At 54.5% G+C, this 461,373-nt stretch carries 433 protein-coding genes, 5 tRNA genes, 4 rRNA genes, 2 other RNA genes, 1 pseudogene, 1 riboswitch and 1 other annotated feature; of the genes and pseudogenes, 191 read left to right on the top strand and 254 right to left on the bottom strand.

The features are described from left to right. Window positions 1-17 precede the first annotated feature (17 nt). The 7 genes from FD428_RS02235 (at window position 18) to FD428_RS02205 (ending at window position 9,380) form a co-directional block, all read left to right on the top strand. Window positions 18-1,175, top strand: coding sequence for an efflux RND transporter periplasmic adaptor subunit (locus FD428_RS02235; RefSeq protein WP_012135401.1), 1,158 nt, complete (start codon window positions 18-20; stop codon window positions 1,173-1,175). 11 nt (window positions 1,176-1,186) lie between these two features. Beyond that, a complete protein-coding gene (locus FD428_RS02230; RefSeq protein WP_110493742.1) occupies window positions 1,187-4,300 on the top strand; it encodes an efflux RND transporter permease subunit in 3,114 nt (1,037 codons plus the stop codon). 269 nt (window positions 4,301-4,569) lie between these two features. Then, complete coding sequence (locus FD428_RS02225) at window positions 4,570-4,791, top strand: membrane protein (protein ID WP_012135403.1); 222 nt, start codon at window positions 4,570-4,572, stop codon at window positions 4,789-4,791. Between the two features lie 433 nt (window positions 4,792-5,224). After that, window positions 5,225-6,250, top strand: a complete 1,026-nt coding sequence (locus tag FD428_RS02220; RefSeq protein WP_012135405.1) for an amino acid ABC transporter substrate-binding protein — start codon at window positions 5,225-5,227, stop codon at window positions 6,248-6,250. A gap of 69 nt (window positions 6,251-6,319) precedes the next feature. After that, window positions 6,320-7,501 carry an amino acid ABC transporter permease gene (locus FD428_RS02215; protein WP_012135406.1) on the top strand — a complete coding sequence of 394 codons (1,182 nt, stop codon included), beginning with the start codon at window positions 6,320-6,322 and terminating at the stop codon, window positions 7,499-7,501. A gap of 9 nt (window positions 7,502-7,510) precedes the next feature. After that, a complete protein-coding gene (locus tag FD428_RS02210; protein WP_114848382.1) occupies window positions 7,511-8,614 on the top strand; it encodes an amino acid ABC transporter permease in 1,104 nt (367 codons plus the stop codon). A gap of 7 nt (window positions 8,615-8,621) precedes the next feature. Next, a complete protein-coding gene (locus FD428_RS02205) occupies window positions 8,622-9,380 on the top strand; it encodes an amino acid ABC transporter ATP-binding protein (protein WP_012135408.1) in 759 nt (252 codons plus the stop codon). Window positions 9,381-9,510: 130 nt separating this feature from the next. On the opposite strand, the gene rrf (FD428_RS02200) is transcribed toward FD428_RS02205, so the two are convergent. The 8 genes from rrf (FD428_RS02200) to FD428_RS02165 all read right to left on the bottom strand — a co-directional run bounded on the left by rrf (FD428_RS02200) (window position 9,511) and on the right by FD428_RS02165 (window position 15,394). Continuing rightward, window positions 9,511-9,626, bottom strand: a 5S ribosomal RNA gene (gene rrf / locus FD428_RS02200). 40 nt (window positions 9,627-9,666) lie between these two features. Beyond that, window positions 9,667-9,742, bottom strand: a tRNA-Thr gene (locus FD428_RS02195). A gap of 14 nt (window positions 9,743-9,756) precedes the next feature. After that, window positions 9,757-9,872: ribosomal RNA gene (gene rrf / locus FD428_RS02190) — 5S ribosomal RNA — on the bottom strand. Window positions 9,873-9,967: 95 nt separating this feature from the next. Then, window positions 9,968-12,872, bottom strand: a 23S ribosomal RNA gene (locus FD428_RS02185). 174 nt (window positions 12,873-13,046) lie between these two features. Continuing rightward, window positions 13,047-13,122 (bottom strand) — tRNA-Ala (locus FD428_RS02180). A gap of 113 nt (window positions 13,123-13,235) precedes the next feature. Then, window positions 13,236-13,312, bottom strand: a tRNA-Ile gene (locus FD428_RS02175). Window positions 13,313-13,382: 70 nt separating this feature from the next. Beyond that, window positions 13,383-14,924, bottom strand: a 16S ribosomal RNA gene (locus FD428_RS02170). The 16S, 23S and 5S rRNA genes sit together here with 3 tRNA genes alongside, the layout of an rRNA operon. 155 nt (window positions 14,925-15,079) lie before the next feature. Next, a complete protein-coding gene (locus FD428_RS02165) occupies window positions 15,080-15,394 on the bottom strand; it encodes a hypothetical protein (protein ID WP_012135409.1) in 315 nt (104 codons plus the stop codon). Here FD428_RS02165 and FD428_RS02160 point away from each other — a divergent pair. Next, window positions 15,393-15,947 carry a gamma carbonic anhydrase family protein gene (locus FD428_RS02160; RefSeq protein ID WP_012135410.1) on the top strand — a complete coding sequence of 185 codons (555 nt, stop codon included), beginning with the start codon at window positions 15,393-15,395 and terminating at the stop codon, window positions 15,945-15,947. The genes FD428_RS02165 and FD428_RS02160 overlap by 2 nt on opposite strands. On the opposite strand, the gene FD428_RS02155 is transcribed toward FD428_RS02160, so the two are convergent. Genes FD428_RS02155 through dprA form a run of 6 tightly spaced genes read right to left on the bottom strand, consistent with a single transcriptional unit; the run spans window position 15,923 to window position 19,715 of the window. Next, the gene (locus tag FD428_RS02155) at window positions 15,923-16,180 is read right to left on the bottom strand and encodes a DUF1488 domain-containing protein (RefSeq protein ID WP_012135411.1); all 258 of its coding nucleotides are present in this window, start codon (window positions 16,178-16,180) and stop codon (window positions 15,923-15,925) included. The two genes, FD428_RS02160 and FD428_RS02155, sit on opposite strands and share 25 nt — an antisense overlap. After that, window positions 16,177-16,995, bottom strand: a complete 819-nt coding sequence (gene aroE / locus FD428_RS02150; RefSeq protein ID WP_058668174.1) for a shikimate dehydrogenase — start codon at window positions 16,993-16,995, stop codon at window positions 16,177-16,179. Before aroE ends, FD428_RS02155 begins: the two co-directional genes overlap by 4 nt. A 4-nt stretch (window positions 16,996-16,999) precedes the next feature. Further along, a complete protein-coding gene (tsaC, locus tag FD428_RS02145) occupies window positions 17,000-17,572 on the bottom strand; it encodes an L-threonylcarbamoyladenylate synthase type 1 TsaC (RefSeq protein WP_024130998.1) in 573 nt (190 codons plus the stop codon). After that, the gene (locus tag FD428_RS02140; protein ID WP_012135414.1) at window positions 17,565-18,119 is read right to left on the bottom strand and encodes a type I DNA topoisomerase; all 555 of its coding nucleotides are present in this window, start codon (window positions 18,117-18,119) and stop codon (window positions 17,565-17,567) included. The genes tsaC and FD428_RS02140 overlap by 8 nt, the downstream gene beginning before the upstream one ends. 26 nt (window positions 18,120-18,145) lie before the next feature. Then, complete coding sequence (gene smg, locus FD428_RS02135) at window positions 18,146-18,619, bottom strand: DUF494 family protein Smg (protein WP_024130999.1); 474 nt, start codon at window positions 18,617-18,619, stop codon at window positions 18,146-18,148. Then, window positions 18,591-19,715, bottom strand: a complete 1,125-nt coding sequence (gene dprA / locus FD428_RS02130; RefSeq protein WP_047460860.1) for a DNA-protecting protein DprA — start codon at window positions 19,713-19,715, stop codon at window positions 18,591-18,593. The genes smg and dprA overlap by 29 nt, the downstream gene beginning before the upstream one ends. A 130-nt stretch (window positions 19,716-19,845) precedes the next feature. On the opposite strand from dprA, the gene def reads away from it, so the two are divergent. The 5 genes from def to mscL all read left to right on the top strand — a co-directional run bounded on the left by def (window position 19,846) and on the right by mscL (window position 24,606). Further along, window positions 19,846-20,355, top strand: a complete 510-nt coding sequence (def, locus tag FD428_RS02125) for a peptide deformylase (RefSeq protein ID WP_047460857.1) — start codon at window positions 19,846-19,848, stop codon at window positions 20,353-20,355. 14 nt (window positions 20,356-20,369) lie between these two features. Further along, a complete protein-coding gene (fmt, locus tag FD428_RS02120; RefSeq protein ID WP_114848820.1) occupies window positions 20,370-21,317 on the top strand; it encodes a methionyl-tRNA formyltransferase in 948 nt (315 codons plus the stop codon). A 52-nt stretch (window positions 21,318-21,369) separates the two neighbouring features. Further along, the gene (rsmB, locus tag FD428_RS02115) at window positions 21,370-22,656 is read left to right on the top strand and encodes a 16S rRNA (cytosine(967)-C(5))-methyltransferase RsmB (protein ID WP_114848821.1); all 1,287 of its coding nucleotides are present in this window, start codon (window positions 21,370-21,372) and stop codon (window positions 22,654-22,656) included. Window positions 22,657-22,677: 21 nt separating this feature from the next. Continuing rightward, entirely contained in the window at window positions 22,678-24,054 is a 1,377-nt protein-coding gene (gene trkA / locus FD428_RS02110; RefSeq protein ID WP_012135420.1) for a Trk system potassium transporter TrkA, read from the top strand. A 141-nt stretch (window positions 24,055-24,195) separates the two neighbouring features. Further along, complete coding sequence (gene mscL / locus FD428_RS02105; RefSeq protein ID WP_012135421.1) at window positions 24,196-24,606, top strand: large-conductance mechanosensitive channel protein MscL; 411 nt, start codon at window positions 24,196-24,198, stop codon at window positions 24,604-24,606. On the opposite strand, the gene arfA is transcribed toward mscL, so the two are convergent. The 31 genes from arfA to rpsJ all read right to left on the bottom strand — a co-directional run bounded on the left by arfA (window position 24,603) and on the right by rpsJ (window position 39,448). Beyond that, entirely contained in the window at window positions 24,603-24,821 is a 219-nt protein-coding gene (arfA, locus tag FD428_RS02100) for an alternative ribosome-rescue factor ArfA (protein WP_012135422.1), read from the bottom strand. The two genes, mscL and arfA, sit on opposite strands and share 4 nt — an antisense overlap. Before the next feature lie 57 nt (window positions 24,822-24,878). Further along, window positions 24,879-25,304: a Zn(2+)-responsive transcriptional regulator gene (gene zntR, locus FD428_RS02095; RefSeq protein ID WP_024131002.1), complete on the bottom strand. Its 426-nt coding sequence runs from the start codon at window positions 25,302-25,304 to the stop codon at window positions 24,879-24,881. Window positions 25,305-25,314: 10 nt separating this feature from the next. Further along, a complete protein-coding gene (locus tag FD428_RS02090) occupies window positions 25,315-25,683 on the bottom strand; it encodes a DUF1992 domain-containing protein (protein WP_112001465.1) in 369 nt (122 codons plus the stop codon). A 108-nt stretch (window positions 25,684-25,791) separates the two neighbouring features. Beyond that, entirely contained in the window at window positions 25,792-26,178 is a 387-nt protein-coding gene (rplQ, locus tag FD428_RS02085) for a 50S ribosomal protein L17 (protein WP_001216372.1), read from the bottom strand. 40 nt (window positions 26,179-26,218) lie between these two features. Then, window positions 26,219-27,208, bottom strand: a complete 990-nt coding sequence (gene rpoA / locus FD428_RS02080; RefSeq protein WP_038392967.1) for a DNA-directed RNA polymerase subunit alpha — start codon at window positions 27,206-27,208, stop codon at window positions 26,219-26,221. Window positions 27,209-27,233: 25 nt separating this feature from the next. Continuing rightward, complete coding sequence (rpsD, locus tag FD428_RS02075; protein ID WP_000135224.1) at window positions 27,234-27,854, bottom strand: 30S ribosomal protein S4; 621 nt, start codon at window positions 27,852-27,854, stop codon at window positions 27,234-27,236. A 33-nt stretch (window positions 27,855-27,887) separates the two neighbouring features. Then, window positions 27,888-28,277, bottom strand: a complete 390-nt coding sequence (gene rpsK / locus FD428_RS02070; protein ID WP_001029684.1) for a 30S ribosomal protein S11 — start codon at window positions 28,275-28,277, stop codon at window positions 27,888-27,890. A 16-nt stretch (window positions 28,278-28,293) separates the two neighbouring features. Beyond that, on the bottom strand, window positions 28,294-28,650 hold the full coding sequence (rpsM, locus tag FD428_RS02065) for a 30S ribosomal protein S13 (RefSeq protein ID WP_000090780.1): 357 nt from the start codon (window positions 28,648-28,650) through the stop codon (window positions 28,294-28,296). Window positions 28,651-28,796: 146 nt separating this feature from the next. Next, window positions 28,797-28,913 (bottom strand): 50S ribosomal protein L36, encoded by a 117-nt coding sequence (gene rpmJ, locus FD428_RS02060; RefSeq protein ID WP_000868187.1) that lies wholly within the window; start codon window positions 28,911-28,913, stop codon window positions 28,797-28,799. A 31-nt stretch (window positions 28,914-28,944) separates the two neighbouring features. Next, window positions 28,945-30,276, bottom strand: coding sequence for a preprotein translocase subunit SecY (secY, locus tag FD428_RS02055; RefSeq protein ID WP_001118864.1), 1,332 nt, complete (start codon window positions 30,274-30,276; stop codon window positions 28,945-28,947). A 7-nt stretch (window positions 30,277-30,283) separates the two neighbouring features. Next, window positions 30,284-30,718: a 50S ribosomal protein L15 gene (rplO, locus tag FD428_RS02050; protein WP_001238917.1), complete on the bottom strand. Its 435-nt coding sequence runs from the start codon at window positions 30,716-30,718 to the stop codon at window positions 30,284-30,286. 3 nt (window positions 30,719-30,721) lie between these two features. Then, window positions 30,722-30,901, bottom strand: coding sequence for a 50S ribosomal protein L30 (gene rpmD, locus FD428_RS02045; RefSeq protein WP_001140434.1), 180 nt, complete (start codon window positions 30,899-30,901; stop codon window positions 30,722-30,724). A gap of 3 nt (window positions 30,902-30,904) precedes the next feature. Continuing rightward, window positions 30,905-31,408, bottom strand: coding sequence for a 30S ribosomal protein S5 (gene rpsE / locus FD428_RS02040; protein WP_000940121.1), 504 nt, complete (start codon window positions 31,406-31,408; stop codon window positions 30,905-30,907). 14 nt (window positions 31,409-31,422) lie between these two features. Next, a complete protein-coding gene (rplR, locus tag FD428_RS02035; RefSeq protein ID WP_000358960.1) occupies window positions 31,423-31,776 on the bottom strand; it encodes a 50S ribosomal protein L18 in 354 nt (117 codons plus the stop codon). Between the two features lie 9 nt (window positions 31,777-31,785). Next, entirely contained in the window at window positions 31,786-32,319 is a 534-nt protein-coding gene (gene rplF / locus FD428_RS02030) for a 50S ribosomal protein L6 (RefSeq protein WP_012135817.1), read from the bottom strand. 12 nt (window positions 32,320-32,331) lie between these two features. Further along, a complete protein-coding gene (gene rpsH / locus FD428_RS02025) occupies window positions 32,332-32,724 on the bottom strand; it encodes a 30S ribosomal protein S8 (RefSeq protein WP_000062611.1) in 393 nt (130 codons plus the stop codon). Between the two features lie 33 nt (window positions 32,725-32,757). Then, on the bottom strand, window positions 32,758-33,063 hold the full coding sequence (gene rpsN / locus FD428_RS02020) for a 30S ribosomal protein S14 (protein ID WP_012135425.1): 306 nt from the start codon (window positions 33,061-33,063) through the stop codon (window positions 32,758-32,760). A gap of 14 nt (window positions 33,064-33,077) precedes the next feature. Then, window positions 33,078-33,617 carry a 50S ribosomal protein L5 gene (gene rplE / locus FD428_RS02015; protein WP_007702494.1) on the bottom strand — a complete coding sequence of 180 codons (540 nt, stop codon included), beginning with the start codon at window positions 33,615-33,617 and terminating at the stop codon, window positions 33,078-33,080. 14 nt (window positions 33,618-33,631) lie between these two features. Then, a complete protein-coding gene (rplX, locus tag FD428_RS02010) occupies window positions 33,632-33,946 on the bottom strand; it encodes a 50S ribosomal protein L24 (RefSeq protein WP_012135426.1) in 315 nt (104 codons plus the stop codon). Window positions 33,947-33,956: 10 nt separating this feature from the next. After that, complete coding sequence (gene rplN, locus FD428_RS02005; RefSeq protein ID WP_002919748.1) at window positions 33,957-34,328, bottom strand: 50S ribosomal protein L14; 372 nt, start codon at window positions 34,326-34,328, stop codon at window positions 33,957-33,959. A gap of 163 nt (window positions 34,329-34,491) precedes the next feature. After that, window positions 34,492-34,746 (bottom strand): 30S ribosomal protein S17, encoded by a 255-nt coding sequence (gene rpsQ / locus FD428_RS02000; RefSeq protein WP_003031120.1) that lies wholly within the window; start codon window positions 34,744-34,746, stop codon window positions 34,492-34,494. Next, window positions 34,746-34,937, bottom strand: a complete 192-nt coding sequence (gene rpmC, locus FD428_RS01995; RefSeq protein WP_000644742.1) for a 50S ribosomal protein L29 — start codon at window positions 34,935-34,937, stop codon at window positions 34,746-34,748. Before rpmC ends, rpsQ begins: the two co-directional genes overlap by 1 nt. Further along, window positions 34,937-35,347: a 50S ribosomal protein L16 gene (rplP, locus tag FD428_RS01990; protein WP_000941212.1), complete on the bottom strand. Its 411-nt coding sequence runs from the start codon at window positions 35,345-35,347 to the stop codon at window positions 34,937-34,939. The genes rpmC and rplP overlap by 1 nt, the downstream gene beginning before the upstream one ends. 12 nt (window positions 35,348-35,359) lie before the next feature. After that, window positions 35,360-36,061: a 30S ribosomal protein S3 gene (gene rpsC, locus FD428_RS01985; RefSeq protein ID WP_000529945.1), complete on the bottom strand. Its 702-nt coding sequence runs from the start codon at window positions 36,059-36,061 to the stop codon at window positions 35,360-35,362. A gap of 17 nt (window positions 36,062-36,078) precedes the next feature. Then, window positions 36,079-36,411: a 50S ribosomal protein L22 gene (gene rplV, locus FD428_RS01980; RefSeq protein ID WP_000447529.1), complete on the bottom strand. Its 333-nt coding sequence runs from the start codon at window positions 36,409-36,411 to the stop codon at window positions 36,079-36,081. 14 nt (window positions 36,412-36,425) lie between these two features. Continuing rightward, window positions 36,426-36,704, bottom strand: coding sequence for a 30S ribosomal protein S19 (gene rpsS, locus FD428_RS01975; protein WP_001138117.1), 279 nt, complete (start codon window positions 36,702-36,704; stop codon window positions 36,426-36,428). Window positions 36,705-36,720: 16 nt separating this feature from the next. Further along, a complete protein-coding gene (rplB, locus tag FD428_RS01970; RefSeq protein ID WP_000301864.1) occupies window positions 36,721-37,542 on the bottom strand; it encodes a 50S ribosomal protein L2 in 822 nt (273 codons plus the stop codon). Between the two features lie 17 nt (window positions 37,543-37,559). After that, complete coding sequence (gene rplW / locus FD428_RS01965) at window positions 37,560-37,862, bottom strand: 50S ribosomal protein L23 (protein ID WP_000617546.1); 303 nt, start codon at window positions 37,860-37,862, stop codon at window positions 37,560-37,562. Then, complete coding sequence (gene rplD / locus FD428_RS01960; protein WP_000424395.1) at window positions 37,859-38,464, bottom strand: 50S ribosomal protein L4; 606 nt, start codon at window positions 38,462-38,464, stop codon at window positions 37,859-37,861. Before rplD ends, rplW begins: the two co-directional genes overlap by 4 nt. A gap of 10 nt (window positions 38,465-38,474) precedes the next feature. Beyond that, window positions 38,475-39,104, bottom strand: coding sequence for a 50S ribosomal protein L3 (rplC, locus tag FD428_RS01955; protein ID WP_000579837.1), 630 nt, complete (start codon window positions 39,102-39,104; stop codon window positions 38,475-38,477). A 32-nt stretch (window positions 39,105-39,136) separates the two neighbouring features. Continuing rightward, complete coding sequence (rpsJ, locus tag FD428_RS01950) at window positions 39,137-39,448, bottom strand: 30S ribosomal protein S10 (protein ID WP_001181005.1); 312 nt, start codon at window positions 39,446-39,448, stop codon at window positions 39,137-39,139. A gap of 379 nt (window positions 39,449-39,827) precedes the next feature. On the opposite strand from rpsJ, the gene FD428_RS01945 reads away from it, so the two are divergent. Then, the gene (locus FD428_RS01945) at window positions 39,828-40,295 is read left to right on the top strand and encodes an A24 family peptidase (RefSeq protein ID WP_114848822.1); all 468 of its coding nucleotides are present in this window, start codon (window positions 39,828-39,830) and stop codon (window positions 40,293-40,295) included. On the opposite strand, the gene bfr is transcribed toward FD428_RS01945, so the two are convergent. From bfr to fkpA, 11 genes are all read right to left on the bottom strand, one after another. Next, entirely contained in the window at window positions 40,292-40,768 is a 477-nt protein-coding gene (bfr, locus tag FD428_RS01940; RefSeq protein WP_012135432.1) for a bacterioferritin, read from the bottom strand. The genes FD428_RS01945 and bfr overlap by 4 nt on opposite strands. A gap of 71 nt (window positions 40,769-40,839) precedes the next feature. Then, window positions 40,840-41,034 carry a bacterioferritin-associated ferredoxin gene (gene bfd, locus FD428_RS01935; RefSeq protein ID WP_012135433.1) on the bottom strand — a complete coding sequence of 65 codons (195 nt, stop codon included), beginning with the start codon at window positions 41,032-41,034 and terminating at the stop codon, window positions 40,840-40,842. Window positions 41,035-41,231: 197 nt separating this feature from the next. Continuing rightward, window positions 41,232-42,416, bottom strand: coding sequence for an elongation factor Tu (gene tuf, locus FD428_RS01930; protein ID WP_024131004.1), 1,185 nt, complete (start codon window positions 42,414-42,416; stop codon window positions 41,232-41,234). Between the two features lie 70 nt (window positions 42,417-42,486). Then, window positions 42,487-44,601: an elongation factor G gene (fusA, locus tag FD428_RS01925; RefSeq protein WP_012135435.1), complete on the bottom strand. Its 2,115-nt coding sequence runs from the start codon at window positions 44,599-44,601 to the stop codon at window positions 42,487-42,489. A gap of 97 nt (window positions 44,602-44,698) precedes the next feature. Further along, complete coding sequence (rpsG, locus tag FD428_RS01920; protein ID WP_002920113.1) at window positions 44,699-45,169, bottom strand: 30S ribosomal protein S7; 471 nt, start codon at window positions 45,167-45,169, stop codon at window positions 44,699-44,701. A 96-nt stretch (window positions 45,170-45,265) separates the two neighbouring features. Further along, window positions 45,266-45,640 (bottom strand): 30S ribosomal protein S12, encoded by a 375-nt coding sequence (rpsL, locus tag FD428_RS01915; RefSeq protein WP_000246815.1) that lies wholly within the window; start codon window positions 45,638-45,640, stop codon window positions 45,266-45,268. Between the two features lie 125 nt (window positions 45,641-45,765). Continuing rightward, on the bottom strand, window positions 45,766-46,053 hold the full coding sequence (gene tusB, locus FD428_RS01910; RefSeq protein WP_024131005.1) for a sulfurtransferase complex subunit TusB: 288 nt from the start codon (window positions 46,051-46,053) through the stop codon (window positions 45,766-45,768). A 7-nt stretch (window positions 46,054-46,060) separates the two neighbouring features. Continuing rightward, on the bottom strand, window positions 46,061-46,420 hold the full coding sequence (gene tusC, locus FD428_RS01905) for a sulfurtransferase complex subunit TusC (RefSeq protein WP_012135437.1): 360 nt from the start codon (window positions 46,418-46,420) through the stop codon (window positions 46,061-46,063). Beyond that, window positions 46,420-46,806 carry a sulfurtransferase complex subunit TusD gene (gene tusD, locus FD428_RS01900; RefSeq protein ID WP_012135438.1) on the bottom strand — a complete coding sequence of 129 codons (387 nt, stop codon included), beginning with the start codon at window positions 46,804-46,806 and terminating at the stop codon, window positions 46,420-46,422. Before tusD ends, tusC begins: the two co-directional genes overlap by 1 nt. Further along, window positions 46,806-47,528, bottom strand: coding sequence for a transcriptional regulator (locus FD428_RS01895; protein WP_012135439.1), 723 nt, complete (start codon window positions 47,526-47,528; stop codon window positions 46,806-46,808). Before FD428_RS01895 ends, tusD begins: the two co-directional genes overlap by 1 nt. A 166-nt stretch (window positions 47,529-47,694) precedes the next feature. Continuing rightward, the gene (gene fkpA, locus FD428_RS01890) at window positions 47,695-48,513 is read right to left on the bottom strand and encodes an FKBP-type peptidyl-prolyl cis-trans isomerase (RefSeq protein ID WP_012135440.1); all 819 of its coding nucleotides are present in this window, start codon (window positions 48,511-48,513) and stop codon (window positions 47,695-47,697) included. 232 nt (window positions 48,514-48,745) lie between these two features. Between fkpA and FD428_RS01885 the strand changes: the two genes are divergently transcribed. Beyond that, on the top strand, window positions 48,746-48,964 hold the full coding sequence (locus tag FD428_RS01885) for a protein SlyX (RefSeq protein WP_012135441.1): 219 nt from the start codon (window positions 48,746-48,748) through the stop codon (window positions 48,962-48,964). 112 nt (window positions 48,965-49,076) lie between these two features. Here the strand turns inward: FD428_RS01885 and slyD are convergent, their stop codons facing one another. The 4 genes from slyD to kefG form a co-directional block, all read right to left on the bottom strand. Then, on the bottom strand, window positions 49,077-49,664 hold the full coding sequence (slyD, locus tag FD428_RS01880) for a peptidylprolyl isomerase (RefSeq protein ID WP_012135442.1): 588 nt from the start codon (window positions 49,662-49,664) through the stop codon (window positions 49,077-49,079). A gap of 94 nt (window positions 49,665-49,758) precedes the next feature. Further along, the gene (locus tag FD428_RS01875) at window positions 49,759-49,959 is read right to left on the bottom strand and encodes a YheV family putative zinc ribbon protein (protein ID WP_047460809.1); all 201 of its coding nucleotides are present in this window, start codon (window positions 49,957-49,959) and stop codon (window positions 49,759-49,761) included. 9 nt (window positions 49,960-49,968) lie between these two features. Then, a complete protein-coding gene (kefB, locus tag FD428_RS01870) occupies window positions 49,969-51,774 on the bottom strand; it encodes a glutathione-regulated potassium-efflux system protein KefB (protein ID WP_012135445.1) in 1,806 nt (601 codons plus the stop codon). Next, a complete protein-coding gene (gene kefG, locus FD428_RS01865; RefSeq protein WP_024131006.1) occupies window positions 51,774-52,325 on the bottom strand; it encodes a glutathione-regulated potassium-efflux system ancillary protein KefG in 552 nt (183 codons plus the stop codon). Before kefG ends, kefB begins: the two co-directional genes overlap by 1 nt. Before the next feature lie 129 nt (window positions 52,326-52,454). Here kefG and FD428_RS01860 point away from each other — a divergent pair. Both FD428_RS01860 and FD428_RS01855 read left to right on the top strand, forming a co-directional pair. Next, window positions 52,455-54,358, top strand: a pseudogene (locus FD428_RS01860) (ABC transporter ATP-binding protein). A gap of 16 nt (window positions 54,359-54,374) precedes the next feature. Further along, window positions 54,375-55,307: a LysR family transcriptional regulator gene (locus tag FD428_RS01855; RefSeq protein WP_024131007.1), complete on the top strand. Its 933-nt coding sequence runs from the start codon at window positions 54,375-54,377 to the stop codon at window positions 55,305-55,307. Between the two features lie 149 nt (window positions 55,308-55,456). Here FD428_RS01855 and mdcH read toward each other — a convergent pair whose 3' ends face one another. The 8 genes from mdcH to mdcA form a co-directional block, all read right to left on the bottom strand. Further along, window positions 55,457-56,353, bottom strand: a complete 897-nt coding sequence (gene mdcH / locus FD428_RS01850) for a malonate decarboxylase subunit epsilon (protein ID WP_047460795.1) — start codon at window positions 56,351-56,353, stop codon at window positions 55,457-55,459. Beyond that, window positions 56,354-56,971 carry a malonate decarboxylase holo-ACP synthase gene (locus FD428_RS01845; protein ID WP_114848047.1) on the bottom strand — a complete coding sequence of 206 codons (618 nt, stop codon included), beginning with the start codon at window positions 56,969-56,971 and terminating at the stop codon, window positions 56,354-56,356. 3 nt (window positions 56,972-56,974) lie between these two features. Next, window positions 56,975-57,934 (bottom strand): AEC family transporter, encoded by a 960-nt coding sequence (locus FD428_RS01840; RefSeq protein ID WP_047460789.1) that lies wholly within the window; start codon window positions 57,932-57,934, stop codon window positions 56,975-56,977. 124 nt (window positions 57,935-58,058) lie between these two features. Beyond that, a complete protein-coding gene (mdcE, locus tag FD428_RS01835) occupies window positions 58,059-58,859 on the bottom strand; it encodes a biotin-independent malonate decarboxylase subunit gamma (RefSeq protein WP_101744221.1) in 801 nt (266 codons plus the stop codon). Next, a complete protein-coding gene (locus FD428_RS01830) occupies window positions 58,859-59,692 on the bottom strand; it encodes a biotin-independent malonate decarboxylase subunit beta (RefSeq protein ID WP_012135453.1) in 834 nt (277 codons plus the stop codon). Before FD428_RS01830 ends, mdcE begins: the two co-directional genes overlap by 1 nt. Next, a complete protein-coding gene (gene mdcC, locus FD428_RS01825; protein WP_047460783.1) occupies window positions 59,685-59,984 on the bottom strand; it encodes a malonate decarboxylase acyl carrier protein in 300 nt (99 codons plus the stop codon). The genes FD428_RS01830 and mdcC overlap by 8 nt, the downstream gene beginning before the upstream one ends. A 9-nt stretch (window positions 59,985-59,993) precedes the next feature. Further along, window positions 59,994-60,851 carry a triphosphoribosyl-dephospho-CoA synthase gene (locus tag FD428_RS01820; RefSeq protein WP_114848048.1) on the bottom strand — a complete coding sequence of 286 codons (858 nt, stop codon included), beginning with the start codon at window positions 60,849-60,851 and terminating at the stop codon, window positions 59,994-59,996. Continuing rightward, entirely contained in the window at window positions 60,851-62,506 is a 1,656-nt protein-coding gene (gene mdcA, locus FD428_RS01815) for a malonate decarboxylase subunit alpha (RefSeq protein WP_114848049.1), read from the bottom strand. Before mdcA ends, FD428_RS01820 begins: the two co-directional genes overlap by 1 nt. Before the next feature lie 249 nt (window positions 62,507-62,755). On the opposite strand from mdcA, the gene FD428_RS01810 reads away from it, so the two are divergent. Genes FD428_RS01810 through FD428_RS01800 form a run of 3 tightly spaced genes read left to right on the top strand, consistent with a single transcriptional unit; the run spans window position 62,756 to window position 64,916 of the window. After that, window positions 62,756-63,778, top strand: a complete 1,023-nt coding sequence (locus tag FD428_RS01810) for a hydrolase (protein ID WP_012135458.1) — start codon at window positions 62,756-62,758, stop codon at window positions 63,776-63,778. Next, the gene (locus tag FD428_RS01805; RefSeq protein ID WP_047460774.1) at window positions 63,775-63,993 is read left to right on the top strand and encodes a YheU family protein; all 219 of its coding nucleotides are present in this window, start codon (window positions 63,775-63,777) and stop codon (window positions 63,991-63,993) included. The genes FD428_RS01810 and FD428_RS01805 overlap by 4 nt, the downstream gene beginning before the upstream one ends. Before the next feature lie 53 nt (window positions 63,994-64,046). Next, window positions 64,047-64,916, top strand: coding sequence for a phosphoribulokinase (locus FD428_RS01800; RefSeq protein WP_012135460.1), 870 nt, complete (start codon window positions 64,047-64,049; stop codon window positions 64,914-64,916). Window positions 64,917-65,014: 98 nt separating this feature from the next. On the opposite strand, the gene FD428_RS01795 is transcribed toward FD428_RS01800, so the two are convergent. Beyond that, window positions 65,015-65,419, bottom strand: coding sequence for an OsmC family protein (locus FD428_RS01795; protein ID WP_012135462.1), 405 nt, complete (start codon window positions 65,417-65,419; stop codon window positions 65,015-65,017). A 307-nt stretch (window positions 65,420-65,726) separates the two neighbouring features. Here FD428_RS01795 and crp point away from each other — a divergent pair, with 307 nt between their 5' ends. Then, a complete protein-coding gene (crp, locus tag FD428_RS01790; RefSeq protein WP_000242758.1) occupies window positions 65,727-66,359 on the top strand; it encodes a cAMP-activated global transcriptional regulator CRP in 633 nt (210 codons plus the stop codon). Between the two features lie 51 nt (window positions 66,360-66,410). Beyond that, a complete protein-coding gene (locus FD428_RS01785; RefSeq protein ID WP_114848050.1) occupies window positions 66,411-68,498 on the top strand; it encodes a YccS/YhfK family putative transporter in 2,088 nt (695 codons plus the stop codon). 105 nt (window positions 68,499-68,603) lie between these two features. Here FD428_RS01785 and FD428_RS01780 read toward each other — a convergent pair whose 3' ends face one another. From FD428_RS01780 to ppiA, 5 genes are all read right to left on the bottom strand, one after another. After that, a complete protein-coding gene (locus tag FD428_RS01780) occupies window positions 68,604-69,821 on the bottom strand; it encodes an aspartate aminotransferase family protein (RefSeq protein WP_012135466.1) in 1,218 nt (405 codons plus the stop codon). Window positions 69,822-69,894: 73 nt separating this feature from the next. Continuing rightward, a complete protein-coding gene (gene pabA, locus FD428_RS01775) occupies window positions 69,895-70,458 on the bottom strand; it encodes an aminodeoxychorismate synthase component 2 (RefSeq protein WP_012135468.1) in 564 nt (187 codons plus the stop codon). A gap of 31 nt (window positions 70,459-70,489) precedes the next feature. After that, on the bottom strand, window positions 70,490-71,092 hold the full coding sequence (locus tag FD428_RS01770; RefSeq protein ID WP_047460753.1) for a putative adenosine monophosphate-protein transferase Fic: 603 nt from the start codon (window positions 71,090-71,092) through the stop codon (window positions 70,490-70,492). Then, complete coding sequence (locus tag FD428_RS01765) at window positions 71,082-71,249, bottom strand: YhfG family protein (RefSeq protein WP_012135470.1); 168 nt, start codon at window positions 71,247-71,249, stop codon at window positions 71,082-71,084. Before FD428_RS01765 ends, FD428_RS01770 begins: the two co-directional genes overlap by 11 nt. Before the next feature lie 106 nt (window positions 71,250-71,355). After that, the gene (gene ppiA / locus FD428_RS01760; protein ID WP_012135471.1) at window positions 71,356-71,928 is read right to left on the bottom strand and encodes a peptidylprolyl isomerase A; all 573 of its coding nucleotides are present in this window, start codon (window positions 71,926-71,928) and stop codon (window positions 71,356-71,358) included. Window positions 71,929-72,208: 280 nt separating this feature from the next. Between ppiA and tsgA the strand changes: the two genes are divergently transcribed. From tsgA to FD428_RS01725, 7 genes are all read left to right on the top strand, one after another. After that, entirely contained in the window at window positions 72,209-73,390 is a 1,182-nt protein-coding gene (tsgA, locus tag FD428_RS01755; protein WP_114848052.1) for an MFS transporter TsgA, read from the top strand. A gap of 354 nt (window positions 73,391-73,744) precedes the next feature. After that, window positions 73,745-76,288, top strand: coding sequence for an NADPH-nitrite reductase large subunit (nirB, locus tag FD428_RS01750; protein WP_112001459.1), 2,544 nt, complete (start codon window positions 73,745-73,747; stop codon window positions 76,286-76,288). Continuing rightward, the gene (gene nirD / locus FD428_RS01745; RefSeq protein WP_012135476.1) at window positions 76,285-76,611 is read left to right on the top strand and encodes a nitrite reductase small subunit NirD; all 327 of its coding nucleotides are present in this window, start codon (window positions 76,285-76,287) and stop codon (window positions 76,609-76,611) included. The genes nirB and nirD overlap by 4 nt, the downstream gene beginning before the upstream one ends. 168 nt (window positions 76,612-76,779) lie before the next feature. Then, entirely contained in the window at window positions 76,780-77,589 is an 810-nt protein-coding gene (gene nirC, locus FD428_RS01740) for a nitrite transporter NirC (protein WP_012135477.1), read from the top strand. An 11-nt stretch (window positions 77,590-77,600) separates the two neighbouring features. Continuing rightward, the gene (cysG, locus tag FD428_RS01735) at window positions 77,601-78,974 is read left to right on the top strand and encodes a siroheme synthase CysG (protein ID WP_101744207.1); all 1,374 of its coding nucleotides are present in this window, start codon (window positions 77,601-77,603) and stop codon (window positions 78,972-78,974) included. Between the two features lie 327 nt (window positions 78,975-79,301). Further along, complete coding sequence (locus tag FD428_RS01730; protein WP_114848151.1) at window positions 79,302-84,830, top strand: autotransporter outer membrane beta-barrel domain-containing protein; 5,529 nt, start codon at window positions 79,302-79,304, stop codon at window positions 84,828-84,830. 209 nt (window positions 84,831-85,039) lie between these two features. Further along, entirely contained in the window at window positions 85,040-85,210 is a 171-nt protein-coding gene (locus tag FD428_RS01725; RefSeq protein WP_112001458.1) for a YhfL family protein, read from the top strand. 159 nt (window positions 85,211-85,369) lie between these two features. Here the strand turns inward: FD428_RS01725 and FD428_RS01720 are convergent, their stop codons facing one another. From FD428_RS01720 to FD428_RS01625, 20 genes are all read right to left on the bottom strand, one after another. Beyond that, window positions 85,370-86,452, bottom strand: a complete 1,083-nt coding sequence (locus FD428_RS01720; RefSeq protein WP_114848053.1) for a PLP-dependent transferase — start codon at window positions 86,450-86,452, stop codon at window positions 85,370-85,372. Between the two features lie 12 nt (window positions 86,453-86,464). Continuing rightward, window positions 86,465-87,769: a YhfT family protein gene (locus tag FD428_RS01715; RefSeq protein WP_024131010.1), complete on the bottom strand. Its 1,305-nt coding sequence runs from the start codon at window positions 87,767-87,769 to the stop codon at window positions 86,465-86,467. Between the two features lie 11 nt (window positions 87,770-87,780). Next, the gene (locus FD428_RS01710) at window positions 87,781-88,134 is read right to left on the bottom strand and encodes a DUF2620 domain-containing protein (RefSeq protein WP_047460736.1); all 354 of its coding nucleotides are present in this window, start codon (window positions 88,132-88,134) and stop codon (window positions 87,781-87,783) included. A 10-nt stretch (window positions 88,135-88,144) separates the two neighbouring features. Beyond that, window positions 88,145-89,023 (bottom strand): phosphotriesterase-related protein, encoded by an 879-nt coding sequence (locus tag FD428_RS01705; protein WP_012135485.1) that lies wholly within the window; start codon window positions 89,021-89,023, stop codon window positions 88,145-88,147. Beyond that, a complete protein-coding gene (locus FD428_RS01700; protein ID WP_114848054.1) occupies window positions 89,020-90,246 on the bottom strand; it encodes a phosphopentomutase in 1,227 nt (408 codons plus the stop codon). The genes FD428_RS01705 and FD428_RS01700 overlap by 4 nt, the downstream gene beginning before the upstream one ends. After that, window positions 90,246-91,409: a YhfX family PLP-dependent enzyme gene (locus FD428_RS01695; RefSeq protein ID WP_114848055.1), complete on the bottom strand. Its 1,164-nt coding sequence runs from the start codon at window positions 91,407-91,409 to the stop codon at window positions 90,246-90,248. Before FD428_RS01695 ends, FD428_RS01700 begins: the two co-directional genes overlap by 1 nt. Before the next feature lie 84 nt (window positions 91,410-91,493). Next, window positions 91,494-91,856 carry a hypothetical protein gene (locus FD428_RS01690; protein ID WP_049011738.1) on the bottom strand — a complete coding sequence of 121 codons (363 nt, stop codon included), beginning with the start codon at window positions 91,854-91,856 and terminating at the stop codon, window positions 91,494-91,496. 20 nt (window positions 91,857-91,876) lie between these two features. Continuing rightward, complete coding sequence (gene yhfZ, locus FD428_RS01685) at window positions 91,877-92,782, bottom strand: GntR family transcriptional regulator YhfZ (RefSeq protein ID WP_024131011.1); 906 nt, start codon at window positions 92,780-92,782, stop codon at window positions 91,877-91,879. A 236-nt stretch (window positions 92,783-93,018) separates the two neighbouring features. After that, window positions 93,019-94,023, bottom strand: a complete 1,005-nt coding sequence (gene trpS, locus FD428_RS01680; protein WP_012135491.1) for a tryptophan--tRNA ligase — start codon at window positions 94,021-94,023, stop codon at window positions 93,019-93,021. Continuing rightward, window positions 94,016-94,774: a phosphoglycolate phosphatase gene (gene gph / locus FD428_RS01675; protein WP_012135492.1), complete on the bottom strand. Its 759-nt coding sequence runs from the start codon at window positions 94,772-94,774 to the stop codon at window positions 94,016-94,018. The genes trpS and gph overlap by 8 nt, the downstream gene beginning before the upstream one ends. Then, a complete protein-coding gene (rpe, locus tag FD428_RS01670) occupies window positions 94,767-95,444 on the bottom strand; it encodes a ribulose-phosphate 3-epimerase (RefSeq protein ID WP_012135493.1) in 678 nt (225 codons plus the stop codon). The genes gph and rpe overlap by 8 nt, the downstream gene beginning before the upstream one ends. A 17-nt stretch (window positions 95,445-95,461) precedes the next feature. Further along, entirely contained in the window at window positions 95,462-96,298 is an 837-nt protein-coding gene (dam, locus tag FD428_RS01665) for an adenine-specific DNA-methyltransferase (RefSeq protein ID WP_012135494.1), read from the bottom strand. Window positions 96,299-96,370: 72 nt separating this feature from the next. Further along, window positions 96,371-97,663 carry a cell division protein DamX gene (damX, locus tag FD428_RS01660; RefSeq protein WP_047460719.1) on the bottom strand — a complete coding sequence of 431 codons (1,293 nt, stop codon included), beginning with the start codon at window positions 97,661-97,663 and terminating at the stop codon, window positions 96,371-96,373. 96 nt (window positions 97,664-97,759) lie between these two features. Then, window positions 97,760-98,848 (bottom strand): 3-dehydroquinate synthase, encoded by a 1,089-nt coding sequence (gene aroB, locus FD428_RS01655; RefSeq protein ID WP_047460717.1) that lies wholly within the window; start codon window positions 98,846-98,848, stop codon window positions 97,760-97,762. A gap of 58 nt (window positions 98,849-98,906) precedes the next feature. Continuing rightward, entirely contained in the window at window positions 98,907-99,428 is a 522-nt protein-coding gene (gene aroK, locus FD428_RS01650; protein ID WP_012135498.1) for a shikimate kinase AroK, read from the bottom strand. Between the two features lie 308 nt (window positions 99,429-99,736). Continuing rightward, complete coding sequence (gene hofQ / locus FD428_RS01645) at window positions 99,737-100,975, bottom strand: DNA uptake porin HofQ (RefSeq protein ID WP_114848056.1); 1,239 nt, start codon at window positions 100,973-100,975, stop codon at window positions 99,737-99,739. Continuing rightward, window positions 100,887-101,288, bottom strand: coding sequence for a DUF2531 family protein (locus FD428_RS01640; protein WP_012135501.1), 402 nt, complete (start codon window positions 101,286-101,288; stop codon window positions 100,887-100,889). The genes hofQ and FD428_RS01640 overlap by 89 nt, the downstream gene beginning before the upstream one ends. After that, window positions 101,281-101,751 (bottom strand): hypothetical protein, encoded by a 471-nt coding sequence (locus tag FD428_RS01635; protein WP_114848057.1) that lies wholly within the window; start codon window positions 101,749-101,751, stop codon window positions 101,281-101,283. Before FD428_RS01635 ends, FD428_RS01640 begins: the two co-directional genes overlap by 8 nt. Beyond that, entirely contained in the window at window positions 101,735-102,274 is a 540-nt protein-coding gene (locus FD428_RS01630; protein WP_150333871.1) for a PilN domain-containing protein, read from the bottom strand. The genes FD428_RS01635 and FD428_RS01630 overlap by 17 nt, the downstream gene beginning before the upstream one ends. Beyond that, window positions 102,274-103,053 (bottom strand): DNA utilization protein HofM, encoded by a 780-nt coding sequence (locus FD428_RS01625; RefSeq protein WP_114848059.1) that lies wholly within the window; start codon window positions 103,051-103,053, stop codon window positions 102,274-102,276. The genes FD428_RS01630 and FD428_RS01625 overlap by 1 nt, the downstream gene beginning before the upstream one ends. A gap of 120 nt (window positions 103,054-103,173) precedes the next feature. Between FD428_RS01625 and mrcA the strand changes: the two genes are divergently transcribed. Further along, window positions 103,174-105,726: a peptidoglycan glycosyltransferase/peptidoglycan DD-transpeptidase MrcA gene (gene mrcA / locus FD428_RS01620; protein WP_047460696.1), complete on the top strand. Its 2,553-nt coding sequence runs from the start codon at window positions 103,174-103,176 to the stop codon at window positions 105,724-105,726. Window positions 105,727-105,818: 92 nt separating this feature from the next. Here the strand turns inward: mrcA and nudE are convergent, their stop codons facing one another. Next, window positions 105,819-106,379: an ADP compounds hydrolase NudE gene (gene nudE, locus FD428_RS01615; RefSeq protein WP_012135506.1), complete on the bottom strand. Its 561-nt coding sequence runs from the start codon at window positions 106,377-106,379 to the stop codon at window positions 105,819-105,821. Window positions 106,380-106,701: 322 nt separating this feature from the next. Between nudE and igaA the strand changes: the two genes are divergently transcribed. The 5 genes from igaA to pckA all read left to right on the top strand — a co-directional run bounded on the left by igaA (window position 106,702) and on the right by pckA (window position 112,936). Continuing rightward, on the top strand, window positions 106,702-108,834 hold the full coding sequence (gene igaA / locus FD428_RS01610; protein WP_114848060.1) for an intracellular growth attenuator protein IgaA: 2,133 nt from the start codon (window positions 106,702-106,704) through the stop codon (window positions 108,832-108,834). An 81-nt stretch (window positions 108,835-108,915) separates the two neighbouring features. Then, window positions 108,916-109,584: a GMP/IMP nucleotidase gene (yrfG, locus tag FD428_RS01605; protein WP_012135508.1), complete on the top strand. Its 669-nt coding sequence runs from the start codon at window positions 108,916-108,918 to the stop codon at window positions 109,582-109,584. A gap of 10 nt (window positions 109,585-109,594) precedes the next feature. Next, the gene (hslR, locus tag FD428_RS01600; protein WP_047460684.1) at window positions 109,595-109,996 is read left to right on the top strand and encodes a ribosome-associated heat shock protein Hsp15; all 402 of its coding nucleotides are present in this window, start codon (window positions 109,595-109,597) and stop codon (window positions 109,994-109,996) included. Window positions 109,997-110,020: 24 nt separating this feature from the next. Further along, window positions 110,021-110,899: an Hsp33 family molecular chaperone HslO gene (hslO, locus tag FD428_RS01595; RefSeq protein ID WP_024131015.1), complete on the top strand. Its 879-nt coding sequence runs from the start codon at window positions 110,021-110,023 to the stop codon at window positions 110,897-110,899. 417 nt (window positions 110,900-111,316) lie between these two features. Further along, window positions 111,317-112,936, top strand: a complete 1,620-nt coding sequence (gene pckA, locus FD428_RS01590; protein WP_012135511.1) for a phosphoenolpyruvate carboxykinase (ATP) — start codon at window positions 111,317-111,319, stop codon at window positions 112,934-112,936. Between the two features lie 124 nt (window positions 112,937-113,060). Here the strand turns inward: pckA and envZ are convergent, their stop codons facing one another. After that, window positions 113,061-114,413 carry a two-component system sensor histidine kinase EnvZ gene (gene envZ, locus FD428_RS01580; protein ID WP_101744197.1) on the bottom strand — a complete coding sequence of 451 codons (1,353 nt, stop codon included), beginning with the start codon at window positions 114,411-114,413 and terminating at the stop codon, window positions 113,061-113,063. Continuing rightward, window positions 114,410-115,129, bottom strand: a complete 720-nt coding sequence (ompR, locus tag FD428_RS01575) for a two-component system response regulator OmpR (protein ID WP_001157751.1) — start codon at window positions 115,127-115,129, stop codon at window positions 114,410-114,412. The genes envZ and ompR overlap by 4 nt, the downstream gene beginning before the upstream one ends. A 226-nt stretch (window positions 115,130-115,355) precedes the next feature. On the opposite strand from ompR, the gene greB reads away from it, so the two are divergent. The 5 genes from greB to feoC all read left to right on the top strand — a co-directional run bounded on the left by greB (window position 115,356) and on the right by feoC (window position 121,498). Continuing rightward, window positions 115,356-115,829: a transcription elongation factor GreB gene (gene greB / locus FD428_RS01570; protein WP_012135514.1), complete on the top strand. Its 474-nt coding sequence runs from the start codon at window positions 115,356-115,358 to the stop codon at window positions 115,827-115,829. Between the two features lie 97 nt (window positions 115,830-115,926). Further along, a complete protein-coding gene (locus FD428_RS01565) occupies window positions 115,927-118,260 on the top strand; it encodes a Tex family protein (protein ID WP_110493717.1) in 2,334 nt (777 codons plus the stop codon). A gap of 425 nt (window positions 118,261-118,685) precedes the next feature. Beyond that, window positions 118,686-118,913 carry a ferrous iron transporter A gene (feoA, locus tag FD428_RS01560; protein WP_012135516.1) on the top strand — a complete coding sequence of 76 codons (228 nt, stop codon included), beginning with the start codon at window positions 118,686-118,688 and terminating at the stop codon, window positions 118,911-118,913. A gap of 18 nt (window positions 118,914-118,931) precedes the next feature. Then, on the top strand, window positions 118,932-121,250 hold the full coding sequence (gene feoB / locus FD428_RS01555; protein ID WP_012135517.1) for a Fe(2+) transporter permease subunit FeoB: 2,319 nt from the start codon (window positions 118,932-118,934) through the stop codon (window positions 121,248-121,250). 11 nt (window positions 121,251-121,261) lie between these two features. Then, window positions 121,262-121,498, top strand: a complete 237-nt coding sequence (gene feoC / locus FD428_RS01550; RefSeq protein ID WP_012135518.1) for a [Fe-S]-dependent transcriptional repressor FeoC — start codon at window positions 121,262-121,264, stop codon at window positions 121,496-121,498. An 83-nt stretch (window positions 121,499-121,581) separates the two neighbouring features. Here the strand turns inward: feoC and bioH are convergent, their stop codons facing one another. Beyond that, window positions 121,582-122,352: a pimeloyl-ACP methyl ester esterase BioH gene (gene bioH, locus FD428_RS01545; RefSeq protein ID WP_114848061.1), complete on the bottom strand. Its 771-nt coding sequence runs from the start codon at window positions 122,350-122,352 to the stop codon at window positions 121,582-121,584. Between the two features lie 37 nt (window positions 122,353-122,389). On the opposite strand from bioH, the gene gntX reads away from it, so the two are divergent. The 3 genes from gntX to gntT all read left to right on the top strand — a co-directional run bounded on the left by gntX (window position 122,390) and on the right by gntT (window position 125,455). Next, window positions 122,390-123,073: a DNA utilization protein GntX gene (gene gntX, locus FD428_RS01540; RefSeq protein ID WP_114848062.1), complete on the top strand. Its 684-nt coding sequence runs from the start codon at window positions 122,390-122,392 to the stop codon at window positions 123,071-123,073. A gap of 58 nt (window positions 123,074-123,131) precedes the next feature. Then, window positions 123,132-123,707, top strand: coding sequence for a Fe-S biogenesis protein NfuA (gene nfuA / locus FD428_RS01535; protein ID WP_012135521.1), 576 nt, complete (start codon window positions 123,132-123,134; stop codon window positions 123,705-123,707). A gap of 431 nt (window positions 123,708-124,138) precedes the next feature. Next, window positions 124,139-125,455: a gluconate transporter gene (gntT, locus tag FD428_RS01530; RefSeq protein WP_012135522.1), complete on the top strand. Its 1,317-nt coding sequence runs from the start codon at window positions 124,139-124,141 to the stop codon at window positions 125,453-125,455. A 132-nt stretch (window positions 125,456-125,587) separates the two neighbouring features. Here gntT and malQ read toward each other — a convergent pair whose 3' ends face one another. Beyond that, on the bottom strand, window positions 125,588-127,675 hold the full coding sequence (gene malQ, locus FD428_RS01525; protein WP_110493715.1) for a 4-alpha-glucanotransferase: 2,088 nt from the start codon (window positions 127,673-127,675) through the stop codon (window positions 125,588-125,590). A gap of 9 nt (window positions 127,676-127,684) precedes the next feature. Further along, a complete protein-coding gene (malP, locus tag FD428_RS01520; RefSeq protein ID WP_114848063.1) occupies window positions 127,685-130,078 on the bottom strand; it encodes a maltodextrin phosphorylase in 2,394 nt (797 codons plus the stop codon). 617 nt (window positions 130,079-130,695) lie between these two features. On the opposite strand from malP, the gene malT reads away from it, so the two are divergent. Then, the gene (gene malT / locus FD428_RS01515; protein WP_012135526.1) at window positions 130,696-133,401 is read left to right on the top strand and encodes an HTH-type transcriptional regulator MalT; all 2,706 of its coding nucleotides are present in this window, start codon (window positions 130,696-130,698) and stop codon (window positions 133,399-133,401) included. Window positions 133,402-133,448: 47 nt separating this feature from the next. Here malT and FD428_RS01510 read toward each other — a convergent pair whose 3' ends face one another. The 3 genes from FD428_RS01510 to glpE form a co-directional block, all read right to left on the bottom strand. Further along, window positions 133,449-134,207, bottom strand: coding sequence for a DeoR/GlpR family transcriptional regulator (locus tag FD428_RS01510; RefSeq protein ID WP_012135527.1), 759 nt, complete (start codon window positions 134,205-134,207; stop codon window positions 133,449-133,451). Window positions 134,208-134,322: 115 nt separating this feature from the next. Beyond that, window positions 134,323-135,153, bottom strand: a complete 831-nt coding sequence (glpG, locus tag FD428_RS01505) for a rhomboid family intramembrane serine protease GlpG (protein ID WP_012135528.1) — start codon at window positions 135,151-135,153, stop codon at window positions 134,323-134,325. A gap of 75 nt (window positions 135,154-135,228) precedes the next feature. Continuing rightward, window positions 135,229-135,555 (bottom strand): thiosulfate sulfurtransferase GlpE, encoded by a 327-nt coding sequence (gene glpE, locus FD428_RS01500; RefSeq protein WP_012135529.1) that lies wholly within the window; start codon window positions 135,553-135,555, stop codon window positions 135,229-135,231. Between the two features lie 202 nt (window positions 135,556-135,757). On the opposite strand from glpE, the gene glpD reads away from it, so the two are divergent. Then, on the top strand, window positions 135,758-137,266 hold the full coding sequence (gene glpD, locus FD428_RS01495) for a glycerol-3-phosphate dehydrogenase (RefSeq protein ID WP_012135531.1): 1,509 nt from the start codon (window positions 135,758-135,760) through the stop codon (window positions 137,264-137,266). Between the two features lie 136 nt (window positions 137,267-137,402). Here glpD and glgP read toward each other — a convergent pair whose 3' ends face one another. From glgP to asd, 6 genes are all read right to left on the bottom strand, one after another. Then, window positions 137,403-139,850 carry a glycogen phosphorylase gene (glgP, locus tag FD428_RS01490; RefSeq protein ID WP_049012094.1) on the bottom strand — a complete coding sequence of 816 codons (2,448 nt, stop codon included), beginning with the start codon at window positions 139,848-139,850 and terminating at the stop codon, window positions 137,403-137,405. A gap of 19 nt (window positions 139,851-139,869) precedes the next feature. Next, window positions 139,870-141,303 carry a glycogen synthase GlgA gene (gene glgA, locus FD428_RS01485; RefSeq protein ID WP_114848064.1) on the bottom strand — a complete coding sequence of 478 codons (1,434 nt, stop codon included), beginning with the start codon at window positions 141,301-141,303 and terminating at the stop codon, window positions 139,870-139,872. Further along, window positions 141,303-142,598: a glucose-1-phosphate adenylyltransferase gene (glgC, locus tag FD428_RS01480; RefSeq protein WP_024131017.1), complete on the bottom strand. Its 1,296-nt coding sequence runs from the start codon at window positions 142,596-142,598 to the stop codon at window positions 141,303-141,305. Before glgC ends, glgA begins: the two co-directional genes overlap by 1 nt. A 17-nt stretch (window positions 142,599-142,615) precedes the next feature. Then, on the bottom strand, window positions 142,616-144,589 hold the full coding sequence (gene glgX, locus FD428_RS01475) for a glycogen debranching protein GlgX (protein ID WP_114848065.1): 1,974 nt from the start codon (window positions 144,587-144,589) through the stop codon (window positions 142,616-142,618). After that, the gene (gene glgB, locus FD428_RS01470; protein ID WP_058668214.1) at window positions 144,586-146,772 is read right to left on the bottom strand and encodes a 1,4-alpha-glucan branching enzyme; all 2,187 of its coding nucleotides are present in this window, start codon (window positions 146,770-146,772) and stop codon (window positions 144,586-144,588) included. Before glgB ends, glgX begins: the two co-directional genes overlap by 4 nt. Window positions 146,773-147,134: 362 nt before the next feature. Further along, window positions 147,135-148,241, bottom strand: coding sequence for an aspartate-semialdehyde dehydrogenase (gene asd, locus FD428_RS01465; RefSeq protein ID WP_012135538.1), 1,107 nt, complete (start codon window positions 148,239-148,241; stop codon window positions 147,135-147,137). Between the two features lie 191 nt (window positions 148,242-148,432). Between asd and yhgN the strand changes: the two genes are divergently transcribed. Further along, entirely contained in the window at window positions 148,433-149,026 is a 594-nt protein-coding gene (gene yhgN / locus FD428_RS01460; RefSeq protein WP_012135540.1) for an NAAT family transporter YhgN, read from the top strand. A 96-nt stretch (window positions 149,027-149,122) separates the two neighbouring features. Here the strand turns inward: yhgN and gntU are convergent, their stop codons facing one another. From gntU to FD428_RS01435, 5 genes are all read right to left on the bottom strand, one after another. Continuing rightward, on the bottom strand, window positions 149,123-150,463 hold the full coding sequence (gene gntU / locus FD428_RS01455) for a gluconate transporter (protein WP_047460635.1): 1,341 nt from the start codon (window positions 150,461-150,463) through the stop codon (window positions 149,123-149,125). Next, window positions 150,463-150,993: a gluconokinase gene (gene gntK / locus FD428_RS01450; protein ID WP_024131019.1), complete on the bottom strand. Its 531-nt coding sequence runs from the start codon at window positions 150,991-150,993 to the stop codon at window positions 150,463-150,465. Before gntK ends, gntU begins: the two co-directional genes overlap by 1 nt. A 139-nt stretch (window positions 150,994-151,132) precedes the next feature. Beyond that, window positions 151,133-152,128, bottom strand: coding sequence for a gluconate operon transcriptional repressor GntR (gene gntR / locus FD428_RS01445; RefSeq protein ID WP_024131020.1), 996 nt, complete (start codon window positions 152,126-152,128; stop codon window positions 151,133-151,135). Between the two features lie 296 nt (window positions 152,129-152,424). Continuing rightward, window positions 152,425-153,120: a quercetin 2,3-dioxygenase gene (yhhW, locus tag FD428_RS01440; protein WP_012135544.1), complete on the bottom strand. Its 696-nt coding sequence runs from the start codon at window positions 153,118-153,120 to the stop codon at window positions 152,425-152,427. Window positions 153,121-153,244: 124 nt separating this feature from the next. Further along, window positions 153,245-154,282, bottom strand: a complete 1,038-nt coding sequence (locus tag FD428_RS01435) for an oxidoreductase (RefSeq protein WP_114848152.1) — start codon at window positions 154,280-154,282, stop codon at window positions 153,245-153,247. A 520-nt stretch (window positions 154,283-154,802) separates the two neighbouring features. On the opposite strand from FD428_RS01435, the gene yhhY reads away from it, so the two are divergent. From yhhY to FD428_RS21775, 8 genes are all read left to right on the top strand, one after another. After that, the gene (yhhY, locus tag FD428_RS01430) at window positions 154,803-155,291 is read left to right on the top strand and encodes an N-acetyltransferase (RefSeq protein ID WP_114848066.1); all 489 of its coding nucleotides are present in this window, start codon (window positions 154,803-154,805) and stop codon (window positions 155,289-155,291) included. 256 nt (window positions 155,292-155,547) lie between these two features. Continuing rightward, entirely contained in the window at window positions 155,548-156,753 is a 1,206-nt protein-coding gene (gene tssD / locus FD428_RS01425) for a type VI secretion system tube protein TssD (protein WP_223849127.1), read from the top strand. A gap of 1 nt (window position 156,754) precedes the next feature. Then, a complete protein-coding gene (locus FD428_RS01420; protein WP_114848067.1) occupies window positions 156,755-157,012 on the top strand; it encodes a hypothetical protein in 258 nt (85 codons plus the stop codon). A gap of 41 nt (window positions 157,013-157,053) precedes the next feature. Beyond that, entirely contained in the window at window positions 157,054-157,332 is a 279-nt protein-coding gene (locus FD428_RS01415) for a YrhB domain-containing protein (protein WP_114848068.1), read from the top strand. A 22-nt stretch (window positions 157,333-157,354) separates the two neighbouring features. Next, the gene (locus FD428_RS01410; RefSeq protein WP_114848069.1) at window positions 157,355-157,600 is read left to right on the top strand and encodes a MarR family transcriptional regulator; all 246 of its coding nucleotides are present in this window, start codon (window positions 157,355-157,357) and stop codon (window positions 157,598-157,600) included. 344 nt (window positions 157,601-157,944) lie between these two features. Continuing rightward, window positions 157,945-159,045, top strand: a complete 1,101-nt coding sequence (gene tssD, locus FD428_RS21780; RefSeq protein WP_223849109.1) for a type VI secretion system tube protein TssD — start codon at window positions 157,945-157,947, stop codon at window positions 159,043-159,045. 1 nt (window position 159,046) lies between these two features. Continuing rightward, window positions 159,047-159,283, top strand: a complete 237-nt coding sequence (locus FD428_RS01400) for a hypothetical protein (protein WP_223849110.1) — start codon at window positions 159,047-159,049, stop codon at window positions 159,281-159,283. Between the two features lie 63 nt (window positions 159,284-159,346). Beyond that, window positions 159,347-159,601 carry a hypothetical protein gene (locus FD428_RS21775; RefSeq protein WP_058668217.1) on the top strand — a complete coding sequence of 85 codons (255 nt, stop codon included), beginning with the start codon at window positions 159,347-159,349 and terminating at the stop codon, window positions 159,599-159,601. 75 nt (window positions 159,602-159,676) lie between these two features. On the opposite strand, the gene ggt is transcribed toward FD428_RS21775, so the two are convergent. Further along, window positions 159,677-161,422, bottom strand: coding sequence for a gamma-glutamyltransferase (ggt, locus tag FD428_RS01390; RefSeq protein ID WP_114848070.1), 1,746 nt, complete (start codon window positions 161,420-161,422; stop codon window positions 159,677-159,679). A 120-nt stretch (window positions 161,423-161,542) separates the two neighbouring features. On the opposite strand from ggt, the gene FD428_RS01385 reads away from it, so the two are divergent. Beyond that, complete coding sequence (locus FD428_RS01385; RefSeq protein WP_012135554.1) at window positions 161,543-161,923, top strand: DUF2756 family protein; 381 nt, start codon at window positions 161,543-161,545, stop codon at window positions 161,921-161,923. Here the strand turns inward: FD428_RS01385 and ugpQ are convergent. The 10 genes from ugpQ to livK form a co-directional block, all read right to left on the bottom strand. After that, window positions 161,904-162,653, bottom strand: coding sequence for a glycerophosphodiester phosphodiesterase (ugpQ, locus tag FD428_RS01380; protein ID WP_114848071.1), 750 nt, complete (start codon window positions 162,651-162,653; stop codon window positions 161,904-161,906). The genes FD428_RS01385 and ugpQ overlap by 20 nt on opposite strands. Beyond that, the gene (locus FD428_RS01375) at window positions 162,650-163,720 is read right to left on the bottom strand and encodes a sn-glycerol-3-phosphate import ATP-binding protein UgpC (protein ID WP_012135556.1); all 1,071 of its coding nucleotides are present in this window, start codon (window positions 163,718-163,720) and stop codon (window positions 162,650-162,652) included. The genes ugpQ and FD428_RS01375 overlap by 4 nt, the downstream gene beginning before the upstream one ends. An 8-nt stretch (window positions 163,721-163,728) precedes the next feature. Then, window positions 163,729-164,574, bottom strand: coding sequence for a sn-glycerol-3-phosphate ABC transporter permease UgpE (gene ugpE, locus FD428_RS01370; protein WP_047460601.1), 846 nt, complete (start codon window positions 164,572-164,574; stop codon window positions 163,729-163,731). Next, complete coding sequence (gene ugpA, locus FD428_RS01365; RefSeq protein ID WP_024131024.1) at window positions 164,571-165,458, bottom strand: sn-glycerol-3-phosphate ABC transporter permease UgpA; 888 nt, start codon at window positions 165,456-165,458, stop codon at window positions 164,571-164,573. Before ugpA ends, ugpE begins: the two co-directional genes overlap by 4 nt. Window positions 165,459-165,558: 100 nt before the next feature. Beyond that, window positions 165,559-166,875 (bottom strand): sn-glycerol-3-phosphate ABC transporter substrate-binding protein UgpB, encoded by a 1,317-nt coding sequence (gene ugpB, locus FD428_RS01360; RefSeq protein ID WP_024131025.1) that lies wholly within the window; start codon window positions 166,873-166,875, stop codon window positions 165,559-165,561. Window positions 166,876-167,081: 206 nt separating this feature from the next. Next, a complete protein-coding gene (gene livF, locus FD428_RS01355; RefSeq protein ID WP_047463875.1) occupies window positions 167,082-167,795 on the bottom strand; it encodes a high-affinity branched-chain amino acid ABC transporter ATP-binding protein LivF in 714 nt (237 codons plus the stop codon). Window positions 167,796-167,812: 17 nt separating this feature from the next. Then, window positions 167,813-168,580 (bottom strand): high-affinity branched-chain amino acid ABC transporter ATP-binding protein LivG, encoded by a 768-nt coding sequence (gene livG, locus FD428_RS01350; RefSeq protein ID WP_110493706.1) that lies wholly within the window; start codon window positions 168,578-168,580, stop codon window positions 167,813-167,815. Then, window positions 168,577-169,854: a branched chain amino acid ABC transporter permease LivM gene (gene livM, locus FD428_RS01345; RefSeq protein WP_114848072.1), complete on the bottom strand. Its 1,278-nt coding sequence runs from the start codon at window positions 169,852-169,854 to the stop codon at window positions 168,577-168,579. The genes livG and livM overlap by 4 nt, the downstream gene beginning before the upstream one ends. Continuing rightward, window positions 169,851-170,777, bottom strand: a complete 927-nt coding sequence (livH, locus tag FD428_RS01340) for a high-affinity branched-chain amino acid ABC transporter permease LivH (protein ID WP_012135564.1) — start codon at window positions 170,775-170,777, stop codon at window positions 169,851-169,853. Before livH ends, livM begins: the two co-directional genes overlap by 4 nt. A gap of 61 nt (window positions 170,778-170,838) precedes the next feature. Further along, window positions 170,839-171,948: a high-affinity branched-chain amino acid ABC transporter substrate-binding protein LivK gene (gene livK, locus FD428_RS01335; RefSeq protein WP_012135565.1), complete on the bottom strand. Its 1,110-nt coding sequence runs from the start codon at window positions 171,946-171,948 to the stop codon at window positions 170,839-170,841. A 545-nt stretch (window positions 171,949-172,493) separates the two neighbouring features. Here livK and panM point away from each other — a divergent pair. After that, window positions 172,494-172,877 carry an aspartate 1-decarboxylase autocleavage activator PanM gene (gene panM / locus FD428_RS01330; protein WP_024131029.1) on the top strand — a complete coding sequence of 128 codons (384 nt, stop codon included), beginning with the start codon at window positions 172,494-172,496 and terminating at the stop codon, window positions 172,875-172,877. 100 nt (window positions 172,878-172,977) lie between these two features. On the opposite strand, the gene livJ is transcribed toward panM, so the two are convergent. The 6 genes from livJ to ftsY form a co-directional block, all read right to left on the bottom strand. Then, entirely contained in the window at window positions 172,978-174,081 is a 1,104-nt protein-coding gene (livJ, locus tag FD428_RS01325; protein WP_024131030.1) for a branched chain amino acid ABC transporter substrate-binding protein LivJ, read from the bottom strand. A gap of 206 nt (window positions 174,082-174,287) precedes the next feature. Then, window positions 174,288-175,553 carry a 4-aminobutyrate--2-oxoglutarate transaminase gene (locus tag FD428_RS01320; protein ID WP_114848073.1) on the bottom strand — a complete coding sequence of 422 codons (1,266 nt, stop codon included), beginning with the start codon at window positions 175,551-175,553 and terminating at the stop codon, window positions 174,288-174,290. Window positions 175,554-175,777: 224 nt separating this feature from the next. Beyond that, window positions 175,778-176,632: an RNA polymerase sigma factor RpoH gene (gene rpoH, locus FD428_RS01315; RefSeq protein WP_012135571.1), complete on the bottom strand. Its 855-nt coding sequence runs from the start codon at window positions 176,630-176,632 to the stop codon at window positions 175,778-175,780. 258 nt (window positions 176,633-176,890) lie between these two features. After that, window positions 176,891-177,949: a permease-like cell division protein FtsX gene (gene ftsX, locus FD428_RS01310; RefSeq protein WP_024131031.1), complete on the bottom strand. Its 1,059-nt coding sequence runs from the start codon at window positions 177,947-177,949 to the stop codon at window positions 176,891-176,893. Further along, window positions 177,942-178,610, bottom strand: a complete 669-nt coding sequence (ftsE, locus tag FD428_RS01305; protein ID WP_012135575.1) for a cell division ATP-binding protein FtsE — start codon at window positions 178,608-178,610, stop codon at window positions 177,942-177,944. The genes ftsX and ftsE overlap by 8 nt, the downstream gene beginning before the upstream one ends. A gap of 2 nt (window positions 178,611-178,612) precedes the next feature. Further along, window positions 178,613-180,115 carry a signal recognition particle-docking protein FtsY gene (ftsY, locus tag FD428_RS01300; protein ID WP_114848074.1) on the bottom strand — a complete coding sequence of 501 codons (1,503 nt, stop codon included), beginning with the start codon at window positions 180,113-180,115 and terminating at the stop codon, window positions 178,613-178,615. 136 nt (window positions 180,116-180,251) lie between these two features. On the opposite strand from ftsY, the gene rsmD reads away from it, so the two are divergent. Both rsmD and FD428_RS01290 read left to right on the top strand, forming a co-directional pair. Continuing rightward, window positions 180,252-180,848: a 16S rRNA (guanine(966)-N(2))-methyltransferase gene (rsmD, locus tag FD428_RS01295; RefSeq protein WP_112001438.1), complete on the top strand. Its 597-nt coding sequence runs from the start codon at window positions 180,252-180,254 to the stop codon at window positions 180,846-180,848. Beyond that, on the top strand, window positions 180,838-181,107 hold the full coding sequence (locus FD428_RS01290) for a DUF1145 family protein (RefSeq protein WP_012135579.1): 270 nt from the start codon (window positions 180,838-180,840) through the stop codon (window positions 181,105-181,107). Before rsmD ends, FD428_RS01290 begins: the two co-directional genes overlap by 11 nt. Before the next feature lie 88 nt (window positions 181,108-181,195). On the opposite strand, the gene FD428_RS01285 is transcribed toward FD428_RS01290, so the two are convergent. Continuing rightward, window positions 181,196-181,555, bottom strand: coding sequence for a DUF2500 domain-containing protein (locus FD428_RS01285; protein WP_112001437.1), 360 nt, complete (start codon window positions 181,553-181,555; stop codon window positions 181,196-181,198). 141 nt (window positions 181,556-181,696) lie between these two features. Here FD428_RS01285 and FD428_RS01280 point away from each other — a divergent pair, with 141 nt between their 5' ends. Together FD428_RS01280 and zntA are read left to right on the top strand one after the other, a co-directional pair. Beyond that, the gene (locus tag FD428_RS01280; RefSeq protein WP_012135582.1) at window positions 181,697-182,323 is read left to right on the top strand and encodes a lysoplasmalogenase; all 627 of its coding nucleotides are present in this window, start codon (window positions 181,697-181,699) and stop codon (window positions 182,321-182,323) included. A 76-nt stretch (window positions 182,324-182,399) separates the two neighbouring features. Next, entirely contained in the window at window positions 182,400-184,598 is a 2,199-nt protein-coding gene (zntA, locus tag FD428_RS01275; protein ID WP_114848075.1) for a Zn(II)/Cd(II)/Pb(II) translocating P-type ATPase ZntA, read from the top strand. Window positions 184,599-184,688: 90 nt separating this feature from the next. On the opposite strand, the gene FD428_RS01270 is transcribed toward zntA, so the two are convergent. After that, window positions 184,689-185,672: a TRAP transporter substrate-binding protein gene (locus tag FD428_RS01270; RefSeq protein WP_012135584.1), complete on the bottom strand. Its 984-nt coding sequence runs from the start codon at window positions 185,670-185,672 to the stop codon at window positions 184,689-184,691. A 176-nt stretch (window positions 185,673-185,848) separates the two neighbouring features. After that, a complete protein-coding gene (gene tusA, locus FD428_RS01265) occupies window positions 185,849-186,094 on the bottom strand; it encodes a sulfurtransferase TusA (protein ID WP_012135585.1) in 246 nt (81 codons plus the stop codon). A gap of 170 nt (window positions 186,095-186,264) precedes the next feature. Here tusA and FD428_RS01260 point away from each other — a divergent pair, with 170 nt between their 5' ends. Beyond that, window positions 186,265-186,930 (top strand): 7-cyano-7-deazaguanine/7-aminomethyl-7-deazaguanine transporter, encoded by a 666-nt coding sequence (locus FD428_RS01260; RefSeq protein WP_012135586.1) that lies wholly within the window; start codon window positions 186,265-186,267, stop codon window positions 186,928-186,930. Between the two features lie 72 nt (window positions 186,931-187,002). Next, entirely contained in the window at window positions 187,003-187,560 is a 558-nt protein-coding gene (locus FD428_RS01255) for a DcrB family lipoprotein (RefSeq protein ID WP_024131033.1), read from the top strand. A gap of 3 nt (window positions 187,561-187,563) precedes the next feature. On the opposite strand, the gene FD428_RS01250 is transcribed toward FD428_RS01255, so the two are convergent. Then, a complete protein-coding gene (locus FD428_RS01250; RefSeq protein WP_012135588.1) occupies window positions 187,564-188,781 on the bottom strand; it encodes an MFS transporter in 1,218 nt (405 codons plus the stop codon). 131 nt (window positions 188,782-188,912) lie between these two features. On the opposite strand from FD428_RS01250, the gene FD428_RS01245 reads away from it, so the two are divergent. The 20 genes from FD428_RS01245 to acpT all read left to right on the top strand — a co-directional run bounded on the left by FD428_RS01245 (window position 188,913) and on the right by acpT (window position 206,121). After that, complete coding sequence (locus FD428_RS01245) at window positions 188,913-189,962, top strand: AI-2E family transporter (RefSeq protein WP_012135589.1); 1,050 nt, start codon at window positions 188,913-188,915, stop codon at window positions 189,960-189,962. A 324-nt stretch (window positions 189,963-190,286) separates the two neighbouring features. Then, complete coding sequence (locus tag FD428_RS01240; protein ID WP_123907531.1) at window positions 190,287-190,664, top strand: hypothetical protein; 378 nt, start codon at window positions 190,287-190,289, stop codon at window positions 190,662-190,664. A 151-nt stretch (window positions 190,665-190,815) separates the two neighbouring features. Next, on the top strand, window positions 190,816-191,877 hold the full coding sequence (locus tag FD428_RS01235) for a class I SAM-dependent methyltransferase (RefSeq protein ID WP_114848076.1): 1,062 nt from the start codon (window positions 190,816-190,818) through the stop codon (window positions 191,875-191,877). Between the two features lie 57 nt (window positions 191,878-191,934). Then, window positions 191,935-192,657: a beta-ketoacyl synthase chain length factor gene (locus tag FD428_RS01230; RefSeq protein ID WP_114848077.1), complete on the top strand. Its 723-nt coding sequence runs from the start codon at window positions 191,935-191,937 to the stop codon at window positions 192,655-192,657. A 41-nt stretch (window positions 192,658-192,698) separates the two neighbouring features. Then, the gene (locus FD428_RS01225) at window positions 192,699-193,469 is read left to right on the top strand and encodes a 1-acyl-sn-glycerol-3-phosphate acyltransferase (RefSeq protein ID WP_233603696.1); all 771 of its coding nucleotides are present in this window, start codon (window positions 192,699-192,701) and stop codon (window positions 193,467-193,469) included. Next, window positions 193,450-193,707 carry a phosphopantetheine-binding protein gene (locus tag FD428_RS01220; RefSeq protein WP_024131035.1) on the top strand — a complete coding sequence of 86 codons (258 nt, stop codon included), beginning with the start codon at window positions 193,450-193,452 and terminating at the stop codon, window positions 193,705-193,707. The genes FD428_RS01225 and FD428_RS01220 overlap by 20 nt, the downstream gene beginning before the upstream one ends. Window positions 193,708-193,719: 12 nt before the next feature. Continuing rightward, window positions 193,720-193,971 (top strand): acyl carrier protein, encoded by a 252-nt coding sequence (locus FD428_RS01215; protein ID WP_012135597.1) that lies wholly within the window; start codon window positions 193,720-193,722, stop codon window positions 193,969-193,971. A gap of 6 nt (window positions 193,972-193,977) precedes the next feature. Further along, a complete protein-coding gene (locus FD428_RS01210) occupies window positions 193,978-194,559 on the top strand; it encodes a hypothetical protein (RefSeq protein ID WP_114848078.1) in 582 nt (193 codons plus the stop codon). Beyond that, window positions 194,556-195,917: an acyl-CoA synthetase gene (locus FD428_RS01205; RefSeq protein ID WP_114848079.1), complete on the top strand. Its 1,362-nt coding sequence runs from the start codon at window positions 194,556-194,558 to the stop codon at window positions 195,915-195,917. Before FD428_RS01210 ends, FD428_RS01205 begins: the two co-directional genes overlap by 4 nt. Next, on the top strand, window positions 195,904-196,257 hold the full coding sequence (locus FD428_RS01200) for a beta-hydroxyacyl-ACP dehydratase (protein ID WP_114848080.1): 354 nt from the start codon (window positions 195,904-195,906) through the stop codon (window positions 196,255-196,257). The genes FD428_RS01205 and FD428_RS01200 overlap by 14 nt, the downstream gene beginning before the upstream one ends. Further along, entirely contained in the window at window positions 196,248-197,939 is a 1,692-nt protein-coding gene (locus FD428_RS01195) for a glycosyltransferase (protein WP_114848081.1), read from the top strand. The genes FD428_RS01200 and FD428_RS01195 overlap by 10 nt, the downstream gene beginning before the upstream one ends. Before the next feature lie 3 nt (window positions 197,940-197,942). Then, window positions 197,943-198,365: a thioesterase family protein gene (locus FD428_RS01190; protein WP_012135602.1), complete on the top strand. Its 423-nt coding sequence runs from the start codon at window positions 197,943-197,945 to the stop codon at window positions 198,363-198,365. Beyond that, on the top strand, window positions 198,362-198,967 hold the full coding sequence (locus FD428_RS01185) for an outer membrane lipoprotein carrier protein LolA (protein ID WP_047460500.1): 606 nt from the start codon (window positions 198,362-198,364) through the stop codon (window positions 198,965-198,967). Before FD428_RS01190 ends, FD428_RS01185 begins: the two co-directional genes overlap by 4 nt. Continuing rightward, on the top strand, window positions 198,936-201,260 hold the full coding sequence (locus tag FD428_RS01180; protein WP_114848082.1) for an MMPL family transporter: 2,325 nt from the start codon (window positions 198,936-198,938) through the stop codon (window positions 201,258-201,260). The genes FD428_RS01185 and FD428_RS01180 overlap by 32 nt, the downstream gene beginning before the upstream one ends. A 122-nt stretch (window positions 201,261-201,382) precedes the next feature. Beyond that, the gene (locus FD428_RS01175) at window positions 201,383-201,934 is read left to right on the top strand and encodes a DUF3261 domain-containing protein (protein ID WP_096753934.1); all 552 of its coding nucleotides are present in this window, start codon (window positions 201,383-201,385) and stop codon (window positions 201,932-201,934) included. Window position 201,935: 1 nt separating this feature from the next. Further along, window positions 201,936-203,105: a beta-ketoacyl-[acyl-carrier-protein] synthase family protein gene (locus FD428_RS01170; protein WP_114848083.1), complete on the top strand. Its 1,170-nt coding sequence runs from the start codon at window positions 201,936-201,938 to the stop codon at window positions 203,103-203,105. Beyond that, window positions 203,102-203,578 (top strand): hypothetical protein, encoded by a 477-nt coding sequence (locus tag FD428_RS01165; protein WP_023285755.1) that lies wholly within the window; start codon window positions 203,102-203,104, stop codon window positions 203,576-203,578. The genes FD428_RS01170 and FD428_RS01165 overlap by 4 nt, the downstream gene beginning before the upstream one ends. Continuing rightward, complete coding sequence (locus FD428_RS01160; protein ID WP_012135608.1) at window positions 203,575-204,306, top strand: 3-ketoacyl-ACP reductase FabG2; 732 nt, start codon at window positions 203,575-203,577, stop codon at window positions 204,304-204,306. The genes FD428_RS01165 and FD428_RS01160 overlap by 4 nt, the downstream gene beginning before the upstream one ends. Further along, complete coding sequence (locus FD428_RS01155; protein ID WP_058668238.1) at window positions 204,303-205,532, top strand: beta-ketoacyl-ACP synthase; 1,230 nt, start codon at window positions 204,303-204,305, stop codon at window positions 205,530-205,532. Before FD428_RS01160 ends, FD428_RS01155 begins: the two co-directional genes overlap by 4 nt. Window position 205,533: 1 nt before the next feature. Beyond that, window positions 205,534-206,121: a 4'-phosphopantetheinyl transferase AcpT gene (gene acpT / locus FD428_RS01150; RefSeq protein ID WP_012135610.1), complete on the top strand. Its 588-nt coding sequence runs from the start codon at window positions 205,534-205,536 to the stop codon at window positions 206,119-206,121. Window positions 206,122-206,396: 275 nt separating this feature from the next. On the opposite strand, the gene FD428_RS21695 is transcribed toward acpT, so the two are convergent. Next, window positions 206,397-206,723: a hypothetical protein gene (locus tag FD428_RS21695; RefSeq protein ID WP_160117712.1), complete on the bottom strand. Its 327-nt coding sequence runs from the start codon at window positions 206,721-206,723 to the stop codon at window positions 206,397-206,399. Between the two features lie 217 nt (window positions 206,724-206,940). Between FD428_RS21695 and nikA the strand changes: the two genes are divergently transcribed. Genes nikA through nikR form a run of 6 tightly spaced genes read left to right on the top strand, consistent with a single transcriptional unit; the run spans window position 206,941 to window position 212,263 of the window. Further along, a complete protein-coding gene (gene nikA, locus FD428_RS01140) occupies window positions 206,941-208,515 on the top strand; it encodes a nickel ABC transporter substrate-binding protein (RefSeq protein WP_114848084.1) in 1,575 nt (524 codons plus the stop codon). Next, window positions 208,515-209,459 carry a nickel ABC transporter permease subunit NikB gene (gene nikB / locus FD428_RS01135; protein WP_012135612.1) on the top strand — a complete coding sequence of 315 codons (945 nt, stop codon included), beginning with the start codon at window positions 208,515-208,517 and terminating at the stop codon, window positions 209,457-209,459. The genes nikA and nikB overlap by 1 nt, the downstream gene beginning before the upstream one ends. Further along, window positions 209,456-210,289: a nickel ABC transporter permease subunit NikC gene (nikC, locus tag FD428_RS01130; RefSeq protein ID WP_012135613.1), complete on the top strand. Its 834-nt coding sequence runs from the start codon at window positions 209,456-209,458 to the stop codon at window positions 210,287-210,289. Before nikB ends, nikC begins: the two co-directional genes overlap by 4 nt. After that, window positions 210,289-211,053: a nickel import ATP-binding protein NikD gene (nikD, locus tag FD428_RS01125; protein ID WP_012135614.1), complete on the top strand. Its 765-nt coding sequence runs from the start codon at window positions 210,289-210,291 to the stop codon at window positions 211,051-211,053. The genes nikC and nikD overlap by 1 nt, the downstream gene beginning before the upstream one ends. Further along, a complete protein-coding gene (nikE, locus tag FD428_RS01120) occupies window positions 211,050-211,856 on the top strand; it encodes a nickel import ATP-binding protein NikE (protein WP_012135615.1) in 807 nt (268 codons plus the stop codon). Before nikD ends, nikE begins: the two co-directional genes overlap by 4 nt. A 5-nt stretch (window positions 211,857-211,861) precedes the next feature. Then, window positions 211,862-212,263 carry a nickel-responsive transcriptional regulator NikR gene (nikR, locus tag FD428_RS01115; protein ID WP_012135616.1) on the top strand — a complete coding sequence of 134 codons (402 nt, stop codon included), beginning with the start codon at window positions 211,862-211,864 and terminating at the stop codon, window positions 212,261-212,263. Window positions 212,264-212,424: 161 nt separating this feature from the next. Here the strand turns inward: nikR and FD428_RS01110 are convergent, their stop codons facing one another. From FD428_RS01110 to FD428_RS01100, 3 genes are read right to left on the bottom strand one after another with little or no spacing between them, the layout of a single operon-like run. Next, window positions 212,425-213,549, bottom strand: coding sequence for an ABC transporter permease (locus tag FD428_RS01110; RefSeq protein ID WP_114848085.1), 1,125 nt, complete (start codon window positions 213,547-213,549; stop codon window positions 212,425-212,427). Further along, window positions 213,549-216,296, bottom strand: coding sequence for a ribosome-associated ATPase/putative transporter RbbA (gene rbbA, locus FD428_RS01105; protein ID WP_114848086.1), 2,748 nt, complete (start codon window positions 216,294-216,296; stop codon window positions 213,549-213,551). Before rbbA ends, FD428_RS01110 begins: the two co-directional genes overlap by 1 nt. Continuing rightward, complete coding sequence (locus tag FD428_RS01100) at window positions 216,293-217,360, bottom strand: HlyD family secretion protein (protein WP_012135621.1); 1,068 nt, start codon at window positions 217,358-217,360, stop codon at window positions 216,293-216,295. Before FD428_RS01100 ends, rbbA begins: the two co-directional genes overlap by 4 nt. A gap of 413 nt (window positions 217,361-217,773) precedes the next feature. Then, window positions 217,774-217,957, top strand: a riboswitch (M-box (ykoK) riboswitch). Window positions 217,958-218,013: 56 nt separating this feature from the next. Here FD428_RS01100 and FD428_RS01095 point away from each other — a divergent pair. Next, window positions 218,014-219,027: a magnesium transporter gene (locus FD428_RS01095; protein WP_114848087.1), complete on the top strand. Its 1,014-nt coding sequence runs from the start codon at window positions 218,014-218,016 to the stop codon at window positions 219,025-219,027. Between the two features lie 37 nt (window positions 219,028-219,064). On the opposite strand, the gene FD428_RS01090 is transcribed toward FD428_RS01095, so the two are convergent. Beyond that, window positions 219,065-220,258, bottom strand: a complete 1,194-nt coding sequence (locus FD428_RS01090) for an NAD(P)/FAD-dependent oxidoreductase (protein WP_047460455.1) — start codon at window positions 220,256-220,258, stop codon at window positions 219,065-219,067. Window positions 220,259-220,488: 230 nt separating this feature from the next. Here FD428_RS01090 and pitA point away from each other — a divergent pair, with 230 nt between their 5' ends. The 3 genes from pitA to FD428_RS01075 all read left to right on the top strand — a co-directional run bounded on the left by pitA (window position 220,489) and on the right by FD428_RS01075 (window position 223,025). Further along, window positions 220,489-221,985, top strand: coding sequence for an inorganic phosphate transporter PitA (pitA, locus tag FD428_RS01085; protein ID WP_012135626.1), 1,497 nt, complete (start codon window positions 220,489-220,491; stop codon window positions 221,983-221,985). A 265-nt stretch (window positions 221,986-222,250) separates the two neighbouring features. Continuing rightward, window positions 222,251-222,640, top strand: a complete 390-nt coding sequence (locus FD428_RS01080; protein ID WP_071259290.1) for a polymorphic toxin type 44 domain-containing protein — start codon at window positions 222,251-222,253, stop codon at window positions 222,638-222,640. Further along, a complete protein-coding gene (locus FD428_RS01075; RefSeq protein WP_110493687.1) occupies window positions 222,618-223,025 on the top strand; it encodes a hypothetical protein in 408 nt (135 codons plus the stop codon). The genes FD428_RS01080 and FD428_RS01075 overlap by 23 nt, the downstream gene beginning before the upstream one ends. 47 nt (window positions 223,026-223,072) lie before the next feature. Here FD428_RS01075 and uspB read toward each other — a convergent pair whose 3' ends face one another. Further along, on the bottom strand, window positions 223,073-223,408 hold the full coding sequence (gene uspB / locus FD428_RS01070; protein WP_012135627.1) for a universal stress protein UspB: 336 nt from the start codon (window positions 223,406-223,408) through the stop codon (window positions 223,073-223,075). Window positions 223,409-223,799: 391 nt separating this feature from the next. On the opposite strand from uspB, the gene uspA reads away from it, so the two are divergent. The 4 genes from uspA to nadS all read left to right on the top strand — a co-directional run bounded on the left by uspA (window position 223,800) and on the right by nadS (window position 226,742). Beyond that, a complete protein-coding gene (uspA, locus tag FD428_RS01065) occupies window positions 223,800-224,234 on the top strand; it encodes a universal stress protein UspA (RefSeq protein ID WP_000323571.1) in 435 nt (144 codons plus the stop codon). 298 nt (window positions 224,235-224,532) lie between these two features. Continuing rightward, a complete protein-coding gene (dtpB, locus tag FD428_RS01060) occupies window positions 224,533-226,005 on the top strand; it encodes a dipeptide/tripeptide permease DtpB (RefSeq protein WP_047460450.1) in 1,473 nt (490 codons plus the stop codon). A 111-nt stretch (window positions 226,006-226,116) separates the two neighbouring features. Beyond that, the gene (locus FD428_RS01055; protein WP_048902455.1) at window positions 226,117-226,458 is read left to right on the top strand and encodes a type II toxin-antitoxin system RelE/ParE family toxin; all 342 of its coding nucleotides are present in this window, start codon (window positions 226,117-226,119) and stop codon (window positions 226,456-226,458) included. Beyond that, complete coding sequence (nadS, locus tag FD428_RS01050; protein ID WP_058668245.1) at window positions 226,455-226,742, top strand: NadS family protein; 288 nt, start codon at window positions 226,455-226,457, stop codon at window positions 226,740-226,742. Before FD428_RS01055 ends, nadS begins: the two co-directional genes overlap by 4 nt. 65 nt (window positions 226,743-226,807) lie before the next feature. On the opposite strand, the gene FD428_RS01045 is transcribed toward nadS, so the two are convergent. Next, a complete protein-coding gene (locus FD428_RS01045; RefSeq protein ID WP_012135633.1) occupies window positions 226,808-227,311 on the bottom strand; it encodes an Rrf2 family transcriptional regulator in 504 nt (167 codons plus the stop codon). 233 nt (window positions 227,312-227,544) lie between these two features. Between FD428_RS01045 and FD428_RS01040 the strand changes: the two genes are divergently transcribed. After that, complete coding sequence (locus FD428_RS01040) at window positions 227,545-228,747, top strand: NAD(P)/FAD-dependent oxidoreductase (RefSeq protein WP_012135635.1); 1,203 nt, start codon at window positions 227,545-227,547, stop codon at window positions 228,745-228,747. A 73-nt stretch (window positions 228,748-228,820) separates the two neighbouring features. Here the strand turns inward: FD428_RS01040 and rsmJ are convergent, their stop codons facing one another. Both rsmJ and prlC read right to left on the bottom strand, forming a co-directional pair. After that, window positions 228,821-229,579, bottom strand: coding sequence for a 16S rRNA (guanine(1516)-N(2))-methyltransferase RsmJ (gene rsmJ, locus FD428_RS01035; RefSeq protein WP_114848088.1), 759 nt, complete (start codon window positions 229,577-229,579; stop codon window positions 228,821-228,823). Between the two features lie 8 nt (window positions 229,580-229,587). Further along, window positions 229,588-231,630: an oligopeptidase A gene (prlC, locus tag FD428_RS01030; protein ID WP_081353211.1), complete on the bottom strand. Its 2,043-nt coding sequence runs from the start codon at window positions 231,628-231,630 to the stop codon at window positions 229,588-229,590. Window positions 231,631-231,836: 206 nt separating this feature from the next. Here prlC and FD428_RS01025 point away from each other — a divergent pair, with 206 nt between their 5' ends. Both FD428_RS01025 and gorA read left to right on the top strand, forming a co-directional pair. Beyond that, entirely contained in the window at window positions 231,837-232,679 is an 843-nt protein-coding gene (locus FD428_RS01025) for a 23S rRNA (adenine(2030)-N(6))-methyltransferase RlmJ (RefSeq protein ID WP_114848089.1), read from the top strand. Between the two features lie 104 nt (window positions 232,680-232,783). Further along, window positions 232,784-234,136 carry a glutathione-disulfide reductase gene (gene gorA, locus FD428_RS01020; RefSeq protein ID WP_114848090.1) on the top strand — a complete coding sequence of 451 codons (1,353 nt, stop codon included), beginning with the start codon at window positions 232,784-232,786 and terminating at the stop codon, window positions 234,134-234,136. 145 nt (window positions 234,137-234,281) lie between these two features. Here gorA and FD428_RS01015 read toward each other — a convergent pair whose 3' ends face one another. Next, window positions 234,282-235,676, bottom strand: a complete 1,395-nt coding sequence (locus FD428_RS01015; RefSeq protein ID WP_071259278.1) for a cytochrome-c peroxidase — start codon at window positions 235,674-235,676, stop codon at window positions 234,282-234,284. Between the two features lie 427 nt (window positions 235,677-236,103). Here FD428_RS01015 and FD428_RS01010 point away from each other — a divergent pair, with 427 nt between their 5' ends. Continuing rightward, window positions 236,104-237,753 carry an alpha,alpha-trehalase gene (locus FD428_RS01010; protein ID WP_012135642.1) on the top strand — a complete coding sequence of 550 codons (1,650 nt, stop codon included), beginning with the start codon at window positions 236,104-236,106 and terminating at the stop codon, window positions 237,751-237,753. Between the two features lie 5 nt (window positions 237,754-237,758). On the opposite strand, the gene FD428_RS01005 is transcribed toward FD428_RS01010, so the two are convergent. Beyond that, entirely contained in the window at window positions 237,759-239,348 is a 1,590-nt protein-coding gene (locus tag FD428_RS01005) for an STY4199 family HEPN domain-containing protein (RefSeq protein WP_114848091.1), read from the bottom strand. A gap of 281 nt (window positions 239,349-239,629) precedes the next feature. Beyond that, window positions 239,630-240,388 carry an SDR family NAD(P)-dependent oxidoreductase gene (locus FD428_RS01000; RefSeq protein ID WP_047460429.1) on the bottom strand — a complete coding sequence of 253 codons (759 nt, stop codon included), beginning with the start codon at window positions 240,386-240,388 and terminating at the stop codon, window positions 239,630-239,632. Window positions 240,389-240,507: 119 nt separating this feature from the next. On the opposite strand from FD428_RS01000, the gene FD428_RS00995 reads away from it, so the two are divergent. From FD428_RS00995 to FD428_RS00985, 3 genes are all read left to right on the top strand, one after another. Then, window positions 240,508-241,407 carry a LysR family transcriptional regulator gene (locus FD428_RS00995; RefSeq protein WP_047460427.1) on the top strand — a complete coding sequence of 300 codons (900 nt, stop codon included), beginning with the start codon at window positions 240,508-240,510 and terminating at the stop codon, window positions 241,405-241,407. A 47-nt stretch (window positions 241,408-241,454) separates the two neighbouring features. Continuing rightward, window positions 241,455-242,483: an inner membrane protein YhjD gene (gene yhjD / locus FD428_RS00990; RefSeq protein ID WP_012135646.1), complete on the top strand. Its 1,029-nt coding sequence runs from the start codon at window positions 241,455-241,457 to the stop codon at window positions 242,481-242,483. A gap of 302 nt (window positions 242,484-242,785) precedes the next feature. Beyond that, window positions 242,786-244,108 (top strand): MFS transporter, encoded by a 1,323-nt coding sequence (locus FD428_RS00985; protein WP_114848092.1) that lies wholly within the window; start codon window positions 242,786-242,788, stop codon window positions 244,106-244,108. 59 nt (window positions 244,109-244,167) lie between these two features. Here the strand turns inward: FD428_RS00985 and FD428_RS00980 are convergent, their stop codons facing one another. Together FD428_RS00980 and pdeH are read right to left on the bottom strand one after the other, a co-directional pair. Beyond that, on the bottom strand, window positions 244,168-246,225 hold the full coding sequence (locus FD428_RS00980; RefSeq protein WP_114848093.1) for an AsmA family protein: 2,058 nt from the start codon (window positions 246,223-246,225) through the stop codon (window positions 244,168-244,170). Between the two features lie 121 nt (window positions 246,226-246,346). After that, window positions 246,347-247,114, bottom strand: coding sequence for a cyclic-guanylate-specific phosphodiesterase (pdeH, locus tag FD428_RS00975; RefSeq protein ID WP_012135651.1), 768 nt, complete (start codon window positions 247,112-247,114; stop codon window positions 246,347-246,349). A gap of 232 nt (window positions 247,115-247,346) precedes the next feature. Here pdeH and FD428_RS00970 point away from each other — a divergent pair, with 232 nt between their 5' ends. After that, window positions 247,347-248,276 (top strand): sugar kinase, encoded by a 930-nt coding sequence (locus FD428_RS00970; protein ID WP_047460420.1) that lies wholly within the window; start codon window positions 247,347-247,349, stop codon window positions 248,274-248,276. An 85-nt stretch (window positions 248,277-248,361) separates the two neighbouring features. Here FD428_RS00970 and FD428_RS00965 read toward each other — a convergent pair whose 3' ends face one another. The 9 genes from FD428_RS00965 to bcsR form a co-directional block, all read right to left on the bottom strand. Next, window positions 248,362-249,855, bottom strand: coding sequence for a pitrilysin family protein (locus tag FD428_RS00965; protein WP_047460417.1), 1,494 nt, complete (start codon window positions 249,853-249,855; stop codon window positions 248,362-248,364). A 219-nt stretch (window positions 249,856-250,074) separates the two neighbouring features. Continuing rightward, window positions 250,075-251,361, bottom strand: coding sequence for a C4-dicarboxylate transporter DctC (gene dctA, locus FD428_RS00960; RefSeq protein WP_012135654.1), 1,287 nt, complete (start codon window positions 251,359-251,361; stop codon window positions 250,075-250,077). 157 nt (window positions 251,362-251,518) lie between these two features. Beyond that, window positions 251,519-253,525 carry a biofilm formation regulator HmsP gene (gene hmsP / locus FD428_RS00955; protein WP_024131042.1) on the bottom strand — a complete coding sequence of 669 codons (2,007 nt, stop codon included), beginning with the start codon at window positions 253,523-253,525 and terminating at the stop codon, window positions 251,519-251,521. A 180-nt stretch (window positions 253,526-253,705) separates the two neighbouring features. Further along, window positions 253,706-257,290, bottom strand: coding sequence for a cellulose synthase complex outer membrane protein BcsC (gene bcsC, locus FD428_RS00950; protein ID WP_114848094.1), 3,585 nt, complete (start codon window positions 257,288-257,290; stop codon window positions 253,706-253,708). Further along, window positions 257,272-258,381 carry a cellulose synthase complex periplasmic endoglucanase BcsZ gene (gene bcsZ / locus FD428_RS00945; RefSeq protein WP_080750344.1) on the bottom strand — a complete coding sequence of 370 codons (1,110 nt, stop codon included), beginning with the start codon at window positions 258,379-258,381 and terminating at the stop codon, window positions 257,272-257,274. Before bcsZ ends, bcsC begins: the two co-directional genes overlap by 19 nt. Window positions 258,382-258,384: 3 nt before the next feature. After that, complete coding sequence (gene bcsB, locus FD428_RS00940; RefSeq protein ID WP_114848095.1) at window positions 258,385-260,727, bottom strand: cellulose biosynthesis cyclic di-GMP-binding regulatory protein BcsB; 2,343 nt, start codon at window positions 260,725-260,727, stop codon at window positions 258,385-258,387. A gap of 10 nt (window positions 260,728-260,737) precedes the next feature. Beyond that, window positions 260,738-263,344: a UDP-forming cellulose synthase catalytic subunit gene (bcsA, locus tag FD428_RS00935; protein ID WP_012135661.1), complete on the bottom strand. Its 2,607-nt coding sequence runs from the start codon at window positions 263,342-263,344 to the stop codon at window positions 260,738-260,740. Then, on the bottom strand, window positions 263,341-264,093 hold the full coding sequence (gene bcsQ / locus FD428_RS00930) for a cellulose biosynthesis protein BcsQ (protein WP_012135662.1): 753 nt from the start codon (window positions 264,091-264,093) through the stop codon (window positions 263,341-263,343). The genes bcsA and bcsQ overlap by 4 nt, the downstream gene beginning before the upstream one ends. A gap of 11 nt (window positions 264,094-264,104) precedes the next feature. Further along, window positions 264,105-264,299, bottom strand: coding sequence for a cellulose biosynthesis protein BcsR (gene bcsR / locus FD428_RS00925; RefSeq protein WP_012135663.1), 195 nt, complete (start codon window positions 264,297-264,299; stop codon window positions 264,105-264,107). A gap of 290 nt (window positions 264,300-264,589) precedes the next feature. Between bcsR and bcsE the strand changes: the two genes are divergently transcribed. The 5 genes from bcsE to FD428_RS00900 all read left to right on the top strand — a co-directional run bounded on the left by bcsE (window position 264,590) and on the right by FD428_RS00900 (window position 270,906). Then, window positions 264,590-266,149: a cellulose biosynthesis c-di-GMP-binding protein BcsE gene (bcsE, locus tag FD428_RS00920; RefSeq protein WP_024131044.1), complete on the top strand. Its 1,560-nt coding sequence runs from the start codon at window positions 264,590-264,592 to the stop codon at window positions 266,147-266,149. Continuing rightward, window positions 266,146-266,337 carry a cellulose biosynthesis protein BcsF gene (bcsF, locus tag FD428_RS00915; RefSeq protein WP_012135666.1) on the top strand — a complete coding sequence of 64 codons (192 nt, stop codon included), beginning with the start codon at window positions 266,146-266,148 and terminating at the stop codon, window positions 266,335-266,337. Before bcsE ends, bcsF begins: the two co-directional genes overlap by 4 nt. After that, a complete protein-coding gene (gene bcsG, locus FD428_RS00910) occupies window positions 266,334-268,013 on the top strand; it encodes a cellulose biosynthesis protein BcsG (protein WP_114848096.1) in 1,680 nt (559 codons plus the stop codon). The genes bcsF and bcsG overlap by 4 nt, the downstream gene beginning before the upstream one ends. A gap of 282 nt (window positions 268,014-268,295) precedes the next feature. Then, window positions 268,296-269,492, top strand: coding sequence for a methionine gamma-lyase (megL, locus tag FD428_RS00905; protein WP_114848097.1), 1,197 nt, complete (start codon window positions 268,296-268,298; stop codon window positions 269,490-269,492). Between the two features lie 115 nt (window positions 269,493-269,607). Then, window positions 269,608-270,906 (top strand): aromatic amino acid transport family protein, encoded by a 1,299-nt coding sequence (locus FD428_RS00900; protein WP_104868054.1) that lies wholly within the window; start codon window positions 269,608-269,610, stop codon window positions 270,904-270,906. 33 nt (window positions 270,907-270,939) lie between these two features. Here the strand turns inward: FD428_RS00900 and FD428_RS00895 are convergent, their stop codons facing one another. The 12 genes from FD428_RS00895 to FD428_RS00840 form a co-directional block, all read right to left on the bottom strand. Beyond that, entirely contained in the window at window positions 270,940-272,142 is a 1,203-nt protein-coding gene (locus FD428_RS00895; RefSeq protein WP_123907410.1) for a sigma-54-dependent Fis family transcriptional regulator, read from the bottom strand. Window positions 272,143-272,296: 154 nt separating this feature from the next. Next, the gene (gene dppF, locus FD428_RS00890; RefSeq protein ID WP_012135673.1) at window positions 272,297-273,301 is read right to left on the bottom strand and encodes a dipeptide ABC transporter ATP-binding subunit DppF; all 1,005 of its coding nucleotides are present in this window, start codon (window positions 273,299-273,301) and stop codon (window positions 272,297-272,299) included. After that, window positions 273,298-274,281, bottom strand: a complete 984-nt coding sequence (gene dppD, locus FD428_RS00885; RefSeq protein ID WP_012135675.1) for a dipeptide ABC transporter ATP-binding protein — start codon at window positions 274,279-274,281, stop codon at window positions 273,298-273,300. The genes dppF and dppD overlap by 4 nt, the downstream gene beginning before the upstream one ends. A 10-nt stretch (window positions 274,282-274,291) precedes the next feature. Further along, window positions 274,292-275,194 carry a dipeptide ABC transporter permease DppC gene (gene dppC, locus FD428_RS00880; protein WP_012135676.1) on the bottom strand — a complete coding sequence of 301 codons (903 nt, stop codon included), beginning with the start codon at window positions 275,192-275,194 and terminating at the stop codon, window positions 274,292-274,294. A gap of 9 nt (window positions 275,195-275,203) precedes the next feature. Beyond that, complete coding sequence (gene dppB / locus FD428_RS00875; protein WP_012135677.1) at window positions 275,204-276,223, bottom strand: dipeptide ABC transporter permease DppB; 1,020 nt, start codon at window positions 276,221-276,223, stop codon at window positions 275,204-275,206. 196 nt (window positions 276,224-276,419) lie between these two features. Beyond that, entirely contained in the window at window positions 276,420-278,027 is a 1,608-nt protein-coding gene (gene dppA, locus FD428_RS00870; RefSeq protein ID WP_012135678.1) for a dipeptide ABC transporter periplasmic-binding protein DppA, read from the bottom strand. 718 nt (window positions 278,028-278,745) lie between these two features. Further along, window positions 278,746-278,879, bottom strand: a non-coding RNA gene (locus FD428_RS00865) — RtT sRNA. A 33-nt stretch (window positions 278,880-278,912) separates the two neighbouring features. Further along, a non-coding RNA gene (locus FD428_RS00860) (RtT sRNA) lies at window positions 278,913-279,046 on the bottom strand. Between the two features lie 33 nt (window positions 279,047-279,079). Then, a tRNA-Pro gene (locus tag FD428_RS00855) sits at window positions 279,080-279,156 on the bottom strand. 91 nt (window positions 279,157-279,247) lie between these two features. Then, window positions 279,248-280,939 carry a kdo(2)-lipid A phosphoethanolamine 7''-transferase gene (eptB, locus tag FD428_RS00850; RefSeq protein WP_114848099.1) on the bottom strand — a complete coding sequence of 564 codons (1,692 nt, stop codon included), beginning with the start codon at window positions 280,937-280,939 and terminating at the stop codon, window positions 279,248-279,250. A gap of 213 nt (window positions 280,940-281,152) precedes the next feature. After that, window positions 281,153-282,355: an MFS transporter gene (locus tag FD428_RS00845; RefSeq protein WP_058668257.1), complete on the bottom strand. Its 1,203-nt coding sequence runs from the start codon at window positions 282,353-282,355 to the stop codon at window positions 281,153-281,155. 253 nt (window positions 282,356-282,608) lie between these two features. Beyond that, a complete protein-coding gene (locus tag FD428_RS00840; RefSeq protein WP_047460372.1) occupies window positions 282,609-283,313 on the bottom strand; it encodes an autotransporter outer membrane beta-barrel domain-containing protein in 705 nt (234 codons plus the stop codon). A 158-nt stretch (window positions 283,314-283,471) separates the two neighbouring features. On the opposite strand from FD428_RS00840, the gene tag reads away from it, so the two are divergent. Continuing rightward, the gene (gene tag / locus FD428_RS00835) at window positions 283,472-284,053 is read left to right on the top strand and encodes a DNA-3-methyladenine glycosylase I (RefSeq protein ID WP_058668258.1); all 582 of its coding nucleotides are present in this window, start codon (window positions 283,472-283,474) and stop codon (window positions 284,051-284,053) included. Continuing rightward, complete coding sequence (locus tag FD428_RS00830) at window positions 284,031-284,462, top strand: N-acetyltransferase (protein ID WP_114848100.1); 432 nt, start codon at window positions 284,031-284,033, stop codon at window positions 284,460-284,462. The genes tag and FD428_RS00830 overlap by 23 nt, the downstream gene beginning before the upstream one ends. Here FD428_RS00830 and FD428_RS00825 read toward each other — a convergent pair. Next, window positions 284,440-286,773, bottom strand: a complete 2,334-nt coding sequence (locus FD428_RS00825) for a molybdopterin guanine dinucleotide-containing S/N-oxide reductase (RefSeq protein ID WP_110493669.1) — start codon at window positions 286,771-286,773, stop codon at window positions 284,440-284,442. The genes FD428_RS00830 and FD428_RS00825 overlap by 23 nt on opposite strands. 166 nt (window positions 286,774-286,939) lie before the next feature. On the opposite strand from FD428_RS00825, the gene FD428_RS00820 reads away from it, so the two are divergent. From FD428_RS00820 to ghrB, 6 genes are all read left to right on the top strand, one after another. Further along, on the top strand, window positions 286,940-287,602 hold the full coding sequence (locus FD428_RS00820; RefSeq protein WP_114848101.1) for an OmpA family lipoprotein: 663 nt from the start codon (window positions 286,940-286,942) through the stop codon (window positions 287,600-287,602). A gap of 148 nt (window positions 287,603-287,750) precedes the next feature. Continuing rightward, window positions 287,751-288,767, top strand: coding sequence for a LacI family DNA-binding transcriptional regulator (locus FD428_RS00815; RefSeq protein ID WP_047463855.1), 1,017 nt, complete (start codon window positions 287,751-287,753; stop codon window positions 288,765-288,767). A gap of 100 nt (window positions 288,768-288,867) precedes the next feature. Continuing rightward, the gene (locus FD428_RS00810; RefSeq protein ID WP_047460363.1) at window positions 288,868-289,617 is read left to right on the top strand and encodes a sugar phosphate isomerase/epimerase; all 750 of its coding nucleotides are present in this window, start codon (window positions 288,868-288,870) and stop codon (window positions 289,615-289,617) included. Window positions 289,618-289,620: 3 nt separating this feature from the next. Beyond that, window positions 289,621-290,559 (top strand): sugar kinase, encoded by a 939-nt coding sequence (locus FD428_RS00805; RefSeq protein WP_012135690.1) that lies wholly within the window; start codon window positions 289,621-289,623, stop codon window positions 290,557-290,559. Between the two features lie 68 nt (window positions 290,560-290,627). Further along, complete coding sequence (locus FD428_RS00800) at window positions 290,628-291,908, top strand: MFS transporter (RefSeq protein ID WP_049008241.1); 1,281 nt, start codon at window positions 290,628-290,630, stop codon at window positions 291,906-291,908. A gap of 22 nt (window positions 291,909-291,930) precedes the next feature. Beyond that, window positions 291,931-292,905 carry a glyoxylate/hydroxypyruvate reductase GhrB gene (gene ghrB / locus FD428_RS00795; protein WP_047460360.1) on the top strand — a complete coding sequence of 325 codons (975 nt, stop codon included), beginning with the start codon at window positions 291,931-291,933 and terminating at the stop codon, window positions 292,903-292,905. Between the two features lie 93 nt (window positions 292,906-292,998). On the opposite strand, the gene FD428_RS00790 is transcribed toward ghrB, so the two are convergent. Next, window positions 292,999-293,709 carry a DUF3053 domain-containing protein gene (locus FD428_RS00790; protein ID WP_024131051.1) on the bottom strand — a complete coding sequence of 237 codons (711 nt, stop codon included), beginning with the start codon at window positions 293,707-293,709 and terminating at the stop codon, window positions 292,999-293,001. Between the two features lie 356 nt (window positions 293,710-294,065). On the opposite strand from FD428_RS00790, the gene FD428_RS00785 reads away from it, so the two are divergent. Both FD428_RS00785 and cspA read left to right on the top strand, forming a co-directional pair. Beyond that, window positions 294,066-294,356: an HTH-type transcriptional regulator gene (locus tag FD428_RS00785; RefSeq protein ID WP_058668263.1), complete on the top strand. Its 291-nt coding sequence runs from the start codon at window positions 294,066-294,068 to the stop codon at window positions 294,354-294,356. A 280-nt stretch (window positions 294,357-294,636) separates the two neighbouring features. Continuing rightward, the gene (gene cspA, locus FD428_RS00780; protein ID WP_000014594.1) at window positions 294,637-294,849 is read left to right on the top strand and encodes an RNA chaperone/antiterminator CspA; all 213 of its coding nucleotides are present in this window, start codon (window positions 294,637-294,639) and stop codon (window positions 294,847-294,849) included. Between the two features lie 113 nt (window positions 294,850-294,962). Here cspA and glyS read toward each other — a convergent pair whose 3' ends face one another. The 3 genes from glyS to FD428_RS00765 all read right to left on the bottom strand — a co-directional run bounded on the left by glyS (window position 294,963) and on the right by FD428_RS00765 (window position 298,351). Next, the gene (glyS, locus tag FD428_RS00775) at window positions 294,963-297,032 is read right to left on the bottom strand and encodes a glycine--tRNA ligase subunit beta (protein ID WP_114848102.1); all 2,070 of its coding nucleotides are present in this window, start codon (window positions 297,030-297,032) and stop codon (window positions 294,963-294,965) included. Window positions 297,033-297,041: 9 nt separating this feature from the next. Further along, on the bottom strand, window positions 297,042-297,953 hold the full coding sequence (gene glyQ / locus FD428_RS00770; protein WP_001168544.1) for a glycine--tRNA ligase subunit alpha: 912 nt from the start codon (window positions 297,951-297,953) through the stop codon (window positions 297,042-297,044). Between the two features lie 95 nt (window positions 297,954-298,048). Continuing rightward, window positions 298,049-298,351, bottom strand: a complete 303-nt coding sequence (locus FD428_RS00765; RefSeq protein WP_104868043.1) for a YsaB family lipoprotein — start codon at window positions 298,349-298,351, stop codon at window positions 298,049-298,051. Between the two features lie 189 nt (window positions 298,352-298,540). Here FD428_RS00765 and FD428_RS00760 point away from each other — a divergent pair, with 189 nt between their 5' ends. Beyond that, the gene (locus FD428_RS00760) at window positions 298,541-299,536 is read left to right on the top strand and encodes an acyltransferase (RefSeq protein ID WP_047460352.1); all 996 of its coding nucleotides are present in this window, start codon (window positions 298,541-298,543) and stop codon (window positions 299,534-299,536) included. 7 nt (window positions 299,537-299,543) lie between these two features. On the opposite strand, the gene FD428_RS00755 is transcribed toward FD428_RS00760, so the two are convergent. The 3 genes from FD428_RS00755 to xylA all read right to left on the bottom strand — a co-directional run bounded on the left by FD428_RS00755 (window position 299,544) and on the right by xylA (window position 302,903). After that, window positions 299,544-299,897, bottom strand: a complete 354-nt coding sequence (locus FD428_RS00755) for a YiaA/YiaB family inner membrane protein (RefSeq protein WP_114848103.1) — start codon at window positions 299,895-299,897, stop codon at window positions 299,544-299,546. 174 nt (window positions 299,898-300,071) lie between these two features. Continuing rightward, complete coding sequence (gene xylB, locus FD428_RS00750) at window positions 300,072-301,526, bottom strand: xylulokinase (protein WP_114848104.1); 1,455 nt, start codon at window positions 301,524-301,526, stop codon at window positions 300,072-300,074. A 54-nt stretch (window positions 301,527-301,580) separates the two neighbouring features. After that, the gene (xylA, locus tag FD428_RS00745) at window positions 301,581-302,903 is read right to left on the bottom strand and encodes a xylose isomerase (protein WP_024131052.1); all 1,323 of its coding nucleotides are present in this window, start codon (window positions 302,901-302,903) and stop codon (window positions 301,581-301,583) included. A gap of 366 nt (window positions 302,904-303,269) precedes the next feature. On the opposite strand from xylA, the gene xylF reads away from it, so the two are divergent. The 4 genes from xylF to xylR all read left to right on the top strand — a co-directional run bounded on the left by xylF (window position 303,270) and on the right by xylR (window position 308,301). After that, window positions 303,270-304,262, top strand: a complete 993-nt coding sequence (gene xylF / locus FD428_RS00740) for a D-xylose ABC transporter substrate-binding protein (protein ID WP_047460342.1) — start codon at window positions 303,270-303,272, stop codon at window positions 304,260-304,262. 77 nt (window positions 304,263-304,339) lie between these two features. After that, complete coding sequence (locus FD428_RS00735) at window positions 304,340-305,881, top strand: xylose ABC transporter ATP-binding protein (RefSeq protein WP_012135704.1); 1,542 nt, start codon at window positions 304,340-304,342, stop codon at window positions 305,879-305,881. Further along, the gene (gene xylH / locus FD428_RS00730) at window positions 305,859-307,040 is read left to right on the top strand and encodes a xylose ABC transporter permease XylH (protein WP_012135705.1); all 1,182 of its coding nucleotides are present in this window, start codon (window positions 305,859-305,861) and stop codon (window positions 307,038-307,040) included. Before FD428_RS00735 ends, xylH begins: the two co-directional genes overlap by 23 nt. Window positions 307,041-307,122: 82 nt before the next feature. After that, window positions 307,123-308,301: a D-xylose utilization transcriptional activator XylR gene (gene xylR, locus FD428_RS00725; protein ID WP_012135707.1), complete on the top strand. Its 1,179-nt coding sequence runs from the start codon at window positions 307,123-307,125 to the stop codon at window positions 308,299-308,301. 94 nt (window positions 308,302-308,395) lie between these two features. Here the strand turns inward: xylR and FD428_RS00720 are convergent, their stop codons facing one another. Then, window positions 308,396-309,220, bottom strand: coding sequence for a protein bax (locus FD428_RS00720; protein WP_024131053.1), 825 nt, complete (start codon window positions 309,218-309,220; stop codon window positions 308,396-308,398). 316 nt (window positions 309,221-309,536) lie between these two features. On the opposite strand from FD428_RS00720, the gene malS reads away from it, so the two are divergent. Beyond that, on the top strand, window positions 309,537-311,567 hold the full coding sequence (malS, locus tag FD428_RS00715) for an alpha-amylase (protein ID WP_114848105.1): 2,031 nt from the start codon (window positions 309,537-309,539) through the stop codon (window positions 311,565-311,567). Between the two features lie 175 nt (window positions 311,568-311,742). Continuing rightward, window positions 311,743-312,993 carry a valine--pyruvate transaminase gene (gene avtA, locus FD428_RS00710; RefSeq protein ID WP_024131054.1) on the top strand — a complete coding sequence of 417 codons (1,251 nt, stop codon included), beginning with the start codon at window positions 311,743-311,745 and terminating at the stop codon, window positions 312,991-312,993. Window positions 312,994-313,028: 35 nt separating this feature from the next. On the opposite strand, the gene FD428_RS00705 is transcribed toward avtA, so the two are convergent. Both FD428_RS00705 and yiaJ read right to left on the bottom strand, forming a co-directional pair. After that, on the bottom strand, window positions 313,029-313,502 hold the full coding sequence (locus FD428_RS00705; protein WP_114848106.1) for a 4Fe-4S dicluster domain-containing protein: 474 nt from the start codon (window positions 313,500-313,502) through the stop codon (window positions 313,029-313,031). Between the two features lie 117 nt (window positions 313,503-313,619). Beyond that, complete coding sequence (gene yiaJ, locus FD428_RS00700) at window positions 313,620-314,435, bottom strand: IclR family transcriptional regulator YiaJ (protein WP_058668270.1); 816 nt, start codon at window positions 314,433-314,435, stop codon at window positions 313,620-313,622. 218 nt (window positions 314,436-314,653) lie between these two features. Here yiaJ and yiaK point away from each other — a divergent pair, with 218 nt between their 5' ends. The 8 genes from yiaK (at window position 314,654) to araD (ending at window position 322,302) form a co-directional block, all read left to right on the top strand. Then, complete coding sequence (gene yiaK / locus FD428_RS00695) at window positions 314,654-315,652, top strand: 3-dehydro-L-gulonate 2-dehydrogenase (protein WP_071259234.1); 999 nt, start codon at window positions 314,654-314,656, stop codon at window positions 315,650-315,652. Between the two features lie 11 nt (window positions 315,653-315,663). Continuing rightward, window positions 315,664-316,128: a YhcH/YjgK/YiaL family protein gene (locus FD428_RS00690; protein ID WP_012135715.1), complete on the top strand. Its 465-nt coding sequence runs from the start codon at window positions 315,664-315,666 to the stop codon at window positions 316,126-316,128. 22 nt (window positions 316,129-316,150) lie between these two features. Further along, window positions 316,151-317,080 (top strand): DUF4862 family protein, encoded by a 930-nt coding sequence (locus FD428_RS00685; protein ID WP_104868035.1) that lies wholly within the window; start codon window positions 316,151-316,153, stop codon window positions 317,078-317,080. A 105-nt stretch (window positions 317,081-317,185) separates the two neighbouring features. Beyond that, complete coding sequence (locus FD428_RS00680) at window positions 317,186-318,505, top strand: MFS transporter (protein ID WP_047460323.1); 1,320 nt, start codon at window positions 317,186-317,188, stop codon at window positions 318,503-318,505. Window positions 318,506-318,595: 90 nt separating this feature from the next. After that, window positions 318,596-320,101, top strand: a complete 1,506-nt coding sequence (locus tag FD428_RS00675; RefSeq protein WP_110493659.1) for an FGGY-family carbohydrate kinase — start codon at window positions 318,596-318,598, stop codon at window positions 320,099-320,101. Next, window positions 320,098-320,760: a 3-keto-L-gulonate-6-phosphate decarboxylase UlaD gene (gene ulaD, locus FD428_RS00670; protein ID WP_047460316.1), complete on the top strand. Its 663-nt coding sequence runs from the start codon at window positions 320,098-320,100 to the stop codon at window positions 320,758-320,760. Before FD428_RS00675 ends, ulaD begins: the two co-directional genes overlap by 4 nt. Beyond that, complete coding sequence (locus FD428_RS00665) at window positions 320,753-321,613, top strand: L-ribulose-5-phosphate 3-epimerase (protein ID WP_114848107.1); 861 nt, start codon at window positions 320,753-320,755, stop codon at window positions 321,611-321,613. The genes ulaD and FD428_RS00665 overlap by 8 nt, the downstream gene beginning before the upstream one ends. After that, window positions 321,607-322,302, top strand: a complete 696-nt coding sequence (araD, locus tag FD428_RS00660; RefSeq protein WP_012135722.1) for an L-ribulose-5-phosphate 4-epimerase — start codon at window positions 321,607-321,609, stop codon at window positions 322,300-322,302. The genes FD428_RS00665 and araD overlap by 7 nt, the downstream gene beginning before the upstream one ends. 85 nt (window positions 322,303-322,387) lie before the next feature. On the opposite strand, the gene FD428_RS00655 is transcribed toward araD, so the two are convergent. The 8 genes from FD428_RS00655 to FD428_RS00620 all read right to left on the bottom strand — a co-directional run bounded on the left by FD428_RS00655 (window position 322,388) and on the right by FD428_RS00620 (window position 331,964). Then, window positions 322,388-322,801, bottom strand: a complete 414-nt coding sequence (locus FD428_RS00655) for a helix-turn-helix domain-containing protein (protein ID WP_012135723.1) — start codon at window positions 322,799-322,801, stop codon at window positions 322,388-322,390. Window positions 322,802-323,242: 441 nt separating this feature from the next. Then, complete coding sequence (gene aldB / locus FD428_RS00650; protein WP_012135724.1) at window positions 323,243-324,781, bottom strand: aldehyde dehydrogenase AldB; 1,539 nt, start codon at window positions 324,779-324,781, stop codon at window positions 323,243-323,245. Window positions 324,782-324,991: 210 nt separating this feature from the next. Then, window positions 324,992-326,143 carry an L-threonine dehydrogenase gene (yiaY, locus tag FD428_RS00645; RefSeq protein ID WP_114848108.1) on the bottom strand — a complete coding sequence of 384 codons (1,152 nt, stop codon included), beginning with the start codon at window positions 326,141-326,143 and terminating at the stop codon, window positions 324,992-324,994. A gap of 186 nt (window positions 326,144-326,329) precedes the next feature. Continuing rightward, on the bottom strand, window positions 326,330-328,177 hold the full coding sequence (gene selB / locus FD428_RS00640) for a selenocysteine-specific translation elongation factor (RefSeq protein ID WP_114848109.1): 1,848 nt from the start codon (window positions 328,175-328,177) through the stop codon (window positions 326,330-326,332). After that, window positions 328,174-329,565 carry an L-seryl-tRNA(Sec) selenium transferase gene (gene selA / locus FD428_RS00635; protein WP_114848110.1) on the bottom strand — a complete coding sequence of 464 codons (1,392 nt, stop codon included), beginning with the start codon at window positions 329,563-329,565 and terminating at the stop codon, window positions 328,174-328,176. The genes selB and selA overlap by 4 nt, the downstream gene beginning before the upstream one ends. 99 nt (window positions 329,566-329,664) lie before the next feature. Further along, complete coding sequence (locus FD428_RS00630) at window positions 329,665-330,273, bottom strand: glutathione S-transferase (protein WP_047460300.1); 609 nt, start codon at window positions 330,271-330,273, stop codon at window positions 329,665-329,667. A 174-nt stretch (window positions 330,274-330,447) separates the two neighbouring features. Beyond that, a complete protein-coding gene (locus FD428_RS00625; protein WP_012135732.1) occupies window positions 330,448-331,584 on the bottom strand; it encodes an HlyD family secretion protein in 1,137 nt (378 codons plus the stop codon). A 2-nt stretch (window positions 331,585-331,586) separates the two neighbouring features. After that, a complete protein-coding gene (locus FD428_RS00620; RefSeq protein ID WP_012135733.1) occupies window positions 331,587-331,964 on the bottom strand; it encodes a DUF3302 domain-containing protein in 378 nt (125 codons plus the stop codon). A gap of 531 nt (window positions 331,965-332,495) precedes the next feature. Between FD428_RS00620 and mtlA the strand changes: the two genes are divergently transcribed. The 3 genes from mtlA to mtlR all read left to right on the top strand — a co-directional run bounded on the left by mtlA (window position 332,496) and on the right by mtlR (window position 336,287). Then, window positions 332,496-334,409 carry a PTS mannitol transporter subunit IICBA gene (gene mtlA / locus FD428_RS00615; RefSeq protein ID WP_114848111.1) on the top strand — a complete coding sequence of 638 codons (1,914 nt, stop codon included), beginning with the start codon at window positions 332,496-332,498 and terminating at the stop codon, window positions 334,407-334,409. Between the two features lie 142 nt (window positions 334,410-334,551). Further along, window positions 334,552-335,700 (top strand): mannitol-1-phosphate 5-dehydrogenase, encoded by a 1,149-nt coding sequence (mtlD, locus tag FD428_RS00610; RefSeq protein ID WP_104868029.1) that lies wholly within the window; start codon window positions 334,552-334,554, stop codon window positions 335,698-335,700. Then, complete coding sequence (gene mtlR, locus FD428_RS00605; protein WP_012135737.1) at window positions 335,697-336,287, top strand: mannitol operon repressor MtlR; 591 nt, start codon at window positions 335,697-335,699, stop codon at window positions 336,285-336,287. The genes mtlD and mtlR overlap by 4 nt, the downstream gene beginning before the upstream one ends. Window positions 336,288-336,299: 12 nt before the next feature. On the opposite strand, the gene FD428_RS00600 is transcribed toward mtlR, so the two are convergent. Continuing rightward, window positions 336,300-336,509 (bottom strand): hypothetical protein, encoded by a 210-nt coding sequence (locus FD428_RS00600; RefSeq protein ID WP_012135738.1) that lies wholly within the window; start codon window positions 336,507-336,509, stop codon window positions 336,300-336,302. A 290-nt stretch (window positions 336,510-336,799) separates the two neighbouring features. Here FD428_RS00600 and FD428_RS00595 point away from each other — a divergent pair, with 290 nt between their 5' ends. The 5 genes from FD428_RS00595 (at window position 336,800) to trmL (ending at window position 341,666) form a co-directional block, all read left to right on the top strand. Beyond that, window positions 336,800-337,162: a YibL family ribosome-associated protein gene (locus tag FD428_RS00595; protein WP_012135739.1), complete on the top strand. Its 363-nt coding sequence runs from the start codon at window positions 336,800-336,802 to the stop codon at window positions 337,160-337,162. A gap of 270 nt (window positions 337,163-337,432) precedes the next feature. Next, window positions 337,433-339,088, top strand: a complete 1,656-nt coding sequence (lldP, locus tag FD428_RS00590; RefSeq protein ID WP_012135740.1) for an L-lactate permease — start codon at window positions 337,433-337,435, stop codon at window positions 339,086-339,088. Further along, window positions 339,085-339,861, top strand: a complete 777-nt coding sequence (lldR, locus tag FD428_RS00585) for a transcriptional regulator LldR (RefSeq protein WP_012135741.1) — start codon at window positions 339,085-339,087, stop codon at window positions 339,859-339,861. The genes lldP and lldR overlap by 4 nt, the downstream gene beginning before the upstream one ends. Next, the gene (gene lldD, locus FD428_RS00580) at window positions 339,858-341,048 is read left to right on the top strand and encodes an FMN-dependent L-lactate dehydrogenase LldD (RefSeq protein WP_114848112.1); all 1,191 of its coding nucleotides are present in this window, start codon (window positions 339,858-339,860) and stop codon (window positions 341,046-341,048) included. Before lldR ends, lldD begins: the two co-directional genes overlap by 4 nt. 144 nt (window positions 341,049-341,192) lie before the next feature. Next, window positions 341,193-341,666 (top strand): tRNA (uridine(34)/cytosine(34)/5-carboxymethylaminomethyluridine(34)-2'-O)-methyltransferase TrmL, encoded by a 474-nt coding sequence (gene trmL, locus FD428_RS00575; RefSeq protein WP_047460282.1) that lies wholly within the window; start codon window positions 341,193-341,195, stop codon window positions 341,664-341,666. Between the two features lie 81 nt (window positions 341,667-341,747). Here trmL and cysE read toward each other — a convergent pair whose 3' ends face one another. From cysE to FD428_RS00550, 5 genes are all read right to left on the bottom strand, one after another. Next, on the bottom strand, window positions 341,748-342,569 hold the full coding sequence (cysE, locus tag FD428_RS00570; protein WP_012135745.1) for a serine O-acetyltransferase: 822 nt from the start codon (window positions 342,567-342,569) through the stop codon (window positions 341,748-341,750). 77 nt (window positions 342,570-342,646) lie between these two features. Further along, window positions 342,647-343,666 carry an NAD(P)H-dependent glycerol-3-phosphate dehydrogenase gene (gpsA, locus tag FD428_RS00565; RefSeq protein WP_114848113.1) on the bottom strand — a complete coding sequence of 340 codons (1,020 nt, stop codon included), beginning with the start codon at window positions 343,664-343,666 and terminating at the stop codon, window positions 342,647-342,649. Continuing rightward, window positions 343,666-344,133 (bottom strand): protein-export chaperone SecB, encoded by a 468-nt coding sequence (gene secB, locus FD428_RS00560; protein WP_003024155.1) that lies wholly within the window; start codon window positions 344,131-344,133, stop codon window positions 343,666-343,668. The genes gpsA and secB overlap by 1 nt, the downstream gene beginning before the upstream one ends. A gap of 47 nt (window positions 344,134-344,180) precedes the next feature. Then, window positions 344,181-344,432 carry a glutaredoxin 3 gene (grxC, locus tag FD428_RS00555; RefSeq protein WP_047358806.1) on the bottom strand — a complete coding sequence of 84 codons (252 nt, stop codon included), beginning with the start codon at window positions 344,430-344,432 and terminating at the stop codon, window positions 344,181-344,183. 27 nt (window positions 344,433-344,459) lie between these two features. Beyond that, window positions 344,460-344,891 (bottom strand): rhodanese-like domain-containing protein, encoded by a 432-nt coding sequence (locus tag FD428_RS00550; protein WP_012135748.1) that lies wholly within the window; start codon window positions 344,889-344,891, stop codon window positions 344,460-344,462. Between the two features lie 247 nt (window positions 344,892-345,138). On the opposite strand from FD428_RS00550, the gene gpmM reads away from it, so the two are divergent. From gpmM to FD428_RS00535, 3 genes are read left to right on the top strand one after another with little or no spacing between them, the layout of a single operon-like run. Beyond that, window positions 345,139-346,683, top strand: coding sequence for a 2,3-bisphosphoglycerate-independent phosphoglycerate mutase (gene gpmM, locus FD428_RS00545; RefSeq protein WP_024131059.1), 1,545 nt, complete (start codon window positions 345,139-345,141; stop codon window positions 346,681-346,683). Between the two features lie 33 nt (window positions 346,684-346,716). Then, a complete protein-coding gene (gene envC, locus FD428_RS00540) occupies window positions 346,717-347,976 on the top strand; it encodes a murein hydrolase activator EnvC (protein WP_230012564.1) in 1,260 nt (419 codons plus the stop codon). A gap of 3 nt (window positions 347,977-347,979) precedes the next feature. Next, complete coding sequence (locus FD428_RS00535) at window positions 347,980-348,945, top strand: divergent polysaccharide deacetylase family protein (protein WP_114848114.1); 966 nt, start codon at window positions 347,980-347,982, stop codon at window positions 348,943-348,945. On the opposite strand, the gene FD428_RS00530 is transcribed toward FD428_RS00535, so the two are convergent. After that, window positions 348,932-349,966, bottom strand: coding sequence for a glycosyltransferase (locus FD428_RS00530; RefSeq protein ID WP_114848115.1), 1,035 nt, complete (start codon window positions 349,964-349,966; stop codon window positions 348,932-348,934). The two genes, FD428_RS00535 and FD428_RS00530, sit on opposite strands and share 14 nt — an antisense overlap. A gap of 179 nt (window positions 349,967-350,145) precedes the next feature. Here FD428_RS00530 and rfaY point away from each other — a divergent pair, with 179 nt between their 5' ends. Next, complete coding sequence (rfaY, locus tag FD428_RS00525) at window positions 350,146-350,832, top strand: lipopolysaccharide core heptose(II) kinase RfaY (protein ID WP_114848116.1); 687 nt, start codon at window positions 350,146-350,148, stop codon at window positions 350,830-350,832. A 53-nt stretch (window positions 350,833-350,885) separates the two neighbouring features. On the opposite strand, the gene tdh is transcribed toward rfaY, so the two are convergent. Beyond that, window positions 350,886-351,911: an L-threonine 3-dehydrogenase gene (gene tdh / locus FD428_RS00520; RefSeq protein WP_012135756.1), complete on the bottom strand. Its 1,026-nt coding sequence runs from the start codon at window positions 351,909-351,911 to the stop codon at window positions 350,886-350,888. A 9-nt stretch (window positions 351,912-351,920) separates the two neighbouring features. Beyond that, entirely contained in the window at window positions 351,921-353,117 is a 1,197-nt protein-coding gene (gene kbl, locus FD428_RS00515; protein WP_071259194.1) for a glycine C-acetyltransferase, read from the bottom strand. Between the two features lie 215 nt (window positions 353,118-353,332). Here kbl and rfaD point away from each other — a divergent pair, with 215 nt between their 5' ends. The 7 genes from rfaD to FD428_RS00480 are packed head-to-tail and all read left to right on the top strand — an operon-like array spanning window position 353,333 to window position 360,602. Then, complete coding sequence (gene rfaD, locus FD428_RS00510) at window positions 353,333-354,265, top strand: ADP-glyceromanno-heptose 6-epimerase (RefSeq protein ID WP_012135758.1); 933 nt, start codon at window positions 353,333-353,335, stop codon at window positions 354,263-354,265. A gap of 8 nt (window positions 354,266-354,273) precedes the next feature. After that, the gene (gene rfaF, locus FD428_RS00505) at window positions 354,274-355,320 is read left to right on the top strand and encodes an ADP-heptose--LPS heptosyltransferase RfaF (RefSeq protein WP_114848117.1); all 1,047 of its coding nucleotides are present in this window, start codon (window positions 354,274-354,276) and stop codon (window positions 355,318-355,320) included. Window positions 355,321-355,323: 3 nt separating this feature from the next. Then, window positions 355,324-356,292, top strand: a complete 969-nt coding sequence (gene rfaC / locus FD428_RS00500) for a lipopolysaccharide heptosyltransferase RfaC (RefSeq protein WP_049011059.1) — start codon at window positions 355,324-355,326, stop codon at window positions 356,290-356,292. Between the two features lie 18 nt (window positions 356,293-356,310). Next, window positions 356,311-357,594, top strand: coding sequence for an O-antigen ligase (locus tag FD428_RS00495; protein ID WP_172958464.1), 1,284 nt, complete (start codon window positions 356,311-356,313; stop codon window positions 357,592-357,594). Further along, the gene (locus FD428_RS00490) at window positions 357,587-358,600 is read left to right on the top strand and encodes a glycosyltransferase (RefSeq protein WP_101744167.1); all 1,014 of its coding nucleotides are present in this window, start codon (window positions 357,587-357,589) and stop codon (window positions 358,598-358,600) included. The genes FD428_RS00495 and FD428_RS00490 overlap by 8 nt, the downstream gene beginning before the upstream one ends. 1 nt (window position 358,601) lies before the next feature. Further along, complete coding sequence (gene rfaQ / locus FD428_RS00485; RefSeq protein WP_104868024.1) at window positions 358,602-359,657, top strand: lipopolysaccharide core heptosyltransferase RfaQ; 1,056 nt, start codon at window positions 358,602-358,604, stop codon at window positions 359,655-359,657. After that, a complete protein-coding gene (locus FD428_RS00480) occupies window positions 359,658-360,602 on the top strand; it encodes a glycosyltransferase family 8 protein (RefSeq protein WP_114848118.1) in 945 nt (314 codons plus the stop codon). It abuts the gene before it with no gap. Window positions 360,603-360,627: 25 nt separating this feature from the next. Here the strand turns inward: FD428_RS00480 and FD428_RS00475 are convergent, their stop codons facing one another. From FD428_RS00475 to FD428_RS00460, 4 genes are read right to left on the bottom strand one after another with little or no spacing between them, the layout of a single operon-like run. After that, complete coding sequence (locus FD428_RS00475) at window positions 360,628-361,620, bottom strand: glycosyltransferase (protein WP_047460263.1); 993 nt, start codon at window positions 361,618-361,620, stop codon at window positions 360,628-360,630. 37 nt (window positions 361,621-361,657) lie between these two features. Continuing rightward, entirely contained in the window at window positions 361,658-362,677 is a 1,020-nt protein-coding gene (locus FD428_RS00470; protein ID WP_012135766.1) for a glycosyltransferase, read from the bottom strand. Window positions 362,678-362,708: 31 nt separating this feature from the next. Then, window positions 362,709-363,506, bottom strand: coding sequence for a lipopolysaccharide core heptose(I) kinase RfaP (gene rfaP / locus FD428_RS00465; protein WP_047460260.1), 798 nt, complete (start codon window positions 363,504-363,506; stop codon window positions 362,709-362,711). Then, the gene (locus tag FD428_RS00460) at window positions 363,499-364,623 is read right to left on the bottom strand and encodes a glycosyltransferase family 4 protein (RefSeq protein ID WP_047460257.1); all 1,125 of its coding nucleotides are present in this window, start codon (window positions 364,621-364,623) and stop codon (window positions 363,499-363,501) included. The genes rfaP and FD428_RS00460 overlap by 8 nt, the downstream gene beginning before the upstream one ends. Window positions 364,624-365,045: 422 nt before the next feature. On the opposite strand from FD428_RS00460, the gene waaA reads away from it, so the two are divergent. Both waaA and coaD read left to right on the top strand, forming a co-directional pair. After that, window positions 365,046-366,323, top strand: a complete 1,278-nt coding sequence (waaA, locus tag FD428_RS00455; protein ID WP_012135770.1) for a lipid IV(A) 3-deoxy-D-manno-octulosonic acid transferase — start codon at window positions 365,046-365,048, stop codon at window positions 366,321-366,323. An 8-nt stretch (window positions 366,324-366,331) separates the two neighbouring features. After that, window positions 366,332-366,811, top strand: a complete 480-nt coding sequence (gene coaD / locus FD428_RS00450) for a pantetheine-phosphate adenylyltransferase (protein WP_114848119.1) — start codon at window positions 366,332-366,334, stop codon at window positions 366,809-366,811. Window positions 366,812-366,862: 51 nt separating this feature from the next. On the opposite strand, the gene mutM is transcribed toward coaD, so the two are convergent. The 4 genes from mutM to radC all read right to left on the bottom strand — a co-directional run bounded on the left by mutM (window position 366,863) and on the right by radC (window position 369,074). Continuing rightward, a complete protein-coding gene (gene mutM / locus FD428_RS00445; protein ID WP_047460253.1) occupies window positions 366,863-367,672 on the bottom strand; it encodes a bifunctional DNA-formamidopyrimidine glycosylase/DNA-(apurinic or apyrimidinic site) lyase in 810 nt (269 codons plus the stop codon). Between the two features lie 98 nt (window positions 367,673-367,770). Further along, a complete protein-coding gene (gene rpmG / locus FD428_RS00440; RefSeq protein ID WP_001051798.1) occupies window positions 367,771-367,938 on the bottom strand; it encodes a 50S ribosomal protein L33 in 168 nt (55 codons plus the stop codon). A gap of 20 nt (window positions 367,939-367,958) precedes the next feature. Then, complete coding sequence (rpmB, locus tag FD428_RS00435; protein ID WP_003024071.1) at window positions 367,959-368,195, bottom strand: 50S ribosomal protein L28; 237 nt, start codon at window positions 368,193-368,195, stop codon at window positions 367,959-367,961. 216 nt (window positions 368,196-368,411) lie between these two features. Continuing rightward, complete coding sequence (radC, locus tag FD428_RS00430) at window positions 368,412-369,074, bottom strand: DNA repair protein RadC (RefSeq protein WP_114848120.1); 663 nt, start codon at window positions 369,072-369,074, stop codon at window positions 368,412-368,414. A gap of 173 nt (window positions 369,075-369,247) precedes the next feature. Here radC and coaBC point away from each other — a divergent pair, with 173 nt between their 5' ends. From coaBC to slmA, 3 genes are all read left to right on the top strand, one after another. Next, the gene (coaBC, locus tag FD428_RS00425) at window positions 369,248-370,468 is read left to right on the top strand and encodes a bifunctional phosphopantothenoylcysteine decarboxylase/phosphopantothenate--cysteine ligase CoaBC (RefSeq protein WP_114647614.1); all 1,221 of its coding nucleotides are present in this window, start codon (window positions 369,248-369,250) and stop codon (window positions 370,466-370,468) included. Continuing rightward, window positions 370,446-370,904, top strand: coding sequence for a dUTP diphosphatase (dut, locus tag FD428_RS00420; RefSeq protein ID WP_006687626.1), 459 nt, complete (start codon window positions 370,446-370,448; stop codon window positions 370,902-370,904). The genes coaBC and dut overlap by 23 nt, the downstream gene beginning before the upstream one ends. 109 nt (window positions 370,905-371,013) lie before the next feature. Further along, a complete protein-coding gene (gene slmA, locus FD428_RS00415; RefSeq protein WP_012135776.1) occupies window positions 371,014-371,610 on the top strand; it encodes a nucleoid occlusion factor SlmA in 597 nt (198 codons plus the stop codon). A 75-nt stretch (window positions 371,611-371,685) separates the two neighbouring features. Here slmA and pyrE read toward each other — a convergent pair whose 3' ends face one another. Further along, entirely contained in the window at window positions 371,686-372,327 is a 642-nt protein-coding gene (gene pyrE / locus FD428_RS00410) for an orotate phosphoribosyltransferase (RefSeq protein WP_024131063.1), read from the bottom strand. Window positions 372,328-372,391: 64 nt separating this feature from the next. Beyond that, window positions 372,392-373,108 (bottom strand): ribonuclease PH, encoded by a 717-nt coding sequence (gene rph, locus FD428_RS00405; protein WP_012135779.1) that lies wholly within the window; start codon window positions 373,106-373,108, stop codon window positions 372,392-372,394. 125 nt (window positions 373,109-373,233) lie between these two features. On the opposite strand from rph, the gene FD428_RS00400 reads away from it, so the two are divergent. Both FD428_RS00400 and FD428_RS00395 read left to right on the top strand, forming a co-directional pair. Continuing rightward, window positions 373,234-374,097 (top strand): YicC/YloC family endoribonuclease, encoded by an 864-nt coding sequence (locus FD428_RS00400; RefSeq protein ID WP_012135780.1) that lies wholly within the window; start codon window positions 373,234-373,236, stop codon window positions 374,095-374,097. 257 nt (window positions 374,098-374,354) lie between these two features. Further along, window positions 374,355-374,972 (top strand): trimeric intracellular cation channel family protein, encoded by a 618-nt coding sequence (locus FD428_RS00395; protein ID WP_047460236.1) that lies wholly within the window; start codon window positions 374,355-374,357, stop codon window positions 374,970-374,972. Here FD428_RS00395 and ligB read toward each other — a convergent pair. Next, a complete protein-coding gene (gene ligB, locus FD428_RS00390; RefSeq protein ID WP_101744163.1) occupies window positions 374,969-376,651 on the bottom strand; it encodes an NAD-dependent DNA ligase LigB in 1,683 nt (560 codons plus the stop codon). The two genes, FD428_RS00395 and ligB, sit on opposite strands and share 4 nt — an antisense overlap. 256 nt (window positions 376,652-376,907) lie before the next feature. Between ligB and gmk the strand changes: the two genes are divergently transcribed. From gmk to FD428_RS00350, 8 genes are all read left to right on the top strand, one after another. Further along, entirely contained in the window at window positions 376,908-377,531 is a 624-nt protein-coding gene (gene gmk, locus FD428_RS00385; RefSeq protein WP_012135783.1) for a guanylate kinase, read from the top strand. Window positions 377,532-377,585: 54 nt separating this feature from the next. Beyond that, window positions 377,586-377,861, top strand: coding sequence for a DNA-directed RNA polymerase subunit omega (rpoZ, locus tag FD428_RS00380; RefSeq protein WP_000135058.1), 276 nt, complete (start codon window positions 377,586-377,588; stop codon window positions 377,859-377,861). A gap of 18 nt (window positions 377,862-377,879) precedes the next feature. After that, entirely contained in the window at window positions 377,880-379,991 is a 2,112-nt protein-coding gene (gene spoT / locus FD428_RS00375) for a bifunctional GTP diphosphokinase/guanosine-3',5'-bis pyrophosphate 3'-pyrophosphohydrolase (protein ID WP_012135784.1), read from the top strand. A 4-nt stretch (window positions 379,992-379,995) separates the two neighbouring features. Then, window positions 379,996-380,685, top strand: coding sequence for a tRNA (guanosine(18)-2'-O)-methyltransferase TrmH (trmH, locus tag FD428_RS00370; protein WP_049011031.1), 690 nt, complete (start codon window positions 379,996-379,998; stop codon window positions 380,683-380,685). 4 nt (window positions 380,686-380,689) lie between these two features. Then, window positions 380,690-382,771, top strand: coding sequence for an ATP-dependent DNA helicase RecG (recG, locus tag FD428_RS00365; RefSeq protein ID WP_114848121.1), 2,082 nt, complete (start codon window positions 380,690-380,692; stop codon window positions 382,769-382,771). Window positions 382,772-382,874: 103 nt separating this feature from the next. Beyond that, window positions 382,875-384,266: a xanthine/proton symporter XanP gene (xanP, locus tag FD428_RS00360; protein ID WP_024131065.1), complete on the top strand. Its 1,392-nt coding sequence runs from the start codon at window positions 382,875-382,877 to the stop codon at window positions 384,264-384,266. A gap of 121 nt (window positions 384,267-384,387) precedes the next feature. Continuing rightward, window positions 384,388-386,097 carry an AsmA family protein gene (locus tag FD428_RS00355; protein WP_114848122.1) on the top strand — a complete coding sequence of 570 codons (1,710 nt, stop codon included), beginning with the start codon at window positions 384,388-384,390 and terminating at the stop codon, window positions 386,095-386,097. 249 nt (window positions 386,098-386,346) lie between these two features. Then, window positions 386,347-386,441, top strand: a tRNA-Sec gene (locus tag FD428_RS00350). A gap of 284 nt (window positions 386,442-386,725) precedes the next feature. On the opposite strand, the gene FD428_RS00345 is transcribed toward FD428_RS00350, so the two are convergent. After that, a complete protein-coding gene (locus tag FD428_RS00345) occupies window positions 386,726-387,634 on the bottom strand; it encodes a LysR family transcriptional regulator (RefSeq protein WP_114848123.1) in 909 nt (302 codons plus the stop codon). A gap of 111 nt (window positions 387,635-387,745) precedes the next feature. Between FD428_RS00345 and FD428_RS00340 the strand changes: the two genes are divergently transcribed. The 3 genes from FD428_RS00340 to FD428_RS00330 all read left to right on the top strand — a co-directional run bounded on the left by FD428_RS00340 (window position 387,746) and on the right by FD428_RS00330 (window position 390,965). Further along, window positions 387,746-388,753 (top strand): zinc-binding alcohol dehydrogenase family protein, encoded by a 1,008-nt coding sequence (locus FD428_RS00340; RefSeq protein ID WP_071259159.1) that lies wholly within the window; start codon window positions 387,746-387,748, stop codon window positions 388,751-388,753. A gap of 127 nt (window positions 388,754-388,880) precedes the next feature. Further along, on the top strand, window positions 388,881-389,969 hold the full coding sequence (locus FD428_RS00335; protein WP_012135794.1) for an AAA family ATPase: 1,089 nt from the start codon (window positions 388,881-388,883) through the stop codon (window positions 389,967-389,969). Window positions 389,970-390,062: 93 nt separating this feature from the next. After that, the gene (locus tag FD428_RS00330; RefSeq protein WP_024131066.1) at window positions 390,063-390,965 is read left to right on the top strand and encodes a carboxylate/amino acid/amine transporter; all 903 of its coding nucleotides are present in this window, start codon (window positions 390,063-390,065) and stop codon (window positions 390,963-390,965) included. Window positions 390,966-391,009: 44 nt separating this feature from the next. Here the strand turns inward: FD428_RS00330 and FD428_RS00325 are convergent, their stop codons facing one another. The 14 genes from FD428_RS00325 to dagR form a co-directional block, all read right to left on the bottom strand. After that, complete coding sequence (locus FD428_RS00325; RefSeq protein WP_114848124.1) at window positions 391,010-391,648, bottom strand: hypothetical protein; 639 nt, start codon at window positions 391,646-391,648, stop codon at window positions 391,010-391,012. Window positions 391,649-391,664: 16 nt separating this feature from the next. Beyond that, window positions 391,665-392,396: a molecular chaperone gene (locus tag FD428_RS00320; protein WP_114848125.1), complete on the bottom strand. Its 732-nt coding sequence runs from the start codon at window positions 392,394-392,396 to the stop codon at window positions 391,665-391,667. 10 nt (window positions 392,397-392,406) lie between these two features. Then, a complete protein-coding gene (locus FD428_RS00315) occupies window positions 392,407-393,492 on the bottom strand; it encodes a fimbrial protein (protein ID WP_114848126.1) in 1,086 nt (361 codons plus the stop codon). 14 nt (window positions 393,493-393,506) lie between these two features. Further along, the gene (locus tag FD428_RS00310; protein WP_223849112.1) at window positions 393,507-395,927 is read right to left on the bottom strand and encodes a fimbria/pilus outer membrane usher protein; all 2,421 of its coding nucleotides are present in this window, start codon (window positions 395,925-395,927) and stop codon (window positions 393,507-393,509) included. 94 nt (window positions 395,928-396,021) lie between these two features. Then, complete coding sequence (locus FD428_RS00305) at window positions 396,022-396,768, bottom strand: fimbria/pilus periplasmic chaperone (protein ID WP_049008079.1); 747 nt, start codon at window positions 396,766-396,768, stop codon at window positions 396,022-396,024. Between the two features lie 52 nt (window positions 396,769-396,820). Next, on the bottom strand, window positions 396,821-397,342 hold the full coding sequence (locus FD428_RS00300) for a fimbrial protein (protein ID WP_168190571.1): 522 nt from the start codon (window positions 397,340-397,342) through the stop codon (window positions 396,821-396,823). A gap of 937 nt (window positions 397,343-398,279) precedes the next feature. After that, the gene (gene nlpA, locus FD428_RS00295; protein WP_024131067.1) at window positions 398,280-399,098 is read right to left on the bottom strand and encodes a lipoprotein NlpA; all 819 of its coding nucleotides are present in this window, start codon (window positions 399,096-399,098) and stop codon (window positions 398,280-398,282) included. Between the two features lie 160 nt (window positions 399,099-399,258). Further along, window positions 399,259-400,002 carry a 2-dehydro-3-deoxy-phosphogluconate aldolase gene (locus FD428_RS00290; RefSeq protein WP_047460201.1) on the bottom strand — a complete coding sequence of 248 codons (744 nt, stop codon included), beginning with the start codon at window positions 400,000-400,002 and terminating at the stop codon, window positions 399,259-399,261. Next, window positions 399,989-401,098 (bottom strand): D-glucosaminate-6-phosphate ammonia lyase, encoded by a 1,110-nt coding sequence (gene dgaE / locus FD428_RS00285; protein WP_114848128.1) that lies wholly within the window; start codon window positions 401,096-401,098, stop codon window positions 399,989-399,991. Before dgaE ends, FD428_RS00290 begins: the two co-directional genes overlap by 14 nt. 3 nt (window positions 401,099-401,101) lie before the next feature. Then, the gene (locus FD428_RS00280) at window positions 401,102-401,962 is read right to left on the bottom strand and encodes a PTS system mannose/fructose/sorbose family transporter subunit IID (RefSeq protein WP_012135806.1); all 861 of its coding nucleotides are present in this window, start codon (window positions 401,960-401,962) and stop codon (window positions 401,102-401,104) included. Then, entirely contained in the window at window positions 401,959-402,708 is a 750-nt protein-coding gene (locus FD428_RS00275) for a PTS sugar transporter subunit IIC (protein ID WP_012135807.1), read from the bottom strand. The genes FD428_RS00280 and FD428_RS00275 overlap by 4 nt, the downstream gene beginning before the upstream one ends. Before the next feature lie 23 nt (window positions 402,709-402,731). After that, window positions 402,732-403,217 carry a PTS system mannose/fructose/N-acetylgalactosamine-transporter subunit IIB gene (locus tag FD428_RS00270; protein WP_042323421.1) on the bottom strand — a complete coding sequence of 162 codons (486 nt, stop codon included), beginning with the start codon at window positions 403,215-403,217 and terminating at the stop codon, window positions 402,732-402,734. Between the two features lie 11 nt (window positions 403,218-403,228). Next, entirely contained in the window at window positions 403,229-403,654 is a 426-nt protein-coding gene (locus FD428_RS00265; protein WP_024131069.1) for a PTS sugar transporter subunit IIA, read from the bottom strand. Between the two features lie 225 nt (window positions 403,655-403,879). After that, window positions 403,880-406,678, bottom strand: a complete 2,799-nt coding sequence (gene dagR / locus FD428_RS00260) for a transcriptional regulator DagR (protein ID WP_114848129.1) — start codon at window positions 406,676-406,678, stop codon at window positions 403,880-403,882. A gap of 188 nt (window positions 406,679-406,866) precedes the next feature. On the opposite strand from dagR, the gene FD428_RS00255 reads away from it, so the two are divergent. Then, complete coding sequence (locus FD428_RS00255; protein WP_024131070.1) at window positions 406,867-407,160, top strand: YicS family protein; 294 nt, start codon at window positions 406,867-406,869, stop codon at window positions 407,158-407,160. Between the two features lie 39 nt (window positions 407,161-407,199). Here the strand turns inward: FD428_RS00255 and nepI are convergent, their stop codons facing one another. Further along, window positions 407,200-408,393 (bottom strand): purine ribonucleoside efflux pump NepI, encoded by a 1,194-nt coding sequence (nepI, locus tag FD428_RS00250; protein ID WP_024131071.1) that lies wholly within the window; start codon window positions 408,391-408,393, stop codon window positions 407,200-407,202. Window positions 408,394-408,619: 226 nt separating this feature from the next. On the opposite strand from nepI, the gene FD428_RS00245 reads away from it, so the two are divergent. Together FD428_RS00245 and FD428_RS00240 are read left to right on the top strand one after the other, a co-directional pair. Next, complete coding sequence (locus tag FD428_RS00245; RefSeq protein WP_104867989.1) at window positions 408,620-408,979, top strand: type II toxin-antitoxin system RelE/ParE family toxin; 360 nt, start codon at window positions 408,620-408,622, stop codon at window positions 408,977-408,979. Next, the gene (locus tag FD428_RS00240; protein WP_047460187.1) at window positions 408,963-409,286 is read left to right on the top strand and encodes a DNA-binding transcriptional regulator; all 324 of its coding nucleotides are present in this window, start codon (window positions 408,963-408,965) and stop codon (window positions 409,284-409,286) included. Before FD428_RS00245 ends, FD428_RS00240 begins: the two co-directional genes overlap by 17 nt. Before the next feature lie 60 nt (window positions 409,287-409,346). On the opposite strand, the gene FD428_RS00235 is transcribed toward FD428_RS00240, so the two are convergent. Beyond that, window positions 409,347-409,799 (bottom strand): DUF1198 domain-containing protein, encoded by a 453-nt coding sequence (locus tag FD428_RS00235; RefSeq protein ID WP_012135814.1) that lies wholly within the window; start codon window positions 409,797-409,799, stop codon window positions 409,347-409,349. Between the two features lie 11 nt (window positions 409,800-409,810). Further along, window positions 409,811-410,566 carry an IclR family transcriptional regulator gene (locus FD428_RS00230; RefSeq protein WP_012135815.1) on the bottom strand — a complete coding sequence of 252 codons (756 nt, stop codon included), beginning with the start codon at window positions 410,564-410,566 and terminating at the stop codon, window positions 409,811-409,813. 243 nt (window positions 410,567-410,809) lie between these two features. On the opposite strand from FD428_RS00230, the gene FD428_RS00225 reads away from it, so the two are divergent. The 5 genes from FD428_RS00225 to FD428_RS00205 all read left to right on the top strand — a co-directional run bounded on the left by FD428_RS00225 (window position 410,810) and on the right by FD428_RS00205 (window position 416,180). After that, window positions 410,810-411,709, top strand: a complete 900-nt coding sequence (locus FD428_RS00225; RefSeq protein WP_024131072.1) for a dihydrodipicolinate synthase family protein — start codon at window positions 410,810-410,812, stop codon at window positions 411,707-411,709. Window positions 411,710-411,730: 21 nt separating this feature from the next. After that, complete coding sequence (locus FD428_RS00220; RefSeq protein ID WP_172958463.1) at window positions 411,731-413,248, top strand: UxaA family hydrolase; 1,518 nt, start codon at window positions 411,731-411,733, stop codon at window positions 413,246-413,248. A 138-nt stretch (window positions 413,249-413,386) separates the two neighbouring features. Continuing rightward, window positions 413,387-414,622, top strand: a complete 1,236-nt coding sequence (locus tag FD428_RS00215; RefSeq protein WP_230031916.1) for an MFS transporter — start codon at window positions 413,387-413,389, stop codon at window positions 414,620-414,622. A 54-nt stretch (window positions 414,623-414,676) separates the two neighbouring features. Continuing rightward, a complete protein-coding gene (locus FD428_RS00210) occupies window positions 414,677-415,579 on the top strand; it encodes a 2-dehydro-3-deoxygalactonokinase (RefSeq protein WP_012000763.1) in 903 nt (300 codons plus the stop codon). Further along, window positions 415,566-416,180, top strand: coding sequence for a 2-dehydro-3-deoxy-6-phosphogalactonate aldolase (locus FD428_RS00205; RefSeq protein WP_071259142.1), 615 nt, complete (start codon window positions 415,566-415,568; stop codon window positions 416,178-416,180). Before FD428_RS00210 ends, FD428_RS00205 begins: the two co-directional genes overlap by 14 nt. Before the next feature lie 43 nt (window positions 416,181-416,223). Here FD428_RS00205 and uhpT read toward each other — a convergent pair whose 3' ends face one another. The 8 genes from uhpT to ivbL form a co-directional block, all read right to left on the bottom strand. Next, on the bottom strand, window positions 416,224-417,615 hold the full coding sequence (gene uhpT, locus FD428_RS00200) for a hexose-6-phosphate:phosphate antiporter (protein ID WP_012000765.1): 1,392 nt from the start codon (window positions 417,613-417,615) through the stop codon (window positions 416,224-416,226). A 144-nt stretch (window positions 417,616-417,759) separates the two neighbouring features. Next, on the bottom strand, window positions 417,760-419,088 hold the full coding sequence (locus FD428_RS00195) for an MFS transporter (protein ID WP_012000766.1): 1,329 nt from the start codon (window positions 419,086-419,088) through the stop codon (window positions 417,760-417,762). Window positions 419,089-419,097: 9 nt separating this feature from the next. Further along, entirely contained in the window at window positions 419,098-420,600 is a 1,503-nt protein-coding gene (gene uhpB / locus FD428_RS00190) for a signal transduction histidine-protein kinase/phosphatase UhpB (RefSeq protein WP_071259134.1), read from the bottom strand. Beyond that, complete coding sequence (gene uhpA / locus FD428_RS00185) at window positions 420,600-421,190, bottom strand: transcriptional regulator UhpA (protein ID WP_112001389.1); 591 nt, start codon at window positions 421,188-421,190, stop codon at window positions 420,600-420,602. The genes uhpB and uhpA overlap by 1 nt, the downstream gene beginning before the upstream one ends. A gap of 167 nt (window positions 421,191-421,357) precedes the next feature. Continuing rightward, window positions 421,358-422,359: a glycosyltransferase family 52 protein gene (locus tag FD428_RS00180; RefSeq protein WP_114848130.1), complete on the bottom strand. Its 1,002-nt coding sequence runs from the start codon at window positions 422,357-422,359 to the stop codon at window positions 421,358-421,360. A gap of 251 nt (window positions 422,360-422,610) precedes the next feature. After that, window positions 422,611-422,901, bottom strand: coding sequence for an acetolactate synthase small subunit (gene ilvN / locus FD428_RS00175; protein ID WP_012000771.1), 291 nt, complete (start codon window positions 422,899-422,901; stop codon window positions 422,611-422,613). A 3-nt stretch (window positions 422,902-422,904) separates the two neighbouring features. Beyond that, the gene (gene ilvB, locus FD428_RS00170) at window positions 422,905-424,599 is read right to left on the bottom strand and encodes an acetolactate synthase large subunit (protein WP_114848131.1); all 1,695 of its coding nucleotides are present in this window, start codon (window positions 424,597-424,599) and stop codon (window positions 422,905-422,907) included. Window positions 424,600-424,706: 107 nt separating this feature from the next. Continuing rightward, complete coding sequence (gene ivbL / locus FD428_RS00165) at window positions 424,707-424,805, bottom strand: ilvB operon leader peptide IvbL (protein ID WP_047460165.1); 99 nt, start codon at window positions 424,803-424,805, stop codon at window positions 424,707-424,709. A gap of 530 nt (window positions 424,806-425,335) precedes the next feature. Between ivbL and tisB the strand changes: the two genes are divergently transcribed. From tisB to emrD, 3 genes are all read left to right on the top strand, one after another. After that, window positions 425,336-425,425 (top strand): type I toxin-antitoxin system toxin TisB, encoded by a 90-nt coding sequence (tisB, locus tag FD428_RS00160; protein ID WP_047460159.1) that lies wholly within the window; start codon window positions 425,336-425,338, stop codon window positions 425,423-425,425. A gap of 119 nt (window positions 425,426-425,544) precedes the next feature. Continuing rightward, a complete protein-coding gene (locus FD428_RS00155) occupies window positions 425,545-426,378 on the top strand; it encodes a DMT family transporter (RefSeq protein WP_114848154.1) in 834 nt (277 codons plus the stop codon). A 246-nt stretch (window positions 426,379-426,624) separates the two neighbouring features. After that, window positions 426,625-427,809, top strand: a complete 1,185-nt coding sequence (emrD, locus tag FD428_RS00150) for a multidrug efflux MFS transporter EmrD (protein WP_114848132.1) — start codon at window positions 426,625-426,627, stop codon at window positions 427,807-427,809. Here the strand turns inward: emrD and FD428_RS00145 are convergent. Together FD428_RS00145 and dsdC are read right to left on the bottom strand one after the other, a co-directional pair. Next, window positions 427,736-428,797: a cellulase family glycosylhydrolase gene (locus FD428_RS00145; protein WP_223849113.1), complete on the bottom strand. Its 1,062-nt coding sequence runs from the start codon at window positions 428,795-428,797 to the stop codon at window positions 427,736-427,738. The two genes, emrD and FD428_RS00145, sit on opposite strands and share 74 nt — an antisense overlap. 89 nt (window positions 428,798-428,886) lie before the next feature. Next, window positions 428,887-429,813 (bottom strand): DNA-binding transcriptional regulator DsdC, encoded by a 927-nt coding sequence (gene dsdC, locus FD428_RS00140; RefSeq protein ID WP_024130072.1) that lies wholly within the window; start codon window positions 429,811-429,813, stop codon window positions 428,887-428,889. A 227-nt stretch (window positions 429,814-430,040) separates the two neighbouring features. On the opposite strand from dsdC, the gene dsdX reads away from it, so the two are divergent. Together dsdX and dsdA are read left to right on the top strand one after the other, a co-directional pair. Continuing rightward, window positions 430,041-431,378 (top strand): D-serine transporter DsdX, encoded by a 1,338-nt coding sequence (gene dsdX, locus FD428_RS00135; protein ID WP_047460149.1) that lies wholly within the window; start codon window positions 430,041-430,043, stop codon window positions 431,376-431,378. A 17-nt stretch (window positions 431,379-431,395) separates the two neighbouring features. Continuing rightward, on the top strand, window positions 431,396-432,724 hold the full coding sequence (dsdA, locus tag FD428_RS00130) for a D-serine ammonia-lyase (protein WP_114848134.1): 1,329 nt from the start codon (window positions 431,396-431,398) through the stop codon (window positions 432,722-432,724). Window positions 432,725-432,736: 12 nt separating this feature from the next. Here the strand turns inward: dsdA and FD428_RS00125 are convergent, their stop codons facing one another. The 5 genes from FD428_RS00125 to FD428_RS00105 all read right to left on the bottom strand — a co-directional run bounded on the left by FD428_RS00125 (window position 432,737) and on the right by FD428_RS00105 (window position 437,843). After that, window positions 432,737-433,849, bottom strand: coding sequence for an anaerobic sulfatase maturase (locus tag FD428_RS00125; RefSeq protein WP_160117710.1), 1,113 nt, complete (start codon window positions 433,847-433,849; stop codon window positions 432,737-432,739). Further along, the gene (locus tag FD428_RS00120; protein WP_012000783.1) at window positions 433,846-434,208 is read right to left on the bottom strand and encodes a DUF202 domain-containing protein; all 363 of its coding nucleotides are present in this window, start codon (window positions 434,206-434,208) and stop codon (window positions 433,846-433,848) included. Before FD428_RS00120 ends, FD428_RS00125 begins: the two co-directional genes overlap by 4 nt. After that, the gene (locus tag FD428_RS00115) at window positions 434,198-434,545 is read right to left on the bottom strand and encodes a YidH family protein (RefSeq protein ID WP_012000784.1); all 348 of its coding nucleotides are present in this window, start codon (window positions 434,543-434,545) and stop codon (window positions 434,198-434,200) included. Before FD428_RS00115 ends, FD428_RS00120 begins: the two co-directional genes overlap by 11 nt. Window positions 434,546-434,637: 92 nt before the next feature. Beyond that, the gene (locus tag FD428_RS00110) at window positions 434,638-436,131 is read right to left on the bottom strand and encodes a sulfatase-like hydrolase/transferase (protein ID WP_058668309.1); all 1,494 of its coding nucleotides are present in this window, start codon (window positions 436,129-436,131) and stop codon (window positions 434,638-434,640) included. Then, window positions 436,128-437,843 (bottom strand): solute:sodium symporter family transporter, encoded by a 1,716-nt coding sequence (locus FD428_RS00105; protein WP_024130074.1) that lies wholly within the window; start codon window positions 437,841-437,843, stop codon window positions 436,128-436,130. Before FD428_RS00105 ends, FD428_RS00110 begins: the two co-directional genes overlap by 4 nt. A gap of 167 nt (window positions 437,844-438,010) precedes the next feature. Between FD428_RS00105 and FD428_RS00100 the strand changes: the two genes are divergently transcribed. Continuing rightward, window positions 438,011-438,904, top strand: coding sequence for a response regulator transcription factor (locus FD428_RS00100; protein ID WP_114848155.1), 894 nt, complete (start codon window positions 438,011-438,013; stop codon window positions 438,902-438,904). Here the strand turns inward: FD428_RS00100 and FD428_RS00095 are convergent. After that, entirely contained in the window at window positions 438,901-440,223 is a 1,323-nt protein-coding gene (locus FD428_RS00095; RefSeq protein WP_047460135.1) for a 6-phospho-alpha-glucosidase, read from the bottom strand. The genes FD428_RS00100 and FD428_RS00095 overlap by 4 nt on opposite strands. Continuing rightward, complete coding sequence (locus FD428_RS00090) at window positions 440,220-441,839, bottom strand: alpha-glucoside-specific PTS transporter subunit IIBC (protein ID WP_071259109.1); 1,620 nt, start codon at window positions 441,837-441,839, stop codon at window positions 440,220-440,222. The genes FD428_RS00095 and FD428_RS00090 overlap by 4 nt, the downstream gene beginning before the upstream one ends. Before the next feature lie 222 nt (window positions 441,840-442,061). Here FD428_RS00090 and FD428_RS00085 point away from each other — a divergent pair, with 222 nt between their 5' ends. Further along, window positions 442,062-442,784: a GntR family transcriptional regulator gene (locus tag FD428_RS00085; RefSeq protein ID WP_012000790.1), complete on the top strand. Its 723-nt coding sequence runs from the start codon at window positions 442,062-442,064 to the stop codon at window positions 442,782-442,784. Here the strand turns inward: FD428_RS00085 and FD428_RS00080 are convergent. The 4 genes from FD428_RS00080 to ibpA form a co-directional block, all read right to left on the bottom strand. Then, a complete protein-coding gene (locus tag FD428_RS00080; RefSeq protein WP_101744157.1) occupies window positions 442,781-444,442 on the bottom strand; it encodes a putative transporter in 1,662 nt (553 codons plus the stop codon). The genes FD428_RS00085 and FD428_RS00080 overlap by 4 nt on opposite strands. 124 nt (window positions 444,443-444,566) lie before the next feature. Beyond that, on the bottom strand, window positions 444,567-445,382 hold the full coding sequence (gene dinD / locus FD428_RS00075) for a DNA damage-inducible protein D (RefSeq protein WP_114848136.1): 816 nt from the start codon (window positions 445,380-445,382) through the stop codon (window positions 444,567-444,569). Window positions 445,383-445,552: 170 nt separating this feature from the next. After that, a complete protein-coding gene (gene ibpB, locus FD428_RS00070) occupies window positions 445,553-445,981 on the bottom strand; it encodes a small heat shock chaperone IbpB (protein WP_047460126.1) in 429 nt (142 codons plus the stop codon). 112 nt (window positions 445,982-446,093) lie between these two features. Beyond that, the gene (gene ibpA / locus FD428_RS00065; RefSeq protein WP_006687722.1) at window positions 446,094-446,507 is read right to left on the bottom strand and encodes a small heat shock chaperone IbpA; all 414 of its coding nucleotides are present in this window, start codon (window positions 446,505-446,507) and stop codon (window positions 446,094-446,096) included. Continuing rightward, window positions 446,501-446,573 (bottom strand) — a sequence feature (ROSE (Repression Of Heat Shock gene Expression) occurs in the 5'-region of heat shock genes and acts as an RNA thermometer to modulate expression.). It overlaps the preceding gene by 7 nt. Window positions 446,574-446,813: 240 nt before the next feature. Between ibpA and FD428_RS00060 the strand changes: the two genes are divergently transcribed. Continuing rightward, window positions 446,814-447,146: a YceK/YidQ family lipoprotein gene (locus tag FD428_RS00060; protein WP_012000796.1), complete on the top strand. Its 333-nt coding sequence runs from the start codon at window positions 446,814-446,816 to the stop codon at window positions 447,144-447,146. Window position 447,147: 1 nt separating this feature from the next. On the opposite strand, the gene FD428_RS00055 is transcribed toward FD428_RS00060, so the two are convergent. After that, a complete protein-coding gene (locus tag FD428_RS00055) occupies window positions 447,148-448,374 on the bottom strand; it encodes a DUF3748 domain-containing protein (RefSeq protein ID WP_114848137.1) in 1,227 nt (408 codons plus the stop codon). A gap of 335 nt (window positions 448,375-448,709) precedes the next feature. On the opposite strand from FD428_RS00055, the gene FD428_RS00050 reads away from it, so the two are divergent. The 4 genes from FD428_RS00050 (at window position 448,710) to senB (ending at window position 454,054) form a co-directional block, all read left to right on the top strand. After that, window positions 448,710-449,588 (top strand): ChaN family lipoprotein, encoded by an 879-nt coding sequence (locus tag FD428_RS00050; protein ID WP_114848138.1) that lies wholly within the window; start codon window positions 448,710-448,712, stop codon window positions 449,586-449,588. A gap of 7 nt (window positions 449,589-449,595) precedes the next feature. After that, complete coding sequence (locus FD428_RS00045) at window positions 449,596-450,384, top strand: energy transducer TonB (protein ID WP_114848139.1); 789 nt, start codon at window positions 449,596-449,598, stop codon at window positions 450,382-450,384. A 164-nt stretch (window positions 450,385-450,548) separates the two neighbouring features. Then, window positions 450,549-452,810 (top strand): TonB-dependent receptor domain-containing protein, encoded by a 2,262-nt coding sequence (locus tag FD428_RS00040; RefSeq protein WP_058668315.1) that lies wholly within the window; start codon window positions 450,549-450,551, stop codon window positions 452,808-452,810. Window positions 452,811-452,878: 68 nt separating this feature from the next. Next, on the top strand, window positions 452,879-454,054 hold the full coding sequence (gene senB / locus FD428_RS00030) for an enterotoxin production-related protein TieB (protein WP_123907406.1): 1,176 nt from the start codon (window positions 452,879-452,881) through the stop codon (window positions 454,052-454,054). A gap of 123 nt (window positions 454,055-454,177) precedes the next feature. On the opposite strand, the gene yidA is transcribed toward senB, so the two are convergent. The 5 genes from yidA to dnaA form a co-directional block, all read right to left on the bottom strand. Continuing rightward, window positions 454,178-454,990 carry a sugar-phosphatase gene (gene yidA / locus FD428_RS00025; RefSeq protein ID WP_012000803.1) on the bottom strand — a complete coding sequence of 271 codons (813 nt, stop codon included), beginning with the start codon at window positions 454,988-454,990 and terminating at the stop codon, window positions 454,178-454,180. A 201-nt stretch (window positions 454,991-455,191) separates the two neighbouring features. Next, a complete protein-coding gene (gene gyrB / locus FD428_RS00020) occupies window positions 455,192-457,606 on the bottom strand; it encodes a DNA topoisomerase (ATP-hydrolyzing) subunit B (RefSeq protein ID WP_012000804.1) in 2,415 nt (804 codons plus the stop codon). 28 nt (window positions 457,607-457,634) lie between these two features. Beyond that, window positions 457,635-458,708 carry a DNA replication/repair protein RecF gene (gene recF, locus FD428_RS00015; protein WP_012000805.1) on the bottom strand — a complete coding sequence of 358 codons (1,074 nt, stop codon included), beginning with the start codon at window positions 458,706-458,708 and terminating at the stop codon, window positions 457,635-457,637. Further along, entirely contained in the window at window positions 458,708-459,808 is a 1,101-nt protein-coding gene (dnaN, locus tag FD428_RS00010; RefSeq protein ID WP_012000806.1) for a DNA polymerase III subunit beta, read from the bottom strand. The genes recF and dnaN overlap by 1 nt, the downstream gene beginning before the upstream one ends. A 4-nt stretch (window positions 459,809-459,812) precedes the next feature. Then, window positions 459,813-461,216 (bottom strand): chromosomal replication initiator protein DnaA, encoded by a 1,404-nt coding sequence (dnaA, locus tag FD428_RS00005; protein ID WP_114848141.1) that lies wholly within the window; start codon window positions 461,214-461,216, stop codon window positions 459,813-459,815. Window positions 461,217-461,373: the final 157 nt, after the last annotated feature.

The following is a 461,373-nucleotide window of genomic DNA, read 5'->3' as shown; positions in this document are numbered from 1 at the left end:
TTTTCTAAGGAACAGTAATGACGAAACATGCCAGGTTTGCACTCCTGCCCTCATTCATCATAATCTCCGCTGCGTTACTCGCCGGTTGTAACGATCAGGGAGATACGCAAGCTCACCCTGCTGAGCCGCAAGTCACCGTCCACGTAGTCGAATCTGCCCCCTTAGCGGTGACGACCGAACTACCGGGGCGCACGACGCCATTTCGTATTGCGGAAGTCCGGCCTCAGGTCAGCGGCATTGTACTGAAAAGGAATTTCACCGAAGGTAGCGATATCGAAGCAGGCCAGTCGCTTTATCAGATTGACCCGGCGACTTATCAGGCTGATTACGACAGCGCCAAAGGCGAGCTGGCAAAAAGCGAAGCTGCCGCCGCCATTGCACACTTAACGGTTAAACGCTACGTTCCGCTGGTTGGCACAAAATACATTAGCCAACAAGAGTACGACCAGGCCATCGCCGATGCTCGTCAGGCTGATGCCGCCGTTATCGCCGCAAAAGCCGCAGTAGAAAGCGCGCGCATCAACCTCGCCTACACCAAAGTGACTTCGCCGATCAGCGGCCGCATTGGTAAATCCAGTGTCACCGAAGGCGCGCTGGTGACCAATGGTCAGGCAACCGAACTGGCGACCGTGCAACAGCTTGACCCTATTTACGTTGATGTGACGCAGTCCAGCAGCGATTTTATGCGTCTCAGGCAGTCCGTCGAGCAGGGTAGCCTGCACAAAGACAACACCCGCAGCAACGTCGAGTTGGTAATGGAAAATGGTCAGGCGTACCCGCTGAAAGGCACGCTGCAATTTTCCGACGTTACGGTAGATGAAAGTACCGGTTCTATCACCCTTCGGGCTGTTTTCCCCAATCCTCAGCACACCCTGCTTCCCGGTATGTTTGTCCGCGCGCGAATCGATGAAGGCATTCAGCCCAATGCCATTCTCGTTCCACAGCAGGGCGTAACGCGTACGCCGCGTGGCGATGCGATAGTGATGCTCGTCAATGATAAAGATCAGGTTGAAGCGCGCGACGTTATCGCTACTCAGGCGATCGGCGATAAATGGTTAATCAGCAAAGGGTTGCAACCGGGCGACAAAGTTATCGTCAGCGGCTTGCAGAAAGCCCGCCCGGGCGAACAGGTTAAAGCCACCACCGATGCCCCTGCGGCGAATGCAGCGCAATAAGGTAACCGGACATGGCAAACTTTTTTATTAATCGCCCGATTTTTGCCTGGGTTCTGGCCATCATTCTCATGATGGCTGGCGCCCTGGCGATCATGCAGCTGCCCGTTGCGCAGTACCCGACCATCGCGCCGCCCGCCGTTGCGATTTCCGCAACCTATCCGGGAGCGGACGCGCAAACGGTGCAGGATACCGTAACGCAGGTTATCGAACAGAATATGAACGGTATCGATAACCTGATGTATATGTCGTCCACCAGCGACTCGTCCGGTAGCGTAACTATTACGTTGACGTTCCAGTCCGGCACCGACCCGGATATCGCACAGGTTCAGGTACAAAATAAACTGCAACTGGCCATGCCCTTGTTGCCGCAGGAAGTACAGCAGCAAGGTATCAGCGTCGAGAAATCAAGCAGTAGCTTCCTTCTGGTGGCCGGTTTTGTTTCCGACAATAAGAACCTGACGCAGGATGACATTTCCGATTATGTGGCGTCTAACGTTAAAGATACCATCAGCCGGACATCCGGCGTCGGCGACGTCCAACTGTTTGGCGCGCAGTACGCGATGCGTATCTGGCTCGACAGCAATGCGTTAAACAAATACCAACTGACGCCGTTAGATGTTATTAACCAGCTGAAAACGCAGAACAACCAGATTGCCGCAGGTCAACTGGGCGGGACGCCTTCCATCCCGGGACAGCAGCTTAACGCCTCTATCATCGCGCAAACACGACTGAAAACGCCTGAAGAGTTTGGCCGCATCACGCTGAAAGTGAATCAGGATGGTTCGATGGTCCATCTTAAAGATGTGGCCCGCATCGAACTTGGCGGCGAAAACTACAACATGGTGACGAAGATTAATGGCCAGGCGGCGACAGGCCTGGGTATTAAGCTGGCAACCGGCGCGAACGCGCTGGATACTGCAGCGGCCATTAAAGCGAAGCTTGCGGAACTACAGCCGTTCTTCCCGCAAGGGTTGAAGGTGGTCTACCCGTATGACACCACGCCGTTTGTGAAAATATCGATTCATGAAGTGGTGAAAACGCTGTTTGAAGCGATCATCCTCGTTTTCCTGGTCATGTATCTTTTCCTGCAAAACATACGCGCGACGTTGATACCGACCATTGCTGTGCCGGTTGTACTGCTGGGTACATTCGCCATCCTGGCGGCGTTCGGTTTCTCTATTAATACGTTAACAATGTTCGGGATGGTGCTCGCCATCGGCTTGCTGGTCGATGACGCTATCGTCGTCGTGGAAAATGTCGAACGCGTGATGGTGGAAGAAAAGCTACCGCCCAAAGAAGCGACCCAGAAATCAATGTCGCAGATTCAGGGCGCGCTGGTGGGGATCGCGATGGTGCTTTCCGCCGTATTTGTGCCGATGGCCTTCTTTGGCGGCTCAACCGGCGCAATTTACCGCCAGTTCTCGCTGACTATCGTTTCTGCAATGGCGCTTTCTGTACTGGTTGCGCTCATCCTGACGCCTGCGCTTTGCGCCACGCTGCTTAAGCCTGCGTCTGCCGATCACCATGAAAAGAAAGGTGGCTTCTTCGGGTGGTTTAACACGCTGTTTGAGAAAAGCGTCGGGCATTACAGTAACAGCGTCAGCGGTATTTTGCGCAAGACCGGGCGTTATTTGCTGCTGTATGTCCTTATCGTCGGCGGCATGGCCATTTTGTTCCTGCGCTTACCCACCTCCTTCCTGCCGGAAGAAGATCAGGGCGTATTCATGACGATGGTGCAGTTACCGGCTGGCGCGACGCAGACGCGTACGCAGCAGGTGCTGGATCAGATTCAGAACTACTATCTGAACCAGGAAAAAGCCAACGTTGAATCCGTCTTTACCGTGAATGGTTTTAGCTTTAGCGGACAGGGGCAGAACTCCGGTATCGTCTTTATTAGCCTGAAGCCCTGGGAAGAACGCCCCGGCGAAGAAAATGGCGTAGAAGCGATCGTTGCCCGCGCAACCAGGGCATTCAGCCAGATAAAGGATGGTCTTGTCTTCCCGTTCAACCTGCCCGCGATTATTGAGCTGGGTACGGCAACGGGGTTTGACTTTGAACTGATCGATCAGGCGAACCTGGGCCACACGGAGCTCACCAAAGCCCGGAACCAGTTGCTGGGTATGATAAAAGAGCATCCCGACCTGCTGGTTCGCGTACGCCCTAACGGACTGGAAGATACGCCACAGTTCAAGCTGGATGTCGATCAGGAAAAAGCACAGGCTCTGGGAGTCAGCCTGTCAGACATCAACCAGACGATTTCCACCGCGCTTGGCGGCACGTACGTGAATGATTTCATCGATCATGGACGAGTGAAGAAAGTCTATGTCCAGGCGGATGCGCCGTTCCGCATGTTGCCCGGTGACATCAACAATCTGTATGTCCGTAGTGCAAACGGTGAAATGGTTCCGTTCTCCACCTTCAGTTCGGCACGGTGGATTTACGGCTCACCACGTCTGGAACGCTACAACGGTATGCCTTCAATGGAGCTGTTGGGTGAAGCGGCACCCGGCAGAAGTACCGGGGAAGCGATGGCATTAATGGAAAGCCTGGCAGAAAAATTACCGAACGGTATTGGTCATGACTGGACAGGCATGTCGTATCAGGAGCGCCTCTCCGGCAACCAGGCTCCGGCGTTGTATGCAATCTCACTGATTGTGGTCTTCCTTTGCCTGGCTGCATTGTATGAAAGCTGGTCCATTCCGTTCTCCGTTATGCTCGTCGTACCGCTCGGCGTGGTCGGCGCATTGCTGGCCGCCTCGCTTCGCGGACTGAATAACGACGTTTACTTCCAGGTTGGCCTGCTCACAACCATTGGTCTTTCTGCTAAAAACGCCATCCTGATTGTGGAGTTTGCCAAGGATCTGATGGAGAAAGAGGGACGAGGGTTGATTGAGGCAACGCTTGAAGCGTCGCGTATGCGTTTACGCCCAATCCTGATGACATCTCTGGCGTTCATCCTCGGCGTTATGCCGCTGGTTATCAGTCATGGCGCAGGCAGTGGCGCGCAAAATGCGGTGGGAACGGGGGTTATGGGAGGAATGCTGACGGCGACATTGCTGGCAATCTTCTTCGTTCCGGTCTTCTTTGTGGTCGTGAGACGTCGTTTTAACCGGCATCATGATTAACCACTAAAATTACGGCGCCCTCGGGCGCCTTTTTCCAAAATAATTATCCATTTATGTATTAAAAAGATAGTCATTTATTTTCCCTGCTATTTACCAGACATGCACCGCTTAGCCATCCTTTTCTCCATTATTTTTACAATCCACATGAATTGAAATTATTCCATATGCGGGTGCCTTTTTAAGGCGTGATAAAATAGCGCCGGGTTCGCAGCTAGCGGAGCATTCGACTTTGCCGGATGTAGCGAAACGTTTATTTTTGAGGTAACACCATGAAAAGATTAATTCCTGTTGCATTGCTCACAACCTTGCTGGCGGGGTGTGCGCATGACTCTCCTTGCGTTCCGGTTTATGACGACCAGGGTCGTCTGGTTCATACCAATACCTGTATGAAGGGCACCACGCAGGATAACTGGGAAACAGCGGGGGCGATTGCCGGTGGCGCAGCCGCTGTCGCAGGCCTGACGCTGGGGATTGTTGCCCTGACGAAATAGGTTTTATTAAAAGCGCGGCAACCCGCGCTTTTAATATAAGACAAAGCTCTGGACAATCGATTTATTATTAATCATCAATTATAGATTTCTCTCACATATCTACTCTATAAGATTGGCGCTTTTCATTATTCTGTCTTAGTGAAACTGCATTTATCATACTTATCCTGCCGATATTAACGGGCGAAATCGTTATTCCGCACAGCGCCCGTAAATTTAAATATTTTGCTCCAAAATGTGGCTTACGTTTCATTTTCGCACCATTTCAGGGCGCTGCATTTATTTTTTCCTGTCTACACTCTGCATATTGCGTCGAGCATTCGTTCGCAAAACCTGGCACTACCTTTGCTTAAAAGAGTATGGCCAAAGCCACAGACAGGTAAAGACGTTCCAGAACGTCTCTCTATAACGATAATTTCTCCACACAGGATGCATTATGAAAAAGATGATGATAGCCAGCCTGGCTGCGGTCGGCGTGCTGCTTGCTGTTGCAAATCAGGCGCATGCTGGCGCAACACTGGATGCCGTAAAGAAAAAAGGATTCGTACAATGTGGGATCAGTGACGGCCTGCCTGGTTTTTCTTATGCAGATGCAAGCGGTAAATTCACGGGTATTGACGTCGATGTTTGTCGTGGCGTTGCCGCAGCCGTCTTTGGCGATGATACAAAAGTAAAATATACCCCACTCACTGCAAAGGAACGCTTCACCGCCTTGCAATCCGGCGAAGTCGATCTGTTATCCCGTAATACAACCTGGACCTCTTCACGCGACGCAGGTATGGGCATGTCATTCACTGGCGTGACGTATTACGACGGGATTGGTTTCCTGACGCATAACAAAGCGGGGTTAAAAAGCGCTAAAGAGCTGGACGGCGCCACCGTCTGTATACAGGCAGGCACGGATACCGAACTGAACGTGGCCGATTACTTTAAAGCCAACAAAATGAAATACACCCCGGTCACTTTTGATCGCTCTGATGAGTCAGCCAAAGCGCTGGAATCGGGCCGCTGTGACACGCTGGCTTCTGACCAGTCTCAGTTATATGCCCTGCGAATCAAGCTGAGCGACCCTGCCGAATGGATCGTCTTGCCTGAAGTCATCTCAAAAGAGCCTCTGGGCCCCGTTGTGCGCCGTGGTGATGATGAGTGGTTCTCTGTCGTCCGCTGGACGCTGTTCGCTATGCTGAATGCTGAAGAAATGGGGATTAACTCGCAGAACGTAGATGAGAAAGCGGCGAATCCGGCAACACCGGACATGGCGCATTTGTTGGGCAAAGAAGGAGATTACGGTAAGGATCTGAAACTGGATAACAAATGGGCCTACAACATCATTAAACAGGTTGGTAACTACGCGGAGATCTTTGAACGTAACGTGGGATCGGAAAGCCCGCTGAAGATCAAACGAGGCCAGAACAATCTCTGGAATAACGGCGGCATTCAGTACGCACCACCCGTACGCTAAGCCGTTGTGATGTAACGGGCGCCGCACCTGTGGCGCTCAGCCCAGAGTTATGGTTACCGAGGTTTTCTTATGTCCCATCGCCGCTCAACCGTAAAAGGAATACTCTCCTTTTCTAACCCTGCGGTCCGCGCCTGGTTATTTCAAATACTCGCCGTTATTGCGGTTGTCAGTGTTGCGGTCTATTTAATTCATAATACGATTAACAATCTGAGCAGCCGGGGGATTACCTCAGGATTCGCGTTTCTCGATCGCAGCGCCGGGTTTGGTATTGTTCAGCACCTGATCGACTACGAGCAAGGGGATACATACGGCCGCGTCTTTCTGGTCGGCTTGCTCAATACCCTGTTGGTCTCCGCACTGTGTATTGTTTTTGCGTCATTTTTAGGTTTTTTCCTCGGCCTTGCACGCCTGTCGGATAACTGGTTATTGCGTAAGTTATCGACCATTTACATCGAAACCTTTCGCAATATTCCGCCATTGCTGCAAATCTTCTTCTGGTACTTTGCCGTCCTGCGTAATTTACCCGGGCCACGGCAGGCGGTCAGCGCGCTGGATTTGGTTTTTCTGAGTAATCGGGGACTCTATATTCCGGCACCACAGCTGGGTGAAGGCGTTATCGCTTTTTGTGTGGCAATCCTTCTGGCGATCGTCATCTCCACCGGGCTCTTTCGCTTCAATAAAACGCACCAGATTAAGACGGGGCAATTGCGCCGAACATGGCCTACAGCGTTGGCGCTCATCGTGCTATTGCCGGCTGTCGCTCAGTGGCTATTTGGCGCGGCGCTACACTGGGATGTGCCTGAGTTACGCGGGTTTAACTTCCGGGGAGGAATGGCATTAATTCCAGAACTGGCTGCGTTGACGCTGGCGCTTTCGGTATACACCTCGGCATTTATTGCTGAGATCATCCGTTCCGGTATCCAGGCGGTTCCCCACGGCCAGCATGAAGCCGCGCGTTCACTGGGCCTCCCTAATCCGGTAACGCTGCGTCAGGTCATCATTCCCCAGGCACTGCGCGTGATCATTCCTCCATTGACCAGCCAGTATCTGAATATCGTGAAGAACTCATCGCTTGCCGCCGCTATCGGCTACCCGGATATGGTTTCCCTGTTTGCCGGAACGGTACTGAACCAGACGGGTCAGGCCATTGAAACCATCGCCATCACCATGTCGGTATATCTGATCATCAGCCTCAGTATTTCCCTGCTGATGAATATTTATAACCGCCGTATCGCCCTGATTGAGCGCTAAGGAACCATGATGACAAAAGTTCTTCTGTCTCATCCCATGCGCCCGGCCAATAACGGCGCAGGTCGCATAATTTTGTGGGTACGTAAAAATCTCTTTTCCAGTTGGTCCAATAGCCTGCTAACCCTTTTTTGTCTGTGGCTCATGTGGATACTCATTCCCCCCTTGCTGAACTGGGCGTTTCTACAGGCTAACTGGGTGGGTTCAACGCGTGCTGATTGCACGAAGGCGGGTGCCTGCTGGGTATTTATCCACGAACGTTTTGGTCAGTTTATGTATGGGCTTTATCCACATGACCAACGCTGGCGCATCAACCTGGCATTACTCGTTGGTCTGGCCTCCATTGTGCCGATGTTCTGGAAAGCAATGCCCCGTCGCGGGCGCTACATCGCCGTATGGGCGGTTATCTATCCCATTGTTGTCTGGTGGCTGATGTATGGCGGTTTCTTCGGGCTGGAGCGGGTAGAAACGCGGCAATGGGGAGGATTAACACTCACGTTGATCATCGCTTCCGTCGGTATTGCGGGTGCCCTTCCTCTGGGAATTTTGCTGGCGCTGGGCCGTCGCTCTCATATGCCGATCGTTCGGATGCTCTCCGTTATCTTTATCGAGTTCTGGCGAGGCGTACCGTTAATCACCGTGCTGTTTATGTCTTCGGTCATGTTGCCGCTGTTTATGTCGGAAGGAACCAGTATCGACAAACTTATCCGGGCGCTGGTCGGGGTGATCCTTTTTCAGTCTGCCTACGTCGCAGAGGTCGTACGCGGAGGGTTACAGGCATTACCGAAAGGGCAGTATGAGGCCGCGGAATCTCTGGCGCTCGGGTACTGGAAAACCCAGGGACTGGTCATTCTCCCCCAGGCGTTGAAGCTGGTAATCCCGGGTCTGGTGAACACCATTATCGCCCTGTTTAAAGATACCAGCCTGGTGATCATTATCGGTTTATTTGACCTTTTCAGTAGCGTTCAGCAAGCAACTGTTGACCCTACATGGCTGGGGATGTCGACCGAAGGGTATGTTTTTGCCGCACTGATTTACTGGATTTTCTGCTTCAGCATGTCGCGTTACAGCCAGCATCTGGAGAAACGTTTTAACACCGGGCGTACGCCGCACTGAGGATTTTATGAGCCAATTATTAATTCAACCTGCCGACGCGATGATCACGCTGGAAAACGTCAATAAATGGTACGGTCAGTTTCATGTTCTGAAAGACATTAATCTGAACGTGAAACAGGGGGAGCGTATCGTGCTGTGTGGCCCTTCCGGCTCGGGTAAATCCACGACCATTCGCTGTATTAATCATCTGGAGGAACATCAACAAGGACGGATTGTGGTAGACGGTATTGAACTCAATGAAGACATTCGCAATATCGAGCGGGTAAGACAGGAAGTCGGTATGGTGTTCCAGCACTTCAACCTCTTCCCACATCTGACGGTATTGCAAAACTGTACTCTGGCGCCGATTTGGGTACGGAAGATGCCAAAGAAAGAAGCTGAAGCACTGGCGATGCATTACCTGGAACGTGTGCGCATCGCTGAGCACGCCCATAAGTTTCCAGGGCAGATTTCCGGCGGGCAACAGCAGCGCGTGGCTATTGCACGTTCGCTATGCATGAAGCCCAAAATTATGCTGTTTGATGAGCCGACTTCCGCGCTGGATCCTGAGATGGTGAAAGAGGTGCTGGATACCATGATTGGTCTGGCACAGTCCGGGATGACAATGCTTTGCGTCACCCACGAAATGGGCTTTGCCCGAACGGTAGCAGACAGGGTGATCTTTATGGATCGTGGTGAAATTGTTGAGCAGGCGCCACCGGAAGAGTTCTTTGCCCATCCTAAATCAGAGCGCACCCGGGCGTTTTTATCGCAAGTCATTCACTAACTGCCTGGTGGCGCTGCGCTTATCAGGTGGAACGCGAGCCGGATAAGGCACCGCCGCCATCCGGCAGTTCTCAGGGCGCGTAAACGCAAAAAGGCCCGATCTTTCGACCGGGCCCTTCGCTTGATTTGATGTCTGGCAGTTCCCTACTCTCGCATGGGGAGACCCCACACTACCATCGGCGCTACGGCGTTTCACTTCTGAGTTCGGCATGGGGTCAGGTGGGACCACCGCGCTACGGCCGCCAGACAAATTCTTTTCTAAAGTGCCGAACTTTAACCATATTAAGTGGTGCTGATACCCAGAGTCGAACTGGGGACCTCACCCTTACCAAGGGTGCGCTCTACCAACTGAGCCATATCAGCACGCTAAATTTGATGCCTGGCAGTTCCCTACTCTCGCATGGGGAGACCCCACACTACCATCGGCGCTACGGCGTTTCACTTCTGAGTTCGGCATGGGGTCAGGTGGGACCACCGCGCTACGGCCGCCAGGCAAATTCTGTTCGTCTAATGCCTCCGGCATTAAACACTAATCTGTAATCAGGCTGAAAATCGTCTCTCAAATCGCCAAAACATCTTCGGCGTTGTAAGGTTAAGCCTCACGGTTCATTAGTACCGGTTAGCTCAACGCATCGCTGCGCTTACACACCCGGCCTATCAACGTCGTCGTCTTCAACGTTCCTTCAGGACTCTCAAGGAGTCAGGGAGAACTCATCTCGGGGCAAGTTTCGTGCTTAGATGCTTTCAGCACTTATCTCTTCCGCATTTAGCTACCGGGCAGTGCCATTGGCATGACAACCCGAACACCAGTGATGCGTCCACTCCGGTCCTCTCGTACTAGGAGCAGCCCCCCTCAGTTCTCCAGCGCCCACGGCAGATAGGGACCGAACTGTCTCACGACGTTCTAAACCCAGCTCGCGTACCACTTTAAATGGCGAACAGCCATACCCTTGGGACCTACTTCAGCCCCAGGATGTGATGAGCCGACATCGAGGTGCCAAACACCGCCGTCGATATGAACTCTTGGGCGGTATCAGCCTGTTATCCCCGGAGTACCTTTTATCCGTTGAGCGATGGCCCTTCCATTCAGAACCACCGGATCACTATGACCTGCTTTCGCACCTGCTCGCGCCGTCACGCTCGCAGTCAAGCCAGCTTATGCCATTGCACTAACCTCCTGATGTCCGACCAGGATTAGCTGACCTTCGTGCTCCTCCGTTACTCTTTAGGAGGAGACCGCCCCAGTCAAACTACCCACCAGACACTGTCCGCAACCCGGATTACGGGCCCACGTTAGAACACCAGCCATTAAAGGGTGGTATTTCAAGGGCGGCTCCATGCAGACTGGCGTCCGCACTTCAAAGCCTCCCACCTATCCTACACATCAAGGACCAGTGTTCAGTGTCAAGCTATAGTAAAGGTTCACGGGGTCTTTCCGTCTTGCCGCGGGTACACTGCATCTTCACAGCGAGTTCAATTTCACTGAGTCTCGGGTGGAGACAGCCTGGCCATCATTACGCCATTCGTGCAGGTCGGAACTTACCCGACAAGGAATTTCGCTACCTTAGGACCGTTATAGTTACGGCCGCCGTTTACCGGGGCTTCGATCAAGAGCTTCTCCCGAGGGATAACCCCATCAATTAACCTTCCGGCACCGGGCAGGCGTCACACCGTATACGTCCACTTTCGTGTTTGCACAGTGCTGTGTTTTTAATAAACAGTTGCAGCCAGCTGGTATCTTCGACTGATTTCAGCTCCATGGGTAAACCACTTCACCTACATATCAGCGTGCCTTCTCCCGAAGTTACGGCACCATTTTGCCTAGTTCCTTCACCCGAGTTCTCTCAAGCGCCTTGGTATTCTCTACCTGACCACCTGTGTCGGTTTGGGGTACGATTTCGTGTTACCTGATGCTTAGAGGCTTTTCCTGGAAGCAGGGCATTTGTCACTTCAGCACCGTAGTGCCTCGTCATCACGCCTCAGTGTTAAAGTGCACCGGATTTGCCTGGAGCACACACCTACACGCTTAAACCGGGACAACCGTCGCCCGGCCGACATAGCCTTCTCCGTCCCCCCTTCGCAGTAACACCAAGTACAGGAATATTAACCTGTTTCCCATCGACTACGCCTTTCGGCCTCGCCTTAGGGGTCGACTCACCCTGCCCCGATTAACGTTGGACAGGAACCCTTGGTCTTCCGGCGAGCGGGCTTTTCACCCGCTTTATCGTTACTTATGTCAGCATTCGCACTTCTGATACCTCCAGCAACCCTCACAGGCCACCTTCAACGGCTTACAGAACGCTCCCCTACCCAACAACACATAGTGTCGCTGCCGCAGCTTCGGTGCATGGTTTAGCCCCGTTACATCTTCCGCGCAGGCCGACTCGACCAGTGAGCTATTACGCTTTCTTTAAATGATGGCTGCTTCTAAGCCAACATCCTGGCTGTCTGGGCCTTCCCACATCGTTTCCCACTTAACCATGACTTTGGGACCTTAGCTGGCGGTCTGGGTTGTTTCCCTCTTCACGACGGACGTTAGCACCCGCCGTGTGTCTCCCGTGATAACATTCTCCGGTATTCGCAGTTTGCATCGGGTTGGTAAGCCGGGATGGCCCCCTAGCCGAAACAGTGCTCTACCCCCGGAGATGAATTCACGAGGCGCTACCTAAATAGCTTTCGGGGAGAACCAGCTATCTCCCGGTTTGATTGGCCTTTCACCCCCAGCCACAGGTCATCCGCTAATTTTTCAACATTAGTCGGTTCGGTCCTCCAGTTAGTGTTACCCAACCTTCAACCTGCCCATGGCTAGATCACCGGGTTTCGGGTCTATACCCTGCAACTTAACGCCCAGTTAAGACTCGGTTTCCCTTCGGCTCCCCTATGCGGTTAACCTTGCTACAGAATATAAGTCGCTGACCCATTATACAAAAGGTACGCAGTCACCCCATAAAGAGGCTCCCACTGCTTGTACGTACACGGTTTCAGGTTCTTTTTCACTCCCCTCGCCGGGGTTCTTTTCGCCTTTCCCTCACGGTACTGGTTCACTATCGGTCAGTCAGGAGTATTTAGCCTTGGAGGATGGTCCCCCCATATTCAGACAGGATACCACGTGTCCCGCCCTACTCATCGAGCTCACAGCCTGTGCGTTTTCGTGTACGGGACTATCACCCTGTACCGTGCGACTTTCCAGACGCTTCCACTAACACACAAGCTGATTCAGGCTCTGGGCTCCTCCCCGTTCGCTCGCCGCTACTGGGGGAATCTCGGTTGATTTCTTTTCCTCGGGGTACTTAGATGTTTCAGTTCCCCCGGTTCGCCTCGTTAGCCTATGTATTCAGCTAACGATAGTGTGACAGGTCACACTGGGTTTCCCCATTCGGACATCGCCGGGTCAAGGGTTCATATCACCTCGCCGGCGCTTTTCGCAGATTAGCACGTCCTTCATCGCCTCTGACTGCCAGGGCATCCACCGTGTACGCTTGGTCGCTTAACCTCACAACCCGAAGATGTTTCGTGAAACATTTCGTGTTGCGAAAATTTGAGAGACTCATACACACTTTACGTGTGTCGTTTCAATTTTCAGCTTGATCCAGATTTTTAAAGAGCAAAACTTCGCAGTGAACCTTTTCAGGTACACTCTGAAGTTTTCTTATATGAGCAGTAAATATGGTGGAGCTATGCGGGATCGAACCGCAGACCTCCTGCGTGCAAAGCAGGCGCTCTCCCAGCTGAGCTATAGCCCCATACAGTACAGTCAGAACCTCTTACCAATGATTTTTCCTGAGACAAGGCGGGGAATGACGAAGCATACTTAAAGTATGTGAGTCATTTCACAACGCAGTATTCAGGGAAAATCTGGTAGGCCTGAGTGGACTTGAACCACCGACCTCACCCTTATCAGGGGTGCGCTCTAACCACCTGAGCTACAAGCCTGTAGAGGTTTTTACTGCTCGTTTTTCATCAGACAATCTGTGTGAGCACTGCAAAGGCAGGTTCTTTAAGGTAAGGAGGTGATCCAACCGCAGGTTCCCCTACGGTTACCTTGTTACGACTTCACCCCAGTCATGAATCACAAAGTGGTAAGCGCCCTCCCGAAGGTTAAGCTACCTACTTCTTTTGCAACCCACTCCCATGGTGTGACGGGCGGTGTGTACAAGGCCCGGGAACGTATTCACCGTGGCATTCTGATCCACGATTACTAGCGATTCCGACTTCATGGAGTCGAGTTGCAGACTCCAATCCGGACTACGACATACTTTATGAGGTCCGCTTGCTCTCGCGAGGTCGCTTCTCTTTGTATATGCCATTGTAGCACGTGTGTAGCCCTGGTCGTAAGGGCCATGATGACTTGACGTCATCCCCACCTTCCTCCAGTTTATCACTGGCAGTCTCCTTTGAGTTCCCGGCCGGACCGCTGGCAACAAAGGATAAGGGTTGCGCTCGTTGCGGGACTTAACCCAACATTTCACAACACGAGCTGACGACAGCCATGCAGCACCTGTCTCACGGCTCCCGAAGGCACAGTCTCATCTCTGAGACCTTCCGTGGATGTCAAGACCAGGTAAGGTTCTTCGCGTTGCATCGAATTAAACCACATGCTCCACCGCTTGTGCGGGCCCCCGTCAATTCATTTGAGTTTTAACCTTGCGGCCGTACTCCCCAGGCGGTCGACTTAACGCGTTAGCTCCGGAAGCCACGCCTCAAGGGCACAACCTCCAAGTCGACATCGTTTACGGCGTGGACTACCAGGGTATCTAATCCTGTTTGCTCCCCACGCTTTCGCACCTGAGCGTCAGTCTTCGTCCAGGGGGCCGCCTTCGCCACCGGTATTCCTCCAGATCTCTACGCATTTCACCGCTACACCTGGAATTCTACCCCCCTCTACGAGACTCAAGCCTGCCAGTATCAGATGCAGTTCCCAGGTTGAGCCCGGGGATTTCACATCTGACTTAACAGACCGCCTGCGTGCGCTTTACGCCCAGTAATTCCGATTAACGCTTGCACCCTCCGTATTACCGCGGCTGCTGGCACGGAGTTAGCCGGTGCTTCTTCTGCGGGTAACGTCAATTGCTGCGGTTATTAACCACAACACCTTCCTCCCCGCTGAAAGTACTTTACAACCCGAAGGCCTTCTTCATACACGCGGCATGGCTGCATCAGGCTTGCGCCCATTGTGCAATATTCCCCACTGCTGCCTCCCGTAGGAGTCTGGACCGTGTCTCAGTTCCAGTGTGGCTGGTCATCCTCTCAGACCAGCTAGGGATCGTCGCCTTGGTGAGCCGTTACCCCACCAACTAGCTAATCCCATCTGGGCACATCTGATGGCAAGAGGCCCGAAGGTCCCCCTCTTTGGTCTTGCGACGTTATGCGGTATTAGCTACCGTTTCCAGTAGTTATCCCCCTCCATCAGGCAGTTTCCCAGACATTACTCACCCGTCCGCCACTCGTCAGCGAAGCAGCAAGCTGCTTCCTGTTACCGTTCGACTTGCATGTGTTAGGCCTGCCGCCAGCGTTCAATCTGAGCCATGATCAAACTCTTCAATTTAAGTTTGATGCTCGTGAATTAAACTTCGTAATGAATTACGTGTTCACTCAGAGACTTGGTATTCATTTTTCGTCTTGCGACGTCAAGAATCCATGTTACTTTGAGTGCCCACACAGATTGTCTGATAAATTGTTAAAGAGCAGTTGCGACGCGCTTTAGCGCTCTGTCGCGAGGTGGCGTATATTACGCTTTCCTCTTTCAGAGTCAACCCCATTTTTCAGGATTTTTCTCTTCGTTGTTCCGACCATCTTGTGAAGCGTTTCACTTTGTCGTCTCAACGGAGGCGCATTATAGGGATCCCATTTTTTTGCACAAGCGTTTTTTGGATCTTTTTTGCTGAATGCCTGTTTTTTACCCCTTTCGCTACATTCCTGCGCAATTTGGCTGATTTTTGATACCTGAAACACTTGCGTAGCGCCAATAATCCAACCAAAGTCTTCATTACTGTTCTCTTTCGTTGAGGTAAACATGTCTGACGTATTACGTCCTTATAAGGATCTTTTCCCACAGATCGGGCAACGCGTGATGATCGATTCCAGTAGCGTCGTCATTGGCGATGTTCGTCTGGCTGATGACGTCGGGATCTGGCCGCTGGTCGTCATTCGTGGCGATGTGAACTATGTAGAGATTGGCGCCCGCTCAAATATCCAGGACGGCAGCGTGCTGCATGTGACGCACAAATCCACCACTAACCCGCAAGGTAATCCGCTTATTGTGGGTGAAGATGTCACTGTCGGGCATAAAGTCATGCTCCACGGCTGCACTATCGGCAACCGGGTTCTGGTTGGCATGGGGTCCATTCTGCTGGATGGCGCGGTAATAGAAGATGACGTCATGATCGGCGCTGGCAGCCTGGTGCCGCAAAACAAGCGCCTGGAAAGCGGCTATCTGTATCTGGGGAGTCCGGTGAAGCAGATCCGTCCGCTAAGTGACGAAGAGAAAGCCGGGCTACAGTACTCCGCAAATAACTATGTGAAATGGAAAGATGAATACCTGAGTCAGGACAGCCAGACCCAACCCTGATCGTCTTCTTGCTGGGACTGGATCAACGCTTCCGCTTCTTCTTCCAGATCCCAGCGATGTTCACAAAAGTCTGCCAGCCACCGTTCTGGCGTATCGCCACCAAAGCGATGCGCCAGCGTGGTTCCCTTGATAGCACACATTAACTGCATCCCATTCACCAGTGCGGGAAAGCTAACGGCCTCAAGGTCCGCGTCCCACTCTTCTCTGTCAGGAAACTGAATAGCCTGGTTCATGCCGACAGTTCCTGCTTCAGCGTTGCAATAACAGGTTCCACGTCAGGCAACACGCCATGCCAGAGAAAAACAGCATGCGCGGCTTGCCCCACCAGCATCCCCAAACCATCGGCATACCGTTTTGCCCCTTGCTCCGCACACCAGGCAAGGAACGGCGTATTCCCCTTTTGATAAAACATATCGTAGCAACAGACAGCAGGATGAATGAGCGATGACGGGATCGCGGGAATATCACCGCTAATTCCACTGGATGTCGCATTGATGATCAGATCGAATTCATGGCCTTCCAGCGCATCAAGACGAAGGGCCTGAACACTGCCGGTATGAGCGAAGATTTGCGCCAGTTCTTCAGCACGGGAAGCGGTTCGGTTCGCAATAGTAACCGCACAATCCATTGATAGCAGCGGTAACAGTACGCCCCTGGAAGCCCCCCCTGCCCCAATCAGCAGGATGCGTAGCCCCGGACGAATGAAAGATAAACGTTCAAGATCGCTCAACAGACCGATGCCGTCGGTGTTATCCCCCAGCAAGCGACCATCATCAAGGCGTTTCAGGGTATTCACCGCCCCGGCAAGCGCCGCACGCTCCGTCAGTGCATCTGCGCGTGCAAACGCTTCCTCTTTAAAAGGAACGGTAACGTTCGCCCCTTTCCCTCCTTGCGCAAAGAAGGCGTTAAGGGTATTCACGAAATCATCAACCGGCGCCAGAACACGCCCATAGGGATGATCTATCTTCAGTTGCTGCGCAAACTGCTGATGAATAAATGGCGACTTGCTGTGCGCAATCGGGTTACCAAAAACGGCATAGGTTTCCATCGTATTACCCCTGTCGAAACAGCTCGCCCGTCAGGGCATCACGAATTTCAGAAGGATTCAGACGTCCTCCCGTTTCCCCCTCAACAACGGGGAAATCCGCGCCAAACTGCGCCCGTACTTCTTCGACCGTGCGGCAGGGAGGCAACCCTGTCAAATTCGCACTGGTGGAAACTAACGGTTTGCCGTAAGCCTGGCACAATGAGACCACCAGCGGGTGATCCGTAACGCGAACCGCCAGCGAATCAAAACGTCCCGTCAACCAGCGCGGCGTTGTCGCCGGTGCAGGAAAAACAAACGTCACCGGGCCAGGCCAGCACGCAAAGATCGCTTCTCGTTGCGTATCTGTCAGCATGCTGTCATCAATATATGGCTTAAGCTGCTCAAAATTTGCCGCAATTAAAATGAGGCCTTTTTCAACCGGACGCTGTTTCAATTCAAGTAAGCGGTTGACCGCCGTTTCACTATCAGGATCGCACCCGACACCGAAAACAGCTTCTGTGGGATACGCGATGACACATTCTTTATGCAGTACCGCTACCGCTGCCGCGATAGCGTCTGTAGGCAGGTTATTATTCACTTTGTTGTTCCGCCGGAACCGGCTTTCCACATTGTTTACTGGCGCAAAAGTGCTTCACACCCTGCGCGGTTTTCTTTTCGATGAGTAGCGGATAGTGACATTCAGGACACTCTCCGGCTATCGGTTTGAAGTTAATGACAAACTGACATTCAGGATAACGATCGCAGGAATGAAAGGTTTTACCATAACGGGAACGCCGTTGAACCAGATGACCTTTTTGGCACTGAGGGCAGGTAATGGCAGTTTCGTCTGGTTTGTCGATCAGTTCGGTATGGCCACACGCGGGGTAGTCACTGCAACCGATAAACATGCCGAACCGCCCCTGCCGCAATACCAGCTCCGCGCCACATGCCGGGCAAAACTTCCCCTCCAGAACTTTGACGATATGTCCGTCTGCTGACGATTTCAGCGGACGGACATAATCACATTCTGGATAGTGTGAGCAGCCGAGAAAAGGACCGTGTTTCCCGGAGCGAATAACAAGTTCAGCCCCGCACTGTGGGCAGGGCTCATTTTTATGCACCGTAAACAGTGCTGATTTAGCCATAACAACTCATGCTGAATGAAGGTCGATTAATGCAGCATACCTTCATTCACTTCAAAGAGTAATTCTTCCATTTGCTGATACGCATTTTCACAACCCGGAATGTTAAATAAAACCATCAGGATCACCCACTTCAGGTCTTCCAGATCGAATTCTGCGGTATCCAGCGCGAGCACGCGTTCAATCACCATTTCTCGCGTTTCGAGGTTTAGCACCTGAATCTGCTCGAGGAATAACAGAAACCCCCGACAGCTGGCATCCAGTCGATTGCACTCCTCTGCCGTGTAAATACGTACGGAGAGTGGATCGGAAGCCAGTTGCATAGGTTCGGCGAGGCCTTCCTGATAATCAGCAAGCTTTTCCAGCCACAGTAGCGCGTTGTAGATGTCTTCACGGTCAAAGCCAGCGTCGGTAAGATCCCGTTCCAGTTTGTCCTGATCCACACGCAATTCAGCTTCGTTATGGATGTAAGTCTCAAACAAATACATTAGTACGTCGAACATGGCTTGCCCTCCTTAATCGGACATAGCCGCCGGGTACAGCTGCGATCCATCCTGCTAACTCCAGTTCGAGTAGCTGAGCCACTACCTCTGGCACAGGTTGGCCGGCACGTTCAGCGACGACGTCAACAGGTGTTACCTCATCTCCTACGTTAGCCAGGAGCATAGGAAATGGCAATGCTGCGACTTCCTGATCTGGTGAATAAAGTGAATTTTCGGCCTCATCTGGCAGCCAATGTAAGCCGTATTGCAAATTTTCCAGAATATCCTCTGGCGCCGTCACAAGAGTGGCGCCCTGTTTGATCAACCAATGCGGCCCTTCACTGCCAGGGCTGCCTATCGGCCCTGGCAAGGCAAAGACATCCCTCCCTTGCTCCAGCGCACAGCGCGCGGTAACCAAAGAACCGCTTCGTAGTGCCGCTTCAACCACCAGCACGCCTTTGCTCAGGCCGCTAATGATGCGGTTTCGTCGGGGAAAATGGTGCGGTAAAGGGAGCGTCGCTAATGGAAACTCCGACACCAGCGCGCCACCGGCGTCTATCAGCCCCTCAGCCAGCCGGGTATGCCGTCGGGGATGGATACTTCCCAGACCGTTGCCCAGCACAGCCACGCTTTTCCCGTTCGCGTTTAAGGCGGCTTTATGCGCAACGCCATCAACTCCTCTCGCCAGCCCGCTGGTAATCGTCACCCCTTTTACGGCAAGACTTTCACAGAACAAACGCCCCCATCGCTCGCCATACCAGGAAGGTGTCCGGCTTCCGACGACGCCAAGCTGGAAGTTCTGGAGACATTCTGGATCACCCGCAACAAAAAAAGCACCGGGATAATCTGCAATCGCATTCAACTGTGCCGGATAACGCGCGCTGCCGGCCAGAATCAAATGGTGATGAGGTTGCTCAAGCCAGTGCTGCGCGTCATCCAGCGCTTTTTGCGGGACGGTTAAAAAGCGCTCCGCTTGTCGGGACGTTAACCCTGCGTTCTGAAGTAAAGTCTTATCAATCTGACGCTGTTGTATGAGCAAATTCGCAATGCTCAACATTGCATCGCCATACAATTCACTCACATGCATCAAACGTAACCAAATTTCGGTACGGGTCATCCTTTATCCCCCTGCCACAAGCTGTCCTGGCAATCTTTGCGATTGGTCACTGATGCTGTCAATCGGAGGGGGTTTTGTCTAGAATAGAGGTAATAATCTTTCCAACTCCTGAACACAACTCTGGATAATTATGGCAGTTTTGCAAGTGTTACATATTCCGGACGAGCGTCTTCGCAAAGTCGCAAAACCGGTAGAAGAAGTGAATGCAGAAATTCAGCGTATCGTCGATGATATGTTCGAAACGATGTATGCAGAAGAAGGTATTGGCCTGGCGGCAACGCAGGTCGATATTCATCAACGTATCATCGTGATTGATGTTTCGGAAAACCGCGACGAGCGTCTGGTGTTAATCAACCCGGAACTGCTGGAAAAAAGCGGTGAGACGGGGATTGAAGAAGGCTGTCTGTCTATTCCAGAACAGCGTGCTTTAGTGCCGCGTGCGGAGAAAGTGAAAATTCGCGCACTCGACCGCGACGGTCAATCTTTTGAGCTGGAAGCAGACGGCCTGTTGGCTATCTGTATTCAGCACGAGATGGATCACCTGGTCGGTAAACTGTTTATCGATTATCTGTCGCCGCTGAAGCAACAACGTATTCGTCAGAAAGTTGAGAAACTCGACCGCCTGAACGCCCGAGCTTAAGGACAAGAATCAACGTGTCAGACTCACTACGTATTATTTTTGCGGGTACACCTGACTTTGCAGCGCGTCATCTTGACGCGCTGTTGTCTTCTGGACACAACATCGTTGGCGTGTTTACCCAACCCGACCGCCCGGCTGGACGCGGTAAAAAGCTGATGCCCAGCCCGGTGAAAGTGCTGGCGGAAGAGAAAGGAATAGCGGTTTTTCAGCCCGCCTCCTTGCGCCCACAAGAAAACCAGCATTTAGTCGCAGACTTACACGCTGACGTAATGGTCGTGGTGGCGTATGGCCTGATTCTGCCAAAAGCGGTGCTTGATATGCCGCGACTCGGCTGCATCAACGTTCACGGTTCCCTGCTCCCGCGCTGGCGTGGCGCTGCGCCGATCCAACGTTCACTTTGGGCTGGTGATGCCGAAACGGGCGTCACCATCATGCAAATGGATGTGGGTCTGGATACTGGCGATATGCTCTATAAACTTGCCTGTCCAATCACCGAGAAAGACACCAGCGGCACGCTGTATGACAAGCTGGCGGATCTTGGCCCACAGGGGCTGATTGAAACGCTGAAACAGTTAGAAAACGGTACCGCGAAGCCAGAAGTACAGGACAACGCCCTGGCCACTCACGCTGAGAAACTTAGCAAAGAAGAGGCGCGTATGGACTGGTCTCTCTCTGCTGCACAGCTTGAACGCTGCATCCGCGCCTTTAATCCCTGGCCAATGAGCTGGATGGAAATTGACGGTCAGCCGGTAAAAGTGTGGCAGGCGTCAGTGATAGAGCGCGTAACGCAAGCGGAACCGGGTACCATTCTTGACGCGACTAAACAAGGTATTCAGGTTGCAACCGGCAACGGCATCCTGAACCTGCTCTCCCTTCAACCCGCAGGTAAGAAGGCAATGAGCACGCAGGATCTTTTAAATTCACGTCGGGAATGGTTTATTCCTGGCAACCGTCTGGCCTGACGGTCACGTCTTACTACGCCCGGTGTTACCGGGCATTTTTATTTTTGCGGTTATGAAAAAACAAAATTTACGCAGTCTGGCGGCACAGGCCGTTGAGCAGGTCGTTGAGCAAGGGCAATCCTTAAGTAATGTCCTGCCACCACTACAGCAAAAAGTCTCCGATAAAGACAAAGCGCTGCTTCAGGAGCTGTGCTTTGGCGTGTTGCGCACCCTTTCGCAGCTGGAGTGGCTGATTAATAAATTAATGTCTCGCCCTATGACCGGTAAGCAACGCACCGTGCATTACCTGATCATGGTAGGGTTTTACCAGCTATTGCACACACGAATTCCACCACATGCGGCCCTCGCAGAAACGGTTGAAGGTGCTGTTGCTATTAAGCGCCCACAGCTTAAAGGGCTGATCAATGGCGTTTTGCGTCAGTTTCAGCGTCAGCAGGAGGCGTTGCTGGCTGAGTTTGCGACCAGCGAGGCGCGTTTTCTGCATCCGTCCTGGCTGCTAAAGCGCCTGCAAAAATCCTATCCCACCCAATGGGAAGCGATTGTCGAAGCCAACAACCAACGTCCTCCAATGTGGCTACGCGTGAACCGTACACATCATTCACGCGACAGCTGGCTCGCGTTATTGCAGGACGCAGGAATGAACGGTTTTCCCCACTCGGCCTATCCTGACGCCCTACGTCTTGAGTCTCCGGCGCCGGTTCATGCCTTACCCGGCTTTGAAGAGGGTTGGGTAACGGTTCAGGATGCTTCCGCGCAAGGCTGTGTTAGCTTCCTCGCCCCACAAAACGGCGAGCAAATCCTGGATTTGTGCGCCGCACCGGGGGGTAAAACAACGCATATACTCGAAGCCGCGCCTGAAGCGCAGGTGTTGGCTGTCGATGTCGACGAACAGCGTCTTTCACGCGTTTACGATAACCTTAAACGTCTGGGGATGAAGGCAACTGTCAAACAGGGTGATGGTCGATATCCCGCGCAATGGTGTGGCGAGCAGAAATTTGACCGTATTCTGCTGGATGCGCCTTGTTCAGCCACCGGCGTCATTCGTCGTCACCCGGATATCAAATGGCTACGCCGCGATCGTGATATTGCTGAACTGGCAAAATTACAGTCGGAAATTCTGGATGCCATATGGCCACATTTAAAGTCAGGCGGAACACTGGTCTACGCGACCTGTTCTGTCCTGCCGGAAGAGAATAGCCAACAGATTCAGGCTTTTTTACAGCGCACCCCGGACGCCACCCTGACCGGCACCGGAACCCCCGCTCAACCGGGCGAGCAAAATCTGCCAGGTGCGGAAGAAGGTGACGGCTTCTTTTACGCTAAGCTAATCAAAAAGTGATGAGATAACGGGTCGCGACTGATGAAAATTATCATTCTGGGCGCAGGGCAGGTCGGCGGCACGCTGGCTGAAAACCTGGTCGGAGAGAACAACGACATCACGGTGGTCGATATCAATGGCGAACGCCTGCGTAGTTTACAGGACAAGTTCGATCTCCGCGTCGTGCAAGGGCATGGCTCTCACCCCCGCGTGCTGCGTGAAGCGGGTGCAGACGATGCGGATATGCTGGTCGCCGTGACCAGTTCCGATGAAACGAATATGGTCGCCTGCCAGGTGGCCTATTCACTCTTCAATACGCCAAATCGTATCGCCCGTATCCGCTCGCCAGATTATGTCCGCGATGCGGATAAACTCTTCCACTCTGAAGCCGTCCCCATCGACCATCTTATTGCGCCAGAGCAACTGGTCATCGATAACATTTATCGCCTGATCGAATATCCTGGCGCATTGCAGGTCGTTAATTTCGCCGAAGGTAAAGTCAGTCTTGCGGTAGTGAAAGCCTATTATGGCGGGCCGCTGATCGGGAACGCGTTATCCACGATGCGTGAGCATATGCCGCATATTGATACCCGCGTCGCCGCGATATTCCGTCATGACCGCCCCATTCGCCCCCAGGGTTCGACTATTGTAGAAGCAGGCGATGAAGTCTTTTTCATTGCCGCATCGCAGCATATCCGTGCGGTAATGAGCGAACTGCAACGTCTGGAGAAACCCTATAAGCGTATTATGTTAGTCGGCGGGGGAAATATCGGTGCCGGTCTCGCGCGTCGTCTGGAAAAAGATTACAGCGTCAAACTGATCGAGCGCGATCAACAGCGGGCCTCCGAACTTGCCGAAAAACTGCAAAATACGATCGTCTTTTTTGGCGATGCGTCGGATCAGGAACTGCTGGCTGAAGAGCATATTGATCAGGTTGATCTGTTTATTGCAGTCACCAACGATGATGAAGCCAACATTATGTCGGCAATGCTGGCCAAACGGATGGGTGCGAAGAAAGTAATGGTGCTCATTCAACGTCGCGCCTATGTGGATCTCGTCCAGGGGAGCGTCATTGATATTGCCATTTCACCACAGCAGGCCACGATTTCCGCGTTACTCAGCCATGTGCGTAAAGCCGATATTGTGGGAGTGTCATCGCTACGTCGTGGTGTAGCAGAAGCAATTGAAGCCGTTGCCCACGGTGATGAAAGTACATCTCGCGTCGTAGGCCGTGCCATTGATGAAATTAAACTTCCACCGGGAACAATAATTGGCGCAGTGGTTCGCGGTAACGATGTAATGATTGCCAATGACAATTTGCGCATTGAACAAGGCGATCATGTGATTATGTTCCTGACGGATAAAAAGTTTATTACCGACGTCGAACGCTTATTCCAGCCAAGTCCTTTCTTCCTGTAATTATTTGGGCGCTAATGCAGCGCCCTCTTTAATTCCCCTGTTTTATCAGGGCCTAATAAATGCTCCTTTAAACAATCCATAAATGGAAAATGCCTTAACATTTGTTAAACTTATAAACGTCTGTTGCATAGGGAGAATAAAATGAGCTTTATTAAAGAGTTTCGCGAATTCGCGATGCGCGGGAATGTTGTTGATTTGGCAGTGGGTGTGATTATTGGTGCGGCATTCGGGAAGATCGTTTCTTCTCTGGTTGCTGATATCATTATGCCGCCACTGGGATTGTTAATTGGCGGGATCGATTTTAAACAGTTTGCCTTTACGCTACGCGAAGCGCAGGGAGATATCCCGGCAGTCGTGATGCATTACGGTGTGTTTATTCAGAACGTCTTTGATTTTGTTATTGTGGCGTTTGCTATCTTCATGGCTATCAAACTGATCAACAAACTGAATCGTAAGAAAGAAGAACCGACGGAAGCGCCAGCGCCGACAACGGAAGAAGTATTGCTTTCTGAGATCCGCGATCTTCTGAAAGAACAAAACAACCGTTCTTAACAAGCCTTAATAAGCAGAAAGCCAGTGGTAAAAAAGTGATTCACTTTCTTGCCACTGGCCTCCCAGTTACCCCGATTGCCATGTTTGCCTTTACGCAGATAACTTCCTTTCCCTTTCTTATTTTTTTCAACACGTTGTCTGAAAAGCGGATCGTGCAGTAATGCCTCAATGGCGTTGTCTTTTATCTGCCCTTTCGTATGCTGATAACGACTCATAATAACTCCAGTTTGTATGGTTTAACGGCGCGAGTGTAGGCTCATCAGGTCAATAAATCAACACTCCTGTTTTACTCCGCTGGCGCCTTGTTCCAGTGCTTCCAGAATTGAACAATAGACGCTACTGTGTGCCGTTCCACAGCAGGCATCGTTCAGCCTCTGCAATGAACGCTGCATACTCTGTAATTCCGCAATTCGTGATTCGACCTCTTTCAGCCTTTCCTGCACGATTCCTTTCGACTCCTGGCAGGTATGGTGTTCAGGATCGACACGGATCGACAACAGTTCCCGGATCGACTCAAGCGTAAAGCCCAACTGCCGGGCATAGCGGATAAACTTAAGGCGCTGAAGATCGTTTTCCGTGTAGAGTCGGAAACCACCTTCCGTACGCACTTCATGCTCCATCATCTGCTGCTTTTCATAGTAGCGGATGGTATCGGGCGTCACTTCTGCCAGCTTTGCCAGTTCACCAATACGATACATATAAGCTCCGTTAGTCATCATTAATCTTATGCAGCAATTTATCTGCATATTCACCGCGTAAAAACCCGGTACTCAGCCCCGCCTGTCGTAGTTTTAGTTCAAGGAGCGATAAACGGCGGCTCACTTCCTGATACCGTGGATCGTCCTGACGAATACCTTTAAGTAGATCCAGTAGCTGAACGGCTTCTTTACGCTGTTCAAGCTCCGGGGGAAGGCAACCGGCATTTTTGAGTAAACGGTAGCCAGTCCGTAATTCAGGCGGCACATGTGAGTCATCATCCAGGGTCAGCGGCTCACCGCTGCCGGGCAGATTATCAAACTCACCTTTAGTCTGTGCATCGGTAATATGGCGCTCTGCCCACTGGTCCAGTAACCACATACAACAACTCCAGGGGATGAACAAAAAGAGTACAGATATTGTAGATAAGTGGGGATACGGCGGATATAAAAAAACCCGCCGGAGCGGGTTTTTTTACGTTACTACAGATTACTCTGCAGCAGCTTCTGCTTTCGACTCAGAACGATCAACCAGCTCGATGTATGCCATCGGCGCGTTGTCGCCTGCACGGAAACCACACTTCAGAATGCGAGTGTAACCACCGGCGCGGCTCGCGAAACGCGGGCCCAGTTCGTTAAACAGTTTTGCCACGATCTCGTTATCACGAGTACGGGCGAATGCCAGACGACGATTAGCTACGCTATCAGTCTTGGCAAGAGTAATCAGCGGCTCAACTACGCGACGCAGCTCTTTCGCTTTAGGCAGGGTCGTCTTGATGATCTCATGACGAACCAGTGAACCTGCCATGTTGCGGAACATAGCCTGGCGATGGCTGCTGTTGCGGTTCAGTTGACGACCACTCTTACGATGGCGCATGACCTTATCCTTCTCAGTAAAACCTTAACCTGTGATCCGGTTACTCGTCAGCGATGCTTGCCGGTGGCCAGTTTTCCAGGCGCATGCCCAGAGACAGTCCACGGGAAGCCAACACGTCTTTAATCTCAGTAAGAGATTTTTTACCCAGGTTAGGCGTCTTAAGGAGCTCAACCTCGGTACGCTGTACCAGATCACCGATATAGTGGATAGCTTCTGCTTTAAGGCAGTTAGCAGAGCGGACAGTCAATTCCAGATCGTCAACAGGGCGCAGCAGGATCGGAGCGAATTCTGGTTTCTCTTCTTTCACTTCCGGCTGACGTACATCACGTAAGTCAACGAAAGCTTCCAGTTGTTCAGCCAGAATGGTTGCCGCACGACGAATCGCCTCTTCAGGATCGATTGTGCCGTTGGTTTCCATTTCGATGACCAGCTTGTCCAGGTCGGTACGCTGTTCTACACGCGCTGCTTCAACATTGTAGGCAATACGCTCTACAGGGCTGTAGCATGCGTCGACCAGCAGACGGCCGATTGGGCGCTCATCTTCTTCCGAATGAATTCGGGTAGAAGCCGGCACATAACCACGACCGCGCTGAACTTTGATACGCATGCTAATAGACGCGTTCTCATCGGTCAGGTGGCAGATCACGTGCTGCGGCTTGACGATTTCGACATCCCCGTCATGGGTAATGTCGGCTGCAGTCACAGGGCCAATGCCAGATTTATTCAAGGTAAGAATAACTTCATCTTTACCCTGAACTCTCACCGCCAGCCCTTTCAGGTTGAGCAGGATTTCCAGGATGTCTTCCTGAACGCCTTCTTTGGTGCTGTACTCATGTAGTACACCATCAATCTCAACCTCGGTCACCGCGCAACCCGGCATCGATGAGAGCAGAATACGGCGCAGTGCGTTACCCAGAGTATGGCCAAAGCCACGCTCTAAAGGCTCAAGGGTCACCTTGGCGTGCGTCGAACTCACTTGCTCGATATCTACCAGGCGCGGTTTTAGAAACTCTGTCACAGAACCCTGCATTGTGTCCTCTCTTTGGTACTAAGCTTTACTTGGAGTAAAGCTCGACGATCAGGTGTTCGTTAATGTCCGCAGACAGATCAGAACGCTCAGGCTTACGCTTAAACGTACCTTCCATCTTGCCAGCATCAACTTCCAGCCAGGTTGGCTTTTCACGCTGCTCAGCCAGCTCCAGAGCGGCTTTCACGCGAGACTGCTTCTTCGCTTTCTCACGAATGCTAACAACGTCATTCGGACTAACCTGATAAGAAGCGATGTTAACAACACGACCGTTTACCATAATTGCTTTATGGCTAACCAGCTGGCGTGCTTCTGCACGAGTGGCGCCGAAGCCCATACGGTATACAACGTTGTCCAGACGACCTTCCAGCAGAGCCAACAGGTTTTCACCGGTGTTGCCTTTCAGACGCGCTGCTTCTTTGTAGTAGTTACGGAACTGACGCTCCAGCACACCATAGATACGGCGAACTTTTTGCTTTTCACGCAACTGCACACCATAGTCAGACAGACGCGGTTTACGCGCACCGTGCTGGCCAGGAGCTTGTTCAATTTTACACTTGGTATCGATCGCGCGAACGCCAGACTTAAGGAATAAGTCGGTGCCCTCACGACGGCTCAGCTTGAGCTTAGGACCCAAATATCTTGCCATTTTCTTTCTCCAACAAACCTGGAAAACGAAGCGTTATACGCGACGTTTTTTCGGCGGACGACAACCGTTATGAGGGATCGGAGTCACATCAGTAATATTAGTGATGCGGAAACCAGCGGCGTTCAGTGCACGAATGGTAGATTCGCGACCTGGACCCGGACCTTTAACCATAACTTCCAGATTCTTGATACCGTATTCTTTTACGGCGTCAGCGCAACGCTCTGCTGCAACCTGAGCTGCAAACGGAGTGGATTTGCGAGAACCACGGAAACCGGAACCACCGGCTGTTGCCCAACCCAGCGCGTTACCCTGACGATCAGTGATAGTCACGATGGTGTTGTTGAAAGAAGCATGGATATGAGCCACGCCGTCAGAGACTTGTTTTCTTACACGTTTACGTGCACGAATTGGTGCCTTTGCCATTATTCAATCACCCCGATTATTTCTTGATCGGTTTACGCGGACCCTTACGGGTACGTGCGTTGGTCTTGGTACGCTGACCGCGAACCGGGAGACCACGACGATGACGCAAACCGCGATAGCAACCAAGATCCATCAGGCGCTTGATGCTCATGCTGATTTCACGGCGCAGATCACCTTCAACGACAAATTTGGCAACTTCGTCACGCAGCGTGTCGATTTGTTCTTCAGACAGCTCACTGATCTTAACATTTTCAGCGATACCCGCTGCAGCCAGAATGGCTTTAGAACGGGTCTTACCGACGCCGTAGATCGAAGTTAACGCGATCACAGCATGTTTCTGATCAGGAATGTTAATGCCTGCTATACGGGCCACTATGCACTCCTACTATTTAATATGTACGCACCATGCTGAAAAGCCCGTTTTCAGGATACTCAAATGGAAACGTACAGACATACAAAAGATTGGCTGGCTAATCTAGCCAGCTCAACCCAACTTTGCAAGAAAAATATGCGAATAAATCAGCCTTGGCGCTGTTTATGCTTCGGCTCGGCACTGCAAATCACGCGGATGACGCCATCACGCTTAACGATTTTGCAGTTACGGCATAATTTCTTGACGGAAGCACGAACTTTCATTTTTACTCTCCGTAACTTCTCGGGCGACCAATTAACGGCCGTAGCCTTTCAGGTTCGCCTTCTTCAATGCAGACTCATACTGACTGGACATCATCAGAGTTTGCACTTGAGCCATAAAGTCCATAATCACGACGACAACGATAAGCAGTGAGGTCCCACCAAAGTAGAACGGTACTTTCATTGCATCACGCATGAACTCCGGGATCAGGCAGATAAAGGTAATGTAAAGCGCACCAACCAAAGTCAGGCGGGTCATTACTTTATCGATATACTTCGCCGTTTGCTCTCCCGGACGAATTCCTGGTACAAATGCACCGGACTTCTTCAGGTTATCTGCTGTTTCACGCGGGTTGAAAACCAACGCCGTGTAGAAGAAACAGAAGAAGATGATTGCAGACGCATAGAGTAACACATAAAGCGGTTGCCCAGGCTGCAAATACAGCGAAATTGTTGTCAGCCAGTTCCAACCAGTACCGCCCCCGAACCATGACGCGATGGTTGCCGGGAACAGAATAATACTGGAAGCGAAAATTGCCGGGATTACCCCCGCCATATTCACTTTCAGCGGTAAATGTGTGCTCTGTGCAGCATAGACACGACGACCCTGCTGACGTTTTGCGTAGTTTACCACAATGCGGCGTTGACCACGCTCAACAAATACAACAAAGAACGTCACTGCAAATACTAATACTGCAACCAACAGCAACACGAGGAAGTGCAGGTCGCCTTGACGCGCTTGCTCGATAGTATGGGCAATGGCTGGCGGGAGTCCCGCGACAATACCGGCGAAGATAATGATTGAGATACCGTTGCCGATACCACGTTCAGTAATCTGTTCGCCCAACCACATCAGGAACATGGTTCCTGTAACCAGACTTACAACAGCGGTGAAATAGAATGCAAAGCCCGGATTCATTACCAGGCCTTGCATACCAGGCATATTCGGCAGACCGGTAGCAATACCGATCGACTGGAATATCGCCAGCACCAGAGTACCGTAGCGGGTGTACTGGCTGATCTTACGACGACCAGACTCCCCTTCTTTCTTAATTTCTGCCAGCGTTGGGTGAACCACCGTCAACAGCTGGATAATAATCGACGCCGAAATATACGGCATGATACCCAGAGCAAAGATAGAAGCACGGCTGAGTGCACCACCAGAGAACATGTTAAACATTTCAATGATGGTGCCTCGCTGTTGCTCAAGCAGTTTGGCAAGTACAGCGGCATCAATACCAGGGATCGGAATAAAAGAGCCAATACGGAACACAATCAGCGCGCCGATAACAAACAGCAGTCTGCGTTTCAGCTCGCCTAAGCCACCTTTGGCGCTTTGAAAATCTAATCCCGGTTGTTTAGCCATCTGCTACTTATTCCTCGATTTTACCGCCAGCAGCTTCGATAGCAGCACGAGCGCCTTTAGTAACACGCAGGCCACGAACAGTTACCGGAGTAGTGACTTCACCAGCCAGGATCACTTTCGCGAACTCGATCTGGATACCGATAATGTTAGCCGCTTTCAGCGTGTTCAGGTCTACTACGCCGCCTTCTACTTTAGCCAGGTCAGACAGACGAACTTCGGCTGTAATCGCTGCTTTGCGAGAAGTGAAGCCGAATTTCGGCAGACGACGGTACAGAGGCATCTGACCACCCTCGAAACCGCGACGTACGCCACCGCCAGAACGAGACTTCTGACCTTTGTGACCACGACCACCGGTTTTACCGAGGCCAGAACCGATACCACGACCCAGGCGTTTACCCGCCTTTTTGGAGCCTTCGGCCGGAGACAGAGTATTTAAACGCATCTCTTACTCCTCAACTTTAACCATGAAGGAAACCGCGTTGACCATACCACGAACAGCAGGAGTATCCTCGCGCTCTACGGTGTGACCAATACGACGCAGACCCAGGCCAAGCAGCGTTGCCTTGTGTTTCGGCAGACGACCGATTGCACTGCGGGTTTGAGTAATTTTAATAGTCTTTGCCATGGTTTATTTCCCCAGAATTTCTTCAACGGATTTACCACGCTTGGCAGCGACCATTTCTGGAGAATTCATATTTTCCAGGCCATCAATAGTTGCACGAACCACGTTGATCGGGTTGGTGGAACCATATGCTTTAGCCAGAACGTTATGAACCCCAGCAACTTCCAGAACGGCGCGCATTGCACCACCGGCGATGATACCGGTACCTTCGGAAGCTGGCTGCATGAATACACGAGAACCCGTGTGAACACCTTTAACCGGGTGTTGCAGGGTGCCGTTGTTCAGCGCGACGTTAATCATATTGCGACGGGCTTTTTCCATCGCTTTCTGGATCGCTGCTGGAACTTCACGCGCTTTACCGTAACCAAAACCAACGCGACCGTTACCATCGCCAACTACAGTCAGAGCTGTGAAGGAGAAAATACGACCACCTTTAACGGTTTTAGATACGCGGTTTACCGCGATCAGCTTTTCCTGCAGTTCGCCAGCTTGTTTTTCGATGTGAGCCATCTTACACCTCTACCTTAGAACTGAAGGCCAGCTTCACGGGCAGCATCTGCCAGTGCCTGGACACGACCATGATATTGGAACCCGGAACGGTCAAAGGACACATCTTTGATGCCTTTTTCCAGAGCGCGTTCAGCGACAGCTTTACCCACAGCTGCAGCCGCGTCTTTGTTACCGGTGTACTTCAGTTGTTCAGCGATAGCTTTTTCTACAGTAGAAGCAGCTACCAGAACTTCAGAACCGTTCGGTGCAATTACCTGTGCGTAAATGTGACGCGGGGTACGATGTACCACCAGGCGAGTTGCGCCCAGCTCCTGGAGCTTGCGGCGTGCGCGGGTCGCACGACGGATACGAGCAGATTTCTTATCCATAGTGTTACCTTACTTCTTCTTAGCCTCTTTGGTACGCACGACTTCGTCGGCGTAACGAACACCCTTGCCTTTGTAAGGCTCAGGACGACGGTAGGCGCGCAGATCTGCTGCAACCTGACCGATCACCTGCTTATCAGCGCCTTTCAGCACGATTTCAGTCTGAGTCGGACATTCTGCAGTAATACCTGCTGGCAGCTGGTGGTCAACCGGGTGAGAGAAACCTAAGGACAGGTTTACTACATTCCCTTTAACCGCTGCACGATAACCTACACCAACCAGCTGCAGCTTCTTAGTGAAGCCTTCGGTAACACCGATAACCATTGAGTTCAGCAGGGCACGCGCGGTACCAGCCTGAGCCCAACCGTCTACGTAACCATCACGCGGACCGAAGGTCAGTGCATTATCTGCATGTTTAACTTCAACAGCATCGTTGAGAGTACGAGTCAGCTCGCCGTTTTTACCTTTGATCGTAATAACCTGACCGTTGATTTTTACATCAACGCCGGCAGGAACAACGACCGGTGCTTTAGCAACACGAGACATTTTTTCCTCCGATTAGGCTACGTAGCAGATAATTTCGCCACCAAGACCAGCCTGGCGCGCTGCACGATCAGTCATAACACCTTTAGAGGTAGAAACAACTGCGATACCCAGACCCGCCATAACTTTCGGCAGCTCATCTTTACGTTTGTAGATGCGCAGACCTGGGCGGCTGACACGCTGAATGCTTTCTACAACAGCTTTACCCTGGAAATACTTAAGAGTCAGTTCCAGTTCCGGCTTGGTGTCGCCTTCAACTTTAAAATCTTCGATAAAACCTTCTTCCTTCAGCACGTTGGCAATTGCCACTTTCAGCTTGGAGGAAGGCATGGTGACCGCAGCTTTGTTCGCGGCCTGACCGTTACGGATACGGGTCAGCATATCCGCGATCGGATCTTGCATGCTCATCTGTCTTTACTCCCGTGATTCAATTGGTGACAATTACCAGCTAGCCTTTTTCAAGCCTGGTACTTCACCGCGCATAGCGGCTTCACGTAACTTGATACGGCTCAACCCGAACTTGCCCACATAACCATGTGGACGACCTGTTTGACGGCAGCGGTTACGCTGACGAGACGGGCTGGAATCACGCGGCAGAGTCTGCAGCTTAAGAACAGCGTTCCAACGATCTTCGTCGGAAGCGTTCACATCAGAGATGATCGCTTTCAGTTCAGCGCGTTTCGCGAAGTATTTATCAGCTAAAGCTACGCGTTTTACTTCGCGTGCTTTCATTGATTGCTTAGCCATTCAGTAACCCTACCTTACTTGCGGAACGGGAAGTCAAAGGCAGCCAGCAGAGCACGGCCTTCTTCGTCAGATTTCGCAGTAGTGGTAATGGTAATATCCAAACCACGAACGCGGTCGACTTTATCGTAGTCGATTTCTGGGAAGATGATCTGCTCACGGACACCCATGCTGTAGTTACCACGACCGTCGAAAGACTTAGCGGACAGGCCACGGAAGTCACGGATACGCGGTACAGCAATAGTGATCAGGCGCTCAAAGAACTCCCACATGCGTTCGCCACGCAGAGTTACTTTACAGCCGATCGGATAGCCCTGACGGATTTTGAAGCCTGCAACAGATTTGCGTGCTTTGGTGATCAACGGTTTTTGACCGGAGATTGCTGCCAGGTCAGCTGCTGCGTTATCCAGCAGTTTCTTGTCAGCGATCGCTTCACCAACACCCATGTTCAGGGTGATCTTCTCGACCCGAGGGACTTGCATGACAGAATTGTAGTTAAACTCAGTCATGAGTTTATTAACTACTTCGTCTTTGTAGTAATCATGCAGTTTCGCCATCGTACTACTCCAAATTACTTGATAGTTTCGCTGTTAGATTTGAAGAAACGGACTTTTTTACCGTCTTCGAATCTAAAGCCTACACGGTCAGCCTTACCGGTTGCCGCATTGAAGATTGCAATGTTGGAAACCTGAATAGCGGCTTCTTTTTCAACGATGCCACCCGGTTGGTTCAGAGCCGGAACCGGCTTCTGGTGTTTCTTAACCAGGTTGATACCTTCAACAATGACCTTGCCGGAAGACAGGACATTCTTAACTTTACCGCGTTTACCTTTATCTTTACCGGTTAACACGATAACTTCGTCATCACGACGGATTTTCGCTGCCATGATTCGCTCCTTAGAGTACTTCTGGTGCCAGAGAGATAATTTTCATGAACTTCTCGGTACGAAGCTCACGAGTTACCGGCCCAAAAATACGCGTACCGATAGGCTGCTCGCTGTTATTGTTCAGAATAACGCATGCATTACCATCGAAGCGAATGACAGAACCGTCCGGGCGACGAACACCCTTCTTGGTGCGCACCACTACCGCCTTCAGCACATCACCTTTTTTGACCTTACCACGCGGAATTGCTTCTTTGATGGTGATCTTGATGATGTCGCCTACGCCTGCGTAGCGACGGTGCGAGCCACCCAGAACCTTGATACACATTACGCGACGTGCACCGGAGTTGTCGGCGACGTTCAGCATAGTCTGTTCTTGGATCATTTTAGTGCTCCGCTAATGTCAACTACTACTGAGACCCGAAAATCAGGTCGTTAAAAAAGCCCCATATCGGGGGCGCGGCATTATAACACCGCTTCAACGATATGGGTAGAAAAAATAAACGGCCCATCGCTGAGCCGTTTATTCGTTGAGAATGGGTACTGTATTACAGAACCGCTTTCTCTACAACGCGAACCAGCGTCCAGGACTTAGTCTTGGACAGTGGGCGGCATTCGCGGATTTCAACCACGTCACCGGTACCACATTCGTTGTTCTCGTCATGTACGTGCAGTTTGGTCGTACGCTTGATGAATTTACCGTAGATCGGGTGTTTCACAAAACGTTCGATAGCAACAACAATGGATTTCTCCATTTTGTCGCTAACAACGCGACCTTGCAGAGTACGGATTTTATCGGTCATTACGCACCCGCCTTCTCAGTCAGTAAAGTCTTAACGCGTGCGACATCACGACGCACTTGCTTCAACAGGTGAGACTGTTGCAGCTGGCCACTTGCAGCCTGCATACGCAGGTTGAACTGCTCACGCAGCAGGTTCAGCAGCTCGGTGTTCAGCTCTTCAACACTCTTCTCACGCAGCTCTTTTGCTTTCATTACATCACCGTCTTAGTTACAAAGGTGGTTTTAATCGGCAGTTTCGCTGCTGCCAGCTTGAATGCTTCACGGGCCAGCTCTTCCGGTACGCCGTCCATTTCATACAGGACTTTACCCGGCTGAATCAAGGCAACCCAATACTCCACGTTACCTTTACCTTTACCCATACGCACTGCCAGCGGCTTTTCAGTGATCGGTTTGTCCGGGAATACACGGATCCAGATCTTACCTTGACGCTTAACTGCACGGGTCATAGCACGACGTGCTGCTTCGATCTGACGGGCAGTCAGACGACCACGGCCAACAGCTTTCAGACCGAAGCTGCCGAAGCTAACATCCGTACCCTGCGCCAGACCGCGGTTACGGCCTTTGTGCATTTTACGGAATTTTGTACGCTTTGGTTGTAACATCAGCGACGCTCCTTATTTACGGCCTTTACGCTGCTGCTTTTTCGGTTGAGCAGCCGGTTTTTCCGGTTGTTCAACAGCAGCCATACCACCCAGGATCTCGCCTTTGAAGATCCACACTTTAACGCCGATTACACCGTAAGTGGTGTGCGCTTCAGAGGTGTTGTAGTCGATGTCAGCACGCAGAGTGTGCAGCGGTACGCGACCTTCACGGTACCATTCGGTACGAGCGATTTCCGCGCCGCCCAGACGGCCGCTAACTTCAACTTTAATACCTTTAGCGCCCAGACGCATTGCGTTCTGTACAGCACGCTTCATAGCACGACGGAACATAACGCGACGTTCCAGCTGAGAAGTGATGCTGTCAGCAACCAATTTTGCGTCCAGTTCAGGCTTACGAACTTCGGCGATATTGATCTGTGCAGGAACGCCAGCGATATCCGCTACGACCTTACGCAGTTTTTCTACGTCTTCGCCTTTCTTACCGATAACGATACCCGGACGAGCAGTGTGAATAGTCACACGGATGCTCTTAGCCGGACGCTCGATAACGATACGAGATACGGACGCTTTAGCCAGTTCCTTCGTCAGGTACTGACGTACTTTAAAATCGCTGTCCAGGTTGTCAGCGAATTCTTTGGTGTTCGCAAACCAGGTAGAGTTCCATGGTTTTACAATACCCAGGCGAATACCATTAGGATGTACTTTCTGACCCATTGCTAGTCTCCAGAGTCTCAGCGATCGGACACAACCACAGTAATGTGGCTGGTGCGCTTCAGGATGCGATCTGCACGACCTTTTGCACGCGGCATAATGCGCTTCATGCTCGGGCCTTCGTCTACGAAAATTTTCGTAACTTTCAGATCGTCAATGTCAGCGCCATCGTTGTGTTCAGCGTTAGCAATGGCAGATTCCAGGACTTTCTTGACCAGTACAGCCGCTTTCTTGTTGGTGTAGGTCAAAATATCCAGAGCCTGCGACACTTTCTTACCGCGAATCAGGTCAGCAACAAGGCGAACCTTCTGAGCAGAAGAACGAGCATGGCGATGTTTAGCGATAGTTTCCATCTCTTCCTCCTACCTTATTTCTTCTTCGCTTTTTTATCAGCAGCGTGGCCGCGATAAGTACGAGTCGGTGCGAATTCACCCAGTTTGTGACCGACCATTTCATCGGTTACAAATACCGGAACGTGCTGACGACCATTATGGACAGCGATGGTCAAACCGATCATGTTAGGAAAGATCGTTGAACGACGGGACCAAGTGCGCAGGGGCTTCTTGTCTCCGCTTTCCACCGCTTTCTCTACCTTCTTCAGCAAGTGCAGGTCAATAAAAGGACCTTTCTTGAGAGAACGTGGCATGGCTTATCCTCTAAAATTATTTGCTACGGCGACGTACGATGAATTTATCAGTACGCTTGTTGCTGCGGGTCTTCTTACCTTTGGTCTGAACGCCCCACGGAGTTACCGGGTGCTTACCAAAGTTACGACCTTCACCACCACCATGTGGGTGGTCTACTGGGTTCATCGCGGTACCGCGAACGGTCGGACGAACACCACGCCAGCGTGCAGCACCTGCTTTACCCAGAACGCGCAGCATATGCTCAGCATTGCCAACTTCGCCCAGAGTTGCACGGCAGTCTGCTTCGACTTTACGCATTTCACCAGAACGCAGACGCAGGGTGACATAAGCACCATCGCGCGCAACGATCTGAACGTAAGTACCAGCGGAACGTGCCAGCTGACCGCCTTTACCTGGTTTCATTTCTACGTTATGAACGGTAGAACCAACCGGGATGTTGCGCATCGGCAGGGTGTTGCCTGGTTTGATTGCAGCATCAACGCCAGATTGAATCTGGTCGCCAGCTTTCAGGCCTTTAGGGGCCAGGATGTAACGGCGCTCACCGTCTTTGTACAGAACCAGCGCGATGTTCGCGGAACGGTTCGGATCGTACTCAAGACGTTCAACAACTGCCGGGATACCATCTTTGTTGCGTTTGAAGTCAACAATACGGTATGCCTGCTTGTGGCCACCACCGATATGACGAGTGGTGATACGGCCATTGTTGTTACGACCACCGGATTTGCTGTTTTTTTCCAGCAACGGAGCAAAAGGTTTGCCCTTGTGCAGCTCAGGGTTAACCACTTTAACTACGTGGCGACGACCCGGAGATGTCGGTTTACATTTAACAACTGCCATTGTATTACTCCTCCGACTTACTCAGCGCCGCCAACGAAGTCCAGATTCTGGCCTTCTTTCAGGGTGACGTAAGCTTTTTTCCAGTCGCTACGACGACCGATACGCTGTCCGTGACGTTTAACTTTCCCTTTAACAACCAGGGTGTTAACGACTTCGACTTCGACTTCAAACAGTTTCTGCACAGCAGCTTTGATTTCTGCTTTGGTCGCGTCTTTAGCAACTTTGAGAACGATGGTGTTGGTTTTTTCCATCGCAGTAGACGCTTTTTCAGAAACGTGCGGTGCGCGCAGCACCTTCAGCAGACGTTCTTCACGAATCATGCCAGCATCTCCTCAACTTGCTTAACAGCATCAGCAGTCATTACGACTTTGTCGAAGGCGATCAGGCTAACCGGGTCGATACCAGTTGCATCGCGTACGTCAACCTTGTGCAGGTTGCGCGCAGCCAGGAACAGGTTCTCGTCCAGCTCACCGGTGATGATCAGCACATCTTCCAGAGCCATGTCTTTCAGTTTCTGAGCCAGCAGCTTAGTTTTAGGCGCTTCTACAGAGAACTTCTCGACAACGATCAGACGATCCTGACGTACCAGTTCGGACAGAATGCTTTTCAGCGCGCCGCGGTACATCTTCTTGTTAACTTTTTGACTGTGGTCCTGCGGACGTGCAGCGAAGGTCACGCCACCAGAACGCCAGATCGGGCTCTTGATAGAACCAGAACGCGCACGGCCGGTACCTTTCTGGCGCCACGGTTTTTTACCGGAACCAGTTACTTCAGCACGAGTCTTCTGAGCACGAGTGCCCTGACGAGCACCAGCTGCATAAGCAACAACAACCTGGTGAACCAGCGCTTCGTTGAAATCACGACCGAAGGTAGTTTCGGAAACAGTCAGCGCGCTCTGCGCGTCTTTCAATACTAATTCCATTGCTATCCCCTTACGCCTTCACAGCTGGTTTAACGATCAGGTCGCAACCGGTTGCACCCGGAACACCACCTTTAACCAGCAGCAGGTTGCGCTCAGCGTCAACACGTACTACGTCCAGGCTCTGAACGGTTACACGTTCGTTACCCAGCTGACCTGCCATTTTCTTGCCTTTGAACACTTTGCCCGGAGTCTGGTTCTGACCGATAGAACCCGGAACGCGGTGAGACAAGGAGTTACCGTGAGTAGCGTCCTGGGTACGGAAGTTCCAGCGCTTAACGGTACCTGCGAAACCTTTACCTTTAGAGGTGCCAGTTACGTCAACTTTTTTAACGTCAGCAAACAGTTCAACGCTAATGCTCTGACCAACGGTGTATTCTTCACCCTCTGCCAGACGGAACTCCCACAGGCCGCGGCCAGCTTCTACGCCAGCTTTAGCAAAGTGGCCAGCTTCCGGCTTGGTTACACGGTTAGCTTTTTTAGCACCAGTGGTAACCTGAACAGCGCGGTAGCCATCGTTAGCCAGATCTTTAACCTGAGTAACGCGGTTTGCTTCAACTTCGATTACGGTTACTGGGATAGAGACGCCATCTTCAGTGAAGATGCGGGTCATACCCACTTTTTTACCGACTAAACCAATCATTGTTTCAACCTCTCAATCGCTCGATGACCTGATTAACCCAGGCTGATCTGCACGTCTACACCGGCAGCCAGGTCCAGACGCATCAGAGCATCAACGGTTTTCTCGGTTGGCTCAACGATGTCAACCAGACGCTTGTGAGTGCGAATTTCGTACTGATCGCGCGCGTCTTTGTTAACGTGCGGGGAGATCAGAACGGTAAAGCGCTCTTTGCGGGTCGGCAGCGGGATCGGACCACGGACTTGCGCACCAGTGCGCTTAGCAGTCTCGACGATTTCCGCGGTTGATTGATCGATCAGACGATGATCAAACGCTTTCAGGCGGATACGGATTCTTTGGTTCTGCATGAGACCAGAGCTCCAATTATTTTATAAACGAAAATGATTACTCCTCGTGCCCATTACGATTGATGGGAGAGTGTAACCGTTCTTACGTAGCTCCCCGATTGGGAGCATTGTTAGATAACCAAATCGGCTACCTAAGGTTCAGATCGAACCTGCCGTCAACTAAGACAAGCCCGCGCATTATACGCAAATCTCAGCCTGACGCAAGTGCCGCGTAGATATTAATCATTTCGTCTGTAATGCGAGCAACTTCGCACACGCGTTGTGCCGTTTTTGTTTTGCGCATTTTCTTCGGAATACACTGCGCAACATCATCATTCCTCCGTTGCGAGGAAAATGAGTTTCACGGATGGTGAGCGCAACGTTTAATGAGGATGACATGATGCAACCCGACCTCCCCTTCCTGATTATCTACCTCTTATTATCTGCGCTATCCGGGATATATGACGCGCGAACAGGACTCTTACCCGATCGGTTTACCTGTCCCTTGCTCTGGAGCGGCCTGCTTTATTACCTGTGCTGTTTACCTGACCATTTGCCAGATGCGCTTTGGGGCGCCATTGCGGGTTACGGCGGGTTCGCCCTTCTCTATTGGGGATATCGACTGCTGTATCGCAAAGAGGGGCTCGGGTACGGCGATATCAAATTTCTTGCCGCGCTTGGCGCCTGGAATCGTTGGGAGTCATTGCCCCTGCTGGTCTTTCTGGCCGCACTTATTGCCAGCATTAACGTGATGGCGATGTACGTAATAAACGGGAAAGACGCATTAAAAAACCCGCTGCCGTTCGGGCCATTTCTGGCGGCTGCGGGTTTTATCATTGGCTGGAAAACACTGCTGTCGGGGAGTTAATCGTCCACTTTAATCTGCGATTGCAGGTAATTCTGTAGACCAATTTTTGCAATCAGATCCAGCTCCGTCTCAAGCCAGTCGATATGCCCTTCTTCATCTGTCAGGATCTCAATCATCATGTCCCGGCTAACGTAATCATGAACGCTGTCGGCGTAGGCTATGGCTTCACGTAGATCCTTCGCTCCTTCCAGTTCCAGACGGAGATCTGACTGCAACATCTCTTCGACATCTTCACCAATGCCCAGCTTGCCAAGATCCTGCAAGTTTGGGATACCCTCAAGAAATAAAATACGCTCGATATATTTATCAGCGTGTTTCATTTCATCGATGGATTCATGGTATTCGACGTCATTCAGACGAGTGAGCCCCCAGTTTTTAAACATACGGGCATGGAGAAAGTACTGATTGATTGCGACAAGCTCATTTCCCAATAGTTTATTGAGATAATTTATGATTTTAACATCACCTTTCATTTTATAGTCCCTCCGCTTCCACTCTTAGAGCGTAGATGGGGCTACAAGGATGTCAAAAAAAAGAATGTGACTCAGGCGATTTCTTTAAACTCCGGCATTTGCATTAACTCATCCTGCATCACTTCACGCGCCGCCCGGACGCATTTACCGCATTGATTTCCAACAGGAATAAACTTACGTAATTGTTGGAAAGATTGAGGGTGAAACTGACGAACAGCCTGACGAATTTTTTTATCACTTACACCATTACACAAACAAACGTACATGATCGCTCCCGTTCAATTTCTGCGCAAAGTGTAAATGAGAATAGTTATGATTACAATAGCACAAATACGTTTGTGTGCAGGGAGAGGAATAAAAAATGCGACTAAATATGACACTCTTTATATAGCAGGTAGATATGACAGACAGCAAAAAGGGCGCCGAAGCGCCCTTTTTAAGTGCAGAACTAATTATTAAATAATTAGCTCATTACTTTAGCAACAACGCCCGCGCCAACGGTACGGCCGCCTTCACGGATTGCGAAACGCAGACCGTCGTCCATCGCGATCGGGTGGATCAGGGTAACAACCATTTTGATGTTGTCGCCCGGCATTACCATCTCTACGCCTTCCGGCAGTTCGATGGTGCCAGTCACGTCAGTTGTACGGAAGTAGAACTGCGGACGGTAGCCTTTGAAGAACGGAGTATGACGGCCGCCTTCGTCTTTGGACAGGATATAAACTTCAGATTCGAACTTGGTGTGCGGCTTGATGGAACCCGGCTTAGCCAGTACCTGACCACGTTCGATTTCTTCACGTTTGATACCACGCAGCAGAACACCTACGTTCTCACCAGCACGGCCTTCGTCCAGCAGTTTGCGGAACATTTCAACGCCAGTACAGGTAGACTTCGCAGTCTCTTTGATACCAACGATTTCAACTTCTTCGCCCACTTTGATGATACCGCGCTCTACACGACCGGTAACAACGGTACCACGACCGGAGATGGAGAATACGTCTTCAATCGGCAGCAGGAACGGCTTGTCAATCGCACGCTCTGGTTCCGGGATGTAAGAATCCAGGTAGCCAGCCAGTTCGATGATTTTCGCTTCCCACTCAGCTTCGCCTTCCAGCGCTTTCAGAGCAGAACCACGAACGATCGGCGTGTCGTCGCCCGGGAAATCGTACTGAGACAGCAGTTCACGCACTTCCATCTCAACCAGTTCCAGCAGCTCTTCGTCATCAACCATGTCGCATTTGTTCAGGAACACGATGATGTACGGAACGCCTACCTGACGACCCAGCAGGATGTGCTCACGGGTCTGCGGCATCGGGCCGTCAGTCGCAGCAACAACCAGGATCGCGCCGTCCATCTGCGCAGCACCGGTGATCATGTTTTTAACATAGTCGGCGTGGCCCGGGCAGTCTACGTGCGCGTAGTGGCGAGTCGGGGTGTCGTATTCAACGTGAGAAGTGTTGATGGTGATACCACGAGCTTTTTCTTCCGGCGCGTTATCGATCTGGTCGAATGCACGAGCAGCACCGCCGTAGGTTTTAGCCAGTACGGTAGTGATTGCAGCAGTCAGAGTAGTTTTACCATGGTCAACGTGGCCGATGGTGCCGACGTTAACGTGCGGTTTTGTACGTTCAAATTTTTCTTTAGACACGGCTATATTCCTTACTATAGTGCTCTCCCCTTCAGGAGAGAGCACGGGACTTAGGTTTTAATCCTGTGGATTATTTACCACGGGCTTCAATAACGGCCTGAGCAACGTTGCTCGGTGCATCATCATACTTCAGGAATTCCATAGTGTATGATGCGCGACCTTTGGTCAGAGAACGCAGCTGAGTTGCATATCCGAACATTTCAGACAGCGGTACTTCAGCGTGGATCTTAACGCCAGTAACTTCGGATTCCTGACCGCGCAGCATACCGCGACGACGGCTCAAGTCACCAATTACGTCACCGGTGTTCTCTTCCGGCGTTTCTACCTCAACCTTCATGATCGGCTCAAGCAGAACAGGTTTCGCTTTCTTAAAGCCTTCTTTAAAGGCAATAGACGCAGCCAGTTTAAACGCCAGTTCAGAGGAGTCAACGTCATGGTAAGAACCGAAGTGCAGACGGATACCGATGTCAACAACCGGATAACCAGCCAGCGGGCCTGCTTTCAGCTGCTCCTGGATACCTTTATCAACGGCCGGGATGTATTCGCCAGGGATTACACCACCCTTGATGTCGTTGATGAACTCGTAGCCTTTCGGGTTGGAACCCGGCTCCAGCGGGTACATGTCGATAACAACATGACCGTACTGACCGCGACCACCAGACTGCTTGGCGTGTTTACCTTCGATATCGGTAACTTTCGAGCGAATCGCTTCGCGGTAAGCAACCTGAGGTTTACCGACGTTCGCTTCAACGTTGAATTCACGCTTCATACGGTCAACGATGATGTCGAGGTGCAGCTCACCCATACCGGCGATAATGGTCTGGTTAGATTCTTCGTCAGTCCATACGCGGAAAGACGGGTCTTCTTTAGCCAGACGGCCCAGAGCCAGACCCATTTTTTCCTGGTCAGCTTTGGTTTTCGGTTCTACTGCGATGGAGATTACCGGCTCAGGGAATTCCATACGTTCCAGAATGATCGGCGCGTCCGGGTCACACAGGGTGTCACCCGTAGTTACGTCTTTCAGACCGATAGCAGCAGCGATGTCGCCCGCGCGAACTTCTTTGATCTCTTCACGTTTGTTAGCGTGCATCTGAACGATACGACCGAAACGCTCACGTGCAGATTTCACGGAGTTCAGTACAGTATCACCAGAGTTAACCACACCAGAGTACACACGGAAGAAGGTCAGGTTACCCACGAACGGGTCGGTAGCGATTTTGAATGCCAGTGCAGAGAAAGGCTCATCATCGCTAGCATGACGCTCAGCCGGCGTATCTTTACCGTCGTCCAGGATACCGTTGATCGCAGGTACGTCAACCGGGGATGGCAGGTAATCAATTACCGCATCCAGCATCGCCTGAACACCTTTGTTCTTAAATGCAGAACCACAGGTTACCAGGATGATTTCGTTGCTCAGAACACGCTGACGCAGAGCTTTTTTGATCTCTTCTTCAGTCAGTTCTTCGCCACCCAGGTATTTTTCCATCAGCTCTTCAGAAGCTTCCGCAGCGGACTCGATCAGGTTCTGGTGCCATTCTTCAGCCAGTTCCTGCATGTCAGCCGGGATATCTTCGTAAGTGAAGGTAACGCCTGCATCTGCTTCGTTCCAGTTGATGGCTTTCATTTTCACCAGGTCAACAACACCGGTGAACGCTTCTTCAGCGCCAATCGCCAGTTGCAGCGGAACAGGGTTCGCGCCCAGACGGCTTTTGATCTGACCAACAACTTTCAGGAAGTTCGCACCCATACGGTCCATTTTGTTAACGAACGCAATGCGCGGAACTTTATATTTGTTTGCCTGACGCCATACGGTTTCAGACTGCGGCTGAACACCACCAACTGCGCAGTAAACCATTACTGCACCATCAAGAACACGCATGGAACGTTCTACTTCGATAGTGAAGTCAACGTGCCCCGGGGTGTCGATGATGTTTACGCGATGCGGTTCATACTGCTTAGCCATACCAGACCAGAATGCAGTAGTCGCTGCGGAGGTGATGGTAATACCACGCTCCTGCTCCTGCTCCATCCAGTCCATGGTAGCTGCGCCGTCATGAACTTCACCGATTTTATGGTTTACACCGGTGTAGAACAGAATACGTTCGGTAGTAGTGGTTTTACCGGCGTCGATGTGCGCACTGATACCGATGTTACGGTAGCGTGCGATGGGTGTTGTACGAGCCATTTGATTCCTCGTTTTATCTTCTAGGCGTTCAATTTAAGTAGCCCAAAGCGGGCTGCTTGCTGGAAGCGCCCGCCTGGTGACTAAAATTCCGAAGGGATTACCAACGGTAGTGTGCGAACGCCTTGTTGGCTTCTGCCATACGGTGAACGTCTTCACGTTTCTTAACTGCAGTACCTTTGTTGTCTGCAGCATCAGTGAGTTCGTTCGCCAGGCGCAGAGCCATGGATTTATCACCGCGTTTACGAGCAGCTTCAACGATCCAACGCATTGCCAGAGCATTACGACGAACCGGACGGACTTCAACTGGTACCTGATAAGTAGAACCACCAACGCGGCGAGACTTAACTTCGACAGTCGGGCGCACGTTTTCGAGAGCTACTTCGAAAGCTTCCAGTTCAGATTTACCAGAACGCTGAGCCAGGGTCTCCAGCGCGCTGTATACGATAGTTTCGGCAGTAGATTTTTTACCATCTACCATCAGGATATTTACAAATTTAGCCAGCAGTTCTGATCCGAACTTCGGATCCGGAAGAATTTTACGCTGACCAATGACGCGACGACGTGGCATGGAAATACTCCGTTGTTAATTCAGGATTGTCCAAAACTCTACGAGTTTAGTTTGACATTTAAGTTAAAACGTTTGGCCTTACTTAACGGAGAACCATTAAGCCTTAGGACGCTTCACGCCATACTTGGAGCGAGCTTGCTTACGGTCTTTAACGCCGGAGCAGTCAAGCGCACCACGTACGGTGTGGTAACGAACACCCGGGAGGTCTTTTACACGACCGCCACGGATCAGGATCACGGAGTGCTCCTGCAGGTTGTGACCTTCACCACCGATGTAGGAAGTCACTTCAAAACCGTTAGTCAGACGAACACGGCATACTTTACGCAGCGCGGAGTTCGGTTTTTTAGGGGTGGTAGTATATACACGAGTACATACGCCACGTTTTTGCGGGCATGCTTCCAGCGCAGGCACGTTGCTTTTCGCAACTTTGCGAGCACGTGGTTTGCGTACCAGCTGGTTAACTGTTGCCATTAAATAGCTCCTGGTTTTAGCTTTTGCTTCGTAAACACGTAATAAAACGGCCTCACACAATATGAGGACGCCGAATTTTAGGGCGGTGTCGAAAAGGTGTCAAGAAATATACAACGATCCCACAATCACCAGGCCATCTGGCTGGGATGCTTAACCGCAAGTCTGACGAAGTCAGTATAGTCAACCCTGACGACACTGTCTGAAATTTGACCGCTCAAACCGCGAGCATCGATATCTTCTTTCAGTGCGTAAACCGTTATGGGGGCGTTACGCAAACTTTCAAGGAAACGGCTACCTTCGATGGCCGCCGTAACGCCATCCTGTAGCAATAAAAGCGCATCGCCTTCTTTGCACACGCGAAGAAGCGCGGAAACGTCACTGAGCCATGCGGAACGATGTAATGTATGCAGGATAGTCACGTCAGAACCTCAGGATAACATCATAATTGTCCAGTTCACCGCGCAACGCTTCAGGTTCAAGCGGCGTCGCATCCACAATGAAACTCGCCCCCGTCTCCAGACCGCGCTCACGCAACGAGGCGGCGCACAGCCAGCATTGCTCGATATCGTACAGCCCCAGCAGTTTGAAGGTGGCGATGTAATCCCGCGCCAGCACGACGTCAGGCGTTTGTCCCGAAAGAATCTGAAAAACGCCGTCGCCGATAAAAAAGACGCCAGTCTCTTCCGTCAGCGCCGACGTCGCCAGTAACGCATCCAGTCCTTCGCGGCCCGACGCGCTGCCGTGCGGCGTGGTGGAAAATACAAAAGCAATACGTTTCATCAAAACTGCACCACGCGATCGCAGGTCAGGGAGGCTTCCGCCAGCGCGCCAAGCCCGCTCAACGAAAACCCTGGCTGTAAGTTGGCTGATGCCAGCGCCAGCCTTTTTGCTTCGGTCTCATCCACAATGCCGCGACGCAGCGCCGCCGCAACGCAGATATTCAACGCGACGCCATGCTGCGCGCCCAACTGCTGCCATGCGCGCACCAGGTCGAATTCATCGCTGGCCGGAGAGGTCAACTGGTTGGCGTTATACACGCCTTCCCGGTAGAAAAAGACGCTGCTCAGCTCATGCCCTTCGTTAACTAAGGCATGCGCAAACTGCAACGCGCTGCTCGCTTGCTGCGTTCCGTACGCTGGCCCCGTCACCACAATGGCAAAACGCATTACTTATCTTGCCCCTGGAAGTCGCCACTTTTGAACTGACGAATATAGAGGTAGACCGTATGTTTGGAGATGTTCAGGCGGTCAGCCACCTGGTTAATCGCATCTTTAATATCGAAGATCCCCTTCTCATACAGATTCAGCACAATCTGACGATTCTTCGCGTTATTAGAGACATTGCGATCGGCGTTCACCTCTTCAATGGTGAATTCCAGCGTCTGAGTGACCAGATCCTCCACCGAGGAGGCAAAGTTCACGGCGGAACCCACTTCCGGCGTTTCCGGCGGAATAAAGGTATTCATAATCTGCGAGAACGGCACATCAAGGTTCATGTTGATGCACAGCAGACCAATTACGCGATGCTCGCGGTTGCGAATGGCAATCGTCACTGACTTCATCAGGACACCGCTTTTCGCGCGTGTGAAGTAACACTTCGATACGCTGCTATCCGCACCCGTCATATCATGCAGCATGCGCAATGCAAGGTCAGTGATCGGCGAGCCAATTTTGCGCCCCGTGTGTTCACCGTTGGCAATGCGAATGGCTGAGCATTTCAAATCCTGCAAAGAGTGCAATACGATTTCACAATGGGAACCAATGAGCATCGCTAACCCGTCCACCACCGCTTCGTAGGATTTCAGAATATCAAAGTCGGTTTGATCGAAAGGACGTTGATCCAGTAAGTCAAGCTCACTGGTTTCGTTGGTTAAAAGCGACCTGGTCATGAAAAAAAACACTCCTTTTCAGGAGCCTGTCGTTATGTTTTCAGGGCAGGCTCATTATTTACGCGGATGATTAAATTAATACAGCGGGGGTTCCGCTTTCCAGTATTAATTATATCCGGCCTGCAATAAAAAAACCGCCGCCATGACAGGCGGCGGTTCTCAGTTTTTATTTTTTAGCAGCATCTGTCGATTTGGCGTCGGCCGCTGCGTCTGGTTTCGCATCGGCTTTCGGCGCCGGTTTGATGTCCAGCAGCTCTACATCGAATACCAGCGTGGAGTTAGCCGGAATACCCGGAACGCCCGTTTTACCGTAGGCCAGATCCGGTGGGATAACCATCTGGATCTTACCGCCTTTCTTAATGTTCTTCAGGCCTTCAGTCCAGCCCGGGATCACGCCGTCCAGACGGAAAGAGAGCGGTTCGCCACGGGTGTAGGAGTTATCGAACTCTTTACCGTCGATCAGCGTACCTTTGTAGTTAACCACAACGGTGTCGCTGTCTTTTGGCGCTTCGCCAGTACCGGCTTTCTCTACTTTATAAACCAGACCTGTTGAAGAGGTTTTCGCCCCTTTCTCTTTAGCAAATTTCTCGCGGAACGCTTTACCTTTCGCTTCGTTATCAGCGGCGTCTTTTTCCATCTTCGCCTGAGCGGAGGTCTTCACGCGCGCTTCAAATGCCTGCAAGGTCTGCTCGATTTCCTGGTCAGACAGTTTGCTCTTGTCTGCAAATGCATCCTGGACACCCGCGATCAGCTGATCTTTATCCAGTTTGATCCCCAGTTTTTCTTGTTCCTTCAGGGAGTTTTCCATGTAACGACCCAGCGAAGCGCCCAGCGCATAAGCAGATTTCTGGTCGTCATTCTTGAACGCGGCTTTGCTGTCAGCAGTTGCAGCTGGTTTCGCGGCGTCCGCAGCGAAAGTGAGCGGTGCATGCAGAGCAACGGCCATCGTGGTCGCCAGCAGCGTTACTTTAAACAGTGATTTCATCCATATCTCCAGGGCCGGGGCATCTCACCCCAAGGTTAACTTACATGAGAAGCGTACTATAAAACGTTGTAGAACAAATCAACATACGGACACGCCCTATTATCACCCCTTTTCAGACTCTTTTTGTTTAAATTAGTTTCGTAGAGGGCGAATGAGTGCTGTGTAATCCGATAAAGTTCAGTAGAATCCGCCGCGACCCAAGAAGTGCCGGAGACAACAAGAGAGGTGAATCATGCAAGATATAACGATGGAAGCTCGCCTGGCTGAACTGGAGAGCCGTCTGGCGTTTCAGGAGATCACCATTGAAGAACTCAACGTAACGGTGACCGCGCACGAGATGGAGATGGCGAAACTACGCGATCATCTGCGCCTGCTGACGGAGAAGCTTAAAGCCAGCCAACCGTCGAATATCGCCTCGCAGGCCGAAGAGACGCCGCCACCGCATTATTGAGACGTAAAAAAAGCGGGATATTCCCGCTTTTTTGTGCCAGATGACGGCGTAAACGCCTTATCCGGCCTACTGTAGCCCTGATAAGCGCAACGCCATCAGGCATTACAGACGATTAATGGCAACCGCAGCCGCCGTTACCGCCACAACCACCTTTGCCATGCTCATGACCGTGGTCATGATCGTGGCCGTGGCCGCCGCAGCAACCGTCGTGACCGTGGTCGTGGTCGTGACCGTGCGCGCCGTGAACGTGGCCATGAGCCAGTTCTTCTTCGGTCGCTTCGCGGATCGCCACAACTTCCACGTTAAATTTCAGGTTCTGGCCAGCCAGCATGTGGTTACCGTCAACCACAACGTGGTCGTCTTCCACTTCGGTAATTTCTACCGGTACCGGGCCCTGGTCAGTTTCCGCCAGGAAACGCATGCCAACCTGCAACTCGTCAACGCCCATGAAGACGTCTTTAGGCACGCGCTGCACCAGGTTTTCGTCATACTGACCGTAAGCGTCGTTCGCGCCAACAGCCACATCGAATTTGTCGCCAACGTCGTGACCTTCCAGCGCTGTTTCCAGGCCAGAGATCAGGGAACCGTGACCATGCAGGTAGTCCAGCGGCGCACTCACCGGAGACTCATCAACCAACACACCGTCTTCTGTACGTACCTGATAGGCCAGGCTGACCACCAGGTCTTTTGCTACTTTCATGATATCTCCTGAGCATGGGAAGAATAGTGGCGCAGATTGTAGCGGAATTCTGCACCCGTGTACCCACTAGCTTAAAAAAACCTGCGGCATATCGCTAGTCTGGATGAAAAATCCCGATCACTTGCTCTTCTTTGCGAACGTGCTCGCGGGCCGCTTTATCGGCTTCACGCATCTGATGGCCGCACTTAACACACTCAACAATATCGACATTATTTTCGCGCCACATCGCCATTGAATCCTGCGCCTGGCAGGCCGGACACGTCGCCCCTGCAATAAAACGTTTACGAATCGCCATACCTACCCTCTACTCAAACTCATCCCAGCCATCCAGCTGGCGCCGCTCTTGCTGCATCTCTCGCTGGAAAATCTCCTCCAGTTCGCGTCTGGCTTCTCTGGCACGAGAAATTTGCACCATGTCGGTATGCATCGGAATAAGCTCCCTTAGCATACGCATATCCAGCCGACGGAAATGCAGTTGCGCACGCTGCGCCTGGTGTGGGTGCATCCCTAACGACACCAGCGTCTTACGCCCCAGCTCCAGCGCGCTGGAAAACGTCTCGCGGGAAAACTGCGTGACTCCCGCCTGTAATAACTCATGCGCTTCCACACGTCCGCGCGCTCGCGCAAGAATATGCAAATGCGGGAAATGCTGCCGGCATATCTCCACCAGCTTCATGGTGTCTTCCGGTTCATTACAGGTAATGACGATAGACTCCGCCGCTTCCGCTCCTGCCGAACGCAGTAGCTCCACCTGAGTCGCATCGCCGTAATATACTTTGTAGCCGTATTTTCGCATCAGGTTAACGGCGCTGATATCGCGCTCCAGTACGGTGATGCGCATTTTATTCGCCATCAACAAACGGCCAATTACCTGACCAAAACGCCCGAATCCCACGACAATCACCTGCGGTTTATCATCATCCACCCAGGGCTTTTCATCTTCCTCTTCCGGGCCGTTAAGCTGTCTGGAGAGCCATTTATCGACGAGCTTCATCAGCAGCGGCGTGGTCATCATCGACAGCGTTACGGTGACCAGCAGCAGCGACATCTGGTCGCCCTGAAACAGCCGCTGGGACGAGGCGGTGGAAAAGAGCACAAACGCGAACTCGCCCCCCTGACTCAGCACGCCCGCAAACTGCATCCGCTCCGAACTCCGAATCCCGTACAGACGCGCCAGCAGATAAAGCACCAGCGTTTTCACCGCCACCAGCACGATGACGCTCACCGCTACCCACAACAGGTGGGTATAGAGCACGCCAAGGTTTAACGACATCCCCACGGAGATAAAGAACAACCCCAGCAGCAGCCCTTTGAACGGATCGATGGCCGTTTCCAGCTCATGACGGTATTCGCTTTCCGCCAGCAGCACGCCTGCGATAAACGTACCGAGCGCCATCGACAGCCCCAGCGCATCCATAAATAAAGCAGACCCCAGCACCAGCAACAGCGTGGCGGCAGTAAACACCTCGCGCACGCCGGAATCGGCGATAAAACGGAACACCGGGCGCAGCAAATAGCGACCGCCAATCAGCATCCCGGCAAAGGCCAGCACCTTCATGCCGACCTTAATCCAGTCAAAATGTTCATCTGCCGAGCCAGCCAGCAGCGGCACCAGCGCCAACGCGGGGATCACCGCCAGATCCTGAAACAGCAGCACCGAAAAACCCAACTGGCCGGATTCGCTGCGGTTCATCCCCTTTTCCCGCATCAGTTGCAGCGCCATCGCGGTCGATGACATCGCCAGACCAATCCCGCCGATCACCGCCGCCTGCCACGAGAAATCGGTAAGCATCAGCAGCCCGGCCAGCACGACAGCGCTCAGCATCACCTGGGCCGCCCCGACGCCAAAGATAGAGCGACGCAGTTGCCAGAGTTTGGAAGGGTTGAGTTCCAGGCCGATGATAAACATCAGAAAGACAACGCCCAGCTCAGAAAAGTGGAGGATTTCATCAACGTCGCTGATAAATCCCAGCCCCCAGGGGCCAATCGCAATCCCTGCCAGCAAATATCCCAGTACCGCGCCAATACCCAGCCGCGATGCCAGTGGCACCGCAGCGACCGCCGCGAAGAGAAACATCACCCCCGCCGTCAATAAATCAGAACCTTCCATTAGCGACCTCCCGCCAGAACAGGGTTTGCCAGCCATTCGCCGTAGGCTTTCGCGTGGCTGGCCAGTTCCTGCTCACTTTGTCGCCTGGCCCAGTAGATAATAATCGGACTCATCCAGTGCATCCGGCACATCGCCGCCGTCAGCTCAAACGGCCGCAGCACATCGGTCATCGGATAGCGGTTCAGCGCATCGTAGCGATACGCGCTTTCCGGTTCACCGGTGGTAATCACGCTCCGCCAGTACTTTCCCGCCAGTTGGTTCCCCCCTGGGCCACTGGCGAAACCACGGCTGAGCACGCGGTCTAACCACTCTTTAAGCAACGCCGGACAGCTATAGGTATACAGCGGATGCTGGAAAACAATCACGTCATGTTCACGCAATAGCGCCTGCTCATGCGCGATATCGATAAAAAAATCAGGGTAGTGCGCGTAGAGATCGTGCACCGTCACATTACTGAGTTGCATGGCCGGTTTAAGCAGCACCCGGTTCGCGACCGAGTCCTGAGATTCTGGATGGGCATACAGCAGCAGTACCTTTGCTGGCTGGGACATCATCCCCCTCCCGGTTATTTTGTGTATCGTTATTGTTTTGGGCTACCATTGCGCTCCGGCGCGGCAGAATGCCCGCATATTACATTATCATAATGATAAATTAAACATAGTCTGAACATACGGCGCCTTATGATTGTTTTCTCCTCGTTACAAATTCGTCGCGGCGTGCGCGTCTTGCTGGACAATGCCACCGCCACCATCAACCCGGGACAGAAGGTCGGCCTGGTGGGTAAGAATGGCTGCGGTAAATCTACCCTGCTGGCATTGCTGAAAAATGAAATCAGCGCCGATGCAGGCGGCGTGACCTTTCCCGGTAACTGGCAGCTGGCGTGGGTGAATCAGGAAACACCCGCGCTTGCACAACCTGCGCTGGAGTACGTGATTGATGGCGATCGCGAATACCGCCAACTGGAAGCGCAGTTGCACGACGCCAACGAACGTAACGACGGGCACGCCATCGCCACCGTACACGGCAAGCTCGACGCCATCGACGCCTGGACCGTGCGCTCACGCGCCGCCAGCCTGCTCCACGGCCTCGGTTTTAGCAACGAACAGCTTGAACGTCCGGTCAGCGACTTCTCCGGTGGCTGGCGCATGCGCCTTAACCTGGCCCAGGCGCTGATTTGCCGTTCTGACCTGCTGCTGCTCGATGAACCGACCAACCACCTCGATCTTGATGCCGTTATCTGGCTGGAAAAATGGCTGAAGAGCTATCAGGGCACTCTGATTCTGATTTCGCACGACCGCGACTTCCTCGATCCGGTGGTAGACAAAATCATTCATATCGAACAGCAAACCCTGTTCGAATACACCGGCAACTACAGCGCATTTGAAGTGCAGCGCGCGACCCGGCTGGCCCAGCAGCAGGCGATGTACGAGAGCCAGCAGGAGCGCGTGGCGCATCTGCAAAGTTATATCGACCGTTTCCGCGCCAAAGCGACAAAAGCGAAGCAGGCACAGAGCCGTATCAAAATGCTGGAGCGTATGGAGCTTATCGCCCCCGCGCATGTCGATAACCCGTTCCACTTCAGCTTCCGCGCGCCGGAAAGCCTGCCTAACCCGCTGCTGAAAATGGAGAAAGTGAGCGCCGGGTATGGCGATCGCATCATTCTGGACTCCATTAAGCTGAATCTGGTGCCCGGTTCACGCATCGGGTTGCTGGGGCGCAACGGCGCCGGTAAATCAACGCTCATCAAGCTGCTGGCGGGCGAGCTTGCGCCTGCCAGCGGTGAAATCGGTCTGGCGAAGGGTATTAAACTCGGTTACTTCGCTCAGCATCAGCTGGAGTATTTGCGAGCGGATGAATCGCCGCTGCAACATCTGGCGCGGCTGGCGCCGCAGGAACTGGAGCAGAAGCTGCCGCGATTACCTCGGCGGGTTTGGGCTTCCAGGGCGATAAGGTCAGCGAAGAGACCCGTCGCTTCTCCGGTGGTGAAAAAGCGCGCCTGGTGCTGGCATTGATCGTCTGGCAGCGCCCTAATCTGCTGCTGCTTGATGAACCGACCAACCACCTTGACCTCGATATGCGCCAGGCGCTGACCGAAGCGCTCATCGAATTTGAAGGCGCGCTGGTGGTCGTCTCGCACGACCGTCACCTGCTACGCTCCACCACCGACGATCTCTATCTGGTTCACGACCATAAAGTCGAGCCGTTCGATGGCGATCTGGAAGACTATCAGCAGTGGCTGAGCGACGTGCAGAAACAGGAAAACCAGCCTGATGACGCCCCGAAAGAGAATGCCAACAGCGCCCAGGCGCGTAAGGATCAGAAGCGTCGCGAAGCCGAACTGCGTGCCCAGACCCAGCCGCTGCGTAAAGAGATCGCCCGTCTGGAAAAAGAGATGGAAAAGCTGAACGCAAAACTGGCGCAAGCGGAAGAAAAACTGGGCGACAGCGAACTGTACGACCAGAGCCGCAAAGCGGAACTGACAGAATGCCTGCAACAGCAGGCCAGCGCCAAATCCGGGCTGGAAGAGTGCGAGATGGCCTGGCTGGAAGCGCAGGAACAGCTTGAGCAGATGCTGGCCGACTAACTTCGGGAATATGACGATGAATCCGCTGATAACCAACGATATCACCTTTCGCAAGTTAAGCATCTTCATGACGTTTATGGAGAAAGGCAATATTGCCCGGACGGCGGAGGCGCTGGATATCAGCGGGGTCAGCGTTCATCGCGCACTGCATACGCTGGAAGAGAATGTTCGCTGTCCGCTGTTCGTGCATAAAGGACGTAATCTGATCCCGCAACCGGCGGCGTGGACGCTGCTGGAGTATTGCCAGGAGGTCAGCCAGTTGATGGCGCGCGGGCTGGAAGAGGCGCGCAAAACGGCAGGGATCGGCCAGGGGCGTCTGCGCGTGGGTACGCTCTACTCTCTGACGCTGGAAACCGTCCCGCATCTGATCATGGGGATGAAACTGCGCCGACCAGATCTCGAACTGGATCTGACAATGGGCTCCAACGAAGCGCTGCTGAGAATGCTGGAAGACGGAATGCTGGATGCGATCCTGATCTCCATTTCAGAAAGCGCTATCGATCGCAACAGTCTGGAAGTGCTGCCGCTGTTTCATGACGATATTTATCTCGCCGCACCGGCGACGGCGACGCTTGACACCTCCTCGCCCGCCGATCTGCGTGATTACCGGGATCAGAAGTTTGTCTCACTGGCGGAAGGCTTTGCCACCTATGCGGGCTTCCAGGAAGCCTTTCATATTGCCGGGTTTGAACCAGAGATTGTCACCCGTGTGAACGACATCTTTTCGATGCTCAGTCTGGTGCAGGCGGGTGTCGGTTTCACTCTGATGCCGGGACGCATGAAGAAGATGTACGAGAATTCCGTACAGTTGCTGAAGCTGTCGCAGCCGTACCAGATGCAGCAGCTCATCGCCATTGTCTTCGCCCGCAACCGCGAGCGCGACCCTAATCTGCTGGCGCTGGCCGCCGAAGGGCGCATGTACGCGCGTAGCCTTAATCCGGGCGCCTGATCGCCGGATGGCGACGCTGCGCGCCTTATCCGGCCTACGGGGGTTGCATGTTGACCGGGATCGCCGGATGGCGACGCTACGCGCCTTATCCGGCCTACAACGGGTGCGAGCCGTAGGCCCGATAAGCGCAGCGCCATCGGGCAACCGCACTAGCCTCTAAGCCGTTTTGCCAGATGCACCGCGACATCCACCCCGCTGCGCTCCAGCGAAACAGACTCACCTTCCCACTCCGCCTGTCGCGTTAAGCAGGTCAACACGCCGCCGGGCGGCATTTCAATCGCCAGCCGCGCCTCGCGCTCGTTGGCGGAGATCGCCGCGTCCTGCCAGCGCACCGTCCGCGCCATGTTCATCGCCAGATCGTCAGCAATACGTTCCGGCTGCCACAGCACGCGCCCGGTACTACCGCTGAGGTATGCACAGCGCGGACGGGAGAGCGTCACATGACGGAACGCCTCCACCAGCCGCTGCGCCGGTTCCGCCAGCAGAGCGCAGTGCGACGGCACGCTCACCGCCAGACGGTGGGCTTTACTCGCGCCTTTATCCAGCGCCCGCTTCGCAACATCCGCCATCGCCTCATCGCTACCGGCAATCACAATCTGGGTTTCCGCATTCAGGTTAGCGATAAAGGTTCCACTGCCTGCAACCAGCGACTCCACCTGCGGCAAGGTCAGCCCCATAATCGCCGTCAGGCCGTAACCGTGCGGATACGCCTGCTCCATCAAATCACCGCGCAGGGCCACCAGCGTCAGCGCGTCGGTAAACTCCAGCGCTCCGGCGATCACCGCCGCTGGATACGCGCCGATGGACAGGCCGCTGACAATATCCGGCGCGACGCCGCGACGTTCCAGCTCGCGCGCCCACGCCACCCCGGCAATCAGCAAAGCAAGCTGTACCGCCCGGGTGTGTTGCAGCGCGTCCGGGGTATCAAGCGTATTCGCCTCCGCCCCCAGCACCTCGCGCGCCAGCGCTAACTCCGTTCCCGGAAGGTTTTGCAGCATACCTGCATGCTGCGTCCCCTGCCCCGGAAAGGTAAACAGGATTTTCATTTACTCCTCCCTGCGCCACGGGTCGCTGACCAGCCGCGGCCCCTGCGACGTTTTTAACAGCGCTTTGCCATCGCGCAGCCATTCGTTCAGCGCAAACGCGCCGTGCGGCGTTTCCACCTGGATATCCGCACGGCAAAGCCCGCCCGTCAGTTGCTGCCGCCATTTCTCCAGCAACTCGCGAGAGAGCGGCTGCCGGGCGCGAATCAGCAAATCCAGATCGCTTGCGGCGTGGATCACCGGGAGCCCGGTCGCCAGCGCGTAGCCGGTACTGCCGGTAATCCCCCACGTCCACGGCCATGCCTGTTGCGTCAGTAATAAAGCCACCTGAACCGGTGGCTGCGAGATAAAGGGCGAGCGCAGCAGCATCTGTGGGTCAACCAGCGATTCCGGCGTACAGACGCGGGTAATGGCGTCCGGTTGAGCCCAGCCCGCCGCGCGCTGGTCGCGCTTTATGCCGCGAACGCCGATGGGAATGCGCCCCTGCGCATCAACATCACGCCGTACCACCACCGGCAGGCGGGTATGCCAGACGTCATCCACCCAGGACTCCGTGACACCTTCCAGCGCGCTTCGCGCGTTAAGCCAGATAAGATCGTGGGGGCGTAATGTTGTGTTCATGCTTTAGAGTCCTGAAGTCAGCGAGATAAACAACGGCAGCGACAGGATACACAGGACCGAGCTTAACAGCAGCACGGCTTCTGCATCCGGCGACTGCACGCCAAAGCGATTACCGAACACCACGCCGAAGAAACCGGCAGACAGCGCAATCATCAGGATAGCGGTGATCGCCACCGAGCCATGCAGACCGAAAATCAGCACGATCCCCCAGGCAATCGCCGGTTGAATCAGCAGCTTGGCAATGGTGGAGGTAATAACCATCGTGTTGATCTGCAACTTACGCGCAGAAAGAATCACCCCGGTCAGGAACAGCGCCGCCGCAGTGGCGGACAGGCCCAGCGGTTTGATCGCCGCCAGCACCAGCTCCGGCATCTTGATACCGATAGCGGAGAGAATAACCCCCAGCAGCGGCCCCATCACGATCGGTTTCTTGATTGAACGCCACATCAGCACCGGCAGCATAGACAGAGTAGAACCTGAGTTACCGCCTTCCGCACGCGCTTTCTCACGCTCCAGAATCAGCAGGCAGAACGGCGTCATCAGCACAGAACCGCAGGCGATGGAAACCGCGACGGAGAGCGACGTTGACGGCCCTTCGCCCAGCACGCTACCGAGAATCGGCAGGCCAAGCGCGGCATAGTTTGGCAGAGCGACGGTCAGGGTCAGCACGGCCGCATCCTGCGGTGATTTTTTAAATACCTTCGTTGCCAGAAAATAGATAGCGGCGTAGGTGATCCACATCGCCAGCGTCAGCACCAGAATCAGCGGCGACTGCGCGACAATACCCGTCCAGGGCGTTTGTACCGTGGCGCTAAACAGCGCAGCGGGGAGTGCAAAATCCATGACGAAAATGTTGAGCAGGGAAACATTCTTGTTATCAACCATTTTGGCCTTCCCGGCCCAGAACCCCAGCAACATGATGACAAAAATCGGTGCAAGAGCATGAACAATCACGTAAGTCATAAATCACCTGTAATGAATAAAAGAGTTAGTACGGACGCGATGATTATTATTTTCAGGATGCAGGTCGCCTCACGGACGCAACGGGCGCGCCCGTGGGGTTATGCATCTGGCAGGTCTCTTTTACTTACCAGCTCGCCCGCATGCGTTCGCGTACAAGAGCAGAACTACGACGATTGTCAGCACCCAGACGGTTTTTCAGCGTCGGCTCCTGACGAGCATCGCTGATGGCCTGTTGCAGAGTGGCTGTCACCAACGTCAGATCGTTTGCCGAAGGAGCATCTGGATTACTGATATCCAGCAGACTGGAGAGCAGTCCCAGCGTGGCGTAGTTACTGATGTCGTACGCCATCGGCGGAATAGTGGCCGCCAGTTTTTCCAGCGACTCAACGGTACGCAGGGTGATACGTGCCGCAGACTCTTTGCCCATCGCGTGGATCAGCACGCCTTTGTCGTTGAAGGCAATCAGACGGTTGGCCTGATAACCGTGCGCCAGAAACGCGCCGGACATCGCCTTGCCGACAATAAGGCCAATCACCGGATGTCCTGCCAGACGCGCATTGGCATACGCCGCTGCCGCACCGGCCAGCGCCTGGTGAATACCAAATCCCTCTTCACGGCGACCGTAGGCCTGGCTGGGCACATCAATCACCGCCACGATCGGGCGCTTAACAGTGTTATCAGCATCGGCAGCCACGGTTTCGCTGACCACTTTTGCAAGCGTCCAGCCTTCCAGCAGACCAACCTCGCCTTTTGCGGCGCGTGGGTAATGGTTGTTAGCATCCGGCACTACCGCGATAAAGCGCGCCGTTTCACCGTTCAGTTCACCGTCTGCGGCCTGCACGGAGGGGCACAGCCCTTCGAGCCGCCTGGCGTTCGGTACGAGGGCTTGCAGCCATAACTCGCCACGGCTTATTGCGTTACTCATCATTTCACCTCCCGGGCAAAGAGCGCGTTAATCTGTTCTGAATCGGCCTGTTTGCGGGTGTCGAAATGGCTCAGACGGTTCAGATAATCGTCGTAGTTATCGGTGCGGTGTTTTGCCGGAACGCCTTTCGCCAGCGCATCGTTCATCGCCGCTTTCACCGCGTTGACGCCATCGCCAACCAGCGCATCCACCAGCCCGCTTTGATAGCGCACTTCGCCACCGGTCATGCTCCAGATAAACGGGCGGTCACGGGAGTCATACTCTTCAATCCCGGCTTCCTGTTCGATAACCTGCGGGCCGTTCAGACCCAGACGCGCTTCGCGGGTGACAATCAGATAGCTACACAACGCAGCGGCGATAGACATCCCGCCGAAGCAGCCGACAGTCCCGGCCACAATGCCGACCACCGGGGTGTAACGACGCAGGTCAACAATCGCCGCGTGGATGTCGGCAATCGCCGCCAGGCCGAGGTTGGCTTCCTGCAAACGCACGCCGCCGGTTTCCAGACTCAACACCGCCTGCGTCGGAATGCCATTACGGTTATCTTCCGCCGCCAGCTCCAGCGCCGCCGCCATTTTAGCGCCGGACACTTCGCCCATACTGCCGCCCTGGAATGCGCCCTCAATCGCCACAACCACCGCCGGTTTGCCGTTAATAGTGCCTTTCGCCACGACCATGCCGTCATCGGCCTGCGGCACGATGCCCTGCGCGCCCAGCCACGGCGACATCACGCCTTCAAACGGATCGAGCAGTTCGCGGTAGCTGCCTTCATCCAGCAGCGCATGGGCGCGCTGACGCGCTTTTAATTCGATAAAACTGCGGTCATCACGCATAGCTCACCTCTTCAAATACCTGTTCGATACGAATGCGCGCTACGCCCGGCGTCGCGCCGAAGTCGTGGATGGTCAGTTTGCCTGCCGGCAGGCTGCTGACCGTTTGCAGACGGGTAAACAGCGCTTCCCAGCGGCTGCGGCTGTTATCGACGGAAGTGGTGATATCAATGGTTAACGTCTGGCCCTGGTCGGCGGTGAATAACACCTCCATATCCCCGGAGCCGACAACCCCTGCCAGCGCCCTGCCGCGTAACGCGCGGCTGGCTGGCACGGTCAATGTGATTTTTTCCATAACATCCTCTTAATGCTTTGAATAAGACGTTTCGACGCGATCGAGATACAGGGTGGCGGCGAGCAAGTCCGCCGCGCCGCCCGGCGAGGCATTCAGCGCCAGCATCTGACGGTCTAAACGGGCCAGCGCTTGCGCCCCTGCCGGGTGCGCGCTGCCGCCCGCATGGAGAACGGCGCGCGCGCCGTGCTGCATGGCATCCAGCCCCTCCATCCCGGCGCGAGAAAGTACGCAGGTGTCGGTCAGCGAGGTCATGATGGCCATCAGCGCATCCAGCCGGGCGTGCATTTCGCTGCTGCCGTTCTGTCGGCTTAGCCGAAGCTGCGGCAGCGCACGCTGCATAATGTGTGGAAACGCCTGCTGCGCTTCTTCTCTGGCGCCCGGTACGCGATAACGGTGCGTGGCGCGCAGCCCTTTACTGAAGACTTTCGGCGCGGCGTCATCCGGCAGTTTTGCCAGTTCAGCAGCGGTTGCCGTCACCTGCTGCGCCCTACCCACGCCGCCGTGCATCGCCACGGCGCTCACCAACAGCCCCAGCGCCCAAATCGCGCCACGGTGGGTGTTCACGCCGCCCGTTGCCGCCATCATCTGCTGCTCGCCTTCGCGACCGAGTCGCCCTATGGTTTGTCTGAGCGCAATATCAGCCGGACGCCGCCAGCTTTGTTGCGCCAGCGCCTGAAACGTGGAGGTCAGGCTGTGCGCCGAGCGCTCCATCAGCGCAAGCGATAAATCGTGGTGCGCGCCGTTCCCCCGACTGTCCACCAGACCGGGCTTCGGGCTTAATCGTGCTTCGTCGATCAGACACTGCGTGGCGGTTCGCGCCAGCCATTCGGCACCGCCTTCAACCTGAATCCGGGGCAGAAGTTTCATTACCAGCTCCGAAATTTCGCAGGTGGGTTGTAGAGCCCCCCGGACCATTCCACCAGGTCGGCAACGCTGCCGGCCGCCAGCAGAGAACGGGTGGCGTCGGTACGACGAATGCCCATATCTTCCGGGTAAACCACCTTGCCGTTCTGACGCAGTTCGGCGACGCGCCGGGCGTCTACGCCCAGACCGATGTCGGTGATACCGGCCACCGCCGCAACCATCGCGCGGCGCTCCTCCAGACTGTCCGCCCGGTAGAGGTAAGCGATACCTTCTTCGGTCAGAACGTGGGTCACGTCGTCGCCGTAGATCATCACCGGCGCCAACGGCATACCGGAGGCTTTCGCCACGTCAACCGCGTCCAGTTTTTCCACGAAGGTCGGTTTCACGCCCGCCTGGAAAGTTTCCACCATCTGCACCACCAGTTTTTTACCGCGCTGCATGGGGTCAGGTTCGGTGATCATGTTCAGCCAGGCCGGGGTAGCGTGACGGCGACCGTGCGGGTCGTGGCCCATGTTTGGCGCGCCGCCGAAGCCGGACAGACGACCACGAGTCACCGTTGAGGAGTTAGCCAGGCCATCAACCTGCAACGTGGAGCCGATAAACATATCGACCGCGTACTGACCCGCCAGCTGACAGAAGGCGCGGTTAGAACGCATGGAGCCGTCGGCGCCGGTAAAGAACACGTCAGGACGGGCGCGGATGTACTCCTCCATCCCCAGCTCGCCGCCGAAGCAGTGCACGCTTTCCACCCAGCCGCTTTCAATCGCCGGGATCAGCGTCGGATGCGGGTTCAGCGTCCAGTGTTTACAGATTTTGCCGCGCAGACCGAGTTGCTCGCCCCAGGTGGGCAGCAGCAGTTCAATAGCGGCGGTGTTGAAGCCGATACCGTGGTTCAGCGACTGCACCTGATGCTCTGCGTAGATGCCTTTAATGGCCATCATCGCCATCAGGATATGTTCCTGTTTGATCAGGCGCGGGTCGCGAGTGAACAGCGGTTCGATAAAGAACGGTTTGTCGGCCACCACCACGTAGTCGATCCACGAGCCCGGAATATCGACGCGCGGCAAGTCGCACTCGTCGTCCACCAGCTCATTCACCTGTACGATAACGATGCCATCGTGGAATGCGGCGGCTTCCACCAGCGCCGGGGTATCTTCGGTACTCGGCCCGGTGTAGAGGTTGCCTTTGCGGTCAGCTTTGTAACCGGCAATCAGCGCCACGTTTGGCGCCAGGTCGACGTAAAGACGGGAATAAAGCTCAATGTAGGTGTGGATGGCGCCAATTTCCAGCAGGCCATCTTCCAGCAGTTGCGAGATGCGCAGACTTTGGGTGCCGGAAAAAGAGAAGTCCAGCTTGCGGGCGATACCCTTTTCGAAGATATCGAGATGCTCGCTGCGCCCAACGCTTGGCATGATCATATGCAGGTCATGCACTATCTGCGGGTTGACCTCCGCCAGCATGCGGGACAGGAAATCTGCCTGCTTCTGGTTATTCCCTTCTAATACCACGCGGTCACCCGGCGCGATCAGTTTTTCCAGCATTGCGGTCAGGTCTGCGGTTGGCAGCACCTTGCCCTGCACCGGAACAGAAGCCAGACGCCGCTGCTTCTCGGTGCGGCGCGTGTTCCAGACTCGTGCTGGCGTTTGCCCAGATAACATTATTAACCTCCTGATTCAGCTAATCATTTTGATTGCTTAACACTGGAAAGAGTGTGCGCCCTGGTGAGAAAGTCATCAATTAAGCGTAGAGAGGAATCATTAGCCTGAGAGTAATAATTTGAGTAATGAATTGTGATTAAGATCAGCGTCAGGAAGGTGTAAATCCGCTCCCCCTGCCTCATTTTCATAAACACCAGGGGAAAGTGACGGTATAGTAGGCGGCAGATTTAAAAAAACATCGCATAATTTATGACTCAAATAACCTCCCCCGACCTTGATATCACCGGTCACGATAGTGCGGAGTTCGTGCCAATGCGCGGTATCCGCAACCGCCACCTGCAAACCATGCTGCCGCGACTCATCCGCCGCAAGGTGAAGTTCGATGCGCACTGGCAACGTCTGGAATTACCGGACGGCGATTTTATCGATCTGGCCTGGAGTGAAGATCCGCAGCACGCGAAGCACAAACCGCGTCTGGTGGTTTTTCACGGCCTGGAAGGCAGCCTGAACAGCCCGTACGCACACGGGCTGATTGAAGCGGCGCAAAAGCGTGGCTGGCTGGGCGTGGTCATGCACTTTCGCGGCTGTAGCGGCGAACCGAACCGGCTGAACCGCATTTATCACTCCGGCGAAACGGAAGACGGCACCTGGTTTTTACACTGGCTACAGCGTGAGTTTGGCGCCGTCCCCACCGCCGCCGTCGGCTATTCGCTTGGCGGAAATATGCTGGCGTGTCTGCTGGCGAAAGAAGGCCGCGAGATCCCGATTGACGCGGCGGTCATCGTTTCCGCCCCCTTTGTGCTGGAAGCGTGCAGCTATCATATGGAAAAAGGGTTTTCCCGCGTTTATCAGCGCTATCTGCTCAATCTGCTAAAGGCCAACGCCGCGCGCAAGCTGGCGGCATACCCCGGCACACTGCCGATTAATCTGGCGCAGCTCAAATCCGTGCGTCGGCTCCGTGAATTTGACGATCTGATCACCGCGAAAATTCACGGCTTTGCCGACGCGATAGACTATTATCGTCAGTGTAGCGCCATGCCGATGCTCAACCAGATCGCCAAACCGACGCTCATCATCCACGCGAAAGACGATCCGTTTATGGATCATCATGTGATCCCGAAACCGGAAAATCTGCCGCCGCTGGTGGAGTATCAGCTCACCGAGCATGGCGGGCATGTTGGATTTATCGGCGGGACGCTGCGTCGCCCGGAAATGTGGCTGGAGTCGCGGATTCCCGACTGGCTGACAACGTATCTGGAGGCGTCATCATGATGATCCCCTGGCAAGAGCTGTCTTCTGAGACGCTGGACAATTTGATCGAAAGCTTTGTGTTGCGTGAAGGCACCGATTATGGTGAACATGAACGTTCGCTTGAGCAAAAGGTCGCCGACGTCAAACGACAGCTACAGTGCGGAGAAGCTGTTCTGGTGTGGTCTGAGCTGCACGAGACGGTCAATATTATGCCGCGTGGACAGTTTCGCGAATAATCCGCCGCTGACGGCCGACTATACTAAAACTTTTGTTGATTCATGGAGTTGTTATGTCTGCCAAACATCCGGTGATTGCGGTAACAGGATCCAGCGGCGCGGGGACCACGACCACCAGCCTCGCGTTTCGAAAAATTTTCGCGCAGTTAAATCTGCGCGCAGCCGAGGTGGAAGGCGACAGTTTTCATCGTTACACACGCCCCGAAATGGACATGGCGATCCGCAAAGCGCGCGACGCCGGGCGGCATATCAGCTATTTCGGCCCTGAAGCCAACGACTTCAGTCTGCTGGAACAAACTTTTATTGAATACGGACAGACGGGCAAAGGCCAGGCGCGTAAGTATCTTCATACCTACGATGAAGCCGTGCCGTGGAATCAGGTGCCGGGGACGTTTACCCCGTGGCAACCACTGCCGGAACCCACCGATGTGCTGTTTTATGAAGGGCTGCACGGCGGCGTGGTAACGCCGCAGCATGATGTCGCGCGTCATGTCGATCTGCTGGTCGGCGTAGTGCCGATCGTCAACCTGGAGTGGATTCAAAAGCTGATTCGCGATACCAGCGAGCGCGGCCACTCCCGCGAGGCGGTGATGGATTCCGTTGTCCGCTCAATGGATGACTACATTAATTTCATTACGCCGCAGTTTTCCCGCACCCACATTAACTTCCAGCGCGTGCCCACCGTCGACACCTCCAATCCCTTCGCCGCGAAAGGCATTCCTTCGCTGGACGAAAGTTTTGTGGTCATTCATTTCAGAAATCTGGAAGGGATTGATTTCCCGTGGCTGCTGGCGATGTTGCAGGGGTCGTTTATTTCCCATATCAATACGCTCGTGGTGCCGGGCGGCAAAATGGGGCTGGCGATGGAGTTGATCATGTTGCCGCTGGTTCAGCGACTGATGGAAGGGAAGAAAATCGAATAATCTGTTCGCTGTTTGCCGGATGGCGGCTAACGCCTTATCCGGCCTACAAGGTGCGAATTCGTAGGCCTGATAAGCGTAGCGCCATCAGGCAACCGGCATCACGCCGCAATCACTTCATACGAATGGGTAATATTCACCGCTTTTTCCAGCATCAGCGCCACTGAGCAATATTTCTCAGCCGAAAGATCGACCGCCCGCGCAACCGCCGCGTCTTTCAGGTCATTGCCGGTCACAATGAAATGCAGATTGATATGCGTAAACAGGCGCGGCGCTTCTTCACGACGTTCGGACGTCAGCTTCACTTCGCAGTTCGTCACATCCTGACGCCCTTTCTGCAAAATAGAAACCACGTCGATTGCGCTACAACCGCCTGCGGCCATCAGCACCATTTCCATCGGGCTTGGCGCTTTATCACCGGAGTTGCCATCCATTAAAACCTGGTGGCCGGAGGCAGACTCTCCCAGAAAGGTTAACCCTTCAACCCACTTTACACGCGCTTGCATATTCGGAACTCCAATGTGTCAATTTTCCTGACAGATTACGCGCACATAACAAATCTCGCAACGGAAGGCGACCTGCGTCATGCTGAAGCGAGACACCAGGAGACACACGGCGAAAGCTATGCTAAAACAGTCGGGATGCTACAGTAATACATTGACGTACTGCATGTATGCAGAGGACATCACATTCAGGCTGCAGTACATTTTCGACAGCCCCCTTCCCAGGAATTCGGGAAACCTATTTTTGCAAACCCAGAGGCAGTGTCGTGTTCTGGCTCTGGAGACAGCTTATAACAGAGGATAACCGCGCATGGTGCTTGGCAAACCGCAAACAGACCCGACTCTCGAATGGTTCTTGTCTCATTGCCACATTCATAAGTACCCATCGAAGAGCACGCTGATTCACCAGGGTGAAAAAGCGGAAACGTTGTACTACATCGTTAAAGGCTCAGTGGCAGTGTTGATCAAAGATGAAGAAGGGAAAGAAATGATCCTTTCTTATCTGAATCAGGGCGATTTTATTGGCGAACTGGGCCTGTTTGAAGAAGGTCAGGAACGCAGTGCCTGGGTACGTGCCAAAACGGCCTGTGAAGTCGCTGAAATTTCTTACAAGAAATTCCGTCAGTTGATCCAGGTAAACCCGGATATTCTGATGCGCCTGTCTTCCCAGATGGCTCGCCGTCTGCAAGTGACATCTGAGAAAGTCGGTAACCTCGCCTTCCTCGACGTAACGGGCCGTATCGCTCAGACCCTGCTGAACCTGGCGAAACAACCTGACGCAATGACTCACCCGGATGGCATGCAGATCAAAATCACCCGTCAGGAGATCGGCCAGATCGTTGGCTGCTCCCGTGAAACCGTGGGGCGTATTCTGAAAATGCTCGAAGATCAGAATCTGATCTCCGCTCACGGTAAGACCATCGTCGTCTACGGCACACGTTAATCCCGTCGGAATGGCGCATTACCGGGTAATGCGCCATTTTTGTTTGCACCGATGTGGCGAAGACTGATTTACCATCCTGAGATCAACTACGCACTACGGCAAACGCTGGTGCTGTGCCTGCCTGTGGCTATCGGCCTGATCATCGGCCAGTTGCACCTGGGACTGCTGTTCTCGCTCGTTCCCGCCTGCTGCAACATTGCCGGTCTTGATACCCCGCATAAACGCTTTTTCAAACGCTTAATCATCGGCGGATCGCTGTTTGCCGGATGCAGCCTGATTACACAACTGCTGCTGGCGCGCGACATCCCCCTGCCGCTGATCCTCACCGGGCTGACGCTGCTGCTCGGCGTCACGGCGGAAATCAGCCCGCTGCATGCAAGACTGCTGCCCGCTTCACTGATTGCCGCCATTTTCACGCTAAGCCTGGCGGGGAACATGCCGGTCTGGGAGCCGCTGCTCATCTACGCGCTCGGCACGCTATGGTATGGGCTGTTTAACTGGTTCTGGTTCTGGCTGTGGCGCGAACAGCCGCTGCGCGAGTCGCTCAGCCTGCTGTATCGCGAGCTGGCCGACTATTGCGAGGCCAAATACAGCCTGCTCACGCAGCATATCGATCCAGAAAAAGCGCTGCCGCCTCTGCTGGTGCGCCAGCAGAAAGCGGTGGATCTCATTACCCAGTGTTACCAGCAGATGCACATGCTGTCGGCCCAGCACAATAATGACTACAAGCGCCTGCTGCGCGCCTTCCAGGAAGCGCTGGACTTACAGGAGCATATCTCCGTCAGTTTGCATCAGCCAGAGGAGGTTCAGAAGCTGGTGGAGCGCAGTCACGCGGAACAGGTTATTCGCTGGAATGCGCAAACCGTCGCCGCCCGCCTGCGCATCATCGCGGATGATATTCTGTATCACCGTCTGCCCAGCCGTTTTTCGATGGAGAAGCAGACTGGCGCGCTGGGAAAAATCGCCAATCAGCACCCGGAAAACCCTGTCGGGCAGTTTTGCTACTGGCACTTTAGCCGTATTGCCCGCGTATTACGCACTCAGCGTCCGCTGTACGCACGCGACCTGATGGCTGATAAACAGCGTCGCCTGCCGCTGCTGCCCGCGCTGAAAAGCTATTTATCGTTTAAATCGCCCGCGCTGCGCAACGCCGGGCGAATCAGCGTCATGTTAAGTATCGCCAGCCTGATGGGCAGCGCCTTACATCTGCCCAAGCCGTACTGGATTTTGATGACCATCCTGTTCGTCACGCAAAACGGCTACGGCGCGACGCGCGTACGCATTCTGCACCGTTCGGCGGGTACGCTGGCCGGTCTGGTGGTGGCGGGCGTCACGTTGCACTTTCGCATTCCTGAAGGCTACACGCTGGCATTAATGCTGATCATTACGCTGGTGAGCTATCTGACTATTCGCAAAAACTACGGCTGGGCGACGGTTGGCTTTACGGTGACGGCGGTCTATACCCTGCAACTGCTGACGCTCAACGGCGAACAGTTCATCGTGCCGCGATTTATTGATACGGTCATTGGTTGCCTGATTGCTTTTGGCGGGATGGTCTGGCTCTGGCCGCAGTGGCAAAGCGGCCTTTTGCGTAAGAATGCCCACGACGCGCTGGAAGCGGACCAGGAGGCCATTCGGCTGATCCTCAGCAACGACCCGCAGCCAACGCCGCTGGCGTACCAGCGAATGCGGGTGAACCAGGAGCACAATACGCTGTTTAACTCGCTGAATCAGGCGATGCAGGAACCGGGGTTTAACACGCACTATCTGGAAGATATGAAACTGTGGGTAACGCACAGCCAGTTTATCGTTGAGCACGTCAACGCCATGACCACGCTGGCGCGCGAGCATACGATGCTGACGCCAGATCTGGCGCAGCGCTACCTGGAATCCTGCGAAATTGCGCTCCAGCGCTGTCAGCAGCGGCTGGAGTATGACGCGCCGGGCGGTTCCGGGGATGTGAATATTCTGGAGTCATCGGAGATGCTCTCCCACGGGCCGCTCAGCACGCTGGAACAGCATCTGCAACGCGTGCTGGGGCACCTGAATACCATGCACACCATTTCGTCAGTGGCATGGCGCCAGCGCCCGCATCACGGCATCTGGCTTAGTCGCCGGTTACGGGATATGAAGGGTTGACGTTGCTTGCTGTTTGTTGTTTGCCGGATGGCGCTACGCTTATCCGGCCTACAGGGGAAACGCGATTTGTAGGCCGGATAAGGCGCTTGCGCCGCCATCCGGCAATCAGCCAGCCACTTTCGCCACCGCCTGCGCAAAACGCTGCATCCCTTCGTCAATATCCGCCTCTTCCACCACCAGCGACGGAGCAAAGCGCATAACATCCGGCCCGGCATTCAGCACCATAACGCCTTCATGCGCGCCAGCGTAAAGGAAATCCCGCGCCCGGCCTTTGTACTGCGGCTTCAGTTCCGCGCCAATCAACAGCCCCATGCCGCGAATATCGCTGAAAATGTCATACTGCTCGTCAATCTTCTGCAAATGCTGAACAAACCGCTCGCGTTTAGTCTGAACGCCGCTCAGCACGTCAGACGTATTGATGATATCGAACGCGGCCCCGGCAACGGCGCAGGCCAACGGATTGCCGCCGTAGGTGGAACCGTGCGACCCAACGTGGAACGCGGACGCAATCTCCTGCGTGGTCAGCATAGCGCTGACCGGGAAGCCGCCGCCCAGCGCTTTCGCACTGGTAAGAATATCCGGTGTCACGCCGTAGTGCATATAGGCGAACAGATCGCCGGTGCGCCCCATACCGCACTGAACTTCATCAAACACCAGCAGCGCCTGATGCCGATCGCACAGCTCGCGCAGGCCTTGCAGAAACGCTGGCGTTGCGGCGGTGACGCCGCCTTCTCCCTGGATCGGCTCCACCACCACCGCGCAGGTATGGTCATCCATCACCGCTTTCACCGCGTGCAGATCGTTGAAAGGAACATGGATGATATCCGCCGGTTTAGGGCCAAATCCGTCGGAATACTTCGGCTGACCACCAACGGAAACGGTAAACAGCGAGCGGCCATGAAAGGCGTTATGGAAGGCGATGATTTTGGTTTTAAACGGGCTATGACGCACGCAGGCATAGTGGCGCGCCAGTTTGAAGGCGGTTTCGTTGGCTTCGGTGCCGGAGTTCATAAACAGCACGCGCTCGGCGAAGGTCGCGTCGATAAGCTTACGCCCCAGACGCAGCGCAGGTTCGTTAGTAAAAACGTTGCTGGTGTGCCACAGCGTTTCACCCTGCGTTTTCAGCGCCTCCACCAGCGCCGGATGGCAATGCCCTAAGGCGGTAACTGCAATCCCACCCGCGAAATCAACGTACTCTTTACCCTGCTGATCCCAGACCCGGCTGCCCTTGCCTTTTACCGGAATAAACTCTGCCGGTGCATAAATCGGCAGGATAACTTCATCGAAAGTCGCGCGCGTAATTGCAGTTTGTTCAGTTGCCATCTTATGCCCATCCAGCTAAATGAAATTTCAGTCATAAAATATGCATAAAAAATCACTATATAGCAACCACAAATCAGCGCGACAGGAAATTAGCCAGCAGTTGATGTCCCTGCTCGCTCAGAATACTTTCCGGGTGGAACTGCACCCCTTCCAGATCCCACTCCCGGTGGCGAATCCCCATTATTTCCTGCGTGTCGCTCCAGGCCGTAACGTCAAAGCAGGCGGGAAGCGTTGCAGGATCGATCACCAGCGAGTGATAGCGCGTGACGGTGAGCGGGTTCGATAGCCCCTGAAAAACGCCCTGGCCGTTATGGGTGACGGGAGAGGTTTTACCGTGCATCACTTTGGCCGCCCGCACGATCGTCGCACCAAAGGCCTGCGCCATCGCCTGGTGTCCAAGACAGACGCCGAGCATGGGAAGGCGCCCGGCATAATGGCGGATTACTGCCAGGGAGATGCCCGCGTCATCCGGCGTACAGGGCCCCGGCGAGATCACGATTTTTTGCGGATTCAGCGCGTCAATTTGCGCCAGCGTCAACGCGTCATTTCGCCTGACCAGGACATCAGCGCCCAGTTCGCAGAAATACTGATAAAGGTTCCAGGTAAACGAATCATAGTTGTCGATCAGCAGAATCATGGCGGCTCCGGTACGTAAGAACCGCGCTATTCTACTCAGTTTCCTGGGCTTCGCTTACCCCTTTACGAAATATTGCCTGTAATCCCGACAGGTCGCCCATTGCGCCGCTCTGGTTCGCCTGGCTCCATTCGGCCACCTGAATGCCGCTCCAGCTCAGGATATAACCGGCGTGGAGCGCCAGTTGCTCAAAGAAGATGCGCTGCGCCAGTCCGCTGCCGATGCGAAAAGGATGCAGCACATTAATTTCACAGTAGTAGTGCGCCAGACGATCGGCGAATTTCTCTTTCGTCAGCCCGACCAGATACCCCTCTTCTTCCAGATCCTGCATCAGGGCGTTGCCCTCTTTTTCGATGTAGGCAAAATGGCAAAAACGGGTATCTCCCTGATATATATCGACCTCGCGCAGTTGTCCGGCCCAGTCAAAAACATCCTGATACAGCTGACGATGAATGGCGCGCAGGTGGGGCAGTCCGCGCACCAGGGGGCCAGCTTCAATCGTCGCGGCACGCAGTGCGGTCAGTTCATACGCCGCCTGCTCCAGACGCTGAACCTGCCGGATGCCTAAGCGGTTACGCATGATATTCAGGCCGGGATACAGATAGGGGTCGCGTCCATCACCAAACTTATCGCTCATAGTGCCTCCTTAATTCTGCCAGGCGCACCAGTGCTTCTTCGGCGGTCAGGGTAACTAACGGGATGTCCACCCCTTCCAGACGTCGACTCTCCTGGAAATTGATATTTCGTCGTTGTTCCCAGAGGCGAGACTTTTGTTTATCGGTGAGTTTTTTCACGAGACCTCCCTGAATGTGCCTGCACTTGCCACAAGTATAAGCAGCAAATTCAGGTTACGCAGAGGTCAGGAATCGCGCGGGCATTGCTGGCCCGCGCAGAATGCCATTACGGCAGGACTTTGGCGGAAAGGATAACTATCGGTTTTGAAGGAACATTTTGGTAAGGGCCGACATCGTGCGTCTGCACCTGGGAGATTTTGTCAGCGACATCCATCCCTTTCACAACTTTACCAAATACGGCGTAGCCAAAATCGCGCTGGCCGTGATCCAGGAAGGCGTTGTCGGCAACGTTGATAAAGAACTGGCTGGTTGCGCTGTCTTTATCTGCGGTACGCGCCATCGCAATGGTGCCACGGGTGTTGCGCAGCCCGTTGTCCGCTTCGTTTTTGATCGGCGGGTTAGGTTTCTTTTGCTGCATCTGCTCGTTAAAACCGCCGCCCTGCACCATAAAGCCGGGGATCACACGGTGGAACGTGGTGTTGTTATAGAAACCGCTGTTGACATAATCGACAAAGTTTTGCACTGAAACTGGCGCTTTCTGGCTATTCAGTTCCAGTTCAATATTTCCGGCGGAGGTCGTCAGCAGAACATGTGGGTCACCTTTCGCTGCCAACGCTACAGGAGAGAGAGCAGAAAGAGCGAGAACAGCTGCAACAGCCGCCAGAGTCGATTTGAGCATGAGATTTCCTTAACGAGAGCAGTAACAAAAGCAAGTAGATTGATTCTAAAGAGCCTTCAAGGAGCAGGCCAGCCCTTTACCTAATTTTACGTATCTGAAACAAATGTAACCTTACGATTTTGTTGTGCTTTTCGGCATATTAATGTGATCACCGTCACGTTAAAAAATGTAACGCTTACAGTAATTGCCAATAAACATTTAAATATATCACTAAAACGCCTAAAATCTGCCCGCTCACGGCGCTGTCAACGCGCTTTACACCTCTATACACAGGCCAGTCATGACTAACAGCAATCGCATCAAGCTCACATGGATTAGCTTTCTCTCCTACGCCCTGACAGGCGCGTTGGTAATTGTCACCGGGATGGTGATGGGAAACATTGCAGAGTACTTCAACCTGCCCGTTTCCAGTATGAGTAACACATTCACCTTTCTTAACGCCGGTATCCTGATCTCTATTTTCCTGAATGCCTGGCTGATGGAAATTATCCCGCTGAAAACGCAGCTGCGTTTTGGCTTTGTGTTGATGGTGCTGGCCGTGGCCGGGCTGATGCTCAGCCATAGCCTGACGCTTTTCTCTGCGGCAATGTTTGTACTGGGTCTGGTGAGCGGTATCACCATGTCGATCGGTACTTTCCTGATCACCCAGATGTATGAAGGCCGTCAGCGTGGTTCTCGCCTGCTGTTCACCGACTCCTTCTTCAGTATGGCCGGGATGATCTTCCCGATGGTCGCCGCTTACCTGCTGGCGCGCAGCATTGAGTGGTACTGGGTATACGCCTGCATCGGTCTGGTCTACGTGGCGATTTTCATCCTGACCTTCGGCTGCGAATTTCCGGCGCTGGGTAAACACGCGCCGAAAACGGAAACGCCGGTGGTAAAAGAGAAATGGGGCATTGGCGTCCTGTTCCTGTCCATCGCCGCGCTGTGCTACATCCTCGGTCAGTTAGGTTTCATCTCCTGGGTGCCGGAATACGCCAAAGGTCTGGGCATGAGCCTGAACGACGCCGGTACGCTGGTCAGCGATTTCTGGATGTCGTACATGTTCGGCATGTGGGCCTTCAGCTTCATTCTGCGCTTCTTTGATCTGCAACGTATCCTGACGGTACTGGCGGGTCTGGCGACGGTGCTGATGTACCTGTTCATTAAGGCCCAGCCGGAGCATATGGCGTGGTTTATTCTGACGCTCGGCTTCTTCTCCAGCGCCATTTACACCTCAATCATTACGCTGGGTTCGCAGCAAACCAAAGTGCCGTCGCCGAAGCTGGTTAACTTTGTGCTGACCTGCGGCACCATTGGCACCATGCTGACCTTCGTGGTGACAGGCCCAATCGTGGCGCACAGCGGCCCGCAGGCCGCGTTGCTCACCGCAAACGGTCTGTATGCCGTAGTGTTTGTGATGTGCTTTATCCTCGGGTTTGTTACCCGTCATCGCCAGCATAACGTGCCAGCAGCGCACTGATGATGATTTGCCCGGTGGCGCAAGCTTACCGGGCCTACGCATGACTTGTAGGCCGGATAAGGCGTCAGCCGCCATCCGGCTTTTTAATCCTGCTTTTTCGCGCAATTCCCCCCTCCTCCTGACGGCGTAGACCTCGCATTCTTTAGAGGTAGACCTTCTTACGCTAATAACCCCTCATTTTGTACGTTATTTGCACAACAACGAAATGTCTGACAATTCCGTGACTTATAAAAATGCTGACAAATCAGCAATATACCTCTTAAGGAGTATATAAGGCCGAATTTGATTTACATCAATAAGCGGGGTTGCTGAATCGTTAAGGTAGGCAGTAATAGAAAAGAAATCGAGGCAAAAATGAGCAAAGTCAGACTCGCTATTATCGGTAATGGTATGGTCGGCCATCGCTTTATTGAGGACCTTCTTGATAAATCCGACGCTGCCAATTTTGACATTACCGTGTTCTGTGAAGAACCCCGCAAAGCATACGACCGTGTCCACCTGTCTTCCTACTTCTCCCACCACACCGCTGAAGAGCTGTCTCTGGTGCGTGAAGGCTTTTATGAGAAGCACGGCGTTAACGTTCTGGTCGGCGAACGCGCTATTACGATCAACCGTCAGGAGAAGGTCATCCACTCCAGCGCGGGTCGTACGGTTTATTACGATAAACTGATCATGGCGACCGGTTCCTACCCGTGGATCCCGCCAATTAAAGGTTCCGAAACCCAGGACTGCTTTGTTTACCGTACCATTGAAGATCTCAACGCCATTGAAGCCTGCGCCCGTCGCAGCAAACGCGGCGCGGTGGTCGGCGGCGGCCTGCTGGGTCTGGAAGCCGCTGGCGCGCTGAAAAACTTAGGCGTCGAAACCCACGTTATCGAATTTGCCCCCATGCTGATGGCAGAACAGCTGGATCAGATGGGCGGTGAGCAGCTACGCCGTAAAATCGAAAGCATGGGCGTGCGCGTACACACCAGCAAAAACACCAAAGAGATCGTTCAGGAGGGCACCGAAGCGCGTAAAACCATGCGTTTTGCCGACGGTAGCGAGCTGGAAGTCGATTTCATCGTTTTCTCTACCGGTATCCGCCCGCGTGACAAACTGGCCACCCAGTGCGGCCTGGACGTCGCTCAGCGCGGCGGTATCGTGATTAACGACGCCTGCCAGACGTCTGACCCGGATATCTACGCGATTGGCGAATGCGCCAGCTGGAACAACCGCGTGTACGGTCTGGTCGCGCCTGGCTACAAAATGGCGCAGGTTGCCGTTGACCACATCCTCGAAACTGAAAACGCGTTTGAAGGCGCAGACCTCAGCGCCAAGCTGAAACTGCTGGGCGTGGACGTCGGCGGCATTGGCGATGCGCATGGCCGCACGCCAGGAGCGCGTAGTTACGTTTACCTCGACGAAAGCAAAGAGGTCTACAAACGCCTCATCGTCAGCGAAGACAACAAAACCCTGCTCGGCGCGGTGCTGGTGGGCGATACCAGCGATTACGGCAACCTGCTGCAACTGGTGCTGAACGCGATTGAACTACCGGAAAACCCGGACTCGCTGATCCTGCCGGCACATTCTGGCAGCGGTAAGCCTTCCATTGGCGTTGATAAACTGCCGGACAGCGCGCAAATCTGTTCCTGCTTTGACGTCACCAAAGGGATGCTGGTCGCCGCCATCAACAAAGGCTGCCACACCGTTGCGGCGCTGAAAGCGGAAACCAAAGCCGGTACTGGCTGCGGCGGCTGTATTCCGCTGGTTACTCAGGTTCTGAACGCCGAACTGGCGAAACAGGGTATTGAGGTGAACAACAACCTGTGTGAGCACTTTGCGTACTCGCGCCAGGAACTGTTCCACCTCATCCGCGTGGAAGGCATTAAAACCTTTGAAGAACTGCTGGCGAAACACGGTAAAGGCTACGGCTGCGAAGTGTGTAAACCGACCGTCGGTTCTCTGCTGGCCTCCTGCTGGAACGAATACATTCTGAAGCCGCAGCACACCCCGCTACAGGATACCAACGACAACTTCCTGGCGAACATCCAGAAAGACGGCACCTACTCCGTGATCCCGCGTTCTGCGGGCGGCGAAATCACGCCGGAAGGTCTGGTGGCCGTAGGTCGCATCGCGCGTGAGTTTAACCTGTACACCAAAATTACCGGTTCTCAGCGTATCGGTCTGTTCGGCGCGCAGAAAGACGATCTGCCGGAAATCTGGCGTCAGCTGATTGAAGCGGGCTTCGAAACCGGTCACGCGTATGCCAAAGCGCTGCGTATGGCGAAAACCTGCGTGGGCAGCACCTGGTGCCGCTATGGCGTGGGCGATAGCGTCGGCTTCGGCGTCGAGCTGGAAAACCGCTACAAAGGCATCCGTACCCCGCACAAAATGAAATTTGGCGTCTCCGGCTGTACCCGTGAATGTGCGGAAGCCCAGGGTAAAGACGTGGGGATTATCGCCACGGAAAAAGGCTGGAACCTGTACGTCTGCGGCAACGGCGGGATGAAACCGCGTCATGCGGACCTGCTGGCGGCGGATATCGACCGCGAAACGCTGGTTAAATACCTCGACCGCTTCATGATGTTCTACATCCGTACCGCCGACAAACTGACCCGTACCGCACCGTGGTTAGATAACCTGGAAGGCGGTATCGACTACCTGAAGTCGGTCATCATCGACGACAAACTGGGCCTGAACGCACATCTGGAAGAAGAGATGACCCGCCTGCGTGAAGCGGTGGTGTGCGAGTGGACGGAGACCGTAAATACACCGTCTGCGCAGGTTCGTTTCAGACACTTTATCAACAGCGATAAGCGCGACCCGAATGTTCAGGTGGTGCCTGAGCGTGAACAGCATCGTCCGGCAACGCCGTACGAGCGCATTCCGGTAACTCTGGTGGAGGAAAACGCATGAGCCAGTGGAAAAACATCTGCAAAATCGATGACATTCTGCCGGAAACCGGCGTCTGCGCGCTGTTAGGCGAAAAGCAGGTCGCCATTTTCCGTCCATATCACAGTGACCAGGTGTTCGCGATCAGCAACATCGACCCGTTTTTTGAGTCCAGCGTGCTGTCGCGCGGATTGATTGCCGAGCATCAGGGCGAACTGTGGGTTGCCAGCCCGCTGAAAAAACAGCGTTTCCGTCTGAGCGACGGTCTGTGCATGGAAGATGAAAGCCATTCCGTCGCGCACTACGAAGCTCGCGTGAAAGACGGCGTGGTGCAACTGCGCGGTTGATGAATTTGGGGAGGTGCAACGCCTCCCTTTTTGACGTCTTTGTAGGCCTGATAAGCGCAGCGCCATCAGGCAAAACACACCGCCGGATGGCGGCATAAATGCCTTATCCGACCTACGGTTTTACGATTTCTTTTTTAATTTTATTGTTTTTACTTCAAGGATAATCAAATGTTTACAGACACTATTAACAAGTGTGCGGCTAACGCTGCGCGCATTGCACGCCTGTCGGCAAATAATCCGCTCGGTTTCTGGGTGAGTTCCGCAATGGCCGGCGCCTACGTCGGTCTCGGCATCATTCTTATTTTCACTCTCGGCAATCTGCTTGACCCTTCCGTTCGCCCGCTGGTGATGGGCGCTACCTTCGGCATCGCCTTAACGCTGGTGATCATCGCCGGTTCTGAACTCTTTACCGGCCACACCATGTTCCTGACGCTCGGCGTAAAAGCAGGCACCATCAGCCACGGTCAGATGTGGGCGATTCTGCCGCAAACCTGGCTGGGCAACCTGGTGGGCTCCGTGTTCGTCGCGCTGCTGTATAGCTGGGGCGGCGGCAGTCTGCTGCCGGTCGATACCAGCATCGTTCACACGGTTGCGCTGGCGAAAACCACCGCGCCCGCCACGGTACTGTTCTTTAAAGGCGCGCTGTGCAACTGGCTGGTTTGCCTGGCGATCTGGATGGCGATTCGTACCGAAGGCGCGGCGAAATTCCTCGCTATCTGGTGGTGTCTGCTGGCGTTCATCGCGTCCGGCTACGAGCACTCCGTCGCCAACATGACGCTGTTCGCCCTCTCCTGGTTCGGCCATCACGGCGACGCCTACACGCTGGCGGGAATTGGTCATAACCTGCTGTGGGTGACTCTCGGCAATACTTTGTCCGGTGTCGTATTCATGGGATTAGGTTATTGGTATGCTACGCCAAAAGCGGAGCGTCCGGCTCCGGCAAAAATCAATCAAACTGAAGCTACTGCCAATAATTAAGAGGTAATGTCGTGGACCATTTGCCTATATTTTGTCAATTACGCAATCGTGACTGTCTGCTCGTCGGCGGTGGCGATGTCGCAGAACGCAAAGCGCGGTTACTGCTGGAAGCAGGCGCTCGATTAACGGTCAACGCGCTGGCGTTTATTCCGCAGTTCACCGTATGGGCAAATGAAGGCATGTTGACGTTGGTTGAAGGGGCATTCGAAGAATCCCTGCTCGACGGATGCTGGCTGGCAATCGCCGCGACCGATGATGACGCCGTGAACCAGCAGGTGAGCGAAGCCGCTGAATCACGCCGCATTTTCTGCAACGTGGTCGATGCGCCAAAAGCCGCCAGTTTCATCATGCCCTCCATTATCGACCGTTCGCCGCTGATGGTGGCGGTCTCCTCCGGCGGCACCTCGCCCGTTCTCGCACGCTTGCTGCGCGAGAAACTGGAGTCCTTGCTGCCCCAGCACCTCGGCCAGGTCGCGCATTACGCCGGCCAGCTCCGCGCGCGGGTGAAAAAGCAGTTCGCCACAATGGGCGAGCGCCGTCGCTTCTGGGAAAAACTGTTCATCAACGACAGGCTCGCGCAGTCGCTGGCGAATGCCGATGCGAAAGCGGTGTCGGAGATCACCGAGCAGATGCTGAGCGAACCGCTGGATCACCGTGGTGAAGTGGTGCTGGTGGGCGCGGGCCCTGGCGACGCCGGGCTGCTGACGCTGAAAGGGTTACAACAGATCCAACAGGCGGATGTGGTGGTGTATGACCGTCTGGTCTCCGACGATATTATGAATCTGGTACGCCGCGACGCTGACCGCGTGTTCGTTGGCAAACGCGCGGGCTATCACTGCGTTCCGCAGGAAGAGATTAACCAGATCCTGCTGCGAGAAGCGCAGAAAGGCAAACGCGTGGTGCGTCTGAAAGGCGGCGATCCGTTTATCTTCGGTCGCGGCGGCGAAGAGTTGGAAACGCTGTGCCACGCCGGTATTCCGTTCTCGGTTGTTCCCGGTATTACCGCGGCCTCCGGGTGCTCGGCTTATTCCGGCGTTCCGCTGACTCACCGCGACTACGCGCAAAGCGTGCGTCTGGTCACCGGGCACCTGAAAACGGGCGGCGAGCTGGACTGGGAAAACCTGGCGGCGGAGAAACAAACGCTGGTGTTCTATATGGGGCTGAATCAGGCGGCAACCATTCAGGAGAAGCTGATCGCGTTTGGTATGCAGGCCGATATGCCTGTGGCGCTGGTTGAAAACGGTACGGCCGTCAAGCAGCGCGTGGTCAGCGGCGTTCTTGCGCAATTAGGCGAGCTGGCGAAACAGGTCGAAAGCCCGGCGCTGATTATTGTCGGTCGGGTGGTCGCGTTACGCGATAAGCTAAACTGGTTCTCAAACCATTAATAAATATAGATGCCCTATATCAGGGCATCTTTTTTTTAACACTTTAACGATCATTCATTCTTACATTACACTTTAAATAAGCTAAATCCATTCATTGCGTAAATATAAAAAAGAATAACGCCATAAAATACCGCACAAAACAGCCATTATCTCTTTTTTATTCGCCAAATAAATTCACCGCACAAATATCGACAGAATAAAGGCTGGATTGACGCCCCCTGGGTAGTCAGTGGCAAAATAGCGCCATTCATTAATTTTGCAAATAAAGGTTGTCTGTCAGGGCCGCCTTATATTTCTTATTTTATTTACAGGATGGCAACTATGTTTATGCAAAGGAAAAAACTCCTTGCAGTGGGTATTGCGATTGCACTGCAAACATATTACTGCCCGGCGATAGCGGCAGAGAATACAGAAGATGAGAAAGAATGTCCGGTAAATATTTCGTCGTTATCTCAGGCGGAACGCAATAAGTTACCAGCGAAATGTCTGACGGCAGAAGCCGGGCAGGATAACCATTGGGCATGGGTCGCCAGCGGCGTAGCGGCTCTGGCGGCGGGCATCGCCATTGGCAATCACAGCGACGGCGATTCTCACCACCATTCAACAACGCCAGTCCCGCCAGACGACGGGGGCGACGTTACCCCAACGCCGCCGGATGACGGCGGAGATGTCACCCCAACGCCTCCCGATGATGACGGCGACGTCACACCGCCCGATGATGGCGGTGATACGCCAGTACCGCCTGACGACACATCTGTGACGACCTTCAGCAATCAGGTGACGCTGGATAAAGGCACAGACACCCTGCACTTCGACGACATCAAACTGGATAACGGCGAGCACCTCGGCGAAGCCACGCTCAGTTATTCCGAACAAGACGCGCAGTGGCAGTTAACCACCCAGGACGGCAAAACGCTGGCGATTTCCGGCTGGAACGTTACCGACAGCAACGCGGCCGTGATTGAAGGCGCTCAGGCCAACGGCTTTTACTGGAAGTACGACAGTCGGGGCTATCTGATCCTCGCGGATAACAATACTCAGGTTGTCACCGGAGACGGCAAGACGCACACCACCGATCGCGAACTGGATATCGGCGGGAAAAATCGTACCGGCGTCATTATCTCGGGCGATAACACCCGTAATACGCTGAACGGGGATTCCACCGTGACCAATGGCGCAGTTGGCCTGGTTATTAGCGGCGACGGCACCACTAACGCTATCTCAGGCAAAAGTACGGTAGATGGCGCTACCGGGGCGTTAATTTCCGGCAATGGCACCTCAACCTCGCTCTCCGGCGATATCACCATCAGCGGCGGCGGTACGGGCATCGTTATCGATGGTGATAACACCCTCATTGATAATGCGGGGACTTCCAGCATTAGCGGCGCAGGTTCTACCGGTTCCATCATTAACGGCAATAACATTCGCCTCATCAACGAAGGGGAATTAAACGTTTCTGACGGCGGCACCGGGGCCAAAATCACCGGTGACGATGCTATCGTCGATAACAAAGGCCATTCGACAACCCGCGGTGCCGGCTCTACGGGGTTGTACATTGAGGGTGATAATGCGCTGGTGATTAATGAAGGTAATCAGCTCATCGCCGATGGCGCGACGGGCGTGCGCATTGATGGCGACAACGCCCGCGTACTCAATACCGGTAATATGGCCGTCGACGGCGCTGGCTCAACGATCGCCACCATTACGGGCAATAACGCTGACATGACGCAGAATGGCGACCTGCTGGTTATGAATGGCGCGACGGGCCTGACCATCAACGGCGAAGAAAGCGAACTCATAAACAGCGGCACCACCACCGTGCGTAACGACGGCTCAGTGGGCTTCGTTGTTGCCGGTACACAAAACACCTTCAACAACAAAGGTAATATCAACACCAGCCTTAACGGTACGGGAACGCTGATCAGCGGTACTGAATCGCAGGTCAGTCTGACGGGCGATATTAACGTGACTGCGGCTCAGGACAGCAGCGGCGTATTTCGTGGGGCAACCGGTCTTAACGTCTCTGGCGACACAAATACGACAACCATTCTGGGTAATGTGAACATCGAGGCTGGTTACGCGCAAGACGCTCAAATTAAAAGCGATGAGCAGTTACAAGGCATTACCGTCAACGGCAATCAAAATACGGTCAATCTGGATGGCGCGATGAATATCCATCTTGACAGTTCTGATGTCAGCTCTGGGTATGCGAGCGTTACCGGCCTCAATATCAGCGGCAGCGGTAACGCCGTGAATGTCGCCGGTGGTATAAACATCGACTTTTCCCAAAACGAAGCGTCTATTGGCTCTGAAGCTATCGGTATCAATATTGATGGTGACAACACGTTAACGCTAAGCGGTAAATCTACCGTGGATATGACCACTATCACAGGTGGCCAGGCCACGCTGGCAAACGTTAATAATGGCGGCTCTCTGCTCATTACCGATGACGCCACGATTGAAGTGAACGCCGACTATCTGAACTTAAATTACTCCACCGGAAGTAATGCCCTGCTGTCAGCTCATGGCCAGGGCTCGACAATTGAAAATCAGGGCGATATTACCACCCACGGAACAGTCAACGTTCTCCTTGCCGATAAGGGAGCGGAAGCAAGCAACAGTGGCAATATTCTCATCTACGGAAGCAGTGGCGATACGGGAGATGACCGTTCTGCCATCACCCGTGCAAATGGCGAAGATACGGTCGTACACAACAAAGCAGGGGCCGATATCACCCTCTTTTCTAACCAAACGCCAGAGTTCATTAACGGTATCAATATCTACCCGGAAAGATGGTATACCCACACGCTTTACGCCATGCTGGCGACCCAGGGCGGCAGCGTCGTTAATGATAAAGGAGCGACCGTCCATTTACAGGGCGCGGGAGCATATGGCGTCAGTGCCAGTGTAGGGACGGCGTTAAACGAAGGCGATATTTATCTGGACGGTTTTATCCCGACGCTGGACGATGAAAACAATATCATCAGCACAGACTACTGGCAGCCGACATATCTCTATTTGACCAGCTCGGCAATGGTTGCCGGTTCCTCAGACATCGGCTACGGTGACGCCACGGCCATCAACACCGGCACCATCACCGTCAACAACGCCGGGTTCGGTATGATGGCGCTCAGCGGCGGCACGGCCGTTAACCAGGGTACTATTACGCTGACCGCTGATGAAGGTGTGACCGGCGAGGAAAACCAACTGGTGGGGATGGCCGCATTAAACGGCGGCACCGTCGTGAACGACACCACCGGCACCATCAATATTGATGCCGACTACGGTCAGGCGTTCCTTAGCGACAGCAACAGCTACATCATCAATAACGGCGCCATCAACCTGAACGGCAGCCCGATGGACGAAAACGACCCACATATGGGTTCCATACCAACCGACAAAATCTGGATACGGTCGCTGCCCGGCAGCGGCGACAGCGATAGCCAAACGTCAGAAGCGGGCTTTTTCACCACCGGAGCGCTGGCGAATTACGGCAATGAAACGCTGAACGGCGATCTCGATGTTAGCGGCTGGCTGTACAACGAAGCAGGCGCCACGCTGACCGTCAACGGCGATATGGCGATTAATAACGCTGGCAATATGGAAAACCACGGGACGATGCATGCCGATACGATCACCACGTATCACAGCCTGTTCAACCGCGCAGACGGCAGCCTGACCACTGACCTCCTGACGCTTAATGGCGATATCACCCTGTTCAACGAGGGCAGCTTTACCGGCTCAATTGCAGGAACCTCTTACGCCCAGGAAGTCGTCAATACCGGCAATATGACGGTGGCGGAAGATGGCAAATCGCTCATCAACGGCAGCTTTGCGTTTTATAACCAGGAAGGCGCAACGCTTACCAACAGCGGCAGCGCGGTAGAAGGCGGCGAAAACACCATCATCAACATGACGCGTACCAGCAGTTCCATCGCTCAGGTGAACAGCGGCACCATTACCGCCACCAACGGTTACAGCGCCATCACCACCGCGAATGCCAGCAACTCCCCGATGTGGATCTGGAACACGGAAACCGGCGTGATTAATGGTATTAACCCGGACGCCCCCCTGATCAACCTCAGCCGTGGCTATAGCTTTGGCAACGAAGGGACCATTAACGTCCAGGGCGACAATGCCGTGGCGATCAGCGGCGGCACCAGCAGTTATATCATCGACCTGGTCAACAGCGGCACCATCAACGTCGGCACCGAACAGGGGCAAATAGACGGAACCAACGGCACCGGACTTATCGGCATCAAAGGCAACGGCAACGCCACCACCATCAACAACACCGCCGATGGCGTGATCAACGTGTACGCGAATGACTCTTACGCGTTTGGCGGCCAGAGCAAAACCATCATCAATAATGGCGAAGTGAATCTGCTGTGCGACACCGGCTGCGGCATCTACGCCCCTGGCACTACGGGTACGCAGGACGATCACAACGGTACGGCGGATATCGTGATCCCGGATGCGATTGTCGCGCCGACGCAGGGTGATATTCCAGCGCCTCCGGCCGATCCGAACGCGCCGCAGATGTTAAGCAACTACATTGTGGGCACCAATGCCGACGGCAGTTCCGGTACGCTGAAAGCGAATAACCTGATGATTGGCGACGACGTGAAGGTGAATACCGGCTTTACCGCAGGTACGGCAGAGACCACCGTCGTGGTCGATAACGCCTTTACCGGCAGTAATATCCAGGGCGCGGACAATATCACCTCCACCAGCGTGGTGTGGAACGCCCAGGGCAGCACCGACGGCGACGGCAACGTTGACATCACCATGACCAAAAACGCCTATGCGGATGTGGCGACGGAGAGTTCCGTCAACGACGTCGCACAGGCGCTGGACGCCGGGTATACCAACAATGAGCTGTACAACAGCCTGAACGTTGGCACGACCGCAGAGCTGAACAACGCCCTGAAGCAGGTCAGCGGCAGCCAGGCGAACACCGTCTTTCGCGAAGCCCGCGTACTCAGCAATCGCTTTACGATGCTGGCGGACGCCGCGCCGCAGGTGAAAGACGGTCTGGCGTTCAACGTGATGGCGAAAGGCGATCCGCGTGCCGAACTGGGTAACGACACCCAGTACGACATGCTGGCGCTGCGCCAGACGCTGGATCTGACCGCCAGCCAGAACCTGACGCTGGAATACGGTATTGCCCGTCTGGACGGCGACGGTTCGCAGAAAGCGGGCGACAACGGCGTGACCGGCGGCTACAGCCAGTTCTTCGGCCTGAAACACAGCATGACCTTTAATGAGGGTCTGGCCTGGAACAACAGCCTGCGTTATGACGTGCATAACCTCGACAGCAGCCGCTCTGTCGCCTATGGCGACGTCAATAAAGTGGCGGATTCCGACGCCCGTCAGCAGTACATGGAATTCCGCAGCGAAGGGGCAAAAACCTTTAACCTGATGGACGATGCGCTGAAAATCACGCCGTATGCGGGCGTTAAGCTGCGTCATACACTGGAAGAAGGTTACAAAGAGCGCAGCGCCGGGGACTTCAACCTGTCGATGAACAGCGGCAGCGAAACGGCCGTAGATTCCGTGCTTGGCCTGAAAATGGACTACGCCGGGGAAAACGGCTGGAGCGCAAGCGCCACTCTGGAAGGCGGCCCGAACCTGAGCTACACGAAAAGCCAGCGTAGCGCCACGCTGGCGGGTGCAAGCGACCAGCGCTTTAGCGTTGACGACGGCCAGAAAGGCGGCGGTCTGAACGGTCTGGCAACGATGGGCGTGAAGTACAGCGCCCAAGACAGCAGCCTGCATCTTGACGCTTATCAGTGGAAAGAGGATGGCATCAGCGATAAAGGCTTTATGCTGAACTTTAAGAAAACATTCCGTTAATTAAATAAACGCCACGGCCTGGAGAATATACATCCTCTCCAGGCCGTTTTTTATTATGCTGAATCTACGCAAAGCATATTACCCGCAGAATAAGAAGTCCTTATCTGGACTACCTCGCTCCCTTATTAATTGATATGGTAACGTCCGCAAAATGGATTTTTCCATTTATCTCATACAATTAAAATTGTTTTATTTACAAGGATTTTGTCATGTTTAAAATTGCAAAGATTGCCATTGTGGCAGGGATGCTGGCTACGCTCACCGCGTGTACGGGTCATATCGAAAACAAAAAGAATGATTGCAGTTACGATTATTTACTTCACCCGGCAATTTCTATTTCAAAAATTATTGGTGGTTGCGGCCCGGCCGCGGATCAATAATCGAAACCGTTGTCGCACGATACAAAAAAACCGGGGATTCCCCGGTTTTTTCATGTGTATCATTGTAGGCCTGATAAGCGTAGCGCCATCAGGCTTCCGTGCGCGCATACATGCCGGATGGCGGCGCAAGCGCCTTATCCGGCCTACGGTGCTGTGCCATCAGGCACACAGGCTTTCCCGCAAAATACGTAACACCGTTTCTTCGCCGCTGCGGTTGGGATTAATACGAATCGCATAACGCGCCAGACCCGGACGGGCCGCACGAAACGTACCGGAAAGGCGATAAAACAATGGCGGGATTTCATACTTGGACTCCGCGCCTACCGGGTAAGGCAACGCCCCGCGCTTTTGCGCCTCCTCCAGCACCTTTTCGGCAACGGGCTGGTGGAACTCCACAATCAACACTTTCGATTGCGCATTCGCAATCACCGCCTGCTTCACTTCCGGCACGGTTCCACTGTTTAACAAGGCGAGTAAACGTTCCGTCACCCCTGCCTGCACAGCGTGCATCACTGGCGCGAAAACCAGACCACGAAGCACCGCCAGCGCCTGCGCGCCCTGAATCTGGCTGCCGCCGGAATACATCGTCGCACGTATTCTGGCGATGGCTTCCGCCTCCCCCACCACCGCGCCGGTGCCTTCAGGCCCGAAGAGTTTAAAACAGGAAAACGTGGACAGCGTGGCCCCACATTCACAACCAATACGCGCCACTTTCATCACCGCATAATTATCGTCGGTCAGCGTGGGGACGCCGCATCGCGCAAGCTCCGCCAGCACCCCGGCCAGAGAATAGCAATCCTGCGGTTGCTGACGCGTATGTTGCACCAGCGCCGCATGGAGCCGATGCTCTGCGATAACCTGCGTTATCGTCGCCAGATCGTTGAAATCCGCTCTGACAAGCACAATCCCCATCTGCTCGACGATCCCCTGCGTTGTGGGATAAACCGGCGCATCATGCACCAGAAGGCGTTGCCCCGGTTTCAGCAGCGCGGCCAGCCCGGCCCGAATCGCGCCGGTTCCCGCGCCCTGCACCAGCACCGCGTCCTCAGCATGAAACGCCTCCGCCAGCACTTTTTCCACTTGCCGGGTGGTTCCCGGCTGGTTAAGCCCCGGACTTAACCCCAGATCGCCACCCTTTAAAAAATCCGCGCCTGGGAAATAACGACACACCGTGTCCACCAGCGCAAACTGCTTCTGCTGCGCCTCGGCGAGCGTCAGGCTTTGCAGGGGGAAGGTTTTCATTTAGACGCCTCCTCAGGCCGGAATAAACAGACCGAACCAGTAGAGAATATTCAACAAGATACCGGTAATCATCACGGCCACGACCGGCGCGGCCATCTTCTGCACCGGGCGCCCCAGCGACTCGTTGAGGAAGTAGATAGCAATCGCAATCGAGAAGCCGGTATAACCCGCCATCTTGATCGCCGCAAAAATAGAGCCGATCAGTAGCGCGGTTTCCATCAGCATATTCATCGCGTTACGGATATTGTCCGACGCATTGCGCACCGACGGGTAGCGTCCAAGCCACTTCCCAATTGAGCGCAACAGCAGCACTTCCGCAGAAATCACAACCGCCCCCAGGATGGCGGCAATCCACGGATTCGGCGCCAGATAGCCCACGGAATACACAAAGGTAAAACCGGCCACCGCATACACGCCCGTCGCCAGCGCCGTTGTGGCGATCATCGGCACAAAGCCAAGCCCGCGCATGAACTCCGCCAGCGCCGCCTGATGAAGCAAAGTCTGCGACTCTTCAGGCGTAACGCCAGCAGAATAGGCTTTCTCAAGGGTAAAGATCGACACCTCGCTGCCGGCAAAAATATTCATACTGGCGACCGCCGCAATCAACGCACCGACGATCGCGATATACGGTAAGTTTTTAATAATGCGGGAGGTGCGCTCCTCAAAGACGGATAACCCACTGGTATCCATCTCCTCATCGCCACGGTGGCGCAGGTCGTGCGTAATCGCAATCGCCAACAGCATCACCATGCCGATAAAAATCTCAATCGATTCCGGGTTCAGATGCGGGAAGTAGCGCACCACCAGGACACGCGCCATCAGCACCACAACCGCAGCGATAAGACTGTGTTTCCAGCCGAATTGATAAAAAATCGCCACCAGCGGGAACAGCGCAAAACCGGCGACAACCGGGGAACTCAGCTCGCCAAGGCTCCCCAGCACGTCAACCGGCAAGGCGGTAAGCAGATGGTTCACCGGCAGCAGACAGGTCAGAATCAGCACACCCCAGGCGGCGCCAAGCCCAAACGCCAACAGGCTATTGATCGCCAGTACGCCAAGAATATCGGTAGGTAAAAACAGCAGCCAGGCGTTAAGCAGCCCCGTTTTGAGGGTAAATGAGATCCCCACCGACGCCACAAAACCGATACTCAAACCAAACGCGATACTCCCCGCCTCCCGGCGGTTCATATAGCCTTCGATCAGTTGCGGTAAGATCGGGCGAATCCCGTCATGGAAAACGGCGGCTGAGCGATGCGCCAGTAGCGACGTCATCCCCGTCAGGCAGGCCACCACCAGAATCTGAATATACAGCTCCATAAGCATGCCTTTTATTTCAAGTGGTTAACCAGCATGGGAATCGCATGCTCAACATGTTCGACAGAGAGGCCAAACGCCACTTTCCCTTCCGCGACCATCTTTGCGATATGCTCGTCTTTCGCTTTAATACCCGGCTTAGCGATGGTGCAGCTTTTGTTGTAGCCAATCACCGCAATCGCTATCGACAACGCCGCGCCAGCGCCGGTATTACACGCGCCGATGTAATAATCCAGTTGCCCGGACTTTACTTTCATCGCCGCGTCCATATCGTTGTGAATGGACACGTCAAAGCAGCCGGGCGCCACGGTCTCGATGGTTTTTTTAATCTGCTCACGCTGTAAGCCAGCAACACCAATCTTTTTCATCTTTCTGTCCTTATTGGAAAAATTGTGAGGGGTTATCACGCAACATCGTGTCCACATCGGCCTGACTGAATCCTGACTGGCGCAGCTGTGGGATAAAGGTGGTTAACAGGTAGTCGTAGCCATTGCCGCCATTGGCTTTTAGATGGGAGCGGCGGGTAATATCCATCGAAAGCATCACGCGGTTGAGCAAACCGCGCTGGCGCAGCGCATTCAGCATGTCGATGCGCTTTTCATCCGGGTAGTAGTTGTTTTTGCCGATGGTGTCGAACTGCACGTACGCGCCGAGATCGATCATCTGCAAAATGCCGTCGAGGTTATCTTTCAGATCGCAATGACCAATCACCACGCGGGAGAGATCGACGCCCTGCGCCTGCAACAAGGCCAGTTGCTCCAGCCCCATCGTACTGAACGAGGTATGGGTGGAAATGGGGCGTCCGGTTTCATTGTGGGCGCGCGCAGCGGCGATAAACACCTTCTCTTCCAGCGGCGTAATCACCCCTTCACTGGAGCCGATTTCCGCAATAATTCCGGCTTTCAGCGTCGTGTTATCAATACCGATGACAATTTCATCGATCATCTCCTGCGCAAGCTGTTCCACGCTGCGGGTCGCGACATGCTCAGGGAAAAATGCGTCCTGGTAGTAACCCGTACAGGCCACCACGTTTATCCCGCTATCCCGCATCAAATCGAGCATGAATTGCGGGTTGCGCCCCATATAGCGGTTAGTCATTTCAATGATGTTGCGCACGCCCAACGCCCGCAGATCTTTCATCTCCTGACAAATGAGATCGTACTGATCTAACCGGCAGTCGAGGTTATTTTTGAACCCGGAGAGATCGATGTGCAGATGCTCATGGGCCCAGGTGTAGCCTGACGTATCAAAATTCATACGGCGTCTCCTGTGAGCTGTAATGACGAAAAGAAAGAGGTGCCATTTTGTGGCGCGGGCGCGCCAAAGAACTCACAGACCGTCGCGCCCACATCCGACAGCGTGGCGCGAAGGCCCAACTGAACAGGCTTCAGCCCCTGCCGGTAGACCAGAATCGGCACTCTTTCACGGGTATGGTGACTGTGACCTATCGTTGGATCGTTGCCGTGGTCGGCCATCACCAGCAGACAATCATCGGGTGTCATCTCGCTTGTCAGCCGCGCAAGATTACGGTCAACCACCTGCAAACGTTCCGCATAACGTGCGACATCCTGGGCGTGCCCCGCCAGATCGGTTTCCTGGATGTTGGTGCAGATAAACGCGTGCCGGGCGGCACTGAATTCATCACGCGTGATATCCATGATGCGCTGGCTGTCCACCAGGTTTTGCCAGCTACGTCCGTGAGGATTCGCCACGATATCCGCCACTTTGCCGATCAGCACGGTCGGCACGCCAACCTCATGCAGTTTTTGCGGCGCCTGAACCCGCTCATCCACGCCATAACCCATATGAACAACCTGAAAACCGCTCTCATATGCGCCGGATCGCGGCGCATTGATGCCAATAAAACGCCCCTCTTTCGTTTCTGCGGCGTCCAGAATCCGCTGGCTGTCGTGAAGCGTGCCGCCGAATGCAATGACGCGCCCCACCTGCGCGTGTTCACGCACAATGCGGCCAATCTTCAGCACCTCGTCAAAGGCGATGGCGGAAAGGTTGGCGGTAATGTTGTAAACCTGCCCTAAATCCGCTTCGAGGTTATCGCCTATCGCCACTGATTCATTGACCCACAGAAACGCCAGTTCGCCGCCACGTCGCTCCACCTGCCAGCCCGCCGCCTTCAGCGCCAGCTCAACGCGATCAATCACCTCGCTAAACGGCATACGCAGCGGCGCCTGCGGACGCGTGCCTAAAATCTCCTGATGCCCCATGAAGGTATCCCCTCCTTCATGCTGCAATTCCGCGATCCCCCACGCTGCTGATGCCGAGGGAGCCATAACGCCTGGCGCATAGCCCAGCGCGTTAATCAGCCCCAGCTTCTCCAGCGTCGGCAGATGTAGCTGCGGGAGCTGACGCAGAATATGTCCGCAGGTATTCGCCCCGACATCCTGCGGACGAACCTCCGCCACATCCTTCATTGCGCCGACGCCGAAGCTATCAATCACCAGCACCACAAAACGAGCCATTACGCCTCCAGTACGTTTCCGAGACTGTCATAACGGGCGACGATTTCCGCCGCGCCGCGCTGAATGCCAGACACCAGCACCACATCACTGCGCGTCACAAAAATTTGGGTACGAAAACAGAGCACCACGGCGCTGCTCACCGGAAACGTCCCTGCAAGCGGCAGGTAGTAGTCGATACTGCTGTCATCGACGGGTTCCAGCGTCGTCTTCGCGGGAACGTCGTTTTCCGGCGTAAAAACGAGCGCGTTGCGCGCATGTCCCCGGCGGTAATAGCCGCCGCCATAGCAGTAGCTGTTGCCACGAAAATGGTGCGAAATTTCACTCAGCCAGAGCATCGCAATGCGTTCAGGCTGATCGCCTTGCTGATTCGACGGAATGGTGCCGGTCAGCGCATGGCCCGGTTCGGCATGGGTGACGCCATACCGCGCCAACAGCGGCAAAGACGCGCAGCTGGTTGCAGAGGGCGCATTAAGCTGCTCAATGGCAATCTCCCGCTCTTCCAGTTGCTGCCTCGCCTTGACCAAGGAATGCAGATTGGGCGTCGGCCTGGTCTCACCTGATGCGTCATCCCACAGCAGGCAGGGGAAATGCGTTAACCCCGTGATATGGAGCCCCGGCAGACGGCGAATGTCATTCACCGCGTCATCAAGGCGCGCCAGCGGGAAGCCGCTCTCCTGCCCCGGATAAAGAAAATCCTGCTCGCCGTAAATCTTCAGCATTACCGCCTGCACGCGCCCGGCCTTCACCGCCGCCGCCGACACTTCACGCGCCTTCTCCAGCGAAAAGAGCGTAATAATGTCCGTCCCTTGCTCCACCGCTTCGCCAATCTGTCGGGAGGGGATCTGCACTAAATGCCCCTGATGCGCCACCGGCAATCCGGCGCGACGCATGACCCTGGCCTCTTTGTAATCCACCGTGACAATTCCGGCATATCCCAGCGCCAGCAGCTTTTCCGCCAGCCAGGGATTGCGCCCAAGCTGTTTTGTCATCAGATACAGCGTGATGCCGTATTGATGAGCCGTATCAACCAGGCGCTTCCCGTTTTCCAGCACCTGATCAACATCAATCACCCAGCTGTCCGGGACGATCCTTCCCTGCTGCCAGAGTCGGATCGCGGCGGTAATCAGCGCCGGATTCTGGCGTTTCAATGCGTGTATAAACATCTTTGTGCCTCGGTTTCTAATCCCTGAATTAAATATTCATTTTTTTGAATATTTAAGGTGTGGTACGTTGATGTACGGTGTTCCTCACGACGCTTCGTGCGCCGCCATCCACAGCCCATATAGATTTGCCAACAAATAACCTTCCTCATTGGCATGAAGCGAAACCGTAAACTCCGCCAGCAGCGCCTGGTGCGCCAACAAAATCGCGGGCCAGTGGGGAGATTGCGTCAGTTCCGCCAGCAGCTCGCGATCCAGCGCGTCAATCACCTCTCCCCGGCGACTGCGCATTAACGCGCTGGCCATGTGGGTTATCGCCATCGTTCCCTGCTCGGTATGCACCGGCAGCTTCCACTCCTCGTCCAGTCGTCTGACGACCTGCAACATGCCGCGGCAAATATCTTCATCGATAACCCCTGCGTCACACAGCAGGCTGAGTCTGTTTTCCATTTACAATGCCTTTGATTAACTTAGTAACTGGGTTCCTGTTCACCGCTGACCACACGTTGCTGATGGGCGAGCAGCGCCTGTTTGTCCACCACGGCGCGCAGCAGTTGCTGCATCGGGTAATCGTCCGACCGGGTCAGCACCACGGCTTCGGTGGCCTGCAAGAATCGAGGATCGCGGGTGAGCGGCGTCGCTTCTAACCCCAGCAATGCCAGCTCCGCTTCCGCCACCACATTCCAGATCACCGCATCCACATCGCCTTTCACAATGCGCTGAAGGCTTTCGTGATAAGAGAGGTCTATCAGCTCCACATCACTTTTGCCGAAACAAGCTTCAGTCATGATTTTCTGATCTGCCGAACGGTTATCCAGCCCCACTCGCTTCACCCGGTCGGATTCGCCTTTACGGCAGATCAACTGGTGCTCGCCGACATAGGTGTGTGGCCCCAGTTCCAGCGCGATGCGCAACCCATTTTGTGCCAGGTAGCTCTCTGCGGCCAGACGCGACACCACGGCCATGTCGTAGACGCCATTCAGCAGGCACTCAACCCGGATATCCGCCCCACGCATGTGCGCGTAATAAAATGGAATCCCTTCAAACTGCGCTTTCAGCCCGCTCGCCAGCCCTTCATACAGACGGGTGTACGGCAGCGGCATCGCGCAAACAACGTTGCTGATGTCCACATGCGACAGCAACGTTTTGTTATCCATCTCCACCAGGAAGCTGCCGTTGCGCCCACGACGCTCAATACGGATCGCCCCGGAGGACTCCAGCGTTTTTAATGCGGCCTGCGTTAACCCCACCGATGAGTGGCATTCATTAGCCAGTTCATCTATCGTTTTCAAACGGTTACCGCATTTCTCACCAAGCAGGTAGCGGGCCAGGGTCGTCAGCACGACCCCCTCTTTTTTGATAAATGTTCGACGCATCATAAATTTTCAGTAAAGTGAATATTTATATATTCATTAAAATGAAGATATCGCGCAATGACGATGTGCGTAAACGGCGAGACGCCTCACAGTTTTTCGTCACGGGTACGCAGAGAGACAAAAAAACCGGGAAATCCCCGGTTTTTTAATGTGTGGAGTCGCATCACTGTAGGCCTCGCCGTGTTTACGCCGGGTGGCGGCGTAAACGCCTTATCTGGCCTACGGCGCGGTGCGCATTACGGCTTGGCGACAAAGCCGATCGCTTCGTAGACCGCTTTCAGCGTTTCGGAAGCACGGGCGCTGGCTTTTTCCGCCCCTTCTTTCATCACTTTCTGCAAGAAGGCTTCGTCGCTGCGGAAGCGATGATAACGCTCCTGCAACTCGGTCAGCATACCGGAAACGGCTTCAGCCACTTCACCTTTCAGATGACCATACATCTTGCCTTCGAAATGCTGCTCCAGCTCAGGGATGCTCTGGCCGGTTACGGCGGAGAGGATATCCAGCAGGTTAGACACCCCCGCTTTATTCTGGATGTCGTAGCGCACTACCGGCGGCTCGTCGGAATCCGTCACCGCACGTTTGATTTTTTTCACCACCGATTTCGGGTCTTCCAGAAGGCCGATGACGTTGTTACGGTTATCGTCCGACTTGGACATCTTTTTGGTCGGTTCCAGCAGTGACATCACGCGCGCGCCGGATTTTGGAATAAACGGCTCAGGAACGTTAAAGATATCGCCATACAGCGCGTTAAAACGCTGCGCGATGTCGCGGCTCAATTCCAGATGCTGTTTCTGATCTTCACCCACCGGCACCTGATTCGTTTGATACAGCAAAATGTCTGCCGCCATCAGAACCGGGTAATCAAACAGACCGGCGTTGATGTTCTCGGCATAGCGCGCGGATTTGTCTTTGAACTGGGTCATCCGGCTCAGTTCGCCGAAATAGGTGTAGCAGTTCAGCGCCCAGCCCAGCTGCGCGTGCTCCGGCACATGGGACTGAACAAAGATGGTGCTTTTCTCAGGATCGATACCACACGCCAGGTAGAGCGCCAGCGTATCCAGCGTCGCCTTACGCAGCTGCTGTGCATCCTGACGCACGGTGATCGCATGCTGGTCAACGATGCAGTAAATGCAATGATAGTCATCCTGCATGTTCACCCACTGACGCAGCGCACCCATATAGTTGCCAATGGTCAATTCACCTGAGGGCTGTGCGCCACTAAAAACGATGGGCTTAGTCATTTTTCGATTCCTGATTTTCGCTATGCGGAAGCCCGAGAGCGGGCAGAAGGTCATTAATAGTGTCGTAAATCACATCCGGCTGGCTAAGAGCGATTGATTCGCCATAGTTGTAGCCATACGTGAGGCCGACCGACGGGCAGCCAGCCGCTTTTGCAGCCTGAATGTCGTTACGCGAATCGCCCACGAAGAGCATCTGTTCAGGCGCGACGCCCATCCGCTTTGCCACCAGCAGCAGCGGATCGGGATGCGGCTTTTTGTTCTGCACATCGTCGCCGCCAATAACCACGCTGAAGTATTTGGCGATATCCAGCGCTTCAAGCAGCGGCGCCACAAACGGCGTCGGTTTATTGGTCACCAGTCCAAGCGGCAGCCCTTTGGCATGCAGCGCGCCCAGCGTATCGGCTACGTGCGGGAACAGGAACGTCCCTTCTTCCGCCACATCGCCATAGTAGCGGTCGAACAGCTTACGCAAAATACGCACCTGCTCCTCGGCGGGGATCTCATCATCAACAGGCGGTTTGCCCATTGTTTTACGTAACGTAGCGCGTTCCTGGCGAGCCCAAGCGAGCGCACGCTCCATCAATACATCTGCGCCGTTACCAATCCAGGTAATTACGCGATCTTCGCCAGCGGTAGGCAGTTCCAGCGCGTATAACGCCATATCTACCGCAGCGGCTAATCCCGGCGCGCTGTCGACCAGCGTGCCGTCGAGGTCAAAGGCGACACCCCGAATATCCTGCAATTTATCCATGACTTACCTTTGCCAGTTCACTGCGCATTTCATCAATGACTTTTTTGTAGTCTGGTTGGTCGAAAATCGCGGAGCCTGCCACAAACATGTCTGCGCCCGCCGCGGCGATTTCGCCGATGTTGTTCACCTTGACGCCGCCGTCCACTTCCAGGCGAATGTCATAACCTGACTCATCAATACGACGGCGCACTTCACGCAGCTTCTCCAGCGTGTGCGGAATAAAAGACTGGCCGCCAAAACCCGGGTTGACGGACATCAGCAGGATCACATCCAGCTTATCCATCACGTAATCCAGATAACTCAGCGGCGTGGCCGGGTTAAACACCAGACCCGCTTTACAGCCGTTTTCTTTAATCAGCTGCAAGGTACGATCGACATGCTCAGAGGCTTCGGGATGAAACGTAATGATGCTGGCGCCCGCTGCGGCGAAATCCGGCACGATGCGGTCAACCGGCTTCACCATCAAATGCACGTCGATGGGGGCGGTAATACCGTATTTGCGCAGGGATTTCAGCACCATCGGGCCGATGGTCAGGTTCGGCACATAGTGGTTGTCCATGACGTCAAAATGCACGACATCCGCACCAGCAGCCAGCACTTTCGCGGTGTCCTCACCCAGGCGGGCAAAATCAGCCGACAGAATTGAGGGGGCAATCAAATACTGTTTCATCCGCTTCTCCTTGAGAATTATTTTTTCGCAGGCGTTACGACTCCTGGTTGGTACAGAGCCAGCAGTTCGTCCACCTTTTTACGTGTGCCGCCATTGCTGCTTATACTGCGACGCACTTTGACCTGAAAATGTTTCGCCGCTTTGTACCACTCGCGGGTATCGGGCGTGTCATGGTTCGAAATTAACACCGGGATCCGCTTGCTGACCAGCTTTTCTGCCATCTCCGCCAGGCGCGCCTGCTCTTTTGGGCTGAAGCTATTGGTATGATAAGCGGTGAAATTCGCCGTCGCAGAAAGCGGTGCGTAAGGCGGATCGCAATAGACCACAGAATTGCTATCAGCACGATCCATACACTCTTCATACGAAAGGCAATGAAACTCTGCATTCTGCGCTTTTTTGGCAAAATGGTACAACTCCGTTTCCGGGAAGTAGGGCTTTTTGTAACGGCCAAACGGCACGTTAAACTCCCCACGCAAGTTATAGCGGCACAGGCCGTTGTAACCATAGCGGTTCAGGTATAAGAACAGGACCGCGCGACGGAACGGCTCCCGGCTCGTATTGAACTCTTCACGGAGTTGATAGTAAACCTCGGCCTGATTCGTCTCAGGCGTAAACAGCTCGCGGGAAGCCCGCACATACTCTTCAGTACGCGACTTCACGATGTTATAGAGGCTGATAAGGTCACTATTAATATCGGCAAGAATATAACGAGAAAAGTCGGTGTTAAGAAACACCGACCCGGCCCCCACAAAGGGTTCAACCAAGCATTCACCTTTCGGTAAATGCCGTTTGATGTCATCAAGCAGGGGGTATTTCCCCCCTGCCCACTTCAGAAAAGCGCGATTCTTTTTCATGCTGACTAACTAATTACACCTTCTCCGGCTGTGGAGAAAGCTCCGACAGCATCCTGCGCTTTAACATGACTATTACTTCAGATCGGCCTGCACCTGATGCAACGGTTTTGCCCACGGGTTTTTCGCCTGCACATCGGCTGGCAACGTAGACACCGCACGTTTGGCATCATCTTTAGACGCATACACACCCGTTACCAGAACATACCACGGCTGACCGTTACGCGTCGTCTGATACACCACATAGTTTTTCAGGTTTTCTTTCTTCGCCCAACCGTTCAGGTTGTCGTAGTTAGAAGAACTGCTGAGTTGCAGGGTGTAATGGCTGGAAGGCGCAGACTTCAGTGAACCCACGTTACCTGTGCTTTTCGTACCAGCCGCACTGCCGGCTGCCGCTGTGGTTTGCGCTGGCGCTGCGGTTTGTGCAGGCGCAGTGCTGGCGGTGGCTTTCGGCGCGGTCGTTGCCGCTGGCGCGGAGGTTGCTGGCGCTTTCGTCGTCGCGACCGGCGCGGCAGGTTCGCTACGTTTCGGCTGCGTGGTCGGCTTCGGTTCCGCTGGTGTCGCTTTCGCGGTGGTCTGCGGTTTCTTCGGCTCAATCACAACCTGCTTACGTTCCGGGCGCGTAGTGGCCTGACGCTCGCCCGATTGCGTCGTCGCCGTCTGACGCGGCGCATTGCCGTTGCGGATTGGCGCAACGGTGGCAGGTTCCGTCGGCAGCGTGGAGTTCGCCACCACATTGTTAACCTGTTCCTGGCCCTGCGGCTGAGTCAGCGCATTGTTCAGATCGCCCTGAACTTCCACACGCTGTTGGCCTTCGGTCGCGGCAGGCGCCTGACCCTGCGTTGGCGTTGAGGCGATCGGCGGCAGAGAAACATCCTGCTGCGTGTTTCCGGCGGTCTGTTCAGCGTCTGGCGCAGGCTGCGTGGCGCTCGCCTGATCGGTCGCGTTATTGCCGGAAAGATCGATGTTCTTCTCGGCAGACGCCGTTTGATCGCTGGAAGAGGAGGGTGAAGGGGCTTTCAGCGCGGAACCAATACCGATGATCAACAGCAGCAACACCAGAACGCCGACACCCATCATGATGTATTGACGGGAAGCGGGTTTGCTGGCGGCTTTCTTACGTTTGCGGGGACGACGCTCTACGCGTTCTTCATCCACTGCATCATCGGATTCATAATCGTCTTCGCTGTACTGCTCTTCCTCACGCGCCTTTCGCGCACGCCCTGGACGACGATCGTCCGTATCCAGGTCGACGTCATCGAAATTGATCTGTGGATCATTATCGCGTTCAGAAGATTGACGAGTACGACCAGTACGACGATCGCTGGGATCGGGTTTCAGCTCGTCTTCTGGTTTGAATTCATCCATTTAACACCCCACTCAAAGGTTAATGCTTACGACGTTGCAGTTAACCTGAATTTAAATGACCAATACCGTGCAGTATCAGTCCGACCTTTCTTGTTGTTACGCCTGCTGACAGTCAGCAATAGCGCTGAGAACGATTTCGTGCGGCACTCCGCCGCGTACTTCACTTTTCCCTATCGCCAGCGGGAGCACTAAGCGCATCTCGCCCGCCAGGACTTTCTTATCGCGCAGCATGTGTGGCAAATACGCCTGAGCAGACATCTCACGCGGCCCGTGTACAGGCAGACCTGCGCGCTGGAGCAGCGTAATAATGCGTTGCGTATCCGCAGCGCTAAACTGACCGAGACGCTCTGACGTGCGCGCCGCCATCACCATACCAGCAGCGACGGCTTCACCGTGTAACCAATTGCCATAACCCATTTCAGCTTCAATGGCATGACCAAAGGTATGTCCCAGATTCAGTAAAGCACGTAAGCCCGTTTCGCGCTCGTCTGCTGCGACAACTTCGGCTTTCAGCTCACAACAACGGCGGATACAGTACGCCATTGCCGGACCTTCCAGACGTAATAACGCGTCCAGATTGTCCTCAAGCCAGGTGAAAAATTCACCGTCAAGAATGATGCCGTATTTGATCACTTCCGCCAGACCCGATGCCAGCTCACGCGCAGGAAGCGTTTTCAGACAGTCGAGATCCACCACCACAGAAGCAGGCTGGTAGAACGCGCCGATCATGTTCTTGCCGAGGGGATGGTTTACAGCGGTTTTCCCGCCTACGGAGGAGTCGACCTGCGACAGCAATGTCGTCGGGACCTGGATAAAGCGCACGCCACGCTGATAGCTGGCGGCGGCGAAACCGGTAAGGTCGCCAATCACGCCGCCGCCGAGGGCAACCAGCGTGGTATCGCGACCGTGCGGTTTTTGCAGTAACGCGGTGAAAACCGTATCAAGTACCGTCAGGCTTTTATACTTTTCGCCATCGGGCAGGATAACGCTATCTACGTTAACCCCCGCCTGTTCAAGTACGCTACGGATCTTATCAAGGTAAAGGGGAGCCAGGGTTTCGTTGGTCACCAACATAACCTGATCGCCCGATTTCAGCGGTAAGAATGAAGCTGGTTCGTTAAACAAACCAGCCGCGATGGTGATAGGGTAACTACGTTCCCCGAGAGTAACTGTAATCCTCTCCATGACGCGACATCCACCTTAGTTACTTGTACCCGCTTACCGAGTATGTATTAAGCCAGAATCAGTTGCTTTCCAGCATATGAATAATCTGGTTTGCCACGACCTTAGCGCTCTGATCGTCGGTACGAATGGTCACGTCGGCAATCTCTTCATACAGAGGATTGCGTTCGTTGGCCAACGCTTCCAGAACTTCACGAGGCGGAGCTTCTACCTGCAACAGCGGGCGTTTCTTGTCGCGCTGCGTACGCGCAAGTTGTTTTTCGATTGTCGTTTCAAGATACACCACGACGCCACGCGCGGAGAGACGGTTACGCGTTTCACGTGATTTTACAGAGCCACCGCCGGTTGCCAGCACAATACCCTGTTTTTCCGTCAACTCGTTGATGACTTTTTCTTCGCGATCACGGAAGCCGTCTTCACCTTCTACATCGAAGACCCAGCCCACATCAGCTCCGGTTCGTTTCTCAATCTCTTGATCAGAATCGTAAAATTCCATATTGAGTTGTTGAGCTAACTGGCGCCCAATAGTGCTTTTTCCGGCACCCATAGGCCCAACCAGAAAGATATTGCGTTTCTCTGCCATTTTTTCGGTACTACTAAGACAATTCGTTAATGATAAACCCGCGTCGCAGACACCTTGCGCAGCAGGACATGAACTGAAACCTCATAAGATATTGCGAGAGTCAGACTGAAAATTATCTCAATACTCCAACGGGTTTGGCAACTGAATAAATTACCAAGACATATTGTAGACAACCCCGGAGGCAGCGTCGCCGGATAGCGACGAGAAGAACCAACTCTCAAATCGGTACTCCTTGTATGCTAAATACACCCCCACGTCAAATCCCTGAAACGTGTTCAGTGCAAAAACAGCGCGATTTCAGGCATAAATTATTCTGCCGCAACCAGTCTGGGGGTAATGAACACCACCAGTTCGCGCCGCTCGTTCTCTTTTCCATCATGGCTGAAAAGGGAACCAAGCCAGGGGATATCGCCTAACAGCGGGACGCTATCTTTAGCGGATTTGTTCTTGCGCGAAAAGATGCCGCCCAGCGCCAGCGTTTCGCCGCTTTTAACCTCGACCTGCGTGTCGATTTCCTGCTTATCGATCGCCAGCACTTCGCCATCCGCCTGCTGTAGCACCTGACCGGGAACGTTCTGGCTGATGTGAAGTTTCAGGCGAATGCGTCCCTTCGGCAAAACGGTGGGCGTCACCTCCATCCCCAGCACCGCTTCTTTAAACTCCACGGACGTCGCCCCGCTCTCGCCGCTGGAGACCTGATACGGGATTTCGCTCCCCTGCTTAATACTGGCGGGTTGCAGGTGCGAAGCCAGCAGTCGTGGGCTGGCGATAATATCAAGTTGCTGCTTCTGCTCCAGGGCGGAAAGCTCAAGATCCAACAAGCGACCGTTGATGCGCCCGATGTTAAACCCGACGCGAGACGTGGCGGCCGCGACGGAAAGATCGCTGGCAAGCGACGTCACCTGCCCTGGCGACCCGGCCTGTTGCACGTCCGCCAGCGTCCACTTTACCCCCAGCTCACGCAAGCTTTTTTCATTTATGGTGACGATATGCGCCGCCAGTTCAACCTGCTCAACGGGGAGATCCATTTGCGCCGCCCACTTTTCCAGCGCCGCCAGCGCAGCGTTGTTATCCCGAAGCAATAACCGGTTGGTGCGTTTATCTACCGTCATACTGCCTTTGGCGCTCAGCAGTTTTTCTCCCGCTTTTGCCAGTTCGGAGGCATCGGCGTATTGCAGAGAAATACTGCGATCCTCCAGCGGTAAGTTGGCCCGCAGCCTTGCCTGCTCGGCCTCCTGCCGCGCGGCGTTTTCGTTTTGCCAGTGAACCGAGTGAACATGCAGAATATTCCCCTCCTGACGCAGCACCAGCCCGGCGCTTTTTATGACCGTCAGCACCGCCTGCTTCCACGGCACATCCGTCAGACTCAGCGACAGCGAACCGCTGACGTCAGGCGAGACCACCAGATTCTTCTTCTCCTGCGCGGCAAGCGCCTGCAATACCTGAACAACAGGAACATCATCCACCACCAGCGTCACGTTTTGCGCTTTCCCCGCCTGTACGGCGGGCATCACGGCGATCAACGCTGCGGCTATCCATCGCTTCATTCACTTCTCCTTGTCGTTGCCACCGCCACTGTGACGGTTCACAGCCTTTACCGGTCTCAAGCGTTATGCTGTCTGCCGTCAGTCGGGAAATCGTCCAGCCGTTCTCCAGCACCTGATATTGTTCGACGCGCCGCCACTTCTGCTGGCTGTCTTTGAGAATGCCAGTCAGGCGCTCTCCCTGACTCACCACGCCCTGGTAACGCCACATTGGCAGTTCAGCGATCCGGCATCGGTCCTCCGGCGGTTTGAAGGGGTCGCGCATTCCGGTCAGCATCAGCAGGCAGCTACAGACCAACAGCCAGCGCTTAGTCATCAGTCAGCCGCTCCAACTGTAGCGTCAACAGCAGTTCCGTCTCCTGCGGAACAAGCGAAAAGCGGTTGATGCGCATGCCACGCTCCGCCAGCCGACTGAACAGTTGCGGAACCGCCTCCCAGGTGGATGACAGCGCCAGCTCGCCTCCCTGCGCGGAAGGCTGCCAGTGAAGAAGGCGTACCGGAGAGCGCTGAAAATCCAGAGGGGAAAAAGGCACGCGCTTGCTGGCCGACGCTAAACGAGACATATCCATTGATGCGGCGATCTGGCGCAGGCTTCGCCACTGCCGGTCGATAGCCGCCCGCTGTTGCGCCAGCGCCGTTCGTTGCCGCTCCTGTTGCTGCGCACCCGAAGAAAACGCGCATAAACACGCCAGTAATCCCAGCCCCAGGCTCCAGCCTAACCAGCAGAAGAAGCGGGTTCGCGGCAATAACCCGCACCAGAGGTCAAAAAGCGCGGCCATCTGCGAGGCTCCTTTTTAACGGGTAATGAAATTGCCAGCGTCCCTGCGCATCCTGCTGCGTTGCCCCACTCCCGGCTAACGGGAAATCAGGATGACGACGTAGCGCGGTTTCCAGCGTGTTTAACGCGAGAAATGTCGTCGCGTATCCCTCAAGTTCCAGCGTTCCCTGCTGCCAGGATAACCGGGTTAGCCACGCCTGCTCGGGCAACAGCGCCGCCATCCCTTCCAGCACGCTCTGCCAGCGCCGCGTCTGCTCATATTCCGTTTGCCGCTGCAACGCTTGCTGCCACGCGGTCTGCCGCTGCTGTAAGCGGGGTTGGATCGCCAGCAGCGCGGCCGCGCGCTCTTTCTCTGCGATCGGCCACTGCGCATCCGCCCGTTTTTGCGCCGTGAGCGTAACCTCATGGATGCACGCCAGCGCAATGGCCAGCAGCAGTGAACCGCTGAACATAACGCTCCAGAATCGCAGACATTCGCGCCGCCGGGACTGGCGCCAGGGCAAAAAGTTGACCGGATGACTCATCAGCACGGCGCCCCCATTGCTAATCCCAGTGCGATGGCAAAGGTATGGCCTTCCGGCGGAACGGGAGGCTGGCGAATGGCAACCGCGCACCAGGGTTCGAAGCCGCCCGCGCCGCACACCGTCAGACTTTCCGGCGCAATGGACAACGTCGCGGCAAGACTGTCGGCGCAGGCCGCCTCTTGTAGCGGTTTTCGTCCCCACGCATAGCGCGTCGCCCACAGCCACTGTTCTTCGTCACGCCAGGCCAGACACTGCTGGTGCGCCAGCAGATAAGGAATAAAGCGCTGTAATGCGCAGGCATCCGGCGTAATAGCCGTCACCTGCATTTTCAGTTTTTGCGCCAGCGTTAATAAGGTCGCCACCTCCTTGCTTTGGGCGGCGGTCACGTTAAATGCCGGAGTCAGGGTATCTTCGCGATAGTCAAAGCGCAGGGCGTCGGGGGGCATATCCAGCTCACGCGCCATCGCGCCGGTCAGCCACGCCGTTTGTTCACGTTCGCGCAGCGCCATTTCCGGGCGCGGAAAATGCTTTTGCAGCGTCCGGCTGGCAGGGAAAGAGAGATAAATATGATGCCGGTGAGGAAGCGAACGACGCCACGGAAGCAGCGCATCGACGAGCTGTTCAGGCTCTCGGAGATGCCCGTCAACGAAGGTACGTTCCGCCAGCGGCACCCGCCACCAGCGTTGTAAAGACCAGCCTGACGCGCCGCGAATCACGGCGACAGCCAGCGCCTCATGCTGCTGAATATGAAGGCCAATTTGCCAGAACCTGAAAGCCATTGCTTATGATCTCCTTATCAATGGTCGCTCTTACGGGTATATCAATGCGTCTGGCTTGCCTTTATACTACCGCGCGTTTGTTTATAAACTGCCCAAATGACACTAAATGGGAAATCTCCAGTGAAGTTCGTAAAGTATTTATTGATCCTTGCAGTATGTTGCATCCTGCTGGGAGCAGGCTCGATTTATGGCCTCTACCGCTATATCGAGCCGCAACTACCTGACGTCGCGACCTTAAAAGACGTGCGTTTGCAGATTCCGATGCAGGTTTACAGCGCGGATGGCGAGCTGATCGCGCAGTATGGCGAGAAACGTCGTATCCCGGTCACGCTTGACCAGATGCCGCCGGAAATGGTTAAAGCCTTTATCGCTACGGAAGACAGCCGCTTTTACGAGCATCATGGCGTCGATCCGGTAGGGATCTTCCGTGCGGCCAGCGTCGCGCTGTTCTCAGGCCATGCCTCACAGGGGGCAAGTACCATCACCCAGCAGCTGGCGAGAAACTTCTTCCTGAGCCCGGAACGCACGCTGATGCGTAAAATTAAGGAAGCGTTCCTGGCAATCCGCATTGAGCAGATGTTGAGCAAAGATGAGATCCTCGAACTTTACCTGAACAAGATCTACCTCGGCTACCGTGCCTACGGCGTCGGCGCGGCGGCGCAGGTCTATTTCGGTAAGACGGTCGATCAGCTCACCCTGAGCGAAATGGCGGTGATTGCCGGTCTGCCGAAAGCCCCTTCCACATTTAACCCGCTCTACTCGATGGATCGGGCGACGGCGCGTCGTAACGTGGTGCTGTCTCGTATGTTGAGCGAAGGCTACATCACCCAGGCGCAGTACGATCAGGCGCGCGGCGAAGCGATTGACGCCAATTACCATGCGCCGGAAATCGCGTTCTCAGCGCCGTATCTGTCGGAAATGGTGCGCCAGGAAATGTACAGCCGTTATGGCGAAAGCGCCTATGAAGACGGGTATCGCATCTACACCACAATCACCCGCAAAGTACAGCAGGCGGCGCAGCAAGCCGTGCGTAACAACGTGCTGGACTACGACATGCGCCACGGCTATCGCGGCCCGTCGAACGTGCTGTGGAAAGTAGGCGAAACCGCCTGGGACAACAAAAAAATCACCGACACGCTGAAAGCCCTGCCAACCTACGGGCCGTTGCTGCCTGCCGTCATTACTGGCGCGAATCCGCAGGAAGCCACCGCGATGCTCGCTGATGGCACCTCCGTGTCGCTGCGGATGGAAGGCGTACGCTGGGCGCGCCCTTACCGTTCGGATACCCAACAGGGCCCGACGCCGCGTAAAGTGACCGACGCCGTACAGACAGGCCAACAAATCTGGGTTCGCCAGATGGGTGATGCCTGGTGGCTGGCGCAAGTCCCGGATGTGAACTCGGCGCTGGTTTCCATCAACCCGCAAAACGGCGCGGTTCTGGCGCTGGTCGGCGGTTTTGACTTCAACCAGAGTAAATTCAACCGCGCCACGCAGGCGCTGCGTCAGGTCGGGTCGAACATCAAACCGTTCCTCTATACCGCCGCGATGGATAAAGGTCTGACGCTGGCGAGTATGCTGAACGACGTGCCGATTTCCCGCTGGGATGCTGGCGCCGGTTCCGACTGGCGGCCAAAAAACTCCCCGCCGCAGTATGCCGGGCCAATCCGCTTACGTCAGGGTCTGGGTCAGTCGAAAAACGTGGTGATGGTGCGGGCGATGCGCGCGATGGGCGTGGATTACGCCGCAGAGTATCTGCAACGCTTCGGTTTCCCGGCGCAGAACATCGTGCATACCGAATCGCTGGCGCTGGGCTCCGCGTCCTTCACCCCGATGCAGGTGGCGCGCGGTTATGCGGTAATGTCTAACGGCGGCTTCCTGGTAGACCCGTATTTCATCAGCAAGATAGAGACCGACCAGGGCGGCGTGATCTTCGAAGCGAAGCCGAAAATCGCCTGCCCGGATTGCGATATCCCGGTCATTTACGGTGATACCCAAAAATCCAACGTGCTGGAAAACAATAACGTTGAAGATGTCGCCATCTCTCAGGAGCAGCAAAACGCCACCGTGCCGATGCCAAAACTGGAGCAGGCTAACCAGGCGTTAGTGGCGCAAAGCGGAATGCAGGAATATGCTCCACATGTGATCAACACGCCGCTGGCCTTCCTGATTAAGAGCGCGCTGAACAGCAACATCTTCGGCGAACCCGGCTGGATGGGCACCGGCTGGCGCGCGGGTCGCGACCTGCAACGTCATGATATCGGCGGAAAAACCGGAACCACCAACAGCTCGAAAGATGCCTGGTTCTCCGGTTACGGCCCGGGCGTGGTGACTTCCGTGTGGATCGGCTTTGACGATCACCGTCGCGATCTGGGGCGCACTACCGCGTCCGGGGCGATCAAAGACCAGATTTCTGGTTACGAAGGTGGCGCGAAAAGTGCGCAACCCGCATGGGATGCTTACATGAAAGCCGTGCTGGAAGGGGTTCCTGAAGAGCCGTTGACGCCGCCTCCGGGCATCGTGACGATCAATATCGACAGAAGCACCGGGCAACTGGCAAACGGCGGTAACAGCCGCGCGGAATACTTTATCGAAGGCACTCAGCCAACGCAGCAGGCGGTGCATGAGGTGGGCACCACCATTATCGATAACGGTGAGACACACGAACTGTTTTGATCTTTTGCCGGATGGCGACGCCTGAGGCGTCTTATCCGGCCTACGTTTTGTTGTAGGCCAGGTAAAAGTCAGCCGCCATCCGGCAATATAAATTACAACCGCCCCTGCCCCTTCAGCCACTCACGGACCAGGAACAGCGCGCTGACGTTTCGCGCTTCACTGAAATCCGGTTCTTCCAGCAGATCCATTAAATGCGTCAGCGGCCAGCGCACCTGCGGCAGCGGTTCCGGCTCGTCGCCTTCCAGTGATTCAGGATAGAGGTCTTCCGCTATCACAATGTTCATTTTGCTGGAAAAATAGGACGGCGCCATGCTGAGCTTTTTGAGGAACGTCAGATCGTTCGCGCCAAACCCAACTTCTTCTTTCAGTTCGCGGTTCGCCGCTTCAAAAACGGTTTCGCCAGGGTCGATCAACCCTTTGGAGAACCCCAGCTCATAAGACTCCGTGCCCACGGCATATTCACGGATCAGAATCAGGTGATCGTCTACGATCGGCACAATCATTACCGCTTCACGAGTGGACGGACGCATACGCTCATAGACGCGGCGCACGCCGTTGCTGAATTCGAGATCCACACTTTCGACGTTAAACAGCCGGGATTTCGCGACAGTTTCAACTTTCAAAATGGTGGGTTTTTGTAATGATTTGCTCATCGTGAGAATCTATGCAGTGAAATCTGGTGCCATTGTGCGATATACAGCACGGTTTCGGCAATGTGAATTGCCGTTTATTTACATTTATGTAACGTAGCAAAAATTAATTCCCATTTAAAATTAAAAGTCAATAGGTTGAAATAACTCCAGGAATTTGCTGATATTCCGCTTTTGGTGGGTTTGCTATGATCCGCATTCACTGGGATGCGCGTAAAAATGCTCAAGTTCAACTCCACGCTTGCCGATAGCCAACCACAGCATCACATTTATTCGACAGGGTGCGACTGACCACGCCTGACAGACTTAGTAAGATGGGGAAAGCATGAGCACCATTTTGATTTTCTTAGCTGCTTTGCTGGCCTGCTCTCTACTGGCAGGATGGCTACTCAGAGTAAGAGCCAGGCGGCAGAATCTGCCCTGGATCAGCGCCTTTTCAGACGCCGCGACGCGCAAGCTAACGCCGGAAGAGCGCAGTGCGGTTGAAAACTATCTCGACAACCTCAGTCAGATTCAGCAGGTGCCGGGGCCGACAGGCGCCAGTACCGCTCCCGTGTCGTTAACGCTGAATGCCCAGAGTAATAACGTCATTATTCTGACCCATTCCATTACGCGTTACGGCATTACGACCGACGATCCCAATAAATGGCGATATTACCTTGATTCCGTTGAGGTTCATTTGCCGCCGTTCTGGGAACAGTACATCAATGACGAAAATAACGTTGAGCTGATCCATACCGATACGCTTCCTTTAGTCATCTCGCTTAACGGCCACACGTTGCAGGAGTACATGCAGGAGACGCGCGGCTATGCGCTACAGCATACCTCCTCCACCCAGGCGTCGATTCGTGGCGAAGAGAGCGAGCAAATTGAACTGCTGAACATTCGTCAGGAAACTCACGAAGAGTATGCGCTCAGCCGCCCCGCGGGGCTGCGCGAAGCATCGCTGATTGTGGCCTCATTCCTGCTGTTCTTCTGTTGCTTAATTACGCCGGATGTCTTCGTGCCGTGGATTGCGGGCGGCGCAATTCTGCTGCTCGCCGCAGGTCTCTGGGGGCTGTTCGCACCGCCATCTAAAACCTCGCTGCGAGAGATTCACTGCCTGCGGGGAACCCCGCGTCGCTGGGGGCTGTTTGGCGAAAACGATCAGGAGCAGATCAACAATATTTCGCTGGGAATTATTGACCTGATTTACCCTGCCCACTGGCAACCCTATATCGCACAGGATCTCGGGCAGCAAACGGATATTGATATCTATCTGGATCGCCACGTCGCGCGGCAAGGGCGTTTTCTCTCCCTGCATGACGAGGTGAAAAATTTCCCGTTGCAACACTGGCTGCGTAGCGCCGTTATTGCGGGCGGATCGCTGCTGGTGCTGTTTATGCTGCTCTTTTGGATCCCGCTGGATATGCCGATCAAATTCACCTTGTCGTGGATGAAAGGCGCGCAAACCATTGAGGCCACCAGCGTTAAACAGCTCCACGACGCCGGAGTTCGCGTGGGCGATACGCTGCATCTGAACGGCAAAGGCATGTGTAATATCCATCAGTCTGGTAGCTGGACTGCGCAGCCGAACTCCCCTTTTATGCCGTTTGATTGCTCGCAAATCATCTGGAATGACGCGCGGACGCTGCCGCTGCCCGAGTCCGATCTCGTCAACAAAGCCGCAGCGCTGACCCAGGCCATCAACCGCCAGCTGCACCCGAAGCCGGAAGATGACTCCCGCGTTAGCGCGTCGCTGCGTTCGGCGATTCAAAAGTCCGGGATGGTATTGCTGGATGATTTCGGCGACATCGTATTAAAGACCGCCGATCTGTGCGCCGCCGAAGACGAATGCGTGCGCCTGAAAAACGCGCTGGTGAACCTCGGCAATAGCAAAAACTGGGCCGCGCTGGTCAAACGCGCGAATGCGGGCAAACTTGACGGCGTGAACGTTCTGCTGCGCCCTGTCAGCGCGGAGTCGCTCGATAACCTGGTGACGACCTCAACCGCGCCGTTTATCTCCCGTGAAACCGCGCGCGCCGCACAGGCGCTTAACAGCCCCGCGCCGGGCGGCTTCCTGATTATCAGCGATGAAGGCAGCGATCTGGTTGATCAGCCGTGGCCGTCGATGTCCCTGTACGATTACCCCGCGCAGGAACAGTGGGGCGCATTCCAGCGCCTGGCGCAGATGTTAATGCAAACACCGTTTAGCGCCGAAGGGATCGTCACCCGTGTCTACACCGACGCCAACGGCACGCAGCACATCGGTCTGCACCGCATCCCGGATCGTTCCGGTTTATGGCGCTACCTTGGCACGACGTTGCTGATGCTCACCATGCTGGGCTGCGCCGCTTACAACGGCATTCAGGCGTTCAGACGTTATCAGCGTAACCGCACCCGTATGGCGGAAATTCAGGAATATTATGAAAACTGCCTGAATCCAAAGCTGATCGCCTCCCCGGAAAGCCTCATCTGACAGCTCACGGTATGCTACCCTGTAGCGCATATCCGGCAAAAGCCGCCAGGATTTGGCGGCAATCTCATCTGGAGAATTCCCATGCATATTGATATTGCCTGGCAGGACGTCGATACCGTTTTGCTGGACATGGACGGCACGCTGCTCGATCTGGCATTCGATAACTATTTCTGGCAGAAACTGGTGCCGGAAACCTATGGCGCACAGCAGGGAATCACAGCACAGGAAGCCCAGGACTATATTCGCCAGCAGTATCATGCCGTGCAGCATACGCTAAACTGGTACTGTCTTGATTACTGGAGCGAGCGGCTGGGTCTGGACATTTGCGCTATGACGACGGCACAGGGGCCGCGCGCCGTGCTGCGCGAAGATACCGTGCCGTTTCTGGATGCGTTAAAAGCCCGCGGTAAACGCCGCATTCTGCTGACCAACGCGCACCCGCATAACCTGGCGGTGAAGCTGGAACATACCGGTCTGGCATCACACCTTGATTTATTACTTTCCACCCACACATTTGGTTATCCCAAAGAGGATCAGCGGTTATGGCACGCAGTGGCTGAAGAAACGGGAATAAGCGCAGAGAAAACGCTGTTTATCGACGACAGCGAACCGATTCTCGACGCCGCCGCCCAATTCGGCATTCGTTACTGCCTCGGCGTGACCAATCCCGACTCCGGCATTGCAGAAAAGCAGTATGCACGCCATCCGTCGTTGAATGATTACCGCCGGCTGATCCCCTCACTGATGTGAAGGAGACGCCATGAAAGAAAAGCCCTCTATTGAGGTCCGACTGGATAAATGGCTGTGGGCCGCACGCTTTTATAAAACCCGTGCATTGGCCCGCGAAATGGTTGAAGGCGGTAAGGTGCACTATAACGGGCAGCGCAGCAAGCCGGGCAAGATTGTCGAGCTGAATGCGACGCTGACCCTGCGCCAGGGCAACGACGAGCGGACGGTAATCATTAAAGGCATTACCGAGCAGCGCCGTCCGGCGAGCGAAGCCGTTACGCTGTATGAAGAAACAGCGGAGAGCGTGGAAAAACGCGAAAAAATGGCGCAGGCACGCAAACTTAACGCATTAACCATGCCGCACCCGGACAGGCGACCGGATAAAAAAGAGCGCCGCGACCTGTTACGATTTAAACACGGCGACAGTGAGTGACTGTCACCCGCAAGAGAGATGATTATGCCGCAACATGACCAATTACATCGTTATCTGTTTGAAAACTTTGCCGTGCGCGGCGAACTGGTGACCGTATCGGAAACCCTGCAACAGATCCTCGAAAACCACGCCTATCCGCAGCCGGTCAAAACCGTGCTGGCCGAGCTGCTGGTCGCCACCAGCCTGCTGACTGCCACGCTGAAATTTGCCGGTGACATTACCGTGCAGCTACAGGGCGACGGCCCACTGAGCCTGGCGGTGATCAACGGCAATAACAACCAGCAGATGCGCGGCGTCGCTCGCGTACAGGGCGAAGTGCCGGAAAACGCGGATCTGAAAACGCTGGTGGGCAACGGCTATCTGGTGATCACCATTACGCCGGAAGAAGGCGAGCGTTATCAGGGCGTGGTCGGTCTGGAAGGCGACACGCTGGCAGCGTGTCTGGAAGATTACTTCCTGCGTTCCGAACAGTTGCCGACACGCCTGTTCATCCGCACTGGCGAGGTGGAAGGCAAACCGGCGGCGGGCGGAATGCTGCTACAGGTAATGCCCGCGCAGAACGCGCAGGCGGACGACTTCGATCACCTGGCGACGCTGACCGGAACCATCAAAACCGAAGAGTTGCTGACTCTTCCGGCTAACGATGTGTTGTGGCGTTTGTACCATGAAGAAGAGGTCACGCTCTACGACCCGCAGGACGTTGAGTTCAAGTGTACCTGTTCTCGTGAACGCTGTGCGGGCGCGCTGAAAACGCTACCGGATGAAGAAGTGGACAGCATCCTGGCGGAAGAAGGCGAGATCGATATGCACTGCGATTACTGCGGCAGCCACTATCTGTTCAACGCGATGGACATTGCGGAAATCCGCAACAACGCCTCCCCTGCCGACCCGCAGGTGCATTAATCACTAGTAAAAAGCCTGATGGCGAATCGCTCATCAGGCTTACTCATTTACAGGTCAGATAAGACGCATCCGCGTCGTCATCCGGCCTGCTCCGCAAAATTCCGCACTTTTTGTTCATTTTTTCCTTCGTGGTGAATCGATATTTTATATGTAAGAGTTTCGTAAATTTCTTACATGAATGCGATTACACTCACAACATTCCCGCAGAATACACTCATTTTTAACGTTTTAAGAACATTTTCCACAACAAAAAAGGGTTCTCTGCCATAATAAGCGCCGCTTCGTGACAGGAGTCACAGCGTTTTCGGTCAATCGTGATTTTGTCCAGATACGTAAATCTATGAGCCTCGTCGCGGTTAACAAACCCTAAAAAACCCTACAATTTCAGGTAATACATATTGGCTAAGGAGTAGTGACATGCGCGTTAACAGCTTAACCCCGCAAGATCTCAAGGCTTATGGTATCAATGACGTTCAGGATATCGTTTACAACCCCAGCTACGACCTGCTGTACCAGGAGGAACTCGATCCTACTCTGGAAGGTTACGAGCGCGGCGTATTAACGAATCTGGGCGCCGTTGCCGTTGATACTGGTATCTTTACCGGACGTTCGCCGAAGGATAAATACATTGTCCGTGACGACACCACGCGTGACACGCTCTGGTGGTCCGACAAAGGCAAAGGCAAGAACGACAACAAACCGCTGTCCCAGGAAACCTGGCAGCACCTGAAAGGGCTGGTAACTCAGCAACTCTCCGGCAAACGCCTGTTCATCGTTGACGCCTTCTGCGGCGCTAACGCGGACACCCGTCTCTCCGTTCGCTTCATCACGGAAGTCGCCTGGCAGGCGCATTTTGTCAAAAACATGTTCATCCGTCCTGCGGACGAAGAACTGGTGGATTTCAAACCAGACTTTATCGTGATGAACGGCGCGAAATGCACCAACCCGCAGTGGAAGGAACAGGGGCTGAACTCTGAAAACTTCGTAGCCTTCAACCTGACTGAACGCATTCAGTTAATTGGCGGCACCTGGTACGGCGGCGAAATGAAAAAAGGGATGTTCTCCGTCATGAACTACCTGCTGCCGCTGAAAGGCATTGCCTCCATGCACTGCTCCGCCAACGTGGGTGAGAAAGGCGACGTCGCGGTCTTCTTCGGGCTTTCCGGCACCGGGAAAACCACCCTATCCACCGACCCGAAACGCCGTCTGATCGGCGATGACGAACACGGCTGGGATGACGACGGCGTGTTTAACTTTGAAGGCGGCTGCTACGCGAAAACCATCAAGCTGTCTAAAGAAGCCGAACCGGAAATCTACAACGCTATCCGTCGCGATGCGCTGCTGGAAAACGTCACCGTTCGCGAAGATGGCTCCATCGATTTCGACGATGGTTCCAAAACCGAGAACACCCGCGTCTCCTACCCGATTTATCATATCGATAACATCGTTAAGCCGGTATCAAAAGCGGGCCATGCAACCAAAGTCATCTTCCTGACTGCCGACGCTTTCGGCGTGCTGCCGCCGGTTTCTCGCCTGACGGCTGACCAGACGCAGTACCACTTCCTGTCTGGCTTTACCGCTAAACTGGCCGGTACTGAGCGCGGCGTTACCGAACCGACGCCAACCTTCTCTGCCTGCTTCGGCGCGGCGTTCCTGTCGCTGCACCCGACGCAGTACGCTGAAGTGCTGGTCAAACGCATGCAGGCATCCGGCGCACAGGCGTATCTGGTAAACACCGGCTGGAACGGCACGGGCAAACGTATCTCCATCAAAGATACGCGCGCGATTATCGACGCCATCCTGAACGGCTCTCTGGATAATGCGGAAACCTTTAATCTGCCGATGTTTGACCTGGCGATCCCGACCGAGCTGCCGGGCGTAGAGACACGTATTCTTGACCCGCGTAACACCTACGCGTCACCGGAACAGTGGCAGGAAAAAGCCACCGCGCTGGCGAAACTGTTTGTCGAGAATTTCGAGAAATACACCGATACCCCAGCCGGTGAAGCGCTGGTCAGCGCCGGGCCGAAGCTGTAAAAAAACACGCCGGATGGCGGCTGCGCCTTATCCGGCCTACAGAGCACACGTTGTTGTAGGCCCGGTAAGCGTAGCGCCACCGGGCGCTGAGAAATAAAAAGGGAGGCATTTCGCCTCCCTTTTCTTATGCGTCTTTCGTCGAACCCGGTACGCGAGTGACCGGAATCGGCAGCCAGGCGCGAATAGAAAGCCCACCGCGCTCACTGGAGCCAATCTCCAGCATACCGTTATGGTTATCCACAATACGCTGCACAATCGCCAGACCCAACCCGGTGCCGCTGGTGCTGCGCGCGCTGTCGCCACGCACAAACGGCTGGAACAGATGCTTACGCTGTTCCGGCTTAATACCCGGCCCATCGTCTTCAACCTGGAACCAGGCGCGATGCGGTTCCGTACCGCTGCTGACCTTGATCCAGCCATTGCCATAACGGGCGGCGTTGACCACCATATTGGCGATCGCGCGTTTAATCGACAACGGATGCATTTTCACCTGAATACTGCCCGGTTGCAGCGCGGTATCAATTTCCCGCTCGTAGCCGCTTTCCGCCGCAATAACCTCACCCAACACGGCATTCAGATCGGCCATCTCCATCGGCATTTCCTGACCGGTACGCAGGTAATCGATGAATTGTTCGATAATGGCGTTGCACTCTTCGATGTCCTTATTAATGGACTCCGCGAGATAGCCGTCCTCTTCACCCATCATTTCGGTAGCCAGGCGGATACGCGTCAACGGTGTGCGCAAATCGTGGCTCACCCCCGCCATCAGCAAGGTACGGTCATCAGCCAGTTGCTTCACGCCCGCCGCCATATGGTTGAAGGCGCGGGTCACAGAGCGCACCTCCGACGCGCCATACTCGCGCAGCGGCGGCGGAATCATGCCTTTCCCCACCTGCAACGCAGCATGTTCAAGATCGACCAGCGGTCGGTTCTGGATACGAATAAACAACCATGCGCCGCCTATCGCCAGCAGCATAATCGCCAGCGTATAGCGGAACAGCGGGGAGAAATCGCCCTGATGGATTTCCGTCAGCGGCACGCGCACCCAGATATTGGGCGACAGCCAGGTTTTCAGCCAGACCACCGGCGAGCTTTTGTTGACCTCAACGCGCACTTCCGTCGGGCCGCCCAGCTGCTGCGCCATCTGATGGCTTAAGAATTCATAGTGTTGCGCCCAACGCAGCCCGGCCTCTTCGGCAGCCTCGTTGGAATAGAGAGAAATCCCCAGCTCACGATAGATTTCCCGGCGGAACGCAGGCGGCACCACCAGTTGCGTGCCGTCCTCCAGTTGCAGCTTATCGGTCATCAGCATACGAACTTCGTAGGCCAGAACCTTATTAAACTGCTGGAGGCTCGGCAGAATCGCAAAGTTCAGCACCACCAGATAAGTCGTCACCAGGCTGACGAACAGCAAGGTGACGATGAGCAGTAGCGTGCGGGCAAATGAACTTCGCGGTGAGAAGCGCATTCGCCTCATGCTTTAGAACCGTCCGGTACAAAGACGTAGCCCAGGCCCCAGACGGTCTGAATGTAACGCGGATGCGCCGGATCTTCTTCCACCATGCGGCGCAGACGGGAGATCTGCACGTCGATGGAGCGTTCCATCGCAGAGTATTCACGACCGCGCGCCAGGTTCATCAGCTTATCGCGGGAAAGCGGTTCGCGCGGGTGGCTGACCAGCGCTTTCAGTACCGCAAATTCACCGCTGGTGAGCGGCATAGGTTCGTCTTCGCGGAACATTTCGCGGGTGCCGAGGTTCAGCTTGAACTTACCGAAGGCGATTACCGCTTCTTCCTGCGAAGGCGCGCCCGGCAGTTCGTTCGCCTGACGGCGCAGCACAGCGCGAATACGCGCCAGCAGTTCACGCGGGTTGAATGGCTTCGGAATGTAGTCGTCAGCACCGATCTCCAGACCCACAATGCGGTCCACTTCTTCACCCTTCGCCGTCACCATGATGATCGGCATAGGGTTGCTCTGGCTGCGCAGACGGCGGCAAATTGACAGGCCATCTTCGCCAGGCAGCATGAGGTCCAGTACCATAAGGTGGAAGGACTCACGGGTCAGCAGACGATCCATTTGCTCGGCGTTTGCCACGCTTCGAACCTGGAAGCCCTGCTCGGTCAGATAACGTTCCAGTAGCGCGCGCAGGCGCATATCGTCATCCACCACCAGAATCTTATAATTCTCTTGCATTGTTTTACTCCCAAAGGTTCGCAACAATTGAATGTGTGTATTCTTAAAAAAGCTTACGTTCGTCACCAGCGAATTCTGGTATAAATTCCAGGCTAAATTGTTACAAAGCATATTTAACAGCAGCTTAAGTATACAATTAATCTTGCGACACATTATTTATTCTGCTGCGGCGATCACGTAATACGTATTGTGCGCATCGCCAAATAGTCAAAGGTAAATCAACGAGATGAAAACGCCCCTGATTACCCGGGAAGGGTACGAAAAACTCAAACACGAGCTGAATTATCTCTGGCGGGAAGAGCGCCCGGAAGTCACCAAAAAAGTGACCTGGGCTGCGAGTCTTGGGGACCGCAGCGAAAATGCTGACTATCAGTATAATAAAAAGCGCCTGCGTGAGATCGACCGTCGTGTTCGTTATCTGACCAAATGCATGGAAAACCTGAAAATCGTCGATTATTCCCCGCAGCAGGAAGGCAAAGTGTTCTTCGGCGCGTGGGTGGAGATCGAAAACGATGAGGGCGATATCCGCCGCTTTCGCATCGTCGGCTACGATGAAATTTTCGGTCGTAAGGATTACATCTCCATCGACTCGCCTATGGCGCGGGCGTTGCTGAAAAAAGAAGTGGGCGATCTCGCGGTAGTACACACGCCCGCCGGCGAGGCCAGCTGGTACGTTAATGAGATCGAATACGTAAAATAGCGCCGGAACAATCCGAAGCCCCCGCTGATGACTGGCAATTTTGCCAGTCAATCCGTATAACTATCCCCTGATTTTTTACTCAGATGAAACTAAATCCATGATGAATGATTCTTTCTGCCGCATTATCGCAGGTGAAATTCAGGCACGCGCCGAACAGGTAGACGCTGCCGTTCGCCTGCTTGACGAAGGGAACACCGTGCCGTTTATCGCACGTTATCGTAAGGAGATCACCGGCGGGCTGGATGACACGCAGTTGCGTAATCTGGAGACCCGTCTGGGATATCTACGTGAACTGGAAGACAGACGTCAGGCCATTCTCAAGTCCATTTCCGAGCAAGGCAAGCTGACCGATGAGCTGGCTAACGCCATCAACGGCACGTTAAGTAAGACCGAACTCGAAGACCTCTACCTGCCCTACAAACCCAAGCGTCGCACGCGCGGGCAAATCGCCATCGAAGCCGGACTTGAACCGCTGGCTGACCTGCTGTGGACAGATCCCTCCCACACCCCGGAAACGGAAGCGGCAAAATACATCGACGCTGACAACGGCGTGGCGGACGCCAAAGCGGCCCTTGATGGCGCGCGCTATATTCTGATGGAGCGTTTTGCCGAAGACGCGGCGCTGCTGGCGAAAGTGCGCGATTATCTGTGGAAGAACGCCCATCTGGTCGCGACCGTCGTAAGCGGCAAAGAGGAGGAAGGGGCGAAATTCCGAGATTACTTCGATCATCACGAACCGATCGCCACCGTCCCTTCACACCGTGCGCTGGCGATGTTCCGTGGCCGCAACGAAGGCGTGCTGCAACTGTCGCTGAATGCCGACCCGCAATTCGATGAACCGCCCAAAGAGAGCCACTGCGAGCAGATCATCCAGGATCACCTCGGCCTGCGTCTGAACAACGCCCCGGCGGATAGCTGGCGCAAAGGCGTGGTGAGCTGGACATGGCGTATCAAAGTCCTGATGCATCTCGAAACCGAACTGATGGGCACCGTGCGTGAACGCGCGGAAGATGAAGCCATTAACGTCTTTGCCCGCAACCTCCACGATCTGCTGATGGCGGCGCCTGCTGGCCTGCGCGCGACTATGGGTCTCGATCCGGGTCTGCGTACCGGCGTGAAGGTCGCCGTAGTGGACGGCACCGGTAAACTGGTCGCCACCGACACCATTTATCCACATACCGGTCAGGCGGCTAAAGCTGCGGTGGCGGTTGCCGCGCTGTGCGAAAAACACAACGTTGAGCTGGTGGCGATTGGTAACGGCACGGCGTCGCGCGAAACCGAGCGCTTCTTCCTCGACGTGCAGAAACAGTTCCCGAAAGTGACGGCGCAGAAAGTGATCGTCAGCGAAGCCGGAGCATCGGTGTATTCCGCTTCCGAGCTGGCGGCGCTGGAGTTCCCGGATCTGGACGTTTCGCTGCGCGGCGCAGTCTCTATCGCCCGTCGTCTGCAAGACCCGCTGGCGGAGCTGGTGAAAATCGATCCGAAATCCATCGGCGTCGGCCAGTATCAGCACGACGTCAGCCAGACCCAGCTTGCCCGTAAGCTGGATGCCGTTGTGGAAGACTGCGTAAACGCCGTCGGCGTCGATCTCAATACCGCGTCCGTACCGTTGCTGACCCGCGTGGCAGGCTTAACGCGCATGATGGCGCAGAATATCGTCGCCTGGCGTGATGAAAACGGTCAGTTCCAGAACCGCCAGCAGTTGCTGAAAGTGAGCCGTCTGGGGCCGAAAGCCTTTGAACAGTGCGCGGGCTTCCTGCGCATCAACCACGGCGATAACCCACTGGATGCCTCTACCGTTCACCCGGAAGCCTACCCGGTGGTCGAGCGTATTCTTGCCGCCACCCAACAGGCGCTGAAAGCGCTGATGGGCAACAGCAGCGAGCTACGCAATTTGAAAGCGGTGGATTTCACCGACGACAAATTCGGCGTGCCAACCGTTACCGACATCATCAAAGAGCTGGAAAAACCGGGCCGCGACCCGCGTCCAGAGTTCAAAACCGCGCAGTTTGCTGATGGCGTAGAAACCATGAACGATCTGCAACCGGGCATGATTCTGGAAGGCGCCGTAACCAACGTCACCAACTTTGGCGCGTTTGTGGATATCGGCGTACATCAGGACGGTCTGGTGCACATCTCTTCCCTGTCGAATAAGTTCGTCGAAGATCCACACACCGTGGTGAAAGCGGGCGACATCGTGAAGGTGAAAGTGCTGGAGGTTGACCTGCAACGTAAGCGCATCGCGCTGACCATGCGTCTGGACGAGCAGCCGGGTGAAACCAACGCCCGTCGCGGCGGCGGCGGCAACGATCGCGCCCAGGGCAACCGCCCGGCGGCAAAAGCGGCGAAGCCGCGTGGTCGTGACGCGCAGCCTGCGGGCAACAGCGCCATGATGGACGCGCTGGCGGCCGCAATGGGTAAAAAACGCTAATCAAGCCTTATGCTTGTAGGCCGGATGAGGTATCTATACCGCCATCCGGCCGTTATATTTGAAATTAACAATTAAATCTTACGAATTAAATTGCTTAATTCATTACCCGCCTGTTGCCAGCACTGGTAATTATCAATTCATTAACAGATGAAACCTTAATTAAACATTAGCAACGCTGAATAATGTTTAAATCAACACGTTCTTTTTAAGACGAATAAATGTTGAGCCATGTCAAAACTGACTCAATTTATTATCCATTTCTACATTCCGTCACATTTTAATCATTGATGATAAAAACCATTCTCATTATCATTGTCTTGTTGATTATTTAATCTTTCTTTCGTTGGCTAATCATCTGGTCTTATGCCGCCTCCTGAGCGCGCATGAGGTATACGTCCAGTTAGCGAGAAACAAGTAGGCCCCCTATGCAATTCATTCCAGACACGGCGTGGAAAATTACCGGCTTTTCCCATGAAATCAGCCCGGCATATCGTCAGAAACTGCTTTCACTCGGCATGTTGCCAGGTTCTTCATTTAACGTAGTGCGCGTCGCCCCATTAGGCGATCCTATTCATATCGAAACTCGCCGCGTGAGCCTGGTATTACGTAAGAAAGATCTGGCGTTATTAGAAGTGGAAGCGGTTTCCTGTTAATTCGGTGAGTCTATAAAAATGAAAAAATTAACCATTGGTTTAATTGGTAATCCAAATTCCGGCAAGACAACATTATTTAACCAGCTCACCGGCGCGCGTCAGCGTGTGGGGAACTGGGCGGGTGTTACCGTTGAACGCAAAGAAGGTCAGTTCGCAACAACCGACCATCAGGTCACGCTGGTCGATTTACCCGGCACCTATTCACTGACCACCATTTCGTCACAAACTTCTCTCGATGAACAAATCGCCTGCCATTACATTCTGAGCGGCGACGCAGACCTGCTGATCAACGTGGTGGATGCCTCTAACCTTGAGCGCAACCTCTACCTGACGCTGCAACTGCTTGAGCTGGGCATTCCCTGCATTGTGGCGCTCAACATGCTCGACATCGCGGAGAAACAGCAGGTTCGCATTGATATCGACGCGCTGTCCGCACGCCTTGGTTGCCCGGTTGTGCCGTTGGTTTCCACACGCGGCCGTGGGATTGAAGCCCTGAAACTGGCTATCGATCGCTATAAAGAAAACGAAAACGTTGAGCTGGTACATTATGCCCGGCCGTTGCTGCGCGAGGCCGAATCGCTGGCCGACGTCATGGCGGCGGATATGCCAGCGCAACAGCGCCGCTGGCTAGGCTTGCAGATGCTGGAAGGCGATATCTACAGCCGCGTTTACGCCGGTAATGCCGCGCAAAACCTTGAGGCGTCGCTCACTCGCCTGAGCAAAGAGATGGATGACCCGGCGCTACACATCGCTGATGCGCGTTATCAGTGCATCGCCGCGATTTGCGACGTGGTCAGCAACACCCTGACGGCGGAACCCAGCCGTTTCACCGCAGCGGTAGATAAGGTCATCCTGAACCGTTTCCTCGGGTTGCCGATTTTCCTGTTCGTCATGTACCTGATGTTCCTGCTGGCCATTAACATTGGCGGCGCGCTGCAACCGCTGTTCGACGTGGGTTCCGTGGCGCTCTTTATTCACGGCATCCAGTGGATCGGCTACACGCTGCACTTCCCGGACTGGCTCACCATTTTCCTCGCGCAGGGGCTGGGCGGCGGTATCAATACCGTTCTGCCGCTGGTGCCGCAGATCGGCATGATGTACCTGTTCCTCTCTTTCCTGGAGGACTCCGGCTACATGGCGCGCGCGGCGTTCGTTATGGACCGTCTGATGCAGGCGCTGGGGCTGCCGGGTAAATCGTTCGTGCCGCTGATTGTCGGTTTTGGCTGTAACGTCCCGTCCGTGATGGGCGCCCGTACCCTGGACGCGCCGCGTGAACGTCTGATGACCATTATGATGGCGCCGTTTATGTCCTGCGGCGCACGTCTGGCGATTTTCGCCGTGTTTGCCGCCGCGTTCTTTGGGCAAAACGGCGCGCTGGCGGTTTTCTCGCTGTATGTATTGGGTATCGTGATGGCGGTACTGACCGGCCTGATGCTTAAACACACGATTATGCGCGGCGAAGCCTCTCCGTTCGTGATGGAACTGCCGGTCTACCATGTGCCGCACATCAAAAGCCTGGTGATCCAGACCTGGCAACGCCTGAAAGGCTTTGTGCTGCGTGCCGGTAAGGTCATCATCATCGTCAGTATTTTCCTCAGCGCGTTTAACAGCTTCTCCCTGAGCGGAAAAATCGTCGATAACATCAACGACTCTGCGCTCGCGTCCATCAGCCGCGTGATTACGCCTGTCTTTAAACCGATTGGCGTTCATGAAGATAACTGGCAGGCGACCGTTGGCCTGTTCACCGGCGCAATGGCGAAAGAGGTGGTGGTGGGGACGCTGAACACCCTCTATACCGCTGAAAATATTCAGGAAGAAGAGTTTAATCCGGCTGACTTCCATCTCGGCGACGAGCTGCTGGGCGCGGTCGATGAAACCTGGCAAAGCCTGAAAGACACCTTCAGCCTTAGCGTACTGGCTAACCCAATCGAAGCCAGCAAAGGCGACGGTGAAATGGCGACCGGGGCGATGGGCGTGATGGACGCGAAGTTTGGCAGCGCCGCTGCCGCATACAGCTATCTGATTTTCGTTCTGCTGTATGTACCGTGCATCTCGGTGATGGGGGCTATCGCGCGTGAATCCAGCCGCGGCTGGATGAGCTTCTCGATTCTGTGGGGGCTGAATATCGCCTACTCGCTGTCTACCCTGTTCTATCAGGTTGCAAGCTTTAGCCAGCATCCGACCTATAGCCTGGTCTGCATTCTGGCGGTCATCCTGTTTAACATCGTGGTGCTGGGGCTGTTACGGCGCGCTCGCAGCCGGGTGGATATCGAACTGCTGGCGACGCGTAAAACGGCCAGCGCCTGCTGCGCAAGCCCTGCCGGTAACTGTCACTAAGGTTGAGAACAATGGCGTCACTTATTCAGGTTCGTGATTTACTGGCTTTGCAGGGGCGTATGGAGGCAATGCAGATCAGCCGCACGCTGCATACGCCGCAGCCGATGATCGACGCGATGCTGAATCAGCTGGAGAATATGGGCAGGGCCGTGCGGATTCAGGAAGATCCCGACGGCTGTCTGTCCGGTAGCTGCAAAAGCTGCCCGGAAGGAAAAGCCTGTCTCCGGGAGTGGTGGACGTTGCGTTAACGTTCTGCCGGATGGCGAACGGTAGCTAACCTGTAGGCCGGATAAGGCGTTTACGCCGCTATCCGGCACTGCATAGACAATAATTATATCTTCTGCTTTAACGCCATCAACGCCTGACAAAATTCGCCGGGATGCGAAATAAACGGCGCATGGGCGGCCTTTGCAAACACCTGCGATTCACTCTCCGGCCATGCGGCATCCAGCATCGGCACGACTTTGCGCGGCACCAGACCATCCAGATAACCATACAGACGCAGGAACGGCATGGTCAGCGATTTAAGCGGCTCGCGCAGGTCGGCCGTTTTCAATATCTCCAGCCCACCGTTCAGCACCGCAACCTCCGGCATCGGCAACGCCAGCACGGCACTTTTCAGCGTGCGGGCATCCTGACGCGCGGTTTCAGTGCCTAACGTTTGCAGCGCCAGAAAACGCTCCACCGTACGCTGGAAATCTTCGCTGAGCTGCTGTTGAAATCCCGCCAGGATATCCGGCTTAATACCCGGCCACGCTTCGCGAGCGCTGAAACAGGGCGATGACGCGACGGTCACCAGCGCCTGAACGCGTTCAGGATGGATTAACGCCACTTGGCTCGCCACCAGCCCTCCCAGACTCCAGCCAAGCCAGACGGCTTTATCAGGCGCCTGTTTCAGCACATGCTCCGCCATCTGCTCCAGCGACATCGAGCCAAAACCCTGGCTGCGGCCAAATCCGGGTAAATCGACAAGATGCAGCGTGAAATGCGCGCTGAGTTCCTCACGAATGCAATTCCACACTTCCGCATTCAGTCCCCATCCGTGCAGCAGCACAAGATGGCAATTTCCCTGACCTTCAGTCTGCCACCAGATGTCATTCATCAGTTACTGTTCTCTTTTGGCTAACAAGGATGAACATATGCTAACAGTACCGGGATTATGCTGGCTATGCCGAATGCCGCTGGCGTTGAGTCACTGGGGGATTTGTTCGGTTTGCACGAGAGCGGCGCGTCGCCGCGTCAGCCTGTGCCCGCAGTGTGGATTACCCGCTGCGCACGCCGCCATTCCCTGCGGGCGTTGTCTGCAAAAACCCCCGCCGTGGCAGCGTCTGGTGACGGTCAGCGACTACGTACCGCCGCTGAGTTTACTTATCCACCAGCTAAAATTCTCTCGCCATAGCGACGTCGCCGCCGCCCTTTCACGCCTGCTGTTGCTGGAAGTCTTACACGCGCACCGCGCATCGACGCTTCCGCTACCGGATCGCTTAGTCAGCGTGCCGCTCTGGCAGCGCCGCCACTGGCGCAGGGGATTTAACCAAAGCGATCTGCTGTGTCGCCCCCTGGCGCGCTGGCTGGGCTGCGGCTGGGACAGCCGAAGCGTCACGCGCCTTCGCGCCACCGCCACTCAGCACCATCTCAGCGCCCGATTGCGCAAACATAACCTGAAAAATGCGTTTCGCCTTGAATTGCCGGTACAGGGACTCCATATGGTCATTGTGGATGATGTCGTCACTACCGGAAGTACCGTCGCGGAGATCGCGCAGCTGCTTTTGCGCAACGGCGCGGCGACTGTCCAGGTATGGTGCCTGTGTCGAACCTTGTAGAGCCTCGATGATGGGCGTATTATAACCAAGTAAAATAGTCAACTATTAGGCCATTACTATGATCCATATTTCCGATGCTGCACAAGCGCACTTTGCCAAACTGCTGGCAAATCAGGAAGAAGGGACACAAATCCGCGTATTTGTGATCAATCCCGGTACGCCTAACGCTGAATGCGGCGTTTCTTATTGTCCGCCGGACGCCGTGGAAGCAAGCGACACTGCCCTGAAATTTGACCTGCTGACCGCTTATGTTGATGAACTGAGCGCGCCGTATCTGGAAGATGCCGAGATCGATTTCGTCACCGATCAGCTGGGTTCTCAGCTGACGCTGAAAGCGCCAAACGCCAAAATGCGTAAGGTTGCTGATGATGCGCCGCTGATGGAACGTGTGGAGTACATGCTGCAATCGCAGATCAACCCGCAGCTTGCCGGTCACGGCGGTCGCGTCTCTCTGATGGAGATCACCGACGAAGGCTACGCCATTTTGCAGTTTGGCGGCGGCTGTAACGGTTGCTCGATGGTCGATGTAACCCTGAAAGAAGGGATCGAGAAGCAGCTGCTGAATGAATTCCCTGAGCTGAAAGGCGTTCGCGATCTGACCGAACACCAGCGCGGCGAGCACTCTTACTACTAAGATTCTGCCCGGTGGCGCGTCGCTTACCGGGCCTACAATGTATATCCCGTAGGCCGGATAAGGCGTTTACGCCGCCATCCGGCGTTCTGCCCGGTGGCGCATCGCTTGCCGGGCCTACAATGTGTATCCCGTAGGCCGGATAAGGCGTTTACGCCGCCATCCGGCGTGATGATATCTTCCGCTTTTCCCCTCCGATAACATGACCTGCCTCTCATAATTTAAATTTTGCCTGCCAGGGTGATTCTCAATCGCTATATGTTACCCGTATCATTCATATGGGCACCAAACATCCCCATAACAGCCGACTAAACCAGATAGTGTTAAAGTCAATCAGTATTGGTGCCGTTACGCTTCTGTTCCCGGTTGGGGCAAGCGGAATTTTTCGTCGACACACCGACGTTACCCATAACAAATGAAAGGCCAGGTAAATCATGCCATTAGTCATCGTCGCTATCGGTGTAATTTTGTTATTACTCCTGATGATCCGCTTCAAAATGAACGGTTTCATCGCTCTCGTCCTGGTGGCACTTGCTGTTGGATTGATGCAAGGAATGCCGCTGGATAAAGTCATTGGCTCTATTAAAGCTGGTGTTGGTGGTACTCTTGGTAGCCTCGCCCTGATTATGGGTTTCGGCGCCATGCTGGGTAAAATGCTGGCAGACTGCGGCGGTGCACAGCGCATCGCGACCACGCTGATTGCCAAATTTGGTAAAAAACACATCCAGTGGGCAGTGGTATTAACCGGCTTCACGGTAGGTTTCGCACTGTTCTATGAAGTGGGCTTCGTGCTGATGCTGCCGCTGGTATTCACCATCGCAGCGGCGGCCAGCATTCCTTTGCTGTATGTCGGCGTACCGATGGCGGCAGCGCTGTCCGTTACCCACGGTTTCCTGCCTCCGCACCCTGGCCCGACCGCCATCGCCACGATCTTCCACGCCGATATGGGTAAAACCCTGCTGTTCGGTACGATTCTGGCTATCCCGACCGTAATTCTCGCTGGCCCGGTATTTGCCCGCTTCCTGAAAGGCATCGATAAGCCGATCCCGGAAGGTCTGTACAGCGCAAAAAACTTTACTGAAGAAGAGATGCCTGGCTTTGGCGTCAGCGTCTGGACTTCTCTGGTGCCGGTTATTTTAATGGCCATGCGCGCCGTTGCAGAAATGGTGCTGCCAAAAGGTCATGCCTTCCTGCCGGTTGCTGAGTTCTTTGGCGACCCGGTAATGGCAACGCTGATTGCGGTACTGATTGCGATGTTCACGTTCGGTCTGAACCGTGGCCGCTCAATGGATCAGATTAACGACACGCTGGGTTCCTCAATCAAAATCATCGCGATGATGCTGCTGATCATCGGCGGCGGCGGCGCGTTTAAGCAGGTACTGGTTGATAGCGGCGTAGACAAATACATCGCGTCCATGATGAACGAAACCAACGTTTCTCCGCTGTTCATGGCGTGGTCCATCGCTGCCGTACTGCGTATCGCGCTCGGTTCTGCCACCGTGGCCGCAATTACCGCGGGTGGTATCGTGGCGCCGCTGATTGCGACGACGGGCGTAAGCCCTGAACTGATGGTTATCGCCGTCGGTTCCGGTAGCGTCATTTTCTCTCACGTAAACGATCCAGGCTTCTGGCTGTTCAAAGAGTATTTCAACCTGACCATCGGCGAAACCATCAAGTCCTGGTCAATGCTGGAAACCATTATCTCCGTCTGCGGCCTGATTGGGTGTCTGCTGCTGGGAATGGTGGTGTAACCGAGACGATTTGTAGGCCGGATAAGGCAAAGCCGCCATCCGGCAATGTGCGCCAGAATCGCCTGATGGCGCAGCGCTTATCAGGCCTACGTGTTGTCACCATAAAAAAGCCGGGAAATCCCCGGCTTTTTTTTACTTCTTCTTCGCGGCCGCTTTTCGCCGTTTGTCCAAATCTTTAAGCAGTTTATTCACCTTGTCATCGGCAAACATCTTCTCAAGCGTCGTGGACAACTTGCGCCGCCAGTTCTTGTACTGGTCGCTGGTGCCTGGAATATTGACCGGCTCCGCCATGTCCAGCCAGTCTTCCGGCTGCAACCCCAGCAATGCGCTATGGCTGTCCGCGATATAACGCTGCATTCCACGGTTGAGGATCGGCGTCATCGACATCAGCGACGCCTTATGCCCGGCGCGTTTCGGCAGGCAACCGTATTTGTGCAGCGCGTCCAGCAGACCCTGCTTCGCCAGCTCACGATCCTGATACAGCCCACGCAATATCACTTCATCCGGGTAAAGCCCCAGCGTTTTGCCGAGCGTCAGGTCGCCGCTGTCCCAGTAGCCACGCAGCGTAGGAAGGTCATGCGTCGTCGCGACTGCCATTGATTGTTCCGGGTACGCTTTCGGCGCGCGGAAGTTCTTCTCATGATCATTCTCGAAATAGAGCACTTTATACGAGTAAACGCCGCTGTCGCGCAGTTTACCCACGATTTCCACCGGCACCGTCCCCAGATCTTCGCCAATCACCATGCAGCGATGACGTTTACTTTCCAGCGCCAGAATAGAGAGCAGGGCGTCCACCGGGTAATGCACATACGCCCCGTGATCCGCCGTTTCACCGTAAGGAATCCACCACAGACGCAGCATCGACATAACATGATCGATACGCAAAGCGCCGCAGTTCTGCATATTGGCGCGCAGCAGTTCAATAAACGGCTCATAGGCGCGAGCGGCGATGATGTGCGGGTCCATCGGCGGCAGTCCCCAGTTCTGCCCCAGAGGGCCGAGGATATCCGGCGGCGCGCCCACCGACGCTTTCAGGCAATACAGCTCACGGTCGCACCAGGTTTCCGCCCCACCTTCCGCAACCCCTACCGCCAGATCGCGATACAGGCCAATCGGCATATCATAACCCTGGCATACCGCCCAACAGGCGGCAAACTGGGTATACGCCAGCCACTGTAACCAGAGGTAAAAGTCCACCTCATCGCGGTGATCTTCACAGAACTGTTTCACTTCCGGCGAGTTCACTGACTGATACGCTTTCGGCCAGACCGGCCAGCCCCAGCGCAACTCATCTTCCTTCACCTGATGCGCGTGCAGCGCGTCAAATGCCGCCTGCCAGTACAGGCTGTCGCCTTCCTGGGCGACAAAGTGGCGAAACGCCGCCATCTGCTCGTCATCACGAAGCGCAAAACCTTTCCATGCCATCCGCAGGGCGGTCATTTTCAGCGCGGTAACAGCAGAATAATCAACCCATTCGGCATCCCGTGCGCGCTGCAATGTCTGCTGCGTCGTCGGCATGTTCCACCAGGCCTGCGCCTCTTTGCTCAACCGGAAATCGTCAACGGCATTCACGTCGATATAAATGACATTCAGCCAACGGCGGGATGAGGGGCTGTACGGGCTGGCGCTCTCCGGGTTTGCCGGGTAGAGGGCGTGAATCGGGTTCAGGCCAATAAATGCGCCGCCACGTTTCGCAACATCCGTCAGCATCGACTGGAGATCGCCAAAGTCGCCAATCCCCCAGTTTTTTTCCGAACGCAGGGTATAAAGCTGAACGCACGCTCCCCACAGCTTCTGTCCGGTCAGCAGCGCCTGCGGCTCATAGCAGCGTTTCGGCGCCACGATGATCCGGCAGTGCGTGCGCTGTTCGCCCTGAGTCAGGGTCAGCGTGTGATACCCCTCCGGCAGCTTTGCCGGAAGCGTAAAGGCTTTACCGCCGGTGGCGTGCCCCTTGTGCTGTACGCCCTCCTCGGTGGTCAGCAGCCAGCTAAAATCGCCGCTGCCTTCTACCGCCAGCGGCATCTTCTTGCCTGCGGTATACACCATCACATTCGGCACTGGCGTTACCGCCACCTTCGTGGCGGCGGTGGCGCGGTGCATCGCATCAAGCAAACGCCGTTTGGTTTCGGCGCCAATCGACTGCGGTTTACCGTGGGCATTGATGTAATTGGGGCTGATCCCCGCCGCCAGCGCGGCATTATCCAGACGTTTGCGTTCCATGGCGCTTCCTTAGCGTTTTGCCTGCCAGATACGAGCCTGATAATCGCGGATGGAGCGATCCGAGCTGAACATCCCGCAACGCGCGGTGTTCAGGATCGTCGCCCGGGTCCAGGCATCCTGGTCGCGATACAGCACGTCCACCTGCTTTTGTGCCGCAACGTAGGCGGCAAAGTCCGCCATCACCAGGTACGGATCGCCCCCCTGTTTGCCAATGCTGTGCAGCATCTGATCAAAAGCGTGCTTGTCGCCGTTGCTGTATTTGCCGCTTTCCAGCTCCTTCAGCACCGCATCCAGCACTTTGTCTTTCTTACGCCATTTCACCGGGTCGTAGCCCTTGGCCTTCAGCCGTTTCACCTCTTCCACGGTATGACCGAAGATAAAGATGTTCTCGTCCCCGACCTGTTCGGCGATCTCAACGTTCGCCCCATCCAGCGTACCGACCGTCAGCGCGCCGTTCAACGCCAGCTTCATATTGCCGGTGCCGGAGGCTTCTTTACCGGCAGTAGAGATCTGCTCAGAGACGTCCGCCGCCGGGATCAGCATTTCCGCCGCCGAAACGCAGTAGTCCGGCAGGAAGACCACTTTCAGCTTATCGCCGACTTTCGGGTCGTTGTTGATGGTTTCCGCCACCTTGTTAATGGCGAAGATGATGTTTTTCGCCAGATAGTAGCCCGGCGCCGCTTTTGCGCCAAACAGGAACACGCGCGGCACGCGGTCTGCTTTCGGATTTTCACGGATCTCTTTGTACAGCGCCAGAATATGCAGCAGGTTCAGGTGCTGGCGCTTATATTCGTGCAGGCGCTTAATCTGGATATCGAAAATCGCCTGCGGGTTAATTTCAATCCCGGTGCGCATTTTCACAAATTCGGCCAGGCGGACTTTATTCGCCTGTTTAATCTCACGATACGTTTTGCGGAACGCCGCGTCGTCGGCGAATTTCTCCAGGTTGATCAGCTGATCGAGGTCGTTAGCCCACTCTTTCTTCAACGACTTATCCAGCAGCGCCGCAAGTGCCGGGTTGCACTGTTTGATCCAGCGACGCGGCGTAATGCCGTTGGTCACGTTGTGGAATTTGTTCGGCCACAGCTGGTGATATTCCGGGAACAGATCCTTCACCACCAGATCGGAGTGCAGCGCCGCAACGCCGTTGACCGCAAAGCCGCTGACCACGCACATATTGGCCATCCGCACCTGCTTGTCGTGCACTACCGCCAGCTTCGCCCACACCTGCTTATCGCCCGGCCAGGTTTTATCAACCTGTTTCTTAAAGCGGTCATTAATCTCTTTGATGATCTGCATATGGCGCGGCAGCAGCGCTTTCACCAGTTTCTCATCCCAGCACTCCAGCGCCTCCGGCATCAGCGTATGGTTGGTGTAGGCGAACGTTTTACTGGTGATGGCCCAGGCGTCGTCCCAGCTTAGCTGGTGCTCATCGAGCAGCACGCGCAGCAGTTCAGGGATAGCGATGGTCGGGTGAGTATCGTTGAGTTGAATGACCTCATACTCCGCCAGCTCATGCAGTTTGCGCCCCGCCAGGTGGTGACGACGCAGAATATCCGCTACCGAGCAGGCGCACTGGAAATACTGCTGCATCAGGCGCAGCTTTTTGCCTGCGGTGTGGTTGTCGTTCGGATAGAGGACTTTCGTCAGTTTTTCCGCGTCGATACCCTGCTGCTCCGCACGCAGGAAATCACCGTCGTTGAATTTGGTCAGGTTAAACGGATGCGCATGCGCGGCCTGCCACAAACGCAGCGGCTGTGCGACGCCGTTCCGGTAGCCAAGCACCGGCAAGTCCCACGCCTGCCCGGTGATCACAAAACCCGGTTCCCAACGCCCGTCTTTCGTCACTTTACCGCCAATACCGACCTGAACATCAAGCTGTTCATTGTGACGGAACCACGGGTAGCTACCGCGATGCCAGTCATCCGGCGCTTCCATCTGTTGCCCATCGACAAAAGACTGACGGAACAGCCCATACTGGTAGTTCAGACCATAGCCCGTTGCGGACTGGCCTACCGTCGCCATAGAGTCCAGGAAACATGCCGCCAGACGTCCTAAACCACCGTTGCCCAGCGCAGGATCAACCTCTTCCTCCAGCAGGTCGGTCAGGTTGACGTCGTGCGCTTTCAGCACATCGCTCACCGCATGATACCAGCCCAGATTCAACAGATTGTTCCCGGTCAGGCGGCCAATCAGGAATTCCATCGAAATGTAGTTAACATGACGCTGGTTTTTAGCCGGTTTCGCCGCAGGTTGCGCGCTGAGCAATTCAGCCAGTGCGCCGCTAACGGCCTGCCACCACTGGCGAGATGTCATCTCATGAGCCGACAGTAAACCGAAACGCTGCCACTGACGCATCAGGGCAGCCTGAAAGTGATCTTTGTTGAAGGTAGGCTGTGACATAGAAATTCCGAATCCTCAGGTAATAAAACAACGTTATCGTTAGTTTGCCTGGCTCGATGTTGACCTTCCTCATCCCACCCGGGATTAGGCAGGGAGGAGTAGTGGGGATGAGCATAAAAGTGTGATCGCCGCCACTTAAAGGTAGTGGATTGCCGGTGAATACGTCGAATTACCGCACAGCATACCTGCGACTGCACGCCGTTTTACGCACGATGACACAAATAATTAAATCGCGGAGGTTTATTGAAAGTGAATATGTAAATGCGGAAATAGTTTCTAACCTGAAATATCAAACCCATTCAGTTATTTCCGTTCCTGAATAATTCCCTGAGTTCATTACTTCCTGACTTTCATTAAAAAGTACAGTAACCACACAGAGGAAACGGCATTATTTGGGGCAGGCAGGATCGGGCACCATCCCAGTCTCCACGCACACTCAGACCGTGCTAAACCGTTTCTTGCAATGGATATTTAGAATTGTGACAGAGTGCAAATTCAGACACACAAAAAACTTGCATAGCTTGCATTAAACCGGTTTCTGTCCGACCTTATATCTATTAATTACGAAGCGCAAAAAAAATCGCATTTCCCCATTTCCTCACAGTGAAGTGATTACTATGTTGATTCCGTCTAAATTAAGTCGTCCGGTTCGACTCGACCATACGGTGGTTCGTGAGCGCCTGTTGGCTAAACTTTCCGGCGCGAACAATTTCAGGCTGGCCCTGGTAACAAGCCCTGCGGGCTATGGGAAAACCACGCTTGTTTCACAGTGGGCAGCCGGGAAAAACGAGTTAGGCTGGTTCTCGCTGGATGAAGGCGACAACCAGCAGGAGCGATTCGCCAGTTATTTAATTGCCGCGCTTCAGCAGGCAACGGGCGGGCATTGCTCCACCAGTGAAGTCATGGTGCAAAAACGCCAGTACGTCAGCCTGACCTCCCTTTTCGCGCAACTTTTTATTGAGTTGGCTGAGTGGCATCGCCCGCTTTATCTGGTCATTGATGATTACCATCTGATCACAAACCCGGTGATCCACGACGCGATGCGCTTTTTCCTGCGTCATCAACCCGAAAATCTCACGCTGGTCGTGCTGTCGCGTAATTTACCGCAGCTCGGCATCGCTAACCTGCGCGTTCGCGATCAGCTGCTGGAAATCGGCAGCCAGCAATTAGCCTTTAACCATCAGGAAGCAAAACAGTTCTTTGACCGCCGTCTGTCCTCGCCTATCGAAGCCGCCGAGAGCAGCCGGATGTGCGACGACGTCGCCGGTTGGGCAACCGCGCTACAGCTTATCGCCCTTTCCGCCCGCCAGAACAATAACTCCGCGCACCAGTCTGCGCGACGCCTGGCGGGAATCAACGCCAGCCATCTGTCTGATTACCTGGTCGATGAAGTGCTGGACAACGTGGACGTGAGTACCCGGCATTTTCTGCTGAAAAGCGCCATCCTGCGTTCGATGAACGATGCGCTGATCGTGCGCGTGACGGGCGAAGAGAACGGGCAGATGCGTCTGGAGGAGATTGAGCGTCAGGGGCTGTTCCTGCAACGCATGGACGATACGGGCGAATGGTTCAGCTATCACCCGCTGTTTGGCAGTTTCCTGCGTCAGCGTTGCCAGTGGGAACTGGCGACCGAGCTGCCGGATATCCACCGCGCTGCCGCCGAAAGCTGGATGGCGCAAGGTTTCCCCAGCGAAGCCATTCACCATGCCCTGGCGGCGGGCGATGCGCATATGCTGCGCGATATCCTGCTGAATCATGCGTGGGGGCTGTTTAACCACAGTGAGCTGGCGCTGCTGGAAGAGTCGTTAAAGGCCCTGCCGTGGGAAAGTTTGCTGGAAAACCCGCGGCTGGTTCTGTTGCAGGCATGGCTGATGCAAAGCCAGCACCGCTACAGCGAAGTGAATACCCTGCTGGCGCGCGCCGAGCAAGAGATTCAGGGCATGATGGACGGTACGCTGCATGCGGAATTCAACGCCCTGCGCGCTCAGGTCGCGATTAACGACGGCAACCCGGATGAAGCGGAACGGCTGGCAAAACTGGCGCTGGATGAGCTGCCGATCGCCTGGTTTTACAGCCGTATTGTCGCCACCTCCGTACACGGCGAAGTGCTGCACTGTAAAGGCGATCTCTCCCGTTCACTGTCGCTGATGCAGCAAACTGAGCAAATGTCGCGTCATCATGACGTCTGGCATTACGCCCTCTGGAGCCTGCTCCAACAAAGTGAAATTCTCTTCGCCCAGGGCTTTTTGCAGGCCGCCTGGGAAACCCAGGAGAAAGCGTTCCAGCTGATTAAAGAGCAACATCTCGAACAGTTGCCGATGCACGAGTTCCTGATGCGCATTCGCGCGCAGCTTCTGTGGGCATGGGCGCGTCTTGACGAAGCGGAAGCCTCCGCCCGCAGCGGTATTGATGTGCTTTCCGCATTCCAGCCGCAGCAGCAATTGCAATGTCTGGCGCTGCTGGTGCAGTGCTCGCTGGCGCGCGGCGATCTGGATAATGCCCGCACGCAGTTGAACCGTCTGGAGAACCTGCTGGGCAACGGCCAGTATCACAGCGACTGGATTTCCAATGCCGATAAGGTTCGCGTGATTTACTGGCAGATGACGGGCGATAAGAAGTCCGCCGCCAACTGGCTGCGTCATACGCCGAAACCAGAATTTGCCAACAACCACTTCCTGCAAGGCCAGTGGCGTAATATCGCCAGGGCGCAGATCCTGCTGGGTGAGTTTGAATCCGCAGAGATTGTGCTGGAAGAGCTAAACGAAAATGCCCGTAGCCTGCGTTTAATGAGCGATCTTAACCGTAACCTGCTGTTGCTTAATCAGCTGTACTGGCAGGCCGGACGTAAAAACGACGCCCAGCGGGTGTTGCTTGATGCGCTGCAACTGGCGAACCGTACCGGTTTCATCAGCCACTTTGTGATTGAAGGCGAAGCGATGGCGCAGCAACTGCGTCAGTTGATTCAGTTGAATACGCTGCCGGAGCTTGAACAACATCGCGCACAGCGCATCCTGCGGGAAATTAACCAGCACCATCGACATAAGTTCGCCCATTTTGACGAAGGCTTTGTGGAGCGGCTGTTAAATCACCCGGACGTACCGGAGCTGATCCGCACCAGCCCGCTAACGCAGCGTGAGTGGCAGGTTCTGGGACTGATCTATTCCGGCTACAGCAACGAGCAAATCGCTGGCGAGCTGGCGGTTGCGGCCACGACCATCAAAACGCACATTCGCAATTTATATCAGAAGCTCGGCGTCGCGCATCGTCAGGACGCCGTACAACATGCGCAGAGGCTTTTGAAAATGATGGGGTACGGGGTGTGATGATTGCCCGGTGGCGCTTACGCTTACCGGGCCTACAATCACGATGATCAGCACAACTCTAACTGAATATGGTGGTCGGTAAGTACCTGCAATACCCCTGCTGGCGGCGTCATATCGGTATAGACGGCATCCACCAGGCTAATGCTGCCCATATTCACCATCGCATTACGACCAAACTTAGAGTGATCCACAACCAGCATCACATGGCGTGAATTTTCAATAATCGCGCGTTTCGTGCGTACTTCGTGATAATCAAATTCCAGCAGCGACCCATCGCTGTCGATACCGCTGATCCCCAGAATGCCAAAATCCAGGCGGAATTGAGAGATGAAATCGAGCGTCGCTTCGCCAATAATGCCGCCGTCACGGCTGCGAAGCTCACCGCCAGCGAGAATAATGCGAAAATCCTCTTTCACCATCAGCGTGTTCGCCACGTTGAGATTGTTGGTCACAATGCGCAGGTTACTGTGATCCAACAAGGCATGCGCCACCGCTTCCGGCGTCGTGCCGATATCAATAAACAGCGTTGAACCGTTGGGGATTTGCGTGGCGACTTTCCGCGCAATACGTTCCTTCTCCGCCGTTTGCGTCGCTTTACGATCGTGCCACGGCGTGTTTACCGAGCTGGAAGGCAACGCCGCGCCGCCGTGGTGGCGCAGGATCATATTCTGCTCCGCCAGGTCGTTGAGATCCCGACGAATGGTTTGTGGGCTGACGGAGAAATGTTCCACCAGTTCTTCAGTGCTGACGTATCCCTGCTTTTTTACCAGTTCGATGATAGCGTCATGACGTTGTGTCTGTTTCATTGTTATTCCCTGGAATTTTGCCGGATGGCGACGCCTGGCGTTTTATCCGGCCTACCGACCGTGCATTTTTAGTAGGCCGGATAAGGCGTTTCGCCGCCATCCGGCGCAACCCCAATCATGTTCGTTTTCGCGCATTCACCGTGTCAGCAAATGCCATCGCCAGCCCCACGGCCAGCCCGGCGATGTGCGCACCGTTCGCCATCGACATGCCAAACACATCAAACCACCCGGCAACAATCCAGATCAACGCAAAAGCAATAAGCCCACGCTGTAGATATATGCCGCTTTGCGGATCGCGTTCACCACGTAGCCAGGCGTAGCCCATCAGCGCGTAAACCACGCCGGAAAGCCCACCAAACCACGGGCCGCTGAACTTCTGCTGTACATAACCGCTCAGCAATGCGCTGATGACGGTAATAACGATCAGTTTTCCGCTGCCCAGACGTTTTTCCACCGCCCCGCCGATATACCACCACCACAACAGGTTGAAGAGGATATGCATTAACGAGAAGTGCATAAACGCATGGGTGAAATAGCGCCAGAACTCAAATTTCAGTGACGGATCAAACGGCCACGCCAGCCACACCATGACGCTCTGCGCGCCGACGATGCTCATCACAACGAACACCAGGATACAGGCGATCATAATAAGCCAGGTGACCGGGCCCGCTCTCTCGCGCAATGTGGCGATAAACGGGAAACGGCGATAGTGCAGCCCACTGCCGGTATGACCGGACTGCCAGCTTGCCGCCAGATAACGCGGATCGGCGGGATTTTCCAGAAAGCGCGCCAGCTCCGCCCGCACGCGCTCGGCCTGAGATTCGTCCGCCAGCCAGACATCGCTTTGATGATGTTGTTGAATCGTCAGGATAACGCCCTGCGTCGCCATGTAATCAACAAATGCCTGCGCCACGCGGGGGTTAGCAAAAGAGGTAATCATCAACATTGTTGCTGTCGCTTAGTCCACACAAAAGAGGACAGTATATAGGCCCTTCCGGCTTCAGGCTGCATCTTTGTGGGCTTAAGCGCCAAATGCCACCTCTGAGGGGAAATGGCGGTGCCAGGCATCAAACCCGCCATCAATACTGTAAACCGCGTCATAACCCTGTTGTAGCAGGTACTGTGCCGCGCCTTTGCTGCTATTGCCGTGATAGCACATCACCATCACCACGGTATCGAAATCATGGTCGCGCATAAACGCGCCCAGCGTATCGTTGGTCAGATGGAACGCCTGCGGCGTGTGGCCCATCGCATAGCTTTGCGGATCGCGGATATCCACCAGCACCGCCGTTCCCTGGTGCAGTTTCTGGTGAGCTTCTTCGACATTAATACATTCAAACTGATCCATGAGTCTCTCTTTCTTTTATATGCAGGCTTTATATGCAGATGGCTATTTTACCGTTCAGTGTACGTCGCCGGGGTAAGTAAACGCCATAATGTTATATGTATCACTCTAAAATGTTTTTTCGATGTTACCACCAGCTCGTTTTTTTGCTATTATGCTCGATAACGAACATTTTTGAGCTTTAACGAAAGTGCAAGAGGGTAGCATGGAAACCAAAGATCTGATTGTGATAGGCGGGGGCATTAACGGTGCGGGTATCGCGGCAGACGCCGCCGGACGTGGTTTATCCGTGCTCATGCTGGAAGCGCAGGATTTGGCCTGTGCAACCTCTTCCGCCAGCTCTAAATTAATTCACGGTGGCTTGCGCTACCTTGAACACTACGAATTCCGCCTGGTCAGCGAAGCGCTGGCCGAACGTGAAGTGCTGCTGAAAATGGCGCCGCACATCGCCTTCCCGATGCGCTTCCGCCTGCCTCACCGCCCGCACCTGCGCCCGGCATGGATGATCCGAATCGGTCTGTTTATGTACGATCATCTGGGCAAACGCACCAGTCTGCCCGGTTCAACCGGTTTGCGTTTTGGCGCAGATTCGGTGCTGAAACCGGAGATCGTGCGCGGTTTCGAATATTCTGACTGCTGGGTAGACGATGCGCGTCTGGTTCTGGCAAACGCCCAAATGGTGGTGCGTAAAGGCGGGGAAGTGTTAACCCGTACCCGAGCGACCTCTGCCCGTCGTGAAAACGGTCTGTGGATCGTAGAAGCGGAAGATATCGATACCGGTAAAAAGCACACCTGGCAGGCGCGTGGTCTGGTCAACGCCACGGGGCCGTGGGTAAAACAGTTCTTCGACGACGGTATGCACCTGCCTTCACCCTACGGCATTCGTCTGATCAAAGGCAGCCACATTGTGGTGCCGCGCGTGCATACGCAGAAACAGGCTTATATCCTGCAAAACGAAGATAAGCGTATCGTATTTGTGATTCCGTGGATGGATGAGTTCTCAATCATCGGCACCACTGACGTTGAGTACAAAGGCGATCCGAAAGCAGTGAAAATTGATGAAAGCGAAATCAATTACCTGCTGAAAGTCTATAACGCGCACTTCAAGAAACAACTGGGTCGCGACGATATCGTCTGGACCTACTCCGGCGTGCGTCCGCTGTGCGACGACGAGTCCGATTCTCCGCAGGCGATCACCCGTGACTACACGCTGGATATCCACGATGAAAACGGCAAAGCGCCGCTGCTGTCGGTATTCGGCGGTAAGCTGACCACTTATCGTAAGCTGGCCGAACACGCGATGGAAAAACTGTCGTCCTATTACCAGGGTATTGGCCCGGCCTGGACTAAAGAGTGCGTGCTTCCTGGCGGGGATATCGGCGGCGATCGTGAAGATTACGCGGCCAAACTGCGCCGCCGCTACCCGTTCCTGACGGAGTCGCTGGCGCGTCATTATTCCCGCACCTACGGCAGCAATACCGAGTGGATCCTCGGCGAAGCCACCTCCGTTGCTGAGTTAGGTGAAGATTTCGGTCACGAACTTTACGAAGCGGAGCTGAAGTATCTGGTGGATCACGAATGGGTACGTCGTGCGGACGACGCGTTGTGGCGCCGCACCAAAGAAGGGATGTGGCTCAACGCCGAGCAGCAGTCCCGCGTGAGCCAGTGGCTGGCGGAATATATTGGCAAACGTCAGTTGTCGCTGGCGTCGTAATGACAATACCGGATGGCGGCTACGCCTTATCCGGCCTACAAAACAGTCCACAGGCCCGGTAAGCGTCAGCGCCACCGGGCCTTTTGCCGGATGGCGGCTAACGTCTTATCCGGCCTACAGCTAGTCCTGCCCCGTGTTACAACCTTACCGAATCAATGTGCCAGATATTTTCGGCATACTCCTTGATCGTCCTGTCGGAAGAGAAATACCCCATATTGGCGATATTGAGCATCGCTTTCGCGGTCCACTCTTCGGGATGACGATACAATTCATCCACCTTATCCTGGCAATCAACATAGCTACGATAATCCGCCAGCACCTGATAGTGGTCGCCAAAGTTAATCAACGAATCCACCAGATCACGGTAGCGCCCCGGCTCTTCCGGGCTGAACACGCCGCTGCCGATCTGTGTCAGCACCTGGTGCAGCTCCGCATCTTTTTCGTAATACTCGCGCGGTTTATAGCCCTGCTTGCGCAGTTCTTCCACCTCTTCCGCCGTATTGCCAAAGATAAAGATATTCTCCGCCCCCACATGCTCCAGCATCTCGACGTTTGCGCCGTCCAGCGTACCGATGGTCAGCGCGCCGTTAAGCGCAAACTTCATGTTACTGGTGCCAGACGCCTCCGTACCCGCCAGCGAAATCTGCTCAGACAGGTCGGCGGCAGGAATAATGACCTGCGCCAGGCTCACGCTGTAGTTCGGGATAAACACCACTTTCAGCTTATCGCCAATCTGCGGATCGTTGTTGATCACCTTAGCAACGTCATTGATCAAGTGAATAATGTGCTTCGCCATGTAATAGGCCGAAGCCGCCTTACCGGCAAAGATATTCACGCGTGGCACCCATTCCGCCTCAGGATCTTCCTTGATGCGGTTATAACGCGTAATCACATGCAGCACATTCATCAACTGACGTTTGTACTCGTGAATACGTTTAATCTGCACATCAAACAACGCCTTCGGATTGACCACCACGTTCAACTGCTGAGCGATGAGTATTGCCAGCCGTTTTTTGTTTTCCAGCTTCGCCTGGCGCACCGCGTGATTCACCAGCGGGAAATCGCAATGCTGCTGTAGTTCGCTTAGCTGGCTGAGATCCGTACGCCAGGTGCGCCCGATATTTTCGTCCAGCACCTCAGAAAGCGACGGGTTCGCCAGCGCCAGCCAGCGGCGCGGCGTCACGCCGTTGGTCACGTTGCAGAAGCGGGTCGGGAAGATACTCGCAAAATCAGCAAACAGCGACTGCACCATCAGGTTAGAGTGCAGCTCCGACACGCCATTCACTTTATGGCTCACCACTACCGCCAGCCACGCCATACGGACGCGACGACCGTTGGACTCATCGATAATCGACGCCCGCCCCAGCAGAGCAGTATCGTTGGGATACTGCTCCTGCAACGTTTTCAGGAAGTAGTCGTTAATCTCAAAGATGATCTGCAAATGACGCGGCAGGATTTTACCCAGCATATCCACCGGCCAGGTTTCCAGCGCTTCGCTCATCAGCGTGTGGTTGGTGTAGGAGAAGACCTGGCAGCACACCTCAAACGCATCGTCCCAGCTGAATTTGTGCTCATCAATCAACAAGCGCATCAGTTCCGGGATCGACAGCACCGGGTGAGTATCATTGAGGTGAATGGCGATTTTATCCGCCAGGTTGTCATAGGTTTTATGCAGCTGGTAGTGGCGGCTCAGAATGTCCTGTACCGTTGAGGAAACCAGGAAGTACTCCTGACGCAGGCGCAGCTCGCGTCCCGAATAGGTGGAGTCATCCGGGTAGAGCACGCGGGATACGTTTTCAGAGTGGTTTTTATCCTCTACCGCCGCGAAATAGTCGCCCTGGTTAAATTTACCAAGGTTGATTTCGCTACTGGCCTGAGCGCTCCACAGGCGCAGCGTGTTGGTGGCGTCGGTATCATAACCCGGGATAATCTGGTCATAGGCCACCGCCAGAATCTCTTCGGTTTCAATCCAGCGGGCTTTCTTGCCTTCCTGCTGAATTCGCCCGCCGAAACGCACTTTGTAGCGCGTATTATGGCGTTTGAACTCCCACGGATTGCCGTATTCCAGCCAGTAGTCCGGGGACTCTTTCTGCCGCCCCTCGACAATGTTCTGCTTGAACATGCCGTAGTCGTAGCGAATCCCATAGCCGCGCCCCGGCAGGCCCAGGGTCGCCAGCGAATCGAGGAAGCACGCCGCCAGACGGCCAAGACCGCCGTTGCCAAGACCGGGGTCGTTCTCTTCATCAATCAGTTCTTCGAGATCCAGCCCCATCGCTTCCAGCGCCCCTTTAACATCGTCGTAAATACCCAACGATAACAAGGCATTGGAGAGGGTTCGGCCAATCAAAAATTCCATCGACAGGTAATAGACCTGACGGGTTTCCTGCGACAGTTGAGCACGGTTAGAACGCAGCCAGCGTTCCACGAGGCGATCGCGCACCGCGAACAGCGTGGCGTTCAGCCATTCATGTTTATTGGCAATGACCGGATCTTTACCAATCGTGAACATCAGTTTGTAGGCAATAGAATGCTTAAGCGCTTCTACGCTAAGAGTGGGCGATGCATAAGTAAATGGAGCATTCATATAGGTGATTCCTGGATAACTATTTCAAGCGATAGTAAAGCTCGCGGTAAGACTTCGCCGCGACTTGCCAGCTAAAATCCATGGCCATAGCCTGGCGTTGCACAAACCGCCAGAGCGAAGGTCGGGACCACAACACGAAAGCACGCCGGATCGCCCGTAACAGAGACCAGGCATTACTATCTTCAAATACAAACCCACTGGCGATGCCGTCCGCCAGGTTTTCCAGCGAACTGTCCGACACCGTATCAGCAAGCCCACCGGTACGCCGCACCAGCGGCAGCGTGCCGTACTTCAGTCCGTATAACTGCGTTAAGCCGCACGGCTCAAAGCGGCTGGGCACCAGAATGACATCCGCCCCGCCCATGATGCGGTGAGAGAAGGCTTCGTGATAGCCGATCTGCACGCCCACCTGGCCTGGGTGTTCCGCCGCCGCCGCTAAAAATCCTTCCTGCAATACCGGATCGCCCGCGCCCAGCAGCGCCAGTTGCCCGCCCTGCTCCAGCAATCCCGGCAACGCCTCCAGCACCAGATCCAGCCCTTTCTGGCTGGTCAGACGGCTGACCACGGCGAACAGCGGCGCTTTGTCATCCACTTTCAGCCCCATCGCAATCTGTAGCTGGCGCTTGTTCTCCGCTTTCTCCTCCAGCGAGTCACGCGTATAGCGCGCCGCCAGCAGCAGATCCGTTTCCGGGCTCCAGATTTTCTCATCCACGCCATTCAGCACGCCGGACAGACGCCCTTCCTGATGACGCTGACGCAGCAGGCCTTCCATCCCGTACGCGAACTGCGGCTCGGTAATTTCACGCGCATAGGTCGGGCTCACCGCCGTAATATGGTCGGCGTAATACAACCCCGCCTTCAGGAATGAAATCTGCCCGTTAAACTCCAGACCATGCATGTTATAGAACGACCATGGCAGTTGGATGTCATCCATGTGATGTGCATAAAACATGCCTTGATAGGCCAGGTTGTGTACGGTAAACACCGATTTCGCCGGACGCCCGCGCGCAGCCAGATACGCAGGCGCCAGGCCTGCATGCCAGTCGTGCGCATGCACCACATCCGGGCGCCAGAATGGATCAAGCCCGCAGGCCATTTCACATCCCACCCATCCCAACAGCGCAAACCGCAGGACGTTATCGGTATAGGCGAATAAATTCGTATCGTGATAAGGGCTTCCCGGACGGTCATACAGATGCGGCGCATCAATCAGGTAGATTCCCACGCCGTTATAATGCCCGAACAGGAGCGTAATTCTTCCCGCAAAGGTATCGCGCCGGGTCACTACCTGCGCATCCGGGATACCCCGACGAATATCAGGAAATACAGGAAGCAGCACACGAGCATCCACACCATCCGCAATCTGTGCCGCAGGCAACGCGCCAATCACATCCGCCAGACCACCTGTTTTGAGCAGGGGGAACATCTCTGAACATACATGTAAAACCTGCATTATCGCTCCTGTTTGACCTGCAATTTGCGCAGCATTTCACGCGTGACCAGCACAATGCCTTCCTCTGAACGGTAGAAACGACGGGCATCTTCTTCCGCATTTTCGCCAATCACCATACCTTCCGGGATTACGCAGGCGCGATCGATGATGCAACGACGCAAGCGGCATGAGCGTCCAACCCAGACCTCTGGCAGCAGGACTGCCGAATCGATGTTACAGAATGAGTTCACCCTCACGCGCGGGAACAGGACGGACTGCACCACCACCGAACCGGATATAATGCACCCGCCGGAGACCAGCGAGTTGAGCGTCATGCCGTGGCTGCCGGAGCGATCCTGAACAAATTTCGCAGGCGGCAGAGACTCCATGTGCGTGCGGATCGGCCAGTCCTGATCATACATGTCGAGTTCCGGCGTCACCGAGGCCAGGTCGAGGTTGGCTTTCCAGTAGGCTTCCAGCGTACCCACATCGCGCCAGTAAGGTTCAGATTCGGGATCGGACTGCACGCAGGACAGCGGGAATGGATGCGCATATGCCATACCGGCTTTGGTGATTTTTGGGATGATATCTTTACCGAAATCGTGGCTGGAGGTGTCGTCTTTGTCGTCCTCCTCCAGCAACTCATACAGATAATCGGCATTGAAAATGTAGATCCCCATGCTGGCGAGAGATTTCGTCGCGTCGCCAGGCATGGCTGGCGGATTCGCCGGTTTTTCAACAAACTCGATGATCTTATCGCTCTCGTCCACCGCCATCACGCCAAACGCGGTGGCCTCTTCAATCGGCACCGGCATACACGCCACGGTGCAGCGCGCTCCTTTTTCGAAGTGGTCGATCAGCATGCGCGAGTAGTCCTGCTTGTAGATATGATCGCCCGCGAGGATCACCACATATTCCGCTTTATAGCGACGAATGATGTCCAGGTTCTGGGTCACGGCATCTGCCGTTCCACGATACCAGTTTTCGCCCTGCATCCTTTGCTGGGCGGGAAGCAGGTCGACGAATTCGTTCATCTCTTCGCTGAAGAATGACCAGCCGCGCTGAATATGCTGTACCAGAGTATGAGACTGGTATTGCGTAATCACGCCAATGCGGCGGATCCCGGAGTTAATACAGTTGGATAAGGCAAAATCGATGATGCGGAACTTACCGCCAAAGTGCACGGCAGGTTTGGCACGTTTGTTGGTTAAATCTTTCAGGCGTGTACCACGGCCACCGGCCAGGATCAGGGCAACAGATTTTAATGGCAGCTGGCGCGCCAACATTACACGATCGTTCTTCTCTAAACTCACCATGACTAACTCCTTTTTTATCATCTCTGGAACACACACAGTCCGTGCGCAGGTCCCTGCCAGACAGCCGTAATCACCGGATTATCCTCTCCAGCGAATGGGGGAATAGCGTGCCACTCCCCTTCAGGTAAAACGATATCTGTCACCTCAAGCGTGGCGTTTATCGCGATAAGGAAGCGGTCTGAAAGCAGGATCTGCATCTGTTTCGGCCCGTTTTCCCACTCGCCCGCGCTTAAGGGCTCTGCATTTTTATTCAGCCAACGAACATTGCCGTCATTTTCTTCCCACCAGCGATTTCCCACTAATGCCGGTATCTGCTGGCGAAGATGAATCAATGCAGCGGTAAAGGTGGTTAGCCCACTGTTTGCCTGCTGCCAGTCCAGCCAGGTTAATGCATTATCCTGGCAGTAAGCGTTATTGTTGCCGTGCTGGCTATGGCCGTGTTCATCGCCCGCCAGCAGCATCGGCGTTCCCTGAGAGAGCAACAACGTGGTCAGCAGGGCATGAATGCTGTCGCGCCGCCGTTCAATCAAATCCAGCGTGCCGCCTAATCCCTCTTTACCATGATTATCACTGTAATTGTTGTTGGTGCCGTCCCGATTTTCCTCACCGTTCGCCTCATTGTGTTTCTGATTGAAACAAACACAGTCGCGCAGCGTAAAACCGTCATGCGCGGTGATCAGATTGACGGACGCATTGGGCAGGCGATCGTGGCGTTTAAACACATCGCTGGAACCGGCGAAACGTCCGGCAAACTCACCGAGGGGCAGATTGCGTTGCAACCAGAAGCGGCGGGCCGCGTCACGGAAATGGTCGTTCCACTCGGCAAACGGCGGCGGGAAATTCCCCACCTGATAGCCGCCTTCGCCGATATCCCAGGGCTCAGCAATGAGCTTCACGCTCGACAATACCGGGCAATTGTTGATGGCGGTAAACAGCGGCGCATCCTGACGGAACGCCGGGGTACGCCCCATCACGGAGGCCAGATCAAAACGAAAACCGTCCACATGGCATGTTTCAACCCAGTAGCGCAGGCACTCGCACGCAAACTCCACCACGCCGGGATGGCTCAGATTGAGGGTGTTGCCGCAGCCGGTCCAGTTGTGATAGTCGCCATCCTCCTTGATCCAATAATAGCTACGGTTGTCGATTCCGCGCAGGGAGAAGAGCGGCCCGTCGAGATCCAGCTCCGCGCTATGGTTCAGCACAATATCAAGAATGACTTCAATACCGGCTTTATGCAGCGCTTTGATGGCATCGCGAAACTCATCCAGCGCCGTTTCCGGGGAGCAGGCATAAGCCGGATGTAGCGCGAACATCGCCACCGGGTTATAGCCCCAGTAATTCGACAGCCCCAGGCGCTGTAAGCGCGGTTCACTGGCAAAATGCGCCACCGGCAACAGCTCCAGCGCGGTAATGCCCAACTGCTTGAAATACGCGATCATCACCGGATGGCCCAGCGCCTTCCAGGTGCCGCGAATCTCTGACGGGATCGCCGGATGCAGGTACGTCAGCCCCTTCACATGCGCTTCGTAGATGACCGTGTTGCCCCACGGCGTGCGCGGCGGGGCGTCATCTTCCCAGTCATAGCGGTCGGCGGTGACAACGCACTTCAGGGCAACGGCGGCATTATCACGATGGTCCGGCTCGTCGTACCCGCCGTGCAGCAGCGGGTTATCCTTCAGCTCTCCTTCAACGCGGCGAGCGCAGGGATCGATAAGCAGTTTTGCCGGGTTAAAGCGGTGCCCTTGCGCGGGTTGCCACGGGCCGTGTACGCGATACCCGTAGCGCAGGCCGGGTCTGGCGTCGGCAAGGTAGCCGTGCCAGATATCGCCGCTGCGCCCCGGCAGGTCATACCGCTGCTCATTGCCGAGCGCATCAAACACGCACAGTTCAACGCGCTCCGCATGCGCCGAAAAGAGCGTGAAGTTGACGCCATGACCGTCATACGTCGCGCCATGCGGTGTCGCTTTGCCGGTTGCCAGTTGCGTCATTCACCCTCCCGCACAAGCCAGATGGTGGCCAGCGGCGGCAGCGTCAAACTCAATGAGTGCTGGCGGCCGTGGCTGGCGATCTCGTCGCTGTGCACCACCCCGCCGTTGCCGGTATTGCTGCCGTGGTAGTGCATAGAATCGGTATTCACAATCTCCCGCCATTTCCCTGGCTGATTGATGCCAAAACGATAGTCATGGCGCGGCACCGGGGTAAAGTTGCTGGCGACGATGATTTCATTGCCGACTTTATCGCGGCGGACAAAAATCAGCACCGAACGTTCGTTATCATCCACCACCAGCCATTCAAAACCGTAAGCGTCAAAATCAAGTTCATGCAGCGCTTTATGGTGGCGATAGGTATGGTTGAGATCGCGCACCAGCCGCTGTACGCCGTGGTGCCAGTTGTCGCCGCCTTCCAGCAGATGCCAGTCAAGGCTGGCGTCGTGGTTCCACTCGCGCCCCTGGGCGAACTCGTTGCCCATAAACAGCAGTTTTTTACCGGGGAACGCCCACATCCAGCCGTAATAGGCGCGCAGGTTGGCGAATTTCTGCCAGGCGTCGCCAGGCATACGGTCGAGAATCGATTTTTTGCCATGCACCACTTCGTCATGCGACAGCGGCAGGACAAAGTTTTCGGTGTAGTTGTAGAGCATGCCGAAGGTCAGCTTATCGTGATGATACTGGCGATGAACCGGGTCCAGCTTCATGTAGTCCAGCGTGTCATGCATCCAGCCCAGGTTCCATTTGTACCAGAAACCCAGTCCGCCCATATCCTGTGGTCGGGACACGCCAGCGAAGTCAGTGGACTCCTCGGCCATGCTCACCGCGCCAGGCACCTGCTCTCCCAGAATACGGTTGGTATTGCGTAAGAACTCAATGGCTTCCAGGTTCTCACGCCCGCCGAACTCGTTGGGGATCCACTCGCCTTCTTTGCGGCTGTAGTCGCGGTAAATCATCGACGCCACGGCGTCTACACGCAGCGCATCAATGCCGAAACGCTCAATCCAGTAAAGCGCGTTCCCGACCAGATAGTTGCTGACTTCACGGCGCCCGTAGTTATAGATAAGCGTGTTCCAGTCCTGGTGATACCCTTCGCGCGGGTCGCTGTGCTCATACAGTTTGGTGCCATCGAAATCCGCCAGACCAAAATCATCCGACGGGAAGTGGCCCGGCACCCAGTCAAGAATGACGTTCAGACCCGCCTGATGAGCGGCATTGATGAAATAGCGGAAGTCATCGCGCGTGCCGAAACGGCGGGTCGGCGCATACAGCCCGGTCGGCTGGTAGCCCCAGCTGCCATCAAAAGGATGTTCATTAACAGGAAGCAGTTCGAGGTGGGTAAAGCCCATCCATTTTACGTATGGAATAAGCTGATCCGCCAGTTCGCGGTAGCTCAGCCAGAAATTGTTATCGGTATGACGACGCCACGAGCCCAGATGCACTTCATAGATGGAGACAGGCGCATCGAACCGGTTGGCTTGTTTGCGCTCTTCCGTCTGCACCACTTTTTCCGGTAGACCGCAGATCAGCGAGGCCGTTTCCGGGCGCATTTGCGCTTCAAACGCATACGGGTCGGCTTTGATTCTCAGCTTGCCATGCGCATCGATCATCTCGAACTTGTACAACTGACCGTGTTGCGCGCCGGGAATAAACAGCTCCCAGATACCGCTCTCTTTGCGCAGGCGCATCGGGTGGCGGCGGCCATCCCAGTAGTTGAATTGCCCAACGACGGAGACGCGCTGGGCATTCGGCGCCCAGACGGAAAAACGGGTTCCAGTAACGCCGTCCATTGTGTCGGCATGTGCGCCCAGCGTTTCATACGGGCGTAAATGCGTGCCTTCAGACAGCAACCAGGCATCCATTTCCTGGATCAGCGGGCCAAAACGGTAAGGATCGTCAATCAGATTCTGCTGTCCATGCCAGACAACAGCGAGCTGATAGCGAAAGAAATTTTTGCGTCGGGGGAGCACACCGCTAAAAAAACCGCGTGAGTCGATACATTCCAGTTTGCCGACTTTACGTCCGGTTTTCGGTTCAATCACCCACACTTCGGTGGCATCAGGCAATAGGGCGCGGACTTCCAGTCCCGCGGTGGTTTGGTGCATACCAAGTACGGAAAAAGGGTCCGCAAAATGGCCCGCAATTAGCGCATTAATCACGTCTCTATCGATACGATCGGACATGGCTGTCTTCCTGTTTTATGGTGTCACCCCTTCCAACTGATCTTCGACATCAGGTTGTGACACTTCTTTGACCTGAACGGCGCAGCACCAATGTGCATCCTCTCTGCCCCGTCCCACCTTCAGGCTAAGGCTTAATACCTCCGGTATTAAGACACCCTTAAAGAATAGCCAATGCTTTATCTTACTCCTGGTAAATATTGGAACATCTGCGCTTACTCCTGTATTACGCAAAAAAAAGGGTGACTCAGCACCCAACATTTAAACTCTGTTTTGTTTGCCGGATGGCGGCGATGCGTTATCCGGCCTGATGATTCACGTTATTGGTGGGCCTGATAAGCATCGCGCCACCAGGCCATCCACAATTACGCCAGCTGACGCAGCATACGGCGAAGCGGTTCTGCCGCGCCCCAAAGCAGCTGGTCGCCAACGGTAAAGGCGGAGAGGAACTCCGGCCCCATGTTCAACTTACGCAGGCGGCCAACCGGCGTGGTGAGCGTGCCGGTAACGGCAGCCGGGGTTAACTCACGCAGGGTAATGTCACGATCGTTGGGCACCACTTTCGCCCACGGGTTGTGCGCGGCCAGCAGTTCTTCCACGGTCGGAACAGACACGTCTTTTTTCAGTTTAATGGTGAACGCCTGGCTGTGGCAGCGCAGCGCGCCGACGCGCACGCACAGACCATCCACCGGGATCACGGAAGAGGTGTTGAGAATTTTGTTGGTTTCCGCCTGGCCTTTCCACTCTTCGCGGCTCTGGCCGTTATCGAGCTGTTTGTCGATCCACGGAATCAGGCTGCCCGCCAGCGGTACGCCAAAGTTATCAACCGGCAGGTCGCCGCTGCGGGTCAGGGTCGTCACTTTGCGCTCAATGTCGAGGATCGCGGAAGAAGGGGTCGCCAGCTCATCGGCTACGTGACCGTACAAGTGGCCCATCTGCGCCAGCAGTTCGCGCATATGACGCGCGCCGCCGCCAGACGCCGCCTGGTAAGTCGCAACAGAAACCCAGTCCACCAGGTCATTAGCAAACAGACCGCCCAGCGACATCAGCATCAGGCTGACGGTACAGTTACCGCCGACGAAGGTTTTAATGCCGTTGTTCAGGCCGTCGGTAATGACATCCTGATTAACCGGATCAAGAATAATGATGGCGTCGTCTTTCATGCGCAGCGAGGATGCCGCGTCAATCCAGTAGCCCTGCCAGCCGCTTTCACGGAGCTTTGGATAGATTTCGTTGGTATAATCGCCGCCCTGACAGGTCACAATGATATCAAGCGCCTTCAACGCGTCGAGATCAAAGGCATCCTGAAGTGTGCCGCCGGGCGTACCGCCGAACGTCGGCGCTGCCTGCCCAAGCTGGGAAGTAGAAAAGAAAACAGGGCGAATGGCATCGAAGTCGCGCTCTTCAACCATGCGTTGCATGAGTACAGAGCCGACCATACCGCGCCAGCCGATAAAACCAACATTTTTCATAGCGTTTTTTTCCTGCAAAGATGTGTGCTGTGTATGCAAACCAGTGTCCTACTGGTTCTTCCTTCACCATACAAAAAGCAGCCAAAGTCGCAAGTGAAATTAATCAATGATAGCGAAGCCATCAGTAATGCGACTTATCCCGCTTCCTAAGCAAGCAGAAAGTCCGCAGTAATTATCAGGGAATTTGAGTTATGAATGAAATCATTTCAGCGGCAGTTTTATTGATCCTGATTATGGATCCACTCGGAAACCTGCCCATTTTCATGTCCGTACTGAAACATACCGAACCAAAGCGCCGCCGGGCGATTATGGTTCGCGAGCTGTTTATTGCGCTTTTACTGATGCTCATTTTCCTGTTTGCGGGCGAGAAAATTTTGGCCTTTCTCAACCTGCGGGCGGAAACCGTGTCGATCTCCGGGGGGATTATTCTGTTCCTGATCGCCATTAAAATGATTTTCCCCAGCGCATCAGGCAACAGCGCCGGACTCCCGGCGGGCGAAGAACCGTTTATCGTACCGCTGGCTATCCCTCTGGTGGCGGGCCCGACCATCCTGGCGACGCTGATGCTGTTATCGCATCAGTATCCGAACCAGATGGGGCATCTGGTCATCGCTCTGCTGATCGCCTGGGGCGGCACGTTTGTGATTCTGCTGCAATCGTCGCTGTTCCTGCGTCTGCTGGGTGAGAAAGGGGTTAACGCGCTGGAACGTCTGATGGGGTTGATTCTGGTGATGATGGCGACCCAGATGTTCCTGGACGGCATTCGGATGTGGATGAAAGGCTGAGGATGTAAAAAAGCCGGGTGACGCTTACCCGGCCTACGGTGTGGATATGTGCTCACTTGTAGGCCCGGTAAGCGGCGCGCCACCGGGCAACAAGACTCAGCTCAGAAGCTGGAACGCAATCATACCAACAATCGCGCCGACGGTGCCGAGAATAGTTTCCATCATCGTCCAGGTCTTCAGCGTTTGCGCTTCGGTCGCGCCAGTGAATTTACCGAACAGCCAGAAACCGGCGTCGTTTACGTGGCTGACCACGATAGAACCGCCCGCGATACAGATAGACAATGCCGCCATCTGCGCGCCGGAGAAGTTCAGTTGTTCCACCACCGGCATCACCAGCCCCACCGCCGTTAAGCACGCGACGGTCGCGGAACCCTGAATGATACGCACCGCTGCCGCCAGCACGAAGCAGGTGATGGCAATCGGCAAGCCCATGCCGGTTAACGCTTCGCCCAGCGCCGGGCCAACGCCGGAATCCACCAGAACCTGCTTGAACACGCCACCTGCGCCAATCACCAACAGAATAATGCCCGCCGGTTGCAGCGCCTGACCGCAGATTGCCATGACTTTATCTTTCGCCATCCCCTGACGCACCGCCAGGCCATAGATTGCCACCAGGCACGCCACCAGAATCGCGGTGAACGGGTGGCCGATAAACTCAAACCATTCGTAAGCGCTGGAACCTTCCGCGACAAAGCGCGCGGCGATCGTTTTCAGCCCCACCAGCACCAGCGGCAGCAGGATCAGCGAGAGACTGAAGCCAAACGACGGCATTTTACCTTCGCCCAGATGCGGTTCGGTAATGTCGTCCGGGACGTGCAGTTCCACATAGCGGCCAATGAAATTACCAAACAGCGGCCCGGCGATGATCATACCAGGGATTGCCGCGCACAGACCAATCAGGATCATCCAGCCAAAATCAGCGTGCATTTGGGACGCCAGCAGCATCGGCGCAGGCCCGGGCAGCAGAAACGCCGCAGCCGCCGCCACGCCCGCAAACAGCGGAATGACCAGCTTCACAAGGTTTGTTCCGGTATGGCGCGCCATAGAGAATGCGACGCTGATCAGCAGCACAATGGCGACTTCAAAGAACAGCGGCAGCGCGCAAATCAGCCCCGCCAGACCAATTGCGTAATGCGCGCGGCTGTGGCCGAAAGATTTGAGCATTTTGACGGCAATCTGATCGACTGCGCCCGTCTCATGCAAAATTTTGCCGAACATGGCACCCAGTGCGACGACAATCGCCAGGAAGCCAAGCGTACCGCCCATCCCTTTTTCCATCGTCGCCGCGATTTTATCGAGCGGCATACCGGAAAAGAGACCTGCGCCAATAGACACCACCATCAAAGCAACGAAGGCGTGCATACGCGCCTTCATCACTAAAAACAGCAGCAGTAAAACAGAACCTACTGCTGTTAAAACAAGCGTTAATGTACTCACTACTTACTGCCTTTGTTAATGACCTCAATGGTGCTTGCCACGACACCTTCCAGCGGCTGATCGATATTCACCACCAGTACATCGCTCTCGTCAGCGCCCGGCTCTTCCAGCGTGTCAAACTGAGTTACCAGCATCTGCGTTTTAAAGAAGTGGCCTTTACGTGCCTTCAGGCGGCTTTCGATAACGTCAAAATCCCCTTTCAGGTAGATGAAAGACAGGTTTGGGTTACCGTCGCGCAGCAGGTCGCGATAGTGTTTTTTCAGTGCGGAACAGACAATCAGCGATACTTTATTGGTTCGCTGCATCGCAAACGCCGCATCGTTCAGCGCCTGTAACCACGGCTTGCGGTCGTCGTCATTCAACGGCTCGCCGGAGGCCATTTTCATGATGTTGCAACGCGGATGGAGAAAATCGCCATCAAGAAACGCGGCATGCAGCTGATGCGCCACTTCGCTGGCGACAGCGGATTTGCCACTGCCTGATACGCCCATCAGAACGTAAATGTGGTGATCATGGTTAGTCGTGCTCAAAGTGGTGCCCCCACAGTACAAGGATCAGGAATTGTTACGGGTAACTGTTATCGGTAACATTGTCCGGCCGGACCAGAATAGAAGCAATATCCATTCGTGGCAGAAGTGAATAAGTGTGAGCTACTTCAAATTTGTTGGACTAAATAGATCCACCCGGTGACAAGGTGAAACCTAAATCTAACATTTTAGGCGTCACCGCTTCACCGCGTATGCGCGCCAGCAGGCGCTCTGCGCCGATACTGCCCATCCGCTCACGCGGCGTGAGTACGCTGGCCAGACGCGGTTCCATCACCTGACCAATGTCGTGGCCGTGGAAACCGGCAATCGCCATATCATCAGGAATTTTGAGCCCTAAACGCTGGCATTCGAACGCCGCCCCGACGGCAAGGTCATCGTTGGTACAGAAAATACCGTCCAGTTGTGGGTATTCACGTCTTGCCTGGCGGATCAGCTCAATCCCGGAAGAGTAAGACGACGATTGCTCCACCATCACGCTGTAGGGCACCAGTCCGGCGTCCAGCATGGCCTGTTCATAGCCCTTCTGTTTGATGATAGTACGTTCGTCGAGGCGCGCCCCCAGATAGGCGATATGACGATGGCCGCGCGCGATAATCGCGGCGGTCATCTGACGAGCGGCTTCAAAGTTGTCAAAACCGACGGCGATATCGAGGCATGGTGATTTGCTGTCCATCAGCTCCACCACCGGAATGCCCGCGACTTCAATCATTTTGAGCGTGCGCGGCGTATGGGTACGTTCAGTGAGGATTAGCCCGTCAATGTTCCATGACAGCATCGACTCCAGACGTTCCTGTTCCATTTCCGGCTTATAGCCGTAGTGCGCCAGCATCGTCTGATAGCCGTGGGCATCGGTGACGGTCTCAATTCCGCGTAACACCTCGGCGAAAACCTGGTTGGTTAACGACGGCAGCAGAACGCCCACCGCACGGCTGGTCGCGTTAGAAAGAATATCGGGAGCACGATTGGGAATGTAACCCAGTTCATCAAGTGCAGCAGCGATCTTGCCCCGCAGCGCGACGGAGACCTGCTCCGGGTTACGCAGAAAACGGCTGACCGTCATTTTGGTCACGCCTACGCGGTCAGCCACATCCTGAAGTACGGGTCTTTTCTTTTTCATCGTCCTGAAAGGCATAAAAGGGATAGATTTCCCCAGTTTACCACGGACGTGCATGAACCTTCGCAGAGAAAACTAAGGTTGTTTTTGTATTGTGAGAAATACACTAAATCATTCGAGTTGCATCAAGGCGGCGACGCAGTGACAAATTCGTCAGGAACGAATTTGAACAACCGAAGGTTGCCTCTGGTGAGGGACAAGGATGTCCCTCATTAAATCCCCGGAAGCGTACATCGAGTACGCGACCGGGGTGAGCCAGGAAGCCAACAAAGATGCGGCTTGAAGGATGACGTGTATTTTTATACTGGCGGCAGGTCGAACAACAACACTTCGCTATCGCTGTCGGCATGGATGGAGATCGCCTGCTCATCCCAAATCGCCAGACCGTCGCTGGTAGACGCTTTGGTGCCGTTAATGGTGACGTTACCTTTCACCACCTGAATCCAGATGCGGCGTTCGGCGGAGATCTGGTGTACCGACTGTTCGTCTTTCAGCAGCGCCCAACGGTACAGCTCCATATCCTGATTCACTTTCAGCGAACCGTCGCGCGCATCCGGCGACAGCACCAGCTGTTTGCCCTGTACGGCGTCAAAACGACGCTGCTCGTAACGCGGCGTAATCCCGTTTTCCTGCGGCATGATCCAAATCTGATACAAACGCAGGCGGTCGGTATTGCTCGGGTTGTATTCCGAGTGACGAATGCCCGTCCCGGCGCTCATTATCTGGAACTCACCGGCAGGAACCTGCTCTTTGTTACCCATGCTGTCCTGGTGTTCCACTGCGCCTTCCAGCACATAGGTCAGGATTTCCATATCTTTATGCGGGTGCGTCCCAAAGCCCTGTCCTGCTTCAATAACGTCATCGTTAATCACGCGCAGTGCCGAGAAGCCCATAAAGTTAGGGTCATAGTAGTTTGCAAAAGAGAAAGTATGCCAGGAATCCAGCCAGCCATGATTCGCATGACCACGGTCGTTTGCTTTGCGTAAGTAGATCATTGTATTCACCCCCCAGATGTTTTCGATGGAGTAAGTGTGAACCCAAACCAGACGGGATCATAGAGGGTGAAAATTGACTCCTCTGTTCAAAAATTATGAACAAGCCCAGAAGCGTTGATTTTGTTTATTTCGCAAGGGTTACTGTGGCCGGAGACGCCTGTTCAAACGCCCGCTCAAGGATCTCAAGGTTGGTGAGAACGTCAGATTCCTTGACGTAATTTGGCACGCCATGCGTGAGGGTCTCGAACAGGGCGTCATAAACGCGACCATAGTCGCCGACCTCCGGTTTCATCTCTTCTTTCACCGTCACGCCTTCGTCATTAACGTATTCCAGCAGGCCGACAGAATCATCCGCCGCAAACCCCGGTTCGCCGGGCATAATATTGGCCTTCAGACTGGTTTCCTGCTGGTCGATGCCGTACTTCACAAACGAGCCTCTGGTGCCATGAACGATAAATTTCGGGTAATCGATCTTCACTAAATGGCTGGTTTTAACGATGGCTTTCAGATCGCCGTAAAACAACTGCGCTTCGAACGTATCATCCGGGTTGGCTTTATTGCGCAGGCTGCGGATGTCATAGGCCACATGGTCCGGGCGTCCGAACAGCGAAATAATTTGATCCATCGTATGCACGCCGAGGCCATAAAACGCGCCGTCCTGTGGCAGGCCAGGTTTGGTTTCCGCAACCGGTCGGTAGTAATCAAAGTGGCTTTCAACTTCAACAATCTCGCCCAGTTTGCCGCTCTCAATCGCTTTTTTGGCAGTCAGGAAACAGGAGTCAAAGCGGCGGTTCTGGTACGGCGTGACGGTCAGCCCTTTGCTCCGCGCCAGTTCGAACAACACTTTCGCCTCGGCAAGCGTTGGCGTAAACGGTTTTTCCACCAGCACGTTTTTTCCCGCCTCCAGCGCGCGCCGGGCGTAGTCAAAATGGCTGTCCGCATGGGTACAGACGATCACCAGTTTTACCTGCGGATCGTTCAGCACTTCATCAAGATCGCTGGTGAAGTGAATATGCGAGTAGATCGGCGCCTGCTCTTCCGGCTTCGCGCGACGGCGGAAGATATGCGCAACATGCCAGCTGCCTTTACGGTTAAGAACATACGGCAGATGGTAGCGGGTGGTGCTTTTACCAAATCCAATAAATGCGCAGTGTAAGGTCATGGGAGTGTCCTTTTTGAAAGGTGATTGCATACACCATAGCGCAAACAACATGTGGGAAATAGCGGTGAAACGATCGTAGGCCGGATAAGCATAAGCGCCATCCGGCGTCACAAGAACCATTGCCGGATGACGGCTTTGCCTTATCCGGCCTACAAAAGAAGAAGCCTCAAGATCGGTCGTCGGCGTCGCGGTCAGTTTGTTCACGGCAAGCGCGCAGGGCCCGGAGCGTACTAAATGTACGTGAGGAGCACGAGCACTTCCCGGGGACAAAATGACAAGTAAGCCAGGCCGAACACCCAGCTCAAAAAAAAAGCCAGCACCCGGCTGGCTAAAGTAATACTGGAAGCAATGTGAGCAATGTCGTGCTTTCAGGTTCTCCGCAAGGGTCTCCCTGAACGCAGAGCAATAATAATCATTCTCATTCGCACTTGTCCAATACTTTTTGCAAAAAAATGCAGTTGACTCCGTTTTTAAAGTCAATGATGTTTAAAAGGACTTTTAACCTGCTAAGGACACAGAAATGAGCGAGATAGTGATACGCCACGCGGAATCAAAAGATTACGACGCAATTCGTCAGATCCATGCCCAGCCGGAGGTGTATCACAACACGCTACAGGTTCCTCATCCTTCCAGTGCGATGTGGCAGGAGCGGCTAGCCGACCAGCCCGGCATCAAACAGCTGGTCGCCTGTATTGACGATACTGTCGTTGGACATCTCACCATTGCGGTCATCCAGCGTCCGCGCCGCAGCCATGTCGCCGATTTTGGCATCAGTGTTGATGCGCGGTGGCAAAACCGTGGGGTCGCCAGCGCGCTGCTCCGTACCATGATCGACATGTGCGATAACTGGCTGCGCGTGGAGCGTATTGAGCTAACGGTATTTGTCGATAATGAACCCGCCGTGGCGGTCTACAAGAAGCATGGTTTTGAGATTGAAGGCACCGGCAAGAAGTACGCACTGCGTAACGGTGAGTATGTCGACGCATACTTTATGGCGCGGGTGAAGTAATTTTCGCCTCCCCTCTCTCCAGGAGAGGGGAATATCCCGTAATTAAAAGTAGTCCTGCCCAATTCAGAATATCCTCAATAATATTTGGCTAAAGTGAAAACATTTATTAACTCTGTATACGAATCTGAGAATAGAGCGTAAACAGATAATAAAGAAAGGATTCACGGCTAATACATTTAGCATGCCGTTATTAAAGGATAAGATAATAATGGGAAATATTGTCTACCTGACAATTGCAGGGGAGCTGTAAGGTGCTATTTCCGATGGATGTGGAACGATAGCCTCAGTGGGCAACCGCTGGCAAACCGGACACGAGGATGAAATTTTCGTATTTTCACTCTCGAATAGCATAACCAGTACTGGTAAAGGTTCTCATTTACACGGATTGCGATTTTGTAAACTGATCGATAAAAGTACACCGTTGTTTGTTAATGCTATTAACAACAACGAGCAGTTGTATATGGATTTTTATTTCTACCGCATCAATAGATTCGGTAGATGGGAGAAGTATTATTATATTCAACTGCGGGGAGCATTTCTATCAGGTATTCAACACCAATTCAGCGAAAATAATTTAGATACAGAAACAATAACCATCAGCTATGAATATATCCTCTGCAAACACCTTATTGCCAACACTGAGTTTAGCTACCTGGCCTTGCCCGAGAACTACAACCGTCTATTTATCCCCCGTCCAAAAACACCCGCAGATAATAGCCTCAAAACGTTAAACAGCAAAGGGGTTGGCAGATTGCTTGCCGCCGGAGGTATCTACAACGGGAATATCGAAGGTTTCAGGGAAACGGCAGAAAAGTTGGGAGGAGATGCGATTAAGGGATATGATCACGTCCTGAATGATCAAACGAAAGGAACCATAATAGCCTTAGCATCAATCGCTTCTGTCTTTGGTATGGGGCGGTTAGGATTAGCTTCGGAGGTGGAAAAGTTCGGACAGGCAAAAGTCTGGAAGACACTATCAGTTCCAGATAGCATTGACACCACTACCATTGCAACAACAGGACAAAATTACCGCGCAATTGCCGCTGGTGCTGAAGACTTGAGTGTTGCACAAACAAAAACGCTGACACAATTGCCCAAAATGGGCTCAAGAATTATTGTAACCAAAGGCTTTGGGCAGAATGATTTAGCAGCGCTTAGTGCAGCTACAGGCGACGAGTTTGCAATGTTTACAACAGGTGGTAGAAGATTGATTATTCGCGGAAATGCAACCGGAGTACCAATAGGCATTGTTGAAGCTGAAGAGCTTGCTGCTAAAGGTTGGCGATGGTCCAGCCATGTTCATCCAGATGGAACATTAAGATCTTCTCTTGGTGATAGAGCGATTTTGAAGATATTTAAGGATCACAATTTGAATAGTAAGAGTTCTATATCTGATCCTTATGGACGCAGGTTCAACTTTTCACCTGATGGCGATTTAATTAGCCCAGAATGGAGACCATAGAATGAAAAAAATACCTTTAGACATTTTAGAACAAAAAGCAAAAGAAATTAGCAGAAAGACATTGGGTGATTATATATTGCCAGACAATATATTTTCACAATTGGCTTCAGGAGTAATTATTGATGGTGACGACAGAGTTTTTGTGCTGTTCATTCCTAAAGAGCGAGCAAAAGATACAATAGACATACTTAGAATAAGAATGAATATTTATTCAGGAGAAGGTTTTGTAGAATATATTGGGCTTGAGCGGAAAAAGTAGAAATCCAGATAATAAAGTTATGCGCTTTAAGGGGAATGCTAATGATCACTTACAAAGAAGCCATAAACAAAGCCAATAAGTATCTTCACGATACAGATGCCCCTGTCGTCATCACACTCCACGGAAGATTTACAGAAGGTTGGTTTTTTTGTTTCGAATCAATGGAGTATCTCAAAACCGGAGACAACGCTTCCCGTCTGGCAGGAAACACTCCTTTCATCATCGATAAAGATAGCGGTGAAATCTTTGATTTAGGTACTACCTGGCCGCTGGAGAAATATTTAAAAGACTACGAAGAGAGCAAAAAAGCACGAAGCTAAGCTTACCCGGATACAATTAACTATGATAACTGAAACTGAACTTAACGTACTAAAAGTTATGGCCGAAAAAGATATTAACTGGAACTGGATGAATCTGGATCGCACGCTTTCCATGAAAATAATCCCGGGGTTCAGCAATGTCGTTAATATTGTGAATAAATTGGCTAGCGAGGGTCTGGTAAATATTGAAGATAGCGGGCATAAGTCCATGCCTCACTACCACGTCTCTGAACAAGGATACAGGCGACTAAAAAAAGAGAATTTATAATATTAGTTCTGACTGCAACTCACCATAGCAACCGTTCAGAACACCGATTCGGATTGCACCAGCGAAAGTGAGCCAGCAGTTAGAACGACCCGATAAGTCCCCTCCAGTATTGCAATAATAACCCCAGGAAAATCCCATACTAATCACCACAATTTATCATATATACAGATATATTTATCCTGCATATCACATCCAATAAGATTACCCTCAAAGCATTAGTCTAAAAGTGAAAGTTTTCGTTTCTTCTGTATACGAACGACGTCATCAGGCGTAAATAAAGAAATGGATAAGGAGCAAGCGACGCCATTATTTACGACAGCACGTAACAGAAGGATTTGAATGGAATGAGTGATATCGTCTACCTGACGGTTTCAGGACAACAGCAGGGCGCTATTTCTGCCGGATGTGGAACGATAGCCTCAGTGGGCAACCGCTGGCAAACCGGACACGAGGATGAAATTTTCGTATTTTCACTCTCGAATAGCATAACCAGTACTGGTAAAGGTTCTCATTTGCACGGACTGCGATTTTGTAAACTGATCGATAAAAGCACGCCGTTGTTTGTTAATGCTATTAACAACAACGAGCAGTTGTATATGGAGTTTTATTTCTACCGCATCAATAGATTCGGTAGATGGGAGAAGTATTATTATATTCAACTGCGGGGAGCATTTCTATCAGGTATTCAACACCAATTCAGCGAAAATAATTTAGATACAGAAACAATAACCATCAGCTATGAATATATCCTCTGCAAACACCTTATTGCCGACACTGAGTTTAGCTACCTGGCGTTGCCCGAGAACTACAACCGCCTGTTTATCCCCCCGGTCAATCCGGGATTGAAAACCCTCAACAGTAAAGCTGTCGGCCGACTGCTTGCCGCAGGCGGCGTTTACAATGGGAATATAGAGGGGTTCAGGGCCACTGCGGATAAATTAGGTGGCGATGCACCTGCTGGTTACGAGCAGGTGCTTAATGAAAAAACAATTGGACTGGGTATTGCTGCTGCATCTATACTCTTTGCAAGAAAACAACCCAACCTAAGGCAGTTAGAGGAATTAAAAAAGGTTAAATGGGTTGATGAAAATGCAGAAATGAGTCAAAGAGCAAGAAATTATAACGATTCAGCTACTGGTGCTCGTTCAAACATTAATACTCAAAAAGGTCAAGCACCAACCATAGATAGAACCGATACAAAAAATAATAGCAGGCAGGTTCGCTTTGATGGAGTTGATGGAAATGTAATGATAGACAGGAAGATATCTGTAGTTACGACTCAAAAAGCTAAAGATCAAGCAATAAGACAGTCCGAGGCATTGAACAATAACAAAATGACAGGACGTTGGGAAGTACCAAATCAAACTCAAGCAAGTCGCGCACAAAAGATGTTTGATGAATTGGGAATCAAAAATATAGAGGTGAAAATTGTTAAAGAACAGTGAAGTGAAACTTGCAAAAATCATTGTCGATCTGGCTATATTTTTGGAGTTTACCAGCCCTGATTTGCTTGATCCTGACTGCGCTGTAGAAGCAATGGAAGGTATTTCAGCTGAACTGCAATCCTTAAACCATGAAGATAGAGACAACATGGCTAATATATTTAAAAATTTATCAAAAAAATATACAAGTGATAAAGCAGAATATGTTAGAAACCTTCCAGAATCATTAGGAATTATCTAATGCATCACAAAAAAACACCTTTAAAAAGGTAAAGAGCAATAAATAAAAATCAAATAGTTATATATGACAATAACTATAATTGAGTTTAACGTATTGAAAGTTATGGCAGAAAAAGACATTAACTGGAACTGGATGGTTCTGGATCGTACCCTTACTACCAGAAACATTCCTGGATTTAGTAACGTTGCTAATATCGTAACTATTCTGGTTAATCACGGATTAGTTGATGTCGTATACGGTAAGGACAAATCAAGACCACGCTACAGAGTTTCCCAAAATGGTTTTGACTTCCTTAAAAATCAACAACAACTTCTTTAGCCTTGAATTTTATAATCCTTCCCAAAATTATGTCTAATAAGTCAAGCCCCCTTCCACCGAAGAGGGCCGTTATCCTCAATACCCCGCCGTTAAATCATCGACTGAGCGCGGGTCAGACGCGCCGTACAGCGAACCATCCGGCCCGACCATGATGCTCTGGGTGCTGCCCATCGCTTCTTTCAGCGCGACTTTTTGCCCACGCTGTTCCAGGAGTTTCAGCGTATCCGGGCTAAAGCCCTTTTCCACGCGCAGCTCATCCGGCAGCCACTGATGATGGAAACGCGGTGCGTTGGTCGCCTCAGCGACATTCATCCCGAAATCGATGCTGTTGACCACCATTTGCAGCACGGTGGTAATAATCCGGCTACCGCCAGGGCTGCCTGTCACCAGCCAGGTTTTGCCATCTTTCACCACAATGGTTGGCGACATTGACGACAGCGGACGTTTCTTCGGCCCTACGGCGTTAGCATCGCCGCCCACCAGACCGTAAACGTTTGGTACGCCAGGTTTCGCGGAGAAGTCATCCATCTCATTGTTGAGCAGAATTCCGGTGTTTCCCGCCACAATCCCGGTACCAAACGTGGTGTTCAGGGTGTAGGTGACGGCCACCGCGTTGCCGTCTTTATCCACCACCGAGAAGTGGGTGGTCTGATTGCTTTCGTACGGCGCCAGTTTACCGGGGCGAATCTCGCTGGACGGTTTGGCTTTATTGATATCTATCTGATCGGCGATGGATTTCGCATACGCTTTACTGGTCAGCGCCTGCCACGGCACCTTCACAAAATCCGGGTCGCCGAGATACTCCGACCGATCGGCATAGGCATATTTCTCCGCTTCAGCCATTATCTGCATGGCATCGGCGCTGCCAAACCCGTATTTCTTCATGTCGAAGTTTTCAAGGATATTGAGGATCTGCACGATATGAATGCCGCCGGAGGACGGAGGCGGCATCGAAAAGACCTGATACCCGCGATAGTCGCCGCTAATCGGCGTGCGTTCTACCGCTTTGTAAGCCGCCAGATCCTCTTTGGTGATAAGCCCCCCGTTCTTCTGCATCTCCTGTGCGATCTGGTCAGCTATTGCCCCTTTGTAGAAGGCATCCGGGCCATTCTCAGCAATCATCTCCAGACTTTTCGCCAGGTTTTTCTGCTCCAGCTTGTCGCCCTTCTTCAGCGGTTCGCCGTCTTTCCAGAAAATGGCCTTGCTGTTTTCATAATTCGGCAGCACCTCACTACCGTAGGTTTTCAGGTCATCCGCCAGCGCATCGTTGACGACGAATCCCTCATCCGCAAGTTTCATCGCCGGGCGTATCACTTTGTTGAGCGGCAGGGTGCCGTATTTCTCCAGCGCCAGCGAGAATCCGGCCACAGTGCCCGGCGTACCGGTCGCCAGGTGCGACGTCAGCGATTTTTTACTGTCAGGATTGCCCTGATCGTCCAGGAACATATCGCGGGTGGCATTGGCTGGCGCCATTTCGCGGAAGTCGATCGCCGTAGTGTTCCCGTCTTTGGTGCGCAGCAGCATAAAACCCCCGCCGCCGAGGTTCCCTGCCTGCGGATGCGTCACCGCCAGCGCATAGCCAACGGCAACCGCCGCATCGACGGCATTTCCCCCTTGCTTAAGGATATCGACGCCAACCTGGGTCGCCATCGCATCCACGGATGCCACCATCCCCTGCTTCGCACGAACAGGGTGGAAAACATCCTCTTCAACACCGTATGACACCGGAGGTGGCGCAGGCGGCGCGGCAACAACACTAAAACAACTTCCTGAGAGCAGAGCAGCAATGGCTACCCGGCGCAAAAACGTCGGTTTCATCATCGTTATTCTCCAGAGATACGGGGTCAGCCCCCCACTAAGCCTGGTGCATAACTCTGAAATAATCATCGTTGCGGCGGGAAAGGAGTAAACTTAATAGATCCCCCCAGAGGAGGAAAGACGATGAAACGACTCTTAATTTTAGCGGCGCTACTGCCGTTTTCCGGCTTTGCGCAGCCCATCAACACCATGAATAACCCGAATCAGCCGGGGTATCAGATCCCGAGTCAACAGCGGATGCAAACCCAAATGCAGACGCAGCAGACCCAGCAGAAAGGAATGCTTAACCAGCAGTTAAAAACGCAGACCCAGCTTCAGCAACAGCATCTGCAAACGCAGATGAACAATAACGCGCAGCGGGTCCAGCAGGGCCAGGTGCGTGAGCAGGTTTTACCAAACAACAATGGCGGTATGTTAAGCGGTGGAACCCGCCAGAGCAGCGGTCAGCAACATCTGCTGCCCCAGCGACAGAGTGGCGATATGCTCAATAACTCGCCGCAGTAAAATCCGGCCCAATCACATCAATGGCATCGGTACAGATGCAGTCCACGCCCCAGCGCAGCAGTTCCGCCGCGCGCTGGGGTTTGTTGACGGTGTAAACCAGAATGCGCAGTCCCGCCGCCCTGAGCGCTTTTACCCGCGCTTCATCGAGCAATTTATGGTTGAGATGAACAGAGACGCAGCCCAGCCGGGTCGTCAGCGCATGCCAGTCGTCACGCCAGTCATCCAGCAGTAAACCGCGCGGTAGCTCTGGCGCCGCCTGTTGCGCCGCTTCCAGCGCATCAATTTCAAACGATGAAAGCAAAGGCGCGGTCATTCCAGACCACAGCTCCCGCGCCGCCAGCGCCACCACTCTCCCCGTCAATGGCCCGGTGCCGGTCGTCGGTTTAATTTCAATATTCGCCATCATGCCGTGCTCGCGGCAGCGTTCCGCTACCTGAGACAACAGCGGCAACGGCTCGCCTTTAAACTTGCCGCTAAACCAGCTCCCGGCATCAACGCGCAGCAGATCCTGCCAGTTGACTTCCCCCGCCACGCCCCAGCCGTTACTGGTGCGCTCCAGGTTGTCGTCATGCAGCAGAAAGATCTCGCCGTCTTTCGACAGCTTCACGTCAAACTCAATCATCGTGTGTCCGCACCGCGCCCCCACGTCAATCGCCGCCAGCGTGTTTTCCGGTGCGAGTTTTCCGCCGCCGCGATGCGCGACGATGTGGGGATAAGGCCAGTTACTCATACTCGTTGTCCTGTTTCGCCATCGAAAAGATGCAGATGATTTTCCGGCAAATGCAGCCATAGCGTGCCGCCTGCCGTCGGACGTTGCTGATGCGCCAGCCGCACGACCATTTTTTGATCGCCCCAGCGTCCGTGCGCCAGGTTATCCGCCCCCAGCATCTCCAGCGTGTCCATCACCAGCGGTACGCCGCCTTCCGCCTGCGAGCTTAGCGCAATATGCTCAGGACGGATACCCAGCGTCATTTTCCGCCCGGCATAGCGACGATAGTTCCAGTTAACGGGCAGCGCCATCCCGCTCTCCAGCTCAAAATGGGTGCCTGCGGCGCTGATGCGCCCCTCCAGCAGGTTCATCGCCGGGCTGCCGATAAAGCTCGCCACAAAGCGGCTGGCGGGCTTCTCATACACCTCTACCGGCGTACCGATTTGCTCCGCCACGCCTTTGTTCATCACCATCACCCGCTGGGCGAGCGTCATCGCTTCGACCTGATCGTGCGTCACGTACAGCGAGGTGGTTTTCAGGCGGCGATGCAGATGTTGTAACTCAAGGCGCATCTGGACGCGCAATTTAGCGTCAAGGTTGGACAACGGCTCGTCAAACAGGAAGACGGCCGGATCGCGCACAATCGCACGCCCCATTGCCACACGCTGGCGCTGACCGCCGGAAAGCTCGCGTGGACGGCGTTTGAGCAAACCGTCCAGCTCCAGAATCCGCGCCGCCTCTTTCACCCGTTCAGCAATATGCCCTTTGCCCATGCCGCGAATCTTCAGCCCCCACGCCATGTTCTCCTCTACGCTCATGTGTGGGTAGAGCGCGTAGTTCTGGAACACCATCGCAATGCCCCTGTCTTTCGGCTCCATCTCCGTAACGCGCTGGCGGTCAATCCAGATATCGCCGCTCGTTACCCGCTCAAGCCCGGCCACCATACGCAGCAGCGTCGATTTACCGCAGCCGGACGGCCCAACCATCACAATAAACTCGCCATCCGCCACATCCAGCGTTAACGGCTGTATGACCTGGGTTTTGCCGTCCCAGCTTTTGGTTACTGCCTGTAATTTCAAACCAGCCATAAAATTTCCTACTTCTCACTGTCCACCAGGCCGCGTACAAACGCGCGCTGCATGGCTAAAACGATAACGACGGGGGGAATCAGGGTCAGCAGCATCGCCGCCATCACCTGATTCCACTGAGTGGTGCCTTCCCCGGTGGCGATCATGCCTTTAATCCCCGCAACGGCGGTGCCGAGATCAACGTCGGTAATAATCAGCAACGGCCACAGGTACTGGTTCCAGCCGTAGATGAAAGTGATGACGAACAGCGCCGCGAGATTGGTTTTCGACAGCGGCAGCACGATGTCGCGGAAAAAGCGCATCGGTGAAGCGCCGTCGATGCGCGCCGCTTCAATCAGCTCGTCCGGCAGCGTCATAAAGAACTGGCGAAACAGAAAGGTGGCAGTCGCTGAGGCCATCAGCGGCAGGGTCAGACCCGCGTAGCTGTCGAGCATTTTCAGATTGGCAATCACTTCCACCGTCGGGAAAATACGCACCTCAACTGGCAGCATCAGGGTGATAAAGATCATCCAGAAAAACAGATTACGCAGCGGAAAACGAAACCAGACAATGGCAAACGCTGACAGCATAGAAACGGTAATTTTCCCCACCGTAATGCCAAAAGCCATGATGAAACTGTTAAGCATCATCAGCCAGAACGGCGCGCTGTTCACGCCCACGCCGTTAACCCAGATCGTTGCCATGTTTTCCAGCAGATGCGTTCCGGGGATGAGCGTCATCGGCGTATCGAACACCGCGCTGTTGTCCAGCGTCGCCGCCACAAAGGCGACGTACAAGGGAAACAGGATCACCACAATCCCCAGAATCAACATGGTGTGGCTGAATATCGTCAGCCCGCGACGGTTCTCAATCATTGGTAACGCACCTTACTTTCCACATAGCGGAACTGGATAACCGTCAGAATGATGACGAGGAACATCAGCACCACCGACTGTGCGGCAGAGGCGGAGAGATCCAGCCCGGCAAAGCCTTCGCGGTAAATCTTATAAATCAGCGTGGTCGTCGCCTGTACTGGTCCGCCTGCGGTAGCGGCGTCAATCACCGGGAAGGTGTCGAAGAAGGCATACACCAGATTGACCACCAGCAGGAAGAAACTCACCGGCGCAATCAGCGGTAGCGAAAGTTTAAAGAAGCGCCGAACTGGACCCGCCCCATCAATCGCTGCCGCTTCCGTCAGCGAGCGGGGAATGGATTGCAACGCGGCAAAAAAGAACAGGAAGTTGTAACTAATCTGCTTCCAGACTGAAGCGAACACCACCAAAAACATGGCCTGGCCGCTGTGTTGCGCATGGTTCCAGTCATAGCCGAACCCGGCAAGAAAATGGGTGATTAGCCCGCGCCCAGGGTTGAACAGGAAGATCCACAGTACGGCGGCCACCGCTGGAGCAACGGCGTAAGGCAGCAGCATCAGCGTTTGATACAGGCGGCTTGCGCGTACCACGTAATCCACCAGCGCGGCGAAAAACAGCGAGACCAACAGGCCGCTTACCGTCACCAGCGCACTGAATTTCATCGTCGTCCAGAAGGAGTCGAGGTAGTAGCTGTCATGGAATAAGGCGACAAAGTTATCCAGACCGACAAACTGGCTGGACAGCCCAAACGGATCGACGCTTTGCAGCGAATACCACAGCGCTTCGCCCGCAGGCCAGATAAAGAAAATGACGGTGATCGCCAGTTGCGGCGCAACCAGCAAATACGGCAGCCAACGCGAGCGAAACACCGGACGGGATGATGACATGAAGATTTGATTCCTGAACAGTGCCGGGTGGCGGCTTCGCCTTACCCGGCCTACGGTCTTGTAGGCCCGGTAAGCGCAGCGCCTCCGGGCATATCATGCGTTACGATTTCGTTGACTGCTCAAAGCGACGCAGCAGCTGATTACCACGCTCAACGGCGGCATCCAGCGCCTGCTGCGGGGATTTCTTCCCGGTCCACACGCTTTCCAGCTCCTCATCCACAATGGTGCGGATCTGCGGCATGTTGCCCAGACGCAGACCTTTGGTGAACGGCAACGGCGGCTTGTTCAGCATCTGGCGCGTGGCAATATCCGCGCCGGGGTTCTTGTCATAGAATCCCTGCTCGCGGGTCAGGTCGTAAGCCGCTTTGGTGATCGGCAGATAGCCGGTTTTCTGATGCCATTCAGCGGCATTTTCCGGCTTCGCCAGGAAGTCGAGGAATTTCGCCACGCCGGTGTAGGTCTCTTTGTCTTTACCCTGCATCACCCACAGACTCGCCCCGCCGATAATGGCGTTTTGCGGCGCATCTTTGGCATCCGCGTCATAAGGCATCATGCCTACGCCGTAATTAAATTTGGCGTAGTGGCGGATATCCGCCAGAGAACCGGAAGAGGCGGTGGTGATGGCGCAATCGCCGTTGTAGAACTTCTCAGTGGATTCGTCTTTACGCCCGAAGTAGCTGAAATCACCCTTCTTGTTCAGTTCTTCCAGCAGCGCGATATGTTTCACCTGCTCCGGCTTGTTAAATTCCAGCACCGCGTCAGTACCGTCAAAGCCGTTATTTTGGGTGGCGACCGGCAGACCATGCCAGGCGCTGAAGTTTTCAATCTGAATCCAGCCCTGCCAGCCGCTGGCGTAGCCGCACTTCATTCCCGCCGCCTTCAGCTTCGCGGTGTACTCCGCCAGATCCTGCCAGGTTTTCGGCGGCTGCTCTGGATCTAAACCGGCTTTTTTGAAAGCGTCTTTGTTGTAGTACAGCACTGGCGTGGAGCTGTTAAACGGCTGGGACAACAGATGTCCGCTTTTGGAATCGGTGTAGTAACCGGACACCGTCGGTACAAACTGCGACTCATCGAAACTGATGCCCGCGTCGCTGAACACTTCATAGACCGGTTTAATCGCTTTCGACGCCATCATAGTCGCAGTGCCGACTTCATAAACCTGCAACAGCGCCGGAGCGTTGCCGGTACGAAACGCGGCTATACCCGCGCTCAGGCTCTGTTCATAGTTGCCCTTATACACCGGCACAATCTTGTAATCAGGATTGGCCGCATTGAAACGTTGCGCCAGAGAATCAACCTCTTTCCCCAGCTCGCCTTCCATAGAATGCCAGAATGGAATGGTGGTAACGGCCATGGCGTTTCCCACGAATGCCAGGCTTAACGCCAGTCCTAACGCTGTATGTCGTAACGATGTCATTCGCTTATCTCTCTTGTTGTGCCGGATGCGCGATATCACGCGTTTTATGCTCGCGAGGTAACATGACATGCGCGAATGACAGAAAAATAACTTTTTAGTTACAAATAAATGACAGCCAAACGTCAGCAGGATGATAAGAAGATGATGGAATGGTGAAGATAATATGTAGGCCCGGTAAGCGTCGCGCCACCGGGCACACAGACGGTTTAGCCTCCGAGGTATGCGCTGCGCACCGCTTCGTTGGCCAGCAACGCATCGCCGGTATCTTCCAGCACCACATGACCGTTTTCCAGCACGTAGCCGCGATCCGCCAGCTTCAGCGCCTGATTCGCGTTCTGCTCGACGAGGAAGATGGTCATTCCCTGCTCGCGCAGCTGTTCGATGGTATCGAAAATCTGCTGGATAATGATCGGCGCCAGACCCAGGGACGGTTCATCCAGCAGCAGCAAACGCGGCTGGCTCATCAATGCACGACCAATCGCCAGCATCTGCTGTTCACCGCCGGACATAGTGCCCGCACGCTGGATACGACGCTCATGCAAACGCGGGAACAGCGCGTAAACCCACTTAATGCGCTCCTGAAACTGGTCGCGCTCGGCGAAAAAACCGCCCATCGCCAGGTTCTCTTCTACCGTCATACGGGAAAAGACGCGACGCCCTTCCGGGACAATCGCCACCGCTTCACGCATGATTTTCGCCGTCTGCCAGTCGGTAATGTCTTTGCCATCAAACACAATCCGACCGCTGGTGGCGCGCGGATCGCCGCATAACGTGCCGAGCAGCGTGGTTTTACCCGCGCCGTTGGCGCCAATCAGGGTGACGATTTCTCCCTGACGAATATGCAGGCTCACCTCGTGCAGCGCCTGGATTTTGCCGTAGTGGGCACTGACTTTGTCAAAGGACAACATGACTTTTTCCATCTTATGCGTCACCACCATTATGCTTCACCTAAATAGGCGCGGATCACGTCCGGGTTGTTGCGAACTTCTTCCGGCGTCCCGTTCGCCAGCGGCGTTCCCTGGTTCACCACGTAAATGCGATCGGAAATCCCCATCACCAGCTTCATATCATGCTCAATCAGCAGAATGGTGGTGTTGTGATGATTACGCAGCTCCGCAATTAATTCGTCCAGCTCTTTGGTCTCTCTCGGGTTCAGACCCGCCGCCGGTTCATCCAGCATCAGGATCTCCGGCTGCGTCACCATGCAGCGGGCGATCTCCAGACGACGCTGGTCGCCGTAGGCCAGGTTGCTGGCCTGGCGATTGGCGTGCTCCAGCAGGCCGATACGCTCCAGCCAGGTGGCGGCGCGATCGAGCGCTTCACTCTGCGCCCGACGGAACGCCGGAGTCTTCAACAGACCCGAAAAGACGCCGGTTTTCAACTGCTGATGTTGCGCCACCAGCAGGTTTTCAATCACCGTCATCTCACGGAACAGGCGGACGTGCTGGAAGGTACGCACCACGCCCATACGGGCAATCTGCTGACCCGGCAGCCCTTCCAGATGCTGATCGCGCAGCATAATGGTGCCGCCGGTCGGTTTATAGAAACCGGTCAGGCAGTTAAAGACCGTGGTTTTCCCGGCGCCGTTTGGCCCGATCAATGAGACGATTTCGCGTGGATGCAACTCCAGTTCAACGTTGTTTACCGCCAGCAGACCGCCAAAGCGCATCATCAGGCCGTTAACGGATAATAATGGCTGACTCATGCCTGCTCTCCTTTCGCTTCCCCGTTTTTCAGTTTCAACTGCGGACGGGTCATCGGCAGCAAGCCCTGCGGACGCCAGATCATCATCAGTACCATCAAACCACCGAGCATCAACATGCTGTATTCGTTGAAGTCACGCATTAGCTCGCGCGATACCACCAGCAGGATAGCGGCGAGAATAACCGCGAACTGCGAACCCATGCCGCCAAGCACCACAATCGCCAGTACAAAAGCGGATTCGGCAAAGGTGAACGACTCCGGGCTGACAAAGCCCTGGCGCGCGGCGAACAGCGTTCCGGCGAACCCCGCAAACGCGGCGCTGATGGTAAACGCCGTCAGCTTGATGCGCGTCGGGCTTAAGCCTAATGAACGGCAGGCAATTTCATCTTCACGCAGCGCTTCCCATGCCCGCCCCAGCGGCATACGCAGCAGACGGTTGATCACAAACAGCGAGAAGACGACCAGCAGCAACGCCACCAGGTAAAGCCAAATCACGCGGTCGGATGGATCGTATTTCACGCCGAAGAAGTTACTGAAGGTATCCCAGCCGCCTTCACGGGCGGTACGGCTGAACTCCAGACCGAAGAACGTCGGTTTCGGGATCTGGCTGATACCGTTCGGCCCGCCGGTCACTTCGGTGTTATTGAGCAGCAGGATACGCACAATCTCGCCAAATCCTAAGGTCACTATCGCCAGGTAGTCGCCGCGCAGGCGCAATACCGGGAAGCCAAGCAGGAAGCCCGCCGCCGCCGCAACCAGCCCCGCCAGCGGCAGGCAGGTCCAGAACCCCAGACCGTAATAGTGGTTCAGCAACGCGAAGGTATACGCGCCAATGGCGTAGAAACCGCCGTAGCCCAGCACCAGCAGACCAGACAGCCCCACCACCACGTTCAGCCCAAGACCGAGGATGATGTAAATCATGGTCAGCGTGGCGATATCAACGGTGCCGCGCGACACCATAAACGGCCACACGACGGCGATGACCAGCAGCGCAATCAGGAACAGCTTCTGTTTCACGGTTGAGCCATCAATCGCTGGCAGAACAAATTTAGGCCCGGAAATGCCCTTCAGGCTTTTCTGGAAAATCGGTCGCAGCAACTGGAAGAAAAAGACCACGGCAGTACCGATAAACACCCACTGCCAGCGAATATCCGCAGCATTCCCCACCACCAGTTTGGTGCCATCGAGTTCCAGTTGAACGCCCATAAAGACGCCCGCCAGTACGAAGAACATGGCGGCAGAGAGCAGCGCCATCGCAAAATGCATCGGTTTCATACTTTCTCTACCTCCGGGCGGCCCAGGATACCGGTCGGCATGACCAGCAGCACCAGAATCAGCAGCGCAAACGACACCACATCTTTATATTCGGTACTCAGGTACGCAGAGGAGAGCGCTTCGGCGACGCCCAGAATCAGGCCGCCAATCATCGCGCCAGGAATGCTGCCGATGCCGCCAAGCACAGCAGCGGTGAAGGCCTTCATCCCGGCCATAAAGCCAATATACGGGTTGATAACGCCATAGAACTGACCGAGCAGCACGCCCGCCACCGCCGCCATCGCCGCGCCAATCACAAAGGTCAGCGCAATCACGCGGTCGGTATTAATGCCCAGCAGACTCGCCATTTTCAGGTCTTCCGCACAGGCGCGGCAGGCGCGTCCCATACGGGAGTAACGGATGAACAGCGTCAGCGCCAGCATCGCCAGGAAAGTGACAATCCAGATGACCAACTGCATGGTGGTAATGCTGGCGGCGAAGTTCTCGCTGCTGCCGATAATCCACTGGCCGTTAAACAGGCTGGGGAGCGCCACGTCACGCGAACCTTCGGTAAGACTGACGTAGTTTTGCAGGAAAATAGACATCCCGATCGCGGAGATGAGCGCAATCAGTCGCTTGGAACTGCGCACTGGCCGATAGGCCACCCGTTCAATACTCCAGCCATAGGCGCTGGCGATAATGATAGCCCCGACGAACCCGGCAGCGACCAGCAGCCAGCTGGTATCAATGCCCATCATCATGAGCGCGGCGATGATCATGAAAGAGACATAGCTGCCGATCATATAGACCTCGCCGTGGGCGAAGTTGATCATGCCGATAATGCCGTAAACCATCGTATAGCCGATAGCGATCAGCGCATAGGTGCTTCCCAGCGTGACGCCGTTAAACATCTGCTGCAAGAAATAGAGAAACTGCTCGGACATAAGGTAACCTTTCTCAACCCGCCCGTTTTGCGCGGGCGGAGGGATAACTTGTCTTCAGGCGTTATTTGGCAACGGTCGATGAGCCGTCGGCATGCCACTGGAAGACACCAAACTCAAATCCCTTCAGATCGCCTTTTTCATCCCAGTTCAGCGGCCCAATCACGGTATCAGCCCCGTGTGCTTTCAGATCTTTCACCAGATCGAGCGGCGCTTTGCTGCCGGTACGATCCATTGCGGTTGCCAGCGACTGCACCGCAGCGTAGGTGATCCACACGTAAGGGCCGGTAGGATCTTTTTTGTCGGCTTTAAGGGCATCGACAATGCCTTTGTTCGCCGGGTCCTGGTCATAGCGTTTTGGCATCGTCACCAGCATGCCTTCTGCCGCCGCGCCAGCGATGTTGGACAGTGAGGCATTGCCCACGCCCTCTGGTCCCATAAACTGGGTTTTCAGGCCGATAGCGCGCGCCTGGCGCAGCATCTGGCCCATTTCCGGGTAGTAACCGCCGTAATAAACGAAGTCGATATTCTCTTTTTGCAGGCGGGCAATCAGCGCGGAAAAGTCTTTCTCGCCAGCGGTAATCCCGTCAAAGAACACGATATTGGCGTTGCCCGCTTTCAGGCTGTCCTGTACGGAACGCGCCAGACCTTCACCGTACTGCTGCTTATCGTGAATAATGGCGATACGCTGCGGCTTCACTTTCTCAAGAATATATTTCGCCGCCGTTGGCCCCTGGGAGGAGTCCAGGCCCGCCGTACGCATGATGTGTTCGTAGCCGCGCTGCGTCAGCTCCGGGTTTGTGGCGCCCGGGGAGATCATCAGGATGCCTTCATCTTCATAGATATCAGACGCGGGCTGTGTGGAAGAGGAGCACAGGTGGCCGATAACGTACTGAATGCCGTCGTTGACGATTTTGTTCGCCACCGCGACAGCCTGTTTCGGGTCACAGGCGTCGTCATACTCAACGCCCACCAGCTTATCGCCTTTGATGCCGCCTTTGGCGTTGATGTCTTTAATGGCCTGACGCGCGCCGTTAAATTCCATATCGCCCCACTGCGCTACCGGGCCGGACATCGCCCCGACAACGGCGACTTTAATATCGTCCGCCATTGCCGTATGCGACATCGCCAGTGCAACCACTCCTGCGATGATCGTTTTCGCATTCCGTTTCATTTACTGAATCCCCATTCGTGACGTTATTACACTTCATCCTTCACGCTGCCCCGGTGTTGGCTACGTGCGTTCACCCCAGTCACTAACTTATGTAAGCACCTGGGGATTCACGCTCTTGCCGCCTTGATGCACCTTGAATGATTTTGTGTATATATTTTGTATTTATGTGGTTAAAAAGCAGACTGTGCTTTTTTTGAACTATGCTATTTTTACCTGTTGCATTAATGGTTTAGCACGGTTTTTTATGCAAAATAAGAGTAAACACTCTATTTTTCAGTCGATTAAGAAAAGATAATATTCTGATTTCAGCTATAGATAAACAAAAAAAAGCGCGCTTGTCAGCATAAAATAACGGTACAAAGAGCGGAATAAAACACTGCCTTCCAGGGGATTATCCTGCCTGTTTTTCATTCTCTGATGTTTCAAACTGTACTTATCGTTGCCAAAAAACTAATCGCCTGGTAAATGAAATAAAAAAGAGAAAGTGTCGGAACACATTATTTCGGTACACTGGTTCTCTCTTTGGTGATTTGGACATGCTGTCGATGAAGCTGACCATCGTTCGTTTAGAAAACTTTAGCGCCCAGGATCTCATCGATCTGGGTAAAATCTGGCCGGAATACTCCGCCTCGTCTTTAAGCGTAGATGATACTCACCGGATCTACGCAGCGCGTTTCAACGAGCGTCTGTTGGGCGCTGTGCGGGTAACGCTAAGCGGTACGCAAGGCGCGCTGGATTCATTGCGGGTTCGCGAGATCACGCGTCGTCGCGGCGTGGGGCAGTATCTGGTGGAAGAGGTGATCCGCAATAATCCGGGCGTTTCAGCCTGGTGGATGGCAGATGTCGGCGTCGAAGAGCGAGGCGTAATGGCGGCGTTTATGCAGGCATTAGGGTTTACGGCGCAGGCGGACGGCTGGGAAAAACGGTAATAAAAAAGCCGGATGGCGCTAACGCTTATCCGGCCTACGTGTTTCGCAACTCTCACGCAATTTTCCAGGGGGTAAGGCGAAGCCGCCACCCGGCACTCAATTACCTGGCGTCGGTTGCCGTACCGTCGGCATGCCAGGTAAAGACGCCGAACTCAAAGCCTTTCAGATCGCCCTTCTCATCCCAGGACAACGGCCCCATAACGGTTTCCACGGTATTCGCTTTCAGGTATTTGGCGATTTCAGCCGGATCGTCGGACTGATTCAGACCTGCCTGCAATGACTGCAACGCCGCGTAGGTGGTCCACACAAACGCGCCGCTTGGGTCCTGTTTCTTCGCTTTGATCGCGTCTACGATCGGTTTGTTCGCCGGAACCTGATCGTAGTTCTTCGGCTTGGTGACCAGCATCCCCTCGGCAGACTCACCGGCAATGTTAGACAGCGACACGTTCGCTACCCCTTCCGGCCCCATAAACTTCGTTTTCAGGCCAGCAGCGCGAGCCTGGCGCAGGATCTGCCCCATCTCAGGGTGGTAGCCGCCGTAATACACAAAGTCGATGTTCTCTTTCTTCAGGCGCGCCACCAGGGTGGAGAAATCTTTCTCGCCGGCGGTAATCCCGTCGAAGAACACCACGTTGGCGTTGCCTTTTTTCAGGCCATCCTGCACCGCGCGCGCCAGGCCTTCACCGTACTGCTGCTTATCGTGAATAATGGCGATGCGCTGCGGCTTCACGCTTTCCAGAATATATTTCGCCGCCGTCGGCCCCTGATCGGAGTCCAGACCGGTGGTGCGCAGGATCAGCTGATAACCACGCGCGGTCAGTTCCGGTGCGGTCGCAGCCGGAGTAATCATCAGAATGCCTTCGTCTTCATAGATATCAGACGCAGGCTGCGTGGATGAGGAGCACAGGTGGCCGATAACATATTTAATGCCGTCGTTGACCACTTTGTTGGCTACGGCTACCGCTTGTTTCGGGTCGCAGGCATCATCATATTTCACGGCAACCAGCTTATCGCCCTTGATGCCGCCTTTCGCGTTGATATCGGCAATCGCCTGCTCCGCGCCGGTAAATTCCTGATCGCCGTACTGCGCTACCGGGCCAGACATCGCGCCGACAACGGCCACTTTGATATCCTTAGCAAACGCCATATTGCTCAAAGACAGGGCGATACATCCTGCCAATAACGCTTTACCCTTCATATTCATCCTGAGAATCCCCATTATTGTGGTTATTACGTATGTTGTGATGTTGTTGTTCAGCACTTTATTTCAATTAATGGTAAGCCACCCGTGCTTTAGCAGCATACTCTGCTAAAACATACCCGATTTTTATGATTTTGGAATAGCTAATTTGACAGTCAGATAACAAGTTGATGACAAAACGGGGCGCCGCCGCAACGGGCGGCGTCGGTTTATCGTGTCAGCGAACGCGTAATGATCTCCAGCGCTTTACGGAACTGCGCATCGGGGATCGTCAGCGGATAGAGGAAACGGATCACGTTGCCGTAAACACCACAGCTGAGCAGCAGCAGACCCTCCTGCAATGCGCGATCCTGCACCTGTCGGGTAAATTCCGGGGACGGCTGGCCGGTTTGCGGATCGGTAAACTCTACCGCCACCATCGAGCCCTGCGCGCGGATCTCGGCAATGGACGGGCAGGCGGCTTTCGCTTTGTTCAACACCTCAACCAGATGCTGACCAAGCTGCGTGGCGCGAGTGCAGAGATCGTCTTCTTCAATCACATCAAGCACCGCATGCGCGGCGGCCACCGCCAGCGGGTTTCCGGCGTAGGTGCCGCCAAGACCGCCCGGCGCTGGCGCATCCATCACCTCGGCGCGACCGGATACCGCCGACAGCGGCATACCGCCGGCCAGACTTTTGGCCATCGTGATGAGATCCGGCTGAACGCCGTGGTGTTCCATCGCAAACAGTTTGCCTGTACGGGCAAAACCGGTCTGCACTTCATCGGCGATCAGCAAGATGCCGTGGGTATCGCATAACGTACGCAGCGCCTGCATGAAATCCGTTGGCGCGACGTTAAAGCCCCCTTCCCCCTGCACCGGTTCCAGGATAATGGCCGCCACCTGGTCCGGCGCAATATCGGCTTTAAAAATCCGTTCGAGACTGTTCAGCGCATCCGTCGTGGTAACGCCATGCAAAGGATTCGGATATTGCGCGTGATAGACCGATCCCGGGAACGGCCCAAAGCCAATTTTGTAGGGCGCGACCTTACCGGTGAGCGCCATCGTCATAAAGGTTCGCCCGTGAAACGCGCCGCCAAAGGTAATCAGCCCCGGTCGTCGGGTACAGGCGCGCGCAATTTTCACCGCGTTTTCGACCGCCTCCGCGCCGGTAGAGAAGAAAGCCGTTTTCGCCGGGCCGTTGACCGGCACGCGCTTGTTAATACGCTCGGCAAGCGTAACGTAGCTTGCATAAGGCACGATTTGATACGCGGTATGGGTAAATGACTGGAGCTGTTTTTCAATTGCCGCGATGACTTTTGGATGACGGTGCCCGGTGTTCAACACGGCAATTCCGGCGGCGAAATCAATCACCTCATTGCCTTCAATATCCCACAGCGTGGCATTTTCCGCTCTGTCGGCATAGAAACCGCACATCACCCCGATGCCGCGCGGCGTCGCCTGTAACCGTCTTTCATTCAGTTCGTTATTTTTCACCTTCTCCCCCTAAGATGCGCACAACCCATCGGTAAGTGTTTGCCAGGGGGGAAGAATTCGCCAGAGTGGGGGAGAAAAAAAGCGTTATCCCCGTAGCCCGATAAGCGAAGCGCCATCGGGCATTTATGTCGGCCTGTTTGCCGGATGGCGGCGGTGCCTTATTCGGCCTGGAAAACAAAAAACCCCGGATTCTCATCCAGGGTTTTTCGGGCACTTCGCGGAAATTACGCTTCGATAGCGGCGCGCAGTTTCTTCATCGCGTTCTTTTCAAGCTGACGTACACGTTCAGCAGAAACGCCATAGCGGTCGGCCAGCTCCTGTAGCGTGGACTTATTGTCTTCGTCCAGCCAACGGGCGCGAATGATGTCCTGGCTACGCTCGTCCAGACCTTCCATTGCGTGGGTCAGTTTGTTTGCCGCCTGATCTTCCCAGTTATCCTCTTCAATGCCGTCGGCAAAGTTAGAGGTTTTATCCTGCAAATACAGCACTGGCGCCATCGGCTGGCTGTCAGACTCGTCGTCCGAAGACATGTCAAACGTCATGTCCTGCGCCGCCATACGGGATTCCATCTCGCGAACGTCTTTGCTGGTTACGCCCAGTTCGCGCGCCACCATTTCCACTTCATCCTGATTAAACCAGCCCAGACGCTGCTTGGTTTTACGCAGGTTAAAGAACAGCTTACGCTGTGCTTTGGTGGTTGCGACTTTAACGATACGCCAGTTACGCAATACGTATTCGTGGATCTCCGCTTTGATCCAGTGCACGGCGAAAGAAACCAGGCGCACACCCACTTCCGGGTTAAAACGGCGCACGGCTTTCATCAGGCCGATGTTACCTTCCTGAATCAGATCCGCCTGCGGCAGGCCATAGCCCGCATAGTTACGAGCAACATGAACAACAAAGCGCAGGTGAGACAGAATCAGCGTCTTAGCTGCTTCCAGATCGCCCTGGTAATGCAGCTTTTCAGCCAGTGCCCGTTCTTCGTCGGCCGATAACATCGGCCACGCGTTTGCAGCCCGGATGTAAGATTCCAGGTTACCAACAGGGGCTAAAGCTAAATTTTGCATTTCTTTGGTCATTCAAATCCTCTCAATTTATATCGTCTGGCACTGCAAATGAGCAACAAACGTGCCAGCGTTTATGAGCAACGAGAATAGCACTCACTCTTTTATCAGACAGTGATTTTATCCACAAGTTCAATGCAACGTTGTGAATAAATTACGCACAAAATGTGACACCGCTATGAAAAAACACTGTGGGCAGGGGGATGAGATGTTTTGAAGCTCTTTCCCTGCGAACGGGAACTCATTGCAGGGAAAGAGTATACCACGCTTTTATTAATCGGGAGTAAAGTGACGTAAATGTTGCACAGTGGCAAGCCACGCCGCAACCCAGCCGATCATCGAGCACACCAGCAGCAGCAACAGGCACTCATCGAACGATAAGCCATTGATATCAAACTTTGTGCCGAAAACCTGCGCCACTTCCGTCACCGCTGACGACAAGCGCATCACCAAAATTTCTGACAAAATCAGTGAAAGAAATGCCCCTGAAAAACCGAGCAGCGCGCCGCCGTACAGGAACGGTCGCAGGATAAATCCATCCGTCGCGCCAATCAGTTTCTGCACGTTGATGGTGTCACGGCGGGCGAAAATGCTCAGGCGCACGCTGTTGCCGATGACGAGGAACACCGCCGCCACCATCAGCACGCCGATCATCGCGGAAACGCGCCCTACCAGCCCGGTCAGCGCCGCCAGACGGGCAAACCAGCTGTCATCCATACGCACTTCATCAATGCCGTTAATCTGCGAGATGCGATCGCGTAGCGTATTCAGCGACTCCGTTCCCTGGAAATCCAGTTTCGGGATCACCACCGCCACTGCCGGAAGCGGATTCTCTTCCAGCATGTCCAGCGCGCCGCCAAAGCCGGACCAGTTGCGGAACTCGCCCAATGCATCGTCGCGGGAGAGATAGTTGACCTTCTCCACCCCCTGCTCGGCCTGGAGCTGTGCGACCACCCCGGCGGCCGCGTCGTCATCCAGCGTCTTTTGCAGATAAACGGTGATCTGCGGGGACGGATAGTACTGCGTCGCCGCCTGGTTGACGTTCTTATAGACCATGTAGCAGACGCTTGGCAGCGTCAGAGAGATGGCAATCACCATCACCGTCAGAAACGTCGCCAGCGGCTTGCTTTTCAGATCCTGTAACGCGCCCTGGAACGCATAGCGCACCTGCTCGTTAAAGACGTTGGTTTTACGCGAATTCGGCTTTGGCGAGGGTTTTGCGCGTCTCGGCGCATTGCGGCCGCCGTCGCCGGACGAACCGCCAGATTTACGAAAACGGTCCAGTCTGCCGCCAAACTGCCTGATTTGGTTGATAGCGTCACGCTTATTCACTGACCAGGCCTCCATGCAAATGACCTTCGCTCAGGGTGAGCATACGGTACGAACGACGGGAGATAAGCCCGATGTCGTGCGTCGCCATCAATACCGTCACCCCAACGCGGTTAAACTCTTCAAACAGACGTAAAATCCCTTCCGATAAGGCATCATCCAGGTTCCCGGTCGGTTCATCCGCCAGCAGCACCGCAGGCTTGTTCACCACCGCACGGGCAATCCCCACGCGCTGCTGCTCACCGCCAGAGAGTTGAATGGGAAAATTCCTCGCTTTGTCCAGCAGCCCGACTTTATCCAGCGCCGCCGACACACGACGACGGATGTCGTCCCCGCTGGCGCCAGCGATAATCAACGGGATCGCCACGTTGTCATAGACCGTACGATCCATCAGCAGGTGGTGATCCTGGAAAATCATTCCGATCTGACGACGCAGAAACGGCACTTCACGGTTTTTCAGGCGCGTAATGTCATGCCCGCTGAAGAAGATTTTCCCGGCGCTCGGCCGTTCAATCCCACAGATAAGCTTCAGCAGGGTACTTTTCCCCGCGCCTGAGTGGCCGGTCAGAAACGCCATCTCGCCTGGCTGCATGTGGAATGTGACTCCTTGCAGCGCTTGTCTCCCACCGAGATAGGCCTTGCTGACATGTTCAAAGCGAATCATTGTTAATCCTCTCGGGCAAAAAGTGCCTCTATAAAATCGTCCGCCTTAAACGGACGTAAATCCTCGATACGTTCGCCCACACCAATATAGCGGATAGGAATGCCAAACTGATCGGCAACCGAGAAGATAACCCCACCCTTCGCCGTGCCATCCAGCTTGGTCAGGGTGATACCGGTCAGGCCAACCGCTTCATGGAACAGTTTGGCCTGGCTTATCGCATTCTGCCCGGTGCTGGCGTCGATGGTCAGCATCACTTCATGCGGCGCATCTTCGTCGAGTTTCTTCATCACGCGAACGATTTTTTTCAGTTCTTCCATCAGGTGCGCTTTGTTCTGCAAGCGACCCGCGGTATCGGCAATCAGCACATCTACATTACGCGCTTTCGCCGCCTGGATGGCGTCAAAGATAACGGAAGCGGAATCCGCGCCGGTATGCTGGGCGATAACCGGAATGTTGTTACGCTGGCCCCAGACCTGCAACTGCTCTACCGCCGCCGCACGGAAGGTATCCCCCGCCGCCAGCATCACGGATTTGCCCTGCTGCTCGAACTGACGCGCCAGCTTACCGATCGTGGTGGTTTTCCCCACGCCGTTAACGCCAACCATCAGAATAACAAATGGCGTTTTGCCTTCAATATTAAGCGGTTCGTCAACTTTTGCGAGGATATCGCCCATCTCGTCTTTCAGCAGGCCATACAGCGCTTCGGCGTCATGCAGCTGTTTGCGGCTGGCGCCCTCTGTCAGGTTAGCGATGATCTTGCGGGTGGTTTCCACACCCACATCGGCAATCAGTAACTGCTCTTCCAGTTCTTCAAACAGATCATCGTCGATTTTCTTACCACGGAACAGACTGATAAATCCTGAACCGAGATTTTCTTTTGTTTTCAGAAGACTACGTTTCAGGCGCGCAAAGAAACCCTCTTTTGTCGGCTTCTCTTGCTCCTGAATCATCTCCTCAACCGGCGTCTCTTCTTCTGCCGCCGGCACGACAACCACCGCGTCTTCCGCCGCTTCCACTGCCAGCGCCTGCGCTTCCCGTTCTTCGTCGGTCAGTTGCGGTTCGTTTTGCGCCTCTTCTTCTACCGCCTCCACGATCTCTACCGTTTCCGCTTCGGCCTGCCACTCTTCAGGCGACGTCTCTTCGACGTTCACCTCTTCCGGCAGCGGCAGTTCTTCATGTTCCACCACCGCCTGCGGCTCAACGATGTCTTCTTCAACCACGGGGTCAACAACAGGCTCTACGACAGGCTCTGGCTCAACCGGCTGCGGTTTTTCGCTTTCCTGAACCTGTTCGGTGACGTTCACCACGGCTTCGGCGAAAGCGTCGGTCTCCGCCTTGCCGTGGGCGTGCGTTTCCGCGTCGGCGTCTGCCGCCGTCTCAACCGGCGTCTCTGGCGCTAACTGTTCTTCAACACGCTGTTGTTCTTCGGTTTTTTGTTCCTGTTCCTGCTCTTTTTCACCAAAGCCCAGCCAGGAAAAGAAGCCACGTTTTTTCTGTTTTGCCATCTGCGACTGTACTCCTCGCGGTTAATATCTGGCGCTATATACATGGAAGCTAAAAAAATGATGAAATAGTCTACCACTTAACTTAATTCACATCACCGCCTGGAATGACACGTCAGCAGCGGATTGAGCAATAGAAATGAAAAAACCGAATCACTCTGGCAGCGGTCAAATCCGCATTATTGGCGGACAATGGCGGGGCCGTAAACTTCCGGTTCCCGACAGCCCAGGGCTGCGCCCGACAACCGACCGGGTTCGCGAGACGCTGTTTAACTGGCTGGCACCGGTCATGGTAGACGCCCACTGTCTGGATTGTTTCGCCGGAAGCGGCGCGCTGGGGCTGGAAGCGCTTTCCCGCTATGCGGCGGGCGCGACGTTGCTGGAGATGGATCGCGCCGTGTCACAGCAGTTACAAAAGAATCTTGCTACGCTAAAGGCAGGCAACGCCCGCGTGGTCAACGCCAATACGCTGGCCTTTCTGGCGCAGACCGGTACGCCGCACAACGTGGTGTTTGTCGATCCCCCGTTTCGCAAAGGGCTGCTGGAAGAGACGTTAAGCCTGCTGGAAACGTACGGCTGGCTGGCTGATGACGCGTATATTTACGTCGAAAGCGAAGTCGAAAACGGTCTGCCGCCCGTCCCGGCAAACTGGTCGTTGTATCGTGAAAAAGTGGCCGGACAGGTCGCATACCGCCTGTATCAACGGGAAGCACAAGGAGAAAGCGATGCTGATTAATCTGGGACGTCTGCTGATGCTGTGCGTCTGGGCATTTTTACTACTGAATATTTTCCAACCCTTTCCACGCCCGCTGAATATTTTCGTTAACGTCGCACTGGTCTTTATGGTGCTGATGCACGGTATGCAGCTGGCACTGTTAAAAAGCACCATGCCTAAAGATGGCCCGCAGATGACCACCGGCGAGAAAATCCGCATTTTCCTGTTCGGCGTGTTTGAGCTGCTGGTGTGGCAGAAGAAATTTAACGTTAAAAAATAACCTTTTGCCGGATGTCGGCTGCGCCTTATCCGACCTACAAACCCCTCAGACCGTAGGCCCGATAAGCAACACGCCATTGGGCGAAATCTTATGGCTGGGCGACAAAATCGACAAACCGCGAACCTTTGTAGCTCAGCGTGCCTTTATCCCCGACCGTTAACGCATGGTACTGTTGGGCATCAAGCCGGAACGTCTGCTCAAGCCCGCCGCGCTGCGGTTTAAAGCTAACTTCATAGCGCATACTGGTGCCCGCTGGCGTCACCTGCTGCTGACGCGAGCGCCGATCGTTGATCGGCTTTTCGCGCTTATTGCTCACCACTACCTGCTTTTGCTGCAATGGCGCGGCATCGTTATCGGCTTTTTCTCGCCGCTGCGAAACAAAGCGAAACGACGCGGCGATAACAATCAAGCCAATGATAACAATGAAAAAAAGTGGTGGTTTACTCATCATTTTAACCCATCAGAAAATGCGGAAATAAGCATACCCTGCCCGTTATGGTGTTGTCATCTGCCTGCGCCGACCTCTACACTGGACAACAGGGCCGTGAGCATACCGCTCGCGAAAAAATAACGAATTCAAGGAACTAAGATGCTTTGGTCGTTTATCGCTGTCTGTCTTTCCGCATGGCTATTTGTGGACGCATCGTATCGTGGGCCAGCGTGGCAGCGCTGGGTCTTTAAACCTCTCACCCTGATTCTCCTTCTTTTACTCGCCTGGCAAGCGCCGATGTTCGACGCGATCAGCTACCTTGTGCTGGCGGGCCTGTGCGCCTCGTTGCTGGGCGATGCGTTGACGCTGTTGCCGCGCCAACGTCTGCTGTACGCCATTGGCGCATTCTTCCTGTCGCACCTGCTGTACACCCTCTATTTCGCCAGCCAGATGACGCTGTCGTTCTTCTGGCCATTGCCGTTAGTGCTGCTGGTGTTGGGCGGGTTGCTGATTGCGGTGATCTGGACGCGTCTGGAAGAGCTGCGCTGGCCGATATGCACTTTTATCGCCATGACGCTCATGATGGTCTGGCTGGCCGGTGAACTGTGGTTCTTCCGCCCGACCGCCCCGGCGCTCTCTGCTTTTATGGGCGCATCGTTGTTATTCCTCGGCAACATCGTCTGGCTGGGCAGCCATTACCGCTGCCGCTTCCGCGCGGATAACGCTATTTCCGCCGCCTGCTACTTTGCCGGGCACTTCCTGATTGTCCGCTCACTTTATCTTTAATAACGCTTGACTCTGGAGTCGACTCCAGAGTGTATCCTCCGGTTAATGAGAAAATTATCATCAACCGGAGGATGCCATGTTGACACCCGATACTGATGGCAAAAAAGTCCCACAATTTTCATCCTTCAAACTGGCGCCAGCCCCCCGGAAGGTAGATGACTGCTGCTGTGAGGGCGCCTGCGCAACGGAGGCTCTCGTCCCCGACACCATCGAAGGGACGCGTTACACCTGGAAAGTCGCCGGTATGGACTGCGCCGCCTGCGCCCGTAAAGTCGAAAACGCCGTGCGCCAGGTCGGGGGCGTCAATCAGGTACAGGTGCTGTTCGCCACCGAGAAACTGGTGGTGGATGCGAATGCCGATATCCGCCAACACGTTGAACGCGCCGTACAAAAGGCGGGTTATACCCTGCGTGATGAACAGGCCACAGCAGAGGCGCGCGAATCCCGGCTGCAAGAAAACCTGCCGCTGATCACGCTCATCATTATGATGGCGATTAGCTGGGGGCTGGAGCAATTCAACCATCCGTTCGGCCAACTGGCGTTTATCGCCACCACGCTGGTCGGCCTGTATCCCATTGCCCGTCAGGCGCTGCGCCTGATGAAAACCGGTAGCTGGTTCGCTATCGAAACGCTGATGAGCGTGGCGGCGATTGGCGCGCTGTTTATTGGCGCGACGGCGGAAGCGGCGATGGTGCTGCTGTTATTTCTGATCGGCGAACGCCTCGAAGGGTGGGCCGCCAGCCGCGCCCGCAAAGGGGTCAGCGCGCTGATGGCCCTCAAACCGGAAACCGCCACGCGCCTGCGCGATGGCGTGCGCGAAGAGGTGGCGATCAACACCCTGCAACCCGGCGACATTATCGAAGTGGCGGCAGGTGGGCGCTTACCCGCCGACGGCAGGCTGGTCTCCGGTTTCGCCAGTTTTGATGAGAGCGCGCTCACCGGCGAGTCGATTCCGGTCGAGCGCTCAACGGGCGAGAAAGTCCCCGCCGGCGCCACCAGCGTGGATCGGCTCGTCACGCTGGAGGTGCTGTCAGAACCGGGCGCCAGCGCGATTGACCGTATCCTGAAGCTGATTGAAGAAGCCGAAGAACGCCGCGCGCCCATTGAGCGTTTTATTGACCGCTTCAGCCGGATTTACACCCCGGTGATTATGGCCGTCGCGCTGCTGGTCACGCTGGTGCCGCCGCTGCTGTTTGCCGCGTCCTGGCAAGAGTGGATTTATAAGGGACTCACGCTGTTGCTGATTGGCTGCCCGTGTGCGCTGGTCATTTCCACTCCGGCGGCCATCACCTCCGGGCTGGCGGCGGCGGCACGTCGCGGGGCGTTGATTAAAGGCGGCGCAGCGCTGGAGCAGCTAGGCAGAGTCACTCAGGTGGCGTTCGATAAAACCGGTACCCTGACCGTAGGGAAACCACGCGTCACCGCCATCCATCCGGCAAGCGGGATCGGCGAAGCGGAGCTGCTGGCGCTGGCGGCGGCGGTGGAACAAGGCGCGACGCACCCACTGGCGCAGGCCATTGTGCGTGAAGCGCAGACGCGTGAGCTGGCCATTCCGCCAGCGCTGGATCAGCGCGCGCTGGTCGGTTCGGGTATCGAAGCTCAGGTTAATGGCGAGCGCATCCTTATTTGCGCCGCAGGCAAACGCCCGGCGGAAGCCTTTGCCGGGCAAATCAGCGAACTGGAAAGCGCCGGACAGACGGTCGTGCTGGTGCTGCGCAACGACGACGTACTCGGCGTGCTCGCCCTACAGGATACGCTGCGCGATGACGCCCGCACCGCGATCGGCGAGCTTAATCAGTTAGGGGTGAAAGGCGTGATCCTGACCGGCGATAACCCACGCGCGGCAGCGGCCATTGCCGGAGAACTGGGCCTGACGTTTAAAGCGGGCCTGCTGCCGGAAGATAAAGTCCGGGCGGTGACGGCGCTCAATCAGCACGCCCCGCTGGCGATGGTGGGTGACGGCATTAACGACGCCCCCGCAATGAAAGCCGCCGCGATAGGTATTGCGATGGGAAGCGGAACGGATGTCGCGCTGGAAACGGCAGACGCCGCCCTGACGCATAACCGCCTGCGCGGGCTGGTACAGATGATCCAGCTGGCGCGCGCCACCCACGCCAATATTCGTCAGAACATCGCGATTGCCCTGGGGCTGAAAGGGATCTTTCTCATCACCACGCTGCTCGGCATAACCGGTCTGTGGCTGGCCGTGCTGGCGGATACCGGGGCGACAGTGCTGGTGACCGCCAACGCGCTGCGGCTGTTGCGTAAAGGGTAGATTGTCGTCTGATGGCGCCAGGCTTATCAGGCCTACGGGGATCATGGCACGAACCCACGCAGGCCTGCTCATCCGGCGAAGCGAAGGCGCTTACTGCACGTCGGCAATCGCCTTCATCAACGCCTGGTGTTTTTCACCATACTGCGCGCGTACCGGCTCGGTGGCCTTCACGAAATACGCTTTATCAATTTCGTGGAACTGCACGCCGCCAGCCTTCATCTTCGCTAATGCCTCCTGGTTGTAGGCATCCCACAATTTACGCTGCTCAAACTGCGCTTCGCGCGCCAGCGTCAGGATCTTCTGCTGCTCATCCGCAGTCAGCTTGTCCCACTTCACTTTGGAATAGAGCAGCATTTCCGGGGTGATAAAGTGCCCGCTGAGGGTGTAATTCTTCGCAACCGGCATATAGTTATGCGCGACAAAAGTCGGCGGGTTGTTTTCCGCACCGTCAATCACGCCGGTCTGCATACCGCTAAACACCTCGCTCACCCCCATCGCCACCGAGTTCGCCCCCATGTCTTTCAGTGTATCCAGCGCCACCGGGCTTCCCTGCACGCGAATCTTCATACCGTGGAGATCTTCCGGCTTTTCCACCGGGTTTTTGGTAATCAGGTTGCGCGTCCCGGAGTCCATCCAGCCAAGAAACACCAGACGTGATTTCGGGTTGTTCGTCAGCTTATCGCCAATGCTTTTCCCGATATCGCCATCAATAATTTTGTGCATGTGGTCTTCGTCGCGGAACACATAGGGCAGCGTAAAGACTTCGATATCCGGCAGAATAGCCGCCACCGGCGCCATCGATACGCGAATCATATCAATCGCGCCGATTTGCGCCTGTTCAATCATCTGTTTCTCATCGCCCAGCACGCCGCCCGGGAACACTTTAATTTCCAGTTTACCGTCGGTTTGTTGTTTGAGTTTTTCGCCCATTTTCTGCACGGCGACGACATTCGGGTAGCCCTGCGGATGGACATCCGCCGCTTTAATGACCTGCGCGAAAACGGAATGGGAAAACAGTATTGACGCGGTAGCCAGGCACAGGGAAGCCGCGAGCGGCTTGAGAGTCACTTTCATCGGGTCAGCTCCAGAGGTTGAGAGGGTAGCGTTAAAACATTGTTTTAGTTTTTACGCTTAAACCGTAGCCGATGCCCTGAAAGATGAAGGTGAAGTGCTTCACAAAAAAGCAGAAAAAATTGAAACGATGGTTTAAAAATGTCGCAGCGGTCACGCCGGTTTTATCCGGCTGAGACTCAATGCTTTTTACGCAGCAAATAACGATACGGCAGCGAATCCGTCTCTTTCGCCATCAGCTCATGTTCCATAAACGTACAAAAGCCAGGAATATCGCGGGTTGTCGCCGGATCGTCGGCAATAATCAGCAGCGTTTCGCCCGTTTGCATGTTACGCACGGTTTTACGCACCATCATTACCGGTTCCGGGCAGCGTAGCCCCTGGGCATCAAGCGTATGGTCGGGGGAGGAAAACAGATCGGTCATCTTCGTCTCATTCACTAAAAAAACGGCTGTAGTTTACGCCCTGTTTGCCCGTAAGCAAATCAAGTTAACGATTGCGTGAAAAACAACCATTGCAATACGTTTTCAAAGCAGTATGATGCGGCGGTTTTATTGGGTTCCCTCACCCCAAATATCGATCAAAAAGGTACAATATGAACTCCTTTACTCAAATACAGCGCGTAAAAGCGTTGTTCTGGCTATCGCTATTCCACTTACTGGTGATCACCTCCAGTAACTATCTGGTACAGCTTCCGATCTCTGTTTTCGGGTTCCACACGACGTGGGGCGCCTTTAGCTTTCCCTTTATTTTTCTCGCGACCGACCTGACCGTGCGCATTTTTGGCGCGCCGCTGGCACGACGGATAATCTTTGCGGTGATGATCCCGGCGCTGCTCATCTCCTATGTCATCTCATCGCTGTTTTATATGGGTTCCTGGCAGGGATTTGGCGCGCTGCTGCACTTCAACCTGTTTGTCGCGCGTATCGCCACCGCCAGCTTTATGGCATATGCGCTGGGCCAGATTCTGGATGTACACGTCTTTAACCGCCTGCGCCAGAACCGCCGCTGGTGGATGGCTCCTACGGCCTCCACGCTGTTTGGCAACGTCAGCGATACCCTCGCCTTCTTCTTCATCGCTTTCTGGCGCAGCCCCGATGCCTTTATGGCCGAGCACTGGATGGAAATCGCCCTTGTCGATTACTGCTTCAAGGTGCTCATCAGCATCATTTTCTTCCTGCCGATGTATGGCGTATTGCTGAATATGTTGCTGAAAAGGCTGGCAGATAAATCTGAAATCTCGGCATTGCAGACGAGTTAAAGGTTCATTTTCCGAGTTGTGATAAGATGGATGAATGAGCCGTTATGGCCGTTTATCGAAAGGAAGAAGTCAATGCGCAATCTGGTTAAATATGTCGGTATTGGCCTGCTGGTTATGGGGCTTGCGGCCTGTGATAACAACGATACCAATGCTCCGGCAGAGGGAACCTCTACGGAAAGCAACGCAACCGGACAACCTGTCAGCCTGCTGGACGGTAAGCTGACGTTCTCACTGCCAGCGGATATGACCGACCAGAGCGGCAAGCTGGGCACTCAGGCCAATAATATGCACGTCTACTCTGACGCGACAGGCCAGAAAGCGGTGATCGTGATTGTTGGCGATAACACCAATGAAGACCTCGCCGTGCTGGCGAAACGTCTGGAAGATCAACAGCGCAGCCGCGACCCGCAGTTGCAGGTCGTGACCAATAAAGCCATCGAGCTGAAAGGCCACACGCTGCAACAGCTGGACAGCATTATCTCTGCGAAAGGCCAGACCGCGTACTCTTCCGTACTGCTGGGCAAAGTGGATAACCAACTGCTGACCCTGCAAATCACGCTGCCAGCAGACGATCAGCAGAAGGCGCAAACCGCCGCTGAAAACATCATTAACACGCTGGTTATCCAGTAACGGTTAAGACGATGACACGGCCTCCTGCGATACCGCCGGAGGCCGTTTTTTTAACCGCCAGGTCAGCAACAGCGCAATCGCCACCAGACCCGCCGCCGCCAGATAGATAACCGGCACGCCCGCCCAGGTCATCAGCAGCCCCGCCAGCGGCCCGGTCACGCCCAACGATAAATCCATAAACACCGTATAGGTCGCCAGCGCCGCCCCCTGATTCTGCTGCGGCACCGCCTTTACCGCTACCACGCCCAGCGCCGGGAAGACCAGCGAGAACCCCGCCCCCGCCAGTAGCACGCCAATTTTCGCCATCCACGGCATCAGCGCAACGCCCACCAGCAGCAGCCCGATAATCTCCACGCTAAAGCAGATCATCGCCACGTTTAAGCCGCCTAACCGATTGATGCCATTGGGGAACAATAAACGGGCGCCCACAAACGCACAGCTAAACAGCGTGAGCGCGAAGGCGGCGCCATCCCACCCTTTCGCGTCATAAAACAGCGTGATGAAGGTGGCGATAACGCCGAATCCCGCGGATGCCAGCGCCAGCGCCATTCCATACAGCCAGACGCGCCCAAGCACGGCGCGAAATGGCAGCGGTTTGCCCTTACTGGCTTTCACCGCCGGGCGCGGGAGCGCAAACAGCACGGCCAGCAGCGCCACGCCCATGATCGTCAACGCCAGCCCCTGTAACCCGCCCCAGGCGTAAAACAGCACGCCAAGCGGGGCGCCCATCGCCATCGCGCCATACGTGACAATACCGTTCCACGAAATCACCCGGCCAATATGCAGCGACCCCACCACGCCTACGCCCCAGAGCGTTGATCCGGTTCCGGCGAAGCTTTGTCCAATACCCAGAATGACACGCCCCAGGCATAACAGCAGCAGGCTTGCAATCGGCCAGCCGCTGGCGAATCCCGCCAGGAGATAGCTCAGGCCGCTCAGAAAGCAGCCGCACAAACCAAAGACGACAACCTTTTTCGGCCCCAGCAGGTCAGCGTAGCGCCCCGCATGAGGGCGGCTCACGAGCGTCGCAAAATATTGTAAGCTTATGACCAGCCCCGCCCAGAAGGCGCTAAACCCCATCACATCATGGACATAGCCCGGCAGGACTGCGAGCGGCAAACCGATCGTCAGATAACTGGCGAAGTTAAAAATCACAACAGAAACGATACGCAGATTGAGGCGCAATCCGCTAAGCGCCGGTTCAGCGACGGGTTCGGGCATGGGAGGTCACCACGTTTTTACAACAGTGTTTCATTTTTATCATGCTGAGTCGCGAAAATCAGTAGCAAGATTAAGAATATTGGTCTCAGGCCAGGCGCTACACTTAGAAAAAATGCAAAAAGGAAGATGACATGACAACCCCTCACCCCGACAAAACGGGGATGCATATTCTGCTCAAACTGGCGTCGTTGGTCGTCATACTGGCAGGGCTTCATGCCGCAGCAGATATTATTGTGCAGCTCTTACTGGCACTCTTTTTCGCCATTGTCCTCAACCCGCTGGTAACCTGGTTTATTCGTCGCGGCGTTAACCGCCCGGTGGCGATTACCCTCGTGGTGGTCGTGATGCTTATCGTGCTGACGGCGCTGATCGGCGTGCTGGCTGCGTCAATCAATGAATTCGTCGCCATGCTGCCGAAATACAACAAGGAGCTGACGCGTAAGGTTCTGCATTTGCAGGAGATGCTGCCCTTCCTCAACCTGCACATGTCGCCGGAACGCCTGCTGCAACGTATCGACTCCGATAAACTGATGACCTTCACCACCACACTGATGACCGGCCTTTCCGGGGCGATGGCAAGTGTAGTCCTGCTGGTGATGACGGTGGTGTTTATGCTGTTCGAAGTCCGCCACGTTCCCTACAAACTGCGTTTCGCGCTGAACAACCCGCAAATTCACATTGCGGGTTTACACCGGGCGCTCAAAGGCGTGTCGCACTATCTGGCACTGAAAACGCTGCTGAGCCTGTGGACCGGCGTGATTGTCTGGCTGGGGCTGGCGCTGATGGACATCCAGTTTGCGCTGATGTGGGGCGTGCTGGCGTTTTTACTCAACTATGTCCCTAACATTGGTTCGGTCATTTCAGCAGTGCCGCCGATGATTCAGGCGCTGCTGTTCAACGGTTTCTACGAATGCGTTCTGGTCGGCGCGCTCTTTCTGGTGGTGCATATGATCATCGGCAATATCCTGGAACCGCGCATGATGGGCCACCGCCTGGGAATGTCCACGCTGGTGGTGTTCCTCTCTTTACTGGTGTGGGGATGGTTATTAGGCCCGGTAGGAATGCTGCTTTCCGTTCCGCTTACCAGCGTCTGTAAGATCTGGATGGAGACCACCAAAGGCGGCAGCAAGCTGGCGATTTTACTGGGGCCGGGTCGCCCGAAAAGTCGGTTGCCCGGATAATTAATTTACCTACCAACCAGGGTAGTTTTTATCTACGCACCTGCCCGGTAAACTGTCATGCGTTTTAAATATATGTGGCAGTTTACCTTAAATGAAATATGTCCTGCCGCCCGTTATTTAATAAATAAGAAACAGCATTCACCGGAATAAAGCGACTTAACTCAAACAGATATAACAATATCGCATTCAGCCGGTTTTCGCGTGAAATGAAAAATGCATAAAATAAAAACCGACGCCATTATGGCTGGCGTTCGTTATTAATAAATTAATAAGCACATTATTAGTCAACTAGTTAATTGATAGGGAGTTTTCATGAAACAATTCATTAAATGGTTTGCCGCTATTGCGGTTGTGGGTGCTCTGGCGGGTTGCGCGCGTACTGCGCCTATCGATCAGGTTCACTCCAGCGTGAGCGCGGGCCATACTCAGGAGCAGGTCAAAAACGCCATTCTGAAGGCAGGCGTTCAACGTCAATGGATCATGTCTGAAGTCGGGCCTGGCGTTATCAAAGGACGTCAGCAGACGCGCAACCACGTCGCTGAAGTGCGCATTACCTACTCCGCCACCAGCTACGACATCAAATACGACAGCAGCCTCAATTTGCAGGCTTCCGGCGGCAAAATTCACAAAAACTACAACCGCTGGGTACATAACCTGGACAAAGACATCCAGGTTAACTTGTCCGCAGGCGCGGGTCTGTAATTCAGGCGGTACGCACTTTCATTCAGGCGGCATTGAGCTGAACGTTCACGCGTCAAAAGCAGCGGCCTGAAAGATGACGCGGATTATTAAAGTCGGGTCGAAGACGGCCCGATAACTCGCTTTTACCCCCTCTTAACAGGTTGTCCCCATTATGTACGAACAGGACTCGCTCAGCGCACTGGATGCCATCACGGAAGCACAACGTATCGCCTTCGCCCCCATGCTTTTCCAGGCCGCATTGTGTCTGCGTAACGCGGGTGTGCTGACATATCTGGATCGGCAGGGTAAACGCGGCGCAACGCTCGACGATATCACTGCAAACAGCAGTATCAATGAATATGCCGCCAGCGTACTGCTGGATATGGGATTAAGCGGACGTATTATTACTCACAAAGAGGGGCATTATTATCTCGCGAAGGTGGGGCATTTTCTTCTGCATGACGCCATGACCCGCATAAATATGGATTTCACCCAGGATGTTTGCTATCAGGGGCTGTTTTATCTGGAAAATGCGCTAAAGGAAGGCAAACCGTCAGGACTGAAAATATTCGGCGACTGGCCAACGATTTATCCCGCGCTGTCGCAATTACCGCAGGCGGCGCGTGACAGTTGGTTCGCCTTCGATCATTACTATTCCGACGGCGCATTTGACGCCGCGCTGCCTTATGTATTCGCCAGTCGCCCGGCAACCCTGTACGATGTGGGCGGAAATACCGGGAAATGGGCATTACGCTGCTGCCAGTACGATGAAAATATCGCGGTCACTTTATTAGATTTGCCACAACAAATTGCACTTGCCCGTAAAAATATCGAAAATGCAGGATTATCTCATCGCATAGATTTCCATGCAGTGGATATGCTGGGTGATACGCCTTTACCTGGAGAGGCCGATATCTGGTGGATGAGCCAATTTCTGGACTGCTTTTCACCGGAACAGATTATCACCATGCTCAGTAACGTTGCCCGCGTGATGAAACCCGGCGCAAGGCTGTGCATTATGGAGCTGTTCTGGGATGCGCAGAAATTTGAAGCGGCCTCTTTTAGCCTGAATGCGTCTTCGCTTTATTTTACCTGTATGGCAAATGGCAACAGCCGTTTCTACAGCGTAGAGAAGTTTTATCACTATCTGGACATGGCAGGGTTTCAGGTGGATGAACGCCATGACAACCTGGGCGTTGGGCATACTTTATTGATATGCCAAAAGAAAAAATAACAAAGTGACGTTAAAAAAACGTCACTGGTATCACCGGATTACCGCGGACGCGCGTTGATGAAATTTGCACTAAACATAACAGACTGGCAGGCCAGAGCCCCAGGACTTAGCGAAGCGACCCACTGGCAGCAGTGGTCGCGGGAGCCGTACGCCATCGATCCCGCCGCGCCGCAGGCAAAACTGCACGAACTCCCGATGATGACCGCCCGGCGGCTCAGTTCCGGCAGCAAACTGGCGGTGGAATGCGGGCTGGCCATGCTGCGTCGCCACGATATCGACGCGGTGCTCTATACCAGCCGCCACGGCGAACTGGAGCGTAACTACCGCATCCTGCACGCGCTGGCGATGGAACAGGCGCTCTCTCCCACCGATTTCGCCCTGTCAGTACACAATTCCGCGGTCGGTAATCTGACCATTGCCGCAAAACAGCCGGTTGTCTCATCCTCGCTTTCCGCCGGGAGAGACACCTTCCAGCAAGGGTTGTGCGAAGTGATGTGCCTGCTTCAGGCGGGTTATCAGCGGGTACTGATGGTCGATTTCGACGGCTTTCTGCCCGAGTTTTACCATCCGCGATTACCGCCGCAGATGCCGACCTGGCCTTACGCCGTCGCCTTTGTCATTGAAGCGGGGAATTCGCTGTCCTGCGCCACGCGGCCCGGCGCGCCTCAGGATGAAACGCCGCTTCCGCAAAGCCTGCTGTTTTTACAGCGTTACTTACAAAACGCCGACGCCTTTACGCTGCCGGGCGAGCGGGTAGAGTGGCAGTGGAGCCGCGCGTGAATACGCTTCTGGCGCGCCTGGATTGGGCATGGCGACTGGTGATGACCGGTTTTTGTTTTGCCCTGTTCGGCATCGGCGGGCTGTTGCTTTCTGTCGTGTGGTTCAACTTATTGTTACTATTGGTATGGAACCCCGTCAGACGCCGCCGCCTGGCCCGTCGCAGCATTGCGGCCAGTTTTCGCGCCTTTTTAACGGTAGCGAAAACGCTTGGCGTTCTGGACTACCGCATCGAGGGGAGCGACGTGCTGCGACAGGAGAAAGGGTGTCTGGTGGTGGCGAACCATCCCACGCTTATCGATTACGTGCTGCTGGCTTCCGTCATGCCCGAAACCGACTGCCTGGTGAAGAGCGCACTGCTGAAAAACCCGTTCGTCAGCGGCGTTATTCGCGCTGCGGATTACCTGATCAACAGCCAGGCCGACGCGCTGTTACCAGCCTGCCAGCAGCGTCTGGATCAGGGCGACACAATATTGATTTTCCCCGAAGGGACGCGAACGCGACCCGGTGAAAAAATGACGCTGCAACGCGGCGCGGCCAATATCGCCGTGCGCTGCGGCAGCGATTTACGCGTAGTGACTATCCACTGTAGCGAGCATCTGCTGGATAAGCAGAGCAAATGGTATGACGTGCCTCCCGCGAAACCTCTGTTTACCGTAGAGGTGCGCGAGCGGATCGCGATCGACCCGTTTAACGATGCAAATTTACAAGAACCGGCGCTGGCGGCAAGGCAGTTGAACCGGCATCTTTTGCTTCAATTACAACCAGGTACTACACCTCTTTCAGGAATTAATGATGCAAGCGCTCTACCTTGAAATTAAAAATCTCATAATAAATACGCTGAATCTGGACGAGCTGTCCGCTGACGATATCGATACCGAGGCGGCGCTCTTTGGTGATGGTTTAGGACTGGATTCGATCGATGCCCTTGAGCTGGGGCTGGCGGTGAAAAACCAGTATGGCGTGGTGCTCTCCGCAGAGAGCGAAGAGATGCGTCAGCACTTCTTTTCCGTCGCCACGCTGGCATCTTTCATTCACGCTCAACGTGCCTGAGGCGAGTCCGTTATGACAGAACAACATGCCATTTATGAAGAAGTCTCCGCGCTGCTGGTCAAACTGTTTGAAATCGACCCTCAGGACATCAAACCTGAGGCGCGCCTGTATGAAGATCTGGAGCTGGACAGCATCGACGCCGTTGACATGATCGTGCATCTGCAAAAGAAAACCGGTAAGAAAATCAAGCCGGAAGAGTTCAAAGCGGTGCGTACCGTGCAGGATGTCGTCGACGCCGTAGAACGCCTGCTGAAAGAAGCGTAATACGCCATGTCAGGCGCTCACGCGCGTATGGGTATTCAGTTGCTGACCGGCCTGATGCTGCTGGCCTGGCCATTTTTGATCTGGTTTGGGCTGACGCATAACAGCCTCCACTGGCTGCTGCCGCTGATGGCGTTGCTGCTCTTTTTACGCTTTCGTCAGACCCGGCGACAGGCGGGGCCGCTGCGCGTCGTCACTCAGGTGGCGGCGGTGGCGGGCATAGCGCTTTGCGTCGCCAGCTATCTGCTTAAAACACATCAACTGCTGCTGTTTTACCCGGTTGTTGTTAACGGCGCCATGCTTGCCGTTTTTGGCGGCTCGCTGTGGACATCCATGCCGATTGTCGAACGTCTGGCGCGACTGCGTGAACCTGCGCTGCCGGAAGCCGCAGTGCGCTACACCCGTCGCGTAACACAAATCTGGTGCGCCTTTTTCATCGGCAACGGCGGTATTGCGCTCTTTACCGCGCTACACGGCGACATGGCGCTATGGACCGCCTGGAACGGCATGATTGCCTATCTGCTGATGGGCGTGTTGATGGCGGGCGAGTGGCTGGTGCGCCGCCAGGTGATTAAACGAGAAACACAATGAAGCAGACCCTTCCGCTCTCCCGCTGGCTCACCGCGCCACGCCCGGATGAAACGCCTGTTGCCTGGCTGGGTGAGGACACCTGGACGCTGGGCCACCTGCGCCATGACGTCGCGCAGTTGGTGAAACACCTGCAACAGCAGGAGGGCGAGCGCTGGGCGCTGTGTTTTGAGAACAGCTATCTGTTTATTGTTGCGCTGCTGGCAACGCTGCATAGCGGAAAAACGCCCGTTATTCCGGGGCATAACCGCGTCTCTCTGCTGGATGAGCAGCGCGCGCTGTTCAACGGCGTGCTCAGCGATAAGACGTCTGGCTGGCACGGCCCGCTACTGGTGGTCAATACATCACGACAGTTCAGCACAGAAGCCTTCACATTCGACGATATTGCCGCCGATGCCTTCGTTGAATTGTTTACCTCTGGCTCCACCGGTCAGCCCAAGCGCATCATCAAACCCATCGCGCGGCTGGATTGCGAGGCCGAACTGCTGGCGATGCGTTTTGCCGACCGCCTGGCAGGCTGTCGCGTCGTGGCGTCAGTCGTTCCTCAGCATCTGTACGGTCTGACTTTCCGTATTTTCCTGCCGATGGCGCTCGGCCTGCCGCTTCATGCCGCAATGCTCTACTACGCAGAGCAGCTTGCCGCGCTAAGCCACGACCACCGCTATGCGTTTATCAGCAGTCCGGCGTTCCTGAAACGCCTCGACCACCGGCTCACGCCGCCGCCGGTCAACATGATCCTTTCCGCAGGCGGTATGCTGCCCTGGGGCGATGTCACGCAAACCGCCGCCTGGCTCAATATCTGGCCGGATGAAATCTATGGCAGCACCGAAACCGGCATTCTCGCCTGGCGCTACCGCCAGCAGGAGGAGATCGCCTGGCTCCCCTTCCCCGGCGTACATTTCCAGCCGGAGGGCGAAGCATTTCGCGCCTTTTCGCCGCTGATCGTGCAGCAGGACGGCCTGTTGCTCGACGATATCCTCCAGTTTGATGAGAACGGCCAGTTCCGCCTGATGGGACGCCGGGGGCGCGTCGTCAAAATTGAAGAGAAACGGATCTCGCTCAGCGAAGTTGAACAGCGGCTGCTGGAGCTGAAGGGCATCCGCGAGGCGGTCGCGCTGCCTGTTTCACGCGGCGGTCGTCAGGGCATTGGCGTTCTGCTGGTGCTGGATGACGAAACCCGCCAACAATGGCAGCGCTGCGGCGGCAAAGCCCAGGAGCTGACCTGGCGTCGCTCGCTGCTGCCGTGGCTGGAGCCGGTTGCCGTACCTCGCTACTGGCGCGTGATCGACGAGATCCCGGTCAACAGTATGAACAAGCGTGTCTATGCGCAATTACAGGAGTTATTTCATGATACCCCATGAAATTGAGCGCCATCAGGCACAACCCCAACAGCTTGAGATCGTCCTGCATCTCGACCCTTCCCTGTTCTGGTTCAGCGGCCACTTTACCGTGCAGCCGCTGCTGCCCGGCGTCGCGCAACTGGACTGGGTGATGCATTACGCCACCACGCTGCTCACGCCCGGCTGGCGTTTTCACAGCATCCAGAACGTCAAATTCCAGGCGCCGCTGCTGCCTGAAACCACGGTGACGCTGACCCTGAGATGGCAGGAAACGCGCCAGCTCCTGACGTTTAGCTATCAGCGCCACGATGGCGACGCGCGGCATACCGCCAGCAGCGGGAAGATCCGGTTATGCCGTTGACCTTCACTCCCTGCGTGCTCATCCCCTGCTACAACCACGGCACGATGATGGCGCGGGTGCTGGCGCGGCTACAGCCGTTTAATCTGCCCTGCATTGTGGTGGATGACGGCAGTGACGAAACAACACGTCGGCAATTAGCGCAGCTGGCGGCTCAGGAACCGAACCTGACGCTGATCCGCCTGCCGGAAAACGCGGGCAAAGGCGCTGCGGTGATTCGTGGGCTACAGGCGGCCTCAGACGCGGGATTTACCCACGCGGTGCAGGTGGACGCCGACGGCCAGCATGCCATTGAAGATATTCCGAAGCTGCTCGAACTGGCGCAGGAAAACCCAGCCGCGCTGATCTCCGGGCAGCCGATCTATGACGATTCCATTCCCCGTTCGCGCCTGTACGGTCGCTGGATAACCCACGTCTGGGTATGGATTGAAACGCTTTCGTTCCAGCTGAAAGACAGCATGTGCGGGTTTCGCGTGTATCCGGTCGCCCCTGTGCTGCAACTGGCGCAGCGCGTCACGCTCGGCAAACGGATGGACTTCGACACCGAAGTCATGGTGCGCCTCTACTGGCAGGGCAACACCAGCTATTTTGTCCCGACCCGCGTTACCTATCCGCTGGACGGGCTGTCCCATTTTGACGCGCTAAAAGACAACTGCCGAATTTCACTGATGCACACCCGCTTGTTCTTCGGCATGCTGCCGCGCATCCCGTCTTTGCTGTTTCGCCGCTCGTCGCCGCACTGGGCGCGCCAGCAGGAAGTTAAAGGGCTGTGGGGAATGCGTCTGATGCTGCTGGTCTGGCGTCTGCTTGGGCGTAAGGCGTTCTCGCTGCTGCTTTATCCGGTGGTCGGCGTCTACTGGCTGACGGCAGCGCACGCCCGCAACGCGTCGCAACACTGGCTGGCCCGCGTGCGAACGCAACTGACGTCACGCCAGCGCCCCGTTCCGTCCCGGCTGACCAGCTTCCACCACTTTCTGCGTTTTGGCGAGGCGATGCTGGATAAAATCGCCAGCTGGCGCGGGGAGCTACAGTTTGGCCGCGATGTGGTCTTTGCGCCGGGCGCAGAAGAGACGCTCAACATCACGGCGCCAACGGGCAAACTGTTGCTGGCCTCGCATCTGGGCGATGTCGAAGCCTGCCGCGCGCTGGCGCAATTGCAGGGCAGCAAAACCATCAACGCTCTGATGTTCAGCGACAATGCCCAACGTTTTAAACAGATTATGGACGAGATGGCGCCGCAGGCCGGGCTGAACCTGATGCCCGTCACCGACATCGGCCCGGACACCGCCATCCTGCTGAAAGAGAAGCTGGAACGCGGCGAGTGGATCGCCATTGTTGGCGACCGTATTGCGGTTAACCCACAGCGTGGCGGCGAGTGGCGCGTCTGCTGGAGCCGTTTTATGGGCCAGCCCGCGCCGTTTCCGCAGGGGCCATTTATTCTGGCCTCCATCCTGCGCTGCCCGGTTCAACTTATTTTCGCTCTGCGCCAGAACGGGAAACGGCATATCCACTGTGAACCGTTCGCCGACCCGCTACTGTTGCCGCGCGCCGAACGCCAGCAGGCATTACAGCAGGCCATCGACCGCTACGCCGAACGCCTTGAGCACTACGCGCTACAGTCGCCGCTCGACTGGTTTAATTTTTTCGATTTCTGGCAACTGCCGGATGCCAAAAACAAGGAGTAAAGGGTGCTTAACGATCCCCGTTTTACTGCTGAAGTAGAGCTGACCATTCCGTTCCACGACGTCGATATGATGGGCGTCGCGTGGCACGGCAACTATTTCCGCTACTTCGAGATTGCCCGTGAGGCGCTGCTCAACCAGTTCGACTACGGCTACCGCCAGATGAAAGCGTCCGGCTACCTGTGGCCCGTGGTCGATACCCGCGTGAAGTACCGCAACGCGCTGACATTCGAACAACGCATTCGGGTGCGCGCCCGTCTTGAGGAGTACGAAAACCGCCTGCGCATCGGCTACGAAATTTTTGATGCGCAGACGGGAAAACGCGCCACGACGGGTTACACCATCCAGGTGGCGGTAGAAGAGAAAAGCCGCGAGATGTGCTTCGTCAGCCCGGATATTTTGTTTGAACGTATGGGAGTAACGCCATGAGATTCCTGCCGCTGCTGGCGCTGATCATCAGCCCGTTCGTGAGCGCTCTGACGCTCGACGATCTGCAACAGCGCTTTACCGAACAGCCGGTTGTCCGCGCCCACTTCGATCAAACCCGGACGATTAAGGATCTGCCGCAGCCGCTGCGATCCCAGGGCAGGATGCTGATCGCTCGCGACCAGGGGCTGCTGTGGGATCAAACCGCCCCGTTCCCGATGCAGTTGCTGCTGGACGACAAACGGATGGTACAGGTGATCAACGGCCAGCCGCCGCAGGTCATCACCGCCGAAAACAACCCGCAGATGTTCCAGTTTAATCACCTGCTGCGCGCGCTGTTCCAGGCTGACCGCAGCGTGCTGGAGCAGAACTTCCGCGTCGATTTCGCCGATAAAGGCGAGGGGCGCTGGGCGCTGCGGCTAACGCCGATCACCACGCCGCTGGACAAGATTTTCGCCACGATTGACCTGGCCGGACAAACGTATCTGGAGTCAATCCAACTGAATGATAAACAAGGCGATCGCACGGATATCGCACTCACTCAACACCAACTGACGCCCGCTCAACTGACCGATGACGAACGCCAACGTTTTACCGCGCAATAACCGTAAAAGCCTCGCGCTGCTATGGGGTGTCGCCTGCCTGATTATGTTGGGCGCATTGCTGACGCTGCTGCCCCAGTCACGGCTGAACAGCAGCGTGCTGGCAATGCTGCCAAAACAGGCTTTAGGGAACATTCCGCCTGGCCTGAACGACGGTTTCATGCAGCGCCTCGACCAACAGCTGGTCTGGCTGGTAAGCCCGGGTAAACAGGCCGATCCGCAGGTGGCGCGCGACTGGCTCGCGCTGTTGCAAAAATCCCACGCGCTGGCGGACGTCAAAGGCCCGATGGACGCCGACAGCCAGCAGGCATGGGGCGCCTTTTTCTGGCAGCATCGCAACGGCCTGATCGATGAGGCCACCCGTGCTCGTCTGCAAAACGGCGGCGACGCGCAGGCGCAGTGGATTCTGTCTCAGCTGTATTCCGCCTTCTCCGGGGTGAGCGGTAAAGAGCTGCAAAACGATCCGCTGATGCTGATGCGCGGTTCGCAGCTGGCGATGGCGAAAAACGGCCAGCGTCTGCGGCTGATGGACGGCTGGCTGGTCACTCAGGATGAGCAGGGGCACTACTGGTATCTGCTGCACGGCGAGCTGGCCGGTTCGTCGTTTGATATGCAGCAAACGCACCAGCTCGTCACCACGCTCAGCGCGCTGGAAGGTGAACTAAAAACACGTTATCCGCAGGCGCAGCTGCTGTCGCGCGGTACGGTTTTTTACAGTGATTACGCCAGCCAGCAGGCGAAACAGGATATCTCCACCCTTGGCGTGGCGACGGTTCTGGGCGTGATTCTGCTGATCGTGGCGGTCTTTCGCTCGCTGCGCCCGCTGCTGCTGTGCCTGATATCAATTGGCGTCGGCGCGCTGGCCGGAACCGTCGTCACCCTGTTGATTTTTGGCGAGCTGCACCTGATGACGCTGGTGATGAGCATGAGCATCATCGGTATTTCAGCCGACTATACGCTTTATTACCTGACCGAGCGCATGGTGCACGGCAACGACGCGTCGCCGTGGCAGAGCCTCGCCAAAGTGCGTAACGCCCTGCTGCTGGCGCTGCTGACCACCGTCGCGGCGTATCTGATCATGATGCTCGCCCCTTTCCCCGGCATTCGCCAGATGGCGGTATTTGCCGCCGTGGGATTAAGCGCCTCCTGCCTGACGGTCATTTTCTGGCATCCGTGGCTGTGTCGCGGGCTGCCTGTGCGCCCCGTTCCGGCAATGTTGCTGATGTTGCGCTGGCTGGCGGCGTGGCGGCGCAATAAAAAACTGTCCATCGGCCTGCCCGTGGCGCTGGCGATCTTCTCGCTGGCGGGCATCGCAACGCTGCATGTGGATGACGATATTTCACAGCTACAGGCGCTGCCGCAGCAGATTCTGGCGCAGGAAAAAGCAATCACCGCCCTGACCGGGCAGAGCGTCGATCAGAAATGGTTTGTGGTTTACGGTCAGTCCGCACAGCAAACGCTGGAGCGGCTGGAAGCCTTTACCCCAGCGCTGGAACAGGCAAAGCGCGACGGGCTGCTCAGCGGCTATCGCACGCTTCCGATCAACTCGCTCGCCCGTCAGCAGCAGGATCTGAAGCTACTGAAAAACGCCGCTCCGGCGGTGAGCCGCGCGCTACAGAATGCCGGACTTTCCACGGTTAACCCGGATCTGAACGCCATGCCGGTAACGGTGGACGCCTGGCTTGCCAGCCCGGCCAGCGAAGGCTGGCGGCTGCTGTGGCTGACGCGGGAGAATGGCGAAAGCGGCGTGCTGGTGCCGGTAGACGGCGTGAAGCGGAGCGCCGCGCTGAACGCCCTCGCCACGCAATATTCCGGCGTGGCGTGGGTTGACCGAAAAAGCACCTTCGACACGCTGTTCGCCCTCTATCGCAATGTGCTGACGGGACTGCTGTTTGTGGCGCTGGCGGTCATTGCCTGCGGCGCGATGATCAGGCTTGGCTGGCGCAAAGGGCTGGTAAGCCTGGTGCCGTCAGTGCTGTCGCTGGGCTGCGGTCTGGCGGCGCTGACATTGAGCGGCCATGCGGTCAATCTGTTCTCGCTATTAGCGCTGGTGCTGGTGCTGGGGATTGGCATCAACTATACGCTGTTTTTCAGCAACCCACGCGGAACGCCGTTGACCTCGCTGCTGGCGATTACGCTGGCGATGATGACCACGCTGCTGACCCTCGGCATGCTGGTCTTTAGCGCCACCCAGGCCATCAGCAGTTTCGGTATCGTACTGGTCAGCGGGATTTTCACCGCATTTCTGTTATCGCCTCTGGCAATGCCCGGTAAAAAAGAGAAAAAAAGAAGATGATCAAACAAACAGCGCACTGGTTGAGACACCTTTTGCCGGATGGCGGCTTTGCCTTATCCGGCCTACGCCAGCGCACAAACCGCAGGCCGGATAAGCGTAGTGCCATCCGGCAGTTTCTGCTGATGACCGCGGCGCTCATTCTGACCGGATGCAGCCACTCGCAGAAAGCGCCGGAAGGCCGCCCGCAGGCGTGGCTGGAACCCGGCGCGCGCGTCACGCTGCCTGCGCCGGGCATCTCTCCGGCGGTCAGTTCGCAACAACTGCTCACCGGCAGCTTTAACGGCAAAACCCAGTCGCTGCTGGTGATGCTCAATGCCGACGAGCAAAAAATCACCCTTGCCGGACTGTCGTCGGTTGGCATCCGCCTGTTCCTGGTCACCTATGATGAGAAAGGGTTGCACACCGAGCAGTCCATCGTGGTGCCGCAGTTGCCGCCCGCCAGCCAGGTTCTGGCCGACGTAATGCTCAGCCACTGGCCGATTAGCGCCTGGCAGCCGCAGTTGCCGACGGGCTGGACGCTCACCGACAACGGCGACAAACGCGAGCTGCGCAATGCCAGCGGTAAGCTGGTGACGGAAATTATCTATCTGAACCGCAAAGGCAAACGCGAGCCGATCAGCATTGAGCAGCATGTGTTCAAATACCACATCACCATTCAATATCTGGGTGACTGATATGATCTATATTTCTGCGATCGGTATGATCAACGCGCTGGGCAACGATACGGATGAGATCGCCACGAACCTGACGCGCGGCGTGGCGCCTGGTATGCGCCCTCGCCCCGGCTGGCTACAGGGGCATCCACAGGCGGTGCTCGCCGGTGTTGACGGCGAACTGCCCGCCATCCCCGATGACTTTGCCGCTCATCGTTCGCGCAACAATCAGCTGCTGCTGGCCGCGCTCGCGCAGATCCAGCCCCGGGTGGATGAAGCCATCGCGCAGTATGGCCGCGATCGCGTCGCCGTGGTGCTCGGCACCAGCACCTCCGGCCTCGACGAGGGTGATGCCCATGTCAACCTGACGCTAAACGGCCAGGAAAGCCTCTCCTGGCAGTACCCGCAGCAGGAGCTGGGCGATCCGTCGCGCTTTCTCAGCCACTGGCTGGCGCTTGATGGCCCGGCGTTCACCCTTTCCACCGCCTGTTCCTCCAGCGCCAGAGCGATCATCAGCGGACGCCGACTGATCGAAGCCGGTCTGGCAGACGTGGCGATTGTCGGCGGCGCGGACACCTTAAGCCGGATGCCGATTAACGGCTTCCACAGCCTGGAGTCGCTCTCTCCAACGCGATGCCTGCCGTTCGGCCGGGATCGCAGCGGCATTACCATCGGTGAAGGGGCCGCGCTGATGCTGCTGACCCGCGAACCGCAGCCTGTCGCGCTGCTGGGCGTCGGCGAGTCCAGCGACGCGTACCATATTTCCGCGCCGCATCCGCAAGGTGAAGGCGCGATTCGCGCGATTACCCAGGCGCTCGATGACGCAGGCATCACGCCGACGCAGGTGGGTTATATCAACCTGCACGGCACCGCCACGCCGCTCAACGACCAGATCGAATCGAAAGTCGTGAGTGAACTGTTTGGCGAGAATGTGCCCTGTAGCTCCACCAAACATCTGACCGGGCACACGCTGGGCGCTGCGGGAATCACCGAAGCCGCCCTCAGCATGTTGATTCTGCAACGCGGCTTGCCGCTGCCGCCGCAGGATTTCAGCGATTCGCCGCGTGACCCGGCGTTGCCGCGCTGCGGCATCATCGAACAACCGCGCGCGCTTGAACGCCCGGTGATCTTATCTAACTCGTTCGCCTTTGGCGGCAACAACGCCAGCATTCTGCTCGGGAGGGTTTCATGAGTCGCTATTTATCACCCGGCGAGTATCTGCCACATGACGCCCCCATGTTGCTGCTCGAAGACGTCGAGTGCGTCACGGACGAGTCCGCCGCCTGCCGCGTCACCGTGGCGCCAGGCGGCGTGCTGGCCCCGTTTCTTGACCCGCAGGGCAATCTGCCCGGCTGGTTCGCGCTGGAACTGATGGCGCAAACCGTCGGCGTCTGGTCAGGCTGGCATCGTCATCAACAGGGTCAGAGCGCCATCTCTTTGGGCATGGTGCTCGGCGCGCGTGAACTCGTCTGCGCCGCAGGCGCCCTCCCCGCCGGGGAAACGCTGACCATCAGGGCCACATTACTCATGCAGGATGAGCGTTTCGGCAGCTTTGAATGCACAATCGACGTGGGGGATGACACGCTGGCGACAGGCCGCGTAAATACGTTCCAGCCCACGCAGGAAGAACTCACCACGCTATTTCAACAGGGAGCTGCAACATGAGTCGTTCCGTTCTGGTTACCGGGGCCAGCAAAGGCATCGGTCGCGCCATCGCCCGTCAACTGGCGGCTGACGGCTTTGTTGTCGGGGTTCACTATCACCGTGACGCACAGGGCGCGCAAGAAACGCTGGATGCCATTCTCGCCGTCGGCGGCGCAGGCCGTCTGCTCAGTTTTGACGTCGCCAGTCGCGAGCAGTGCCGCGAGGTGCTGGAGCAGGATATCGACGCGCATGGCCCGTGGTATGGCGTAGTCAGCAACGCCGGGATCACCCGCGACGCTGCCTTTCCGGCGCTGAGCGACGACGACTGGGATGCCGTGATCCACACCAATCTCGACAGCTTTTACAATGTGATTCAGCCGTGCATCATGCCGATGATTAGCGCACGTCAGGGTGGACGGATCATTACCCTGTCATCCGTTTCCGGCGTGATGGGCAACCGTGGTCAGGTTAACTACAGCGCCGCAAAAGCGGGCATTATCGGTGCGACAAAAGCGCTGGCGATTGAGCTGGCAAAACGTAAAATCACCGTCAACTGCATCGCGCCGGGGCTGATTGACACCGGCATGATCGCAATGGAAGAGGCCGCGCTGAAAGAGGCGATGTCCATCATCCCAATGAAACGTATGGGCCAGGCAGATGAAGTGGCAGGGCTGGCCAGTTATTTAATGTCGGATATTGCGGGTTACGTTACCCGCCAGGTCATATCCATCAATGGAGGGATGTTATGACGCGTCGCGTTGTGATTACAGGCATGGGCGGCGTCACCGCGTTTGGCGAGAACTGGCAGGACGTTTCCACCAGACTGAAAGCTTACGAAAACGCCGTGCGCCAGATGCCGGAATGGCAGGTTTATGACGGACTGCATACGCTGCTCGGCGCGCCAGTCGATGATTTCACCCTACCGGCACACTATACCCGCAAGCGTATTCGGGCGATGGGCCGCGTGTCGCTCATGTCCACCCGCGCCACCGAACTGGCGCTGGAGCAGGCAGGGCTTATCGACGATGCGGTGCTGACCAACGGCGAAACCGGAATTGCCTATGGTTCTTCTACCGGCAGTACCGGTCCGGTGAGCGAATTCGCCACCATGCTGACGGAGAAACACACCAACAACATCACCGGCACCACTTACGTGCAGATGATGCCGCACACCACCGCCGTCAATACCGGGCTGTTCTTTGGCCTGCGGGGCCGCGTGATCCCGACGTCCAGCGCCTGCACCTCCGGCAGTCAGGCGATTGGTTATGCCTGGGAAGCGATTCGTCACGGCTACCAGACGGTGATGGTCGCCGGCGGCGCAGAAGAGTTATGCCCGTCTGAAGCGGCGGTTTTTGACACGCTGTTTGCCACCAGCCAGCGCAATGACGAACCGAAAACGACGCCTTCGCCGTTCGATGAAAAGCGCGATGGTCTGGTAATTGGCGAAGGCGCAGGGACGCTGATTCTCGAAGAGCTGGAACATGCCAAAGCCCGAGGGGCGACCATTTACGGCGAAATCATCGGCTTTGCCACTAACTGCGACGCCGCGCATATCACCCAGCCACAGCGTGAAACCATGCAGATTTGCATGGAACAATCGCTGAAAATAGCAGGCTTAAGCGCACGGGATATAGGGTACATTTCCGCCCACGGCACGGCGACCGATCGGGGCGATATCGCAGAAAGTCAGGCAACGGCCGCAATTTATAGCGATAATGTGCCGATCTCCTCGCTAAAAAGCTACTTTGGGCATACCCTTGGCGCCTGCGGGGCACTGGAAGCCTGGATGAGTCTGCAAATGATGCGTGAAGGTTGGTTTGCACCTACGCTAAACTTGAGTCAGCCGGATACCCAATGCGGCGCGCTGGATTACATCATGGGTGAAGCCCGCAAGATTGATTGTGAGTTTTTGCAAAGCAACAACTTTGCGTTTGGCGGCATCAATACTTCTATCATTATTAAACGTTGGCCCTGATATGTACCGGATTGTTCTGGGAAAAGTTTCGACACTGAGCACAGGCGCGCTGCCGTCGCCACTGTACGCACAGGCGCCGCAGGGCGCTCGCCGCGCGCGCTGGCTGGCCGGTCGCGTACTGCTTTCCCATGCCCTTTCGCCATTGCCGGAGATTGTGTATGGCGAACAGGGAAAACCTGCTTTTTCTCCTGACACCCGGCTCTGGTTTAACCTGAGTCATAGCGGGGACGATATCGCCCTGCTGCTGAGCGACGAGGGCGAAGTCGGCTGCGACATTGAAGTGATCCGCCCGCGAGATAACTGGCGGTCGCTGGCCAACGCGGTGTTCAGCCTTGGCGAACATGCGGAAGTGGAAGCCGAACATCCCGAACAACAGCTGACGGCGTTCTGGCGCATCTGGACGCGCAAAGAGGCTATCGTAAAACAGCGCGGCGGCAGCGCCTGGCAAATCGTCAGCGTGGACAGCACGCTCAACTCGGCGTTGTCGGTCAGCCAGTGCCAGCTCGATACCCTGAGTCTGGCGGTCTGCACGCCGACACCGTTCACGCTGACCGCCGATTGCGTGCAGCGCCTGGAATCCATCGCGTAAATTTGTATGTCATGCCTGCCGTTAAATCTTTACGGAGAACATTTCATTCTGACGCGTGATTCCGTTCACTTCAGGTTCAGCATTTCTCTGGAATTTCATCACCCGTGAACGCGTTAAGGGGGCTATCGCTGCCCCCTTAACAATCCCCGCTCCCGGCAGGAAAATTGTTGCTTCGCAATACCCTCCGCTTATTCCTTCAGGCTACCGGGGCGGGCGCGAGGTAGCGTCCCTGCAAAACGCGCCCTGAACCCGCATCCATGCGGGTTCCTCCGGCCTTACGGAAACACGTCGGCAATTTTCAGCCGGACCTGCCCACACCTGACCATTTCTGCGGTTTGTTTTTTAACAGCAAAACCGGTGCGGCTGAAAATCAGAGCATTGCAGCAATGCCCCTGTTCCGGCTGAAAATCGATGAGACGTTGACGGCTGACCGGATCCGCCCGCAGGGACGCGGGCGGAGGGGACGGCCTGCCGGGATGCAGGCTCGGCCCCGACCCGAAAGGCAGACGGAATAAGGCGAATAAACCGCGCAGCGGCGATTTTCCTTGCCGGAGAGCCAGGGTTGCAAGGGAGGCGGCGGCGAGCCTCCCTTGCACGTTCACAGGTGACGAGGCTCCAGATAAATGCTGAACCTAAAGTGAACGGAACAATATTTCAGAGTGAAATAATCTCCTCATAGAAAACATCCGCTACCATATGATTTTCGTATACCTTCCCCCTTTGACCGCCCAACTATTGATCCAGAACACGTCAAAAGTATGATGAATCTTTAGAATCGTCATACTCATTTAGTCGTACCTCTTTTTAATCGGGGCCACCATTTTGTCCAGACTACGCCGCACACTTTTTGCGCTGCTGGCCTGTGCGTCATTCCTCGCGCATGCCGCCGCACCTGACGAGATCACCACCGCATGGCCGGTAAACGTAGGGCCGCTAAACCCGCACCTTTATACGCCTAACCAGATGTTCGCCCAGAGCATGGTGTATGAACCGCTGGTGAAGTATCAGGCGGATGGTTCAGTAAAACCCTGGCTGGCAAAAAGCTGGACCCACTCGGCAGATGGCAAAACCTGGGTGTTTACGCTGCGCGATGACGTAACCTTCTCTAACGGCGAAGCATTTAACGCCCAGGCCGCAGCAGAGAACTTCCGCGCGGTGCTTGATAACCGCCAGCGCCATGCCTGGCTGGAGCTGACGAACCAAATCACCGACGTCAAAGCGCTGAGTAAAACCGAACTGCAAATCACCCTGAAAAGCGCCTATTATCCTTTCCTGCAAGAACTCGCCCTGCCGCGCCCTTTCCGCTTTATCGCCCCGTCCCAGTTTAAAAACAACGAAACGATGAACGGCATTAAAGCGCCTGTCGGAACCGGGCCGTGGGTTCTGAAAGCGTCGAAGCTCAACCAGTACGACGTGCTGGTACGCAATGACCACTACTGGGGCGAGAAACCCGCGATCCGCCAGATAACGATTAAAGTGATCCCGGACCCGACGACCCGCGCGGTGGCCTTTGAGACCGGCGATATTGACCTGCTGTATGGCAATGAAGGACTGCTGCCGCTCGATACCTTCGCCCGTTTCAGCCAGACGCCGGAATACCGTACCCAGCTTTCCGCGCCGGTTGAGACCGTCATGCTGGCGCTGAACTCCGCCAAAGCGCCAACCAACGAGCTGGCGGTGCGTGAAGCGCTGAACTATGCGGTAAATAAAAAATCGCTGATCGATAATGCCCTGTACGGCACCCAGCAGATCGCCGATACGCTGTTTGCCCCCTCCGTGCCTTACGCCGACATTGGCCTGAAACCACGCCAGTACGATCCCCAACAGGCTAACGCGCTGCTGGAAAAAGCGGGCTGGACATTGCCCGCCGGGAAAACCATTCGTGAAAAAGCCGGTCAGCCGCTGCACGTTGAGCTGGCCTATATCGGCACCGACGCGCTGAGCAAATCAATGGCGGAAATCATCCAGGCCGATATGCGCAAAGTGGGCGTCGATGTGTCGCTGGTAGGCGAGGAAGAGAGCAGTATTTATGCCCGTATGCGCGATGGCCGTTTCGGGATGATTTTCTCCCGCACCTGGGGCGCGCCGTACGATCCGCATGCGTTTATGAGCTCAATGCGCGTACCGTCCCACGCCGATTATCAGGCGCAGCTCGGGCTGCCGGACAAAGCGCAAATTGATAAAGAAATTGGCGAGGTGCTCACCACCACCGATGAGGCGCAGCGTAAGTCTCTGTATCGCGACATCCTGACGCGTCTGCATAACGATGCGGTGTATCTGCCCATCAGCTATATGTCGATGATGGTGGTGGCGAAACCCGAGCTGGGGAAAATTCCTTATGCGCCCATCACCTCCGAGATCCCATTTGAACAGATCAACCCGGTGAAACCCTGATGCTGCGTTATATTGTGCGGCGCATTTTGCTGCTGATCCCGATGATTTTCGCCGCGTCGGTGATTATCTTTTTGATGCTGCGCATGGGCACCGGCGACCCGGCGCTCGACTATCTGCGGCTCTCTAACTTACCGCCAACGCCAGAGATGGTCGCCTCCACGCGGGTTATGCTGGGGTTGGATCAACCGCTGGTCGTGCAGTACGGCTCCTGGCTGTGGAAAGCGCTGCATCTGGATTTTGGCATCTCTTTCGCCACTCAGCGCCCGGTGCTGGAGGACGTACTGAACTTTCTGCCCGCCACGCTACAGCTGGCGGGCGCGGCGCTGGTGCTGATCCTGCTCACGTCTGTACCGCTGGGGATCTGGGCGGCGCGCCATCGTGACCGTCTGCCGGACTTCATCGTACGGCTGATCGCGTTTCTCGGCGTATCAATGCCCAACTTCTGGCTCGCCTTCCTGCTGGTGATGTTCTTCTCGGTGTATTTAAAGTGGCTACCGGCAATGGGCTACGGCGGCTGGCAGCACATCATTCTGCCTGCGGTGTCGATTGCGTTTATGTCGCTGGCGATTAACGCCCGCCTGCTGCGCGCCAGCATGCTGGAAGTCGCCGGTCAGCGCCACGTCACATGGGCGCGTCTGCGCGGCCTGAACGCGAAACAAACCGAGCGCCGCCATATTCTGCGTAACGCGTCGCTACCCATGATTACCGCCGTCGGGATGCACATTGGCGAACTGATTGGCGGCACGATGATTATCGAAAACATCTTCGCCTGGCCGGGCGTCGGGCGCTATGCGGTGTCAGCCATTTTTAACCGCGACTACCCGGTCATTCAGTGCTTTACGCTCATTATGGTGGTGGTTTTCGTGGTCTGTAATCTGATTGTTGACCTGCTGAACGCCGCGCTGGACCCGCGCATTCGTCGCCATGAAGGAGCGCATTCGTGAATTTTTTTCTCTCTGCACGCTGGCCGGTGCGACTGGCGCTCCTCATTATCGCTTTGCTGGCGATCATCGCGCTCACCAGCCAGTGGTGGTTGCCGTACGATCCGCAGGCGATTGATTTACCGTCACGTTTACTGTCGCCGGACAGCCAGCACTGGCTGGGCACCGACCATCTGGGGCGCGATATTTTCTCCCGCCTGCTGGCGGCAACCCGCGTCTCGCTCGGTTCCGTAATCGCCTGTTTGTTGCTGGTGTTAGCGCTGGGGCTGATCGTCGGCGGCAGCGCCGGGCTGATGGGCGGTCGCGTCGATCAGTTCACCATGCGCGTCGCGGATATCTTTATGACGTTCCCGACCTCCATCCTCTCTTTTTTCCTCGTGGGCGTGTTGGGGACGGGGTTGACCAACGTCATCATCGCAATCGCCCTGTCGCACTGGGCCTGGTATGCGCGGATGGTGCGCAGCCTGGTGATATCCCTGCGCCAGCGTGAATTTGTGCTCGCCTCGCGCCTTTCCGGCGCCGGGCATGTGCGCGTGTTTATCGACCACCTGGCCGGGGCGGTGATCCCCTCCCTGCTCGTGCTGGCGACGCTGGATATCGGCCATATGATGCTGCACGTCGCCGGGATGTCGTTCCTCGGCCTCGGCGTCACTGCGCCAACGCCGGAATGGGGCGTAATGATTAACGATGCGCGCCAGTATATCTGGACTCAGCCGCTACAGATGTTCTGGCCGGGACTGGCGCTGTTTATCAGCGTGATGGCCTTTAACATGGTGGGTGACGCCCTGCGCGATCACCTCGACCCTCATCTGGTGACGGAGCATGCCCACTGATGCCACAACAAATTGAATTACAAAACATTGTGTTGCAAGCAGACAGACCGTTGGTGCACGGCGTGTCGTTAGCGCTCAGGCGTGGGCGCGTACTGGCGCTGGTAGGCGGCAGCGGCAGCGGTAAATCGCTGACCTGCGCGGCGGCGCTGGGCATCCTGCCCGCAGGCGTGCGTCAGACAGCGGGCGCCATTCTGGCCGATGGTCAGCCGATTTCCCCCTGCAAGCTGCGTGGAATTAAGGTCGCGACCATCATGCAGAACCCGCGCAGCGCCTTTAATCCGCTGCACACGATGGCGGCCCACGCAAAAGAAACCTGTCTGGCGTCAGGTAAACCGGCGGATGACGCCACGCTTATCGCGGCGCTGGAGGCGGTAGGTCTGGAAAATGCTGCGCGGGTGCTGAAGCTTTACCCGTTCGAGATGAGCGGCGGCATGCTGCAACGCATGATGATTGCAATGGCGCTGCTGTGTGACGCGCCGTTCATCATCGCGGACGAACCAACAACCGACCTGGACGTGGTCGCCCAGGCACGAATCCTCGATCTCCTGGAAAGCATTATGCGCAGCCGCGCGCCCGGTATGCTGCTGGTCACTCATGATATGGGCGTCGTCGCGCGACTGGCGGACGATGTGGCAGTAATGGACAACGGCAAGATCGTAGAACTGGGTGACGTTGAAACGTTATTCCGCACCCCGCAGCATAGCGTGACGCGTAATCTGGTTTCGGCGCATCTCGCGCTGTACGGTATGGAGTTAGCCTCATGACGTTACTGACGGTAAGCGGTATTTCCCATCAATACGCGCACGCTAACCTCAGCGGCAAACATCAGCATCACACGGTGCTGAAAGAGGTGTCATTAAGCCTGAAAAGCGGCGAAACCGTGGCGTTATTGGGGCGTAGCGGCTGCGGGAAAAGCACGCTTGCCCGCCTGCTGGTCGGGCTGGAATCGCCGACGCAGGGCCGCGTCTGCTGGCAGGACGAGCCGCTCTCCACGCTTAACCGGGCCAGACAAAAAGCGTTTCGCCGTGATATCCAGATGGTGTTTCAGGACTCAATCAGCGCGGTAAACCCGCGTAAAACCGTACGCGAGATCCTGCGTGAACCGATGCGCCATTTGCTGTCGCTTTCCAGAGCCGAGCAAATCGCGCGCGCCAGCGAGATGCTGCGGGCGGTGGATCTGGACGACACGCTTCTGGATAAACGTCCGCCACAGCTGAGCGGCGGGCAATTACAGCGCGTCTGCCTGGCGCGGGCGCTGGCGGTCGAACCCAAATTACTGATTCTGGATGAAGCGGTCTCCAACCTCGATCTGGTATTGCAGGCGGGCGTCATTCGTCTGCTCAAAAAGCTGCAACAGCAGTTTGGTACCGCCTGTCTGTTTATCACCCACGATTTACGTCTGGTGGAACGTTTTTGCCACCGGGTAATGGTGATGGATGAAGGGCAGATTGTTGAGACGCGAACCGTAGGTGACACATTAACCTTTTCCTCTGACGCCGGGCGTGTGTTACAAAATGCGGTACTTCCCGCATTTCCCGTGCGCCGTCGCGCGACAGAAAAGGTTTAATTCAGATGCAACGTGTCACTATTACTCTCGATGACGATTTACTCGAAACGCTGGATAGCCTGAGCCAGCGTCGGGGTTACAACAACCGCTCCGAAGCGATTCGTGACATTCTGCGCGGCGCGCTGGCGCAGGAGGCCACGCAGGAGCACGGCACCCAGGGTTTCGCGGTGCTCTCGTATGTTTATGAGCATGAGAAACGCGATTTAGCCAGCCGCATCGTTTCCACTCAGCATCATCACCATGATTTGTCGGTGGCGACGCTGCATGTACACATTAATCACGACGACTGTCTGGAGATCGCCGTACTGAAAGGCGACATGGGCGACGTTCAGCATTTTGCCGATGACGTCATCGCCCAGCGCGGCGTGCGCCACGGTCATTTGCAGTGTTTGCCGAAGGAAGAGTGATTGCCCGTTTCGTTGCCGGGGGCGCTTCGCTTGCCCGGCCTACGTCCGTTTTCGTTGGTAGTTCACAGGCCGGATAAGGCGCTTCGCTTGCCCGGCCTACGTCCGTTTCCGTTGGTAGTTCGTAGGCCGGATAAGGCGTAGCCGCCATCCGGCAATAATGTTTACACCATCGTGCCAATCGTCTTTCTGAAACGCAGTAGCGCTATCAGGAAGAAAGCACTGCCGATCGCCAGCAGCGTCAGAAACTGCGGCCAGACGATGCCAAACCCGGCGCCGCGATAAAGTATCGCCTGCGCGAGGCTGACAAAGTGAGTGGTCGGCATCGTCAGCATGATGTCCTGCACCATCTGCGGCATACTTTCACGCGGCGTGGAACCGCCGGAGAGCATCTGCAACGGCAGCAGCACCAGAATCATCAGCAGCCCCAGTTGCGGCATCGAACGCGCCAGGGTGCCCATAAAAATGCCGATAGACGTGGTGGCGAACAGGCTTAACGCGACACCCAGCATAAACAGCGGAATGGAGCCCTCAATCGGCACGCCGAGTGCCCCCTTCACCATCAGCATCAGCGACAGCCCGGAAACCACCAGCACCACCAGCCCCATCGACCAGACCTTCGCCATCATGATCTCAAACGGGGTGATCGGCATCACCAGCAGGTGTTCAATCGTCCCGTGCTCCCGCTCACGGATCAGCGCCGAGCCGGTCAGCACAATCGCCAGCATGGTGATGTTATTAATAATCGCCATTACGCCGCCGAACCATGCCGGGTCCAGATTCGGGTTGAAGCGCATCCGGGTTTCCAGTGAGACCAGCGGCTCGCTATTGTCGCGGTAACGCGCCACAAAGCTGTTCACCTCGCCGCTGATGATGTTCTGGATATAGCTGTTGCCGGTAAACGCCTGACTCATGCGCGTCGCATCGACGTTCACCTGAATATCCGGCTGCCGCCCCGCCAGCACATCCCGTTGGAAATTGGGCGGAATATTGACGGCAAAGGTGTAACGTCCGGCATCCAGTCCGGCGTCCATCTCATCGGCGGTGATCATCTCCGGCGGCAGGAACCACGGGCGATAGAAGCTGTTCACAATGCGATTCGACAGCTGAGACTGGTCCATATCGGCAATCGCGATTGGCGCAAGGTGCAGCGAACCCGGCAGAACGGTGGCGGAGGAGTACACCGAAATCGTGAAGGCAAAGACAATCAGCGTCAGCATTGCCTTATCCCCCAGCAGGCTGCGTAACTCTTTGATGCCGAGGTTATAAATATTGCGTAATCGGCGCATCACCCCTCCTGTTTTTTCAGCAGCAATACGCTCAGGCCAATCACCAGCGGAATGGCGATCGCCAACGGCACGAACAGCGGCCAGAGATCCATCAGATCCAGCGCTTTCGAGAACGTACCGCGCGCGATCGTCAGAAAATGGCTGGTCGGGTAGATCTCGCCGATCCATCTCCCCGGCCCTTCCAGCGACGCCACCGGGTCGATCATCCCGGAGAACTGCGTCGCCGGGATCAGCGTAATGATCGAGGTGCCGAAAATCGCGGCGATCTGGCTTTTCATAAACGTCGAAATCAGCAGCCCCATCCCGGTGGCGATGGTGACGTAAAGCAGCGCCGCCAGGGTGAGCGTCAGGAAGCTGCCCTTATGCGGCACGCCAAAAACAAACACCGACAGCGCGCAGAGCAACAGGAAGTTCAGCATCCCCAGCGCGATGTACGGCAACTGTTTACCGAGTAAAAATTCGCTACGGGTGGTCGGCGTCACATACAAGTTGATAATCGATCCCAGCTCTTTTTCACGCACCACGCTCAGGGCGCTGAGCATTGACGGGATCATCATCAACAGCAGCGGAATTACCGCCGGCACAATCGCTGGCAGGCTTTTCACATCCGGGTTGTAGCGATAGCGTGTTTCAATAGTCATCAGCCCGCCCTGGCTGCTGGCGTTCGGCTGACGGCTCGCCACATCCTGTAGCCAGCTCTGGTGCATCGCCTGTACGTATCCCCTTACCGTTTCCGCGCGACTGGGCATTGCGCCATCTACCCACACGCCAATCTGCACCGGCGTGCCGCGGGCGATATCCCGTCCAAAATTGGGCGGAAGTTCTATCGCGACCGCCACCTCGCCCGAGCGCATACGCCGGTCAAGATCGTCATAGCTGGTGAGCGGCGACTGCTCGATAAAATAGCGAGACCCCGCCAGGTTCAACGACCAGGCCTGGCTGCTGACGGTCCGATCGCGATCGAGCACGGCAAAGCGCAGGTTTTCCACATCCATGCTGATACCGTAGCCCATGATCAACATCAAAATGACCGTCCCCAGCAAGGCCAGCGTTGACCGCACCGGATCGCGGCGCAGCTCCAGCGCTTCACGGCGGCTGTAGCTGAACAGGCGTCGCAGACTAAAGCCCTGGCGCGGCGGTTTACCCGTTTTATGCACATCTGGCGCGTCCGCTGGCGGCAGCGGTGATACTGGCGCTGGCCCTGCGGCTTCCTGTAACCAGGAGATAAACGCCTCTTCAAGACTGGCTGCGCCCCGCCGCTCTACCAGTTCCTGCGGCGTGCCGCTGGCAAGCACCTTTCCGGCGTGCATCAGCGACATGCGGTCACAGCGTTCCGCTTCGTTCATAAAGTGGGTGGAGATAAAAATGGTCACCTTATCCTGACGCGACAGATCTACCATCAACTGCCAGAACATATCCCTGGCGACCGGATCCACACCGGAGGTCGGCTCATCCAGAATCAGCATTTCCGGGCGATGGATCACCGCCACCGCCAGCGACAAACGCTGGCGAATACCGAGCGGCAGCGCCTCCGGCAGCATATCTTCGACGTCAGAGAGCATAAAACGCTCGCTCATCTGCGCTACGCGCTGCGGAATCTCTGCGTCCGGGATGTGGAACAGGCGGGCATGTAGCTCCAGGTTTTGCCGCACGGTCAGCTCGCTGTAGAGTGAAAACGCCTGCGACATGTAACCCACCCGGCGGCGGGTTTCGATATCCTTCGGGTCAACCGACTGTCCGAACAGCCAGGCTTCCCCTTCGCTGGCAGGCAGCAGCCCGGTGAGCATTTTCATGGTGGTGGACTTGCCGCAGCCGTTCGAGCCCAGAAAACCAAAAATCTCTCCGCGCGGGATGCGGAAATTGACGTGATCGACGGCGACGAAATTGCCAAACCGCATGGTCAGATCTTTCGCCTCAATGGCTATCTCTTCCTGCGTCGCATCATAAGGCGGGATAACAACGGGTTTGTGCGCCTGGCGCTGCGCCTCTGGCAACAGGGCGATAAACGCCTGCTCCAGCGTGGCGCTGCCGGTTTTGTCCCGCAGTTCTTGCGCACTGCCCGTCGCCATCACTTCACCTGCGTTCATCGCCACCAGCCAGTCGAAACGCTCGGCTTCTTCCATATAGGCCGTGGCAACCAGCACGCTCATGTTAGTCTGCCGCTGACGAATGCTGTCGATCAACGCCCAGAACTGGGCGCGGGAAAGCGGGTCAACCCCGGTGGTAGGCTCATCAAGAATCAGCAGTTCCGGGTCATGGATCAGCGCGCAGCACAGCCCCAGTTTTTGTTTCATGCCGCCCGAGAGCTTCCCCGCCGGGCGATCGCGAAACGGCGCCAGCCCGGTGCTGTTCAGCAGATCGGTAATTCGCGCTTCACGCTCCGCTTTATCATGCCCGAAGAGACGCGCGAAGAAATCGACGTTCTCATACACCGACAGCGTATGGTAGAGGTTCTTTCCCAGCCCCTGCGGCATCCAGGCTATCCGTGGGCAGACATCGCGGCGGTGCGTCGCGTCGCGCATGTCGCCGCCCAGCACCCGCACATTGCCCTGCTCGATAACGCGCGCGCCGGAGATAAGCGACAGCAGGCTCGACTTACCGACGCCATCCGGGCCGATCAGCCCCACCATACAGCGAGCGGGGATATCCAGCGTGATGTTGTTCAGCGCCACCGTTGCCCCGTAATGCTGACTCACGCCGTCAAGGTGCGCCACGGGAGGAATGGGAAGACGCGCCAGGTTCGTCATTGCGGTAGCCTCACCGCCAGATCGTCAGGCCAGGGACGCTGTTCATCCAGCCGCACCCATGCCATACCCGGCAAACCGGTTTTAACGTATTCCAGATGCTGCTGTAACAGCGCTGGCGGGATACGCGCCTTCACGCGGAACATCAGCTTCAGCCGTTCATCGCTGGTTTCGACGGTTTTCGGCGTGAACTGCGCGACGCTGGCGACAAAACTGATGGTAGCCGGAATGCGCAGGCTGGGCGCGGCATCCAGCACCAGGCGCGCTTCCCCGCCAATTTTCAGCAGGCCGGCCTGCTCGGTCGGCAGGAAGAAGGTCATGTAGACATCGCTGAGATCGACCATATTCAGCACCCGGCCGCCCGCAGACAGCACCTCTCCCGGTTCGGCAACGCGGTACTGGACGCGGCCATCTCGCGGCGCTTTTAATTCACTGTCATCGATGTCCGCCACAATGCGTCGCTCGGTAGCCTGCGCCGCGTCTACGCGGGTCTGCGCCTGAATAATGCTGGTGCGGGCCGCTTCAATCGCCGCTTTCGTCGCAGAGACCTGGGCTTTGGCGGATTCCAGCGCGGCGCGAGCGCTTTCGGCAGCGGCGCGATCGTCATCCAGCTGTTGAGCGGAAACCGCACCGCGCTGCGACAGCGAGCGGGAACGCACATGACGTTTGGAGACCGAATCCAGCTCGGCTTCACGCTGCTTCACCACCGACTGGGCGGCGCGCGTTTCGCTCTGGCGTTGCTCCAGCAGGGCGCGCGCGGCGGCAACCGCGCTTTCAGCCTCTTTGATTTGCGCGATGGCTTCCAGCCGCTGTTCCTGCAACACGCGGGTGTCCATCTTCGCCAGCACCTCGCCCTGGCGCACAAACTGCCCTTCCGACACCAGAATGGTGTCAATTCGACCGGCGATTTTGGTGGCAATATCGACTTCTGTTGCCTCAATTCTGCCGTTGCTGGCGGCAAAGCCATCCGGTACGCCAGCAGGACGTAGCATCCACCACGCTACGGCTGCTATTGCCACCAGGATGCCAACACTCCACCACACCAGATGACGCTTTATTTTGTCCATATCCGACCCGCCGTGATCCCTGTTAGCCAACAATGCGTGTCACAACACCCCCGAACACATGTTCAGCGGGATATTCCATCCGGGATAAGAAGGAAAAAAAGAAAATGGCCAGACGGCATGCAGGCGTCAGCGCGGCGCTCGCCGTAAAGGAAAGTGAATGACGGAAATGCTCGAAAAACGGGTACTAATGTTGTCATCATCAGCGTTCCTGGCCGTAAATGAAACACGCATACTCATATGTACTATCAATGAAATACTAACACCAATACCCGTGATGTCTATTCACTTCATTCTTTAATGGGTTTCGCTGGCTTTTATTGGCAGAGAGACAATGTGGTATATCAACCGTTGATAAACCATCTAAATTATAAACATTGTGAATGGTTAACATTCTCTATACTGGCGGCTCATTTTATCGATCTCGTTATGGCGAGGCTCCTGCACAAATATAAGTTACCGCCCTGCTGGTATCGAGAGAGACCACTCAGGGAAATACAGGCATCCATCGAATCAAGGTGTTGCCAAGGTAACTTCTGACGATATCACTATCGGGCAGATACGTTGTGCAGTGCTAAAACCAGGACGTAGGGATCTGCCTGTGCTCATCCTGTCTTGTTCGCCCCTATGAGAGCTTTTTATAGGGAATTACATCAATGTCATCCATCCACGTTTGCAACGCACATCACCCGGCTCCGGCTTTTGACGGCGATGCTATCGCGCAATATATGCGTACCGATTTTATTACGCTGCCGGATCATCTCAGCGTTCATGAGGCGCGTGAATTCTTTGTGTCGCAACTCACCTCAGATGATATTCCCGGCCAGGTGTTTGTGGTTGCGGAAAAACAACTGCGCGGGGTTTTATCCATCAAGAAACTTTTGCAGGCACGCGACACGGCGCAATCTATCCGCGCCTTAATGGACAGTTGCCTGTTTCGCGTCAAACCTGACGACGAACGTCCACACATCATTGCCGAGCTGACCGAACGCCAGCTCGATCTAGTGCCGGTCGTCGATAAAGGCGAGCTGGTCGGCTGCCTGATGGAAAAAGAGATTGCCCATCTTCTGGAAGATGACGTCACTGAAGACGTGCAGCGCCAGGGGGCGACGCTGCCGCTGGAGAAACCGTATCTGGACATCAGCCCGTGGACGCTGTGGAAGAAACGTTCTGTGTGGCTACTGCTGCTGTTTGTGGCGGAAGCCTATACCAGTAGCGTACTGCAACATTTCGAAGAGGCGCTGGAGTCAGCGATTGCGCTGGCCTTCTTCATCCCCCTGCTGATTGGCACCGGCGGCAACAGCGGCACACAAATAACCTCTACGCTGGTGCGCGCAATGGCACTGGGCGAAGTGCGGCTGCGCGACATGGGGCGGGTCATTCGCAAAGAGGCATCGACCTCGCTGCTGATCGCCATAACGCTGGGCCTGGCGGGTTGTCTGCGCGCCTGGATGATGGGTATCGGCGTGGAAATCACGCTGATCGTCAGCCTGACGCTGGTATGCATTACGCTGTGGAGCGCGGTGGTGTCATCGGTGATCCCGATGGTGCTCAAGCGCATCGGCATCGACCCTGCGGTGGTCTCCGCGCCGTTTATCGCCACGCTGATCGACGGCACCGGACTGATTATCTACTTTAAAATCGCCCAGTATTTTCTTGGCCTGAACTGACAACTGCGCCCGACCGCTCTCTGGTCGGGCAAACCCGTTATCCTTCGCTCAGCGCCTGCGCGCATGCCCACGCGCTCGACCAGGCCCACTGGAAGTTGTAGCCCCCCAGCCAACCGGTGACATCCATCACCTCACCGATAAAATAAAGCCCCGGCACTTTTCGGGCCTCCATCGTGCGCGAAGAAAGTTCATCGGTGTTCACGCCGCCAAGCGTCACTTCCGCCGTGCGATAGCCTTCCGTACCATTAGGCTGTACGCGCCATTCGGTCAGCGTTTCAATCAGCGCTTGCTGCTCGCGTGCGTTCAACTGTTTCAGGGAAACATCCGGGATCTGCCCAAGCTGCTGTAAACATTCCACCAGGCGCTTCGGCAACTGCATCGCCAGCGTATTTTTCAGGCTTTGATTCGGGTGCGCGCAACGTTGTTCATTGAGGAAATCATCAGGATCGACCTCCGGCAGCAAATTGATGCTGACAAATTCGCCAGGCTGCCAGAAACTCGAAATCTGTAAAACCGCCGGGCCTGACAGCCCACGGTGGGTAAAGAGCAGATTTTCACGGAATACCGTACCGTCCTGCGCCGCGATCACCGCAGGCACCGAAACGCCGGATAACACCTGAAGCTGCTCCAGCAGCGGTTTATGCAACGTGAAGGGCACCAGCCCGGCGCGGGTCGGCAGGACATCCAGACCAAACTGTTCAGCAATTTTATAACCCAACGGCGACGCGCCCAGACCGGGCATGGAGAGACCGCCCGTGGCGATCACCACTTTTTTCGCTGCGACCGTCATGCCGTTCAGTTCCAGGGTAAACCCTTCGTCATCACGCGCGATGCTGAGCACTTCGCTGCGCAGACGCATCGTCACGTTGCCCTTTGCGCATTCCGCCACCAGCATATCGACAATTTGCTGCGCAGAGTCGTCGCAGAACAGCTGGCCGAGCGTCTTTTCATGCCAGGCGATGCCGTGTTTGCCCACCAGATCGATAAAGTCCCACTGGGTGTAACGCGCCAGCGCCGATTTGCAGAAATGGGGGTTCTGGCTCAGATAGGCAGCAGGTTCGACATACAGATTCGTGAAGTTGCAGCGCCCGCCGCCGGACATCAGGATCTTACGCCCCGGTTTTTTACCATTATCGATGAGCAGCACGCGGCGCCCCGCCTGACCGGCCTGCGCCGCACAGAACATACCCGCCGCGCCAGCGCCTATAATAACGGCATCAAACCTTTCCACTTTGCGATCCTCTCTGAAAACAGGGCGTGAATTGTAAAGATTCCTCAGTGGTCGCACCAGCGCCAAAATCGATGGATATGAGTATTTAATTGAATTCTATAAGATAATTCTTTAGTGGCATGACATTAAGCAGGCGTTATATCAAAAAAAGTCTATATTTCACTTTGCCCGCGCCGCGAAAGTCACTGATAATGCGCCGCGTTCATGTCCTCAAAATGGCGTAACGTCCTATGCTACATTTGTTTGCTGGCCTGGATTTACATACCGGGCTTTTATTATTGCTTGCTCTGGCTTTTGTGCTGTTCTACGAAGCGATTAACGGCTTCCATGATACAGCCAACGCAGTGGCAACCGTGATTTATACCCGTGCGATGCGTTCGCAACTGGCGGTTGTTATGGCTGCGGTCTTTAACTTCTTTGGCGTTCTACTGGGCGGTCTGAGTGTAGCCTATGCCATCGTGCATATGTTGCCTACGGATTTGCTGCTTAACATGGGTTCCGCACATGGCCTCGCTATGGTGTTCTCTATGTTGCTGGCGGCCATTATCTGGAACCTCGGTACATGGTACTTTGGTCTGCCTGCCTCCAGTTCCCATACGCTGATTGGCGCCATCATTGGTATCGGTTTAACCAATGCAATGATGACCGGCACTTCAGTGGTGGATGCGCTAAATATACCTAAAGTTATCAATATATTTGGGTCACTGATTGTCTCCCCTATCGTAGGCCTGGTGTTTGCTGGCGGTCTGATCTTTTTGCTGCGTCGCTACTGGAGCGGCACTAAAAAGCGCGCACGTATCCACCTGACCCCTGCTGAACGTGAAAAGAAAGACGGTAAGAAAAAGCCGCCATTCTGGACGCGTATCGCACTTATCCTCTCGGCTATCGGCGTGGCGTTCTCTCATGGCGCTAACGATGGTCAGAAAGGCATTGGTCTGGTCATGCTGGTTCTGATTGGCGTGGCGCCTGCGGGCTTCGTCGTCAATATGAACGCATCCGGCTATGAAATTACCCGTACCCGCGACGCCATCAACAACGTCGAAACGTACTTCCAGCAGCACCCTGATCTGCTGAAAAAAGTCACCGGCGTGGATCAGCTGATTCCCGCACCGGAACCGGGCGCGACAGAACCCGCAGAGTTCCATTGCCACCCGGCGAATACCATCAATGCGCTTGATCGCGCGAAAGGTATGCTGGCGAATCTGGAAAGCTACGACACGTTAAGCGTTGACCAGCGTAGCCAGCTGCGTCGCATTATGCTGTGCATCTCCGACACGACCGATAAAGTCGTGAAGCTGCCTGGCGTAAGCAATGACGACCAGCGTCTGCTGAAAAAACTGAAAACCGATATGCTGAGCACCATTGAGTACGCGCCGATCTGGATAATCATGGCCGTCGCGCTGGCGCTGGGTATTGGCACCATGATCGGCTGGCGCCGCGTGGCGACCACCATCGGTGAGAAGATTGGTAAGAAAGGCATGACCTATGCGCAAGGGATGTCGGCGCAGATGACGGCCGCAGTCTCTATCGGTCTCGCCAGCTACACCGGTATGCCGGTATCCACCACGCACGTCCTTTCTTCCTCCGTCGCGGGGACAATGGTTGTGGACGGTGGCGGTCTACAGCGCAAAACGGTCACCAGCATTCTGATGGCCTGGGTGTTTACCCTGCCAGCGGCGATTATTCTGTCCGGCGTGCTGTACTGGATCTCGCTGAAGATTATCTAAGCGCGACCGTGCCGGATGGCGGCGATGCCTTATCCGGCATACAAAAACGCAGCACGTAGGCCTTAAAGCGACGCGCCATCAGGCAAAGGAATGCAGAATCAACCGTATTGAGCGGGTCAGGAAACTGACCCGCTTTTTTTATATGCGCCGTTTTTCTATTAACTCTCTACTTTCATTAGGAAAATCTGAACACTTTTTGTTCAGATTATCGATACACGAGAAACTATCATGCCGGGCAGGATTAAAACCGAACACTGGAGGATGTATGGCTTCCGTTCCAACCCCTGGCCCTGGTTCAATTGTTATAGCTAACAACATGCGTGAAGCACGCCAAAATGGAATGTCTCGTAATATGGCCACGGCTTCTACTTACTACTGGTTCTATCAAAAAGTCAGAAATGGCGGCCCATGGGATTATAAAAAATTCGATCCGTATTTCGCAGCATTTGGCAATTTCAACTTCGGTGCCGCAGGGACTGCTGCAGGCATTCCTGCAAAGATCCTCCTTATTGGCGGGGGTTGGGCTCAGAACCGCGCAGGTACTTCAAAACCTGAATGGGGTAAATGGTACGATAAACCACCTTACGGTGATGACCCAACGGATCAGCGCAATATCAGAGAAGGAATAGACTATGCCATTCAGAACGGCTATTAGATGGCTCCATCGGCTTGTCACGCTTGTACTTCTCATCGTGGTTACAGGTTTTGCCTGGTTAAATCATCAGCCCGCCCCTCTCAGTGACGACGAGTTGCAGCGCGTTTATCAAGTTTCAGATTGCGTCTGGCTGTACATGACTGTGAATCATCAGGGTGGCGCAACCGTACCTACCATTTACCGATATTATCTGTCGAATAAGCTAGAGGGCAAAGACACAGACATTATCCAGCAACTCTCTACGAAATCTCCCGTCATTGAGGGTACTGGCACTATTACGAATGCCAGCCCAGATAAAAACGGGGCGGTGAGCATTTCTTATAGCGGTAAAGTTATCTCGATTCAGGACAATATCTCAGACCTCCGGTTCACAGTTGCGCCCTGAGCCGGATGATAAAAAGGCGAGGATATCCTCGCCTTTTTTATTTTTGCTCAGTGCCAAATCAACAGCGCAACCATACTGATCAGCACCAGACCGCATAATGCGCTGGTGAGGATGAACTGGCCGCGAACGCGTTCACAACGGCGGATGAATTCATCATCGTGGTGATCGCGATAACGTTGCGCGTAGATATACCACACCAGACGCATCTGTTTGTTGGGTTGACCATGCGAGGTAAAGAAGCCACCTCCATCCACATATTGGTAGAGCAATGGATCGCAACCACGCAGTACCACTAACAGCGCGCGTAACGATGAGAAATAGCGCGCCATATTAACAATGCAAACGACACATAAAGCCCAGAATAATGCGACGGTGCTTATCATACCTCCTCCCCGGCGACCCGCCCACGGAGCTCCTCTCCGGGACTACCGCTCCCCCGATACTCAGCCAGACAGTTCAGTGAAAGAGTCCTGCTAAACCGTTCACGCCAGTGCCCTGCATCCGAACGGCTCTATTAAATAGTGTAGGAGATCAGTTAATTTTTTTGCCAGAAGGTTAACCGCTATCAATGCAATTAACTGAAAATTTTGTTTAACTGATTGGCAAGCAAGGCGGATTGACGGATTATCCAGGTCGCTATAATGTAAGGATAGTCTTTACATTCACTTCTCGGCTGGGCTAGCCCCGCGCTGTAGTTCGCAGGACGCGGGTGACGCGGCGGCACAAGAAACGCTAGCTGGCTAGTCATCGACAACTTATGGAAGGAGTAACACTATGGCTTACAAACACATTCTCATCGCGGTTGACCTTTCCCCGGAAAGTAAAGTTCTGGTAGAAAAAGCGGTTTCAATGGCGCGTCCTTACAACGCGAAAGTCTCTCTTATCCACGTTGATGTCAATTACTCTGACCTGTACACCGGCCTGATCGACGTGAATCTGGGCGATATGCAAAAACGCATCTCTGAAGAAACACACCATGCGCTGACCGAACTTTCCACCAATGCCGGTTATCCTATCACCGAAACCCTGAGCGGCAGCGGCGATCTGGGTCAGGTACTGGTTGACGCGATCAAAAAATACGATATGGATCTGGTCGTTTGCGGTCATCATCAGGACTTCTGGAGCAAACTGATGTCTTCAGCACGCCAGCTGATTAATACCGTGCATGTCGACATGCTGATTGTTCCGCTGCGCGACGAAGAAGAGTAAGTTCTGTTGTGCCGGATGGCGGCTGACGCCTTATCCGGCCAGGCATTCATCAGCCCGATATACACAGCGCCCGCCAATGCGGGCGTTTTTGTTTATGCCTTCCCTCGAACACATTCCAGTACAACATTCCAGACCACAAATCATAATTAGTGTGATCAACTAATTAGATCGAAAACCATCTCTATAATAATCTATTCATTCGGTTAATGACCGCAGTCTATAACAGAGTCAGACTTTTTCGGCGCGTTTTGGCATACGCGTTCATACTTTTCGGGATGGCATTGAAAGGCGAAGGAATATGAATACAACTGCACCTACGGGCTTGCTACAGCAACCCCGTCCGTTCTTCATGATCTTTTTTGTAGAATTATGGGAGCGATTCGGCTATTACGGCGTCCAGGGCATCCTGGCGGTTTTCTTTGTTAAACAGCTTGGCTTCTCTCAGGAACAGGCATTTATCACCTTTGGCGCATTTGCCGCACTGGTGTACGGCCTGATATCCATTGGCGGCTACGTTGGCGATCACCTGCTGGGAACTAAGCGTACCCTGGTACTGGGGGCGATTGTCCTGGCGATCGGCTACTTCATGACCGGGTTATCGTTACTGAAACCGAACCTGATTTTTATCGCGCTGGGGACGATTGCCGTCGGTAACGGGCTGTTTAAAGCCAACCCTGCGAGCCTGCTGTCCAAGTGTTACCTGCCCAAAGACCCCCGTCTGGACGGCGCGTTCACCCTGTTTTATATGTCGATTAACATCGGGTCGCTGCTGTCGCTCTCCCTCGCCCCGGTCATCGCCGACAAATTCGGCTATGCCGTTACCTATAACCTGTGCGGCGCCGGGCTGATTGTCGCGCTTCTGGTCTACTTCGCCTGTCGCGGCATGGTGAAAGATATCGGTTCAGAGCCAGACCATAAGCCGCTGAGCTTCCGTAATCTGCTCGCCGTACTGATCGGCACCGTCGCCATGATTTTCCTCTGCGCCTGGCTGATGCATAACGTAAAAATCGCCAACCTGGTGCTGATCGTCCTGTCAATTGTGGTCATCATTTTCTTCTTCCGTGAAGCGTTTCGTCTGGATAAAACCGGACGCAACAAAATGTTCGTCGCTTTTATCCTGATGCTTGAAGCGGTGCTGTTTTATATTCTGTACGCACAGATGCCTACATCGCTGAATTTCTTCGCAATCAATAACGTACATCACGATATTCTCGGTTTTACCATTAACCCGGTCAGCTTCCAGGCGCTGAATCCGTTCTGGGTGGTGGTTGCCAGTCCGGTACTGGCGGCGATTTACACGCGTCTGGGGAGCAAAGGCAAAGATCTGACCATGCCGATGAAGTTTACGCTGGGCATGTTCCTCTGTTCGCTGGGCTTTTTGACCGCCGCCGCCGCAGGCATGTGGTTCGCCGATGCGCAGGGGCTGACTTCACCGTGGTTTATCGTGCTGGTGTACCTGTTCCAGAGTCTGGGTGAGTTGCTGATTAGCGCCCTGGGGCTGGCAATGGTTGCCGCGCTGGTGCCTCAGCACCTGATGGGCTTTATTCTCGGGATGTGGTTCCTGACGCAGGCGGCGGCTTTCCTGCTGGGCGGCTATGTCGCAACCTTCACCGCCGTACCGGAAAACATCACCGACCCGCTCCAGACGCTGCCTATCTACACCGGCGTGTTCAGCAAAATAGGCCTCGTCACACTGGCAGTCACCGTTGTGATGGCGATTATGGTGCCGTGGTTGAACCGGATGATTAATACGCCGGATAGCAGTAAATAAGCGTCAACTTTTAGTTCTGACCGCGAGTAACATCGCGGTTTTTTTATCTGTTAACTCTTACTATGTAAGAGTATAATTTGAACAAACAGGTCATCATGGACGGACATGACCATGAACTACATTGAATTTATTGAGACTTCTGTCTTTGCCCGCCAGCGGGAAGCTCTGCTCACCGAGGATGAATATCGCGCATTTCAGGAAATGCTCATTATAAACCCGCTGGAAGGTGATTTAATTCAGGGTACAGGTGGTTGCAGGAAAGTTCGTTTTGCTCCAGCAAGCCACTGTAAGGGAAAAAGCGGCGGGATTCGTAGTATTTACTATTTTCAAAATAGCGAAGGGCGTATCTGGCTTTTCATGGCTTACCCTAAGAACAAAAAGGATAGTCTGAGCGGCGAAGAAAAAAACGCCCTCAAATCCATCATTCACCAACTAAAAGAGGGCTCGTTATGAACGATTTCTTTAAAGATCTGATGGAATCTGCAAGCGAGGCCGTTGAAATCAGCCAGGGTCGCAAACCTGCTGCCCGAATCACCCGATATGAACTTCCAGATGTCAAAGCTATCAGGAAGAAAGCCAATATGAAGCAGAATGAGTTTGCACAGGCAATAGGCGTCTCATCTTCCCTGATTCAGGCCTGGGAGCAGAAGAGGCGTATCCCTACCGGAACTTATCTTAAGGTTCTTCGGGTGATAGAGCGTAATCCAGAGATGGTTAATCTTTTCAAAACAGTCTAATCGCAACATAGTCCGATAAGCACAGCGCTATCGGACATAGCCGCATCCGGCCTGCGTTCGGGCATTTACCCTTTACGCGCATCAATCCATTCCTGCACTTCAACCACAAAGGTCTCTGGCGCTTTACGGTACATCTTACGCGCCAGATCGAGAATGGTATGCTGCCCTAACGCTTCTTCCATACGCTGCTGCGCCATGTCCATTACCGAGCGCACGCCGCAGATACCTTCGCAGGCCCACGCCGGAGGCTGCTCATCAAAAACAGCCAGACGCTGGCGAATTTCACGGCATTCAAAGATGCGCTTGTCACCGTCAATGGCGTTGACCACATCCAGCACTGTGATGTGTTCGGCAGGCCTGGCGAGCTGAAAACCACCGCCTTTGCCTTCGATGCTGCGCACCAGGCCCGCTTTCGACAGACGGGTAAAAATCTTGGCCAGATAGTCGTAGGGCACGCTTTGCAGGTCAGCAATTTCGCGAACGCTCATATCGCGGGCGTCGCCTTTGCTGTCCACCATACACATCAGGCTATGGATGCCGTACTCAACCCCGGAACTGTAGAATGCCATGCTCTTATCTCAGCCAAAATAATTCTGAGTTATTGTAGCTTTTTCGACAGGCGCTTGCCAGACAGAGAACCATAGCACATTAGAAATTAAAATTTAATTCATTATTTATCATAATGATAACCACCAGATCTGGATCATTTTCCACCGGATCGCACAAATGACATTGCATTCATTAACTACGACTAATAAAATCCGAGTAAATAACTTCATCGTTAACATTGAGTGCAACCTAAATGCGTAAACAAATTCTGATCGTTGGTGCAGGTTTTTCCGGGATGTGGGCCGCGCTGAGCGCCGCCCGTCTGGCAGATAAACACCAGAATGACACAATTGATATCACCGTTATCGCCCCACAACCCGAGCTTCGCGTACGCCCTCGCTTTTATGAAAATGCCGTCCAGACGCTGGTCGCTCCCCTGCAACCGCTGTTCGACGAAACCGGCGTCAACTTCCTGCGCGGGACGGTTGCGCAGATCCTTCCCGACTCAAAAGAGGTGAGCTGGGCGGATGCCTCCGGCAAAACGCACTTGCATCGCTACGACCGTTTGATTCTGGCAAGCGGCAGCCACGTTAACCGTTCACTCGTAACGGGCGCAGATGCGCATGCGTTCGATCTGGATCAACTGGAAAGCGCCGCCGTACTGGAGCAGCACCTGAAGGATCTGGCGAACAAAGAAGAAAGCGACGCGCGCAATACCGTTGTTGTTTGCGGCGGCGGCTTTACCGGGATCGAGATGGCGCTGGAGTTGCCTGGCCGTTTGCGTGATATTCTCGGCGCTGATGCTAAGACCAGAGTAGTCGTAGTTGAACGCGGCCCGCAGCCTGGCGCTCGCTACAGCGAAGAACTGCGCAACGTGATTATCGAAGCGTCGGCAGAGCTGGGCGTGGAGTGGCTGGTGAATACGGAAGTGGAAAGCGTAGACGCAACGGGCATCACGCTGAAAGACGGGCAAACCATCGCGTCGCAAACCGTCATCTGGACCGTCGGCGTTCAGGCGAACGATCTGACCGGGCAGATTGACGCTCCGCGCGACCGTCAGGGGCGTTTACATGTGAACGCTCAGCTTCAGGTGGTGGGTCACGATGACATTTATGCCACTGGCGATGTGGCGTACGCCGCAACCGATGACAAAGGCAATCATGCGTTAATGACCTGCCAGCACGCTATTCTGCTGGGCAAGTTTGCCGGGAATAACGCGGCCGCAGACCTGCTGGAGGTCGCTCCTCTGCCGTATCGTCAGGAAAACTATGTCACCTGTCTGGATCTTGGCGCATGGGGCGCGGTCTACACCGAAGGCTGGGATCAGCAGGTAAAACTGACGCGTGCGGAAGCGAAAAAACTCAAGCTGTCGATTGTCAGCGAGCTGATCTATCCACCGAAGGCCGACAGAGCCGTGGCGTTTGAGATTGCCGATCCGCTGGCGCCGTTTGTTTAGTCAGCCTTGCCGGATGGCGGCGTACCCTGCATGAACCGTAGGCCCGATAAGCGAAGCGCCATCGGGCAATTCGTTACTCCACCAATGCCGTACCGGTATAAATATCAAACCGGTGGCCTTTGGTGACAACCGCGTTCGGCGTGGCGACATCCGCTAACGGTGGCGCGTAATCCGGGCGCTTCACCACGACCCGTTTGGTCGCCAGCTGGCGCGCTGGCGCCAGCAAACCATCGGCATCAAGATCCGGCCCGACCAGCGACTGAAACACCCGCATCTCTTTTTTCACCAATGCGCTTTTCTGCTTATGCGGGAACATCGGATCGAGATAAACCACCTGCGGGCGCGGCGTGATACCCGTCAGCGCCGTCAGGCTGGAGGCATGGATCAACTGCAAGCGTTCCTGCAACCACGGGCCGATTTCCGGGTCGGCATACCCGCGCGCCAGACCGTCATCCAACAACGCCGCGACCACCGGGTTGCGCTCCAGCATGCGCACTCGACACCCCACGGAGGCCAGCACAAAAGCATCGCGCCCCAGTCCCGCCGTCGCATCGACCACATCCGGCAGGTAATCGCCTTTAATGCCGACCGCTTTCGCGACCGCTTCGCCGCGACCGCCGCCGAACTTGCGGCGATGGGCCATCGCCCCGCCGACAAAATCGACAAAGATGCCGCCAAGCTTCGGCTCATCGCGCTTACGCAGCTCCAGATGCGCAGTCGTCAGCACCAGCGCCATCGGGTTGTTTTCGTCATGCTCTAACCCCCAGCGGGCGGCAAGAACAGATAAGGCGCCGTCTCCGGCGCCTGTTTCATCAACTAAGCAGATCTTCACGTACGCTATCAGCCTTTAATGCCGTAGTGCGTCAGCATCGCGTCCAGCTGCGGTTCACGGCCACGGAAGCGCTTGAACAGCTCCATCGGCTCTTCCGAACCACCGCGAGTCAGGATGTTGTCGAGGAACGACTGCCCGGTATCGCGGTTGAAAATGCCTTCTTCCTCAAAGCGCGAGAAGGCATCCGCCGCCAGTACATCGGCCCACAGATAGCTGTAGTAACCTGCCGCATATCCCCCGGCGAAAATATGGCTGAAGGCGTGCGGGAAGCGACCCCATGACGGCCCCGGCACCACGGCGACCTGTTTTTTGATCTCAGAAAGCGTCTCCAGAATTTTCGCCCCTTGTTCCGGGTTAAATTCCGCATGCAGACGGAAGTCGAACAGGCCAAACTCCAGCTGACGCAGAATAAACAGCGCCGCCTGGTAGTTCTTCGCCGCCAGCATTTTATCCAGCAGTTCCTTCGGCAGCGGTTCGCCGGTCTCGTAGTGACCGGAGATAAACGCCAGCGCGTCCGGCTCCCAGCACCAGTTTTCCATAAACTGGCTCGGCAGTTCGACCGCATCCCACGGCACGCCGCTGATGCCGGAAACGCCCGCCGTTTCGATGCGGGTCAGCATGTGGTGCAGACCGTGGCCGAACTCGTGGAACAGGGTGATCACTTCATCATGCGTGAACAGCGCCGGTTTACCGTTAACCGGACGGTTAAAGTTACAGGTCAGGTAGGCGACCGGTTTTTGCAGCGAGCCATCGGCTTTGCGCATCTGGCCGACGCAGTCATCCATCCACGCCCCGCCACGCTTGTGCTCACGCGCATACAGATCGAGGTAGAAGCTGCCGCGCAGTTCGTTGTTTTCGTCATACAGCTCGAAGAAGCGCACGTCGGGATGCCAGACATCCACATCGTTACGCTCTCTGGCTGTAATGCCGTAAATGCGTTGTACCACTTCAAACAGGCCGTTCACGGCTTTGTTTTCCGGGAAGTACGGGCGCAGTTGCTCATCGCTGATGCTGTAAAGGTGCTGCTTTTGTTTCTCGCTGTAGTACGCGATATCCCACGGTTGCAGTTCATCGACGCCGAACGTCGCTTTCGCGAAGGCGCGCAGTTGCGCCAGTTCTTTCTCGCCCTGTGGACGCGCGCGTTTCGCCAGATCGGTTAAGAAATCCAGCACCTGCTGCGGGTTTTCCGCCATTTTGGTGGCGAGCGATTTAAAGGCATAGCTGTCGAAACCCAGCAACTGCGCCAGTTCATGACGCAGCGCGAGGATCTCTTCCATCACCGGGCTGTTGTCCCATTTACCCGCGTTCGGCCCCTGATCGGAGGCGCGCGTCACATAGGCGCGGTACATCTCTTCACGCAATGCCGGGTTGTCGCAGTAGGTCATCACCGGCAGATAGCTTGGAATATCCAGCGTCAGCAGCCAGCCTTCCTGCTCTTTCGCTTCCGCCTGCGCTTTCGCGGCGGCCAGAGCGCTTTCCGGCATGCCCGCCAGTTCCGCGTCGTCAGTCACTAACTTCGTCCAGCCCATCGTGGCGTCGAGCACGTTGTTGCTGTACTGATTACCCAGCTCGGACAGGCGAGTTGCGATTTCACCATAGCGCTGCTGTTTTTCCTTCGGCAGACCAATACCGGAAAGCTCAAAATCGCGCAGCGCGTTATCAACCGCTTTTTTCTGCGCGAGGTTCAGGGTCGCGTAATGGTCGCCATCGCGCAGGTCGCGGTACGCATTGTACAGACCCTCGTGCTGACCAACCCAGGTGCTGTATTCAGACAGCAGCGGCAGCGTCTGCTCATAGGCTTCGCGCAGTTCCGGGCTGTTTTTAACGGAATTCAGGTGGCTGACCGGAGAGAAAATGCGCCCCAGCACGTCATCCACTTCCGCCAGCGGCTGGCAGAGATTTTCCCAGGTGTACGGCGCGCCCTGCGCCACTACCCGCTCCACGTTTTCACGGCAGTCATTCAGCGCCTTTGTCACGGCAGGCACCACATGCTCAGGCTGGATTTGGGAAAACGGCGGTAGCGAGAAAGGCGTCAGTAATGGATTGGTCATAAGCGCTGTCCTGTTGAATGAGGTGAATGAAGCGCGCATCCGGCGCTGTGCATATTTGTTTCAGATGGGGGTAAGTGTAGTGAATTTCAATGGCGAGCGTAGCGGAAAAATACCCGGTAGCGCTGCGCTTACCGGCCTACGGGTAATCTGCCCTTTTCTGCTGTAAACTGTGACAAATCGTCTATTTCAGCGGAATTTAATTACCCATGCTCAGTTATCGCCACAGCTTTCACGCTGGCAACCACGCCGACGTCCTCAAACACACTGTTCAGAGCCTGATTATCGAGTCGCTCAAAGAGAAAGAGAAACCGTTTCTTTATCTGGACACGCACGCTGGCGCTGGCCGTTATCAGCTGAGCGGCGAACACGCCGAGCGCACCGGTGAATATATGGAAGGGATCGCCCGCATCTGGCAGCAGGACGATTTACCGACCGAGCTGGAGCCTTATATCGGCGTGGTAGAGCACTTTAACCGTAACGGGCAACTGCGTTACTACCCGGGTTCCCCGCTCATCGCCCGCCAGCTGCTGCGTGAGCAGGACAGCCTGCAACTGACGGAGCTGCATTCAAGCGATTTTCCGCTACTGCGTTCTGAGTTTCAAAAAGACAGCCGCGCCCGCGTGGAGCGTGCCGACGGCTATATGCAGTTGAAGTCCAAACTGCCGCCGGTTACACGTCGCGGCCTGATCCTCATCGACCCGCCTTACGAAATGAAAACCGATTATCAGGCGGTCGTCAGCGGCATCAGCGAAGGGTATAAGCGCTTTGCCACCGGCACCTATGCGCTGTGGTATCCGGTGGTGCTACGCCAGCAAATTAAACGCATGATTCACGACCTGGAAGACACCGGAATCCGCAAAATCCTGCAAATTGAGCTGGCAGTACGCCCGGACAGCGACCAGCGCGGCATGACCGCCTCTGGCATGATCGTCATTAACCCGCCGTGGAAGCTGGAACAGCAGATGAACAACGTGCTGCCGTGGCTGCACAGCAAGCTGGTTCCGGCGGGCACCGGGCACGCTTCCGTCAGCTGGATCGTGCCAGAGTAATCACAGCCATCGGTGGAACCTTTTAATTCCAGGTATACAATCGCGAATATTTTGGCGAATGGCATTGCGCTCATTCGCCCTACAATGAACATGAAGGAGCGGTCATGACCAAACACTATGATTACATCGCGATCGGCGGCGGAAGCGGCGGTATTGCCTCGATTAACCGTGCCGCTATGTACGGTCAGAAATGTGCGTTGATTGAAGCCAAAGAGCTGGGCGGCACCTGCGTCAACGTCGGTTGCGTCCCTAAAAAAGTGATGTGGCATGCCGCGCAGATTCGCGAAGCGATCCATATGTACGGCCCGGACTACGGCTTTGACACCACCATCAACGCATTCAACTGGGACACGCTGATTGCCAGCCGCACGGCCTATATCGACCGTATTCACACCTCGTACGACAACGTGCTGGGTAAAAATAACGTGGATGTGATCAAAGGCTTCGCCCGCTTCGTGGATGCCCGAACCCTTGAAGTGAATGGGGAAACGATCACCGCCGATCACATCCTGATCGCCACCGGCGGTCGCCCGAGCCATCCGTCCATTCCGGGTACGGAATACGGTATCGACTCCGACGGTTTCTTTGCGCTGCCTGCGCTGCCGGAGCGCGTTGCGGTGGTCGGCGCGGGTTACATCGCCGTAGAACTGGCTGGCGTAATTAACGGCCTGGGCGCCCAAACGCACCTGTTCGTGCGTAAACACGCGCCGCTACGCAGCTTTGATCCGATGATCACCGAAACGCTGGTTGAAGTGATGAACACGGAAGGCCCGACGCTTCACACCCACGCGATCCCGAAAGCGGTGGTGAAAAACGCCGACGGCAGCCTGACCCTGCAACTGGAAGACGGTCGCAGCGAAACGGTGGATTGCCTGATTTGGGCGATTGGCCGCGAACCGGCAACCGACAACGTTAACCTTGCCACCACCGGCGTGAAAACCAACGAAAAAGGGTACATCGTCGTCGATAAATTCCAGAATACCAGCGTGGAAGGTATTTATGCGGTGGGCGATAACACCGGTGCGGTTGAGCTGACGCCAGTCGCCGTGGCGGCGGGTCGTCGTCTCTCCGAACGTTTGTTCAACAACAAGCCGAACGAGCATCTGGACTACAGCAATATTCCGACCGTGGTCTTTAGCCACCCGCCGATTGGCACCGTGGGCCTGACCGAACCACAGGCGCGCGAACAGTACGGCGACGACCAGGTGAAAGTGTACAAATCATCGTTCACAGCCATGTACACTGCGGTGACCTCTCACCGTCAGCCCTGCCGCATGAAGCTGGTATGCGTCGGCGAAGACGAGAAGATTGTCGGTATTCACGGCATCGGCTTCGGGATGGATGAAATGTTGCAGGGCTTCGCGGTCGCACTGAAAATGGGCGCCACCAAGAAAGACTTCGACAACACCGTGGCGATTCACCCAACGGCGGCGGAAGAGTTCGTGACAATGCGTTAATCGTCGATAAGCGCCGGATGGTGTGACGATCCTGTCGGCCGGATAGGCGTTTACGGCGCCATGCCCGATGGCGCTATGCTTATCGGGCCTACGCATGCGGTTTTCCGTAGACCCGATAAAACTTCAGCCGTCATCCGGCATTCTTTTATTTTCCTTGCATATACGGCGTATACACCCCGTTCAGGCTTTCCAGAAACGCGACGATATCATCAATGTCTTTCTGCGGAATCTCTTTCCCCACCTGATAACGCAACATCAGTTTCACCGCTCCGTCGAGGGTTGGCACATCCCCCCGGTGGAAATACGGCGCGGTCAGCGCAACGTTACGTAATCCGGGCACTTTCTGACGCAATTTATCGCGAACTTCATTGGTGACGTTCATACGTCCAATGTCCGCAGCGGTAATTTCGCCGAAATTAAAGTCTTTCTTCAGACCCAACGGCTCGAAGGAACGCCCACCGAGAATAATACCGCCGTGACAGGTCGCGCATTTATTCTCTTTGAACAGCTCATAGCCATGTTTCTGCTGCGCCGTCAGCGCATTTTCATCCCCTCGTAACCACTTATCGAAAGGCGAATTTGGCGTAATCAGCGTCTTCTCAAACTCGGCAATGGCATCCGTAATCGTTTCTCCGCTGAAGCCCTGCGGATATATCGCCGTGAACTGCTGTTTTAGCACCGGATCTTTATCGAGTTTCCCAATGATTTCATCCCAGGATTTAGAGGCCATTTCAATCGGGTTTAACGGCGGCCCACCAGCCTGCGCCTGCAACGTCGGCGCGCGACCATCCCAGAATTGCTCAACGTTAAAGATCGAGTTGAACACCGTTGGCGCGTTGATTGGCCCTACCGCGCCGCCCACGCCGATGGAGGTTTTCCTGCCGTCCACGCCGCCCGCGTTCAGCGCATGGCAATGCGCGCAGGAGATGGTGCTGTCACCCGATAAACGGGCATCGTGGTAGAGGGTAAAACCCAGTGCGACTTTTTGATCGTCAACCGGCAGTTTTTCGGGGACAGGCTGAACCGGCTCATTACGGTGCGCCGCCGCCGTATCCGCGCTGGCGTAGTAACGTTCGCGCTGTTTAGCGATCCAGCCGAGAATCTCCTCCCGCTCCGTATCACTGACCTTACCGGCCCAGTGCAGCGCGGTATAGCGCGTTGGCGGCATTGTTTCGTACTGCATCACCCATTCAATCTTATTCAGATCGCTTTGCGTGACGGGTTTATCCGCGACCAACGCGGCGCGTACTGCTTCAAGGTTGAAAGATTTATAGCCCAGTTGAATGTCATAATTCATCAACTGCTTAGCAACGGGAAAAGAGGAATAAAAAGGCAGTTCAGCAGAGGGGGTATGACAATAATCGCATCCCTTTTCCCGCAAAAAACCCAGGATTTTATTATTGTCTTCCAGCGTTGAGGCTTGCACATCAGCTTCTTTACTACGTTGATTATCGTGATACCAGACGTAACCAGATAATCCTAAATAACAAATCGCAATGCCTGCTATGGCTATCGCGGTAAGACGGGTAATGATTTTCATTATTTTACCCTCACTATAGTGAGATATTATGGCCCAGAAGATGAACATAAATCAGGCGTATGTCTTTATTAGACATAGCCATCATAGGAAATACAGGCGAAGGGTTTTTGATAAGTATCAAGCAATTACATGGGGATAAACTATCGATAAGATAGCTTTCCCCTATTATAAGCAGGGTCTTTCGGCGTCGGTATTCATAACTCGTTGCAATCGAATGTTCTGAAAGTGAAAATCTTCCTGTTACGGCTATTCCATATTTTTTATATTATTATCAGTAATCTATATTTAAAGACTCTTTTTCACGTATTAACAAAGCGTGATCTATCGCACAGTTTGCACCTCATATACCGAAGCGAATGTCTACGCTTAATAGACAGCCGGGCAACACCCGTATCATTTACGACGCAATCCGGAGGTCCTTCTCATTATGCTCAACCAGAAATTACACCCCGCCCCATCCGACGAATTAACGATCGAAATCGATCTGCTTTATGAAACGGATCCGTGCGAGTTAAAGCTGGATGAAATGATCGAGGCAGAACCGGAACCTGAGATGATTGAGGGGCTACCCGCCTCCGACGCCCTTACCCCAGCCGATCGCTATCTTGAGCTGTTCGAGCATGTGCAATCATCCCGGCTTTTTGCCGACAGTAAAACTTTCCCCGACTGCGCGCCAAAAATGGACCCGCTGGATATTCTGATCCGCTACCGTAAGGTCAGACGACACCGCGACTTTGACCTGCTGCGCTTTGTTGAAAATCACTTCTGGCTACCGGAAACCTGGTCCAGTGAATATGTCTCCAACCCGGAAAATTCACTGAAAGAACATATCGATCAGCTCTGGCCGGTGCTGACGCGTGAGCCGCAGGATCACATTCCCTGGTCCTCGCTGCTGGCGCTGCCGCAATCCTATATCGTGCCGGGCGGACGTTTTAGCGAAACCTACTACTGGGACTCCTATTTCACCATGCTGGGCCTGGCGGAAAGCGGCCGGGAAGACCTGCTGAAATGTATGGCGGACAACTTCGCGTGGATGATTGAGAATTACGGCCACATCCCCAACGGAAACCGCACATATTATTTGAGCCGCTCGCAGCCGCCGGTCTTTGCGCTGATGGTCGAATTGTTCGAAGAGGATGGCGTGCGCGGGGCGCGGCGCTATCTGGATCATCTGAAAATGGAGTACGCCTTCTGGATGGACGGCGCGGAATCTCTGGTGCTCAACCAGGCCTATCGCCATGTCATCAGAATGCCGGACGGTTCCCTGCTCAACCGCTACTGGGACGATCGCGACACCCCCCGCGACGAATCGTGGCTGGAGGATGTGGAAACCGCCAAACATTCGGGTCGTCCGGCCAATGAGGTATACCGGGATCTCCGTGCCGGCGCGGCCTCCGGTTGGGATTACTCATCACGCTGGCTGCGCGATGCAAGCCGGCTGGCCAGCATCCGCACAACCCAGTTCATCCCCATCGACCTGAACGCTTTCCTCTACAAACTGGAGAGCGCGATTGCCAACATTTCCGCCCTGAAAGGCGACCGTGAAACCGAAGCGGCATTTCGCCAGAAAGCCAGCGATCGCCGCGCCGCCGTAAACCGCTATCTGTGGGATGACGAGAATGGCTGCTATCGGGATTACGACTGGCGGCGCGAGCAAATGGCGCTCTTTTCCGCCGCCAGTATCGTGCCGCTGTATGTCGGCATGGCGACTCACGAGCAGGCAGACCGCCTCGCTAACGCCGTTCGCAGCCGTCTGCTGACGCCTGGCGGGATCATGGCGACAGAGTATGAAACCGGCGAGCAATGGGATAAGCCTAACGGCTGGGCGCCGCTACAGTGGATGGCAATCCAGGGCTTCAAGCTGTACGGCGACGATATGCTGGGGGATGAAATTGCCCGCAACTGGTTAAAAACCGTCAATATTTTTTACCAGCAGCACCATAAACTGATCGAAAAGTACCATATTGCCTGCGGCACGCCGCGTGAAGGGGGCGGCGGGGAATATCCGTTGCAGGATGGGTTTGGCTGGACCAATGGCGTGGTTCGCCGTTTGATTGGTTTATACGGCGAACCATAGCGGCGTTACCGAATCACGTTATAAATGGCGGTCTGAATCTTTAACCATTTTTTGTTTTCCACGCTGGGCTCGGCCTGAACACGCAGCCGGGCCTGCTCCATATCATGCTGCTGGCGCATCACCACCGCCGGAACGGTACAAAAACTTTGCAGATACTTTTTATGCAGCGACGTCAGCGACGCTCCGTTCAGCATGGCGTGGCTCAGCGACGTCAGGAAGCGTCGGCAGGGTTTTACCTCATCCATCAGCGAAGGGTAGCGTAGCAGCAGTTGCAGCACATCGGCGTTGCCCGTCGAAAACGCCTGTTCGGTCCAGGCCAGCTGCCAGTTCATCCCGCCCTGTAAGAACAACGCCGTAACGCGCGTATCATTACGGTCGATCGCCGAGCGCATATTAAACGGGTCCCAGGTGATCCCCATGCGGCTCATGGTTTCCCGCGCGGAGGGCGCCTCAAGCCGGGCGTCATCCTGCATGACCTCGTCGCGTTGTACGGGCGCGGCAGAAGGAGGCGGCGAGCTGAACAACCAAAACGCCCCCACCAGGATCGCCAGCACCATTGCGCCAACCCCGCCCCACAACACCCCGGAAATCAGCTGCTCACGCTCTTCAGCCGTCCGCTGCTGTCGCTTGTGAGGTGGTTCAATACTCTCGCCAATTTCCTGGTTATCTCCCCCCGCCAGCGCGTCTTTTTCTCGCGCCTCCTCCCAGAATTTCTCCACCACGCCCTCATCGGACGCCATAAACGAAGCCGGGTTTATGCGAGTGCGTTTTTCATTAAACGCCCGCTGTACCGAGCGGGTGATCTGGCGGAACTGACAATCCAGTAGCGACAACTGCACGGAACTGAGCGGCTGCCCGGCGATGATGCCGTTACGCGCCTGACGGCAATCCTCAAGGAACATACGCAGGGTCGTACGCGGCTCAACAAACAGCGTCAGCGCAGACGCGTCTTTGAAAAATGCGGAATAGTGACGGGCGAACGACTTTTTATCGACCACCATCAATGCCAGCTCGCTGAACAGCATCGCGCTGAGCGCATCCTGTCCTTCGCTGAGTTTTAACCAGCCTCGCAGACGATCGGCGCCAAAATGCAGCTTCAGGTAGCTATTCAACTGATGACGATCCGGCCACACCTGCGAAATAAGCGCTTTCAGCGTGAGTTCAATCGCCCGCAGCTGACGCCGGGCCTGTATTTGCGCGTCCTGATTGCCTGCATCAATATCAGTCTGATAAGTGAGAAGCGGCTGCCGCTGGCGCAGTTGTTCCAACGACGCCACAAAACGCAGGGCGGCAAGCAGTTGGTTTTCACTGACATCCTTCCCGCTGTCATATTGCGGAACATACTGCTGGAGATGTCGCAAATGCAGCATAAACTGGCTCAGTTGCGCATCGTTTATATGTAATTTTTTTGCCACCACGCTCCAGCCGCCTAAATTAAGGCGGGCTTGATCCAGTTGTTCCATAAACCAGCGCGGTTCTTTTCCTTCCGCAACATGTACGCCCAGCAGCAGCAGGATCTCCACTGACGCCTGACGGATGATGCCCAGACAGTGTTCAAAAGGCGAATGCATCGCCTGCGAAGCGTTATTCGTCATGATCGTCCCTAAAAAAGCCCCTCCATAAAGAAGGCTTTTAATATTATTTTAATTATCTGTTTTGATAGATATAACAGATTTTTTTGGCATTACAGTGACTATAACGCAAAGGTTGAGAAATTTATTTTGGGCGGCGAGGGAAATAAAGAGAAGTCGATGAACAGTCATCGCGGAATATTAAAATTAACGTCAGGAATAAAACAGCGTTTCTGAAATAAGTTTATCCTTAATCTAAATTAATGTTGCGGGTGTAAACCACCCGCTTAATATTATCATCCTGATTATAAGAACATGCCGCCCGACACTTCGATACGCTGCGCGGTCATCCAGCCCAGTTCATCGCTGAGCAACGCGGCGATGGCATCACCAATATCGTCCGGCAAACCGACCCGTCCCAGGGCGGTTTGTGACGCGATATACGCATTCAGTTGTTCATTGTCCCGCACATTGCCACCGCCAAAATCAGTTTCAATGGCTCCCGGCGCAATAATGTTCACGGTGATGCCGCGTTCGCCCAGCTCTTTTGCCTGATAACGCGTCAGCACTTCCATCGCCCCCTTCATCGCGGCATAAGCGCTGTAGCCAGGCAATGCAAAACGAGCCAGCCCCGTCGACACATTGAGGATCCTGCCGCCATTCTTCAGCAGGGGTAACAGCCCCTGAGTCAGGAAAAACGGCCCTTTAAACTGAATGTTCAAAAGCTGGTCAAACTGCGCTTCAGTGAAGGTCGAATACGGCGCGTTGATGCCGATTCCGGCATTGTTCAATAAATAATCAAATGAATCACGCTGCCACTCCGTTTTCAGGGTTTCCCGCACCTTTTCAACAAACGCAGGGAATCCCGAAATATCCCCGACATTCAACTGCAATGCTGCGGCTTTCCCGCCTGATTGCGTAATTTCATGCACGACCTGCTGCGCCTCTTTTTCATTGCTGTTCCACGTCAGAATGATCCCGATTCCTCTGCTCGCCAGCTTAAGCGCCGCGTTTTTACCGAGCCCTCGGCTGCCGCCGGTCACTAATGCGATACGTTGCGTCATAAGAAACCTCATTTCAGGTGTTGTGAAGATTGAGAAAGAGCTTATTAGGTGTTAGAAAAACAATAAATGTAGCGAAATGCGCTTCACTGTTTCATTCAGAACAACACCGGGACCTCGCGATGGATAAAATTCACGCAATGCAGTTGTTCATTCGCGTCGCTGAACTGGAGAGTTTTTCCCGCGCCGCCGAAACATCAGGCCTTCCTAAAGGTAGCGTATCCCGCCAGATACAGGCGCTGGAAAACCACCTCGGCACGCAGTTGCTGCACCGCACCACCCGGCGGGTTCAGCTTACTCAGGACGGAATGGTGTATTACGAACGTGCGAAAGATCTGCTGACGAACCTGGACGAGCTGGACGGTTTGTTCCAGCACGACCCGGCCAGCATCAGCGGCAAGCTGCGGGTCGATATGCCGGTTGGGGTCGCCAAGAACCTGGTGATACCGCGCCTGCCCGCGTTTTTACAGCAGTATCCGGGTATTGAGCTGGAACTCAGCAGCAGCGATCGCCTGGTGGATTTGATACGGGAAGGGTTCGACTGCGTGGTGCGGGTCGGGACACTAAAAGATTCCGGGTTGATCGCCCGCCCGTTGGGAAAGCTGTCGGTCATTAACTGCGCCAGCCCGCAGTATCTGGCGCGCTTTGGCTACCCAGAAGGTCTGGACGATCTGGCCTCGCATGCGGTGGTTCATTATTCCGTCAATCTGGGTACGCGCCCGCAAGGCTTCGAAGTGGCAACGGCAAACGGCACGCAGTGGATTAAAACCGGCGGCATTCTGACGGTCAACAGCACCGAGACCTACCATGCCGCCTGCCTGGCAGGGCTGGGAATCATTCAGGTGCCGCGCATCGGCGTTCGCGAGGCATTGCGCGCCGGAACGCTCATCGAGATCCTGCCGCAGTATCGCGCTGACCCAATGCCGGTGTCCCTGCTCTACCCGCATCGCCGCAACCTCTCCCGCCGGGTGCACCTGTTCATGGAGTGGCTGACCGGCGTAATGAAAGACTACGTGGACTGACACGCTATACTATTCTGAGAGTTAACAAAAGAAGGACTATCGACCTGATGACGCAGGAAAAAGACGTAAAACGCCCTATTCAGGAACTCGACCATGCGCCGGTGCCCAAAGTGGAGACGCACGATCGTGACGAACCAGAAACAAACAACAAGGCCACCCAGGCGCTCAAAACGGTCTCCACGACGGCAGCGAGAATCCAGCGTCAGCCGGTGATTGCCCACCTGATCCGCGCCGCAGAGCGTTTTAACGATCGGCTGGGTAACCAGTTTGGCGCCGCTATCACCTATTTCTCGTTTCTGTCGATGATCCCTGTCCTGATGGTGTCGTTTGCCGCCGCCGGTTTTATTCTCGCGTCGCATCCCACGCTATTAGAGGACATTTTCAATAAAATCCTGATGAACGTCAGCGACCCTACGCTGGCGTCCACGCTGAAAAGCACTATCAACACCGCCGTTCAGCAGCGCACCACCGTCGGCCTGGTGGGGCTGGGCATTGCGCTCTATTCCGGGATCAACTGGATGGGCAACCTGCGTGAAGCGATTCGCGCCCAGTCGCGGGATGTATGGGAGCGCACCCCGCAGGATCAGGAAAAAATCTGGATAAAATACCTGCGCGATTTTGTCTCGCTGATTGGGCTGTTGGTTGCGCTAATTATCACGCTGTCCATTACCTCGATTGCCGGTTCTGCGCAGCAGATGATTATCTCCGCGCTGTATCTCGACAGCATTGAGTGGCTAAAACCCGCCTGGCGGTTGATTGGGCTGGCCATTTCGATTTTCGCCAACTACCTGCTGTTCTTCTGGATTTTCTGGCGGCTACCGCGCCATCGACCGCGCAAGAAGGCATTGATTCGCGGTACGTTTATCGCCGCGATCGGTTTTGAGGTGATCAAAATAATCATGACCTACACGCTGCCTTCTCTGGTGAAATCCCCGTCCGGCGCCGCATTCGGTTCCGTGCTTGGCCTGATGGCGTTCTTCTACTTCTTTGCCCGCCTGACGCTGTTTTGCGCGGCCTGGATAGCCACCGCCGAATACAAAGACGACCCACGTATGCCAGGGAAAACCCACCGCTAGTTCATCATTTGATGCCGGATGGCGCGATGCTTATCCGGCCTACCGCCCGGCAGGTCGCTACGCCTTATACGGCACGCATTGCAGCATATAAATCCAGACCGTAACTTTTATTTAACCTAAAACCAGTTTTATCCTCTAAGTTTAAAATTGTGTGAAGCATTTCATAGACGTGAAATCGCAGGTCTAAACATTATCCCCTTTTTGACCATTATTTGAGCGAAATCCCGCTTTGTTACAGATTGAAATGTCGCTTTTGCTGTGCGTAATATGGCCGTTCGTTCGCCAAAAAATAAGAAAATACTATGCAAGCAACCGCCACCACACTCGACAACGAACAGGAACACGTTCCGGTAAACTCGCGCAATAAAGTCGTCGTTGCCTCCCTCATCGGCACCGCCATTGAGTTCTTCGACTTCTACATTTACGCGACTGCCGCAGTAATCGTGTTCCCCCATATTTTCTTCCCGCAGGGCGATCCGGCAGCGGCAACGCTTCAGTCCCTCGCCACCTTCGCCATCGCCTTTGTCGCGCGTCCAATTGGCTCTGCGCTATTCGGCCACTTCGGCGACCGCGTCGGGCGTAAAGTGACGCTGGTGGCGTCATTGCTGACGATGGGGATCTCCACCGTCGTGATCGGCCTGCTGCCGGGCTATGCCACCATTGGCATTTTCGCCCCGCTGCTGCTGGCGCTGGCGCGCTTTGGCCAGGGTCTGGGTCTCGGCGGAGAATGGGGCGGCGCGGCGCTGCTGGCGACCGAAAACGCCCCGCCGCGCAAGCGTGCGCTGTACGGCTCTTTCCCGCAGCTTGGCGCGCCTATCGGCTTCTTCTTCGCCAACGGCACGTTCCTGCTCCTCTCCTGGCTGCTGACCGATGAGCAGTTCATGACCTGGGGCTGGCGTTTACCGTTCATTTTCTCTGCGGTGCTGGTCATTATCGGCCTGTACGTCCGCGTCTCGCTGCATGAAACACCGGTATTCGCTAAGGTCGCCGCGGCGAAAAAGCAGGTGAAAATCCCGCTGGGCACCCTGCTGACCCGGCACGTACGCGTAACGGTACTCGGGACATTCATCATGCTGGCGACCTATACGCTGTTCTACATCATGACGGTCTATTCCATGACGTACAGTACCGCAGCCGCCCCTGCGGGGCTCGGTTTGCCGCGTAACGAAGTGTTGTGGATGTTGATGCTGGCGGTGATCGGCTTTGGCGTGATGGTGCCGGTTGCGGGCCTGCTGGCAGACGCTTTTGGTCGCCGCAAGAGCATGATCATTATCACGACAATGATCATTCTGTTCGCGCTGTTTGCCTTTAAACCGTTGCTCGGTTCCGGTAATCCGGCATTGATATTCGTTTTCCTGCTGCTGGGGCTGAGTCTGATGGGGCTGACCTTCGGCCCGATGGGCGCGCTGTTGCCGGAGCTGTTCCCGACAGAGGTTCGCTACACCGGCGCGTCCTTCTCGTATAACGTGTCGTCAATTCTTGGCGCGTCCGTAGCGCCGTATATTGCCGCATGGTTGCAGGGGAACTACGGTCTGGCGGCGGTCGGCACCTATCTGGCGTCAATGGCCGCCCTGACGCTGATTGCGCTGCTGTTGACCCACGAGACGCGCCACCAGTCGTTGTGATTTGACCGCCATCACCCGTAGGCCGGATAAGGTGTTTACACCGCCATCCGGCACTATCATCATTTCTTCATCTGCGACAAAATCATCCGACACTGATTCGCATCGCCTTCTGACGGGGAAATCAACGCCAGAAGCGCGGCGGCAGGCGTGACTAACGTCGCCAGCGCCGCAGCGACCGCGCCTCGCGCGATCAGCGGCCCGGCTTTCACCCCCGCCTGCGGGTTTTTAAACGACCCGCGCACATACAGCGGCGAACGCAGCGTAATAATACGAATCCCTTTGCTCTCTGGATCGATGGTTAAATCCAGTTGCTCAGAGGCGAAACTCGCGGTTCCGGTGACGTTAACCAACGCATTTTCCGTATCAAAAGCAAAGATTTGCGGGCGCGCAACGCCATTAACGATGTCAAGATTAGCCGCCGCGCAGTTGACCCGTACCTCATCGTCGCCAAATATCTGCCCGACAATAAAGTTGCCCACGTTCAGGCCGACAATCTCCATCAGGTTGCGGCTGATCACGCCATCGTTCATCAGCAGCTTCAGGTTGCCATTACTGTTACCTAACAGCGCCGCCACTGAATTGCCGCTTCCCCGGATATCCGCGTCACCGTTCATTTCGCCCAATGTTTTCTGCATCAGTTCGACATCCGGCATCAGCGCTTTCAGTTTAAGACGACGCGCCTGGATATTCGCCCTTCCCTGCATCGGCTTTTTATCCCCTTCCAGATGAATGCTGGAGACAATGCTGCCGCCAGCCAGGCCAAATTTCAGCGGCTGCAAACGTAAATCGGCATTTTTCAGGATGATATGGGTAGAGAGATCGCTGACCGGCAGGCTGCTGCCGTGCTCAATGCGCCCGCCCTTAAAGCGCACGTCGGCATCCATCACGTCCCATTTATCGGTTTCAAAGCGGTCATAAGGCAGCACTTTGTCGGCAGGCTGAATGCTCTTTTCGCCCTTGCTTTGCTCGGCGCGTTTCGACTGTTGCGCCCCCTTCCCGGAATCCACGCCGATCAGCGGCCCCAGGTCAGCCAGGCGAAGCTGGCGCGACTCCACATCCCCTTCCAGTTTGGGGCGCGGCTTGCCGGTGGTGTAAGCAAGAGAGCCGTGAATATCGCTGTCGCCGATGCGGCCATTAAAATTGCGGTAGTCAAAAACTGAGGATGTCTCCGTATCGATTTTCGCCACCAGGCGACCGTCCGTTTCAAACGGCGGCGTGTCCGGCAGCAGTACGCCGGTCAGGTCGTACAATTCGCCCAGCGAGTCGCCGGAAAACTTAAGCTGGAGATCGACGCCGCCCATGTTCAGCGGATCGTTGACCACCCCGGCAAAGGCCACGCGAGTATTGCCCGAGCGGAAGTCAGCCTGCACCGGGAAAGGCGCGCCTTCACTGCGTAACGCCAGCATACCGCCAATTTTGCCCGTGCCGGTCAGCGGTTCCCCGTTATAACGCCCCTGCGCCTTAAGGCCGAAAACATAATCCCCCACGTTGTTGTCGTTGTTGCTTTTGGCTCCCGTGACTTCGCTAAAAGGCAGTGGTTTACCCAGCGGATCAACCAGGATCTCGATATCGGCTTTGCTGACCTTATCGTCAATGGCGATACGCCCCTGATCGAACAAAATCGTATCCAGACGGAACGACCAGGCGGACGGCTGCGCATTGGGATCGTTTTTCTCGTCAGCCGCAAGAGTGAAGGTCCAGTTATTGTTTTTCTCCGAGAGGCGGATAAGGCGGGCGTCAGGCTTCACCAGTTTGATCCACGGCAGCCAGACGGTTTTGGTCAGCAACGCCAGCGGCGCCAGCGTGGCTTCAACGCGCGGGAGATGCACCATCGTGACTTCGGGGATATCCGGCGGATTGCCGAGGATAATGTCTTCGGCATGAACGTGCGGCCAGGGCACCCAGCTTCGCCAGCCGGTTTCCTGTTTTTGTCGTTCCCACACCACGCCCAGATCGCCGCGAATGGCGAATGGCCGGTTGAGTTCTGTAGAGACTTTCTGGTTGATGGCCGGTTTGAGGCGATTCCAGTCAAATGTCGCAATCAGGACGATGAGTACGACGATCAACAACAACAAAGCCCCTGATATGGCAGCGGTTATTTTGCCTGCTTTCGTCATGTTTTACTTCCTCACTTCTTTCCTTGCCAGTCCTAAAGATAGTCCAGCAAACGGAAAAGAGAGGCAGGCTGCGTCCTGGAATACCGCGTGAAAGACGCGCCATTCCGGGAAACAGCGGGTATTACAGCATCAGGATCACCTGTTCAAGGTTCTCCAGCGGAACAGGACGCGACAGAAAATACCCCTGCGCCGCGAAAGCGGGCGAACGTTGTACATCGCGCCACTCTTCCAGCGTTTCCACGCCTTCGACGATAACGCCGCGGCAATAGCGGTTCATCAGTTGCAGCAGCAGCGTAAAGAGGTTTCGCCCTTCCGGCGTCTGGCGCAGCATCACAAACAGATCCCGCGCCACTTTGATGTAGTCGTAACGCACTTCGCTCAGGGCAGAGAAATTCGCCATGCCGGTGCCGAAATCATCCAGCCAGAGCGGGCCGAATTCACACATTGAGGCGAACGAAGAGTCTTTCGGTAAACGAATATGTTCCACCAGTTCGAATCGCAGCCAGGGCAGGCGCTCAATCGTTTTCAATACCTCTGGCTGCTGACGCATCGCGATCAGCGTCGGGCCATCGACATTGACCGAGGCCAGCAGGTCATGACGCATGAAAAAATCGGCTTTCTGCTCCAGGAACTGGAGCTGTTCTTTCACCACATCCACGCGGTGTCTTACCGCCAGTTCGGCAAAATAGCGATCCGGGGCAACGCGCCGGGAAGGGTTATCCGGGTGTACCACAACCGTCAGCAGTTCCACGGCCATCAATCGCCCGTTGGTCTGGTAGATTGGCTGATAAGTGTAAGCACGTTCGCACTGCAACCAAAAGCGCCGCTCCTGCAAGCTTTCAATGCTTGCCTCAGGAATGCTTAGCTGCTGGATAACCTGCTTTATCATCTCAGATGTCCTGTTAATGAGAGTGTGACTGCCCGGACTCGTCAAAGGTTATCGGCGCTCTGGCAAAGAACTTTATGTTCAGCGTCCCGCAAAATAGAAACAGCATGACAAAAATCAACACAGAATACGCGTTGGCTCAAAAAAATAATGGAACGATGTTTTAATATAGTTGACCGCTGAATACACCACAGCGCACACTAACGCTAATTTTTTTCAGAGCAGGTTCACGACTATGTCCAAAAAGATTGCCGTGATTGGCGAATGCATGATTGAGCTGTCACAGAAAGGCGCAGACGTTCAGCGCGGTTTCGGTGGCGACACGTTGAATACATCCGTTTACATCGCCCGTCAGGTCGATTCTGCGGCCTTGTCCGTACACTACGTGACGGCGCTGGGCACTGACAGCTTCAGCCAGCAAATGCTGGATTCATGGCAAGGCGAAAATGTCGATACCTCCCTCACGCAGCGCATGGAAAACCGTCTACCGGGCCTCTATTACATCGAGACGGACAGCACTGGCGAACGCACTTTCTATTACTGGCGCAACGAGGCGGCAGCGAAATTCTGGCTGGAGAGCGAGCAGTCTGCGGCAATCTGCGAAGAGCTGGCGACCTTCGACTACCTCTACCTGAGCGGGATCAGCCTTGCCATTTTAAGCCCGTCCAGCCGCGATAAATTACTGTCGCTGCTGCGCGAATGCCGTGCCAACGGCGGGAAAGTCATTTTTGACAACAACTATCGCCCGCGCCTGTGGGCAAGCAAAGAAGAGACGCAGCAGATATATCAGCAGATGCTGGAATGCACGGATATCGCGTTCCTGACGCTGGATGATGAAGACGCGTTGTGGGGTGAAAAGCCGGTTGCCGAGGTCATTGCCCGCACGCACGACGCAGGCGTCCAGGAAGTGGTGGTGAAACGCGGCGCAGATTCCTGCCTGGTTTCCATCAAAGGCGAAGAGGTGATTGACGTTCCGGCGGTGAAATTGCCAAAAGAGAAAGTGATCGACACCACCGCAGCGGGCGACTCCTTTAGCGCCGGGTATCTGGCAATACGTTTAACCGGCGGCGACGCTGCCGGGGCCGCACAGCGCGGGCACCTGACCGCCAGCACGGTCATTCAGCATCGCGGGGCGATTATCCCGCGCGATGCAATGCCGCAATAACCGCACTGTAGGCCGGATAAGCGTAGCGCCATCAGGCATGACATTCTCGCCGGATGGCGGCGTGACCGCCTTATCCGGCCTACTGCTACTGCGCAGCCGGGATATCCGTGACTTCCGGGTGGACATCATCGGTTTCTGCGCTTGTTGCTGCTGCTGTCACTGGCGCCATGATTTGATCCCACGTTGCCTGTAGGTCCTTCATATTCAGCTCCGGTTCGCCCTTCGGCTGAAGCAGAATCAACGCCATATCTTGCGATAGCTGCTGACGCAGGTTTTGATTCAACATCTCAACGGTCAGGTTATTCAGGAAGTTCTGCCGTAAACGCTGGTACTGTTCCGGGGCAATATCGACCACCTGATTTTGCAACGAGCGCATCCGTTGGCTGATCAAGATATCGGTATCGGTACGCGCATAAGTGGCGAACAACTTCTGCAACTCCAGATTCTTCTGCGCCACCAGCGCGTTAAACTCCTCTTCCGGCAAGCCGTTATCACGGACTTTCGCCAGTTCACGCGCCACCAGCCCCAGGTTCAGATTCAGCTTATCGCCGGGGGATTCAACGTTGATCGCGCACTGCGCACGCAGGAACAGCACCCGGCAGTCAAAGCCGAGACCAATCTCTTTGGCGTTGTTCTTGCTGAGCGCCTGCTGAACATGCCAGAACAGGGCTTCACGGGCTAAATCCGCCTGCCAGTAGCGCAGCAGCGCGGCGGACTCGCGAATGGGCTGCCACGGCGTATCCCACATGATGGAGAGACGATCCTGGCGCACGGCGTCAGTCATAATGCTGACCGCTTCGGCGCGCAGAGGGGAAAGCGTCGGCACCGGCGCAGGCGTTTCACGTTTGCCTTGCAACTCGCCGAAGGTTTTGTTGATCTGCTCAGAAACCGAACGCGCGTCCACGTTACCGACGATAATCAGCGTCATCGCGTCCGGGGTGTACCATTTCTGGTAAAACGCGTTAAGTTTCTCTACATCCACAGGCTGTTTCAGCGGCTCGGCCGGATCGTGGCCTAACAGCGCAGACCCTTTCAGACGATAGCGCCACCAGCCCTCTTTGGTGTCCATAGGCCAGGTGGCAACCATATCTTCACTATTGACTGCATGCGCAACTGTCTCTGGCGTGATGGACAGTTTGCCGGAGGTATGCGCCAGATAAGAGAGCGCCTCTTTTAGCAGATCGTTACGGGTGTTGGGCAGGCTGAGGTTATATAACGTGGAATCATAAGAAACGATAACGGGCGGCACAGGGCGTTTGGGGTCAAAGCCCTGCTGCCAGAGTGAACGTGCTTGCGCGGCGTCAAGGCCGCCGCTTTGCGTCAGCGCGATACGGGGAATGGCATGGCTGAAACCGCTCTGTTGCGTACTTTCGGTGAGCGAACCGGTATTGACCAGCAGACGAACCTCAATACGATCGCTTGGGCGCTGCGGGGTAGCTAATACTTGCCACTGTAATCCATTTGCCAGCGTCCCCTGTTGCCATGCCGGGTCAGGCTGGAGCGCATCTGCCTGCACATAGCCGACAGTAGCCATCATCAGCAGACTGCCCGCTAAGAGTCGAATTTTTGTGCCCTGCATGTAAACCCCTGATCAACAATCCTGGTAATAAAAAGACAGCCTGGAAGGCTTATCTGAATATGACGTTAAAAACACTTCGTGTTAGACCGCGCGAACATAAAAATGTCACGCCAGAAGTGAAAAAATCCCGAAGCCACATGTTGAGTGATTCGGGGGCAGGGGTCAATTATGCGCAAACACCCGCAGTCCTGGAAGGGACTGCGGGCATAAGAGGTGAGATTAAGAGGATAATTCGTGCGTTTTGCCATCAGGCGCACGATTATTCAGCACATCATCCAGCTTTTTGTGGTCCAGTTCTTTCACCCACTTCGCCACAACGACCGTTGCCACGCCGTTACCGACCAGGTTGGTCAGCGCGCGGGCTTCAGACATAAAGCGGTCGATACCGAGGATCAGCGCCAGACCCGCAACCGGTAAGTGGCCCACCGCGGAGATCGTCGCAGCCAGCACGATAAATCCGCTCCCCGTTACCCCGGCCGCCCCTTTCGAGGAGAGCAGCAGCACCACCAGCAGAGTTACCTGATGGAAGATATCCATATGACTGTTGGTCGCCTGGGCGATAAACACCGCCGCCATCGTCAGATAGATCGAGGTTCCGTCCAGGTTAAACGAGTAGCCTGTGGGAATAACCAGCCCCACCACCGACTTACGGCAGCCCAGCTTTTCCATCTTATCCAGCATACGCGGCAGCACGGATTCGGAGGAGGACGTCCCCAGCACAATCAGCAGCTCTTCACGGATGTAGCGGATAAATTTAAAAATGCTGAAGCCAGCTGCGCGGGCAATCGAGCCAAGCACCACCACCACGAACAGAATACAGGTGATGTAGAAGCAGACAATCAGCTGCCCCAACTGCACCAGCGTACCCACGCCGTATTTACCGATAGTAAAGGCCATTGCACCGAAAGCACCGATAGGCGCCAGGCGCATGATCATGTTGATGATGCCGAAAATGACCTGCGAGAAGCTTTCAATCACGTTGAAAATCAGCTGGCCTTTGCTGCCCAGACGATGCAGCGCAAAGCCGAACATCACCGCAAACAGCAGAACCTGTAGGATATTACCGCTGGCGAACGCGCCGATGACGCTGCCCGGGATGATATCCATCAGGAAGCCCACGATTCCCTGGTCTTTTGCTTGTTCGGCGTAGATCGCCACCGCTTTAGCATCCAGCGTCGCCGGATCGACGTTCATCCCGGAGCCAGGCTGAACGACGTTGACGATAATGAGACCAATGATCAGCGCAATCGTACTGACAATCTCAAAGTAAAGCAGCGCAACCGCACCGGTGCGGCCCACCGCTTTCATGCTTTCCATACCTGCAATGCCGGTAACGACAGTACAGAAGATAACCGGTGCGATGACCATCTTAATCAGCTTAACGAACGCGTCGCCAAGCGGTTTCATTTGTGCGCCTAATTCAGGGTAGTAATGGCCAAGGAGGATACCAATGGCAATTGCTGTCAGGACCTGAAAGTAAAGGCTTTTGAACAGAGAGGTTTTCATAGGGTGTCCTTGAAGTAAAAACCACAGGTCTTGTAAGGTTATGGTTAACCTGCGGCCTTAAAATAACACCCACACAACATGACAGAAATGCACCTGGATCATAATTGAAACAAAAATGTTAAAAACTTTGAGCTGGCTCGCACAAGTCTGACCTTTTTTAAGTTTTGTAATCAGGCTGCGCGTTCTTCAGGTAACGTTCTTCAAACACATCCGGCGGAACCGCGCGGGCAAACAAGAAACCTTGCGCCACGTCCACCCCTGCCTGCGCCAGCCAGTCGCGCTGCGCTTCGGTCTCCACGCCTTCCGCGATCATTTTCAGGTTAAGGCTGCGCGCCATCAGGATAATCGCCGTGACCATGCTGTCATCTTCCGGCAATCCCTCAACAAACATTTTGTCGATTTTTAGTATATCGACCGGCAGCGATTTCATGTGCTGAAGCTGACGCAACCCTGCGTATCCCATACCAAAGTCATCCAGCGCGATGCGTACGCCCGCGCTGCGCAGCGGGCGCAGGATGGCGACGGCGGCATGCGGGTCGTCGATGCGTCGGCTTTCCGTTACTTCCAGAATCAATGTATCCGGCTGAATACGATAGCGGCTTAGCAGCTCCAGCAGATCCGACACCATATTCGGGTGCATGAGCTGCAATGCGGAAAGATTCACCGAGAGCGGCATCATCACGCCACGCTCCTGCCAGGCGGAAAGCTGGCGACAGGACTCTTCCAGCACCCAGTACCCAACCGTCACCATCAGACCACAGGATTCGATACGGTCAATTAACCCTTCCGGGAGTTCCCAACTGCCATCCGGCTGCTGCACGCGTAATAATGCTTCTGCGCTCAGGACCTTACCGCTGGACATCTCCACCTGCGGTTGCAGCCAGATGGCGAACTGGTGGTTATCCAGCGCGTTGAGAATATCGCTCTCTTCCGTCAATCTCTGCTGCGCGGCCTCCATCTGCGCCGGGTCAAAGAACTGAATCTGATTTTTACCTTTGCGGCGGGCGGTAAAGGCGGCGGAGACGGCGCGACCATAAAGCGCCTCGGCCGTCAGGTCGCCGTAAAACATCGCCACCCCAATGCTGCAACTGGGGCGTAGCTGGATGCTTTCGATCGGCAGCCGTTCATTAATGACAGTGAGCACTTGCTGACCTAACGTAATCGCGTGCCACGGTTCTTTTACGCCGTGCGCGATGATGGCGAAATCAAAGCCGCTCACCTGCGTCAGCACCATTCGCGGCGCCAGCACCGATTTCAGTTTTTCCACTAGCGTAAGCAACAGGATTTCCCGCTGCGTCTCTTTGAGCACGCCTGCGGTATCGCGCAGCGTTTCACAGGTGACAATCATTAACGCCGTCGTCTGCTGACGCGTCACAACCTGTTCCAGAAGCCCCATCAGAAAAGCCTTGTTGGGAAGCTCGGAAACCGGAAAGCGCATCGCATGATCGTTTTGCTCAATGCTGTGACGCTGGGCAATCTGCTGATTCAGGTTGTAGCTACGCACCAGCATACCAATCTCATCGTCATGATGCAGACGCGGTAGCGCCAGCTGATGGCCTGTCAGCTCCTGCGGCGGGATATCGTTAAGCTCCCGGGCGATTTTGCGTAGAGGATGCACAATCAGGCGGTTCATACACCAGGTTATCGCCACCGTCAGCATCAGCGATAAAAGTAAGTAAATGGTCACTAACGTCGAGAGCGTGCTCATCACGAACTTATACATGCGGAACGAGTCCGCCTGGAGCACCAGATACGCCAGCGGCTGTGGGTTGGCTGGCCGCTCAAGGGAATAGACCGGCAGCGAGATCTGCACCGGCAGTTCAAACAGACGCGTCACCGTCACCGGGACGGAGCGCTCAGGAATAAAACTCATTCGTAGCGCCTGGAATTGGTTCGGCAGCACCACGTCGGCGCGGCTGACCACGCCCGCAGGCTGAATGCGCGCCAGGATGGTTTCCGCTTCAGGGATATCCGCTTTCAGGATTGCGGCGGACAGCGGTTCGCGGACAGAACGGGCGATACTTTCCAGTTGCGTAGCCGTGTTATAGCGGTTCTGCTGTACTAAATGAAACAGCAAAACGGTGCAAAAAATAAATACAAACACCAGGACAACGGCCGCAACCATTGCCATCTGCTTAATTGTTAACGAGCGGCTGACGCGCAAATTGACTCTCCATGACTATCCCCAGGCTGCCGCCAGAGTATACCCGATCGCGCAGACATAAAGAGAGGCCGTATCTGAAAAGGACTTTTCCGAATCATCAGTGCCGGATGGCGGCGTGGCCGCAAGCGCGCGTTGTAGGCCTGATAAGACGCGAACGCGTCGCCATCAGGCGTTCGGCGCTTACCAGTCCGCGTACGGCACCAGCGGCTGCGGCGGTAAATCCATATCGCCCTGCCATCCCGCAGCGGAATAACGCACATACAGCAGGAAATGGCTCGGCGTATAATCCTTCGCTTCCTGAATATCAATTGCCGTTCCGAGGAACCAGTTAGACGTCACCCGTCGCTCGATCAGCGCCCGCGCCGTATAACCAAAGCCCTGACTGCTGCCGCCGCCATTCGTCTGCGTGGCCGCCTCTTCGCGGTAATCCGTCGGGATCAAATTCATCAGCGGATAACGCGGCATGGTTTTGGTGCGTGAATGCGACCAGGATACCGAACCGCCCAGCTCCCACGACCAGTTTTCCGTACGCTGCCGCCACATCACCGGCACGGCGAACGACACATACTCCTGCGGACTGTAATAACCGCCATGCCCCAGCGAATACCCGCTCAGGTCTTTGTCGTAGTGCCAGATCATATTGTTCAGGCCGACGGTGACGCGACGGTTATTCTCATTGATGATTTTATAGTAATAGCCCGTCATCCAGCGCACGCGCCAGTTATCCGCGACGTTCTTACCGGTCAGTTGATCGCCGCTCAGCGAAGCCCAGACGCCGTTGGCTTCACCTTTGTCATAGCTCAGGCTCACACCGCCGCCGTCCGCACGCACGCCGCCCCATTTTGTGCCCGTGTTGCTCGGCGCGTCTTTCTGCCCGCCGAAGGCCAGCAGAGAACTGGAGATTGGCCGACGGTGCGCGTTCAGCGTATAGCCCAGCGGCCCGATATCATTGCTGTAGCTCACGCCGCCAACCACATCGACAACGTTAAAGCCCATCGGCGTGGTCCCGATATCCCAGCTCCAGGTCTCGTTTTTCCAGCCGACCGCCACGCTCGTGCCGGTATCAGACTGGCTGCGGTTGCCGCTACAGTCATGCAGCGTACAGGTGCCCCAGTTCTTGTCCCAGGTGCCGTCCGCATGGGTCGAGAAACTGCCGACATCCACGTTCACCAGGTCAGCACGGAAGAACATCCGGCCATCTGACAACGGCGCGTCAACCTGGAACATGGTGGTATGCGCTTTCAGATCGGAGTAGCCGCCGGTGCCGCTCGATCCCCAGTAATCATGCTCCAGCGTGACGTTCAGATCCTGCTGTCGGTATAAATCCGCCGCATCGCTGCGCACGCCGCGTTTTAACCAGTCATCTTTCGCGTCATTACGGGTCAGGCGAGTAAAGGTGTCATTATCCTGCGGGCGGGTCGGCGTAATACCGGAAGCCACCATCGCGTCTTTGTACGTCTCAAGCGCCTGCTGCGGTTCGCCGTTTTGCGCCTGAAAACCCGCCGCGTCGCGCAGCACCATCGCAGTTTCCATAGAAGGCGGCTGTGACTTCGCCTGCGGCACAATCGTGTTGAAGGTCTGCTGCGCCGCGACGCTATCGCCCAGCTGCGCCTGGGCTCGCGCCATACGGCGCTGCATATTGATGGACAGCGGCTCCCCGGTCGCCGGGGCGGGAAGTTTCGCCAGTTCCGCCCGCGCCGCCGCGTTATCGCCCTGCGCAATATAGACTTCCGTCAGGCCAAGTCGGGCATCGACATTACCCGGCTCCCGCGCCAGAACCGCATCATAGGCGGCGCGCGCCGAAGAATAATCGCGCCGCTGCTGCGCCCAGTCGGCAAGGGTTAAATCAATACGCGTAGAGGCGGGCTGTTGGCGAAGCAGCGTTTCCGCTTCCCGCTCTTTGCCGCTATCACGCAGGCGGCTGGCGGTTTCCAGCACCTGATTATTTTGCAGCCTGTCCGCCAGTTCCCGAATGTTACTGTTCCACTGGCTACGCGGCAGATTATTGATATGCGCCATCGCCGCGCGATCCTGATCGTTGCCCGCGAGGTACAGCCCATAGGCATACACCTGATCCGGGTCGTTCGGTTTCTGACGCGCCAGCGCGCGCATGTGCGCATCGGCCTGGCTGCGCTGCCCGGCGTTCCACAGATCGCGGGACAAACGATACGTTACCCAGACGCTGCCGGGGTCCAGCGCCAGCCTGCGACGATGCAGTTCCGCCGCCTGCGCCCAGTTCCCCTGGTTTTCCAGCGCTTCGGCCTGCTGCGCCAGCCGGTCGTTTTCAAGGCTACGCTCAATATCATCAATACTTTGCCGCTGACGACTGGAGAGCGACGCGATAAACGCCGAGGCTTTCTCCGGGGACTGCTGACGATAGATATTCGCCAGGCCGCGCACGGCGTTGCTGTTGCCGCTGTCCATTCGCAGCGTCTGCTGATAGTAGCGCTCGGCGGCGGGATAATCTTTACGCGCCATCGCCACGTCGCCCAGCCCCAGCACGGCATAGCTGTCGGTATTGTCGATGCTCCTGGCCTGCCGGTAGAGGCGTTCCGCCTGGTCCGGGTTATTCGCTTTCAGCGCGGCGTCGCCCTGCTGAATCGCCAGCCAGTAGCGGTTTACCTTCAGCAGGCTTTCCCATTTGCCGCGACTGCTGCTGTTCGGGTCCATCGCAAGCGCTTTCTGGAACTGCGCCACCGCGCGGGCACGATCGCCGCGCTGCGAATAGGCCTGCCCCAGCGCGCCGACGGCTTCGCTGTCGCGGTGATCCGCGCTTACCGCCTGCTGCAATTCCGTTACGGCTTTGCCGCCCTGTCCGGCCTCCACCGCCGCCAGACCTTGCGCTCTGGCTCTGAACGCCGGGTCGGAAAGCTGTTGCTGCTGTTCACTCAACTTGCTGCGCGCGGCATTGACGCTGTCGCCTTCGCTAAACACCGTCAGGTATTTTTGCAGCGCTTTTACGCTGGCGTCGCTGGCAGGCAGATCTTTAATCTGCTGATACCAGAGAGCAGAAGCCGTCGTGCGCCCGGCGCTGGAATTCGCCATCTGCTCTAATACGGCAAATCCCTCATCGCGTCGCCCGCCGTCAAACAGCAACTGCGCCAGCGTGTTTTGCAGGGCGGTATTGCCCGGCGTACTGGCGTTAATTCTTTTAAGCTGATTAATCGCCTCGTTACGTCTCGCGGGAGATTTTGCCACCGTCGTCCAGTATTCCACCGCCAGATCGCCTTGCGGCGGATGACCTTTAAACAGCGCGTCGTAAGCGGCAATCGCTTCTTCGGTATGACCGGTGGTCGCCTGTAAACGCGCCTCCTGCAAGGACTGGCGCCCTTCCGGCGTGGAAAGCATCATCGTCGTGCGGGAGGACTGATACGCGCTGGAACTCGGCGCTAACTGGGAAAGCCTGTCGAGCTGTTTCTGCGCCCCGTCATTGTCGCCCTGGCGCAGCAGGTAGCGAAACCGGGCGGCGACCACTTCCGGGTTGTTCGGGTCGATCAGTTCCAGGCGATAAAGCGACTGGCGCACCAAATCCTCACGGTGCGAGGCTTCGCCTAACCGAACCTGTTGCAGCAACTGCTGTTGCGCGGAAGGCGCCGCCTCAGCGAACGGCATCCAGGCGATGCCGAGCGTCAGGCCGAGCACGGCCCGATGGCGATGCTTTAGCGTCTTATCCGGCCTACAATCAGCGGCATCCCGTAGGCCGGATAAGGCGTTACCGCCACCCGGCAAAAGGAGATGGATGAGACTTAATTTGAACTTGCGCATTCCTGGCCCCAGTCAGGTAGTAATTCACCTTTAGCGGTGAAGCGAAAACGATGCTGATCCCATCCTTGTCCGAAAAGCGTTAGCACATAGCTATAGTAGGCATCGCTACCGGGAAAATTGTCCGCCACGCGCTGTCGCTGCACCGCCTGAGCATCACGGTTTTGCAGGAAAGGCAATAAAGAAGCCGAAAAGCCCACCGGCCCGTCGCCCTGGGCTTTACCACTGGCGACATCCACCTTCTCTGGCGGAACGCCGTTTTTTGTCGTCAGCGTCGCCATCGGTTTCAGGCGCGTCAGCAGCCGCGCTTTTTGCGGATCGCCGTCGTGCATCATCCCCGCCCATAAATAAACGCGGATGGCATCGTAACTGCTGACCAGCGTTTTTTCCGGTTTCAGCTGCCAGCCTTTGTCTTTTTCATAGCGCACCCAGTCCGGCGAGAACCCTTTCGGGGCGGTTTCCATCAGCAAACGCATATTGGTTTCACGCAGCGTGGTCCAGGGCGCGCCAAAGCGGGTAAAATATTGCGCCAGCTGCGGGGGTAAATAGCTCGGGTTAAAGCGCCAGCGCGTCTTTTCCGCAAAACCCACGTTCCCCGGCAGCAGCATTGACCCCAGCCCCGGCACCGTTACCACCTCTTCACGCGCAATGCGTTTTAGCAGCGCGGCGCCAGTGTCGGTATAACGCGACGTTTTCCATAAGCGCCCGGCTTCCAGCAGCGACCAGGCCATCCAGATATCGCCGTCGGAAGCGGAGTTTGCATCCAGCACCTCCCAGGTCGAGGGGTCTTTCTGCCCCCACAGCCAGGCAGGCAGATGCGCCTGTAAGGAACCCTGCGCCAGGTTGTTTTGCGTCCAGTCGAGGATCAGGTCAAATGCCGGACGATCGTTGGCGGCGAGGGCAAAGAACAGCGCATAGCTTTGCCCTTCCGACGTCGTGATTTTGCGCGCGTCGCTGGGGTCAATCACCCGTCCTTCCTGACTGATATAGTCCTTTTTGAACTGTATCCATGCCGGCCACGTACAGGCCGCCTGCACGCTGACGGTCGCCAGCATCAGGGCAGTTAACATCCATCCACGCAGCGCGTTCATCATCGATTACTCGTTATCGGGATCGAGTCGACGACGGCTGATAATGCGCAGCAGACGCCACAGAACCCAGGCCAACAGCACGACGCTAACCGCCGCCAGTATCGCCAGCAGCACCGGATGATTCGATAACGCGTACCAGAGGCGTTCGAACCACGGTAAATGCCCTACGTAGTAAATATCGCCCACCCGCAGGCTGTTGACGCCAGACTCGCGGATCACCGACACGGAGCCAAACATAGCGGCGCGTTTTCCGCTGTCGTTCATCGCTTCGGTCAGCAGTTCATACCCGCGCGGGCTGTCTGCCAGCAGCGCCACCACGCTACGCTGGTCGTTGAACGGCGACTGGAAGCCCACTACCGCCGCCATCGCGCCAGCAGAGGTGATGGTGGATTTCGCATCCGGCGCGCGGTCGGCCTCATCCGGCATGATGCTCGGGAAGGTCGTCTGGCGCATCGGCGTGTTCACCCAACTTTGCGTCGCCTGTACCAGCAGGTCGATGCGTTTGTCATCTTTCAGTGCATCCGGGATTGTCCCGATCACCATAATATCCGCATCTTTACCCTGAATCTGGCGGCTATCGTCGGTGATGTTCAGGTTAATCGACGGGAAACCGGTCTGCGCGCCAATCGTCCCGGTCACATCCAGCAGCGTTTCCATCTGCGCTTCGTTCGGGTTTTTCGGCATCACGGCAATGGTTTCTGAAAGGTCAGCCATCCGGCTGAACGGGAAGCCCGCGTTGGCGAAGGCGCGCAGGTCCGGCATCGCGATAAAGTGATAATATTTCGAGAAATCAATGGTGGAGTCGTCGCCAATCACCACATGGTTTTGTACCGGCTGGAACGTCACGCAATTATCCACCGAGCCGCCCGGCATCGGGTTCATGTACTGGAAGTCAAAGCGCAGCTGGTTCATCGCCCCCAGCTTCAGCGCCGGGATCGACACGTCCGTTTTACCGTCAATCAGCCCCTGCAATACCGGCAAACGCAGCAGCAGGCGATTGCTTTCCTGGGTGCTGTTCAGGCTGAACGCTTGCAGGAACTGATCGTTCAGGCTGATATCCATACGCGAGCTGTCTTTGCTCGGCGGCGTGGTGTAACGGTAGTTGAGGTTCATATCAATACCGTTGCTGCGCAGCAGATAGAGATCCGGCGGCAGATTCAGCGACAGCGAAATCGCCGCAGGTTCCAGCCCGGTGGACTGGAGCTGCTCTTTATAGGTTTTCAGCTCGCCGAACGTCACCGCACGGTCAGTACGTACCCAGTTCGGTGCATCATAAGGTTTACGCGCCAGCAGAGGCTTCACCTCATCCACCACCACGCTGTCGCCACGGAACAGGATATTCCCTTGCGCAATGCCTTTCGCCGCCTGCAACAGATCGTTATCGTCGCGGCCAAAGACCACCAGCAGCTTCACATATGGGTTGTCCGGGTGGCTGATCATCTCAATCACCGGCGCTTTTACCGGCGGATGATCGCGCAGGAAATCAGGGCGCTTGTCGTTCGTGGCAAAGACGATGGCATTACGATCCGGCAGCGTGTTGTACATCACCGGGAAATGCTGGCCGCGCCAGCCTGCGCGCGAACCGAACCATGAAGAGACAATGGATGCCGCCTGCTGCTGCATCAGATCCGGCGAACCGGCAAAGACCACAGGCAGCGTAACCTGGCGGTTGTCCCGCGGATCGAAGAACGGCACCGGGAAGTGCGACAGATCGTTTTTCACCGGCAGGGTCTGGTACGTCAGATCCAGCACGCTGCTGCGGCCAACATCCAGCCAGAGCGTACTGCTGGCCGGGTTTTCGCAGACATCGCGATAGTGCCCGACGAACTCCAGCCGCACGCGGTTAAAATCGGTGATAAAGAGCGGGTTGATCGGCATCTGGGCCAGCGTCTTTTTGCCCAGTTGCTCTTTCGTGACCGGCAACACGCCCATCAGCTCATCATTGAGGTAGACCTTCAGCTGCGACTGGATCGGCAGCAACGACGGCGACGGGGTGTATTCCAGGTTCAGCATCGCTTTCGACACCACCTCATCGCTGCGCATACCGAACTCAATGCTGCCATTCGGGTTCACGCCACGCAGCACCATGCTGCCCGGCGGCGGCGCGATTTGCGCGAAGGTCAGCTTCACATCGCGGGAAGGCCCGTTTTGCGCCACCACGGGCGCATCGGCGCCCGGCATTACCTGGCCGACCGGCTGCTCCGGCGTTTCTGGCGCAGGCGCTGTCGGCGCTTGCGCTGGCTCAGCATTGATCAATGGTTGCATTGCAGGCGTCGCATTCGTCATGAAAGTGGGGAAAGCGCTTATCCCCATAGCCACTGCATAAACCCAGGAAAGTTTTCTTTTCATCGCGTTATCATCATTGTTGAGCCATCACCTGATCCGGCTGCCGCTCCGGGCGACGCGGAATAAACGACACAATCCAGGAAACCAGCGTCGTCAGAGAACGGAAAATTACTTTGACGGAAGACGGAGCAAATTCCGCAAGATGGCGGTAGCCACGGAAGCCCAGCTTCAGAATATCCAGCAGGCTTTCCAGCGGTTTGTCTTCCGGGAAGCTGTCCTGCCAGAGCGCCCACGTATCCGCGCGGGCAAATGTGCACTGCACAAAGTCGATATGTTGTTTCGTGGTCATCGGCAGCAATTGCAGCCCGACCTCATTGCCCAGCACGCGCACGACCTGAGTAGGAAAGACGTACTCTTGCTGGCCACGTTTAAGCAATAAATTAACCTTTTGCCCTTCCAGCACCTGCGCCTGCCCGTTGATCCGAATCCCCAGGCCGCCGTCGGAGAAGTCATGCACGGTGCATGAGAACAGGTGGCCATCTTCACGGGCAATGGCCGCCGGCATGGAGATTTCAACGCGGTGCGCCCGGCGTACCTGCTTACTTTCCACAGAGACCGCCACCGCGCCGCCCAGAATGATCAGGTTATAGAAAACCCACACCAGACTGACGATCACCGTGAGTATTTCGTTGGCGGGGCCGTAGTAGTAACGCCAGACGCCCACCACGACCCCCAGCAGGTTGAGCAGCACCAGGAAGATATAGGGCCGGGAAATCACCCAGTCAACATACTCTTCCTCTACCAGCCCGCCTTTCGCGGTAACGTTGAATTTCCCTTTATGCGGGTTGATCAGCGCCACCATCGTCGGCGGCGCAATATACCAGGCCAGCACCGTTTCGTAGATCTCACTCCAGAAGGAGTGGCGGTATTTCCCCTGAATCTTCGAGTTGGTGAGGCTGGCGTGAATCATGTGCGGCAACACAAACAGCGCAATCATCAGCGCGGGCGCATAGATGATATAGGCGTGCAGCAGCAGGAAAGCCAGCGGTGCCGTCAGGAAGATGAGCCGTGGAATGCCCGATAAAAAGTGGAACATGGCGTTGACGTAACACAGACGCTGCGCCAGCTTTAAGCCTTTGCCAAACAGCGGGTTATCCAGACGGAAGATTTGCACCATGCCGCGCGCCCAGCGAATACGCTGCCCGATGTGCGCGGACAGGCTTTCCGTCGCCAGACCTGCCGCCTGTGGAATGCGCATATAGGCCGAGGTGTAGCCGCGACGGTGCAAGCGCAGCGAGGTATGCGCATCTTCGGTCACGGTCTCAACGGCAATGCCGCCAATTTCATCCAGCGGTTTACGGCGAATCACCGCGCACGATCCGCAGAAGAACGTCGCATCCCACATGTCGTTGCCATCCTGCACCAGCCCATAAAACAGCGTGCCTTCGTTCGGCGTTTTACGGAAACGACCGAGGTTGCGTTCAAACGGGTCCGGCGAGAAAAAGTGGTGCGGCGTCTGCATCATGGCGAGCTTTTTCTCTTTCAGGAACCAGCCCATCGTCATTTGCAGGAACGAGCGTGTCGGTACATGGTCGCAGTCAAAGATCGAGACAAACTCGCCTTTCGCGTATTTCAGCGCGTTATTGATGTTGCCGGCCTTGGCGTGTTCATGCGTGGTACGGGCGATATACTGTACGCCGACGGTCTGGGCAAACTGGCGGAACTCTTCGCGCCCACCGTCGTCAAGAATCCAGATGCTCAGCTTGTCTTTCGGCCAGTCGATGCCCAACGAGGCATAAACGGTGTTTTTCACTACGCTGAGGTCTTCGTTGTAAGTCGGAATAAAAATGTCCACCGTCGGCCACTGCGCCATCTCTTTCGGTAGCGGCACGGGCTGGCGGTTAAGCGGCCAGACGACCTGGAAATACCCCAGCACCAGGACAATCCAGGCGTAGGTTTCCGCAAACAGCAAAATCAGCCCGCAAACCAGGCTCAGCGGGTCATCCCAGTTTAGCGTCGAGGTATAGCGCCACCAGATATAACGGCATGACACCGTCAGCGACAGCACGATCAGCATCAGGGCGGAGAAACGCCCCGGTATCCGCCGCACCAGCAGCGCGACGCCCCACAGCAGTATCAGGAAGATAAACTGCGACAGCGGGTTAAACGGCTGGGTAATACAGATGATCGCCAGAATCAGGGAAAAGGTGACGATGACGCCGAGGATAAAGCGGCGCACCCCGTTGCTAAGATGGCCCAGCTCTTTTTCGCTTTCCAGATGCGTGGTCTTTTTACTGACGCGGTCGGGCAGCGTGTCCATCCACTGATGATAGCGACCGCGCACGCCCAGCAGGCGGGAGAGCGACCGCCAGCGCGGTTCGACCTTCTTCTCTTTACGCGGCGAGAAGGCCATCAGCCAGAGCGTTTGAATGGCATAGCGGGCCGGGTCCAGCGGACGCGGTCGGTTGGCGTTAATGTGCGGATAGAGCGCTTTATGCTGCGCGCGAATGCGCTGCCAGCGCGGATGCTCAAGCGGAATAAAAGTCCACGCCAGAATCACCCACAGGCAGCCCAGCATCGCACTGAACGGCGACGCGCCATGACGGCGATACCCTTGATAGCGCTCGCTCAGGCGTGCGCCGACCGGCGGAATGAGAAGCCACCGGGTCAGGATGTTCATGATGCGCTCCCGGCAGGAGCGCGATTACCCGCATAGTGCAACAAACACCAGTTCGCCAGCGTTAGCACCTCTTCTGCCGCCAGCGAATCGCCACGGTACTCGCCCAGCGGCTGTTTCGAAGCCATACACTCCGCCATCGCTTCATCGCGATGGATCACCATCGGCAGCAAACGACGCTGGCTTTGCAGCCAGACCTGGTACAGATCGTCCTGCAACTGGCTGGCAATGCGTAAATCGTTAATCAGAATATGCGCGCCCGTGGGCAGCGCCTGTTGATGCAGCCGGATATGGCAATTGGTGTCCGCTTTTACCACCGCCAGCGTATGATCGCAGAGACTGACCAACTGTTGCGTCAGCGGTGAGACGCCGTGGGGAAGATCCAGCAAAATCCACGAATAGCGTCGGCTCTCTTTCAGTTCGCGCAGGCCAGCGCAAATAGCTCCCAGCTTTTCCGCCCATTCCTGAGGATTCTCCCGCTCTTCCACCGTAAGCTGTCCGAACGGCAGCAGATCGAGCTGGGTGGTATAACGCAGTCCGGCATCGCGCCAGTCTTTACCGTCCAGTAGCGCCCTGGCCCAGCCGTCGCGATGGGCAAAATCGACATTGAATGACATACGCAGCAGGTTATCGGGGCTGGCATCAACGACCAGCACATTTTCCCCGAGTATTTGCAGCGCCCAGGCGAGCGCCGAAGTGATTGATGTGGTGCCTACACCGCCGCGCACGCCCTGCAATCCCAGAATGGACATCCCTGACTCCCTTATGATGGTTGTTGCGCAAATTCAGCCAATAAAGGCCAACGTTTAATCGCCGCAGCCAGCTGTTCGCGTTGGGAAATATCGGTATAGTCTATTTCGGGCAAGGAGAAAGCCTGACTTAACGCCAGAAAATCATTTTGAAAGGTATAGCCCAATGCTGAATCAAACTGAGAGTCAGGTTCGTTGTTGTTATACATTCTGTATTGTGTCCCTTTTGAATATACTCACCATGCTTCAGACAATTTTTCTGGCAGCATCCCCCCCTCTTCACTGTTAATCTTCAATGCAGGGGATCGTTCATTTCTCGCCTTTCCGTTACGCAAACTGTAAGAGTAAAGAAAACACCATGACCGAGGTCGCAAGGCTTCCTGCCCGCCGAATTGATTCATATGCTAAATCTGATGTGTTTTAATTTCAATGTTAGGTTTATTTCTGAGCTTTCGCTAGTAAACTGATAAACAGATAAAATAGCGACAAGAGGGACGCTGTGGACCCCGTATTTTCTATCGGCATCTCATCATTATGGGATGAACTACGCCACATGCCTGCCGGCGGTGTCTGGTGGGTTGACGCTGATCGCAATGAAGATGCCATCAGCCTGGTGAATCAAACGATTGCCTCGCAGGCAGGGAACGCGAAAGTCGCGGTCATTTGTATGGGCTGCGATCCGGGTGAATTAATCAAATTAGATGAATCTCACGGCCCGGAAAAAATCCAGTTATTTTCAATGCCGGATTCTGAAAAGGGGTTATACTTCTTGCCCCGCGATTTGCTTTGTTCTGTTGATCCTACACATTACTTTTTCATTCTTCTTTGCGCGAATAACGCCTGGCAAAATATATCAGGGGAACGCCTTCATCAGTGGCTGGAAAAAATGAATAAATGGACCCGGTTCCATCACTGTTCGCTTCTGGTTATTAACCCTGGAAATAATAATGACAAACAGTTCTCCCTGTTGATGGGGGAGTATCGTTCGCTTTTCGGCCTTGCCAGCTTACGTTTTCAGGGCGACCAGCATCTGTTCGACATCGCGTTCTGGTGCAGCGAAAAAGGGGTCAGCGCCCGGCAACAACTGACGCTGCGCCATAAAGATGCGCACTGGGAGCTGGCCCACAAGGAAGAGGCGAACATCCAGCCGCGCAGCGACGAAAAACGCATCCTCAGCAATATCGCCGTTCTTGAAGGCGCTCCGCCGCTGTCGGAACACTGGGCGCTTTTTGATAATAACCAAACCTTGTTCAACGAAGCGCGAACTGCACAGGCGGCGACGATCATCTTCTCCCTGACGCAAAATAGCCAAATCGAACCCATGGCGCGAAATATCCATACGCTGCGCCGCCAGCGCGGAAGCGCGCTGAAAATTATCGTCCGCGAAAATCTCGCCAGTTTGCGGGCAACCGACGAGCGACTGCTGTTAGGCTGCGGCGCGAATATGGTTATTCCGTGGAATGCGCCGCTTTCCCGCTGCCTGACGCTGATTGAAAGCGTGCAGGGACAGCAATTCAGCCGCTACGTCCCGGAAGAGATCGCCACACTCCTGTCGATGACGCAGCCCATGAAGCTGCGCGGTTTCCAGACATGGGACGTCTTCTGTGAAGCCGTACATAACATGATGAGCAACACGCTGCTGCCCGCTGACGGGAAAGGCGTGATGGTCGCATTGCGCCCGGTGCCGGGTATCCGCATCGAGCAGGCGCTGACGCTCTGCCGCCCAAACCGTACCGGCGATATCATGACTATCGGCGGCAACCGGCTGGTGCTGTTTTTATCATTCTGTCGGGTCAACGATCTGGACACTGCGCTGAACCATATCTTCCCGCTGCCGACCGGCGATATCTTTTCCAACCGCATGGTCTGGTTCGAAGATAACCAAATCAGCGCTGAACTCGTGCAAATGCGCCTGCTGTCGCCTGAACTGTGGGGCACACCGCTGCCGCTGACCCAGGGACCGAACCCTGTGCTCAATGCCGAGCATGACGGGCGAGTCTGGCGACGTATTCCCGAACCCTTACGACTGCTGGATGACAGCGTGGAGCGCCCACAATGATGAACGTCAACGATATCATCCAGATCATCGTCTTTTGCGCGCTGATCTTTTTTCCTCTGGGCTATCTGGCGCGCCATTCGCTTCGCCGCATCCGTAACACAGCCCGACTGTTATTCGCCAGACCCCGTTATGTAAAACCCGCCGGAACCTTGCGCCGTGCAACAAACGTCAAGGCAGACAAAAAATGACTCAGCATACTCAAACCTCATCCATGCCTTCACCTCTCTGGCAATACTGGCGCGGCCTTGCAGGCTGGAATTTCTACTTTCTGGTAAAGTTTGGCCTGCTCTGGGCGGGATATCTCAACCTCCATCCGTTGCAGAACCTGGTCTTCATGGCCTTTTTGTTAATGCCAGTCCCCAAACTTAGCCTGCACCGTCTGCGCCATTGGGTCGCTATCCCAATCGGCTTTGCGCTTTTCTGGCATGACACCTGGCTGCCTGGCCCACAAAGCATTATCAGTCAGGGCTCGCAGGTCGCGGGTTTTAGCGCGGACTATATGCTCGATCTGGTGACTCGCTTTATCAACTGGCAGATGATCGGCGCCGTGTTTGTGCTGCTCGTCGCCTGGCTGTTTTTATCGCAGTGGATTCGGGTCACTCTTTTTGTTGTCGCCATTATGATCTGGCTGAACGTGCTGACGCTGACAGGGCCAGTCTTTACGCTGTGGCCTGGCGGCCAGCCGACCGACACGGTGACGACCACCGGCGGCTCTGCGGCGGCGACGGTCGCAACGGCAGGAGACACCCCAGTGGTCGGCGATATCCCGGCGCAGACCGCGCCTCCGACCTCAGCCAATCTGAACGCGTGGCTGAACACCTTCTATAACGCGGAAGAAAAACGAAAAACGCCGTTCCCGACGGCGCTGCCGGCCGATGCGCAGCCGTTTGAACTGCTGGTGATCAACATCTGTTCCCTCTCGTGGTCTGATGTTGAAGCCGCAGGCCTGATGTCACATCCGTTATGGTCGCATTTCGATATTCTGTTTAAACACTTTAACTCCGCCACCTCCTACAGCGGCCCGGCGGCGATCCGCCTGCTGCGCGCCAGCTGCGGCCAGTCGTCGCACACGAATCTGTATCAACCGGCAGGCAACGACTGCTACCTGTTCGATAACCTGTCGAAGCTGGGCTTCACGCAGCATTTAATGATGGGTCATAACGGCGAATTCGGCGGCTTCCTGAAAGAAGTGCGTGAGAATGGCGGTATGCAGACGGAGCTGATGGATCAAAAAGGGCTGCCCGTCACGCTGCTGGGCTTTGACGGTTCTCCGGTTTATGACGACACCGCCGTGCTCAACCGCTGGCTGGAAACCACCGAGAAAGATCAGAACTCGCGTAGCGCAACGTTCTATAACACGCTGCCGCTGCACGACGGAAACCACTTCCCTGGCGTCAGTAAAACGGCGGATTACAAAATTCGCGCGCAAAAGCTGTTCGATGAGCTGGACGCCTTCTTTACCGAACTGGAGAAATCAGGCCGTAAAGTGATGGTGGTGATGGTCCCGGAACACGGCGGCGCGCTCAAAGGCGACAGAATGCAGGTTTCCGGGCTACGCGACATCCCCAGCCCGTCTATCACCAACGTACCGGCAGCGGTGAAATTCTTCGGTATGAAAACGCCTCATCAGGGCGCATCGATTGAGATTGACCAGCCGAGCAGCTACCTGGCGATTTCCGAACTGGTGGTGCGCGCCCTTGACGGCAAACTGTTTGTCGAAGACAACGTCAACTGGGATCAGCTCACCCGTGGGTTGCCGCAGACCGCGCCGGTCGCTGAAAACGCCAACGCGGTGGTTATCCAGTATCAGGGTAAACCGTATGTGCGTCTGAACGGCGGCGACTGGGTGCCTTATCCGCAGTAAACGAAAAAGGCCTGATGGCGCTACGCTTATCAGGCCTACAGGTCAGGCACAATCTCCTGAAATTATGCCGATTTGTAGGCCGGATAAGACGCTTTCGTCGCCATCCGGCAAAACTCGCGCAAGCGCCGCAACACGCTGGAAAGATTCTTGCCAGCTGGCAACTTTTCTGACGACCCGTAAAAAACGAAACCCACTAACTCTTTGATATATAAAAACTCCTTTTCTGGCACAGCGATTGCTATTTGAGTGTGAGCTGTTCTGTTCCGAATCAAAGGAGATATCATGTCTGACTGTCGTACTTACGGATTCAACACCCAGATCGTTCACGCGGGGCAACAACCCGATCCTTCAACTGGCGCGCTCAGTACGCCAATCTTCCAGACGTCGACGTTTGTTTTCGACAGCGCCGAACAGGGGGCCGCCCGCTTTGCGCTCGAAGAGTCCGGGTACATTTACACCCGCCTGGGCAACCCCACGACGGACGCGCTGGAGAAAAAGCTGGCGGTACTGGAAAGAGGCGAAGCGGCACTGGCGACCGCGTCCGGTATTTCCGCCATCACCACCACGCTGCTGACGCTCTGTGAGCAGGGCGATCACATTGTCTCAGCCAGCGCGATTTATGGCTGCACGCACGCATTTTTGTCGCACAGCATACCGAAGTTCGGTATTGACGTGAGTTTCGTTAATGCCGCCAACCCGGATGAGATCCGCGAAGCCATCCGCCCGGAAACCAAAGTGGTGTACATCGAAACGCCCGCCAACCCAACGCTCTCCCTGGTCGACATCGAAACGGTCGCCGGGATCGCCCATCAGCGGGGCGTGCTGTTGGTTGTGGATAACACCTTTATGTCGCCGTACTGCCAGCAACCCCTGCTCCAGGGAGCCGATATCGTGGTTCACAGCGTCACGAAATACATCAACGGACACGGGGATGTTATTGGCGGGGTCATCGTCGGCAAGCAGGAGTTTATCGATCAGGCGCGGTTTATCGGGCTGAAGGATATCACCGGCGGCTGCATGAGCCCCTTTAACGCCTGGCTGACGCTGCGCGGCGTGAAGACGCTGGGGATTCGCATGGAGCGCCACTGCGAGAACGCGCTGAAAATCGCCCGTTTCCTGGAAAGCCATCCGAAGATTACCCACGTCTGGTATCCGGGGCTTCCTTCGCACCCGCAGTATGAACTTGGCAGACGCCAGATGAGCCTGCCCGGCGGCATTATCAGCTTCGAAATCGCGGGTGGCCAGGAGGCTGGCAGACGCATGATCAATTCGGTAGAATTGTGCCTCCTCGCGGTCAGTCTCGGTGATACCGAAACCCTCATTCAGCACCCTGCGTCTATGACACATTCGCCTGTTGCGCCAGAGGAACGGCTTAAAGCAGGTATTACCGACGGGCTTATCCGTCTTTCTGTGGGTCTTGAAGATCCAGAAGATATTATTAACGACCTTGAACACGCCATCAGAAAGGCGACATTCTGACCATTACGGTCGGAGCTGGCCTGCGTCGGCTCCGGCTGTTGAGAATCAAGGCACAACGGCCTGGCTATACGCATCATCCTTCCCGGGGTGACGCGTATTTTGGGCAGGGGGCTCTATGCAGGACAACACATTACAATTAAGCAACAGTAAAGCGACCACCGCAGCGTTATCAGGAAAACTACCGTTTACGAAATACGATTTTGGCTGGGTGCTGTTATGTATCGGCATGGCCATTGGCGCCGGAACGGTGCTAATGCCGGTACAGATTGGGCTAAAAGGAATTTGGGTCTTTATCACCGCGTTTATTATCGCCTACCCCGCAACCTATATCGTGCAGGATATTTACTTAAAGACGTTATCAGAAAGTGAAACCTGTAATGACTACACCGATATTATCAGTCATTACCTGGGGAAAAACTGGGGCGTCTTCCTCGGCGTAATCTACTTTTTGATGATTATCCACGGCATTTTTATCTACTCTTTATCCGTGGTTTTCGACAGCGCGTCGTACATTAAAACCTTCGGTCTGACCGATGCCGATCTCTCGCAGTCCATCCTCTATAAAGTGGCGATCTTCGCCGTACTGGTCGCTATCGCCTCCGGTGGAGAAAAGCTGCTGTTTAAAATCTCCGGCCCTATGGTGGTGGTGAAAGTAGGCATCATCCTGATCTTCGGTTTCGCGATGATTCCGCACTGGAACTTCAGCAATATTACGGCCTTCCCGCAGGCGTCGGTCTTCTTCCGCGATGTGCTGCTCACCGTCCCCTTCTGTTTTTTCTCGGCGGTGTTTATTCAGGTGCTGAACCCGATGAACATTGCCTACCGCAAACGAGAAGCCGACAGGGTGCTGGCGACGCGTATGGCCATTCGTACCCACCGCATCAGCTATATCACGCTGATTGCCGTGATCCTGTTCTTCTCGTTTTCGTTTACCTTCTCCATCAGCCACGAAGAAGCCGTTTCCGCCTTTGAGCAGAATATCTCCGCGCTGGCATTGGCTGCGCAGGTCATTCCCGGACAGATCATTCATTTCACCTCAACGGTACTGAATATCTTTGCGGTTCTCACCGCCTTCTTCGGTATTTACCTGGGTTTTCATGAAGCGATTAAGGGCATCATTCTCAACGTGCTGAGCCGGGTTATCGACGTGGAGAAGATCAATCCGCTGGCGCTGACGCTTGGCATCTGTACCTTTATCGTTATCACGCTGGTCATTTGGGTATCGTTCCGCGTCTCGGTGCTGGTGTTCTTCCAGTTGGGTAGCCCGCTGTACGGCATTGTGTCGTGCATCATCCCTTTTTTCCTGATCTATAAAGTCACGCAACTGGAAAAACTGCGCGGCCTGAAAACCTGGCTGATTCTGCTGTATGGGATTTTGCTGTGCCTGTCGCCGCTCCTGAAGCTGATTGAATAACGCGTTCCGTGCGCCGTCGGTTCCTGGCGGCGCTTAACTCACCCCTTCCAGTTGGTAGCTACGTATTTTATTCAGCACCGTCGTGTGCGAAACCCCCAACGCTTTCGCGATATGCCGGGAGGAGACATTCTCTTCCACCATCTGCTCAATCAGCTGCCGCTCAGCATGTTGCACCTGCTCTTTGAAGGGGCGGTCGGGATGCCCCGGCAACGCTTGTGACACCGTTGAAAGCCCCAAATCATCGCAGGTGATGACATCACTTTCTGACATCAGCATCAGACGGATAATGGTGTTCTCCAGTTCGCGAACGTTGCCCGGCCAGTGGTGGTGACGCAGTGACTCAAAACAGGCTTTGTCCAGTATCAGCCGCCGTTGAAACTCTTTGGCATATTTCTGTACAAAATGGCGGATCAGTAAAGTGATATCCGAAGGGCGCTCGCGCAACGGCGGAATCGTGAGCGTCAGTACGTTAATGCGATACCAGAGATCGGCGCGCAGCAGGCGCTGTTCGACCATCTCTTCCAGGTTCGCGTTGGTGGCGACAATAATACGCGCGTTAACCGGGATCACCTGCGCCCCGCCGACGCGGCGGATCCCGCCGTCCTGAAGTACCCGCAGCAGCTTGGCCTGTAAATTCAGCGGCATTTCGCCAAATTCATCAAGAAACAGCGTTCCCTTATCCGCCATTTCAAACAACCCTTTTTTCCCTCTGCCGTCCGCACCGCTGAACGCCCCTTTTTCATAACCAAAAAGTTCGCTCTCCATCAATGCCTCAGGCAGCGTTGAGCAGTTGACGGGGATAAACGGATAAAAGCGCCGCTGCCCGGAATTATGAATGGCGCGCGCCAGCAACTCTTTACCCGTGCCGGTCTCACCACGGATCAGGACGGTATATTTGCTGTCAGCGATTTTTAGCGCTTTTTCAATCAGCACCTGCATACTCTGGCTGCTACAGATAATATCGGAGAAATAGCGCGGTCGCGTCAGTTCAGGTGTGGCCAGTTCAGAAAGATTCTCTGAGAGATAAGCGACATTAATAATATCGGCATGTTGATTGAGGCAGGTCTGGACGCTGGAAATATCCTGCAACTGGCGGCACCAGGATTTAATCAGAATCCGACCCGGCGTGACCTTCATGGAGATAATATTAATATCGCGGCAGGAAAACTCCTTGAGGACATCCTCAACCATAGACAGACGATCGATTGTTTTAATATCCCAGCGTATCGTGACCACGTTGGCTCCAGATATTTCTGTGGCAATCAGAAATCTGCTTACATTCTAGTCGCTATGGGATAATGTTCTGCCGATGGACTCACATTGTGGAGCCAAAAAAGGAATATAAAAAAACCGGAGCACAAGGCTCCGGTTATGAGGCAATAACCAACAGTTATTGCTGTCGGTTCTCATCCTGATCGACGGCGAAACAGGCCACCAGTTGACCGCCGTAATCTTTAAGCTGCGGCTGCAACTGGGTGCAGGGGCCAAAGCGACGACGGCAACGGGCGTTGAAGGCGCAGCCCGGTGGCGGATTCAGCGGGCTTGGCAGCTCGCCGGTCAGCTTGATGCGCTCGCGGCGGTCATCCGGGTTCAAACGCGGCGTCGCGGAGAGCAGCGCCTGCGTATACGGATGGCGCGGGTTGGTAAAGATCTGCTCCTTCGTCCCTTTCTCCACGCAGCGGCCGAGATACATCACCATCACCTCATCGGCAATGTGTTCGACCACCGACAGGTCGTGCGAGATAAAGACGTAAGACAGCCCCAGTTCCTGCTGCAAATCCATCATCAGGTTCAACACCTGCGCGCGCACGGAAACGTCCAGCGCGGAGACCGGTTCATCGGCGATCACCACGTCCGGGTCAAGCATCAGACCGCGGGCGATAGCAATACGTTGACGCTGGCCGCCGGAAAACATGTGCGGGTAGCGATCGTAATGCTCGGTTTTAAGGCCGACTTTCGCCATCATCGCCAGCGCTTTTTCACGACGCTGCTCTTTGCTGAGCGAGGTGTTGATCAGCAGTGGCTCTTCCAGAATCTGCCCCACTTTCTTACGCGGGTTCAGCGAACCATACGGGTTCTGGAACACAATCTGGATTTTCTGCCGACGCAGTTTTTGCGCCTGCGGATCGTGCCTGAGCAGATCCTGCCCCTGATAATACAGTTCTCCGCCGGTCGGCGTTTCAATCATCGTCAGCAGGCGGCCCAGCGTGGATTTCCCGCAGCCGGACTCGCCCACGACCGCCAGCGTTTTGCCGCGCTCAAGGGTGAACGATACGCCATCCAGCGCTTTTACCAGGCGCTCGGGCGCAAACAGCCCCTTCTTCACCGGGTAGTGTTTTTTCAAATCGATGGCCTGCAACAGCGGCTGTTGCAAGGTGGCCTCGTGCGTACTCATAGTGTGGGCCTCCCGGCATCATCGAGTGGATAGTGGCATTTGGACTGGCGGCCGTCGCCGAGCAGATTCAGATCCGGCTCTTCGCTACGGCACTTATCCGTGGCATACGGGCAGCGCGGGTTCAACAGACAACCGTTCGGGCGGTCATATTTTCCCGGCACCACACCCGGCAGCGACGCCAGACGCGCTTTATCCTGCGCGAATTCCGGCAGTGCGCGCAGCAACGCCTGCGTATACGGATGACGCGGCGCGCGGAAGATATCGTGCGCCGCCCCTGTCTCTACCACCTGTCCGGCATACATTACGATGATTTTATGCGCGGCTTCCGCCACCAGCGCCAGATCGTGAGTAATCAGCACCAGCGCCATATTTTCTTTCTGCTGCAATTCCAGCAGCAGTTCGATGATTTGCGCCTGGATGGTCACGTCCAGCGCAGTGGTCGGCTCATCGGCAATCAGCAGTTTCGGACGACAGGCAATCGCCATTGCAATCATCACGCGCTGGCTCATCCCACCAGATAACTGGTGCGGATAGACATCCAGACGCGACGCCGGATCGGGAATCCCCACCTGAGTCAGCAGGTCAATCGCCCGCTGCCGACGGGTTTTCCTGTTGCCGCCCTGATGCACCTTAATCGCTTCCATAATCTGGAAACCTACGGTGTAGCACGGGTTCAGGCTGGTCATCGGGTCCTGGAAGATCATCGCCACTTCCGCGCCCACCAGGTTGCGGCGCTCTTTCTCAGAGATGCGCTGCAAGTCCTGACCGTTGAATTCCAGTTTTTCCGCCATCACGCGGCCCGGGAAGTCAATCAGCCCCATAATCGCCAGCGAGCTAACCGATTTACCGGAGCCGGACTCGCCGACAATACCAACGACTTCGCCCTGATTTACGCTGTAGCTTACGCGGTCTACCGCGCGAAACGGCGTACCTTCGTCACCGAAGTGCACCGATAATTTATCTACGTTTAATAACGCCATCTCGAACCTCTTACTGCTTCAGTTTGGGATCGAGCGCGTCACGCAGACCGTCACCCATCAGGTTAAATGCCAGCACCGTCAGCAGGATCGCCAGACCCGGGAAGGTCACGACCCACCAGGCACTTTGTGCGAACTGCAACACGTCGGAGAGCATAGTGCCCCACTCCGGTGTCGGCGGCTGCGCACCCATGCCGAGGAAGCCCAGGGCGGCCATATCGAGAATGGCGTTAGAGAAACCGAGCGACGCCTGAACGATCAGCGGCGCAAGGCAGTTCGGGAAGATATTGACGAACATCTGGCGCATCGCGCCTGCGCCCGCCACGCGGGAAGCGGTAACGTAATCGCGGTTCACCTCCACCAGCACGGCGGCGCGGGTCAGACGCACGTAGTGCGGGAGCGCCACGAAGGTCAGCGCCAGCGCGGCGTTACCGATAGAAGGGCCAAAGATCGCCACCAGCACCAGCGCCAGCAGCAGGCTTGGCAGCGCCAGCATGATATCGACGACGCGCATGATGATGTTATCAACAATGCCGCCGAAGTAACCCGCAACCAGGCCGAGCACAATCCCCATCACCAGCGACAGCACCACCACCAGGCAGCCCACCAGCAGCGACAGACGTGCGCCATACATCAGGCGCGACAGCACATCGCGACCGACATCATCCGTTCCCAGCAGGTGCGCGATACTGCCGCCTTCCTGCCACGCAGGCGGCGCCAGCAGCACATCGCGGAACTGATCTGCCGGGTTATACGGCGCGATGACGTTCGCGAACACCGCAATCAGGATCATGATGACGACATACGCCAGACCGACAACCGCACCCTTGTTGCGTTTAAAATAGTGCCAGAACTCCTGCAACGGGGTCATCGGCACCGGTGCAGAGATAACTTTATTTTCAGTAACCTGTGACATGATGGCCCCTTACTTCTTATGACGAATACGCGGGTTCACCACGCCGTACAGCAGGTCGACCAGCAGGTTGACGAGAATAATCATCGTCGCTACCAGTAACACCCCGCCCTGTACAACCGGATAATCGCGTCGTTGCAGCGCATCAATCAGCCAACGGCCAAGGCCAGGCCACGAGAAGATGGTTTCGGTCAGGATCGCCCCTGCCAGCAGCGTCCCCACCTGCAAACCGATCACGGTCACGACCGGCAGCATCGCGTTACGCAGCGCGTGTACGATGATGACGCGCATCCTTGTGAGGCCTTTGGCGCGCGCGGTACGGATATAATCTTCACCCAGCACTTCCAGCATGGAGGAGCGGGTCATACGTACGATAACCGCCAGCGGTATCGTACCGAGCACCATCGCAGGCAGGATCATGTGCGCGACAGCATCAATAAAGTTGCCCTCTTCGCCCCAGATAGCCGTGTCAATCAGCATAAAGCCGGTTAACGGATTGGAGTCATCAAGGAACACCATATCGCTGACGCGCCCGGAAACCGGCGTCAGGTTCCATTGCACTGATACCAGCATGATCAGCATCATGCCCCACCAGAAGATAGGCATAGAGTAACCGGTCAGCGCCAGGCCAACAGCGGTATGATCGAAAATGGAACCGCGCTTCACGGCGGCCAGCACGCCGACCGGAATCCCTACCGCGGTGGCGAAAATCATGGCGCAGACGCCAAGTTCCAGCGTCGCTTTAAAGCGAGGCACGAACTCGTCCCACACCGGCAAACGGCTTTTCAGCGAGATGCCCAAATCGCCATGCATCACCCCCCAGATGTAATGGAGGTACTGCTGCCACATCGGTTTATCCAGACCGAGTTCAGCCAGCAGTTGAGCATGACGCTCAGGAGAGATACCACGTTCACCTGCCATGATCATGACCGGATCGCCCGGGATCATATGGACGAAGGCAAAGGTGAGAAGGGTGATACCGATAAACGTGGGGATGACGAGTCCCAAACGTCGGAGGATGAACTGCAACATAACCCGGATTCTCTCTAATGACGCGCCGCCTGGTGACAGTGCGTCTGTATTGCTCACAAATCTTATCCCACGGCATACGCCGCCGTGGGGTAAAGCATTACGCCGGGTGGCGCTGCGCTTACCCGGCCTACGATCGTAGGTTCGTGCAAACGCAGCGCCGCCGGGCATGGGGTGCTCAGGCACCCCTGGCTTTTAATTATTCGACAGAGACGTTTTCAAAGTGGTGTTTGCCCAGAGGATCAACCACATAGCCTTTGACTTCTTTACGCACAGGTTCGTACACGGTAGAGTGAGCGATGATCAGCGCAGGCGCCTGGTCATGCATCACCACCTGAGCCTGTTTGTAGAGTTCAACACGCTTGTTGTGATCGTCAGTGGCGCGCGCCGGTTGAATCAAGTCTTCAAACGGCTTGTAGCACCAGCGAGAGTAGTTGGAACCGTCTTTCGCCGCAGCGCAGCTAAACAGGGTCGCGAAGAAGTTATCCGGGTCCCCGTTATCACCGGTCCAGCCCATCATCACCGCCTGATGTTCGCCTGACTTCGCACGCTTGAGGTATTCACCCCACTCGTAGGTGACAATCTTGGCCTGTACGCCAATCTTCGCCCAGTCAGCCTGAATCATCTCAGCCATACGGCGAGCGTTCGGGTTGTACGGACGCTGTACCGGCATCGCCCACAGTTCAACGGTGAAGCCTTTATCCTGGCCCGCTTCTTTCAGCAGCGCTTTGGCTTTTTCTGGATCGTAGTTGTAGTCTTTAACGTCGTCGTTATAGCCCCACATGGTCGGCGGAATCAGGTTCTTGGCTTCAACGCCCGCACCCTGATAAACCGCTTTAATGATCGCTTCTTTGTTCACCGCGTAGGTCAGCGCCTGACGGACTTTCACGTCATCAAACGGTTTCTTCTCGGTGTTGAAAGAGAGGTAGCCGACGTTCAGACCCGCCTGCTCCATCAGGTTGATGTTTTTGTCCTGCTTCATGCGCGCGATGTCCGCCGGGTTCGGGTACGGCATCACCTGGCACTCATTTTTCTGTAGCTTGGCGTAACGCACGGACGCGTCAGGCGTAATGGAGAACACCAGACGGTCGATCTGCGGCTTGGTGCCCCAGAAACCATCAAACGCTTTATACAGAATGCGGGAGTCTTTCTGGTACTGCAACAGCTGGAACGGCCCCGTACCGATTGGGTTCAGATCCACTTTCTCCGGCGTACCGGCTTTCAGCATGTTGTCAGCATATTCTTTAGAGAGGATGGAGGCGAAGTCCATCGCCAGGTCAGCGAGGAACGGCGCTTCTGGACGGGTCAGCACGAACTGAACGGTGCTATCGTCCACTTTCTTCACTTCGCTTATCAGGTCTGGCAGACCCATCCCTTCGAAGTATTCATAGCTGCCGCCAGACACTTTGTGGTACGGGTTTTCGGCATTTTTCTGACGATCGAACGAGAACACCACGTCATCGGCGTTGAAATCGCGCGTCGGTTTAAAGTCTTTGCTGTCCTGCCACTTCACGCCCTGACGCAGGTGGAAGGTGTAGGTTTTGCCGTCTTCGCTGACATCCCACTTTTCAGCGAGGCCTGGAATAACTTCGGTTGTACCGATTTTAAATTCCACCAGACGGTTATAGATAGGTACTGAGCTGGCGTCATAGGTGGTGCCGGAGGTAAACAGCTGCGGGTTGAAGCCTTCTGGAGAACCTTCTGAACAATAAACCAGAGTTTTAGCCTGTACACTTGCTGCGACGGTCATGGCCACCAGGCTCAGACCAAGCTTCAGCATCCCTGACTTCTTCAAGGAAATACTCATTCTTCTGCTCCAAATGTGATGTTGTTGTTTTACCCTTTGCAGTGGGTTTGCACCGCCTGGCCTTTTTTGTTTTTTACCCGGCCGGGTCGGCGTTAAGAGGATGGGGATTCCGTTCACATAAGCGCCTGAGTTGCAGTGCGGATTCTCCATGAAATGCCCCTCATGCCCTACAATCTGTCAACAGAATGTGAAAACGTCAATACAGGCAACCATGATTTACAACAACGGTGAGAATTCACAAACAAAGATTAAAAAAACTTCAAACGACTATTTTCAGCAGGGAAATTTGTGCTACTCCGTTAACACCAGAATTAATCGCTTCATATTTCGCAACATTTGGTGATTAACGTTTGTGCAGATTGTGAAAAATTTCTGACGAAATGCTGCATATCTGAGCGATTAATATCACGAACGCTAAAACGCACAGCGGAAAATGCTGGGCTCAGCCATAAGTAACGCAAAAAAAAATTTAAGCAAAGATAAAAAAAGACAATGGAATATGTCACAAAAACGTGAACAAACAGTGAGAAGTGATGCACATTTTTTGCCAATGGCGAAATCGCCGTAGGCCGGATAAGGCGCCTGCGCCGCCATCCGGCGTTGCCGAAAGTGGGCGACCGATCCTGCCTGATGGCGCTGCGCTTATCAGGCCTACAATGCTCATCCTCGTTAAATTCCGGGCAGCAAAAAGCCAGCCCGTGGGCTGGCTTTTCTGAATTGGTCGGTGATAGAGGATTACTCGCCACTGCGTGGCTCGCCCTTCGGGCCGTTGCTCGCGCAACGTTCTCTCGCTACGCTCGAGTCGAACCTCTTGCCCCCGGAGGTTCTCATCCTCGTTAAATTCCGGGCAGCAAAAAGCCAGCCCGTGGGCTGGCTTTTCTGAATTGGTCGGTGATAGAGGATTACTCGCCACTGCGTGGCTCGCCCTTCGGGCCGTTGCTCGCGCAACGTTCTCTCGCTACGCTCGAGTCGAACCTCTTGCCCCCGGAGGTTCTCATCCTCGTTAAATTCCGGGCAGCAAAAAGCCAGCCCGTAGGCTGGCTTTTCTGAATTGGTCGGTGATAGAGGATTCGAACCTCCGACCCCTTCGTCCCGAACGAAGTGCGCTACCAGGCTGCGCCAATCACCGAATGCGGGGCGCATCTTACTGCTCAGGCGCGCGCCCGTCAATCCCTTAGTTTGAAAATGCCATTCAATCGGCGAGAAAGTCAGCAGACCACTTACTGCACCGCTGCATTCTGTTCAGCCGGAATATGGCACCAGTCGTTGTTTTCGTTAATTCCGCCATCTGGCGAGGTGTAGCCGAGACATCCCATCACCGTGTCATACAGCTCCACATGACGGCGCGGCGTTTTCATCGCCGCCGCCTGTTGCAGGCGCGCAAGCATCTGCGCATGCTGCGGGTTCTCCAGATACTTATCCGACATCCACACCAGCATTGGCACCCGGAACTGTTCTGGCGGCGCCATCTTGCGCGGCGTGCCGTGCAAATGCTCGCGCTCATTGATCGACTCGCCGTGATCGGCGGCGTAAAACACAATGGCTTTCTTATCGCGCAGCTGATCGAACACGCGGGTAATAAAGTGATCAACATAGCTCACCGAGTTATCGTAAGAGTTGATCATCTCCGCTTTTGTGCAACCATCGTCAACGCCGACACACTCCGGCGTCCACTGCGCAAAACTGCGGGGATACCGCTGCGTATAGTTATAATGCGACCCTTTGGTATGCATTACGATCAGGTGTTTCCCGTCAGGGGTTTGCGCTAACGAACGCTGCATTTCATCCACCAGCAACATATCATCAACCGTCTTACCCCGGTTGCGCGGCTCTGCGCCGATTTGCTCGCGGTAGGCAATGTTATCCGCCATCGTATTGCTGTAGAACCACATTTCGCTCTGCATCGCATACAGATCGGCGCTAAACCCTAACTGCTTCAGCACCGCAAAAATGTTTTGCTCTTTCAGCGTACGCTGTGGATTCTCCGACGCGCCACCCTCGCGCACAAACATACAGCGCAGCGAAAGTTTGGTCGCGGTATCACACGACTCACCCCGGAACGCCGCGAGATTTTTTTCCTGCGCCAGCTTCGGCGTCGTGTTCCGCTCGTAGCCGAAGATGCCCATATGATCCCAACGCGTGGTTTCGCCGATGATAAACACAACATACGTGTCATCAATGCCTTCTGGCGCAACATAGGTAAACTTCTTCGCCGGGTTCATCAGCGAGTTATTATCCGACGACTCATCCACCTGCGCCCAGGCGTACAGCCCTAAAGCCGATAGCCAGTTCGACGGTAAATAAGAGTTCGCCACCACGCCGCCATAGCTCGGCAAATCGATACCCGTTGTTCGTTCAACATTCTTTTGCTGAACGTCGAGCAGGCGAATCGGCGCCCACACCATCACCCCAGCCAGAACCACCGCCGCCACGCTGCGAACGCGCTGTCCCGGCGTGCGTAACTGCCGCAGCAGGGTATAACGACAGCGGTTACTCCAGATAAAGACCAGCGGCAGAATGCTCACCGCCACCAGCCACAAAATGAAGTGCCAGCCGACGACCTCTTTCGATAAATCGATATCCGTGGTCATCACGGAGGCAATAATGCCGTAGCCGATCACCACGTTCAGGAGGGTCATGTAATAGCTGGCGCTCGCGGAGAACAGCACCACCAGCGTAGCCAGAACCCGCCAGGCGCGGCGACCAAACAGGGAAAGCAGACGGAGTAAGAAGAACGTGGCGAGAACCGTGGCCCCAAGTTCAACCACTGCCGAGAGGCCTTTCCAGACGGTAAATTCCTGCGCATAGCTGCCGAACCGGCGATAAAACACTGCGCAATTCATAAACAGGCCGATATAGAGCGCAAGCAAGAAGCTCAGCTTCTGCTGCGTCATCGATTTAATGTATTTCATGCAAGCAAACCCTGGAAATCGGGATAAAAACCACCCGCAAAAGGCCATTCCAGACCGGGCAGGTGGATAAATGCGGTAACAGCAGATGTCAGACAGTCTACACGCGCGGGTATGTAGACCACAGGGAAGCGTAAAAGTGTCGGAAGAATAAGCAAGCGGCCCGGATATTTACAAAAACATCCGGGCCGGGAAGTGGTTAAATGATGAATAAAATCAGGCGTGAGCCTCTTTAAAGACGCGGCGCTGAGGCTGGCGAATCGTGGTCGAGAGCGCCAGAGAGAGGATCAGCAGAGCGAAAATAACGCAGAAGGTGACGTAGAACCCACCGAACAGCGAGGCGATAATCGACCCGCAAATACTGCCAATCCCAAAGCCCAGGTAAATCACGCCGTAGTTTTTCGCCAGGTTATTCAGGCCGAAGAACTCGCTCACCAGCGACGGGAACACCGTGATCGTACCGCCGAAGTTAAAGGCGACGCAGGCAATCGCGGCGAAGAACGTCACATCACTCAGCGGCGCGAACAGTAATGCTGCCATCCCGACCAGCGAGACAACCTGACCGATAGTAATCACGCGGATACGGGCGATTTTGTCAGACAGAATGCCCAGCACCAGGCGGCCTGACAGGTTAGCGATGGAAATCACCGTGACCGCGTTGGCCGCCGAAGCAACATCCATATGCGCCAGCCCCTGAGCAATGTCTTTCGCCACGCCGATGACATACAGACCGCTCATGCAGGCCGTCAGGAACATCACCGCCAGCATCCAGTACTGCGGTTTACGCATGGACTGCGCCAGGGTGAAGTCGTTTTCCACCACCCCGTTTACCGCTTTAACATCCTGATTCGGCGCGTCTTTCATCAGCGTTGAACCAAAGACAATCATCACCAGCACAATCGCGCCCCAGATCATAAATGTCTTTTCCAGACCGACCGTCGCCAGCAGCTGGCTGTCGATGAATTTGAAGCCGAGGCTACCGAGGCCATAAGAACCAATCGAGAAGGCGGAAATCAGCCCTTTACGTTCCGGGAACCATTTTACGCAGTTAGACAGCGTTAACAGGTATCCCGCCCCGTCCGCCAGGCCAACCAGCACCCCGGCGCTCAGCCACAGCATCATAAGGTTGTTGGAATGCGCCGTTAAAAAGAAGCCGATGCCCAGTAAAACACCTGACGCCATCGTGACGCGTTTTACGCCGAAACGTTCCTGTAATTTACCCGCCACGGAAGAGGAGATCGCCAGTCCCAGGCTCAACAAGCCAAATGAAAAGGCCACCTGGCTGACGGGCTCATCCAGTTTCGCAGAGAGCGCGCCATTAAACAGGCTCCAGGTGTAAACAGAACCTAACGCAAATTGTGTGATGATGGTGCCGATAAGCGTCAGCCAACGGGTACGCTGATAATCAGAAGTTTTCATGGCAGTCTTCCTGCATAAACAAAGGAGAAATTCACTGCTGACAACAATAACGAAGTGCTTTTTATGCAGGGGAAAAACGGCATGAAATGCCATCAGAGCGGAATGAAATGCCTGGATTGCGGAATGAATGACGAGACAAAGACTGCGCAGCGTGATTTTTTTTAATGTCAGTTAGTACCCACTATCGCTGTACGTCTTGTTATTAAAGAGACTTAATTGTAAAAAACTTGTTTTTATTACGTGCGTATTCTCGTTAAAATCTGGCGCTAACGCCCAGGGTGTACAGATAGTCGCTATTACTTGCGCTGTTATCTGCCTGAGAGAGCGCCGCATACGCCGCGATATGCGGGTTCAGTAGCATATCCGCCCCCACCGTCACATCCAGCCAGTTGCCATTCTGATCCGCTGCCGTCATTCGACTCAGCCCCGACTGCGCTTTCCAGATGTTCTCGCCGTATTGCTGGTTATAGCTGATTTGCGCCCAGGGACGGATATCGCCAAACTGCGAATTCACCCGCCAGCCCAACGTACTGACGCTGGCATGCCACAGAGGGTCGGTCAGCGCCTGCGCCGTCACGCTGTCGCCAAATTCATTAAACATCGAGGTGGTTGAGCCGTCGTAGTGCAGGCTGGCGACCGGCCCGGTCGTCACGCGCCCGGCAAGCGGAAAATTCCAGCCCATGCTCATGCCGCTGGTCGCGTCCAGTGGCGTTTGATCGGCCAGGCTCAGCACAGGGCCAGGCGCATTCTGGCTGGACCGAATCCGCTCCGCCAGAATATCGTTGTAACTTGGTTGGTGATCGCTGTCCCATGTATAACGTTCTGTCGTATGACCCGATACGGCATCAGCGATATATTCTTGTTGCCAGGCATATGCTGTGTTAGTGAAAATTGCACAGACGATAACGCTCGCCAGGCAGCACCACACCTGGCGACCACTGCATTTTTTTATAATCATCAACGCGACTCCAGAGAAGAGCCGAATTCGGCGATATTATTGTCATTGTTTGGCGGTTCCAGGGCTTATTAGCCCTGTATTAAATATTGTCTTTTTAGCTGGCGCGTCAAGGCGGGCCGAATGAAATTTTTGCGGTAGTCAAAACAGCGAGGAAGAGTATGCAGCGTTGCGGATGGGTCAGTCAGGACCCACTATACATCGCCTATCACGACAAGGAGTGGGGCATTCCCGAAACCGACGGCAAAAAGCTGTTCGAGATGATCTGCCTTGAAGGCCAGCAGGCGGGGCTTTCCTGGATCACCGTGCTGAAGAAACGGGAAAACTATCGCGCAAACTTCCACCACTTTGATCCCGTTCGCGTCGCGGCGATGCAGGAAGACGACGTTGAGCGTCTGTTGCAGGATGCGGGCATTATTCGCCATCGGGGAAAAATTCAGGCCATCATCGGCAATGCCAGGGCGTATCTCGCAATGGCGCAAAATGGCGAACCGTTTGCTGAATTCGTCTGGTCTTTTGTCGAAAACCAGCCTCAGGTAACGCGCGCCGCCAGCCTGAGCGAGATCCCCACCTCAACCCCCGCGTCGGATGCGCTGGCAAAAGCGCTGAAAAAACGCGGCTTCAAGTTCGTCGGCACCACCATTTGCTACTCCTTTATGCAGGCGTGCGGGCTGGTCAACGACCATATCACGGGCTGTTTCTGCCATCCTGGAGGTCAGCATGATTCGCGAATCCCGGACTGAGGATATGGCGTCAATTTTGACGCTCTGGATGGAAAGCACGATCTATGCCCACCCGTTTATCGAAGCGCGCTACTGGCGCGAAAGCGAAGCGATAGTGCGTGACGTGTACCTGCCCGCCGCGCAGACCTGGGTGTGGGAAGAAGCAGGTTTACTGAAAGGCTTTGCCAGCGTGATGGAAGCGCGCTTTTTGGGCGCGCTGTTTGTCACGCCGGACGCGATCCGCCGCGGGATTGGCAAGGCGCTGGTGCAGCATGTTCAGCAGCGCTTTACCGCGCTCAGCCTGGAGGTTTACCAGAAAAATCAGTCGGCGGTGAATTTCTACCATGCGCTGGGTTTTCGTATCGAAGACAGCGCATGGCAGGAAGATACACAGCATCCGACATGGATTATGGGCTGGCAGGCGGATTAAACGCCGTAAGCGTCAGCGAAGGGCCGGTATACTTTTCAATCCACGCCAGCGCGGTGTTGCCCGCACAGCCGTTCCCCAGTCGCGAGCTGGGGAGATCTTTGGTCAACACGTTTACCGCGCCATTTTTGCAAATGCCGCCAGCCGACACCTCTAAATCCGGCCATGCCCCTTCATGAATGCAGATAACGCCGGGTCTAATGCCCTCCGTCACCACCGCGCCCGCCAGAATTTGTCCTCGGTGATTCCAGACCCGCACCGTGTCGCCGTCGGCAATGCCCCGCGTCTGCGCATCCTGCGGATGCAGAGTAACCGGTTCGCGCCCCGCCACCGCATACTGTTCACGAAGCTGGCTGTAGTTAAGCTGGCTGTGCAGACGATGCGCCGGATGGGCGGACAGCACCTGTAGCTGACCGGGTTCGGCATTGCCGTGCCATTCGTCCGGCTCCAGCCACATTGGGTGTCCTGGGCAGTCCGCATAGCCGTAGTCCGCAATTCGCCGGGAGTAGATCTCTATCTTGCCGCTGTCCGTTTTCAGTGGATGCGCGTCGGGGTCGCGGCGGAAATCCGCAAAGCGGATAAACTGCGCGTTGGCCGCATTCTCCGGCATTTCAATCAGATCGTTGGCTTCCCAGAACTGTGCAAACGGCGGCAGCGTCACCTGCTGGCTGGCGCCGCGTTGCCCGGCGATGTTGTAGAAGGTTTCCAGCCACTCAAGCTCGCTTTTCCCTTCGGTGAAGCGCGCATGGCCGCCCGTTTCCCAGCGCTCGCTCAGTTCGGCAAACACGTCAAAGTCATTACGGGCCTCATCACGCGGCGGCACAACCTGCTTCATCGGCACCAGATGCTGGTTGCTGTAGTCGCCGGTCATGGTTAAATCGTTACGTTCATAAGAGGTCGTGGCAGGTAACACGATATCGGCATGTTTCGCCGCAGCGGTCCAGAAACATTCGGAGATCACCACCAGTTCCGGCTTTTGCCAGGCGCGAATCAGACGGTTGGTATCCTGATGATGCGTAAAGTTCGCGCCACCGGCCCACCAGACGAAGCGGATATCCGGGAAATGGCGGTTCATACCGTTGTGCTGATAGGGCGCGCCGGGATTCTCCAGCGCCTCGACAATACGCGCCACCGGAATTTTGTCTACCGCATCGGTGCCGCCCGGCAGACTGCCCTGCATTGAAGCCAGTACAGCGGCGCGGCGCGTCGGGTTTCCCCCGTTGGCGAAATGGTACGAGAGGCCAAAACCGCCGCCGGGCGTGCCAATTTGCCCTAACATGGCGGCAAGCGTTACCAGCATCCAGTGTTTTTGCTCGCCGAACTGCTGACGCTGCATCCCCCAGCCAGACATCAACATGGTGGTATTTTTATGGAAGAGTTCCGCCAGTTCGTGAATTTTAGCGGCGGATACGCCGCAAATATCTGCGGCCCATTCCGCCGTTTTCGCCACGCCGTCGCTCACGCCCAGCAGATAGTCGGCGAATGTCTCGTAACCGGTCGTGCAGCGCGCCAGAAACGCGTCATCATGCCAGCCGTTTTTTACCAGCGTATGCGCAATCCCCAGCATCAGCGCCACGTCAGTCCCCATATGCGGGGCGATCCACTCCATCTTATCGCCAAAGAACGCCGCGCTTTCCGATCGCATTGGATCGATGCAGATCAGCCGTTTCCCGCTGTTGCGCAGCGCGGCAAAGTAAGCAATGCCCTGCTCATCCGACGCATTCCAGGCAATTTTTAGCGTATTCAACGGGTTGGCGCTCCATAGCACCACCACGTCACTGTGTTCCAGCACAACCGGCCAGCTGGTCTGCTGCTGGTAGACTTCGTTTCCGCCCACCACATACGGCATGATGGCCTGCGCCGCCCCCGTGGAGTAATCCCCCAGATGCCCGGTATACCCGCCCGCCAGCGCCATATAACGCTGCAACAGGGTGGAAGCTTTATGCAGCACGCCATTCGAACGCCAGCCATAAGAACCGGCAAAAATCGAGGACGGACCATATGTTTCACGAATACGTTTGTGCTGGGTATGGATCAGATCCAGCGCCTCATCCCAACTCACCCGCACAAATTCATCCTGGCCGCGCACGCCCTGTGGCTTCTCTGGCGAGGCGAGAAACCCTTTACGCACCATCGGGAAACGCACCCGGGTAGGGCTGTGAACCTGGTCGCGCACGACGGTTTGCAGGGAATTGAGATGCGAAGTGGGCAGCGCCCCGCGAGACGCGAGAACCGTCTCGCCGTCAGTGTCGACCCGGACAGGTCCCCAGTGGGCAGCGGTTAATACCGAATAGTGCGATGGTGCGTTGATCAAAATGCGCTCCTGAATGCGATGCAGGTGTGACGGCTTATTTATTATGCCGCTCAATGTTACTTACAAATTTAAGAGTCTTCCCTGGAATTTTCTTCATGTTCGCACGTCATAATCAACCGCCACCGTCGCTGTGGCGAAAAAATAAAAAAGTCATTAAGGAACTAAGATGAAAAAACATGTTTTGGTCATTGCTGCTATCGTGAGCGGCGCCCTGGCAGTATCTGGCTGCACAACAAACCCTTACACCGGCGAGCGCGAAGCGGGTAAATCCGGTATTGGCGCGGGCATTGGTTCTCTGGTCGGCGCAGGCGTCGGCGCACTCTCCTCCTCCAAGAAAGATCGCGGCAAAGGCGCGCTGATTGGCGCAGCGGCAGGCGCGGCGCTGGGCGGCGGCGCTGGCTATTACATGGACGTACAGGAAGCGAAACTGCGTGACAAAATGCAGGGAACGGGCGTGAGCGTGACGCGAAGTGGCGATAACATCATCCTGAATATGCCGAATAACGTCACCTTCGACAGCAGCAGCGCAACCCTGAAACCGGCAGGCGCCAACACGCTGACCGGCGTGGCGATGGTGCTGAAAGAGTACAACAAAACCGCCGTTAACGTAGTGGGCTACACCGACAGTACCGGCGGGCAGGATCTGAACATGCGTCTGTCGCAGCAGCGCGCGGACTCCGTGGCCAGCGCGCTGATCACCCAGGGCGTTGCCGCCAACCGCATCCGCACCAGCGGCATGGGCCCGGCGAACCCGATCGCCAGCAACAGCACCGCCGAAGGTAAAGCGCAAAACCGCCGCGTGGAAATCACCTTAAGTCCGTTGCAGTAATCGTTGTGCCGGGTGGCGACAGCGCCACCTGGCACATCGCCGGATGGTGGCTTTGCCTTATCCGGCCTACATTCTTATCCGGCATGAAGCGCTTGCCATCGTTGATTTTCGCGTTAAGGTGTTGTCACCAAATTCAGGGAAATCAGCGATGAGCAAATCAACACGGGCAACCATCAGCGATGTGGCGAAAGCCGCTAAAACCGGAAAAACCAGCATTTCACGCTACCTCAACGGTGAGAAGCATTTGCTGTCCGAGGCCCTGCTGGCGCGCATTGAAAAAGCCATTGCCGAACTCGACTATCGCCCAAGCCTGATGGCCAGAGGCCTGAAACGCGGCCGTACCCGCCTGATTGGCCTGATCATCGCCGATATTACCAACCCCTATTCCGTTAACGTGTTGAGCGGCATTGAAGCCGCCTGCCGCGAGAAAGGGTTCACTCCCCTGGTCTGTAACACCAACAATGAGGTGGATCAGGAACTGCACTATCTGGATCTGCTGCGTAGCTACCAGGTGGAAGGCATCGTGGTGAACGCCGTCGGGATGCGCGAGGAGGGGCTGAACCGCCTGCAACAGTCGGCGCTGCCGATGGTTCTGATTGACCGTAAAATCCCTGATTTCGCCTGCGATGTCGTCGGTCTGGATAACACCCAGGCGGCAACAACCGCCACCGAACATCTCATTGAGCAAGGGTTCGAGGCGATCCTGTTTCTCAGCGAACCGCTCGGTATGGTCAATACCCGCCGCGAGCGCCTGAACGCATTTCGTGCGACGCTGGCGCGTTACCCTGGCGTGGTGGCGGAAAACGCCGAGGTGCCGCTGGCGGAAAATACGCAACTGGATAACACCCTGCGCCAGTTTCACCAGCAGCACCGGGGGATGCGCAAAGCCGTGATCTCCGCTAACGGCGCGCTCACATTGCAGGTTGCCCGTTCGCTCAAACGCATTGGTCTTAACTGGGGCAGCGACATCGGCCTGCTCGGTTTTGACGAACTGGAATGGGCAGAGCTGGCAGGCGTCGGCATCACCACGCTGAAACAGCCGACCTGGCAAATTGGTTTTGCCGCTGTCGAGCAGGTTGTACGCCGCATTGAAGGGGGCAGCGACGCGATTCACGAGCAGGTTTTCTCCGGCGAGCTGATCGTTCGCGGCTCCACCGCCCGCTAATTTTCCTTCGTGATGGTGATCATAATTTCGACACACTGCACTTTTCTTTGGAACCGGTTCCATATAGCGTAATAGCAAGAGCGATAGATTTGGAGTTCCCATGCAAAGAAAAATTATGGTGGTCACCGCCGCCTATGGCTACGACCAGGTGCGTGCCGCAGGCGGGCAAACCGCGATGCTGCCCATCATTGCCGGAGCGGGGGCGGATGGCGTCGAGATTCGCCGTGAAATGTTCACTGACGCCGAGCTTAACGCGCTCCCGCTGCTGGCGGCCGCCATTGACATTTTCGGCCTGCTGGCCTGCTATTCCGCGCCGGAACCGCTGTTTCTGGAGGATGGCAGCCTCAACCCCCACCTTCCCGACCTGTTACAGGAAGCCCGCACGCTGCAAGCGCTGTGGCTGAAAGTGTCGCTGGGTCATTTTGAACGCCAGGATCAGCTCGACACCCTGCGTGACTGGCTGGAGAGCAGCGGCATGGCGCTGGTGGTGGAAAATGATCAAACCGCCTGCGGGAAATTGCGCCCGATGCAACGCTTCAATGCCGCCTGTCAGGTACAGAACCTGCCCATCAGACTGACGTTTGATATGGGGAACTGGCTGTGGGTAGGCGACTCGCCGGAAGACGCCGCACGCTACCTGGCGCCCGCCGTCGGCTATATCCACGTTAAAGCCGCCACGCCCCATCACGACAGTTTCCGCGCCGTTGCGCCGGATGACGCCGACCCCCGCTGGCTGGCGCTGCTGAACGCGCTGCCTGTTGATGTACCGCGCGGTATTGAGTTCCCACTGGAAGGGCAAGACTTGACGGCGGTGACTCGTCGCTACGTCGATTTGTTACGTGAGGAGTAACGCATGAAAAATTCTCTGGATGTCATCACGATTGGTGAAGCAATGGCGATGTTCGTCGCCACGCAAACGGGCGATCTCGCGGACGTAGACGCGTTTATCAAACGCGTCGCCGGGGCCGAACTTAACGTAGCGACCGGCCTGGCGCGCCTGGGGTTAAACGTCGGCTGGGTAAGCCGCGTCGGTGATGACAGCTTTGGCCGTTTTGTCCTTAAGTCGCTTGAAAAAGAAGGGATTGATGCGCAGGGCGTCACGCTGGACGGACGTTACGCCACCGGCTTTCAGCTTAAATCTAAAGTCGAAAATGGAACCGATCCCATTGTGGAATATTTCCGTAAAGGTTCTGCTGCAAGCCACCTTTCCGTGGACGATTACCACGATGCGTACTTCTCTGGCGCGCGTCATCTGCACTTAAGCGGCGTTGCGGCGGCGCTTTCCGCCAGCTCTTATGAACTGCTGGCGCATACCGCCCGCACCATGAAAGCGCAGGGCAAAACGATTTCATTCGATCCGAATCTGCGCCCGGTGCTGTGGAAAAGCGAAGCCGAAATGGTGGAAAAACTTAACCGCCTCGCCTTCCAGGCTGACTGGGTGCTGCCCGGTCTGAAAGAGGGAATGATATTAACCGGACAGCAAACGCCTGAGGGCATTGCCGATTTTTATCTGCGCCACGGCGTGAAAGCAGTGGTGCTGAAAACCGGTGCGGATGGCGCCTGGTACAAAACCGCTGAGGGCGAGCAAGGCTGCGTCGCACCGGTGAAAGTGGACAACGTGGTCGATACGGTTGGTGCGGGCGATGGCTTTGCCGTGGGTGTGATCAGCGCCCTGCTGGAAGGCCGCACGCTGCATCAGGCAGTGACGCGAGGCAATAAAATTGGCGCGCTGGCGATTCAGGTTCAGGGCGACAGCGAAGGATTACCCACTCGTGAAGCGTTAGGCGAATAAACTTCACGCAATGATAACAGCCCCCTGTACCCTACATACAGCGGCGGCATAGTGACAGAGGCAGGCCTATGACAAGCTCAACAAATGCAGCAAAACGCTGGTGGTACATCATGCCTATCGTGTTCATCACGTACAGCCTGGCGTACCTGGATCGCGCAAACTTCAGCTTCGCTTCCGCAGCGGGGATTAACGAAGACCTCGGCATCACGAAAGGGATCTCCTCCCTGCTGGGCGCCCTGTTCTTCCTCGGTTATTTCTTCTTCCAGATCCCAGGCGCGGTGTACGCCGAGCGTCGCAGCGTACGTAAGCTGATCTTCATCTGCCTGATTTTATGGGGAGCATGCGCATCGCTGACCGGGATGGTGAGTAATATCCCAATGCTTGCCGCCATCCGCTTTATTCTCGGCGTCGTGGAAGCGGCCGTTATGCCCGCCATGCTGATTTACATCAGCAACTGGTTCACAAAGTCAGAGCGTTCGCGCGCCAATACGTTCCTGATTCTCGGCAACCCGGTGACGGTGCTGTGGATGTCCGTAGTTTCAGGCTACCTGATTCAGGCGCTCGGCTGGCGTGAAATGTTCATTATTGAAGGTTTCCCCGCCATCATCTGGGCGTTCTTCTGGTGGGTGCTGGTGAAAGACAAACCGTCACAAGCTGGATGGCTGACGGAGTCAGAAAAAGCCGCGCTTCAGGCGCAGCTGGAAAAAGAGCAGCAGGGCATCAAAGCGGTACGCAATTACAGCGAGGCATTCCGCTCACGCAACGTCATCCTGCTGTGCATGCAGTATTTCACCTGGAGTATCGGGGTGTACGGGTTTGTTCTGTGGCTGCCGTCCATCATCCGCAGCGGCAGCGCGAATATGGGCATGGTGGAAGTCGGCTGGCTCTCTTCAGTGCCGTACCTGGCGGCGACGATCGCGATGATCGTTGTCTCCTGGGCATCCGATAAACTGCAAAACCGTAAACTGTTCGTCTGGCCGCTGCTGTTGATTGCCGCCTTTGCCTTTATCGGCTCATGGGCCGTTGGTGCGAACAACTTCTGGCTCTCTTATACCCTGCTGGTTATCGCCGGTGCGGCGATGTATGCCCCTTATGGCCCGTTCTTCGCCATTATTCCTGAAATGCTGCCGCGTAACGTCGCGGGCGGCGCAATGGCGCTGATCAACAGTATGGGCGCGCTGGGCTCTTTCTTTGGTTCATGGTTCGTCGGCTATCTCAACGGCGCAACCGGCAGCCCGGCCGCCTCGTACATTTTTATGGGGGTGGCGCTTTTCGCCTCAGTATGGCTAACTTTAATTGTTAAGCCTGCTAACAATCAGCAATTACCGATTGGCGCACGCCACGCTTAAACCTTAACTCACGGAGATCCGCATGAAGCCGTCCATTATTCTCTACAAAGCGTTACCTGACGATTTACTGCATCGCCTGGAAGAGCATTTCACCGTCACGCAGGTGCCAAATCTTCGCCCGGAAACGGTAGAACAACACGCCCAGGCTTTCGCCAGCGCGGAAGGTTTGTTGGGCTCCAGCGAAACCGTCAATAGCGCACTGCTGGAGAAGATGCCGAAACTACGCGCGGCATCGACCGTCTCCGTGGGTTATGACAATTTTGATGTGGCTGCCCTCAACGCGCGCAGCGTATTGCTGATGCACACGCCGACCGTGCTGACGGAAACCGTTGCGGATACGGTAATGGCGCTGGTGCTGAGCACCGCCCGCCGCGTGGTGGAAGTGGCCGAACGCGTCAAAGTGGGGGAATGGACAAAAAGCATCGGGCCAGACTGGTTTGGCACTGATGTACACCACAAAACGCTGGGGATTGTCGGGATGGGGCGCATTGGTCTTGCGCTGGCGCAACGCGCTCACTTCGGCTTTAACATGCCGATTCTCTACAACGCCCGCCGCCATCATCCTGAGGCGGAAGAACGCTTCAACGCCCGGTACTGCGATCTGGACACCCTGTTGCAGACGGCGGATTTTGTCTGCCTGATCCTGCCGCTGACGGAAGAGACGCATCACCTGTTTGGTGCGGCGCAGTTTGCCAAAATGAAGTCCTCCGCCATTTTCATTAACGCAGGGCGCGGCCCGGTCGTGGATGAAAACGCGCTGATTGCCGCCCTGCAAAGCGGTGAAATTCATGCGGCGGGTCTGGATGTGTTTGAACAAGAACCGCTGCCGGTCGATTCGCCGCTGCTGTCGCTGCCGAACGTTGTGGCGCTGCCGCACATCGGCTCCGCCACCCATGAGACGCGCTACAACATGGCCGCCTGCGCGGTGGATAACTTAATTGATGCGTTACAAGGCAAGGTGGAGAAGAACTGCGTGAACCCGCAGGTCGCAGGATAATAAATGGCCGGGCGGCGGCGTTGCCCTGCCCGGCCTACAACGTTGCTTAACCGTATGCCCGATCGACGCCAGCGCCATCGGGCATAAACAGCGTTACTGGATCGCGTTTACCGCAGTGGTCCAGGCCTGATTAAATGCCTGGTGCTGAGACGCCAGCGGCCCAATCAGCGTGTTGTACTGACTGGCCTGCTGTGACGTCGGGAACTGAATGCCGTTCGCGACAAAGCTCACCTGCGTATCCTGCTGCGCCACAAAGTCGCCGACCTGCACCAGTTGCTGCGTGAAAATTTGCGCAGCCGGAATCAGCGGCTGTAACGCCTCCGAAGGCGCCGTCACCACTTTACTGTAAACCTGATCAAAGACCGGTTTCAGGTCGTCGGACTGTTTCAGCGCGCTGTGCGCGGCATCTGCCTGCAATTTCGCATTCTGCAACTGCTGGCCCAGCACGCCCAGAGAACCATTTGCCTGACGCAGCGGCTCGCGCTGAGTGACATAGTCCTGAGGAACGCGGATTGCATTGACGCTATCCACAACCGGACGCAGACCGGAATCCATCGCCTGATTCACCTGCTGCGAATAGCCATACAGGATCGCATAATCAGACACGAACGGACCAAATTGTTTTTTCTGATCGGCGGTCAACGTCGGCAGACGCTCCCCGCTACGCATCGCAGTATTCTGCAGGAAATCAATAAACGCTTTACGCTGATCACCTTCTTTATCAAAACACCCGCTCAGGCTAACTACCATTAATAACGCCATAACAGGCGCAAACCAGCGAGAGCAGGACTTACCTGTCGCCATTTTAATACTCCTTTCACCCAAAAATGCGCACAACGATGCCGCGTGCCTGACGCTGACAAGGATAGTCCAGGACAGCCTTGCAAGATACCCTTTCTGCGTAATCTTGCCGTGGAATATTATACGAAGAAACGGCCAGCTTTTTTACGTGATAAAATTTTTGTTATCTTTACAATTGCGCGCCGTCGATCCGATATGTCGGCCTTTTTCAGATCCTTAGCCAACACGCGATCCTGACCGGAATGCGCTGAAACGAATCCACTTCTTTGCCGCTTCCAACCGGCTTCACGTTTCCCGACTATTCTTAATGAGCTTCGATGAAATTCACGATCCCGCTGTGTGATTTATAGGAGTTCTCAATGGAATACAAAGATCCTATGTTTGAACTGCTGAGCAGTCTGGAACAAATTGTTTTTAAAGATGTATCGCAGACGATTATCCTGACAAACAAGCCCAACCCTTTTACAGAGTTTGAACAGTTACGAAGAGGAACCGGGCTAAAAACAGATGATTTTGCCCGGGCGATGGGCGTAACCGTTGCCATGGTGCAGGAATGGGAATCCAGACGGGTAAAACCGTCGAGTACCGAGTTAAATCTGATGCGCCTGATCCAGGCCAACCCAGGTTTAAGTAAGCAGTTGATGAAATAGATTATTGCCTGATTTTTTCGTTTAACGGTCCTGTTAAGGGGCCGTTTCCCGACAGACTTACCCGAAAGAAGTAAAATAAAAGTTGCATCCACAAGCGTTACATGAGTTAATGCGTCCAACGGTTTGACGTACAGACCATTAAAGCAGTTTAGTAAGGCAGTCCCCTTCAAGAGTTATCCGTTGATACCCCTCGTAGTGCGCATTTCCTTAACGCTTAAAAAATCTGTAAAGCACGCCATATCGCCGAAAGGCACACTTATTTTTTAAAAGGTAATACACTATGTCCGGTAAAATGACTGGTATCGTAAAATGGTTCAACGCTGATAAAGGCTTCGGCTTCATCACTCCTGACGATGGCTCCAAAGACGTGTTCGTACACTTCTCTGCTATCCAGAACGACGGTTACAAATCCCTGGATGAAGGTCAGAAAGTTTCCTTCACCATCGAAAGCGGCGCTAAAGGCCCGGCAGCTGGTAACGTAACCAGCCTGTAATCTTAGCTTTATAAGCTCAGAATTGAAGATCCCTGCCAATCGGCGGGGATTTTTTTTACCTTTTTCCCCATAAAAAAACCTGCCAGATGGCAGGTTTTTTTATTGCGACGAACTTACTGCAACAGGGAAATATCCGCTACTTGCAGGAACAGCTCGCGCAGTTTCGCCAGCATAGAGAGGCGGTTGATGCGCAGATCTTTGTCATCAACCATCACCATCACTTTTTCAAAGAACGTATCGACCGGTTCACGCAGCTCAGCCAGTTCGACTAGCGCTTCCTGGTAACGACCTTCAGCAAACACGGGTTCAAGTTTGTCACGCAGAACCACAACTTGCAGAGCCAAAGCAATTTCCTCTGGTTCCTTCAACGTTGCCGCATTGACACGATCGTTCAGCACTTCGTCGGACTTCGCCAGAATGTTGGACACACGTTTGTTCGCCGCCGCCAGCGCGGAGGCTTCTTCCAGCGTGCGGAAGTGCGACACGGCCTTCATACGGGCATCGAAATCCGCCGGACGGGTCGGACGACGCGCCAGAACCGCCTGAATGGTGTCCACGGTGTAACCTTCATCCTGATACCAGGCGCGGAAACGACCGAGCATAAAGTCGATAACGTCATCAACCACATTCGCGTTGGTCAGCTTGTCGCCGTACAGACGCGCCGCTTCTTCGGTCAGCGTTTGCAGATCCAGATTCAGGTTCTTCTCAACGATGATACGCAGCACGCCCAGCGCGGCACGACGCAGCGCGAACGGGTCTTTATCGCCTTTCGGATGCTGACCGATACCGAAGATACCCGCCAGCGTGTCCATCTTGTCGGCAATCGCCAGCGCGCAGGCAACCGGGTTAGACGGCAGGTCGTCACCGGCAAAGCGCGGCTGATACTGCTCGTTCAGCGCGACAGCTACATCTTCCGCTTCGCCGTCATGGCGCGCGTAGTGCATCCCCATGACGCCCTGCGTGTCGGTGAACTCAAAGACCATGTTGGTCATCAGGTCACATTTCGACAGCAGGCCCGCACGGGTAGCGTGGTTAACATCCGCGCCAATTTGTTCAGCAATCCAGCCCGCCAGCGCCTGAATACGGTCGGTCTTGTCGCGCAGCGTACCCAGCTGTTGCTGGAACAGCACGGTTTGCAGACGCGGCAGGTTATCTTCCAGACGTTTTTTACGGTCGGTATTGAAGAAGAACTCGGCATCTGCCAGACGCGGACGAACCACCTTCTCGTTACCGGAGATGATTTGCTGCGGATCTTTAGATTCGATGTTCGCCACGAAGATAAAGTTCGGCAGCAGTTTGCCGTCTGCGGCGTAAACCGGGAAGTATTTCTGGTCGCCCTTCATGGTGTAAACCAGCGCTTCAGACGGCACCGCGAGGAATTTCTCTTCGAATTTCGCCGTCAGCACCACCGGCCATTCCACCAGCGAAGTGACCTCTTCCAGCAGGCTCTCGCTCAGGTCAGCGTTACCGCCAATCTGACGCGCCGCTTCTTCTGCATCGGCTTTGATTTTCGCTTTACGCGCTTCGTAATCAGCAACAACTTTACCGCGCTCCAGCAGGATTTGCGGATACTGGTCAGCAGTGTCGATGGTGATTTCCGGCTCGCCCATAAAACGATGGCCGCGAATGACGCGATCGGACTGGATACCCAGAATCGTTGCCGGAATGAGCTTGTCGCCCAGCAGCAGCGTTACGGTGTGTACCGGACGCACGAAGTGAACGTCAGACTCGCCCCAGCGCATCAGTTTCGGAATCGGCAGTTTCGCCAGAGAGGTGGCAATCATGTTCGGCAGCAGCGCTTCTGCGCTTTCGCCTTTCACATGCGCGCGATACAGCAGCCATTCGCCTTTGTCTGTGGTCAGACGTTCAGCCTGGTCCACGGTGATGCCGCAACCTCGCGCCCAGCCTTCCGCCGCTTTGCTCGGTTTGCCTTCCGCGTCAAATGCCTGGGCAATCGCCGGGCCGCGTTTTTCAACTTCGCGATCGGGTTGAGAAGCAGCAAGATTCGCCACTTTCAGCGCCAGACGGCGCGGTGCGGCGAACCACTCTACGTTGCCGTGTGCGAGGCCAGCGTTATCCAGCTCCGCAGTAACGTTCGCAGCAAAGGACTCCGCCAGGCTGCGCAGGGCTTTTGGTGGCAGCTCTTCAGTGCCGATTTCCACCAGAAAAGTTTTCTCAGACATGGCCGCCTCTTATTTGTCTTTGTTGCACATCGGGAAGCCAAGGGCTTCACGGGAAGCGTAGTAAGCTTCTGCCACTGCTTTGGTCAGGGTGCGAATGCGCAGGATGTAGCGCTGACGCTCGGTAACGGAGATGGCTTTACGCGCATCCAGCAGGTTAAAGCTATGGGCGGCTTTCAGAATACGCTCGTAAGCAGGCAGCGGCAGCGGGTTTTCCAGCGCCAGCAGTTGCTGTGCTTCTTTCTCATACTGTTCGAAACAGGTGAACAGGAAATCCACATCGGCGTATTCGAAGTTGTAGGTGGATTGCTCCACTTCGTTCTGATGGAACACGTCGCCATAGGTGGTTTTACCCAGCGGGCCGTCGCTCCAGACCAGGTCGTAAACACTGTCTACGCCCTGAATGTACATAGCCAGACGTTCCAGGCCGTAGGTGATCTCACCGGTAACCGGCTTACACTCCAGACCGCCAACCTGCTGGAAGTAGGTGAACTGAGTCACTTCCATGCCGTTCAGCCACACTTCCCAACCCAGACCCCAGGCGCCCAGCGTCGGGTTTTCCCAGTTATCTTCCACGAAACGGATATCGTGGATAGTCGGGTCCATCCCCAGCTCTTTCAGAGAACCGAGATACAGCTCCTGGATGTTATCCGGCGATGGCTTAATCACCACCTGGAACTGATAGTAGTGCTGTAAACGGTTCGGGTTTTCGCCATAGCGACCATCGGTCGGACGACGAGAAGGCTGCACATAGGCAGCCGCCATCGGCTCTGGCCCCAGCGCGCGCAGACAGGTCATTGGGTGAGAAGTCCCCGCGCCGACTTCCATGTCCAATGGTTGAACAATGGTGCAGCCCTGGCGAGCCCAGTAATCCTGTAAGGTCAGGATCAAGCCCTGGAAGGTCCTGGTATCAAACTTTTGCATATTATTTCGTGCTGGATACGTGTGGATTTAAAGGAAGGGATCAGTATACCCGCTGACCGCAAGATATACAGTACGAAACGGGAAAAAGGGGGAACTTAGCGCATGGAAAGATGTAAAAACTGCCCTTCTGCGTCAAAAGAGCAAACAAAACTCTCTTTGCGGAAAGTATTGCCGCGCATCTCATAGCTACCCTGGTATTGCTCAAAACCGGTCACATCAATTTTCTGCGTGCCGGTGTTATAACGCCGCGCCGCCTGCGCTTTGCACAATGTTTCCATATCCAGTGAGCGTTCCGGGTTCACGTTGACCTTCTGCGCCTTCTGAACCGGCTGCGCTGTCGTCGCGCATCCCACCAGCAGGAGGGTTAACAGCGCCGGAAAAACAGACTTCATCATCATTTTTATTACCGCCTTATTTGCCGGTCGCTCTTATTATTATTAAGGTTAGGGTTTAGCCCAAAAGACAGGCGCATTTTGCGAATCTCGCTGGGCCATCACAAGCTTTAGCGTAAAAACTCAGAATATTCCAGTGAGATACCGCGCCAATAAACAAGTCAGACCCTATTTAAAACGGAAGCAGAGGAACTGATGCAACCCAAAATATACTGGATTGATAATTTGCGAGGGATCGCCTGTTTAATGGTCGTGATGATCCACGCCACCACCTGGTACGTCACCAATGCGCAAAGCATCAATCCGTTTAGCTGGGATTTTGCCAATGTCCTGAACTCCGCCTCACGCGTCAGCGTACCGCTGTTTTTTATGATCTCGGGCTATCTCTTTTTTGGCGAACGTAGCGCCCAGCCGCGACATTTCCTGCGCATTGCGCTTTGCCTGCTGTTCTATAGCGCCGTCGCGCTGGTATATATCACCCTTTTTACGTCGATTAACGCAGAGCTATCGCTGAAAAACCTGCTGCAAAAACCGGTGTTCTACCACCTGTGGTTTTTCTTTGCGATCGCGGTGATCTACCTGGTATCGCCGTTAATACAGGTTAAAAACATCAGCGGCAAAATGCTGCTGGTGCTGATGATCGTCATTGGCGTTGTCGCCAACCCCAATACCGTGTCGCAAAAAATCGGCGGATTTGAGTGGCTCCCCGTTAACCTGTATATCACTGGCGACACGTTTTACTACATCCTCTATGGCATGCTGGGCCGGGCGATTGGCATGATGGAGACACAAAAACGTTCGCTGACCTGGATAAGCGCCGCGCTTTTCATTACGGCGGTATTGATTATTTCTCGCGGAACGCTACATGAACTCAACTGGCGCGGAAATTTTGCCGATACCTGGTACGTCTATTGCGGCCCAATGGTGTTTATTTGCGCCGCGTCGCTGCTCACGCTGGTCAAAAATACCCTGAATACGCGCACGGTTCCCGGGCTGGCGCTGATTTCCCGCCACTCACTCGGTATTTACGGGTTTCACGCGCTGATAATCCATGCGCTACGGACGAATGGCGTAGAGTTTAAACGCTGGCCGCCGCTGGATATCGTATGGATTTTTACCCTCACCCTGGCCGGAAGTTTGCTGCTGTCGATATTGCTACAGAAGATTGATACGCGCAGGCTGGTCAGTTGACCGGCCCTTATTCGTCATCAGAATACGTGGCGTACATATCCGTACCCAACAGACTCACGCCCAGCCCCAGAAGGCACATCACTTTGACGGCGACCGGTAAATCAATATTCCATAGACCGACAAAAAGCATACCTGCGGCGAGAAGTAACAGATATTTGCACCGGGTGAGCAGACGCTCATTTCCCGTCGGCTCCTGGCGTATTAACAGGGGAAAGCCACTCATCACCATTATCGCCAAAAAATAGCCCTTGTCGCTCAACGAGTGGCAAGCAGGCCACAGCCCTGTCAGATAGACCAGCGCACCGCCCGCCAGCATGATTAAACCGGCCAGACGCTTCCTGCGCACAACCTTATCGTCCATATCACTCTCCTTATGCTTTGCCGATTCACATTAAGACAAGAAATAAGAATGGAAAAGACGATAACCGGACAATAACGTGAAAATCAGAAAACACACATATTGATTTCGATATATATCGAGGCAATCAATAGAAAATAAGAATTCCTTCCGGCCACTGCCGGAAGGAATAGCGGATTAAGACATGAGCGGTAATAACTGCTGGTAAATGCGGCGGAACGTTTCGCGACGTTCAAGGTAACGCGCATGGCGTTCAGCATCAGGGAAATGCGCTTGCTCCAGCGGAAGCTGCGGTAATAAATCAGATAATGGTTGCTCTTTATTCATCGCAATTTGCGCCAGACGCGCGGCGCCCAATGCCGGGCCTACATCGCCGCCGGTACGGTAGTCAAGCTGTAGCCCGCTGATATCCGCCAGCATTTGTCGCCAGTATTCACTGCGCGCCCCGCCGCCGATCAGCGTCACGCTGCCGGGTTTCACGCCACAGGCATGCACAACATCCATGCCATCCGCCAGCGCATAACCGACGCCTTCCAGCACCGCCCGCGCCAGCTCTGCGGGGCCATGCTGATGCGTAAGGCCAAAGAATACGCCCTTCGCCTGCGGATTATTATGCGGCGTGCGTTCGCCGGAAAGATAAGGCAGGAACCAGACGGCATCCGCGTTATCATCCGCCTGGCGTGCCGCGTCAATCAGCGCGGGGACAGACGCCTGACCGGTTAATTTTGCCGCCCAGTCCAGGCAGGATGCCGCGCTCAGCATGACGGACATCAAATGCCAGCGTTCGGGCAATGCGTGGCAAAAACTGTGTACCGCACTTTCTGGTTTACTGAGAAAACCGTCGCTCACCGCAAAATAGACGCCTGATGTTCCCAGCGACAGCATGGCCTGACCCGCATTGATCATCCCCACGCCCACCGCGCCCGCCGCGTTATCTCCGCCCCCTGCAACAACAGGCACCGCAGGCATCCCCCAGGAGTGCGCCACCTCAGGCAACACCGTACCGGTGATGTCGCTGCCTTCGTACAGAGCGGGCATGTGTTCACGGGTTAGCTGACAAGCGTTGAGCATGGTGTCGCTCCAGTCGCGCGCTGCGACATCCAGCCACATCGTTCCCGCTGCGTCCGACATATCGCTGGCAAAATCCCCCGTCATACGCAGACGCAGGTAATCTTTAGGCAGCAGCACCTTTGCAACCTGGCGGAAGATATCCGGCTCATGGCGCTGAACCCACAGCAGTTTTGGCGCGGTAAAGCCGGGCATCATCAGATTGCCGGTAATGGCGCGAGACTGCGGAACCTGCTGCTCAAGCAGCACGCACTCTTCACCACAGCGTCCGTCATTCCATAAAATCGCCGGGCGTAGCACCTTCTGGTGTTTATCAAGCAACGTGGCGCCGTGCATCTGCCCGGCAATCCCCAGCGCCTTTACATCACGCAATGAATGCTCTCGCCCCAGCGCTTTTACGGCGCGATCCGTCGCCAGCCACCACTGTTCGGGATCCTGCTCCGACCATAATGGATGCGGGCGAGAGACAGACAGTTTCTCCGTCTGCGAGGCCAGCACGTCTCCCTGCTCATTCAGCAGGATGGCTTTCACACCGGACGTGCCCAGATCTATCCCGATATACATCGTGACCACTCCTTTATCGATGCGCCGCGTTGGCTAAACGCGGCGCAATGGCGATTACTTGTCGAACAGATAATGATTCACCAGATTTTCCAGCAGTTCCTGATGGCCGCTTTGATGCACCGGCGCCAGATTACGCTGTTCAGCATAGTGCGCGACGTCGCTCAGGGATAACTGGCCTTTCAAAATTTGCTGGCCCAGTTCGCTATTCCAGCCGGAATAACGTTTCGCCACGCGTTTATCCAGTTCGCCATCTTCAATCATGCGCGCTGCCACTTTTAATGACAGCGCCATCGTGTCCATCGCGCCAATATGACCATAGAACAGATCGTATTTGTCGGTGCTCTGGCGACGAACCTTCGCGTCAAAGTTCAGCCCGCCGGTCGTGAAACCGCCCGCTTTCAGGATTTCATACATCACCAGCGCGTTCTCTTCGACGCTTACCGGGAACTGGTCGGTATCCCAGCCCAGCTGCGCATCGCCACGGTTGGCATCCACAGAACCAAAAATGCCCAGCGCAATGGCGGACGCAATCTCATGATGGAAAGAGTGGCCCGCCAGCGTAGCGTGGTTGGCTTCAATGTTCACCTTGATCTCTTTTTCCAGGCCGAACTGCTTGAGGAAGCCGTAAACCGTTGCCACATCGTAGTCATACTGGTGTTTTGTCGGCTCCTGCGGTTTTGGCTCGATCAGCAGCGTGCCCTGGAAACCTGTTTTATGTTTATGCTCCACCACCATCTGCATAAAGCGGCCAATCTGCTCGCGTTCCTGGCGCAGATCGGTATTCAGCAGGGTTTCATACCCTTCACGGCCCCCCCACAGAACGTAGTTTTCGCCGCCCAGTTTGTGCGTGGCGTTCATCGCGTTCACCACCTGCGTCGCCGCCCAACTGAAGACTTCCGGGTCCGGGTTCGTCGCCGCCCCGGCGCCGTAACGCGGGTTGGTAAAGCAGTTCGCGGTGCCCCATAACAGCTTCACGCCGCTCTGTTCTTGCTTCGACTCCAGCACATCGACCATCTGCGCAAAGTTGTTTTTATACTCTTTCAGCGAGGCGCCTTCCGGCGAAACATCCACATCGTGGAAGCAGTAGTAAGGCACGTTCAGCTTATGGAAAAATTCAAACGCCACATCCGCCTTGCGCTTCGCCAGCTCCAGCGCATCGCCGGGCTGTTGCCACGGACGGTTGAACGCGCCTACGCCAAACATATCCGCGCCGTTCCAGCAGAAGGTATGCCAGTAGCAGGCCGCAAAACGCAGATGATCTTCCATGCGTTTACCCAGTACAATTTCATCTGGATTATAATGGCGGAAAGCTAACGGATTAGTGCTTTTAGGGCCTTCATAACGAACACGATCGAGTTGGTCAAAATAAGCCTGCATAATGAACTCCATAATCAGGTAATACGGCGAGGGATGGGTAATGGCGTAATATTGGTTACTCGATTCACATTGCTCAATTATGTTATTTCACTCTGCTATTTAGATAATTCGTAAGTGTGCGCTGCCTCGCAAAATAAAAGTAACCGTCTGCAAAAAATGGTTATTCATCAACAACGGAATGTAACGGGCGTAATGCGTCATTAAAAGTACGATCTCGGTCATAATTCACGAAATAAACCAAAAATCGTAACTGCAAGATAAAAATCTATAATTGCCTTCCGCGTATTAACTGCTAAAAATCTGCTACGTCTCACGCTGTGATTGTTACTTTTACCGCTGTTCCCTCTAACAAAAGGCATCACGATTATGAAGATAAAAAACATCTTACTCACCGTCTGCACTTCACTCCTGCTCGCCAGCATAACGGGACATGCCAAAGAAGTTAAAATTGGTATGGCTATCGATGACTTACGTCTGGAACGCTGGCAAAAAGATCGCGATATTTTCGTGAGCAAGGCCGAATCCCTCGGCGCAAAAGTATTTGTACAATCTGCCAATGGTAATGAAGAAACCCAAATGTCGCAGATTGAAAACATGATCAACCGTGGCGTTGATGTTCTGGTCATTATTCCTTATAACGGGCAAGTATTAAGCAATGTCGTAAAAGAAGCGAAACAAGAAGGAATAAAAGTATTAGCGTACGACCGCATGATAAATGATGCCGACATCGATTTTTATATTTCTTTTGATAACGAAAAAGTCGGTGAATTACAGGCTCAGGCGTTGGTCGATAAAGTGCCTGAAGGGAATTATTTCCTGATGGGCGGCTCGCCAGTAGATAATAATGCAAAATTGTTCCGCGCCGGGCAAATGAAAGTATTAAAACCTTATATCGATTCAGGAAAAATTAACGTCGTCGGCGATCAATGGGTGGACGGATGGTTGCCTGAAAATGCGCTGAAAATTATGGAAAATGCGCTGACCGCAAACAATAACAAAATTGACGCGGTTGTCGCTTCCAATGACGCGACCGCAGGCGGTGCGATTCAGGCGCTCAGCGCTCAGGGATTATCAGGAAAAGTCGCTATTTCCGGTCAGGATGCCGACCTTGCGGGCATTAAACGTATTGTCGCAGGCACGCAGACCATGACGGTTTATAAACCCATCACGCTACTGGCGAATACCGCCGCCGAGATCGCCGTCGAGCTGGGTAACGGGCAACAACCTAAGGCCGACGCCACGCTGAATAACGGTCTGAAAGATGTCCCTTCCCGCCTGCTTACTCCAATTGATGTTAATAAAACCAATATTGACGAAACCGTGATTAAAGACGGGTTCCACAAAAAGAGTGATCTGTAAACGTTGCGCCCTCTACAACAGCGGAGGGCGTCAAACCCTCCATGCCGGGTTCTCGCATTGGCTTATGTGGAGTAGTTATGCCCTATCTACTTGAAATGAAAAACATTACCAAGACCTTCGGCGCAGTGAAGGCAGTTGATAACGTCAGCCTCAGGCTTAATGCCGGGGAAATCGTTTCATTGTGCGGTGAAAATGGTTCGGGTAAATCAACGTTAATGAAAGTGCTGTGCGGTATTTACCCTCATGGCTCTTATGAAGGTGAAATTCTGTTTGCGGGAGAAACACTGCAAGCCAGTCATATTCGTGATACCGAACGTAAGGGCATTGCTATTATTCACCAGGAGTTAGCGCTGGTTAAACACTTAACCGTGCTGGAAAATATCTTCCTGGGCAGCGAAATCACCCGTAACGGCATTCTTGATTACGACATGATGACGCTACGCTGCCAGAAGCTGTTAGATCAGGTCAGCTTGTCTATCTCACCGGATACCCGCGTGGGCGACCTGGGCCTGGGGCAACAACAGCTGGTAGAAATTGCCAAAGCGCTTAATAAACAAGTTCGGCTGCTGATTCTTGATGAGCCGACGGCCTCCCTCACGGAACAAGAAACCACCGTGCTGCTGGAAATTATTCGCGATCTGCAACAGCATGATATTGCGTGTATTTATATCTCACACAAGCTCAATGAAGTTAAAGCTATCTCGGACACAATCTGCGTGATCCGCGACGGCCAACATATTGGCACCCGCGCAGCCGCCGGAATGGAAGAAGACGATATCATCACCATGATGGTCGGTCGCGAGCTGACGGCGCTCTATCCTAATGAGCCGCATGCTACCGGGGAGGAGATTTTGCGCGTTGAGCGCCTTACCGCCTGGCATCCCGTCAACCGTCACATCAAACGCGTCAATGATGTCTCCTTTTCGCTGAAACGGGGCGAGATTCTCGGCATTGCAGGGCTGGTCGGCGCGGGCCGCACGGAGTTAGTGCAATGCCTGTTCGGCGTCTGGCCTGGGCGCTGGGAAGGAAAGGTTATGATCGATAATCAGGCCGTGGATATTCGTCATTGCCAGCAAGCGATCGCTCATGGCATTGCAATGGTGCCTGAAGACAGGAAACGCGACGGCATTGTGCCGGTTATGGCCGTCGGGAAAAATATCACGCTGGCGGCGCTCGATCGGTTCACCGGGAAGATAAGCCATCTTGACGATGCCGCAGAGCAAAAATGCATTCTGGAATCGCTGCAACGCCTGAAAGTGAAAACATCCTCGCCTGATTTAGCGATTGGGCGCCTTAGCGGCGGGAACCAACAAAAGGCCATACTGGCGCGCTGTCTCCTGCTGAACCCGCGTATTCTCATCCTCGATGAACCCACCCGAGGAATCGATATCGGCGCGAAATATGAAATCTACAAACTCATTAACCAGCTTGTTCAGCAAGGTATTGCTGTCATCGTCATCTCGTCGGAACTCCCCGAGGTTCTTGGATTAAGCGATCGCATCCTGGTGATGCACGAAGGAAAACTGAAAGCCAACCTGGTGAATCATAACCTGACTCAAGAACAGGTGATGGAAGCCGCATTGAGGAGCGAATATCATGTCGAAAAACAATCCGTCTGAAGTGAAACTCTCAGCCCCTCTGACGGGCGGTTTTCCTGGGTTAAAATCACTGAACCTACAGGTGTTCGTCATGATCGCGGCGATTATTGTGATCATGCTGTTCTTTACCTGGACCACGGAAGGCGCATACCTGAGCGCGCGCAACGTCTCCAACCTGCTTCGTCAGACGGCGATCACCGGTATTCTGGCCGTGGGGATGGTTTTCGTGATTATCTCTGCGGAAATCGACCTCTCCGTTGGCTCAATGATGGGGCTATTAGGCGGCGTCGCGGCAATCTGCGACGTCTGGCTAGGCTGGCCATTGCCGCTTACGATTGTTGTCACGCTGGCGCTGGGTTTACTGCTCGGCGCCTGGAACGGGTGGTGGGTCGCCTACCGGAAAGTCCCTTCGTTTATCGTCACCCTGGCCGGGATGCTGGCTTTCCGTGGCATTCTCATTGGCATCACGAATGGTACAACCGTCTCGCCCACCAGCTCGGCGATGTCGCAGATTGGTCAGAGCTACTTATCCAACGGTCTGGGCTTCACAATAGGCGCCATCAGCTTAATGGCGTTTATCGGCTGGCAATGGCGCGGGCGTATGCGTCGGCAGGCTCTGGCGCTTAGCACCCCGGCTTCTACTGCGGTAGTCGGTCGCCAGGCGCTGACCGCCGTCATTGTCCTGGGCGCAATCTGGCTGCTGAACGATTATCGCGGCGTTCCAACGCCCGTACTGCTGCTGGTATTCCTGCTGCTTGGCGGTATGTTTATGGCGACGCGAACGGCGTTTGGCCGGAGAATTTATGCGATTGGCGGCAATCTGGAAGCCGCTCGTCTCTCCGGCATTAACGTTGAGCGAACCAAACTGGCGGTTTTCGCCATCAACGGCCTGATGGTGGCGATTGCAGGGCTGATACTCAGTTCGCGCCTCGGCGCCGGATCGCCTTCCGCCGGGAACATTGCCGAACTGGACGCGATTGCCGCCTGCGTGATCGGCGGAACCAGCCTGGCGGGTGGCGTGGGTAGCGTCGCGGGCGCCGTCATGGGGGCGTTTATTATGGCCTCTCTTGATAACGGAATGAGTATGATGGACGTGCCCACATTCTGGCAGTACATCGTGAAAGGTGCGATCTTGTTACTGGCAGTATGGATGGACTCAGCAACTAAACGTCGTTCCTGAATTCCAGAAAAGGGGTCATGCTCAATGCCGGTCAACACGTACCGGCATTGTCCTTTATGACTGATTCAGCAGGGAAAGAACTATGTTTGAGAAACGCCACCGTATCACACTGTTATTTAATGCAAATAAAGCCTACGACCGTCAGGTAGTGGAAGGCGTGGGTGAATATTTACAGGCATCGCAATCGGAATGGGATATCTTCATTGAAGAAGACTTCCGCGCGCGAATTGATAACATCAAAGAGTGGTTGGGCGATGGCGTCATTGCCGACTACGATGACGATGACATTGCTCAGGCGCTTGCCGATGTGGATGTGCCCATTATCGGCGTCGGCGGTTCTTACCACCTTGCTGCACACTATCCATCCGTCCATTATATCGCCACCGATAACTACGCTCTGGTGGAAAGCGCCTTTCTGCACCTGAAAGAAAAAGGGATCAATCGCTTCGCCTTTTATGGCCTGCCCGCCTCCAGCGGCAAGCGCTGGGCGGCCGAGCGTGAATACGCGTTCTGCCAACTGGTTGCACAAGAAAAATACCGTGGCGTGGTCTATCAGGGGCTGGAAACCGCACCGGAAAACTGGCAGCACGCGCAAAACCGGCTGGCGGACTGGCTGCAAACCCTGCCGCCGCAAACCGGGATTATCGCCGTTACCGACGCCCGGGCAAGACATGTGCTGCAAGTTTGCGAGCATCTGCATATCCCGGTTCCCGAAAAGCTGTGCGTCATCGGTATTGATAACGAAGAACTGACCCGTTATCTGTCGCGGGTCGCGCTGTCATCGGTCGCTCAGGGAGCCAGGCAGATGGGCTATCAGGCGGCAAAACTGCTACACCGCCTGCTGGATAAGGAAGTGCTGCCGCTGCAACGTATTCTGGTTCCGCCTGTGCGCGTCGTTGAGCGTCGCTCGACGGACTACCGCTCATTGACCGACCCGGCCGTCATACAGGCGATGCATTTCATCCGTAACCATGCCTGCAAAGGTATTAAAGTCGATCAGGTGCTGGACGCGGTCGGTATCTCCCGCTCGAACCTGGAGAAACGGTTTAAAGAAGACGTCGGGGAGACCATTCACGCCGTTATTCATGCTGAAAAACTGGAAAAAGCGCGCAGCCTGTTAATTTCAACCACGCTGCCGATTAACGAAATATCACAGATGTGCGGCTACCCATCCCTGCAATATTTCTATTCTGTTTTCAAAAAGGAGTATGACACGACGCCAAAAGAGTACCGCGATCGGTACAGTGAGGTGTTGTTGTAGCGGGGTCTTTTGTAGGCCCGGTAAGCAAAGCGTCACCGGGCGTTTGTGCCGGATGGCGGCGCAAGCGCCTTATCCGGCCTACAAAATCGGGTCATTACATATGCGCGGCGATTAAACGCTGGTTATCCTGATACATCGCGAACAGATAGTTGTTGTAGCTCTGCCCTTTCGTCGAATAACCCTTCAGCTTATGAATCATCGCGCTTGCGGTAACTTCCTGATCCGCCTTACGCAACTGGGCGCGAGACTTACGGAAAGACGAGTAAGCAGGATGCGTGTTCAGGTTAATCACGTACGCGTTAACCGACTCTTTAACCGAGCCGAACTGCGAGTAACCTTTCACTTTACCCGGCGCATTGGTACAACGCCCTTTTCCGCATTTCATGCCGAACAGGTTATTGTTGTTGCGCGCCAGTTTAGAGGTTCCCCAGCCGCTTTCCGCCGCCGCCATCGTCGCCACCATACTGGTCGGGATGATGTCTACGCGTTCCAGCAAGGTATTCCACGGAATGTTACGCGTGTTGCCAGACCACTTTACCTTGTAGCGCGCCGCGATATCTTTCATACGCGTACGCTCAGAAGGCGACCAGCGGTTCTGATACTGTTTTGAAATCAGCCAGTTACGATCCGCAGTAATCGCAGCATTTTGACTGGTGATAAAAGGCATAACCGTCCGGAGAAACGCTTTTTTCCTTGGTGTTCCGGAAGGGTATTTTCGCAAATCAGGAAGTGAACTACTCTTTGCACTATTGCGAGAATACTCTTGTTTACTGCTTACCTGTTTATGACCTGTCTTGGTTACGTGGGACTTTTGACTCGTTGTTGTCGTGTGCGCCTTCGCCAGCACCTCACCCGAAAATACTACGGTGAGTAACATAAGAATCATTGCCCCATATCGTCGTATGGGCGTCAATATCATTAGGTCTCCTGGTCGGATTTATACATTCCAACGCCTTATATTTTTCAAAAAAATGAGAGATGAATCTCAAATCATATCAAAAATAACCGTCAAGAGCACCCCAAGGAATAGTCCAATTCCGAAACCCTGTCACGCAATAATGGCGAAGAACGCTATTAATACGAAGAAAATGTGGTGGTTATCGCAAAACATGGCTATTTTCTGCGCACGATCGCTCACCCTCGCGCCTCAGCCTGGCGGAATACGCCAGAGGGATGAGTTATCCGCTATCTTTCAACGGCATACTGGCTAAAATCGCAGCAATAAGGAAAGCGTAATGAAACTTACCGCTTTTGCGCTGGCGCTCATGCCCGGCATCGTATTCGCCTCATCATGGACATCTCAGGGATTCCCGCCCTTTACGGCGGAAGGGACGGGTAAGTTTGTCAGCCATGCCGCGTTGACGAAAGGTACGCACCCTTTGACGCTGCATATTGACCAACAGTGCTGGCAACCTGCTGATGCTATAAAACTCAATCAGATGCTGTCGCTCAAACCGTGTGAAGGCACGCCGCCACAGTGGCGACTGTTTAAAGACGGCGACTATTCGCTGGAGATTGATACCCGCTCCGGTACGCCAACGCTGACGCTGTCGATAAAAAGCACCGCCGATCCCGTCGCCAGCACGGTGCGCCAGTGCCCGACGTGGAACGGCTCGCCGCTGACCCTGGAGGTGAGTCACACCTTCCCGGAAGGCGCGGTCGTGCGCGATTACTACAGCCAGCAAACCGCTACCGTTAAGAACGGTCAGATTACGCTACAACCCGGCGCGACCAGCAACGGGCTTTTGTTGCTTGAACGCGCGGAAACCAACGCGCCCGCCGCATTCAACTGGCATAACGCGACGGTCTACTTTGTGCTGACAGACCGTTTCCAGAACGGCGATCCGACGAATGACCAAAGCTATGGCCGCCACAAAGACGGCATGGAGGAGATTGGCACCTTTCATGGCGGCGATTTACGCGGGCTGGCAGACAAGCTGGACTATCTGCAACACCTGGGGGTGAATGCCCTGTGGATCAGCGCGCCGTTCGAGCAAATCCACGGCTGGGTCGGCGGCGGTACGAAAGGGGATTTCCCGCATTATGCCTACCACGGCTATTACACCCAGGACTGGACCACGCTGGACGCCAATATGGGCAGCGAGGACGACCTTCGCGCGTTAGTCGATGGCGCACACCAGCGCGGCATCCGTATTCTGTTTGATGTGGTGATGAACCACACGGGCTACGCCACGCTGGCGGACATGCAGACATTCCGGTTTGGCGCGCTGTATCTGCAAGGCGATGAGCTGAAAAAGACGCTGGGCGAACACTGGACTGACTGGAAGCCCGCCGCCGGGCAAAGCTGGCACAGCTTTAATGACTACATCAACTTCAGCGACAAAGCGGCATGGGAAGCATGGTGGGGGAAAGAATGGATTCGCACGGATATTGGCGATTATGACAATCCAGGCTTTGACGATTTGACCATGTCACTGGCCTTCCTGCCCGATATTAAAACGGAATCCACAACCCCTTCCGGCCTGCCGGTGTTCTATAAAAACAAACCGGATACCCGTGCAAAAGCCATTGAGGGCTACACGCCGCGGGATTATCTGACCCACTGGCTCAGTCAGTGGGTACGTGATTACGGCATCGACGGGTTTCGCGTAGATACCGCCAAACACGTCGAACTTCCTGCCTGGCAGCAGTTGAAAACCCAGGCCAGCGCGGCGTTGACCGAGTGGAAACAGGCCAACCCGGAAAAGACGCTGGACGACACGCCTTTCTGGATGACCGGTGAAGCCTGGGGCCACGGCGTCATGCAGAGTGATTATTACCGCCACGGCTTTGATGCGATGATCAACTTTGACTACCAGGAGCAGGCGGCAAAAGCGGTCGATTGTCTGGCGGATATGGACGCCACCTGGCAGCAAATGGCAGAGAAATTACAGGATTTCAACGTGCTGAGTTATCTCTCCTCGCACGACACGCGCCTCTTTCGGGAAGGTGGCGATAAGGCCGCAGAGCTTCTGCTGCTGGCGCCCGGCGCCGTGCAGATCTTTTATGGCGACGAATCCGCACGTCCCTTTGGCCCGACGGGTTCCGATCCGCTGCAAGGCACCCGTTCTGACATGAACTGGCAGGATATCAACGGTAAATCCGCCGCCACCGTTGCCCACTGGCAGCGAATCAGCCAGTTCCGCGCCAGACACCCCGCCATCGGCGCCGGTAAGCAAACCACGCTCTCGCTGAAGCAGGGGTACGGTTTTGTGCGCGAGCACGACGACGATAAGGTCATGGTCATCTGGGCGGGTCGCCCTTAATCCTGCCTGACGTCCGGCGTGCCCATCCGCCGGACGTCTCATCAAAACAAAACACCAGCCAGATAAAAATCTTCAGCATAAAGCATCAACCACGGCGTTAACGCCTGATTTGCACCCTGCCATAGGTAGCGCTATGGTTAGCCACTTTGATAATGAGTTCGACAGACCACCTGCTATGACATTCTCACTTTTTGGCGACAAATTTACCCGCCATTCAGGCATTACCCGCCTGATGGAAGACCTCAATGACGGCTTACGCACGCCCGGCGCAATCATGCTCGGCGGGGGTAATCCAGCGCAAATCCCGGAAATGCAGAATTACTTCCATTCGCTACTGGGCGAAATGCTGGAAAACGGCAAAGCCACTGATGCGCTTTGTAATTATGACGGTCCGCAGGGAAAAACGGAGCTACTGACAGCGCTCGCGTCGCTGCTGCGTGAGAATCTGGGTTGGGATATCGAACCACAGAATATTGCACTAACAAACGGCAGTCAGAGCGCGTTTTTCTACTTGTTTAATCTCTTCGCCGGACGCCGCGCCGACGGGACGACTAAAAAAGTGCTGTTCCCGCTGGCGCCGGAATACATTGGTTATGCCGATTCCGGGCTGGAAGAGGATCTTTTCGTTTCCGCTCGCCCGAATATCGAGCTATTGCCGGAAGGTCAGTTCAAATACCACGTTGATTTTGAACATCTGCGCATCGGGGAAGAGACTGGCATGATCTGCGTGTCGCGCCCGACTAACCCAACAGGCAATGTGATTACCGACGAAGAGCTGATGAAGCTGGATACCCTTGCCAATCAGCACGGCATCCCGCTGGTGATCGATAACGCCTACGGCGTTCCCTTCCCGGGCATTATTTTCAGCGAAGCACGCCCGCTGTGGAATCCGAATATCATCCTGTGCATGAGCCTCTCTAAACTGGGGCTGCCCGGCAGCCGCTGCGGCATCATTATCGCCAATGAAAAAATCATCACCGCCATCACCAATATGAACGGCATTATCAGCCTGTCGCCTGGCGGTATTGGCCCGGCAATGATGTGCGAAATGATCAAGCGTAACGACCTGCTGCGCCTGTCGGAAACGGTAATAAAACCGTTCTACTACCAGCGCGTACTGGAGACAATCGCGACCATTCGCCGGTATTTACCGGAAAATCGCTGCCTGATCCATAAACCGGAAGGCGCTATTTTCCTCTGGCTGTGGTTCAAAGATTTGCCGATTTCGACTGAATTGCTGTACCAGCGTCTGAAAGCGCGCGGCGTATTGATGGTTCCCGGCGACTACTTCTTCCCGGGGCTGGACAAACCCTGGCCGCATACGCATCAGTGCATGCGGATGAACTACGTTCCCGATCCGCAAAAAATTGAGGCAGGGGTGAAAATTCTTGCTGAAGAGGTTGAGCGCGCCTGGCGCGAAGGCTGACAGCCCCCCCGGTCATCGCCTGACCGGGGTGACACTCAGGCGGGTTGCGCGTGCAGTCGTTGTCGCTGCACGTTTTCCACATCAAGGCACTGCAACGCGTCAGTCGGGCAGGCCTCCACACATGCCGGGCCCGTTTCACGGTGCCAGCAGAGATCGCATTTAATCGCCTGTACGCGTGAGGTTCGCGAAACAACGTTCATCGCGCCGAACGGGCACGCCAGCATACAGCTTTTACACCCGATACAGCGCGCTTGTTCCACGAAGATGTGCCCATGATCGCGACGAATAGCCTGCGTTGGGCACACGTTCGCGCAGGGGGCATCTTCACACTGACGACATGCCGCCGCCGTGGTAAACGCATCGTCTTTAATGACCCGGATGCGGGAGACAAATTCCCCGGACGACACCGCCGCACAGTCCTGGTTCTCCTGATGCGCCACTACGCAGGCAACCTCACAGGTACGACAGCCGATACATTTCGCCGCATCCGCCATGATAAATCGGTTCATTGCCCTCTCCACCTGCGTAAAACCCCAGAGTGCCAGAGAGGGCGCGATCGCTGCTTTGATCCGACGAGGGAAACGATTAAATTTTGTCAGATGCCCATCATCTTCCGGGCGCCTGCCTTAATCGCGCACGGTAAAACCCAACTCATTCGAGATCGCCTGCGCGGTGTCACGCAGGGGTTTGAGCAGATTTTTCTCGCCAATTTGCTTAAGCCGGGACGTCGAAAGCGAAATAGAGATGGCGTATGGCACCCGATGGTGAATATCAAACACCGGCACGGCAATGCAGGAAACGCCCAGCTCATTCTCTTCGCGATCCATCGCCATACCGCTTTCACGAATTTGCGCCAGCTCGTCATACATTGCCGGCAACCCGGTAATGGTGTTACGGGTCAACGGCTGGATCTGATCCTTGTGGCTTTCCCAATAGGTTTCCACATAGTCAGGATGGCCGAACGCCATGTAAATCTTCCCCATCGCAGAGCAATACAGCGGCATATGCTGACCGATATAGGCGCGGGTGCGCAGCATGCCAGTGGTCGGCTCCAGCTTATAGATCAGGATGGCATGATCGTCTTCACGGCTGGAGAAGTTGACGGTCTCGCCAGTGGCGATATTCAGCGTCTCAAGATGCGGTGCAGCCACATGAATGATATTCAGTGATGACAGGGCTTTCTGCCCGACAGCGATAAATTTAGTGGTCAGACGATAGCTTCCGGCGGCAGGCGCGGGGGTGACATACCCGCAGGACTGCAACCCCTGTAGCAGTCGATGCACGGTACTTTTGTTCAGCCCGGCCAGTTCAGACAAGTGTGCCAGCGGGCATCCGTTCGGGTAGTTACTGAGGATCTCAATCAGCATCAAACCACGGAACAGGCTCTGACTACCGGCTGGCCTCTCTTTTTCTTGCGTCATTTCGCTCTCTTTTATGCCCATCGCTTCCGCTCCCCTTTTCGTCGCGCTCTGATGGTAACGCAAAGTGTGTTTCAGTTCACGATCTGAACCGAAAAAACACAACTATTTGATTTTGATGATTTTAAAAAATAGACCACCCCGTTGATCTGTCAAAATTTGATCGCTATATTTGAAATCAGATTTCGCATAGTGAAATTTAAAGATAAAAAAGCGGTCAAAAATAAACGGGAGAAGCAGGAATGAAAGTGACTTTTGAGCAGTTAAAAGAGGCGTTCAATCGGGTGCTGCTGGCGCGCGGCGTTGCGGCGGAAACGGCTGACGCCTGTGCAGAGATGTTTGCCCGTACCACAGAATCCGGCGTCTATTCGCATGGCGTGAATCGCTTTCCCCGTTTCATTCAACAACTGGATAATGGCGACATCATTCCTGATGCCAGACCGCAGCGCATCACCAGCCTTGGCGCCATTGAGCAGTGGGATGCTCAGCGATCCATCGGCAATCTGACGGCGAAAAAAATGATGGATCGCGCCATTGAACTGGCTTCCGACCACGGCATCGGCCTGGTGGCGTTACGCAATGCCAACCACTGGATGCGCGGCGGCAGCTACGGCTGGCAGGCGGCGGAAAAAGGCTACATCGGCATCTGCTGGACCAACTCTATCGCCGTGATGCCGCCGTGGGGGTCAAAAGAGTGCCGTATTGGCACGAACCCGCTGATTGTCGCCATCCCTTCATCGCCAATCACCATGATCGATATGTCGATGTCGATGTTCTCCTACGGCATGTTAGAGGTAAACCGGCTGGCGGGACGTGAGCTGCCGGTGGACGGCGGGTTCGACGATGAAGGCAATTTGACCAAAGAACCTGGCGTGATCGAAAAAAATCGCCGCATTTTGCCGATGGGCTACTGGAAAGGATCAGGTCTGTCGATTGTGCTGGATATGATCGCCACCCTGCTTTCCGACGGCGCTTCCGTTGCCGAAGTTACCCAGGAAAACAGCGACGAATACGGCGTTTCGCAGATCTTCATCGCTATTGAGGTCGATAAGCTGATTGATGGCGCCACGCGCGATGCCAAACTCCAGCGCATTATGGATTTCGTCACCACCGCTGAGCGCGCCGATGAGAACGTGGCAATCCGTCTGCCAGGCCACGAATTTACCCGGCTGCGGGATGAGAATCGCCGCAACGGCATCACCGTCGATGACAGCGTATGGGCCAAAATCCAGGCGCTGTAAGGAGGCATAGCATGATATTTGGACATATCGCACAGCCCAATCCGTGTCGTCTGCCAGACGCGATTGAAAAGGCGCTCGATTTCTTACGCACCACCGACTTTCGCACGCTGGACCCTGGGGTGGTGGAAATCGACGGCAAAAATATTTTTGCCCAGATAATTGATTTAACCACCCGCACTGCGGCTGAAAACCGTCCAGAAGTTCATCGCCGTTATCTGGATATTCAGTTTCTCGCCTGGGGTGAAGAAAAAATAGGGGTTGCCATCGACACCGGTAATAACCAAATCAGCGAATCGTTATTAGAACAGCGCGATATTATTTTCTATCACGACAGTGAACATGAATCTTTCTTTGAAATGGTTCCGGGAAGCTACGCTATTTTTTTCCCGCAGGATGTTCATCGCCCTGGCTGCAATAAAACGGTCGCGACACCCATACGGAAAATCGTCGTTAAAGTGGCAATATCCGCTTTATAAAACGTTATCTTTGGAGCACAACATGAAAACGAACAATACCGGTTATATTATCGGTGCGTATCCCTGTGCACCCTCATTTCACCAAAAGAGTGAAGAGGAAGAGAAGGAATTCTGGCGGCAACTCTCCGATACTCCTGATATTCGTGGGCTGGAGCAACCCTGCCTTGAACATCTTCACCCACTCGGCGACGCGTGGTTATTGCGCCATACGCCAGGCAACTGGCAAATCGTCGTGACGGCGATTATGGAAACCATGCGCCGTCGCGGTGAAAACCGCGGCTTTGGGCTGGCCTCCAGCAATGAAGATCAGCGTCAGGCCTGTGTGGCGTACTATCGCCACCTTTACCAGAAGATCACGACAATCAACGCGGCAAGCGCCGGGAAAGTGATCGCGCTTGAGCTGCACGCCGCACCGCTGGCCGATAACCCAAACGTCGCACAGGCAACGGACGCATTTGCCCGTTCAGTGAAAGAGATCGCTGGCTGGGACTGGCCGTGCGACCTGGTGCTGGAACACTGCGACGCGATGACCAGCGCCGCGCCGCGCAAAGGATTCCTGCCTCTGGACAACGTGCTGGAGGTGATTGCCGACTACGACATCAGCGTTTGCATTAACTGGGCGCGTTCCGCCATTGAAGGACGCAACACCACCCTGCCACTGACCCATACGCAGCAGGTGAAACAGGCTGGCAAACTCGGCGCGCTGATGTTCTCCGGTACAACGCAAAGCGGTGAATACGGCGAATGGCAGGATTTACATGCGCCTTTCGCGCCTTTCTGCCCTGACAGCATGATGACGCAAGAACATGCCCGTGAATTACTGACCTGCGCAGGAACAGACGTTCTGCAATTCATGGGCATTAAGTTACTGGAAATTAACGCTAATGCCGACGTCAGTCACCGCGTAGCGATATTACGCGACGGCATTACGGCATTAAATAACGCCAAATAATAAGACGTTGCCGGATGGCGGCGTAGGTCTGATAAGCAAAACGTCATCAGGCATTAAATAATTTACTTTTCATCGCCAGAATACTTACTTTACGAGAATACGAAGATGAATATGACCTCTCGCCCTACAGAAAAAGATATACCTCGTCAGCGTTGGCTGCGAATTATTCCGCCCATTCTGATTACCTGTATTATTTCTTATATGGACCGCGTGAATATTGCTTTCGCGATGCCTGGCGGAATGGATGCCGAATTAGGTATTTCCGCCACTATGGCCGGTCTGGCTGGCGGGATTTTCTTCATCGGCTATCTGTTCTTACAGGTTCCCGGCGGCAAAATCGCCGTTCACGGCAGCGGCAAGAAATTTATCGGCTGGTCGCTGGTTGCCTGGGCGGTTATTTCCGTCCTCACAGGCTTAATCACCAACCAGTATCAATTGCTTGCCCTGCGTTTCTTACTGGGTGTGGCGGAAGGCGGTATGCTGCCCGTCGTACTGACGATGATCAGCAACTGGTTCCCGGACGCTGAACGCGGTCGTGCGAACGCCATTGTGATTATGTTTGTGCCGATTGCCGGGATTATCACCGCCCCGCTCTCCGGCTGGATAATCACCGTACTCGACTGGCGCTGGCTGTTCATTATTGAAGGTCTGCTCTCTCTCGTCGTGCTGGTGTTGTGGGCGTACACCATTTATGACCGGCCGCAGGAAGCCCGCTGGATCTCCGGGGCGGAAAAAAACTATCTGGTGGAAACCCTCGCCGCAGAACAGAAAGCCATTGCCGGAAGCGAAGTCAAAAACGCCTCTCTCAGCGCGGTCCTTTCCGACAAAACCATGTGGCAACTTATCGCCCTGAACTTCTTCTATCAGACCGGGATTTACGGTTACACCCTCTGGCTGCCAACCATCCTCAAAGAGCTGACCCACAGCAGCATGGGGCAAGTCGGTATGCTCGCCATTTTGCCATACGTCGGCGCGATCGCCGGGATGTTCCTGTTCTCTTTCCTTTCCGACCGCACGGGTAAACGCAAACTGTTTGTCTGCCTGCCGCTGATTGGCTTCGCCCTGTGCATGTTCCTGTCGGTGGCGCTGAAAAACCAAATCTGGCTGGCCTATGCCGCGCTGGTCGGCTGCGGCTTCTTCCTGCAATCGGCGGCGGGCGTTTTCTGGACGATCCCGGCACGTCTGTTCAGCGCCGAGATGGCGGGCGGCGCACGCGGCGTTATCAACGCGCTTGGCAACCTCGGCGGCTTCTGCGGCCCCTACGCGGTTGGCGTACTGATCACGCTGTACAGCAAAGATGCGGGCGTCTATTGCCTGGCGATCTCCCTGGCGCTGGCCGCGCTGCTGGCGCTGTTGCTGCCCGCGAAATGCGATGCGGGTTCGACACCGGCAAAGACAATGAGTCCGCGTAAACACGCCGCGTAACACCATGCCCGGGGCGCAGCGCTTACCGGGCCTACAAAACCCGTAGGCCGGATAAGCGTGGCGCCATCCGGCAAAAATGAGACATGAAAGATGAGAGAGAAAGAGGCCTTCTGGCTGGGCATCGATTGTGGCGGTACTTATCTGAAAGCCGGTTTGTATGACGCCAAAGGTCATGAGCATGGGATCAACCGGCAGTCGTTACAGACGGCAACGCCACTGCCGGGTTACGCCGAACGCGACATGCACCAGCTCTGGCAACAGTGTGCAGCCACCATTGCCGGGCTCTTGCAGCGTACAGGCATCTCCGGCGAGCAAATTAAAGGCGTCGGTATCTCCGCTCAGGGTAAAGGACTGTTTCTGCTCGACAGGCAGGATCAGCCGCTGGGCAGCGCCATTCTCTCTTCCGACCGCCGGGCGCTGAAGATTGTCCAGCGCTGGCAGCAGGACGGCATTCCTGAACAGCTTTACCCCGTTACCCGTCAGACGCTGTGGACCGGGCATCCCGCCTCTCTGCTGCGCTGGATTAAAGAGAACGACCCTCAACGTTACGCACAAATTGGCTGCGTGATGATGGGGCATGACTATCTGCGCTGGCGTTTAACCGGCATAAAAGGGTGCGAAGAGAGCAACATTTCTGAGTCCAACCTCTACAACATGAGCAGCGGGCAGTATGACCCGCGCCTGACCCAATGGTTGGGCATCAGTGAAATCGACGATGCGCTGCCCCCCATTATGGGGTCAGCCGAAATATGCGGGGAGATCACTGCTCAGGCAGCCGCCATCACCGGTCTGAAGGCGGGCACGCCCGTCGTCGGCGGTCTGTTTGACGTGGTTTCCACCGCGCTCTGCGCCGGTATTGAAGATGAATTCACCCTCAACGCAGTGATGGGCACCTGGGCGGTGACCAGCGGGATCACCGAGGGGTTGCGCGACCACGAAGCGCACCCTTATGTCTATGGCCGCTACGTCAACGACGGGCAGTACATCGTTCACGAAGCCAGCCCTACCTCATCCGGCAATCTTGAATGGTTTACCGCCCAATGGGGCGAACTCTCTTTTGACGAGATCAACCAGGCCGTCGCCAGTCTGCCAAAAGCGAGCGGCGAACTCTTTTTCCTGCCGTTTCTGTACGGCAGCAATGCCGGGCTGGAGATGACCTGCGGCTTTTACGGCATGCAGGCGCTGCATACCCGCGCGCATCTGCTACAGGCCATTTACGAAGGGGTGGTGTTCAGCCACATGACCCATCTCAACCGTATGCGCGAACGCTTTACTGAGGCGCACACCCTGCGCGTAACCGGCGGCCCGGCGCACTCCGACGTCTGGATGCAGATGCTGGCGGATGTCAGCGGCCTGCGCATCGAACTGCCGCAGGTTGAAGAGACCGGCTGCTTTGGCGCCGCGCTCGCCGCCCGCGTCGGCACCGGCGTATACCGCAGTTTCAGCGAGGCTCAGCACGCCTTACGGCACCCGGTACGCACGCTGATGCCCGACATGGCCGCGCACCGTCTTTATCAGCGCAAATACCACCAATACCAGGATTTGATTCAGGCATTACAGGGCTACCACGCCCGCATTAAGGAGCACGCATTATGAGCCGACCATTACTGCAACTGGCGCTCGACCACACCAACCTTCAGGCGGCGCTTCGCGATGTCGCCCTGTTACAGGACCACGTCGATATCGTTGAGGCTGGCACCATCCTCTGCTTAACCGAGGGACTTGGCGCGGTGAAAGCGCTGCGCGCCCAGTGCCCGGATAAAATCATCGTTGCCGACTGGAAGGTGGCCGATGCGGGCGAAACGCTCGCGCAGCAGGCTTTTGCCGCAGGCGCCAACTGGATGACGATTATCTGTGCGGCACCGCTCGCCACGGTGGAGAAAGGCCATGCCGTCGCGCAATCCTGCGGTGGTGAAATTCAAATGGAGCTGTTCGGCAACTGGACGCTGGACGATGCCCGCGCCTGGTATCGCACCGGTGTGCGCCAGGCGATTTACCACCGTGGGCGCGACGCGCAGGCCAGCGGACAGCAGTGGGGAGACGCGGATCTGGCGCGGATGAAGGCGCTTTCTGACATTGGCCTGGAGCTGTCGATTACCGGCGGCATTACGCCTGCCGATCTGCCGTTGTTTAAAGATATTCGCGTCAAAGCATTTATCGCCGGACGCGCGCTGGCAGGGGCGGCGCATCCGGCGCAGGTTGCAGCCGGGTTCCACGCGCAAATTAACGCCATCTGGGGAGAGCAGCATGCGTAATCATCCGTTAGGTATCTATGAAAAAGCGCTGGCAAAAGACCTCAGTTGGCCGGAGCGCCTGGTGCTAGCGAAAAGCTGCGGCTTTGACTTTGTCGAAATGTCGGTGGATGAGACCGACGAACGCCAGTCGCGCCTGGACTGGAGCCCCACGCAGCGGGCGTCGCTGGTGACCGCCATGCTGGAAACCGGCGTGGCCATCCCGTCAATGTGCCTGTCCGCGCATCGTCGCTTTCCCTTCGGCAGTCGCGATGAAGCCGTACGCCAGCGGGCGCGCGACATCATGACCAAAGCGATTCACCTGGCGCGCGATCTGGGTATCCGCACCATTCAACTGGCGGGTTATGACGTCTATTACGAAGAACATGACGAAAGTACGCAACAACGCTTTGCCGAAGGGCTGGCGTGGGCGGTGGAGCAAGCCGCAGCAGCGCAGGTGATGCTGGCGGTGGAGATCATGGACACCGCCTTTATGAACTCCATCAGCAAATGGAAAAAATGGGACGCGCTGCTCGCCTCGCCGTGGTTTAGCGTTTACCCGGATGTCGGCAATCTCAGCGCCTGGGGCAACGACGTCGCCGCTGAGCTGAAGCTCGGTATTGACCGCATCGCCGCCATCCACCTGAAAGACACGCAACCGGTGACAGAGAACAGCCCCGGTCAGTTCCGCGACGTGCCGTTCGGCGAAGGGTGCGTGGATTTTGTCGGCATCTTCAAAACGCTGCATGAGCTGAACTACCGTGGCGCGTTTTTGATTGAGATGTGGACGGAAAAGGCCAAAGAGCCGGTGCTGGAAATTATCCAGGCGCGGCGCTGGATAGAAGCGCGTATGCAGGAAGGAGGATTCACATGTTAGAGCAGTTAAAAGCCGAGGTGCTGGCAGCCAATCTGGCGCTTCCGGCACACCATCTGGTGACATTCACCTGGGGTAACGTCAGCGCCGTCGATGAAACGCGAAAACTGATGGTCATTAAACCTTCCGGCGTTGAATATGACGTCATGACCGCCGACGATATGGTGGTGGTGGAGATCGCCAGCGGCAAGGTCGTTGAAGGCAGCAAAAAGCCCTCGTCCGATACGCCGACGCATCTGGCGCTCTATCGTCGTTATCCGCAGATCGGCGGAATTGTGCATACCCATTCCCGCCATGCAACGATCTGGTCACAGGCGGGTCTTGACCTGCCCGCCTGGGGCACCACGCATGCCGACTATTTCTATGGCGCAATCCCCTGTACCCGGCTGATGACCGTGGAGGAAATTAAAGGGGAATACGAATACCAGACGGGCGAGGTAATCATCAAAACCTTTGAAGAACGCGGTCTGAACCCAATGCAGATCCCGGCGGTATTAGTCCACTCACACGGGCCATTCGCCTGGGGGAAAGACGCCGCTGACGCCGTGCATAACGCCGTGGTGCTTGAGGAGTGCGCCTATATGGGGCTGTTTTCGCGCCAGCTCACGCCGCAGCTACCGGATATGCAGCCAGAATTGCTCGACAAACATTATCTGCGTAAACACGGCGCGAACGCCTATTACGGGCAGTAAGACAATAAAAAAATCCCTGGGCGTAAAACGTCCAGGGTAAGAATCCGAAGGCGACATCACGCTACGGAATAAACGGTTACTGACCTCAGCGATATCGGTATTGATAATCTACATTGTCCACCACACTATAAAGCGGTTGAATATCATCCAGTGCCAGTATGTATCCACTTCCTTTCACGCAGACAATTGAATTCTTCGGTAGCCCCAGCAGACTTAATTTATTATTTAGATTTTTGACGACTTTAGATAAACGCTGCGTGGAAGCACATAATTCATTTTTTTCCCAAACGTTGATGAGTAATTCATCCTTTGAGACATATTGAGAACGTGCATTGACCAAAAGGTAAACAAACAGATGGAGCATTGTCCGATTAAAAAACACTCCACAGAAAGAGATGACGCTATCCATTTTATTAACCGGCAGCCGGAAAATTCGAGCTTCGTTAATATCAAGGAATATTTCCCTGCCAATCATAAATCCATGTAACTGATATTCCATACTTTAGATACTCACGTTGAGCTAAACCAGAGATACCTGCTCATGTTCACCTCCTCCTTGATTATTGTGTAAGCCTCAAGTGTAAAAAAAAGCAATTTATTTTCAATAGTTAACCGACACAACTCTTTTCCCACACCTTTCTGATGGGGTATAGGTTTAATAGCTGAAAAAAATATTTGTATAAATTAATGTAATTACTAAAGACAAACGATTAGCAGTATAAGCTAAATAGACAGGGCTGGTGCATGTGACAATTAAATATTATATATTTATCTCAAATTACAGTTAATAATGCTGCGCCGGGTTCCCAACGACCGAACAGCGGCTTCACTCTCTCCGGCAAATCTGCCCGATGGCGCTACGCTTATCGGGCCTACATGTGCGGTTTCCCGTAGGCCGGATAAGGCGAAGCCGCCATCCGGCAACGTGGTTATACGGCGCTTAAAACAGCCCCAGCGGTTTATCGGAATAGCTCACCAGCAGACATTTGGTTTGCTGATAATGCTCCAGCATCATTTTGTGGGTTTCGCGGCCAATCCCAGACTGCTTATAGCCGCCGAACGCAGCATGTGCCGGGTAAGCATGATAGCAGTTGGTCCATACGCGTCCCGCCTGAATACCGCGCCCCATTTTGTACGCCAGGTTGCCGTTACGACTCCAGACTCCGGCGCCAAGCCCGTACTGGGTGTCGTTAGCCAGTTCCAGCGCTTCCTCCATCGTCCTGAAGGTCGTCACCGCCAGCACCGGGCCAAAAATCTCCTCCTGGAAGACGCGCATATTGTTCTTACCAAACAGGATGGTCGGTTCGAGGTAATAGCCCTCTTTCAGCTCTCCTTCCAGCTGCTTGCGCCGTCCGCCGGTTAACACATCCGCGCCTTCTTTCTTACCGATATCAATGTAGTTGAGGATGGTTTCCAGCTGACCCTGGGAGACCTGCGCGCCCATCTGCGTAACGCTGTCGAGCGGGTTACCGCTGCGAATGCTTTCGACGCGACGAATGGCCCGCTCCATAAAGCGCTCATAAATGGACTCCTGTACCAGCGCACGGCTCGGGCAGGTACAAACTTCACCCTGGTTAAAGGCAAACAGCGCAAAGCCCTCCAGCGCCTTGTCGAAAAACGCATCCTCTTCATCCATCACATCGGCAAAGAAGATATTGGGGGACTTACCGCCCAGCTCCAGCGTTACCGGGATAATGTTTTGTGTCGCGTACTGCATGATCTGTTGCCCGACTTCCGTCGAACCGGTAAACGCCACCTTCGCGATCCGCTTCGACGTCGCCAGATATTCGCCGATCTCTCCGCCCGCGCCGTTCACGACGTTGACCACGCCCGGCGGGAGCAGGTCGCCAACGATTTCCATCAGCAACAGAACCGAAAGCGGCGTCAGACGCGCAGGTTTGAGCACCACGCAGTTCCCCGCCGCCAGCGCCGGGGCCATTTTCCAGCTCGCCATCAGCAGCGGGAAGTTCCACGGGATGATCTGCCCCACCACGCCCAGGGGTTCATGGAAGTGATAGGCCACTGTTTCGCTGTCAACTTCGCTGATACCGCCCTCTTGTGCGCGGATACAGGACGCAAAATAGCGGAAATGGTCGATCGCCAGCGGCACGTCGGCGGCGCTGGTTTCACGGATGGGTTTGCCGTTATCCCAGGTTTCCGCCGTTGCCAGCAGTTCCAGGTTTTGCTCCATGCGATCGGCAATCTTAAACAGAATCGCGGCGCGATCCTGCACGGACGTATGCGCCCACTGTTCTTTCACTTTATGCGCGGCATCCAGCGCCAGATCGATATCTTTTTTGCCGGAAGAGGCGACTTCACACAGCAGTTGCCCGGTCACCGGCGTCAGATTCTGGTAATACTCGCCGTCTACCGGTGCGACCCAGTCTCCGCCGATAAAGTTGTCGTAGCGGGCTTTTAATTTCAGAGGAAAACCATACTCGCCGGGCTGAATACGCGTTGAAGGGGGATTATTGGTCATGACCGTCTCCTTACTGTAGGGGTACTACAAAGGTTAGACGGGACTGGCGAAATCTTCGCCAGCCTTTTACTGCTTTACGACTGCGGTCACGATATAGACAAGCGGATGTTTAAGCCGTTTCACCTTACCGCACAGTGTAGGCCCGATAAGCACAGCGCCATCGGGCATGACGCCGGAATGACACGATGCGTATATCCGGCAATCACTCAATTACATCGCCGCGTGGTAAATCGCCATGATCTCGTCGTGGGTCGCCTGAATAGGGTTGGTCAGGCCACAGGCGTCTTTCAGTGCATTGGTCGCCAGCACCGAAATATCTTCTTCTTTCACATTCAGGTCGCGCAGACCCGCCGGAATGTTGACCTGCTGCGCCAGCTGACGGATAGCGTCAATGCACGCTTTCGCACCGTCGGCTTCACTCATCCCGGTTACATTAGCGCCCATCGCAGCCGCACAGTCGCGCAGACGGCCTGCCGCGACCTGGCTGTTAAATACCTGAACGTGCGGCAACAGCACCGCATTACATACGCCGTGCGGCAGATTGTAGAAGCCGCCGAGCTGGTGCGCCATCGCGTGGACATAGCCCAGAGAAGCATTGTTAAACGCCATACCAGCCAGGAATTGCGCATAGGCCATCGCTTCGCGCGCCTGCGCGTTGCTGCCCTCTTCCACGGCAATCGCCAGGTTTTCCGCAATCATAGAGATGGCTTTCAGCGCGCACGCATCAGTAATCGGCGTTGCGGCAATAGAAACATAGGCTTCAATGGCGTGGGTTAACGCATCCATGCCGGTCGCGGCGGTCAGCGATTTTGGCATCCCCATCATCAACGAAGAGTCATTCACGGAGAGCAGCGGCGTAACGTGTTTATCCACAATCGCCATCTTAATATGGCGCGCCTCATCCGTAATGATGCAGAAGCGGGTCATTTCTGATGCCGTTCCCGCCGTCGTGTTGATGGCAATCATCGGTAGCTGAGGTTTCGCGGAGCGATCCACACCTTCATAGTCGCGGATGTCGCCGCCGTTCGCCGCCACCAGCGCGATGCCTTTCGCGCAGTCGTGCGGAGAGCCGCCGCCCAGCGAAATTACGCTATCGCACCCGTGTTCTTTCAGGAGTTTCAGCCCGGCAGCCACGTTTTCGGTGGTCGGGTTCGGCTGCGTGCCATCATAAATAACGCTGAAAATATCGCGTTCCTGCAACGCTTTCTGAATATCTCCAGCCATGCCTAATGTTGTTAACATGCTATCCGTGACAATTAATGTACGGCGAAAACCATATTCCGCCATGGTATTCATTGCTTCTTTTAATGCACCAGCGCCGATTACATTCACGGAAGGAATAAAAAATGTTGAAGCAGCCATTGTACCATCCTTAATTACTGAAATAAGGCTGGCAGCATACGGATGAACCTGTCGTGAAAATATGATCGCTGTTGTTATTTTCCCATTATAAAATATAAAAAAGCACATTAGGTTCATCGCCTGCTGTGCTTTATATAATTCAAGAAAATAATTGTATTAATTCATTTTCTATTTTAATAATTCGTATCATTCTTTTGCCGGAAATAATAACGCATCGCGTAATAAATGATCGTTTCCGCGACGGCGCGTGAATCCTGTCCGGTCAAAATACTCCAGAATCTGAATGGCGAGTTTTCGTCCAACATTCAGCCGATCGCGAAAATCAGCGGCGCAGGTCGAGCCTCTCTCCTGATCCAGTTCGCGGATCAGGTTCGCAAAAGCGACAATCCGATCGTTACGGTAATAACGATCTTTCACGATCGCGGTAATCATGCCCTGCTGTGCCGCCTGTCGCAGCACCTGCCGCATAACCTGCTCGTCCACGCCCTTTTCTTTCGCCAGATCGCGCACCCACCAGGGGTCGTCGCCAAACAGCGGCTCAATGTTTTGCCAGACGGCCTGCTGCTCGTCGCTGAAACCGGCTTTGTGATCCGGTAAATGCAACCAGCCATGGTGGCTGTGAATCACGCCGCTTTCACGCATACGGTCGATGAGCAGCAGCACCAGCGCTTCGTCTTCCATCGGGAGCGCCATGCGCCGCAAACGCTCGCGCCCCGGGCCGGGCTCATCGCGATGGTGTTCGTGGTACATCGCGAGCGTATCCAGAATCTTACGCTGCCAGCGCGCGGCAACAGGGGCGTTCAACAGGCTGTAACCCGCCTGAATAAAACCATGCTGTTCAATAAGCTGGCGCATACCGTCGCCGTTGAGCTGCCGCGCCCACACGAAATCAGGAATATTCACCGCGCCGCGTTCGAGATGCGTCGCCAGCGCGTCGCTGTCATCCCTGGCGTTTTCCAGCGCCGACAGCCATTGCAGATATTCCGGTTTACGTTTACCGCGACGCGGCGAGTTGAGCGTCACCACGCGTGCGCCAGCAAGCGTGGTTCGAGCAGAAATATCGCGTAGTACCAGCCGGTCGTTATCGGCAAGCCATAGCGGCGTATCGAACACCAGTTCCGCCAGCGTGCCCTCCAGCAGGGAAATACGTCCGGTGACATGGCTGGCGGCGTGGTGAATATGCAGCGGTTGCCATTGCACGAGCGGCGCAGCATGTTCTAACGAAACGATGACGCGTGAAAAGGCATCCGGCGGTACGTCAGAGAGAAGCCAGTCGCCACGGTTAAGCTGCTCTTTTTCCGCATCACCCGCGATATTCAGCGCAATACGCTGTCCGGCATGAGCGTGTTCAGTCGCCTGATTCTGCGCATGCAGGCTGCGCACGCGCATTGGCTTATTCACACCGGTCAGCCACAGCGTATCGCCGACGTTCACTTCGCCGCTGAGCGCCGTACCGGTCACCACCAGCCCTGCGCCTTTCACCGTAAACGCGCGATCGATCGCCAGGCGAAAGCTCTGATGGCCGGGATGCGCGCGGCCCGCCAACTGCCGTAAATGCTCGCGCAATGCCTCAATACCGCGCCCTTCATTCGCAGCGGTGACAAACAGCGTCGCGTCGGCAAACCCGTAATGGCCCAGCGTCGCCAGAATCTCTTCCCGCACCTCTTCTATTCGCGCGTCGTCCACGCGGTCGGCTTTGGTCAGCGCAACCGTAAGCTGCGGATTGCCCGTCAATTGTAAAATTTGCAGATGCTCGCGGGTCTGCGCCATCACGCCGTCATCACAGGCGACAACCAACAGCGCATGATCGATACCGCCCACGCCCGCCAGCATGTTGGAGAGAAACTTTTCATGACCGGGAACGTCGATAAATCCCAGTACGCGGCCATCCGGCTGCGGCCAGTAGGCATACCCCAGATCGATGGTCATACCGCGTTTTTTTTCTTCCGGCAGCCGATCGGCATTCACGCCGGTAATCGCCTGTAATAGCGTTGTTTTTCCGTGGTCAACGTGTCCGGCGGTTGCAATAATCATTTCAACATCATCTCCATAAACCGGGTCTCGTCTTCAAGGCAGCGGATATCCAGCCACAGGCGACCATCATAAATTCGGCCAATGATCGGGACCGGCAGCGCGCGCCAGCGAGCCGCCAGCGCCTCAAGACGGCTTCCGCGCCCGTCATGCGGCGTAAAGGTCAGTGCCGCGCTGGGCAGCCGATCAACCGGCAGCGAACCGCTGCCGATCTGCGACAGGCAAGGCATCACGTTTACCGCGAACTCCGCGCTAAAGCGTGCGGCAAGCGCCGCCTGTAGCCGCTGCGCCTGCGCCTGAATCGCCGCTTCACTGCGGGTTAACAGCCGCAGCGTCGGCAGTTTCTCCGCCAGCGCTTCCGGGTGCAGATAAAGTCGCAGGGTTGCCTCCAGCGCCGCCAGCGTCATTTTGTCGGCACGCAGGGCCCGCTTCAGCGGGTGGCTTTGCAGTTGCGCAATCATCTCTTTCTTGCCGACAATGATCCCGGCCTGCGGCCCGCCCAGCAGCTTGTCGCCAGAGAAGCTGACCAGGCTGACGCCTGCGGCAATCAGCTGCTGCGGCATCGGTTCTTTCGGCAAGCCGTACTGACTGAGATCCACCAGCGAACCGCTGCCCAGATCCGCCACCACCGGGATATCCAGCTCCAGCCCAATAGCGGCCAGCTCTGCCTCATCCACCGCTTTGGTGAAGCCTTCAATACTGTAATTACTGGTATGCACTTTCATCAACAGGCCGGTGTTTTCATTCACCGCCTGACGATAATCTTTCGCGTGAGTCCGGTTGGTGGTGCCTACCTCATGCAGCGTACAGCCCGCCTGACGCATCACATCAGGAATACGAAACGCGCCGCCAATCTCCACCAGTTCACCACGCGATACCACCACCTCTTTACCGTTCGCCGTCGCCGCCAGCATCAGCAACACGGCCGCCGCGTTGTTGTTCACAATACAGGCGTCTTCCGCCCCGGTAATGCGACATAACAGGTCCGCCAGCGCCCGATCGCGGTGTCCGCGCCCGGCGCCATCCAGATCATATTCCAGTGTGACCGGAGCGCGCATTGCCTGCGTCACCGCGTCAATCGCCTCTTCCGCCTGCTGCGCACGCCCCAGATTGGTGTGCAGCACCGTTCCCGTCAGGTTAATCACCGGACGCAGCGCGCTTTGCGCCTCTTTCGCCAGCCGGATATTCACCTCTTGCGCCCAGTTCTCGCACCACGCGGGCAGCGCCTGCGTATCGCGAATCGCTTCCCTTGCTTCATCCAACATCTGGCGAAGCAGATCCACCACCCTGGTGTGCCCGTGAGTGTCACGTAAAGAGAGAAAAGTGCTGTCACGCAGTAAGCGATCGATAGCAGGAAGCTGGCTGTAGAGTGAACGCGTTTCGGTTGTCATGAAAAAGGCCTGGCTGTTGGTGGCCCCCTCCAGTGCGGAGAGGGATATCGACATGAGGGGGATTGTACCGTGAGTTTGCTCAGGCGGACATAATGCGCATCAAGCCTTTGGCGGTTCCGTGCGGGCAAAGCTTTCGCGTTGAAAGAGCGTTTCCACCAGTTTGACTAAGTGCGGTCTGTCCACACACCAGCCCGGTGCCACGCGGCGGAAATTGAGGTAGCCCACAGCGCAGGCAATGGCGATGGTTGCCAGATTCACGGTATCGGTCTTAATCGTCCCGTCCACCAGATAACCTTCCAGCGCGTCCAGACTACGGTTGATTTTCTCGCGCTGGCGCAACAGTTCCGTTTCAGACTGCTGCGCCGCCGGGCGCGCCTGCTCACGCACGGAAACCAGACCGGCATCCATAATGCCGTCCGCCAGCGCTTCAATCTGCCGTACTTTCAGTGAGGCCAGCGGTTCACGCGGAATCATCACCGGAGCAATATCCAGTAACTCAATATATTCGGCGATTATCGGGGAATCGAACCAGCACTCTCCCTTATCCGTCACCAGCGCGGGGACTTTGCCAAGCGGGTTGTACTGCGCCACGCCGTTTTCCGCGTTGTAGGGAAGTTCATTCACAAATTCGAAAGTGATGCCCTTTTCCAGCAATAAAACCGAAATCTTTCGCACAAAAGGGCTGGTATAGCTGCCGATGAGTTTCATGCCGTGTCCTTTTTGCCAACAAAAAATAAAGTGGTATCAATAAATCCTGCCTTAGTTTTGCCGGATGGCGGCGCAAGCGCCTTATCCGGTCTACACATTGCAGACATTGTTCCTGTCGGTCTGATAAGCATAGCGCCATCAGGCATTTTTACTAAAAAGCAGGTGACGACCCGCTTAATGATCCAAATAAAGATAGTGCATCCAGCTGGTCATGCGCAGTAGCACCTTACGCATCACGGAGACATGGGCGAAGTGATCGGAGTAAACCGCAACCTGGGCGTAAATGCCGTCAGGCAGGGCATCCACATCGCTATTCGGCTCCAGCTCAATCAACGCAAGCACGCCGTCCATCCCCGGCGTTACGCTTAAGGACTGTAATGTTCCCTGCGCCTGGTAAGAACCGCCGGGCACGACCGGTAAAATACTCAACAACTTGCCCTGGAATACCTGGCCGGGCAGCGCATTGAACACCACTTCGGCCTCATCTCCCGCCTCAAGACGTAATAATGAGTTCTGCCGGAACTGGGCGACAATTTGCCGTTTTTGTTCGGGAATAAAAACCATTACCGGGCGCAGCGGCAGCGCGGCGGCATAGCTACCGGGCCGGATAAGCACCTGGGTCACATAGCCATTGCTCGGCGCGCGAATAACCGTCTGTTCAAGATTGTATTTCGCCTCGGCCAGTTGCGCCCGCAGGCTGACGATTTGCGACTGCTCGCCATCGACCATGCTGTCCAGTTGGCTCTGGATCTGCGTTTGCTCAGCAACAGAACCTTTTACCATCGCATCCTGCGCTAAATAGTTTTGCCGCGCGTTATCGATATCGCTTTCAGAGAACGGATTCACCCTCGCCTGACTGCCTTTCAGATAGCGCTGATAATCCTTATAGAGGCGGTCGCGTTCTGCGGACACCCGCGTGGTATTGGCCTGAGCCTCCGCTAATTGCGCCTTCAGGGTATGTATATTATGCGTGGCCGTGACCAGGTCAGCCTGTAACCTGTCGACCCGCGCCTGATACCGCACGGGATCGATTTTGAATAAAACATCGCCTTTTTTAATCAGCTGATTATTTTTATCCGTTACCTCACTCACAATACCTGTTACCTGCGGCGTAATGGGAATAGAAATAACCGCTTTCTGCGCCGTAAAAGTATAGGGGTGGTTATAGTTCATTAATAATATAAGTCCGCTAACTAAAAATACCCCGCCTAATGCCGCCGTGGAAAGTGTCCATTGGTTCACCGGAATCCTGAATATTTTAAATACCGCCCAGGCTAATGCTACGTAGGTCAAAACAATCAACAGATCCATGATTAGCTCTCCGACGGGGGAATATCAGGGGACTGTACCTCAGCCAGCTTTCGCTCCAGCGCTTCCACACGTTTCGACAAGGCGATAAGTTCCGGGTCAGGCTCCGGTTCTGGCTCAGGTTCCTTTTCCTGTGGTGAAACATGCGCTTGCATGCCCCAGCCCCGTTCAGGCTGATAAAGCGTGGCCCAAATCCACAGAAACGGCCAAATAACATGAAGCGTAAACAGACTGACCCAACCAGCAGTATGAATAGCATCAGCATGGGGGTGGTTTCGTTTTTTAGCGATCAGATAAGGGATGTCATGAATCATGATGATTCCATAAAAAATCACCAGAAAAACAAAGATCAATACTCCTAACGCGAAATAATTTAGAAACATACCTGCTCCGGCTTCACGCTAATAAGAGTGTTAAATGACAGGCGGCGTATTACGATTCCACCGATATTTTGAACATAATTCGAGTCCGCCATTTTCGCCATCAAACCAAAAGATAATTTTGCACGGCGAGAGGTTGCTCAATTACACATCAGAATGAAGCATGAGGCGGAATCTGCTTAAGATCACACCACACAGGTTTCGGATGAAAATATCTTGTGATTTAGATCACAAAAATTCAACAAACCCTCAAATCAAAAATGTGAAACAGTTCACATTTAAACGCTATTTCCACCGGTGATTCCGGGTTTGTTGTTTTTTTACACAGCGATTTTGTGATCAATATCACATCAATAACCACCATCTACCCTATATTCATGTGATCCAAATCACATAACAAGTCAGCAACTGGACAGTTGAACGATTCAGTGCCAGATTTCGCACTATCTACAGGGTCCGGCTACCTCTGCCGCTACATTAACAAACCTCGGGCTTCGAGCCTGCGCGACAGCAAACATAAGAAGGGGTGTTTTTATGTCATCCGATATTAAGATCAAAGTGCAAAGCTTTGGTCGTTTCCTCAGCAATATGGTGATGCCAAATATCGGCGCGTTTATCGCGTGGGGTATTATCACCGCATTATTTATTCCAACAGGGTGGTTGCCTAACGAAACGCTGGCAAAGCTCGTTGGTCCGATGATTACCTACCTCCTGCCGCTGCTGATCGGTTATACCGGTGGTAAGCTGGTAGGCGGCGAGCGCGGCGGCGTGGTCGGTGCTATCACCACGATGGGCGTTATCGTCGGTGCGGACATGCCGATGTTCCTCGGCTCAATGATCGCAGGCCCGCTGGGCGGCTACTGCATCAAGAAATTCGATAGCTGGGTAGATGGTAAGATCAAATCCGGTTTCGAAATGCTGGTGAATAACTTCTCCGCTGGCATCATCGGGATGATCCTCGCGATTCTGGCGTTCCTCGGCATTGGCCCGGCGGTTGAAGTCCTGTCCAAACTGCTGGCAGCCGGCGTTAACTTCATGGTTGTCCATGATATGCTGCCGCTGGCGTCTATCTTCGTTGAACCGGCGAAAATCCTGTTCCTCAACAACGCGATCAACCACGGTATCTTCTCGCCGCTGGGTATTCAGCAGTCCCATGAGCTGGGTAAATCCATCTTCTTCCTGATCGAAGCTAACCCAGGCCCGGGTATGGGCATCCTGATGGCGTACATGTTCTTCGGTCGCGGCAGCGCAAAACAGTCTGCTGGCGGTGCGGCAATCATCCACTTCCTGGGCGGTATCCACGAAATTTACTTCCCGTACGTGCTGATGAACCCGCGTCTGATCCTGGCCGTTATCCTCGGTGGTATGACTGGCGTGTTTACGCTGACCATCCTGAACGGCGGTCTGGTTTCTCCGGCGTCTCCGGGTTCTATCCTGGCGGTACTGGCGATGACGCCAAAAGGCGCCTACTTCGCTAACATCACGGCGATTATCGCTGCTATGGCGGTCTCCTTCATCATTGCCTCCATTCTGCTGAAAACCAGCAAAGTGAAAGAAGATGATGATATCGACGCGGCAACCCGTCGCGTGCAGGACATGAAAGCAGAATCTAAAGGCACATCCGCGCTGTCCGCTGGCGATGTGACCAACGACCTGAGCCATGTACGTAAAATCATCGTTGCCTGTGATGCCGGTATGGGTTCCAGCGCAATGGGTGCGGGCGTACTGCGTAAAAAAGTTCAGGATGCGGGTCTGAGCCAGATTTCCGTCACCAACAGCGCGATCAACAACCTGCCGCCGGATGTCGACCTGGTCATCACTCACCGTGACCTGACCGAGCGCGCCATGCGCCAGGTTCCGCAAGCGCAGCACATTTCGCTGACCAACTTCCTGGATAGCGGACTGTACACCAGCCTGACCGAACGTCTGGTTGCCGCGCAGCGCCACAACACCAACGAAGAGAAAGTACGCGACCATCTGAAAGACAGCTTTGATGAAGGGGATAACAACCTGTTCAAGCTGGGCGCAGAAAACATCTTCCTGGGTCGTAAAGCCGCCACTAAAGAAGAAGCCATTCGCTTTGCGGGCGAGCAACTGGTGAAAGGCGGTTATGTTGAGCCAGAATACATCGACGCCATGCTGGAACGTGAAAAACTGACCCCGACTTATCTGGGTGAGTCTATCGCCGTACCGCACGGCACCGTGGAAGCCAAAGACCGCGTGCTGAAAACCGGTGTGGTCTTCTGCCAGTACCCGGAAGGCGTTCGCTTCGGTGAAGAAGAAGACGATATCGCCCGCCTGGTCATTGGTATCGCGGCGCGTAACAACGAGCACATCCAGGTCATCACCAGCCTGACTAACGCGCTGGATGATGAGTCCGTGATCGAGCGTCTGGCGCATACCACCAGCGTGGATGAAGTGCTGGAACTGCTGGCCGGTCGTAAATAAGTCTGTTGCCCGGTGGCGCTGCTACCGGGCCTGCGGTGTACGGTTTCCTCTCCCGCAAGGGAGAGGGTTTGGGTGAGGGGGGAAGCCATGCGGTCCCTCACCCCAGCCCTCTCGGGTAAAAACATTAATGAAGGTTAACACTATGAAAGCATTACATTTTGGCGCAGGTAATATCGGTCGTGGATTTATCGGCAAACTGCTGGCTGACGCGGGGATACAACTGACGTTCGCGGATGTAAACCAGGTCGTGCTCGACGCCCTGAATGCCCGTCATAGCTATCAGGTTCATGTGGTGGGTGAAAATGAGCAGGTTGATACGGTTTCCGGCGTTAATGCCGTGAGCAGCATCAGCGATGACGTGGTTGAGCTGATTGCGCAGGTCGATTTGGTCACAACCGCCGTTGGGCCGGTGGTACTGGAACGCATTGCTCCGGCCATCGCCAAAGGCCTGGTTAAACGTAAAACGCAGGGGATTGAAGCGCCGCTTAACATCATTGCCTGCGAAAACATGGTGCGCGGCACCACGCAATTGAAAGGTCATGTGATGAACGCCCTGGCGGATGAAGACAAAGCCTGGGTTGAACAACATGTCGGTTTTGTCGATTCCGCCGTCGACCGTATCGTGCCGCCTTCCGCCTCCGCCACGAACGACCCACTGGAAGTCACCGTGGAAACCTTCAGCGAGTGGATTGTCGATAAAACGCAGTTCAAAGGCGCGCTGCCAGATATTCCAGGTATGGAATTAACCGATAACCTGATGGCATTTGTCGAACGTAAACTCTTCACGCTGAACACCGGGCATGCTATAACCGCGTACCTCGGAAAATTAACCGGTCATCAGACCATCCGTGACGCGATTCTCGATGAGAAAATCCGCGCTGTGGTAAAAGGGGCGATGGAAGAGAGCGGCGCGGTGCTGATCAAACGCTACGGTTTTGATGCCGACAAACATGCGGCATACATTCAGAAAATCCTCGGTCGTTTTGAAAACCCGTATCTGAAAGATGACGTTGAGCGCGTTGGCCGCCAGCCGCTGCGTAAACTGAGTGCGGGCGACCGTCTGATCAAACCGCTGCTGGGCACGCTGGAATACGGCCTGCCGCACGTTAACCTGGTCAACGGTATCGCTGCCGCGATGCACTTTACCAGCGAAGACGATCCGCAGGCTCAGGAACTGGCTGCGCTGATCGCAGAGAAAGGGCCGCAGGAAGCGCTGGCGCAAATTTCCGGGCTGGATGTAAACAGCGAAGTGGTAGCGGAGGCGGTTAACGCATACAACGCGACCAAATGAGGCAAAATACGGCGCAGGTCATCCTGCGCCCGAATGACAGATTGTCAGATATGCAGGCAATAATGGAACAAACCCAGGCCTTTGAAAACCGCGTGCTTGAGCGTCTGAATGCTGGCAAAACCGTACGAAGTTTCCTCATCACCGCCGTAGAGTTACTCACCGAGGCGGTGAATATTCTGGTACTTCAGGTGTTTCGCAAAGACGATTATGCGGTGAAATACGCAGTGGAACCGTTGCTCGACGGCGATGGACCGCTGGGCGATCTCTCGGTACGTCTGAAACTGATCTACGGTCTGGGGGTACTCAGTCGCCCTGAATACGAAGATGCGGAACTGCTGATGGCGCTGCGTGAAGAACTGAATCACGACGGTAATGAATATGCGTTCACCGACGACGAAATTCTCGGGCCGTTTGGCGAACTGCACTGCGTGACGGCGTTACCGCCGCCGCCGCATTTTGAGACCTCTGACCCGGGTTTATACGCCATGCAAATTCAGCGCTACCAGCAAGCGGTACGCTCAACGATGGTGCTTTCCCTGACCGAGCTGATTTCTAAAATCAGCTTAAAAAAAGCCTTTCAAAAATAGACCGTCAACCACTTACTGTTTTTCTTCCGGCTGCGGCTGATAGAGCTGGCGATAATATTCCAGACGTTGCAGGTACATCTGCGCATTTGCCTTCGGCACCTCATCAGGAACCATATCGCGCGGCGGCGTTTTATTCAGATACTCCCGAAATGCCTGACTCGAAGCCATAAAATCTACAGCCTTATCAATAAGAAGCGGAACGTTGTCACCTATTTTAACCATGATGATATCTCCATGTATTCTCCGCGTCGGGGAATGCGCGGCCGCTAATTTTAGTTTAGGCTCAGACAGGGTTTTCTATTGGGGAAAACGTGCTTAATCGCAAACCGCCATGCAGAAACCGTTAACATCACGTTTTGTTTATTAAATAAGTATTAAATCAAGACGTTACACAATAAATTAGCATTATAATACTTGCCTTATTTGATTATTTTTATCCCATTAGTTGTGAATAATCCCGCTCTGCGCGCATACTATAGAAAATTCATCCTGGTTCCATCAGAAGCTATCCCATGAAAGAAGTCGAAAAAAACGAAATTAAACGTCTGAGCGATCGCCTGGACGCCATCCGCCACCAGCAGGCCTCGCTATCCCTTGTCGATGCCGCTGACAAATATGCCGAGCTGGAAAAAGAGAAAGCCACGCTGGAAGCCGAGATCGTGCGCCTGCGTGACGTTCACAGCCAGAAGCTGAGTAAAGAAGCGCAAAAGCTGATGAACCTGCCGTTTCGCCGCGCGATTACCAAAAAAGAACAGGCCGATATGGGCAAGCTGAAGAAAAGCGTGCGCGGTCTGGTTGTCGTCCACCCAATGACGGCATTAGGCCGTGAAATGGGTCTGAAAGAGATGACCGGTTTCGCAAAAACCGAGTTTTAACCTTCTGCCGGGTACGCGCACGCTTGCCCGGCCCGCCCTTTCCCTCGCCCCCCTCAATTGGCCCAACCAATTATCCCTTAATCCGATCACTGGTTCACAGTTCATTAAAATTCACCTACACTAGCGTTGCCAATAAGCAACATTTGATTAACCATTCATTGTCATTACCCCTACATCCCAATATTGGCAGGGCCACTTTTACACATAATGTGACAAAGAGATGAGCAAAAGACTCATTGCATTATGCGTGTGACCCTCAGGAGACCTGCAATGAATCTCTGGCAACAAAACTACGATCCGGCCGGTAACATCTGGATTTCCAGCCTGATCGCATCGCTTCCGATCCTGTTCTTTTTCTTCGCGCTGATTAAGCTCAAGCTGAAAGGCTACATCGCCGCCTCCTGGACGGTCGCAATCGCGCTGGCTGTCGCGCTGCTGTTTTACAAAATGCCGGTGGATAACGCTCTGGCTGCGGTGGTGTATGGCTTCTTCTATGGTCTGTGGCCGATTGCCTGGATCATTATCGCCGCCGTCTTTGTCTATAAAATCTCTGTCAGAACCGGGCAATTCGACATCATCCGGTCATCAATATTGTCGATTACCCCTGACCAGCGTCTGCAAATGCTGATCGTCGGCTTTTCCTTCGGGGCATTCCTTGAAGGGGCAGCGGGCTTTGGCGCGCCAGTGGCGATTACTGCGGCTCTGCTAGTCGGCCTGGGCTTTAATCCGCTGTATGCGGCGGGTTTGTGCCTGATCGTCAACACCGCGCCGGTCGCGTTTGGCGCGATGGGGATTCCGATTCTGGTGGCCGGTCAGGTCACCGGGCTGGACAGCTTTGAGATCGGCCAGATGGTCGGCCGTCAGCTGCCGTTCCTGACCATTATCGTGCTGTTCTGGATCATGGCGATTATGGACGGCTGGCGCGGCGTGAAAGAGACCTGGCCTGCGGTGATGGTGGCGGGTGGTTCATTTGCTATCGCCCAGTACCTCAGCTCTAACTTTATCGGCCCGGAACTGCCGGACATCATCTCGTCGCTGGTCTCGCTGGTCTGTCTGACGCTGTTCCTGAAACGCTGGCAGCCGGTACGTATTTTCCGCTTTGGCGATATGGGCGCTTCACAGGTCGATCAGACGCTGGACCGCACCCATTACACGGTTGGTCAAGTCGTTCGCGCATGGTCGCCGTTCCTGTTCCTGACTGCAACCGTTACCCTCTGGAGCGTTCCGCCGTTTAAAGCGATGTTTGCCCCAGGCGGCGCGCTGTACGACTGGGTGATTAATATTCCGGTTCCGCATCTCGATAAGCTGGTTGCCCGTATGCCGCCAGTGGTGCATGAGGCAACCGCCTACGCTGCGGTCTATAAGTTCGACTGGTTCTCCGCTACCGGTACGGCCATTCTGTTCGCTGCGCTGCTGTCCGTCGTCTGGCTGAAAATGAAACCGTCTGCCGCAATCCAGACATTTGGCAGCACGCTGAAAGAGTTAGCGCTGCCGATTTACTCCATCGGGATGGTGCTGGCATTCGCGTTTATCTCTAACTACTCCGGGCTCTCCTCTACGCTGGCGTTAGCGCTGGCGCATACGGGCAGCGCCTTTACCTTCTTCTCGCCGTTCCTTGGCTGGCTGGGCGTATTCCTGACGGGGTCTGATACCTCATCAAACGCGCTGTTTGCCGCCCTGCAGGCGACGGCCGCCCAGCAAATCGGCGTCTCTGACGTGCTGATGGTGGCGGCGAATACCACCGGCGGCGTAACCGGTAAGATGATCTCTCCGCAGTCTATCGCCATTGCCTGTGCGGCAGTGGGTCTGGTAGGGAAAGAGTCCGACCTGTTCCGCTTTACCGTTAAACACAGCCTGATTTTCACCTGCATGGTGGGTGTGATTACCACACTTCAGGCCTATGTCTTAACCTGGATGATTCCGTGATTGTGATGCCAAAACGCCTGTCAGACGAGGTTGCCTCTCGTGTGCGGGCGCTGATTGAAGAACAACAGCTGGAGGCGGGCATGAAGTTGCCCGCCGAGCGCCAGCTGGCCGTACAACTGGGTGTGTCGCGCAATTCTCTGCGCGAGGCGCTAGCGAAACTGGTCAGTGAAGGCGTGCTGATAAGCCGCCGGGGCGGCGGAACGTTCGTTCGCTGGCAGCATGAAACCTGGTCCGAACAGAATATCGTTCAGCCGTTGAAAACGCTGATGGCGGACGACCCGGACTACAGCTTCGACATTCTGGAAGCCCGCCACGCCATTGAAGCCAGCACCGCCTGGCACGCCGCGATGCGCGCCACGCCCGCTGATAAAGAGAAAATTAAGCTCTGCTTCGACGCCACGCTCAGTGAGGACCCGGACCTCGCCTCCCAGGCGGATGTTCGCTTCCATCTCGCGATTGCGGAGGCCTCGCACAACGTCGTGCTGTTGCAGACCATGCGCGGCTTCTTTGATGTCCTGCAATCATCCGTGAAGCAGAGCCGCCAGCGTATGTATCTCGTTCCGCCGGTGTTTTCAAAACTGACGGAACAACATCAGGCGGTGATGGACGCCATTCTGGCCGGTGATGCCGACGGCGCACGTAAAGCCATGATGGCGCATCTCAGTTTCGTCCACACCACCATTAAACGATTTGATGAAGACCAGGCCCGCCAGGCGCGTATTACCCGCCTGCCCGGTGACCATAATGAGATTTCCAGGGAGAACAAAGCATGATCATTTCAGCAGCCAGCGATTATCGCGCCGCAGCCCAACGCATTCTGCCCCCTTTCTTGTTCCACTACATCGACGGCGGCGCCTATGCGGAATATACCCTGCGTCGTAACGTGAAAGACTTGTCAGAGGTGGCGCTCCGTCAGCGCGTGCTGAAGAATATGTCCAATCTGAGCCTGGAAACCACCCTGTTTAACGAAAAGCTGTCGATGCCGGTTGCACTGGCCCCGGTTGGCCTGTGCGGAATGTATGCGCGTCGCGGTGAAGTTCAGGCCGCCGCCGCCGCCGATGCGAAAGGGATTCCGTTTACCCTCTCCACCGTTTCTGTCTGCCCCATCGAGGAAGTCGCGCCGACGATTAAACGCCCGATGTGGTTCCAGCTGTACGTCCTGCGCGATCGCGGTTTTATGCGTAACGCGCTGGAGCGCGCCAAAGCGGCGGGCTGCTCCACGCTGGTCTTTACCGTCGATATGCCAACGCCTGGCGCGCGTTACCGTGACGCCCACTCCGGGATGAGCGGCCCGAATGCCGCCCTGCGCCGCTACTGGCAGGCTGCAACCCATCCGCAATGGGCCTGGGATGTCGGCCTGAACGGTCGTCCGCACGATCTGGGCAATATCTCCGCCTACCTCGGCAAACCGACCGGGCTGGAAGATTACATCGGCTGGCTGGCGAACAACTTCGATCCGTCGATTTCCTGGAAAGACCTGGAGTGGATCCGTGAATTCTGGGACGGCCCAATGGTGATCAAAGGGATCCTCGATCCCGAAGACGCCCGCGACGCGGTACGCTTTGGCGCTGACGGCATCGTGGTCTCTAACCACGGCGGCCGCCAGCTCGACGGCGTACTCTCCTCCGCCCGCGCCCTGCCCGCCATTGCCGACGCGGTGAAAGGCGATATCGCTATTCTGGCGGACAGCGGAATTCGTAATGGTCTGGACGTGGTACGCATGATTGCGCTTGGGGCCGATAGCGTACTGCTTGGACGTGCGTATCTGTACGCGCTGGCGACGGCGGGTCAGGCTGGCGTGGCGAACCTGCTGGATCTGATCGAAAAAGAGATGAAAGTCGCCATGACGCTGACCGGCGCAAAATCAATCAGCGAGATCAGCCGTGATTCACTGGTGCAGGAACTCGGTAAGAGCTTACCTGCCGCACTGGCACCGCTGACGCAGGGTGATGCGGCGTAGGCTGGATAAGGCGTCAGCCGCCATCCGGCAATGTAATGTGCATCGGGGATGCCTGATGGCGCTACGCTTATCAGGCCTACTACAGGGTGAGGGTGAACGTATTTTCTGCTATTCTGCCCCCCGCACTTAAGGGGGCAGTTAAGCATGTTGAATATCGTATTATTCGAACCAGAAATCCCACCAAACACCGGCAATATTATTCGTCTTTGCGCCAATACCGGTTTTCGTCTGCATATTATCGAGCCGATGGGCTTCACATGGGATGATAAACGTCTGCGCCGCGCGGGGCTGGACTATCACGAGTTTGCCGCCGTACAGCGCCATCACGATTACGCCGCCTTTGTCGCCGCCGAAAACCCACAGCGTCTGTTTGCTCTGACCACCAAAGGCACCCCTGCCCATAGCGCGGTGAGCTATCAGGATGGGGACTACCTGATGTTTGGCCCGGAAACGCGCGGTTTACCGGCGACCATTCTCGACGCGCTGCCCGCAGAACAAAAAATTCGTATTCCAATGATGCCGGACAGCCGCAGCATGAACCTGTCGAACGCGGTGTCGGTCGTGGTATATGAGGCATGGCGCCAGTTGGGGTATCCTGGCGCGGTATTGCGTAGTTGATTTTTGTCGGATGGCGGCTGACGCCTTATCCGACCTACGGAGCTGGTAGGCCCGGTAAGCGCAGCGCCACCGGGCATAAAGTCAGATGCCGTCGCCGTATTCGAACGTATGGTGAATCCCGTTAAAATGCTGATCCATATCCATTGACGGCTTATCGCTGTCGGGCTTACCGACAATCCGCGCCGGAACGCCCGCTGCGGTGGTGTGTGGCGGTACAGGCTGCAAGACCACGGAGCCCGCGCCAATCTTCGCGCCGCGCCCCACTTCGATATTGCCAAGGATCTTCGCCCCGGCGCCAATCATCACGCCTTCACGAATTTTGGGATGACGATCGCCGCTGGTTTTCCCGGTCCCGCCAAGCGTGACCGATTGCAGGATCGAGACATCATTTTCGATTACCGCCGTTTCACCGACCACAATCCCCGTCGCGTGATCGAGCATAATGCCGCGTCCAATTTTCGCCGCCGGGTGAATATCGACCTGGAAGGTGACAGAAACCTGATTTTGCAGGAATATCGCCAGCGCGCGGCGGCCTTCATTCCATAACCAGTGGCCGATACGGTAGGCCTGGAGAGCATGGAAGCCTTTCAGATACAGAAGCGGCGTCGAGTATTTGTCTACCGCCGGGTCGCGGGTGCGTACCGCCTGAATATCACAGGCAGCAGAGGCGATCATTTCCGGGTCGGCGGCGTAGGCCTCTTCCACCACTTCACGGATGGCGATGGCAGGCATAATCGGAGATGCGAGTTTGTTCGCCAGCATATAGCTCAGCGCACTGCCCAGGTTTTCATGCTTGAGTAGCGTCGCGTGGTAGAAACTGGCCAGCATCGGCTCACAGTCCGCCAGAGCCCGGGCTTCGGCTTTAATATTGTTCCAGACGATATCCAGTTCTTCACATGACATTGCTGACTCCAGGTATCAGGCTAACGACCGGCCCGTTCTTCGCGGGCCGGGTCATTTAATAAAACAGATCCTTACGGCTAGTGGCGACTACGCTCGTCCTTGCGTGCACGACCTAATAACGTCAATGCTGCCTCGCGCGCGTTTTTTCCGCAATACAATACTTGATAAATTTCCTCGGTTATTGGCATTTCGACACCAAAACGGTGCGCCAACTCACGAACTTCTTTTGTATTACGGTAGCCTTCAACCACCTGACCAATTTTGTCCTGCGCGCTCTGAACATCCATGCCCTGACCGAGCATCATGCCAAAACGGCGGTTACGCGACTGGTTGTCAGTACAGGTCAGAACCAGGTCGCCCAGACCCGCCATTCCCATAAAGGTGGTCGGATCGGCCCCCAGCACCGCGCCAAGACGCGACATTTCCGTCAGCCCACGCGTGATCAGCGCGGTACGTGCGTTTGCGCCAAAACCGATGCCGTCAGACATGCCTGCGCCAATCGCAATCACGTTTTTCACCGCACCGCCCAGCTGCACGCCGATGAAATCGGGGTTGCTGTAGACGCGAAAACTCTTACCGCAGTGCAAAAGTTCCTGCAAATCATCCGCGAAGGTTTCGTCCGTCGACGCCAGAGAAATTGCCGTCGGCAAACCCGCCGCCAGTTCTTTAGCGAACGTCGGGCCGGATATCACCGCCAGCGGGATGTCATCGCCCAGCGCTTCACGGGCGACATCCTGCAACAGGCGCCCCGTTTCCGCTTCCAGACCTTTGGTCGCCCAGACCAGGCGCGCATCAGGACGCATCAGCGGTTTAATCTGTCGCAGCACCTCGCCAAAGACATGGCTTGGCACCACCACCAGAATGTTACGGCTGGCCGCCAGCGCGGTGGCTAAGTCGCTTTCAAGGCGTAGCGTATCGGGAAAAGGCACATCAGGGAGGAACGCGACGTTGCAGCGGTCTCGCTCAAGGGTCGCGACATGTTTAGGATCGTGGCCCCACAGGACAACCTGGTGGCCGTTTCTCGCCAGGGTGATGGCAAGAGCGGTGCCGTACGAGCCAGCACCGATCACAGTCATTGAAGCATTACTTTGGTTCATCAGGCATCCTGATGTTCTTCAGTACCTTCGCCAGCCTGCTGCTGTAAATAGTTCATGAACAGCGCATCGAAGTTAACCGGCGCAAGATTCAGTTGCGGGAACGTGCCGCGTGAAACCAGGCTGGTGATGCATTCGCGGGCATACGGGAACAGAATGTTCGGGCAGTATGCACCCAGGCAATGCGCCATCTGAGTTCCTTCAATACCGCTGATGGAGAAAATGCCGCCCTGCTGAACTTCGCACAGGAAAGCGGTCTCTTCGCCCAGGGAAGCCGTTACGGTAACACGCAGTACCACTTCGTATACGTCATCTGCCAGTTGAGTAGACGCCGTATCAAGATCAAGTTTAACCTCTGGCTGCCAATCTTTCTGGAAAACATGCGGTGCATTTGGCGCTTCGAAAGACACATCCTTGGTATAGATACGTTGGATCTGGAAAGCCATTTCGGTGTTATTTTGTTCTGACATGTGTAGAAAACCCTTTAGTGTTGTCCTTAAAATACTTGCGGCATGTTTTAACGCAGCAGGGGATCCAGTCCACCACGCGCATCCAACGCATACAAGTCGTCACAGCCGCCAATGTGCTGTGCATCAATAAAAATCTGCGGAACCGTCGTGCGGCCACTACGCTTGATCATCTCTTCACGTTTTACGGCATCGCCGTCAATCGGAAGTTCCTGGAAACTCACACCCTTACTGCTCAACAGCGCTTTTGCACGATGGCAAAACGGGCAGGTTGCTTTGGTGTAGATCTCGATGTTGGCCATGACTTATCTCCCGTGTTGAGTAACGCGTTATTTCCCGCGCACTAATGGCAGGTTCTCACCGCTCCAGCCCGCAACGCCTTCTTTCAGCACAAAAACTTTCTCAAAGCCCGCTTTGATCAGTGCGTTTGCGGATTCCTGACACTGCATACCGGAACCATCAACCACGATCAGAGGCTTATCTTTGTGCTTTTCAAGCTCGCCAACGTTGTTGGCCTTGATTTCGCTCGGCAGCAGGTTAGTCGCGCCCGCGATATGGCCTTTGCGGAAGTCGTCACGCTGACGTAAATCCACCACAACGGCGTCTTCTTTGTTGATAAGACGCGTCGCTTCGCCGCGAGTAATAACCTTAACTTTAGACATCAGGCCTTTGAAAGTGGTGAACAACACCGCCACCAGTAGCGCAATCCAGGCGATACTCAGTATGGGATGGCGGCCAACAAATTGCATAATTTCTTGCATGGGGGGTAACAACTCCCGACTCAGTGATTAAAAAACCAGGAAAGGAGTATACCTGCGCGTTGGCGCAAATACAGCCAGAGCGTGCAATGGATTGCATTTTTGCGGGGCGCTACGGAAAAAAAACGTCGATCCGCGCCGCCCCCGGCTCGCTCTCTGCCCCATTCTTTGATCTTCTGAGGCTATTTTATCGATTCAGCTGTAGTAAAATTACGCAATTATTTTGTCTATTGAGTGTGAGGTTGTCGCAATGTCGGTTTCTAAAAAACCTATGGTACTGGTGATTCTGGATGGCTATGGCTACCGTGAAGACAGCCAGGATAACGCCATTTTGAATGCCAAAACCCCGGTAATGGATGCTCTGTGGGCAAAACGTCCGCATACCCTGATCGACGCTTCCGGTCTGGAAGTGGGTCTGCCGGACCGTCAGATGGGCAACTCCGAAGTGGGTCACGTTAACCTGGGCGCGGGCCGTATCGTGTATCAGGATCTGACGCGCCTGGATGTTGAAATTAAAGAACGTACCTTCTTCGCTAACCCGGTACTGACGGCGGCGGTCGATCAGGCGAAAAATACCGGTAAAGCCGTGCACATTATGGGTCTGCTGTCTGCGGGCGGCGTGCACAGCCACGAAGATCACATCATGGCGATGGTCGAACTGGCCGCAGAACGCGGCGCAGAGAAAATTTATCTGCACGCCTTCCTTGATGGCCGCGATACCCCGCCACGCAGCGCGGAATCCTCGCTGAAAAAATTCGAAGACAAGTTTGCCGCGCTGGGCAAAGGCCGCGTAGCGTCCATTATTGGTCGTTACTATGCAATGGACCGCGACAACCGCTGGGATCGCGTTGAGCAGGCCTATGACCTGATGACGCTGGCGCAGGGTGAATTCCAGGCCGATACCGCCGTTGCTGGCCTGCTGGCCGCTTACGCGCGCGACGAAAACGACGAATTCGTGAAAGCGACCGTCATCCGCGCGGAAGGTCAGGCCGATGCCGCGATGGAAGACGGCGACACGCTGATTTTCATGAACTTCCGTGCTGACCGCGCCCGCGAAATTACCCGCGCGTTCGTTAATGCTGATTTCGACGGCTTCGCCCGTAAGAAAGTGGTTAATCTGAACTTCGTCATGCTGACCGAGTACGCCGCTGATATCAAAACCGCCGTGGCTTACCCACCGGCATCGCTGGCAAACACCTTCGGCGAGTGGATGGCGAAGAACGACAAAACCCAACTGCGCATTTCCGAAACGGAAAAATACGCCCACGTCACCTTCTTCTTCAACGGCGGCGTAGAAGAACCGTTTGCAGGCGAAGAACGCATCCTGATCAACTCGCCTAAAGTGGCGACCTACGATCTACAGCCGGAAATGAGTTCCGCAGAACTGACCGAAAAACTGGTTGCGGCTATCGGGAGCGGCAAGTATGACACCATCATCTGTAACTACCCGAACGGTGATATGGTCGGTCACACTGGCGTGATGGAAGCGGCGGTTAAAGCGGTTGAAGCGCTGGATCACTGCGTTGAGCAGGTTGCTAAAGCGGTTGAGTCCGTTGGCGGCCAACTGCTGATCACCGCAGACCACGGCAACGCCGAGCAGATGCGCGATCCATCCACCGGCCAAGCGCACACCGCGCATACCAACCTGCCGGTTCCGCTGATTTATGTCGGCGCGAAAAGCGTAAAAGCGGTCGAAGGCGGCAAACTTTCTGATATCGCACCGACGATGTTGACGCTGATGGGTATGGAAATCCCGAAAGAGATGACTGGTAAGCCGCTGTTCATCGTGGAATAATCCTTCCCCATGAGGGGAAAGGCGTTTAATTCCATTACACGGGCCGTGAAACCACGCAGGTTTTCAGTCAGGCCCATGATTTACGCCAGCGTGTTGAGCGCTGGCGTATTGTTGTGCGCCTTTTCCGCCCATGCGGATGACCGCGATCAGCTCAAATCCATCCAGGCGGATATCGCCGCCAAAGAGCGTGCCGTACGCCAGCAACAGCAGCAACGTTCCAGTTTGCTCGCACAGCTCAAAACGCAGGAAGAGGCCATCTCCGCCGCCGCGCGTAAACTGCGTGAAACCCAGAATACCCTTGCCCAGTTGAATAAGCAGATCGACGCGATGAACGCATCTATCGCGAAGCTGGAACAACAAAAAGCCATTCAGGAACGCAGCCTTGCCGCGCAGCTGGATGCGGCGTTTCGCCAGGGCGAGCATACGGGGATTCAGCTCATTCTTAGCGGTGAAGAGAGCCAGCGCGGGCAGCGTTTACAGGCCTATTTCGGTTATCTGAACCAGGCGCGCCAGGACACCATTGCCGAACTGAAACAGACGCGTGAAGAGGTGGCGTCTCAGAAGGCGGCGCTGGAAGAGAAACAGAGCCAGCAACAGACGCTGCTGTATGAACAACGCGCCCAACAGGCGAAGCTGGAGCAGGCGCGTAATGAGCGTCAGAAAACGATCGCCGGTCTTGAGTCGTCAATCCAGCAGGGGCAACAGCAGTTAAGTGAATTGCGGGCGAACGAATCCCGCCTGCGCAACAGCATCGCACGCGCAGAGGCGGCCGCCAAAGCCCGGGCGGAGCGAGAAGCCCGCGAAGCGCAGGCGGTGCGCAATCGTCAGCAGGAAGCCACTCGCAAAGGCACAACCTACAAACCAACCGAAAGCGAAAAATCGTTGATGTCCCGTACCGGCGGTCTGGGTTCACCGCGCGGTCAGGCATTCTGGCCCGTTCGCGGCCCAACGCTGCATCGTTATGGCGAACAACTGCAAGGTGAGCTACGTTGGAAAGGGATGGTTATCGGTGCGTCTGAAGGTACTGAAGTCAAAGCAATTGCGGACGGCAGGGTGATTCTGGCGGACTGGTTGCAGGGCTACGGTCTGGTCGTCGTCGTGGAGCACGGTAAAGGCGATATGAGCCTTTACGGGTATAACCAGAGCGCGCTGGTCAGCGTTGGCACACAGGTTCGCGCAGGCCAGCCTATTGCGCTTGTAGGCAGCAGCGGCGGTCAGGGCCGACCGTCACTCTATTTCGAAATTCGTCGCCAGGGTCAGGCCGTCAATCCACAGCCGTGGTTGGGAAGATAAGTTTTGCCTCACTTTCGTCGCACAATACTCTCACTCGCCAGCCTGCTGGCATTCGCCTCCCCTGTTTTTGCTGGCAAACTCGCCATCGTAATCGACGATTTTGGTTATCGTCCGCACAATGAAAATCAGGTGCTGGCGATGCCGTCCGCCCTCTCCGTTGCCGTCCTGCCCAATGCCCCACATGCCCGTGAAATGGCAACCAAAGCGCACAACAGCGGGCATGAGGTGCTGCTCCATCTGCCGATGGCGCCGCTGAGCAAGCAGCCGCTGGAGAAAGATACGCTGCGCCCGGAGATGAGCAGCGACGAAATTGAACGCATTATTCGCGATGCGGTGAATAAGGTGCCGTATGCCGTGGGTCTCAACAACCACATGGGCAGCGCGATGACCTCCAGCCTGTTCGGCATGCAAAAAGTGATGCAGGCGCTGGAGCGTTATAACCTTTACTTCCTCGACAGCATGACCATTGGCAACAGTCAGGCGATGCGTGCCGCCTCCGGGACGGGCGTGAAGGTGATTAAGCGCAAAGTGTTCCTTGATGATACGCAGAACGAAGCGGATATTCGTCGCCAGTTTAATCGCGCCATTGAGTTAGCCCGTCGCAACGGGTCCGCTATCGCAATTGGGCACCCGCATCCATCAACGGTGCGAGTCCTTCAGCAGATGGTCTATAACCTGCCTGCGGATATTACGCTGGTGCGTCCGAGCAGCCTGCTCGACGAGCCGCAGACAGATACCTCTACGCCAAATCTGACGCCGCCGAAAAACGGTACGCCGGATTCGCCGCGAAATCCGTTCCGCGGCGTGAAGGTGTGTAAATCGAAGAAACCGTTAGAACCTGTCTACGCCAGCCGGTTCTTTAGCGTGTTAAGCGAAAGCATTACGCAGAGCACGATGGTGAACTACTTCCGGCATCAGTGGCAAGGCTGGGGCAAGATCGCTGCCCCCCAGAACGCTAACGCGGATTAATCGCTTTACGGGCAACGCGGTGGTGCGAGGCCGTTTTATCACGCCACCGGTATAACCGACCCGACCACAACAGCGCCTGATAAGCCGCCTTCGCGCTTCGTATGTTAAGCATCATGCGCTTATACATGCCGGAGGCAAATATTTCGGCGATCATCCGCTGGCGAATAAGCGTGTCCTGCTCCTTACGCACCGCATGACACACCCGCAGCGCTTCCCAGGTAATTTGTTGCTTAAATTCAGGATAGACGGGAATGCGATCCGCATAATCACTATTCAACTTTTCTAATAAACGCGTGATTTTAATGTAGTGTCGCTGGTAATGCAGATTACGCTCACCTTGTCGTTTCAGGCGGCTAACAGACTGATCGTGAAGAAAATATTTATACAACGCCTGTTCGGTATAGCGTACGCGCGTGGCATTGAACATCACTTCTGTGGTCCACAGAATATCCTGATGATGTAATCCTGGAACAAAGCTAATCGCGTGTTTTTCAATAAGGGCGCGCCGATAAACGCCCATCCAGACAACATGCGTCCAGCGGCGTGAAGCCAGCCCCATACGCAGCCAGTCCGGGCCGGTTAATACCCCTGTCGACCGAATGCGATCCGTGGGGATGGATGGCCAGGTATGCCCCGTCTCAAGAATGCACCAGTCTGCATTACACTGCGCCACATCCAGGTCATCCTGTAGCGCCATGGTCATCAGCGTTTCATACATGTTCGGATACACCAAATCATCGGCATCGACAAAAGCAACGTAGTCGCCGGTCGCCGCAGCCAACCCCCGGTTGCGGGCCACGGACGCGCCTGCATTATCCTGATGCAACAGGTGAACATGTGAATGGGTATCGGCAAAATGCCTTGCGATATCAACGGAGTTGTCGGTAGACCCGTCGTTAACAATGATGATCTCCAGCGCATTCCATGTTTGTGCAATCAAAGATTCCATGCATGCCTGGAAGCTATTACCCGCATTGTATAACGGAATAATAACACTCAGTGTACTTGTGCTGCTTTTCATAGAATGGCCCGTCAGTTTTTAATACATTGGCCCTTTCTACCGTGCTTTCATTAAGAAATTATTAAGTCCAGTGGAGATGATGGTTAAGGCGCACAAAACACCCTACAGATGAGAAGCCTCACCATGTATACTACGCCTTCGTATTATACGTATTTAGAATACTTATCTTGAGGGAAGTGATGACCATCAGTAAGACACATGAAAAGGGCTATACGGTCTATTACAAAGAGGAAAATAAAGACCTTAAGTCCCTGATGGATAAGTATATGAATAACGAAATCAGTGGCAAACCGCTGAACAGCGGCAACGAATTCCGCAGCGTAGAACTTGTTGAATACCAGTCACGGAAGTTCATCATCAAAAACGATCGCGAAATAGACCCACGATTTGAGAAAAAGATTCAGAATTTTCTCTCCGGGCCTTTTTATTCTCAGCTGATCCAAAAACTGGACAGCCTGGCGCCACAAGTGCGTGCCTGTACCGCCGATCTCTACTGTGTGGCCGAGAAAACACGTTTTCGCCAGTGCTATGATGTGTATACCCTTCATGAATATATTGAAGGGGAGCCATTAAATGATATTAATGAAAGCAATAAAAAAGATATTAAGGCGTGTATTCAGCAACTGCACCGGGCAGGTCTGGCCTCCAATGATATTCATGCCGGAAACTTTATCCGCACACCTTCCGGGGAATTGCGCATCATCGACTTATCCTGCAAAGGAAGTCTGAAAATTTGCCAGGCAAATGATATTTTAGTATTACAAAATAAATACCATATGAATATTGAAGGTCAGGGTCTGGTTTATAAACTTATTCAGCTTAAAGAGAAACTCAGACGCTTATCCCGCAAGATGCGCGGAAAATAAAAACGCCATTTTACGGCCAGGTTCGGGAAAACCTGGCCGCCAGCAGGATGCTGTCAGTCCCAGCTCAGAATCACTTTTCCTGACTGGCCTGAACGCATTGCATCAAAGCCTTTCTGGAACTCATCGATGGAGAAACGGTGGGTGATGATCGGAGACAGATCCAGGCCAGACTGAATCAGCGCCGCCATCTTATACCAGGTTTCAAACATCTCACGACCGTAAATACCTTTAATAAACAGCCCCTTGAAGATCACCTTCGTCCAGTCGATAGACATATCCGAAGGTGGAATCCCCAGCATCGCGATACGACCGCCGTGGTTCATGGTATCCAGCATGGCGCGAAACGCAGGCGGCGCACCGGACATCTCCAGGCCGACATCAAACCCTTCGGTCATGCCCAGATTAGCCATCACGTCGGTCAGGTTCTCTTTCGCGACGTTCACCGTGTGGATGATGCCCATTTTACGCGCCAGTTCCAGACGGTACTCATTCACATCCGTGATCACGACATGACGCGCGCCCACATGTTTCGCTACCGCCGCCGCCATGATGCCGATCGGGCCGGCACCGGAAACCAGCACATCTTCACCGACCAGATCGAACGACAGCGCCGTGTGTACGGCATTGCCGAAGGGGTCGAAGATAGAGGCTAAATCATCGGAGATGTTATCCGGGATCTTAAAGGCGTTAAACGCCGGAAGTACCAGATATTCCGCAAAACAACCGGGACGGTTAACACCGACACCCAGAGTATTGCGGCACAAATGCGTACGGCCACCGCGACAGTTACGACAATGGCCGCAGGTAATATGGCCTTCGCCGGAAACGCGATCGCCAATCCTGAAGCCTTTAACTTCCTGACCGATACCGACCACCTCGCCGACATATTCATGCCCTACCACCATCGGAACCGGGATGGTTTTTTGCGACCATTCATCCCAGTTATAGATGTGAACGTCAGTGCCGCAGATGGCTGTTTTACGGATTTTAATCAGCAGATCGTTATGCCCGACTTCCGGTACCGGAACGTCAGTCATCCAGATGCCCTCTTCCGCTTTCAGTTTGGATAACGCTTTCATCTCACATCCTCAGGCAATAACGCCCAGTTGTTTACCAATACGTGTGAACGCCTCAACCGCACGCGTGATTTGCTCAGGGGTATGCGCCGCAGACATCTGGGTACGAATACGCGCCTGACCTTTCGGAACAACCGGATAGAAGAATCCGGTCACGTAAATCCCCTCTTTTTGCAGTTCGCGGGCAAATTGCTGCGCAACCACCGCATCACCCAGCATCACTGGAATAATAGCGTGATCGGCGCCAGCCAGCGTGAAGCCCGCAGCGGACATTTGCTCACGGAACTGACGCGCATTCGCCCACAGGCGATCGCGCAGCTCGCTCCCCGCCTCAACCATCTCCAGCACTTTAAGGGAGGCCGCCACAATGGCAGGCGCCAGGGAGTTAGAAAACAGATACGGACGGGAACGCTGACGCAGCCACTCCACCACCTCTTTACGCGCCGCCGTATAACCGCCAGATGCCCCACCCAGCGCTTTGCCTAACGTACCGGTAATGATGTCCACGCGTCCCATCACGTCACAGTATTCGTGAGAACCGCGACCGTTCTCCCCGACAAAACCGACAGCATGGGAGTCATCAACCATCACCAGCGCGCCGTAAAGGTCTGCCAGGTCACAGACGCCTTTCAGGTTGGCGATAACGCCGTCCATCGAGAACACGCCGTCGGTGGCGATCAGCACATGACGAGCGCCAGCTTCACGGGCCTCTTTCAGACGCGCTTCCAGCTCCTGCATATCGTTGTTGGCATAGCGAAAACGCTTCGCTTTACACAGACGAACGCCATCAATAATCGAGGCGTGGTTTAACGCATCCGAGATAATCGCATCTTCTGCGCCCAGCAGGGTTTCGAACAAGCCGCCGTTGGCGTCGAAGCAGGAAGAGTACAGAATAGCGTCTTCCATACCGAGGAAGTCCGCCAGTTTTTGCTCCAGCTGTTTATGGCTGTCCTGAGTGCCGCAGATAAAGCGCACTGAAGCCATACCAAACCCGTGAGAATCCATTCCCGCTTTTGCTGCCGCAATCAGTTCGGGATGGTTAGCCAGCCCCAGATAGTTGTTGGCGCAAAAGTTGATGACGTGGCTTCCGTCTGCCACGGTGATGTCCGCCTGCTGCGCAGACGTGATAATGCGCTCTTCTTTAAACAATCCTTCCGCACGGGCGGTTTCCAGATCGTTGGTTAACTGCTTATAAAAATCCCCACGCATTGCGATTCTCCAGACTGGGCAAATTTCAGCACATATTACCCAAAGCTATACATTGATACGAGATGACGCATCATCACTTCTTGAAAATGCAGCATAAATCACGCGTACCCGCACAGCTTATCGGTGAATGGCTGAAGCCTGGGCCGTGTAGTGATATGATAAGAAGTATTCGTGTCTGAGATTGTCTCTGACTCCATAATTCGAAGGTTACAGTTATGATCATCGTTACCGGCGGCGCGGGCTTTATCGGCAGCAACATCGTTAAGTCCCTGAATGATAAAGGCATCACCGATATCCTGGTGGTGGACAACCTGAAAGACGGCACCAAGTTCGTCAACCTGGTGGACCTGAATATTGCTGACTATATGGATAAGGAAGACTTCCTGATCCAGATTATGGCCGGAGAAGAGTTCGGCGATATCGAAGCGGTTTTCCACGAAGGCGCCTGTTCTTCCACCACCGAGTGGGACGGCAAGTATATGATGGACAACAACTATCAATACTCCAAAGAGCTGCTGCACTACTGCCTGGAACGTGACATTCCGTTCCTGTATGCCTCTTCTGCGGCAACTTACGGCGGTCGCACCTCTGACTTCATTGAGTCTCGTGAATATGAGAAACCGCTAAACGTTTACGGCTACTCTAAATTCCTGTTCGACGAGTATGTACGCCAGATCCTGCCTGAAGCCAGCTCGCAGATTGTAGGTTTCCGCTATTTCAACGTTTACGGACCGCGTGAAGGCCATAAAGGCAGCATGGCGAGCGTCGCTTTCCATCTGAATACTCAGCTCAACAACGGTGAAACGCCGAAACTGTTTGAAGGCAGCGAAAACTTCAAACGCGATTTTGTCTACGTCGGCGACGTGGCTGATGTAAACCTGTGGTTCTGGGAAAACGGCGTGTCCGGCATCTTTAACCTGGGCACCGGGCGCGCGGAATCCTTCCAGGCCGTGGCGGATGCCGCGCTGGCTTATCACAAGAAAAGCGACCTTGAGTACATTCCGTTCCCGGAAAAACTGAAAGGCCGTTACCAGGCGTTCACGCAGGCGGATCTGACCAATCTGCGCGCCGCAGGCTATGACAAACCGTTCAAGACCGTTGCCGAAGGCGTAACGGAGTATATGGCCTGGCTGAATCGCGACGCGTAAGAAGAAACATGAAAATACTGGTGATTGGTCCGTCCTGGGTAGGCGACATGATGATGTCGCAAAGTCTCTATCGCACGCTCAAGGCGCGCTATCCCCAGGCGATAATCGACGTGATGGCGCCCGCGTGGTGCCGCCCGTTATTGTCGCGTATGCCGGAGGTCAGCGACGCGATCCCCATGCCGCTTGGCCACGGAGCGCTGGAAATTGGCGAGCGGCGCAAGCTCGGTCATCGTCTGCGTGAAAAGCGCTATGACCGCGCCTATGTTTTGCCGAATTCGTTTAAATCCGCACTCGTTCCTTTCTTTGCCGGCATTCCGCATCGCACCGGCTGGCGCGGCGAGATGCGCTACGGCCTGCTCAACGACGCGCGCGTATTAGATAAAGAGGCCTGGCCATTAATGGTGGAACGCTATGTGGCGCTGGCCTACGACAAAGGCGTTATGCGTACTGCCCAGGATCTGCCGCAGCCTCTGTTATGGCCGCAGCTACAGGTGAGCGAGGGCGAAAAGTCCCTCATCTGCAACGAATTTTCTCTTTCCGCTGAACGTCCGATGATCGGTTTTTGCCCCGGCGCGGAATTTGGCCCGGCGAAACGCTGGCCGCATTATCACTATGCGGAACTGGCAAAGCAGCTCATCGATGAAGGCCACCAGATCGTCTTGTTTGGCTCAGCAAAAGATCATGACGCCGGAAATGAAATTCTGGCTACACTGAATACTGAGCAGCAGGCCTGGTGCCGCAATCTGGCGGGAGAAACGCAGCTGGAACAAGCTGTTATCCTTCTATCCGCCTGCAAAGCCGTTGTCACGAATGACTCTGGTTTAATGCATGTCGCCGCTGCGCTGAACCGTCCGCTGGTCGCGCTGTACGGCCCCAGCAGCCCGGACTTTACTCCCCCACTTTCGCATAAAGCGCGGGTTATCCGTCTGATTACGGGTTATCACAAGGTGCGCAAAGGGGATGCTGCGGAGGGGTATCATCAGAGCCTGATTGACATCACGCCGACGCGTGTCCTGGAAGAACTCAATAGTCTGTTATTACAAGAGGAAGCCTGACGGATGCGGGTTCTGATAGTCAAAACATCATCAATGGGGGATGTGTTACACACATTGCCCGCACTGACTGACGCACAGCAAGTCATCCCGGGTATTCAGTTTGATTGGGTGGTAGAAGAAGGATTCGCGCAAATTCCATCCTGGCACGATGCTGTCGATCGCGTGATTCCCGTCGCTATTCGCCGTTGGCGTAAGGCCTGGTTTTCCGCGCCCATCAAAGCTGAACGTAAAGCCTTTCGCGATGCCGTACAGGCACAGCAATACGATGCGATTATTGATGCCCAGGGGCTGGTAAAAAGCGCGGCGCTGGTCACAAGACTGGGACGCGGCGTAAAGCACGGCATGGACTGGAGTACGGCCCGGGAGCCCCTGGCCAGCCTGTTTTACAACCGAAAGCATCACATCGCTAAAGCGCAGCATGCCGTTGAACGCACCCGCGAGCTGTTCGCCAAAAGCCTGGGGTACAGCAAGCCACAGTCCCAGGGCGATTATGCGATTGCGCAACATTTCCTGAGCAATCTGAATGCAGACGCAGGGCAATATGCGGTATTTTTACACGCAACTACCCGAGACGATAAGCACTGGCCGGAAGCAAACTGGCGAGATCTGATCGGCCAACTGCGTGATGCGGGTGTACGCATTAAGCTGCCCTGGGGTGCGCCCCATGAAGAAGCACGGGCAAAAAGATTAGCGGAAGGATTTGATTATGTGGATGTTTTACCACGAATGAGTCTGGAAGAGGTCGCACGCGAGTTGGCGGGGGCAAAATTTGTAGTGTCCGTTGATACCGGGCTTAGCCATTTAACCGCCGCCCTTGATCGACCTAATATCACGCTGTATGGCCCGACCGATCCGGGACTGATTGGGGGATATGGGAAGAATCAGTGCGCGCAAAAGAGTCATTCAGAGAAGATGTCAACTCTGAGTGCGGATGCCGTCAAAGTATCATTGCTTGATTTTAATTTGCTATAACTTTTAAAGAGATTAATCATGCTTCGTGGACACACGTTTTCTCGCTTTATCCGCAGCACGCAAAATAATCCGTTTAACGTTATCTATTTTTTATTTTATGCCGGGTGCCTGACGACCCTGGCGATGCTGCTGATCAATCCAGACGAAGCTTTAAAAGTTTTTATTGCATGTGCGGTTCTGTCGCTACCGATTATCGGTAAACACAGCAAGTCACTTCTGAGTGATAAGAAAAACCTGCTGTTACCCGTGATGCTGCTGCTCTTCGGTTTAGTACAAATTATTTGGGTTGAGATCTTTAAAGAGCCGGGCTCATCCTTTACTGGCGCTTATCGCTCATATCAGAACGGCGGTAAAGTGATGATCTTTGCCGCATTGATTGTCACAGCCCTGCAATCGCCAATCGCATGTGCGATGAAAGATCGTATAACCCGCTACTGGGTGATTACGACGGCTGTTGGTTTGTATCTTTTTGCGGGTTATCAACTCCTCACCTCACCAGATCCGCTTAACTACCGTGTCGAACTGGGTTTTGAACATCCGACAGGAGCGGCTTATGCGTTGACGTTTGTCGCATTACTCGCGTCACAGGCCATCATCAACTTGCGGCTGAAGCATACAATCCTGCTATATTTATTACACTTTTTGGTATCACTGGCGGTTATCACTATAACGCAAACCCGCGCCGCCATTCTGGTCTATCCGGTTCTGAGCATAGGGCTATTTTTCTTACACTATCGGCATAACCGCACCGTTTTGCTGCGTACGTTACTGGCCTTTATTGTTCTCGCGGGGCTGGCAGCAATCCCTTTAAAATCGGTGATTGAAAAGCGCTATAACAGCTTCGTAACCGATATGCATTCTTACAGTAAGAATAACAGTAATACCTCGATTGGCGCCCGACTCGCGATGCAACGAGCGGGTATTGATGCTGGAAAAAACCACTACTGGGGCCAATCACTTGAACAACGCGATGCTGGAATGCGGGATTTTGCCCGACAGGATACCTCGTTAAGAGGAGCACTTGGGTTCGTCGACATCCATTTGCATAACGAATTCATTGATACTTTTTCTCTTAAAGGGATTTCTGGCGTCATCGCTCTGCTCTTTTTGTATCTGGCGATGTTTTTAAAAGCTTATACACAACGTAGCCCTCTGTTATTCATCATTTCCAGTGCTATAGTTATCTATGGTTTAAGCGACTTATTATTATACGCCAAAGGTGAAACTCTGAGCAGTATGCTGGCATTATGCGCGGCGATGATGCTGACACCAGGCACGATGAGAGAGTTATGCCATGATTAACGCTTCAGATTATTTGCTGAGCATTATTATACCGGCATACAACAATGCCGAATTCATTACGGATACGCTGGCGTCTTTACATCAGGGCATCACTAATGAGGTAGAAGTAATCATTATTAATGATGGCTCAACGGATTTGACTGAAGAACGCATAAATGCGTTTTATCGCGAACATCATTGCAACAACGTGAAATACATCTACCAGGAAAATCATGGTGTTGCGATTGCCCGCAACGTCGGGCTTTCACATGCGACAGGGAAGTATATTGGCTTTGTTGACAGCGATGACATTATTAGCCCGGATTATTTTTCGGTTCTTCTCCCTAAATTAAGAGAAGAGAAATATGATATCGTTGAATTCAACTTAACCCGTGACATTAATAATCTCTATCAATGCAAAAAAGATAAGCCGGATGCGGTAAAACAGAGTGAAATCACGTTAACGGATGAAAATTTAACGCAGTTATTACCCACTTTCCGTGCGGGTCAATGGCACCTTGTAACAAAATTCTTTCGCCGTGACATTATTGGGCAAGACCGCTTCGAAGAACATCATCGTTATGAGGACATTATTTTTTGTCCATTCCAATACTTTAAATGCCATAAGATCTTAAAAATAGATAACAAGCTATATTATTATCGAATAAACGATCGGAGCATTACCGAGAATATTCTTGAAAATGATGCGCAATATATTTTCTTCGCCATGCGTAAAATGTGTGACTATATAAAAGAAAATGATGAAAAACGAACTGTAGCCACATTAATGATCATTAACTGCTTCCTTGAGGGACGCAAGTTGCTGCGCAAGAAGAAAGGTTATTATCGCTACGAAGAAGATATGATCAGTGACATTCAAGATGCACTAACATGCTGTGATACAAGCATCGTTAAAAGAAAAGTTATTTATAAAATGAAGTACCCACACATTGATCGTTTTATTTCAAAAATACGATTTAAAGCCATAAACGCTTGCAAAATGTTATTTGTTAGCAAGGAAAGTTAATATGTTTGATAAAGTAGAAAGAATTCTTATTTGCAAGCTTAAGTTTTATGGCGATGTTCTGCTCATTACCCCTGTTATTGCCAGTATCCAGGCACGTTATCCGCACGCAAAAATTGATCTTCTTCTTTATAAAGACACCAGGGCAATTTTGGCTGCTGATGAGAGAATCAACAACTTTTACCTTATTGAAAAAAAGAAAGGTCTGCTGGAAACCATTAAAAATTATATATCGGTACGCCGCCAGCTGAAAAAAAACCACTATGACCTTATTGTCAACTTAACCGAGCAATGGCCTATTGGCGCACTTATCGCTTCCCTACGCCGCCCCTCTATTGCCTTTAAAAGGGACAAGAAGCAGTGGAATTGCCTTTTTACAAAAGTCACACCAACAACCGGAACTCATATTGTTGAGCAAAACTTATCCATTCTAAAAGGCCTCGACTTTAGTGAAAGCGAGCTCAAAAAAGAGATGTTGCTCTGCTATCGCGAGAGTGACTATCAATATTTACTGACTCAGCTTCCCGCGCTTCCCACGCAAAAATACGTTGTGATTCAACCCACTGCAAGACAGTCCTTTAAGTGCTGGGATGATGAGAAATTTGCGCATGTCATAGATTATTTGCAGCAACGCGGTCTGCATGTTTACCTGACCTGTGGACCCGCAGTACAAGAACAGCAGCAGGTAGCGCGTATCGCCGGACTGTGTCAATCACCACCAGACCTGACGGTGGCAGGTAAAACGACCTTCCTGCAACTGGCGGCGTTAATCGATCATGCAGTACTGTATATCGGCGTGGACTCCGCCCCCATGCATATGGCTGCCGCATTAGGTACGCCGCAGGTATGTTTGTTTGGCGCCACAAATTATCAACAGTGGAAACCCTGGTCAGATAAAGCTGCGCTGATCTGGGCAGGCGATTATCATCCAATGCCGACCCGGGCAGAACTGGACAGATCCCGGAAATACCTGACCTGGATACCAGAACACGCAGTTATTGACGCTATCGACACCGTGCTCCATGATAGCAACCCGGTTGAAGGAAATGAGACAGCGTAAATGGATAACAAAACTAACGTAATTAATATTGCCTACTGCACAGATGCTAATTATCTGGAGTATGTTGCCGTATCCATTATGTCTGTCATAATGAATAACCCTGAGCAATCTCTCGCATTTTTTGTCTTTGTCTATGATGTCAGTGATGAAGACATTGCGAAGCTACAGTCGACCAGTAATAAAATTCAGGTTATCACGATCGATAAGGCTGATATTGAAAAATATAACAATGATTTTGCGATAAAACATCTCAATCGCTCAACTTATATGCGTCTGGCTGTGCCCCGTTTACTTAAAGACAAAGTAGCACGTTTTATCTATCTTGATGCCGATACGCTATGCTTTGACTCACTCAGTGAGATTAACAGCGTTGATATTGATAATGTTGTTTGCGCCGTCAGCCATGACTCTCTCAACATTCATGATAATAAACACGCCCGGCGATTAGGGCTGAGCATCGATCACTATTTTAACGCTGGTTTCCTTTATATTAATGTCACGAACTGGATTAAGCATGACATTGAACATAAAGCAAATACCGTGTTATTTGAGCAAGGAAAATCATTGCCTTACTTTGATCAGGACGCACTCAACATTGCAATGAACGGCAATATTACGTTTATTGATAACCGCTGGAATTTCCTGTTTAACTGGTTTACTGACGAACAGAAAGAAAATTTCTTCTATCACAGTGACACGCTGCCAAGAATCATTCATTTTACGGGCGGAAGAAAGCCGTGGTATAAAGAACATACGGGGCTGTCGCAACAGCTTTATGTTTTCTACCACCATTTCACGCCCTGGCGGAATGCAGAGTTACGCTCTTATGCCCCTCGTATGAGGCCTACCGATTATCGGGTGTACTCCCGTCAGGCGGCAAAAAAAGGTAATTATTTTACCGCCATAAAATGGTACGCAAAGTACCTCAAAACCAAGATTCATTAAAAAAAGCTCCCCTCGGGGAGCTTTTTTACTTACCTTTGACTTTTTCGGCCAGATAGCCTATGTAGCTGATAATTGAAGCAATATATTTACCCTGTAGCCTTTCATGACGTGACTTCTTCTTATACTGCTTTGGCGTTCTGGCAGGCAACAACGGCACATTCGCCCATGGTGAAGCCTTCCATGCCTCCACAAAATACTGTGCAGACGGATAATTTGCCCAGGAATTCCAGGGTTTAGTTACCCCAATATAGTGAATAAGAATGGTATCCGCCGTTATATATTCTTTATAGCGTGATATATCTTTGCTTTTTAACTCTTGTTTTATACCATATATCGCATTGTAGATACGCGGTAAAAAGATCACTTTATTTAAGAAAAGAATATTTAAAACATCCTGATCGGGGAAAGAGAGTTTCTGATTTTTATCCAGGAGGATATCAAATGCAGCACCAATAAAGTTCTGCTCTTTCCACTTTTTAAGATTCGCATAGATCACACCAGAGTTAAAATAATCACTATTTTTCTCAATATCTCTGGCAGGACTATCATCGACGTCCCTTACTACCGCAGCAACATGCTCATCAAGGTTGAGATGACTCAATTCAACAAGTGAGCCTTTGCATATCACGTCTGCATCAATGTACAGGAGTGAATCAACTTTTTCACCTAAATATTCAAATGCGATAAAACGGAAATACATCGCATGAGACCAGGCATTACCGCTGGGCAATACCTTTAGCCCCTCGGCATCCATAACATATATTGAGATGTTAGTAGAGAATTGCTGCGCCAGCATACTTATTTTCTGTTGATAATCATCATCCACATAATCAGTAAAAAGATGGAAATGGATATTGATGTCTTTATTATGTATCAACACTGATGTCATCGAAATCGCGGCGCCAAACATGAAGTTTTTATCAACACCCCAGGCGATATTGAGCTGTGGACTCTCCCCGGCTGGTGCTTGATTAAAATCAAGTATCTTTTTTATAGACTGATGGCAATCAAAAATCATTCACTACACCTATTTAAATTTATTTTCAACAAGCCACTCAATGCACTTTAGCGCCGTGTAGCTTATTTTTAATATACATTATATGGCTAAATATAGAACGAATATATTTTCGCTGTATCCTTTCATGGCGTGACTTACGCTTATATAATTTTGCCGTATTTGCATTGAGTAACGATTTTTCGGCCCATGCCGATTTTTTATAAGCCTCAATAAAGTACTTAGAAACCGGATAGTTAGCCCACGTATGCCACGGTTTTGTCACGCCGACATAATGAATTAATACCGTACTCTCAGTGATAAAGTCCTGATAACGATATTCATTTTTATTCTTCAGTTCCTGGTCTACGCCATAAATACAATTAAAATCACGCCTCAGCAGGATCACATGCCCAACAAATAAGATATTCAGGATATCCTGGTCAAAATAAAGCAGTTCTTTCTGACGCTCATGCAAAACTTCAAAGGCTTTGGATAACAGTTTTTTTTCTCTCCAGACATGGAGATTAGCGAATACCACCCCTGAATTAAAATAGTCACGAGCTAACTCAGGAATACCCAGTCTCTGCCCGGATTTTAAACGTACTCGATCAATATCATTAACAACAGCCGCATATTCTCCGGCAAAATGAATATCCGTCAGTTCCCGCAGCGAATTTTTACAAACGATATCGGCATCCAGATACAGCACAGAATCCAGCTCACGACTTAAATACTCGAACGCAAAATAGCGATAGTACATCGCATAGGTCCATGCTTTAGTACTCGGCAACTTGCGAAACGCCTCATTATCGAAAACTAAGACCGTTACCGTTGTACCATACATTTGCGTGAGTCGTTCCACGCTTTCCAGGTACTCATCATCAACATAGTCCGTCACAACATAGAAATGGATATCAATATCAGGGTTGTTCACCAACACTGATGTCATTGAAATTCCAGAGCCAAATAAAAAATTTCGATCTACACCATATGCAATATTCAACTTTTTGCTTTTCTGGTGTGTAGCGTTGTCGATAACCTTTTTTTGAATTATTACGTTTTCAAAATCAATGTTCATGATGAGATCACCTCAAACCCTGTATGTGATTTTATAACGCTTTTCTTATCGTTCTTTGTTTGATTTTTTGTGCTTTCGCCGCCGCTTGTTCAAGCAAACTGGCTTCCTTGCGAAGAATTTCACGCAGTGGCATCGAGAAATAAACGCGTAAAAAACGATAAATATCTCTCGAGGTCAGGCCAATTTCGAGTGAGGAGAAATAGAGTCCAATCAGATCCTTATCACGCCAGCGACGCGGCACCCGGCGACGAATTTGCGCGCGATGCAGATCAATCACGGAAAGTTTTATATCAGCCACATCAGCCGGTAACGGTTGCTGTAGTAAAAAATGGCAAATATAACAATCCCGATGATTCACCCCACCACGATGCATTTTCCCCACCATCTCCGCCAGTCGGGTGATAATGGTTCGTTTTAAGGTGAGGTCAGGACGTTCTTCACTCCACCTGGCGCAAAAGTCTTCAAGGCTTATTGCCGGCGAGAGGTCTTCCGTGATGATAAACGATGTCCGCTGCAACGGATTAAACCCTTTTTGCCCAAACGCGACGCCGGTCATGGTATCAACATTCAGTGATTGCAGACGGTGAATAGCCAGCCACTCGCGATCCGCGCCAAGAACGGGCATACGCAAGGAAATAAGGTTTTTTAGCACTTCTTTCAGCGTGGTTCCGTGATGGTATTTCAGGAAATACCCTTTACCCATCATCTCAAAACGCAGCGTCCGCCGGGTCTCCAGAGCGCGGAAAACCTCCCCGTCCAGTTTCGTTACTTCGACAAACGGATCTTTACCTTGCCACTGCGTAGCGAATGGCTCTTTTAATTCAATCATTCTCAAAACCTAAAATGATATCAGCCGCTTTATCAGCCAGACTGTAGAGATCTTCTGTATCGGCAAAGTGTCTTGCATGACTTGCCCATTCACTTCGCTGCTCACCTTTCTCCAGCGCATCGCAGAGGGAAGCATTCAGGACTTCCTGTGCAAAAGGCTCCGGTATAACAACGCCACACTGCGCAGCATTGATATAGTGCGCATATCCACAAACTTCGGTGGTCAACACGGGTAGCCCGGCGACAATCGCCTCTAATAATACGATTCCGGCCGCTTCCTGAACGGCAGGATGAAGCAGCAAATCAGCAGCAGACATCAGCGCTGAAATATCATCGCGCCCTGAAAAAAACTGCACCTGCTTCTCAATCCCTAATTGACGCGCCTGGGCCTGATACCGGTCGGCCTTGTCTTGCCCGACAACCATCAATCGCGTACGTTGACGTATTGCTTCAGGTAAAGAAGCTACCGCCAGTAACGTTCTTGGTACCCCTTTGCGTTTAAAATCCGAACCTACCTGCAAAAGCAGGAACTGATCTAACCCAATGCCATTTTTTTCTCTGACAATCTGTCTGCTGTTTTCAGGTTGCTGGCTGTATTTCCTGTCCGGGTATATCCCTGGCGGCAAAATATGAAAACGGCGATCCTCAGTATGATAATGATGCTTAAAGTCACCGATTTGCTTATTTGTTAACATCAAAAGCTCGGTATGAGCACCTTGCTGGAAGGTCGCTTTTTCAAAAGCTGCATAGTGCTTATAACGACTGGTCAGCTTATAAAAGAAACCCTTTTCACGGGCGACTTTTTCCGCGTAGCACACATCTGCCGCATAATAGACATCAAGCCCGGGCATTTTATTAAACCCAACGACGCGATCGACGGGATGTTGGCTCAGGTAACTCTGAACCCACTGATAATACTGTTCATTTTTTCCATGATTAGTTCTGGCAGTCACCGGAACAAGGATAATTTCAAGGTCGGAGGGACGTTCGCCCTGCCACTGCTGAGTCAATACCTGAACATGATGGCCACGCGCCGCAACCGTATGCGCTATACGCAGGAAATCACGCTGCAACCCGCCATAGGGAAAATATTTGTACAAACAAAAAGCAATGGTCATGCAATAATATCCGCGTTACGTCGCCAAACATCCCAGGCCTGGCAGGTAAAAGCGCCGTAATCTTTGTCTGCAAACAAAGACTACCCTCCATATTCCCGGCGCCCTGAAGGCTGATGGCTGCCTGAATTTGCGCAGTAGTATACCATTGATTAGCTCCCGAACCGAAATGAATGTTTTTTAAGCAAAAAGTTAATTTTTAATTTCAAAACAATAAGATGTAAACCATTACTATTGAAGGACAGAGTACGATTTCACGCGTTATTCGGCGTTAACAGCCTGTTTTGATGTATCTGGAGAAAAACACCTACCGCAAATAATGTATTGTCAATTCAGGTGTTTTAGTGCAACAAGGATAAAAATGATGGTAAAGCCCAGGCTAAATACATAGAATCCCCAGCACATCCATCAGTCAGCTATTTACTATGCTCGAATTGCTTTACACCGCCCTTCTCTACCTTATTCAGCCCTTGATCTGGATACGGCTTTGGGTGCGTGGACGTAAAGCGCCAGCCTACCGTAAACGCTGGGGCGAACGTTACGGTTTTTACCGTCATCCGCTTAAACCTGGCGGGATCATGCTGCATTCCGTCTCTGTGGGTGAAACACTGGCGGCAATTCCTTTAGTTCGCGCCCTGCGACACCGTTATCCTGATTTGCCGATTACCGTCACCACCATGACGCCTACCGGCTCAGAGCGCGTACAGTCCGCATTCGGCAGCGATGTTCAGCACGTCTATCTTCCTTATGATTTGCCCGATGCGCTCAACCGTTTCCTGAATAAAGTTGACCCTAAACTGGTGTTGATTATGGAAACCGAGCTCTGGCCGAACCTGATTGCCGCGCTGCATAAACGTCATATTCCGTTGGTTATCGCCAACGCGCGCCTTTCCGCCCGATCGGCTGCTGGCTATACAAAGCTGGGGAAATTTGTTCGCAGACTGCTGCGGCGCATTACGCTAATCGCGGCGCAAAATGAAGAAGATGGCGCGCGTTTTATCGCGTTGGGTGCGAAAAATAACCAGCTCACCGTCACCGGCAGTCTGAAATTTGATATTTCCGTGACGCCGCAGCTTGCAGCAAAAGCGGTTACGCTGCGTCGCCAGTGGGCGCCGCACCGCCCGGTGTGGATCGCCACCAGTACGCATGACGGCGAAGAGAGTATTGTTATCGCCGCTCATCAGGCATTGCTGCATCAATTCCCTAACCTGCTGCTGATTCTGGTTCCTCGCCATCCAGAGCGGTTCCCGGATGCGATTAACCTCGTGCGCCAGGCAGGGCTCAGCTATACCACGCGTTCCTCAGGAGAGGTGCCGTCCGCCAGTACCCAGGTTGTTATTGGCGATACAATGGGCGAATTAATGCTACTGTATGGTATTGCGGATCTCGCATTTGTCGGCGGTTCGCTGGTTGAACGCGGAGGACATAACCCGCTGGAAGCTGCCGCACACGCGATACCGGTATTGATGGGCCCTCATACCTTTAACTTCAAAGATATTTGCGCCCGACTGGAGCAAGCAAGCGGGCTGATTACCGTAACCGATGCCACTACGCTGGTAAAAGAGGTTTCGTCTTTACTGACCGACGCGGATTATCGTAATTTCTACGGTCGACACGCCGTTGAAGTGCTGTACCAAAACCAGGGTGCGCTACAGCGTCTGTTACAACTGCTGGAACCTTACCTGCCACCGAAAACGCATTGAGGGCTGTCATGCAAAAACGGGCGATTTACCCAGGAACCTTCGATCCGATCACCAACGGCCATATTGATATCGTGACGCGCGCGACGCAGATGTTCGATCACGTTATCCTCGCCATTGCCGCCAGCCCCAGCAAAAAACCGATGTTTCCCCTTGAAGAGCGTGTAGCGCTGGCGCAACAGGCGACGGCGCACCTCGGCAACGTGGAAGTCATGGGATTCAGCGACTTAATGGCCAACTTCGCGCGCATTCAGCAGGCCAATATTTTGATTCGCGGCTTGCGCGCCGTGGCTGATTTTGAATATGAAATGCAACTGGCGCACATGAATCGCCATTTAATGCCGCAGCTTGAGAGCGTCTTCCTGATGCCTTCAAAAGAGTGGTCTTTTATCTCTTCTTCGCTGGTAAAAGAAGTGGCGCGCCATCAGGGCGACGTTACCCACTTCTTACCGGAGAACGTTCATCAGGCCCTGATGGATAAGCTGAAGTAAAACGCTTTTGCCGGATGGCGCGTCAGCGCGTTATCCGGCCTGCAATCCATCTTATTTCTGACACTGACGGCAGTAGAACGTCGCCCGTTGCGCGTGTTTAGCCGCAACGATCGGCGTACCGCAAACCCGGCACGGTTCCCCTTTACGTCCGTAAACCTGCAACTCCTGAGCAAAATAGCCCGGCTTACCGTCGCTTTGCAGAAAATCTTTCAACGTTGTACCACCCTGCTCGATGGAACGCAGTAAAACTGCCTTAATCACGCGAGCCAGCAGCTCACACTCAGCCTGCGATAATGACGACGCCAGACGGTCAGGATGGATACCAGCCGCAAACAACGACTCGCTGGCGTAGATATTTCCCACGCCCACCACCAGTTTGTTATCCATCAGCCAGGGTTTAATTGCCGTTTTCTTCTTCGCACATTTCTGCTGCAAATAGGCTCCGTTAAAATCGTCGCTCAGCGGCTCCGGGCCGAGATGCGCCAGCACGTTATGCCCTTCCAGCTCTTTCGTCCACAGCCAGGCGCCAAAGCGGCGAGGATCGGTGTAGCGCAGGACTTTGCCATTGCTCATCACCAGATCAACGTGGTCATGTTTTTCAGCGGGAAGTTCTTCAGGAAGGATACGCAAACTGCCCGACATTCCCAGATGAATGATTATCCAGCCATCCGGTAACTCCAGCAGCAAATATTTCGCGCGGCGTTGAACGCTGAGAACGGGTTTATCGCTCAGGCGGTAGATCTCTTCCGATACCGGCCAGCGCAGACGTCCATTACGCACATTGGCATGCAGAATGGTTGCCCCAACCAGATGCGGTTCAATGCCGCGGCGGCTGGTTTCAACTTCAGGTAATTCAGGCATAACGTCTCCGGCTCTGTTTCAGGTCTCATTAATATGGGGACGGCCAGAAAACAAAAAACCCCGCCGAAGCGAGGTTTTTCACTACATCAAAGCGAGAATTATTTGATTTTCGCTTCTTTGTAGATAACGTGCTGACGGACAACTGGATCGAACTTTTTCAGTTCCAGTTTTTCCGGCTTAGTACGTTTGTTCTTCGTGGTGGTATAGAAGTGACCAGTACCAGCAGAAGAAACCAGCTTGATTTTCTCACGAATACCTTTAGCCATGATTTATTTCCTCTAAGTACTTAGTACTTTTCGCCACGGGCACGCAGTTCGGACAGAACTGTTTCGATGCCTTTCTTATCAATTACACGCATACCTTTAGCAGATACACGCAGGGTGACAAAACGCTTCTCGCTCTCAACCCAGAAACGGTGAGAGTGCAGGTTAGGCAGGAAACGGCGTTTAGTCGCGTTCAGTGCGTGGGAACGGTTGTTACCGGTCACCGGACGCTTGCCAGTAACTTGGCAGACTCGGGACATGTCTATTCTCCAAAAATCAAATTAGCTCGAGCTTCGTATGGGGTATTGGCGCCTCGTCAGGCTTCTCAGCCTGGTTATCGCAGTTCATTGTGAACTCTCGATTGCCAGGCCCAAATGCCAAACCCGAGATTCTCAAAGGTGGCGTAGTATACGCTGTGTAAGCGATGTGCTCAAGTCCCGAACAGACAAAGATCCCGATGGATCGCGCGAAGTGTTCTAAATCCAACCACGTTCGGCAAAAGAAACGTACTCTCCGCGCCCAATCACAAGGTGATCCAGTACTCGTATATCCATGAACTGACAACATTTTACGACACGTTCGGTGATGAGTTTATCCGCTTTGCTCGGTTCTGCACACCCCGAGGGGTGATTATGAGCAAGGATCACCGCAGAAGCATTTAATTTTATCGCCTCGCGGATAATCTCGCGCGGATGCACCTCGACATGATTCAGCGTGCCGGAAAAAAGACGGCTGTGTTTAATCACCCGGTGCCGGGCATCCAGAAAGATCACAAGGAAGATCTCCCGCTCTTCCCCCGCCAACTGGCTTTGCAGAAACTCACGCGTCATTTCCGGGCTCAACAACGCGTTTTCCTTCATCATGCGCACCTTGTAATAGCGCCTTGCCAGTTCGGCAACCCCCTTAAGCTGCGCATACTTAGCGATACCGATACCTGTACCGCGAAATTGCGCGAAATCCGCAGACAGCAACCCATAGAGCGACCCACTGCGTTGCAGCGTTTCATGCGCCAGAGCCATCACATCTTTTCCTGGCACTCCTGTACGTAAAAAGAGTGCCAGCAATTCAACATCCGTCAGCGAACCAATTCCTGACTTCAACATTTTTTCCCGGGGCATTAAACGTTCCGGCGCATCCATACGTTCACCTCCTTAAGCACGCCTCATGGTGGCATAGCTCTTGGGGTGAATCGACGCCCGTATTTCACTCCTGCGTAGCGCCTCGCAAAGTGAATTACGGGCAACTGCACGACGGGATTCAGGATTGTGATAAAATGTCCGCCTTCTGGTGCAATCCAACAGGAAAGATCATGATGAGCCTGGCTGGCAAAAAAATCGTTCTCGGCGTGAGCGGCGGCATTGCTGCCTATAAAGCCCCTGAACTGGTGCGTCGTTTACGCGAACGCGGCGCCGACGTCCGCGTGGCGATGACCGAAGCGGCAAAAGCCTTTATCACGCCCCTGAGCCTACAGGCGGTGTCGGGTTATCCCGTCTCTGACAGTCTGCTTGACCCTGCCGCAGAAGCCGCGATGGGCCATATTGAGCTGGGGAAATGGGCGGATTTAGTTATCCTCGCGCCAGCCACGGCAGATCTGATCGCTCGCGTCGCTGCCGGTATGGCCAACGATCTGGTTTCAACGATTTGTCTGGCGACACCCGCCCCGATTGCCGTGCTTCCGGCCATGAATCAGCAAATGTATCGCGCCGCCGCCACGCAACATAATCTGGATGTACTCGCGTCACGCGGAATGCTTATCTGGGGGCCGGACAGCGGCAGCCAGGCGTGTGGAGACGTGGGGCCAGGACGCATGCTCGACCCGTTGACCATTGTGGATATGACGGCAGCGCATTTCTCCCCTGTCAACGATCTGCAACATCTCAACATCATGATTACGGCGGGCCCGACGCGCGAGCCGCTCGATCCGGTGCGTTATATCTCTAACCACAGCTCCGGTAAGATGGGATTTGCCATTGCCGCCGCCGCCGCACGACGCGGCGCCAACGTTACGCTGGTTTCCGGCCCCGTTGCGCTGCCCACGCCACCTTTTGTTCAGCGCATTGATGTGATGACCGCGCTGGAAATGGAAGCGGCGGTCCAGGCAGCGGTTCAGAAGCAGCATATTTTCATCGGCTGTGCTGCGGTTGCTGACTACCGTGCAGCCGCCGTCGCCAGTGAAAAAATTAAGAAACAGGCGACGCAGGGCGATGAATTAACAGTCAAAATGGTCAAGAACCCTGATATTGTCGCCGGGGTCGCCGCACTCAAAGACAAGCGTCCTTATGTCGTTGGGTTTGCCGCGGAAACAAATAATGTGGAAGAATACGCCCGGCAAAAACGTATCCGCAAAAACCTTGATCTGATCTGCGCGAACGATGTTTCGCTTTCAACTCAAGGATTTAATAGCGACAGCAACGCATTACACCTTTTCTGGCAGGATGGAGATAAAGCCTTACCGCTCGAACGGAAAGCGCTCCTGGGCCAATTATTACTCGACGAGATCGTGACCCGTTATGATGAAAAAAATCGACGTTAAGATTCTGGACCCGCGCGTTGGGCAGCAATTTCCGCTTCCAACTTATGCCACCTCCGGCTCCGCCGGACTTGACCTGCGCGCCTGTCTCGATGACGCCGTAGAACTGGCGCCTGGCGCAACAACGCTGGTGCCGACCGGTCTGGCGATTCATATTGCCGATCCGTCTCTGGCGGCGGTAATGCTGCCACGTTCCGGCCTGGGCCATAAGCATGGTATTGTGCTCGGCAATCTGGTCGGCCTGATCGACTCTGACTATCAGGGTCAGTTAATGGTTTCCATCTGGAACCGTGGCCAGGACAGCTTTACCATTGAGCCAGGCGAACGTATTGCTCAGATGGTTTTCGTACCGGTTGTACAAGCCGAATTTAATCTGGTGGAAGAGTTTGAAGCCACCGACCGTGGTGAAGGCGGCTTCGGCCATTCTGGTCGCAAGTAAGACATTTACGCATCCTGATAACGACATAACATCGCCGCAAACGCTGAGTTTGCGGTCATAGTGTGGATGCTCGCCTGGCAAGTGCTTATTTTCAGGGGTATTTTGTAACATGGCAGAAAAACAAACTGCGAAAAGGAATCGTCGCGAAGAAATACTTCAGTCTCTGGCGCTGATGCTGGAATCCAGCGATGGAAGCCAACGCATCACAACAGCGAAACTGGCAGCCTCCGTCGGCGTTTCTGAAGCGGCGCTGTATCGCCATTTTCCCAGTAAGACTCGCATGTTCGATAGTCTGATTGAGTTTATCGAAGACAGTCTGATTACCCGTATCAATCTGATCTTAAAAGATGAGAAAGACACCAGCGCGCGTCTGCGTTTAATCGTGTTGTTGATTCTGGGCTTCGGCGAACGCAACCCAGGCCTGACGCGTATCCTCACCGGTCATGCGTTAATGTTTGAACAAGATCGCCTGCAAGGACGGATTAACCAGCTGTTTGAGCGCATTGAAGCGCAGCTGCGTCAGGTTCTGCGGGAAAAAAGAATGCGCGAAGGCGAAGGGTACGCCACGGATGAAACCCTGCTGGCAAGTCAGTTGCTGGCGTTTTGTGAAGGGATGTTGTCCCGCTTTGTACGCAGCGAGTTCAAATACCGCCCAACGGACGATTTCGACGCCCGCTGGCCGTTGGTTGCTGCGCAATTGCAGTAACAGCGTAGCCGGATGGCGGCGATGCCTTATCCGGCCTTACAGGCCCGGTAAGCGCTACGCCGCCGGGCAATTCACTTAAACCCCGTACGCTTCCCGATACGCGCGCACTGCCGCCAGATGTTCCGCCATCTCTGGTTTCTCTTCCAGATACGCAATCAGGTCTTTCAGCGTGATAATCGAGATCACCTGACACCCGTAATCGCGTTCCACTTCCTGAATAGCGGAAATCTCGCCACGGCCACGCTCCTGACGATCCAAAGAAATCAGCACCCCCGCCAGACTTGCGCCATTCGCCTGAATAATCTCCATCGATTCACGAATCGCAGTACCCGCAGTGATCACATCATCCACCAGCATCACGCGTCCCTGTAATGGGCTCCCGACCAGACTTCCGCCTTCACCGTGGTCTTTGGCTTCCTTACGGTTAAAGCAGTACGGCAGGTCTTTGTCATGGTGTTCCGCCAGTGCAACAGCGGTGGTCGTCGCAATCGGAATACCTTTATAGGCCGGACCAAACAGCAGATCGAAATCGATACCCGAATCCACCAACGCTTCGGCATAAAAACGTCCCAGCAGAGCCAGATCGCGCCCGGTATTAAACAGCCCGGCGTTGAAGAAATAGGGGCTTTTGCGCCCGGATTTCAGCGTAAATTCGCCAAACTTTAGTACCTGCTTGTTAAGCGCAAACTCAATAAACTGGCGCTGATACGGTTTCATGGATTCGCTCCTCATTTCACTTTATTACAGACAAAAAAAAGGCGACTCGCTGGTCGCCTTAAAATCAATTTTCTAACGCCGCTTTCTGCGTCGCTACAATGGATTCGATTCCCCCTCGGGCTAATGCCAACAAGGTAAGGAGTTCTTCGTGACTGAACGGCTCGCCTTCTGCCGTTCCCTGCACTTCAATAATTCGACCGTCTTCGGTCATTACCACGTTCATATCGGTTTCAGCCGCGGAGTCTTCAACGTACTCCAGATCGCAGAGCGCTTCACCATTCACGATGCCGACGGAAACCGCAGCCACCATCCCTTTCATCGGGTTGGTTTTCAGCTTACCGTTCGCGACCAGCTTGTTCAGCGCATCGGCCAGCGCAACACAAGCCCCGGAGATAGATGCAGTACGCGTACCGCCGTCCGCCTGGATCACATCGCAATCCAGAGTGATAGTAAACTCGCCAAGCGTTTTAAGATCGACAGCAGCGCGCAGCGCGCGGGCGATCAGACGCTGGATTTCCATCGTGCGGCCGCCCTGCTTGCCTTTCGCCGCTTCACGCGCGTTACGGGTATGCGTAGCGCGTGGCAACATGCCATATTCTGCGGTGATCCACCCCTGGCCCTGCCCTTTCAAAAAGCGCGGTACGCCTTCTTCGATGGATGCCGTGCACAGCACTTTGGTATCTCCAAATTCGACCAGCACCGAGCCTTCAGCGTGTTTTGTATAGTTACGGGTCAGGGTTACGGGACGCACCTGATTAGCGCTACGGCCTGCTGGACGCATATTGAGATCTCCGGCTTGAAACGAATGTGGCTGCGCATTATACGGACTTCCGGCGGTTATTCCTATCCTGACAAGGCATGGATGGCTATAATCCTTCCATCTCTCCTTTAAAAACAGGAACGTCTATGATCCGCAGTATGACCGCCTACGCCCGGCGTGAAATCAAGGGTGAATGGGGTAGCGCTACCTGGGAAATGCGCTCGGTAAACCAGCGTTATCTGGAAACGTATTTTCGTCTGCCGGAACAGTTCCGTAGCCTTGAACCTGTTGTACGCGAACGCATTCGTACACGCCTGACGCGCGGAAAAATCGAATGTACTTTACGCTTTGAACCCGATGCCAGCGCGCAAGGCGAACTCATTCTGAATGAGAAGCTGGCAAAGCAGCTCGTTGCCTCTGCGAACTGGGTCAAAATGCAGAGCGATGAAGGGGAAATCAACCCGGTAGATATCCTGCGTTGGCCGGGCGTCATGGCCGCCCAGGAACAGGATCTGGACGCGATTGCCGCAGAGATCCTCGCCGCGCTGGACGGGACGCTGGATGACTTCATTGTCGCCCGGGAAACCGAAGGTCAGGCTTTGAAAGCGCTGATTGAGCAGCGTCTGGAAGGCGTCAGCGCTGAGGTAGTGAAAGTCCGCGCCCATATGCCGGAAATCCTGCAATGGCAGCGCGAACGTCTGGTAGCAAAACTGGAAGACGCACAGGTACAACTGGAAAATAACCGTCTGGAGCAAGAGCTGGTGCTGATGGCGCAGCGCATTGACGTGGCGGAAGAACTGGATCGTCTGGACGCGCACGTCAAAGAAACCTACAACATCCTGAAGAAAAAAGAGGCGGTTGGCCGTCGTCTGGACTTTATGATGCAGGAGTTCAACCGCGAGTCGAACACGCTGGCCTCCAAATCCATCAATGCTGATGTCACCAATTCTGCAATTGAGCTGAAAGTATTGATCGAGCAAATGCGCGAACAGATCCAGAACATCGAGTAAACCTCATTCCCACGTAGCCCGTCGCGATGCGATGGTGCTACGTGCTTTCTTTACACTCCGTACCTCCCTCGCCACTCTCGGATTACTTTTTCTTATCCATTTTCTAATCCATTAAAAATGAATAACGCATAAATAGCGGATGAATCGCAATATCCGCATAAACTATAGTTATCAAAATTGCTTCACCTTAGAAAATCTCAATCGTGATATTACGCACAAATCGTTAGTCTCTGCCCTCAGTAAACCAGGGGGAAGACATGCTGTTACACGTTCTCTACTTAATTGGCATTACTGCCGAAGCCATGACCGGGGCGCTTGCTGCGGGTCGACGCCGCATGGATACATTTGGCGTTATTATCATTGCCACCGCGACAGCAATTGGCGGCGGTTCCGTACGCGATATTCTGCTCGGTCACTATCCGCTTGGTTGGGTACAGCACCCTGAGTACGTGATTATTGTCGCTTCTGCTGCGGTTCTGACGACGATCGTCGCCCCTGTAATGCCTTACCTACGCAAACTGTTCCTTGTACTTGATGCGCTGGGCTTAGTGGTCTTTTCTATTATCGGCGCTCAGGTTGCGCTGGATATGGGGCATAGCCCGGTCATCGCTATTGTGGCGGCTGTCATTACCGGCGTATTTGGCGGCGTATTGCGTGACATGTTCTGCAAACGTATTCCGCTGGTCTTCCAGAAAGAGCTGTATGCTGGTGTTTCCTTTGCGTCTGCCGTGTTGTACATCGCGCTACAACACTACGTATCCAACCACGATGTCGTGGTTATCTCCACGCTGGTTTTTGGCTTTACCGCTCGCTTGCTGGCGCTGCGTCTCAAACTTGGCCTGCCGGTGTTTTACTATCGCCACGAAGGTCACTAAGGGCTAAAGCCGTTAATATGCCGGGCAGCCAGCCAGTTGCCCAGTGCCCGTATTTCCGGGTTATCCCGCCACTGGATGACCCGCCTGGCGCGCCCCTCCCCTGTCGCCGGAAGCTGTTGCCAGTATTCTGCCGTGCGTGCCAGTAACGGCCCCCATGAACGATCGCCGCTGGCCTTAAGCGCCCCCTGCGTTAACGGTATGCCCATCGCCATCACCCAGCGGATAAATGGCCGATGCCGCACCAGGTTAAACTGATGCCACAACTGCTTGCTTTTTTCTTTACTAAACCCAGGTGTCGCCTGTAGTTGTTCCTGCGTTAACGCGAGCCAGGAGAAAATATGCTCGAAACGATGCGCCTGGTGAAGCACACGCCATCCTGCTTCCCCCATCCCGTCAACCTCCAGCGCCTCCTTCGACCCCAGCCAGACCAGCCTGGCGATGAACTGCTCCTGGCATACCTCAGTCGCATAAAAACAGGTTAATGCGTTATAGCGATTCCCCGGCGGTGCGGGCTTATCCCGTTGAGTGCTACGCCAGACAACCTTATCAATACGCGGAATCCCCTGTCCGGCAAGGCTGACAAGAATGTGGTCACCTGGCACAATGTCCCACTCCTCCCAGCGCCTGACAGACCCTACATTCACACGCTTCACCCGTTTATCATCCAGCATCACTGGCGCAAGCGACGCCACAACCGAGATTTTCCCGCTCTTGCCGACAGCAAACTGAACCCCGGTGACTTCAGCTACTTTTGCGACCGGAGGATACTTCCAGGCAACCAGCCAGTCTCCCTGCCCGGGCATCCAGTGTCTGGCCTCAGGTTCTTTACCCGTTCTTACCACGACTCCATCGGTAACGAACGGTAATCCCGTTGTCCACCATGCTGTACGCACGCGTTCAACATCATCAGCGCTTTTCACCGGTTGAGAATATTGTTGTGCAAAGCCAAATCCTGCCCCGGACAGTTGACGCAAGCGCTCAGGCATCGTTGCCGGGCCATCAGGCCATGCCCAGATGAAAACAGACAGCGACTGGAGCGACGAGGTGTTATTCTGGCGCATCATCATTCCGGCGACCTTCGAGCGGGCATTCATTCCTCCCATTTGTCGCTGAATATGGTTGTCGCGCAGCAAAAAAATCTCACCCTGCAACGTGCTATTGGCAAGCGCGCCTTTTGTGCTTTGCGGTACTGCGGGTATTAAACGCACCTTCTGCGTCCAGTCCTCGCCTTTAAGCCCGCTTCCCCGGCTAATCGCGCTGACCAGGCGCCCATCCCGGTATACGAGAGTAACCGCCACTCCATCCACTTTCGGTTGCACCCACAAATCGCTGCGCTTACGCATCCACTGCTGCACCGCCTGTTTGTCCGCAAGCTTTCGCACACCCGTATGCGGAACAGGATGGGGCAATGAGCCGCTCACTGGCGGCGCCAGTTCTGCCCCGGTATCACCGCCAAAGCAGCGTTGCCATTGCACCAATTGCGCGCTGAGCTGATCGTAAACACTATCGTCTACCGCACTAACCCCCTGCTGCCAGTAACTGTCGTTCCACTGGGCGAGCTGCTGCTGTAGCCGGGCGATTTCGTCATTCGCTCTGGCTGGCGACCAGTCAGGGCAAGCCGCCCATACCGGGAAATGCCACAGCAACAGACTCAGCACGATACTTTTCCCTCTTCTCATCAGTACCTCCGCTGTAGATTGCGGGCCAGGTATAACGCGGGGCGTCATCAAAACCGAGAGGCAAAAAGCGATCGTGCGAACACGCTTCCAGACATTTTCATTGATTGCAGTAACTACACGGTAAATCAGGAAACAGGTACGCAAAACGCAATAAACTGACGCAAAAAGTGTGACAAAGGCTACGTCACATAGCGGCGACGTGTATAATAAGCTCGTATGTAGGCTCTCTTTCGATAATCACATACATAAGATACTCATGGCTCAAGGCACGCTTTATATTGTTTCTGCCCCCAGTGGCGCGGGTAAATCCAGCCTGATTCAGGCGTTGTTAAAAACCCAACCGTTGTATGACACCCAGGTTTCTGTTTCACACACCACGCGCGCACCGCGTCCGGGTGAAGTGCATGGCGAGCATTATTTCTTTGTCGATCATCATGAGTTCAAAACCATGATTGGCAGAGATGCGTTTCTGGAGCACGCTGAAGTGTTTGGTAACTATTACGGCACATCGCGTGAAACCATTGAGCAAGTGCTGGCAACGGGTGTGGATGTTTTTCTGGATATCGACTGGCAGGGCGCACAGCAAATTCGTGAGAAGATGCCGCAAGCGCGCAGTATCTTTATTTTACCGCCGTCCAAAATTGAGCTGGACCGCCGCCTTCGCGGGCGCGGTCAGGATAGCGAAGAAGTAATCGCAAAACGTATGGCGCAAGCTGTTGCAGAAATGAGCCATTACGCCGAATATGATTACCTTATTGTGAATGATGATTTCGACACCGCCCTGGGCGATCTGAAAACCATTATTCGCGCCGAACGTCTGCGCATGAGCCGCCAAAAGCAGCGTCATGACGCTTTAATCAGCAAACTGTTGGCAGACTGAACCCACTTTCAGTATTATGCCCAGTCATTTCTTCACCTGTGGAGCATTTTAAATATGGCACGCGTAACTGTTCAGGACGCTGTAGAGAAAATTGGTAACCGTTTTGACCTGGTACTGGTCGCCGCGCGTCGCGCTCGTCAGATGCAGGTAGGCGGCAAGGATCCGCTTGTACCGGAAGAAAACGATAAAACTACCGTAATCGCGCTGCGCGAAATCGAAGAAGGTCTGATCAACAACCAGATCCTCGACGTCCGTGAGCGCCAGGAACAGCAAGAGCAGGAAGCCGCTGAATTACAAGCCGTTACCGCTATTGCTGAAGGCCGTCGTTAATCACAAAGCGGGTCGCCCTTGTATCTGTTTGAAAGCCTGAATCAACTGATTCAAAACTACCTGCCTGAAGACCAGATAAAACGTCTTCAGCAGGCGTATCTCGTTGCACGTGACGCTCACGAGGGTCAGACACGTTCAAGCGGTGAACCCTATATCACGCACCCGGTTGCGGTAGCCTGTATTCTGGCCGAGATGAAACTCGACTATGAAACGCTGATGGCTGCGCTGCTGCATGACGTGATTGAAGATACTCCTGCGACCTACCAGGACATGGAACAGCTTTTTGGTAAAAGCGTTGCAGAGCTGGTAGAAGGGGTATCCAAGCTTGATAAGCTTAAGTTCCGCGATAAGAAAGAAGCGCAGGCTGAAAACTTTCGCAAGATGATTATGGCGATGGTGCAGGATATCCGCGTCATTCTCATCAAACTTGCCGACCGCACTCACAACATGCGCACGCTGGGCTCATTACGCCCGGATAAACGTCGCCGCATCGCCCGTGAAACCCTTGAGATCTACAGTCCGCTGGCGCACCGTTTAGGTATTCATCACATTAAAACCGAGCTGGAAGAGCTGGGTTTTGAAGCGCTGTACCCAAACCGCTATCGCGTGATTAAAGAAGTGGTAAAAGCCGCTCGCGGCAACCGCAAAGAGATGATTCAAAAAATCCTCTCTGAGATCGAAGGACGTTTGCAGGAAGCAGGCATTCCGTGTCGCGTGAGCGGGCGTGAAAAGCATTTGTACTCTATCTACTGCAAAATGGTGCTCAAAGAGCAGCGTTTTCACTCCATCATGGACATCTACGCCTTTCGCGTGATCGTACATGATGCCGATACCTGCTATCGCGTACTCGGCCAGATGCACAGCCTGTATAAGCCGCGTCCGGGGCGCGTAAAAGACTATATCGCCATTCCAAAAGCGAACGGCTATCAGTCTTTACACACTTCGATGATCGGCCCGCACGGCGTTCCGGTTGAGGTACAAATCCGTACCGAAGACATGGACCAGATGGCGGAAATGGGGGTTGCGGCGCACTGGGCTTATAAAGAGCACGGTGAAACCAGCACCACCGCGCAAATCCGCGCCCAGCGCTGGATGCAAAGCCTGCTGGAGCTGCAACAGAGCGCCGGTAGCTCGTTTGAATTTATCGAGAGCGTTAAATCCGATCTCTTCCCGGATGAGATTTACGTTTTCACACCGGAAGGGCGCATTGTTGAGCTGCCTGCCGGTGCCACGCCGGTCGACTTCGCCTATGCCGTACATACCGATATCGGTCATGCCTGCGTAGGCGCGCGCGTCGACAGGCAGCCATACCCACTGTCACAGCCGCTTACCAGCGGTCAGACCGTCGAAATTATTACCGCCCCTGGCGCACGCCCGAATGCGGCATGGCTTAACTTTGTCGTCAGCTCAAAAGCTCGCGCCAAAATTCGCCAGTTGCTGAAGAACCTCAAGCGTGATGATTCCGTCAGCCTGGGGCGCCGTCTGCTCAACCATGCCCTCGGCGGCAGCCGTAAACTGGCTGAAATCCCGCAGGAGAACATCCAGCGCGAACTGGAGCGTATGAAGCTCGCAACGCTGGACGATCTGCTGGCGGAAATTGGTCTGGGCAATGCGATGAGCGTGGTGGTGGCGAAAAATCTTCAGCAAGGCGAAGCCGCCGCACCAGCCACAACGCAGTCCAATCATGGGCATTTGCCGATTAAAGGCGCGGATGGCGTGCTGATCACCTTTGCGAAGTGCTGCCGCCCGATTCCAGGCGACCCGATCATTGCGCACGTCAGCCCAGGTAAAGGGTTAGTGATCCACCATGAATCCTGCCGCAACATCCGTGGTTACCAGAAAGAGCCAGAGAAGTTTATGGCTGTGGAATGGGACAAAGAGACGGAGCAGGAGTTCATCACCGAAATTAAGGTGGATATGTTTAACCACCAGGGGGCGCTGGCCAACCTGACGGCGGCAATCAACACGACGACCTCCAATATTCAGAGTCTGAATACGGAAGAAAAGGATGGTCGCGTCTATAGCGCCTTTATTCGCCTCACCGCGCGCGATCGCGTGCATCTGGCGAATATCATGCGCAAAATCCGCGTGATGCCGGACGTGATAAAAGTCACCCGTAACCGAAACTAGTTTTATGAACTTACAGCGTTATGCGCGTATCTGCGAGATGCTCGCCAGGCGTCAGCCTGATCTGACGGTCTGCATGGAGCAGGTCCACAAACCTCATAATGTCTCGGCGATCATTCGCACCGCCGACGCAGTAGGCGTACACGAAGTTCACGCCGTCTGGCCGGGCAGCCGTATGCGCACCATGGCGTCGGCGGCAGCGGGCAGCAATAGCTGGGTACAGGTGAAAACCCACCGTACCATCGGCGATGCAGTCAGCCATTTAAAGGGCCGGGGCATGCAGGTTCTGGCGACTCATCTCTCTGATAAAGCGGTTGATTTCCGCGAAATCGATTACACGCGCCCAACCTGCATCCTGATGGGGCAGGAGAAAACCGGCATCACCCAGGAAGCCTTAGACCTGGCGGATCAGGACATCATCATCCCGATGATCGGCATGGTGCAGTCACTTAACGTTTCCGTCGCTTCCGCTCTGATTCTCTACGAAGCGCAGCGCCAGCGGCAGAACGCAGGCATGTACCTGCGTGAAAACAGCATGCTGCCGGAAGACGAACAGCAGCGCCTGCTGTTTGAGGGCGGCTATCCGGTGCTGGCGAAAGTCGCCAAGCGCAAAGGTCTACCCTACCCTCATGTAAACATGCAGGGTGAGATCGAGGCCGACGCCGCCTGGTGGTCCACGATGCAGGCAGCAGGGTAATCACATGAAAGGCCGTTTGCTGGATGCCATCCCGCTCAATTCCCTGACCGGCGTTGGCGCGGCACAAAGCAGCAAACTGGCAAAAATTGGCCTGCACACCGTGCAGGACCTCCTGTTGCACCTTCCCCTGCGTTATGAAGATCGCACCCATCTTTACCCGATTGGCGAACTGCTGCCGGGCATTTACGCCACTGTTGAAGGCGAAGTGCTGAACTGCAATATCACCTTCGGCGGTCGCAGGATGATGACCTGCCAGATTAGCGATGGCTCCGGCATTCTCACCATGCGCTTTTTCAACTTCAGCGCGGCAATGAAAAACAGCCTGGCGACCGGACGGCGCGTACTGGCCTATGGTGAAGCCAAACGCGGGAAGTACGGCGCGGAGATGATTCACCCAGAATACCGCGTGCAGGGCGATCTCAGCACGCCGGAGCTTCAGGAAACGCTCACGCCCGTTTATCCGACCACCGAAGGCATTAAGCAAGCCACGCTGCGTAAGCTCACCGACCAGGCGCTGGACCTGCTTGATACCTGCGCCATTGCCGAGCTTCTGCCGCCTGAACTTGCGCAAGGAATGACGAGCCTGCCGGAAGCCTTGCGCACGCTGCATCGCCCACCACCGTCGTTACAGCTTAGCGATCTGGAAACCGGGCAGCATCCGGCGCAGCGACGTCTGATTCTGGAAGAGCTACTGGCGCATAACCTGAGCATGCTGGCGCTGCGTGCCGGCGCGCAGCGTTTTCACGCCCAGCCGCTTAGCACGAACGATTCACTGAAGAATCAGCTGCTGGCCGCATTGCCGTTCAAACCAACGGGTGCGCAGGCGCGCGTGGTGGCGGAGATAGAACGCGACATGGCGCTCGATGTGCCAATGATGCGTCTGGTGCAGGGCGACGTCGGTTCCGGTAAAACGCTGGTCGCCGCACTGGCTGCGCTACGCGCCATTGCGCACGGCAAACAGGTGGCGTTGATGGCGCCGACAGAACTGCTGGCCGAGCAGCATGCCAGTAACTTCCGCAACTGGTTTGCACCGCTTGGTATTGAAGTGGGCTGGCTGGCAGGTAAACAGAAGGGAAAAGCGCGCCTGGCGCAGCAGGAAGCCATCGCCAGCGGGCAGGTACAGATGGTGGTCGGCACCCACGCGATTTTCCAGGAGCAGGTACAATTTAACGGGCTGGCGCTGGTGATTATCGATGAACAGCACCGCTTCGGCGTCCATCAACGTCTGGCGCTGTGGGAAAAAGGTCAGCAGCAGGGGTTCCACCCGCATCAGTTAATCATGACCGCAACGCCGATCCCCCGCACCCTGGCAATGACCGCCTATGCCGATCTCGATACCTCCGTGATTGATGAGCTACCGCCGGGTCGCACACCTGTCACTACCGTTGCCATCCCGGACACCCGTCGTAGCGATATTATCGATCGCGTCCGCAATGCCTGTACCCAGGAAGGCCGCCAGGCATACTGGGTCTGTACGTTGATTGAAGAGTCAGATTTGTTAGAAGCCCAGGCTGCGGAAGCGACATGGGAAGAGCTCAGGCTCGCCTTACCGGAGTTGAAGATTGGTCTGGTTCATGGGCGGATGAAACCCGCAGAGAAGCAGGCGGTGATGGCGGCCTTTAAGCAAGGTGAGCTGCACCTGCTGGTCGCGACAACGGTGATTGAAGTCGGGGTGGATGTCCCCAACGCCAGCCTGATGATTATCGAAAACCCGGAACGGTTAGGTCTGGCGCAATTACACCAGTTGCGTGGACGCGTGGGCCGTGGCGCGGTGGCCTCCCATTGCGTACTACTCTACAAATCACCGCTCTCGAAAACCGCGCAGAAGCGCCTTCAGGTCTTACGGGACAGCAACGACGGCTTTGTGATTGCGCAAAAGGATTTAGAGATTCGCGGCCCCGGTGAACTGCTGGGCACGCGTCAGACGGGTAACGCCGAGTTCAAAGTGGCGGATTTGCTGCGCGATCAGGCCATTATCCCGGATGTTCAACGCATCGCCCGTCACATTCACGAACATTATCCGCAACAGGCAACCGCCCTGATTGAACGCTGGATGCCCGAAACCGAGCGTTATTCCAACGCCTGATAACCCCTGCCCGAGACCGTTTGTAAAATTTATAAATGCAATCGTTTGCTTTTACCATCTGGTCAGATAAAATCACCGCTTTTCCACCATGGGATTGCCTCTGATGTCTGTTAACACCGTCGAGTCGGCAAATGCGCAACCGGTTGCGCAGACGCAAAACAGCGAACTGATTTACCGCCTTGAAGATCGCCCGCCGCTCCCTCAAACCCTGTTTGCCGCCTGTCAGCACCTGCTGGCAATGTTCGTCGCGGTCATCACGCCAGCGCTGTTAATCTGCCAGGCGCTCGGTTTACCGGCACAAGATACTCAACACATTATCAGTATGTCGCTGTTCGCCTCCGGTGTGGCCTCAATTATTCAAATCAAAGCATGGGGGCCGGTCGGTTCAGGGTTGTTATCTATTCAGGGCACCAGTTTTAACTTCGTCGCCCCGCTGATTATGGGCGGCACCGCGCTGAAAACCGGCGGAGCGGACGTCCCCACCATGATGGCAGCGCTATTCGGCACGCTGATGCTGGCAAGCTGCACCGAGATGGTTCTCTCCCGCATACTGCATCTGGCGCGCCGCATTATCACACCGCTGGTCTCCGGCGTGGTGGTGATGATTATCGGTCTGTCGCTGATCCAGGTGGGTTTAACATCCATTGGCGGCGGCTATGCCGCAATGAGCGACAACACCTTTGGCGCGCCCAAAAACCTGATGCTGGCAGGCGTTGTACTGGCGCTGATCATCCTGCTTAACCGCCAGCGCAACCCCTACCTGCGCGTGGCCTCGCTGGTGATCGCGATGGCGGCAGGCTATCTGCTGGCCTGGTTTATGGGGATGCTGCCGGAAAACACCACACCGGCAACACAAGACTTAATCATGGTGCCCACGCCGCTGTACTACGGTCTGGGCATTGACTGGAACCTGCTGCTGCCGCTGATGCTGGTCTTTATGATCACCTCACTGGAGACCATCGGCGATATCACCGCCACCTCCGATGTCTCCGAGCAGCCGGTCTCCGGGCCGCTGTATATGAAGCGTCTGAAAGGCGGCGTGCTGGCTAACGGCCTGAACTCTTTTGTTTCTGCCGTGTTCAATACCTTCCCCAACTCCTGTTTCGGGCAGAATAACGGCGTGATTCAGTTGACCGGCGTGGCCAGCCGCTATGTCGGCTTTGTGGTAGCACTGATGCTGATCCTGCTCGGCCTGTTCCCGGCGGTAAGCGGCTTTGTGCAGCACATTCCTGAACCGGTGCTCGGCGGCGCCACGCTGGTGATGTTCGGCACCATCGCCGCTTCCGGCGTGCGTATCGTCTCCCGTGAACCGCTGAACCGCCGCGCTATCCTGATTATCGCGCTGTCGCTGGCTGTCGGCCTGGGCGTTTCTCAGCAGCCGCTGATCCTGCAATTTGCGCCAGACTGGGTGAAAAACCTGCTCTCCTCCGGCATTGCCGCTGGGGGCATCACCGCTATCGTTCTGAACCTGATTTTCCCGCCAGAGAAGCCGTAAGCGAAATGCGGCGATGATCGACAATCATCGCCGCTGTAACGCTCTTTCACCATTCCCGCCTTGAGGATTGCGCGTAAATCGTGCATAACTCAGATGTGTGCACTTCGCGGGATGGAAGACCATGAAATTTATTGGAAAGCTGATTCTCTACATATTGATTGCCCTTTTGGTGGTGATCTTCGGCCTCTATTTTCTGCTGCAAACCCGCTGGGGCGCGGAGCATGTAAGCGCCTGGATATCAGAGAACAGCGGGTACAGCCTGACATTTGATGTCATGGACCACCGCTTTTCCGCACCGTCCCACGTTTTGCTTGAGAACGTTACGTTTGGCCGGGATGGTCAGCCCGCCACGTTAGTCGCGAAAACGGTGGATATCGGCCTGAGCAGTCGCCAGATAACCGATCCCCTGCACGTCGACGCCATCCTGTTGCAGGACGGAACGCTCAATATCTCCCCGCAGACCGCACCGCTTCCTGTTCAGGCTGACCGCCTGCAATTACAGAACATGGCGCTTAACAGCCCGGGCGGTGAGTGGAACCTGAGCGCTCAGCGCGTTAACGGCGGCGTGGTTCCCTGGCGTCCCGAAGCGGGCAAGGTATTGGGGAATAAGGCGCAGATCCAGCTCAGCGCCAGTTCACTCACGCTGAATGATGTTCCCGCGACCAACGTGCTGATTGAAGGCAGCATTGATAAGGAACAGGTAATCTTAAGCAACATTGGCGCAGACATTGCGCGCGGCGCCTTAACCGGCGTAGCGCGACGCAACGCGGACGGCAGTTGGGTGGTGGAAAATCTGCGTCTGAACGACATCCGGCTGCAAAGCGATAAATCGCTGACCGACTTTTTTGCCCCGCTCACCGCTATCCCGTCTCTGCAAATTGGCCGTCTTGAAGTGACCGATGCCCGCCTGCAAGGCCCGGACTGGGCAGTAACCGACCTCGATCTCAGTTTGCGCAACCTGACGTTCAGCAAAGATGACTGGCAGACGCAAGAAGGCAAACTGTCGATGAATGCCAGCGAGTTCATCTACGGTTCGCTGCATTTCTTCGATCCCATTCTGAATGCCGAATTCTCACCGCAGGGCATTGCGCTACGCCAGTTCACGACCCGCTGGGAAGGCGGTATGGTCAGAACATCCGGCAACTGGCTGCGTAATGGCAAAGCGCTAATCCTCGACGATGCCGCCATTGCCGGGCTGGAATACACGCTGCCGGAAAACTGGAAGCAACAGTGGATGAAACCTCTGCCAGGCTGGTTAAACAGCCTGACGCTGAAAAAATTCAGCGCCAGTCGCAACCTGGTGATTGATATCGACCCGGCTTTCCCGTGGCAGCTCACCGCGCTGGATGGTTATGGCGCGAATCTGGGACTGGTGCAGAACCATCAATGGGGCGTATGGAGCGGGAACGCAACGCTTAACGCGGCAGCCGCGACGTTTAACCGTGTGGACGTGCGTCGCCCCTCTCTGGCGCTGGCGGCAAACAGCAGCACAGTTAACATCAACGAACTGAGCGCATTTACGGAGAAAGGGCTGTTAGAAGCCACGGCCAGCGTTTCACAACTCCCCCAGCGCCAGACAAAAGTCAGCCTGAACGGACGCGGCGTGCCAATGAACGTCTTGCAGCAATGGGGATGGCCTGCGCTGCCCATTTCCGGCGACGGCAACATCCAGCTTACCGCCAGCGGTAATATCCAGGCGGACGCCCCACTGAAGCCAACGGTAAACGGCCAGTTGCACGCGGTAAACGCCGATAAACAGCAGGTGACGCAAACAATGCGGGCAGGCGTTGTGTCAGGAGCGGAAGTCACGCAACCACAGCCTGCGCAATAGTGTGTTTTGCCCGGTGGCGCTACGCTTACCGGGCCTGTGACAGGTTTTCTCACGAAACGTCGCATGGACGCTATGTGAACTCATAATTCCCAAAAGATATGAAAACAGGTAACTCATGGATTTTGTGAAGATTTATATGAAACCGATCATGGTAAGGCGAAAGGCTGATGAAAAAAGTGAGAGGGGGGATGTGGAAACCTTGAGAAAGTAGCTATAATGCGCCCCGCCTCCATGTAGCAATGTGGGCGCGGAAGATCGTCGTCTCCGGTGAGGCGGCTGGACTTCAAATCCAGTTGGGGCCGCCAGCGGTCCCGGGCAGGTTCGACTCCTGTGATCTTCCGCCAAAGTTCCTCACTCTTCCCCTGGGTCTTAAGCCAATTCCCCAAACTCATTCCTTCATTGCGACCTGATCTTTAAACGCCCTCACCCATTATTAAGAAATCGATTATGGCTGTATCGTCCTGACGGCCTGGAGCGAACGGGAGAAAACATTACCTGGTGAACTAAAAGAAGCACAACCGCAGTTAAAAAGGATTAAGGGCGCGCTGATTCCCCTCGTCATATTGTGCGCCGGATGGCGCTTACGCTTATCCGGCCTACAAAATACAAACGGCAACGCATATCGCCTTCATATCGGTGGGAGTTCCAGCCTTTCGCAGCGCGCTTTTACCGCTTCGTGCAGCAGGCGGACTGCCGTCGAAAGCTGTTTGCGGTGCGGGCAGATCATGTTCAGCGGGACTTTCTCTCCCTGATAATCTGGCATCAGGCGCTGCAATCGCCCGTCACGCACATCTTCAGAGACATCAAGCCAGGCTTTATACGCCATCCCCTCTCCGGCGATAGCCAGCCGCCGGATAACTTCAGCATCGTCGCTCATCATGGTGCCGTTGACCTGTACGCTGCTGACGTCACCGTTGCGGATGAACGTCCAGCGGTCATGCAGGCGTCCGCGCAACACGAACGTTAACGCATTCAGATTCGCTAAATCATCGGGATGACGTGGATCGCCGTGTTGCGCGACCCAGTCCGGCGAGGCCACCAGCACACGCCGGTTATCGGGGGAGACGGGCAGCGCGATGTAAGAAGCATCTTCCGTATTGCCGTAACGGAACGCGACATCAACCGGATCTTTAAATACATCGGCAACCTGATCGGAGAAAAACACCCGCAGGCGCAACGCAGGGTGGCGACGGCGAAACGACTGGAATACCGGGAGCAGTAAATTGCGCCCAAGATCGGAGGGCACGGCGATTTGCAGCGTACCGGAGATCTCATCTTCCGGCGTCTGAATTTTTTGCAGCCCGGCGTGCATCACCTCAAGCATCTGTCTGGCGTAAGGCAACCAGACCTCGCCTTCCGGCGTCAGCCGTAAGCTGCGGGTCGAGCGTGCGAACAGGCGAATGTTTAACGTAGACTCCAGCCGTTTGATGGCGGAACTGACCTGGGCAGGCTGTACCCCGGCTTCCCGCGCGGCATCGCTAAAACTGTTTAGCGCCGCCGCGCGAACAAACAACGTGAGATCTTCAAGCCGGAACATTTTCACTCCCCGAATATAAGTCCTGTCGTCGTGAGGCTATTTTTCCCGTTCTGCTGGCGGTTTACCATCGAATTATACAAACGATAAACCTGTTCCCACACCGGAGACGTTATGAAAGCCATCGCAATTACCCGCGCCGCGCCAGAAGGCAGCAATATTGAGTTTTTACAGGACATTGACCTCCCTGTTCCGGTCGCCGCCGGACATGACCTGCTGGTTGAGGTGAAAGCCATCTCCGTTAACCCGGTCGATACCAAAGTACGCGCGGGTTTTAACGCAGAGACCCCGCGCGTGCTGGGCTGGGATGCCACAGGCGTAGTGAAATCAGTCGGCGAGGCGGTGACATTGTTCGCACCGGGGGATGAAGTCTGGTATGCCGGCGCGTTGGGCCGTCCGGGAAGCAACAGCGAGTTCCAGCTTGTTGATGAGCGCATCGTCGCGTTGAAACCCAAAACGCTGGATAATGCCGCCGCAGCAGCGCTGCCGCTGACCTCGATCACCGCATGGGAAATGTTGTTTGACCGCCTCGGCGTTGAAGAAGGCGGCAACGAAGGGGATACGTTGCTGATTGTCGGCGCCGCAGGCGGCGTGGGCTCCATCCTGACGCAGCTGGCCCGCAAACTCACCCGACTGACGGTGATCGGCACCGCGTCGCGCCCGGAAAGCCAGAAATGGGTACGCGAAGCCGGTGCGCATCATGTCATCGACCATAGCAAACCGCTGACGGAAGAGCTGGCGCGGATCGGCATCAACGCGGTGACGCACGTCGCCAGCCTGACCCACACTGATAAGCATTACCCGCAGCTCATCGAAGCCCTGGCGCCGCAGGGTAAGCTGGCGCTGATAGACGATCCAGCAACGCTCGACGCACGACCGCTGAAAACAAAGAGTATTTCGCTGCACTGGGAGTTTATGTTTACCCGCTCAATGTTTGAAACCGACGACATGATCGCCCAGCATCAGCTACTGACCCGCGTGGCGCAGCTTATTGATGCTAAGGTGATTCACACCACGCTGGGCGAGCATTACGGAGCCATCAACGCGGCGAATATTCAGAAAGCGCACGCACAGCTTGAAACGGGCCGCTCCGTCGGCAAGATTGTGCTGGAAGGCTTCTGATAAGCCCCCCAGGGGCGAGAAAGTCGCCCCTGCTTTTTTATACGCCGCGTAAAACTATATGAACGGGTTGTCTCTTCCGGGACGAAATCGCTATGCTTGCCGCATCGCCCCTCTACCGCTAACGCCCATGATCAAAACGCTGCACATCGAAAACTACCGCTCGATTCGCCATCAGTCTCTGGAACTGGAACAGCTCAATATCGTCTTCGGCCCTAACGGCACCGGAAAGTCGAATATCTATAAGGCGATTCACCTGATGCACAGTGCGGCGCAGGGGCAGTTCTCACAGGCGCTGGCGAACGAAGGCGGTATTCTGAAGGTATTCTGGGCCGGGAAAACGCGCAGCGACCAGTTGCGGCGCATGACTCTGGCGGTAGAAACAGAAACCTATGAATACGAGTTACAGGTAGGGTTTGTCGAGAAGCTCCCCTACCCGTCGCAGTTCGATCTCGACCCGGTCATCAAAGAGGAGTCTGTCTGGTTGAGCGGGCACGCTCGCCGCCCCTCCTCACAGTTGATGAAACGTAAAAACCAGGTCGTATTCCTCAATAATATCCATCACGAGAAAGTCACCCACAGCGGCACGCTGTATGAGAACGAGTCGGTATTCGGCCAGTTGGGAGAGCCACACCTCTACCCGGAGGTGTCGCAGATGCGAGAAATGCTGCGCAACTGGCGCTTTTATCATGAGTTTTCAGTCTCGTCTGGTTCTGCGATTCGTGTTCCGCAGGTGGGATTCCGCTCACCGGTTCTGGCCAGCGACGGAGCAAACCTGGCGGCAGCGTTCCAGACAATCGTCGAGATTGGCGATGAACTGCTGCTGATGCGGATTCTCGATCGGGCATTTCCCGGTTGCGTGTTCTACAGCGATAACAGCGGCGGCCGCTTTCGCCTGATGATGAAACGCGAAGGGTTGACCCGTCCGCTGGAACCTGCGGAGTTCTCGGATGGCACGCTACGTTTCCTGTGCCTGGCCGTAGCGCTGTTAAGCCCGCGACCGCCAGCTTTTATCGCGCTCAACGAACCGGAAAACAGCCTGCATCCGCAGATGTTGCCCGCCCTCGCCCAACTGATCGCCGAAGCCAGCCGCCATTCGCAAATCTGGCTCACCAGTCATTCGCCTGAACTGGCCAATCTGATCGAGAAACATGCCGCGTTTTCGCTGTATCAACTGGCGATGGAGGACGGTGAAACACAGCTTACCCGACTGTCGTAAAAGTGGGCGATGCTAACGCCCGTCTCGTTTGTGCCGCCATCTCTGCTATGATGCCTGCACATAAAAAAGACAAAACACCATGTTGAGGAAAAAATGGGGTCCACCAGAAGAGGGATGCTGAACGTCCTGATTGCCGCCGTATTATGGGGAAGTTCAGGGGTTTGCGCGCAGTACATTATGGAACAAAGCCAGATGTCGTCGCAGTTTCTGACCATGACGCGTCTGATATTCGCCGGGTTAATTCTGCTGATGCTCTCGTTTGTTCACGGCGACAAAGTATTTTCCATTTTCAAAAACCGCCAGGACGCCCTAAGCCTGCTGTTCTTTTCCATCATGGGGGCGCTTACCGTACAGCTCACCTTCCTGCTCACCATTGAGAAATCCAATGCCGCCACCGCAACGGTGCTGCAATTTTTATCGCCGACGATTATCGTGGCGTGGTTCTCGCTGGTACGGAAAGCGCGCCCCGGCATTCTGGTGCTGACGGCCATTCTCACCTCTCTTATTGGCACCTTTTTGCTGGTAACACACGGTAATCCGACATCGCTGTCTATCTCGCCTGCCGCGCTATTCTGGGGGATTGCCTCCGCGTTTGCCGCAGCGTTTTATACGACCTGGCCCTCTACGCTGATCGCGCGTTACGGCACGCTTCCTGTCGTTGGCTGGAGCATGTTGATCGGCGGCGTGATATTGCTGCCCTTCTATGCCGGGCAGGGAACGGATTTTGTGGTCAGCGGCAGCCTGATTCTGGCGTTTTTCTATCTGGTGGTCATCGGCACATCGCTGACTTTCAGCCTGTATCTGAAAGGGGCGCAAATGATTGGCGGGCCGAAAGCGAGCATTCTGAGCTGCGCGGAACCGCTAAGCAGCGCGTTGTTATCGCTGCTGTTGCTGGGCATCAGCTTCACCCTGCCGGACTGGCTTGGTACATTGCTGATCCTCTCGTCGGTGGTGCTGATTTCAATGGATTCCCGCCGTCGCGCCCGGGCGGCATAAGGCAAAAGAGTGGACTCCAATAATCTGGTCCACTCTTTTATCGCTTATAATGTCGCGTTAATGTTTATTAGCCTTTTGTATAATCTGCAATTTTTCTGGTCGATAAGCTTACGCGTCAGCGCCCAGCGCTCCCGATAAACCAGTTTATCGCTCACATTTAATTCCAGTGCGATTTCTTTAACCGACATGCCTTGTAAGAGATGAAACACAATTTGCTGCTCACGCAGCGTGAACAAGAAACTACTTGAACGGCATTTTCTATTGCCATTAATTACCGCATTACAATGCACCATGAAAGCATCCATGCGCTCCCTGACCACCGTAAGGCCATGCAGTCCGGCGACCGAAAGAAAAGAGGTATGGTCAGGGTTATACATATCGACAAAAAAGAGTATATGATTAAAACGCATTCGCTTTATCTCTTCCCCTTTTGCCGAGAGGGTAATATCGTGTTCGAGCGTGCGACTGCGTTGTTTATACGTCGCATCAAACCGCAATGAAAACGGAATAAAATTACTGTACTTATCGATCAGGTGAAAGGGTATATCTTCATTAAGCCCCATTTTCAATCCTGATTCATGCAGGGCATCTTCAAAAAGTGTATGAATGGCAATACCATCATAAATATTTTTTGTCAGGTAAATAAATTTAAAACGTAAGGATGAAGGGTTAAAATTAAGCATAACGTTATCCTTCGCATTAGTAGTTATAGGTATTGACCACGCCATAATCATCAATCCATGAGAGTGTTTTGACTGTGCCCTCCCCTTTTGTGTTTTTGGGTAAAACAACCGTTTTAGTTGACAATGGTGCCCAAAGACCATCATCAGGTAATTGCTTTATTTCTGTACCGTCATTCAACGTAAGATCCATTAATGTTACGTACAAAGGTGAGTTATTATTTACTAACAGGCAGCGTTTTCCTCCACAATCAGATAAAGAGATGTGTAATTCTTTTATACTTTCCTCAAGGGTGATTGCTGCCAGTGCAGTGGGCCGCCAGAATAACTTCACCCGAGTACGAAAAGCGACCTGTAGCGCGCTCTTCTCCGCTTTACTATCAGCCACAGGAGGGACTTCCAGCGTGTTCAGCCAGAATAAAGATTCTCTGTCAGCAGGTAATGTATGCTGGTCGCCAGTAAACTGTATCCGCACCGCCCGGGATGTTTTTCCTTCAAGCCGAAAAATCGGAGGTAAAATGATAAACGGTGTTTTAATCTCCTCGGGACGATCAAAAATATTGTCTTTTTCAGTCCACAACTGCAATAAAACGGGTTTCAGCCCTTCATTGTAAATAGTAAATGATGTTTCGCGCGCCTTTTCATTAATTATCACTCGCGTGTAATTAATATACGTTGCCGACATAGCCGATGACGGCAATAAAAGTAAAATCAGGAAGTGGTTCAGAACATATTTTAGCCGTTTCGCCATGCCCCCTCCTCTATTTATAGACAAGGGTGAATGTCACTGCACCTCTGACATCGCCAGAAGAGACATTTGCCGCAGTCTGATATAAACCGGCACGCAGTGGCACGGTATAATTCGCATTGTCCTGAGCCGGATCATAATCCGTCAGGAGATATGCCGTATTAAACGACAGAGGGATATTCTGATCGTCCAACAACTGGATACCCACGCCGCTCGCCGTTGAGGTGCTCGCCAGCGCAAAAACACCGTTGGCGTTATCAATAATGGCCGTGGTCGGCGTAAAAAAATAGCTGATGCTCGATAACCCTGCCGGGCATTTTGTAAAGTTCAGATTAAAATCAGTACGCGCAGCGGTATAACCTATACCACTAAAATCCGTTCGGCTAACAGCCGGTAAATTAACCGTGACATCCGACGTCGTACAGGTTCCCCCGGTGGTGGATATGATCAGCCCTCCCGCCAGAAAATCAGCGATCATATAGGTGCCGCTGCCAACAGACGTACTGCCCCCGTATGTCTGGTAGTGTCGCATATACATCGGGTCAAAGACGGAAGTGCTGCCTGCGGTTAACGATGTCGACGTTTTTACAAAACGGATTTGGACATCCACGCCGAGATTCCATGAACTTCCATCGCCTGTCACCGTAAATAACTGCGAAGGCGTCTGCTGCCCTCCGGTCGCAATGGTAAGAGGATACCAGTCGCTGGTTTGCCCTTTTACCGTATAGCGCCAGCGAGCGATATACCCCAACCCGGTTTTTACCGTCGTGTTATAGACAGTATACGTTTGCCCATCGACCTGGGTAGTTCCCCAAACGGTGTAGGGGGGATACCCCTGTACCGCCATCGGGATGGCGTAGCTTTGATAATTGGTACGATGAGAGCAGGTCCATGCCGTCGGGTTGTAAGAGGTCGCCCAGGTCCCCAGCAAATCACCGACGGCAGCATCTTTACCCACCTGTACGGTCGTAGAGTCAAAGTACTGGTAGTAGCCATTGGTACGCTCACAGTTCACCCACGTCCCGTCCGCTCGCGCCACGCCGCACATCGCCGCCAGTGCCAGAAAAGAGAGGGCAATGCCCGTTACGATAGTTTTCATCTTTCACTCCTTAATTACTGGCATACCGCATCAGCCCGACGTAAGTCGGCGACATCTGCGCTTTTCTGCTCTGATAAGCGGTAACTGAACTGGCACTCCTGACCCGATCCACTTCCCCATTTCACGCGCAATTTGCCCGCCAGATTCTTAACGCGCGCAAAACTTTGCCCACCCTGGGCGATGTAACCGACAGTATTGCCGCTCTCATCGACCACATCGGCGCCAAAAGGCAGCACATCACCGGCATGGCGGAGAGTGAAAAGCACGGAATACCCTGTATCCGTGGCGTATTTCATCAACACCACGGCGCCTGCGGTAGGGACGCTGTTCTGGCTGGTGACGTCCAGGGAGATATCATTCGATAGCCCCCGGGGATCGAGCTCAATCGTGTTCTGGCGATAGGGTGAGAGGTAAGGCACTGCGGCATTACCATTGCGGTTAAGGCTAAGGCTGCTGTTGTTTGCCACCTTTGCGCCTCCCGCATGTTCCGCTTCAATGACCGCCATGGTGTCCCCCATGATCGGCGTCAGCACAACGCCATTTTGCCAGGCGACAACACCGCCAGAGAGGTTCATGCCGTATTGCTGGTAGCCCTGGCCTGCTGAGAAACTGCCGCCCATGCTGGTCCACGGCGAAGTCCAGTTACCACTGACGCCGCCCGTGGTTTTATTGCTGCTATGGTCGTAGTCATCCTGATTGACGAACGCGCCCCAGTTATACTGACGGTTCTCCCCGGAGGTGCCGGCGATTGAGTTTTGCAGCCCCCGATGCCCGCTTTCCTGAACATAGGTGGTACTGAGATAAGCCGAGCGCGCGCTGTTCCCTAACGGCAGGGAAATCCCTATCGCGATTTTGTTATCCCATTTGTCTTTCACTAAATCGCGGGTACGGCTGGCGTTGAGGTTAAAATTGAACCACTTGAACGCATTGGTGTAACCCAACTGATACTCGGTATCACGCCCGCTTTTGTTCCAGTAATCCTGAGTGCTGGCACTGAGATTAATGCTCCCAAGCGTCTCGGAAATAGTCTGCGTTGCGCTGAGTTGCAGACGATTCTTGCGGTTAATGCTGCTGGAATAAGCCCCTTTATTTGTCCGCTCTAAATCACGCATCAACATCGCATCGTCAATATCGTAATAACCGGAGCTGGAATAACGATAGCTCGCCAGGGTGATATTGGTATCAACGACGGGCAGAATCCTGGCAAATGAAAAGCGGATGCTCTGGCCTTCACGCTTACTGTTATCCGCAAGCGTCGTTCGCGCATGTGTTATGTCAGCAGAAAGCGCGCCAATGAGCGTATTGAGCGCGACGCCACCTGCGACCGATTGATAATCCTCCCCGCCCATCGCACCGGTGTAAGTGGTCAGTAAGTTAGTAAAACCATGACGGAATGTCCCCATCGCAATCTGTGGTTTCTCATTCACGGAGGTATTCCGATAGCGCCCCGCCATCAGCGAATAGCGACTGGTTCCCGGGCGGAGCAGTTCAGCGATGGAAGCATAGGTCACGGTAAAACTGTGCTCACTCCCATCTGCCTCTTTAATCGTTACCAGCAGATCGCCGCCGGTGCCATTGGGATACAGGTCATCAATACGGAACGCGCCAGGCGGAACCGTCGTTTGATAGATACGCGCGCCGCGCTGACTCACGCTGACGAGTGCATTGGTGTTTGCAACACCGGTAATGACTGGCGCATAGCCTCGCTGGGAATCCTCATACATACGATCGTCAGAAGTCAGCATTACGCCCCGAAAACCAACGCTGTCGAAGACCTGGCCATCCGTGGTGGAATCACCCATCACCAGTTTGCTGCGCAGCGGAATAATGCCGCGCTCAAGATAAGTGCTGGTTGAGTCATAATGCCAACCCTGATCGTTGTTCCAGTTGAAAACACCGCGATAGCGTAAGCGCCAGGCATCCCAATTGAGCCCTCCCATCAGGCTCAGATACTGAGATGACATAGAGTCCGTTCCAGACATCTCTGCATGCCATGCGTTGTAATCATATTGCAACGTCGCAGCAGGAATACCGTTATCCCATAATTCAGGATTAACATAGCCGCGAACCTGGCGAAGCAGCCATATCTGAGGCGCCTGCACATTGATGCGCTGTGTCGTCACATCGTAATAAGCTGTTAAATCAGAAGATATATCACCAATACGCACACAACTTTCATTATTCTTTAACGACTGGCGCAGCATTGGATCAATTTTATCAATATCGATTCCCAGCGTTGATATCAGCTTCAGCGTAAAACACGGTTTGGCTACCACGGCATTGCTTTTATCATTTTCGAACTTAACTTCACCACGCCCTCGCCATTTGTCGTTCACATACAGATCGACATTATATTGTCCCTGCGGAACCGGGTTTCCCTGAGAATAGTTGCTAACATCAATCGCTGAGCGTAAAAAATCGCTATTAAATTGCACTTCATCATTTTCAGCGAAGGCAACCTGAACAGAAATAAAAGATAAAACAACGAATTGAGCAATGCGGGTTAATCTCAGAGGACAAGAAATAACGTTATGGGCTACTTTGTAATTTTTGCTCATTTGTTGTTTCTCCACCATAATCATTTATTACACTGTAAAAAACTGAAGCACCGCTCAATTGCGTCGATTTTTTATTAGCGAGCGGGAATACTATTTCGCTTTTTGGCTTCACCATACGCTGGGGGAAGTTTTCTACAGCAGCTAATACAGCTGACCCTGTTGTTCGACGAATCTCAACCTTGCTGAAAGTGATGTAATAGGGAGAGTCGTTTACTACTTTTATGTTGTTCCCTTGTTGGTATATTTTTAATTCTTTATAAGACTGTAATGGTGTTGGTTGCAGATTATCCGGGCGATAGAATAATTTTATTCGGGTACGAAATGCCAATTGCATATGCGTTTTGCCCGACGTTGAATCCTGTGCTTTTGGCGGAATTTCCAGCATGTTGAACCAAAACAAGGACTCCCTGTCCTGCGGCAATGACGGGTTCGTCGCCATGATTCGCACAGCTTGCCCTTTCGCCGGATCAATACGAACAACGGGAGGAGCAATGAGGAACGGAACCGTGATCTCCCCAGGCTTTGCATTTGGGTTACCATCATCCATCCATATTTGTAAAAGATAAGGATTATTCCCCCGGTTTTTTAACTGTACCGTTGATTCCTTGTCTTTTGCATTAAATACAATGCGTGTTCCGTTAATCACAACGTCAGCCATAGCATTCAGTGAGAACGCCGAAAATAACAATACCAGCCCGGAAGATAATATCTTTAACATCTCATCACCTCATAATCAGGAGTAAAGGACGCCGCCTTTACTCCTGTCTTTATTACTCGTAAACCATGGTGTAATCGACCTGAGTCGTTACAGAACCCGCAGTAGACGCGCCAGTAGCATAATATTGCGCAAAGTAATTCAGCGTACCGTTTCCAGAAGAGATATCGACAGGGATATCATTCTGGCCATTCGCTACTGAAGCCCCTGCAACAATGGCGTCACGATCGGCGTTTAATAATTGAACCTGCACGTTAGTCGCTGCATCTGCCGCTGCTGAATCAATGTTCAGACGACCGGTTGTGCTATCAACATAAGCGCCAGGTTCGAAGTAGGTGCTGGCGGTATTTAAAGATGTTCCTGAGCAGTTACTCAGCGAGATAGTGAACGGCGTAGCACCTGCCGTTGCGCCTGCTGCGCCGAGCGTAGTAGCCGAAACGGTTGGCAGCGTTACCGTTGCATCATTACTGCCACCGTCGACAGAAATAGTACAAGTTGTATCAGTAATTTGTCCGTTAATTGTAATAGTTCCATCCACCGCAAATGCTGAAGCAGTAAATGCGGAAGTGATAACCATTGCTAACGCGGATAACGCATAATTATATTTACGCATAATAAATTCCCCTGGTGTTGTTGATATAAATGAACGACGTATTGAATGTGTTATTAAGGCAAAACAAACCTCACCCCATTATCAAAAATGAGTACTGAATAACACCTTCCGGTTCCATTGACATAATATACGCAAAACTTTCATCCGCAATATTAGGATTTTTCAACCAAAAGAAATCAAATCCAAATGCTTACAGGAAAATAAAGTACCGCATAATATCTGCGCTATTCACCATGCAAAATATATCGATAACCAGGTTTTTATAAGACAGTATCAGTTAAAAAAAGATAAAATTTTATAAATCAAATAAATTGATCCAGATCACTGCACAACCCAAAACAGTCGAAATTTAAACATATAAAAAACACAATAAAAACCAAATATCAAACAAACAAAAACAAAACGATCACATTTATTGCTGCATTATTAGCCAGAAAACACCACTTTTAGAATTACGAGAATAATCCTGACAATACGACTAAAGTATTTTATATAATTTATTAATAATTAATGAGTTATTACAAACAAATCATTTTTTTAATTTTTTGCAAGAATAATCCTATTTAGATTCTAAACGTAACTATTGTTAAGCTAAGGTTACAATACATACCATTTCCAGGAATTTTACCGGAACGATCTTTTCTTTTAATCACCTACTATTTCTCAGTATAAAAATCTAAAGATTGCTTACCACAACCTTACAAAAAAGGACAATCCACTATTAGAATCGGCTTTTTTGAGCACAAAAAAGAATGGAAGGGGAAAGTTTGTTGAAAACTCCGAACGGGGAAAAAAGAAGAGAAATTTCGCTATTGTCGTTAAGCGGGAAATACCATGCTGCATGTTATCGCCAGAAAAGAGTCTCTGGCGATAAAGTTCATTTAACTTAAAGCGTTACCGATCACCACCCCGGCACCGCGCCACCGTTAAAGATAGTCTCTGCGGCTTTCGCAACTTCCGGCGATTGATAAGACTGCAAAAACGCTTTCACATTTTCAGCATCTTTGTTGTCTTCCCGCGCCACCAGTATGTTCACATACGGCGAGTTTTTATCTTCGATAAAGACGCTGTCATGCACCGGCGAAAGTCCAGTTTGCTGGATGTAGGTGGTGCTAATGATCGCCACATCCACTTTCGCATCGTCCAGGACGCGCGGCAGCTGTGCGCCTTCCAGCTCCATAATATTCAGATGACGTGGGTTGTCGGTGATATCCAGCGCCGTTGGTAACAGACCCTTCCCCTCTTTCAGGGTAATCAACTTCTCTTTTTGCAGCAGCAGGAGCGCACGCCCGAGGTTGGTCGGATCGTTAGGAATGGCGATCGTCGCCCCGTCTTTCAGTTGATCAACCGTTTTAATTTTTTTCGAGTAGCCCGCCATCGGGAAAACAAAGGTGTTGCCTACCGCTACCAGCGTGTAGTTATGGGCTTTGTTATCTTGTTCGAGGAACGGTCGATGCTGGAACACGTTGGCGTCCAGTTCGCCGTGATTGGTCGCATCGTTAGGCAGCAATGAACCGCTGAATCCTACCAGTTCCACATCAAGACCGTACTTCTCTTTGGCAACTTTCTTCGCGACTTCCGCCACATCCTGCTCGGCGCCGTTAATCACGCCGACTTTGATGTGTTTCGCGTCGCTGCTTTGCTGATCGCACCCCGCCAGCAATATGCCCGCCAACAGTACCGCCGCCCCTGCCCGTAAATGAGGTATCGTCAATTTCACGTTTTTATCCTTATTAAATAACCATCTGATGGGTAATGAAATGACTATAGCGGGAAGGCCGCTGCGGTTTAAAAAACGAAAAGGCATCAGCAAGAAGAAAAAGGCATATACAAAAAGCCCGGTGGCGCGAACGCTTGCCGGGCCTACGTAAACTACGCCATCAAACCAGCGCTTTCACGATCTCCATTAACCTGACGATATCGTCAGGCCGGGTGTTTCCGGTTTGCGGATCGATAATCGAGCTGTAAACATGCGGCATCACGCGCGGCACGCCCGCCTCCAGACAGGTTTGCAAAATAACGCCGAAATTTTCCAGGGAAATGCCGCCGGTCGGTTCGATCAGCGTCATCCCGTTGCGGGCTGCGCTGGTTGCCAGCACATACAGCTCCGGTAACGACGTCTCGCCGCCCATCGGGAAAAACTTCGCCGCGTGCGCCCCCATATCCTGCATCATGCGTACCGCTGCATCGCAGGAAACGCGGGCAGGCGTCCCCTGGCTGCTGCGAACGCCAGTGGAGATAAGCACCTCGCCCGGCGTGCCTGTCGGGCTGACCAGCGCGTTGATATGCGTTTTTTCGCCGCCCGTTGCCGCCAGCGCGCCAGCGGCAAAACCACATCCGGTAAAGGTCTGGTTGACGTGCGCCGGGTGTACCTTTGCAGCAATCATCGCCGCCTTATAGTATTGCGCCGGATCGCCCGCTCCCAGCCCCACGGAGATGCACGGCACTTCTGCCATCCAGCGTTTTACCTCCTGAACACCGTCTTCCACTGAGGCAAACTGTGCGGAGAGGACGCCGATCGCCACATGGCCTTCGGCAGCATCATAGATTTCCCTGGCATTGGCGATATCTTTCGCCAGTACGTTAATCGCCACACGATTACGATAAAAATTAATCTGCTGCATGGTCGGCAATCTCCTTCAGTCGCGCCACGATTAACGCCATTTCCCCTTCTGCGACCGTTCGCGGGTCGAGGCTGAAAACGCCCTGGTGGAGGTTATAGCGACGGGCATAAATGGCGATATCGCCGCCACGCAGCTGAGCTTCGACTTCGCGGGCATCCAGCCCCAGTTCACGGGCATTCACCCGAATACGAATACGCCAGATCGCGCGCCCGGCCTCATCCTGCTCGATATCCGCACTCAACCCACGAATCGCTGAAATGGCGTCGGCTACCGGCTGAAGCTGTTCGGCGGTGACTACCGTCTGCCCCTGGTGATAATTCTCCAGCGCATACACCAGCCCGACCATATTCTCCTTACCGATCTTCATCGCTCTGGCGATGCCGTGATGCTGCGCTTTGCAGGCAGCGATCCACGGTTTCTTGCCGGTGATAAATCCAGAGGTTGGCGCATTGAAGGCTTTCGCGCCGCTGTAGACAACCATATCCGCGCCGCTCGCCACCCAGACGTGCAAATCCTCCTCGGCAGCGGCATCAACAATTAACGGCAGGTTGTGGATCTGCGCCACCTGGATGAAGTCTTCAATGCCCAACATCCCCTTCTGCACGCAGTGATGTGATTTCACATACAGCAGGGCGGCGGTGTCATCGGTAATCGAACTCTCCAGTTGCCAGCGCGCGGCCAGGTTGCTCGACCCCACTTCCACTACACGCCCGCCACCCAGACGGATTGCGCTGGTGATCGGCGCGCCGTAATCCACATTATGCCCACGCAGCATCACCACTTCATTGGCCATACCGGAACTGTCCGGCATCTGCGTGACCCGGGCCCGATCGCCACGGGTAATGGCGGCGGCAACGGCAATCGCAATTCCCGCCGAGGCGCATGAGGTGACATAACTGTCTTCCGCGCCGGTATAGCGGGAGACCCGCTCACCGGTTTTTTCCACCAGCTTGTCGATCTCGACAAAAGCGGAGGCCGCACGCGCCGTGGCGTGCATCACCTCCGGCGCGACGCTGGAGACGCCAAGAATCGTCATCTTGCCGCAGGCGTTAATCACCTGCTTTAGCCCCAGCTGTTGATAGATATTCTGTGTCATGGCTTACAACACTCCCAGCAGCGAGCAGACCACGCTAAGCGCCACAATCGACAGCAGAATGGTGGTGTAACGCGGCCCTTTCTTCACCAGAAAGATGTAGATGGCAAATACTGCCGCCAGCGGCAGCAGGCCAGGCGCAATCGAATCGAGGATCTGCTGAACCACCACTTCAGAACCTTTCAGGGCGCTGATTTTTAGCGGGGTAGTGATCTTGACGTAGCTCGCCGACAGCGCCCCCATCATGATCAGCCCCAACACGTTAGCGCCGTAGATCAGTTCCTTGATTCGCCCCCCTTGCAACAGCCCGACGATGGAATCACGTCCCAGCGTATAGCCTTTGTGAATCAGGCCGTAGCTGATCGCCAGCGTAATGGCCGGATAGAGAATCAGCGGCGCAATACCCCCGAATGCGCTGCCATTGGCGGCGAACGGAATAAAAATCGCAATCAACAGCGGCATCACCGCCGCCCAGACGATGGAATCGCCCATCCCGGCCAGCGGCCCCATCAGGCCGGTTTTAATCCCGGTAATGGAGGCGTCGCTGATCGGTTCGCCACGCGTTTTCTGCTCTTCCATAGCGATGGAGATGCCCTGGATCACCGCGCCAAAGGTCTGTTCTGAGTTAAAGAAGTTCAGATGGCGCTTCAGCGCTTCCACCTGTTCCTCTTTTTGCGGGTAGAGTTTTTTGATGATCGGCGTCATCGAGGCGCAGAAAATCAGGCTCTGTAAACGTTCATAGGAGTTAGAAACCTCCGCACCCAGCCAGTAGATAAACCACGCCCTGGTGATGTCCGCTTTGGTCAGCGCTCCGGTTTCCCGCGCACGCTCAACCAGTTCATGTTGCATTACGTCGCTGCTCATCATGCTGCTCCTTCATTTTTCGCCAGACCTTTAATCAGGAAGGCCACACAGGTGCCGAAGATTGCCATCGCCATGATGTCGACCTTGAGGTACAGCACCGCGAAGAATCCACCGATAAACCACGGCAGCAGACTCTTTTTGCCGATCACCATAATGGTGATGGCGAAGCCCAGCGCCGGGAGAATCCCGCCCATAATTTCAAAGGAGTGGGTCAGCCAGTGCGGCATCAGCTTGAGGAAGCTTTCCACTACGTTCTGGCCGAAATAGTTGGCGGCGAACACCACCGGGAAACGCAGCGCCAGACCGAGTAACGCCGGGTAAAGGAAAGCGCAGCGCATAATGCCCGCCATGTTTGCCGTTTCCGCGTGTTTGTCGGCCATATGTACCCAGGCGGCGTTCAGCGTACGGCGTAGCTGGTCGAGGAATACGCCGATCACGCCAAACGGAATCGCCAGCGCAATCGCCAGGTTGGGGTCCATTCCGGCTTTAACCGCAATGGGGATCGAGATACAGGCCGCCAGCGCCGGATCTGACGGCACGTTGCCGCCCGGCGTCGAGGTCACGCCCAGATAGACGAGCTGCATACCCGCCCCGATGATCATCGCCGTCTGCATATTCCCGAGCAGCAGCCCCACAAAGACCGCGACAACCACCGGCTGAAGCAGCATGGCGGAGAAGGTGTAGCCAAGGCGTAATCGGGCAAACCAGTAATACAACCCCATCAGGCTTGCAAAGACTAAAGTATCCATAGTGTTATCCCATTATCAGAGGGTTAGAATTTTTTCAGGATATCGTCCAGCGACTGTGGTTTATCTTCCGGGATAGTCTGGAAGAACACCTGAATCCCACGACTTTTCAGGTCGTTAAGAATGCCAACGTCTTTTTCATCGAGCGTAATGTTCTGGAAAACCGCTTTGCGGTTTGGCCCGCCGCCTAAGCCCCCAACCTGAATGGTGGTGACATCAAATCCCTGCTGCACGGCCTGTTGAATGGCCGCCAGAGACGGGAACAACACCAGCACATTGCCGTCACCGAGTTGGTTTTCTTTCCACGATGCCGCAAAGCTCTGGTTGCTGTAGCAATCCACTTTGATGTTTGGCGGCGCGGCCATCAGGTAGATATTTTTCATAAACGGATCGGCGTCCAGTTCGTCACTGACCACGGCAATCCGGTTCGCCTGGGATTGTCCGACCCACTTCGTCACGACCTGCCCATGAATCAGACGGCTGTCGATGCGACATAACACGATGTTTGCCATAATGATTTTCCTTATTGTGATTGTTGTAATTGACGAACATGGGCGACGACATCCAGACAACTGCTGCGCCCGGCTTCCACCAGACCGCTCACGCAGGCGGTAAGCGGGCCGTGTTCGCGCCGGTCCAGCGCCTCCAGCAGCAGCGAGGCGTTCAGCCCGGAAACCACCGCCACCGGATAATCCGCACTCAGTCGTGCCGCCACGTTGGAGGTCGTGCCGCCAACAAAATCGGTCAGAATAAGTGAGCCTTCCGGCATGGTTTTCACCACGGCTTCGACACGTTGATAAAACTCGCCCAGCGTATCCACGGGCATGAGCGCAATTTCTGTTACGCCTTTAATTTCCCCCATCACCATGCGAAGGCTGTTGCAGAGCTGTTGTCCCCAGCCGCCATGCGTCAGCAGCAGGATCTGGGGCAAGGATTCAGTGGTAGTCAAAATGGCCTCCTGGCTCGATTACATGAGACTGGCAATGCCCGATAGCGCCATCCGGCACACATTTCCCGGTGGCGCTACGCTTACCGGGCCTACGAACCGGGCCTACGAATAGCAAACGCCATCCGGCAAAACTCATCAGAGTAAGAGCAAAGGCTGTGCCAGGATTTGTGTCACACGGGGGAGAAGAGAGGTCTGGCGAGGCGCAGCGCCACGCCAGATAAGGGATCAGCTATAGAGTAATTCGTAGATATAAAAATATTCCGCGTCCGATAAACGGATGGCATAAGCCTCTTCAATCGGCAGGAAAGCCGATTTGATGACACTAAACGCGCGGGCATCCAGATCCGGTTTGTTTTCCAGCGCCATCTGTAACGGTTTTCGGTTAATCACGATACGCTCGACCATGCAGCAGCAGTGGATCAGGAAGCGCAGTGTCACCTGGCGGCTTGGTTTCAGCGAAAGCGTGGTGGTCAGATGGTTAAGCACCCCTTCCATTTCTTTCAGAATGCGCTGCGGGTTAAGCACTGAAATATGGTTGATGATGCTCTCCATCGTCAGCGCGCTGATAAAGCGCATTGCGCTGCGTTCCATTTCCAGACGGCGTTCAGCGCTGGTGAGGTCCGGCGTTAACAGGCTCAACACCAGTTCCGGCCCCTGCTCAGAGAACAATTCCTCCAGCGAAATGAATGGAATATCCGGCAGCCCCGGCTGGAAGGTGCCAACAATACCCGCCAGTCGTTCACTGGCATGCAGCGACTGCTGGACGCGCTCCAGACTGCGAACATCGTTGTAATCGAGGATCACCATCCGCGTGTCCTGCGACATCAGCTCGCCAAAACTCTCCTCCAGCACCTTTTTGATTTTTTCCGCCGTGCCCATGCCGGTAATACAGGAGATAACCAGCACTTTGCCGCTGCTTTCCTGCTGTGGCGTACAAAGCTGACAGGGGATGCTTTTACCCTGCATTAACGCCGTCAGTTGCGGCAGGTCGCTGGTTTCATAGCTTAAATCCAGCCCCACCTCCAGCAGGCTGGTCAGGGTTATATTTGGCATCAGCAGAACGTCAATCTGGAATAATTTGCTGATCGTACTGCCAAAATGTACCAGCGAGCCGATGTCCACCATCAGGATCAGCCGCTGATAACGTCGGGTCTGAATCATCTGGGTCAGAGTTTCCAGCGTGTCATGCACCGACTGCTCAAACGGCATATCGATAGCACTGAACAACTCGCGCTCCAGCACCCGATTCACATACTGCGCCATGCTTGTGGCCGTTGTTGCGCCGTGAGCAATCAGGATCACCCCGCAGTCCGGGCTGGCGTCGATACGCTGACGATAATGACGACACTCTTTGAGGAACAGACACAGCCAGACCACTTCCGTCGCCGGACACTGAATATGCAGCAATTCATTGATTTTTCGGCACAACAATGTGGCGTTGTCGTACTCATCTTTGCAACGATCGAGGATCAGGCTGGAAGAATAAAGCTGCGGGATCAGGCCGCGCTGAACGTAGCCAATCAGCGCCAGAAAATGTTTACGCAGCGGATTTACCAGGTTCTCCGGCAGCGTAAACGTAAGCACCTGCTCCACACAGCCAATAAGCAGCGTCACGCGTTCCTCAATCTGGTCGCCATAACGCGGCGGATGCGCAATATTGTCGCGACTGTAGAGGCCATATTCAAAAATTGAGCTGAGCTTATTTTTCAGGATCGCCAGCGTTTCCGCCGGAGGCACGTTACTGTTGCGCAGATTGACGTATTCGCGGGTCAGGAAGCTGTAAAAGAGATCGCTCTCTTCAATCTCGGCGCCCGTCGCCAGCGACGTTTTCAAGGCGGGCAACGTGCGCGCGTCAACGTTCAAGCGCTCTTTGCCATCAAACAGCGTGTCCACCAGCAGACGTTGCTCCGGCGTGGCGTTAAACGGCATTTCCGCCAGCCGTTTATCCAGTTGCAGCGTATCGTTATGCTCCGTCATCCCCGACGCCCATGCCTGAGCGCAGAGGAACTGGATATCACTCTTGAGCTGGCCGATGTTGCCTTCCAGCGGCTTATTCAGCAGCCAGAGCAGCAGCGTCTTGTCGATACTCACCGTGCGCTCAATTTTGCGACTTTCACGTTGCAAAAAGCCGACAATCAGCTCCACCTGTTCTTCGATTGAACGCTGGCGAATGCCCGGCAGATCGATACAGACCTGAATACGCCGCTGGAAAGTACGCAACAACGCCGAACTTACCGGTTCTGTCGTCGCGCAAATCAGGCGTACCGATATCGAACGCGCCTTGCTGCTTGCCCCCAGCGGACGGTATTCACCTTTATCGAGAATGGAGAACAGCTTTTCCTGCCCTTCATATGGCAGACGGTGTACCTCATCCAGCAACAGATAGCCGCCGTCCGCCTGCTCCACCAGGCCTGGTTTATTCTCGCTCGCTCCGGTAAACGCTCCCTGTCGATGACCAAACAGGTGCGAAGAGAGCAGTTCCGGGTTATGGGCATATTCCGCACAGTTAAAATAGACCAGCGGCGGCAGGGAGCCAGCGGCGTGCTCGCAGGCAAAGCGGTGCATCAGTTCAGCAAAGAAGGTTTTGCCAACGCCGGAAGGTCCGGTCAGCAACACATGCAACCCGTGGGGGTAAAGCACTGCGGCGCGGCCTTTTTCTACTGCATCGCGCAGGCTGCGATCGTAGCCAATCAGACCGGTAAAGGGATCGTCGATTGTGTGCCCTTCCTGACGCGGCAACAGATCGGCAATTGTACGTACTTCACGTTCGGCGTCATCCAGCTTACGCCCCAGCAGCGTTTCCAGCGCCTGACGGTGCAGGAAAAACACCGGGCGGCCCCGGCTTTTGATCGCCAGACCATCATTGCAGAGTTGATTGAGATCTTTACTGACCGAGTTACGCGCCAGCCCGAGGTTAAAGCCAATGGCTTCCGCCGTAAATGCCGTCTCCTGCGCCAGATCGGCAAGATTCAGCCCGCGCGTCAGCCGTTCGAGTTCCCCCAGTATTACCTCAATCCGTCTCATCTCTTTACCGCTTAAGAAATAAATGATTGTTCAGAACATACACTATTCTGCTACGCAAGAAAGTGAGAGAGCGGGGAGAATCCGCCTACAACTTACAGACGAGACGGTTTTGCGAAGTAATGCGGACCGCTGAGAGAGTCGTGTTCTGTCTATACTTATGCTTAAACTTTGAATACTGGATGATGACGATGAAACAAACCGCCCTGCTGCTCTTTACCGCCCTTCTCGCGCTGCCAGGCATTGCGTTGGCTAACTCGCCTTATAGCTCGCTTCAGACCGCTAACGAAAAAAGCACCGTCCTGAAAGAGCTACGCAAAATGTGTACACCGCAGGCATCGCTGTCGGATGAGGCATGGGAGAAGATGATCATGTCGAATGAGAGTAATCAACAGCACATCCGCGAGGCCATTGTTGCGATAGAAAGGAACAACCAGAATAACTACTGGGAAGCGCTCGGCAAAGTCGAATGCCCGGATATGTAAAACGTCATGGGTGACCGAATCGTCACCCCTTTTGATGTATTATCGCGTCGTTTGTATGCGAACTTTTACCGTCACCAGCAGCGCCGTCAGCAACATCAGGCTGCCGGAGAGCGCCAGCGGCGACAGCAGACCAAGGTTATCAAGCGCATAGCCGCCAACAGCCGCACCGCAGGTATTGGCAAGCTGGATCACCGCAACCTGAACGGACCCGGCTTTTTCCGCCTGATCGGCAAGCGTACGGGTGATCCACGTTGACCACCCTACCGGCACCAGCGCAAACGACAGCCCCCAGACAATCGCGATCCCTGCCGCCACCACTTTTTCGCTTCCCCACAACGTCAGCACCAGCGCGCTGACGGCCAGAACCAACGGCGCGCCTGCCAGCGCCAGTTTGACCGAGCGTTTAAGAATAAAAGAGGAGAGCGACGTTCCCACAAAACTGGCGATGCCAAAGCTCAGCAGCACCAGCGTCAGGCCATCGACATCAAAGCCCGCCAGATTCATATACACCGGGCGGATGTAGGTAAAGAACGCGAACTGTCCGGCAAAGGACATAAAGATGGCGATCATCCCCGCCATTACGCCGGGACGTTGCAACAGACTGAAGATATTTTGTTTTTGGTGAGACGGTTCGCCAGGCAGCGAAGGTAACGATTTCACTACCCAAATAACACACAGTACGCCCATCACCGCCGCCGCGTTAAAAACATGACGCCAGCCAATAATCCCACCTAAAAAACTGCCCAGCGGCGCGGCGATCACCAGCGCGATGGAGACCGCGCCAAAAATAACCGACAACGCTTTAGGCACGGTACGCGGCGGCACCAGACGCATCGTCAACGAAGCCGACATCGCCCAGAATCCCCCCAACGCCAGCCCCAGGCAGGCACGCCCGGCCAACAGCAGCGTGAAGGAAGTTGCAAACGAGACCAGCAGACAGGAAAGCGTTAATAAAACGGCAAACAGGATCACCACATAGCGACGATCGGTCGCCTGAATAATTTGGGTGATAAACAGGCTGGCAAACATGGCGACAAACGCCGTTACCGTTACCGACTGCCCGGCGACGCCTTCAGAGATTCCGAGGTCCTGCGCCATCGGCGTCAGCAGGCTGACGGGCAAAAACTCAACGGTGATCAGGCAGGCAACACAGAACGCCACAGCGAAAACAGCCGACCAGTTTGGCCGGATAATCGTCTCAGCATGGGATTGTTCTTCGATTCTTGCACTCATTTCGTTACCTGCGTCTTTCTCTGCCAGAAAAGCCGTGCAGTGTAACATCTAAAGTGTGACGCATTTAACGTTTTAGCAACTTTCCTTTGTTGCAGGGAAATATGCTTACCCGATCGCATGATGAAAAATGCGCCATGATATTCGCGCGCCTTCGCATTCACAGCGGGAAGAAAAGGACATAATATAGCACTAAGTGCTATACTTACGGTTACAGGATGTCAACCCGATGCGTGTATTTAAAACCAAATGGTTTGCCAGGGAAGCAAAGTCCCATGCAATCAAAGACGAAGAGTTATGTAAGGTTATTGCAGCAGCAATGCAGGGAAAAGTGGAGGATCTCGGTGGTGGGGTTTACAAAAAACGCCTCAATCAGAATCGCGATCGCGCGATCATCCTCGCAAAAGGCGGTATACATTGGTTTTATACATTTTTATATGCCAAACAGGATATGGCAAACATCGACAATGGTGAATTAGCCGGGTTCCGCGAGTTAGCAAAGCATTATGCTGGTCTCGCTGAAGATAAAATGACGGCATTGATTAAAAGTAAAGAATTGGTGGAGATTTGCCATGACTGCAAAAAATAAATTCAAAAGCCCTGCTTTTGAAGCTATTCACAGCGCAGCTTCTGGATTATTCAGCGTTGATGCCATTCCCCAGGAAACGATGCGCAACTTTGACAAAGCATGCCTCAGTAGCGTGGAAGATCTTCAGCCGCTTGAAATCAAAGCACTACGCGAGAAGCTGAACGTCAGCCAGCCCGTTTTCGCGCGCTATCTGAATACCAGCGTTTCTACAGTGCAAAAATGGGAGAGCGGCGCAAAGCGCCCCGGCGGTATAGCGTTGAAGCTTCTTACCATTGTGCAAAAGCACGGACTAAAAGTGCTGGCCTGATGAGTCTCGCTGATAAGCAATTAACACCATTCGTTATATGCAAAATGGCACATACCGTTCTCAATGCAACCAGTGCACGCCATCTTCAGGTTGAAAAAGGGCGTTGTAGCGTATCTGGAAGGCGTTAATCTCTTGCATATCCGGTTCTATTTCGCGCAGAAACCCCAGCGCCAGGCGTACCTGCGCGTCAGTAATTGGCGCGGCCAGACGCGTTTTTTGCAGCTGACGATACCACTGTTGCAGGTTCTGATCGCTGCCATCCACAATCACGATCTGCCAGATCAGCAATATCTGGGCGGCATTTTGCAGATGTGATTCATCAGGACGATGCAGGTACTGTAAAAACGCCTCTCCAGGCGCTTTACCCATCTGGTCGATCATTGACTCCACCGGCACCACGCTGATGCCCAGACGCTCGCTTAACCGACGAATCGCACGCCGGGCCCCCGAGGTGAGCACCCTGAAGCCAACAATAAACACCACGACCAGCGTGGCCAGCATAATCCAAATCATAACCTGCCCTGTTAAACCAACTTTGCAGAAAGCGCCTGACAGGCTTCACGAACCCACTGCGAATATTGTGGAATGCACTCTTTTGGCATTTGCAATTCAACACCGCTGATACTGATCGCAGCAATCACCTCATGATTACGATTAAACACCGGCGCAGCGATACAATAAATACCTGGGGAATCTTCCGCGTTATCAAAGACCCATCCTTGCTCACGGATTCTGGCAAACTCCTTTAGCAAGGCTTTCTTACTGGTGATGGTGGTCTCAGTGTATTGCGGTAACTGCTCATCCGGCAAAAGTTCGTCCATTTTGTCCTGCGGTAACCAGGCACAAAGCGCTTTCCCCACGCCGGAACTGTGCATCGGCAGCTTTTTACCGACCCAGGTACGAATACCGATTGGCTGAGTGTTCTCAAGCTTCATCAGGTAAATGGGCGCGACTTCATCCAGGATACCCAGATGGCAGGTCAGATCGGTTTGCTCACGCAATTTCTCCAGAACAGGCAGAGCAACGTTGCGGATATCAAATTGCTCCAGCGAACGATTACCCCATTCGTACAATTTCAGGCCCAGGAAAAAGCGCCCCTTTTCCAGACGCAAAAGGTGATGTTCGACCAATGCGTTTAACAATGATGACGTGCTGCTTTTAGGTAATGCTAAATCTTGTTGGATCTGGCTGAACGTCGCCCCTGGTGTATTGAAGAGGTAATTACAGATTTTTACCGTCTTATCCAGTGCGGGAACAGAGGTCGTAATATCCTGGCTCATACGAAATTAATCTTTTCTATTCATAGACTCCTCTCAGTATACCGCAATCACTTTCCTCAGGAATGCGGCTTTTTTGCGCATAGAGGAAGCACAGGCAATTCCTGAAATGTTAACCACCTAAATCAGATCGCTATCACAATTGTTCATTTGTTCTGCAAAAATCATTGACGAATGATTTGGATATTTGCTGTACTAATTTCAATATACAGAACATTAGTTCCATATACTGAACAAGAGGTAGCAATGTCGAACGTATTTAAAGGTATCTTTCCGCCAGTCCCAACCATTGTTGACAATCATGGCGAATTAGATCGCGCCGGAATGGCCACCATGATTGACCATGTCATTAACAACAGGGCTGACGGAATGCTGATTCTGGGCAGCGGCGGTGAGTTTTCACATTTTTCCACTGAGCAGAGAAAACAGATCGCCGAATTCAGTCTGCAATATGTTGCAGGAAGAGTACCGGTGTTAATTGGTATTGCCTGCGCCAGCACCGCAGAAACCATCCAGTTAGGTGAACACGCACAAAACGCAGGCGCTACGGGCGTACTGGTGGTGAATCCTTACTATGCGAAACTCAGTGATGACGCGCGTTTTACGCATTACAAACGCATTGCCGAAGCACTCAGTATACCTGTCTTTTTGTATAACTTCCCTGAGTTAACTGGCCAGGATATCGGTCTGGACGTGATCACCCGACTCGCCCGTGAAGTGCCTAATATTGTAGGAATTAAAGACACCATTGATAACATCAGCCACACCCGGGAAATTATTAATCGCGTCCACCCATTCCGCCCGGAGTTTATTGTCTTTAGCGGTTATGACGAATATTTGCTTGATACGCTATTGTTGGGCGGTCACGGTGGAATCCCTGCAACATTTAACTTTGCCCCACACATTACCAGAGGCATATATCAGGCATTTATTCGTGAAGACCTCACTACGGCTAAAGCACTACAGCAGCAACTGGCAACGCTTTCTCCTCTGTATGCATTAGAACAGCCTTTTTTTGGCGTCATCAAGACAGCTATCAAATTAACTGGAGTGGATATTTCAACTGCCGTAGTTCCACCAGCCTTACCACTCAATGAGGAAAAAACAGCCCTTGTTCGAAATATTCTGGCCCGTATTACTCTGTAAATCAGCATGAGAGCAATGATAATGAACATCAACCCTGTACTAAAACTCAATCCAAAAGATGATGTGGTTATCGCAAGACAGTGTGTTCCCGCTGGCACCTGGCTTGAAGAAGAACAAATTACAGTTATCAGCGACATTCCCGCAGGACATAAAATTGCCCTACGCTCACTAAACATCGGAGAGGCAGTGAAACGGTATGGGCAGATTATCGGTTTCGCTACCCAACCTATTCAAGCCGGCGAGCATATACATATGCACAACCTGGGCATGGGCGATTTTGAGCGTGATTACGCCTGGGGCGTGGATCGGCATTCCCCCACACCCGCCGAACATCAGGATATATTTCAGGGAATTCGTCGCGCTGACGGGCGTGCCGCCACGCGTAACTATATTGGCATTTTAAGTTCGGTTAACTGTAGCGCGACGGTCGTCAGAGCGATTGAGGATCATTTTCGTCTACACGGTCTGGCCGATTACCCAAATGTCGATGGCGTGGTGTCGCTTCCACAAAGTTTTGGTTGCGCGATTGGCTCTAAAAGTGAGTCCATGGCGGTCATGCGGCGCACGATGGCAGGTTACGCCACACACGCCAACTTTGCTGGCGTCATTATTATTGGGCTGGGTTGTGAGTCCAGCCAAATCAAAGACATGATGAATGCCCATGGGTTGGAAGATGGTCCAATGATGCACAGCTATACTATCCAGGACGTTGGCGGAACACGGCATGCCATTCAGAAAGGGATTGATCTGGTAAATCAAATGCTTCCCCTCGCGAACCAGGTCATCCGCGAACCCATTCCCGCCTCGGAAATTATTCTGGCGCTGGAATGCGGTGGCTCTGACAGCTATTCCGGTATTTCCGCCAATCCAGCGCTCGGCTATGCGGTGGATAAGCTGGTACAGCAGGGTGGCACGGCCATTCTGTCTGAAACATCAGAAATTTATGGCGCAGAACATTTATTGACCCGCCGCGCTGTCTCGCGCGAGGTTGGCGAAAAACTGATTGCGCGGATTCACTGGTGGGAAGACTACTGTCGTCGCAGCGGAAGCGAAATGAATAACAACCCTTCAGCAGGTAATAAGGTTGGCGGACTTACCACGATTCTGGAGAAATCCCTCGGCGGTATTGCCAAAGCCGGAACCACTAATCTGACAGAGGTTTATGAATACGCAGAACCAGTTACAGCAAAAGGGTTCGTCTTTATGGATACCCCCGGCTATGACCCTATTGCCGTTACCGGGCAAATCGCAGGCGGCGCGAATCTGCTTTGCTTCACCACTGGCCGGGGTTCGGCATTTGGATCCAAACCAACGCCCAGCCTGAAACTGGCTACCAACAACGCGCTCTGGCTGCGCCAACAGGAAGATATGGACATTAACTGCGGCACCATTGTCGAAGGTGAAGAGACGATCGCAGAAGTCGGTGAACGTATTTATCAAATGATCCTTGATATGGCATCCGGCAAAAAAACAAAAAGTGAAGAATTTGGCTATGGTAGTCAGGAATTTGTCCCCTGGACAATTGGCTCCATAATGTAACGCTCCACAATATAACAATACCTCGTACCGCCATGCTCACTATGAGCATGGCAAGGAGTTCCTATGTCTATTGTTAATGTAAATACTGAAGAAGAAAAATTAAAGGCTACAACAGTAAGATGGCGAATATTTATTATTATGCTTTTGTTGGGTGCGATTAATTATATTGATCGCACATCGCTTTCTATTGCCATGCCCTATATTACCGATGAATTTGGCATTACTGATACCCGGGTTGTCGGTGTTATCCATAGCGCTTTCTTCTGGGCTTATGCACTGATGCAAATTCCCAGCGGCGTGATTGCAGATAAGTTCAAAGCCAGAAATATTATCGCACTGGCTACCATCTTATGGGGAGCATTCCAGGCCGTTGCCGCCTTATGTCACTCCATTTTCACGCTTTCACTTTCCCGTCTTGGTCTGGGCGTCACAGAATCCCCTATCATGCCCGCAGGCGCAAAATTAATGGGGACATGGTTAACGCCAACTGAGCGTGGGCGCGGCTCAATGTTGCTCGATGGCGGCGCGCCATTAGGAACCGCGCTGGGTGCGGTCATCATCGCCGGGTTGATTGCCTTTTTCGACTCGTGGCGTATGGCGTTTGTTGTCGCGGGGGTTGGCACGATGCTCGTCGGTTTACTGGCATGGTGGTATATCCGTACTTATCCGTCAGAACACCCACGTATTAACCAGGCGGAACTGGACCATATCACCGCGGCAAACGGCCCAGCCACCAACAGTAAAAAATACCGTCTCGCTGATATCAAACCTTACCTCAAGCAGCGCAATGTGCTTGCGTTGATCGGCGGATGGGTATGCTACAGCTTTGTGTTCTATGGCCTGATGACCTGGCTGCCACTCTATTTCCAGGCCACTTATGGCTTTGATATTAAGTCGATGGGTGGCGCGATGGCGCTGATCTTCCTGCTGTGCTTTATTGGTCAGCTCACAGGCGGTTACATCATGGATAAATGGCGCAGTAAAGGCGCAAAAACCAGCCGCGTTATGCATACCATGTTGGCAATTTCCGCCACTACCGCAGGGGTAGGGATTTTTCTGTGCGCCCAAAGTTCAACACCAGCCATTGCGATTACATTGCTGACAATCGCGCTCTTCCCGTTACGTTGGGCCAGTGTCTACTGGTCAATACCGGGTCTGCTGGGAGCACAATCGGTAGCAGGGACTATCTGTGGCACCATGAACTTTACCAGTAACCTGTTCGCTGCCATTTTGCCTATTTTTATCGGCTTCCTGGTGCAATCTACCGGTAATTACTATGCCGCGATGATGTTCTTTGCGCTGGCCGCAGTGGGTTACCTCATCTGCTCGCTGCTCATTAACTTCGATAAAAAAATGGATATTGCTGAAAAGTAATTACCCGTCTCCGGCCCGCTCGCGGGCCATTTTTTATGGCATCAGGAACGAAGTATGTTCAATTCAGATAACTTTATTGCCGTCGACTGGGGCTCCAGCAACCTACGCCTGTGGGTTTACCAGAAGGGGAGCTGTGTCTGGCGTCACGCCAGTCATGATGGGGTGATCAATCACCATGCAGGGCAGTTCAAAGATATTTGGCTGACATTGCTCGAACAGTGCCCACACACTCTGGCAGATAATACGACGGTTATCATGAGCGGCATGATTGGCAGCAATATTGGCTGGGTAGACAGTCACTATTTACTCTGTCCGGTCTCCCTGCAAACCCTGTCGCAGCATCTCACTCAAGTTCATGACGCGGGCCATCTCCCTGTATTTATCATTCCTGGTTTGCAGTTAGCGGGATCTGAAACCTGTAACGTGATGCGCGGTGAAGAAACACAGCTTCTTGGCGCGTTATCAGAAAATAGCTGGTATGCCTTCCCTGGCACCCACAGTAAATGGGTACGCATGGAGAACGATACGGTCCGTGATTTTCAAACCATCATGACCGGCGAATTTTTCCACCTGCTGACCCGACACTCCATCGTGGGAAAACACGCAACGGTACAACAGCACAATGTCGATGCTTTTTTAGCGGGCGCAAAACGTGGTCAACATGAAAACTGCCTTTCTCGCGGCGTCTTTGATCTCAGAGCACGAACACTAAGTCATATCCTTCCTCAGGACGCGCTTTTTGATGCCTTATCCGGTCTGCTGATCGGCCATGAAATCGCACAAATGCTGCAACATTACGCAATCCCTGCACACGAAGAAATTGTACTGGTAGGCAGCGACGAGCTGCTCGTCCGCTACCAGACCGTATTCCAGCTTTTTGGCCAGCGCTGTCGCCTCCTCAACGGTGAAACAGCATTCATTAACGGCATCAGGAGTGTTTTACATGAACATCCGTAATCCTTTGGTCGCAATACTACGAGGTATAACGCCCGATGAAGTTCTGGCGCATATTGATGTACTCGCAACAGCAGGTTTTACCACCGTAGAAATTCCGCTGAATTCCCCCGACTGGCAAACCAGTATCGCCATAGCCGTTGCACACTATGGTCAGACGATACATATCGGCGCAGGAACCGTGACCGCCGTTAGCGAAGTTAACCTGTTATCCGCATTCAAGTGCTCGTTTATTTTGACGCCGAATACCGACCCGTCAGTTATTGACGCGGCACGAGATGCCGGAATGACGACCTGTATCGGCTGTCATACCGCCAGCGAAGCGTTTGTCGCGATCCATCACGGCGCCAGCGCATTAAAAATTTTCCCGGCAGGCGAACTGGGGCCAGGATACATCCGCGCATTAAAAGCCGTTCTACCGACGCATATTCCACTCTATGCCGTCGGTGGCATCCGTCCCGACAATCTGGCTGACTATCTGAATGCAGGATGCATTGGCGCAGGATTAGGCAGCGATCTGTACCGCGCCGGACAAACCGTAAACCAGACGGCAAGAAATGCCCAGGCCTTTATCGAGGCGTGGAACGCCTGTAAGCAGCAATAAAAAAGCCCGGCGCCAGGCCGGGCAAAACGTTACCAATACACACTTAAGCGACTTTCAGTTGCTGTATTTTTTTCTCACGGCGAATTTTACGTTCTTCCAGCACCGCGACCATCGCCATCAGGCAGATGCAGCTAATGGCAGCGGCATCCAGCGCGGCGAAGGTGCCCGCCCAGCCGGTCAGACCAAAGACTGGCGTACCGTCGGCAATCATCCCCAGCCCCAGCTTGGCGAAGCTGTCGCCGATCAGGTAAGCGAAGGTGCCTTTAATGCCGTCCGCCGCGCCGATCGCTTTTTTCGGGACGAAGCCGACTGCCGCCACGCCGATCAGCAACTGCGGGCCAAACACCAGGAAACCGAGCGCGAACAGGGACGCCAGGTAGACGTACTGGTTGCTGGCATGCTGGTAAACGCCGAGGGTGGCGATAATCAGCGCCAGCGCAACGCAGGCCACCAGCGCACGACGACCGTTCGCCAGATCCGACAGCCAGCCCCACAGCAGCGTGCCGACCAGCGCGCCCACTTCAAACAGGGTAAAGCCCTGAATCGCCACTTCTTTAGAAAGTTTCAGTTCCTGGAATGCGTAAACGGTAGACCACTGGTCGATACCAATACGCACCACGTACAGGAAGATGTTGGAGAAGCACAGCAGCCAGATCACTTTGTTTTTCAGGACGTATTCCACAAAGATCTGCCACTTGGTCATCTCATTTTCTTCGGTCTCTTTGTCCTCTTCGCTGATCTCTTCGCCGAACAACTCTTCCGCCTTACCAAGACCATAAGATTCCGGGGAGTCGCTGCCAAAGCGCAGGCCGATGAAGCCCACAATCAGCGCGATGATCGACGGGAAGATAAACATGCCGATCACATGGCCGTCGAACAGGTAGTTCGCGCCGAACAGCGCCACGCCTGCCGCGCCAGCGCCGCCGAGGTTGTGGGAGATATTCCAGAAGCCGAGGAAGGTGCCGCGCTTACGACGGGGCGTCCATTTGGTGATGGTGGAGTAACTGCACGACCCGCCGGTACTCTGGAAGAAACCGCTCAGCGCGTAGAAGGCGATCATCAGGAACAGGCTAACGGAACCACTCCCCATGCTGGCGCTGAAGCCCAGCATACAGATAGCGGAAAGAATCAGCATAAACGGCAGGAACTGCTTGGTGTTTTTGCCGTCGGCATAGTAGGAAACCAGCGTTTTGCCTACGCCATAGGTGATCGAGAAGCCCAGACCAATCATCCCCAGTTGCGTCATGCTCAGCCCGTAGGTGGAGATCATGTCGTTCTGGGCGATGTTGAAGTTTTTGCGGATCAGGTACATGGTCAGGTAGCCGATAAAGACCACCAGATAGGACTGCATGAACGGTTTGAACCACATTTTGCGCCGTACATCGAGCGGCAGATCCAGGGTCGGCTTACGCACCTGGTTTAAGAAGTTCAGCATGGGACGGGTATCTCCTGATTTTTTAAGCCTGCTTTATTGCAGGCATTGTAAAAATCAGTCGCCCAACCAGCCTGAGACAGCGTCCAGGCGAAACCGGGAAAATTTCTTAGTTTTGCCCCACTCGGGGTAAAAAGGTGAAGTCCGTCACGTAATGCTGGCCTCGCGCGGCGCCTGCGCGTTCAAAAACGGCAGCAGCAGCAAGGCGGAAATGCCCGCCGCAATGGCAATCACCACAAAGAACCCGGTCCAGTGCCAGGTTTCCATCACCTGCGCCAGCGGCCAGCCGGAGAGCGATGCACCAAGATAGGCAAACAGACCGACAAAACCGGTTGCCGCCCCCGCCGCCTCTTTGTGCGAACATTCCGCAGCCGCCATGCCGATCAGCATCTGTGGGCCAAAGACAAAAAAGCCGGTGGTGAAGAAGCACGCCGCCTGCATCACGTAACTGGCGAACGGCATCAGCCATAACGAACCGACAGAGAGCAGTATTCCGGCAGCGAAAATCAGGTTCATTGGCCCACGGTTGCCGTTGAACAGTTTATCTGAACCCCAGCCCGCCACCAGCGCGCCGATAAACCCGCCCAGCTCGAACATCGTGACCGCCGTGTTGGCGGTGACCAGATCGACACCCAGCGTCTCCGACATATACAGGTTGCCCCAGTCGTTGATCGCCGCGCGTACCACGTACACCAACACATAGCACAGCGAGAGCAGCCAGATATAGGGATTCAACAGCACGTATTTGGTCAGGATCTCTTTGCGGGTCAACCCCGCGCCCTCCTGCTGCTGAGCGATTTCCAGCTCATCATGCCGCCAGTCCCCGACCGCTGGCAAACCGATAGCCTGTGGCCTGTCGCGCAGCCGCCAGCAGAGAAAAATGCCGACGATAATCGCCAGCGTTCCGGCAATCATCATCCCGGCGCGCCAGCCGTAATGCAGAGCGGCAGCAGCCATGACGATCGGAATCAGCGCCCCACCGACGTTATGCGCAGTATTCCAGATAGCCCACCACCCGCCACGCTCATTACGCGAGTACCAGGACGTCAGCAGACGGGCACACACCGGCGCTCCCCAGCCCTGGAAGAAGGCATTCAACGCCCACAGTAATGCAAAGGCCCACAGCGACGTGGAGAAACCGAACAGGATATTCACCACGCCGGTGGCGATCAGCCCAATGCCCATAAAATAACGGGCGTTGGAACGGTCGCTGACAATGCCAGAGACAAACTTCGACAGGCCATAGGTGATGTAAAACAGCGTCGCCAGCAGGCCGATATCACTGCGGGTCAGCACGCCGCTGACGAGGATCTCCGGCACGGCGGCATTAAAACTTTTACGGGTGAAATAGAACAGCGCGTAGCCAAGCCAGATGGTAAGTAAGATCTGTCGCCGCCAGTAGCGGTAACGCGCATCGACTTCGTGTTTATCGGTTATCAACGGCGCATTTGCCGGAGCTTTCAGAAACGTCAGCATCGCCGCTCCTTAAACGTAACGCAGAGGCAACGACACGCTAACGCGCGTGCCGTGCGTACAGGAGATGGCCAGCACGCCGCCAAGCGCCGTCACGCGCTCGCGCATCCCGGTCAGACCAAAGCCTTGCTGGCCGGAATCCGGCGGCAGGCCGCTGCCATCATCTTCAATCACCAACATCAGCCGCTCATCCTGCTGCCAGCCCTGTAGCGTAACCGCGCTGGCATTAGCGTGTTTCACAATGTTGTTCAGCCCTTCCTGACAGACGCGAAACAGCGTTACCCGCTGGCTTTCGCTGAGCGCAGACTCGTCTATTCGCCAGTCGAGATGGCTGATAATGCCGCGACTTTCCAGCTCCATTTCCCGCATCAGCGAACGGATAGCCTGTTCCAGCGTCAGGTCATCCAACTGGCGTGGACGCAAGCGCCCCAGCAGGCGACGCACCGCGTCATACACGCCCAGCGACAGTTGCTCAATGTGCGCCCCGCTCTGTTTTACGCCGCCATTATCCGCCGCCAGCCGCTGTACAATTCCCGCCTGAGTGCGAATGGCGGTGATGGTCTGACCGATGTCGTCGTGCAGTTCCCGCGCTACGTCGCGCCGCACGCTCTCTTCCGTTTCCAGCAGGCGTTCCGCCAGACGATGGTTGCGCGCCAGCTCATTTTGCAGCGACTGGTTGAGTTCGCGCAGGCGCTGAATCCCCGCGCCAAGCAGCAGCCCTGTCAGGCTTTGCGCCAGCAGAGAAAGCAGTAAATCAACGGGATGATCGTGCCAGGTCTGGCTGGCAATCAGCGCGATGGCGTTCATCAACGTCGCGATCAGCGCCCCTTGCCAGCCGTAATGCCAGGCGAGCGCAATAATCGGTAGCGCAAGGCAGAACGGCGTAAAGCGTGACAGCTCAGCCGGTAGACCCAGCTGTAGCCACAGACTGACGGTGAACAGCAGCAGATACCAGACCAGATGCCGCCCGCGCCAGTTCACCGGCTGCGAGACCAGCGCCGGGCCGAGCGGTAACCAGGTGGTGCTGGTCAGGTAATGCCAAAACACCAGACAGATGGGCGCCAGCGTCAACCCGCCGGTAAGCGTCAGCAGCAGCGCGTTTAACGTCTCTTCCCCCTGGCCTAACCAGGGCAGAGACTGTAACAATGCCGCCGCCGTCAAGGCCGCGCCCTGTAACAGCAGGGTGCGCCAGTCGCGCTGATGGCGATAGCGGGAGATTAATGCCACAGGCAGCAGCGTCAACAGGCTTCCGATCATCAAAAGCGGTAGATGCGCCAGCGCCACTTCCTGCGCCAGCCACCAGACCAGCAGCCATTCCGCGCCCAGCAATACCGGCCAGTAGCTGCGCGGACACTGCAACATCAGCCCCAGGCGTAAACCGAACGGGAACAGCAGTACCGCCAGCTCCGGGCGCTCAACCAGGTGCAGGCTGATGCTCCACAGGCAAAACCACGCGGCGGAGAAGATAAAAAAGCAGGCAATAACGGTAATTAACCGGGAGAGGATGGTTTTCATCACCAGCTATCAAACATGCGGCGCGCCAGTTCAACGTCGTTGCTGACGCCCAGTTTTTCCAGAAGATTGGCGCGATGTACGTGTACCGTTTTTGGCGACAGCCCCAGCTCGGCGGCGATCTCTTTCACCGCCATTCCCTGCGCCAGCTTTTCCGCCACCTGGCGTTCACGTCTGGTCAGCGGGTCCTGCCGTCCAGCCGCCAGTTTAACGGCGATATCCGGCGTCAGGTAACAGCCGCCCGTCGCCACCGTGTGTACCGCGGCAATCAGCTCGTCAGGGCTACAGCGCTTGGAAAGGAAGCCGCGCGCACCGGCGTTCAGCGCCTGTTCCACCAGCGCCGGACTGTCATGTACCGACAGCATTATCGTCGCCATCCCTTTAGGAAGCTGACTTAATAACTCCAGCCCGGAGATATCCGGCATGGAGATATCGCAGATGCAGACCTGCACGCCGCGCCCCGGTAATCCCGCCAGCGCCTCCTGCCCCGAGCCAAACTCGGCCACAACCTGTAAATCAGGTTCCAGCCCCAGCAGCTGCGCAAAGCCGGAGCGGACGATAAGGTGATCGTCAATAAGGGCGATGGTGATCATGGTTCTGTCCTGGTACTTGAAAGTGCCTGATGGCGCTGCGCTTATCAGGCCTACGGGCGGGAGCCGTTGTAGGCCGACCATCCAACAAAGCGCTTACCTTAACGATAAGCGCATGGCTGTTCAAGCCGTGAGCAGTATTCAATGCGTCTGGCGGGCGTACGACTCCGTTACGGTTCCATACAGTCCAGGTCGCAGATACGCACTTTGTCGCTATCAGAAAAAAGCGCAAAGGAATCCCGAATATCGGGCCGGATCAGGGTGGTTTTGAGCAGTGTGATGTAAACATTCTCTAATTTCATCACATTAAGCTGGCAAGTGCTTGCAAACCCAAAGACATTCACTCGCTGGTAAGCCGAGGATAACTGGCAAATATAATCTTCAGAAATGGCGTTCAGCGTAATTTCCGTCATGCCAAACACCTGCTGGCTGTACTCTCTTGGGTGCCTGAGGTACTGGAGTGAAGGATAGTGCGCTGCGAGCGTCTCTATCTTATGAATCAACGCAATAAGGTTGGAATCATTTTTCACATCAAGGATATCTTTAAATTTCGAGCCCACAAAAACATTGATCTCCCCGGCATAGACAGGCGCACTGCGCTCAGTATGCAAGCGCTGTTTCTCCTCTGAGAGAACATCAATATAAACAATATCGCAGTCTACATTTCTACTTTTGCTTTTATGCTTTACGATAGAGAAATGCAGTTCACTTCTTTTCGCGATATCCCTGATATTATAATGCTGACCAAGCCACATTCGCGTTAACTTACGACCGGGGCCTTTTCGTAGTTTTATTTGTTTATCAAGATAGCCTGCGGAGTTGATACTCAGAATGCCATCATCAAACGTTCTAATCTTAACGTCATCAGACAACATTTTTAGAATGTATTGCACTGAAAGATGGCTGATATTCGCCATATAGACATAATGGATTGTCTTATGAGAAAGAAAGCGATTGATTTTCAGCATGTTAATAAAGCCATAATCCATACTGGCGACTAAGCCAGAAGAGAATTCATTATTAACCGTTTCATATATATAGGACTTTAACTCTACCTTTGTTTTAAGGTAGATGATATGAAAACGCGCGTGTCTATACCTCGCTTTAATCTTAGAAACAATTCTGAGCTGAAGCGGGGAGCAAACAATAAAAAGATGCTCAACGATTTCCATTAGTTATTCGCTCTGAATCACAGCAACCCGGCGCATAATATCATTGCAATATGACATCGTAAAGAAGCGTCCCGGACGCTCAGGCGAGTATTGGTCACTTTGTCCGAAAAGATACTTTCTATACTGCAAATAAGACAGTTCATAAACCGGATAATAAAGGCACGTCACGTCCGAAAATATTACTTATAGTTATATAACACTCTCAAATAATTAACCTGAACAAGGGTTTCCCCTTGTTCAGGTAGCCATTACTACTCAAAGAAAACCGAGATTTTATTAAACATTGACGGATCGGACTGATTGCGCGCCACTTTCACCACATCTTCCAGTTTATCGATCTGACTAATCATCTGCTCCAGACGCTGATCGTCGTTGACCAGTAGCCAGATGCGGCTCTGGTCGCTGCTCTGGATGGGTAGACAAAGAATCCCTTCCACGTTGAAAGCGCGACGGGCGAACAGCCCACAAACGTGCGTCATGACGCCAGGATGGTTACGGACGGTGAGTTCCAGGATAACGTTCTCATGTGATTGTTTCTGCATGGTTTATTCCCCCACCATCTCAGTATTGGCCGCACCCGGCGGCACCATCGGATAAACTTTTTCGTCTGCATCAATACGTACATGGATCAGCGCCGGTCCTGGGCGGCTGATGATTTCCCGCAGCGCCGCTTGCGGATCGGCTTCATTATTTAAATCACAGGTTTCCAGACCAAAACCAGCGGCAATCTGCATAAAGTTGATCATCCCCGGATAGGTGGCAGCAAACACGCCCTGCTTGTAGAACAGGCTTTGTTGCTGATGCACCAGCCCCAACGCTTCGTTATTCATCAGGATAATTTTTACATCCAGTTGGTTTTCGCTGGCGGTCGCCATCTCCTGAATATTCATCATCAGGCTGCCGTCGCCGGAGAAGCACAACACTTTCTTGTCCGGGTTCGCCAGCGCCGCGCCAATCGCCGCAGGCAAGCCAAAACCCATCGTCCCCAGCCCGCCGGAAGTCAGCCACTGACGCGGACGGTTGAGCGGATAAGCCTGTGCGGCCCACATCTGGTGCTGGCCTACATCGGTCGTGATAATCGCGCTGTCATCCACGCAGGCGGCAACGGCATTAATCAGCCCGTAATGGCTGAGCGGATCGCTGGCTTCAGGGATCGCGCACGGGAACTCGCGCTGCAAATCCGCCACCAGTTGATGCCACTCTTCGCGTGGCTGAGCCTCAATGTGCGGAATCAACTGCGCCAGAACGTCATCAACATCAGCCTGAATGGCAACGTGCGGTTGTTTAATTTTACCCAGCTCCGCGCGATCGATATCCACATGGATGATTTTGGCATTCGGGCAGAATTGTTCGGTTTTGCCAATCGCCCGGTCATCAAAACGCGCCCCCAGAACCACCAGCAGATCCGCCTCTTGCAGAATATAGTTTGTGCTGCGCGCGCCATGCATGCCCAGCATTCCCAGAGAAAGCGGATGCGCCTTCGGCAGTATGCCCAGCGCCATCAGAGTCATAGTGGTGGGCAGTCTGGCTTTTTCCGCCAGTTCACGCACACGCGCAGGCGCGTTAATCACGCCGCCGCCAAGATACAGCACCGGGCGCTTCGCGGCGTTGATCATCGCCGCCGCATCACGAATGCTCTCAGCGCTGAATTCCGGCGCCGCCATTTTTTCAGCCGGAGCAGGCAACGCTTCAATGTCAAACACCGCCGTCTGTATATCCTTAGTAATGTCTATCCACACCGGCCCAGGGCGCCCGGACTGGGCAAGACGAAACGCATCGCACATTACCTGTGGCAACTCATTGATATCTCTGACCAGATAGTTATGTTTTGTGATGGGGATAGAGATGCCGTAGGTGTCAACTTCCTGAAACGCATCGGTGCCGATCATCGAGGCCGGAACCTGACCGGTGATGCATACCAACGGAATGGAGTCGAGACGCGCGTCGGCAATGGCGGTAACCAGGTTAGTCGCGCCCGGCCCGCTACAGGCCATACATACCGCGGGTTTACCGTCGGTTCGCGCCATCCCCTGAGCGATAAACCCCGCCCCCTGTTCATGGCGCGCCAAGATGTGGCGAATTTGCGTACTTTGGCTTAAGGCGTCGTAAACGGGGAGAATCGAACCGCCCGGAATGCCAGTGACGATGTTAATGCCCTGACGTTCCAGAAAATGAACGATAAACTCTGCGCCCGTAAAGCGCGTACGCGGGGATGTTGATGTTGTGCCCGAACTTGCCATGCTCCAGTCCTTTTATTCTGGGCCGACTTGCCGGGAAGGTGTCTTAAACGAAAAACCCCGCCCGGTTTGCGCCGGCGGGGTTTTGGAATCGTGTGTTGTTCCAGTCCCTACGGCGCATTGCCGACGACCACCACCACACGCACGACGACCACTGCGGCAGGTTGCGCAGTTTTTAGTAGGGTCGCAGTCAGCATGGAAGGGTTCATTAGGGACCTTGTCTGTTTATGGATTAACAGGTTTTATACAAGCACAGCTTTTCAGGCATGACAACGGAAAATTTTTCATCTGCACAAAAATGCGTCGACGATCACGCTTTGCCAGATGCTGACGCAGGCCTGCAAAACAAAAAACCCCGCCGGAGCGAGGTTTTTATCAGCGTTATGCGGTTGGTTGCCGCAAAGCACACTGTGTTATATCAACATCAGAAGTATACGCGTTCCGCGAAGAACACGCAATTTCGGCACGAATTTTGACGCATTTGAGTATGGATCAGAAGTCGCGATCCGTCCACAAAATACTGTTCATTCATACAGTATTTATCTATAATATCACTGTACGCAATGTGTTATAGGGGGCCGCATCGTAACCGGCGCAACAAAGTCCTGGCTGAAACGGGTGGTGCCGTCAGCGCCTTAACCCCCGTGTGAGCACACTGTGTTATGTCAACAAAAGGTGCTGACAACAGGCGGCGGAGAGGTACGTCAGCACCGTGCTCCTTTTACCAGAAGGAGAGCGTATGAGCCTCGTGGATATCGCTATTCTTATCCTGAAACTCATTGTTGCTGCACTGCAACTGCTTGATGCCGTTCTGAAATACCTCCGGTAATTCAGATTCAAGCCGCACCGAAGGGGAGCGGGCAACCGCTCCCCTTTCATCATCTGCCTGGTGCTTGTCCATCGTCGATATGTTACGTTTTTATGACAACCACTGACGATACCCAAACCATGACCCTTTCCATTTTCTGCATTTTGCTGTTCGCCGCGCTGCTGCATGCCAGCTGGAACGCCATCGTGAAGGCGGGAAATGACAAACTTTACTCCGCAATCAGCGTCAGTGGTTCCGCAGCGTTGATGGCGCTGGCGTGTCTGCCCTTCGCCCCGCCCCTTCCCGCCGCCAGCATCCCTTTTTTAGCCGCCTCCACCGCCTTACAGGTGGTTTATACCGTGCTGGTCGCCAAAACCTATCAGGTTTCGGATATGAGCCAGACTTACCCCCTGATGCGCGGCACCGCACCGCTGCTGGTGGCGATAATTAGCGTCCTGTTTCTTGGCGATAGCCTTTCCACAATGGCCTGGCTCGGCATCGCGGTAATTTGCCTGGCGATTCTCGGCATGGCCTGTAACGGTCGTGCCCGCTCCCGGCGGGGTATCACGCTGGCGCTGATCAACGCCTGCTTTATCGCTGGCTATACGCTGGTGGACGGCACGGGCGTGCGGGTGTCGGAAACCGCGCTGGGTTATACGCTGTGGACCTTCTTGTTGAACGGCACCTGTCTGCTTGGCTGGGCGATGATTGCCCGGCGGCGGGAAGCCTCGCGCTATCTGGCGCAGCACTGGAAGAAAGGCGTTTTTGGCGGTATCGGCACGATGGGTTCCTATGGGCTGGCGCTGTGGGCGATGATTCAGGCGCCGCTGGCCGTGGTGGCCGCACTGCGTGAAACATCCATTCTGTTCGGCGCGCTGATTGCCTGGCTGCTGCTCAATGAGAAAGTCGCCGGGCTACGGTTGGTCGCGGCTGGCGGGATTGCCGCCGGGGCGATATTGCTGCGTTTATCCTGATTGCCGGATGGCGGCTACGCCTTATCCGGCCTACGGGAGCCGCCGGGCACCATCAAACTGCGGTAAAATAATCTCTCGGCAACAATTGTTGCCGCTTTTTGTTTACATATCCTGCCGTTCGGCTCCCGCGCTATTCCCGCCGTGAATATGGCCTTCTTTTTTTAGTGTGGTAGATTCCACTCGCATTTATGGGAATGCGTAGCACCTTATTCTTATTTTTTTCTTTTTTAAAAAGTAATCAGCGAAATGAAAAGGCAGAGAAGCGTCAATTTGTTGTTGATGTTGGTATTACTGGTGGCCGTCGGGCAGATGGCGCAAACCATTTATATCCCCGCCATTGCCGATATGGCGCGTGAACTGAACGTTCGTGAAGGGGCAGTACAAAGCGTCATGGCCACTTACCTGCTCACCTACGGCGTATCGCAACTGTTTTACGGCCCGCTTTCCGATCGGGTAGGGCGCCGCCCGGTAATCCTCGTCGGGATGTCCATTTTTATGCTGGCTACGCTGGTCGCGATTACCACCCACAGCCTGACGGTATTGATTGCCGCCAGCGCGTTGCAGGGCATGGGCACCGGCGTCGGCGGCGTGATGGCGCGTACGCTGCCGCGCGATCTGTATGAAGGTACGCAGTTACGCCACGCTAACAGCCTGCTGAATATGGGGATTCTGGTGAGTCCGTTGCTGGCGCCGCTGATTGGCGGACTGCTGGATACCGTCTGGAACTGGCGCGCCTGTTACGTTTTCCTGCTGGTTCTCTGCGCAGGCGTCACCTTCAGTATGGCGCGCTGGATGCCGGAGACGCGCCCCACAGGCGCACCACGTACCCGCCTGATCGCCAGCTATAAAACATTATTCGGCAACGGCGCATTTACCTGTTATCTGCTGATGCTGATTGGCGGACTGGCGGGAATCGCCGTCTTTGAAGCCTGCTCCGGCGTGCTGATGGGAGCGGTGCTGGGTCTGAGCAGCATGGTGGTGAGCATCCTGTTTATTCTGCCAATTCCGGCGGCGTTTTTCGGCGCGTGGTTTGCGGGTCGCCCGAATAAGCGCTTCGCAACGCTGATGTGGCAGTCGGTATTCAGTTGCCTGTTGGCGGGCGTCATGATGTGGGTCCCAGGTCTGTTTGGCGTGATGAACGTCTGGACGCTGCTGATCCCCGCCGCGCTGTTCTTCTTCGGCGCCGGAATGCTGTTCCCACTGGCGACCAGCGGCGCGATGGAACCTTTCCCGTTCCTTGCCGGAACAGCTGGCGCGCTGGTGGGCGGCCTGCAAAACATCGGCTCCGGCGTGCTGGCGTGGCTCTCCGCGATGCTGCCGCAAACCGGGCAGGGTAGCCTCGGCTTTTTGATGACGCTTATGGGGCTGCTGATTTTATTGTGCTGGCTGCCGCTGGCGTCGCGTGTGCCGCATCAGGGGCAGACGATTTAATCGAATGATGGCCCGGTTTCCCGCCGGGCTTTTCACATACCGGCGAGATCATCGTGGTCAGGAGCGGCTCCAGCGCCGGACGCCACGCCCCTTCTTCCCCGTCATAAAACTGCGTATCCGCGTTAATCGCATACGGAATATTCACCCTTTGCAACTCGCACGCCATAAATCGGGCAAACGCGAGCTGCGAAGCGGAAGGGTTATTTTTGATTGATTCGCCCGGCGCCCAGCCGCCAACCCAACTGGCATGGCCGGTTTTTTGCTGCCAGCGCGCGGCGGCGTTAATTCGCGCGCGAATCGCCGCTTTCTCCGCCGCCGTGCCCGACGTCCACGGGTATTTACCGTTATTTTTCAACGGCCCCCACGGAAAGATATGCCACTCCGCCAGCACGTAATTCTGGCTTTGCGGGGGCAGTTTTAGGGCCGACAACGCTTCCGGCGCGGCGCGCAGACGAGGCGCGACAAAAATCATGCGTTGGGGGTCAATCGCGTGAAGGGTGCGGATGGTTTTGTCATATACCCGGTTCAGGGAAGCCTGGCTGTGGTTGAGTTTCTCCGCCGGTTCATAAATCAGGTCAAACCCCAGCAGCGGCGAACGTTGCGCAAAATAGTGCGCGACGGCTACCCACCAGTTGATCACCTCTTGTTCATTGCCGGGGCTGGGGTCGTTTTTATACTCATCGGCCTGATAAGCAATGATCGGAATCACGCCATACTGCTCACACGCCTCCACCAGTTTTCGCAGGTGGATGAGTCGCGCTTCCGTCGGCTCTCCCGCGACGCGTATGCGCACATGCTTAAATCCCTTCGCCTGGAAATCACGCACCACCAGAGGATCAAACTCCCGGATACCCCGTTCGGTGCGCGCCCAGTCAACGTCCATCCCCACACCAAGCTGCTGCGCATAGCGCGAAGCGGTCAACGGCGGCTGAGCCGCGCACACCGTGGCGCTGACGAGCAGGAAGAGAGAAGCAAGCGGCTTTAACACGATTGTCCTTAAGCAAATCATCAGGAGTCATATCACGTATTTAGCACGCTTTCTGGCTTTACATGCAATAAATCTTCGCGTGGCAAACGCTACGTCGCCTGCTCCTGCAACCAGCCGATAAACGCCTCGATTTTCGGCCACTGTCTGCCAGGCAGCGTGGTCACATAATAGTGCTGGTGGCATTTCAGCGTCATCTCGCCGAAAGGCGCAATCAGTTCGCCGCTATCAAGACGCTTTTGCACCAGCCGTTTACGCCCCATCGCCACGCCGATATGGTTCATTGCCGCAATAACGGCTAAATCGGAACGATCGAAGCCAATACCCGACGATGTCGGCAGATTCACGCCAAAATGCTGCGCCCAACTGTGCCATTCATCAGTGCCGGAGTCGTTGCTCCATGCCTGTCGGTCATGCAGGAGCGTACAGTGGCGCAGGTTAACCCGCGCATTCGTTAAGTCATGATGACGGGCATATTCGGGGCTGCACACCGGCAGAATGGCCTCATCCATCAGGAAGTGATGCGTCAGCTGCGCCGAGGGCGCATCATCAAAATAGATCGCTAAATCAATCCCTGCCCGCTGGAGATTCACGTTGTCATTACCGGTCAACATGGTCAGCGAGATGGACGGATAGCGGCGAGTAAAGTCTCCCAGCGCAGGCACCAACCAGCACTGAGCAATCGAAGGCCGCGAATAGACGGTCAGCGTCCCTGACAACTCCTGATTTTTAATATCGAGGATTTCCTGATTCAGCGTATCCAGCGACGATTTCAACGCCCAGAATACCCGCTTGCCCTCATGGGTGAGTTCCACTTTGCGGTGCGAACGGACAAAGAGCTGAATCCCCAGTTCCTCTTCCAGTTGATTGATTCGATGGCTGACCGCGCTGGGACTTAGCGACAGCTCATCCGCCGCCAGCGCAAAAGACTGATGCCTGGCCGCCACTTCAAAGGTGTACAGCTTTGATAATTGCCAGCCGTTGAGTAAACGGTTTCTGCCGTCGCGTAAGGGTTCCATCGCCGCCTCTGTGACCTCTTTTTGGCTTTGCAGTGTAAAAAAATGCGCCTGGAAAATCAGCGTAAAGATGAATCAAAGTGAACCATATCGCATAAACAGACCATTATTGGATGCAAATCACCCTTTTGATTCAATCTGGTTCATGTGAAGGGCAATTTATATCGTTTGTCAGCAAGTGCCGTTTTTTCGTCCAATACGCCTATGTTAATCACAGGGTAAGGTGAGATATGCACTCTCAAATTTGGGTTGTGAGCACGCTGCTGGTAAGCATCGTGCTAATCGTGCTGACCATCGTGAAATTCAGATTCCACCCGTTTCTGGCACTGCTGCTGGCCAGTTTCTTTGTGGGCGCGATGATGGGCATGGGGCCGCTGGAGATGGTCAATGCGATTGAAAGCGGTATTGGCGGCACGTTAGGCTTCCTCGCCGCCGTCATCGGTCTCGGAACCATTCTCGGCAAAATGATGGAAGTGTCCGGCGCGGCAGAACGGATCGGCCTGACGCTCCAGCGTTGCCGCTGGCTTTCCGCTGACGTGATCATGGTGCTGGTGGGGCTGATTTGCGGCATCACGCTGTTTGTGGAAGTGGGTGTGGTACTGCTCATCCCACTGGCATTTTCGATAGCGAAGAAAACCAACACGTCGCTGCTGAAGCTGGCTATTCCGCTGTGTACCGCGCTAATGGCGGTGCATTGCGTGGTGCCGCCGCATCCGGCTGCGCTGTTTGTGGCGAATAAGCTGGGCGCGGATATCGGTTCCGTTATCGTCTACGGTTTGCTGGTTGGGCTGGTGGCGTCGCTGGTCGGCGGGCCGCTATTCCTGAAGTTCCTCGGCAACCGCCTGCCGTTTAAGCCGGTGCCGACGGAGTTTGCGGATCTCGAAGTGCGCGATGAAAATACGCTGCCTTCTTTACGCGCGACGCTGTTTACCGTCCTGCTGCCGATTGGCCTGATGCTGGTAAAAACCGTTGCCGAACTGAATATGACGCAGGGCGGCACGCTGTATACGCTGCTGGAGTTTATCGGCAACCCGATCACCGCAATGTTTATCGCCGTTTTCGTGGCCTATTACATTCTCGGCCTGCGTCAGCATATCGGTATGGGTACGTTGCTGACCCATACCGAAAACGGCTTTGGCTCGATTGCTAACATCCTGCTGATTATCGGTGCAGGCGGCGCGTTCAACGCTATCCTCAAAAGCAGCGGTCTGGCGGATACGCTGGCGGTGATCCTCTCCAATATGCACATGCACCCGATTCTGCTGGCCTGGCTGGTGGCGCTGATTCTGCACGCCGCAGTGGGTTCCGCAACGGTTGCGATGATGGGCGCGACGGCGATTGTCGCGCCGATGCTGCCGCTCTACCCCAACGTCAGCCCGGAGATCATCGCCATTGCCATCGGTTCCGGCGCGATTGGCTGCACGATCGTGACCGATTCCCTCTTCTGGCTGGTGAAGCAATACTGCGGTGCCACCCTGAATGAAACATTTAAGTACTATACAACCGCGACATTTATCGCGTCGGTTGTTGCTCTGGCGGGCACATTCCTGCTTTCCTTTATCATCTAAGCGCAAAGAGACGTATTATGGAAAACGCTAAAATGACTTCACTCATCGCTCAGTATCCTCTGGTAGAGGATCTGATCGCCCTCAAAGAAACGACCTGGTTTAACCCAGGCACCACCTCTCTTGCGGAAGGTTTACCCTATGTTGGTCTGACAGCGCAGGATGTACAGGATGCGCATGCCCGCCTGGCCCGTTTCGCGCCGTATCTGGCAAAAGCCTTCCCGGAAACCGCCGCAACCGGCGGGATTATTGAGTCTGAACTGGCGATCATCCCCGCAATGCAGCAGCGGCTGGAAAAAGAGTACAGACAGAAAATCAGCGGCGAACTTCTGCTGAAAAAAGACAGTCACTTACCGATTTCCGGCTCGATAAAAGCCCGTGGCGGGATTTATGAAGTGCTGGCCCACGCGGAAAAACTGGCGCTGGAGGCGGGTCTGCTGACGACCGAAGATGACTACAGCGTAATGCTTTCACCGGAGTTCAGGCAGTTCTTCAGCCAGTACAGCATTGCCGTGGGTTCAACCGGTAATCTGGGGCTGTCGATTGGCATTATGAGCGCCTGTATCGGCTTTAAGGTGACGGTGCATATGTCCGCCGACGCCCGCGCCTGGAAGAAAGCCAAACTGCGCAGCCACGGCGTAACGGTAGTGGAATACGAAGAGGATTACGGCGTAGCGGTTGAGCAAGGACGCAAAGCGGCACAGTCCGATCCAAACTGTTTCTTTATTGACGATGAAAACTCCCGCACGCTGTTTTTGGGCTATGCGGTGGCCGGGCAGCGCCTGAAGGCTCAGTTTGCGCAGCAGGGGCGCGTGGTGGATGCCGACCATCCGCTGTTTGTCTACCTGCCGTGCGGCGTTGGCGGCGGCCCTGGCGGCGTGGCTTTTGGTCTGAAACTGGCATTTGGCGACAACGTCCACTGCTTCTTCGCCGAACCAACCCACTCTCCGTGCATGTTACTGGGCGTGTATACCGGTCTGCATGATGCCATTTCCGTCCAGGAGATTGGCGTCGATAACCTGACGGCGGCAGACGGCCTGGCGGTGGGGCGCGCATCCGGGTTTGTAGGGCGGGCAATGGAACGTCTGCTGGACGGGCTGTACACCCTCGACGATCGGACGATGTACGACATGCTGGGTTGGCTGGCGCAGGAAGAAGGTATTCGCCTGGAGCCTTCCGCACTGGCGGGAATGGCCGGGCCGCAGCGTGTTTGCCGTTCGACGGATTACCAGCAGATGCACGCCTTCAGCGCTGAGCAGCTTAATCACGCCACGCATCTGGTGTGGGCGACCGGCGGCGGTATGGTGCCGGAAGGAGAGATGGCGCAGTACCTGGCGAAAGGGCGCTAAACGTCACTGACCTTAACGCAGCATCGCCATCAGCTCCATCGGTGAGCGATGCTGTTTAATCAGATCCCGCATGACGCGCATATGCGGAGACGTGTGGTTAATAAACGCTTTATACCCGCCGCACAGCACGCTTTTCCCGCTTAAATCCCGATGCTTTGGACAATCACCGTTGCAGAATCGCAATAAGGCGCAGTCCAGGCAATCCGCCCCCAACGTTGATTTTTTCTGCTGTCCAAATTCTCTCGCCTGCGGGCTGGCGTTTAGCATATGTAGCGGCGTTTGATGGATATTACCCAGCCGGAACGCCGGGTAGACATAGTGATCGCACTGATAGAGATCGCCGTTTGCTTCCAGGGCGAACGCGTGACCGCAGGTTTCGCTAAGCGCGCACATTTGTGCCGGATGCCCGCTCCACACGCCCAGCATCGAATCAAACAGTTGCACAAAAACGCGCCCAATATCTTCCCGAACCCAGAGATCAAACACATCGTTGAGAAAATGCCCCCAGTCTTCCGACGTCACGGAATCAGCGGTCAGTTTGCCGCTATCGTCACGTTCAACCAACGGAATGAACTGAAGAAAAGGCGTGCCAAGCTGGCGAAGATAGCGATACATACGCGCAGGCTGCTGGCTGTTCAGCCGATTCACCACCACCAGCAGGTTGAAGTCCACGCGATGGGCAACCAGCCTTGCTATCGCTTCCACCACCTTATGATGCGTTGGTTTTCCACTACGGCTAACGCGATAAGCATCATGTAAATCGGCGGGGCCATCCAGTGAGATACCGACCAGCCAGCCGTTATCGCGTAAGAATCGGCACCACTCGTCACTGAGTAAAATGCCGTTAGTCTGGAAGGTATTCTGGATGCGTTTCCCCTCCCCATAGCGTTTTTGCAACGCGACCACGCGGTGAAAAAAATCGAGTCCACACAGCGTCGGCTCTCCGCCCTGCCAGGCAAACAGCACATCATCAACCGGCTGCGCGGCAATATGCTGGCAAATAAAAGCCTCTAAGGTCGCGTCATCCATAACGGGTTGAGAGGGTTTATCGATATAAAAACAGTAATGGCAATCAAGGTTACAACGTGAGCTGGCCGGTTTAGCCATGACCTGACATCCTGTCATGCAACATCCCTAATAAAGACGATAAGTTGACGAATATGCGTTACAGCAAACAGTATTGCGAGGGACAACACCGCGAGAGAGATCAAAAATTTGTCACGCACGGCGCGAGATTCGGAAAAATCACTGTGCGCCACATCCATCAGGTTACGGCTGCGGGTATAGCGCCAGAGAATGAGCGCGACAATCGCCAGCACGCCAATAGAAACCCAGAACAGAAACCCCGCCTGATGCCAGTTATGTTTCAGCGCCAGCGCCATCAATGCGCCATAGCCTAACAGGGTACGAAACCAGGCCAGCGACGTGCGCTCCGGCTGTAGACCGGGATCAACCTGACGGCGGGCTTTGCGGCTATCCGGCATACAACACCAGCGCCATGACAATCACCGCAACAATCATCAGCATCAGGCTGATTATCATCAGGCTATGGGTGTACGGCAGGTCTTCTTTCAGACGCATCGCTTTTTCGTTGCGTAGCCAGCGCAGATAGCCATAAATCGCCAGGCCGCCCGCAAAGAGACACAGCAGCAGCGCCAGCAGTTCGCGAATCACCGGCGTGGCGAAGTCCGGCGCGAGTTGGTCAAGCCCGACGCCCGCCGCCAGAAACCCCAGCGCGGTGCGAATCCACGCCAGAAAGGTACGCTCATTTGCCAGCGAGAAGCGGTAATCCGGCGCTTCTCCGAGGCGGGAAATCTTCATGACGGCTCCTTTAAATTATTGCCGGATGGCGGCGTAAGCGCCTTATCCGGCCTACGGTATTGCGCTTTTGTAGCACCACCGGGCATAACGCATCAAAACTTCTGCTTTTTCTCTTCTACTTTCACGCCTTGCGTGGGCAAACCGGTATCGTAATCACGTACCACCGGAGAATAACCGTCTTGCGGGCGTGGGCGGAATGCCCCCATCCAGCGCGGCCGGGCATCTTTACGCCACGGACGCAGGCTCCACTGGTACGTACGGAACGGGTCGCGGATTTTATCCATGTAATCCAGCAGCGCGTCGTGCATCTGACTGCGAACACCGGCAAATTCCGGCGCAGCAATCAGATTATGCAGTTCATCCGGGTCATTACGCCTGTCGTACAGCTCATCGCTGGTAAACAGGTTCAGCACCAGCTTCCAGTTATCCGTCACCCAGCAGCGCACCGGAATAAAGCCGCCAAAGCTGTCATGCTCGATCTCATAGCGGTTGAACTCCACCATCACCCCGCGCGGCGCTTCAACGGCCAGGATGTTTTCACCCGGAAGAATATCGGGCTTATCAATCCCCGCCAGCGCCATCATCGTAGGCAGCAGGTCAATATGGCTGACCGGCGTATCGATCTGCTGCGGCGCTCCCTGCGGCGGGCGCATAATCAGCGGGATGCGGGTAATGTCATCATACATTGCCGCCCCTTTGCTGATGAGTTTGTGCGCCCCCATCATTTCACCGTGATCGGAGGTATAAATCACCCAGGTATTCTCACGTTGTTCCGGGGTTAACGCATTGATCACCCGCCCAATCTGATCGTCAACAAAGTCATTGCAGGCAAAGTAGAGCGGATGATGATAACAGCCATCATCGCCCACCGGGGACGGCATCGCCTGCGCCCATAGCCGATGGTGCTCAGGTTTATTGCTCAGCGAATCCTGCGCCTTCGCGCCCAGGTCATAATAAAAATCCTGATACTTCTCCAGATACTCAACCGGACAGGTAAACGGATGATGCGGCTCATCATAAGAGACCACCATCAGGAACGGTTCGTCATCTCTCGCTGGCTGATGGAGAAAATCAACCGCCCGGTTGCTGATGCGATACGCCCAGGTAAAGGTCTCATCAATATTATTGGTCTGCAAATCCTCAATACTGTTCAGTCCGTTACGCCACAGGCTGATTTCATTCTCCGTCAGTTCAGAAAGGTAGTTCGCGCCGTCATACCAGTAGTCGGCATCCCACTCAGGCGGGCACTCGCCGGTGCCAAAGTAATCGTGCCCGTCGAGGTGCCACTTGCCGATATAGCAGGTGTGATAGCCTGCATCCTTAAAATAACGCCCCATCGTGGAGATGTTCTTCCCCGGTGCGACGTTGTTCGTCCACGGGCCGGACTGATTGGCATAAATACCGGTAAAAAGCCCCGCGCGGGCTGGCGTACACACCGGCGAGCAGGTATACGCGGAGTTAAAACGAATCCCTTCAGCGGCCAGGCTGTCAATATGCTGCGTGTTCAGTGGCTTACCGCTATAGCAGCCCACCATATTGGTCGCCTGTGTATCGGTCATAATGAACAGAAAATTCGGACGGGTCATGCTTTATCCTTAGCGTCAGAAACATAAACCACAGGCGCGGAATGGCGCGTCTGCCATGAGCTGTAAATCAGGTAAACAACCACCGCAGCGGTGATAGCGTAGCTGAGAATGGTCAGCCACCGGGTCTGATAGCCACCAAACTGCGCCAGACCAGAATAGACGCCAATCATCGCGAACAAGACGCCAACGGCGGCGATCTTCACGTTTTTCCACGGTTTCATGTCGACCGCAAACGCATCATGAAATTTAAACGGCGTTGCACGCGGCTTAATCACGCCAATGAGCAGCATCACCACGACGTTGATACAGAAGGTACAGGCCAGCACATAGAGGAAATGAAAATCAAATTTCACCAGGTAGTTGATGGTGATGTAACTGACAATACCGAGTCCCATTGCGACCTTCGCAGCCAGCGCCGGAATACGTGGAAAGAAGAAGCCCATAATAACAATGGTCACCAACGGCACGTTATAAATCCCGTTGAGCTGTTTCATCCAACTGTAGAGCCCTTGCGGCGCATAGGCGATCCACGGCGCCACCAGCACGGAGATCACGGCCACAATAAAGCCAAAGCGACGACCAACAGTGACCAGTTTATCGGGGCTGGCCTGTTCATTAATCAGTCGGCGATAGATACCGAGGCTAAACAGGGTCGAAGCACTGTTCAAAAAACCGCAGAATGCGCTGATAATCGCGCCAAACAGCACCGCGCTAAAAAAGCCAATCAGCGGCAGCGGCATCACTTTGTTCACCAGCGCCGGGTAGGCCATGTCTGCTTTCGGTAGATCCTGAAAGAGATGAAAAGCGATAACGCCCGGCAGCACCAGAATCAGCGGGTCCAGCATCTTCAACACCGCCGTAAGCAGCGCCCCTTTTTGCCCTTCCGATAAACTTTTTGATGCCAGCGTACGCTGAACGATCCCCTGGTTGGTGCACCAGTAGAACGTATTGACCAGGATAAGCCCGGTCAACGCCGCGCCAATCGGCACCGGGTCGTTGCTGCCGCCAATCGAGTTCAGCATCTGGCTGTGATCCTGGGTTAAGCGCGTAATACCTTCGCTCAGACTGCCTTTCCCCATCGCCATCAGACCAAACAGCGGCACCATCAGGCCGCCAATCACCAGACCGATACCGTTAATCACATCGGCAATAGCAATCGCCCGCATCCCGCCGACGACAGCATACAGGATGCCGCTAATCCCCAGCACGACAGCCATCAGCCAGATCGCCGTATGTTGTGAAATACCAAAGGTTTCAGTGACATGAAACATGCTGTTAAAGGCAAGCGCGCCGGAATACAGAATGATGGGTAAAAAACAGATTCCCGTCGCAATCAAAAAACAGCAATCAATAATGATGCGGGTAGTTTTGTCATAGCGCTCTTCAATAAAATCCGGGATCGTTGCAATGCCGCGTTGCAGATAGCGTGGCAGAAAGATCAGCGCCAGAAAAATAAGCGGAATTGCGGAGATGACTTCCCATGCCATTACCGACATACCGCTGCGGTAAGCCTGGCCGGTTAATCCCACCAGTTGTTCCGTTGAGAGGTTAGTTAACATCAGCGAGGCGGCAATAACCGGCGCTTTTAACGAACGTCCCGCCAGAAAATATCCCTGCTGCGAACCGGTATCCGCTTTTCGTAACTTCCACCAGGTGATAACCGCCACCAGTAGCGTAAAACCAACAAAGCTCAAAATTTGTAGCGTATTCATCTCATAGCCCTTGTTTTTCATTATGTCCCGGCAACGGTAGGGTCAACACGAGGTAAAGCATGCCGGGTCAGGCAGTCAGATTTCTTAATTACAAACATCGCCTCCCTGAAGCATTCACTTTCTGTTATGTTCAGGTTGTGGGCATCATTCTCCGGCGAGAAAATAAAATGAATGGAAACTTGCTAAGTTCGCATGTAAAAAACGAAACTACGTACAATATTCCCCTGTTGATTAATGAAAATGTGATCTCCAGCGGAATTTCATTGATCTCGCTGTGGCATACCTACGCTGACGAAAATTACCGTGTTATATGGCCGCGAGATAAGAAAAAGCCGCTAATTGCCAATTCGTGGGTCGCGGTCTATACCGTACAGGGGTGCGGGAAAATCCTGCTGAAAGACGGTGAGCAAATTACATTAAACGGCAACTGCATTATCTTTTTAAAACCCACCGATATACAGTCTTACCATTGCGAAGGTTTATTGTGGGAGCAATACTGGATGGAGTTTACCCCAACCAGTATTATGGATATTCCTATCCGACAACAAAGCATTATTTATAATGGTGATGTTTATAATCAGGAACTGGCCGAAGTTTCACAATTAATTACCCGCCCGGAACCGATTAAAAATAATCTCGCCGTCGCGTTTCTCACGAAAATTATTTATCAGTGGATTTGTCTTATTGACTCAAACGGGAAAAAAGACCCACAACGCATACAGGTTGAAAAGTTAATTGCAGCGTTACATGCCAGCCTGCAACGCCGCTGGAGCGTGGCGGATATGGCAGCCACGATCCCCTGTAGCGAAGCCTGGCTGCGTCGTCTGTTTTTACGCTATACCGGGAAAACACCGAAAGAATATTATCTGGACACCCGGCTGGAACTGGCATTATCGCTGTTAAAACAGGAAGGGAATACGGTGGGTCAGGTAGCGGATATGCTCAACTTCTTTGACTCATTTCATTTCAGCAAAGCATTTAAGCATAAATTTGGCTACGCGCCGTCGGCGGTGTTGAAACATCCTGACCGGCACCCGCTGGATGCCGGTCAACAAGATTAGTGCAGTTCAGGCCAGTATTCTTTGTTGGCTTCAATCAGATCATCAAGAATCGCTTTGGCGACAGACGCGCTCGGCACGGTTTTGGAGAGCGTAATCGCCTGCCACAGACGCTGATAGGAGCGATGCTCCCAGGCATCGACCACCAGTTTCTCGACGGCCACCTGCTGGCTCATCAGCCCTTTCTGGAACTGCGGAATATCGCCAACCGTCAGAGGCTCCGGCCCGTTATGCCCCACCAGGCAAGGGATCTCCACCATCGCTTCATCATCAAAGTTATGAATCGCCCCGTTGTTTGGCACAATCAGCAGCATCCGTTCCTGCGTATTAAAGGCGATTGCCGTTGCCAGATCGACGATATAAGACGCGTGTTCATCAATTTCCAGCTCGCCAGCGGAGGAGTGGCCCGCTTCAATAATCGCGCGACAGGAGCCAAATACCTGTTTTTCGCGGTGATCCATCACCTCATTAGCACGCGTGCGCGCCGGGTTCGAGTGCTGCACCACATAGTCCGGGAACAGATAGTATTTCAGATAGGTGTTCGGCATGGTGTCCGGGTCCAGTGCCTGCACATCCTTCGCTTTGGCGAACGTATCATTCCAGCTCGCTTCAGTATGCGGATCGTTAGATGGCGGAACATAACCGTGTTTCGCGACGTATTCCCGCAGTTTCGGCATCAGGTCGTTACCCTGCAAGTCCTCAATCGACGTCCACCAGCCAAAGTGGTTCAGCCCGTAATAACGCACGCGCATTTGCTTACGATCTTGCAGGCCGACAATCTGCGCCATCCGCCCTTCAATGCCGATCGGCATATCACAGATATTGAGGATTTTGGCGTTCGGGCGCAGACGGCGCGTCGCCTCGGCCACTATCGCCGCCGGGTTGGAGTAGTTCAGCATCCACGCGTTCGGGGAGTATTTCTCCATGTAATCCACCAGCTCCAGTACGCCGCCAATAGAACGCATCCCATACGCAATCCCGCCCGGGCCACAGGTTTCCTGGCCTAACACGCCGTGGCGCAGCGGGATTTTTTCGTCTTTTTCCCGCATCGGGTATTTGCCCACGCGGATATGCGCCATCACGAAATCAACATCGGTAAACGCTGCTTCGGGATCGGTGGTGTAACTAAACTCAATCTCCGGCGCCTGCTCTTTAAGGATGATTTTGCACGCTTCAGCAATCACTTCCTGGCGAGCGCCGTCGTTGTCATAGAATTTCAGCGCGCGAAGCGGAAAACGGTCCTGGTTTGCCAGCAACATCAATACGATGCCCGGCGTAAATGTGCTGCCGCCGCCTGCGATAACCACTGAGAATTTTTTCATGATACTGCCTCCGTCATGGGGATTTGTTCGGTCGATAAGGGGGATTTCATTAGCGTTTCAAGCTGGTCACGCACCTGGGGCACATGCAGGCCGACAATCACCTGGATGCCATTGCCACGGCGAACCACGCCGTGCGCGCCCAGCGCTTTAAAGACGTCATCACTCTGGGTCTGCGCCATATCGTGGAGCGCGATACGTAAGCGCGTGGCGCAGTTATTAATGCTTTCGATATTGCCCGCGCCGCCCAGCGCCTGGAGGAACCCGGCGGCCTGCCCAAGTTTTGCGTCCGGCGCGGGCGCCGTTGTCTGTCCACGCGCGGCCTTGTAATCCGCTTTGCTGTAGAGTCTGACTTCACTCTCTTCACGACCCGGCGTTTTCAGGTTGAAGCGCAGGATCAGGGTGCGGAAAACCACAAAATAGAGGGCGGTGAATGCCAGCCCAATGCCTATCTGGGTAAACATCATTCCGGCATGGTTGTGGAACATCGGGATCCAGTTTTGCGGTAAGAACTGATCCAGCAGTCCGCCACCCATATTTCCTACCACGCCGCAGATATACATCACCGTCGCCATTGAGGCCGCCAGCACCGCGTGTACGGCAAACAGCAGCGGAGAAATAAACAGGAAAGTGAATTCCAGCGGTTCCGTGATGCCCACCAGTACAGCGGTCAACGTGGCGGGGATCAGCAAACCGGCGACCTTCACCCGGTTTTCTGGCGATGCGGTGTAATAGAGCGCCAGCGCAATCCCGACGGAGCCAAAGATTTTTGAGTTACCGTGCAGGGCAAAACCGCCTTCCGGGAATAACGTCTTCAGCGATTCCGTGCTCTGGCTGAACGCCTGCATGTGTTGCGCCCAGTAAACCTGAATGCCACCTTCTACCGCCGCCGGGCCAAAAATGAAGGGGCCATAGACGAAGTGGTGTAACCCTGTCGGGATCAGAATACGTTCGAGGAAGGTGTAGACCCACACGCCCAGCGCGCCCGCTGAACGCAGGAAAGCCTGTAGGGATTCAATGCCCATCTGCACTTTTGGCCAGCCGAGCAGCGTCAGCCAGGCGCAGGGGATCATCACCAGGAACGCGATAATCACCACAAACGACGTGCCCTGAAAAATACCGAGGAACACGGGCAACGGCTTATCGAAATAGCGGTTGTGCAGCGCGGTGACGATGCCCGAAATCATAATGGCGCCGATAATGCTGGTATCGAGCGTTTTTATTCCGGCCATCATCGTCAGACCGCTGCCTGCCGTCGGATCTACGCTGAAGTCCACGCCGAAAAAATGACCCCAGGTCATGCCCATGGCATTAATGAAATAGTTCCATGTCAGGAAGCTGACCAGCACCGCCAGACAAGCTCGGCCTTGCGCCTGTTTAGCCAGGCCAATTGGCAAGCCGACGGCGAAAATCAGCGGCATATTACGGAAAACCGTCCAGCCGCCTTCTTCAATAATATGAACGATTTGCGCAAATAAACTGTTGGGATCGGTCAGCGCTTCGCCAACAAAAAGCGGGTTGCGCAGCATGATAGCGATACCCACGACGATACCGGCGAACGGGAACAGCAGTACCGGGGTAAACATAGCGCCGCCAAAGCGTTGTATTTGACTGAGCATTTTTACATCCTCATATAACAACCAGTAGGGAGAGGCCTTTTTTGTAGTGATTGCTGGCCTGATACGAGAATAGGTAGTTGCGATTCTGAGAACATGACGCGCCGCTTCGATTCGTGATCGCATTCATGGTTTTAATTCAGTCAATGATGTCTACTTTTTACATAAAAGTTAGACATCAAAAGGTTCGTAGCGCGGAAATTAAAGGGAAAAAGAGGTCTGGTAGTGATCTACAAATCGATAGCGGAACGACTAAGAATCCGGCTCAACTCATCTGATTACAACATCGGTAGCCCGTTGCCTGGTGAAAAAAAGCTGGCGGAAGAGTTTGCTGTGTCACGAATGACCATCCGCAAAGCCGTCGATATGCTGGTGGGATGGGGACTGGTGGTGCGGCGGCACGGGAGCGGCACATACGTGGCGCGTAAAGACGTTCATCATGAAACCACCAACCTGACCGGATTGGCGGAAGTGCTGCGGCGTCAGGGAAAAGAGGTCACCAGCCAGGTGCTGGTATTTGAAGTGATGCCTGCGCCCCCCGCCATTGCCAGCCAGTTGCGGATTCAGATCAACGAACGTATCTACTTTTCCCGCCGCGTGCGCTATGTGGATGGTAAACCGCTGATGCTGGAAGACAGCTATATGCCCGTCAGGCTGTTCCGTAACCTCTCGCTGATCCACCTGGAAGGGTCGAAATTTGATTATATTGAGAAAGAGTGCGGCATCACCATCAGTGGCAACTATGAAAGCCTGACGCCTGTACTGGCCGATAAACAGCTCTCCGCGCAAATGAACGTCCCCGAGCAAACGCCGCTACTGCGGATCACATCGCTTTCTTACAGCGACAGCGGGGAATTTTTGAATTATTCGGTCATGTTCAGAAATGCCAGCGAATACCAGGTGGACTACCATTTACGGCGCGTCCACCCGGATGCAAACCTGACCTAGCCTAACCCCCAGAAAAGCACCGCCAGCAGTTGCGGGGTGATAATCCGCAGGAACATTACCAGTGGATAAACGGTGGCGTAGGAGAGCGCCGCCGCGCCGCTGGTGGCATGCAGGTTGTTAGCGAACGCCAGTGCAGGCGGATCGGTCATTGACCCCGCCAGCATCCCGCATAGCGTCAGGTAGTTCATTTTGGCAAAGATACGCGCCAGAAGACCGACGGTAATCAGCGGAATGGCAGTAATAAAGATGCCGTAACCAATCCAGCTCAGACCATCACCCTGAGTCAACGTATCAATAAAGTCACCGCCAGATTTCAGCCCGACCACCGCGAGAAACAGCACGATCCCCAGCTCACGCAGCGCCAGGTTGGCGCTTGGCGGCATAAACCAGTACAGCTTGCCGATGCTGCCGATACGTCCCAGAATCAGCGCCATGATCAGCGGCCCGCCCGCCAGTCCCAGCTTTAACGCTACCGGGAATCCAGGGACAAACAACGGAATCGACCCCAACAGCACGCCCAGACCAATACCGATAAACACCGGTAACATCTGCACCTGTTGCAGTTTTTGCTGGGCGTTACCCACAACATTGGCCACCGCATCAATTGAAGAGGGACGGCCAACCAGATTGAGGATGTCACCGAATTGCAGGCTGGCGTCGCTACTGGCCACCAGCTCTACGCCCGCACGGTTCAGACGGGAGATCACCACGTCATAGCGCTCTTTAAAATGGAGGTCGCGAATGCGTTTTCCGAGCACCTTTTCGTTAGTGACCACGACGCGTTCAACGCGCAAATCCGTCCCTCGCGTTGAGAGCGAGGTGTCCACCTCCTGACCAATGACCAGCTGCGCGTTATGCAGATCGGCGGGCTGTCCCACCAGATGCAACAGGTCGCCCGACTGGATGATCGTTCCCGGTGAAGGCACCATCAGCGTCTCGTCGCGTTTCAGACGCGAACAGATGATTTTATCGCTGTTCAGGATGGGCACATCCTGGATCGCCATATTGTTGAGATTCGGGTTCTCAACACGGATATTCATGGTCTGGATTAACGAGTGTCCATTGCTAAGCGTGTCTTCATGCTGCTTCGCCTCCGCCTCCACGTTGACGCGGAAAATCATCCGCATCAGCCACATGGTGAGCAAAATACCGCAAATCCCGAAAGGATAGGCCATCGCATAGCTCATCCCCATCTGATCTACCGCTTCCATTGGCGTTCCCAGATCGCGCAGAATTTGCTGCCCGGCCCCCAGCGCTGGCGTATTGGTGACCGCGCCGGAGAAAATCCCCAGCACCACCGGTAGCGGGATAGCGAAGATTTTATGCAGAATGGCGGTAACCAGCCCACCGATAATAACAATCAGGATGGCAAAGAGATTAAGGCGCAACCCTGAGACGCGCAGAGAGGCAAAGAACCCCGGCCCCACCTGAATACCAATGGTGTAAACGAAGAGTATCAGGCCGAATTCCTGGATAAAGTGCAGCATGTCACTGCTCAGCGTCATCCCGGCCTGATCGACAAAGTGGCCGACGATAATCCCGCCGAACAGTACGCCGCCAATGCCAAAACCGACACCCCGCACCTTGATATTGCCGATCCACAACCCGACAACCGCCACCAACGCCAGAACGCTGACCGTCAATGCTATATCACTCATCTTCTTTTCCCTGTGAATAACATTTCAATTTACGTGGATTATGACTGAACCGTTCAGGCATATATGCAGCATGGCGCACATTATCACGTTACAACGCCCCTGAGATGCCCGCTGCAAGGGCGTTTCAGGTCTTTTTCTTAATAGAAATCTGAAGTTGCTGAATGCTTTTTTCTGGTAAAGGCAGCGCTTCAGGCATTGTTCCCCCCAGATCCTCGATGGTCTGGCGGACTTTACGCCCGACATTGTAATGCGTTTGGTTGGCCTGCTGCTTCGTATTAACAGAATCCCTACGCAGCTTTTCTTCCGTTTGAGTCGCCCGAAAAAGGTTCGCCGCCAGTTCAGTTGAACCCATATGGTCGAGTATTTTTTGGTTTTTCTTCAATCCCTTACGTTCATGGATGGCTCGCTGATCCAAACCACCATACAACCCCTTGTAGCCATGGTTCTGGAAGATAGCAAAGTCAAAAGTGGTCTCGACACCAGCCTGCTGAGCAGTTTCAACCAGATGCTTATTATGTTCTTTCAGTTCATTGCGTAAAAACAGGCGCTTTTCATCTTCGCGCAAGGACTTAAAAGCGGCATCATCGGCCAATTCCTGGCGTCGGGTTTGAATGGCAAAGTACGTTTGCCCTGCCGCAATGACGGGTTTTGAAGGGTCCCCATTCTGAACGACCAGATAGCAGGCGTAGCGGGATAACTTCATATCTTTCAGTTCCCGACACGCACCGGAACCAATCCGTACCATAGCGAGGATCTCCTCGAAATGGTCGCAGGCTAACTGGCCGCTGGTACGGCATGATTCCACAGCTTTTTTCAGCACGGGTACAAAATGTCGATACTCTGAATATTCAAGAGCCTTAGCCAGTGCGCGCGCTGACCAAAACTCAGTACCTTTATCATCAAGCTGTTTCATTACTTCAAATGGTTGATGCTCACTCATAAAAACATTCCTTCGTTAAAGAGCTTTTGTACTGGATATTCTTACAGTGAAACATCTATTACAACAACGTGATTTAGTGTGCTTTCACGCACAAAAATGCCCCGTCATTGCTGGCGGGGCGATTTGCCGGATGGCGGCTACGCCTTATCCGGCCTACAGGTAGTCCTGGATTAGCTATTTAACGCGGGACGTTCGCTAATAGCGATACGCTGCGGAGCGATGGTTTCCGGCTCGTTGCGGGTTAAATCAATGTGCAATAACCCATTGGTGAAGGTCGCGCCGCTGACCTCCATATTTTCTGCCAGAGTAAAACTCAGACTGAATGGCTGTGTCACCAGCCCCTGATGCAACCATTTGGTTTCTTTTTCCGGCTGCGCTGGCGTGCCTTTTACGGTCAGGCGCGTGCCTTCCAGCTGAATATCCAGATCTTCCTGACGGAAACCGGCTAACGCGAGGGTAATGCGGTAGTGGTTGTCATCGCTTTTTTCAATGTTATAGGGCGGGAAGCTCTGGCTTTCACCGGTGTTTTGCAGGGCGTTGGCCAGTTTGTCAAAACCGATCCATTGACGCAGCAGTGGGGATAAATCGTAATTACGCATGATAATCATCTCCTTCTAAGAAGCGAGTAATACCCAGCGAATCCTCAGATTCGCATATGCTCCCTGACGGCGAGCATGGGGATAACAGGCCGCCAACGGCGACCTGACTGAATCAGTTAATTTCGATACGGCGCGGTTTGTTCGCTTCTGGAATCACGCGCTCCAGGTCGATATACAGCAGACCGTTCACCAGGTTAGCGCCGCGAACATGAATGTTCTCTGCTAACTGGAATTTGCGTTCAAAGTTACGCTCTGCGATGCCCTGGTAGAGATAGGTACGTTCTTTTTGCTCATCCGCGTGAGCGCCTTTTACCACCAGCAGATTATCCTGAGCGGTAATTTCCAGTTCGCTTTCCGCAAAGCCTGCAACGGCAATCGCAATGCGGTAATGGTTTTCATCCACCAGTTCGACGTTATACGGAGGATAACCGCCATTACTCTGGCTCTGGTTGTTTTCTAAGAGGTTAAACAGACGATCAAAACCAATGGCAGAACGGTACAGCGGGGATAAGTCAAAGTTACGCATAATGAATAGCTCCTGAAATCAGCGAGAATAGTTGACCTTCCATCATGGACAGGTCAGGTAGCCAGAACACCCATCAGGCGTGCTCTTTATTTGCCTACACCCTAAAAATGGGTCTGGAAATGAACTTTTCAAGCGCTTGCAGGGGACTTTTTTTGCAGTTTGTTGTCTATCGCATAGACTGGGTGAACAGCACACATTGTTAAAGTGCGATAAGCGCCACAGTGCGACGTGATGGTGATGTTATTTTTCGCGACGGATCGCTATAACTCATCATGCAAACATCGATAATCAACAGATGAATAAATCATGATAAAAAATGTGTTGTTAACGCTGATGATGTGCAGTGGATTGGTTTTACTGGGTGGCTGCTCCAGCGTAATGTCACATACCGGCGGCAAAGAGGGGACCTACCCCGGCACACGCGCCAGCGCCGAAATGATCGGCAGCAGTGATACAAACTGGGGCACCAAATCGCTGGCAATCCTGGATATGCCCTTTACCGCCGTCATGGATACGATACTCTTGCCGTGGGACTTCTTCCGCACAGACAGCTCAGTGAAGTCGCGAGTGGAAAAGAGCGAGGAGAAAACAAAGATGACCAACGCCGTTATTCCCCCAGCAAGAATGCCCGCTCACTGATTTATCGTTCGGTTTCCGTCACCCAAAGCTGGCGGAAACCGTCAACCTCTTCCATCCACGCGATTAACGCCCCATCCGGCGAAAAAACAACGGCGTCCGCGGAAGGCGGGCTGTCATGACTCGCCGTTAAAAAGGCGATTGCTCCGCTCTGCGCGTCGCAGCAGGCAATGCGGTTTTCCAGCACAAACCCCAACCACCGGCCTGACGGGTGCCAGTTGAACGCTGACTGAATATCGGTCGCGTTATGCGTAAGCTGGCGCGGCTCTCCCCCCTGCGCCGGGATCAGCCAGAGCTGGACAATACCGCGATCATCGCGCATCAAAAACGCAATGTCCGTGGCTTGCGGGTTACTCCGCACCCAATGGCGCGGAACGTTTACCAGCCCAGGGAAAGCGCGATCGTGCGTAAAGGTCAGACGGCGCTGAACAACGCCCGCAGGCGGCGCTGGCAGCGTTGATTCTGTTCCGGTCAGCGGCATATCGCCTGCCTGTTTCCAGCCTTTTTCATCCTGCGGCAACGCCACCAGAAACAGCTCCGGCACTTTTTCACCCTTCGCCGACAAGGTATCGCCAATAAACGCCAGCGCATGATCGCCCACCCAACCCTCTTCGTAGGCGCGGTTAATGTCATCGCTGCCCGGCCGTGGCGCCGGCGTGGTCTGGCTCACTAACACGCACCAGTGGCTGCCGCTGTACTCCCGAGGATGCTGAACCGCCACCGTAACCGGGCCATACGGCACCGCAACGCCGACGTTACGCAAGTCCAGCGCCGGATCGCGCTCACGCAGTACATGGTCGTTATAGGTGAAGCTGACACGCTCGCCGTTCGGACTGAACACATGCACATGGCTGCCGCCGCGCAGCGCGCCGGGCGTATACGGCACGGTGATGTCCATTGCATCCAGATTCGTCACGCGGTTTTGCGCCGCTATCACGCCGCGACGATGGTGGAAATCATAATGCCACGTCTCGTCCGGGTTCTCCGGGCCATGAATGAACACATAGCGATCGTCTTGTGGATGAACGGTCACCACGCCAACGTGCGCGCCCTGCGTAGCGCGATAAATGACCTCAATCTCGCCAGTCCGTACGTTGACGCGCTCAATCGTCTCACCGGTAAACGAGGCGCCTGACGGGCGCACATCAAAAACCAGCCACTGGCTGTCCGCCGTCCAGGTGTTGGTATTCGTAAGCTGATGATGACGCGAAGCGAAAGTGATTTGTTTCATGGAGATACCCTGATGCGCGGTTTTCGCATCAGGGTATAGCATTGGAAGAAATTAGCCTACCCGTTTAACGTCGCCGACCAGCAGGATATAAGAGAGCTCCATTTGGGGAGGGTAGCTACCGCTTTTAAAAACTCAGAATATTAACTTACTAACAGTCATGTTATTGCGATATTTAACTAAAATGTTGGCAACAAAAAGTGAATTCAGGATGCTGCTAATGATAATACAGGTGATAATGAGTTTCATTCGCGATTATGGTTTGTTAACATACCTGCCTGTTATAAACCAGTCTGCATCAATAAAATGGCCAGTGAAGGCCTCTTCCAGGCAGAGATATGCGAAAAAAAATAATCCTGACTTCTTTGATAGCGTTAGCCAGTCTGAGCCTGAGCTCCTGTAGCCAGCCTGCATCAATAAACCAGAATAAACCATTACAAACAGCCCGTATTTCTGACGGGCAAATAGTTGATTTAAGAAGCAATAAAACCATTACCAAACAAGAGCTTTTGGCTGAGCTTGCCGTTGCCCGGCAGCTTATTATTGGCGAAAAACACGATAATGCCGGACATCATCAGATTGAGCTCTGGCTTATTCAAAACCTGCCCACCCGGCGACCACAGGGGAGTGTGCTGCTTGAGATGCTGACGGCAGACCAGCAGCCCCGCGTTAACCAGGTTAAACGCTGGCTGAAAGATGATCCCGTGGTCCGGGATGGCCGTATTCAGGAACTGCTTAACTGGCAAAAAGGGTGGCCCTGGGAGATGTATGGCGACATAGTCATGCAGGCATTACGTGCGCCTTACCCTCTGCTCAATGCCAACATTGACCGGGATCGGGTAATGGCGCTGTACAAAAAAAACGAATTTCCTGAAGGGAAAAAATCCACAGCACCTGCGGTACAAGAAGCTCTGCGCGAAACCATCATAGCCATGCATGAAGGCAACATTGAAGGCCAGCAACTGGCGTCAATGCTCTCTGTTCAGCAACAGCGGGATCGCTACATGGCCCGCCAGCTTCTGGATGCCCCGGCTCCGTCGTTGTTGATTGCAGGAGGTTATCACGCGTCAAAAAGTATCGGCGTACCGTTACACATAGAAGATCTCGCCCCCGGCACCCAGCCTGTGGTGCTGATGCTCGCAGAAAAAGGGATGAACATCACCATAGATCATGCTGACTACGTGTGGTTCGTGACGCCAGACACTGCAAAACGGTAAACCATGGATGATGAATATTCTCTACCTTCCACGACCGGCAAAATGGAGCGGCTGGTTTATCTGTTCACTGCTGCTTCATGGACTGCTTTTCCTTGCGTTTGTCTGGCGGTTTTCCGACGTACAGCCCGCCACGCCTCCTGCCCCGGCGATAATGCTGCAATGGGCCGATAATATCGAGGCTCCTTCTTCTCCTCTTCCGCTTCCGGTGGGAATCGCTCAGCAGGAATCCGCAGCGGCAGAAGAAAAGCAGCAGGCTGAGGACAGGCAGCAGCGTCCTGTCACTGAAGACAGGGATGCGACCATTGAAATAACCAGGAAGAAAAAGGCATCCGACGGGGAAAAGAAAAAGCCACGTCCGCCACGTAAGATAAAGGATCAAACCAGCGACAGCAGCCACGCAGCCGTTTCCAGTAATGCCGCGCCTCAGGCCCCGGTCGAATCATCCCGTATTGCTGCGCCTTTCAACAGCGACTCAGCGAAGCGAGACAATTCCGGTACATCCTGGGAAAGCAGAGTGAAAGGCCACCTTAACCGTTATAAACGTTACCCAGGCGATGCCAGAAAACGCGCACGAACCGGCACAGCCATAGTGACTTTTACCGTTAACGCACAAGGCACCGTTGTCAGTAATTCTCTGGCAACGTCTTCGGGAACCCTCTCTCTCGATCGCGAAGCTGTTGCCGTTTTAGAACGCGCTCAACCACTTCCCAGACCACCAGCTGAAATATTAGAGGGAGGCTTCTTTAAAGTAAAAATGCCGATTACCTTTGATCTGACGGAGTTAAGGGAAAATTAGCGACTCTGGTTCGTTTAACTGAAATTTGATATTCATTTTTATGCTGAACATTTTATCAGACTTCACTGCTGTCGAAAAAATCAAGAAAACGTCAGAGAAGTTTTATTAAAAAAATAAACAAAGATCTGGATCTTTTATTTATTACGATACTTCTAAGGATATGTATGAACGTTATTAAACTGGCCATCGGCTCAGGCATATTATTGCTCAGCTGCGGTGCTTACGCACAATCCATCAGTGAAAAAACAGGTACCGATAAAAAAGGAGCGGCAGAATTCAGCCCGCTCAACGTTTCTATCGGGAAGACGACCAGTGAGCAGGAGGCTCTTGAGAAAACAGGCGCGACCAGTTCCCGGACAACGGACAAAAACCTGCAATCACTCGACGCAACGCTGCGCAGCATGCCCGGTACTTATACCCAAATCGATCCAGGCCAGGGAGCAGTAAGTGTGAATATTCGCGGCATGAGCGGATTTGGCCGCGTAAACACTATGGTGGACGGTATCACCCAAAGTTTTTACGGCTCCTCAACCTCCGGTACCACTGCACATGGCTCAACCAACAATATGGCTGGCGTACTTATCGACCCTAATTTTCTGGTAGCAGTTGATGTTACGCGCGGCGACAGCAGTGGCCCGGCAGGAGTCAACGCCCTGGCCGGTAGTGCAAACATGCGTACTATTGGCGTTGACGATGTGATATTTAACGGTAATACATATGGCCTTCGTTCACGTTTCTCAGTCGGCAGCAATGGGCTTGGGCGCAGCGGAATGATCGCCGTCGGTGGAAAAACCGACGCTTTTACGGATACAGGCAGCGTTGGCGTTATGGCCGCTGTGAGCGGCAGTTCTGTTTACTCTAATTTCTCAAATGGCTCTGGAATTAACAGCAAAGAGTTTGGTTATGATAAATATATGAAGCAGAACCCCAAATCCCAACTGTATAAAATGGATATCAGACCAGACGAATTTAACAGCTTCGAACTTTCCGCTCGAACCTATGAAAATAAATTTACACGTCGTGATATAACCAGTGACGACTATTACATTAAATATCATTACACCCCTTTTTCTGAATTAATTGACTTTAACGTAACGGCCAGTACCAGCCGCGGTAATCAAAAGTATCGTGATGGCTCGCTGTATACTTTCTACAAAACCTCAGCGCAAAATCGTTCTGACGCGCTGGATATCAACAATACCAGCCGGTTCACTGTCGCGGACAATGACCTGGAGTTTATGCTGGGCAGCAAACTGATGCGTACCCGCTATGACCGGACAATTCACTCAGCGGCGGGCGACCCGAAAGCGAATCAGGAAGCGATCGAGAACAATCCGTTCGCACCCTCCGGCCAGCAGGATATTTCAGCGCTGTATACCGGGCTGAAGGTTACGCGCGGCATCTGGGAGGCAGATTTCAATCTCAACTACACACGTAACAGGATCACAGGGTACAAGCCCGCCTGCGATTCACGCGTTATCTGCGTGCCACAGGGTAGCTACGATATTGACGATAAGGAGGGTGGCTTCAACCCTTCAGTTCAGCTTTCTGCTCAGGTAACACCATGGCTTCAGCCGTTCATTGGCTACAGCAAATCCATGCGCGCCCCGAACATCCAGGAGATGTTCTTCTCTAATTCAGGAGGCGCATCCATGAACCCATTCCTGAAGCCTGAACGTGCAGAAACCTGGCAGGCGGGTTTTAACATTGATACCAGAGATTTACTGGTCGAACAGGATGCCCTGCGCTTTAAGGCTCTGGCGTACCGCAGCAGGATCCAGAACTACATCTACAGCGAGTCTTATCTGGTTTGTTCTGGAGGTCGTAAATGCAGTATGGCTGAGGTGATTGGCAATGACTGGGAGGGCATGAGCGATGAATACAGCGACAATATGTACATCTACGTTAACTCGGCAAGCGACGTTATCGCAAAGGGCTTCGAACTGGAGATGGATTATGATGCAGGTTTTGCCTTTGGTCGACTCTCTTTTAGCCAGCAGCAAACAGACCAGCCAACCTCCATCGCCAGCACCTACTTTGGCGCAGGGGATATGACCGAACTGCCCAGAAAATACATGACGCTGGATACCGGTGTTCGCTTCTTCGATAACGCGTTGACCCTGGGCACTATCATAAAATACACAGGCAAAGCTCGTCGCCTGTCGCCTGATTTTGAGCAGGACGAACATACCGGCGCAATAATCAAACAGGATTTACCGCAGATCCCAACGATTATCGATCTCTATGGTACTTACGAGTACAACCGCAATCTGACACTGAAACTTTCGGTACAAAACCTGATGAACAGAGATTATTCGGAGGCCCTGAATAAGCTCAACATGATGCCGGGTCTTGGTGACGAGACCCACCCGGCCAATTCCGCGCGTGGCAGAACATGGATATTTGGCGGGGACATTCGTTTCTGATGACAATTTCCGCGAGGTTCAGACAGTACGTTTTCTCTCTTATGTCAATTTTATTGCAGGAACGAAAAATGAATATTTTCACTTTATCCAAAGCACCGCTATACCTGTTAATTTCACTATTTTTACCCACGATGGCCATGGCTATCGATCCACCTGAACGCGAACTTTCGCGATTTGCCCTGAAAACGAATTACCTTCAGTCCCCTGATGAAGGCGTCTATGAACTGGCGTTTGATAATGCCAGTAAAAAGGTGTTTGCAGCAGTCACCGATCGTGTAAATCGTGAAGCCAATAAAGGCTATCTGTATTCGTTTAATTCAGATTCGCTGAAAGTCGAAAATAAATACACGATGCCATACCGGGCATTTTCGCTGGCGATAAATCAGGATAAACATCAGCTCTATATCGGACACACCCAGTCAGCGTCCCTGCGTATCAGTATGTTTGACACCTCAACCGGCAAACTGGTAAGAACCAGCGACAGGTTAAGTTTTAAAGCGGCAAACGCTGCAGATTCGCGTTTTGAGCATTTGCGCCATATGGTTTACAGTCAGGATTCCAATACCCTGTTTGTGAGTTATAGCAATATGCTGAAAACGGCCGAGGGCATGAAGCCTCTGCATAAGCTGTTAATGCTCGACGGGACGACGCTTGCCTTAAAAGGCGAGGTTAAGGATGCTTACAAAGGTACAGCGTATGGTCTGACGATGGATGAAAAAACACAGAAAATCTACGTTGGCGGAAGAGATTACATCAACGAAATTGATGCGAAAAATCAGACGCTGCTGCGTACCATCCCGTTGAAAGATCCGAGACCACAAATCACAAGTGTGCAGAATCTGGCGGTAGACTCCGCTTCTGACCGTGCCTTTGTGGTGGTATTCGACCATGACGATCGCTCCGGTACAAAAGATGGACTCTATATTTTTGACTTACGCGACGGTAAACAGCTTGGCTATGTGCACACAGGAGCCGGAGCTAACGCGGTGAAATACAATCCGAAATATAACGAACTGTATGTCACCAACTTCACCAGCGGCACCATCAGCGTAGTGGATGCCACCAAATACAGCATCACCCGTGAATTTAACATGCCGGTCTACCCAAACCAGATGGTGTTATCGGACGACATGGATACCCTTTACATTGGCATCAAAGAAGGCTTTAACCGCGACTGGGATCCAGATGTGTTTGTAGAAGGGGCTAAAGAACGCATTCTGAGCATTGATTTGAATAAGTCGTGATCAGAGATAAGAACTCCGTTCCCCCGTCAAACTGGCCGGGGGAACGGCAAACCAGCGAAGTACTGTAGTCCGCCGCGTCAGCGGGTTCTCGGATGGCGGCTTCTCTTAATCCAGGCCAGCCACTTAATTCAGCACAAATTTCTCAATTGCGTATGCCACACCGTCTTCCAGGTTGGATTTGGTGACAAAATTAGCCACCTCTTTCACCGACGGAATCGCGTTGTCCATCGCCACACCCATGCCTGCATATTCGATCATCGCGATGTCGTTTTCCTGATCGCCAATCGCCATGATTTCTTCCGGCTTGATCCCCAGTGCATCGGCCAGCGACTTCACGCCAGTGCCTTTATTGACGCGTTTATCCAGGATTTCGAGGAAGTACGGCGCACTTTTTAACACAGTATATTTCTCTTTTACTTCCGCCGGAATACGCGCAATGGCCTGATCAAGGATGACGGGTTCATCAATCATCATCACTTTCAGGAACTGCGTTGCCGGGTCCATTTTCTCCGCTTCGCAGAACACCAGCGGAATGGTGGCGACATAGGATTCATGTACGGTGTAGTAGCTGATATCACGGTTTGCGGTGTACAGCGTGTTGCGATCCAGCGCGTGGAAGTGTGAGCCGACTTCGCGGGACAACTTCTCCAGAAAGCGGTAATCGTCATAGCTCAGCGCCGTTTGCGCGACGGTACTGCCATCGCCCGCTTTCTGCACCAGCGCGCCATTGTAGGTGATGCAGTAGTCGCCGGGTTGTTCCATGTGAAGCTCTTTCAGATAGCTATGGACACCCGCATACGGACGGCCAGTGGTCAGCACCACGTTAACGCCACGGGCGCGCGCGGCGGCAATCGCCGTTTTTACCGCAGGTGAAATGGTGTGATCGGGCAGCAAAAGGGTGCCATCCATATCGATAGCAATGAGTTTGATAGCCATGAGTTCCCCGGATTAAATGAGTCCGTCCTCATGCTAACGCGATTCCGCTCAAAAAACAGCAACGAAAAGGGGGATAGAAAGGGGAACCGGGATTCCCCTTTTGCAGATCGGTTGTAGGCCGGATAAGGCCTAAGCCACCATCCGGCAGATTAGGCTAATGAACTGCCTGATGGCGCTTCGCTTATCAGGCCTACAAGCTGATTAGATATCGATGTTTGCCGCTTTCAGGGCGTTCTCTTCGATAAAGGCGCGACGCGGTTCAACGGCATCGCCCATCAGCGTAGTGAACAGCTGGTCGGCGGCAATCGCATCTTTCACGGTGACGCGCAGCATACGACGGCTTTCCGGGTCCATTGTGGTTTCCCACAGCTGATCCGGGTTCATCTCGCCCAGACCTTTATAGCGCTGAATCGCCAGGCCACGACGGGACTCTTTCACCAGCCACTCCAGCGCCTGCTCGAAGCTCGCAACCGGCTGACGGCGCTCGCCACGTTCAATGAACGCATCGTCTTCGATCAGACCGCGCAGCTTCTCGCCGAGCGTGCAGATGCGACGGTATTCGCCGCCGGTAACAAACTCGTGATCCAGCGGATAGTCGGTATCCACGCCGTGAGTACGCACGCGAACAATCGGTTCGAACTGCTGCTGTTCGGCGTTCTCGCGAACGTCAAACTTCCACTGGCTGCCGTGCTGCTCTTTCTCGTTCAGCTCGGTAATCAGCGCGTTCACCCAACGGGTGACAGCCTGTTCGTTGCTAAGATCGGCTTCCGTCAGCGTCGGCTGATAAACCAGCTCTTTCAGCAGCGCTTTCGGGAAGCGACGCTCCATGCGGCCAATCATTTTCTGCGTCGCGTTGTAATCAGAAACCAGTTTTTCTAACGCTTCGCCCGCCAGTGCCGGTGCGCTGGCATTGGTGTGCAGCGTTGCGCCATCCAGAGCGATGGAGATCTGGTACTGATCCATCGCTTCATCGTCTTTAATGTACTGTTCCTGCTTGCCTTTCTTCACTTTGTACAGCGGCGGCTGCGCAATGTAGACGTGACCGCGCTCGACGATTTCCGGCATCTGACGATAGAAGAAGGTCAACAGCAGCGTACGGATGTGCGAGCCATCGACGTCCGCATCGGTCATGATGATGATGCTGTGATAGCGCAGTTTATCCGGGTTGTACTCGTCACGACCGATGCCGCAGCCCAGCGCGGTGATCAGCGTCGCCACTTCCTGGGAAGAGAGCATCTTGTCGAAGCGCGCTTTCTCCACGTTGAGGATTTTACCCTTCAGCGGCAGAATCGCCTGGTTCTTGCGGTTACGACCCTGTTTAGCAGAGCCGCCCGCGGAGTCCCCTTCCACAAGGTACAGTTCAGACAGCGCCGGGTCGCGTTCCTGACAATCCGCCAGTTTACCCGGCAGACCCGCCAGATCCAGCGCGCCTTTACGACGCGTCATTTCACGCGCACGACGCGCGGCTTCACGCGCACGCGCCGCATCGATAATTTTGCCGACCACGATTTTAGCGTCGGACGGGTTTTCCAGCAGGTATTCGCTCAGCAGCTCGTTCATCTGCTGTTCCACCGCCGATTTCACCTCGGAAGAGACCAGTTTATCTTTGGTCTGGGAGGAGAATTTCGGGTCCGGCACCTTCACGGAAACCACGGCAATCAGGCCTTCACGCGCATCGTCGCCGGTGGCGCTGACTTTGGCTTTCTTGCTGTAGCCTTCTTTATCCATATAGGCGTTCAGGGTACGGGTCATCGCCGCACGGAAGCCTGCAAGGTGCGTACCGCCGTCACGCTGCGGAATGTTGTTGGTAAAGCAGTAGATGTTTTCCTGGAAACCGTCGTTCCACTGCAATGCAACTTCCACGCCGATACCGTCTTTTTCGGTGGAGAAGTAGAAGATATTCGGGTGAATCGGTGTTTTGTTCTTGTTGAGGTACTCAACAAACGCTTTGATGCCGCCTTCGTAGTGGAAATGGTCTTCTTTGCCGTCGCGCTTGTCTTTCAGACGAATAGAGACGCCGGAGTTCAGGAAGGACAGCTCACGCAGACGCTTAGCCAGAATTTCGTATTCAAATTCGGTGACGTTGGTGAAGGTTTCCAGGCTCGGCCAGAAACGCACCATCGTACCGGTTTTGTCAGTTTCGCCGGTCACCGCCAGCGGCGCCTGCGGTACGCCATGCTCATAGATCTGACGGTGGATTTTGTTATCGCGCTGGATAACCAGTTCCAGTTTCTGGGACAGGGCGTTAACCACGGAAACACCCACGCCGTGCAGACCGCCGGACACTTTATAGGAGTTATCGTCAAATTTACCGCCCGCGTGCAGCACGGTCATGATCACTTCCGCAGCAGAAACGCCCTCTTCCGGGTGAATACCGGTCGGGATGCCACGCCCGTCATCCTGCACGGATACGGAGTTATCGGCATGAATGGTGACGATAATGTCTTTACAGTGACCCGCGAGCGCTTCGTCGATAGCGTTATCTACCACCTCGAATACCATGTGGTGCAGACCGGTGCCGTCATCCGTGTCGCCGATATACATACCCGGGCGCTTACGCACCGCATCCAGCCCTTTCAGGACTTTGATACTGGAGGAGTCATAAGAATTCGACATCAACGTTTCTCGCTCAATTTATCTTGGGTTAATCCGTTATTTTACCCTTTTCCACGGTGAACATCTTCGAATTTTTGTCCGACATGTCCAGAACGTGTTCAGCGCTGATTGCGCTGACAAAGACCTGTGATTGCGTCGCTTTCAAGCGGCTGGCCAGCAGCCCGCGACGCGCATCATCAAGTTCAGAGGCAAAATCATCTATCAGGTAGAGACACCGCCGCCCGCTTTCACGGGTGAGGAACTCCCCTTGCGCCAGTCGTAAAGCGCACATCAGCAGTTTAAGCTGCCCACGCGATAAGGTATCTTCCACCGGCGCACCGTCAGCACGAATGCGGAAATCCGCTTTGTGCGGGCCATGCGCAGTGTAGGTCAACATGCGATCGCGTTCGAAGCTCCGCTCCAGCACCTCGGCATAATCCGTCTCTTTTTCCCAACCGCGCTGAAAAGAGAAGGTGAGGGAGAACTCCGGTAGAAATTGCTGGCAGGTATCCGCCATATCCTGCGCAATACCAGCACTGTACTCAGCACGCCAGGTACTGATTTGTTCCGCGAGAGGAATCAACTCCTTATCCCACGGACGCAATTGTTCATAACGGCTTACCTGGCGCAGCGCCGCGTTGCGCTGCTTGAGCAACCGCTTCAGGTTGCTCCAGGCGGTAAAAAAACCGACTTCGTTGTGAAAGCATCCCCAGTCAAGGAACGCTCTTCTGTATTTGGGGCCGCCGTTGAGTAAAGTAAACCCCTCAGGGGTAATCAACTGCATCGGCATCAGGTGCGCCAGCTCCGCCACTTTGTGGCCGTCGGTGCCGTCGATGCGCACTTTGCTGTCGCCCAGCTTGTCTTTCGTCAGGCCGATAGCGGTTTCGCGCTCTTCCCCTTGCAAACGTCCGTGGAGGACAAACGACTCCTGCTCGTGACGAATGACGCGGCCAATCTGCAAACTGCGAAACGCCCGGCCGTGGCCGAGCGTATAGATAGCCTCCAGCACGCTGGTTTTGCCGCTACCGTTTGCGCCAACCAGGAAGTTAAAGCCGGGGGATAAAGCGAGATCCGCATTTTCAATATTGCGAAAGTCGCGGATCAACAGGCGGGTGAGCGACATTACAGTCTCATTGGCATCACAACATACGCAGCACTTTGAGACGCCGCATCTTCAATCTGTACGCTGGAAACGGAGTCTGTCAGCAGAATACGCACGGTTTCACATTTCAGCGCGTTCAGCACATCGAGCACGTAGCTGACGTTAAAGCCGATCTCCATCTCAGTACCGCCGTAGGTGACGTCCAGAATTTCTTCCGCTTCTTCCTGTTCCGGGTTGTTGGCGGTGATTTTGAGTTGGTTTTCGCTCACATACAGGCGTACGCCACGGAATTTCTCGTTGGAGAGAATCGCCGCGCGGGCAAACGCCTGCTTGAGAATATCGCAACCCGCTTCCAGCGTTTTGTCCGGGTTCTTCGGCAATACGCGGCGATAATCCGGGAAACGACCATCAACCAGCTTGGACGTAAAGATAAAATCACCGACGTGGGCACGGATGTTGTTACTGCCGATCTGTACGCGCAGCGGGGTTTCGCCGCCGTCGAGCATACGCATCAGCTCAATCACGCCTTTACGCGGCACAATCACCGAATGGTTAGGCAGAGATTGCCCGACCGGCATAGAGCAGACCGCCAGACGGTGACCGTCGGTCGCGACGGTACGCAACTCTTCACCTTCAGTCTCAAACAGCATGCCGTTTAAGTAGTAACGAACGTCCTGATGCGCCATTGAGAACTGGGTGGCTTCAATCAGGCGCTTCATCGTTGCCTGCGGCAGGGTGAATTCGACTTCGCTCTGCCAGTCATCCAGATTAGGGAAATCGGCGGCAGGCAGCGTGGAAAGCGAGAAACGGCTACGCCCGGAGCGCACCAGCATCCGATCGCCTTCCAGCTGGACGGCAATTTCAGCCCCTTCCGGCAAGCCACGGCAGATATCAAAGAATTTCCGCGCCGGGACGGTAGTTGCGCCTGGTTCATGAGGTTGAATCAACGCAACGCGCGCCACCATTTCCATTTCAAGATCGGTGCCCGTCAGCGACAGCGTACCGTCAGCCACCTGCAACAGCAGGTTACCGAGAATGGGCAGCGTAGGACGACCACCCAGCGGGCCACTGACCTGCTGAAGCGGTTTTAATAAATGTTCACGTTCAACGGTAAATTTCATAGCGTCACGAAGATAATGTTCTGATTAAGTTTGAGAAATCTTCTTTAATATCATGGCTTTCTTCACGCAACTGCTCAATCTTACGGCAGGCATGAAGTACGGTAGTGTGGTCACGTCCACCAAACGCGTCGCCAATTTCCGGCAGACTGTGGTTGGTGAGCTCCTTTGCCAGCGCCATAGCCATCTGACGCGGGCGCGCTACCGAGCGAGATCGACGCTTGGAAAGCAGATCCGCGATTTTAATTTTGTAATACTCCGCCACCGTCTTCTGGATATTGTCGATGGTGACCAGCTTTTCCTGCAACGCCAGCAGATCGCGCAGCGCTTCACGCACAAAGTCGATAGTGATAGCGCGTCCGGTAAAGTTAGCGTTAGCGATCACGCGGTTCAGCGCCCCTTCCAGCTCACGCACGTTAGAGCGTAGTCGCTTGGCAATAAAGAACGCCACCTCACCAGGCAAACGAATATCATTTTCGTCCGCTTTTTTCATCAGGATCGCCACGCGGGTTTCCAGCTCAGGCGGTTCGATCGCCACCGTCAACCCCCAACCGAAGCGGGATTTCAGACGATCTTCGACGCCATTGATCTCTTTTGGATAACGATCCGACGTCAAAATGATCTGCTGATTCCCTTCTAACAGGGCGTTAAAGGTGTGGAAAAACTCTTCCTGGGATCGTTCTTTATTGGCGAAGAATTGAATGTCATCAATAAGCAGTGCGTCAACGGAACGGTAGTAGCGTTTAAACTCTTCGATCGCGTTGTTTTGCAAGGCTTTAACCATGTCCTGCACAAAGCGCTCGGAGTGCATATACACCACTTTCGCATTCGGTTTGCGCGCCATAATGCCGTTGCCCACCGCATGCAACAGGTGAGTTTTACCCAGACCGGTGCCGCCGTAGAGGAACAAGGGATTGTAGGCGCCGCCAGGGTTGTCCGCCACCTGACGCGCCGCCGCGCGCGCCAGTTGGTTGGATTTACCTTCGACGAAGTTATCAAACGTGTGTTTCACGTTGACGTTAGAGCGGTAGGTCGGTTCTGCCGGAGCCGGCACGTTATCCCAGCCCGGGCGCGCCGCGGCTGGCGCCGCACGCTGTGGCTGCGCCTGAGCGACCTGCGCAGGCACAACAACATTGTTGACCGGCGTTTTGAGCGTTTGAGTGACGGGTTTCGTCCCGACCTCAAAACGCAGTTGTGGGGCATCCGCTCCGCAGAAATTATTCAGCAGTCCATTGATATTATTGAGGTACTTGTCTCTTACCCAATCGAGCACAAAACGGTTTGGCGCATACAAAGCCAGCGTGTTATCGCTCAGTTCCGCCTGCAACGGGCGTATCCACATACTGAATTCTGTGGCTGGTAACTCATCCTGCAATCGGGCAAGACACTGCTGCCAAAGCGAAAGTGACACGGCGGACTCCACTCGAACAAAAGTCGATAAATGACAAAGGCTGAAACATTCATGATTGTTGACGCACGTCGAAAAGACCCTGTGCATAAAAGGGTGACGTGCGAATTGCTATCTGCAATTTTACCCGATCAGGATCCGTTGAAACGATCAGGACCGC

The organism is Citrobacter sp. TBCP-5362, assembly GCF_005406305.1.
In the GTDB taxonomy this organism is placed as follows: domain Bacteria; phylum Pseudomonadota; class Gammaproteobacteria; order Enterobacterales; family Enterobacteriaceae; genus Citrobacter_B; species Citrobacter_B koseri.
Note: the sequence above shows the minus strand (reverse complement) of the source record. Positions and strands in the feature narration are given on the sequence as shown.

Excerpts from the sequence above, each read along its gene's own strand:
- FD428_RS00230 (WP_012135815.1), bottom strand. The coding sequence starts at position 410,566 with ATGAGCCAGGATATTACGACCTCTGTTCCCGCACTGGATAAGACGGTA.
- FD428_RS00685 (WP_104868035.1), top strand. The coding sequence starts at position 316,151 with ATGAAAACGAACAATACCGGTTATATTATCGGTGCGTATCCCTGTGCA.
- FD428_RS01945 (WP_114848822.1), top strand. The coding sequence starts at position 39,828 with ATGCAACCCGACCTCCCCTTCCTGATTATCTACCTCTTATTATCTGCG.
- fkpA (WP_012135440.1), bottom strand. The coding sequence starts at position 48,513 with ATGAAATCACTGTTTAAAGTAACGCTGCTGGCGACCACGATGGCCGTT.
- uspB (WP_012135627.1), bottom strand. The coding sequence starts at position 223,408 with ATGATAAGCACCGTCGCATTATTCTGGGCTTTATGTGTCGTTTGCATT.
- FD428_RS00490 (WP_101744167.1), top strand. The coding sequence starts at position 357,587 with ATGATTAACGCTTCAGATTATTTGCTGAGCATTATTATACCGGCATAC.
- ompR (WP_001157751.1), bottom strand. The coding sequence starts at position 115,129 with ATGCAAGAGAATTATAAGATTCTGGTGGTGGATGACGATATGCGCCTG.
- FD428_RS02230 (WP_110493742.1), top strand. The coding sequence starts at position 1,187 with ATGGCAAACTTTTTTATTAATCGCCCGATTTTTGCCTGGGTTCTGGCC.
- FD428_RS01795 (WP_012135462.1), bottom strand. The coding sequence starts at position 65,419 with ATGCAAGCGCGTGTAAAGTGGGTTGAAGGGTTAACCTTTCTGGGAGAG.
- FD428_RS01770 (WP_047460753.1), bottom strand. The coding sequence starts at position 71,092 with ATGAGCGATAAGTTTGGTGATGGACGCGACCCCTATCTGTATCCCGGC.
- FD428_RS01045 (WP_012135633.1), bottom strand. The coding sequence starts at position 227,311 with ATGGCATTCTACAGTTCCGGGGTTGAGTACGGCATCCATAGCCTGATG.
- pitA (WP_012135626.1), top strand. The coding sequence starts at position 220,489 with ATGCTACATTTGTTTGCTGGCCTGGATTTACATACCGGGCTTTTATTA.
- uhpB (WP_071259134.1), bottom strand. The coding sequence starts at position 420,600 with ATGAAAACCATCCTCTCCCGGTTAATTACCGTTATTGCCTGCTTTTTT.
- FD428_RS00105 (WP_024130074.1), bottom strand. The coding sequence starts at position 437,843 with ATGAATACGCTACAAATTTTGAGCTTTGTTGGTTTTACGCTACTGGTG.
- FD428_RS00840 (WP_047460372.1), bottom strand. The coding sequence starts at position 283,313 with ATGATTATAAAAAAATGCAGTGGTCGCCAGGTGTGGTGCTGCCTGGCG.
- zntA (WP_114848075.1), top strand. The coding sequence starts at position 182,400 with ATGTTGACACCCGATACTGATGGCAAAAAAGTCCCACAATTTTCATCC.
- FD428_RS00705 (WP_114848106.1), bottom strand. The coding sequence starts at position 313,502 with ATGAACCGATTTATCATGGCGGATGCGGCGAAATGTATCGGCTGTCGT.
- rplQ (WP_001216372.1), bottom strand. The coding sequence starts at position 26,178 with ATGCGCCATCGTAAGAGTGGTCGTCAACTGAACCGCAACAGCAGCCAT.
- hofQ (WP_114848056.1), bottom strand. The coding sequence starts at position 100,975 with ATGAAGCGATGGATAGCCGCAGCGTTGATCGCCGTGATGCCCGCCGTA.
- asd (WP_012135538.1), bottom strand. The coding sequence starts at position 148,241 with ATGAAAAATGTTGGTTTTATCGGCTGGCGCGGTATGGTCGGCTCTGTA.
- dsdC (WP_024130072.1), bottom strand. The coding sequence starts at position 429,813 with ATGGAACCCTTACGCGACGGCAGAAACCGTTTACTCAACGGCTGGCAA.
- nirD (WP_012135476.1), top strand. The coding sequence starts at position 76,285 with ATGAGCCAGTGGAAAAACATCTGCAAAATCGATGACATTCTGCCGGAA.
- bcsA (WP_012135661.1), bottom strand. The coding sequence starts at position 263,344 with ATGAACATCCTGACCCGGTGGCTTCTCATTCCGCCGGTCGGCGCACGC.
- smg (WP_024130999.1), bottom strand. The coding sequence starts at position 18,619 with ATGTTCGACGTACTAATGTATTTGTTTGAGACTTACATCCATAACGAA.
- FD428_RS00720 (WP_024131053.1), bottom strand. The coding sequence starts at position 309,220 with ATGATATTGACGCCCATACGACGATATGGGGCAATGATTCTTATGTTA.
- xylA (WP_024131052.1), bottom strand. The coding sequence starts at position 302,903 with ATGCAGGCTTATTTTGACCAACTCGATCGTGTTCGTTATGAAGGCCCT.
- FD428_RS00830 (WP_114848100.1), top strand. The coding sequence starts at position 284,031 with ATGATTCGCGAATCCCGGACTGAGGATATGGCGTCAATTTTGACGCTC.
- bcsZ (WP_080750344.1), bottom strand. The coding sequence starts at position 258,381 with ATGATGAACGCGCTGCGTGGATGGATGTTAACTGCCCTGATGCTGGCG.
- nikD (WP_012135614.1), top strand. The coding sequence starts at position 210,289 with ATGCCACAACAAATTGAATTACAAAACATTGTGTTGCAAGCAGACAGA.
- feoB (WP_012135517.1), top strand. The coding sequence starts at position 118,932 with ATGAAAAAATTAACCATTGGTTTAATTGGTAATCCAAATTCCGGCAAG.
- FD428_RS02215 (WP_012135406.1), top strand. The coding sequence starts at position 6,320 with ATGTCCCATCGCCGCTCAACCGTAAAAGGAATACTCTCCTTTTCTAAC.
- rsmB (WP_114848821.1), top strand. The coding sequence starts at position 21,370 with ATGAAAAAACAAAATTTACGCAGTCTGGCGGCACAGGCCGTTGAGCAG.
- FD428_RS21775 (WP_058668217.1), top strand. The coding sequence starts at position 159,347 with ATGACAATAACTATAATTGAGTTTAACGTATTGAAAGTTATGGCAGAA.
- nudE (WP_012135506.1), bottom strand. The coding sequence starts at position 106,379 with ATGAGCAAATCATTACAAAAACCCACCATTTTGAAAGTTGAAACTGTC.
- avtA (WP_024131054.1), top strand. The coding sequence starts at position 311,743 with ATGACATTCTCACTTTTTGGCGACAAATTTACCCGCCATTCAGGCATT.
- FD428_RS00210 (WP_012000763.1), top strand. The coding sequence starts at position 414,677 with ATGTTCAATTCAGATAACTTTATTGCCGTCGACTGGGGCTCCAGCAAC.
- FD428_RS00120 (WP_012000783.1), bottom strand. The coding sequence starts at position 434,208 with ATGCCGGATAGCCGCAAAGCCCGCCGTCAGGTTGATCCCGGTCTACAG.
- gpmM (WP_024131059.1), top strand. The coding sequence starts at position 345,139 with ATGTCGGTTTCTAAAAAACCTATGGTACTGGTGATTCTGGATGGCTAT.
- FD428_RS01820 (WP_114848048.1), bottom strand. The coding sequence starts at position 60,851 with ATGAAACTTCTGCCCCGGATTCAGGTTGAAGGCGGTGCCGAATGGCTG.
- FD428_RS01435 (WP_114848152.1), bottom strand. The coding sequence starts at position 154,282 with ATGACCTTACACTGCGCATTTATTGGATTTGGTAAAAGCACCACCCGC.
- FD428_RS01410 (WP_114848069.1), top strand. The coding sequence starts at position 157,355 with ATGATAACTGAAACTGAACTTAACGTACTAAAAGTTATGGCCGAAAAA.
- zntR (WP_024131002.1), bottom strand. The coding sequence starts at position 25,304 with ATGTATCGTATTGGTGAACTGGCAAAGCTGGCAGAAGTGACGCCCGAT.
- bcsC (WP_114848094.1), bottom strand. The coding sequence starts at position 257,290 with ATGCGCAAGTTCAAATTAAGTCTCATCCATCTCCTTTTGCCGGGTGGC.
- acpT (WP_012135610.1), top strand. The coding sequence starts at position 205,534 with ATGTACCGGATTGTTCTGGGAAAAGTTTCGACACTGAGCACAGGCGCG.
- FD428_RS01100 (WP_012135621.1), bottom strand. The coding sequence starts at position 217,360 with ATGGACAAAATAAAGCGTCATCTGGTGTGGTGGAGTGTTGGCATCCTG.
- dppA (WP_012135678.1), bottom strand. The coding sequence starts at position 278,027 with ATGAGTATTTCCTTGAAGAAGTCAGGGATGCTGAAGCTTGGTCTGAGC.
- FD428_RS01635 (WP_114848057.1), bottom strand. The coding sequence starts at position 101,751 with ATGGCCGCGCTTTTTGACCTCTGGTGCGGGTTATTGCCGCGAACCCGC.
- ugpE (WP_047460601.1), bottom strand. The coding sequence starts at position 164,574 with ATGATTGAGAACCGTCGCGGGCTGACGATATTCAGCCACACCATGTTG.
- FD428_RS00600 (WP_012135738.1), bottom strand. The coding sequence starts at position 336,509 with ATGGTTAAAATAGGTGACAACGTTCCGCTTCTTATTGATAAGGCTGTA.
- ibpA (WP_006687722.1), bottom strand. The coding sequence starts at position 446,507 with ATGCGTAACTTTGACTTATCCCCGCTGTACCGTTCTGCCATTGGTTTT.
- tdh (WP_012135756.1), bottom strand. The coding sequence starts at position 351,911 with ATGAAAGCGTTATCCAAACTGAAAGCGGAAGAGGGCATCTGGATGACT.
- FD428_RS00460 (WP_047460257.1), bottom strand. The coding sequence starts at position 364,623 with ATGACCATTGCTTTTTGTTTGTACAAATATTTTCCCTATGGCGGGTTG.
- FD428_RS02220 (WP_012135405.1), top strand. The coding sequence starts at position 5,225 with ATGAAAAAGATGATGATAGCCAGCCTGGCTGCGGTCGGCGTGCTGCTT.
- bioH (WP_114848061.1), bottom strand. The coding sequence starts at position 122,352 with ATGAATGACATCTGGTGGCAGACTGAAGGTCAGGGAAATTGCCATCTT.
- FD428_RS00980 (WP_114848093.1), bottom strand. The coding sequence starts at position 246,225 with ATGACGAAAGCAGGCAAAATAACCGCTGCCATATCAGGGGCTTTGTTG.
- ugpA (WP_024131024.1), bottom strand. The coding sequence starts at position 165,458 with ATGTCATCATCCCGTCCGGTGTTTCGCTCGCGTTGGCTGCCGTATTTG.
- trpS (WP_012135491.1), bottom strand. The coding sequence starts at position 94,023 with ATGACTAAGCCCATCGTTTTTAGTGGCGCACAGCCCTCAGGTGAATTG.
- FD428_RS00965 (WP_047460417.1), bottom strand. The coding sequence starts at position 249,855 with ATGCAGGGCACAAAAATTCGACTCTTAGCGGGCAGTCTGCTGATGATG.
- recF (WP_012000805.1), bottom strand. The coding sequence starts at position 458,708 with ATGTCGCTCACCCGCCTGTTGATCCGCGACTTTCGCAATATTGAAAAT.
- FD428_RS00335 (WP_012135794.1), top strand. The coding sequence starts at position 388,881 with ATGATCAAAACGCTGCACATCGAAAACTACCGCTCGATTCGCCATCAG.
- FD428_RS01830 (WP_012135453.1), bottom strand. The coding sequence starts at position 59,692 with ATGCGTGATGACCGCAGTTTTATCGAATTAAAAGCGCGTCAGCGCGCC.
- secB (WP_003024155.1), bottom strand. The coding sequence starts at position 344,133 with ATGTCAGAACAAAATAACACCGAAATGGCTTTCCAGATCCAACGTATC.
- dut (WP_006687626.1), top strand. The coding sequence starts at position 370,446 with ATGATGAAAAAAATCGACGTTAAGATTCTGGACCCGCGCGTTGGGCAG.
- FD428_RS00080 (WP_101744157.1), bottom strand. The coding sequence starts at position 444,442 with ATGAGTGATATAGCATTGACGGTCAGCGTTCTGGCGTTGGTGGCGGTT.
- dam (WP_012135494.1), bottom strand. The coding sequence starts at position 96,298 with ATGAAAAAGAATCGCGCTTTTCTGAAGTGGGCAGGGGGGAAATACCCC.
- FD428_RS00245 (WP_104867989.1), top strand. The coding sequence starts at position 408,620 with ATGCGTGTATTTAAAACCAAATGGTTTGCCAGGGAAGCAAAGTCCCAT.
- yrfG (WP_012135508.1), top strand. The coding sequence starts at position 108,916 with ATGCATATTGATATTGCCTGGCAGGACGTCGATACCGTTTTGCTGGAC.
- aroK (WP_012135498.1), bottom strand. The coding sequence starts at position 99,428 with ATGGCAGAGAAACGCAATATCTTTCTGGTTGGGCCTATGGGTGCCGGA.
- FD428_RS01160 (WP_012135608.1), top strand. The coding sequence starts at position 203,575 with ATGAGTCGTTCCGTTCTGGTTACCGGGGCCAGCAAAGGCATCGGTCGC.
- FD428_RS02165 (WP_012135409.1), bottom strand. The coding sequence starts at position 15,394 with ATGTTTACCTCAACGAAAGAGAACAGTAATGAAGACTTTGGTTGGATT.
- tssD (WP_223849109.1), top strand. The coding sequence starts at position 157,945 with ATGAGTGATATCGTCTACCTGACGGTTTCAGGACAACAGCAGGGCGCT.
- FD428_RS01235 (WP_114848076.1), top strand. The coding sequence starts at position 190,816 with ATGTACGAACAGGACTCGCTCAGCGCACTGGATGCCATCACGGAAGCA.
- FD428_RS00060 (WP_012000796.1), top strand. The coding sequence starts at position 446,814 with ATGATAAAAAATGTGTTGTTAACGCTGATGATGTGCAGTGGATTGGTT.
- nfuA (WP_012135521.1), top strand. The coding sequence starts at position 123,132 with ATGATCCATATTTCCGATGCTGCACAAGCGCACTTTGCCAAACTGCTG.
- FD428_RS00760 (WP_047460352.1), top strand. The coding sequence starts at position 298,541 with ATGCAACCCAAAATATACTGGATTGATAATTTGCGAGGGATCGCCTGT.
- gntT (WP_012135522.1), top strand. The coding sequence starts at position 124,139 with ATGCCATTAGTCATCGTCGCTATCGGTGTAATTTTGTTATTACTCCTG.
- recG (WP_114848121.1), top strand. The coding sequence starts at position 380,690 with ATGAAAGGCCGTTTGCTGGATGCCATCCCGCTCAATTCCCTGACCGGC.
- yhfZ (WP_024131011.1), bottom strand. The coding sequence starts at position 92,782 with ATGCGTCGAACATTTATCAAAAAAGAGGGGGTCGTGCTGACGACCCTG.
- FD428_RS00180 (WP_114848130.1), bottom strand. The coding sequence starts at position 422,359 with ATGGAAATCGTTGAGCATCTTTTTATTGTTTGCTCCCCGCTTCAGCTC.
- bcsB (WP_114848095.1), bottom strand. The coding sequence starts at position 260,727 with ATGAAAAGAAAACTTTCCTGGGTTTATGCAGTGGCTATGGGGATAAGC.
- FD428_RS01700 (WP_114848054.1), bottom strand. The coding sequence starts at position 90,246 with ATGGCTCGTTTTGTGGTGCTGGTGATTGATAGCTTCGGCGTCGGCGCA.
- FD428_RS01290 (WP_012135579.1), top strand. The coding sequence starts at position 180,838 with ATGCTGATTAATCTGGGACGTCTGCTGATGCTGTGCGTCTGGGCATTT.
- FD428_RS00125 (WP_160117710.1), bottom strand. The coding sequence starts at position 433,849 with ATGACAGGATGTCAGGTCATGGCTAAACCGGCCAGCTCACGTTGTAAC.
- rplO (WP_001238917.1), bottom strand. The coding sequence starts at position 30,718 with ATGCGTTTAAATACTCTGTCTCCGGCCGAAGGCTCCAAAAAGGCGGGT.
- tusD (WP_012135438.1), bottom strand. The coding sequence starts at position 46,806 with ATGCGTTTTGCCATTGTGGTGACGGGGCCAGCGTACGGAACGCAGCAA.
- FD428_RS00790 (WP_024131051.1), bottom strand. The coding sequence starts at position 293,709 with ATGGCGACAGGTAAGTCCTGCTCTCGCTGGTTTGCGCCTGTTATGGCG.
- prlC (WP_081353211.1), bottom strand. The coding sequence starts at position 231,630 with ATGACCAATCCATTACTGACGCCTTTCTCGCTACCGCCGTTTTCCCAA.
- FD428_RS01730 (WP_114848151.1), top strand. The coding sequence starts at position 79,302 with ATGCAAAGGAAAAAACTCCTTGCAGTGGGTATTGCGATTGCACTGCAA.
- secY (WP_001118864.1), bottom strand. The coding sequence starts at position 30,276 with ATGGCTAAACAACCGGGATTAGATTTTCAAAGCGCCAAAGGTGGCTTA.
- FD428_RS01895 (WP_012135439.1), bottom strand. The coding sequence starts at position 47,528 with ATGACCAGGTCGCTTTTAACCAACGAAACCAGTGAGCTTGACTTACTG.
- FD428_RS00530 (WP_114848115.1), bottom strand. The coding sequence starts at position 349,966 with ATGAAAAGCAGCACAAGTACACTGAGTGTTATTATTCCGTTATACAAT.
- uspA (WP_000323571.1), top strand. The coding sequence starts at position 223,800 with ATGGCTTACAAACACATTCTCATCGCGGTTGACCTTTCCCCGGAAAGT.
- FD428_RS01015 (WP_071259278.1), bottom strand. The coding sequence starts at position 235,676 with ATGAAAATCATTACCCGTCTTACCGCGATAGCCATAGCAGGCATTGCG.
- FD428_RS00155 (WP_114848154.1), top strand. The coding sequence starts at position 425,545 with ATGACCCTTTCCATTTTCTGCATTTTGCTGTTCGCCGCGCTGCTGCAT.
- FD428_RS01640 (WP_012135501.1), bottom strand. The coding sequence starts at position 101,288 with ATGACTAAGCGCTGGCTGTTGGTCTGTAGCTGCCTGCTGATGCTGACC.
- nikB (WP_012135612.1), top strand. The coding sequence starts at position 208,515 with ATGCTGCGTTATATTGTGCGGCGCATTTTGCTGCTGATCCCGATGATT.
- uhpT (WP_012000765.1), bottom strand. The coding sequence starts at position 417,615 with ATGCTGAACTTCTTAAACCAGGTGCGTAAGCCGACCCTGGATCTGCCG.
- FD428_RS00050 (WP_114848138.1), top strand. The coding sequence starts at position 448,710 with ATGCGAAAAAAAATAATCCTGACTTCTTTGATAGCGTTAGCCAGTCTG.
- pckA (WP_012135511.1), top strand. The coding sequence starts at position 111,317 with ATGCGCGTTAACAGCTTAACCCCGCAAGATCTCAAGGCTTATGGTATC.
- FD428_RS01625 (WP_114848059.1), bottom strand. The coding sequence starts at position 103,053 with ATGGCTTTCAGGTTCTGGCAAATTGGCCTTCATATTCAGCAGCATGAG.
- FD428_RS01170 (WP_114848083.1), top strand. The coding sequence starts at position 201,936 with ATGATCTATATTTCTGCGATCGGTATGATCAACGCGCTGGGCAACGAT.
- araD (WP_012135722.1), top strand. The coding sequence starts at position 321,607 with ATGTTAGAGCAGTTAAAAGCCGAGGTGCTGGCAGCCAATCTGGCGCTT.
- FD428_RS00090 (WP_071259109.1), bottom strand. The coding sequence starts at position 441,839 with ATGCTCAGTCAAATACAACGCTTTGGCGGCGCTATGTTTACCCCGGTA.
- FD428_RS01025 (WP_114848089.1), top strand. The coding sequence starts at position 231,837 with ATGCTCAGTTATCGCCACAGCTTTCACGCTGGCAACCACGCCGACGTC.
- bfd (WP_012135433.1), bottom strand. The coding sequence starts at position 41,034 with ATGTACGTTTGTTTGTGTAATGGTGTAAGTGATAAAAAAATTCGTCAG.
- trmH (WP_049011031.1), top strand. The coding sequence starts at position 379,996 with ATGAACTTACAGCGTTATGCGCGTATCTGCGAGATGCTCGCCAGGCGT.
- FD428_RS00845 (WP_058668257.1), bottom strand. The coding sequence starts at position 282,355 with ATGAAAACTTCTGATTATCAGCGTACCCGTTGGCTGACGCTTATCGGC.
- FD428_RS01875 (WP_047460809.1), bottom strand. The coding sequence starts at position 49,959 with ATGGCGATTCGTAAACGTTTTATTGCAGGGGCGACGTGTCCGGCCTGC.
- FD428_RS00800 (WP_049008241.1), top strand. The coding sequence starts at position 290,628 with ATGACAAGCTCAACAAATGCAGCAAAACGCTGGTGGTACATCATGCCT.
- nirB (WP_112001459.1), top strand. The coding sequence starts at position 73,745 with ATGAGCAAAGTCAGACTCGCTATTATCGGTAATGGTATGGTCGGCCAT.
- FD428_RS01010 (WP_012135642.1), top strand. The coding sequence starts at position 236,104 with ATGCTCAACCAGAAATTACACCCCGCCCCATCCGACGAATTAACGATC.
- ilvB (WP_114848131.1), bottom strand. The coding sequence starts at position 424,599 with ATGGCAAGTTCGGGCACAACATCAACATCCCCGCGTACGCGCTTTACG.
- FD428_RS00275 (WP_012135807.1), bottom strand. The coding sequence starts at position 402,708 with ATGGATACTTTAGTCTTTGCAAGCCTGATGGGGTTGTATTACTGGTTT.
- waaA (WP_012135770.1), top strand. The coding sequence starts at position 365,046 with ATGCTCGAATTGCTTTACACCGCCCTTCTCTACCTTATTCAGCCCTTG.
- dprA (WP_047460860.1), bottom strand. The coding sequence starts at position 19,715 with ATGACCCGTACCGAAATTTGGTTACGTTTGATGCATGTGAGTGAATTG.
- FD428_RS00235 (WP_012135814.1), bottom strand. The coding sequence starts at position 409,799 with ATGATTTGGATTATGCTGGCCACGCTGGTCGTGGTGTTTATTGTTGGC.
- FD428_RS01230 (WP_114848077.1), top strand. The coding sequence starts at position 191,935 with ATGAAATTTGCACTAAACATAACAGACTGGCAGGCCAGAGCCCCAGGA.
- rpoH (WP_012135571.1), bottom strand. The coding sequence starts at position 176,632 with ATGACCAAAGAAATGCAAAATTTAGCTTTAGCCCCTGTTGGTAACCTG.
- livJ (WP_024131030.1), bottom strand. The coding sequence starts at position 174,081 with ATGAATATGAAGGGTAAAGCGTTATTGGCAGGATGTATCGCCCTGTCT.
- FD428_RS00340 (WP_071259159.1), top strand. The coding sequence starts at position 387,746 with ATGAAAGCCATCGCAATTACCCGCGCCGCGCCAGAAGGCAGCAATATT.
- bcsR (WP_012135663.1), bottom strand. The coding sequence starts at position 264,299 with ATGTATAACAACAACGAACCTGACTCTCAGTTTGATTCAGCATTGGGC.
- FD428_RS01040 (WP_012135635.1), top strand. The coding sequence starts at position 227,545 with ATGCGTAAACAAATTCTGATCGTTGGTGCAGGTTTTTCCGGGATGTGG.
- livG (WP_110493706.1), bottom strand. The coding sequence starts at position 168,580 with ATGAGTCAGCCATTATTATCCGTTAACGGCCTGATGATGCGCTTTGGC.
- trmL (WP_047460282.1), top strand. The coding sequence starts at position 341,193 with ATGTTGAATATCGTATTATTCGAACCAGAAATCCCACCAAACACCGGC.
- nepI (WP_024131071.1), bottom strand. The coding sequence starts at position 408,393 with ATGAGTGCAAGAATCGAAGAACAATCCCATGCTGAGACGATTATCCGG.
- dsdX (WP_047460149.1), top strand. The coding sequence starts at position 430,041 with ATGCACTCTCAAATTTGGGTTGTGAGCACGCTGCTGGTAAGCATCGTG.
- FD428_RS01250 (WP_012135588.1), bottom strand. The coding sequence starts at position 188,781 with ATGCCCGAACCCGTCGCTGAACCGGCGCTTAGCGGATTGCGCCTCAAT.
- FD428_RS00290 (WP_047460201.1), bottom strand. The coding sequence starts at position 400,002 with ATGCAGCAGATTAATTTTTATCGTAATCGTGTGGCGATTAACGTACTG.
- FD428_RS00475 (WP_047460263.1), bottom strand. The coding sequence starts at position 361,620 with ATGATTTTTGATTGCCATCAGTCTATAAAAAAGATACTTGATTTTAAT.
- nadS (WP_058668245.1), top strand. The coding sequence starts at position 226,455 with ATGAACGATTTCTTTAAAGATCTGATGGAATCTGCAAGCGAGGCCGTT.
- FD428_RS01225 (WP_233603696.1), top strand. The coding sequence starts at position 192,699 with ATGACCGGTTTTTGTTTTGCCCTGTTCGGCATCGGCGGGCTGTTGCTT.
- dagR (WP_114848129.1), bottom strand. The coding sequence starts at position 406,678 with ATGAGACGGATTGAGGTAATACTGGGGGAACTCGAACGGCTGACGCGC.
- FD428_RS01840 (WP_047460789.1), bottom strand. The coding sequence starts at position 57,934 with ATGACTTACGTGATTGTTCATGCTCTTGCACCGATTTTTGTCATCATG.
- FD428_RS00970 (WP_047460420.1), top strand. The coding sequence starts at position 247,347 with ATGTCCAAAAAGATTGCCGTGATTGGCGAATGCATGATTGAGCTGTCA.
- tusA (WP_012135585.1), bottom strand. The coding sequence starts at position 186,094 with ATGACCGATCTGTTTTCCTCCCCCGACCATACGCTTGATGCCCAGGGG.
- livH (WP_012135564.1), bottom strand. The coding sequence starts at position 170,777 with ATGTCCGAGCAGTTTCTCTATTTCTTGCAGCAGATGTTTAACGGCGTC.
- tusC (WP_012135437.1), bottom strand. The coding sequence starts at position 46,420 with ATGAAACGTATTGCTTTTGTATTTTCCACCACGCCGCACGGCAGCGCG.
- kefB (WP_012135445.1), bottom strand. The coding sequence starts at position 51,774 with ATGGAAGGTTCTGATTTATTGACGGCGGGGGTGATGTTTCTCTTCGCG.
- damX (WP_047460719.1), bottom strand. The coding sequence starts at position 97,663 with ATGGATGAATTCAAACCAGAAGACGAGCTGAAACCCGATCCCAGCGAT.
- FD428_RS00620 (WP_012135733.1), bottom strand. The coding sequence starts at position 331,964 with ATGTTTCTAAATTATTTCGCGTTAGGAGTATTGATCTTTGTTTTTCTG.
- dppB (WP_012135677.1), bottom strand. The coding sequence starts at position 276,223 with ATGTTGCAGTTCATCCTCCGACGTTTGGGACTCGTCATCCCCACGTTT.
- FD428_RS02225 (WP_012135403.1), top strand. The coding sequence starts at position 4,570 with ATGAAAAGATTAATTCCTGTTGCATTGCTCACAACCTTGCTGGCGGGG.
- FD428_RS01695 (WP_114848055.1), bottom strand. The coding sequence starts at position 91,409 with ATGTTTATACACGCATTGAAACGCCAGAATCCGGCGCTGATTACCGCC.
- FD428_RS01155 (WP_058668238.1), top strand. The coding sequence starts at position 204,303 with ATGACGCGTCGCGTTGTGATTACAGGCATGGGCGGCGTCACCGCGTTT.
- aroB (WP_047460717.1), bottom strand. The coding sequence starts at position 98,848 with ATGGAGAGGATTACAGTTACTCTCGGGGAACGTAGTTACCCTATCACC.
- FD428_RS00300 (WP_168190571.1), bottom strand. The coding sequence starts at position 397,342 with ATGGTTATCACTTCCGCATTTACTGCTTCAGCATTTGCGGTGGATGGA.
- FD428_RS01420 (WP_114848067.1), top strand. The coding sequence starts at position 156,755 with ATGAAAAAAATACCTTTAGACATTTTAGAACAAAAAGCAAAAGAAATT.
- kbl (WP_071259194.1), bottom strand. The coding sequence starts at position 353,117 with ATGCGTGGGGATTTTTATAAGCAGTTAACCAACGATCTGGAAACCGCC.
- bcsG (WP_114848096.1), top strand. The coding sequence starts at position 266,334 with ATGACTCAGCATACTCAAACCTCATCCATGCCTTCACCTCTCTGGCAA.
- FD428_RS01110 (WP_114848085.1), bottom strand. The coding sequence starts at position 213,549 with ATGCGCCGATTACGCAATATTTATAACCTCGGCATCAAAGAGTTACGC.
- lldP (WP_012135740.1), top strand. The coding sequence starts at position 337,433 with ATGAATCTCTGGCAACAAAACTACGATCCGGCCGGTAACATCTGGATT.
- yhgN (WP_012135540.1), top strand. The coding sequence starts at position 148,433 with ATGAATGAAATCATTTCAGCGGCAGTTTTATTGATCCTGATTATGGAT.
- glgA (WP_114848064.1), bottom strand. The coding sequence starts at position 141,303 with ATGCAGGTTTTACATGTATGTTCAGAGATGTTCCCCCTGCTCAAAACA.
- rpsD (WP_000135224.1), bottom strand. The coding sequence starts at position 27,854 with ATGGCAAGATATTTGGGTCCTAAGCTCAAGCTGAGCCGTCGTGAGGGC.
- FD428_RS01800 (WP_012135460.1), top strand. The coding sequence starts at position 64,047 with ATGTCTGCCAAACATCCGGTGATTGCGGTAACAGGATCCAGCGGCGCG.
- FD428_RS00110 (WP_058668309.1), bottom strand. The coding sequence starts at position 436,131 with ATGACCCGTCCGAATTTTCTGTTCATTATGACCGATACACAGGCGACC.
- FD428_RS02160 (WP_012135410.1), top strand. The coding sequence starts at position 15,393 with ATGTCTGACGTATTACGTCCTTATAAGGATCTTTTCCCACAGATCGGG.
- rpmG (WP_001051798.1), bottom strand. The coding sequence starts at position 367,938 with ATGGCTAAAGGTATTCGTGAGAAAATCAAGCTGGTTTCTTCTGCTGGT.
- FD428_RS01565 (WP_110493717.1), top strand. The coding sequence starts at position 115,927 with ATGATGAATGATTCTTTCTGCCGCATTATCGCAGGTGAAATTCAGGCA.
- rpsN (WP_012135425.1), bottom strand. The coding sequence starts at position 33,063 with ATGGCTAAGCAATCAATGAAAGCACGCGAAGTAAAACGCGTAGCTTTA.
- malP (WP_114848063.1), bottom strand. The coding sequence starts at position 130,078 with ATGTCACAGCCTACCTTCAACAAAGATCACTTTCAGGCTGCCCTGATG.
- xanP (WP_024131065.1), top strand. The coding sequence starts at position 382,875 with ATGTCTGTTAACACCGTCGAGTCGGCAAATGCGCAACCGGTTGCGCAG.
- rplV (WP_000447529.1), bottom strand. The coding sequence starts at position 36,411 with ATGGAAACTATCGCTAAACATCGCCATGCTCGTTCTTCTGCTCAGAAG.
- yidA (WP_012000803.1), bottom strand. The coding sequence starts at position 454,990 with ATGGCTATCAAACTCATTGCTATCGATATGGATGGCACCCTTTTGCTG.
- tsgA (WP_114848052.1), top strand. The coding sequence starts at position 72,209 with ATGACTAACAGCAATCGCATCAAGCTCACATGGATTAGCTTTCTCTCC.
- xylR (WP_012135707.1), top strand. The coding sequence starts at position 307,123 with ATGTTTGAGAAACGCCACCGTATCACACTGTTATTTAATGCAAATAAA.
- FD428_RS01375 (WP_012135556.1), bottom strand. The coding sequence starts at position 163,720 with ATGGCTGGTTTGAAATTACAGGCAGTAACCAAAAGCTGGGACGGCAAA.
- FD428_RS01185 (WP_047460500.1), top strand. The coding sequence starts at position 198,362 with ATGAGATTCCTGCCGCTGCTGGCGCTGATCATCAGCCCGTTCGTGAGC.
- FD428_RS01270 (WP_012135584.1), bottom strand. The coding sequence starts at position 185,672 with ATGAAAGTGACTCTCAAGCCGCTCGCGGCTTCCCTGTGCCTGGCTACC.
- rfaC (WP_049011059.1), top strand. The coding sequence starts at position 355,324 with ATGCGGGTTCTGATAGTCAAAACATCATCAATGGGGGATGTGTTACAC.
- FD428_RS01630 (WP_150333871.1), bottom strand. The coding sequence starts at position 102,274 with ATGAGTCATCCGGTCAACTTTTTGCCCTGGCGCCAGTCCCGGCGGCGC.
- rbbA (WP_114848086.1), bottom strand. The coding sequence starts at position 216,296 with ATGACGAACCTGGCGCGTCTTCCCATTCCTCCCGTGGCGCACCTTGAC.
- livK (WP_012135565.1), bottom strand. The coding sequence starts at position 171,948 with ATGAAACGGAATGCGAAAACGATCATCGCAGGAGTGGTTGCACTGGCG.
- emrD (WP_114848132.1), top strand. The coding sequence starts at position 426,625 with ATGAAAAGGCAGAGAAGCGTCAATTTGTTGTTGATGTTGGTATTACTG.
- FD428_RS00320 (WP_114848125.1), bottom strand. The coding sequence starts at position 392,396 with ATGGCGAAACGGCTAAAATATGTTCTGAACCACTTCCTGATTTTACTT.
- dgaE (WP_114848128.1), bottom strand. The coding sequence starts at position 401,098 with ATGACACAGAATATCTATCAACAGCTGGGGCTAAAGCAGGTGATTAAC.
- dinD (WP_114848136.1), bottom strand. The coding sequence starts at position 445,382 with ATGAGTGAGCATCAACCATTTGAAGTAATGAAACAGCTTGATGATAAA.
- FD428_RS01805 (WP_047460774.1), top strand. The coding sequence starts at position 63,775 with ATGATGATCCCCTGGCAAGAGCTGTCTTCTGAGACGCTGGACAATTTG.
- FD428_RS00045 (WP_114848139.1), top strand. The coding sequence starts at position 449,596 with ATGATGAATATTCTCTACCTTCCACGACCGGCAAAATGGAGCGGCTGG.
- rfaY (WP_114848116.1), top strand. The coding sequence starts at position 350,146 with ATGACCATCAGTAAGACACATGAAAAGGGCTATACGGTCTATTACAAA.
- rpsJ (WP_001181005.1), bottom strand. The coding sequence starts at position 39,448 with ATGCAGAACCAAAGAATCCGTATCCGCCTGAAAGCGTTTGATCATCGT.
- rpsL (WP_000246815.1), bottom strand. The coding sequence starts at position 45,640 with ATGGCAACAGTTAACCAGCTGGTACGCAAACCACGTGCTCGCAAAGTT.
- glgB (WP_058668214.1), bottom strand. The coding sequence starts at position 146,772 with ATGTCCGATCGTATCGATAGAGACGTGATTAATGCGCTAATTGCGGGC.
- igaA (WP_114848060.1), top strand. The coding sequence starts at position 106,702 with ATGAGCACCATTTTGATTTTCTTAGCTGCTTTGCTGGCCTGCTCTCTA.
- aldB (WP_012135724.1), bottom strand. The coding sequence starts at position 324,781 with ATGACCAATAATCCCCCTTCAACGCGTATTCAGCCCGGCGAGTATGGT.
- hslO (WP_024131015.1), top strand. The coding sequence starts at position 110,021 with ATGCCGCAACATGACCAATTACATCGTTATCTGTTTGAAAACTTTGCC.
- ivbL (WP_047460165.1), bottom strand. The coding sequence starts at position 424,805 with ATGAACCCTTCCATGCTGACTGCGACCCTACTAAAAACTGCGCAACCT.
- pabA (WP_012135468.1), bottom strand. The coding sequence starts at position 70,458 with ATGATTCTGCTGATCGACAACTATGATTCGTTTACCTGGAACCTTTAT.
- FD428_RS01710 (WP_047460736.1), bottom strand. The coding sequence starts at position 88,134 with ATGAAAAAGATTGGTGTTGCTGGCTTACAGCGTGAGCAGATTAAAAAA.
- bcsF (WP_012135666.1), top strand. The coding sequence starts at position 266,146 with ATGATGAACGTCAACGATATCATCCAGATCATCGTCTTTTGCGCGCTG.
- rplD (WP_000424395.1), bottom strand. The coding sequence starts at position 38,464 with ATGGAATTAGTATTGAAAGACGCGCAGAGCGCGCTGACTGTTTCCGAA.
- xylH (WP_012135705.1), top strand. The coding sequence starts at position 305,859 with ATGTCGAAAAACAATCCGTCTGAAGTGAAACTCTCAGCCCCTCTGACG.
- bcsQ (WP_012135662.1), bottom strand. The coding sequence starts at position 264,093 with ATGTCCATTCTGGGATTGCAGGGCGTGCGCGGCGGTGTAGGCACCACA.
- coaBC (WP_114647614.1), top strand. The coding sequence starts at position 369,248 with ATGAGCCTGGCTGGCAAAAAAATCGTTCTCGGCGTGAGCGGCGGCATT.
- mtlR (WP_012135737.1), top strand. The coding sequence starts at position 335,697 with ATGAGGCAAAATACGGCGCAGGTCATCCTGCGCCCGAATGACAGATTG.
- FD428_RS00680 (WP_047460323.1), top strand. The coding sequence starts at position 317,186 with ATGAATATGACCTCTCGCCCTACAGAAAAAGATATACCTCGTCAGCGT.
- FD428_RS00470 (WP_012135766.1), bottom strand. The coding sequence starts at position 362,677 with ATGAACATTGATTTTGAAAACGTAATAATTCAAAAAAAGGTTATCGAC.
- yiaJ (WP_058668270.1), bottom strand. The coding sequence starts at position 314,435 with ATGGGCATAAAAGAGAGCGAAATGACGCAAGAAAAAGAGAGGCCAGCC.
- FD428_RS00595 (WP_012135739.1), top strand. The coding sequence starts at position 336,800 with ATGAAAGAAGTCGAAAAAAACGAAATTAAACGTCTGAGCGATCGCCTG.
- gmk (WP_012135783.1), top strand. The coding sequence starts at position 376,908 with ATGGCTCAAGGCACGCTTTATATTGTTTCTGCCCCCAGTGGCGCGGGT.
- envZ (WP_101744197.1), bottom strand. The coding sequence starts at position 114,413 with ATGAGGCGAATGCGCTTCTCACCGCGAAGTTCATTTGCCCGCACGCTA.
- yhhY (WP_114848066.1), top strand. The coding sequence starts at position 154,803 with ATGAGCGAGATAGTGATACGCCACGCGGAATCAAAAGATTACGACGCA.
- glpG (WP_012135528.1), bottom strand. The coding sequence starts at position 135,153 with ATGTTGATGATTACCTCTTTTGCTAACCCCCGCGTGGCGCAGGCATTT.
- mtlA (WP_114848111.1), top strand. The coding sequence starts at position 332,496 with ATGTCATCCGATATTAAGATCAAAGTGCAAAGCTTTGGTCGTTTCCTC.
- glpD (WP_012135531.1), top strand. The coding sequence starts at position 135,758 with ATGGAAACCAAAGATCTGATTGTGATAGGCGGGGGCATTAACGGTGCG.
- selA (WP_114848110.1), bottom strand. The coding sequence starts at position 329,565 with ATGACAACCGAAACGCGTTCACTCTACAGCCAGCTTCCTGCTATCGAT.
- gorA (WP_114848090.1), top strand. The coding sequence starts at position 232,784 with ATGACCAAACACTATGATTACATCGCGATCGGCGGCGGAAGCGGCGGT.
- hslR (WP_047460684.1), top strand. The coding sequence starts at position 109,595 with ATGAAAGAAAAGCCCTCTATTGAGGTCCGACTGGATAAATGGCTGTGG.
- FD428_RS00765 (WP_104868043.1), bottom strand. The coding sequence starts at position 298,351 with ATGATGATGAAGTCTGTTTTTCCGGCGCTGTTAACCCTCCTGCTGGTG.
- dctA (WP_012135654.1), bottom strand. The coding sequence starts at position 251,361 with ATGAAAACCTCTCTGTTCAAAAGCCTTTACTTTCAGGTCCTGACAGCA.
- FD428_RS01690 (WP_049011738.1), bottom strand. The coding sequence starts at position 91,856 with ATGGAAAACAGACTCAGCCTGCTGTGTGACGCAGGGGTTATCGATGAA.
- FD428_RS01000 (WP_047460429.1), bottom strand. The coding sequence starts at position 240,388 with ATGACGCAACGTATCGCATTAGTGACCGGCGGCAGCCGAGGGCTCGGT.
- rpe (WP_012135493.1), bottom strand. The coding sequence starts at position 95,444 with ATGAAACAGTATTTGATTGCCCCCTCAATTCTGTCGGCTGATTTTGCC.
- gph (WP_012135492.1), bottom strand. The coding sequence starts at position 94,774 with ATGGATAAATTGCAGGATATTCGGGGTGTCGCCTTTGACCTCGACGGC.
- rplX (WP_012135426.1), bottom strand. The coding sequence starts at position 33,946 with ATGGCAGCGAAAATCCGTCGTGATGACGAAGTTATCGTGTTAACCGGT.
- feoC (WP_012135518.1), top strand. The coding sequence starts at position 121,262 with ATGGCGTCACTTATTCAGGTTCGTGATTTACTGGCTTTGCAGGGGCGT.
- def (WP_047460857.1), top strand. The coding sequence starts at position 19,846 with ATGGCAGTTTTGCAAGTGTTACATATTCCGGACGAGCGTCTTCGCAAA.
- mscL (WP_012135421.1), top strand. The coding sequence starts at position 24,196 with ATGAGCTTTATTAAAGAGTTTCGCGAATTCGCGATGCGCGGGAATGTT.
- FD428_RS00755 (WP_114848103.1), bottom strand. The coding sequence starts at position 299,897 with ATGGACGATAAGGTTGTGCGCAGGAAGCGTCTGGCCGGTTTAATCATG.
- rph (WP_012135779.1), bottom strand. The coding sequence starts at position 373,108 with ATGCGTCCAGCAGGCCGTAGCGCTAATCAGGTGCGTCCCGTAACCCTG.
- FD428_RS00655 (WP_012135723.1), bottom strand. The coding sequence starts at position 322,801 with ATGGAATATCAGTTACATGGATTTATGATTGGCAGGGAAATATTCCTT.
- rpsH (WP_000062611.1), bottom strand. The coding sequence starts at position 32,724 with ATGAGCATGCAAGATCCGATCGCGGATATGCTGACCCGTATCCGTAAC.
- FD428_RS00315 (WP_114848126.1), bottom strand. The coding sequence starts at position 393,492 with ATGAAAACTATCGTAACGGGCATTGCCCTCTCTTTTCTGGCACTGGCG.
- ppiA (WP_012135471.1), bottom strand. The coding sequence starts at position 71,928 with ATGCTCAAATCGACTCTGGCGGCTGTTGCAGCTGTTCTCGCTCTTTCT.
- FD428_RS01705 (WP_012135485.1), bottom strand. The coding sequence starts at position 89,023 with ATGAATTTTGATACGTCAGGCTACACCTGGGCCCATGAGCATCTGCAC.
- FD428_RS00995 (WP_047460427.1), top strand. The coding sequence starts at position 240,508 with ATGGATAAAATTCACGCAATGCAGTTGTTCATTCGCGTCGCTGAACTG.
- FD428_RS02090 (WP_112001465.1), bottom strand. The coding sequence starts at position 25,683 with ATGTGGTTACTGGACCAGTGGGCAGAGCGCCATATTACCGATGCACAG.
- gntX (WP_114848062.1), top strand. The coding sequence starts at position 122,390 with ATGCTAACAGTACCGGGATTATGCTGGCTATGCCGAATGCCGCTGGCG.
- FD428_RS00480 (WP_114848118.1), top strand. The coding sequence starts at position 359,658 with ATGGATAACAAAACTAACGTAATTAATATTGCCTACTGCACAGATGCT.
- yhhW (WP_012135544.1), bottom strand. The coding sequence starts at position 153,120 with ATGATCTACTTACGCAAAGCAAACGACCGTGGTCATGCGAATCATGGC.
- rplP (WP_000941212.1), bottom strand. The coding sequence starts at position 35,347 with ATGTTACAACCAAAGCGTACAAAATTCCGTAAAATGCACAAAGGCCGT.
- FD428_RS00805 (WP_012135690.1), top strand. The coding sequence starts at position 289,621 with ATGAAAAATTCTCTGGATGTCATCACGATTGGTGAAGCAATGGCGATG.
- FD428_RS01720 (WP_114848053.1), bottom strand. The coding sequence starts at position 86,452 with ATGAAAACCTTCCCCCTGCAAAGCCTGACGCTCGCCGAGGCGCAGCAG.
- FD428_RS01195 (WP_114848081.1), top strand. The coding sequence starts at position 196,248 with ATGCCGTTGACCTTCACTCCCTGCGTGCTCATCCCCTGCTACAACCAC.
- senB (WP_123907406.1), top strand. The coding sequence starts at position 452,879 with ATGAATATTTTCACTTTATCCAAAGCACCGCTATACCTGTTAATTTCA.
- FD428_RS01220 (WP_024131035.1), top strand. The coding sequence starts at position 193,450 with ATGCAAGCGCTCTACCTTGAAATTAAAAATCTCATAATAAATACGCTG.
- FD428_RS01285 (WP_112001437.1), bottom strand. The coding sequence starts at position 181,555 with ATGAGTAAACCACCACTTTTTTTCATTGTTATCATTGGCTTGATTGTT.
- FD428_RS00305 (WP_049008079.1), bottom strand. The coding sequence starts at position 396,768 with ATGTTAAAGATATTATCTTCCGGGCTGGTATTGTTATTTTCGGCGTTC.
- yiaY (WP_114848108.1), bottom strand. The coding sequence starts at position 326,143 with ATGGCTGCTTCAACATTTTTTATTCCTTCCGTGAATGTAATCGGCGCT.
- FD428_RS00055 (WP_114848137.1), bottom strand. The coding sequence starts at position 448,374 with ATGAAACAAATCACTTTCGCTTCGCGTCATCATCAGCTTACGAATACC.
- rpsE (WP_000940121.1), bottom strand. The coding sequence starts at position 31,408 with ATGGCTCACATCGAAAAACAAGCTGGCGAACTGCAGGAAAAGCTGATC.
- FD428_RS00400 (WP_012135780.1), top strand. The coding sequence starts at position 373,234 with ATGATCCGCAGTATGACCGCCTACGCCCGGCGTGAAATCAAGGGTGAA.
- yhjD (WP_012135646.1), top strand. The coding sequence starts at position 241,455 with ATGACGCAGGAAAAAGACGTAAAACGCCCTATTCAGGAACTCGACCAT.
- rpoA (WP_038392967.1), bottom strand. The coding sequence starts at position 27,208 with ATGCAGGGTTCTGTGACAGAGTTTCTAAAACCGCGCCTGGTAGATATC.
- FD428_RS00215 (WP_230031916.1), top strand. The coding sequence starts at position 413,387 with ATGCTTTTGTTGGGTGCGATTAATTATATTGATCGCACATCGCTTTCT.
- mdcH (WP_047460795.1), bottom strand. The coding sequence starts at position 56,353 with ATGAAAATCCTGTTTACCTTTCCGGGGCAGGGGACGCAGCATGCAGGT.
- dppD (WP_012135675.1), bottom strand. The coding sequence starts at position 274,281 with ATGGCGTTATTAAACGTAGATAAATTATCGGTGCACTTCGGTGACGAA.
- panM (WP_024131029.1), top strand. The coding sequence starts at position 172,494 with ATGAAGCTGACCATCGTTCGTTTAGAAAACTTTAGCGCCCAGGATCTC.
- mdcA (WP_114848049.1), bottom strand. The coding sequence starts at position 62,506 with ATGTTATCTGGGCAAACGCCAGCACGAGTCTGGAACACGCGCCGCACC.
- slyD (WP_012135442.1), bottom strand. The coding sequence starts at position 49,664 with ATGAAAGTAGCAAAAGACCTGGTGGTCAGCCTGGCCTATCAGGTACGT.
- ibpB (WP_047460126.1), bottom strand. The coding sequence starts at position 445,981 with ATGCGTAATTACGATTTATCCCCACTGCTGCGTCAATGGATCGGTTTT.
- dnaN (WP_012000806.1), bottom strand. The coding sequence starts at position 459,808 with ATGAAATTTACCGTTGAACGTGAACATTTATTAAAACCGCTTCAGCAG.
- cysE (WP_012135745.1), bottom strand. The coding sequence starts at position 342,569 with ATGTCATGTGAAGAACTGGATATCGTCTGGAACAATATTAAAGCCGAA.
- FD428_RS00270 (WP_042323421.1), bottom strand. The coding sequence starts at position 403,217 with ATGGCAAACATCGTGTTATGTCGCATCGACAGCCGTCTGATTCATGGG.
- ghrB (WP_047460360.1), top strand. The coding sequence starts at position 291,931 with ATGAAGCCGTCCATTATTCTCTACAAAGCGTTACCTGACGATTTACTG.
- FD428_RS00205 (WP_071259142.1), top strand. The coding sequence starts at position 415,566 with ATGAACATCCGTAATCCTTTGGTCGCAATACTACGAGGTATAACGCCC.
- ulaD (WP_047460316.1), top strand. The coding sequence starts at position 320,098 with ATGAGCCGACCATTACTGCAACTGGCGCTCGACCACACCAACCTTCAG.
- FD428_RS01780 (WP_012135466.1), bottom strand. The coding sequence starts at position 69,821 with ATGGCAACTGAACAAACTGCAATTACGCGCGCGACTTTCGATGAAGTT.
- glyS (WP_114848102.1), bottom strand. The coding sequence starts at position 297,032 with ATGTCTGAGAAAACTTTTCTGGTGGAAATCGGCACTGAAGAGCTGCCA.
- xylF (WP_047460342.1), top strand. The coding sequence starts at position 303,270 with ATGAAGATAAAAAACATCTTACTCACCGTCTGCACTTCACTCCTGCTC.
- FD428_RS01080 (WP_071259290.1), top strand. The coding sequence starts at position 222,251 with ATGGCTTCCGTTCCAACCCCTGGCCCTGGTTCAATTGTTATAGCTAAC.
- rpmJ (WP_000868187.1), bottom strand. The coding sequence starts at position 28,913 with ATGAAAGTTCGTGCTTCCGTCAAGAAATTATGCCGTAACTGCAAAATC.
- rpmD (WP_001140434.1), bottom strand. The coding sequence starts at position 30,901 with ATGGCAAAGACTATTAAAATTACTCAAACCCGCAGTGCAATCGGTCGT.
- FD428_RS00280 (WP_012135806.1), bottom strand. The coding sequence starts at position 401,962 with ATGATGAGCAGCGACGTAATGCAACATGAACTGGTTGAGCGTGCGCGG.
- nikE (WP_012135615.1), top strand. The coding sequence starts at position 211,050 with ATGACGTTACTGACGGTAAGCGGTATTTCCCATCAATACGCGCACGCT.
- rfaQ (WP_104868024.1), top strand. The coding sequence starts at position 358,602 with ATGTTTGATAAAGTAGAAAGAATTCTTATTTGCAAGCTTAAGTTTTAT.
- FD428_RS00355 (WP_114848122.1), top strand. The coding sequence starts at position 384,388 with ATGAAATTTATTGGAAAGCTGATTCTCTACATATTGATTGCCCTTTTG.
- FD428_RS02210 (WP_114848382.1), top strand. The coding sequence starts at position 7,511 with ATGACAAAAGTTCTTCTGTCTCATCCCATGCGCCCGGCCAATAACGGC.
- rplC (WP_000579837.1), bottom strand. The coding sequence starts at position 39,104 with ATGATTGGTTTAGTCGGTAAAAAAGTGGGTATGACCCGCATCTTCACT.
- eptB (WP_114848099.1), bottom strand. The coding sequence starts at position 280,939 with ATGAAATACATTAAATCGATGACGCAGCAGAAGCTGAGCTTCTTGCTT.
- rfaD (WP_012135758.1), top strand. The coding sequence starts at position 353,333 with ATGATCATCGTTACCGGCGGCGCGGGCTTTATCGGCAGCAACATCGTT.
- nikR (WP_012135616.1), top strand. The coding sequence starts at position 211,862 with ATGCAACGTGTCACTATTACTCTCGATGACGATTTACTCGAAACGCTG.
- rfaP (WP_047460260.1), bottom strand. The coding sequence starts at position 363,506 with ATGATTGAATTAAAAGAGCCATTCGCTACGCAGTGGCAAGGTAAAGAT.
- rpsK (WP_001029684.1), bottom strand. The coding sequence starts at position 28,277 with ATGGCAAAGGCACCAATTCGTGCACGTAAACGTGTAAGAAAACAAGTC.
- FD428_RS01715 (WP_024131010.1), bottom strand. The coding sequence starts at position 87,769 with ATGGAGCTGTATATTCAGATTCTGGTGGTGGCCTGCCTGACGGGGATG.
- FD428_RS00240 (WP_047460187.1), top strand. The coding sequence starts at position 408,963 with ATGACTGCAAAAAATAAATTCAAAAGCCCTGCTTTTGAAGCTATTCAC.
- FD428_RS01175 (WP_096753934.1), top strand. The coding sequence starts at position 201,383 with ATGACCGCGGCGCTCATTCTGACCGGATGCAGCCACTCGCAGAAAGCG.
- FD428_RS01095 (WP_114848087.1), top strand. The coding sequence starts at position 218,014 with ATGTCATCCATCCACGTTTGCAACGCACATCACCCGGCTCCGGCTTTT.
- FD428_RS00255 (WP_024131070.1), top strand. The coding sequence starts at position 406,867 with ATGAAACAAACCGCCCTGCTGCTCTTTACCGCCCTTCTCGCGCTGCCA.
- gpsA (WP_114848113.1), bottom strand. The coding sequence starts at position 343,666 with ATGAACCAAAGTAATGCTTCAATGACTGTGATCGGTGCTGGCTCGTAC.
- FD428_RS01055 (WP_048902455.1), top strand. The coding sequence starts at position 226,117 with ATGAACTACATTGAATTTATTGAGACTTCTGTCTTTGCCCGCCAGCGG.
- gyrB (WP_012000804.1), bottom strand. The coding sequence starts at position 457,606 with ATGTCGAATTCTTATGACTCCTCCAGTATCAAAGTCCTGAAAGGGCTG.
- rpmC (WP_000644742.1), bottom strand. The coding sequence starts at position 34,937 with ATGAAAGCAAAAGAGCTGCGTGAGAAGAGTGTTGAAGAGCTGAACACC.
- rplW (WP_000617546.1), bottom strand. The coding sequence starts at position 37,862 with ATGATTCGTGAAGAACGTCTGCTGAAGGTGCTGCGCGCACCGCACGTT.
- feoA (WP_012135516.1), top strand. The coding sequence starts at position 118,686 with ATGCAATTCATTCCAGACACGGCGTGGAAAATTACCGGCTTTTCCCAT.
- FD428_RS01215 (WP_012135597.1), top strand. The coding sequence starts at position 193,720 with ATGACAGAACAACATGCCATTTATGAAGAAGTCTCCGCGCTGCTGGTC.
- malS (WP_114848105.1), top strand. The coding sequence starts at position 309,537 with ATGAAACTTACCGCTTTTGCGCTGGCGCTCATGCCCGGCATCGTATTC.
- glgC (WP_024131017.1), bottom strand. The coding sequence starts at position 142,598 with ATGGTGAGTTTAGAGAAGAACGATCGTGTAATGTTGGCGCGCCAGCTG.
- kefG (WP_024131006.1), bottom strand. The coding sequence starts at position 52,325 with ATGTCCCAGCCAGCAAAGGTACTGCTGCTGTATGCCCATCCAGAATCT.
- uhpA (WP_112001389.1), bottom strand. The coding sequence starts at position 421,190 with ATGATCACCATCGCCCTTATTGACGATCACCTTATCGTCCGCTCCGGC.
- rpsC (WP_000529945.1), bottom strand. The coding sequence starts at position 36,061 with ATGGGTCAGAAAGTACATCCTAATGGTATTCGCCTGGGTATTGTAAAA.
- FD428_RS00815 (WP_047463855.1), top strand. The coding sequence starts at position 287,751 with ATGAGCAAATCAACACGGGCAACCATCAGCGATGTGGCGAAAGCCGCT.
- arfA (WP_012135422.1), bottom strand. The coding sequence starts at position 24,821 with ATGAGTCGTTATCAGCATACGAAAGGGCAGATAAAAGACAACGCCATT.
- FD428_RS00735 (WP_012135704.1), top strand. The coding sequence starts at position 304,340 with ATGCCCTATCTACTTGAAATGAAAAACATTACCAAGACCTTCGGCGCA.
- FD428_RS00630 (WP_047460300.1), bottom strand. The coding sequence starts at position 330,273 with ATGAAACTCATCGGCAGCTATACCAGCCCTTTTGTGCGAAAGATTTCG.
- FD428_RS01885 (WP_012135441.1), top strand. The coding sequence starts at position 48,746 with ATGCAAGATATAACGATGGAAGCTCGCCTGGCTGAACTGGAGAGCCGT.
- ggt (WP_114848070.1), bottom strand. The coding sequence starts at position 161,422 with ATGATGAAACCGACGTTTTTGCGCCGGGTAGCCATTGCTGCTCTGCTC.
- FD428_RS01180 (WP_114848082.1), top strand. The coding sequence starts at position 198,936 with ATGACGAACGCCAACGTTTTACCGCGCAATAACCGTAAAAGCCTCGCG.
- ligB (WP_101744163.1), bottom strand. The coding sequence starts at position 376,651 with ATGAGAAGAGGGAAAAGTATCGTGCTGAGTCTGTTGCTGTGGCATTTC.
- malT (WP_012135526.1), top strand. The coding sequence starts at position 130,696 with ATGTTGATTCCGTCTAAATTAAGTCGTCCGGTTCGACTCGACCATACG.
- ugpQ (WP_114848071.1), bottom strand. The coding sequence starts at position 162,653 with ATGAGTAACTGGCCTTATCCCCACATCGTCGCGCATCGCGGCGGCGGA.
- mdcE (WP_101744221.1), bottom strand. The coding sequence starts at position 58,859 with ATGAGTAACGCAATAAGCCGTGGCGAGTTATGGCTGCAAGCCCTCGTA.
- nirC (WP_012135477.1), top strand. The coding sequence starts at position 76,780 with ATGTTTACAGACACTATTAACAAGTGTGCGGCTAACGCTGCGCGCATT.
- FD428_RS01075 (WP_110493687.1), top strand. The coding sequence starts at position 222,618 with ATGCCATTCAGAACGGCTATTAGATGGCTCCATCGGCTTGTCACGCTT.
- crp (WP_000242758.1), top strand. The coding sequence starts at position 65,727 with ATGGTGCTTGGCAAACCGCAAACAGACCCGACTCTCGAATGGTTCTTG.
- FD428_RS02205 (WP_012135408.1), top strand. The coding sequence starts at position 8,622 with ATGAGCCAATTATTAATTCAACCTGCCGACGCGATGATCACGCTGGAA.
- FD428_RS00220 (WP_172958463.1), top strand. The coding sequence starts at position 411,731 with ATGAACATCAACCCTGTACTAAAACTCAATCCAAAAGATGATGTGGTT.
- rpsS (WP_001138117.1), bottom strand. The coding sequence starts at position 36,704 with ATGCCACGTTCTCTCAAGAAAGGTCCTTTTATTGACCTGCACTTGCTG.
- FD428_RS01385 (WP_012135554.1), top strand. The coding sequence starts at position 161,543 with ATGAAACGACTCTTAATTTTAGCGGCGCTACTGCCGTTTTCCGGCTTT.
- slmA (WP_012135776.1), top strand. The coding sequence starts at position 371,014 with ATGGCAGAAAAACAAACTGCGAAAAGGAATCGTCGCGAAGAAATACTT.
- FD428_RS00330 (WP_024131066.1), top strand. The coding sequence starts at position 390,063 with ATGGGGTCCACCAGAAGAGGGATGCTGAACGTCCTGATTGCCGCCGTA.
- livM (WP_114848072.1), bottom strand. The coding sequence starts at position 169,854 with ATGAAACCGATGCATTTTGCGATGGCGCTGCTCTCTGCCGCCATGTTC.
- FD428_RS00395 (WP_047460236.1), top strand. The coding sequence starts at position 374,355 with ATGCTGTTACACGTTCTCTACTTAATTGGCATTACTGCCGAAGCCATG.
- rpoZ (WP_000135058.1), top strand. The coding sequence starts at position 377,586 with ATGGCACGCGTAACTGTTCAGGACGCTGTAGAGAAAATTGGTAACCGT.
- cspA (WP_000014594.1), top strand. The coding sequence starts at position 294,637 with ATGTCCGGTAAAATGACTGGTATCGTAAAATGGTTCAACGCTGATAAA.
- rpsG (WP_002920113.1), bottom strand. The coding sequence starts at position 45,169 with ATGCCACGTCGTCGCGTCATTGGTCAGCGTAAAATTCTTCCGGATCCG.
- FD428_RS00985 (WP_114848092.1), top strand. The coding sequence starts at position 242,786 with ATGCAAGCAACCGCCACCACACTCGACAACGAACAGGAACACGTTCCG.
- xylB (WP_114848104.1), bottom strand. The coding sequence starts at position 301,526 with ATGTATATCGGGATAGATCTGGGCACGTCCGGTGTGAAAGCCATCCTG.
- pdeH (WP_012135651.1), bottom strand. The coding sequence starts at position 247,114 with ATGATAAAGCAGGTTATCCAGCAGCTAAGCATTCCTGAGGCAAGCATT.
- FD428_RS00820 (WP_114848101.1), top strand. The coding sequence starts at position 286,940 with ATGAAAAAACATGTTTTGGTCATTGCTGCTATCGTGAGCGGCGCCCTG.
- ftsY (WP_114848074.1), bottom strand. The coding sequence starts at position 180,115 with ATGGCAAAACAGAAAAAACGTGGCTTCTTTTCCTGGCTGGGCTTTGGT.
- rpmB (WP_003024071.1), bottom strand. The coding sequence starts at position 368,195 with ATGTCCCGAGTCTGCCAAGTTACTGGCAAGCGTCCGGTGACCGGTAAC.
- selB (WP_114848109.1), bottom strand. The coding sequence starts at position 328,177 with ATGATTATTGCAACCGCCGGACACGTTGACCACGGAAAAACAACGCTA.
- FD428_RS00810 (WP_047460363.1), top strand. The coding sequence starts at position 288,868 with ATGCAAAGAAAAATTATGGTGGTCACCGCCGCCTATGGCTACGACCAG.
- rplB (WP_000301864.1), bottom strand. The coding sequence starts at position 37,542 with ATGGCAGTTGTTAAATGTAAACCGACATCTCCGGGTCGTCGCCACGTA.
- FD428_RS01260 (WP_012135586.1), top strand. The coding sequence starts at position 186,265 with ATGAACTCCTTTACTCAAATACAGCGCGTAAAAGCGTTGTTCTGGCTA.
- aroE (WP_058668174.1), bottom strand. The coding sequence starts at position 16,995 with ATGGAAACCTATGCCGTTTTTGGTAACCCGATTGCGCACAGCAAGTCG.
- FD428_RS01205 (WP_114848079.1), top strand. The coding sequence starts at position 194,556 with ATGAAGCAGACCCTTCCGCTCTCCCGCTGGCTCACCGCGCCACGCCCG.
- FD428_RS00095 (WP_047460135.1), bottom strand. The coding sequence starts at position 440,223 with ATGAAAAAATTCTCAGTGGTTATCGCAGGCGGCGGCAGCACATTTACG.
- FD428_RS00100 (WP_114848155.1), top strand. The coding sequence starts at position 438,011 with ATGAATGGAAACTTGCTAAGTTCGCATGTAAAAAACGAAACTACGTAC.
- FD428_RS01810 (WP_012135458.1), top strand. The coding sequence starts at position 62,756 with ATGACTCAAATAACCTCCCCCGACCTTGATATCACCGGTCACGATAGT.
- fusA (WP_012135435.1), bottom strand. The coding sequence starts at position 44,601 with ATGGCTCGTACAACACCCATCGCACGCTACCGTAACATCGGTATCAGT.
- rfaF (WP_114848117.1), top strand. The coding sequence starts at position 354,274 with ATGAAAATACTGGTGATTGGTCCGTCCTGGGTAGGCGACATGATGATG.
- FD428_RS01845 (WP_114848047.1), bottom strand. The coding sequence starts at position 56,971 with ATGAACACAACATTACGCCCCCACGATCTTATCTGGCTTAACGCGCGA.
- FD428_RS00345 (WP_114848123.1), bottom strand. The coding sequence starts at position 387,634 with ATGTTCCGGCTTGAAGATCTCACGTTGTTTGTTCGCGCGGCGGCGCTA.
- livF (WP_047463875.1), bottom strand. The coding sequence starts at position 167,795 with ATGGAAAAAGTCATGTTGTCCTTTGACAAAGTCAGTGCCCACTACGGC.
- pyrE (WP_024131063.1), bottom strand. The coding sequence starts at position 372,327 with ATGAAACCGTATCAGCGCCAGTTTATTGAGTTTGCGCTTAACAAGCAG.
- FD428_RS00195 (WP_012000766.1), bottom strand. The coding sequence starts at position 419,088 with ATGCTGACGTTTCTGAAAGCTCCGGCAAATGCGCCGTTGATAACCGAT.
- FD428_RS01415 (WP_114848068.1), top strand. The coding sequence starts at position 157,054 with ATGATCACTTACAAAGAAGCCATAAACAAAGCCAATAAGTATCTTCAC.
- FD428_RS00040 (WP_058668315.1), top strand. The coding sequence starts at position 450,549 with ATGAACGTTATTAAACTGGCCATCGGCTCAGGCATATTATTGCTCAGC.
- rsmD (WP_112001438.1), top strand. The coding sequence starts at position 180,252 with ATGAAAAAACCGAATCACTCTGGCAGCGGTCAAATCCGCATTATTGGC.
- dtpB (WP_047460450.1), top strand. The coding sequence starts at position 224,533 with ATGAATACAACTGCACCTACGGGCTTGCTACAGCAACCCCGTCCGTTC.
- FD428_RS00785 (WP_058668263.1), top strand. The coding sequence starts at position 294,066 with ATGGAATACAAAGATCCTATGTTTGAACTGCTGAGCAGTCTGGAACAA.
- mdcC (WP_047460783.1), bottom strand. The coding sequence starts at position 59,984 with ATGGAAAAAATCACATTGACCGTGCCAGCCAGCCGCGCGTTACGCGGC.
- trkA (WP_012135420.1), top strand. The coding sequence starts at position 22,678 with ATGAAAATTATCATTCTGGGCGCAGGGCAGGTCGGCGGCACGCTGGCT.
- FD428_RS01200 (WP_114848080.1), top strand. The coding sequence starts at position 195,904 with ATGATACCCCATGAAATTGAGCGCCATCAGGCACAACCCCAACAGCTT.
- FD428_RS02155 (WP_012135411.1), bottom strand. The coding sequence starts at position 16,180 with ATGAACCAGGCTATTCAGTTTCCTGACAGAGAAGAGTGGGACGCGGAC.
- glgP (WP_049012094.1), bottom strand. The coding sequence starts at position 139,850 with ATGAATGCTCCATTTACTTATGCATCGCCCACTCTTAGCGTAGAAGCG.
- FD428_RS01785 (WP_114848050.1), top strand. The coding sequence starts at position 66,411 with ATGTGGCGAAGACTGATTTACCATCCTGAGATCAACTACGCACTACGG.
- ftsE (WP_012135575.1), bottom strand. The coding sequence starts at position 178,610 with ATGATTCGCTTTGAACATGTCAGCAAGGCCTATCTCGGTGGGAGACAA.
- tag (WP_058668258.1), top strand. The coding sequence starts at position 283,472 with ATGCAGCGTTGCGGATGGGTCAGTCAGGACCCACTATACATCGCCTAT.
- rpsQ (WP_003031120.1), bottom strand. The coding sequence starts at position 34,746 with ATGACCGATAAAATCCGTACTCTGCAAGGTCGCGTTGTTAGCGACAAA.
- radC (WP_114848120.1), bottom strand. The coding sequence starts at position 369,074 with ATGGATGCGCCGGAACGTTTAATGCCCCGGGAAAAAATGTTGAAGTCA.
- FD428_RS01280 (WP_012135582.1), top strand. The coding sequence starts at position 181,697 with ATGCTTTGGTCGTTTATCGCTGTCTGTCTTTCCGCATGGCTATTTGTG.
- FD428_RS00675 (WP_110493659.1), top strand. The coding sequence starts at position 318,596 with ATGAGAGAGAAAGAGGCCTTCTGGCTGGGCATCGATTGTGGCGGTACT.
- FD428_RS01725 (WP_112001458.1), top strand. The coding sequence starts at position 85,040 with ATGTTTAAAATTGCAAAGATTGCCATTGTGGCAGGGATGCTGGCTACG.
- FD428_RS02140 (WP_012135414.1), bottom strand. The coding sequence starts at position 18,119 with ATGGCTAAATCAGCACTGTTTACGGTGCATAAAAATGAGCCCTGCCCA.
- ugpB (WP_024131025.1), bottom strand. The coding sequence starts at position 166,875 with ATGACATCGTTACGACATACAGCGTTAGGACTGGCGTTAAGCCTGGCA.
- grxC (WP_047358806.1), bottom strand. The coding sequence starts at position 344,432 with ATGGCCAACATCGAGATCTACACCAAAGCAACCTGCCCGTTTTGCCAT.
- malQ (WP_110493715.1), bottom strand. The coding sequence starts at position 127,675 with ATGGAACGCAAACGTCTGGATAATGCCGCGCTGGCGGCGGGGATCAGC.
- FD428_RS01165 (WP_023285755.1), top strand. The coding sequence starts at position 203,102 with ATGAGTCGCTATTTATCACCCGGCGAGTATCTGCCACATGACGCCCCC.
- rplR (WP_000358960.1), bottom strand. The coding sequence starts at position 31,776 with ATGGATAAGAAATCTGCTCGTATCCGTCGTGCGACCCGCGCACGCCGC.
- FD428_RS00495 (WP_172958464.1), top strand. The coding sequence starts at position 356,311 with ATGCTTCGTGGACACACGTTTTCTCGCTTTATCCGCAGCACGCAAAAT.
- rplN (WP_002919748.1), bottom strand. The coding sequence starts at position 34,328 with ATGATCCAAGAACAGACTATGCTGAACGTCGCCGACAACTCCGGTGCA.
- FD428_RS01255 (WP_024131033.1), top strand. The coding sequence starts at position 187,003 with ATGCGCAATCTGGTTAAATATGTCGGTATTGGCCTGCTGGTTATGGGG.
- lldD (WP_114848112.1), top strand. The coding sequence starts at position 339,858 with ATGATCATTTCAGCAGCCAGCGATTATCGCGCCGCAGCCCAACGCATT.
- megL (WP_114848097.1), top strand. The coding sequence starts at position 268,296 with ATGTCTGACTGTCGTACTTACGGATTCAACACCCAGATCGTTCACGCG.
- FD428_RS00325 (WP_114848124.1), bottom strand. The coding sequence starts at position 391,648 with ATGCTTAATTTTAACCCTTCATCCTTACGTTTTAAATTTATTTACCTG.
- dppC (WP_012135676.1), bottom strand. The coding sequence starts at position 275,194 with ATGTCACAGGTTACTGAAAATAAAGTTATCTCTGCACCGGTGCCGATG.
- glyQ (WP_001168544.1), bottom strand. The coding sequence starts at position 297,953 with ATGCAAAAGTTTGATACCAGGACCTTCCAGGGCTTGATCCTGACCTTA.
- FD428_RS01245 (WP_012135589.1), top strand. The coding sequence starts at position 188,913 with ATGACAACCCCTCACCCCGACAAAACGGGGATGCATATTCTGCTCAAA.
- FD428_RS01855 (WP_024131007.1), top strand. The coding sequence starts at position 54,375 with ATGAATCCGCTGATAACCAACGATATCACCTTTCGCAAGTTAAGCATC.
- greB (WP_012135514.1), top strand. The coding sequence starts at position 115,356 with ATGAAAACGCCCCTGATTACCCGGGAAGGGTACGAAAAACTCAAACAC.
- rplF (WP_012135817.1), bottom strand. The coding sequence starts at position 32,319 with ATGTCTCGTGTTGCTAAAGCACCGGTCGTTGTTCCTGCCGGCGTTGAT.
- bfr (WP_012135432.1), bottom strand. The coding sequence starts at position 40,768 with ATGAAAGGTGATGTTAAAATCATAAATTATCTCAATAAACTATTGGGA.
- rplE (WP_007702494.1), bottom strand. The coding sequence starts at position 33,617 with ATGGCGAAACTGCATGATTACTACAAAGACGAAGTAGTTAATAAACTC.
- FD428_RS00225 (WP_024131072.1), top strand. The coding sequence starts at position 410,810 with ATGTCGAACGTATTTAAAGGTATCTTTCCGCCAGTCCCAACCATTGTT.
- dppF (WP_012135673.1), bottom strand. The coding sequence starts at position 273,301 with ATGAGTACGCACGAGGCCACCTTGCAACAGCCGCTGTTGCAGGCCATC.
- ilvN (WP_012000771.1), bottom strand. The coding sequence starts at position 422,901 with ATGCAGAAACAATCACATGAGAACGTTATCCTGGAACTCACCGTCCGT.
- gntR (WP_024131020.1), bottom strand. The coding sequence starts at position 152,128 with ATGAAAAAGAAAAGACCCGTACTTCAGGATGTGGCTGACCGCGTAGGC.
- FD428_RS01510 (WP_012135527.1), bottom strand. The coding sequence starts at position 134,207 with ATGAAACAGACACAACGTCATGACGCTATCATCGAACTGGTAAAAAAG.
- FD428_RS00550 (WP_012135748.1), bottom strand. The coding sequence starts at position 344,891 with ATGCAAGAAATTATGCAATTTGTTGGCCGCCATCCCATACTGAGTATC.
- FD428_RS01005 (WP_114848091.1), bottom strand. The coding sequence starts at position 239,348 with ATGACGAATAACGCTTCGCAGGCGATGCATTCGCCTTTTGAACACTGT.
- FD428_RS00665 (WP_114848107.1), top strand. The coding sequence starts at position 320,753 with ATGCGTAATCATCCGTTAGGTATCTATGAAAAAGCGCTGGCAAAAGAC.
- FD428_RS00115 (WP_012000784.1), bottom strand. The coding sequence starts at position 434,545 with ATGAAGATTTCCCGCCTCGGAGAAGCGCCGGATTACCGCTTCTCGCTG.
- glgX (WP_114848065.1), bottom strand. The coding sequence starts at position 144,589 with ATGACGCAACTGGCAACCGGCAAAGCGACACCGCATGGCGCGACGTAT.
- FD428_RS00690 (WP_012135715.1), top strand. The coding sequence starts at position 315,664 with ATGATATTTGGACATATCGCACAGCCCAATCCGTGTCGTCTGCCAGAC.
- FD428_RS02235 (WP_012135401.1), top strand. The coding sequence starts at position 18 with ATGACGAAACATGCCAGGTTTGCACTCCTGCCCTCATTCATCATAATC.
- FD428_RS00625 (WP_012135732.1), bottom strand. The coding sequence starts at position 331,584 with ATGGATCTGTTGATTGTTTTGACCTACGTAGCATTAGCCTGGGCGGTA.
- coaD (WP_114848119.1), top strand. The coding sequence starts at position 366,332 with ATGCAAAAACGGGCGATTTACCCAGGAACCTTCGATCCGATCACCAAC.
- mtlD (WP_104868029.1), top strand. The coding sequence starts at position 334,552 with ATGAAAGCATTACATTTTGGCGCAGGTAATATCGGTCGTGGATTTATC.
- yiaK (WP_071259234.1), top strand. The coding sequence starts at position 314,654 with ATGAAAGTGACTTTTGAGCAGTTAAAAGAGGCGTTCAATCGGGTGCTG.
- dsdA (WP_114848134.1), top strand. The coding sequence starts at position 431,396 with ATGGAAAACGCTAAAATGACTTCACTCATCGCTCAGTATCCTCTGGTA.
- glpE (WP_012135529.1), bottom strand. The coding sequence starts at position 135,555 with ATGGATCAGTTTGAATGTATTAATGTCGAAGAAGCTCACCAGAAACTG.
- FD428_RS01210 (WP_114848078.1), top strand. The coding sequence starts at position 193,978 with ATGTCAGGCGCTCACGCGCGTATGGGTATTCAGTTGCTGACCGGCCTG.
- FD428_RS00900 (WP_104868054.1), top strand. The coding sequence starts at position 269,608 with ATGCAGGACAACACATTACAATTAAGCAACAGTAAAGCGACCACCGCA.
- mutM (WP_047460253.1), bottom strand. The coding sequence starts at position 367,672 with ATGCCTGAATTACCTGAAGTTGAAACCAGCCGCCGCGGCATTGAACCG.
- tisB (WP_047460159.1), top strand. The coding sequence starts at position 425,336 with ATGAGCCTCGTGGATATCGCTATTCTTATCCTGAAACTCATTGTTGCT.